The organism is Verrucomicrobiia bacterium, from assembly GCA_036405135.1.
Classification (GTDB): domain Bacteria; phylum Verrucomicrobiota; class Verrucomicrobiia; order Limisphaerales; family JAEYXS01; genus JAEYXS01.
Genome location: DASWYF010000002.1, coordinates 57,252 through 396,008, shown reverse-complemented (window position 1 = coordinate 396,008; position 338,757 = coordinate 57,252). Strand labels below are relative to the sequence as shown.

Here is a 338,757-nt window from a genome sequence, read left to right as displayed (position 1 = left end):
TTCCTGCTCGATCTCCCGTAAGGTCAAAGGCCGCTTGGGTTCTGGCTTCATCCGTGTTCCTTTGGTTCGTGGTTGCCCCTTTGCACCCAGGATCGGAACCGTTACCAACTCATTATGGGGGCAGTGTCAAGATGCGCCCCTACTGGCGAAACCCTCTCCTTAAATGTGCTTCCTGCTCACCTCAATGGTTATGAACCACCGCCAAGCATTTTCGCCATCGTGCCAAATCACTGTTCATTCAGCACCACCCGTGTTCCTGCAACTAACGCATCCACCCGCGGCCTGATCGGAAAATCTGATGGAGCTTCCAGCGTGTAGGAAAGTCGCGTCTTGTGCTGGAGCAGATAGAAAGCCTCCGGCCATTGCGGACGTGATGCAGGATCAATGCTCGGCCGTATAATACCACCTTGCGCTGGACGCCCCTCGATCTCATGCGAAAGATCAATCGGACATACTTTGCTCACCGCTTCAATCATTGGCTCCGAATACGAAGGCCGCTCGTCGGGATTGAGTTCATAGACGTAGAACCCGTGGCTCTCCCAATCCTCATGCAGACATAATGCCACATCAAACTTCGGCTGCTTCTCCAGCCACGCGATGTGCGCGATGACCTCTGCTTCTTTCGAACCGTGATACTCACGGTTCAGATCCACTTTATTGCGATTCTCGCGTGTGTTGCTCGGAAACCCCGTGGGGTTCAGACACGGCAACAGCCAAATCTCCGCATCCTCTGGCCATTCATTCTCCTCCAGCAGACGTAGCGCAGCCAATGGACCAGCTGGCTCATCCCCATGCATGCCCGTGGAGATGTAGATGCGGCGCCCTGTAGTGGGGCGGGCGCCTTCGCCCGCCGTAGTCGGACAGGCGCCCTCGCCTGTCCCCTTCCGATGAAACGCCCACAAGCAAACGTCTCCCTCACAAAGAATCTGCTCCCTCTCCCAGCCATACTTCTCCGCCGCTGCCAGACAGCAATCCAGCACCTTGACGATATCAATCGTCTCACCGAAGTAAGCGCCTTTATTCAGCAGCAACCGTTGGATGGGCGTTTCGCTCATTGCCAGCGGAATGAAGCTCATGAAGCCCCATCATGCAAGCGGAAGATTAAATTGAGTGAGCGACGAAGCCTTGCGCCCCGTGCTGCCAGCATCTTGCCGGCAGGACAAGCGGGACCGATGAAACACATTTCCCTTAAAACACTCGTGCGCTGTGTCCTGTCGGAACAAAGACTGGTGGCCGATCATTTCTAACCGGCTTTCCGCAATTCAGCGCCTTTACTGCTGGCAAGATGCCAGCAGCACGTTGCTACTTCGCGCAGGCGATCTCCGGTCCGTGCGAGTGATCATGATGTTCATGATCATCACAGCCGCCTTCTTTCGCGCCTTTGCAGCCGAGCGGATGCTTGTCGCCCTTGAACGGCGGACGCATCGAGAGGCCGAGCAATTCCAGCATTGCCTTGTCCTGATCGTAATCAGGTGAAGGCACCGCGGAGGTCAACATGCTCTTGGTTTCCGAAGAGAAGATCGAATTCGCACCCGCCATGAAGCAGAACGCCTGCTCCATCGTGGAGAGCTTCGCACGCCCCGCCGAGAGGCGCACCATGCTGCGCGGCATCAAAATGCGCGCTGTGGCAACCATACGCAGCGTTTCCGTGAACGGCACATCAGGCGCATCCGCCATCGGCGTGCCGGGGACTTTGGAAAGAATGTTCACCGGCACCGATTCCGGATGTGGCTGCATGCTCGACAGTGTGTGGAGCAGATCCACGCGATCTGTAATTGTCTCGCCCAAACCCAAGATGCCACCCGTGCAGAGCGTCACACTCGTCTTGCGCACATTCTCCAATGTGTTCAAGCGGTCCTGATACGTGCGCGTGGTGATGACGGATTTGTAATGCGAAGCCGAAGTATCGAGATTGTGATTGTAAGCGTAGAGTCCCGCTTCTTCGAGGCGCTTGGCCTGCGATTCATTCAGCATGCCCAACGTGCAGCAGACTTCCACGCCCATGTCCGTCACTTCGCGGACCATCTCCAAAACTTTATCGAACTGCTCATTCTCCTTCGCAGAACGCCAGGCAGCGCCCATGCATACACGACTGACACCGCTTTCCTTCGCACGCTTGGCGATGTCCAGCACGGCGCACTTGTCCATCAAATCCTGACGTTCAACGCCAGTCTGGTAACGGGATGATTGCGAGCAATAAGAGCAATCCTCTGGGCACGCGCCGGTCTTGATGGAGATGAGCTTGCACACCTGCACTTCGCTCGGATCCGGCTGTTCACGATGAACTGCTGCCGCGCGGAACACGAGGTCCAGCAAGGGCAAATCATGAATCGCGCGGATCTCTTCCCGCGTCCAGTCGTGGCGTAAGGCAGTCGTCATGCAATAAAACTAGCGGTCAATTGGCAGCCAAATTGGCGTCAACCAGTTTCCGGCCAGTGATTGACACAATAATCGAATGTCGCTCAGAGGCAAGCAGAACTGCCAATTTTATGCGGATCGGACCTCTACAGCCAACTTTGGCTTCTGCCACGTATGCAAGGGGTTGCGCGAATAGCCGTTACTTTCCAGCTCTCCCAACCATTCACTAATCAAATTTTGCACCACTGCCAAATTCAGATGATCATGCCGGACGGGATACTTCCTGAGATTGTTTTGTGCCAACCGAAACAAAGCGGCGGAAGGCTTCAACCGTTCCTTCTGCAGATGCACAAAAGCACCGGCAAGCTGGATTAACCCTTTATAGTAGGAGTAGTTCGGCCCCTTCCGATCAGCGAGCCACAGATCCTCCAAAACATCGTGCGCCTCGTAGTAGAGCTGCTGGTTGAAGCACTCAAAATAGCCGATGTAGTGGGCATCCAACTCCTGCCCCCGCCACTGCTCAATCATCGCCGCTATCTTCGCGCTCTTTTTGCTCACGCGGTGAACCTACGCTGATAAGTGGTGGGATTAAAGCCTGCTGTTGCTTTGGACCGCGGCTGTGTCCCGCTTGCGGGATCAGCCGCAGCGGGTCGCCGGTAAAGAAGGGTCTAAAACATCTTGAGGCATACACTGCCATTTCCTCTGCTGCGGTTGGTCTATCGACACAGCCACGCTCCAATAATCTCAATCTCTCACCGCCGCAGCCACCATCTCCAGCACCCGACGCAACCCATCATCGCCACCCATGCTGCCTTCGTGGAAAGGCGTGCGCGGAATCGGCTGCCAGTCATTGCGTGAACCATCGTAGTTGAACGGCTGCGGCAAACCAGTCAGCGCTGGATCATATTGGTTATCCTTGCCGCCCAACTTGTAGATCACGATGTCCAACGACGGCACGATGAAGATACCGAACCCGCCCGCACCGGATTTGTAGTAGGCATCCCGCGGCGCGCCTGCCACATGACCATCCGAGTTATTCTCGAACTGCAATGCAAACGGCGTATGCGGATTGTATTTCGAAGGCTTGTTGCACAAAGCGATGTATTCCGCAGGCACAAGCTGCTTTCCATTCCACTTGCCATTACGCAACAGACAATAGCCGAACCGCAGTGCATCCGTGGCATGCACCGCTGTGCTGCCCGCACCATTCGCATGCGGCATCTTGAAATCACCACGTTGCAGGCAATAACCCCAAGGCCCCCAGCCCATCGGCTTGGCGAGACGTTCATTGATATAATCCTGCAGTTCCATCCCCGTCACACGACGCAGCACCATTGAAGCAATGTGCGGCGCTGGTGAAGAATAGGAGTAACCACCACCTGCATTCGTCCACATCGGCACGCGCAAGGAGGACATATCGAGATCCTTGATGTTCTGCCCCGGCACCGGCTTCAGAGAAAACGGTTTGCCCATCACCACCGCCGAAGGTGCCCCACCCTCGCCCCAATATCCGGCGGACATGCAGAGTAATTGCCCCAACGAAATTTCCGCACGCCGCGCATCATCCAGCGGCAATGCTTCAGGCAGGTATTTCTCCGTGAACACCTTGGTATCCAGCCCCTGAGGAATCTTATCCTTGAACTCACTCAACATGATGCCGCACGCGATCGACGTGTAAGCCTTGCCCGTGGAGGCCATGTCCGGATTCGCATTGCGATGCGCGCGTCCGAAATACTTCTCGTAAACCAGATAACCACGTCGCACCACCAGCAAGCCACCGTTCTGGCTGCACCGTTGCGTGAAATCAAAAGCCTGATCGAGCTTCGGCAGATCCATCCCCGCCTTCTCACGAATCTCCTTCGCATCCTTCAGAGTGCGCCAACCACCTTCACTGTCCGGCGGCGGGAAATAATCCGCCGCGGACGCAGCATTGACCGTTAACACCACAATCAACACAGCCAGCAAAGATTTCATCGCACCAAAAGAGCCACGGGTAATCATGCGTCGATGTAAACAGGTGCATCAAAGCGGTCAAGCGACCATTGGTAGGGCTGGGTGTCCTCACCCGGCCGCCGCCGAAGCCTGCAACATTCTCAAACTAGGAGGCGTAATGACGACGAGAGCTTAAGATGTTCTTCTCTCGGCACAATCACACTATCTGACATCACCGAGTCAAAAGCTGGTGAACTCCCCCGGCTCCGTCGCGGCCCGCTGAGGATAACGGGCCCTACCACCTATGGAAACTCTAGGCACAGCCATAATTTCCCCATACCCTTGCCTCCACAGATGGCTGAGAACACTGATAATCTGACCCTAAAACCCATCGGCTACATCCGCACGGAAAAGCCGTTGAAGTTCCACGCCCGCCATCAGCCGCTCGAGGAAGTGCCAGAGCGCAATGTTTTGGAACTCGAACCAGACTGCAATTACGAGCAAGCCCTGCAAGACCTTGAAGGCTTCACCCGCATCTGGCTCATCTGGTGGTTTCATCGTAACAAGACCTGGAACACCTTAGTGCTACCGCCACGCGGCCCATCGAAGCGTCGCGGTGTCTTCGCCACGCGCTCACCGCATCGCCCAAATCCGCTAGGGATCACGCCCGTGCAACTCCTCGGAGTGGAAGGCCGCAAACTCATTCTCGGTGCGTGCGATCTCGTGGATGGCACTCCGGTCTTCGACATCAAACCTTACATTCCCGCTTACGATAATTTCCCCGAAGAAAAAGTCGGCTGGATGGATGAAGTGGACGCCCTGCAGCAAGCCCCGCCGCAATACACCGTCGTCTTTTCCCCGCTCGCACAGACTCAAGCGGAGTGGTTGCAGCAGAATTGGAACATCGATTTCCGTCCTCGCATGACGGAGCTGCTCTCCCACGATCCCACCCCGCATCGCACGCGCCGCATCAAGCGCCGCCGCACCGGCATCTTCGAGATCGGCTGTGGCGCTTGGCGTGCCGTGTTCACCATGGATGATAAAACCGTGAACATCGAAGCCTTGGACGCTGCTTACACCGAGCGTTTTCTCACTGGTTCAGAACGCCCTGATTTGCCCGATCGCGAGGCGCAACTCGCCTACATTAAAGTATGGCCACACCGTGCCGGATGGGATGAGATTTACGACCCTTCTTAAATCACACCGCAATCTTCGTCTTCACCGCCCGATTCCCCGCCGCCATGGACTTGAACAACTGCGGTAACTCAGCCAGCGCACATTCACCATCCACAAAGTCCTTCGCCGTCACCACACCACTCTCGATGAACTCCAGCGCTCGACGAATCGTGCGCGGTGTGTGATGAAAACTCGCGAGCAAGGTAAGATTCGAGTAATGGATGAGCGTGGTATCCAGCGACACACTGGTGCCGGAAGGACAACCGCCGAAGAAATTCACCATGCCGCCTTTACGCACCAGCTTCACACTCGCCTCCCACACATCCGGCTTGCCCACGGCCTCGATCACCACATCCGCTTTGCTTGAGAGTTTGGGCTCCACGACCGGCACGATGTCCCCTTCCCTCGGCACCTCGATAACCGTCTCCGCACCCAGCCGTTTCGCCAGCGCCAATCGTTGCTCACCCCTGCCCGCCACCGTGACTCGGCAACCCAGATGCTTCGCCAACGCCACGAACATCAACCCAATCGGCCCCGAACCCAGCACAAGCACATGTTGACCCGCCGCAAGCTTGGAATCCTCCACCCCTTGCACCACACACGCGAGCGGTTCAGTGAGAGCAGCGTCCGTGAATGACGTCGCAGATTTTAGGCGCAGCAGATTCTTTTGCACCAAGCGCGCCGGAACCACGATGGATTGCGCATACGCTCCATTCAGGAACATGAGGTCCTCACAAAGATTTTCCTGATTCTGCCCACAGAAGAAACACTTCCCGCAAGGCGCAGAATTGGCCACCACCACGCGTTCTCCGATCGCCCACCCATTCACCTCCACCCCAACCTCTGCAATCGTCCCCGCCAACTCATGCCCAAAGACCGCTGGCGGCACGATCATCTTCGCGTGGTAACCGCGCTTGTACACCTTCAGGTCCGTGCCACACGTCAGCGCGGCACCGATGCGGATTCGCACCTCGCCCGCCGCCAATGGCTTTTCCGCCACTGACTCGATCCGCACGTCTTCTTTCCCGTAGAGCACCGCCGCTTGCATCCCCGCACTGTGCCGCGACACCTGTTTTTCACCAACTTTTTTCTCCTTCAATGTGCTGCCGGATTCCAGCCGGCAGTAAGGGTTACCCGACTCGCCATCACCATTTGAACAACTCCTTCCATCCTCATTGTCCGCCAGGCTTGGGCCAGCACACGTTTATCTTCATCCCCCCTGCAACCCATCAACTTTTTTCTCGTCCCTACGCCTTTCAACGCCTACCGTGCGCAGCGCATGGAATTGTTGAGAAAATTTGTCGATCTCGTTTTGCATCTGGATAAGCACCTGGACGGCCTTATCCAACAATACGGGCCATGGATCTACGTCATCCTGTTCCTCATCATCTTCTGCGAGACAGGCTTGGTGGTGACCCCCATTTTGCCCGGCGATTCCCTCCTCTTTGCCGTCGGCGCCATGGCCGCGCGTCCGGATAATCTCAACATCTGGATACTCCTCGTCAGCCTCACCATCGCCGCCATCTTGGGCGATACGTTGAATTATTGGATCGGCAAATATTCCGGAGAAAAACTGACGCGAAGATTTCCCAAACTGATCAAGAAAGAGTATCTGGAAAAAACGCATTCCTTCTACGAACGCTACGGTGGTAAGACGATCATCATCGCCCGCTTCGTGCCCATCGTCCGCACCTTCGCCCCTTTTGTGGCCGGTGCCGGCAGCATGACTTACCCGAAATTCATGTCCTTCAACGTCGCCGGTGCACTGCTCTGGATGGGCACCTTGCTGCCCGCCGGTTATTTCTTCGGCAACATGCCGATCGTGAAGAACAACTTCGGCCTCGTAGTCATCGCCATCATCATCGTTTCCATTTTGCCCGCCGTAGTAGAAATCCTGCGTGAGTGGAAAAAGAAGAAAGATGCCAAGTGACAACGTAACTGTCGACGTGAGAAGGCAGAACTGACTTTCAATGTGTCAGAACTGCCCCCTCAGGTCGGCACCCACGCCCCCTCGGAAGAGTTCCGCTTTTAAGCGGCTCCCTGTTCGCGTATTTCGTGTATTTCGCGGTTTATAAATTGTTCCCTCGAAGTCGCCTTCCCATCTCGTCCGGTTGATGCTCCCTCTTCTCAATGGCATCCTGTCCTGCGGCACTCTAGCCACCAGTCCACACCCACCAGATCCGACCCTCGCCAGCCACTCCAACGCCAACAATCGTGCTCGTCCTTCGTCCTCGTCGTCCTCGAACAACGACTTTGGAGTGCTGCGGCTTGACGCAGCTTTCCGCCCGAGGCGGCTTGACGCCTCGAACCCAAAACGCCCACGACCTCCAAAGAGAAAGAGAGGTGATCAGCTTCCACGCGTCCTCGTTTTGGCCACCGGTGTAACCGGCTGAAAACTGAACACTGAAAACTTTCCAACTCCATCCCTTGGATGGCTACGGAACTATGTCAAAGAGCAATGAAACCATCTGACCCCTGCAAATGTATCTGGCCTATGGCTCCTCCTCACAGGGAGGCCAGACTCTGGCACTGTCCGTGACCCGGCTGGTTCCGCAGTGAGTAATAAGGATTCCCCGGTGGGTCATACAATCCTACGCCCACCGACGTCCCTTTCCCCCTCCAGCTTACGAGCCCCGATCCAACACCCGATACACCCACAGATCCTCTCCCAAACCCGGTAGGGCGGAGCTGCCGCTCCGCCGTAACTCTTTTCGCAACTGCACCACCAAGTTTGAAACAGCAGACTCAACGCTAAGAGAGCTTTCCCTCTTCTCATCTCGTCCTTAATGGCTCCATAAGGACTGTCACCTCCCCGCCAACGCAGGCACACAACTTCACACGCGTACACAATGCTCCATCATATGTTGATGACTCTGGGATTTTCACTGTGGCTGCCTGATGCTCCGAAAGAGCCCAACCACCGTTTTCCCGTCCTTTACCAGCAGCGAGCTGCCAGCACTAAAAGTAATCCCATAAAAACCTCAATTCCGCCATCACTTTTCGCTAAAATTTATCACCAAATCCGAACTGTTTTACCGCCAAGAACTTCCAAAAATCCCCCCTCTCGTAACTCGCATTTTCCCACCGCGAAACTCAAAACCAGAAACATCCGCCCCCCACGGAGCGCGGGGCTCCGACCCGCAGCAACTCGCCTAAGCACGATCAGTCCGCTCTCGCCCAAAAACCTCCCACCCGCAATCCCATTTCTCCTCCCCATTCGGTTGACCCCATTCGGTTGAAAACCTCCCCACCTCTCCCCCTTTTTTCTTTGCATCGCGAGTTTCGCGGGCAACCCTCTGCTCACCCGAGCCATGAACCGCCTCCACACCCTACTCATCACTTTCCTTTTCTTCAGCATCGTCACCTCACCCGCCGCCGACATCCGCTACGCCCCCGACTGGTCCAACATCGCACCCAAGCGCGTCATCCAGCACACCACCGTCGATGGCGAAGCCCTCGTCAAAGCCGTCGCCGCCTTGCAACCCGGCGACCAGCTCGTCCTCGCCGCAGGCACCTACAACGTCAATCGCCTCTGGGATATCCGCGTCAGCGGAACAGCGACAGCCCCCATCTGGATCGTCGCCGCCCCAGATGCCAAAGTGATTTTCACCCGCCCCGATGAGAAACAAAACGTCGTCAACATCGGCCAGGGCGGCCCCGTGCAATACCTTTGCCTGCGCGGCGTCGAGATCACCGGCGGCAGTCACGGCCTGCGCCTAGGCCAATGCCAGAATGTGTGGATTGATCAATGCCACATCCACCACACCGGCGGCGTCTTACTGAGCGCGAACAGTGCGAACACCCATCGCCTTTACCTCACCCGAAATCATATCCACCACGGCGGCGGTCATGGCGAAGGCATGTACCTTGGAGGGAACAACGCCCAATTCATCATGAGCGAGAGCGTCATCGCCCAGAATCACATCCACGATTGCCAAGGCTCCCAAGGCGACGGCATCGAAGTGAAGCAAGGCTCTTGGGGCAACCTCATCGCCGAGAACGATGTGCATGACACCCAATATCCCTGCATCACCGTCTATGGCACTGCGGGGAAACCCGTGAACATCATCGAGCGCAACCTCTGCCGCCGCAGTGCCGATCACACCATGCAAGTGCAAGGCGAAGCCATCGTGCGGAACAACATCCTCATCAGCGCCAAAGGCTCCGGCTTCGCCAGCACCGATCACCAGGGCAAAACGCTGAATCTGCAAGTCCTCCACAACACCATCATCAATACCGGCACCGCCTTCCACGGCAGCTCATGGAATGGCCGCGAAGGCATGATTCTCGCGAACAACATCCTCTACTCCCGCGATAAAAATGCCCTCAACTTTCCCAACGGCAGCACCGGCGTCACCATCACCGGCAACATCATCCTCGGCTCCGGCCCCAAGCAAGGCACCAACCCCGGCCGCGGCCTCGAAGACTTCATCAGCCTCACCTGGGACGGCACCAAACACGACGCCACCCCCACCGCCTCAGCCCCCTTCCACCACGCCGATCCGAAATATCTCCAAGCCACTGACTACACCAACTCCCCCCGCACCAAACCAGTCAGCGGCGCCGTGAAACGCTGAACCACAATCCCATTCGTCAGCGCCCCGTCCCTATCCCAAAGGGATTGCGTCAATTAGCCCAGCGGTTGGTCTGCGATTCTGAGAGCAGACCTACCCTGGGTAAGCGCTTCAAAATCCTCTACTCCAAAGGAGTTGCGTCACTCCTCCTCTAGCGCCTCCCCCTCGCATTAGCGAGGTAAGATCCTTAGCCACGGGTTTCATTGCCGCCGCAAAATGCCCCGCGTCGCATCGCGACGCCGGAAGCCCCTCCGCATCTGCGCCTATCTGCGGTTAAACCAGCTCCCCCATAATTGGCCCGCCGGTGCAACCGGTCACGCCGCATACCCCCCACGATACACCCGCCCCACCCGATACGTGATACTCGTCAACACCTCCCACGGGATCGTCCCCAGCCACTTCGCCATGCTGGCCACCGTCCGCCGTTGACAATCCCAACCTGCTGTAAGACCTTTTTGGTATGACGACGCTCTCAGTAAAACTGGATGACGAACTGGAATCCAAGGTCAAGGCGCGCGCACGGGCTTTGGGCGTCACGAAAAGCGAGGTCGTCCGGCAAGCCCTCTCCGCTTTGGACGATGCTGGCCCGGCCACCATCGATGAAGCTTTGGCGGAAGTCCGTGAACGGGCCGCACGCATGAAGCCGTCGGAAAAAATGAAGGAATCGCCCGTGATCGCCCTCCGCAAGAAGCGTAACCTGTATGCACGTTTACGCTGATACTTCCATCATCTTTTCCCTGTGCCATCCGGGGGACATTTTCTTTGAGCAGGTGAACCGGAAGCATAAACGCCTCCGTCCGTTGATCATTTATCCGCCTTGGCTGAGATTTGAAGCCCGACACATCTTGAATGCGAGGCGTCAGGATGAGGACGGGGAGATGGCGTGGCGGGCTTTACTGGCCGCTGAGCGATTTTTCATGGGCTCACGGGAAAACTGGTTGGCCGTAATCCAACAAGCCGGACTCCTTTCCGCCCGTCATGGCCGGGATATTGTGTGCGGCGGCATGGATGTGCTCCATGTGGCCTCCGCCGTTCACTTTGGCGCGGATGAATTCTGGACCGGGGACTCTGACCAGGCCGCGTTTGCCCGTTTGTCCGGCCTGTCTGTGGTGGATTTCTCTAAAGTGCCGTCCGCGTAACCGCAGTCCCTGCCCTTCGTTTTTTCAAGCTCTCGCTGTTCAATGTTTTCCCTATAGGCTCGCCGGTGCAACCGGTCACGACGCATACCCCCCACGATACACCCGCCCCACCCGATATGTGATACTCGTCAGCACCTCCCACGGAATCGTCCCCAACCATTCCGCCACCTGCCCTGCAGAAATCTCTTTCCCATCCTGCTTGCCGATCAACACCACCTCATCACCCGCCGCCACATTCTTCACCCGCGAGACATCCACCAGCATCTGATCCATCGTGATGCGACCCAACACCGGACAAAGCTTCCCACCGATCAGCACCTTCGCACGATCACTTCCCGAGCGCAGATAACCATCACCATAACCGGCAGAGATCGTCGCCACCTTCATCCGCTTCATCGCCGTAAACGTTCCGCCGTAACTGAGCTTTTGTCCCTTCTCCACGGACTTCACAAAACTCACCCGACATTTCCACGCCAGCGCCGGGCGAAGTTTTGAAGCGAGATCAGCAGGCATCTTCCGCTTGCCCGTGGGAATCACCCCATACACCAAAAGCCCCGGCCGAATGGTATTAGTCACCGCATCCGGTTCGAAGATCACGCCACCGCTGTTTCGCAGATGGATGAAGTCGGGCTTAAGCCCGAGTGTCCCAATTTGGTTCACGATGGACACAAAACGCTCGCGCTGTTGACACGAACTCCTCGCGTCATCCTCCGCCGAAGCGTAATGAGAAAAGATTCCGCGCAAATTTAGCTGAGGCAGTTGAGCGATCTGCTGGGCCAAAGCAACAGCTTCCTCCGGCTTGGCACCTAACCGTCCCATGCCCGTGTCCACTTTCAGATGCACCTCGACAGTGCGGCGATGCTTGGCCCCGGCTTCCGAGAAGCGTTGGGCCTCTTCCAGTGAAGAAATAGTCGGCATCACTTGGTCTTTTACCGCCGCATCCACCTCATCCGGGAGGCAGGCTCCCAGCATCAAAATCGGCCATCCTTTGCCCACACTGCGGATGGCGCGAGCTTCGCTAAGATTCGCAACACCAAAGACATCCGTGCCGCTCTGCATCAAAAGTGCGGCGATCTGTTTCAGCCCGTGACCGTAGGCATCTGCCTTCACCACCGTGATGATCCGCTGGTCCGGTCCGGCCGCATGGCGGAGCCACGCGAGGTTCTCGCGTAAGGCTGATAAATCGATTTCCGCCCAGCACCGGTGCGTTCCAGACATGGCTCTATTTGGCGTTAAAAGGCTCAACCTAAGCAAGCCTGAGCCGATTTTGTCTTGGCGGTGGACACTGGCAAGTTCTGCAAAGGCCTGTATTTAGACCGCTTACAGAACTATCATTTTTCAACAGGACACTTTCAAGGACAAGCTTGGCACGGGCTTTGCTAACTCTAGGACTTGCTATGAAAGCTAAATTAAACGAATTCAAGGCGAGTGTGGTTGAGTTGGTCTGCTTCGGGCTCTTTATCGCGCTGGAAGTCATGGTGATTTACTACACCTTCCGTTTCTTTGGAGCGGTCAAGTAAGCTAGCGTTGCTGCCGCCCTGCTCTTGGGCTCGCTCTCTCCATCCCTTCATAGCATGGAGACAAGTCAGGACGGAAACGCACGAGAGCTGAACTTCACTCCATCATCATTCAACCGCCTGCACGGTTGAATTTTCATTTAGAGATCTGTTTTCCGTCGTGAACATCAATATGGGAAAAGCGGGGAAAAACGACTGATGCTTAGCACCCTCGCCCCTCGGAGGGGAGAGGGCCGGGGTGAGGGGGGCCGGAATTTCTTCACCCGATAAACCAGTTCACGATATCCAGCATCGCTTCTGGTTTCGGTGGCGGATCTTTCGGCAGCAGGTGCATGAAGAGTTTCGCCAAACCAAGGAAGCTGAAGAAACCCATCACATCCGTCACCGTTGTCAGGATGATGGAGGAAGATTGAGCCGGATCTTGCTTGCACGCTTTCAGTATCAGCGGCACCAACGCACCGGAGATGCTGGCGATGGTCATGGACATCACCATCGCGCACGTGATGACCATTACCAGGCCGAACGATTTGCTCCACACCCACACGCCCAGACCGGTGACGATGCCCACCGCGATGCCATTGATGAAACCCGAGATGCTCTCCTTCCGCACCAGCAAGAGCCATTGGCTGATACGTATCTCTTTCAAAGTCAGCCCACGAATGGCCACCGCCAAAGCCTGCGCACCCGTGTTACCGGACTGACCGGCAACCACTGGTAACAAGACCGCCAATGCCGTCACTTGCGCAATCGTTTCCTCGAACAAACCCACCACAGCCGCTGCGAGGAACGCCGTCGCCAAGTTGATTTGCAACCAAGGCAGACGTTTCTTCACCGCGAAGAACGGTGAAGATAAAGCACGCTCATCCGGGCTCACACCCACCATGGATTGCAGGTCTTCCACCGCTTCCTCTTGCGCCGCACTCAGCAACACATCGTATCGAACCACGCCTAGCAACTTCCCTTCAAAGTCCACAATCGGCACGCTGGAGAGCTTCTTCTCCTCAAAGAGACGCACGACTTCTGCCGCAGGCTCCACAGCAGGCACGCTGCCGGGAACTTTGCGAGCGAGTTCGCCCAAAGGCGTTTTCTGATCGGCGAGCGCGATGTCTTGCAACGCCGTACACCCGTTCAAGATCCCCTGATCGTCCACGAGATAGACGTCATAAATTTTCGCCTGTCGTGAAGCACGAATCGCATCGAGCGCTTCACCTGCAAGCGTCGTTTTACGGAAGCTCATCACGCGCGGGTCCATCAGGCCACCAGCGGAATCAGCCGGATAAACCATCAATTCGCGCATCTCCTCCGTGACCATCGGCGGCAGTGATTGCAATATTTGCTGCTGCTTCTCAGCGGATAACCGCAGCATCGCCATGGCCGCGCGAACGGGGTCCATGCGCAAAACCAATTTGGTCACCGTATCCAGCGGCAAGGCATCCAGAACTCGTGAGGAAAACTCGGGCAACAAGGCATCCAGCAAACCGGCCGCGCTGGATGCTTCAAGCTGGACCACGATATCCAATGCTTCATCGACATTCAGCCGCTCCACTTCCTTCGCCGCTTCCTCTGGGAAAAGCTGCACGAACTTCTGCACCAACTCACCGCTGACCTGACGGGGAGATAATGGGTTCATGTGCCCTCCTCCGTTTTATCACCTGCGGCCGTCTTTCTTTCCGGCGGCGGCTCGATGCTGTGCAACAGGCCGAACAAACCTACGCGATAAAGTTCGCCCAAGGCAGCCCCGGCAGAACCGCCCGTTTCACGCCCCACTGCCGCTTCTTCATCTGCCAGCTCCGTCAATGTCTCTTCCGTCACTGCGCCGAGGTAGTGACCATCTTCACTCGTCACCGGCAAGGCGTTGAAACGACGCAAATCAGGATTACTAAGCACAGAGCGATAATCCGTCAGAGCCGAGAGGCGGAAATTCAGCGCACGCATCACAGCGGACAAAGGCTTGTCCAAAGGTTGCGCCAGCAGATCGCGGATGCTCACCACACCAACGAGCACCTGACCACGATTCACCACAAACACGTAAAAAGAAAAATCATCCGTCTCGCGCTGGATGCGCTTGATCGCCTCACCGATGCTCAAGTCATCCGGCAACGCCAGATAACTCGGGTTCATCAGCGAACCCACCGTACCTTCCGGATAATTCAGGATCAGTTCCAGCCCGCGACGTTTCTCCGCTGACATTTGCTGAAGCGATTTTGCGCGTTCCGCTTCTGGCAGACGACGCAGAACAGCAGCCCCGAGGTGCGGAAGAAATTCAGCCAGTATCTGCGCCCGTTTTTCGGGAGGAAGCGCTTTCAGGCTTTCACGACCGACCAGAGGCGACAACCGGCGCGCCACGCGTGCAGCGACATCCGGCGGCACATCCCCCAGCCAGCCAGCGGCACTCGCAGGCTCCATCGTTTCGAGCACACGCGCGGCATCGTGCGGATGACGCCGTGCGAACAACTGGCCGATGTCTTCAAGGCTGCTCATTTGCCGTTCGTTTTATTCACCAGCATGGAACGCTTCTCCGTGAATTCCTGCGCCGGTATCGCCACCTGCCCATCATGCGTCTCGATCACGATGAATGTCCCCGTGATCTTCACGATAGTCCCGCGCACGCCATCGATCTCGATGACATTGCCCACGCGATAAAGCTTCTGCGTATAATGGCACGCGAGGATGTTCCGCACCATCGTCTGCGCTCCCAGACCGAAGGCCAATGCACCCGCGAGCAATGGTCCCGCGAGCAACACCGCGCTGATGGTGGTAAGGAAAGAAAGATTGATGCCGAGCTGTCCCACGGCCACGACTACCGAAACGATGACCACGCTGAACTGGCAAATGCGCCCTAAGACCTCCGCATAAGGCATCTTGGCCGTAGCCGCCATCCGCGTGACCATGTCTCTCAGGAAAATGCCACACCACAAACCACCAAAGAGAATGATGACGGAAGTGAGGAACTGCGGCAGAAAACTCATCACCCGCGCCAGCCACGAACTGAAGACCGGCAGACCCAACACTTCCGTGGCCAACGCGACGAAGAAAACGATGAGGAACCAGTAAACGATCCGGGGAATGACCTTGAGCGCCGTATTCTGCAGTTTCCTGCCCCCTGAACCCTGCGTCCCAAAGCGGGAAACAATGAAATCATTCAACCCCTGCACCAATCGGCGCACGATGAAGAATGCGATGCTCGCCACTGCCCAGCCGACCAGCACCAGCAGCAATGCCGTGGCGATCAGCGAAGAATAAGAACTTCCCGCCTCCTTCCCCTGCAGTGCTATTTCCAGAAACTCTTTCATGCCCGCAAACACGGCTCTTACGGTTCACTTTGTAACGACGCGGTGAGACTAAAGCGCCTCACTCATGGTGTAAAGGCCGGTTGCATTGGGCATTCGTCATTGTTCATTCCTTTGTCATTCGAATTTCGTCATTGGTCATTCAAGGGAAACCGGGCTGAAATTTAATAGTGACGGGCTCAACCAAGCAGGCGTAAATTGACGATAGTTCCACTCAGCGAAACCCCGGAGAAGTCTATGAGCTTAAAGATTCAAAGAACTTCGGTTTGGGCCACCAGCATCGAGGATCGTCCCGCTGGCTTGGCAGAGAAATTGACCGCGCTCAACGGCAGCGGTGCTCATCTCGAATTCATCCTCGCCCGACGAGCCCCCGAGATGCCCGGACATGGCGTGGTATTCATCGCCCCGGTGAAAGGTGCCAAGCAATCCAGAGCGGCCGATAAAGCGGGCTTCGTGCCCACGGAAGCCCTTCACGCCCTCAGAGTCGAAGGCATCGACAAAGCCGGCTTGGGCCAGAAACTGACGCAGGCCCTTGCAACGACAGGCATCAATCTTCGCGGGTTCTCAGCAGCCACCATCGGACGGAAGTTTGTCGCCTATCTGGCCTTTGATGAGGAAGAGGAAAGTAAGCAGGCCATGCGTTCGTTAAAAAAGTTGAAATAGGGAAAGAGCTGAAACAGCAAAGTTCATCTGCCAGTTGCAGTCGTTTTTGGCAAATCGTATTTGAGCCGCACCACCGGTCCCGTGCGTTGGCCGTAGTAAGTCCCGAACTGTCCCCCCAGTAAAACTTTCCCATCCGGCTGGAATTGGATCTCGTAACAGACCGAATCAGACGGTTTCGAATACGAGAGCGAAGGATCCAGCTTTCCATCCGGCAGCAGGCGCACCAGATGATAATAATCACCCCCTTGCTTCACAAAACCGGCCAGCAATATCCGTCCGTCAGATTGGGCATGCACATTTGCCCAAGCTCCTTTAGCCAGAAAATCTGGTGGAGAAAAAGTCCGGTCCACTGAGCCATCCAGATTGAATCGCACCACGCCGGGATTGGGCTGGCCACCAGCGGTTTTGATATTTCCCACGGCCACCAGTTTTCCATCCGGCTGTTCTGCCAATCCGTTTATCCAGTCATCAGCGACTCGCAGATTGCGCACCTTTCCAGCGCTACCATCGGCATTCACTTCGAAGAACCCATGCTGGATGCTCTTATCTTCAAGCGCCATGGAGATGCCGCTCACGATCCGGCCGTCCTTGCGGAGCAAGGGTGGGTAAACGCCGATCCATAAATCCTTCCGGATCGAAGGAACGGCTGAGTTAAAGCTCGCATCATAGCGGCCCCGACTATCCAAACGCAGCAAGGCTGGCAGAGGATTGCCGGAAGGGCCACCAAAGCCGCCGCCCGCGATCACCGTGCGCCCGGCGGCATCGATCACCATTCCGTTGATGCCATTGTATTTGCCCAAATTGATATCGAAGGTGGTATCATGGCTCCCATCCGCCCGCAGTCGCACCAGATAATTGATGGCTTCCAACTTGGGCTGGTTCTTCTCGATGCCCAAGATGCGGTTCCCCGCGATCATGATTTTTCCATCCGGCAAAACACCGATCTGGCTCACCTGACTTTGGCCGAGATTATATTTGAAATCCGGGTCCACCGAACCATCGGGCAGCAGGCGTGCCAGTCCGTTTGCCGGTTTGCCGCCAACCTTGCCAAACAATCCGCCAATCAGAATTTTGCCATCCGGCTGCACCGCTATCTTCCGCACATGCCGATGGGGCAAGCTCTCAACCGGCTCCACTTCCGCGCATTGAAAAGTCTCATCGAGTTCCGTGGCCGCGCTGGCCTTGCCGAGGAAGGGTAAGATTGTCTGAGTCACCGGGGCATTGGTCGCTACCAAACTGGAGGTCGTTACTTTTGGCGTGTTTGTGATGGGCGGTTGCTCTGCCGTCGCCGACTTAGCAGCCACTGCCGCAGCATCTCCATCCTTATCTCGGTTCACCAACCCTACGGCCAGCAAGACAACAATAACTACGACGACAGCAACAACCCCGATCATTTTCCCGCTCTTAGTTTTCACCGGGGCAGCCGCATCGTCATTTAAGACATCATCATTCACCGAATCAGTTGGGGCAGAACCTCCCGCTATCACAAATTCTTCCGGCTGGCTTTCCAAGCCGATCCATTGCGCGACTGCCAATGCGCTGGGCGGACGTTGTGCAGGCTCTTTAGCCAGACATGCCATGACCAGAGCAGACACGTCACCGGGTATCTCGTTCGTCAGTTCCAAGTCAGCAAGCCGTTCCGCTAAAGGAACCGCTGGAACTTCCACCACCTGGCGGTAAATATCACCCGCGTAGAAAGGCGGCTTGCTCGTAAGCAACTCATAGAGCGTCGCGCCTAATGCGTAAATATCGTCAGCCACCTTGGGTGCCTGGCTCTGCATCTGCTGCGGACTCATGTAAACTGGTGTGCCGCTGCTGCCCAGATCACGGCTCAGACGAGTCATGGACTCCGCCACCGTGGCCGCCAATCCAAAATCCGCCAGCTTCAAGACGCCCTGCTCATCCACCATGAAATTGCCGGGCTTCAGATCGCGATGCACCACCTTCTGGCGATGGGCATACTCCAAGGCGTCACACAATTGCCTGACCAAAGGTTTGATCTCTCCCCAAGAAAACAGACGCTGCGGCTGTCGCGACTTCAGTTCCGCCAAGGTAATCCCTGAGATGTACTCCATGGCGATAAAAGGTGCTTCGCCCGGAGTCTCATCCAGATCATAGATGCGTATTATGTTGGGATGCGAAAGACGACGGCTCTTGAGTGTTTCCCGGCGCATATCGTCCAGCGCAGTAGAATCATGGGCGATGGCGGTCGGCAGAAACTTGAGTGCCACCTCCTCACCCAGCCGCAAATCCTTGGCGAGCCAGACAACACCCATTCCTCCGCGCCCCAGCTCGCGCACAAGCTGATAGCGTCCAGCACCCACGGTTTGTCCTGAACTCAAATTCATCCTTAGCAGGAACGGGTTGATTGCGGGAACGCGCAGATTTATAGGAGAGCCCTCTTCTTTTGGCCATCCTGATTTTGCAGTGCCACATCAGACAAATCTTTCGTGTTGAGCTTCTGACATAGAAGCCTATTGTAATGGCCCAAGGGTAGTGCCAAATTCCCCCGGCCTGCTCTTCTGATGAGTTCTCATCCATCATTGCCTGGCGGCATTTCCGCCCAGAGCAGTTCTGCCCCGAGCGACCGCGAACGGGCCGAAGCGGCATTGCGTTTCAATGAAACCATGCTGAAGGCCTCACCCGTCGGCATCGTCACCTACAAGTCCACTGGCGAAGCTGTCTCTGCAAATCGCGCCATCGCCGAGATGACGGGTGGAACCGTCGAGCAACTTTCTCACCAGAATTTCCGCCAGCTCGAATCATGGAAAAAGAACGGCATGCTGGAAGCGGCGGAAAAAGCCCTGGCCACAGGTCAGGAACAACAGATCGAAGCCTTCATCCACACTTCCTTCGGTACGGAACTCTGGCTCTCCTGCCGCTTTGTCCCATTTGATTACGAAGGTGAGCTTCATCTGCTGGGTTTGTTCTCTGACAGTTCCGAGCGCAAGCGTTCTGAACAAGCCTTGCGCGAGAGCCAGTATTTCCTTCAGAAAGCGCAAGCTGTTGGTCAGGTAGGCAGTTGGGTCTCCGATCCATCATCTGATGGCGGCCTGATCTGGTCGGATGAAGCGTGCCGCATCTTTGGTTTTAAGCCGGAAGAATTTGACGGACGCGTGCCCACTTTCTTCAAGCACGTGCACCCCGACGATCTCGATGCGGTAAATGCCGCCGCGCAAGCCTCCATGAACGATGGCCGCCCCTATGACATCATCCATCGCATCATCCGCCCAGATGGCATCGTGCGCTGGGTGCATCAGCAAGGCGACGTAGATCGCGATGAGCAAGGCCAGGCGCTGCGGATGATCGGTGTGGTGCGCGACATCACCACACAGAAGGAAGCCGAAACCTCAATCCAGAAACTGGCTGCCTTTCCCCGCTACAATCCGAATCCCGTCTTTGAATTTTCTCCTACAGGTGAACTGAGCTACTGCAATGACGCGGCCAACCAGATGGCGCAATCTCTCGGTCAGCCGCAAGCAGTGAACATCTTGCCAGTGCAAACCAAGGAGATCGTGAAGAAGTGCCTGGAGACGGGGCTTCCGCGTTGGCGACTCGAAGTGCCCTACGGCCAACGCACCATCTCGTGGTCATTCTTTCCCATCCACTCTAGTCAGGTAGTGCATTGTTACGCAGCGGACATCTCGCAGCGCATGTTGCTGGAAGCGCAATTGCGTCAGTCGCAAAAAATGGAATCCATCGGCCAGCTCGCAGGCGGCATGGCACACGATTTCAACAACCTGCTCACGGTCATCCAAGGTCACGCCTCCATGCTGTTGATCGACCGCCGATTGCCCCAGCACACGATCGATACCGCCAAAGAAATCGATCAAGCAGCCGAACGCGCCGCCAAGCTGACACGCCAGTTGCTCACCTTTAGTCGCAAGCAGGTGATGCAGTTGAAGAATTTGGACGTGAACGATGTCATCACGAATCTCACGCGCATGCTGCATCGTTTGCTGGGCGAAAACATCAAGCTGGATCTAGATCTAAAAAACCAGATGCCGTTTGTGAATGCGGACGGCGGCATGCTCGAACAGGTGTTGGTAAATCTCACGGTCAATTCGCGCGATGCCATGCCCAAAGGCGGACGACTCACCGTTCGCACAACCACAGAAGAACTGGACGAAAACTACCTTCGCACAAACCCGGATGCGAAGAAAGGGCTTCATGTCCGCATCAGCGTGACCGATACAGGATGCGGAATTCCGGTCGAGAATTTGCCTCGTGTTTTCGAACCGTTCTTCACGACGAAAGACGTGGGCACCGGCACAGGCCTCGGTTTGGCGACCGTTTATGGCATCGTGCAACAGCATCAAGGTTGGATACGCGTGAACAGCGTGGTGAATGAAGGCACCACGTTTGACATTTACCTGCCCACCAGTGTCAAACCCGCCGCAGGTAGTGACACCGATTTCCTGCAACGCACTGCAGTCGGCGGCACAGAAACCATCTTGCTAGTTGAAGATGAAAACGCCGTACGCTTCCTCGTTCGCAGCATTCTCGAGCATTACGGTTACACAGTGTTTGAAGCGGAACATGGACCAGCAGCGTTGGAAGTGTGGAAACAGCATCGCTACAAAATCAAACTGCTGCTGACGGACATGATGATGCCCGAAGGCATGACCGGCCATGACCTGGCCGAAAGACTTCTCGCTGAGGAACCCGCACTCAAGGTGATCTATACGAGCGGCTACAGTGCGAATGTGTTCAGTAAGGATGCGCCGTTGCGTCCAGATATCGCGTTCCTGCAAAAACCGTATCAGCCGCACAAACTGGCGCGCCTGGTGCGGGATACGCTGGATGGGACATTGGCGTAAGCAGTCTCAGCCTTCTATTTCTTCATTGCCTCACTGGTCGGAAACCACGCAAATTCCCTGCATGCGTGAAGCCTCATTGGAATTTCTAAAAACGTTGGTCAACACTCCCAGCCCATCCGGCCATGAAGCCCGTGGACAACGCGTCTGGCTCAATTATGTGAAAGAGTTCGCAGATGAAACCTTCTCCGACGCTTATGGCAATTGTGTGGCCGTGCTGAATCGCGGTGGCGGTCCGCGCGTCATGCTCGCCGCGCATGCAGATGAGATCGGCATGGTGGTGAACTTCATCAGCAAAGACGGTTTCATTTACGTGCGACGTATCGGCGGCGTGGACCCGGCCATCACCAAGGCACAACGCCTGACGATCCATTCCAAGAACGGCCCGGTAAAAGGCGTCGTCGGCAATGTCGCCCCACACCTCACCAAGTCGGACGGCGAACGTAAGATGCCGAAGATTGATGACCTGTTCATCGACATCGGTGTGGATAGCAAGAAGGCGGCGGAAAAGCTGGTCCAGATCGGTGATGCCATCACGTTGAACGATGAGTTCGAACTGTTGCGCAATGATCTCGCCATCGCCCGTGCGTTCGATAACCGCATCGGCACCTTTGCCGTGGCGGAAACGATGCGCATGCTTCACGGCTCACGGAACAAGTTGAAATGCGAGGTGCTCGCCGTCTCGAACATCATGGAGGAGATCGGTCTGCTAGGAGCGCGTCAGATCGCTTACACACTAAAGCCGGATGTGGCCATCGTAGTGGATGTGACACATGCGACGGATTACCCAACCGTCAGCCAGATCACCCATGGCGATATTAAACTCGGTCAAGGCCCAGCCATCACCCATGGTGGACCGAACCATCCAGAAGTAGTCGCCCACCTCGAAAAAGTCGCCGCGAAACAGAAAATCAAGCTCCAGCATGAGGCCGTTTCCGCCAGCAGCGGCACGGATACAGACGTCATTTTCTGGACTCGTGGAGGCATCCCCAGCGCCCTGATCAGCCTGCCAAACCGTTACATGCACTCCCCCGTTGAGATGGTGAACCTCAAGGACTTACAACAAATCCCAGAACTGATGACTGCGTTCTGCCTGTCACTCAAACAGGATGATGAATTCAAGGTAAAGATTTGAGCCGCTCAAAGTTCACAATAACGAAACTTGAACAAAATGCACAGTTCAGCTATCTAATAGACAAATCCATAGGGAATAAACCGTCGTCTGTAGCCTTCACACTTGCAGGCTGAAGAGCCTGCCGGAGTGCCAGATGAGTGGTGATTTCCGGAATTGCCTCCTCGCGAGGCAGACAAACAAACAAAAACCAAAAGAACCAAGCATGAAGAAGATCCTCGCCCTCGCCGCTGCCGCAGTGTTCGCCGTTAGCGCCTATGCCGGTGAATTCCAAGACATCAGCATCACAGAGCTGAAATCTAAAATCGAAGCCAAGCAAGTCACGGTCATCGACGTGAATGGTGCTGACTCCTACAAGAAGGGTCACATCCCGGGCGCGATCGACTATTCGGCCAAGAAAGGTGAACTGGCCTCTGCCCTGCCGAAGGACAAGAACGCTTTGATCGTCGCTTACTGCGGTGGCCCCAAGTGCAATGCCTACAAGGCAGCTGCCACGGAAGCTGAGAAGCTCGGCTACAAGAACGTGAAGCATCTCTCCGCCGGCATCTCCGGCTGGAACAAGGCTGGTGAAAAAACCAACGCCGCCAAGTAATCTTAATTGATTCTCAAGAACGCCCGCACTTCACGGTGCGGGCGTTTTGTTTTCACCACGAGCGGGAAAGATCGCTCACGGTCTGTTTCAATATCTGACGGATGGCCTGCTTCTCCGCATCGGGAAGGTAGGCATAATCTTTATCCCCCGCTCCTGGGCTCAATGCCTTCTCCAATCGCTGATAGATGCGCTGCTTCATCTCAGGCACCAACCCTTGGAACACCGGGCTGTAGATCATGTAGCTGCACCGGTATTTGAACAGTCGTGAATTCAGATCAAAATCCCGCAGCGAAATGCCGCCGGCTTTCCTGGCTTGATTACCGAAATCCTTTTTGAAATCAGCCTCACCAGCGATCCCCCCTGCTGGCAGTGCCGCCTCATCCGCGAAGAGCATATAGCGCACAACCTCGTTCGCCTGAGCGTCCAGCTCCTTCACGGCATCCTCGGATAACTTTCCATTCCCCAAAAAAAGGCCCGTGCGCGCGCGGTAATTCGCCTCCAGCACGCGATTCACAAAACCCGCCTGATGCTCGTGCAGCAACTGCGGCAGGATGTCGCTGCTTGCGATCAAATACTTGTCGTAGTTGAAACTCTTGCCCGGCTCGACCGGAAATGTCGCCAGACCTTGCGGCGAGAGACGTCCGGTTACATTGCCCCAATGATTCGTGAAACCATTCTGGCCCGTCACATACCAGCCACCGAAACGTTCACTGAACGGGATCTGGTGCCCGTTCTGCGCGATGCGATAAGCCGTGAGACTTCCACCGCCCGGCCCCGGCACCACTGATTTGACCACCAGCCCCGGCACCTGGCGTGTCTCCTCGTCTGCGTGGCAATTCATACACCGGGTGGCCCGCTCCACCTTGATCGGCTGTTGATCACGCGGAACGTTGAAGATGTAAAAGATGCCGCCCAGCTCGGGATCCAGTGAGATCACCTCGATCTTTCCGCCCGGGATGTAACCCAGATAGATGTCCTCGCTGAAATAGATTGCCCGCGGATTGCCCGGATTGATCAGTCCGAGCTGCAGGCTTGTCGTGGAGAAGAGCAGCATCTGGGAAGAGGCCGGCACGTGCAGCGCCTTCAACAGGCTTTGCAGAAAAGCCTTCTCACTGCTGCGGTCCAGCGGCAGACGCCCTGTTTCCAAATCCTGCTTTAACCGAGTGAACCGGTCCTTCAGCGGCTTGTTCCAGTAATCATGAGGCGGCCGGTCAAAGTCCTGATAGGTCACCGCCTCTGTCTGTCCTAAAACAGCCATTGGCAGCATCAGTAGCAACAACGACAACAAAGTCCGGCGCATCATGCTTTCCAGCAAATATGCCGGGATTCAGCTCACCGGACAAGTCCCCGCTCTACCCGAGTCAAAGAAAGCGCACACTCACCGCAAACGCCAAGTGATGCGGCCCTTGCTCAAATCATAGGGAGACATCTCCATGCGGACCCGGTCACCCACCGTAAGACGGACCCACCGCTTGCGCATCTTGCCACAAATGGTGGCCAGCACCATATGCTTGTTGTCGAGTTCCACCTTGAACATCGTTCCCGCCAAAACGTTGGTGATGCTGCCTTCTACTTCGATATGCTGCTCTTTGCTGTTCATGCTTTAGATTCACTTTCGTGTACTGAGATAGGGTCTGTGTTCGACAGCAACGCCACAGACCATGGGAAGCGCAGCCATAAAAAAGAAAAAGCGGGGTTCGGTTCAACCCGAACCCCGCCAGGGAAACTGCCGTTGCTAACGGCCAAGGATTAGTAACGGTCACGACCGCCACCGCCACGGCGCTCGCCACCACCGTAGCCACCGCCACGATTGCCGCCACCGCCACCGAAGCCACGACCGCCACCGCCGCCAGCCGGACGCTCTTCGCGCGGACGGGCCACGTTAACCGTGAGGTTACGACCGTCGAGCGGCTGACCGTTCAGGGCTTGGACGGCTTTTTCGGCTTCCTCAGGGGAACCCATGGTGACGAAACCGAAACCACGCGGACGGCCCGTCATGCGGTCCGTCATAATGGTCGCTTCGATGACCGTGCCGTGGGCCGCAAATGCGTCCTGCAGGTCGTTTTCCAAAGTGTTGAAGGAAAGATTACCGACAAACAACTTAGTGCTCATGTGATGATTATACTGTCCTAGACTAACCGTAACTTTCTGACTGTTCCCGAACCACCGGGTCTCAAAATCATCACTGAACCAAGTTCACCTGAGGATTTACCATGCCGTGAAAGGGACTAGCTGATCTATCAGACAGCCGGAACTTGGACCCTATTCCCCTTAATAGCAACAACTATCGCAACATTTCTTTTCCCGCTTCCCTGGCCATTTTTCCCGTGTCCCCGGACTTGCGGCCCTCCTCTTCAATCCACAACGGCAGGCTCACCAAAAACGTCGCCCCCTGCCCCAGCACGCTTTGGCATTCCACCCGGCCTCGCATGGCCTCTACCAACCGCTTCACGATGGACAGCCCCAATCCGTTGGAGGATTCCCCTCCCGTCGGCTTGGCAGTCAGACGTGTGAATTTCTGGAACAACTTCTTCTGATCTTCCTCGCTCAATCCCGGCCCCTCATCCTTCACGGCCACCACCGCCCGGGAGCCCATCACCTCCACCCTCACGTCTACAATGCTGTTGGGCATCGAATACTTCACCGCATTGGACACCAGATTGTCCATCACCTGAAGCATCGCCTCATCATCCGCCCTCACCCACACCTCGCCTCCTGCTCCCGTCAACTGAAGCTCGATCTCCTTTCTCGTGGCCGCAAAGGCATTGTTCACCTTCGAATTCTCCACGACTTCGCACAGATTGCAGCGTCCGATATCCAGGCGGAATTTTCCCTCCTCGATCGCATTGGCATCCAGCAAGTTCTTGATCAGTTCGTGCATCCGTGTTCCCGAGACACGGATATTATCCACCAACTGCGCCATCATACCTGGATTTCTTGCCCGTCCGATCAATTCCGCGTTTCCGATGATGATCATCAGTGGATTCTTCAAGTCATGCGCCGCGATGCCCATGAACTCGCTCTTCTCCCTGTTCAGATGCATCAGTTCCTCGTTTGATTTTTCCAACTCCTTCACCGCCTGTTGCATCTTGTCAAAGGCAGCTTCACGGCTCGTCTCAAAACTCATCCCCATCAGGAACATGAACGGGATAAGTCCAAGATAACCGAACGCCGTTATCAACCCATCCCATTCCGGCGGGTAAGTCTTCGGCAACGTGACCCCCGCCAACCCCAGTGCGATCATACCGGCGCTAGCCATGAAACTCACGATCACCCAGATGCTCGCCGCATACTTTCCCACCAAGAGCAAAGCGCACAAAGGAATGCACGCCAGCCACGCCAGCGCATGCCCGTGCATGCCGCCCTCCACACCGCACAACCCCGCAAATCCCATCACCATCACCCCGGACAAAAGATTTCCGCAGACATCCAACGCCGCCGACCGTTTCAAGACAAACGGCACAGCCGCGAAGACAAGACTGCACAGCACGATGATCGCCACCCCGAAATAATGCTCCACCAGCGTGAAGAACCCCGCATAAAGCGCCCCCGAAACCGCCCCCAAAAAAGAAAACCGGATCGTCAGCCTTGACCTCCGGAACAATTCCGCATCCGCCCGGCAGCCGATCGGGATGAATCCATCCGTGAACCGCACGATCCAATCAACCAGACGAGCAGAAACACTGGCACCATTCCGGTTTGTCACACCGGAGTTGCCGCAAGAATTCTCACCTGCCTTACACTCGCCAGATCCCATTCTCCCCAGACTATAGGCTATTTACCCCGGCAGTCCATTCCGACCATACAAAATGTCAGCCCTCCCCCATGCGATCGCCTGAAAACTGCCAACTCCCTTACCAGCTTTACCTTTTCCCCGCTTCTTGTATGCTTTCCACAGTTGACGTCATCCAACCTCAGCCGGTCATACGGATAAATCACCGAGTGAGCACCACCAGCCAAGACAATGCCACGCAGCTACTCACCGCCTGGCAACCTCCTCCTCAGCTCACCTGCGTGCTTCATGTGGATGCCACCGGTCGCATCCAGCACGCAGAGGGCCAGATCCATGAACTCTTCGGCATCGCTGACATCCGTAACGGCGATCTGGCCGCTTACCTTCGCTCCCCTGGCAAAGAACTGCGACTGGCCGCATGGCTCGCCCAAACCCAGACTGAAAAACTCGTTCTCCGTGCCCAGTTGCTTTGCGGACCGGGACAATTCACCCCCGTGGAATTGCGCGCTTCCTATCAAGGAAACGGCCTTCACCTGCTGAACATCCGCAGCATCTTCCAGGAGATTGTATACGAATTCGCCGGCCAACAAGTCACCATCTTGGAAATGCTTGCCCATGGCCGGCCCCAGAGCGAGATATTGACCCGCCTCATCATGCTGATCGAGGACGTCATGCCCGGTGCTATCGGATCCATCCTCTTGTTGAACCGGGCAACCAACTGTTTTGTTCATGGTGCTGCCCCGCATTTGCCGGAAACATACACCGCCTCCATCAACGGCCTCCCATCCGGTCCGGATGTAGGATCATGTGGAGCTGCGCTGCACAAACGCCAGAGGACGGTCGTCACCGATATCGCCACCGACCCCCTCTGGGCCGATTACCGCCACTACATCCTTCCCTTCGGTTTTCAAGCCTGCTGGTCTACACCGTTCTTCGCCGAAGACGGCACCAGTCTGGGCGCCTTTGGAATCTACTACCGCGAAAAGCGCGCCCCCTATCCGCACGAGATCGCCATCGTCGATGCCGCCTCCCACCTCGCCTCCGTCGTTGTCAGCCACACCATCAACCAGCAACGCCTGCAAAACGCCCTTACCGCGTTGCAGCAAAGCGAAGACCGTCTTCAAACCACGTTTGACTTCCTGAATGACGCCATTTTCGTACACGATCACCAGACCGGCGCCATCGTGGATGCCAACCAGCGCGCCGTGGAAATGTACGGCTGGACCAAGCAGGAATTATTACGGTTCACCATCGGCGACCTCAGCGCAGGCACTCGCCCATACAGCCAGCAGGATGCGTTGGACTGGATACGCCGGGCAGAAAATGACGGCCCTCAACTCTTCGAATGGCGGGCGCGCGATCGCAACAGCCGCCTCTTCTGGGTGGAAGTCAACCTCCGCTATGCCCGGATTGGCGCACAGCAACGCGTACTCGTCACCGTCCGTGACATCAGCGCACGCAAACTCATCGAAGAACGGCTGGAACTCGCCTTGCGTGGCACCGACTTGAGCCTCTGGGACTGGGACATCCCCAGCGGCACCGTCTCCATCGGCGAACGATGGCTTACCGCGCTCGGCTACAGCCAGGACGATCTGCCCAACACCGTAGAAACCTGGCGCAAACTCCTTCACCCGGAAGATTCCCCCGCTACCGAGAAAGCCATCGCCGAACATTTTTCCGGCCGCACCGACCGTTACGATGTGGAGTTCCGCCTTCTGCACAAAAACGGCACCTGGAAATGGGTCCACACCCGCGGTCGGGTGGTCGAATGGTCTGCTGATGGAAAACCACTCCGCATGACCGGCAGCCATCTCGACATTCATGTGCGCAAAACAGCCGAAGAGCGCATACGCGAGAACCAACGAGTCCTTGAAACACTGCTCGGAAACCTCGTCGGCATGGCTTATCGCTGCCGGATAGATGAATACTGGACAATGGAATTCGTCAGCCAGGGCTGCCTGCCTCTGACCGGCTACAAACCGGAGGACATCGTCAACAACCGCCGCATCAGCTACGAAGAACTGACCCATCCTGAGGACCGCCAGATGGTGCGTGACACCATCTATGCCGCCTTGGAACAAGGCCGCCAGTTTGAACTCGCCTATCGCATCACCAAGGCTGACAGCATGATCCGGACCGTCTGGGAACGAGGCATAGGCATCCGCTCCCCGGATGGCAAACTGGAATTTCTCGAAGGATTCATCACCGACATCACCGATATCCAGCATTCGCAGGCCATGCTCGCCGAGCAGGCGGCCCTGCTGGACCGCGCCCAAGATGCCATCATCGTACGCGACCTGCTCGGCATCATCACCTTCTGGAACCAAGGCGCCACCCGAGTCTATGGCTGGACCCGGGAGGAAGCCACCGGCAAACGCGTGCTGGACCTTTTCTACCGCGAAGAATCTCCGTACCTGGATTCCATGCAGGAACTGCTGACCAAAGGCGAGTGGGCCGGCGAACAGCAACACATCACCAATACAGGCCGCGAAATCGCCATTGAAGGCCGTTGGACACTCCTCCGAGACCAACGGGGCAACCCCAAGTCCGTTCTCTCCATCAATACGGACATCACCGAGAAAAAACGGCTCGAAGCCCAGTTCCTCCGCGCTCAACGCATGGAAAGCATCGGCACCCTCGCCGGCGGCATCGCCCATGATCTCAACAATGTTCTCGCGCCCATCATCATGTCCATCGACTTGTTAAAACTCTCCTCGCGCAGCACCGAGGAGTTGGAATTGCTCAGCCAGATGGAAACCAGCGCACACCGTGGTGCAGACCTGGTCCGACAGGTGCTTTCCTTCGCCCGTGGCGTAGGCGGTCGCCGCGTCACCACCAATCCTTCACATTTGATCCGGGACATTGTGAAGATCATGAAGGAGACCTTCCCCCGCTCCATCACCATAAAAACCCACCGTTCCGACGATCTCTGGATGGTTTCAGGCGACCCCACCCAACTGCACCAAGTACTCCTGAATCTTTGCGTTAACGCCCGGGATGCCATGGCCGAAGGAGGCACCTTGAGCATCCTGGCCGAGAATATAGATGTAAGTGATGCCATGGCCGGACAGATGGAGAACGCCCTCCCCGGCAATTATGTCCGTTTCATCGTAGAGGACACAGGTAGCGGCATCCCAACGGATATCCTCGGAAAAATATTCGAGCCCTTTTTCACCACCAAAGAGATCGGTAAGGGCACAGGCTTGGGACTCTCCACGGCCATGGCCATCGTCCGCAGCCACGGCGGCTTCATACAGGTGGAGAGCCAGCCCGACCAAGGCACCACCTTTTACGTCTACCTCCCCAGTAGCAATCTTTCCCTTGAACCAGATCTGCCCCTCCGCCCCTCCAACGTCCCCTGTGGAAACGGTGAATTCGTCCTGATCGTAGATGATGAAAGCTCCGTGCGCTCCGTACTGAAAAACATGCTTACCACCTTTGGCTATCAGGTGATCCTGGCCGAGAACGGCGCCACCGCACTGGCCTTATATGAAAAAGAGAAGCACCGCATCAGCGTCATCATCACCGACATGATGATGCCCGTGATGGACGGCGCCACCATGATCGCCGCCATACGGAAAATGGCCCCCCATCTTCCCATCATCGCCTGCAGCGGCTTGTATGAACAAACCAGCATTGGCCGCGCCACAGCCGCCGGAGTGAACCATTTCCTGGCCAAACCTTACACCGTCGAAACCATCCTCCGCACCCTCCACGAAGTCCTTATCTCAAAGCCTTCATCATGTAGCTGAAGCATCCCTTTATTCTTCGTCTCCCTTCTCTCAAAACTCCGTCTCCTCCGCTCTCTCCTTTCAAATCCCCTGCTCTCCGTACACTTCGTGTCTTCGTGGTTAAATCCATTGAACACTTGAAACTCCCCCTCCACGTCCTATCCTCCGCCCGTGTCCGCCGCTGGAATCCAGTCAAGTATTGACGCCACCACGCGCTATTGCGCCGTGTATGGGCACCCTATTGCCCATTCAGCTTCACCCGCGATGCAGAATGCTGGCATCTCTGCCTTGGGTCTGAACTGGCGCTACCTCGCTTTCGATGTCCATCCCGATTCCCTGCGCGAAGCCATCACTGGCGCCGCAGCGATGAAATACATCGGCCTGAATCTCACCGTCCCTCACAAGATTCTCGCCCTCGACATCGTGGATGAACTCGATGCCTCGGCTGCTACTTGGGGTGCTGTGAATACAGTCCGCTTTGAAACCCAAGTGAACGGCCAATGGCTTCCGCTCGCCCAAGTCTCTCCTGCCGATGTCAAAACCGTCCGCACGCGCGGCTACAACACCGACGCCGACGCCATCACCCGCTCCCTGCGCGAAGACCTCGGCATTGAACTCAAAGGCGCGAACATCCTGCTCCTCGGCGCTGGCGGTGCTGGTCGCACTGCCGCACTCAAGCTCGCCGATGAAGGAGTCGGCCAGTTACATCTCGTGAACCGCACGCAAAGCAAAGCCGAAGAAGTCGCCACCGAGATCACGCGCCGTTTTCCCGATGTCAAAGTCTCCGTCGCCTACCCGAAATCTGGCAATGTGGACCTCGTCCTCAACGCCACATCTTTGGGCCTGAAAACCGCTGATGCCCTGCCCATTGATTTGGCTCTGTTCCCCTTGAACCGGGCCCGCTATGCTTATGACATGATTTATCGACCGGCAGAGACGTCCTTTTTGCAGGCCGCCAAAGCGGCCGGATGCCGCACGGCCAATGGCGTCGGCATGCTCCTCTATCAAGGTGCAAAAGCGCTGGAGATCTGGACCGGTAAAACCGCGCCCATCGAACCCATGCGGGCAGCCTTGCTGGCCCACGTTTACGGCGCTGCCCATTGATATACGCTTTTAACTCACTGACACATGTTAGACCCTGAAGTCTGGAGCGCAGTCCCATTTCATTTCTGGTCCGTGGTGGCCTTTGTGATGGGCAGCATGATCGGCAGCTTCCTGAACGTCTGCATCTACCGCATGCCCCTCGGCATGAGCATCGTGCATCCGCGTTCCCACTGCCCGCACTGCAAACACGCCATCCCCGCGTTGCTGAACATACCGCTCGTCACCTGGCTCTACCTCGGCGGCAAATGTGCGAACTGCAAAGCTCCCATATCCAGCCGCTACTTCTTCGTGGAATTGCTCACCGGCCTCGTGTTCCTATTCACCTGGCTGCGTTTCGGCCCTGCCTCCGCAGGCGTTGCCATCGCCTATTGCTTGCTGCTCGCCGGTTTCATCGTCGCGACCTTTATTGACTTCGAGCACTTTATCATCCCGGATGAGATCACCTTCGGCGGCATGGGCGCAGGTCTGGTAGCCTCCATCCTCGTCCCCGAGATGCATCAAGCCGCCAGCCGTCCTGAATCCCTCTTCCGCAGCATGCTAGGGCTGGGTGTCGGTGCTGGGGTTGTCTTTGCCATCTTGAAATTCGGCAAACTCCTCTTCGGTCGCGAGAAACTGGCCTTCCCCGAATCTTCCAAACTTATCTTCACCGAAACGCATCTGCACCTACCCGATGAAGAACGCCCCTTCGAGGACATCTTCTACAGCGAGAGCGATACCATTGTGCTCGAAGCCAAACACGTCGAACTCATCGACCGCTGCTACAGCAACGTCACCCTGCGCCTCTCTCCCAAACTCTTGATCATCGGCAAGGAAGAGTTCGATCCCTCCCAAGTGAAGCATATGGAAGTCATCGCGGACAAAGCCGTGCTTCCGCGCGAAGCCATGGGCTTCGGCGATGTCAAATTCATGGCCGCAATAGGTGCTTTCCTCGGTTGGCAGGCGACCATCTTCTCCCTCATGGTCAGTGCCGTCATAGGCTCCTTCGTCGGTGTCAGCCTCATCCTCAGTGGACGCAAAGACTGGTCCAGCCGCCTGCCCTACGGCCCCTACATTGCCCTGGCTGCGATCATCTGGATGGTCGGCGGCAAGGACTGGTTCGACAGTCTCTTTGCCGTTCCTGGCCCTGAAGGCATGGAATTGCTGCTGCCCCCGGCACCGCCCCAATGAGCACTCCCCGCACCTTGCCCGCTGACTGGCAGATCCACATCGCCGAAGACTTCAAACCGTTCCCGGATATCCGCCATGCCGTCTTCGATTTCGATGGCACGCTATCCCTCGTCCGTGGCGGCTGGGCCGAGATCATGCTCGGCCAATTTCTGGATCATCTCCCTCAAGGTGCCAATACTACGTCCGCCCAGAAGGAAGAACTCCTTCACGACATCCTCGCACTGAACGGCAAGCCGACCATCTATCAGATGCAACTGCTGGCCGAACGCGTCACCCAGCAAGGCGGCCAGTCCGATACACCGGATAACTACAATCTCGATTTCCAACGCCGTCTCCGTTCCAAGATCACCGAACGCCTCGGACACATCAGTAATCGCTCAAAGCCGCAAGATCACTACCTCGTCCACGAAGCCCGCACCATCCTCACGCTCATTCGCGAGCGCGGCATCGTCATCCACCTCCTCAGCGGCACCGCCCATGCTGACTTGCTCATTGAATCCGATGCACTCGGTATCCGCGAATTCCTCGATGACCGCATCTACGGCCCGCAAAACCTGAAGCCCGGCTTCACCAAGCGTGCTGTGTTCGAACAAATCGTCAGCGATTACAAACTCTCCCCCGGCCAGCTCATGTGCTTCGGCGATGGGGCCGTTGAGATCATGGACACCCGCCGTCTCGGCGGCCTCGCCATCGGCCTCGCCAGTGACGAAACCGCCAACGGCAGCGGCCATCTCGATCAAAATAAGCAGCCCCATCTCCTGACAGCCGGCGCCCAAGTCATCATCCCCGACTACCGCCACGCAGCAAAACTGCTCGACCTCCTCTTCAAAGCTTAGTCATTAGGTCATTGCACATTCCTTCGATATTCGGATTTCGTCATTGGTCATTTCTTTTCAGATGATGCTGACAAATTTCAGAAAACCCTCCATCCTCTCGTCCAGATGATTCCCGTCAATGTCAGCCCGCTGGACCTCGAACGCGTCCGTGTTTTTCCGCTCGCCACCCGCAAGAGCCTCACTAGCGTCGAAGAGATTCTTCTCTCGCCCGAGAGCCAGGCCGCTCCCGCTTCCGGCTTCAATCTCGAGCTCATCAAACGCTGCGCTGCCGATATCAAACGCGCTCGAGAGAACGGCAAATCCGTCATGCTCATTTACGGCGCGCATCTGCTCCGCAATGGTGCCGCGCAAATTCTCGAAAAATTGATGGGCGCCGGCTGGCTCACCCACATCGCCACCAACGGCGCAGGCACCATTCACGATTGGGAATACTCCTGGCTGGGCCGCTCCACCGAGAGTGTCCGTGAAGGCGTTGCCGAAGGAAACTTCGGCACATGGGATGAAACCAGCCGCAACATCCATCTCGCCCTGATGAGCGGCGCCCTCGACGGCCTCGGCTACGGCAACAGCCTCGCGCGTTACATCCACGAAGATGGCACCACGCTGCCCTCGCCCGCAGAACTCGAAGCACAGATCCGTGCAATGCCCGCGCATCCGCTAACCGCCGCTCGTGCCGATCTCCTGCGGGCGATGCAGAAGTTCAACCTCACCGGCGGTCGCATCGAGATCAAACATGCATGGAAGCAAGCCTCCATCCTCGCCTCCGCCTGGAAGCATCGTGTGCCCATGACCGTTCATCCCGGCATCGGCTACGATATCATCACGAATCATCCGATCTTCAGCGGCTCCGTCGTCGGTCGTGGTGCTGAACTGGATTTCAAACTCATCTCCGGCTCCGTCGAGCAACTCGATGGTGGGGTCGTCCTCTCCGTCGGCTCTGCCATCATGGGTCCGCAAGTCTTCGAGAAGAGCATCAGTTGCGTGAACAATCTCCGCCTGCAAGATGGCCGTCCGATTGTAAAAAATCATTCCATCTACGTCGTGGATTTACAGGAAGGCGGCAGTTGGGATTGGACCAAAGGCGAACCGCCCAAATCCAATCCCGCTTACTATCTGCGATTCTGCAAGAGCTACGCACGCATGGGGGGCGCGATGCACTATCTCTGTTGCGATAACGCGGCCTTCATCCATCATCTGCACCACCATCTCAAGCCATGACCCCGAAACGCTATCAGCAGGTCAGTTCGCAGTTCCCAAAGCAGCGCATCGCCATCGTCGGCGACTTCTGCCTCGACCGCTATCTGGAGATCGATCTCAGCAACGAAGAGATTTCCATCGAGACCGGCCTGCCCGTGCACAACGTGATGAACGTGCGCTCACAACCCGGCGGCAGCGGCACCATCCTCAACAACCTCGTCGCCCTCGGCGTTGGTGAAATTGTCCCGGTCGGTTTCGCTGGTGATGACGGTGAAGGCTTCGAACTCGCCCGCGCCTTGCGCCAAACGAAAGGCGTAAACCTCGAAGCTTTTTTCCAGACCGATGACCGCCGTACTTTCACATACACCAAGCCCATCGTCGTCAAAGAAAGCAGCAAGCCACCGAAGACAAACGGCCAACCATCGAGCAATCCCCTGTCCGCGAATGAGAAAGCTTCCGTTGGTCCGCGTGAACTGAACCGATTGGATTTCAAGAACTGGACGAAAACCTCCAAAGCCACCAGCAATCGCGTCATCGAAAACCTGCAAAAGATCGCATCAGAGGTGGACGCTCTCATCCTCTTGGATCAAGTGGACATCCCCGGCACTGGCGTTCTCACGAACGAAGTGCTGAAAGCCATCGGCCAGATCGCAAAGAAGAATTCCGATCTGCTCATCTTTGCTGACAGCCGTAACGGCCTCAGCCATTTCCCTGCCGTTGATTTCAAGATGAATGGCACTGAGCTTTCCCGCGCTCTTGGCAGCAAAGGCGTTCCTGAACTTGCTGAACTGCACCAACAAGCCATCCGCCTTTCAAAACAAACGAATCATCGCGTCTTCGTCACCTTGTCCGAGTGCGGCATCGTCGGTGCCACACCCGATGGCAAAGTAGAACACGCTCCCGCTCTCCCCGTTCGTGGCGAGATCGACATCGTCGGCGCAGGCGATTCTGTGACCGCTAATCTCGTCACCTCCCTGCTCGGCGGAGCCACCCTGCGCGAATCCCTCGAGATCGCCAACGCCGCAGCCTCCATCGTCATCCATCAACTCGGCACTACCGGCACCGCCAACCGCAAACAGATCAAAGCGATGCTGGCAGAGTAACGCATACCGAACCATACTCTCGTCCTTTACTACAGAATTCCTCCATCAACCTTCACTACAGCTCCCGTCACATAACTTGCCTCCGGTGACGCCAAAAATCTTACCACTGCGGCCACTTCTTCCGGTTTCCCAAGACGTCGCATCGGAACCCGCATCGCCGCTGCTTTCTTCGCTTCGGCATCCATTGCGGAAAGCGCCTCCGTCTCGACATAGCCCGGACAAACGCTGTTCACCGTGATGCCCGCGCGCGCCACTTCTTTCGCCAGCGACTGGCTCATCGCCACCACCCCCGCCTTCGCCGCCGCATAATTCGCCTGGCCTGCTGGTGCCAATAACGCACTCAATGATGAAACATTCACGATACGTCCTCCACGTTGCCCCATCATCGTCGAGATCACCGCGCGGCAACCCAGAAATGCCGCATCCAGATTCGTCGATAAAACTTTCTGCCAAGCCTCCTCCGTCATCGTCGCGAGCAACGCATCTTCATGCACCCCTGCGTTGTTCACCAGCACGTCCAAGCGTCCGCTTTTTGTGGTGATAGCTTGTACCGCTTCCTTCCAAGCCGTCGAAGACGTCACATCCAGCGCAATGACTTCAGCACGTCCAGGGAACTCCTTCACCACTGTTTCTGCCTGTTCACGCTGGCGATTCACGCCGAGATAAACAAAGGCATTCGCGTCCTTCGACAGAAACTCCCTGGCGATGGCTCGCCCCAAGCCGCCATTCGCCCCCGTCACCAAAATGATTCGTTGATTCATGCCTTCACCCATCGTGCCCCGATCGCCTGTTGATTGCACCCCACCACGCTCACGTGTGCCGACTTCGCTGCGCCGCTCGCCACCCGTTCACACGCCAGCACACATTGCCAAGCACTCGCCGCCGCAAACGATTCGCCCAAAATCTTCTTCACCGAAGACCGCGGCATCACCGCACTGGACCACGCCTCCGTCTCTGCATGGTCTTCCCGCGCACTGCCGATACGGCTGTCACACAGCAAATCCGTACTGCCTCTTTGCGTCAACTCAGCCTGCATCTGTGCCGCTGCCAAAATCTTGCCTGCACGATCATTGAATGAAAACGCATCCGTCACCGCTTCCAGCGTCGTTCCGTTCTCCGTCTTCTTCAAATAAACCGCGCCAGCTCCTTCGCTCACCACGATGTCCGGCTCGAACAGGGCACTCGCTTCCACCGTGAGCCAATCGCTCTCTTCTGCGCTCACCACCACACACGCATCTACTAGGCCGCGCTCGATCCACTGGGCGCCTTGCGCAAGCCCCTGCAAGAACATTCCCGGATCACCCACTATGGTGTAATTGATCCCCGTCGCCCCCAGCAGTGCAGCCAAGTGACTCGATGGCGCATTGAACACCGTCTCCGGAAACACCAGCGGACTCGCCGTTGTCGGATCGCGTAACACCTCATCGTAAAACCGCCGCGAATAATTCACGCAACCCGACATCACACAATACACCACGCCCAGGCGTATCGTCCCCTGCTCCACCAAAGCGCGATCTGCGCCCAAAGCCTCCAATGACGACGATACCGCAAAAGAACTGATCGGGCTCGTCCGCCGCAGCCGCGCATGAGCGAGAAAGGCCGGACGCGTCGCTGGCTTCGGCACCTTGCGTGCGCGCAATTTTCTAGTCGTCCCTTCGCGCACAAATTCCTCCACCGGCAATGGCTCACCGCGTTGCATCGCCGCAATCAAATCTGCTGCCGTCCACCCGGCAGGAGATACCGCGCCCCATCCTGCTGCTACGATACTCATGACCACCTCCGAAAAATCAGTGTCGCATTCGCGCCGCCAAACCCGAACGAATTACTCAACGCATACTCATAACTCGCCGTTGCGGGCTCTCTCACCAGTTCAAATTTGCACGCCGGATCAGCCGTCTGCGTTCCCCTCATAGGTGGCAACCACTGTCCCTGCAACGCCTGCAAACAGATCACTGCCTCCACCGAACCCGCCGCACCTAGCAGATGTCCGATGCTCGCCTTCGTGGAACTCACCCGCATCATGCCCGCGTGCTCACCTGCCCACCGCGAGATCGCGTGCGCCTCCGCGCCATCATTCATCGGCGTGCCCGTGCCGTGCGCATTGATGTAGCCCACCTGCTCCGGCGCGATACTAGCCATCCGCGTCGCCTCTTGCATCGACTTCAATGCGGCATCCCCTTGCGGATGCGGCTGCGTGAGATGATGCGAATCCGTCGCCGCACCATAGCCCACCACCTCACCCAAAATCTTCGCCCCCCGTTTTTCCGCCGAGGCTAGCGATTCCATTGTCAACACCGCCGCGCCTTCACCCAAGGCCAACCCATCCCGCTGTGCATCGAATGGCCTGCACGAAGTTGTCGAAAGCGCCTGCAAAGAATCAAATCCTGCGAATACCAACTGGCACAAGCCATCATACCCACCCGTCAACACACGCTCCGCATCACCATAGCGGATCATCTCAAACGCCTGCCCGATCGCATTGCCGCCTGAAGCACACGCATTCGCGATCAACGTCACCGGCCCAGAAAACCCTAGTGCCTCCGCGATGTCCAACACCTGTCGCTGCGCCTGATACTGCACCACGCGAGTTGCCTGCCCGTAAGCCTTCTGCGGCGTCCCGATCGCCTGTCGATAAAACGCCTCGCCTAGATTCATCCCCCCACTGGTCGTCCCCAGAATGACTGGCAACCGCTCACCGCCATTCCATCCCGCCTGCTCCCACGCCTCTTCCGCTGCCATGAACAGCAACCGCGAAGCCCGGTCCATCCGCCGCCATTGCTTCTGTGAAACTCGCTTGCTCGGACTCTGCTCCGGAACTTCCGCCTGTGCCGCCGTCATTACGCGTTGCTTGGAGACATCAAAAAATGTGACCGGTGAGAACGCCGTCTTGCCCGCCCGAAAACCCGCCTCATTGATCGCTGCGCCAGCACCCAAACCCGTCACTATGCCTACGCCCGTCACGACGACGCGTTGCGAGACTTTAGATGGATTGGCAGAAGCGCGGAATAACATGCAAATCAATTCGTTCCCCGAAACATAGAAACCCATTCTGGCATAAGTCAACCCGGCGACATCGTCTTAATTCTCGTTTTCACGATTTCGTTGCAACCGCTAGGTTCATCCGGCCCCATGCATAAGCGACTACAAAGACCGCCACCGCCTGAGCCAGCCAATAAATCAACAGGTTCTTGAACGAGAGTAACCCAAGCAGACAAGAACCCACCGTCGTTGCCGGATTGAACAACGCCCCCGAAACCGCTCCCACCGCGAAAATCCCCACCATCACCACACCCCCAATCAATCCTCCCGTAGCCATGAGCGAGAACTTTTCGCGGTTATGAAACAAATAGAGAAACGCAAAGCATAAGAGCAGCGTGAACAGCAGTTCAGCAAAGAATGTTGGCATAAACACCGATTGCAGCGTCCCTGCTCCCTGCCCACGCTTGAGCACCTTCACCACCGCCGCTCCCGCTCCCGCACCCAGAAATTGAAACACCACATATGGCGTCAGATCCTTGACTGGTAACAGGCCTCGACGCCACATCATCACCGAGACCGCCGGGTTCAGATGCGCTCCTGAAACATTCCAGCACAGCACCGTCACAATCGCGACAACGCCGCCAATGGCTACCGCCGGAATCGTCCCAGCACCGGGCGCGATGGAGACGCAGCCCAGCGTCAACATCCAGAAAAACACGCCCGTAAATTCTGCCAAATACCTGTTCATCAATCGCGCTTGTTGTGAAAGGTGTAACCCACCCCGCTCCCCGGCTCAATGCGCAATCACCATGCATTGCGAAAACCCCGCTTTATCACTATGCTATGCCTCACGTGACCACACCCACCGAAACCCAGCGCAGCGCCATCAGTACCCGCACCATCACCAAGGTGCGTGAGGATGGCACCCATGCTACAGCGCCAGACACGCTCGCCTGCGAGGAACCGCTGGAGATCCGCATGCAAGGCCAGAGCATCGCCATCACCATGCGCACGCCGGGTCACGATACCGAACTCGCTTTGGGTTTCCTCGTCTCTGAAGGACTCATCAACTCGCGCGCACAAGTCACCCACATCGCCCATTGCCAAAGCGGTGAAGCCGCCCTCACCGGCAATGTTCTGAACGTCTTCACCGCTGCCGATGTCTCCCTTGATCTGGAAAAGCTCACCCGCCACGTCTTCGCCTCCTCCAGCTGTGGTCTATGTGGAAAAGCGTCCATCGATGAAGTTCACCAGTATTTCCCTCCCATCAGCCAACGCCCCAAGGTTCAGCGAGATATCCTGCTGCAACTCCCTCATACATTACGCAAACACCAAGCCGCCTTCGAACAAACCGGCGGATTGCACGCCGCCGCGTTGTTCGACCTGCAAGGGAGCTTGATTGTCTGCCGCGAAGATGTCGGACGTCACAACGCCGTGGATAAAGTGATCGGCCATGCTCTTGATGCCGGAATCTGGCCGTTGGAAAATCACATCCTCCAAGTCAGCGGCCGTGCCTCTTTCGAGATTCTGCAAAAGGCTCTCGCTGCAGGCATCCCAATCGTCTCAGCCGTCTCAGCCCCTTCCAGCCTCGCCGTGGATTTCGCCCGCGAGAGCGGACAAGTGCTCGTCGGCTTTCTGCGTGGCGAGACGATGAACCTCTACAGCCACCCGGAAGCCGTCATTTACTGAGATACTTCACCACCGCTTCGGTGCGCGAGCTGACGTGCAGCTTGTCATAGATATTCCGCAAATGACTGCGCACCGTGTCGAAACTGATGTTGAGAGTATCTGCGATTTCCTTGTAGCGGAAACCTTTGGAAAGCAGATCCAGAATCTCCTGTTCGCGTTTGGAGAGCGCTTGGGCATCGTTCGCCGGCTGGTTCTTCTTCTGAAAATACTGCACCACCACTCGTGCGATCTTGCCGGACATCGGCGATGCGCCGCGCTGCACTTCCTGGATGGCCTCCAGCAATTTCGCATGCGGTGTGCGCTTCAGGAGATAACCGCTCGCACCTGCTGCCAGTGAATTGAAGATTTGCTCTGGGTCCTCATACATCGTGAGCATCATGATCTGCGTCTGCGGGACTATCTCCTTGAGCTTCCGCACGCAATCGATGCCCGACATGTTCGGGAGGTTGATGTCCATCAAGACCACGTCGGGTTTCTTCTCGGGCAGATGAAGGACGGCATCCTCTGCCGTGGCGTGGGAACTGACACACTGAAAGCCATCGGCGTCATTGATCAATGCCGCCAGACTTTCCCTCACGCCTTCGTCGTCTTCCACGATTGATACTTTGATGGCCATGCGTAATTGATTTGGAATGCAGTCACTATATGCCGATTCCTTCCCGGCTCCAAGCTGCAAAACTACGTACCCAGCTTGACCTCCAGCCGGATGCTCGTTCCCTTGCCCTTCTCACTGCGCAATTCCAGCTTGCCGCCGCCTTCCTCGATACGCTTCTTCATGTTCACCAGACCGTTCCGGGTAGGATCGGCATCTGCCAGTGAGAAGCCTTTGCCATTGTCTTCTACCAATATCTCCAGCCGCGGCTGGGCATAGGTTAGCGAGATGCGCACTTCCGTTGCACCCGAGTGCTTCGCTATGTTGTTCAGCGATTCCTTCACCACGAGGAACAAGCTGTGTCGCATCTCTGCTGAAAGCGGTACAGGTGGCAGATTGGTCGGCAGGTCCAACCGACAACGGATCGGCGTGACCTCATCGAAGTAATCCTCAGCATACTGTGCGATGAATGCTGCCAGCCTATCCAGCGTGTCATTCTTGGGATTCACCGCCCAGACGATCTCATCCAGCGTATGCACCACTTCACGCGTGGCTTCTTCGATACGCGTAGACACTTTCTCCATCTCCTCATTTTGCGGAGCCTTGCGCCGGACCAGCTCCGTCAGCAGGCCGATGCGTGTGACCCTCGCACCCAGGTCATCATGCATGTCTTGTGCGATGCGCGTGCGCTCGCGATCCAAGGCGCGTTGCTGTTCCAACACTACGAGCCGTTGCCTCAGCTTGCGCACGGAAAGATAGCGGAAGAAGGCAAACCCGAAAAAGATGACCATCACCACCATTCCGAACTGAAACCACAAGGTCTCATAAAAACGCGGCATCACAAGAACGCCCACCGTCTTGCCTATCGTGTTCGGCATGCCGTCACTGTTCGAGGCGATGACCTGAAAGCTGTAATTGCCATGTGGTGGATCCTGATAAACTGCGGAACGCCGGCTTTCATTCTCGACAAATCCGGCATCCACTCCTTTGAGCTGATAGGAAAAACGGATGCGCCTGGGGGATACAAAACTCAAACCGGTATAGCGGACCTCCAATCTGCCTGTGCCCGCAGGGATGCGGTAAACCGTTTGAGATTCGAAATCCACCGTGTTGGTGATCCTTCGCGGCTCCACCTCAATCCCGTCCGCTACCACATTTTCGATCACCACCAAAGGTGGTCTGGGGTTGGGCCGGATTGTCGACGGATCGATCACGGAAACACCTTCGCTAGACGGAAACCACAATTTGCCATCATCCGCTTGATACCCCCACGGCTGGAAACCGCCATTGCATTCGCGCCCCGCCAAGCCGTCCGATCGGTCGTACAATACACTCGCATAACTCTTCACCCGACCATCGGCAAACCTTAAAAGAGCGTTGCGCGACACCCGCACCACACCACGGTTGGTACCGAGCCATAGATTGCCATTGCCGTCTTCAAAAACCTGCGAGATCACGTCGTCCGGCAAAAAATCCGCTGTGGTGAAGCGGAAAAAGCGTCCTCGTCGCAAGCAAGTCAATCCATTATTGGTGCCGATCCAAAGCACGCCCTCGCGATCCTGCATGATCGCACGGATAAAATCACTGCCCACCTCGTTGCGCCGGAAAACAACGAATTCGCTGTTCTTGAATCTGATCAGGCCGCCACCACCGGTCCCTATCCACAGTGTGCCTTCACTGTCCTCAAGCAATGCACGTACATCATCGCTGTTAAAAACAGTGGGATCGGATTTGGAATTGAACGTCTTGCTGGCTCTTCCATCCACCATGCGGGTAAGACCACCGCCGAAAGTGCCCACCCACAGGCGCCGCTTCCTGTCCTCATAAACCACACGCACATCCTGGTTGGGCAGATTTCCGGGGACATGCGCCGGTCCGCCACCGATACGGGCAAAAGTGATGCCGTTGAATTTATAAAGACCTTCGCGCGTGCCCGCCCATACGTAACTGGCGCTGTCCTCCATCACGGACCACACGGTGCGCAAACCCGCCATCCGGTAGTTTTGCACAATCCCATCCCGCAGGCGGTTCAACCCGCCACCGTCTGTGCCGATCCACACGGAACCATCACTCCCGCCACTGATTGAAAGCACGTTGTCCTGAGAAAGGCCGCGCTTGGCATCATAGACCTCAAAGCTGCTTTCCCGCAAACGGTTCAGTCCGCCGCCGTTGGTCCCTACCCATAGATTGCCATCCTTATCCTGCCCGATGGCGAGGATCGAATTTTGGGAAAGGCCGCTTTCCGTCGTAAACCGTCGAAAAGTTCCCGTGGATTCTTTGAAGTGGTAGAGGCCCATGCCGAAGGTGCCGATCCAGAGGCCGCCATCACGCTGGTCCCGAAACATAGTCGACACTGAGCTGGGGTCCAATCCTGCGGGAAGTTCCCAGACTTCCTCGGCTGGCCCATAACTTGACCACCGGCGCAGAGTCCGTTTCTCGATCAGCCAGAAACCGCTCGGAGTGGCTCCTCCGATCCGCAGCCGATCCTCACTTTCCAGACGTGGCTGGCCGAACTCGCCCTCGCGAAAACTGCCCAAGGCCGTTCCCGTACACCACCACACACTTCCACCACCGCCATCGGCCAGTGATTCGATGGTCCCCGTAACCGTGCCTGCGGTGTAAGGTGTGAACTCTCCGGAACGAAAACGATTCAACGCACCACCCACTGTAGCCACCCACACGTTTCCTTGATTGTCCGCCGTGATGGCGGAAATGGAATCTGATGCCAGACCGCTCGCGGTGGAAAAGTTTTTGAACTCTCGATCCCTGTAACTGACCACACCGCCGCCTTCCGTTCCGATCCATAATGTTTTATTCGCATCCTCGAACAGCACAGAGATGCGGCTGCTGATCAGTTCTGGTGCCGTGATCGGCACCATGCGAATGCCATCAAACCGTACCAATCCATTGGCCGTGCCCAACCATAAATAACCTTCCGAACTCTGCAGAACAGCATTCACCACACCGCTCGGCAATCCGTGCTCTGTGGTCAGGACATCAATGCGGTAACGCTTTTCCTTAAGTTGTTCCTCTATCTGGGCAAAAAGGGCGGGCAGAAAGCCGATGAGCAAAAAGACCCCCAGCAGCCAGCCTCTTGTGAAAGAGTGGACTGCCGCCCGGCTTATTGTCTCGGCTGATCGCACAGGTTATAGGCTCGGGCTCAGAGTGACACGGCCTCTCCCTGCACTCAAGTCTGCGTGTACCAATGGGTTATTTCTTCCCATGACGAACATCTACTCGTGAAACTCTTCCTTGGAGGGTATCCGCGTGAAGGCCACCTTGGTACCGGAAAATCCACGCGCGGATTTGGGCAGCATGCCCAAGGCCACAGTGTCACGACCAAACCGCTTGTTCAGCACATCGATAGCCTCCGATAACCGTTGCCGCCGCTCCACCGGAGATTCTCCCGGCTCATGGCGTTTCTCGAAAAGCTCCATCTGCTGCAATCCCTCCAGGGAAACCAGCTGCGTGACAGTCACGGAAACTTTCTTCAACGGGTGCGTCCCGGTAGTATTCCGGATGCGCGCCCACAGTATGTTCAATTGTTTCAACAACGCAGAACTGTCATTGGCTGGTGCAAAACGGATGCCCTCCGAGACCCGCGGGCCTTTCTCAATCCGCACACTTACGTCCATCTGTTGTGCTTGGTATTTCATGCGCCGCAGACGGCTGCCGACCTTCAATACCAACCGGTGCGCTACCATTTCGGCCATATGCGGAGGACGCAACTCAGGGGCCAGCACATGACTGTGCCCTACGCTACTGCGCTGCGTCGGCACATCCGGCAAATCCACCCCGCGTAATTTGTAGTATAAACGTTCTCCTTCCACCCCACCCCAGACCTGTCGCAAACGTGCGCGTGAAGACGTCAGCAACTGCTCCATCGTCAGAATGCCGCCTCCACGTAACCGGCGTTCCATGTTCTGTCCCACTCCCGGAAGATCGTTCAACTTCAATCCGAAAAGCCGGTGCGGCAAATCTTTCGCCTCAATCACGACAAGGCCGTCTGGCTTCTGCATATCACTCGCCACTTTCGCCAGATAACGGTTGGGCGCGATGCCGATGTTACAGGTGATCGCTGGGCCAATGTTCCTAGCCAGTCCCTGTTTGATGCGCTTGGCCAGCTCTACTGCTTTCACCGGATCACGCAAGCCGAGTTCTAATTTGCACGCAACTTCATCGATCGAAGCAGTGATGGTCACCTCGATATGCCGATTTATCTCCTCTACGATCTTGTGGTGGTATTCGACGTAAAGATCATGGTTCGCGAGCACACAGATCAGTTTAGGGCACATCTGTTTTGCGTCGCCGATCATCGTTCCTGTTTTGATCCCAAACGCTTTTGCCTGATAACTGGCCGCGATGGCGCAGGTAGAATCAGTAAGCACTGGAACTACCGCCAGGGGTTTGCCACGCAGGCGCGGATTCTCCTGCTGCTCCACGCTCGCGAAGTAGCTGTTCAGGTCGAGGAAAAGCCATTCCGGCACGGATGACGGTGTCAATTCCGTGATGCCCGCCTCCCTGCCCTGTGACGGCCCAGCCATGTGCGTAATCTACGCCAGCACAGGCACCTCGGCCAGCAAGAACAGGCACTTTCACCCGGATGTCTTATCCATGGTATATTATGAGGATGGCCTCAAAGCGTTCATATCCTCGTTTCAAACGAGATGAATCGACGGTGGTGGCGTTAGAACGCCTCACCGCCACGCAAGTCTTGAAGGCCGAGAGCTTGGTTAAATCGTTGGTGCCTCAAGAGCAAGTGGTCCATGGTGTTCGGTTGGCCTTTAAATTTCTGCGGGCCATGTTGCGGCTTTCACGCGAAGCTCTCGGTCCTGCGTTTGTCCGGCGGGAGAATGCACGCCTCCGCAAAGCCGCTCTCAGCCTATCTCTCTGGCGCGATGAAAAAGTGGTCAGAGACACGTTGACGGAGTTGGGTGATGAGATGTCGGAATTGTCTCATGCTGCAGTAGAAGATGCTTTGCGGCAATGGCAGCAAAAGACACGGCCCCAGCATCGTCATCACAAATCACTCCCGGTGACATTACGCGAAGCTTTGGCGGCATTGAGGACGTTTCAGAGAAACTTGGATAAAGCAGCTTGGGCAGCCCCGGGCTGGGAGGCCGTTTCCAAGGGGATGAAGAAATCGTATCGTAAAGCGCATCATTCTCTCCAACTGGCGGAAGCGGCGGGGATCGATGAGCTGTTTCATGATGCCCGTAAACGTGTCAAAGACCTTTACTACCACGTGAGCTTGGTTGAACCCGCTTTGCCCAAGGACTCAGCACGACTGGAGAAACGTTTGCTGAAATTGCAGGCCCTGCTGGGCAATGACCATGATCTCTCGGTCGCACGCGAAGTGATGTCACATGCCAACTCACCAGAAGCCGCCGCTCTTAAGGCGCTTAGGAAACGTTCCGTGCAGCTAAGAAGAAAGATCGGTCAGCGGGCGGACAAGGTGTTCTGTGCGGAAACAAAAAGTTGCCTGAACAAAACTCGCAGGCGTTTAAAAAAGTGGCCGGTCACCACGGGTTAATGCACAGCAGCTTCCCAAGTTTTCAACCGGGAAAGAATGACTTCTTTTTCTTCCACTGGGATGGATGGTGCTTCGTTGAGTTTGCGCCAGAGCCGGCCTGCTTTCATGTAGTGATCTTTGCTACGGGCAAAGGCTTCGGCCAGTTTATTCACCGCTTCCACATGCTCGGGCAGGATATCGGCGGCATCCAGCACATGGCGCAGCGCGTTGTCTGCCTGCGCAGGCTGGGCGAGATACTGCACGTGGATGCGCGCCTTGATGGCCCAGCCCGCCAGATCATCCGGCTTCTCGCCGAGCATGCCATCAATCATCCGCATGGCAGAGCCGTAATTGCCTGCTCCACATAATTCATTCACTGCCTCATGACTGGCCACCGGAGCGGGCTTGGGAACAGGCAATTCCTCCACTGGAATGGAAACTGTTTCAACCGGCGGGGTTTCCACAACGACCGGCTTAGGCGCACCGGGAGAGCGCAAGCCTTCCAGCTCCATGGCTCCGGCATGAAAAGCTTCCTGCCAGATTTTCAACCATTGTACGGCCAATGCCTGCAATGAAGGACTGATGGCCCGTGATTTTTGGATGAACTGTATCTCCCGCTCTGCGGAAGGCAGGTCGCGCATGTCTTCCACGTAAATGCTGGCGAGCAGAAAACGGCTTTCGAAATCATCCGGATTCTTATCGAGCACCTCCAGCAAATGAACTATCGCCTCTTCCGGGCGATATTTTTTCCGCAAATGGTTGACCGTTCTCCGCTCCAGCACGGGAGGTGCCGGTTCCCGTTCGCCGAACATGGCATCCGTGGCCTTGTCCGCCATGGCTTGCGCCATGATATGACTTAGCGCAGGCATGCATAGACGCATCAGGACGAAGCCCAAGATTCCCAAAGGGAGCAAAACTGTTAAGGATGTCGCCCGCGCCACCAGACATACCCAAAACTCCATCAGCAGCAGCGAAGCGATCAAACGGACACGGTAACGGCGCGTCTCTGCATGACGTGTGGCGGCGATGCTGAAGCCGACCAAAATCACGGCCAGCAGGAGCCAAAACCAGTTATGGATCAGCCACGCCACAAAATCATCCTTTACGCTTTTGTCTCAGCCAGTTCCAGCAGGCGTTTGAATTGAGCCTCGGTGAGAGGTGTCACGGAAAGCCGGGATTGCCGCACGAGTGCCATATCCTTCAACACAGCATCCGTCTTGATCTGTTCTAGGGTGACCGCTTTTTTTAGCGGCTTGTGCGGAGCCAGGTCCACCACAGACCAATCGCCTTCATCAGCGGTGGGATCGGGATAAAATTCTTTCGACACCTTGGCGATACCTACCACCTGCTTATCCGTCACGCTATGATAGAACAGCACCAGATCGCCCGCCTTCATGGTACGGAGATTGTTTCGCGCCTGAAAATTCCGCACACCCGTCCACACCGTTTTGCCATCCTTCACCAAGTCAGCCCACGAATATGCCTCGGGCTCGGACTTGGCCAGCCAGTAGTTCTTTGCCATGCAGATAGTGAAAACAGAAACCGGAAAAAAGTGAACCACGAATGGACACGAATTGACACTAATGGGGATGGGAAGCCGAGCGGACTCGCGACTTCTTTTGGGAAAATTCGCCATTCCAAACTCACGCCTATTTGATTCGTGGCAATTCGTAGTTGAAGAATCGCTTGGTGGCGCTGGCGTTTGATGCTTAATTTCTTCCATGGATTTGACCGCAAACGTTGCTGCCATTCAGCAACGCATCGCCACTGCCTGTGATCGCGCTGGCCGTGAACTTCGGACCGTGCAGTTGATGGCTGTAAGCAAGGGGCATCCGCCGGAAGCCATCCGTGCCGTCGCCGATACTGGCCTTACTCTCTTCGGGGAAAGCAAGGTGCAGGAGGCCAAGGTGAAGGTCCCTCAATGCCCCGGCAAGCTGCACTGGCAGATGATAGGTCATTTGCAGAGCAACAAGGCCAAGGATGCCGTGCAGCTTTTTGAAGTGATCCAGAGCGTGGACAGCCTTAGCCTTGCCCAAGAATTGAACAAGCGCGCGGAGCAAGCAGCCAAGACGCTGCCTATCCTGCTGGAGGTCAATGTCGCGGGTGAATCCAGCAAGTTCGGCTATGGGCCAGAAGCCGTGCTGGCCGAATTGGATCAGCTTAACGATTTGAAGCGGCTGCAACTGCATGGGCTTATGACCATCGCCCCGTATGTGCAAGAGCCGGAGCGTGTCCGCCCGTTCTTCCGCAGGCTGCGTGAGCTCAAGGAGCAGTGTGAACAGAAGCTCGAGGCTCCCCTGCCCGTCCTGAGCATGGGTATGAGCGGGGATTTCGAGATCGCCATCGAGGAAGGCTCCACACTGGTCCGGGTAGGCACAGCCATCTTCGGTGAGAGGACTTACACCCGCCCTGCGCCCTCCCAAGATTGACGGATATTCAGTTAATCCACGTTCCATCATTGAATGATGACCTGAAAAGGCGTATCAATTATCCATGGATTTGACGGTTGCGACATTTAAGCGGGAGATTGGGGAAGCGATGCGGAATTACGACAAGTATATCATCTGCATCGACAAGACGCCGGAAGATTGCGAGGCATCTTTAAGTTCCCTGATGGAAAAGGCTGTGAAAGCCTATGTGAACCGCGCGCCCGGCCTGCGCCACGGTATCGCGCTCGACAAACAGGTGACCATCATCCTCAGCCAGACGGAGGACGAGCGCCCCCTGTGCGGCATCTATTTCAACCTCTCCTCGCCCTACCACAAGAAAGTCGCGAAGGTAAGCAAGGCCTAGATCTCGTTTTTCAAAAGCAAAAACCCGCCGGAATTGATCCGGCGGGTTTTTGTTTTTTCTGAAAACAATTGTCCTGCGAAAAATTAATTTCGGGAGAACAATCCTTGAAAGTTTGGTGGAGCCGAGGAGATTCGAACTCCTGACCCCCACAATGCCATTGTGGTGCTCTACCAACTGAGCTACGACCCCAAACCAGAGGCCGAGACGCTAGAGAGCGCCCCGGCCTTTGTCAAAGTTTTTTAAAAACTTTTTCCACTATTTTTCACCGTGGGCGGACTGCCTAGTTGCCGCCCTTGCCACCACCGGTGTCGCCGACCTTGTCCATCAGCACGATGAGCGGCATGAACAACGCGATAACGATACTGCCTACGATGACGGCCAGGAACACGATCATCACCGGCTCCAGCAAGGAGGTCATCGCGGACACGGCGTTATCCACCTCTTCATCGTAGTTATCCGCGATCTTCATCAACATCTCAGGCAAGGCGCCGGTCTGCTCACCGACGTCCACCATGCTGATGACGATGGGCGGGAACACACCGCAAGCTTCAAGCGGCTGGGTGATGGTTTCACCCTCTTTGACGCTCTCATGGACGGCGTTCACCGCCTCGGCCACGATGACGTTACCGGAGGTTTCACGGACGATCGTCAACGCCTGCAAGATCGGCACGCCACTGCTTACCAGCGTGCCCAGCGTGCGGGTGAAACGGGCGATGGCGACCTTGGAGATCACCGGCCCCAAGCCAGGGATCTTCATCTGGACGCGGTCAATCGTGCGACGGCCAAACTTCGTCATCGCGAACAGTTTGAAGGCCACCACAATACAGAAGATGGCTATGACAGTGCCCAGCAGGTTGTTCTTGATGGTATTACTGATACCAAGCACCAGACGGGTGAAGCCGGGCAACGCCTCGCCTTCCAACATGTCTTTGAAAATCGCCTCGAACTTCGGCACCACGACGATCATCAGCAACGCCAGAATGCCGACGGCCACCACCATCACCGCGACCGGGTAGAACATGGCCGCGATGACTTTGCCCTTGATCTTCTGGGCCTTTTCCATGAATTCGGCCAGACGATTGAGCACGACCTCCAGTACACCACCCAACTCACCGGCCTTCACCATGTTCACGTAGAGGCGGTTGAATGTCTTGGGGTGTTGCGCCAGACTTTCCGAGAAAGTGGAACCACCTTCGATCGAGACAGCCAGTTCATTGATGATGCCCTTCAAGCGGCGGTCACGTTCCTGCTTTTCCAGCACACGCATACCGCGCAAAAGCGGCAGACCGGCATCAACCAAAGTGGCTAGCTGGCGGGTGAACGTGGTCAGAACCTTGGGTTTTACCTTGCCACCCTTGAAACCCATCTTAATGCCGCCTTTTTTCTTTCCGGCGGCGGCGGGTGCTGCGGATTTGCCTTTGGCATCCTTCTCTTTGACCTTGTCGGCTTCGACTACTTTGGTGGGGAAGTAACCCATTTCCTTGAGGCGGCCGATCGCTTCACTCTGGTTGGCCACCTCCAAGGTCCCCTTGGTCTCCTTCCCCTTTTGATCCATCGCTACATAGTTGTATTTGGGCATAGGACGGGTTTGTTAGGTGTACTTCAGCACTTCTTCAATCGTAGTTTCGCCATCAAAGATACCGCGCAGGCCGTCATCACGCAAGGTGGCCATGCCCAGTTCCACTGCCTTTTGCCGCATCACCACGGAGGGTGCGCGTTCGTTGATCAGGTTCCGGATGGGATCGGAGACGACCAAAAGTTCATAGATGCCCTTGCGCCCACGGTAGCCGGTATCATTGCAGTTAGAGCAACCGCGTCCGTAGTAGAACACCTTGTCACCGATGTCGTAAGGCGAAAGGTTCAACTGCGCGAGCTGGTTCTCGGTGGGCTCGAACGGCGCCCGGCATTTCTTGCAAATCGTGCGGACCAGACGTTGAGCGAGCACACCTTGCAGGGTGGAAGAGATCAGGAATGGTTCCACTCCCATATCCACCAGACGGGTCACGGCACCGGGTGCATCGTTCGTGTGGAGTGTGCTCAGCACCAAGTGACCGGTCAACGAGGCTTGAATGGCGATCTGCGAAGTTTCCAAGTCACGCATCTCACCCACCATGATGACATCGGGGTCTTGACGGAGGAAGGATTTAAGCGCCTTGCCGAAGGTCATGCCCAGCGCCTCGTTCACAGCCACCTGCATGATGCCCTCGATGTCATACTCCACCGGATCCTCTGCAGTAAGCAGTTTGGAGTCGATGGTGTTCACCTCCCGCAAGCAGGCGTATAACGTGGTGGTCTTGCCTGAACCCGTGGGGCCCGTCACCACAAAGATGCCGTTGGGTTGCTGGATGGCCTCCACCACGTATGTCTTCACATAATCGGGGAAACCCAAGGCGTTGATATTCAATGAGACGGAACCGCGGTCCAAGACGCGCAACACCACAGATTCACCGAACTTGGTTGGCAAACTGGAGACACGCAGGTCGATATCCTTGCCACCCAGACGCATGGAGATACGACCGTCTTGCGGCAGGCGTCGCTCGGCGATGTTCAATCCGGCTACTACCTTCAAACGGGAAATCACGGGCAAGGCCAGATACTTCGGCGGGGGAGCCATCTCATACAGCGCTCCGTCCACGCGGTAACGTATCTTGAACTCGTCCTCGAACGGCTCGAAATGGATGTCACTCGCACGGTCTTGCACCGCCTGGTAAAGCACCAGGTTAACGAAGCGGACGATGGGAGCCTCATTCGCCATGTCGGCGATGTTATTGGCCGCATCCTGTCCCGCAGCCATCTCGGCAAGTTCCTGCTCCAGATTCTTGTCCTCGCCGAATTCCTTGAGGATGTCACTGAAACTTTCGCCCTCTTCGCCGTAATACTTTTCAATGAATTTGGCGATCTGGGCCGGATCGGCTATGAGGATCTGCACTTCGCGGCGGACGACGAAACCCAGTTCGTCCACCATTTGCGGGTTCAACGCATCCGCCACGGCCACTTTGACGCCTGTGCCGTAATCTTCCACCGGCACACATTGATACATGCGGACATTTGTGGCCGGAATGGTCTTGAGCAACTCCGGGGTCGGCTCGAGATCATCCAGATTGAACACTTCCGTGCCCAAATGAAAGGCCTGCAGTTGCAACTGCTGGTCCATGGGCATGATGCCGAAATCAGCCACGATCTGGCTGATGGACTTGCCGCTCCGGGCGTGCTCGGAAATGACCTCTTCATACTGGAGGTCGTCCAGGTTTCCCTGCTCCCGGATGAGAGCGAGCAAAGGACTGTTGACGTTGGCTGCCATGATCTTGCCTTATTTGCTGCGGGCGGCCGCAGCCTCCGCCTCGGCCCGGCGCAAGTCGATCTCTTGCATCTTGGCGATGCAGGACGCCGGGTCGATGGAACGGTTGATGACTTCATCCTTCTTGATCCAGCCGCGCTCATACTTGTCGAGCAGGTTGGCGTCCAGCGTGATCATGCCGTATTTGGCACCGGTCTGCTGGTCGGAAGGGATACGGAAAGTTTTGTTGTCACGGATCAGTGCCGAGATGGACGGCGTATTGATCATGATGTCGTGGATGGCCACACGGCCAGGTTTGTCGGAGCGGGCCACGAGGATCTGCGCGATCACCGCTTGCAACACAGTGGAGAGCTGGATGCGGACGGTTTCCTGCGCGTTGATCGGGAAGGCGTTCACGATACGGTCGATCGTCTTGGCCGCCGAGTTCGTGTGCAGCGTGCCGAAGACCAAGTGACCCGTCTCGGCAGCGGTCACAGCGGCCTCGATCGTTTCCAAGTCGCGCAACTCACCGACCAGGATCACATCCGGGTCCTGACGCAATGCGCGGCGGAGAGCTTCAGCAAAGGACGGCACATCCACATGCACTTCACGCTGGGTGATGACCGCTTTCTTGTGTTTGTGATAGAATTCGATGGGGTCCTCAATGGTGATGATGTGCGCTTCGTCACGGGTTTCGTTGAGGATGTTGATCATCGAGGCCAGGGTGGTCGATTTGCCGGAACCCGTGGGGCCGGTCACCAAGATCATGCCGCGCGGCTTGTTCAACAGCGTGTTCACGAGGTCTTTGGAGAGACCGATCTGGTCGATGGTCAGCAGCTTGCTGGGAATCTGGCGCAGCACGAGTGCGAAGTTGCCGCGTTCCTTGAAGATGGAGCAACGGAAACGGGCCAGTTCACCGAAGGCGAAACCGAAGTCCGCTCCGCCCTTTTCGCGCACCTGCTGGATGGAATCATCCGAAGCGATGGCGTTCATCAACTCTTCCGTATCCTCAGGCTTCAACGGCGGACCTTCCACGCGCTCAAGCGTACCGTTCAGGCGGATGCATGGCGGAATGTTTACCCGGAGATGCAAGTCAGCCGCCCCTTCATTCACCATGAGGGTCAGCAGGTCGGACATCGCGTAAGACATAGTATATTATCGGCTAAAATCTGGCGGTCACGGGACGAGACACAACCCTTCCCGGTCAACTCATCACCTGTTCATCATCACCCACTGTCGCACGGATGACTTCCTCCGTGGTGGTCAGGCCCGCGAGCACCTTGCGGGCACCATCCTCACGCAAGGTCCGCATGCCCATCTCACGTGCACGGGCACGCAAGGCGGTGGTTGGCACACGGTCATTGATCAGCTTGCGCACCTCGTCATCCACCAAAAAGATCTCAAAGATGCCGAACCGTCCTCGGTAGCCGCCCTTGTTGCATTCGTTGCAACCCCTGCCCTTCTTGCAGTTCACCTCGCCCACCGTCCGCGGATCAATACCAAGCGTGCGGAACTCCGAGTCCGATGGCTGGTGCGGCTGGCCGCACTTCTTGCAGATTTTGCGGACCAGACGTTGCGCCATCATCGCGCGTGTGGAGGACGCCACCAAGAACGGCTTCACACCGATATCGATCAAACGCGTCACCGCGCCCGGCGCATCATTCGTGTGCAGAGTGGAGAACACCAAGTGACCCGTCAGCGATGCATTGATGGCGATGGACGCCGTTTCAATGTCACGAATTTCACCCAGCATCACCACGTTCGGCGCCTGACGCAGCATCGAGCGCAACGCCACAGCAAAGGTCAATCCCACCACGTCACTCACCTGCACCTGGTTGATACCCGCCAGCACGTATTCCACCGGGTCTTCCACCGTGATGATCTTGCGGTCAGGCCGGTTGATGTAGTTTAGACAGGAGTAAAGCGTGGTCGTTTTGCCGGAACCGGTAGGTCCAGTTACGAGCAAGATACCGTCAGGCAGACCGATCAACCGTTCGAACGTCTGCTGATCGTCCGAGAGGAAGCCCAGTTCCGCCAGCCCCAGCTTCAGACCGGTCTTGTCCAAGATACGCATGACGATGCTCTCGCCATGGTTCGTGGGCAGACACGAGACACGAAGGTCGATCGACTTGCCCACCACATTCATCTGGATACGACCGTCTTGCGGCACCCGCTTTTCGGCGATTTGCATGCCTGCCTGGATTTTCAGACGGCTGATCAAGGCCGCCTGCAAACGCTTTGGCGGGTTATTCATCTCCTGCAAGACACCGTCGATGCGGTACCGCACGCGGAACCGCTTCTCCAACGGTTCCAGATGAATATCAGAAGCACGCAGCTTGAAAGCCTCCACGATGATGGAATTCACCAGTTTGATGATCGGTGCATCGGCATCAACAGCCGTACCATCATCTTCTGACACCGCCACGTTTTGGAAATCCGTCATGTCCACCGTGCCCTCGGTGATGTCCTGGATCATCTTGTTCGCTTCACCCGTGGCACCACCGCCATAGTATTTGTTCAAAGCGGCATCCAGCGCCTCTTCCGTCGCCACACAGAACTCAACTTCTTCCTTCAAGATGTGACGGAGAGAATCCAGCGTGTCGAGATCGGACGGATCGGACACTGCCACCCGTATGGGATTCACCGACACCGGAACCACCTTGTATTTCTTGGCGATGTCACGACGCACCGCGGCGATCGCCTCATCCGGCACGCGGATATCCGCCAGATCCACCACTTCCACACCGAACTGTGCGGCCTTGGCCTGGGTCACGTTCAATGTAGACACCCAGTTCTTGGCAAGGGCCATATCAATGACGCCCTGGCCGGCCTGATCCGCCTCTTGTCGCAAGGTTTCAACCTGCTGGTTGGTCAACCAGCCCATGTCCACCAGCGTATCGACCAAATAATCGTCTCTTACTGCCACGATTTGCCTCTCGGTGCTGAATTTATCTATTGGAAATTCCCGCGGAGCCTAGCGGGCACCCGGATCAAAGTCAACGCGCATGCGAGGGTACTTCTTTGCATTTCTTGGGTTGCGTTGCAGCAACGTCGTTCGTCGCCAGAAGAATTTCAACTAGTATTTTCCCACACACTGATCTCCCCGCTTAATTCCAAGAAAGATCCTCCGGACCATCTGCCAAAAGCCGCTCCTGCCAGCCTTTCTGCCGCATGATCACCCGCCATACCTCATCCGGCAACGTCTCGAAAACAAGCTCCAGTGAAGCCGGGTGAATCAACCAGCTCTCCCGTTTCAACTCGTCCTCCAACTGGCCCGGACTCCAACCCGCATAACCGGCGAACACCCGCACCTTCTGCGTCGTCGAATAAGACTCGCCCAACTCCACCAACCCCTCCAGCGAATGCCCCAGGTTCATGTTCTGCATTACATTCGCATGCGGCACGTAAACATCCGTGTGAAGGTAAGACAGCGCATTCGCCTGCACCGGACCGCCCACATACAACGGCAGTGACTCCAGCCGCGGTGGCAACGTCGTCTCGATCACATCTTCCACCTTGTTCTTGCTCGGCCGGTTTAACACCAGACCGAACGCACCCTGCTCATCATGCTGGCAGATCAGCACCACCGTGCGATGAAAGTACGACCCCTTCAAGTTGCCCCCATCCAGAAGCAACTTACCCACCATGAATTTAGACGCCTTCGGCATAGAACCCCGACCGTGTGCCTCCAATCTGGCCCATTCCTGGACAATCTACAATCCCCTTTCAACAGGCACGTTCCGACTTCAATAAGGGTTCAAGCCTCAATCCGAAAATAATTTAGTCGCTTTGCGAATTTCCCGGCACCGTTTAGAGTAGCCCCATGTTGCGATTGTTTATTTTAGCCCTTTTGGCAGTGTCCCTGCTCGGCACGGGTTGCAAATCCAACTCCGGCAGCCGGGAATTTGTTCCGGGCCGCGGCTGGGTGCCCACCCGTTGATGCAGCTACGCTGGCCTGTAGCGGCAGCGTTTTTTAGCCTCGTTTTGAACAAACAGGCCGCTCCCAGCGTCGCGTAAGGGCACGATTTATTGTTTCATGCAGGCGATTTCAAAGAATCCCTCAGGAAACTGGATCGAACAGCATCCGTTGCTGTTCGCTCTGGTCATCTCGCTGGCTGTACACGCCGTGCTGTTCGCCTTGGGCGCGACAGTCCTTGGCGTGGCCTTGTTGCGTGATCCTGAGTTGCTCAAGCAGATCGCCCAATCCCCGGAGAGAGTCATCGAACTGACAGCCAAATCCCTCGATGTGGATCGAGCGATACTTACTCCCCCACCCCCGCCGGCCAAGGAGATGCCTATGCTCTTCATCGAAGTGGACCCAAATCAAAAACCCGTCGATGAACCCGAGAACGTCAAATTCTACGCCGCGCAAAATTCCCTGGCTGCCAATCCCGACACCAAACTCGATACGGATCAGCCCAAGATCGACGGACGACAAACCAAAATGATCCGGGCCTTTGAGGCTCCCAAGGCGCAACCCAAGCCCTTGCAACCCCAGTCCACCCCCCAGGCAAAAGTGGAAGCGGATCCATTTAAGAATAACACACCAATCGCGGACAAAACGGTGAAGAGCCAGCAAATGGCCAAGCAAGAATCCGGCGAAGGCAAACAGGAACGCGGTGATCTGGAGCAGTTGCACCCCTCTCAAAGCCAGAAAACCACCTCCCAACAAACGGCGGAAGCACCGAGCCAGCAAAGGCCCAAAACCTTGAACGAGGCCAAGCTCAAATCAAATGACTACCGTCCTCCCGGTGAAAAGATGCAGCAGGAAGGCGGCGTGAAGCGCTTCGCCGTGAATTCCAGCCTGCAAGCCAAAGCAACTCCGCTGGGCCGTTACGATGCAATCGTCATCGATGCCATCCGCAACGCTTGGTATGCGGCGATCGACAATAATCCAACCATCGCCCGCAAAGGCCACGTCGTGGTGCGCTTCCGGATGCACTCCAACGGGCGCGTAAGCAATCTGGAGATAGCAGACACAAAAGTGGACGCGATCATGACGGCCTATTGCCAGATCGCGATCGAGAAACCGTCACCGTTTCCGGCTTGGCCGGATGAAGTGAAGCGGGAACTGGCCAGCACCTATCGCGATGTCGTTTTCACTTTCAATTATCAATAAGAACGTACGGCTCCCCAGCCTCTGAAAAATATTTTAACATGGAAATAGCCATTCTAGTCCTGCTCGGCATCACTTCGATCGTCAGCCTCACGTTCATCATCGAACGCGGCCTCGCCCTGCGTGAATCCAAGATCACCCCTGCACAAGTGGAGAGCGCGGTGCAAGCCATCAAACACCCTGGCGATGTCGCCACCTTGCGCGCCTCATGCCAATACTCCCCTTCCACCTTGGGTCGCCTCGTGCTCTTCGTGCTCGAACGCAGTCAATGGTCCAAAGAAGACGTCGTGGACGCATTGCAGATCCGCGCCCGCCATGAAATCGCCCGCCTGGAACGCGGCCTCGTTTTCCTGGAGATCGCGACAGGCATCGCTCCACTGCTCGGTCTCACCGGCACCGTCTATGGAATGATCGCCCTCTTCGGTGACATCGGCAGCGCCGGTCTCGGGGATAATACTGCTTTTGCACGCGGCATCGCCATCGCCCTGAAAGCGACCTTGATGGGCTTGCTCGTAGCCATCCCTTCACTCGTCGCGTGGAGCTACTACACCAAACGTGTGGACCACTTCACCGTGGAGCTGGAGATCATCTGTGATGAACTCATCCGGAAACTCTATCCATCAGAAACCGAGCAGCTCAAAACTTCCGGCATGAACCAACCAGCCGCAAAGGTGCTCTGATGAATTTCTCACGTACACGCAAACGTCAGGCGCCAGCCGTCATCATCATCGCTCTCATCGATGTGCTGATGGTCGTGCTCATCTTTCTCGTCGTCACCACCACCTTCAAACAGCAGCTGCCCTCGGTGAAACTCGCACTACCGGAATCGCGCCAATCAAAAGGCGGCGCCACGGAAGACCCGCCCCTCGTCGTCACCATCGCGAACACCGAGCCACACCTCTTCATCGGCAACCGCGCCCTCACCACTGGCAAACTTCAGGAGGAACTAGCCGCAGCCGCCCGGGCGAACCCACAAGTCAAACTCGCCATCCGCGCTGATAGAGGCGCACCAATCGGAGTCATGGTGTCCGTGATGGATGCCGCGAAGGAAGCTGACGTGAAAAACGTGAGCCTGATGACGAAAGAAGCCGGTGCCAAATAATTGACACCGGCTGGCAGAAAAGAAAAACGCGATCTTCTTACTTCTTCCCGAACATACTGAAGAAACCTTTGTTTTCTTCGGCACGTTGCTGAACCTTCAACTGGCCCAGGATGGATTGCCAGGAGATGAAAGACTTGTGCCACTGGTTCTCGATCGCGCGCAAGGAACCTTCCGGCAGTTCGCTCATGTAACGGATGGACGGGGCTGAACCGATCAGCGAATGCACATCTTCCTTGGAAGGCGTGCCGCTTTCAATCACTGCGAGGATCATCTCCAACTCCTGCGCGATGACGCTCTTGATCTCAAGAAACTGGTTCTCATCCTCCGGCTGGAACTTCTTGCTCCGCGCCAGGGCGATGTAATTGTTGAACTGCTTCCAAACCTCAATGTAGTTCTCCAGTTGGAGAATGAGCTGGTCCAGTTTCTTGTTCGACATATGTGTGCTCGCTAGGCTGCGTTAAAATTTTACACCACTGTCACCCCATCTTCACAGGTGACAGAAAAATCATCGCCCCGCCGCGTAATTCCCGGGCAGTGATCTTGAGACCCGCATAATGAATCGAAACCTCGCGCAGAGGCAAGTTCACCGTTTGGGCTTTTTGAAACATTTCCAGCACGATGCTGCCGATCTCTTGGATCAGCTTCTCATCAAACGATCGCGGCAGGGTGGACGCAATGATGCGCCCGGTGCGGTCGATCGTGAAACTGCCCGATGGCAGCTTGCCTACGTTCGCCTCCGGCTCCGTTTTGGAGAATAAGCCTAGGAAACCCATTTCGTGCCCACTTCGCTAAGGGTTGACGCCATCTCGCCTTGCGAGAGGTTACGCCGCAACCCGACGCATAATTCCTTGTCCGGTCGTGAAAGGAAACCTAAATTTGATTGCACGCCCATTCCTTCCACCTTCAACAGATGCCCGGCCTTCACCTTTTCACCGATCACGTGCAGCTTGTGCATCATATCATGCACCCATGCCGCCATTGCCGCCGGGTTCTCGATGCCCCAAGAATCGACCTTGGCCTTGTCATTGATGTCCACCGCCACCGCAAACTCCACACCCGGAACACGGCTGATCGCCCCCAACGGCGAAGCGGTGCCCCCCTCCGCCACACTTGGCTCACCTTGGATGCTGACCTCCGTGGCTTGGGACTCGTCGATCGCCTGTGCCGTGTCCAGCAACAATCCTTGATAGGAACCGAAAATCGTGCGCGTGCGCTTGGGGTCGGCTGCAAGCATCTCGAAATTGCCCGTCTTCCAGCTCATGATGCTTTTGAACGCCGATTCACCAGTGAGATCATTCATCTGGGCATCGATCACATCACCATCCTGGATCCAGATGCGTGCCTCGACGGATTTGTTCGTGATCTTCAGCACCGAGGAACTTTGTGAAAGACATTCGAGCTGGATGAGGTCCACCAGGCTCTTGCTCTGAACCCCGCGAAATCCGCCCGCATCTTCACGCTCCAGCAGAGATTCGATGCAATCGATGAACAATTGCACATCTGTCTTCTCATTAGGCTTTTCCAGATAGAGATCTATGCCCATGGCGTAAGCACGCGCACGGATCTGCTCATCCGCCAGCGACGTCATCACCACCGTGCGCAAGGCCGGGAAACGGCGACGCACGATCGTGATCACTTGAAAACCGTCCATTCCCGGCATGTTCAAGTCCGTCAGGAGCATGGAAAACCGCTCAGCATTCAGCAAGGCCAGTGCTCGGGCGCCAGAGTTTGCAGTGAAGACTTCCGGCTGGCTGGGCAGCTTGCTCAACAGGTCGCGATACAGGTCCAAGAGATCCTGCTCATCGTCCAGTATCAAGATTTTATGCTTTTCAGCCATAACCCTTTTTCAATTCCGCTTTTGCAGTTAATTTCTTGCTATCTAAATTCTTTTGCGCCACAAAAGGCAAGCGCACTTAATTGGTATCGACTGGTTTGCAGCCGATTTCAAGGACAACTAGATCGCTCCAAACAAATGCTGGGATTTATAAAGAACCTCTTCGGGAAGGGCTCCGAAGCTAAATCAAAGACCGAGTCCCAACCATCGGCAGCTCCGGTGGCTCAATCCAAACCTGCCGCCCAAGCGGCAGCCGCTACAGCCACCCCGGCTCCAGCCGTACCCTCCGGCGAAACCATCACGGTATCTCTGAAAGGTGTGCTTGAGAACCTGCCGCTGGAACTGAAGGGATTGGTCACCGCCCAACCCTCTGGAGACGCCACCATCAAGGTTTCCCTCCAGCGCGTGCTGGAAGGTCTCCCCAAAGGCAGCGTCAAGATCACTTACTCGGAACTTAAGGCCCAAACAGGCACCGCCGGTTACGGTGGCGATGCCTCCTTGGACCAGACCTTGATCAGCCTCCCGCTAAAAGAAGTGCTCTCCAAGGTCAAACCCGGTCAATTCACCCGGCGTGCCAACCAGACCATCATTGATATCCCTGATGATATCAAACCCGTCTTCGGCGCAGATGGCGATGCTGCTGATCCTAGCAAAGCCCAGATCAAACCCGCTCCGGTGGCGCCGCCGCCAGCCCCAGCCCCAGCCCCAGCCCCAGCCCCAGCGCCTGCTCCGGCTCCCGCCCCAGCACCCGCGGCGATCAAGCCACAAACTCCTTTGCCCACGCCCACGCCCGCACCGGCTCCGAAACCCGCTGCGCCAGCCCCGGCACCCGCTCCTGCTGTCGAGCCTTCGGCGCCTATCAAGCCCTCCATGGGCTTGCCTGATCCGGCTTCGTTACGTCCCTCTGCTCCTGCGGCCAAACCAGCCGCTCCAGCCCCGGCGCCTGCCCCAGCTCCGGCAGCCATCAAGCCGCAAACTCCTTTACCCACTCCGGCACCCGCTCCCGCAGCCGCCGCTCCTGCAGCAGCACCTACAGGCGGTAACTTGTCCAGCGGCGTAGAAGCGCTTTACGGCACGTGGCCGGAAGATATCAAAGGTGAACTCGCCAAGCACAACTTGGCCGGTCTGACCATCAATGTCCCGCTGGATTTGGTGGAGCCGATGATGCGCAAGGGCAAGATTCTCTTCACTTGGAGCCAGTTGCGCGGCTGGATCACTCCGGCTCTGCCTGCTTCGGTTGGTGCCAATCGTGATGCGGAAAATCTCGAACTGCCGCTGAAGATCGTCATCCCGCTGTTCATGGCCGCCCGCAAGCCGGGTGCTGCCCAGAAGTCCATCGCAGTGGACAAGAACATCCCGGACGTTTTCTCCGGCAAAGGTCCAGCTCCGGTCCCTGCAGCTCCGGCTCCCGCAGCAGCAGCGGCTCCCGCAGCAGCAGCAGCTCCGGCACCTACCGCTGCACCAGCCTCGATCTCCAATCCGTCCGAGCTCGTCACCAAAGTTTTGGCCCTGCCAAACGTGGAAGGCGTGGTCGTAGCCTCACCTGAAGGCCTGAAAGTCGCAGCGCAGTTGCCAGCCGAGTTCAATGCGGACGCCTTCGCCGGATTCGTGGTGGCGATGTTCAGCCGCATGAACCAGTTCACGGGCGATTTGAAACTGGGCGAGCCGAAGGCCGTATCCGTGCAGACCAGCAACCGCAGTCTTGCCATCATCAAATCCGGTCGCACTTTTTTGGCCGCGATTGGCAAGGCAGATGCTTCGCTGCCTGTGGACGAGCTTAAAAAACTGGCCGCAACCCTGAGCTAAACGAGTAACCGTAAAACCCTATGGCAATCATCAACCAGGCGACCAAGGAAATCCAGGTCAAGATCGTCTACTACGGCCCGGCCCAGTGTGGCAAAACGACGAACCTTGAGAAGGTCCATTCCGATGTGAAGACGACCAACCCCGAGGACAAGGGCAAGCTCGTCTCACTGGCCACCAGTTCAGACCGCACACTCTTCTTCGACTTCCTTCCCATCGAGGCCATGTCGATCAAGGGTTTCAAGACCAAGTTCCAGCTCTATACCGTTCCCGGTCAGGTCATCTACAACACCACGCGCCAATTGGTGCTGCGCGGTGTGGACGGCATCGTCTTCGTTGCTGATTCCCAGTACGACAAGATGGAGGAGAACGTCGAGAGCTTCGCGAACCTGGAGGACAACTTGAAGACTCTCCGGTTGAATCTCGCGGACATCCCCTACGTACTCCAATACAACAAGCGCGACCTGCCGAACGTCGCCCCAGTGGAATACATGGATTTCTTGCTGAACAACCGCGATGTGCGCGTGCCTTCCTTCGAAGGTGCCGCCTTCAAGGGTGTGGGCGTGTTCGAAACTTTGAACATGATTACCCGCATGCTCCTGCACAAGTTCATCAACCAGGGTGGTCGCAAATAAGTTTCGCGCTGCACTTCCGTAACCGGTTGTTGTCATATCACAAATGACGCCATTTCCCAGTCTTACCGAAGAAGACTTCGAGCAGATCAATACTGCTTTAAAAGATCTTCTCGTGAAGAGCGAGGCCAGCACCGCGCTCTTCGTGGAAAAGGCGGGATACCTCATCGCGCAACAGGGCGATACTGAGATTTTTAATACCACGGAACTTGCCACCCTAGCTGCGAATGCTTTCGCCGCCACCCAGTTCATCGCCGACCGCCTTAACGAAACGAACTTCAGCAGCATGTTCCAGCAGGGCGAGATCGCGAACATGCTGTGGGTGAACGTGGACGTGAACAGCCTGGTGGTGGTCATTTTCAAGGCACATCTGAGCGTCGGTGCCATAAAATACTACTCGCTCAGCACCGTGCAGACGATTGCCCACCAGTTGCAAATCGCAACACTTCGCGCTCCAGATGAAGGCGTCGATCTGGCTCATTTTGACCCGGAAGATGTTTTGGATGTTTTCCAACGCAATCGGCCCGATAATGATGCCACGACGGAAGACATACCTCCGCAAACTTCTTCAGACGGATCCCAGCCCCCCCGGCTGTGATTCCATATTCGCCGCCTCAGCCACCCGTCGTCCCTCAGAGGATTATTGTCTTGGATTTTTCGCATATTGATATTGATTGATCGTCTTGGAGGTTGGTGCCAGAAACACGTTGGCCCATCCCCCGGAAGAAATCATGAAATACATCGGAACATTATTGCTGGCTCTTGCCTTGTTGGCGGGAGGTTGTGGCGGGGCTCCTAAACGGATCGATGCCACCACGGACGAGACCATGAAAAAATCCGTGGAAGAGATCCTCAAACCCATGTCTGCCGAGGAGAAGAAGAAATTCCAGGATGCAGCGATGCAGATCGGGGCCAAACACCTTCTCGGAAACATGCTGAATCCGGAAGAGGGAGAAAAAGCCATGCGCCAGGCCCTCCACGGCAAAACCGCCGCTGAAGTCATAGCCGACGCCGAAAAGATTCGCGCCGAAAGCAAAAAGTGATTTAAGCCAAGAGACCGCAGGCGGATGCTCACGCATCCGCCTGCTTGCTGTACAGCCAGTCTCCGGCTACACCATTCTCATGCCGCTTCCATACCTGGTCTTGCTAATCGTCTTGTCATTTGCAGCCAGACTGACGCATGCCGCCGAACTCCCCCCGCTCGATCTCGGCAATGTCCGTGAAGAACACTTCATGATTCCCATGCGCGACGGCGTGAAACTGTCAGCATACGTTTACTTCCCGGATAAAGTTGGTCCACATCCCGTCATCTTCGAGCAACGCTATGTCAGCATCACGAATGCAGCCACGCGCAAGGAAATGGCCAAACTCGCTGAGAATGGCTACGTCGTTGCCAAAGTGAACTTCCGCGGCTCGCATGAATCTGAAGGCGTTTGGCAGGGCTATCGCGCACTTGGCTGGGGCGAGCAACAGGATGGCTATGATCTGGTGGAGTGGTTTGCCCGGCAGGCGTGGTGCAACCGCAAGGTCGGCACGTTCGGCGGTTCCCAAGGCGGCTTCGCCCAGAACTTCCTCGCCGTCTCCGCCCCGCCCCATCTCGTCTGCCAGTACATGATGGATACCGGCTTAAGCCTCTTTCATGAAGGCTATCGCATCGGTGGCATCTACCGTCCATTACGCCATGCAGAGCTTGCCAAGGAAGCGCGCGATCCGGTGGACAACCTTCGCCTCATGGAAGAGTGGTTCCGACATCCCACCTATGATGACTATTGGAAGGCAGAAGACTGCACCCCTCATTTTGGTCGCATGAATGTCCCCTGCTTCACCATCGGCAGTTGGTATGATTTTATGTCCGTCGGTTCCATCCAGAGCTACCTCGGTCGCCAGACCAAAGGCGGAGGAAACTCCCAAAAGCGACAAAAACTGCTGCTCGGCCCGTGGCTGCATGGCGGTTATCCGAAGCCGAACAAAGTCGGCGATCTCGTTTATCCTGAGAATGCGCAGTTCGATGTCTATGCGCACATGATCAAATGGTTCGATTTTTGGCTGAAGGGCATCAACAATGGCGTGATGAATGAGCCTAATGTGCGCTACTATGTGATGGGAGCGCTGGATGAAACCGGTGCTCCCGGCAATGTCTGGCGCACCGCCAAATCGTGGCCGCCTGATTTCGTTGATACGCCATATTACCTGCACGAAGGTGGCAATCTCGCCATCCGCCTGCCCAGCACAATGCAATCCACCACCTCCTACGAAAGCGATCCGAACAATCCGATGCAGATTCCCGGGCGAAATTTCCCTGGAGCTCGAGACGCACGGAGGTTCGAAGAACAAGCAGACGTTCTGACCTTCACCACCGAGCCATTAAAAAATCCCGTTGAATGGACGGGCAAAGTGCGGGCCGATCTCTATGTGGCTTCCACGGCAAAGGACACGGATTTCATCGTCCGCATCAGCGATGTCTATCCTGATGGCCGCAGTATCCTCATCATGGACTACATCCATCGTACCCGCTTCCGCGAGGGCTGGGACAAGGAGGTGTTCATGGAGTCCGGCCAAGTCTACCGTGTGATCTTCGATGTCGGCTCGCTCAGCCAGATCTTCAATGCCGGGCATCGCATCCGTGTGACCATTGCCAGCACCGGTGCGCCGCTCTATGAGCCGAATCCGCAAACCGGCGAGCCTTTGACGATGAATTTCCCTGCCACCACGGTGAAAGCAGTGAACACCATCTATCACCAGAAACGAAATGCCTCACGTATCTTGGCTCCGGTGGTGAGGATTCCTTGAGATAGCTTGAGCGATCTGATCGCGGGTTTTACCCGGGATTTAGCCGCCTGCAGCGGTCAGGTGATCGATGTCTGCTTGGCCTTGGGCAGGTAAGGCTGCCGGAAGGTAACGTCAAAATCGTAGACGTTTTTGAAATCTTCGCGGCTGTCATTCTCCGTTTTACCGAGAAGATTTTCGCTTACCATGTTGAAGACAATCTCACCGAAATCATCCGTGCGTTTCACACCCCAGGATTCGAAGATCATCATCGTCATGGGCCCGTAACGCTGGAGCGCAAAATCACGGATGCCATTCAACAGTTGCTGGCCAGATACATGATTCCCGGCATCGCCTGACACACCCTCACGCTGACGCATTGTCTTCTCTGCGCGCCCCAATGACTTCTGTGTAAAATCCAGCGCATCCCGCAAAAATTCATAGGCTTCAGCATCGTAACGATTGTCCTTCGCCACGATTTGCTCCACGCCTTCTTCAAAGCTGCGCTGTTGCATAGTTCAACGGGCCACTTCTGTCTCACGCCCTGCTTTTTTCTCAGCCAGACGACAAGTTTTTCCGATCCACCCCAAAAGCAGAAGACCGATCGTTATGCCCACGATCCATTTCTGTTGCTTGGTCAGGAACACAAATCAGACATCGGCTAGACAGCTACAATATTCACCAGTTTTTTGGGAACGACGACTATTTTTTTGATGGCCTTGCCATCAATAAACGGCTTCACCTTATCAGAAGCCTTCGCCGCCGCCTCGATCGTCGCCGCATCCGCCGCCGTTGGCACCTTGATCACATCGCGCAACTTGCCGTTCACCTGCACCGGAATCTCGATCTCATCCTCGACCAGCAAGGCGGGATCAAATTTCGGCCACACTGCATACGTAAGTGATGGTGCCACATGCCCGAACGTCGAATGCAAACGCGCCCACAGTTCTTCCGCCAAGTGCGGCGCGAACGGTGCGAGCAATTGCAGGAACGTCTTCATCACAGAGAACGGCTTCGTCTGCCACGTGCTCGCTTCATTGCTGAACACCATCATCGCCGAGATGGCGGTGTTGAAACGCATGCCTTCGAGATCTTCCGTCACTTTCTTGATGCACGTGTGCAAGACCTTGAGCTGATCTTTCGCCGGCTCCACTTCGAGGATGCCGCCGTCGAGGATGATCAAGTCCAGCAACTCACCCCGCGTCTCCGCCGTAGCGACCGCTTCCGCTTGCTCATAAGCCGTCTCGGAACCGTCATCCACGAACATGCGCCAGACGCGACCAAGGAAACGATAGACGCCTTCGACGCCACGAGTATTCCACGGTTTGCTCTCCTGCAATGGCCCCATGAACATCTCGTAGAGACGGAACGCATCCGCGCCATACTCCACCAGCACATCATCCGGGTTCACCACGTTGCCGCGGCTCTTGGACATCTTCTGCCCATCCTCACCCATGATGAGGCCTTGATTCACCAACTTGTAGAACGGCTCTGCCGTCGTGACATAACCGAGATCAAACAACACCTTGTGCCAGAAGCGCGCATAGAGCAGATGCAATACTGCGTGCTCTGTGCCACCCACGTAAAGGTCCACACCCGGCTTCACCTCGCCTTGTAACTTAGCAGTGCCCATCCAATAGGACTCCGCATCCTTGCCCACGAATGCTTCGCCATTCAGCGCATCGGCATAGCGCAAATAGTACCAGCACGAACCTCCCCACTGCGGCATCGTGTTCGTTTCACGGATGGAACCATCCGGCAGATTCACCCAATCCGTTGCGCGCGCCAAAGGTGGCTGGCCGTCAGAGGTCGGTTTGTATTCTTCCAATTGCGGCGGACGCAACGGCAGCACGCTTTCCGGCAACGCTTCGTGATACAGATTCCCACTCGCATCCTTTTTCCAGATGATCGGGAACGGTTCACCCCAGTACCGCTGACGGCTGAACAGCCAGTCACGCAACTTGTAGTTGATGGTCTTTTTGCCAAGGCCTTTGGATTCAAGCCAAGCGGTGATTTTGCGTTTGGCTTCTTTGGTCGGAAGACCATTCAACGCGATCTCCGCATTGGTTGAATTGACCGCTGTGCCTTCATCGCAGAAGCCCTGCCAATCCGTCTTGGCATCCGGCGGTTGAACTACCTGTACGATGGGCAGTGTAAACTTCTTCGCGAATTCAAAGTCGCGCTCATCATGCGCCGGCACCGCCATGATCGCACCCGTGCCATACGTCGAGAGCACGTAATCTGCGATCCAGATCGGAATCTTCTCTCCATTCACCGGATTGATGGCGTTCGCCCCGGTCCAAACACCGGTCTTATCTTTCGCCAATTCCGTACGCTCCAGGTCACTCTTCGTCGCCGCAAACTCTTGATACTTTTTCACCGCATCCGCTTGCGCCGATGTCGTGATCTCTTTCACCAACTTATGCTCTGGAGAAAGCACCATGTAGGTGGCACCGAACAACGTATCTGGCCGCGTCGTGAACACCCGAATCTTCGCCGCATGACCATCCACCTGGAAATCCACTTCCGCACCTTCACTGCGACCGATCCAGTTCCGCTGCATCTCTTTCAGCGAATCGGTCCAGTCAATCGTATCCAAATCATTCAGCAACTTCTCGGCATACGCCGTGATGCGCAGCATCCATTGACGCATCGGCTTACGGATGACCGGGAAGCCACCGACTTCCGATTTACCATCCACCACTTCTTCATTGGCCAACACCGTGCCGAGTTCCGGGCACCAATTCACCGGTGCTTCGCTCACGTAGGCCAAACGTTTACTATCGCGATACGCGCGCTTTTGCTCTTCCGTGGTGCAGTCCGCCGGATACTTCAGCGTGCTGATGTCTTCGGCTTTGTTCGTCTCGGGATTGAACCAAGAATTGTAGAGCTTCAGGAAAATCCATTGCGTCCAGCGGAAGTAATCCGGCGCCGTCGTGTCCACCTCACGCGTCCAGTCATAGCTGAAGCCGAGTGATTTGATCTGGCGCTTGAAGTTCGCGATGTTCTCTTCCGTGGTCTTGCGCGGGTGTTGGCCGGTCTTGATGGCGTATTGCTCCGCCGGCAAACCGAACGCATCCCAGCCCATCGGGTGCAACACGTTCAAGCCTTGCGAACGACGGTAGCGCGCCAAGATATCCGTGGCGGTGTAACCTTCCGGATGTCCGACGTGCAGACCGGCGCCGGAGGGATACGGAAACATGTCGAGGATGTAGAACTTCGGCGGCAACGCTGAGCGTTCAGCTACCTTGCCCGCCAGCCCGTGACGCAGGCCAAACGGATGTGCGTTCGGCACCGTCTCACCCGGATTCCAGGCACGAAACGTCTGCTCTTTATCCCACTGCTTTTGCCACTTCGGTTCGATCAAATCGAACGGATACTGTTTGCGACCACTCGACATAAGGCCGCAGATATTGCGGAAACCCGTTTCCGGGGGCAATGGCGGAATTAGCAAAAAGAAAACGGCGCGGAATCTCTTCCGCGCCGTTCGTGAAACTGTCAGTGGACTGAATTACTTCAGGGGCACCGTGGCGATCGTCTGCAAGATACGGCTCGCGATCTGATACGGATCACCTTGCGAGTTCGGACGGCGGTCTTCCAAGTAACCCTTGTAGCCGTTGTTCACGAAGCTGTGCGGCACACGGATGGATGCACCGCGGTTGGCGACACCGTAGTTGAACTTGTCGATGGACTGCGTCTCATGCAGACCAGTCAAGCGCAGATGGTTGTCCGGGCCATACACAGCGATGTGTTCGTTCTTATACTTATCGAACGCCGCCATGAGGGCTTCGAAGTATTCCTTGCCGCCCACTTCACGCATGTGCGTGGTAGAGAAGTTGGAGTGCATGCCGGAACCGTTCCAATCCACGTCCTTGCCCAGCGGCTTGCAGTGCCAGTTCACGTCCACACCGTACTGCTCGCAGAGGCGCAGCAAGAGGTAGCGGGCGACCCAGATCTGATCAGCGGCGCTCTTGGAGCCCTTACCGAAGATCTGGAATTCCCATTGGCCCTTCGCCACTTCGGCGTTGATGCCTTCGTGGTTGATGCCAGCATCCAAGCACAGGTCGAGATGTTCCTCGACGATCTTGCGGGCGATGTCGCCCACGTTCTTGTAGCCCACGCCGGTGTAGTACTCACCCTGCGGCGGCGGGAAACCACCACCGGCCGGGAAGCCCAGCGGCACACCGTCTTGATAGAGGAAATATTCCTGCTCGAAACCGAACCAGGCACCGGGGTCATCGAGGATCGTCGCACGAGAGTTAGAAGCGTGCGGCGTCTTGCCGTCCGGTTGCATGACTTCGCACATTACGAGCACGCCATTCTTGCGTGTCGAATCAGGATAAACCGCCACGGGCTTGAGCATGCAGTCAGAGCTGCGGCCTTCAGCTTGGCGCGTAGAGCTACCATCGAAGCCCCACATCGGCAGTTCTTCGAGCTTCGGGAAGCTGCTGAACTCCTTGATTTGGGTCTTGCTACGGAGATTGGGCACGGGTTGATAACCGTCGAGCCAGATATATTCCAACTTATATTTCGCCATGTGATGGATGTATTGTGTTTAGTCCGGTTTAACTGCGCAAAATGCTACAGTGCGTCCAGTGATTGTAAGTCTGAGCAGCTAAGATGCCACTTGGCAAGCTCTCCTAATGATATACCATGCAAAATCCCTGCAACTCCTTCTTAACCAGCGGGAAACAGCATATTTTGAAAAATCTATCCACTTCATGGAATGATTGAATTCCATGAATGCATTTAATCAATGTGGCTTTTTTTATCCATCCCTTAAACTACGAGCAGTATTCATGATCAAAGAAAAATGTCCTTTGACCACAAGCACTTGGATGCGATGATTCAAACCTAAACTCCATGGGATTTGACGTATCATGTTAAAGGTAAAAGATACCCTCCGAGCTACCGTCCGGTTAACCTTTGATGGCCGGGTCATCAAAACGTTTCATGGCCCCAATGCCCAAGAACGCTTTGATAATGAGACGAAAGTTCTGCGTTACCTGGAAGAGCGCGCCTGCCCGTTCGTTCCCCGCCTGCTGGAAGCACGCCCGGAAAGCCTGACCATGGTCACCAGCAATTGTGGCATGCGCGTGGAACATCTGGACGCTAAACGCACCGCCGAACTCTTCGGCGAACTGGAAGCGTTTGGTGTACGTCACGATGATCCCGATATGCGCAATGTCACCTACCGGCAGACCGATGGTCGATTCTGTTTGATTGATTTTGAGTTCGCCACAATTCTCCCCGGCTCCGAACAACAAACGACATCTGAGCAGAAATGAATCCTGTGAGCCGCGCCGCCGCCGTCCGCACCTTCAAATGGTCCGGCCGTTCTGACGTTGGAAAAGTCCGCAAGAATAACGAGGATTCCTTTTTAGGACTTCAGTTTGATGCGCACGAGATCCATCGCCTCGGCAAATATGGCGAAACCACCAACGCCTATCACGATTTCGTTTTCGCTGTGAGCGATGGCATGGGCGGTGCCAAGTCGGGTGAATACGCCAGTCGCATCGCCGTTGAAAAGCTCACCACCCTGCTCCCCCGCTCTTTCCGCAATGCCGCGTTGGGCTTGGATGCCGGGTTTGCCGACATCCTTACCGAACTCTACACTCAGGTGCACAAGTCTCTGAAATTTTTCGGTGACAGCTACGATGAATGCCGCGGCATGGAGACCACGCTCAGCCTCTGCTGGTTCGCCCCGGGCTGGATGTATTTCGGTCACGTTGGCGACAGCCGCATCTATTATCTTCCGGCTGGCAGCGATACGATCAAGCAACTTACACACGATGACACCCACGTAGGCTGGCTCTTGCGCAACGGCAAGATCAATGAGCGCGAAGCACGCAATCATCCACGGCGCAGTGTGCTGCAAAAGGCGCTGGGTGGCGGCAATCAATTTGTGGACCCGCAAGTGGGTTCAGTCGGTTACGAACCGGGCGATGTGTTCTTGATCTGTTCTGATGGCCTCATCGATGGACTCTACGATCATCATCTGGTGGAACTGTTGCGGGCTACGGATGCCCAATCTGATGGCAAAGGTCCCGCGCAACTGTTGGTGGATGAATCTTTGAAGAATAGCGGGAAGGACAACACCACCGCTTTGGTCATCCAGATCGTCTGAAAATCCTGTCGGCAATTTTTCGCCGATATCCCATCCCGTAAAACAACAAGGGGCACTCTCGCGAGTGCCCCTTTTGATTTGGCTGCGTTGCGCACCAAGGTCGGCTCACAGGCCGCCATTATTGATGCGCACGCAAAGTATTAACCGTGGTAGCCTTCCTCGCCGTGTTCGGCCAGGTCCAGACCTTGATGTTCCACTTCCTCAGAAGGACGCAGACCCACCACAGCCTTCACGATGAAGGCGATGATCGCCGTGGCGACCACGCTCCAGACGATCGTCAGGACGACCGCTTTGACTTGCTCCATCACGAGACCTTGCTTCAGGCCAGCGACAACCGCGTTAGCCTTCTCGTCAGCGAAGATGCCCGTCAGGATCGCACCCATCGTGCCACCCACACCGTGCACACCGAACGTATCCAAGGCGTCATCGAAGCCGAGCTTCTGCTTGAGGTAAGCCACCGCGAAGAACGGTACGATACCAGCCAGCACACCCATGATGACGGAGGAGGTCGCCGTCACGAAACCAGCGGCAGGCGTGATCACCACGAGACCGGCCACGATACCGGAGCAGAAACCGAGCACGCTCGGCTTGCCCTTCAGGATCCATTCCATCACCGCCCACACGAAACCAGCCACCGCAGCGGCGAGCGTCGTCGTCATGAACGCGTTGGACGCGATGCCGTCAGCACCTAGCGCGGAACCGGCGTTGAAACCGTACCAGCCCACATAGAGCATGCCCGTGCCGACCATGCACATGACCATGGAGTGCGGCGGCATCGGCTCTTTGCCGTAGCCACGGCGCTTGCCGAGGATGATGCAGAGGACGAGCGCGGACCAACCGGAGGTCATATGCACCACGGTACCACCAGCGAAGTCGATCGCCTTGATCGCGGCATTAGGATTGAGCGGACCGCACATCAAACCGGTCGTGGACCAGACCATGTGCGCGAACGGGAAGTAAACTACGAACATCCAGATGGCCACGAAGAGCAGCACAGCGGAGAACTTCATACGCTCGGCGATGGCACCCACGATCAGAGCCGGGGTGATGATCGCGAACGTGAGCTGGAACATGGCCCACATGGCGTCGCTGATCCAGTGATAGCCAGCGCCAACCTTGTAAGGATCCACATCCTTCAACATCGCCTGATCAAGGCTGCCGAGAATGCCTTTAACCATTTCGTCGCCAGTACCGAAAGACAAGCTGTAACCGCACGCCCACCAGAGTATGGTCACGAGGCCCGCGATGCCCATGCATTGGGCGAGAACGGAGAGAACGTTCTTCTTGCGAACGAGACCACCGTAGAAGAGAGCCAGACCAGGAAGCGTCATGAAGAGCACGAGCGCTGTGGAGGTCATCTGCCAGGCGTTGTGGCCAGGGCCAGGGCCACCGATCTTGGAGGCCACATCCGGCGTGCGGGCGCCGTTGTTCACGTAGGCTTCGATGTCAGCCACGCGTTGCTCCAAGGTAGGCTCCTTGGGTGCGGCCGCCGCTTCCGCGGCTGCGGCAACTGCCGGAGCCGCGTTAGTGGCATCTTGGGCGTTTAGGGTGCCGGCCAGACAGAGCCCGGCCAAGGCGATCAAACTGAGTATGCGTTTCATTATGATAGATTCTCCTTAATTGTTGGTTATACTGCCTTGTCACCGCGCTCATCCGTGCGGATGCGGATAGCTTCCTCCACCGGCGAGACGAACACCTTGCCATCACCGATCTTGCCCGTCTTGGCGGCTTTCACGATGGCTGCCACGGCGGCCTCGACCCGTTCATCGGGCAAAACCACTTCGAGTTTGACCTTCGGGAGGAAGTCCACCGTGTACTCGCTACCACGATAGATTTCGGTGTGGCCCTTCTGGCGACCAAAGCCTTTGACTTCGGTCACTGTCATACCTTCCACACCCTGCTCACTCAGGGCGTCCTTCACTTCTTCCAACTTGAATGGTTTGATGATCGCTTCAATTTTCTTCATATTTTGTTCTCACTGCATTCGGAAAATGTTCCTTGCGTGTCTCCGCAAAATACTTATCCAAATTCAGGTTGCGTCTTCTTTAGCACCTGCGATGCCATCTCTTGATTAAAATCCTCATTGTCATAACCAACTCAAAATGAGCAACTTACAATTCAATCATCAAATCACTGCATCAGAGCACAAAAATACAAAGTGTATTTTTTTATACAAAAAGCGAATAACTACTCATGGTTTAAAGGAATCCAATGAATTTCATTCATGAAATTAAAACGAACAAAAAAGGGCAGCCATTGAAAGGCTGCCCTTTGCGTTTGAAATCTGCGTCTTGATCAACGACGACTCACGGACCGCCAATTATTGATACGAAAACGCTAAATCTATTACTTCTCAGCCGCAGACTGGAAGTCAGGATAAGCATGGGCACCATGCTCGCCCGCATCCAAACCTTCGGTTTCCTCTTCGGCGCTGACGCGCAGGCCAATCGTCATCTTGAGGGCAAAGAATACCACGAATGCGAACACAAAGGTGAACACACCCACGGCCGCCACGCCCTTCAATTGAGACATGAACTGGTCCATGCCCTTCATCGCGCCGAACATGCCGACCGCAAGCGTGCCAAAGATACCGCAGACCAAATGCACGGAGATGGCACCCACCGGATCATCGAGCTTGAACTTGTCAAACATCAGGACCGAGAAGAACACCAGCACACCGGCGATAAGACCGATGATGATGGAATCCATCGGGCTCATTTGATCCGCACCGGCAGTGATGCCGACGAGACCGGCCAGGATGCCGTTCAAGGCCATCGAGAGGTCAGGCTTCTTCAAGACAGCCCATGAGGTCAATGCCGCCGCCAGACCGCCCGCTGCAGCCGCCAGACAGGTCGTCACCAGAACGAGGGATGTCAAAGCCGGATTCGCGGAGAGCACAGAGCCACCATTGAAACCGAACCAGCCCAACCAGAGGAGGAACACACCAATCGTGGCCAGCGGCATGCTGTGACCGAGCACCGGACGCACCTTGCCATCAGCGGTGTATTTACCGATACGAGGCCCGAGGAGCATCACACCCGCCAAGGCGCCCCAACCGCCCACCGAATGCACCAGAGTGGAACCGGCGAAATCATAGAACGGAGTCGCCATCGCCTTGAGTGCGCCACCACCCCATTGCCACATGCCCGTGATCGGATAAGAGATGGAGACGAACAGCACCGAGAAAATCATGAAGCTGCTCAGCTTCACGCGTTCCGCCACAGCACCGGAAACGATGGTCGCCGCAGTGGCCGCGAACATGCCTTGGAACAGGAAGTCAGTCCAATAGGTGTAACCGGCGTTGTAAACATCCGTCAGGCCGCCCACATCATCGGCAAAGCCGATGCCAAATCCGCCGAAACCAAACCACTTCCCGGCAAAATCCGCACCCGGATACATCAAGTTGAAACCCATCAGCGCATAGGTCAGCAGACCGATGCAGGGAATCAGGGTGTTCTTGAACAGGATGTTCACGGTGTTCTTAGAGCGGGTCAGGCCCGTTTCCACTGTCGCGAAACCCAAGTGCATGATGAACACCAGCGCTGTGGCAAGCATCATCCATAGGTTGTTCGTGGTGAAGATGGTGTAACCCGATGATTCTCCAAAGGCGGCCAAATCTTTGTATTTAGGGGCATCGGCGGCCGCATCTGCGGCGGTGGCCACGGCATTCGTCACCGCTTCGGCAACTGCCGGCACGGCATTGGTGGCGTCTTGGGCATGGATCGTTCCCGCCAGACAGAGCCCGGTCAGGGCGATTAGACTGAGTATGCGTTTCATTATTATGAGTTCTCCTTTGATTGTTTTACACCGCCTTGTCACCGCGCTCATCCGTGCGGATACGGATAGCTTCCTCCACCGGCGAGACGAACACCTTGCCATCACCGATCTTGCCCGTCTTGGCGGCCTTCACGATGGCTGCCACGGCAGCTTCGACCCGTTCATCGGGCAACACCACTTCGAGTTTGACCTTCGGGAGGAAATCAACCGTGTACTCGCTACCGCGATAGATTTCGGTGTGCCCCTTCTGGCGACCAAAGCCTTTGACTTCGGTCACTGTCATACCTTCCACACCCTGCTCACTCAGGGCGTCCTTCACTTCTTCCAACTTGAATGGTTTGATGATCGCTTCAATTTTCTTCATATTTTGTTACTAGTTATCGCTCTTTAACTTATGTTGCGTGTAACGGCTACAGGCCGGACGCAGAACCAACACCACCAACTGCATAGGAAAGTCATTCTCAGCAAAACAGCTACCATCAGCCATCCCAACTGCGCATCCTCGACTAAGCACTCATGATGCCAAAGTGATCAGCTAAAAACAAAATAAGTTTTAACCACTTTATAATAAGCACATTATGAATTTTTAAAAAAACTAAACCAACCCTCACTTTGAGTACATTCAAGCATATTGGCTTTTTTTATCCACCGCCCAAATTGGAATTCATTGATGAAGCAGCAGTCTATGAATTGCGTTCATAAATCATGAGTTGCTTGCAGACACATCTTAATCTCGCCAGCATCTCACGAGGCATGCCTGACATGTCCAATCATCTGGTCTTGGTCCTGATTGCCGCCTTTGCGGTAATTGGCCTTATCTTACTGGTCACTTGCCTGCGTCTGAGTGCATTCCTGGCCCTGATTGTCGCATCGTTGTTCGTAGGTATCGCCAGCGGGATGGATTTGGCCGCAATCGGCAAAGCGATTGAAACGGGCGTAGGCGGTGTTTTGGGCTCAATCGCTTTAGTGATTGGCTTGGGAACGGTTTTAGGCCGCCTTTTGGCAGAGTCCGGCGGCGCTAAAGTGCTGGCGGACCGCATCCTGAAATCAGCCAGGGGAGACAGACTGGCGTGGGCCTTGGTGGTGCTTGCATTCCTTGTCGGTCTCCCCGTTTTCTTTGGCGTAGGTGTCATGCTCATGGTCCCGATCGTGTTCGCCCTTGCCTCTAGAAATGCTGCCTCATGGGCAGTGCTCGTATTGCCTACCATCGCAGGATTGACCGTGGCTCACGGGCTTGTTCCGCCCCACCCCGGCCCCATGGCCGCCATTGGTTTGCTCGGTGCTGATGTCGGAAAAACTATTGGGTGGTCTATTATACTCAGCATTCCGCTTCTGATTCTGGCAGGGCCACTTTTCACCTTGTTCATCCAGAAACGCGTCCCCCTCAAATCACCACCCCCCACCTCAATCACTTCCGATCCGATTTCAGTCGGACCGCAAAAACCAGCGACACTGGGCCAGACACTGGTCGTGATCTTGATGCCTGTCGGGCTGATGATGATCGGAAGTCTGGCCGTCATAATGCTTTCTGGCGATAGCCCACTGCGGAAGGGGTTCACCCTTCTCGGTCACCCTGTAGTCGCGATGCTTGCAGGGGTGATCGTCTCCATGTTCATCCTGAGCAAGCAGTGCGGTTTCACGCGCGCGCAGTTGCTCAAATTCACGGAGGATTGCCTCGGACCTATCGCGGCTATTCTGCTGGTGGTAGGTGCGGGTGGCGGGTTTAGTCGCGTGCTGGTGGAAAGCGGCGTGGGCGAAGCCATCAAAGTCATGGCCTCCGACTGGAAACTGCCACCACTCATCTTCGGTTGGCTGATCGCGGCACTGATCCGCATCGCCGTAGGTTCTGCAACGGTAGCCATCACTGCCGCCGCTGGATTGCTGGCACCGATCGTCGCCGCTGACCCTACTATCAACCGCGAGTTGCTGATCCTCTCCCTTGGCTGCGGCTCGCTGATCCTCTCACATGTGAATGATGGCGGTTTCTGGTTCGTGAAGGAATGCTTCAAGCTCAGCGTCAGTGAGACGTTGCGCACGTGGACCGTCATGGAAACCATCATCGCCATCGCGGGTCTCGGCCTCGTGCTGCTGCTTAATGCATTGATCTAACTATGTTCATTTTTGATGCCCACCTCGACCTCAGCATGAACGCGCTGGAATGGAATCGCGATTACACGCGCCCCATCTCCGAGATCCGCGAACGCGAAAAAGGTCTCACCGATAAACCCGATCGCGGCCTTGGCACCGTGTGCCTGCCGGAGTTGCGCAAGGGCAACATCGGCCTCGTCGTCGCCACGCAGATCGCGCGTTACGCGAAGCCTACGCATCCCCTCGGCGGCTGGCGTTCACCCGAGCAAGCCTGGGCGCAGACGCAAGGCCAGCTCGCGTGGTATCGCATGATGGAAGACTGCGGCGAGATGATCGCCATCACCAATCTCGATGCGATGGAAAAGCACCTCGCCCTGTGGAACGACGACACCATCGAGAACACCAAGAAGCCCATTGGCTACATCCTCTCCCTCGAAGGCGCGGACTCCATCGTGAAGCTGGATTATCTGGAGAAATCTTACGCGCAAGGCCTGCGCGCCCTCGGCCCCGCTCACTACGGTCCCGGCACCTACGCGCACGGCACCGATGACACCGGCGGCCTCGGCCAGAAAGGTCGCGACCTTCTGAAAGAGATGATGCGCCTCAAGCTCATTCTCGATGCCACGCATCTCTGTGATGACAGCTTCTGGGAAGCCATGAGTATATGGGAAGGCCCCGTCTGGGCCAGTCACCAGAACTGCCGTGCCCTCGTGAATCACAATCGCCAGTTCGCCGATGAACAGATCAAAGAGCTCATCAAACGCGGCGGCGTCCTAGGTGGCCCGCTCGATGCCTGGATGATGGTCCCCGGCTGGATCCGTCAAAAGACCACGCCGCAATCTTCTGGGGTCAGTTTGAAACACATGGTCGATCACCTTGACCACATCTGCCAGCTCGCGGGCAATGTGAATCACATCGGCATCGGCACCGACCTCGACGGCGGCTTCGGCAAGGAACAAAGCCCCGGCGATCTCGACACCATCGCCGACCTGCAAAAGGTGCCGGATTTATTCCGTGCGCGCGGTTATTCGGAAGAGGACATCGCGAAGATCATGCATGGGAATTTTCTACTCTTTTTGAAGAGAGCTTGGAAATCGTAAAACATCTGGGATATTATAAAAAAAAGCGATTAAGGATGAGCACATTTCCCTTCGAAGACGCCGGTGATGCACAAGATGCGGCTAACAACGAGGAAGTCAAAAACCTCAAATCCATACTCATCCCGCGCTGTAAAGCAGCAAATCTCGATTGTTCTGAGACACATGCGATAGGTGAATCAGAACCCGATCTCTTAATAATCAAATTCCCATGTGGAAAAGAAAAAAAACGGTTTACTTCTGGGGTCTTGAGAGTCTTAAAAAACTGGCGAAATGCGAGTTTGAAAAATACAGCTTTCTCGGTGATTACGAAGCCATATTTCGTGCTGACCAACAAATCTTGGAGGCTGGATTAGTTTATCAACCTCAAAGATCCGGAGGGAACTTTCACAAATTGCTCGACCATCAAGAAGCGTTAGACGGCACTATCACCCGAAAAATAAAACCCTTCGTAATCACCGGAAGCCATGGGAACAAGCAATATAAAGCTACAATCAATGCTGCTTCCGAGTCATTCTTGGCAATATGCGGAGCGTTTAACCGAAGAGTTACTATCACCATTGAAGGTATCCAAACACAATATCATGATGACGCTCTGTCATTTTTGGAGAAATTCACAGGCGCTTTGTTTTTTCAAATTGATGCTTTGTATGATTCCGCACTGTCACTCGTTAAAACACGAAAGCATAGAAATCGACGCAGACAGTCACCTGAAGAAGGCACAACCCTCCAGTTTCCACAACACGAATACGACACCGCCCCATTATCACTATATTTTTATGCTCGCACGGCTAACGGGTTGCCTCTGGTTCAATTTCTAGCATTTTATCAAGTATTGGAGTTTTACTTTCCCGTGTGCTATCAAGCCGAGTCTAGGAGACGAATCCGGTCGATCCTTAAAGATCCTTCATTCCGTACAGATCGCGACACCGATATAGCAAGAATATCAAACATCCTCAGCTCTGGACATACAGACGAAAGATCAATGCTTAAAGCCACGCTACTGGAATGCATTGACGCCAACGATCTGAGAGCTTTCATCGAAAGTGATGAAACCACACAGGAGTTTTTTAAGAAAAAGACAAAAGGTCTTACAGATCACAAATTGCCCATCGAAAACAAGACATTAGACATTCGCAATGACGTTGCGGAACGCATATATGACATTAGATGCCGAATAGTCCACACGAAGCATTCAGCTAAAGACGACAGCCTCGAACTGCTTTTGCCAAACTCACCAGAAGCCCAATTGCTCAGTTTTGATATCGATTTACTGAGATTTCTCGCTCAAAAGGTTTTGATCGCAAGCAGCTCTCAATTTAAGTGATTGGGTTTTGTCTCAAAATTAAGATTGTCTCCGCCGCCATTCTCGCAAATCGTCTCCGCATGACCACTTTGAAGCCCGCGAAACTGTCGTCTTTGGTTTCGGCCCTCGCCGTCGCCGTAGGTTCCCTTTTCTTTGCCCCTCACGCTCAGGCCGGACTCGATGAGATGACCGTGGCCGCTAATAACTGGCTCGCCTCCCTCACGCCCGAGCAAAAGGCCAAGGCGCAGTATGAATTGAAAAATGAGGAACGCCTCAACTGGCACTTCATCCCCAAGACGCGCAACGGGCTTCCCCTCAAGGAAATGACGCAAGCCCAGCGCCATCTCGCCATGGCCCTGTTCGCTTCCGGCATGAGCCAGCGCGGTCAAGCCCAAGCCCTCTCCATCATGAGTCTCGAACAGATCCTGCATGAGATGGAGAACAACGCCCCGCGTCGCGACCCCGAGATGTATCATTTCACCATCTTCGGCACTCCCGCTGCGGACAAGGTCTGGGGCTGGCGCGTGGAAGGCCACCATTTCTCGCAGAACTTCACTGTGGGCAAGGACGTGGAAGCCTCCGGCACACCGTCCTTCATGGGCACCAATCCGGGTGAAGTCCGCGAAGGCCAGCGCAAAGGCATCCGCGTGATGGGCATCGAGGAAGACCTCGGTCGCAAAATCGTCACCTCCCTCAACGACACCTTGCGCAAGCAGGCCATCTACACGGATGTCGCCCTGAAAGACATCGTCACCATGGCGGATAAAAAAGTGAAACCGCTGGATGCCGTGGGCGTGCGCTATGAACAACTCAGCAAAGAGCAGCAAGCCGAACTCATCAAACTGATCAAGATGTATGTGGAACGCGTCCGTCCCGAGATCTCCGCACAAGAGATGGCGCAGATCGAGAAGGCGGGCCTGAACGGCATCCTCTTCGCCTGGGCGGGCAGCGTGAAACGGAATGAAGGCCACTACTACCGCATCCAAGGCCCCACCTTCCTCATCGAATACGACAACACACAGAACAACGCCAACCACGTCCACGCCGTCTGGCGCGACTTCAACGGCGACTTCGGCGAAGACATCCTCGCCAAGCACTACGCGCAAGAGCACAAGTAACGGAGCGAAATCCGTGGGGCGCGGCTCTGTGAGCCGCAGCAGGTGGATTCCGCCAATGAAGCCATCAAATATTTAGTGGGCATGCTTTGCTTTTGGAGCCGCTGCGGGTCACAGACCCGCGCCCCAGATGCTTACGCCCCGATCCGCACGCTCATCCCCATCGCCTTGAAGATCTCGTCCCGCCGCTCGATGTAACCGTGTGAATCCAAGTCACGCGGACGCGGCAAGTCCACCTTGATCTCCGTCTGCACCGTGGCCGGACGACGGCTCATCACCACCACGCGATCCGAGAGTTGCACGGCTTCTTCGATGTCGTGCGTCACAAACAGGATCGTCTTCTTCTCCGCCTGCCAGATGCGGATGAGATCAGAACGCATCTTGAGCCGCGTGATGAAATCCAACGCCCCGAACGGTTCATCCATGTAGATGATGTCCGGATTCGCCGCGAGCGCCCGCGCGATCTCCACGCGCTGCCGCATACCACCAGAAAGCTCACGTGGATACGCTGCCTCAAACCCCGTCAGCCCCACCATATCGATGTAATGCTGCACCGTCTTCGCCCGTTCCTCCGCTGGCTTTTGCAACAGGCCGAACTCCACATTCTCCTTCACCGTGAGCCACGGAAAAACTCCGTTCTCCTGAAAGACGAAAATACGTTTAGGATTCGGCCCATTCACGGGTTGCCCCTCCACCGTCACCTCACCCGCGCTCTGTTGAAGAAAGCCGCCGATGATGTTCAGCAAGGTCGATTTACCGCAGCCAGACGGCCCCACGATGCATACAAACTCCCCTGCCCTCACCTCCAGATTCACGCGCTCCAGCACGTGAATCTTGTCCCCGTTGGATTTCCCAGGAAAAGACATCCACACATCGGTGGCCTGGATGACCACGGGTGCTTGGGCGGTGTTGCTGGTGACCGAACTCGTCGTGCTCATCGATTCGCGTAACCCCATTTCACTTCGTCAAATTTCTCCAACTGACGCACCAGCACATCGAGGATCAAACCGATGACGCCGATCATCACCATGCCAGCCACCACCAGATCATAACGCTTGCCTGCATTGCGTGCATCGATGATGAGGTAGCCCAAGCCTGAGTTCACCGCGATCATCTCCGCCGCCACCACCACCAGCCACGCCACGCCCAGCGCGATGCGTATGCCCGTGATGATCTGCGGCATCGCCGCCGGGAAGATCACACGGCTGAACAACTGCATCCGAGTCAGCCCGAAGTTCTGCGCCGCGCGCAGATAAACAGGCTGCATGTTCTGCACCGCCGCCGTGGCGGACACCGTGATCGGAAACACGCTCGCGAGAAAGATCAGGAAGATGGGCGCTGAATCTGTGACCTTGAACCACAAGATCGCCACCGGAATCCACGCGATCGGCGAGATTGGCCGGAAGATCTGGATCATGGGATTGAACGCCTTATAGGCCCAGCCGTACCAGCCCAGGAACAAACCGAACGGCACGCCCACCAGCACCGCCAGCCCAAACCCCCACGTCACGCGAAACAAGGAAGCCACAATGTATTTATGCAGCACGCCATTCTCCGCCAGTTGCCGGAATCCTTTCAGCACTTCATGCGGACGCGGAAAAATATCTGAGCCAGACATCCGCACCACTGCATCCCACATGAAAAGAAATACGCTGATGACGATGGCGGGCAGCACCCACGTCTGCCACTGCGTGCGCGAAGCTGATTTGCTCGGTTTGGGATCGCTCATTTCTTCGTCGCTTCAAATTTGTAAGGCTGCACCTGGTTGTCATCCGGCACGAATGACGGATCGGCATAGTCCTCGAAATGCGCCTTGCCCTTCAGAATGCCCGCTTCCAGTCCCAGCTTCTCGATCTCCTCGAATTCATTTCGCATCACCGCGAGATTCGTGTATTTCACCCGGTCCGGCGGTTTGCTCAGCACGAACTCCAGCAGGCGCGGGTCTTGGTTGTAATAATTCTTGGCCACGAATTGTGACGCCTGCATGCGGTGATCCATTGTCTGGTCGATCCATTTGCCGCTCTTGGCGATACCCTCCACCATCGTCTGCACCGTCTCGCGGTCGTTCTGGATAAGGTCTTCCCGCACCGCGAGCACGCACGAGATGAAGTTCGGCCACACATCCTTGGTCAGGTATAGGATGCGCCCATAACCATCCAGCTCCGTCTGCCCCATGAAGGGCTCACCCGACGTGATGGCGTCCACCGCGCCCGCATAAAGTGCTGCTGGCATATCTGGCGGCGGCAGTTCGATCAGCGTGATGTCATTGATAGTCAGCCCGCGATCTCGCAGCGCCTTGAAGAGCAGCAGGTATTGGTTCGAGAAACGGTTCGGTACCGCCACGCGTTTGCCCTTGAGATCTTCAATCTTACGGATGGTGGAGTCCTTATGCACCATCATCGCCGTGCCATCGCGATGCCCCAGATAAACGATCTTCAGCGGAATCCCCTGCTCCCGCAACGCCATGGCCAAAGGCGCGAGAATGAACGTGGTCTTGGTATCGCCCGCGAGGAACGCTTCTTTCAATTCTGGCCAGCCATTGAAGCGCGCGGGCTGGAACAACCCCTCGCCCGCCGTTTCTTTATTGATGAAATCCGTGACCGGGCACGTGAGATGACAGGTCACCGGCAGAAAGCCCACTCGGACCTTGGGTTTCTGTTGAGCTGAGTTCGAAACACTTTTCGCTTTTGCCCAAGCGGGCAGCACACGCGCATCCGGGTTGAAGTGATTGTGCAGGAAGGTGATGGCCACCAGCCAAACTCCCCCTGCGATCAACAGTGTTCCACGGAAAGACATTGCGCGGGTGAGATAGTCTAGTTTTGGCGATTTGTCACCTAAGACTTGTCGTTTTTTGCTCTGTTTCCCTCAAAAGAAACCGGCAACGAAATGGTTTCCTGCAAACGCGCCAAGTATTCTTTGCGGCTGATTTCTGAACCACCAAAGGCAGCCGTGGTCGGCGTCACCATCTGAATATCGAAAAGAATAAATCCCCTTTGTTGCAAGAATTCCACCAAATGGACCAAGGCCACCTTGGAAGCATTGCTTACCCGATAGAACATGGATTCTGCGGCGAAGGTGCCGCCGGTCGCCACACCATAGATACCGCCCACGAGCCTGCCCTCCTGCCAACATTCAACGCTATGGGCGGAACCCGCCTCATGAAGCGCCGTATAGGCTTCAACGAAATGTGGAGAAATCCAGTTCCCTTGCAATCGGGCCAAAGCACAATTCTGAACCACATCACGAAAAGCGTGATTCATCGTGATCTCAAACGGCTTTTGCTTCAGCACACGCCTTAATGTCTGGCCGACATGGAATTGGGAGAACTCGATGATTCCGCGCTGATGCGGTGACCACCAGGTGATGGGGTCCACACTCCACGGAAAGATGCCCGACCGATAGGCCAGCAGCAGACGGGCGACGGAAAGATCTCCACCTAAGGCCACCAATCCGGGAGGGCCGAGTTCACGAGCTTGATCGTCCAGTTCGGGGAACTCCAATCGTTCGGTCAGCAAAACCGGGAGAATTCCCTGTCGCTGACCGAATACACCTCTCATAAGCTGGATTCGTCCGAATCTGTCGGGCGCAAGCTATGCAGCAACAGCATCTGGAGGCGTCCGCACATATCCATCGCCACGTAGTATTCGATGTTGTCCTGCGTGAGATCCGGCATCTTGCCCTTCATTTCATCAGGACAGCCGAGTTTCATCCAGCAACCGACGCGGATATCTCCGAACACCTGCAATAGCCAGTCCACCTCACCGGGTGTCAGGTGCAGATTCCAGCCGCGGCTGACCTCATGGAAATGCTTGCCGTCATTGAGCATGGCTTGCAGCGCCTTCTTGCCTTCCACTTTCGATTCAGCGAGCGATTCTTCCAAAAGTTTTTGATCGCCCCCGATATCTTCGGCATCGGCAAAACGACTCAGGGGCGAGAAATCTGCGGGTACCATGGGATAGCGGTCCACGAGTTTGCAGAAAGCGTCATGCTCGCGTTTACCGAGGTGGAAGACGACTTCCGTTTCGCTACGGCGGAGGAGTTTCACGAGGCGGGCTCCAAGGTGGCTTGCAGGCTATACTTGTGCAACTGATGGACGTAGTGCTCAGCCTTCTCGAACGATTCCCGCACCAACACACTCTTGCCCTCTTTATGCACTTGCATCATATGGAGTTCGGCTTTCTGCCGGTCCCAGCCGAAAACGTTTTGAAAAACGTGCGTCACATAGTCCATGAGGTTCACCGGATCATCCCAGCAGATCACGAGGAAGCCTTGGTCCAACTGCTGCTTGGACTTTTCTTCCGGTGTCTTGACTACATCTGGCTGAACTGGAGCCTCAATCGCGGCCATGGAAAAGACGATAATGTGGTAAATCGTGGCTGTCGAGTCATGGAAGGCCCAAACGGACTATTGCGTTTTCCGACAAAAGGCGCAATTTATCCCTTCGTAACCCAACTCACCGCATTGCCATGAAAACTTTATTCCGCTTCCGATTTGCACTGATCGTTTGGACTGGTCTTCTGATAGCGGCACCGGCTTTCGCCCAAAACATCGGCAGCCTGCCTGGCAAAGCCAAGACGGTTGCTGCCGGCATCAATGTCACCTATGACGGAGGCAAATCGACCGTGATCTATGGTGGACAAAAGGTGTTCGAAGGCCCGACCAAAACCAAAGCAACCGCCTTGGTAAAGAATGTGAATGGGGTGCAGTATGCGGCTGCGTTCGATGGTACACGGGTCATCTGGGAAAACACCAAAGGCGCGAGTACGAAGGTAAGATAGCCGCGTCTCCCCTGCTCTTTCCAGAAAGCGCCGTCATAGCACATGGCGGCGCTTTTTCTTTTCGCACAAATCCCCTGCAAGAACGCATGTTCACAACATATTTTGGCATTCGAGCGGGAAGAGCGGTCTTTTCCTTGGTTATCCCTTGAACAAAATGAAATTTTCACAAAACTGCGGAAGGTGGCTCGAGGCAAAATTTTTTCCGGCAGATTTGAAACGATCTACAAAGTAATCGTTGCGATCTTCATTTGCTTCAATGTTCTCCCGCTCCCGGCGGCTCCGGCTCAAAGGCAGAAGGTCACATTGCAACTTAAATGGAAACATCAATTTCAATTCGCCGGATATTACGCAGCGTTGGAACAAGGCTACTATCAAGATGCCGGGCTGGATGTGGAATTGAGGGAAGCGCAACCGGGACGCGATCCTGTGGAAACGGTTTTGAATGGCGAAGCGGAGTTCGGTGTGGGCACGTCTGAGCTGATGCTTTTGCGGGCGAAAGGAAAACCGGTCGTGGTGCTGGCCGCGATATATCAACACTCACCGTTGGTGCTCGTCGCGCGACGTACCGCAGCGATCAACGACCTGCATGATCTGGTGGGCAAGCCCATCATGATCGAGCCGCAATCGGCTGAGTTGTTCGCCTATTTCAAGGCGGAAGGCGTGGACCCGCGCAATCTGAAGATCGAGCATCACACGTTTGAAGTGGAGGACATCATCAAAGGCAAAGTCGCGGCGATGTCCGCTTACAGCACGGATGAACCGTTTGTGATCGAGAAGGCGGGTATGGAGGCGATGACGTTCACACCACGCTCAGGCGGTATCGATTTTTACGGAGACAATCTTTTCACTACGGAAGCAGTGATCGCCCAATATCCGGAACGAGTGAAAGCCTTTCGCGCGGCCAGCTTGAAAGGCTGGGAGTATGCGCTGAAACATCCGCGTGAGATCGTGGAGATCATCGGCAGCAAATACGGCAATCGCAAAACGTCCGAGCACTTGCTCTACGAGGCGGAACATACCAAGCAGCTCATGCACACGGATCTCGTAGAAGTGGGCCACATGAATCCGGGACGTTGGCGGCACATCGCGGATACGTATGCGGAGTTCGGGATGATCCCGCGCGGCTTTGAATTCGAGGGTTTCATGTATGATCCCAATCCGCAGCCGAATCTGCGCTGGGTGTACTGGGTCATCGTTGGGGCCATCGCGGTCACGCTGACGGCGATTGGCTGGATGCTGCCGCTCTACCGGCTCAATCGCAGCCTAAGGCACGAGATCTCAGAGCGTTTGAAGGCAGAAGAGAACTTGCGCGCGGCCAAGGAAGCTGCCGAAGAGGCAAACGCAGCGAAAGGACACTATATGGCAGTTATGGCCCATGAAGTGCGCACACCGCTCGCGGGTATGGTGATGCTCATGCAGAATTTGGGCTTGGATAAGGTCGACCGGTCATGCCGCGATGACCTCAAACTGGTCGAGAATTCTGCCGAGAGTTTGCTCAAGCTGGTTGGCGACACATTGGAACATTCCAAGCTGGAGGCGGGACGATTGGAGCTGGAGCAGTTGCCCGTAGGACCGCGTGAATTGATGGAAGAAGTCGGTCATCTGTTCCGCCCTTCCGCACAGATGAAGGCTTTGGAACTGCGTATCGTGCTGGATGAGAAATTGCCCGGCGTGGTGCTGAGCGATCCTGGACGGCTACGACAGATCCTGAACAATCTGGTCAGCAACGCCATCAAGTTCACGCATAAGGGGCACGTTGAATTGCGGGCTGAGATGCAGAGCCTGCCTGACAGCGCACCTCAGAACGGTTTAAGAAAGCAGAAGCTGATTTTCAGGGTCACGGATACCGGCGATGGCATCGCGCCAGAGAACCAGCGAAAAATTTTCTCACCCTACGCGCAGGCTGACCCGACCATTGCCCGCAAGCACGGGGGCAGCGGGCTTGGACTCTCGATCAGCAAACAACTGGCCAAGCTGCTTGGCGGCGATATCACCTTTCAAAGCACGCCGGGCAAAGGCTCCATTTTCACCGTAGAAGTGATTGTGGAAGCTGCATGAGCATCCGCTGATTTACTTGGCGATGATGGTGAACGTCTTCGCTGTCGAAGTATCCACGCCGCCATTTGCCGTACCGCCGGTGTCTTTCGCTACGATCGTCAAGACCGCCTGACCTTTGGCACCCTTTTTGGGAGTAAAGGTCAGCGTACCGGATGACGTCATGGCTGGCTGAGCAGTGAACAGCGCGGCGTTGTTGTTAGTAATGTGGAATGTGACAGCTTGAGACGATTCATTTGCCGGACCGGCGGAGATGCTCGTGGCCAATCCGGTCAGAGTGGTCGCATTGGCGTTCTTCGGCAATGTGTAGGAGGAACTGCTCAATCCGAACGAAGGTGCGTCATTCACTGCTATCACGCTCATTCTCACTTCGGTTGAAGTGGCAGATACAAGATTTCCGTCATAGGCGCTGATGGCATATCCGGGAAGGAATCCGCCATACACGTTGGTGGCTGGCCGCCAAGTCAATGACTCCCCGGGCAGAACCAAGGTCACACCAGGCACGACAGGCAGTCCTGCTTTGGTCAGGGTGCCACCGTCAACGCGCTGGACCAGAATCGTCAGAGCATCCCCATCCACATCCGTGGCTTGCAAACCCGCAACCAACATGTCGAACGTCAACGTGTACGGATTATCTTCGAGCGGTTGACCATATATGGTTCCCGGCGGCACCACTGGTGCATCATTCACAGGGGTCACGTTGAGTTGAACAGCTGCCGGTGCTGAAGTGGCGAAGCTGTCTGTCAGCACGAAGGAAAAACTGTCGGAGCCATTGAAATTCAAGGCAGGAGAATAAACAATGTCAGCGCCGGAGAGGCTTAGGCTGCCATTGGCAGGCAGTGTACTGACAGTGGCCGAAAAAGCATCTCCTTCACGGTCATAGCCTGACAAGGAAACGAGCGCCAAGCCGTCCTCCGGCAATACTGCTGAGGTCGGAGTCGGCACGGGTGCTGTGTTGTGATAATACTTGGCCACAAATACATCGGTTTGGGGAGACGGTCCCGTATAACCAACTACGAACACTCCGCGTGAATCATCAGTCAGAATGCACATTCCTGTGTCCACGATATTTGAGCCGCCGCTGTAGGTCGCTTTCCAGAGAACTTCTCCTGTTCGGGCATATGAAATCGTCAGTGCATCATAAGGATAAGTCGTGTTAGGTCCGGAATTACCCCGACCTGTGACAAATACATTTCCCTGAGCGTCCAAAGCCATATCCCAGACTTCATCCGCGCTAGTTCCGGCTCCCTGATAAATCCGAATACCCTGGCCAAAACCGATATCAGGCCATTCTGCTGACGGATTGCCTTGAGGATCCAGTTTCCAAGTGACGAAATCGTAATTGGAAGGAAAGCGGCTGGCGGAACCACTGACATAAGTGTTCCCCTGTGCATCAATCTTCAATGAGCGAGCCGTGTCCACGCGGGCATTGGCATCATAACGTCTGACGCCTGCTCCCTGTCCGACATCAGGCCATGCGGCTGATGGACTACCATCCGGTTGCAAACGCCACAGCAAATAATCGGTGCCGACGCCATTACCCGGTGCATTGCCCAAAGCCACTATTTCACCATCGGGTGCCAAGGCGATTTTCACCGCAGTGTCATTGCCAGCAATCGGCCCGGCATAATAATTTGTCCAAACACCTACACCGTTTGGTGCAAGCTTGGTAATGGTCAATTCCTGATCCACATAGTTCATATAGTGGTTCTGCCGCCCGAGGACATAAACGCTCTGATCTGGTGCCACGACAAAAGATTGCCCCTCAAATGGTAAGCGCCGAATTCCGGTTCCATTACCTATGTTGGGCCACGCAGACGACAATGTGCCATTGGCTTCGTAAAGGTACATCGTACCCAATGATGTACCTTGACGAACCAATAAATAAATTCGCCCCGTCCCTCCTACATGCATTGCGACGCTCGAATCAAAAGATCCGGGAGTAAGACGGATCACCATCGCCAAATTGCCGTTAGGGTCATACTTCAGCACGCACGCATCATCATCGGGTGCTGTAGTTGCAATACCTGATTTACCCAATGTCCCGGCCACATAAAGATTTCCCGCCACATCAGTGGTCATGGCGGCCACGGTATCACGATCATTGCCAGTCCCGTTATAGCGTCTCACACCCACTCCATATCCGACATCTGGCCAGGTGCTGGACAAGGTGCCGTCGGGACCGTACTTCATCACAAGAATGTCGAGATTATTGGTCTCAGTGACAGCGTATCCTCCCACAAAAAAATTCCCTGCATTATCGCGGGCTACTACCGCAGGACGATCCTCCCTCGATGTTCCCCCGTCAAACACATTGGTCCACAAGGTTCCCTGTTGTGCAACTAGGTTTGAAGTCGTGCAAATCGTTCCTATCGCAACTGCGATGGCCCCGAAAAATCTCCAATAGTTCATATGGCGTTTTTTGATTTTTCCTACCTCCTGCCCAACTTAAAGCACGAACAAATCGGGAAGAACTAGGTGAGGCTACCATAAACACGCCAATGCACAATCCGGCCAAAAGGCCTTATGCGCAGGGTAAAAGACCAAGCAAATCGCGCCTACTGCCGCACTTCATCGCCTATCGCGATGGTGCCGGTGATGATGTCCGCAGCGTAGTTGGAATTACGCGGCTGGGAGGAAATCTTGATCTCGGCAACTTTATTACCGGCACGATAGACGCCAAGACGTTGTTCTGGTTGGGGCAGACGGCCAAAGCCGAAATCTACGACCACATAGCGCAAGGCATCATTCACCATCACCACTTTACCCGCGATGGCGTTTGCGGGAGCGATCTCCGGCTTGCCGTCATCTTTGTTCTTGCGAGTGCTCTTTTCTGCGGGCGGTGCTGCAGATACTGCAACATCCGAAGTCCTGTCCATAAACGGACTCTTCTCCTCTACCTGCTTCGACTTGGAGGCACAACCCGATGACAATACGACCGCCAGCAATACAACTACCCAGGTGAAACGCATGCTGGAAATAAACGATGCTGGAGCGAATGAGTCAACTGTCGGTTGCACCGGCGGGCCATCATGGGGGCGAAATCCGAGGAGATGAATCGCTGACACATAAATTGCTCGCAACTTAAGTTCCCCTCATTTCTTCAACTTGGCTTGGATCGCTTTCCATCGCTTGTCCCAGTCCAGCCAGCTCTCTTCCCATGCCTCGCCTTTGAATTGTTCGCGGGCTTTGGGCAAAATAGCTTCGTATTCCTTGGCGGCTTTTTGGAGGGTTTTCGTGTCCTTCCACTCCACGTAGGCTTCCATGAGTTCCAAATGATTGTCGGGATACTCAGGGCTGACTTCTACGCAGCGTTGGAGGTATTGGCGGGCTTTTGATTTGTTACCTATGCTGGTGGGCCAACCGGGAGCCTCGAGGTAAAGGATGCCCAGACAACGTTCAGCACCAGCGTAGTGGACCTTGTTGTCCAGATCAGCAGAGCGTTTGAAGACGTTCTCCATCTCCCGGACGATGGACAAGGCACCCAAGGTCTTGGTGCGGGCAAGCTGGCCGAGGTTCATACCCAAGTAATAGTGGGCGGCAGCGTTCTTAGGTGACCGGGCAACCAAGGCCCGGCAAAGGTCGATACCTTCCAGTGCGAGTTTTTCCCGGTCATCATCGTCCTTGGCAAACTCGGCAAGGTCGAAAATGGCTTTTCCATACCGCCACATGGCGTCGTCATTCTTGGGCGCGGCCACGTAAGCTTCCCGGCAGGTCTGATACGCTTTCTCCGCCCGTAACTGAAAGACATTGGTGGTGTTATCTGCTGTAACCCTTTGAACCGGCAGGAAACTGGTGAGCAAAATCAGCCACAAAACGGCCTTTAGACCGGCAAAACCCGCCTTAGCGAGATGAAAACACCTCACTTCAAACACCTTAGAAATAGAAGTTGCACACATGTCGATGCCATCTATACTACGCCAATGCGGAAAAAATGGAACTGCTGGCTTTGCTTGAGCCTCAGCTTCGTTGCCCTCGTGGGCAGCGGCTGTGGTGGCATCAATGCCACTAGAACCATCTCGCCCGCTACGTTCCTGTTGCCTGGTTTGTTGCACAATACGAATCCTGCTCAGGAAACGCCGTCTCTGACGGAACCTCTTCCAGCAGTGATACCTGCTCATAATAAATTCGAGCCGGTACTGCTGGCCGATGCCCAGTTTTAAACTATGCGTTTCCCATTGGCTTTGACGGTCAAGATTGCCCGTCACATCATCAAGCATAAAGTCGCACGTACCCCGAAATTTGCCATGGTACTGCAACTTGAACCGTTGCACACCTGTAATTTGACGTGCACGGGTTGCGGTCGTATTCGCGAGTACTCCACCAGCCTCAAGGACATGGTTCCGCTGGAACAATGCCTGGGTGCTGCCGCCGAGTGCGATGCCCCGATGGTATCCATCTGCGGTGGCGAACCTCTGATCTATCCGAAGATTGAGGAACTCATCCATGGTCTGCGCGAGCAAGGCCGCATCATTTACGTCTGCACAAACGGCGTGTTCATGCGCAAGAAGATGCGCGAATACATGGCCGCCCACTTCTCTCCCGAGATGGAGACGAAGCTGCAGGAATTGGTGAAGGCCGAGCTGGTTACGGAGAAAGAAGCCGAGCAGATCCGCAAGTCTGATGAGAACGCCAAGAAAAAGGTGGTCATCAAGCCTTCCAAGTGGATGTACTGGAACGTGCATGTGGACGGTCTGGAATACACGCACGATCTCATCGTGGAACGCGAAGGCGTCTTCAAGGAATGCATCGCGGCCATCAAGATGGCGAAGGTGCTCGGCTACCAAGTCGCCACGAACACGACGGTTTACAAAGAGACGAACGTCCAGGAGCTGGAAGATATGTTCAAGTATCTCTCCTACCTGAACGTGGACGGTCACACGATCTCGCCGGGTTACGATTACGATGCCGCCAAGAAGGACATGGTGGCCCGTCGTGGTTTCGATCCGAAAGAGTTCTTCCTCACCCGCGATCTCACGCGTCAGAAGTTCAAAGACATCGAGAAGTGGGGCGAGATGTTCACCATCTTCGGCACGCCGGTGTATCAGGAATTCCTCGCAGGCAAACGCGAGCTGACCTGCACCGCCTGGGCGATCCCGACTTACAACGTGAAGGGCTGGAAGGCCCCCTGCTATCTCATGACGGATGGCCACTACAAGGGCTATCAGGAGATGCTGGGCACGGTGAATTGGGAGAAGTATGGCGTGGTGAACGGTGTGGCTCGCGATCCGCGTTGCGAGAACTGCATGGTGCATTGCGGCTACGATCCGAGCGGCGCGCTCAGCAACAAGCCTCGCGATACGTGGATAAACATGAAGTACAATTTCGGCGCCAAGCCCGCTCCTTACACGGAAGGCTACAAGGTGCAAGCGTTCAACGGCGTGTCCATCGGCAAAGGTCACTTGGCCGAAGCGAAAGCCGCGGTGAACAAGGAATTCGCTGGTGCGAAGTCATCCTTTGCCCGTGGTGGTAATGACATTCCTCATACGCATGAGGAAACTACTGCAACTGCTGGTGGCGGCTGCAGCACGGGTGATACGTCCCAACGGGATGATCTCCTGAAGAAGATCGAGGCGGCGAAGAATAAGTAGTCATTTCGCTGTCACAATCGGCTCCGTTTTGTAACACGGACTCACAAGTAAACCCTTGTGGGTCCGTTTTTGCGTTTAGTATAATCGGCATTAGATTCTGCGATTGCGGATGACGGCCTTAAAACACATCACATGAGCGCACTGTTTCTATCCCCTCCTTCGTTCGATGGCTTTGATGGCGGTGCCGGTGCGCGGTATCAGGCGCGTCGCGAGGTGACCAGCTATTGGTATCCGACATGGCTGGCGCAACCCGCCGCCATGGTACCCGGCTCCAAGCTGCTGGACTGCCCGCCGCATAACATCGGTCTGGAGGAATGCCTGCGCATCGCCAAGAACTACGACCACGTCATCATCAACACTTCCACCCCTTCGTACAAGAACGACTGCAAGGTGGCGGAGGCGATCAAGAACCAGAAACCCGGCACTGTGGTCGGCTTCGTGGGCGCGCATGCGATGGTATTGCCGACGGAAACGTTGAAAGGCTCTTGGGCCATCGATTGGGTCGCGCGCAAAGAATTTGATTACACCTGCAAAGAAGTCGCGGAAGGCCGTGAGCTCTCCAGCGTGGCGGGCATCTCGTACAAAGACAAGGAAGGCAAGATAAAGCACAACCCCGAGCGCGAACTGATCCCGAATATGGATGCGCTTCCATGGGTGGCAGATGTGTATAAGCGCGACTTGCAGATCGAGAAATATTTTATCGGTTACCTGCAGCATCCTTACATCTCCATGTACACAGGCCGTGGTTGCCCGGCGCAATGCACCTTCTGCCTCTGGCCACAGACGATTGGTGGACACAAGTATCGAGTGCGCAGTGCGCAGAACGTGGCGGATGAGATGGCCTACATGAAGGATATCTTTCCCAATGTGAAAGAGTTCTTCTTCGATGACGACACATTCACCGCCAATCTGCCGCGCGCACGGGAAATCGCGAAGAAACTCGGCAAGCTCGGCGTGACTTGGTCCTGCAACAGCCGCGCCAACTTGGACTATGACACCATCCAGAGTTTCAAAGACAATGGTTTGCGCTTGTTCCTCGTGGGTTACGAATCCGGCAATGACGACATCCTGAAGACGATCAAGAAAGGTGTCACCACGGATGAGATGCGGCGTTTCACAAAAGCCTGTCACAAGGCAGGCGTGGTTATCCATGGTACGTTCATCCTTGGCTTGCCAGTGGAGACGAAACAGACAATTGAAACCACTATCAACTTCGCCAAGGAACTGGACGTGTTCAGCCTGCAAGTCTCGCTCGCCGCACCCTACCCCGGCACGGAGCTTTACGAGATGGCGAAGATGAACCAGTGGTTCGTGAAGAAGGACAAGACGGACCTCGTGGAGACAGACGGCTTCCAACAAAGCACGCTCGAATACCCCGGCTTGAGCAAGGAAGAGATATTCCTCGCTCTGGAAGACTTCTACGAGCGCTACTACTTCAATCGCTTCGGCAAAGTCCTCATCCCCCGCACGCCGTCTTGGCGCATTTTCAAGACCATGTTGGAGGACAAGGATGTCTTCAAACGCCGTATGCGTGAAGGTGCGGAGTTCTTCAAAAGCCTTGCGCAACGGCGTGAGGAGATGGCTACGGCCAAGTAGTAACTCACGAATTTCTCTCACCATGATGATTGCAAGTTGGACTTTATCGTTATAATAAACATTTTTAAGACAATCTACTGAATAGTCCGTATTTTCACCTTATTCATAAAACAAACTTAACAATAACTTGAATAAACCCCCATCTGGCCCTATACAAATGCACCTAGGCTAGATGAAGTACGTATCTTGCAAAAAAATAATGGTGAGCATCGTTTCACTGATGCTTTTGATGATCATAGGGTTCCCCACGAAATCAGACGCTATCGTGCTGGATTGGAGCAGCTATACTTCACTCACTTGGACTCAAAGTGGTTCCACTTATTCTACTTCCATTGATTTTGACCCCTCCAATGCGGGAAACGACATCACTATCTCGATTTCCGGTGATACAGGTGAATTCCTTACGGGATATCCATACTACAGTCCGGGAGTAAACTCCATTATCACGGGCGGGGAAGGCAATAATGAAGAATCGCTGCTATTGGCCTTCAATTGGAGTTCAAGGAGTGATTCTGTCACTGTGACCCTGAATTTTCATTATGCAGACGGTATTGAAAACTTGGAATTTTCCCTGTTCGACATCGATCGTCTGGATGAAGGGAACAATTCTGGCTTTCGTGACTATATCTCAAATATCCAAGCCTCCAATGATGGCGGTGCCAATGTGATCCCCACCCTCACCCAGGAAGATGACGACTATGTGACCATCGCCAATAAAGGAAAATCCTCCCAAACGGCTCGCGGGGATGAAGGCTCCGCAGACAATTCAGACAATGCCAATGTGGATTTTGATTTCGGAACAAACGTGGTGGACCAGGTCAGTTTCCAGTACGGAAATCACTCCTCGGCTCCGAGCAACCCAGGCCAGCAAGGTATAGGTCTTTACGACATCAGCTTTAACAAGGCGAAACCCAAAGTGCCGGAGGTTGGGACAAACCTGGCAGCATTCTGCCTATGCGCCTGCGTGGTTCTGGGCAGATATATCCGCCGGTATCGGACGGCTGGTTGAGGACAACAACCGGGCAGCAAACACCATTGGCGACGGCAGGATTTCCGACTAGAGTGGTTTTGTCGCATGCCGAACGAGCACGATCCAAAACCGACTCTGTGGAACATCGCGGGCATCCGTCCGCTTTGGCTGGGTATTTTTCTTATCGTGGCGGCAGTGACAGCCGTGGGCGTTTACCTCGGGAAAGCAAAGTATCAACAGAAACAACTATCCAGCCTGCTGGCCCAGGCTAAAGCTGCAGAAGCTAAAGGAGACCACCGCAGCGCTCTGGTGAGTCTCAGGCGGGCATTGCAACTGGCACCGGACCATATCGAGGCGACTCGCATGATGGCCCTCCAGGCAGACCGGCATAACTCCCCCGTAACGCCGGTTTGGATGCAAAAGCTGGTGGAACTGGAACCGGCCAACCCGACCAATCTGGTGATGTGGGCACGATCGGCGATGCGCCAGGGAGACATGCTGACCGCAGACCAGGTGTTGCGGAGATTTCCTAAAGAGCATAAGGAAACCTTGTCTTATCACCGCCTTGCTGGAGCCTTCGCGGTTCAAGCGCGGCAGTATCAGGCGGCGGAATACCATTTCGCCAAGGCAGCCAAGATGAATCCCGAGGACCCGCGGGAACAGTTGAACTTGTCCACCATCCGTCTGTTGTCTTCCAGGCCGGAGATCGTCCGCGAATCGCTGGCTACGCTGGAAAAGCTGACATCCCATCCTGAACTGGGCAAAGAAGCCGCCCAAGCATTGCTGGCTGATGAATTGCGCCACAAGAACGCCCCCAAGCAACTGGAACTGGCACGAAAGATCATCAGCATGCCCGATGCCCGCTTCGCTGACCGGTTGATGTATCTGGAACTGCTCCTCCGCAACAAAGATCCGCAGTTTTCCGCAGAACTGGCTGCCGCAAAAAAGAAAGCCCTGGAAAACTCCACGTCAAAGCCTGAACTCATCGCCTGGTTGAATGCGCGTGACATGGCCCAGGAGGCTTATGAATGGACCAAAACACTGCCGGCCAAAGATCTGGAGATGCCAGCACTGGCCATGACAGCAGCCGAGACCCTCGTGAAACTGAAGAGCTGGGACGAATTGCTGACGCAGACGCGCAAAGGCAGCTGGGAAGAACTTGAGTTCATGCGGTTTGCATTTCTCGCGCGGGCTCAAAGGGAGCTGAACCTGTGGGGGACTTCGCGCAGCAGCTGGCGGCAGGCCACTTCCTCTTTGGGCCTTGATACGCAAAGCCGCACTTTGCTCGCAAAAATGGCCCAGGGATGGGGCTGGTATTCTGAAGCTGAAGAGATCTGGCTGGCCTTGTCGCGTTACGACACGACACGTATTCCAGCCCTGAAATCATTGCATAAAATCTACCTCGCCACGGGCAACACACGCAGTCTTTTGAAGATCACGGAGACCATCGCTCAACTCGTCCCCGACGATCCGGTGATCAAGAACAATTACGCCATGCTGAGCCTGCTGCTCGGGCAAAACATCCCTAAAGCAAAGGAACTGGCGCGGTTGAACCACGAAAAATTCCCAAAAGATGCGGCGGCCACTTCGACCTATGCCATGGCCTTGCGTGAAGACGGCAAATTAAAGGAAGCGGTCGCTTTGATGGAAACATTGCCGACCGAGACCAGAAAGATGCCCGCCATCGCCGGTTATTGGGGTGTCTTACTGGTGGAGGCAGGACGTGGAAAGGAAGCCTTGCCTTATCTGGAAGCAGGAATACAGGAAGAGAACTTGGTACCCGAGGAACGGGAATTGATGAAGTCCGCGCTGGCCAAGATCAAATGAGTGCCACTATATCACGGCAAACGTGGACGGGATTGGCAGCTGTGGCTGCGGCTTGGCTCTGGACATGGTCACACCTGGCTGCGGAATGGAGGTTGAATCCCCAATATGAATACGGTTTCGCCGTTCCATTACTGGCTGGATTGCTGCTGTGGGCGCGCCTCCCCCGCGACGGTGAAACCCCAGCAGCTTCCTGCAATGATCAGCGGGTTGGGCGGATGCTCTGCGGGGTCTCCCTCTTATTGTTGCTCGGCGGGGAAAGCATCCGCCAGGCCGATCCGTTCTGGCGTTTTAGCGGCTGGCTTTTGCATGGAGGATCGACTCTTGTGACATTCGGTTTTCTGTTCATGTGGGGCGGGCATAAATGGGCCCGCACGCTGATGGGACCGGTTTTATTTCTCACACTGGCTGTCCCTTGGCCTTCACTGATCGAAAACAAATTGACGAACAGCCTGCTGGCTGTGGCGACACGCATCGCAGTGGATGCCCTTAACTGGTCCGGCCTCCCCGCCCTGCAACGCGGAAATGTCATCGAACTGACGAACGGAATCGTAGGCATCGACGAGGCTTGCAGCGGCATCCAGTCCTTGCTGTCCAGCCTGATGGCTTCGATTTTTTTAGGCATGTATCTGCGGCTGACTCCTGTTCGCCGGGTTGTGTTGCTAATCGCCGGCGTGGCCATGGCGGTGATAGGCAATGTGATACGCGTCATCCTGCTGACGAAGGCGGTGCATCAACTCGGACAGGAAGGGTTTCAGGAAGCGCATGATTCGGTGGGCATGTGGGCGAGTGCCGGTATTTTTTTGACCTTGGGATTGCTGGCATGGCTGCTGAGACCGCGCACACAACCAAAGGAAGCGGATGGCCCGGTTCTCTGGCCACACGGTCCATCAAGGCATGCCACGCCACTGCTGATCGCTGTAGTTGCTATTCCCCTGCTGACCTCCCTGGGGTGGAGGGCGGTGGCTGGCACACAACTGGAAGTCCTGAATACTCCACATTGGAAGGTGCGGAGCAACCCCGCACCGGAGGGCTGGATTGTGCGGTCTGATACGTTTTCCGAGGAGGAACTGCGGTTGTTGCAATTCAGTGAAGGCGGCGCATGGCATTTCAGGGGCGCGAACGTTGGTGGCTATATCGTTCACATGTTCTGGTCGGCGGAGAGAACCATTCCCAGCCAGGCTTTCGGCCACAGCGCGCAGGTATGCCTGCCCAGCGCAGGATGGAAACCCATGGGAGATTCCAAACCAATCCAAGTGATGGTCGGCACCAACCAGATAAATGGAACGCTGGGGTTCTTCGAGATGGATGCAGACCGGCAGGCGGTTTTTCAGGCGACGTGGCGCGGCACCTCGCTAAAACCGGCGGCCACGCAATTGAGCACATCACGGTGGGCGCGTTTGCAGCATCTGAAGGATGCGTATCGCCAGCGCGGGCATGAGATGCTCACAGTGTATCTGCCGGCACCAGTGGCGGCACAAAATCCGGAGACAGTGTTTTCAGAATTTCTCAATCTGGTGCTGGCCGTGAATACAAACAATCCCCAGGACTCAGCACGTTAGCGCAAAAGGCTCAAGCCCGAATTTGTCCCTGGACCGGGTAAGCCGCCATGTTTGCGAGTTGCAGTTTGGGGCGGTGTCCGTTACTAACAGCCCATGCGATTTATCGGGAGTGTCATCGAAAAGCTCCAGCGTCATCCCAAACGGGTGGTGTTTCCGGAAGGTACCGAGCCGCGCATCTTGCAAGCGGCCCGGCAGTTTTATTCTTTGCGTCTGGGTGTTCCCATCCTATTGGGTGATCGTACCAAGGTGAAGGAGGCAGCAGCGCGCCTGAATGTTTCCCTTGAAGGCGTCCGCGTCATCAACCCCGTTGAAAGCGAAGATCTCGAAAGCTTTGCCAAGCGCTATGCCGCCCTCCGCCGCTCCAAAGGCGTGGGCGAAGAGGAAGCGCGCGAGGCCATGATGAAGCCGAATTATTACGGCGCCATGATGGTCGCGATGCATCAGGCGGATGGGCTCATCTCCGGTACGAATGAGATCTCCGGCAGTGTGCTGCGTCCCCTTTTCCAAGTGATCAAAGTCGCACCGCAAGCTACCACCGCTTCAAGCTGCATGGTGATGGAAGTGGAAGACACGCGTTTTGGTGAGAATGGTGTGCTGTTCATGGGGGATTGCGGTGTGATCCCTGAACCTACGGTGGAACAGCTTGCGGACATCGCTGTTTCAACAGCGCGACTGGCGCGGCAGATCATCGGCGTTAAACCCCGCGTCGCCCTGCTCTCTTACTCGACCAAAGGCAGCGCCACGCATAACAGCATCGGTCGCGTACAAGCAGCGACCGCCTTGGCCAGACAGAAGGCGCATCAGCAAAATCTCGAAGCGGATTTCGACGGTGAACTGCAAGTGGATGCCGCGCTCATCCCGGACATCGCCTCGCGCAAGCTGCCGGACAGCCAGGTGGCTGGTCGCGCGAATGTGCTCATTTTCCCCGACCTGAACTCAGGAAATATCGCAAGCAAGCTCGTGCAGCATGTGGCTCGCGCGAATGCTTACGGCCAGATTCTCCTCGGCCTTGATCGTCCAGCCGCTGATCTTTCCCGCGGTTGCAATGCCCATGACATCCTGGGCGTCGCCGCCATCGTCGGCCTTCAATCCATCGAATACGAAACCTTGTATCCCGGTGCTGGCTCTCGCTTGCCTGGCGAATAGTTGTCAAACAAATGAATCAGACCACTCCCCGCGTGTTCATCGCCGCAACGCGGCAGAACGACGGCAAGACCACGACTTCTCTTGGCCTCATGGCGGCCTTGCAGCAGCAGCACCCGCGCATCGGCTACATCAAGCCAGTGGGCCAGCGCTTCGTAGAGATCGAAGAGCAGAAGATCGATGAAGACACGGTGCTGATGGACAAGGTGTATCAGCTCGATTGCCCGCTGGTGGACATGAGCCCGATCGCCATCGAACCAGACTTCACCCGCAAGTATCTCGAATCGGCTAACTACGATGTGCTGGTGAAACGCATCCAGAAGGCGTTCGATCGCGTGGCGTGGGAAAAGAATTTCGTTCTGTGCGAAGGTTCTGGCCATGCGGGTGTAGGTTCTGTGTTCGACCTTTCGAATGCGCGTGTGGCGAAAGTCCTCGGAGCGAAGGCGATTATCGTTTCTCAAGGCGGCATCGGGAAACCGATCGATGAAGTGGCTATCAACCAAGCGCTTTTTGAAAAAGAAGGCGTCGAGGTCATCGGCGTGATTCTGAACAAGGTGCTGCCGAACAAGGTGGATTTCATCAAGGACTTCGCGAGTCGTGGTCTCAAGCGCAAAGGGCTAGAACTGCTTGGCGTGGTGCCGCATCAACCGATTCTCTCGCGTCCGACACTGGAACTGATCCACGAGGAGTTGCAGTCCGAGGCGTTGAATAAATCCAAGCAGTTCAACAATCTAGTCGACACCGTGGTCGTCGGTGCCATGGGCGTGCAGAACGCGGTGAAGCATTTCAAATGCGGTGCGTTGCTCATCGTGCCGGGTGACCGCGAAGATATCTTGCTCGCCGCAGCAACAGCACTCACGGATGAGAAAACGGGTGTGCCTTGCCTCGCTGGCATCGTGCTGACGGATGATATTCGTCCGAGTGGTGCGGTGGAAAAGATTCTTAAGGCCGCCCCCTTCCCTGTGCTGCTCGCCAAGAAGGACAGCTACACAGTGGCGTCCACAGTGCATGATCTCACGGTGAAGACACGCGCGACGGATACTGCGAAGATCAATGTCATCCGTGACATGATCGCCAAACATGTGGATGTGAAACGCATCCTTTCCCGCCTCTAATATTTTTATGGCCCTGCCCTTTGAACTGAACCCGGTCTTGAAAGATCTGCCCGTTTATGTGCCGGGCCGTCCGATCGAAGAAGTCGCGCGTGAAGTGGGTTTGCCCGCGGATGAGATCATCAAGATCGCCTCGAATGAGAATCCGTTGGGGCCATCTCCGAAAGCGATTGCCGCGTTGCAAGAGTTGTTGCCGAAGCTGCATCTGTATCCTGATGGCAATGCGTTCTATCTGCGGAACAAGCTGGCGGGCATTCATGGAATGACGCCGGGTAACATCATCTTCGGCAATGGGTCGAACGAAATCATCGAGTTCGTCGGCCATGCGTTCATGCGGCCGGGCGTGGATGTGATTGTGTCGCAGTATTCCTTCGCTATCTATCCGATCATGGCGAAGCTCTTCGGCGCGAATGTCATCACCGTTCCCGCGAAAGATTTCGGTCACGATCTGAAGGCGATGGTGAAAGCCATCACGCCGAACACGCGTGTGATGTTCGTGGCTACGCCGAATAATCCGACGGGCACGCTCTCCTCCAAGGGCGATCTCGCGGAGTTGGTAAACCAAGTGCCACCCCATGTGATGCTGGTGATCGATGAGGCGTATATCGAATTCCTCAAAGATCCGGTGGATTTCCTGCCGCTCATCCGTCGCGGTGATTTCCCGAACATCATCCTGATGCGCACGTTCTCAAAGATTTTTGGGCTGGCCGGTTTGCGTGTGGGCTATGGCATCGGACATCCGGAAGTGATCGCAGCGCTGGAGAAGATCCGGCAGCCATTCAACCTGAATCTTCCGGCGCAAGTCGGTGCCATGGCGGCGTTGGATGACATCGATCACGTCATGAAGACGCGGGCGGTGAATCAGGCGGGGTTGGAATTTTACGAACTGGCGTTCCGCAAGCTGAGCCTCGATTACATCCCGAGCGCGGCGAACTTCATTCTCGTGAAGGTGGGCGATGGGCAGAAGGTTTTCCTCGGCTTGCAGAAGCTCGGCGTCATCACGCGTCCGATGGGCGGGTATGGTTTGCCGGAGTGGTTGCGCATCTCCGTGGGCACGGGCGAGGAGAATCAGCGGTGCTTGGAGGGGTTGAAGAAGGTGTTGGCGAAATGATGCGTCAATCGTGGACGCATCCCAGCAAGACCTTCAACACCTGAGCCGGATCGCAACCGTAAAGACCGGAAGCCCACGCGGCGTTCGCTTCGACGACTGCCCAGCCCTGATCAGCTATGTAACCGACATCGATGACGATGGCGTAGGGAATCTCCACGGTGGAATCTCGCAGAACAGATTCACAGAACTGAACTGCAGCGGCGTGTTCCTCCGCGGGTGAGTCCCAATAGCCTTCGGCATCTTTCGCAAGGGCATCGTGACGCCAGTAAGCTGAGGCGGTTAAAATCCGACGGTTGAGGACGAAGCAACGATATTCAACTGTCCATTGCACAACTCCCTGTACGAGCACCGGCAATTCTTCCGGCAATAATCCCTCAGCAGGCAATTGACCACCGTGTTCATAGACACGAGGGCTGAAACATTTTTCATCAGCGGGCTTAAAGAAATTTCGCTCTCTGACCGAGCGAGCTTCGGCCAAGGTCATCAAGCGCACGTCACGGCCACGATACTGTGCAGGAAGCTTGGGCAGCCAATCGATGGACGGCTCCAGCAAGGTGAACCCAAGGGTTTTCGCCACATGTTTACCAAAGAGGGATTCGCCATAGACGGCAACATGCTTATTGGAAATCTCCGGCACCTTCCAGCCGTGAACACGCTCGATTTTCCATTCCTCAGAGATACAGGCACGCCAGAGCTTCTGTGTATCATCAGTCTGGCGGGAAGATAACAGCAATGTCGGCACAGGAGGACGATGCAAAGAAATTAAAACGGTTTCAATGTCTGAGCATTAAATATTTGCATATTAACTTTGTTTGCGCGTCAGGGGCGGATGGTGGATGGTAAATGGGTAATGAGCCAGCAAGGCGCTGGCGGGAAAGAGAGCATTGTCATGCCGAGCTTTGATTTATCAGCAGAAGAAGCCAAGTATCGCAAGGATCTCGGGGCGTTGCGGCTGGGCCTCATGGCGCTGCACAAAACATTGATCGATTCCGAGAAAGCGGCTTACGAAGAGACTTTCGGCGAGGTGACATCGCCCAATCAATTTCTGCAATTACTGATCGCCGACCCGTGGTTTGCGTGGCTGCATCCGATCTCGGAGCTGGTAGTGGCGATCGATGAATTGCTGGAAGGCAAGGAACGCATCACGGGTATCAATTCGGGTATCATCGTAAAGCAGACGAAGGGGCTGCTGGTGGCGTCTGAGGAAGGGCAAGGGTTTGCGCGGAGTTACTACGAGGCGCTACAGAGAGAACCGGATGTGGTGATGGCGCATGCGGAAGTGGGGAAAGTGTTGAAGGAATTCAGGGCGTAATTTCCCGGAAACATCGAACATCCAACACTGAACTCTGAACATCGAAAGGTAAGTTAGCGCGGACTAATGTCCGCGGCTACGGGATGAGAGGTTGCAGTTTGGGTGGTTTGGCGGATATTGAGTCTTTATGCGGTGGAAGCGTTTGACGGGGCCTTTTTCTTCACGGAATTACCGCCTTTATTTTGCCGGACAGATCGTGTCGCTGATGGGCACGTGGATGAGCCAGACGGCGTCCATGTGGCTGGTGTATCACATCAGCGCGTCCCCTTTCCTCTTGGGTGTCGTGGGCTTTGCGAGTCTCGCGCCGACATTCTTCCTCGGGCCGTTAGCGGGTGTTTGGGTGGATCGGGTGAACCGACATAAGCTGCTAGTGGCGACACAAGTGGGATCGATGATCCAATCGTTCTTGCTCGCGGGATTTACCCTGGCGGATGCGATTGATGTGTCACACATCATCGCGCTGAGTTTGTTGCAAGGGGTGATCAATGCCATCGACATGCCAGTGCGACAGGCGATGGTGGTGGAGTTTGTAGAGAATCGTGAGCAGCTCGGGAATGCCATCGCGCTCAATTCATCTCTGTTCAATCTGGCGCGGTTGGTGGGACCGGCGATCGGTGGATTTATCATCGCGGCATTTGGCGCGGGCATTTGCTTCCTCATCGATGGGTTTAGTTATCTGGCGGTGATATTTGCGCTATTGGCGATGCAGTTGAAGCCGCAGAAGCCGAAGGAGGTGAAGAAACATCCGTGGGTGGAATTGCGTGAAGGGTTTCGCTATGCGTTTGGGTTTCCGCCGATCAAAGCGCTCATCCTGTTAGTGGCAGCTTTCAGTGCCACGGGGTTCTCTTACTCGGTGTTGATGCCGGTGTTTGCGAAAGAAGTGTTCCATGGGGATGCGAAGATTCTGGGATTGCTGATGTCGTCATCGGGTATCGGGGCTTTGGCGGGAGCGCTTTATCTGGGAACGAGGAGCACGGTGCGAGGGTTGGGAAATGTAATCACATTTGGCGGCGTACTGATGGCGCTGGGGGTGAGCGGGTTTGCGATGTCACATTGGCTGGCGCTTTCGATGGTGTTTCTGGCGTGTGCGGGCACAGGTGGTGTGCTGCTGATGGCGTCGAGTAATACGCTGGTGCAGACGTTTGTGGACGATGACAAGCGCGGGCGTGTGATGAGCTTGTTCACGATGGCGTTCACAGGCACGGTGCCGGTGGGGAATCTGATCGCGGGTTCGGTGGCGAATACATTGGGATCGGCGACGACGTTGTTGATCAGCGGGACGATCTGCCTGATCGTGGTGATGGTGTTTTATCGGAAGTTGCCACGATTGAGAGAGGCGGCAGCGCCGATCTTGGCAAGGCTGGATGTGTCGGAGGTTTCGCCGCCGGCGAAATAGAAGAGTTACAAGTTTTCAGTGTTCAGTTTTCAGTTGGGACAAAGGAAAACCACGGAGCCATGGAGGGCATGAATTGATAGGAGTTTTCCTACTACCAAAGTTCAGGAGCGGGGTTAGGCTGATGAGATAATTTCAACCGAAACAACTTACGACTATGAATAAGAATACACTTTGCCTGTGGTATGACCGTGATGCGGAGGAGGCGGCTAATTTTTATGCGCGGACTTTTCCGGATAGCAAGGTCGGTGCGGTGCATAAGGCACCGGCGGATTTTCCGGGCGGTAAGAAGGGGCAAGTGCTGACGGTAGAGTTCACGGTTTGCGGTATACCGTGCATCGGGCTCAACGGCGGAGATATTTTCAAGCATAGTGAGGCGTTCTCGTTTCAGATCGCCACGGAGGATCAGGCGGAAACGGATCGTCTTTGGAATGCGATCGTGGGGAATGGCGGTCAAGAGAGTGCGTGCGGGTGGTGCAAGGATAAGTGGGGTTTGTCCTGGCAGATCACGCCGCGGGTGCTGACGGAGGCGATGGCCAAGGGTGGTGACGTGGCGCAGCGGGCGTTTGTGGCGATGATGGAGATGGGGAAGATCGATGTGGCGAAGATTGAGGCGGCGGTGAGAGGGAAGCAGATGTCTGAGTAGTTGGGTTACCTCATTGTAAATGGCACTTCAGACAAATCCCGGCACCCCTCACCCCGGCCCTCTCCCCTCCGAGGGGCGAGGGTGTTGTAGCATTACTTTGCTTTCGTAAGTCTTTTGTAACGGTGATGGCTCTCTCCGCCTTGCGGTTAGCGGCTGTCGTAGGGATATTTTACGTCAGCGTAACTTCGTACGTTGCTGCGGGTCGAAGACCCGCGCTCCTAGCTCCAACGGCAACACCTTGACTTCTCGGCGGCATTTTCAAACACTGGCCGTTCCTATGGCAGAGCCAAAAGAGAATGTTTTCATGGAAAAGATCGTGTCGCTGTGCAAGCGGCGCGGGTTTGTATTTCAATCGTCGGAGATCTACGGAGGTATCCAGGGCTTTTGGGATTACGGTCCGCTGGGCGCGGAGCTGAAGCGCAACGTGAAAGACCTGTGGTGGCGCAGCATGGTGCACCAGCGCGATGACGTCGCGGGTCTGGAAGCGACCATCATCATGGCCCCGCAGATCTGGCGCGCGTCCGGTCATGTGGACACGTTCAGCGATCCGATGTGCGATTGCTTGCTCACCAAGAAGCGTTTCCGCGCGGATCAAGTGGATGAGCTGAGCGGCACCGCCTATCATTACACGGGCGCGAAGGACACGGTTTCCGGCAAGGAAAGCAACGAGCCATACTCCGTTCTGCTCGCTCCCGGCAAGCCGCCGGAAAGTGCGCGCAAGACAGCCACTCTATTTTATCAGCAACGCGGTCTGCAAAACATCGAACTGCTCGGTGAGAACACCGAGAAGGTCGAGAAGACGACGCGTTACAATCCCGAGAACGGCGGTCTGCTCACTCCCCCAGTGCCGTTCAACTTGATGTTCAAGACGTACGTCGGTCCGACGGCGACGGAGGCGGACGTGGCTTATCTGCGGCCGGAGACGGCGCAGGCGATCTTTGCGCAGTTCAAGAACGTACTGGAAACATCGCGTCAGCAGGTCCCGTTCGGTATCGCGCAGGTCGGCAAGGCGTTCCGTAATGAGGTGACGCCGCGTAACTTCACCTTCCGCTCACGTGAGTTCGAGCAGATGGAGTTGGAATTTTTCATCAAACCTGATGAGGCCATCGAAGCTATTCACGGCAGTGTCGCCACGCCGACGGGTCCGGGGCATCCGGGTGAGCCGCAGCCGAATTGGGGCTGGCAGATCTGGCATCAGTATTGGGTGGAGGAACGCGTGCGCTTTTACGAGGGCATCGGCATCTCGCGCGATACGCTGGGCTTCCATATCCAGACGCCAGAAGAACTGGCGCATTATGCGCGGGCGACGACGGACATCCTGTTCAAGTTCCCCTTCAGCAAGGTGGATGAAAAGGGTGAGATGAAGGGTGAAGAACTCGAAGGTATTGCTGCTCGTAGCGACTTCGATCTCTCGCAGCATCAACGTTTCTCCGGCAAGAGCATGGGCGTGTTCGACGAAGAGTTGCGCACGGCCTGGGGCAAGCTGGATGACGCGAAGAAAGCGGACATCTCCAAACGTTATTACGAAGCGCGCCTGAAATACATGGTGAAGACGGGTGTGCCGCAGGAGAAGGCGGAGAAGGAAGCGAAGGAAAACGCCGAAGGCCTGGCCAAGGGCCAATACATCCCGCACGTCATCGAGCCGTCTGCCGGTGTGGACCGCCTTATCCTCGGTCTCATCACGAACGCTTACAGCGAAGTGACCTCGACCGACGACAAGGGCAAGAGCGAGACGCGCGTGATCATGAAGTTCCATCCGCGCGTGGCGCCTTACAAGGTGGGCGTGTTCCCGTTGCTGAAGAACAAGCCGGAACTCGTCGCCAAGGCGAAAGAAGTGTTCAACCTGCTGCGCCCGCATGCACTGGCCTTCTACGACGAAGCGGGTGCCATCGGACGCCGTTATGCACGTCAGGACGAGGCGGGTACGCCCTTCTGCGTGACGATCGACTTCGATACACTCGGCGAGAAGCCGGAGCTGCTGAACACGGTCACGGTGCGTCATCGCGATGACGGTAAGCAGGAGCGCATGCCGATCAGTGAGTTGCTCGGGTGGTTGTTGCCGAAGGTAAGGTAAGCGTTTGAATAGTTTTTCAAGCCGGTGGTCGCGTGCGCGATCACCGGTTTTTTGTTTTCAAGCGAATGGGAATTGGAGAAATCGAGGACGAGAACGCCGACGAGGACGATTACGAGTTTTAGGCCTCCTCTCCCCCCCTGCCCACGCCGGAGGAGAGGGAGAGGGGGGGGCGTTGGGCGTTATTAGGCACTGTTAAAATTTGGATGGGTACCGGCTTTGGCGACGGCCCGCTGCTCCGACCTATCAGCATGGGGTCCAGGAGCCCGACACGGAATCGGGGCAAGACGATGGGCTCCACCACGTCATATCGATTTTGATGTGCTGTTTCTTGTAACCTCTTTGCTACGGCGAATTGTCGGGATGTCTCCCCTCTCCTCAAGTCTGGCGGCCTTTCAGGCCGCATTGATACTCGTTCGTTAACCCAAGGCAGCAGAGCTGCCTTGGGCTAGAATCTATTGGCCCTTTGGGCCAATGAGGGGTTTGGAAATTGTGAAATCATACTAAGCTATTTGATGCATTTCAGGGTTCTGCCGACTGCCAGTCGGCGACATCACCGCAGTCGCGGGACAGGCAGCATGCTGTCAACCTGTGGAACGAAGAGGGAGCAGCCGGGACGGACTGCTTGGACGGCAAGCGGGACGCTTGCGCTACAAGGGAACTGTGCGCGCGACAAAGCATCTGATTACGGTTGTGCTATTGAATATTGCTGCGAGTTGGAACAACCCGCGCTCCTCCGAAAGACAGTGTATTGAATTGGAGCAAAGAGGTTTTAGATTTGATTTAGCAGGGGTAAGAATAGTTCTCAGGTTTGTAGAAAAGGAGTGGTTCATCACGAGGCGTTAGGGCCGAGAGGGCTTAGGGGCTCGGGCCATTGTGGAGGGCGTTTGGTACAAAAAGCGGTTGCTGCAGTGTCTACTCTAATGGCTGGCAAGGGGCGTGCTAAGGGTGTCTGTGTATGAGGATTTCACTGCGTCGCAATCATGGTTCCGTCTTGGTGGGCGTGTTGTTGTTGTGTTTCACGCTCGGGTTCGTGCTGGCTGCGTATCTCAGCATGATCAGCGCACAGCATCAGTCGGTGATGCGGTCGCGCGTGTGGAACAGTTGCATCCCCGCGATGGAAGGCGGCGTGGAGGAAGCGTTGGCACATCTCTATCAGACCAAGGGCACCAACCTCGTTTCCAACGGCTGGACGGCGACGAACATCGGTTGCTTCAAGGTGCGCACGGTGGATGATGGTTCGACGCTGATCGTAATCTCGAACGGCACCTATCCAGTGATCTTTGCGACAGCGAATCTGCGAGCTCCTTTAAAAGATGAGGCGACCATCAAGCGCACATTAATAGTGGAGACGCGGAAAGACGGGCTTTTCACGAAAGGTATGGTGGCGAAAGGTCAGATAACGCTGAATGGAAACAACATCTTGGTGGATAGCTTTGATTCGGCGGATCCGAGCTACAGTTCCAACGGTGTGTATGTGGTGAGCAAGCGGAAGGATAACGGTGATGTAGCGACGAACTCGGGGCTGGTGAACTCGCTCGCATCGGGCAATGCGGATATCTTCGGGCATGTCTCTACCGGTCCGGGCGGCACAGTGGGTATCGGTAACAATGGTGCGATCGGTGATCTGGCGTGGCACAGCGGTGGTAATAACGGCATCAAGCCGGGGTATTTCACGGATGATATGAATGTTTCCTTTCCGGAAGTCACCCTGCCCTTCAATGGCGGGTTCACGCCGGGCAGTGCGACGGGGTATCAATATGTCATCGACTTCAGTGGAGATTTTCGTGTGCCGAATCTTTCTGGCAGCCTCCTGATCAAGAGCAATGTGCAGGCGCGGTTGATCGTAGATTCCGATATCAACCTCACCGGACAGGACAAGATCATCATCCAAAAAGGTGCGTCGCTGAATTTGTATATGGCGGGTGCAGTCGCAAAGATCGGCGGGAATGGCGTGATCAATCAGGCGGGCAATGCGACAAACTTCTTTTATTGGGGCACGACGGCGAACACGAGTCTGGCAGTGAATGGCAATGGTGCATTCACGGGTGTGATCTATGCGCCGAATGCGTCATTCACGATGAATGGCGGCGGCAGCAGCATCGAGGATGTGACGGGATCAAGCGTGTCCAAGACGGTGCAGATGAACGGTAGCTTCAATTTTCATTACGATGAGAACTTGGGACGGCTGGATCTGAATCGGGGCTTTGTGGTGACGTCGTGGAAAGAATTATAAGTTTCAAGTTTTCAGAGGGAATTTAGTTTACCATGGAGAAAGCGGAGATGTTTAGCCACAGATTGAACACAGATCACACGGATTGCGGGAGCGGCGAAAGGGCATAGCCAATAGTTGATTGCCGATAGCTGAGGATTTCAAATTCAAAGGAGGAAAACCCGCTAGGTCCAAAGATGTTCAGAAGAATGTTTACTTGATCCTACGTGTCAGCAATAAACCGATAAAATGGTGCATCAAAATGTGACTTACACATTTTGGCTGCTTTGTAATTTGGTTCATTGCAAGGGGTTGAAGGAAATCGTTCTTGCGGAGAGAAAATTCTTTGACGGATTGCATCTGAAGGAGGATTCTATTTACGTCTGGTCAAGGAGCAGATGGAGCGAGTGTCGGTGACGCGAGCGATGAATCCCCTGCCCCTCAGATGAATAGAAATGCTTTTTGCAGAGGAGGAGTTATGGGAAATGGAGTAGTGACGGTTGGGGAAGTGAGGAAGCAGCATGTTTCGTCGGACGCGTCTGAACTGCCAGCTGGAATCCGGCAGCACGGGGTATTGGCTTCGTCGGGAACTTTTACATTCAGCAAGGGACGGAGTGGAACTCCGACAGGCGTCGCGAGTGCAGGCGAGGGAGAGGGAGCGTTGGATTGTTTTTCGAGTCCCCGGCTTTTAGTAAGTTCGGTGGTGAAGGCCCTAGTTTGGGCAAAGCCGCAGCTTTGCCCCACCATGGGAGGGAGAAGAACTTTGTGCATCCCTTTAAAAACTCTTTTCCACAGCGCAGTTTAGGTCAATATTCTGGGCATAGTTTCCGTCTAAATGATTTGTATGTGGCGTAAGAGCAGCATTCTGGGATTTTTGAAGCGTGGCGCGGCCTTGTCTGGGGCTGTGCTGGTGGGCGTTTCGTCGATGCAGGCGGCGGATGATGCCAAGGGGATCGAGTTTTTCGAGAACAAGGTGCGGCCTTTGCTGGTGGACCGCTGTTTTGAGTGCCATTCGGCGACGAAGAAGATCAAGGGCGGGCTTTCATTGGATTCCAAGGAAGCGATCCTTAAGGGTGGCGATACCGGGGCGAGCATTGTGCCGGGCAATCCCGATAAGAGTCTGCTGATCAAGGCGGTGCGGTATCACGATGAGAACATGCAAATGCCGCCGAAGAAGAAGCTGGAGGATCAGCAGATCAAGGACCTCGAAGCGTGGGTGAAGATGGGCGCGCCGGATCCTCGTACGGCTTCCGCAGGACCGTTGAATCCTTTCGATAGCATCATGGCGGAGGGACGGAAGCATTGGGCCTTTCAGCCGGTGATGAAACCGGCGCAGCCAGCGGTGAAGAATGAGAAGTGGGTGAAATCGCCGATCGATGCCTTCGTGCTGGCGAAGCTGGAGTCCAAGAACATGCAACCCTCCGGCCCGGCGGATAAGCGTACGCTCATCCGTCGCGCCTACTTTGATCTGACGGGTTTGCCGCCGACGCCGGAGGAAGTTTCAGCATTTCTCGCGGACCGTTCACCGGATGCGTATGAGAAGGTGATCGATAAGTTGCTGGCCTCGCCGCGTTACGGTGAGCGTTGGGGCCGTCATTGGCTGGATGTGGCGCGCTATGCAGATACGAAGGGTTATCTCGCGGGCGGTGTGGAGCGGCGTTTTGGTTATTCCTACACGTATCGGGATTATGTGGTGCAGGCGTTCAATGAGGATCTGCCTTATGACCAGTTCGTGAAGCAACAGATTGCGGCGGACATGATGCCGCTGGGCGAGGATAAGCGTCCGCTGGCCGCACTTGGGTTCATCACTCTTGGTCGTCAGTTTTTGGGCAATCAGAATGACATCATCGATGACCGCATCGATGTGGTGACGCGCGGGCTCATGGGAGTGACGGTGGCGTGTGCGCGTTGCCATGATCATAAGTATGACCCGATCCCGACGAAGGATTATTACTCGCTCTACGGCGTTTTCGGCAGCAGCACGGAGCCGGCCGAAAAGCCCCTGCTCGGAACCAAGCCTGATCCGAAAGAAAACGAACTCTATCTGGTCGAGCATAAGAAGCTGGAGCAGAAGCTGGAAGATTTCCGTGCCGAAGAAGTGCGCAAGCAGATGGCGGATATCCGCAAACGCACTGGCGATTATCTAAAAACGGCGATTGATACGAAGTCGATGGCGGATCGTGGCGCAGCGAACAAGCTGATCCAAGAACGCAAGCTGGAGCGGGATGTGGTGGAAGCGTGGGTGAAGCAGCTCGATGCGATCAAGACCAAGCATGACGAGGTATTCACGCCATTCGTCCAATTAGCCGCCCTGCCCGCTGATGGTTTCGCGGACAAGGCGAAGGCGATCACGGAAGCGCTAGGCAATGATGCAGCGAAGCCGATCCATCCGCTGATCCGCAATGCGTTCAAGGGACGTAGTGTGGGTTCGCTCAAGGATGCGGCGGATCGTTACAATGAAGTGTTCGCAGGTATCGAGAACAAGTTCCAAGAGGCTTACGCGGCGGCGAAGAAAAAGAATGAGACGTTGCCGACGGGAGTGCGTGATTCGCAGGAGAACACGTTGCGCCTCGTGTTGTTGGATGAGAAATCGCCATCGTTTGTCGCTGAGGCAAAGCATGACATCCTGCTGGATGGTGCGCGGCCGAAGCTGCGCGAGCTAAAGGCGGATATTGATCGTCTCGATGCGGTGCATCCGGGTGCCCCTGCCCGTGCGATGTCACTCGTGGACAAAGATAAACCGATGAACCCGGTGGTGTTCATCCGTGGCAGCCCAGGTAATCGAGGCGCGCAGGTGCCGCGCCAGTTCCTCGAAGTGCTTTCGAAGCCGGATCGCAAGCCATTCCAAAAAGGCAGCGGGCGTCTCGAACTCGCGGAAGCCATCGCGAGCAAGGACAACCCGCTCACGGCGCGTGTGCTGGCGAATCGTTTCTGGATGCTGCACTTCGGGAATCCCTTGGTGCGCACGACAGCGGACTTCGGTGTGCGTTCCGAACCGCCGACGCATCCGGAACTGCTCGACTTCCTCGCCTCCTATTTCATGGAGAACGGATGGTCGATGAAGAAGCTTCACAAGGTGATGATGCTGTCCTCGACTTATATGCAGAGCGCCGATGCCGATCCGGCACTCGCCACGAAGTATGCGCAGGTGGATGCAACGAATCTTCTGCTGTGGAAGATGAACCGGCAGCGGTTGGATTTCGAATCGATGCGCGACACGATCCTCTCCATCAGCGGCAAGCTGGACTTGAAACAAGGTGGATTGCCGGTGGAGCTCACGAGCGCGCCCTTCACAGGACGCCGCACGGTGTATGGGTTCATCGATCGCCAGAACTTGCCGGGCATGTTCCGCGCGTTCGATTTCGCAAATCCGGATGTGTCCACGCCGCAGCGTTTTACCACAACGGTGCCGCAGCAGGCGTTGTTCTTCCTGAACAGCCCGTTCATCGCGGAACAGGCGAAAAGCTTGATGGATCGCAAGGAAATGACGGCAGCGAAAACGGATGACGAGAAGGTGAAGGCGTTGTATGCGCTCGCCTTCCAACGCTTGCCGAGCCGTGAAGAAGCGGACATGGCTAAGCGCTATGTGGCGGAACAGGCTTCGCCGAAGGATGTCTCGAACGAGCCGGTGTGGCAGTATGGTTATGGCGAGATCGATGAGGCAGCGAAGAAGGTGAAGACCTTCAACAAGATGCCGCACTTCAGCGGTGATTCCTGGCAAGGGAGCACGAAGTTCCCGGACGACAAATTCGCGTATCTACGACTGACGGCGGATGGCGGTCATGCGGGTAACGCGCCGTTGCACACGGCGATCCGGCGGTGGGTCGCGCCGCAGTCAGGCACGATCGAAATCCAAGGCGCGCTGGAGCATAAGAACAAGCAAGGTAATGGACTCCAAGGCTGGATCATCTCAAGCAGCAAAGGCCTCCTCAAAGAAGGCGTGGCGCAGAATGCGAAGGCGGACATGCGCGTAGCGAAGGTTGAGGTGAAGGCGGGTGAGATCATCGATTTCATCGCGGACAGCCGCAAGGATACGAACTCGGATTCGTTCAACTGGACGCCGAAGGTGATTTACACAGCAGGCGTGGATGGCATGCCGGTTTACGGCAAGAAGGAATGGAGCGCGAAAGCGGATTTCGGCAAGGAAGTGGAACCGCAACGGCTGGATGCGTGGGAGAAATACGCGCAGATCGTGCTGCTCTCGAACGAAGTGGTGTTCGTGGATTGAGGAATATGCTGCGCTTGTATTGGGCGGGCGAACGAGTAGCTTGAGGCAGCATTGAAAAAGAACGGTCGCACAGAGATCCCTCGCAAGGCGGTTTACCGCCTGTCGCTCTACATGCGTTGCTTGCAACGGCTTAAGAGTAATGGCATCCACACGGTATCGAGTGAGGCGCTGGCTTCCGCGGCGGGCGTGAAGTCCACCCAGCTTCGCAAGGATCTCACCTACTTCGGTCAATTCGGCACGCGTGGGTTGGGATATGATGTAGAGCAGTTGGGGAAGATGATCTCGGATTTGCTAGGCACAAACAGCCTGCAACCGGTGGTTCTCGTAGGCGTGGGAAACCTCGGTCTCGCCCTGCTCTCTTATCGTGGGTTCGAGCAGGAAGGCTTTGAGATTGTGGCGGCATTCGATGTGGATGCAGACCGCAAACGGAACAAGAAGATCGAGCAGCCGATATTGCCGATGGATAAGCTGGCGGAATTTGTAGCCGGTAACGCAGTGAAGATGGCCATTCTCACAGTACCTACGATTGTCGCCCAGGAAGTCACCAACGAACTCGTCCGCACGGGCATCACGGGTATCTTGAATTTCGCGCCCATCGTCCTGCAAGTGCCTGAGGATGTGATGGTGAACAATGTGAATCTGGCGATCGAATTGGAGAACCTCAGTTACTTCATCCAGAACTGACGAAGCGTCTCCCTGCTCTGCTCACAACGTCCGTGTCAGCGCTACGATATACCGCTGGAACCGCGCACTATCCTCAGGCTTCTCCAAGTTCACATAGATCTGATGCAAGTTCGAGCAGATGCGAATGAGTATCCGCCGTGCGCTCACTGGGTCTAGCAACCGTTCCTGATAGCTGTGCCCGCTCATCACCAGATGCTTCACACACTCGGCCTTCGTCCAAAAGCGACCGCCGTTAAAGGCATCGATGAATATCTCCTCGGTCGATGATTGGAACCGGCACACGAAATGCCCCGGCATCCCGATACCCGCCACTGGCAGCCTTAGCCGCCGCGCAATGAACAGGTAGATCAGGCAGAGGCTGATAGGATTGCCCAGCTTCCGGTCCACCACTTGGTTCAAGTAACTGTTCTTGGCGTCGTAATAGTCCTTATCGTTCCCCTTGAACCCCATGTCCTTGAAGAGGAATTTGTTGATCTCGCCCAAGATGGCTGACGGTTCCGCTCCGAAATCGATCCGCAACATCAGTTCCCCTGCAAAATCATCTAAGACCGCCTGATAACCTGTGACATTGATATCCGGATACTCGGTCTGTGCCAGTAACCAGCACGCCTGCTCCACGCTGAAATGCTCCCCGTGACTCAGGCAGAACGCCAAAAAGCGGTTATCTGCCGCCTGTTTGTCGAAATGTTGGATGATTTCCTTGGTCCGACGCCGTATCACCGGGTCGTTATGCAGCGAATACCCCTTCAGCCATTCCTTGCTTTGGACTCCTTCCGCCATGATTTTCTGGCGAATGGTGTGGTAAACACTGGCATCATCGTCCGCCAATAGCGTCACTAAGGCCTCACGCTGGCTGGCTGTCAGCGGCTGGGAGCTTTGGCTTGGCAACGGAAAACTCATTGCTGCTACCTTTGACGTCCTAATGATTCCACCTATTCAACTGCCGTTCAACGCCCTAAAATGGCGGGTTTGCCCGGCCCGGCTTATGCTTACATCCCCTCCGGGACTGCTGTCTGAGGAGACGCACCGGCCCGGCATTAGGTTTCGACCTTTTGCCTGTCGGAATTCGGCCAGCGTGCCCATACGAAAACACTAACACCGCCAGGCAGGAACAGTTACGCTCAGAAAGTGGTGCCGGGACGTAAAAATCTTTTGCACAGAAAAACGGTTTTGCTACGTTCCCTGCGCTTGGCGACAAGCTGATACCGAAAGAAATGTATCCGAATATACCGAACTCACTGTACGACGCGAAGAACGAGCACGATGCCTGCGGCGTTGGTTTCATCGCTAACATCAATGGCAAGCAGGAACATCGCATCCTCGAATACGCCATTCAGGCACTCTGCAACCTGGCCCATCGTGGTGCCTTGGATGCCGATGCCAAAACCGGCGACGGCGCTGGCGTATTGACCCAACTTCCTCGCGCGCTCTTCCGCCGTGAAGTCGAGAAGCTCGGCGGCAAGTTGATGAACGACAGCGACTTGGCCGTCGGCTTCATCTTCCTGCCCCGCGGTAATAAATACCAGATCAGCAACTGCCACCGCATCGTCGAAGAGGCTTGCGCCCAGTTCGGCATCCATATCTTCGGCTGGCGCTCCGTGCCTACGAACACCCGCAGCTTGGGCGACAAGGCCCGCGAGACCTTGCCCGAGATGCAACAGATTCTCCTCGGCCGCACCGGCGGCTGGAGCGATGACGAATTCGAACGCCGCCTCTACTTGGCCCGTAAGGTCGCCGAGCGCCGCGCTCTCGAAGAGAAGATCGACAGCTTCTACATCCCGTCCTTCTCCTCACGCACCATCGTTTACAAGGGCTTGTTCAACGCCCCGCAGTTGCCGAAGTTCTTCACCGACCTGAAGGACCCGCTGTACGTGACCTCGCTGGCGATCTATCACCAGCGCTATTCCACGAACACGTTCCCGAACTGGCAGCTTGCGCATCCGTTCCGCACCTTGGCGCACAACGGCGAGATCAACACGCTCTTGGGCAACAAGAACTGGACCCGTGCCCGCGAACGCGAACTCATCTCCGAAGTCTGGGGTGAAAACACCGAACATTTGAAGCCGATCATCCAGCCCGGCGGTTCAGACTCCGCCGCTTTGGATAACGCTCTCGAATTGCTTGAGCTGAGCGGTCGCAGCATCCTCCACTCTGTGATGATGCTCGCTCCGGAAGCTTGGGAGAAGTCGAAGGACGTCGCCTGCAACGTGAAGGGTTTCTACCGCTATCACGCCAGCTTGAACGAACCTTGGGACGGTCCTGCTGCCGTGGTGTTCAGCGATGGCAAAGTCATTGGTGCCACGCTTGACCGTAACGGTCTGCGTCCGGCCCGCTACAAGATTTACGATGACGGCTTGATCGTCATGGGCTCGGAAGCGGGCGTCGTGGTGTTAGATGAGAAGAAGGTCGTGCGCAAGGGCCGCCTCGGACCAGGCCGCATCATCGCCATCGATCTCGAAGCCGGCAAGTTCATGGAGAACGATGAGGTGAAGAACCACGTCGCCGGCAAGCAGCCGTACGGCGAATGGTGCGATCAGCAGTTGTTCTCGCTGGCCAAACACGCCAAGCCGTTCAGCGAAAATCATAATCCGGTCAACTTGCTTGACCTGACCCTGCAGGAGATCACCTTCGGCTGGGACAGCGAAGAATTGCAGACGATCATGAAGCCCATGGCCATGGAAGGCCAGGAGGCGATCGGCTCCATGGGTGATGACACCCCGTTGGCCGTGCTCTCACGCAAACCCAAGCTCCTTTACTCTTACTTCCGCCAGTTGTTCGCGCAGGTCACGAACCCTCCGATCGATTCCATTCGCGAGAAGATCGTGATGTCGCTCTCGACCACCATCGGTCAGAAGCGTTCTTGGTTGCAGGAAACCCCTGAACACGCGAAGCAAATCGAACTTGATAGCCCTTTCCTGCTCGAATACGAGTTGGAAGCGCTCAAGAACATCGCCGATCCCGCTTTCAACTGCGAGACGCTCTACTGCCATTTTAGCGCGCAAAAAGGTGCGGCAGATCTGGACTCCGCATTGAACGCCATCTGTGCCCGCGCTTCGCAAGCCGTGGATGAAGGCAAGTGCGTCCTCATCCTGAGCGACCGAGGCACGAACGCCGAGCGCGTTCCAGTTCCGATGCTCCTCGCCGTCGGTGCCGTGCATCACCACCTCATCCGCGAAGGCAAACGCATGCGCGTTTCCATCGTTTGCGAAACGGGTGAAGCACGTGATGTGCATCACTTCGCCACACTCATCGGTTACGGCGCTTCCGCCATCAATCCGTATGTGGCCATCGACATCATCCGACAGTTCATCCAGAGCGGTGAATGGGCTGGCATTACGGTTGAGAAAGCCGTGGCAAACTACCGCAAATCCATTGAGAGCGGCATCCTCAAAATCATGTCCAAGATGGGCATCTCGACCATCGCGAGCTATCGCGGCGGCCAGATCTTCGAGGCCATCGGCGTGTCGGAAGAAGTCATCGATCGTTGCTTCTTCGGTACCACCTCGCTCATCAGCGGCATCTCGCTGAAGCAGATCGCGGAAGATTCCCTGCGCCGCCACCAGAGCGCGTATGCGAATCCCGAGACGGCTGTGCTCGACGAGGGCGGCAATTACAAGGTGCTCAGTGGTGGCCGTGGCGAATACCACGCCTACAACAAGCAAGTTGTCCAGACGCTGCACCGCTTCCTCAAGGAAGGCAAACGCGAGGAATACCTCAAGTTCGTGGATACCGTCCAGGGCCGCGATCCGATTTCTCCCCGTGACTTGTTGAAGTTCAAGCCCGGCACCCCTATCTCCATCGAGGAAGTCGAACCGATCGAGAACATCCGCGTGCGGTTCACCACCGCCGGCATGAGCTTGGGCGCTCTCTCCACGGAAGCGCACGAGTGCTTGGCTATCGCGATGAACAGCATCGGCGGCAAATCGAACTCCGGCGAAGGTGGCGAGGACAGCGCCCGCTACACCGTCCGTGAGAACGGCGACAACGCGAACTCCGCGATCAAGCAGGTGGCCTCCGGCCGCTTCGGTGTGACGCCGGAATATCTGGCGAGCGCACAAGAGATCGAGATCAAGATGGCGCAGGGCGCGAAGCCCGGCGAAGGCGGCCAATTGCCCGGACACAAAGTGTCCCCGCTCATTGCTAAGCTGCGTCACAGCACGCCCGGCGTGCCGCTCATCTCGCCGCCGCCGCACCATGACATTTACTCCATCGAAGACCTGTCGCAGCTGATCTACGACCTCAAGCAGGTCAATCCGCGCGCGAAGGTCTGCGTGAAGCTGGTGGCTGAAGCCGGTGTCGGCACTGTCGCCGCCGGTGTGGCCAAGGCCTATGCGGACGTCGTCCTCATCAGCGGTCACGACGGCGGCACGGGCGCCTCCCCGCTCAGCTCCATCAAGTACGCTGGCAGCCCGTTCGAGCTCGGTCTGGCAGAAGCGCATCAGACGCTCATGCTGAATGACCTGCGCTCCCGCGTGGTTCTGCGCACGGACGGCGGTCTGAAGACCGGTCATGACATCGTCATGGCGGCCATCCTCGGTGGTGAAGAGTATAACTTCGGCACCGGCGCCCTCGTGGCGGCTGGTTGCGCGATGTTCCGCGTCTGCCATCTGAACACCTGCCCTGTCGGTGTCGCCACGCAGGAAGACAAGTTGCGCCTCAAGTTCCGCGGCAAGCCCGAGAACGTGGTGGCTTACTTCAACGGTGTGGCCCAGGAAGTTCGCGAAATCCTCGCGCAACTCGGCTTCAAGACATTGAACGACATCATCGGCCGCACGGACCTCATCGAGCGCAAGCCCGTGGAGAGCTTCCCGGCGGAAGTGCAAGGCAAGGTCGCGAGCCTGAACCTCGACCGCTTGCTCTATCAAGTGGACCCGACTGGTTCCGCCACGCGCATCCACACCCGCGAGCGCAACGAACGCTTCGGTGACAGCCCGCTCGACGCCAAGATCATGCACGACGCCAAGCGCGCGCTGAACGGCAAGGGCGCGGTGAAGCTCAATTACAAGATCAACAACGTCTATCGTAACGTCGGCACGATGGTGTCCGGTGAGATCGGTTATACGTATGGCGACAAGGGACTGCCTCCGGCTTCCATCGACATCACGTTGACCGGCAGCGCGGGCCAGAGCTTCGGCACATTCCTCGCGAACGGCATCAAGATGAAGCTCATCGGCGAAGCGAACGACTACGTCGGCAAGGGCATGAACGGTGGCGAGATCATCATCCGCCCGCCGGATGGTTGCCAGTTCACCTGGGCGGACAACCAGATCATCGGTAACACGGTGATGTATGGTTCCACGGGTGGTATCCTCTTCGCCGCGGGTCGCGCTGGTGAACGCTTCTGCGTCCGTAACTCCGGCGGCACCGCCGTAGTGGAAGGCGTGGGCGATCACGGTTGCGAATACATGACGGGCGGCACGGTGGTCATCCTCGGTCGCACGGGCCGTAACTTCGGCGCGGGCATGAGCGGTGGTATCGCTTACGTTTACGACGTCGATGGCCGGTTCGCTGACCAATACAACGACCAGATGGTGGGCATCGAACGCCTCGACAACGAGGAAGAGATCAAGGCCCTGCAAGCCCTCATCTACCAGCACCTTGAGAAGACCGAATCGCCGCGTGCGAACGAGATCTTGAAGAACTGGAAGGACGCTCTCAGCAAGATGTGGCGCATCGTCCCACATCCGGCCAAGGCCCCTCCGGGCGCTGCTCCGGTCCACGAACCGGAGACCAAACCCGCTGCGGCCACCGCAACGGTGCCACCTAAGGGCGGCTACTAATTCAACAACCGGCAGAGGAAACTCTGCCGGTTTTTTAATGCCCGTGCTGCCGGATTCCAGCCGGCAGTAAGCTGCCTCACAAAGCCAGCCGGTGATAATTGATGAAACGGAAAAATCGCATATTGCGAATTCACATTGATGTCACCCTTGAAACAAGCGGCGTGAAATGTTCTCCCTCTCCTCTCAATGAGGCTGAGCATTACCCACAAGTCTATAAAGTGTGAATGAACAAGACTGAGGACAGGGAGAGCTGCGTTTTTCGGGGGCCGGTTTCATTTGAGAGGCGGCGGTGAAGGCCAAAGTCAGGGCAAAGCGGCAGCTTTGCCCCACCTTGATAAGGGGCTTCAGGCTGTTTTGGATGCTGTCTTCCTTGTATAACCACTTGTGGGTAATGCTCAGCTCAATGAGGAGAGGGCCGGGGTGAGGAGTGAGCGAGCCAATCAACTCTCGTTTTTTACGACACAAAAGCGGCATCCATTTTACATCCTCGACTAACCTCCGATTCAGTGCTAAGTATAACCAACCTCAGGTGATTCAGATTTTATGGAAATCACACGACAACTCGCCCTCTTCCTCGACAACCGACCGGGCATGCTTGCCAAAGTTTGCGACGTTCTGGCCGCCGAGAAGATCAACATCTACGCCATCAGCACCAGCGATACCGTGGATCACTCGGTCATCCGCATGGTCGTGAGCAATCCCGACCGCGCCCTGCGCGTGTTCGAAGAGCACGGCACCTTGGTGGTGGATAATGAAGTCCTGATGATCGAAGGCGGCAACAAACCTGGCTCCTTGGCCGACATCTCGCGCAAGCTGGCCGCAGCCAAGATCAACATCGAATACTGCTACTGCGCCACCAGCCCGGCAGCGAAGAGCGGCCTGCTCATCGCCCGCGTCTCAAACGCGAAGAAGGCCCTAAAAATCCTGAATAGCTAAGATTGTCCCGGATCTTGTTAAGCGAACGGACCGCGCAATGTTTTTGGACCGCGGCTGTGTTCCGCTTCGCGGAATCAGCCGCAGCGTGTGAAACTATCATCAACGGCTACAAACCATTTCAAAACCGTTTTTAGCCAAAGTTCCCACTGCGACTGGTGCTTTAGGCACACAGTCGCGGTCCCAAAAAGTGACCGCACCCAATCCCTTGCTCTACGAGATCAACACGCGTTGCCTGCTCACCGGCTTATCGCGCCAACTTGGCCGCTCTGCCACATTGCGTGACATTCCAGACGCCGAGCTGAAACGCTGGCAATCGCTCGGCTTCACGCACATCTGGCTCATGGGCGTCTGGCCGAATGGCCCGCTCGTCCGCCAGCACGGTTTGCAGCAGCCCTCGTTGCTCAAGCGCTATCGCGAGCTGTTACCCGATTGGCAGGAATCTGATGTGGGCGGCTCTCCCTACGGCATCAGCGCCTACACACCTGACCCGCTGATCGGTGGAACAGCAGCACTCACAGAATTCCGCACACGATTACACACCCACGGCCTCCGCCTCATCCTCGATTTCATTCCGAATCACATCGGCCTGGATCACCCGTGGATTCAGCAACGCCCTGACTTGCTCATTCACAGTCCCAAAAAGCAAAACGGCTTTTTCCCCATCACACACAACGGCAAGAAACACTGGATCGCCCACGGCAAAGACCCCTACTTCGATCCATGGACGGACACCGCGCAACTGAACCATAGCAACCCCACCACGCGTCATGAAATGATTAAAAAACTGTTCCGCGTCGCCCAGCTATGCGACGGCGTACGTTGTGACATGGCCATGCTCGTGCTCAACGATATTTTCGCAGACACATGGAAGCATTTCTCCAACGGCCAGCTAACTTTGCCGATCGAATTCTGGACTGATGCCATCACGCAAGTTCGCCAGCAGCATCCCGATTTCCTCTTCCTAGCCGAAGCCTATTGGGGCCGTGAAACCCAACTGCAACAGCTCGGTTTCAATTTCACTTACGACAAGAATTTTCTCGATCACGTAGCTCATCGTGAGACGAACAAGCTACAAGCGCATCTCCATCGCGAAAATGCTGTTCAAACCCGCAGCACACACTTTCTGGAAAACCACGACGAACCGCGCATCGCCGCTCAACTTGAAGAACCCGCCCAAAAAGCCGCCGCCCTGCTCTGGCTCGCTTTGCCGGGTATGAAACTCCTCTACGAAGGCCAGATGGAAGGCCAACGCGCCCACCTGCCCGTCCAACTCTGGCGACGCCCCGAAGAACCAACGAACACCTCACTGCGCGCATTCTACGAAAAACTTTTCTCCCTACGCCAAACCACCGCCCTAAAAGATGGCACCCATCGCATCCCCGAATCTTTACCTGCATGGGAAGGCAATCCCTCACACCAAAACCTCTTCGTGATCATCTGGCAGAAAAATGCCGATGAATTCGAACTCATCGCAGTAAACTACGCCGCCCACCGCAGCCAATGCCGCGTACGCCTAGAAATCTCCACCGCAGCTCAGTGGACGCTCCAAGACCGCCTAGGAACCGAACTCCACCACCGCACCCGCGAAGAAATCCAAAAAGAAGGCCTCTATCTTGACCTAGACGCCTGGAACACCCAATGGTTCGAAGTCCGCAAGAGGTAGGGGCCGCGCCGAAGCATCTGCTCATACAATTTCACAACAGCCCACAGTAACGACCAGCGCTTTCGTTCCTCCTTCTCCCCTCGGAGGGGAGAAGGATTGAGGATGAGGGGTGCCCCTACTTATTCGTTCTGTCTGAAAACCTAAACTTCTGTGCAGAATTCGGAAGCCGAGATGGATGTCTAGGCTGTCCATTCATGGTTATTCCCAGACACATCATTTGTGGAATAGTCACAGCAACCATCGGCCCTCTATTCTTGAGAATGCCGTGTTCTCCCCAAGCTCCAACTACCAATGCGGATTCTTTCAGCGCTTTTTTGAAATAATAATCGTTCTCAGGACCGAAAGGATCGGATTGCGCTTTCATGACTTTTGGACTCGTTGCCCGATAAGCAAACAAGTTGATCATGATCATCCCATCAAAGCTCCAGCTCTTGGCAAAATTTCGGCATCGCCGAATTGTTTGATCATCCTGAAATGCATCTGCCGTAGAAGGATTCAACCCAATAAAGACTACCAACTTGGTATTGGCTTCATTTGTAGCCCACACACGACGCAGTTCGTAACGATACAGCTTACAAACACTCAAAACGGCCGACCTCTTTTCTCCTTCTATGAGTTGAAATTGGGAGGCCACAGTTCTTGTCAGAAAATTCTAACTCACCCCTTATTAAACACCCTATGCAGCACGCGGCTGTGCTTCTCTCGCGTCTTCCAGCCCTTCTGCCGTTTCACTTCTTTGAGGAATTTCTGCTCCTTGCTCAGCTTCACGTAATTTTGATACCGATCCTCATCGATCTTCCCCTCAGCCCGCGCATCCAGCACCGCGCACTTCTTCTCCTGCGTGTGCGTGCAATCACGGAAATGACAATTCACCGCCACCTCATCGATATCTGCGAACGCGCGATTCAACCCCTCATCCGCCAGCCACACGTAAAACTCCCTCATACCCGGCGTATCGATCACGATGCCCCCTTGCGGCAGCGGGATCAGTTCACGCCAAGTCGTCGTATGCCGTCCCTTGGAATCCTCATCCCGCACATCACCCACCGGTAACACATCCTCCCCGTAAATATCATTGATCAAGGTGGACTTCCCCACACCGGACGTGCCGAAGAACACCACCGTGTCCTGCTTGCTGATCAATTTTTTGATCGCTTTGATGCCCTTGCAAGTGATGGCACACGTCGTCAGCACCGGCGCATCGCCCGCCGCTTTCTCAGCTTCCGCCACACGCGCCTTCACGTCATCGCACAGGTCCAGCTTGTTCAGGACAATCACCGGTTGCGCCCCACCTTCCCGCACCATGACCAGCATACGTTCCAACCGGGGAATATTGAACGTCTGATCCAGCGCCTGCACGACGAACGCCCGATCAATGTTCGTCACCAAAATCTGCTCCTGCACATCGCGCCCTGTCAGCTTGCGCGAGAGCGAGGACTTGCGCGGCATCACCTCATGGATGGTCGCCTTCCCCTCCGTTTCCAACGGCGTGACCACCACCCAATCACCCACCTTCGGCAAATCCGATGGGCTTTTGGACTCATGCAAAATCTTTCCCGAACACTGCCCTGTTAGCCGACCGCCATCCGTATACAGACGAAAATAATGCTTATCCTCAATCGCCACGCGCGCCGGAATCAGCCCTTGGGCGCGATGCGGCGCGAACTGTTTTTCCAGCTCTTCCGTCCAACCTAATTGTTCCAAACTCAACGTCATTCAGCGCCACTAAAGGCAATAATCCCATCACTATACCCAAATCCCACTACAAAACGCAAACCCTGTGCTGCCGGATTCCAGCCGGCAGTTCAAACGCTCCCGCCGAAGCATTTAACCCCGCAAATATAGACTCACCCTATCCTGTCGGAATACGCCCGCTACCTTTTACTTCGGCCCCTTATTCCACCACGCTAGCCCCCTTACTGCCGGCAAGATGCCAGCAGCACATTGCTTTCTTTCTTCACCCATTCGTCACGAATCAAGAGTTGCGCTATCTTCCGCCAGCCGGAAACATAAGCCGTTGTCCATGAGCGATCAGCCCATCACAGCTACGACCCCTTTGCCACCCGTGGTAAAACCGCGCAAGAGCCCCTTCAAGCTCCTCGGCGAGGTGCTGGACCATGGCGGCCCCGGTTACCTGCAATTTGCCATCACGAACATCTGCAATGCCGATTGCGGCTTCTGCGGCTTCGCCCGTTCCAAGTTCGATCCCAAAGCCCGCCGTAGCGTCACACTGAAGGAAGCTACCGACGTCATCGACATCGCGCTGAAAAATCACATCGGCTACCTGCTCTTCGTCGGTGGTGAGCCCATGGTCCATCGCGATCTCCGCGCCATGATCCGTTATGCTGCCGAGCGCGGCATCCACCCGATGATCTGCACGAACGGCGGCCTGTGGAACGAGGACAACATGAAGGCGCTGGCCAGCGACGGCCTCAGCAGCGTCATCATGTCCATCGATGCGCACGATGTACAGAAGCACGAGAAGAATCGCGGTCTGCCCGATGTCTGCCGCAAGATCAAACGCGCGAACGAATATTTCCAAAGCGTCGGCATCCAGACCACCGCGAGCATCACCGCGAGCCGCCTGATCGAAGATTACGAGAAGCTCCCCGCTTTCCTCGAATCCGTCGGCTTCAAGAGCTGCACGTTCAGCTATCCCCTCACCAGCCTGCAATCCAGCTACCTCAGCTTCAGCGATGGCGGCCTGGTGAACTTCAACAACAACGAACTGCTCGAAGTCTTCGAGCAAATCAAGCGGATGAAGCACAACAGCGGTTACCCCGTGGTGAACCCCACGGAATCACTGACCGAGATGCAGCGTCATCTGCGCGGGGAAAAAGAAAAGTTCGGCTGCCTCGGCGGTCACAAATATTTCTATCTCGATTGGCACCTGAACCTTTATCGCTGCCACTTCTGGGAAACCCCAATGTGCAACGTGTATGACTGGGATGACTCCAAGCTCATCCGTGATGGCTGCACCCGCTGCATGATCGATTGCTACCGCGATCCCAGCATCCTCCAATTCGTCGCCATCAGCGCCAGTGATGCCTGGCAGAGCCTAAAAAAAGGCAACGTGGTAAAGGCCGCGAAACACGTCTTCGACTCGCGCAACGTGACCTCCATCAAAGCCGTCTGGGAAGACCGGCAATGGATCGGAAAGGTGTAGCCCGACGAAGCACGCAGCCCCGTGCTGCTGGCATCTTGCCAGCAGGATTGAGGCACCCGACGAAGCACATTCTTCCGAACATCCGAACGCCTAAACCTGTCGGCTAACAGCTAAGCTGCTGAATCTTCGCAATCTTACTTTAGCTGCGTCAGCCCCTTTACTGCCGGCAAGATGCCGGCAGCACATTACTTCCCCAACCGCTGCAGCAGCTTGTCATGTATCCCACCAAACCCGCCGTTGCTGAACACGCACACCACATCCCCACGTTTCGCCTGCTGCCCCACATGTTCCACGATGGCTTCCACCGTGGGTAGATAAGCCGCCGGACGCCCCGCCGTCTGTAAGTCCGCCATCAGCTTTGCCGGGTCCATGCGTTCATTCACCGCGAGCAATTCCAGGCGCGCCACCTCAGACACCACTACGGCATCCGCTAGTGCCAAAGCCTCAGCCATCTCCTGCTGAAACACATTTCGCCGTGTGGTATTGGAACGTGGCTCAAAGATCGCCCAGAGCGGACGATCCGGATATTTCACGCGCAACGCACGCACCGTTTCCTTGATCGCTGTGGGATGATGCCCGAAATCATCGATCACCGTCACGCCACCCGCATCGCCCTTCACCTCCATGCGGCGCTTGATGCCTTTGAACGTGCTGAAACCGCCCTGAATCTGTTCATTCGTCAGGCCGCAATGCTTCGCCGCCGTCGCGACTGCCAGAGCATTGCGCACGTTCAATTCACCCACCAACGGAATCTCGAATGTGAAACCATCCAGCGCAAAACGTGAACTGCTATCGCGCAAATCCAAAGACTCAGCGCGCACGTCATTGCCCGCACTCAGGCCAAAACGTTTCACTGGTGCGAACTTCACGTTGAGCAACGGCTGCAGATTCGCCTCATCGCCATTCGCCACGATCAAGCCATTGCGCGGCACCAAGCGCAGCAGATGCGTGAATGACTTTTGCACCGCCGCGAGGTCTGCGAAGATGTCCGCGTGATCGAACTCCAGGTTGTTCACGATCGCCACTTCCGGCAGGTAATGGATGAACTTGCTGCGCTTGTCGAAGAACGCGGTGTCATACTCATCACCTTCGATGATGAACCATTCGCTGTTCGTGAATCGCGCGCCCTGCCCCAGATTCGTCGGGATACCACCGATCAGGTAACTGGGATTTTTCCACGCATGTTCAAACACCCATGTGAGCAAGGACGTCGTAGTCGTTTTCCCATGCGTGCCGCTAACCACCAACGAGCGTTTGCCGCGGATGAAAAATTCTTTCAACAATTCCGGCAACGAACAGTAACGCAGTTTCTTATCGAGCGTCAGTTCTGCTTCAGGATTGCCGCGCGAGATGGCATTGCCGATCACCACCAGATCAGGATTATGTGCCAGATTCGCTTCGCTGTAGCCGGAGAACACCTCGATCTTTTTCTCCGCGAGGAAGGTGGACATGGGCGGATACACGCCTTGATCCGAACCGGTCACTTTGAAGCCGCGCTCTTGCATGGCAGCAGCCGCAGAGGCCATGGCTGTGCCGCAAATTCCGATGAAGTGAACTGTCTTGATGTCCGCAGACGAAAGCATGGGCGGATGATGAACGATGGCCGAAAGCTGGGAAGCAATAAATCGCATCAGAGCAATTTTGCTTGTCACTTGCTGGAAAAAGACTGGCGGAGAAAACAAACCTGAACTTTATTAGAAGCATGACCCGTTTTTGCACCCTCATCGCCTTATGCCTGCTCACCGCTTGCGCCACTGGCAGCGCGAGCAAAGGTCCGCAGACTCTTTTCAACGGTAAGAATTTCGATAGCTGGGTAAAGCTACATGGCGGTGAATGGACGGTGGAAAATGGCGAGATCGTCGGACGCAAAGGCGTCGAATGGACGACCAATCCGGAGAAAAGCGGCTCCTGGCTGCGCACGGAAAAAGAATACACCGACTTCATCTGGGAGCTGGAATACTCAGTGAATGAGAAAGGCAATAGCGGCGTCTTCATCCGCTCCGCCATTGAGAAAAACCCGGCCTTCACCGGTCACGAAATCCAAATCTTAGATGACCATGGACGTGAACCAAAGAAGTTCACCACCGGCTCACTCTACGATGTGGTCGCCCCTACGAAGAACATGTCCAAACCGGCGAATGAATGGAACACGCTGAAGATCGAAGCTCGCGGCCCGCGCGTGCAGGTGTGGCACAATGGTGAGCAGATCGTGGATCACACCCCAGCCCGTTCCTTGAAAGGTTATCTCGGTCTACAGAATCACGATGACAAGGCTGTGATCCGCTTCCGCAATATCCGCGTCACCGATCTTAGCCAGTAATCGCTCAACCTCCGATGCAGCTCATCGAGCGTTCGGGTTGCTGGAACTCCGGTTCGCCGATGTGATGGCGATCTTCTTTTTGCCACACAATAGCACGCAGGCGTTTCTGGATTTCCTCATCACTCGCACCACCGCGCAGGAGCGGCTTCAAATCGTGCTCACCTAGACTGAACAAGCAGGTGCGTATCTGGCCATCCGCCGTGAGCCGGATGCGATTGCAATGGCCACAGAACGGCTCGCTCACAGGTGCGATGATGCCGATCTCACCTCGCCCATCCGGGAACGCCCAGCGTTTGGCTGTCTCTGAAAGGTTCACTGACTTCACCGGTCGCAGATCGAACTTCGCCTGCAAACGCGCTAAAATCTCTTTCGCGCTGATGACCAAATCTTTCTGCCAAGCGTGCTTGGAATCCAAGGGCATGAATTCGATGAATCGAAAGGAAATATCTTCTGCGCGCGCGAATTCAGCGAGTGCTTCTAACTCATGATCATTCACACCCCGGATGAGCACGGCATTCACCTTGACGGGTGTGAAGCCGAGTCGCCGCGCGAGCTGGATGCCATCCAGTACTTCCTGAAGACCATCGCGGCCAGTGATCTTTTTGAAATTAGCGTGATCTAACGAATCGAGACTGAAGCTCACGCGCTTCAGTCCAGCAGCCTTGAGGGCCTGTGCCTTCTCCTGAAAATGAAAACCGTTCGTGGTGATGGCAATGTCTTCGATACCCGGAATCTTCGCCACGCCCGCCACCAGATTCTCCACGCCCTTACGCAAGAGCGGTTCGCCCCCCGTGATGCGGATCTTATCGACACCGAAGCCAGCGAAGATACGCACCACGCGCTCAATCTCCTCCAAGGTAAGAATCTGCGCCTTGGGTTTCCAATTCAGGGCGATGGGTTTCGCGGGATTGGGATTGCGCAGGATGTCGAACTTGGAGCGGTAAAAGTTCGCTGCCTCTTCCGTCTCAGGGAGACAGTAGAGGCAGCGAAAGTTGCATCGGTCGGTAATGCTGACGCGCAAATCACGCATCACCCGACCGTGAGAATCTATGAGCGGCGCGCGGAGGCTCATTTCGGCGCCGGAGGCGCAGCCGGGGCGTTGGTGGGTGAATTGATCTTCACGCCGCCATCCCGACGGATCTCGACATCAAGCGTCGGAGCCGCATTCGTGCCCTTATCCTTGCCAGACGGAGGCTTCACGAAGCCGTCCTGCATCAATTGACCACCCTTGCGGATGTCACCTGCACCGTAGATACCACGGCGAATCCATTCCAGACGCTTCTGGATGTTCAACTCTTCTTTCAATTGAGAAATCTGGGCGCGGAGGAATTCGAGATCGGCCATCTGGCGTTCCAGTTCTGCCTTTTCGGATTGCAAGCGTTTCAACTCCTTGAGGAGAAAATCTTTATCGCCTTGGGCGGCTGTCAGTTTCTGCTGAGTCTCGGCGATGTTCTTTTCCAAGCCTTGGATAGAGGTGCTGAGTTGCCCCATCTTCTGGGTCAATTGGTCGCGATTCGTTTCCAGTTCCGCGATTTGAGCATCACGCTTGGCGATCTCCTGACGAGCAGTTTCCGCAGCCAGCTCGGCGCGCTTCTTCGTATCAGCAGCCTCTTGCGAAACTTGCTTCAATTGGGCTGCCGTTTTGGAGAGATCGTTGCTCGTATTGGCCAGATCTGTTGATGTGCGAGTCAGATTATTGGACAAAGTGACCGTCTCCTGGGTCAGGCTCTGCACCGTGGAGTCCAGTTTCTCATTCACCTTCTTCTGATTTTCCAGGTCGCCACGAATCTTCACAATCTCGCTGGATTTCGTCTCGATGACTTGATCCTTCTCCACTTTCATCTTGGTGGCGAGGCTCTTGTCTCGACGCCATGAAAGAGCCAGCAATCCGCAGGCAACCACCAAAATAATTATTACTACTTTCGACTTCATAGACCTAGTTTGCTTTCGGTTATCTGTTTTGTAAAGGCGTCCGTGCAACTTGCTCGTTACCCGCCATTGTTTTCAGCACGCCCTATGCCGCTTGCATCCTTACCAGTCAGACTTAGATTATTCACATGGATTTGCCGTCAGAGATAGGCGTCATGGTATTGCCGAATGCCACACTATTCCCGCATACCATTCTACCGCTCTACATTTTCGAACCGCGTTACCGGACCATGCTGGCCGATGCGCTTTCTTCGCACCGATTGTTTTCAGTAGCCCTGCAACGTCCGGACAGGGTCCGCGAGACCCCATCCGAGGTGGCCGGCGTCGGCATCATCCGCGCATCCGTCCAGAATAAAGACGGCACGTCGCAGATGATTGTTCAAGGAATGAAGCGAATTCAGTTGGGCAAGATGATCCAGTCCAAGCCCTACCGCGTCCACGAAATCGCGGTTTTCCAGCCAAACTTGCTGAATCCGGGCATCGCCGAAGCCCTCATGGTGAAGGCCCGGGAACTGATAAAAATTATTTTTGATGAGGGTTTTTATCCCGGAGCCGAGCTACTCAAGAAACTTCCGGCGAATGAAAATGATGCCACCATGACGGCTCAGGCTACGGATTCTTACCAACACTTCCTGCGACAGATCGAGCAGTTACAAGACCCGGAGATCTTCGTGGATGCCGTGGGCGGCACCTTGCTCACCAGTGCGGCCGAACGGCAGGTCCTTTTGGAGACCCCAGAGATCGATGAACGCCTGAAACACCTCGTGCATTTCCTGCTCGCGCTGATTGAACGTGCCCGCAACACTGGTGCGAAATGAAATTTTCGTTCCCGTCAGATGAATCTCTGGACCAGGCCTCGCGCGATGAGATCATGTCCCACCTGTTCACCGGCCTCGTCCTGCAGCATTCGCAGCTCGCCATGATGATGCTGGGGCGTGTGGCTGATCCTGATACGGGCGCGACGGCTCCGAAGGACTTGGAATCCGCCAAGATGTTCATCGACCTGCTGGAGATGCTGGAATTCAAGACCCGTGGAAATCTCACCCCTGCCGATGCGGCCCTGCTGAAAGAGCACATCGAACTGACACGTGATGCGTTTGCGAAAGAGCTGGATGAGCATGTGGAGCAGACGGGCGGGCAAGACTGAGAATTTCAGCCATGACCAATAACTTGAAGACGCTGGTTTTGGCACTGGGTCTTTGTGGTCTTGTCATGTTCGTTTCCTGCACAACGGAAACTCAACCCGATACAACTCCACCTGCGACAAAGGATATCGAAGTCGTTACCTATCATGATCGGAACGGAGATGGAAAAGCGGATTTGGAAAAACATAGCTTTCCCGGCTGGGCAGATCGCGATTGGGTGCTCCGTGATGATGATTTCGACGGACGATTTGAGAAGAAAATCGTCTTTGGGGTTGCCGTTTGGGAACACGTTGTAGATTTCCCTGTGCCAACCTCGATCCAGCTCGAAAAAGGCACGCCTGCAATTTTTTGACACCAAACTGCCCCTTGCACAAGCAGCCCTGACCTGCTTCATTATCCATCCGGCTGTCGCGGAAAACCAGCCGGAGACGTTACCCAACGTCCCAATTAAAACCGCACATGACAGAACAGCGTCCATTTCATGCATTCGCTCGTCGCCTAGGCGACGCGATTTCCCGTGCCTCACAGCAGCCTGAATCCTTGGGCGAGGCTGAATTTCAAGCCCTAGCACTCCAACTGTTCCAGCTCCAATACGATAGCATCGTCCCCTATCGGAATCTTTGTAACCGCCGCCGTAAGACACCGCAAACGGTAACGGCTTGGCGCGACATCCCAGCTTTACCCACGACGGCATTCAAAGATTTGGAACTGACTTCGTTACCGCCGGAAGAGCGCACAAACGTCTTCCATTCCAGCGGCACCACGGAGCAACGCCCCAGCCGCCATTTTCATAGTGCGGATTCATTGGCGGTTTATGAGACCTCATTGCTGCCCTGGTTTGCGAAGCATGTGCTGCAAAGTGCTGCCGGATTCCAGCCGGCAGTAAGAGCGGCCACGCACTTCAACGACACATCCAAAGCCGAAACGCAGCCCCCATCACCCTCGCCCCTCGGAGGGGAGAGGGCCGGGGTGAGGGGTGCCCCTTCCCTGCAATACCTCGCCCTCACTCCCCCGCCCTCATCCTGCCCTCACTCCTCGCTCATCCACATGTTTGAGTCCGTGCAAAAGAGCTTCGGAATGGGCACGCCTAAATTTTATGGTGAATTAGGCACGAACAAAGCATGGGAAATCCGTTTCCCGGAAGTGTTCACGACCTTGGAAAATGCGATCGCCACGGGACAACCCGTCCTGCTCCTCGGCACCGCATTTCTTTTTGTTCATCTCCTCGATGAACTCGAAACACGTAGCCTGCATTTCCAATTACCCACTGGTTCGCGCCTGATGGAAACGGGCGGCTACAAGGGGCGTTCACGCGAACTGCCGAAAGCGGAATTGCATCGACTGCTCGCTCAGCGTCTTGGCCTGCCTGACACCGCCATCCTCTGCGAATACGGCATGAGCGAACTAAGCTCGCAGGCTTACGATCGCGTTTGCGATTCCCCTGCTCCACGGCGTTTTCAATTTCCACCATGGGCACGCGTCGTCGTCGTTTCACCGGAAACGGGGTTGGAGGCGGCGATCGGCGAAACCGGTCTGGTACGGATTCACGATCTCGCGAACGTGTGGTCTATTGCGGCGGTCCAGACGGAAGACCTCGCCATCCGCCATGCCGATGGCTTTGAGTTGCTGGGCCGCGCTGTTCAAGCCGAGCCGCGCGGCTGCTCGCTGATGGCCCGGTGATGTGATATAAATAAAACTTCTGAAATGACCGCCACGAACGACCATCGTCCAAGAACACTCTTCCTGAGTGCCGCGCTGCATGCCTTCACGCATGTCTATCAAGTCGCGCTGATCCCGCTCTATTTGCTCATCCGGGATGACTTGGAACTCGATGGCGTGGGCAAAGCCACGTCGCTGGTCACCGTGATGATGATCTCCTATTTCCTGCCCAGCTATCTGGCCGGCGTTTTGGCGGATAAATTCAGCAAAAAGAATCTCCTAAGCATCGGCTTGGCGGTCAATGGTCTGGGTTTTATCGGTCTGGCGCATGCGGGTGATTATCCTGCTGCTTTGGGCTTCGTGGTTCTCGCTGGCCTTGGTGGCAGCCTCTTTCATCCCGCAGCGACCTCACTTATCGCCCGCCTCTATCCCGAAAGCACCGGCCGCGCCATCGGTCTGCTGGGGATTGGTGCCGGCATTGGATTTCTCATCGGCCCTATCTATTCCGGTTGGCGTGCAGAGATGCTGGAGCCGATGATCGGCCCATCTGCTTGGCGTAAACCGGTTTTTGAACTCGGTCTGGCTGGCCTCATCATGGCCGTCATTTTTAACAGGTTTGCCTCGGACAGTAAATCGGCGGAGCATGCTCAAAGCAGCCCAGAAGTGAAAACTCCTCTCTTTCCCACAACTGCGCTGTGGGTCTTGTTTATTGGAGCGTCATTCTTTTTCGGCCTGCGTGATTTCACGGGCTTCGGCATGGGTAGTCTTACCTCGCTCTTTCTACAAAAGGCACATCATTTTGACACCAAGCTGACAGGCTCCACGCTGAGCATCATCTTCCTCGCGGCCAGCTTGAGCAATCTCGTGTTCGGTCGCGTGACCGATCGTTTCAAATGGACTGCCATCGTGCTCGTGATTGCGGGTGTATTGGTCTCCATCACACCGCTCTTCCCCTCTGAATGGATCTTCGCGCCGTTGTTCGTTTACGGCTTCTTCTTCATGGGCACGTATCCGATGATCGAAGCCGTGCTGATGGAATCGGTGCCGGATTCAGTGCGTGGACGTATCTTCGGCGTGTTCATCACCATCGGCGGTGGTATCGGCAGTCTCGCCCCGTGGATCCTCGGTGAATGGGTCAGAAGAGTGGATGAGACCGGTGCGGGTAATCCCACCGTATATCTTCCGCTGTTTGGCTTGCTGACCGCAACAGTGCTGATCTCCCTGTTCGGCCTGCCTTGCCTAAAAGCCATCCAGAAGCGCGAAAAAGAAGAAGCGTTGCATCCCGCGGCTAAAACTAACTGAGAACGCGCATGAATCTGCCCAACTACTTCCTCGCTGACCTACCGCCCGAAGCCACCCTCACCGGGCCGCTCATCGCGGAGGCGTGCCAGACGTTGAAGCGGAACCGGGTGCAGTTCCTCGCGCAGCGTTCCACCACGGCGATCATCCGCGTGCTTTGCGAAGTGGCGGAGAACTGGCAGAAGAAAACTTATCCTTTCCGCCAGATGGCTTTGGAAAACGGCCCGCAACAGACGGGCTTTTCCCGCCACACATTGGAGCGCGGCCTTGATGATTTCTTCAGCCAGATCACGGAAGAAAACCTCGAAACACTACTATCGCAGGAACTCGGCCATACGAAGCGCCTAGATACGTTTTCAGCGAGCAAGGAAGAGCGAATCGGAGATCGCACCTCCATGGTCACCGGACCGGATATGCTGGTGCATATCGCGGCGGGTAATCTGCCGAATCCTACGTGGATGAGCATGATCCTCGGACTGCTCACGCGTTCCGCCCAGTTCGTGAAATGTGCGCGTGGTGCCTCGTATCTGCCACGCCTCTTCGCGCACTCGCTCTATGAAGCGGATGCGAAACTCGGCGCGTGCCTGGAACTCGCTGAGTGGCCCGGTGGAGAGCGGGAACTGGAAAGCGCGCTCTTCGCCGAAGCCGATTGCGTGACCGCCACCGGCTCAGATGAAGCACTGGCGGATATTCGTTCACGCGTGCCTCTTCGTGTGCGTTTCCTCGGCTACGGTCACCGCGTGAGCTTCGGTTACATCGCGCGCGAGATGATGAGCGATTGGACTCTGGCCCAAGTAGTGAAGCAGGCGGCGGATGATGTGGTGGCGTGGAATCAGCTCGGTTGCCTCAGCCCGCATGTCATCTATGTGGAGCGGAATGGCGCATTGGAACCGGCCCTGTTCGCGGCCAAGCTCGCGGATGAATTGGCCGCCCGTGAATCTGCCGAGCCGCGTGGACCATTGGATACGTTTAGTGCCGCAGCAATCCAGACGCGCCGTGCTTTCTACGAAGTCCGCGCGGCGCATCTGCCTGACACGCAACTCTGGTGCAGCGAGAATTCTACTGCTTGGACGGTCGTCTTCGAGAATGACACCAACTTCCAGCTTTCGTGCCTGAACCGCTTTATCTACGTGAAGCAACTGACGGATCAGGAAGAGTTGCTCCGCACGCTGGAGCCGCTACGCCAGCAAATTTCCACGGTCGGCCTCGCGGCGACGGATGTCACCGCGCAGAAACTGGCCCTGCGTTTCGCCCAATGGGGCGTGACGCGCATCTGCCCGCTGGGACGGATGCAAAAACCGCCCCTCACATGGCGTCATGACGGCCGCCCGCCGCTCAGCGACCTCGTGACATGGACTGATTGGGAGAAAGATTCCGCATGAAAATGGACTTACGCCGCACGTTTCAATTCGAAGCCGCCCACCTGCTGCCGCACCTGCCGGAGACGCACAAATGCCGTCGCCTGCATGGCCACAGCTTTCAGGTGGAGATCGTCGTCACCGGCGAAGTCGATCCGAGCTTCGGCTGGGTGATGGATTACGCCGATGTGAAGGCCGCCTTCAAACCGCTGTGGGATCGCCTCGATCACTATTACCTGAACGAAGTGAAAGGTCTGGAGAACCCGACGAGCGAGAATCTCGCCATCTGGATCTGGCAGGAACTGAAGCCGCGTCTGCCGTTGCTCAGTGAAGTGGTGGTGGCGGAGACGTGCACGGCGAAGTGTGTTTATAGAGGACCGCAGGCGTAGTGGACCTTGTCTCAATCGATAAACACTTCGACCGGTAAGCCGAACCGTTCCGCGAGTTTCTTGATATGAGGAATGGTCAATTGCCGCTCCCCGTTCATAATACGCACGCCCAAACTCCGGTCACAGCCGAGTAGTCTAGCCAGATCAGCCGCTGACATATCATTTGCTTCCAGCAGGTGACGGAGCAATTCGATACCTTTCACCTCGGAAGGTGGAACGTGCTCGCGTTCATAGGCTTCTACCAGCGTGGAGAGAGCATCAAAATAATCCTCCTGCTCCCGATTCAACTTGTGTCCAGCCATGGGCTCCAGCATCTCCAGCGCATTCTCGAACTCCACCTTATCACGGACCGGACGCAGCATGTGCATTTCCACTAGTCCTTGATAGGTCTTGGGGAGAGAGCGAAAAGCCAGTTGAGTCTTCATAATTCGTCCTTCCATTGATCTTTGCTATATTCGGCGTGAGTCAAAAAGCGCAACACAAACACAATCTGACGGTTGTAATGCACTGCGGCTATGAGACGGTAATTATTACCAGCCGCATTGAACACCACTATCACCCGCCCGCTGGCCACTTTCACACCATCAGCACTGGCATACATCTGCCGCACATCCACCAGATTATGCCATCGGGCACCACGAACCGCCTTCCGCCACCCCTCCAGATACGGCGCAGCATTGGGATGCTTGCGCGCCATCGCCAGCAGGAATGACTCCTTGATGATCCGCACGATGACAATTTGTCACCACAACTAGAGACTGTCAACCCTCCTGTGATGGACCAGTTCAAACTCCCGGCTTTCCCATTCTCCAATCTATGTTTATCTGTGTCCATCTGTGGTTAAACACGAGTAAATGAAAATCGCGCGGCTCAATGGTAAGGGTGAGATCTTTCACAGCCTGCAAGGCGAAGGTCGCAGCCTCGGTGTGCCCAGCGTTTTCATCCGCGCCTCGCTCTGCAATCTCCACTGCATCTGGTGCGATACGGATTACACCTGGAACTGGACAGGCACGCCTTTCAAACATTTGCGCGATGCTAATCCGGGCTATCAGAAGTTTCGCAAAGAAGAGCAAATCATCGAGCTGACCACGGAGGAGATCGTGGCGGAGGTTCATCAATATACGAGCCGCAATATCGTGCTGACGGGTGGCGAGCCGATGCTGCATCAGCCGGATTGGATCGCGGTCATCAAAGGTCTGCGAGCTCTTGATCCGAGCTATACGGTGGAGATCGAGACGAATGGCACCATTCTGCCGACGCCTGAATTAGACACCCTACTCACGCACTATAATGTCTCGGCCAAGCTGGCAAACTCAGCGAATGCAGAACATCTGCGGGAACGACCTGAGGTGTTGAAGTTTTACGCGAGCAGTCCCAAAGCGTATTTCAAATTCGTCATCAGCCAAGAGGTGGATCTGCAAGAGGTGCTGACGTTGCAGAGCAAGTATGGCATCCCCAACCGACGAATTTATCTCATGCCACAAGGGACGAGTGTGGCGGATCTGGATGCGCGGCAGGCTTGGTTGGTGGAGACTTGCTTAAAGCATGGGTTTAATTTTACGGATCGATTGCATATCAGGTTGTTTGGGGAAAAACGCGGAGTTTAAGCCTTCGTCATTCGGATTTGGGCATTGGTCATTTCAAAATCCATCCTCGACACCCCCGCCCCGTCCCCTTAAAACGCCCGCCGTCCCTGATGTATTTTTTGCCACCAGTATATTTGAATTTTGAACCGTCGTTGCCCGACGGAAAGGAGTCCTTTTGAAAATCACCAAGGTTGATTCGTTCCTGTTGTCCTACGCGTTTCCTGAGCCCATCAAACTGCCTTTCTTCGGCGGTGAACGCACCATCCTCAAGCGCGACGCGATGTATATCCGCGTCACGACGGATACGGGTTTGAAAGGTTTCGCTCCGGGCCCAGCGCATGAACGCGCGGTGCATGAGATCAAGGACATCATCGCGCCATTCCTTATCGGCAAAGATCCGCGGCAATGGGCGAGCTTCAATTTTCAAGCGGACCTCGAGGTGAAGAAGACTTACTACGCCGTGGAGATCGCGGTGCTGGATGTCGTCGCACGTTTCGAAGGCTGCCCGCTCTCCGAGATCATCGGCGGGCGCAAGCGCGATACCATCAAGCTCTACGGCAGTGCGGGCATGTATATGCCACCGGATAAGTTCGCGGAAGAAGCCGCCGCGGTGAAGGCGATGGGTTTCCCTGCTTACAAGATGCGTCCCGCGCTCGGACCAGATAAGGACATTGAGACCGTTCAGAAAATGCGTGCGGCGACAGGACCTGATTTCGGCCTGATGATCGATGCCCACTCTTGGTGGCGCATGGGTAGCAACAGCTACAACTACGACACAGTCGTAGAAGTCTCCAAGGCCATCAATGAGTTCAAGCCCGTGTGGCTCGAGGAACCCATCCCGCCCGACGACCATGCGGCATATCGCAAGTTGATGGCCGCGAAAGTTATCCCTGTCGCCACGGGTGAGCATGAGCAAACGGAAGCGGATTTCCTTGATCTCATCGATACGAAGGCAGCGAATTACATTCAGGCAGACGTGTGCTGCCAGGGCGGTGTGGCGATGGGTAAGCGCCTCTTTGATGCCGTGGGCAAAGCTAACTTGAAGTTCGCTTTCCATAGCTGGGGCACCACGCTGGAAGTCCTCGCGGCGGCGCATCTCGGCATCTGCTGGGGTGAGAACGTCGTGGAATGGCTCGAATATCCCTGCTACTCGAATAGCGGTCGCAAAGGCATGTATGCCTTCCCTGCGGCCGATGAGATTCTCGCGGAACCGATGGAGATCAAGAACGGTTACCTCACGGTGCCGAAAGGTCCGGGCCTCGGTATCGAGGTGGATGAAAGTATCGTGGAGAAGTATCCGTTCATCCCCGGTCCGTGGTCTTACTTCCGTATCGATAATCCGCCGGAGACCATTGCCGTCACGGGTGATCACAGCGTGAAGTGGGTGGAGGAAGAGAAGAAATAATCACGCTGATGGACCCGCTGCTCATACTTCTTATCGGCATCATCGTCGTGGTCGGCGGGATTCTCGCCTTGCGATTGAACGCGTTTCTGGCGCTCATCCTCGCGGCCTTGGTCGTAGGGTCGCTGACTTCTACTACGGCTTTGCAGGAGTTCGGCAAGAACCGGAAGCTGTCCGAGAATGACACCAAGAAGCTCGTCAACCAATCCGTGGGCGAACGCGTGGCGGTTGAGTTCGGCAAGACCTGCGGCAGCATCGGCATCTTGGTGGCGATGGCGGCAATCATCGGCAAATGCCTGCTGGAAAGTGGCGCGGCAGAGAAGATCGTCCGCACTTCACTGAAGCTACTGGGTGAGAAAAATGCGCCGGTGGCATTTGCCGGAACGGGCTTCACGCTCGGTATTCCCGTATTCTTTGATACGGTCTTTTATTTGCTGATTCCATTGGGCAAAGCCCTCGCCAGTCGTACGGGGCGGAATTACGCGCTCTATGTGATGACCATCACCTGCGGCACGACCATGGCGCACTCACTCGTGCCGCCCACACCCGGCCCGCTCTTCGTGGCGAATGCCCTGAACATCCAGATGGGCACAATGATGGTCTGCGGCATCATCCTCGGTTTGTTCACTGTCGTCACCGGACTCATCTACGCATACTGGGCCAATCGCAAATGGCCCATGCCCGTCCGCGAGACCAGCGGAGAATCGCTGAAGGAAATGGAGAAGATGACGCAGCGCCCGGAAAGCGAACTGCCGGGTTTCTGGCTCGCGCTCATGCCCATCTTACTACCCGTGGTGCTGATCGGTGGTGAAGGTTTTATCACGGATGCGTGGGGTAAAGCGGCGGCTGGAACACTCGCTGCTTGGCAAAGCGGCTTGCTCTGGTTCTTTCAGAAATTCGGCGACAAGAACATCGCCATCGCTATCGCAGCAGGCATCGCCTTGCTCACCGTGGTGAGCCAGAAACGGAAAACTAAGAAAGAGATTTCTGCTGGTGTTCAAAGCGCCTTGGAGAGCGGCGGTCTGATCATCCTCATCACGGCAGCCGGTGGTGCTTTCGGCGGTGTTCTCCAGCACACGGGTGTGGGTGAACGCATCCGCGATCTGGCGGCGGCTTACCAGATTGGCATTTTGCCCCTCGCCTTTTTCGTCACCGCACTCATCCGTACGGCACAAGGTTCCGCGACTGTGGCCATGATCACCACCATCGGCATGTTGCAGAGCATGGCCGCGCCGGAGACGCTTGGGTTCCATCCAGTTTATCTCGCGCTTGCCATCGGGTGCGGTTCCAAGCCGTTCGCGTGGATGAATGACAGCGGCTTCTGGGTCGTGTGTAAGATGAGCGGCATGACGGAAGGCGAAACTCTGCGCAACTTCTCCGTGCTGCTGACCATCATGGCGATCGTCGGTCTGGTGCTGGTGATGATCGCGGCGAAGATGTTTCCGATGGTTTGACCCGCTTTTTCTGCTCGACGCCTCCGGCCTGCATAGGAATATCACGGTGTTCCCAGAACTCGTGATATACTCCAGCCATGCAGACCGTCACTTTGACATCTGACCAGATTATCCGAGCGGATAGACGTTCGCTCGGAAGCGCTTTCTTCGCAGCCATCGCTATATTCACTGCGACTGTCTTGCACGCGCAAACCGCGCAATTTCCACAAGCAGACATTCGTTTTCTTCAGGAGGGTGTGAGCGTCATCGAGTCCAGCGGATTGCCGGGACCGGTGGCGGCGTTTGGGCCACAGGCGTTCCCAGTAGTGCTGGGTTCGGTGAACAAGACTGTCTCTGCGCCTGTCGTGGTGGCGAGCCGTCTGGGAAGCGGGCGCATTGTGGCGTTCGGACATGGTGGTTTTCTCAGCACTACGGATAAGGCGGATTCGGGGAAGTTCCTGCAGAACAGTGTGCGCTGGGCGTCCAGTCGCACGACGGCCAAGCCTGCTGAAATCAAGGTGGGCGTGTTGAAGAATGATGGGTTGCAGAAGTATCTGAAGGCGCAGGGCTTTGATGTCACGGTCCTGGATCCGAAGGATTGGCACAACAAGCTGACCGGGCTGCATGTGGTGTGTGCGGATGTGGGTGATTGGAAACCGGATGCGAGCCGTCCGGCACTGGATAAATACCTTCGTGCAGGTGGTGGCTTGCTGACGGCGAGCCTGGGCTGGGGTTGGTTGCAATTGAACCCGGACAAGACATTGAGGGATCATCATTTGGGCAATCAATTGCTCACGCATGCAGGTATTGTTTATATGGATGGGACGTTAGAGCGCACGGCGAAGAATGGTTTCGCGGTCACGAACAGTTTGCCGGTGGTGGTGAACACATCGCATGCATTGAACACTCTGCTCGCGGTCACAAACGCCTCCACGCCCATCATGCAGCAACTGGTTGGGCAGGCTTCATGGATTCTGACACAGACGGCGCAGGCGTTACCGAAGAGCGACAAGCTCTTGCAACCGCAGATGGTGGCACTTAAACAGCGTAGCAAAGGCAAGATCCCCAGTGAGAAATCGCCGCTGAAGACGGAGGACAGCATCGAGCGGCTCACGATGACGCTGGATCTGCAGAACCTGAAGAATGCCCCGGCGGAACAGGTCAAGGGGCATCCGGCGGCGGTTGAATTTCCTGGCAGTGTCCCCTCCTCTGCTGAGCGCGTCACGAAGAGCATCCCTATCAGCACCAAGCAAACGGGCTGGCATTCCACGGGGCTTTACGCTGCGCCGGGTGAGGTCATTCGCATCGGATTGCCGGGTGAGGTGACGAAGGACAAGCTCACGGCACGTATCGGCTGCCACACAGATCGTCTCTGGGACAAGACCACGTGGTCGCGGGCGCCGGAGATCACTACGACGGAGCCGTTATCCAAGACGAACAACACCATCGCCAGTGCGTTTGGTGGGTTGATCTACATCGAGGTGCCGGGGAATGCGGCGGCGAAGGAATTTACTGTCACGATCGCCAATGCGGTGAATGCGCCGCGTTTTGTACTCGGCAAGACTACGCTGGAGGATTGGAAGCAGACGATCCGCAATCATCCGGCGCCTTGGGCGGAACTGGAGACGGCGAAGCTCATCCTCAGCGTACCAAGCAAGGCGATACGGTCACTCGATGATCCTGAGGCGTTGATGAAGCATTGGAATCAGGTGATGGATGGTGTCTCCGATCTCGCGACTATTCCGCGTGATCGCAAGCGTCCCGAGCGTTTCGTTCCCGATGTGCAGATCTCCGCGGGTTATATGCATTCAGGTTATCCCATCATGACACACCTCGATGTGGTGAATGAAACATTAGATCTCAAGCATCTGACCACGAAAGGCAGTTGGGGGCATTATCATGAACTGGGCCACAATCATCAGGCGCCGGAGTGGACGATCGATGGCACCACGGAAGTCACTTGCAATCTTTTCTCGCTCTACACATACGACAAAATTTTGGGCATGGGTCTTACTGGCCATAATGGCATCAGCGCGGATTCACGTCAGAAGCATTTGAAGAAATACTTCGGCACGAATGCAAAGTTCGATGATTGGAAGCGTGATCCGTTCCTGGCGCTCACGATGTATTATCAGCTGATCGAAGGGTTCGGCTGGGATGCGTTTAAGAAGACGTTCACGGAGTATCGCAATTTGCCGAAGGAAGAGAAACCGAAGAACGATGATCAGGAACGTGATCAGTGGATGGTGCGTTTCTCGAAGACGACGGGCAAGAATCTCGGGCCTTTCTTCGAAGCGTGGAAGGTTCCGACATCTCAAGCGGCACGGGATAGCATCAAGGATCTGCCGGTGTGGATGCCGGAGGCGGATTTTCCGGCGAAGTATAAGAATTAACCACGGAGGCACGGAGAAAGCGTAAGAGAGGAATCAAAATAAGACGGGCACCCCTCTCCCCTCCGAGGGGCGAGGGAGATGAGGCGTTATCTTGCTTTCCTCATCCACTGGTATTCGGAGTGCAATGTCAGCACCCGAACATAGAGGCATGGACTATCCTTTTCTTGTCTGATGGTTTATTTTGCGAAGTATGAAAACGGAGAAGGAGAAGATGCTCGCAGGGGAGCTTTATGATGCGCTGGACGCGCAGCTTTCGCAGGAGCGGCAGCGATGTCGCGATCTGTTCAAGGCGTTGAATGATTCGCGGGAAGATCAAGTGGTGGAGCGAAAGAAGATTTTGGAGGAGCTGTTCGGTTATCCGAATGATGCTTGGATACAGCCGCCGTTCTTCTGTGATTACGGCTACAACATCAGGCTGGGGAGCAAGGTGTTTTTCAATTTCAACTGCGTGGTGCTGGATGTGATGCCGGTGACGATTGGCAGCAATGTGCTGTTCGGTCCCTCGGTGCAAATCTATACGGCGATGCATCCGCTGAGCGCGATGGAGCGGCGCACGTGGCTGGAGTATGCGAAGCCGGTGACGATCGGTTCCGATGTGTGGGTGGGCGGCGGGGCGATCATCTGTCCGGGTGTGACGATCGGAGATCGCTCGGTAATCGGCGCAGGCAGTGTGGTGACGAAGTATGTGCCGAGCGATGTGTTTGCAGCGGGGAATCCGTGCAAGGTGATACGGCAGTTGAAGGGGTGAACAGTTTGTCGGTTGGCTGTTAACCAACTTCCGCTTAATAATTGAACATCAATGGATTGGTCCCTATTTCCACTCTTATTACTTTTCGGGGCACCCGCATGGGCATTCCTGATGATCTATCTGGCATTTCGGCTCCCGACCAAACAGAAGAGCGCCCAAAAATCTAGCCCCATAAAAGTGTTAACTACGGTATTTCTGATCATAGCCCTCATTGGTTTAGGTTTGTTTGCTTATACCATCCTTACTTTTGATCCCCGTTGAAGTGGAATTTGGCATTGGCAGCACTGATCAGTCCGGCATCATGGTGGTGGGAAATCACATGGCCAAGGACCAGCGAACAGTTTTTCTGCCAGTGCTGGAACGCGAACTGCGGGTGCAGGCGCGTAAGAAGATCACTTATCGTCTGCGCTGGATCACAGCCTTGGTGGCTTTGCTGATAGGCGGGTCCCTCTTGTGGGCATTCAGCTCGACTCCATTGTCAGCCAATTCCAGCAGCCAGGTGTTTTACCTCCTCGCGGGCCTAGGCATCCTGTTCAGTCTGATAGAAGGTGTGCGGCTGGCTTGCGATTCCATCAGCAGAGAGACGCGTGAAGGCACGTTGGGGCTGCTCTTCCTGACGGACCTGAAAGAGTATGAGATCATTCTGGGCAAGGTGGGAGCCTGCTCGCTTTCCGCCTTCTACGCCATGCTGGCATCGTTTCCCATCTTGGGCATATCACTGCTACTGGGTGGTCTGATGTTTGGAGAACTGTTCCGCGTGGGCATTGTCCTGGTCGTTTCGCTTTTTTACTCCATCAGCCTGAGCCTGTTAGTTTCTTCGCGCTGCAAGGAAGAAAGCCGCAGCATGGTCGGGGCTGTGTCCCTCGTCTGTCTGATGGTTTTCCTGCTGCCGGTGTTGCTCGACGTGTTCCTGCCGTCACCGTTTGGGGAGTGGGGTGCATGGACCAGTCCGTTCGCGGCATTTGGGAATTCATCCGATATCGCCTATCAGGTGAATCCTCTCGGCTTCTGGTCAAGGATCGCGGTTTTGCTGGTCCTTTCCGTTGGCTGTCTTGCATTGGCAGCCAGAAGGCTGCGGACCACGTGGATGACGGAGAAGTCCACCACGGCAGACCATCGGCGACCTCATCCATTCTGGCTGCGGGCCAGATTGAGCATGAATGGATCGGACAATCCCATCTTCAATCTGGCCGCTCACCGTCACGTCCGCAGTTTGTGGCTGGTCTTTGGTTTTTTCTTTTACCTGTATGTGGTTTCCATCCTAGAAGACCGTCACTGCTCTTTTCTGCTGCCGATGATCTTCTTCGTGATCAAAGTGGTCATCGGCTGGAAAGCCTGCGTTGATTTTCAGAAAGCCAAACAATGCGGTGCTTTAGAACTTTGGCTTACCTCTTCCCTTACAGTGCGAGAAATCATCTCCGGCAAACGGCAGGCGATGAACCGCTGGTTTCTAGCTGGGCTGGTGCTGGTCACAAGCGCGCTGCTGCTCTATTGGTTCCAGTCGATGCTCATCAATACGAACAACGACATCCTCTTTGCTGGTATCATGGGCACCTTTGTGGATTTCGGACATGGTCCCATGCCTTTTGATACAAACATGCATAACCTCATAGTGCTGGCCATGCTGGGGGTGGTCTTCTTCTTTGATACTTGGGCGATGATCTGGATGGGCATGTGGCATGGGCTGGCGGGCAGAAGCATCGTGGAAGCGGAGACCAAAGCGTTTTACTGGGTTCTGCTGCTACCATGGCTGGTGATGTTCATTTCACAGGTCTTTTTCATGTTCGGCGGCGGATTTGATCCGGAAGAACTGACGATGCAGACAGCTGTCACCGTTCTCACTGTGTTCGCGGATATCTGGTTTGTGATCTATGCGAAACGGAAGTTAAACAGACGTTTCCGGGATGTAGCGGCGGAGGCATTCATGCACAAACCGGCGTGGTGGGAACGGGTGTTCAACCGGATATTCAGGAGGGCGGCAGGAGCACGAGTGACAGCATGAGCAGGTTGAAAATGCAGGCCAACCATCAGGAGGGACTGCACGGATAGGCATTAATAACTCCCCTTCTGGCACTCCTTCAGAGTGCATTTTATTTACCGATTTGACCGGTGGTATCGCTCGTTCCTCGCTCAACCAACCGGCTACTTTCTTTTATCCCGGCGGGATAACACCGATCAATATCGCAAGCGATTTGTGTTCTAGGTGAACTCTTTTTAAGAATTTTTCCGCCTTCAATAAGAAAACAACGCAACACACTCACAACCAAACAGTTACGACTCAAAAATAATTTTGATTAAAAGTTCACATGGACAGCCAATGTCCTACCCCCCTCGCTAAAGTGTGCGGCATGAAGGTCGAGGGAGGAGAAAAAACGGGGCCGGAAGAAGCGAAGGCCAAGGAGGCCGGAAGGGGGACTTCCGGGCGGGTGACGGAGAACGTCATCGCGCCCGGAAGACTTTTACCCTTCAAAAGTTTTCATGCTTTTAGGGCAAACCCGGCACCCCTCACCCCGGCCCTCTCCCCTCCGAGGGTAGAGGGTTCTCACTTCGGCCCTGTTTCATATAATTTTCCGTTATCAAATTTCGGAGCAGCATCTAGGGCGAAAACGCGAAGGGCGATTCTTTCGAACCGCCCGTGCTTGAATCAATCTGTGCTACAGGTGAAGAGCAATAGCTCCTCTGCCCTAACTTTACCAGCTGCGGCCGGGAGGCAGGCTCTTGCTACCACCGTAGCCGCCACCACCGCCGAAGCGGCGATTACCTCCACCGCCACCAGAACGATGCTTGCCACGACGGCCCTTGGACTGGCTGGGCAAGGGTCCACCGTAAATCTTGCTCACGCTGGTGTCGGGACGGTTCGCCAGCCATTTGTGGATGGGCGGACGTTCGTTGGCGCCTTCGCGGTTGCCATCCACTTCACGCGGCTCACGCGGTTCTTGCGGGCGTGGTCCACGGTTTGGCTGGTTGTGCCGAGGTTGCTGGTGTTGCGGTCTGGGCGGACGCGGGCCTTGGCCATGCTGTTGCGGTTGCGCCGGGCGCGGATGCTGAGGACGCTGTTGGGGCGGTCTCTGCGGCTGATGTTGCTGATGCTGTTGCGGTGGCCGCTGAGGTTGACCTTGTTGAGATTGGGGTTGGCCTTGAGGCGGGCGTTGCTGCGGTGGCCGGTTTTGCGGATGCGGCTGGTGTTGAGGCCGTTGCTGCTGGCGCTGTTGCTGTTGACGGGGCTTCGGCTTGATGGTTTCGCCGGGACGCAGTTCATCAAAGGCCGGGCTGGCGTTGTACGGGAAGTTTTCCAGCCGTTCGCGCACAATCTTTTGGCCGATGAATTTCTCGATGTCACGGACCTGGCCGCGTTCCTCGGCGATCATGATGGTGAAGGCGTCGCCAGTGGCTTGCGCACGACCGGTACGACCGATGCGGTGCACGTAGTCCTCCGCGTGGAGCGGGACGTCGAAATTAATGACGTGGCTGACCTCAGGCACATCGATGCCGCGGGCGGCGATGTCCGTAGCGACGAGCACATCGTAGCGCTTATCGCGGAAGCCTTTGAGCGCGTCTTCACGTTGGCGTTGCGAACGGTCCGAGTGGAGCGTGGCAACGGCATGGCGATTCTTGCTGAGGAATTTCGCGATGCGATCGGCGCGATGGCGTGTGCGGCAGAAGATGATGACGGAATCGTAATTAATCTGATCGAGCAAGGCCTGGAGCAGATCGGTCTTTTGACCATCGGCCACAGGGAAGATGGCGTGCTTAACCGTAGTGGCCGGGGAACGGCGCGCGCCGATCTCGATGATCTCGGGTTTGTTCATGGACCATTTGATGAGGGCATCAATGTCCGGCGGAACAGTGGCGGAGAACAGACAGGTCTGGCGCTGCTTCGGGCAACGCTCGATGATGCGGCGGACGTCAGGGAGGAAGCCCATGTCCAGCATGCGATCGGCTTCATCGAGGACGAGATGCTGCACTTGATCCAAGCGAACGGTGCCGCGCTGGAGGTAATCGATCAGGCGTCCGGGTGTGGCAATGAGGATATCGACGCCACTGCGGAGCATGTCCGTCTGCTTCCCATAGCCGACACCGCCGAATACGACGACGGAGCGCAATTGGGTGAAGCGGGAGAAATCGCGGAAGGAGGTCTCGACTTGGGCAGCCAATTCACGCGTGGGCTCAAGCACGAGGACGCGTGGACCGGGAGCGGGCTTCTCCAGTTTAGACAATATGGGCAGCGCAAAAGCGGCCGTCTTGCCAGTGCCAGTCTGGGCACTGCCAATGACGTCCTTACCTGCCAAAATCTTGGGGATGGCACACAACTGAATGGGCGTTGGCTCCACATACCCCATGGCCTTCACGCCTTCCATCACTGCGCTGGACAAACCCAGCTCTGCAAAACTCATACGGTAAATTGGCCGAAACAAAGGGGGAATGAAAGAGGATTCCGTAAGGGGAACTATCGGAAACATCGAACATCCAACGCCCAACGTCGAACACCGAGAGAGGGAAACCCTATAAAATGGAGGTCTTTGTGTCATGTCTCACCCCTCACCCCGGCCCTCTCCCCGTTAAGGGGAGAGGGAGAACATTTTGCACGATTGTTAGCAATCAAACTCGCCAAGTTTTCGGGAAGTTTTTCTACGCGAAACCCTTCGCTTGCGTTCGGTTGGTTCGCTCCTACACTCCCGCGCGCGATGTTCGATATTGGTTCACTCAACCCGCAGCAACGGGAAGCGGTCCGCACGATTCAGGGACCGGTCTTGATCCTTGCCGGCGCGGGCACGGGGAAGACGCGTGTGATCACGGTGCGTATCGCGCACATGATCGATCGCGGGGTGAATCCGGGAAATATCCTGGCGGTGACCTTCACGAACAAGGCGGCGAAGGAGATGCAGGAGCGTATCAGCAAGCTCGTGCCGACGCAGCGCGCCAAGAAGGGTGAAGAGAAGCCGCCTCGCCCTACTATCTGCACGTTCCATTCTCTATGCGTGCGCATCTTGCGCCAGCACATCGAGAAGCTCGGCTACAAAAAGAATTTCGTCATTTACAGTGAGAGCGAACAGCTCGGGGCGATCAAGAAGATCATGAGCCGCCTTTCCTCGAAGGGCGAGAAGTCCGATCCGGGCGCGATTCTCTCGATGCTCAGCCGCTTCAAGAATGGAGGCGTGGATTCCACCTTGTTCGCGGATGAGAGCGTGCGTGCTCTGGCATTGCACGTGCGTCGTCAATACGACACGGCGTTGAAGGCGTGTAATGCGGTGGACTTCGATGATCTGATTTTGCTCACGCTGAGGCTTTTTGAGGAGCATCCGGAGGCGCTGGAATCGTGCCGTGCGAAGTATCAATACGTGATGGTGGACGAGTATCAGGACACGAATGCAGCGCAATTCCAGCTCGTGCATTTCCTGACGAAGGTGCATCGGAACTTCTGTGTGGTGGGTGATGATGATCAGAGCATCTACGGCTGGCGCGGCGCGGAAGTCGCGAACCTGCTGAATCTCGAACAGCATTTCCCTGAAGTGAAGGTCGTGAAGCTGGAGCAGAATTATCGCTCTACAAACACGATCCTCGAAGCAGCGAACGCAGTCATCAAGAACAACACGCAACGGCGCGGCAAACAGCTCTGGTCCACCAAAGGCCAAGGTGAGAAAATCACGATCGCGAAGTACCCGAAGGACGAAGACGAGGCGCGGGAGATCGTGCAGCAGATCGAGTTCAACCGCATGACACGGCAGATTCCCTGGGTGCATCATGCGATTTTGTTCCGCACGAATCTGCAGGCGCGACCGATTGAAACGGCATTACGCAAGGCCGGCGTGCGTTATCACTTGATCGGCGGGCAGAGTTTCTTCGACCGTCGTGAGATCAAAGATTTCATGGCGTATATCCGCACGTTCATCAATCCGCACGATGACATCAGCCTCTTGCGCATCGCGAACACGCCAGCGCGTGGATTGAGCGATACGACGATGCAGCGATTGCTGGAGACAAGTCATGAGCGCGGATGCTCGGTGTATGCGGCGATGCGGCATACGGATGTGCAGGACTCGTTTCTCACGCGCATCAAGGAAAGCATCCAGGCATTTCTCCTGTTCATCGAAAAGATGCGCGAGCCGTTGCAATCGGAGGACACGCTTTCACTGAGCAATTGGGCGAATAACTTCCTGACGGAGACGGGTTATCTAGATGATTTGCGCAAGTCGGAGAAAGATCCGGAGACTGCCGAGAATCGCGTGAAGAACATCAGCGAACTCGTCGCCACACTGGACACGACTCCGGGCGGCACACCGAAGCCGCAGGATCGCCTGGTGGAGTTTATGGAAGAGATGACGCTGGATACCGAGCGCGCTGAGGACAAGGAAGTGAAAGGCGATGCGGTTACGCTCATCACGATGCATAGCTGCAAGGGCTTGGAGTATCCGCATGTGTTCATCGTGGGCATGGAGGAAGGACTCTTACCACACGCACGGAGCAAAGTGGAAGGCACGCTCGATGAAGAGCGGCGACTTTTCTACGTGGCGATCACGCGCGCGCAAGAAAGCCTGATGGTCAGCCATTGCGATGCGCGGATGCGTTACGGCCAGCCGATGCCGTGCCACCCGTCGTCGTTCTTGAAGGAGATGCCGGAAAACTTGGTGGAACACATGAGCGAGAAGTCGAAGAAGCCGGTGACGGTGGAGACAGGGAAGTCGATTTTTGCGGGGATACGGGCGAGTTTGGGGTAAGATTATTTACCGCGAAATACGCTAAATACGCGAACGATCGCACCCTTTTCTCTTTTCGTGTATTTAGCGGTTAATTTCTTCTCTCATCGCCGCTTTCAAAATTCTGCTCAAATCACCTGCAGCAAGCTCCACCGGGTTCGCCTTCATACTGCTCGCTTTCGCCGCTTTCTCCACGACGGATTCCACGTCTTTCTCCAAACAGCCATATTGAGAAAGCTTGGGCACTCGTAAATCGTTCACAAGTTTTTCCACCCACTCCACGCCATCTTCCGCGCTCGCTTGCAGCCTTCCTGTCAGCAATCTCCCGATCTCCTCATAGCGCGCCAAGGCTATACTGCCCGGTGCACTCTCCCGCAATTCCTTGATATTCGCCGCCATCACATGCGGCAGCAGCGCGGCACACACCGCTCCATGCGGTGCGGGAAACATCCCACCGAACGGCGCAGCAAATCCATGCACCGCACCAAGACCCGCATTCGCCAACGCCAGCCCACCGAAGAGACTCGTCACCGCCATATCTTCACGCGCCACCTTGTCATTCCCCTGCTCCACCGCTTTACGCAGCGACTTGGCAGCACGGCGAATCCCCTCCACACACCAGCCATCCGTCATCGGATTCGCCTTGGCGCAGACGTAAGGCTCGATCACCTGTGTCAACGCATCCAAGCCAGTGTAAGCCGTCACATCCTCTGGCAAATCATACGTCAACTCCGGATCCACAATAGCCAATCGCGGCAACATTAGCGGACTGCGCAGGCTCACTTTCACCCGATGCTCTTTGGAGCCGAGCACCGCATTCCGCGTGACTTCCGCACCAGTTCCCGCGGTAGTGGGTATCGCGATGTAAGGAGCTGCCGGATTTTTCAGCGGCAATGCCTTGCCGATCACTTCCAAGTAATCGAACAAATCTCCGTCATTCGTCAGCAAGCCACTCACGGCCTTGGCGGCATCGATCACACTGCCGCCGCCGAAGCCGATCACCACATCACACCGTTCAGCCTTAGCTTGAGTCGTTAAAGCCTGCACAGAGTCTGTCGTCGGCTCACCGCTCACTGAAGCCATCACGACCTCCAATCCCGCTCGCTGCAACTGACTCAGCAAACCTTGCGCGCGGTCCGCCCGGCTGCCTGTCACCAGAAACACCCGCCGACCAAATCCCTGCGCTGCCTTCGCCGCTTCTGGTAAAGTTCCAGAGCCAAAAATAATCCGCGTTGCCGTAGCAAATTCAAAGCGCGTCATAATGCGTAGTCAAACCCTACCACTTCGCATCTTCTGGGAATATATTGCTGTATTTCACACTCGCGCGTGGCTCAGCCATCATGTCCGCCACAGTGTCGCGCCATTTGGCGTAGTGCTTGGTCTCCTTGTGCTTCGCCGGGGCTTCCGGATTCCGATAGACCTCTACTAGCACGAACTTGGACGGGTTATCCTGTTGTTGAACGATGTCAAAACGGGCAATACCCGGTTCCTGCACGCTAAGCTGGGCGTTCTCAATGGTGGCAAGTTTGAACGCTTCCACCGATTCTGGTTTCACATGCACATGGACATGAACGATTAGCATATAGAAAAGGTTCCTTTTCCCCAGCAAACGCCAGCCGGTGCCAGTGGGTCAATCCGTTTCCAAAGAACGGTGCGAATTGCTGCTTTACAAGATTGTGCTAGGTTGAATAAGTTCAACCAGTAATCACGCTGACTAACCTATGCGCAAACCATTGGCCCTGTTGTTTTCGGCGGCTGTCGCGGTCACTTTGACCACCGGCTGTGCTGGCCCTTCCCACAAGCTCGGTCGCGGCATCAATAACGCCACAGAATTCGCCCGTCTCGGTGACCTTCGTCGCTCCATGGAGCAAACCGCCATGTGGTATGGCCCCGATCAGGCTTACACCTCCGGTTTTATCAAGGGTATCAACCGTAGCGTGACCCGCACCGCCTTGGGTGTTGTTGAAATCGTCACCTTCCCCTTCCCGTCTTACGATCCTTTCTACATGAAGCATAGCAAAGGTAACGAGGACATCTACATCGGAGGTCCTTACCAGCCGAAGCAAGTCTGGTCCATCAACTTCATGACGGAAGACCCGGCCTACCCCACGAATTTCAAGCCGGGGCTGATTTCCGACAGCATTTTCGCGACGGATACGCAGATTGGTTTCAGCGCGGGTGATGCCTTCCCGATGGTTCCGGGCAGCCGTTTCCACATCTTTGATTACTAAAAAAGCTTTTCAAACAGCCGGCGCCAACATTTGCTTGTTGGCGCCGTTTTTATTTTAAATACGCGAGATGCCACTGACATATCAATCGCACTGCAAGGTCAACCTGATCCTGAACATCTTGGGCAAGCGCCAGGATGGCTTCCATGAACTGGAGACCGTGATGCTCCCCATACCGCTCCATGACACGCTCACCTTTGAGCGCGCCGGGCGCGGTGTCACCCTCACCTGCAGTGAACCCAGCCTACCCGTGGATGCCAGCAATCTCGTTCATCGGGCCGCCTCGGGCTTTTTGACGAATGCAAAGATGTTCGATGGAGTGAAAATCCATTTAGAGAAACGTATCCCCATGGCCGCTGGCTTGGGCGGTGGCAGTGGTAATGCCGCGATCACGCTGCTGGGCATGAACGAACTTTTCGGTCAACGTCTTCCCGAGAACCGTCTCTACGATCTCGCCGCTGCCCTCGGTTCCGATGTTCCATTCTTTTTGCAGAAAGGTCCGGCATTGGCTATCGGTCGTGGTGAGAAGGTCCAGACGCTGCCTCCTTTCAAAGCGCTGCAAGGTTGCGCCATGCTGCTCATCCATCCTGGCTTCGGGGTTTCCACCGCATGGGCATATCAGAATCTCGCCCGTTTCCCGGAGGACTTGAATGGGCGCGCCGGTCGCTCTCAGGAACTGGTCAATGCCCTGAACACTGCGGATACTGAAGCCGCCGTGAAGCTCTTTTACAACTCCCTCGAAGCACCCGTGCTGGAGAAGCATCCCATCTTAAAGATGTATCAGGATTTTCTCGAAGCCCGTGGCGCATTCCGCGCGATGATGTCCGGCAGCGGCTCCACCACCTTCGCCGTATTCCCAAGCAAAGCGGCTGCGGATGCCGTGATCGAGGAGTTCAAAGGCAAGTTCGGCGAGACCGCGTGGATCGCTTCTGTGGAGCTTTAACTCAAACTTTCTCCTTCTCGCGTTAGCGAGAAAAGATTCATAGCCACGGGTTTCCAACCCGTGGTTGGCATTTCCAGATTACAGCGTCGCATCGCGACGCAAGATACTTCGCCATTATCCTTAGATCTACCGTCACTACGTGACGGAACTTGCTCTCCATTCACACAGCGGCTTAAAAGCCGCTGCTACGAATCTTTCGCACCTAATGGCGCGATCCTCATACAAATTTCTCCAACTTGGTGTCTATCCTATGAAAACCAACCAGATTCATGGGGAGAAAACACCATTGGTTGTCATTGCTGTTGCTGACTGCCGGGCTTGTGGGCGGTTTGTTTCTATCGGGTTGCGCAAAAGAACCATCCCTTTTGCAGCGGCCTGAAAACGAACCGCAGATAAAGGCTTTCTTCAACGCCAAGGAGGCGCAAGCCCGGCAGCTGGTCAGCATGGAAAAGAAAGAGTTGCCACCAGAGATATGGCCTTACTTTGAGGCGGGCAAGAAAGGAGACTGGGCCACCGTCACGAATCTCTACGGAAAAATGGCGAGCCGGAGTCATCAGTTCGATGGCAACAAAAGCTACGATGAACGGATGCTGACAATGGCGTGGAATCCCATCAATGAAACAGACCGCTTCTACCTGCAATGCACTCAGCCAGATTCCAATCTCGTCCTGAAGTTTGGCGAGGAAGTCATGCGTCTTATCCCACCTGGCAGCATCTACTTTGGAGATACGGATACGGGGCGATTCGTGCCCACGGCACTCTGCCGGGACCATGCCAAGGGTGATCCATTCTTCGTGATCACGCAGCATGCTATGGCAGATGGGCTTTATCTCGCCTATCTCCGCACCATGTTTGAGCCAAGAATCTACATCCCTACATTGCGTGACTCCCAGCAGGCATTCGATGAATACATCCAGGATGCAGTCAAACGCATGCAACAAGGGAAACTGCAACCTGGTGAAGATTTGAAAAAGGAGGGAAACCGGGTGGCCGTTTCCGGAATGACAGCGATCATGGCCATCAACAGTCTCATCTCCAAAGTGATGTTCGAGCGAAACCCAAACCATCAGTTCTATGTGTGTGAAGGTTTTCCCAACGCATGGATCTATCCGTATGCGGAACCGCATGGACTCATCATTAAAATCAACCGGCAGAAGCTCGACGAACTGAATTCGGAAATGATCCAAAAAGACCGGGATTATTGGCATAAGCAAATCACGCCACTCATCGGTGACTGGATAAAAGAGGAAACTACCATGACCGAAATCTGCGATTTCGTGGAAAAAGTTTACGTGCGGGAAGATTTCACGGGCTTCAAAGGCGAGACTAATTTCACGCGCATGGCCACCTTTTGGAGAAAAGTTCCCGCTTACAATTCCGCCTCGGCCAACTGGTCCAAATGCCGCTCTGCCATCGCGGGCATCTACGTCTGGCGCATCAATGATTGTGCCGAGCAGATAAGGGCGATCTATCGACTATCAGCAGAAGAGATGAATAAGAAACAAGCCGACATCCATCGGCTTACCGCTGAGCAACAGCGCTACATCAAAGAAGCGGATTTCGCTTATCGACAGGCCTTCGCACTGAATCCCTCTTCACCGGAAGCCGTTTATCGTTACGCCTCGCTGCTCACTTCAATGGGTCGACAGGAAGAAGCTTTACAAATGGCACGAGTGGCAAAAAAACTCAATCCGGCATTGATCACATTGGAGGCAGACTTAATTAAAGCCAAACTGCAAACCAATCCTGTGATAACGGTGACGCCCTAACTACCCCTTCATCGCCGCCTGATACACCGCCACATACTCCTCTGCCGTACGATCCCAAGAGAAATTCGCATTCATGCCGTTCTGGCGGAAATGCGTGAGCACTTCGGGATCTTTATAAAGGATCAGCGCTTTGCGGATGGCCTTGGCGAGTGCACGCACTGAGTATTCGTGCAGCTTGATGCCATTTGCTTCATCGCCTGATTCTGTGGCATCTATCACCGAGTCGTCCAAACCACCCACGGCACGCACAACGGGAATGGTGCCGTAGCGCAGGCTGTACATCTGGTTCAAGCCGCAAGGCTCGAACTTCGAGGGCATCAGGAAGAAATCACACGCAGCCTCAATGCGATGCGCCAGCACATGATCATAACCGATCTTGATGCCGACCTTGCCCGCATGGCGCTTGGCGAGATCGCGGAAGGCATTCTCCATCTGAGCACTGCCGCTGCCGAGGAGGACGAATTGCATGTCCGCCGCGAGCATCTCTTCCAGCGCACCAAGCTGGATATCCATGCCCTTCTGATCTGCGAGGCGTGACACCGTGCCGAACATCGGGACATCTGCACGCACCGGCAATCCAAGCTGCTCTTGCAAGGCCAGCTTGTTCGCGGTTTTCGCGGCCAGATCTTCGGCGGAGAATTGCGATACCAAGCACGGATTATTCGTCGTGTTCCACTCGTCGTAATCCACACCATTCAGAATACCCACTAAACGATCCTGTCGCGAACGGAGCAACCCATCCAATCCGCAACCGAACTCTTCCGTGGTGATTTCACGCGCATAACGCGGACTCACGGTGGTGATGTAATCGGAAAACGCGATGGCCGCTTTCAGGCAGTTCAGCGAGCCCCAGAACTCGGCCCCATCCGCATTGAAATAGGCGAAAGGCGCGTTCGTAAGCCAGAAGGAGGAAGCGCCAAAGACACCTTGATACGCAAGGTTATGAATGGTGAGGCAAGAAGCAGGCGGTTTGCCTTTGCCCGCTTTCGCCGCTTCCGTTTGCAGAAGCAGCGGCACCAGCCCTACCTGCCAATCGTGGATGTGAACGATCTCCGGTTGCCACGGAAGATAGAGCGCCAAATTAACGACCGCTTTACTGAAGAAGATGAAGCGCTGGTCGTTATCCGCGTAGTCGTGGCCGCCCTCGAGATACAGTCCGGAACGTTGATAGAACTCAGGCTGGTCGATGAAATAGATCGTGAGATTTGGCTCGGGCTGTAACACCTGCACACCACCGGAAACGACGTGGTCGCCCAATGGGATCTCCAGCTTCCAATCGAAGGGTTGCAGACCTTTGTGCTTCTCCGCGATGCCGCGATAGAGAGGTGTCACGAGACCGACCTGATGGCCGAGGCGCGCCAGCGTTTTTGCCAAAGCGCCGACCATGTCAGCCAGCCCGCCCGTCTTGGAGAACGGATGGACCTCACTGCTCGCGAGCAGAATTTTCATGCAGGGATCTTGTCAGCTTTGAGATACGGCTGCAGCGGTGCTGGGATACGAATGGAACCATCGGCCTGCTGGTGTGTCTCCACCAAGGCAACGAACAGACGGGCCAAGGCGGTCCCGCTGCCGTTCAGGATGTGAGGGAAGCGATTCTCGCCTTTCTCATCCTTGTAACGCATGCCCATACGACGTGACTGAAAATCTTCACAGTTCGAGCAGCTCGATACTTCGAGATACTGCCCCTGTCCCGGTGCCCAGACCTCGATGTCATACGTCTTGGCACTGGCGAAACCCATGTCACCCGTGCAGAGCATGATGGTGTGGTAATGCAGCTCGAGGAGTTGCAGAACTTTTTCGGCATTCGCCACCATCTTCTCGTGTTCGGCGTAACCATCTTCCGGGCGGACGATCTTGATGAGCTCTACCTTATCGAACTGATGCACACGGATCATGCCGCGTGTACCAACACCGGCTGCACCAGCTTCCGCGCGGAAGCAAGGGCTGTAAGCGCAGTAGAAAATCGGGAGCTGTTCGCCTTTCAGCAATTCCTCGCGATGGATATTCGCCACCGGAGCTTCAGCCGTGGGCAGAAGATATTGCGCGGGCGATTCGGTGTCCGTGCCCTTCATGACGGCATACGCCTGATCCATGAACTTCGGAAACTGCCCCACGCCCACCATGCACTCTTTGTTGATGATGTAAGGCGGTGCCACTTCCGTGTAACCGTGTTCGGTCGTGTGCAGGTCGAGCAGGAAATTCACGAGCGCACGTTCCAAGCGAGCGCCCCAGTTCGTGTAGAGCAGGAAGCCGCTGCCGGAGAGCTTCGCACCGCGATTGAAATCGATGAGCTTGCTGGCCTCGGCGAGTTCGATGTGCGTCTTGGGCTTGAAGGCGAACTGCGGCTGGGTGCCATACTCGCGCACAATCGGATTATCCGCCGCAGTTTTGCCGACGACGACAGACTCATGCGGCACGTTGGGAATGGTGAGCTGAAGCTGATCACGCTTGGCTTCCACTTCAGCCACCTGACGATCGATATCTGCGATACGATCCCCCAGTGTGCGTGTCTCGGCTTTTTTGGCCTCGGCTTCTTCGAGCTTCTTCTGGCCCATGAGCGCACCGATCTCTTTGGAGACACGATTGCGCAGAGACTTGAGCGTCTCTGTTTCCGCCACCAGCTTGCGCCGCTGCTCATCAAGCTGCAGCAGTTCCGAAATCTTGTTTTCGTCCCCCGCTCCTCGGGTGGACAGCCGTTCGCGGACATAATCCGTCTTCTCGCGAACCAGTTTGATATCCAGCATGGGGCGGATTATAGGAATGCGACCCTTTAGGGCAAGCATCGAACAGAATTCGACCGGTAGCGGTCTGAACTAAAGCAGCAGCAAAAAATGCAAAGCGGGACAACATCATGCGATCAACAAACGCTAGGGCAAGTAGCTTCCCTTCACTTGCACAGCACTCTTCCTTGGGAACCGATGCAAGACGTGTTCACAATGGAAGTGATTGCAGGCAAAGGCATCTTCGGCAATAAACGCTACTTCAACCGTCCTACACGTCGTCAAGTGACCTTGATCGAACGTGAACAGATTGAGGAACACGCTGCCATACTGGACCTTGATGAAATCGCTCCCGGTCGCGTGCGCTCGAACATCGAAACCTCCGGCATCTGGTTCCGTGATCTGATAGGTAAACGCATCCAGATCGGCAGTACGGCAGTGTTGTTTCTCTACGAAGCCCGCATCCCCTGTCATAAAATGGATGCAATCGCCAAAGGGCTGCGTCAGCTTATGGAAAACGGGAAACAAGGCGTGCTAGCCCAAGTCATCGTCTCTGGTGTCATTCAGACGGGGGATACAATCACTCTCGCCAACCCCAAGGCGGTCCAGTAGTCTGCGTCTTCAAGAGCTGTGAAGATACTTATCCTGGTCAACATCTATCCGCCGCATCATGCGGGGACCTATGATTTTCGGTGCGAACAGGTGGCATCCGAGCTGCGCAAACGCGGTCATGGGGTGCTGGTGTTGACCTCCAATCACGGCCTGAAGACGGAACAGCGGGACAAGGAAACCATCCGTCGCTTGCACTTGAACGGTATTTATGGCCATCCCAAGCTGGACCAGTTCAAGGAGATGAAAGACCTCGAGACGCACAATCATGAAGTGCTTCGCGAGACCTTGAACGAATACAAACCTGATTTGGTATATGTCTGGAGTTTGCATGGGCTTTCCAAGTCACTGATCTTCACTCTGCATCAAAGTGGCCGCCCGCTCGCTTATGATGTATCGGATTACTGGATCACCAATGAACTGAACACCGATCCTTGGCTGGATTGGTGGAATCGTCCGAAGCTCTCCATGGCGCAATCTGCCATGCGCTCGGCATTGGAGATGAGCAAACAGCGGGACAAGATGGATGAAGTGACGCCTACGCGCGACAACATCGCCACCAAGCGCCTCTCGCACATCTACGATACCGAAGGTGACCGGACCGCGTCGCAGCCTGGCAGCATCCAGACGTTCCGTTTCGAGCATATTTCTTTTGTCAGCCAGTTGTTGTGCGATTCCGCCATCCAGACCGGTTATCACATCGGCACGCCGACCATCATGCGTCCGGGCATCAACGTGGAAAAGTTTTTGGGTGATGTCCGTCCTCCAGAAATACCCGCCACGCGTCTCATGGTGGCCAGCAAGCTGCACAAAGAAAGTGGCGTGCGCACCGTGGTAGAAGCTTTCAAAGAATTACACGACGCCAATCCCGCAGTGACATTGACTGTGTGTGGCAGCGGCGAGTCTGAATACGTTGCGAGTCTTAAATCCTTTGCAACCCGGAATAAACTGCCGATCACATTCGACGCATCTATCGATCAGGCCAACGAATTGCCGCGTTTTTACCGCCAGCATGATTTCTTCATCCACTGCGCGGAGTGGGCGGAGCCTTATACCACAACTCCGCTGGAAGCGATGGCTGCGGGGATGATGGTACTCTCCACCGGTTACGGTGGTGTGGGTGAAGTGCTGCAACACGGTGTGAACTCCCTGCTCTACTCGGCAGGCAATGTCTTGGACCTCGCTCAACGCATCCAGTACCTCCAAAACGAGCCGGCCATGCGCTTGCAAATGGCTGTCACCGGCCAGCAGGAAGTGAAGGATACCTACACTACCGAAGCGATGGTAAATCGCGTGGAGGCGTTTCTGCTGAAAGCAGCGAAGGGTTGAGGACTATTCCAGCCAAACCATTGTTCCCACCCATAGTTCCGTCAGTCCCTCCAGGCTCCAAACCTCCCTCCCCACCGAAGGATCACCGATGATCGGGTGACCGGCCTCATTAAAGCCAAGCAGGACCACCGCATGACTCTGCCCGATAACCCAGCCCCACTGGTTCTCGTAGCGAGGCTCCTTCGCCGCGACTTCCGGCCGCAAATTCACCAGCAGGATGGCCGGTTGCCGTTCCTTGCTCCTCAGATCATCCAACGTAGCTGTCGCCACCCTCGCGCGATACCCCTGTGGGCGGGCCATCAACTCAACTCCGCGCAGCAGGCCGCCAAGCGATGTCCCATCCTTCCGTGTAAAACAGGCCATGATCAACTCACCCTCCACTGCCGCGATACCATGATATTGCAATAAGGTGGCCGCTGCCGCTGCACAGCAAGTGGACGGATGCGTCTGGCGACAGACCATGCCGTCCCAAAAATCAACACTACGCGGCACCTCCCCAAAGACCACCTTTCCCACCGGCAGAGAAGCCCCAACTACCAGCAAAGCACCCAGGACGATTCTTCGCCACCAAGGCAAATTCGTCTCACGCATGAAAATCCCTGCTCCCAAAGCCACCAAAGGCACCTGCCATTCCGCCGCGAACGGCAACCATGACGGTGGCACCAGCAACACCACGGCAGCCGTATCATACGCCCATCGGAAAAACGCCAGCGCCGTCAGCAGACTGACCAACACTCCCACCATGCGCGCACTGCGCGACCAGCCAGATGCCAGCCTGCGACCGGCAAGGAATGCCAGCGCCGACACCAGCATCAACAGCATCAACCCAAACATAAAACCTCCGCAAAAAAGCTCACCGATCCGTTTCTACTACGGCCAGAAGCACATCATTGGTCGTCGCTGGATTGGTCTCATGGAAATGGACCTTTCCGCCAGTCAGCAAATAATGTCCAGGCAGATACTGTGATCTATCCACCGCAACCGACCACTGATTAGCGCCCGCAGAATAATTTACGATATAGTAGTTCGTCTTGAACCAGCTCCCAAGATACGGAACCAGCTCCGCTTCATTGGCTGCGTATCTGCCAGTATCGTCCAGATGCATCTTCTGCGCCAATTGCAGCATCTTAAGGTCGGCAATCAACTTTCCTCCTTTGCAATGATGCCTGACTCCCTGAACCCAATCGAGAAATCCATCCACACTTTTGAATCGCTCATCCGGATGACCGCAAAATCTCCGAGAGCCCGGAACCGGATACGCACTGGCAACCACCACAACCACCCCGGCAAGCAGAACTAGCGCCAAAATCACTCCGATCTCTTTTGTTCCGGTTTGCATAAACCGCTTCTCTTAAGATAGCACCTCATTGTGATGCCAGGTCATTGCTCATTCCTTCCCACTCTCGATGTTGGAAGTTGGGAGTTCGATGTTCGATGTTTTCTTCAAATCACTCCTTCTCCTTCTTCGCTTCTTTCGCCTCCATCTTCTCCTTGTGCTCGATGAGTGCTTCAAGCTTCGCCACGTCACCAAAAAGCATCAGATAGCCGCAGCGCTCGCACATGCGCGCCCGCGTCTCCACGTTGCTGTCCTTCAGCGTCCAGAACTTCGTCTTCTTCGGCACGAAATAGCTGCGGCCCGTGCTCTCCAGCCGACCTTCCACCATCGCATCATGATGACACGCCGGGCAGGTCAGTTCCACCTTCACCAGTTCCTTCGCGCTCGGATGCACCTCCACCACGGCATCGAGGTCCTCCTTTAGAAAACGGGTGGAATCCCCCACCTTGCGAAACGTGATCTTCCCGTCCTGCATCCACCGGTAAAGGGTCGGCTCGCTGATGGAGAGGTATTCGGCGGCTTCCTTGATGGAAAACCATTGCGGGCTGGCAGAGGAAACATCATTGGTCGCGCTCATTGATACTCATTAACTATCAAGAAATGATTAAAATCAACATTTTTGATAGAAAAGCATTTACAATGATAGTTTATGATAGTAATTGATAACTAAACAACCAACCAAGGAGCACCCTATGAACGCTGAAAACTCCCCTTCAGATGGTTCGCAGAAAGGCCCGGAACCTGTCTCACCGCCACCGCTGCGCGTCAGTCCACCCTTTCCGGCTGAAGAAGAACCGAGCATGTGGACACGCCATCACAACGTGCTCGACCTCTTCACCGGCATCCCCTGGAAGAAACTCCTAAGCTTAGTGATCGCCAGCAACCCCTTCTTCCTCCTGAGCGCCCTGTTCATGCTCCAAGGTATCTACCTCGTTTCCGTGGACCCGCAGATGCTCGGTCAGGAACAATCCCAGCTCGCCTTCAATTTCAGCTCGCTTCAGGTCTACGAGCTCCTGTTGGTGCTGACCGCCCTGTTCCTCGCCCGTCGCCAGTTGTGGCACGATACCGCCCTGCTCTTCTGGCTGGAGAACCTGTTCGTCTTCGTCCCCTTCATCCTCATCAGCCAGGCCTCCATGATGGAAAATCGCGCGGTGTGGACCACCTCGCTCTGTCTGGCCGCCACGCTCTTCACCATCCTGCGTTTCACCAGTTGGAAGCTGTATCTGCGTCCGCTGAACCTGCCCGTCGCCGGACTGGCGCTGGGGGCCGTGCTGCTCGTCACAAACCTCGCCTTCCCGCTCCACTTCCGCGCCGTCATCGGCGAGGACAGCCAGTCGTGGACACAACTGAGCCCGCAACTCTGGCGCTGGTTCATGCCCGTGCTGTTCCTGACGTTGCTGGCCTTTCCCCGCAGCCAAGACCTCACGGAACGCTCCCTCACCCGCCGCTGGACACCGCTCGCTGCCGCCATCATCTGGATCATCGCCACGGCGGTGCATCTGCGCTCCATGGACTACCTGGACGGCATCCGCTTCCGGCTCTGGACGGTCGCTCCGATGCTCTGGGCTTTGGCTTGGGTGATCAATCTGCGCCTGTCCGATTTCGTCATGCGCGCTGAGATCTACCGCTCGCGTATGCTCGTGCTGCCGATACTTGCCACGGTCTTCGCTATGCAGGCGGACACGCGGCTATTCCTCGGACTGACCGCTTTGAATTGCGCCCTGCTCGGCTGGCAAACTTTGGTGCAGCGCAATGAAACGGCGAAAGAATTCCTCTTCGCTTCCCTCATGGCCTTGCTCGCGGCCATCCCGCACCATCTGGGCCACCGTTACATCCCGGATTTCAGCCGCGAGAAGGTCATTTTGCTCGCGATCGGCGCTTACGTGTTCCTGCAAACCTGCCGCTCCCGGAATCCGCGTGGTGCCATAGCTGGCGCAGTCATCGTCGGTTTTGGTTCGCAATATCTCTTCGCGCACTTTGATTACGTCGAGCAACTCGCGTTCCAGAATGCCCTGCTTTTCGGTCTGGCCCACAGCCTTTTCTGGACCGGTGAACGCACCACCTTTGCTCGCGCCGTCTGGAAAGCCTTCGCCATCGCCCTGCCCCTGCACTCGTTCCGTTGGGGCTCCATCGCCGGTCTGGATGCCGCGCTGCTGATCTCGCTCGCCAGCCTGTTCATCGCCGGCGTCTATGTGCTGGCCCGTTTGTTCCAAGGTCACTGGGCCTCCAAAGCCTTGCCCGCTGCGGCTGCCTGCAATATCGCCACCGTGGCGCTGAACCACACACTGGAAGTTCTGCGCATCACGCCCACCGGTTATCTAGTGGTATTGGCTGCCTTTGCATTCTTCGCCGGCGGCATCGCCTATGCGCTTACACGTGACCGTTGGCATAAGTCTGGGAACAAAGATCACGGTTCAACCGCTTTGCCGGTCGTTCCACAAGCTCATTGAACTTTCGCACCAAATTTTTATGAACATCTTCCTGCAGGGGAACGCGACTGAAGCCGGCATCTGCAAGCACCGTCTGGGTGGACGTGACAGCTTGGGGATGCCGACTTACTTCCAACTGACCTCGGGGCCTTACAAAGGGACATGTGACTACCGCCATCAGCCGGTCTCCTGCAGAATTTCTTTTGGGTGGGGAGCCCACATGCCCGTCGGAAACACTTCATCGCTGGGGCGAACGCTGTCGGAACAGCTTCGCCCTGTTTTCCGGCGGGCATAGTTTTTCTTGCGAATACGGTATTCTTTCGAGACCGTCTTTAATCCTTATTTGACTCCTACTTTCTGCGTCTTCATCCATTCCGCCACCCCTTCCCTCAACACCTTGCGTTCCTCTGCTGACAAACCCGCTGGGTCAAAACGATACCGGTAATGCAACTTCACCAGCGACGGGAGTTCCACTACGGCATCCGGCATCAGTTCACGTACCCTCGCCAACCAATCATTGATGCTTTCGCTTTCCAAACGATCCAGCCCCATGGCCGCGAGCTTCTGCTCAACAGCATAAAACTCCGAATCACGCCCCGGCCAATCAATCGGCTTGGAAGTCCCCGCAGGTCCTCCATCCGTTTTTTTCATCCGGCTGCGCCGCACCAGGCGCCACGCCAGCACGGCGATCAGCACCACCATCAGCCAGATCATGTTCTGCCGAAACTTCTCGCGATCCGTCAGCCAGCGCCACTCGGATATCTGAAATCGCATCTTGGACCATAGATCCTTCAGCGGCTCGAACATCGACGAATTCTTTGCCTCTTCCACTGCGAACCAGTCCGGCGGCGTCGTATCAAAGTCTTTCCACACCCCTTCCGCGCGGTCGTAATAAAGCACCCATGCATGACCATGCCGTTCACGCACCACGAAGCGGTTGGGCCCGCCTTCCGTCTCCTGCACGGCGTAACCCACGGAATAGCGCGCCTCGACTCCAAGCGCCCGCAACATCAGCACCGTGGCCGTGGCGAAGTACTCGCAGTGCCCGGCGCGGCTGCGCAGCAGGAAGTATCCCAGCATCGTTTCCTTGGGACGCAGTTCTTTCCTCCCTTGCCAGGTGTCGTAACGGTACTTCTCAGTGAAGAACTGCTGCAAAACTATCAATTTTTTCTCCAAAGTATCCTCTGGTTTCAATCCTGTCTCGGCGACCGCCCGTTTGACGCTTTCGCTCTCGCTGTCCGTCACAATTCGGTCTGCTTCGATCGGATCTGAGTCGATCGTCTTCCCCGGTGAATGCTTCGCTTCATACCGGGCGAAAGCCGTCGCATTCGACACCCGGATGCCACCGTAAAAGTTTGTCTCCATCTGCGCCGCCAGCAGCTTGTCAATCGCCGCCACGCCGTTCGGCGCGCACAACATGCCTCGACCGCGAGGGAAATATGTGGAGATGATCGCCGTGCCTTTAGTCTCCTTCTCGGGAATCAACGGCCACGTCGTCGCATCATTCTCGGAAACGGCATCCTCGAATTTGCTGCGCGTCACGATCCAGGATGGGCTCACAAACGTGTCATAACTGGCTTCCCGTAAAAGCTCCACAGGTGCCCCTTGCACCTCCACCCGCATCACCACCTCGCCAGAAAGTTTCAGCCTGCCCAATCGCCCGATAGCCGTCCGGCTTTCATACGGATTCGAATTGCGGTTGATGATCTTGGAGAGCCATTGTGAGAAGCTCGTCTCCACCGCCCCTTGGGCCTGTTGCAGGCCGATGTGGCCAAAATGTCCCAACACCACCACGGCCAGGGCGAGCGGGGCCCAGATGAGCGGGGAAAATCTCCGTGAACGTATCGCCGCCAGAGCATACAGCACCAGAATGCTCAACCCGATATAAAAGACAGGATCACGCTCATTCACGAGCGAGGTCGAGAACAGCACGATCGCGAAATACGGATAGGAGACATTCATCGCACCTCGTTCCGCCACCAGCCCCTGTCTTAACTGCCTGCGCCAGATCCACGAGAACGTGCTGTAAGGAATCGACGGGTTCGCTGCATATGCCTGAGTCATCGCGATGGGAAAGAACACGATGGGCATCCATTGAAAGAAGATAAACGCCGTGGCAAACGCATTGTTCAAGACCTGATTGCGCTTGCTGTAGTTCGTCGCCTGGAAAAATTCCATCACGTCATTTGTGGTATCCCTCGACACGAAACAATAGATCGCCGAGGCGGCAAACAGGATCGCGCAAAAATCCCACACGCGATAATAATCCCCGCGATCCACATCCCAACGCTGCCTGACGATCAGCGAAAGCTCCATCAACACCGCCAAAGCACCCCCCACCCACAGCATTCCAGACTGGTATCCCCAGAACACCAGCGACAGTCCCAATAAAAACGGAGGTGTCTTCATAATGCCCTCAAGGCCTCCTCCACCTTGCCCACCTCAAGCTGGTGGAACTGTGCCGGGATATCCGCCATCGGCCCCAGATCCATTATCTTTGCAGCGTTTTTCTCGGTCACGATGAATACTACCACAGGCACATTCAATCCGCGCAACATTTGGATGAACTCCTTGCGCGGCTCATCCCATTTCAACAATACGCAGATGCATCCGCTCACCACCGGGATATGCTCGACGACCACATTCGCCAGCGACTTGAAACCCTTCGTCTGACAAAGATTTACCGACGCTAATATCTCCAGCATTTGCTCCGTATGCGCCAAACCGCGACCCGCCGTGAAGCAATACGCCTGGGCTCCTACGAACATCAGGTCCAGCAGCGAATCCTGTGTCTGGATCGTGCAGGCGAATGAAGCCGCCACCGAAACCGCTTCTTCAAATTGCTCACTATAAGCCACCGTATCGAATGTATCCAAGATCAGTGCGTGCCGCACAAAGAACTCATCCTGAAATTCCTTCACGATCGGCTTGCCCGAGCGTGCCCAACTTTTCCAATGGATATGCCGCATCGGATCACCCGGGCGATAATCACGAAGGGAAACGAACTCCTCCGATTCACCCACCGAAGCCGCGAGCGCCACACCGCCTTGCTGATATCGCATCGTTCCCGGCAGTGCAAAGTGCGGTATCGCATACCGTTTCGGCAAGATCAGCAGCTTGTCCGGCAATGTCACCGGTGAGAGCTGACGGAATATTCCTAAGGGATCCATGCTGGTCGCGATCATCTTTTCAAAATGCAGCACCCCACGCCGTCTCGGTAGCAGCTCCATCTCGACCTCCACCGCCGCCTTGGGAAGGCAACGATCCACCTTGCCTTCCGTGACGATCGCCCGCTGATTGATATCCACCAACCACTGCCAGCGGTAGAAACCATAGGTGCGATCAAACCAGTTGCGCTTTTCCTCTCCTGGCTCAGGCGTAGCCAGAAACTCATCCAACGTCGGACGCGGATCGGAAAGTTCCTCCAACAATCCCACATCCCGCACCGTGAAACGCCCCAGATTCTTGAAGCGGACACGATATTTCACCGGCGAACCCGCTGAAGCAAAGCGCGGCAAAATCCGGTGCGCGCTGAATTTCGTCTTCGCCAGCCGCCTTGTGAGCAAAGCCACAAGTATTAGCACCAACATCAGCGAGAGCGCCTGATACGCCACCGTCAGATTCGTATCCAGGCCGAACATCGCGAGGACTATGGTGCATCCGAGGATCAGCACCCCCACACGCCCCACACGCCGCACAATCCACCGGCGCATCACGTAGTAGCCGCGATACTGTCGGTATGACCTCCGGCGAAAGTTGTCTAAGCCCCATTTCACACTTCTATATCACTTCATTTCCCCGACACATCTGCACCCCCTAGTAAGACTGGCACTCTCGCCTGCCTTACCCTCCGTAGTGGGACAGGCGCCACCGCCTGTCCAGTCTCCCATTTTCCACACTCTCCATAGTGGACCAGACGCCCTCGTCTGCTTCAGTCGTGCAGGTGCCCTCACCTGCTCGCTTTTCCTAAGCCGGCACCTTCACCGTCTTCAAAATATCCTGCACCACACCCTTCGCTGAAAGCCCGCTGAACTTCGCCTGCGGCTCCATCACCATACGATGCGCGATGACCTCTACCGCCAGCTCCTGGATATTCTCCGGCGTCACAAACTTCTGCCCATCGAACATCGCCAATGCCTGCGCCGCTTTCATCAATGACAACGATGCACGCGGGCTTGCGCCCAATTGCACTCCCTGCGCCTTACGCGTCGCCGAAACCAAGTCCACGATATAACGCTTCAATTCTTCGCTGATGCTGATCGCCTGCACTGCCTGCCGCGTCATCATCACATCCGCCATCGTCACGCACGGTTTTAAACTTTCGATCGGATGCTTCCGCTCCTGCGCCGAAAGGATGGAAACTTCCTCCTCCGTGCTCACGTAACCCAGCGTGAATTGCAGCGCGAACCGGTCCATCTGCGCCTCCGGCAGTGGATACGTTCCGCGAAACTCCACCGGATTCTGCGTCGCGATCACGAAGAACAGCTCGGATAATTTGCGCTGAACACCCTCAACGCTCACCTGCCCTTCACCCATTGCCTCGAGCAAGGCCGATTGCGTGCGTGGTGAGGCGCGGTTGATCTCATCCGCCAACAAAATGTTCGCGAATACCGGTCCCTCATGAAAATGAAAGAGCTGATCGCGTTGGTTGAAGATGGAGACACCGAGAATGTCGGATGGCAGCAAATCCGGCGTGAACTGGATGCGCTTGAATTCCGCTTGCACAGAGAGTGCCAGCGCCTTCGCCAACGTCGTCTTACCTGTGCCTGGATAATCCTCCAGCAGCACATGCCCGCCGCTGATGAGTGCCGCGAGCAGCTTACGAATGGCCTCGCTCTGGCCCTTCATGACCTGCTCGACGTTTGCTTGAATGGCTTGAATCACCTCCCGCGGTGATAGCTTTTGTGTTTCGCTCATGTGATAAGTCTCCCAGAAGTATACCCTGTTTGTGGACCACAGCCAATTCGGACCGCGACCAAATGGCTTATTTACTTCGACAACCCTTTCTCCTCACCGTTCAAAATCACCCGGATGCGTTTCGGCCTACCCGTTGTTTCCGTCTCAATCAGGCAGAAACTCGCCGCCTTACCCGGTTCCAATGCCACGTCCAATCCCATCATCCGCGCTGGCACCGTCGAGAAGCACGGCCAAACCGTCTGCCACACCTCACCCAGCATCTCCGCTGTGCGCTGCACCCCTTCCAATGGACTCAGCGCAGATCCCGCAAAGTTCGGCTGCCCCGGCAACCGCACCACCTGATCAGCACCCACTTCTACTTCGACAGCGCCGATGCGATATCGTCCCGGAGGCGCTCCCGCCGCCGCCATCGCATCCGTGGTGTAGTAAATCTGCTCCATGCCCAGCGTTTTGTAAAATAACCGGAACGGCTCCGGCGATACATGGATGCGATCCGGGATGATGCCCACCGTCAATGCAGACTGATCCAGCACCCGCCACACAATGTTATCGTGCCGATCCAACGTGCGCGGACACCCATTTCCCAAATGCGTGAATCCTACCGCCCCTGCCTTGGTCGCCTCCGCGATCGATTCTGCCGAAGCATTCGTATGCCCCAAGCTGATCTTGATCCCTTTGCTTGCCGCATAACGGATTGCCTCTGCTGAACCCGCCCTTTCCGAAGCCACCGTGAGCAACACCGGATCCCCCTCCGTCACCGCCAGCAATTCATCGATGTGCCTCACCGTCGCATCACACATCACCGCTGCATTGTGCGCTCCTTTAAAACCCGGCTCTGGCGAAAGAAACGGCCCCTCGATATGCCACCCCGCGATGCCCGCCTTCAGCTCCGCATTCGCATCCCGCAACGCCCGGATATATTTCAACCGCGCCAGCAACCGCGACCACTCATCCGTGATCAACGTCAACAAAACCAGTCCGCAACCATCCCGCTGCACCCCCCGCACCGCCTTCAGCAAATCCGCCTCCGTCAGATCATCCTGCTGAAAATCGATGCCCGCATACCCATTCACCTGCACATCGATCAACACCGGCGCAAGCCACACCTCCGCGCGCGTCCCCTCGGCCAAAGGCGAAATGCCCGTGATCTTCCCAGCCTCCCAGGAAATCTCCACCGCCTTCCCCGTCCGATAATCCTTCGCAATCACTTTCATACTTAAATTAATCGTCGCTTTTCTTGGACCGCGGCTGTGTTCCCTCCGAGGGAACCAGCCGCAGCAGCCGCAAAAATTTTATGCCTAACACTCATGAGAAGGCCTGCGGCATCTCATTCTGGTAAGGACGGGCCTGCTCGCGACCCTTGTCGGAGTTCCACCCCGCCCCTAACCCTTTCCGCAACCGGTCTCCCATCCAACTACCGGCTCTCAACACCCGCATCATCTCTCTTTCCCGTCCCGCTGCATCCCTTGCGTTCCAATGCGTTCACAAAAATTCACTCATCCTCACGCCGCACCAAAGTCACAACGCGCTCCCATCCCCCTCTCCTCCGCCGACGGAGGAGAGGGCCGGGGAGAGGAGGCACTTACCCACCTCAGCCCTTCACCCTCACCCTGCCATCTCATCGCCATATCCGTTATCCTTAGCCTCGCTATTCTCGGACTAAATTTTCATGTCCCCATCCTGCCACTCTTTCCGTCCCACCGTTAGCCTTCCATCCGCTATATCGGCTACATCGGCACAAAATATTCTCTCTCACACCTTCAGCCTGTCATCATTTTCATCTCATCGTGAGGCCTATATGCACTATATGCGCTACATGGAGACAAAATCTCAAAAACCAGTCCCATTTGCGTTTCCCTAATCCGTGCGTTTCTGTGTTTAATCTGTGGCTTAAAACTTCCCACTAAAAACTTGGGACTGGCGTTCATTCCACCCAAAAAACTCAAAATTTAAAACTCAGAACTTAAAATTTCCTTCCCATTTGTCCACTTGCGCCCCCTACCGTCCTCCCCTAGTCTGCCCCTTCATTTCAGGCGGAATGAATGCCAGATTGATTCCTGCGTCTATTACCCGTCTTGAATGAAACCTTGAACCCGAAGAAAAAGTAAAGTTCATGCCACAGCCGATCAAAACGTACACCGTCGATTCCCTCCCCGTTCGTGTCTACGCCAACCAGCCTGACATGGCCGCCGATGCCGCCCTCACCGTTCGCGATTATTTAGTTTCTGTCATCGCTAAGAAGGGCTCCGCCGCCGCCATCTTGGCCACCGGCAATTCCCAGATCAAATTTCTCGAGGAAATCATCCGCCTCGGCGGTGTGGATTGGTCCAAGGTCACTTTGTTCCACATGGATGAATACCTCGGCATCCATCCCGCGCACAAAGCCAGCTTCCGCTGCTACATGCGTGAACGTGTAGAGTCGAAGCTCAAACCCAAGGCGTTCCATTACTTGGAAGGTGACGCTCTCGAACCCATCGTGGAATGCGAGCGTTACACCGCCCTCTTGAACGCGCAGGAGATCGACCTCTGCTGCCTCGGCATCGGTGAGAATGGACACATCGCTTTCAATGATCCCCCGGTCGCCAATTTCAACGACACCCGCCTCGTGAAGATCGTCCAGCTCGATCTCGCCTGCCGTTTGCAGCAAGTGAACGAAGGCCATTTCCCAAGCGTAGACCAGATGCCGCACTACGCGCTGACCCTGACCATCCCCGCACTCTGCCGCGCCAAGAAGATGGTCTGCCTCTGCCCGGAAACGCGCAAAGCCAAGGCCGCCCAAGCCGCCCTGAAAGGCCCCATCGCCACCGCTTGCCCGGCCTCCTACCTGCGCACGCAGGCCCAATGCACACTGTATCTCGATACCGACTCCTCCAGTCTGCTGTAGCAAAGTGCTGCCGGATTGCAGCCGGCAGTCCAAGCGCGCTCATCACGTATCGGCGCCTAAAAACTTCAAAGCCGCCTCAACCCGAGGCGGCTTTTTTATTTCAGCGCAACCAAATCGCACCGACCTGAAACTTTAGACCTGAAACATGAGACTCTTCGCTCACGACCACCGGTGCTGGCTGAAAACTGAACACTGAAAACTTGAAACTTTTTAGTCCTTCCTCACCGTCACTTCCCCCTCATACTTCCCCAACACCTTGATCATCACGTGCGCATTATCACTGCCCGGCGTCACTGAAAGTTCGATCGGATACTCCTGCTTGCCACTCTTGGAAGCCTTCAAAGCCACCACTTGGATCGGCTCCTTGCCATTGCCATAAATGACCAGTTCCATACCGTTCTTCTCCGTTTTCTTCACTCCCAATGTGCACAGCACCACATCTCCCGTTTGATCCTTTACCGTGATCTCCACCAGCTTCAGCTTGCTATCTGGCACCACCTTGCCATCCACCTCCGGTACCAGCCCTTTCATCCATAATTGTCCTAGCGGCAACTCCGTCTCGCCCGCCTTCGCCAGCACATCAGCCAGTTTCGTCTCCGGGATCACGACCATCCCAATATCTCCTTTGGTCAATCCATAGGGATTCTTTATATCCACATCCACCTTCAGCGCCAGATCCTCCAATTTTCCCGCCGCATTCCACAATGCGAACGACGCCTTCAACGCCTCATCTCTCGGCACCACCTCCTGCGCCTGCGCACCGAAATTCGCGAAACTCAAAGCACCAGCCGCCAACACCACCAAACAAAATGATCTCTTCATGATAATTGGAAATGATTGATAAACGGACATTACCCCATCCATGACGCTCCACCAACCCTTCGGTTACGCACAAAATCGTAATCGTCCTCGGACTCGTCGTCGCCCTCGATTCCTCTCCTCCGCCCCCTTAGCGCCCTTCTGTTAAAACTCCGTTCCCTCCGTCCCCCTCCTGTTCAAATCCCCGACTTGTTCCGTCTTCATTTGCCCACCAATGCAACCGGCATCCGATATTTCATTGATCAATTTTGCATTGCTCATTCCTTCGTCATTCGTGCTTGGGCATTGGTTATTTATTCCCCCATCCGTGTAAATCTTTGTTCCATCCGTGGCTAAGACCTTGTTTATCCCATTCCATTGCGCTTAATTTAACCTATCGCCATGCGAAATGTCGCACTCATCGCCATCGCCCTGATCGCTGTCTCCCTTGCCATCGGCTATCAGTTCGGCCAGCGCAAGTCCCCCATTCCTCCTCCCGTCGCAACCAACGCTCCCTCCAAATCCGTCGTCAAGATCACCAAGTCCGTCACGCCCCCGACACCACCACGCCCCGCTCCCGCGAACTCCACAATTTCTTTGTCTGAAGCCGAGCGCCAGCTCCGTGAACTCCTAGTGCGCTCCAATCCCCGCGCCGATCGCGTCTACACCATCACCTCCGGCCTCACCGCGAGCGATCTCGGCATTCTGATCCGTCGCCTCATCGAAGCCCCACGCGGCGTCAACGGCTATGCCGTGAACACATACCTCATGCCCCGCTGGGCTGAGCTTGCCCCTGCCGATGCCCTCGCCTTCGCCGAAAATATCCGTGATCGCAGCCAGCGCGATTACGCCATCTCCGTCGTCATCGCCGCCATGAGCCGCGTCGATCTCCCCGGCGCTCTGGCATATGCCAGCAAACTCACCGGCACCATCCGCCAGTCCGTTTGGAGCAACCTCCTCCGCACCGTCGCCGAGAGCGATCCCGCCCACGCCTTGCAACTCAGCGCCGAAAATCTTTCCCCGCTCGAAGCCTCAAATCTGAATCAACAGATCATCAACGCTTGGGCCGCCAAAGACCCCAAAGCCGCCTTAGACGCCCTCTTCTCCCTGCCCAAGAACCGCCGTGAAGAATATACGATCGGCAATATCTTCGCCCGTTGGGCCGAGATCGATCCCGATGCCGCCTTAAGCCGCGCGATGCAATTGGACGATCTCTCCTCTCGCAAATCCGCCATCCGCCGTGTCCTCGGCCAGATCGCCACCCAAGATGCGCCCAAAGCTCTCGCCACCGCCAACCAGCTGCCCAGCCAGTTACGCGAGCAAGCCCTCGGCGACATCATGCGCGCTTGGGCCGGGCAAGACATTCAAGCCGCCTTGCAATGGGCCAAGAACGCTACCAGTGAAACCGACCGCCGCACCGCCTTGCGCTACCTTCTCCCCGAATGGACCCGCAACAATCCCAAAGACGCCATCACCTACGTCCAAAATCTTTCCCCCGGCAGTATCCGCACCGAACTCCTGAACTCCGCCTTGACCACCTGGAGCCAGTCCGATCCCAAAGCCGCCGTCGAATGGATCCAAGCCCAACCTCCCGGCACCATCAAACGCCAATCCCTCTCCCAAGTTCTCAACTACCTTGCTAATCAAGACCCGGTAGCCGCCTCGCAATTGATGACCACACTGCCCGCCGGCTCTATGGATAGCTATCAATACAGCAACATCGCCGGACAACTCGCCGATGTGGATCCCGAAAAAGCCATGGCCTGGGTTCGCAATCTCCCGCCCGGCAATATCCAGAACGAAGCCCTGCGCGGCACCCTTCAAGCCATCGCCCAAAATGATCCGCGCTACGCCATGAACGTCGCGCAACAACTTCCCTCCGGCCAGAACCGAGAGAACACCATCAACGCCATCATCGCCACTTGGGGAAATCAAGATGTGGATGACGCAGTGAAATGGCTCAAGACCATCAAGGACGAAACCCTCCTCCTCAGCGCTAGCCAGGCACTGGCCCGTCAATGGGGACGGCAATCCCCCTCGGACGCCGTCGCCTTCGGCATGTCCTTGCCCGAAGGCAGCAAGCGGGATAACTACCTCTCCAGCGTCGCCCAGCAATGGAGCCAGACCGATCCCGCTGCCGCCCTTAATTGGATCAATTCCTCCAATGATCCCAAACTCCGCGAGCGCGTTCTCCCCAACATCATGAGTTCCCTCGCCAGCAGTTCTCCCGTGGAAGCCGCTAATCTCGTCTCCACTTTCCCTGCCGGACCGGAACAAGACGCCGCCGCCAAGCAAGTCGTCTCTACATGGAGTCGCGAAGATCCCGCCGGTGCCGCCAAATGGGTCAGCGCCTTTCCTGAAGGCCAGTTGCGCGAAAACGCCCTGCGCCAGATCGCCTCCTCATGGGTCTCCCAAGATCCCAATGGCGCATTGCTGTGGTTGAACACCCAACCAGCAGGCAAATCCCGCGATGGCGCCTATGGTGCCATGGTGGATAATCTGAACAACGAGCCCACCATCGCCGCCATCGCCGTAAACAACATCAGCGACCAGACAACGCGCCATCGCTACATGGAGAACATCGCGCGCAACTGGCTGCACATCGATGAAAAAGCCGCCCTCGACTGGCTTGCCCAAAGCCAGCTCCCTCAGGATAAGAAAGAAAAGATACTGAAGAACCATCACTCTGAACGCTGATCATGTCCTACCCGTTTCGTTCATTTGCTGCGCTTGTTCTCCTTCTGATTTCAACCGCCACGCTAAAAGCTGCCGAGCTGAAACTTCAAAAGATCTCCGGCACCAAACCGCGCAACATCATCTTCGTCCTCGCCGATGACCATCGCTATGACGCGATGGGATTCCTCGGTCACCCATGGCTGGAGACGCCGAACATGGATCGCCTCGCGAAGAACGGCGTCCATTTTCCGAAAGCGATGGTCACCACTTCGCTTTGCTCTCCCAGCCGCGCCTCCATCCTCACCGGTCTTTACGCCCACAACCATCGCGTGGTGGACAACTACAATCCCGTTTCACCAGAGCTGATTTTCTTCCCTCAGTATTTACAGAAGGCCGGTTACGATACCGCTTTCTTTGGCAAATGGCACATGGGCGAGACCGATGAACCCCAGCGCGGTTTCAATCACTGGGTCGTCTTCAAAGGCCAGGGCAGCTACTGGCCCGATGGTCGCGGCACCTCCCGCGTCGTTCCGCAAACCGCCTACGACGGCTTCAACATCAACGGCAAACAACGCGTCCCGCAAAAAGGCTACATCACCGATGAACTCACGGACTATGCCCTCGATTGGTTGAACTCGCGTAAATCAAACAAACCCTTCTTCGCCTATATCTCCCACAAGGCCGTCCACTCCGATTTCGTTCCGCATGACCGTCATAAAGATCGCTACAAAGACAAACCGTTCCGCCCACCGCTCACTCTCGCCAACACACCTGAGAACTACGCTGACAAACCCATGTGGCTGCAGAACCAGCGCAACAGCCGCCACGGCGCAGACTTCGGCTACAACCTCCCCGACTTCGATCTCGCCGCCTATTATCGCCGCTATTGCGAAGCCTTGCTCGCGGTAGATGAAAATCTCGGTCGTGTTTTCAAGTGGCTGGAAGATCACCACCAACTTGAGAACACACTCTTCGTTTACATGGGCGATAACGGATTCCAGTTCGGCGAACACGGCCTCATCGATAAACGCACCGCCTACGAAGCCTCCCTCCGCGTGCCTTTGCTCATGCACTGCCCCGCCGTGCTGAAACCCGGCACCACCATTCCGCAGACCGTCGCCAATATCGACATCGCCCCCACACTCTTGGAATTCGTTGGCTTGCGACCGCCTTCACACATGGATGGCCGCAGCTTCCTGCCCCTCTTGCAAAACCGACCGACCCAGTGGCGCGAAAACGTCCTCTATGAATATTATTGGGAACAAAACTATCCCCAGACACCCACCATGCACGCCGTCATTGGTGAGCGTTACAAATACATCCGCTACCACGGCCTCTGGGACATCAACGAACTCTACGATCTCCAAGCCGATCCGCTCGAACGCAAAAACCTCATCACCGCTCCCGACCAGCAAGCGCGCGTGAAACAGATGAACGAACAACTCTTCGATCTCCTCGCTCAAACCCGCGGCGAAAACCTCCCTCTCCTCCGCGACCGCGGCACCATCTACCCTTGGCGCCATCCCGACAAAAGCCCGCAAGCCCCCTTCCCCAAAGACTTCTTCCGTCGCACAGAAGATGGGAAATAAAACGTTTGGTCATTTGTCATTGCTCATTCCTTCGTCATTCGGATTTAGTCATTCGTCATTCATTTCAACCTCTTGGAATTCTCTCTTCCATCCAGTATCTTATTTCCATGATTCTTAAGGTCACCTTGGCCGATTGCTCCTTTAAGATCGAGGACTGCATGGAAGGCCGCATCACTCACGAAGAACTTCGCGAGTGGTCCCGTGACGCCATGATGGCCATGGATATCCCGCCCAACGAATACGAAGAGATCATGGCCCTGTTGCAAGACATCAACACGAGCACCAAAGAAAACCTGCGCGTCGCCTTCAAACACTACAAGGCGTTCAATTCTCCCCTCGCTAAAGGCGTACCCCGCTACGGACGTTTCCCCCGCTAAATCATCACATCCTCGGGCGAAAGCACCCCATTCTGGATCAGCCGGATCACCAGCAGGATCAATCCCCCCATCAAGATCAGGTTTAAAAATACCCCTATCAGCGAGAGAACAAACCCTGTACGCAGATAATTGTAAGCCGCGTTCCACTGCTGCCGGCTCATCGCCTTAAGTTCTTTGTACTCCATCAGCACCAGAAACGCCGGCAGGAAACCCAGCAAAGGAATCAACGACAACCATCCCCTGGCATAGCATGCCAGGGAACCCTCGATCAGATGGATCTTGTCACTGGCCGGATTACCTGGCATCGGATTTGGCTTGAGCCTGTTGCTGGGATTGCAGGCGGTTCAATTGTTGTTTCTCCAGCAGATCGATCTCTTTCCGGAACATGACCGAACGGTGTCCGATGGACAGCATCACTGCAGCCAGCAGGGCCGACATCACGAGCACCACCACGATAGCCACCGCGCGGTCTCCTTTTTTGGCCTGGATCGGAAATATCGTCATTTGGCACCTCCCGAAGGAACGGCCAGGAAAGTGAACTTCTGGCCTCCGATGATCTCCACATCCCACTGCCAATAGACAACGCCAGTACGCTCCATTTTTTGCATCTGTGATGATGTGACGTTTTTCAAAAGTTCCTCTGTGAATGTCTTCTGCTCCCTTGCGAGCTGCCCGGAAGAAAATCGGTAAATTTTCTCCCCCGCTGGTGTGACAATCTTGAGATGTGCCCCGTTCTCACCCATCTCCATCTGGCTGACGGCAGAAGCAGCCCGCACATCAGCCCGCCACGTTTCACCCACTCTCAACAGCCGAGACATCGCATCAGTACGCCGTCCCAAACCTTCATAGGCTTTCAGCACCTTCCATATCCCAACAGTCAAAAACGAAAGGATGATCGTCACGCAAGCGATATAGATCAGCATTTCCATCAGAGAAATGCCTGCTCTGTCTTGTCTGTGATTTCTTAGTTTCATTCGTTACCGTTTGAACTCCCGTCTCACGCGCACATTTTCACCCCCATCGCGCTGCGCCATGCGCCATTCCAAAGCCACTCCCTTGTCTTCCACCAGAAGCACAAACCGTCCCTTAGGCAAAGCCTCTGCCGCCTTATACGGCATCGGATATTCGTGCGCGCCTGTCCCATAGGACTTCCACGCACCCGCCATCAATATCTCCGCCTCGCCATCCACGATCTCCATCGCCACCGCGCGATGGCTAGTACTGCGGATGACTGCGCGATCCCATGCGATCGGCACCGCCAGGGAAAAGATCAACAACATCATGATACCCAAGGCGGCGTTCAGTTCCACCATCAGCATACCCTTTTCAGAGATACGTTGCGCGCCGGGCTTCTGACTGTGTGACATCATGTTCATAACATGGATTCAGTCAGCAACACCAACGAATGAAACACATCAAAGGCTATCATGAAGACAAAGGTCGCATTCACCATCAGCATCGCCACCGTGGTCAGATGCGTCACCGTCAACTGCATCTGGCTGGCCCGGATCTCCAAAGCATCACACCACCCCTTCAAGGCTGTCTCGAACTTCGCCCCTCCCCCAGTCGCCTGTTGGAAACGCCACCTGAACTCACCACGGCCGTCCATCTTGGCCACAGCCTCAGCCAGTGGCATACCTTTGGCCAAAGCCGCAACAACGCCTTCCGCCGCGAGCTTGATGTGGAAATTCGCCGTTCCCTTCGCCGCCAAACGCACCGCTTCCGGCTCCGCAACTCCGGCATCCAGCAACAGGCTGAACAGGCTGGTGAAATCGCGCTGCAACCGCCAGCGGCTCCACGGAAGCAACCACGCCAACCAGTCCCCGACGGGCAGATGGATCCTCGCCAGCAGCGACGAGAGTCTTGGTCCCGCCGCATGCACAAACAATATCAGTAACGGCAGCAATCCGATCAAAAGCAGCCAGCCGCTGTAAGAGGATACATGAAACGAAAACCACTCGAACGTGATGGTCCCTTCCGACATGTCTTCAAAGATCATGCGGAACTTCGGCATGATTATTTTTATCAACAGGAACGATATCCAGACGGTCGGCAGCGCCAGCAGCATCAGCGACGGCGTCAACCAGCTTTGCCTCGCCTGTTGCGTACTCCGCACATCATTCAGCATACGCTGGCATACCGGCAAAACACGCGACCATCCGCCGATCCGGTCTGTCAAAAAAATCATTTCCACAATGGCCGGTGGCAGCAGACGCGGCACCTTGGCGATCGCCTCCTGCCATGTGCAACCTTGCTCCACCCACGCTGCTGCCAGATGAAAACGCATGCTTACCGAACGGTCGTGGCATGCAGCTACGGATTTCAAAGTGTCTTCCGGGGTGATGCCTCGTCGTATCCCGGAGTCGATCAGATTCAGGAAGATCATCGCCCGCTCCAACCGTCGGCGCGGCAGGGTAAAAAGAAAATAGATCGCATACCCGCCACCGAATGTGATGAACAACATCACAGCCATGTAGAGCAGCATCCCCAGAAAACCCATGATTGTTACCTCACCGGTCATAATGAATCGTCAGAAGCCATCCCCTAGCATTCCCAACGCATGCGTCACATAAGTGAGCACGGGTAACATCTGCCCGGCGATGACCGTGCCCAAGATCAGTACCGATACGGGCAAAGCCGCAAACAGCAGCATCTCCCGTTGGGTGGCGCTTCGTTCCGCATAAAACTTCGCCGCCTGCTCAAAACCCTCCGCCGCATCTTCACCACATTGTCTCACCATCCAGCGGAATAATGGCGGGATGGATTTGTTCTTCAAAGATTCTTCCGGAATGGTCCCACCCCCGGTGGAAAGATGCTCCCGCCATGCCGCCAGTTCCGCCGCCACAGGAGAACCGTCCTCCAGTGCCTCGACTGTCTGCAATGCCGCAGGCAGCGTCATGCCGCTACGCAACTGTATCTGCACCATGCTCGCGATCTGCGCCAGACACGTCTCTCGCATGCCCGGAATGCTCCATTGCCACTTCCTGCGGACCATGGGAACGAAAGTCAATAATGCCAGTCCCAGCCAGACCAGCGCGATGATGAACGGCGTGAACCACAACAACAATCCCATCACGCCAGCCAGGCTTGATGGACGGATGTAATAAAACTCCCCAAAAATCGACTGGCTCCCGCTGCCGATCATATGGCCGATGACGGTCATCACGATGGAAACCGCCAGGGAAACCGTCAGCACGATGAGCGGATACACCATGATCCCCCGCAACTGCCTGCTCAGCGAATGTCTTTGCCCGCAAAAATCCGCGAAAAGAATCAGTATCTTGGGCAGATCACCGCTCGCCGCACCTGCCGTCAGGATGCGCCCATACAACTCCGGCAGCTTCTGCTTTTTCACCGCTTCGGCCAGAGGTGTTCCAGAAGCAAGATCTCGCTCCAACGCCAGCAGGCTTTCGCGCGTAGACGATGCCGGCATCGTCTCGCACAATTTGCGCAAGCTCCCCTCCAAAGGGATGCCCGCCTTCAACATCCCCGCCAATTGCCGGTTAAAAAATCCCAGTTCCTCAACATTCATAACCCGATGACACGTTCGGCTTCAGTCTGGTTAGACAACCCTGCCTCCAAAACCTCACGAACGGCCATCGACAGCGTGCCACCCGGCTTCAGATTGGATAGATTGCCCGAACGTAACGACTCGCGTGAAACGCTTTCCAAGGTCATCCACTCTGCGACGGGCACGCGACCGCGATAGCCTGTGCGGGAACACCCGCCACATCCATTGCCTTGGCATTCCTGGCACAATCGGCGCAATAGTCGCTGGTTCAGCACCAGGCTCAGCCCACTGGTCAGAGCATAGGGGTCTTCACTCATCTCCAGCATCCGGTCAATGACCCCCACACACGAACCGGCATGCAATGTCGAGATGACCAGATGCCCGGTAAGTGACGCGCGTGCTGCCAGATTCGCTGTCTCCGGATCACGTATCTCGCCGATCACCAGCACCTGCGGATCTTGCCGCAACAGCCGTTTGCCCGCTTCAGCGAAGGTCAGTCCGCGCGCTTCATTGGTCTCCGTTTGCGTTATGCCAGGGATGATCTGCTCCACGGGATCCTCCACCGTGATAACGTGTCGACCGCCAAGTGTCGCGACATATTGCAGGCACGCATAGATTGTCGTCGTCTTGCCGCTACCCGCTGGTCCCGTCAACAACAGCATGCCAGAGGGTTGCTTGAGAAAACGCTCCAGCTTGGCGCGCAATTCAGCTGCGTAGCCCAAATCTTCCAGCTTCAACACTTCAGGCGCGAACAGCCGCAACACGATTTTCTCGCCAGTCACCGTCGGATAACAGGAAACCCGGATATCTGTCTTCGTTCCGCAAGCTTCCTTGGGAATACGTCCATCCTGCGGCATCGCTTCCTGATAAGTCTTCAGCTTGGCGAGATACTTGAGCCGTCCGAACCAGCGTTTCGCATCTTCCACCGGCAACGTGCGCACACGCTTCAAGACACCATCCAACCGGAAATCGATCGCCGCTTCCTCCGCCAGCACGTGCAGATGCACATCACTCGCTCCGGCCATTTCCGCTTCATGCAACAATGCATCTACTCGCTGGATGATCTCGTTCTCGGCTTGGATTTGCTCCGGCACAATCACGTTCTCCTTGAATGGGTGTTTCCGGTATGCTGCCTCACTGCTCAAATTCTGGAAACAAAAAAGGCGGACCAATAATGGTCCGCCTTTTCGAATTTATTTAAGCTGCAGCTTACGCCTTCGCGTCAGCCGGCTTCTCGCCCTTCGCGGCCATCTCTTTGTCGCGCTCTTCCATCGCGGCGCGGCGGGACAGCTTCACGCGGCCCTTCTCGTCGATGCCTAGGCATTTGACCCAGATCTCGTCGCCCACCTTCACGATGTCTTCCGTCTGCTTCACGCGGAAGTTCGCCAGCTCGCTGATGTGCACCAAACCGTCCTTGCCCGGGAGCACTTCTACGAAGCAGCCGAATTCCTTCAGCGTGACGACTTTGCCACGGTAGGTCTTGCCCACTTCGATCTCGGCCGTCATGCCTGTGATCGCGTCCTTGGCGATCTGCATGCCGTCCTCGGACACGGAGTAAACGTGCACCGTGCCGTCGTCGTCGATGTTGATCTCGCAACCCGACTCTTCGACGATGCGCTTGATGTTCTTGCCACCAGGCCCGATGAGCAGACCGATCTTGTCCGGGTCGATCTTCAGCGTCGTGATGCGCGGGGCATACTTGCTGAGGTTCTTGCGCGGCTCGGCCAGCGTCAGCTTCATGCTGTCGATGATCTTCAGACGGGCGACGCGCGCCTGTTCCACAGCTTCCGTCATGATGGAGAACGGCAGGCCCTTCAGCTTCAAGTCGAGCTGGAAGCCTGTGATGCCCTTCTCGGTACCGGCGATCTTGCAATCCATGTCGCAGAAAGCGTCTTCCCAGCCGATGATGTCCGTCAACAGCTTGTAGCGGGAGATTTCCTTCTTGTCGTTGTATTCCGTGCAGATACCCACGCTGATACCGGCGACGATGCGCTTCAACGGCACACCGGCGTCCATGAGCGCGAGGCTCGCGGCGCAAACGGAGGCCATCGAGGTGGAACCGTTGGATTCCATGATCTCGCTGGTGATACGGATGGCGTACGGGAATTCCTTCAAGTCCACGAGCGGAGCGACGGAGCGCTCAGCCAAGGCACCGTGACCGATCTCACGACGGCCCGGACCGGAGATACGGCCCGTCTCACCTACCGAGAAGTTCGGGAAGTTGTAGTGCAGGATGAATTTCTTTTCCGTCTGGCCGCCCGTGTAGGAATCATATTCCTGGGCGTCTTCCGTGGTGCCGAGCGTCGCGAGAGCGAGCGCCTGCGTTTCGCCACGGGAGAAGATCGCGGAACCATGCACACGGGGCAACAGGCCCACTTCACCGGAGATGGCACGGATGCCATCCGCTGTGCGACCGTCGAGGCGCTTGCCGTGATCGAGGATCAGGCCGCGGACCGCTTCCTTCTGGATGTAATATTGCGCGTCTTTCAGCACGAACTCGGTCACCTTCTCGGCACCGAATTTTTCCACGAGCTGTTTACCCACATCAGCGAACACCGCTTTCACAGCGGCTTCACGGGCGAGCTTCGCGGTCGTGAGGAGAGCCGGAACGATGCGGTCACCGGCGAGCTTCTTGGCTTCTTCCAAGATCTCGTCAGGCACGATGTTCACCGTGATCTGGCGCTTCGGCTTGCCGGCTTTCGCGGCGAGCTGCTTCTGCGCCTCGATGATCGGCTGGCAGGCTTCATGAGCAAACTTCAAGGAGGCGTTGAAGTCAGCGTCGGAGATCTCATCCGCGCCACCTTCGAACATCACCACTTCCTTCTCGTTACCCACGTAAACGAGATCCATATCGCTTTGGGACTGCTCTTCGTGCGTCGGGTTCGCGATGAACTTGCCGTCCACGCGCGCCACACGCACAGCACCCAGCGGACCAGCCCAAGGGATGTCGCTGACCATCAACGAAGCCGAGGCACCGATGATGCTGAGGATGTCCGGATCATTCACGCCATCCGCGCTCAGCAGCACGGTCTGGACTTGCACTTCGTTGTACCAGCCCTTCGGGAAGAGCGGGCGGATCGGGCGGTCGGTCAAACGGCAGGTCAGGATTTCCTTCTCCGTCGGACGGCCTTCACGCTTGAAATAACCACCGGGAAATTTACCAGCGGCAGCGGCCTTCTCGCGGTAGTCCACCGTGAGGGGGAAGAAGTCCTGGCCGGGCTTCGCGTTCGGGGCGGCCACAGCGGCCACGATGATCATGGTCTCGCCGAGCTGCACGGTGACGGCACCATCAGCCTGCTTGGCCAACTTGCCGGTTTCGATATGAATTTCTTGGGAGCCGACTACGGCTATTACTTTTTCGGGCATAATATACCTATGCTTTCTTACATTGTGCCCGCCAGCCCAGAGGAACTTCAGTGAACACCTGAACCTTCAGGTGCTGAATGAAATTTCCCCGGCCAACGGACGTTTCTTCGCGATAACAAACAAAAAACGGCCAGACTAGATCGCGTTCACTAGTCTGACCGTGCAAACCTTTGACGAAATTATCACCGGGTCTTCAACGAATTGAAGAGTGTCCCTATGCTTACTTGCGGAGGTTGAGCTTCTTCGTCACCGCCTTATAGCGCGGAGCGTCCGTGGTGTGGAGATAATCCAACAGGCGACGGCGCGTGCTGACGAGCTTCAAAAGACCACGGCGTGAGCTGTTGTCTTTCACGTTCTTCTGCAGATGCTCCGTGAGTTGGTTGATCCGTTGCGTCAACAGCGCTACCTGAACATCGGCGGAACCGGTGTCTTTGTCGTGCAGACGAAAATCTTGAACAATCTGACCTTTCAACTTTGCTTCCATACTTATCTGTTAAATAATGAAGGCGGGACACTAAGTGCTTCATACTGCGGTGTAAAGACAAATTGCAGGCTCTTTTTGCCACGCCCACAGCCCGGAACCCTTTGACGAAGGCATTATACAGGCGTAAACTCCCTTCCCTCAAATACTTTGAGCGAATTCCCAGCTCTGCTGTCTCTTTTTCAGCAAGCTTACCATGGCAGGGTTTAAGCTGAATAAAGCTTGTCCGGCCGTCTGACAGACCTTAACTCGACGCCCTTAAATTTTATGGCTGCTTTGAAAATGAAAGGCTCCTCAGCAGGAGCATCCTCCTCTGTCCCGAACCGTCCGAAGAAATGGGTCGTGGTCACCGCGGTGATCATCGCCCTGCTGCTCTTCCTCTATTTCTTCCTGACCAGCGGCTTTTTCATCAAATCCTTCGTCCTGCCCAAGGCCAGCAAGACCTTGAATGCCCAGATCACCGTGGAGGACATCTCCGTGAGCCCCTTCTCTTCTGCTTCCTTGAAGGGATTGAAGATTACCACCACCGGTGAGTCCTTGATCTCTGCCGATGCCGCCCAAGTCCGTTACAATCTACTGGATATCATGCGCGGCACCATGAACATCTCCGAACTCAAGGTGCAATCTCCCAAGGTCGTCTTCGTGCAAAATATCGATGGCACAACCAGCACATCCAATTTTGATCCGATCCTGAATGCGCTCGCCCCAGCCGATGCCAAAGAGCCCGAACCCGGCAAGGAAGGTTCGTCGGCAAAACTGAATCTAAAAAACATCTCCCTCGAGAACGCTCACATCTCCGTCAAGTTGGTGATTAATGGCGATCAACAATCGATAGAGTTGAGTAACATGAACCTGACGCTGGATCAGGTCGTGGTCGGCACCCCCGGCAAGCTGCACCTGGATACCGACCTCATCCTCGACCAACAATCGCAAGGTCAGCCGCAGAAAAACCATCTCGCGGCGAAAGCGACGGCCGATTTTGAATTCATGCTCACCCCGGAACAGACTCCCAAATCCATCAAAGGCAAGGGCGAACTGAAAGTCGGCCAGACATCCGGCAGCTTCACCGATCTCACTGGCTTCGTCGCCCTGCTCAATGCGGAAGTAACACCCACCGAGCTGAAAAGCGTGCGTGTAGATTTCAGCCAGAATTCCGAAGCACTTGGTGCTATCAATGTCAGCGGCCCCTTGGACACCACCAAAGGCGAAGCCAAGCTCAACATCAAAATCGATCCGCTCGGCAAACGCGTCCTAAATCTCGCCGGTGCCGCCATGGGCTATGACTTCGGCAGCACTCAGATATCCGGCGACACCGTTGTAGAGATCACCAAGCAATTCACCTTCGTGAAGGTTAACGGCCAGATCACCGGCCAGCAATTCACCCTCATCAAGGATAATACCCACGTTGCCCCCATGGATCTCACTGCGCAGTATTCATTGCAGTATGACTTGGCGACGGCGGATGCGCAGATTGATAAACTCAGCGTCACCGCGCAGCAAAAAGCCAAGCCGCTGCTGAACCTGAATATCACGCAGCCCATCAAGATTTCTCCTGAAGGCGCTGTCGCTGGTAACTCTTCCCTCACACTTAAACTTACTCAGCTCGACCTCGCGGATTGGAAGCCGATTGCGGGTACAGCCGTTAGCGGCGGCATTGTAGATGCCAATATCGATGTCTCTTTCGCCAATGGCGGCAAGGAAGTGGAAGCCACCTTCCAGACCTCCGCGAAGAACGTCGCCATGGTCGCCACCTCAAATGCCCCTGCTCCGTTCAACGCTTCCCTGCGTGGCAAATTCACGGCGCAGAATTCGAAATCGTATAAGGGCAATGTCGTCGCCAACGCCACCGGAAAGTTCGCCGACATCAATCTTCAGGATTTGCAGATGGCGGGCGATCTTACCGTCAATATCTCCACGCAAGGCGTCGTCTCGCCTACGCTCGCTATTTCTCTGCAACACGCAGGCAAGCCCGCTGGCAGTTTCGATTTCTCCGGCACCTATCAGCCCACGAATTCCACGAACAACAGCAAGTTCGAATACACTCTAGGCAACCTGAACGAGAACCTGCTCACCGCCGTCCTCGCTCCCTCCCTAAAGGACGCCACACTCACATCGCTCACCATCAATTCCCGGGGCAGCCTCACGCTGAGTCCCCAAGGCGATTCCTCTGTGAAAGCTGATCTGCAAGTGACACGCCTGCTCGTGACGGATAAGGCGGGCAAGCTGCCGAAAGAGCCGCTGAGCGCTGTAGCCGTCCTGGATGGTGGCTTGAGCAAACAGGTGCTCACCCTTCGCAACGCACAGCTGAACCTCACGCCCACTGACCGCGCCAAGAACGCTCTGGTCATCACGGGCAAGATTGATTCGACCATCACCAATGCCATCACCGGCAATCTCAAGATCGCTTCTGATGGCCTCGATGTGACGCGCTATTACGACATCTTCACCGGCACGACCAGCCCTGATGACACGAAGACGCAGACACCTCCACCCGAGACAAAAGATCCGAACAAAGAACCAGACGCTGTCGTGATGCCGCTCAAGAACTTCACCGTGGAACTGGATGTGAAGAAGCTCTACCTGCGCGAAGTCGCCGCTGAGAATGCCAAAGCCACCATGCTGCTCGATGGCAGCAATTTCAAACTCGATCCCGCGCAACTCACCCTCAACGGCGCTCCACTCTCCGCGAAGATCGTCGCCGACATGAGCGTGCCCGGCTTCAAGTATGATCTCATGGCCAAGGCGGATAAACTGCCCATCGCTCCTTTGGCCAACAGCTTCCAGCCAGATTACAAAGACCGTGCCGCAGGTGATGTCTTCGCCGATATCAACGTGAAAGGCGCAGGCACTACCGATAAGAGCCTGCAAAAGAATCTCGCTGCGAACATTTCGCTGAACTTCACCAACGCGAACATCCAGATCGTGGAACAAAGCCGCCTCCGCCCCATCTTGTCCGCTGTGGCAACAGCCCTGCAAATGCCTGAAGTGTTGAACTCCCCGCTCAACGCCGCCGGCTATGAGATGAAGATCGCCAACGGCCAGATCGATATCGCTCAGACCAGCATCCTAAGCCCGGCTTTGTATGCCAATGTCAGCGGCAAGATTCCGATGAATGAAGTGCTGACGAATTCGCCGCTCAATCTGCCGGTGAATTTCCAGATAGCTAACAGTCTGGCCCGCCGCATCCGCATGGCTGATCAAAGCAACACCAACGCCTACGTGCCCATCCCCGATTTCCTCGTGGCCAAAGGCACCATCGGTTCACCGAAAGCCGACATCAAAGTCTCTGCTACCAGCTTGTTGAAGGCCGCTGGTAACATCAATCTCGGCGACAAGGGAAACAATATCCTCCAAGGCGTGAACAGCATCATCGGCGGCAAGAACCAAACGATGACCAACGCCCCCGGCACAACCAATAGCACCACCTCTACGAACTCGACCACAACAACCAACAAACCCGGCGTGCTGGACGTGATCGACCTCTTCAAAAAGAAGAAGCAGTAAAACATTCTCCAATCAAACAGAGCCGGAGCTTGTTACTGCTCCGGCTTTTGTTTTTAATCCGTTCCACTAAACGGCTGCCTCCTCAGCCAAACCGTTAAAATATTTTAACGGCTCTGCCGTAGCTCTCCCTTTATGGGAGGCCGAACTTCGGCCCGGGGTGAGGGGTGAGCCAGCCAAGCGCTTTAGAAATCATATGCAACCCGTTCTGCGTTACTTGGAAGAGCACCGGCAGGAGTTCATCGACCGCCTGTGCCATTATGTCCGCTTCCCCAGCGTCTCCGCGCAACCGCATCACAAGCCGGACATCGAGCGTTGCGCCCAATGGCTCGCGGATCATTGCCGCAGCATCGGCCTGAGCACCGAGCTGTGCAAAACTCCGGGCAACCCCATCGTGCTCGCCAAGACTCCGCGTAAACCCGGCTCCAAGAAACCGCATTACCTCATCTACGGCCACTACGACGTCCAACCCGCTGAGCCGTTTGAGCTGTGGACCACGCCCGCTTTCGAGCCGCGCATTGTTGGTGACTCTCTCTTCTCCCGCGGTGCCAGCGATAATAAAGGCCAGCACCTCGCGCACTTGAACGCAGTAGAAGCCTATCTGAAGACCGGCACCGAGCTGCCATGCGATCTCACCTTTCTCATCGAAGGTGAAGAAGAAGTCGGCTGCACGAGCCTGAAAGGTTTTCTCGAAGAACGCGCCAAGGAATTGCGCTGCGATACCATCGTGATCTCCGACACCGGCATGCCCGATCTCAAGCACCCTGCCCTCACCTATGCCCTGCGCGGCATCGTGGCGGCGGAAGTGACCTTGCACGGACCAAGCCGCGATCTGCACTCTGGCATCTACGGCGGCTCGGTGGAAAATCCGGCGATGGCTCTGTGCCAGTTGCTCGCCCAGCTTCGCGATAAAAAAGGCCGCATCACCGTCCCCGGCTTCTACGATGACGTGGTGAATCTCAGTGCCTACGAGCGCAAGCAACTCGCCCGCCTGCCTCACAACGAGAACGCCTACAAGAAATTCCTCGGCGTGAAAGAACTCATGGGCGAGAACGGCTTCACCGCCATCGAGCGCCGCAGTGCGCGTCCCACGTGCGAGATCAACGGCCTCACCAGTGGTTATCAAGGTGAAGGCAGCAAGACCATCGTGCCCTCCTGGGCGAAGGCCAAGCTCACCTTCCGCCTCGTGCCGAGCCAGAAGCCGCAGAAGGTCATCAAGCAGGTGGAAAAATATTTGAAGAGCATCTGCCCGCCCACTGTGCGCATGGAATTCGAACCCGGCCACGGCGGCGAAGCGTATCTCGTCTCCCCCACCAGCGCCCCCGCTCAAGCCGCATTGCGCGCCTTGAAGAACGCCTTCAATTGCGAACCCGTCCTGCTGCGTGAAGGCGGCTCCATCCCCATCGTGAATCAGTTCCGCAAGACGCTCGGAGCCGATTCACTACTGCTCGGCCTCGGCCTGCCGGATGACAATCCGCATTCACCCAATGAGAAGTTCAGCCTCACCGCCTACACCAAAGGCATGAAGATGAGCGCCCTGTTGTGGCCCGAACTCGCCGCCAGCGCCTAGCGCATGGAGCGCGGGTCTCCGACCCGCAGCAACGCGAAAAGCGGATGGCGCTCGAAAATATTTTATCGTCCAAGTCGTGACACAACGCTCACCAATGGAAACAGCGAAGGTGTCCAAATTAAAAGTGGCAACCAAAGCACCAAGCGCGGTAAATGTTCATCCCCTCTCCCCAAGGGAGAGGACCAGGTTGAGGGGAAAGGAAACTCCCCTAAGCAAATGCAGAGTTATTTTCGCCTATGGCAGCCCCCTTCCCCCTCATCCCTACCTTCTCCCCAAGGAGAAGGAGTTAACATTTCCCGCATCAGGCTTTTTTTTATGCTATCGGTTCGCGTTAGCAGCCTTGCTGTTCCTCAGTCTCTGCCTCACCCACCACCTCTCCGCCCATCAACCCGGCCTTAGCTACATCAACCTCACCGTTGAGAGCAATCGCCTCTCCGGCCGCGTGGACATGTCGCTGCGCGATCTCGACCTCGTCGTGAATCTCGATGCCGATGGCAACGGCGCTGTGACATTTGCTGAGCTACAAACGAAACAGCCCGCCATCGGCGGCTATCTCCTGAAGCACCTCACCTTCTCTGCCGATGGCAATCCGGGCCTCGTCCATGTGCGCGAACACCTCGTCGCCACGGACAATGACGGGGCCTTCGCGGTCGCCGAGATCGATGTCGATTTCCCCAGCACGCCCGCTGTCGTCACCGTGCGCAACAATCTCTTCACGGATGTAGATGCCGGTCATCGCTCCATGATGCAAATCAGTTTGGAAACAAATGTCACGCCCGCCATCTTCTTAAAAGATCAGTCGGAGCAGACCTTCAAGCTCAGTGAACCACGTGTACAAGCTTCCTTTGCCACGTTCTTCAAGGAAGGCGTCTGGCACATCTGGATCGGCTACGACCACATCCTCTTCCTGCTCGCCCTGCTGCTCCCCTCCGTACTCGTGCGCAAAGACAACGGCTGGCAACCCGTGCCGGAGTTGAAGCCCGCGTTCATCAACATTTTCAAAATCGTCACTGCGTTCACCATCGCCCATTCCATCACCTTGGGTTTGGCCGCGTCAGAACTCATCCAATTGCCCTCACGCTTTGTGGAATCTGCCATCGCTTTCTCGGTGATCCTCGCCGCGCTGAATAACATCAAGCCCTTCTTCCACGGCAAGGGCTGGCTCGTCGCCTTCTGCTTCGGCATACTGCACGGATTTGGTTTTGCCTCAGTGCTGGGTGAACTGGATCTGCAAACGACTTCACTGCTCACCACCTTGGTGGGTTTCAATCTGGGAGTGGAAGCAGGTCAATTGACTATCGTCGCCATCTTCCTGCCCTTGGCCTTTTCCTTGCGTCAAACCAAGGCCTATCGACAAGGTACCTTGGTCGCCGGTTCCACCATCATTGCCTTGCTCGCCCTCATCTGGTTTATCGAACGCGCCTTCGATGTGACTATCATTAGCTAAAGAAAACGACGATGAGCTTTCGTCCTTCTCCCCTCGGTGGGGAGAAGGATTGAGGATGTGGGGTGCCCCCTTCCCTCAACGGCAAGATATTCATCTCATCTTATCCTCCGCAGTTTTGGCATTGTTCCCCCTGCCCTTGCCCGCTAGAACTTCCGCGCACCGATGCGTTTCCTGATGCTCAACTGGCGCGACCCGGAGAACCCCCTCACTGGCGGGGCCGAGCGCGTGACCATGGCCTATCTCAAGGCCTTGGTGGATCGCGGGCATGAGGCGTGGTGGTTCAGCTTCGATTTTCCCGGCGCCAAAGCGGAAACGGTCATTGATGGCGTGCACATCGTGCGCGGTGGCGATAAGGGCTCGGCCATCTTTAAGGCCAAGGCATGGTATCAAAAACAACCGCGCTTCGATCTTGTCATCGACCAGCATCACGGCATCCCGTGGTTCGCTCCTTGGTGGTGCGGCACGAATAACATCGCTTACATCCACGAGGTCCTCGGCCCGATCTGGGATGCCTTTTACGGCTGGCCCATCAGTGCCATCGGCCGCACGCAGGAACGCTGGACGCATTACGCATATCAGGATGTCCCTTTCTTCACGGCTTCAGCAGACACCAAGCGCCAGTTACACGAGCACGGCGTGAAGGACGTGACCATCATCCCCTACGGCGTGCATACGCGTGCCTTGCCGGAGTTGGAACAGAAGAAGCTTGCGGCACCTTACAAGCTCATCGTCGTCTCCCGCCTCGCCCCGAACAAACGCATCGATCACGCCGTGCTGACGCACAAGATCTTGCGTGCCCGCGGCGTGAACACGCACCTCACCATCGTGGGTGGCGGGGAAACGGAAGGTCTGCTCAAGAGCATTGTCGCGGAGAATAATCTGCAAAGCTCCGTGCGCTTCACCGGTCCGATCTCCGAAGCGGAGAAAGACGCGCTCCTGCGCGAAAGCCATTTCCTCCTGCACACCTCGCAACGCGAAGGCTGGGGCCTGAACGTCATCGAAGCGAATGCCATGGGCACGCCCGGCGCTGTCTATGCCGTGCCGGGCCTCGTCGAATCAACCTTGGATAATGAAACTGGCGTGCTCGCTAAAGCCGAGACGCCTGAATCCCTCGCCGATCGTTTGACGGAAGCATTCCAAAGCGACGCCCAATACCAGCAATGGCGCGTGAACGGCTGGAATCGCGCGAAGACGTTTCATTGGGATAGTGTGCTACCCCGCGCGTGCGATTGGCTGGAACAGATGGCGCAAGGGAAAGGCAATCGTCCATGAGCAACTTTAGACTCTTATCACCCTCTCCCCTCGGAGGGGAGAGGGCCGGGGTGAGGGGTGCCGGTCATTTTCCGGAACTCGAACGCCATTCCAACCGGGCACCCCTCATCCTCAATCCTTCTCCCCTCCGAGAGGAGAAGGTGGGTAGTCTTTCGCCGTCTTCCATAGCTTCACAATTTCCGCAGGAGATCAGTGCATGCTAAATTTCAGCACTCCTCCCCGCGTCACGATCATCGTGCTGAATTACAACGGCAAGCAATGGCTGCAACGCTGTGTCGACTCGCTGAAATCACAGACTATTTTCAACGACATCGAAGTCATCATGGCGGATAACACGTCCACCGATGGCTCCGACAAGCAGGCCGAGGAGTTGATGAAGGGCTGGACGACCGGCTACTTCCTGCAGAACGGCGCGAACCTTGGTTTCGCCGAAGGTAACAATCGCCCCGCCAAACGTGCTCTGGGAAAATTTCTCTTCTTCTTGAACAACGATGCGTGGCTGGAACCGGATTGTATGGAGAAGCTGCTGGATTGCGTGGAGCGCGAGCAAGCCGCTGCTGCCACCCCTCTCGTGTTGAACTACGATGACAACACGTTCCAGTCTGCAGGCGCGTTAGGCTTCGACATCTTCGGCCTCGCCACGGATCGCAAGCAAGTGGATCGCGTGAGCGAAATACTCATGCCGGAAGGCTGCTCCTATCTCATCCGGAAAGACGTGTTCGAGCAGGTGGGCGGCTTCGATAAAGAGTTTTTCATGTATGCGGAGGAACTGGATCTTTCTTGGCGCACGTGGATCGCCGGGCATCGCGTCATCACCGTGCCGCAAGCCATCGTGCATCATCGCGGCGCAGCGAATGTGAATCCCGCTGGCGGCGGCAATGTGGTGGAGTTCCGCACCAGCGATTCCAAACGCTATTACGCCAACCGAAACGCGTTCCTGACGATCTGGAAGAATGCTAAAGGCGTGCTATTCCTCGCTCTCTTGCTACAATTTGGCCTGCTCTTCCTGGAAGCCTTTGCCGCCTTAGTCATCGTGAAACGCTGGTCGTTCGTAAAACGTTCCTATTGGGAGGCTATCCGCGATGCGTGGCGGATGCGTGGTCATGTGCGACAGGCGCGTGATCAGATCAAAGGCTTTCGCCGTCGTAGTGATTTCGAGATGCTCAGCCTTTTCCGCCTACGCCTGAATCGCTGGGATGAATTCACCCGGATGCTCCAATATGGCGCGCCGAAGGTCACCGCGCGTTAGTTTTGCTATTGCCCCCGGCGTGAAATCCCCTGAATCTACCGCGCAAACATATTTTTGAACGACAACAGCTAGATCGCATACGTTATGTTCCGCAAAATTCTCATCTACGGTTTCTACGCGATCTATTTCCCTCTCTCTTTCATCTGGCGGTGGTTTGACAAAATGGCCTCCTGGCGCGAGACGCGTTTCTGGATCGACCACATCCCGAATGCGAGCTTTACCCCAGCCACGTACTCCAGCTATGCAGGCTGGATCGTGAACCAAGGTTTCTTCTGCGCGCTCTACAGCCTCTACCTGAAGAAACCGAATCCGAAGATTTTCGACTTCGGCTGCGGCATGGGCAATCAGGCCCCCATCTGCCACCACTTCATCAAGAACGGCGGCAGCTTCCTCGGCGTGGATACGGACAAGACTTCCATCGAAGCCGCCAAAGCGACTCATGGTGATCTGCCAAATTGCAGCTTCTATCTGACGAAAGATCAGAATCCTTATTACCCGCAAGGCGACACGACGCAGAAGATGAATGACGGCATCGACTGGCCGATCGCTCCGAAATCACAGGACATGTTGATCTCTGTCTCCGTGTTCACGCATCTGCAACAGAAGGATGCCGAGCGCTACATGGATAAGGTGTATGAAGTGCTGGCGGATGATGGCCACGCGATCATCACGTTCCACATCGTTCGCGATTACGTGAATGAGAACGAAACGTATAACTTCACGCACGCCCTTACCCCGGGATGGTTCACAAGCAATCCTTCATGCCCTGAAAAGGCCATCGGCGTGACCACAGAGGCACACCGCAATCTGCTGGCGGGGCGCTTTGAAATCCTCGCTCACATCGAAGGTTCCGTGACGGGTGGCAAGCATCCTTATCTGCAAGATCTCTTCGTGCTGAAGAAGGTTCCGGGTAAATAGGCCCGATCACAGCCCCAGCTTCACCATCAGGTCGTTGTAATTGCAACGAACCTTGTGCTTGAGCTTCACGAAGAACGAATCGCTGTGCGGTATGTTCACGCTATCCACCGTGCGGCGGTTCATGCTGATGATCACATCGATGTTGTGCACCTTCGTGAGTTTGCCCAACTTTTCCATGAACACACCGTCCGCGTGATGTCCCAGCCGCTTGTCTTCCGGGTGATAGAGCGTGTTCCCCTGCGCTTCCGCGACCTTCTTAAGTAAGGCCATCGTGTGATAGAACTGCAGGTAATCCACCTGTCCATCCAGCTTGCGCCCCTTGCAAAACTTGCCCGCTGGTTTATCTGCCCGACGTTGGCCCACGATTTTCGTAACGCCCTGCGCATCGGTCACACCGATGTCTTGTGACGCATACATCGCCTGCGGTTCGCGATTGTTCTGGATGTAATAATTCCAAACCACCTCGAAGGCGTTCGGATACAGCACATCATCATCGCAAAGATAGAAGAGCAGCTCTCCCGAGCAACGTCCTGCATTGATGACCTGATTGAAGCACCACGACGCCATGTTGTGCGTCTTCACCATCTCCTTCGTTTCACCGGACGGAATGATGGTGATACGGGGATCATTCAACCCCTTGAAAAAACCTTGATTCAAGAGCACACCGCTATCCACCAAAATCATCTCCCAATCCTGAAACGTCTGTTTCAGCACGCCATCAATCGCCTCGCGCACATACTTCGGCTTGTTGTGCGAGACGAGGATGAGACTGATCTTGGCCATACCAGCTTGCTTACTTCTTCACCGGAGCAGGATCGCCGAGCAGCTTGCGACGCAGCTTGATGCTGGCCATGGCTTCCACGTTCTTGCGCTGCTGCTCGCCGAATTTCCGCTGCACCAGGTCGAGGAAAGGTTGGTGTGCGAAATACTTGTGCCACGCTTCGTCGCGGAATTTCAGCACCTCCGCCGCCGTGCAATGCTTCGTGGGCAACGGCTGGCTGTCATACGAGAGGAACGCGTAGCCCGAATACGAGTCTGGCAACGGCCACTTGTTCGCCTTGGCCGTGTAATACAACGGACTGCCCGGCAACGCCTGGCACGGATACATGTTCACCATCTCCGTGTTCAATTCGAGCGCGAGATCAAGCGTCTGCTGCATCGTCGCGATCGTGTCATCTGGGAAACCGTAGATGTAATTCGAGATGATGTTGATGCCTGAGCCACGGATGGTCTTGCACACCTCACGGATATTCACTTCCTGGAAGGAACCCTTCGAGACTTCACTACGGATCACCTGGCTCGCCGCTTCCACACCGAGCGCCAGCCAGCCGATACCTGCCTTCTGGAACAGGTCAAGATACTGCTGACGCACCGTATCGATGCGCGAGTAAGACCACATGCGAAACTTGTGCCCGCGATCCAAAATCCCCTTCAACAACGGCTCGTAGTAATTCTTGTTCAGGAAAAACATCTCGTCCGAAAGGCGGATCGTCTCCACGCCGTAACCCGCGAGCTTGTCGAATTCCTTCAGAATGAAATCGGGCGACCAGAAGCGCATGTTCGGCGAGTTTGCCGAGGCCACACCGTCCGCGTTATCCACGCGGTTCACGATGTTGATCATGCAGAAGTCGCACTTGAACTTGCAGCCCAGCGACGTGTACATCGCCGCGAACGGCGTGCGCAGATTGTGATTGAACTCCGCGTGCCAGAAGTGCGCGCGATACAGGTCCAGCGGGCTGCTCTTATACGGCAGCAGATCCCACGCGTAACCCGGCAGGTCGATATCCATCCGGTCATGCGGCACCACAATCTCCGGCGGATTCAACTGCGGGATGCCACCCGTCTTATGGCCGATGCCTTTCACCTTGTCCAAGCCGGTCTTCAGGTCCGTCTTCAACAAATTGTGCAAGGCATACACACCTTCATTCAACAAGATGAGATCGATGCAATCGAAGCTCAACACCTCCATCGGCAACGCACTGGTATGCGACCCCACGAAGCAGGTGATCGCCTCCGGGTTCAACTGCTTCACCTTGCGGGCGAGCGCCGTGGCACCGATCATGTTCGTCGTGCCCGAGTTCGGGTTCTGCCCGTAAACCACGAAACACACCAAACGCGCCTTCGCTTCATCAATGCGCTTGGCCGACGCTTCTTCGCTCAGGCGCTCCGCGCCGCAATCGAGGATGGCTACGCCGTAGCCCTTTGCCCGGCAGCTCTGCGCGAGTAACAGCGCCCAGGTCGGCGGTTCGATGGCCGAGAAGTCCTTGCTCAACTCCTGATAGGCTGTAGCCGCGGAGTCGGCATTGACGAACAGTGCATCTAGCGGGCGATTCATACTTACTTCAAATTGTTCAGTAGCTCGCACAATTGCGCGATCTTGCTGCGGTCAAGGTCCGGATAATTGCCGATGTAATAACCGTAGAAGTGAACGTGGTTCACGTTCGGATACTTCTCAAATTCATCACCGAAGATGCGGCGCAAATACGGCTGGCGCAATTGATTGCCACCACCCGAAGTGCCTCGACGGAACTCCACACCGGCGGCACGCAGAGCCTTCTCCAAGCGATCACGGAATTCCGGATCCGCCTTGCGGATGACCAGTGTGAACGCGTAGTTGCTGCTGCCTTCGCAATCGAACTCCGTCCAATACTTCGTGGAGTCCAAACCTTTCAGGAACAGTTGCAGGTTTTCGCTGCGGATGACGTTGTTCGCATCCAAGCGCTTGAGCTGCTCGCGGCCCAGCACCGCGTTCAGCTCCGTGCTGCGCATGTTGTAGGCGGGATAGGCGAAGATGAAGTCCGGGTTCAGGTCCGGGAACTTCGCCTTATATTCTTCCTTCACCGCGTCCGAAGGCACCTCGCGCACCATGCCGTGGGAACGGAACATGCGAACTGCCTCATAGAACTTCGCATCGTCCATGCAGATCATGCCACCTTCAATGGTGCTCATGTGATGCGCGTAGTAGAACGAGAAGTTGGACGCGAAGCCGTAGCTGCCCAGCTTCTTGCCCTTGAACGTCGCACCGTGAGATTCACAGACGTCTTCGATGAGTGGGATGTTCCGCTTCTGCAACTCATCGAGCAGGCGTTGATTCAGCGCGTTGTAACCGAGCACATACGTCAAGAACACCGCACGCGTGTTCGGCGTGATCTTGCGCAAGATCTCTTCCGTGGCCATGCCCAAGTGGCTGTTATCGATGTCCACGAATACCGGCGTCAGACCCGCTTGCAATACAGACGCGATGTCCGAAACCCACGTGAGCGTCGGCACGATGACCTCGCCCGGACCATAGAGTTCGCGCAAGGCCGCCATCGTGATGCCGTTCGCCGAGGCGCCGGAATTCACGAACACGCTGTACTTACAGCCGAGCCACTCGGACCATTCTTTCTCGAAGGCGCGGACGTTCGTGGATTGCGTCAGGATCGGATCATCCTGTTGCAGGAACTTGATCAGCGTGTCGAGGTCGCTGCGGGGAATGTTATTGGCCATCAACGGCCATTTGAGATTCGGCACAGTCACAGTGGATAACCCTTATTTCTCGTTGTAGTAATCGCCGTATTCCACGATCAACGTGCTGCGGCCGTCCGTACGGTTCAGCGCCTTCTCGTAAGCGGGATAAATATCCTGCGGCTCATCCAGACGGATGACCTCAATCGTCGTGCACATCAGCTTGAACGCTTCCGTGAAATCACCGACGTGCTGGAACTGTGGATGCAGCGGACGCTCCGAGCCAATTCCGGTGCGGATGATAACCTTCGGCTTATATCCGCCGTCAGACATTGCGGACATCTTATCGAGGTGACCCACGATCTGGTTCACCGCCAGCAACAGGAAGTTCCAGCGCGGATAGATGCTCACTGGCACGAGGCCCGAGAGTGCCATGCCCGTGGACATGCCCATCTGCATCTCTTCGGCGACAGGCAATTCCAGCAACTTTTCACGCGGCACGTTCTTCAGCGTGTTCGTCATGCCCGTTCCGGGGCAAGCCACCGCCTGGCCCATGAAAATCGTGCGGGGATCGCGTCCCAGCATTTCCATCGAGCGGCTCAATTCGTCAAAATATTTCATACTTGGCTCGCTTAGAATTGCACGCGGACACCTGCACCGGCATGCGGATACTTCGTTTGATATTTGTAAGAGATGATGGAGGGATGCGTCGGCGTCTCGTAGCTCAGCACCTTCTGGTTCCACGCCTCGCGCGTGTCCGTGCAGACGGACTTGCCATTGTCTTCCACGATGAACCGGATGGGCAATTCGTGGTTGATCGCATACTTCACCGATTCATGCGCGATACCCGTCTCCGCCGTCATCTCGCCCATGAAGCAGTGGACCATGTTCGTGCCGCCCTGCCGTTTGATGCCCATGGCGATACCCACCGCGATTGGCACAATGCCACCCACGATGGCTGAGGACACGATACGCTGCTCCGGGAAGCACAAGGTGATGGAGTGACCGGCGAGAATCTCCGCCCGCACTTTCTCTGGCGGCACGCCTTTGAGAAGACATTGGTAATGACTGCGCCAAGAGCACATGACCCAATCGTCCGCTTTCACATCGCGGAAAATCTCGATCATTTTCTCCTCGTTACCCGAGTATAAGTGGATGGGAGCGCGTATCTTACCTTGATTGAAGGTATTCGCGATCTCAGTCTCAAACTGGACCAATTCTTCAGCCGTCAGCTTCGTAATCATCAACAACCTGTCTCTGTCGCACCGTAAAAGAGTGCAATTTGCCTGCCAATCTCACGATTGGCCGCTTAAAAACGGTCCGGTGAACGTAACTGTCCCCCTCCCTTAGGTCAATTCCTCGAACGCATCAATCTGCTGGCTCGAGCGATGCTTCTCCTGCTCTGAGAAATCTTCCTGCGGATCGAAGAAAATGATCTGGCTGCCCGAGAACTCGAACTCGAACGGCACATGGATGAGCCGGCACAGCTTCTCCCGGATCTTCGCATGCGTCTCCGGCGGCGCGAAGAGCAGCAGGAAACCACCCCCGCCTGCGCCCAAAAGCTTGCCGCCCAAAGCCCCCGCTTCCCGCGCTTCCACATAAAGCTGGTCCACGCGGTCATTGGATATCTTATCGCCCAAGCTCCGTTTCGCCTGCCACGCTTCATGAAGCAGATGGCCGAACGGGTCCAAGTCCCCTTTCCCGCTTAAGATCCCCGCGCTCTCATCCACCATCTCACGCATGCGATGCAGCACCGCCGTTTTCTTCCCCATGTCCGTCACATAGGACGACGCCACGCTCGAGGCCGTGCGTTTGATACCCGTGTAGAAGAGCAGCAGATGCTTGTTCAACTCCACCAACCGCTCCGTCGCCAAGGTCACCGGCTTCACCGAGAACTCGTCATTGCGATTGAATGTGATCTGATTGAACCCACCGTAAGCCGCCGCCACTTGGTCTTGCGAACCCACCGTCTCCTTCAAGATCTCTTGCTCGATTCTAATGCTCTCTTCGGCGAGTTGTTTCTTGCCGACCATTCTACCCTTCAAAGCATACAACGCGTGCAACAATCCCACCGTGAACGCCGAACTGGAGCCCATACCGCTGCGCCCCGGCAAATCACCATCATGGTGGATTTCCACTCCGCGATGCAGTTCCAGAAAACGTAACGTCTCACGCGCCGAAGGATGCACGATCTCATCAATCGTCTTGCAGTCTTCAATCTTCGAATACACCACGCGGATGCGGTGCTCGAAGAACGGCGGCAGATAGCGCACCGTCAGGTAGCAATACTTGTTGATCGTAGCGCCCAAAACCGCGCCGCCATGCTCGCGATACCACAGCGGATAATCCGTGCCCCCGCCGAAGAACGAGATACGAAATGGTGTGCGGCTGATGATCATATACTAGGCAATCACTCCAGTTTTGTTCGCGAGATAATCTTTCAACGGCTCCCAGACAGGCGGCACCATTTGTTCCCAAGCTGGCAAAGTCTCGCGCGTATAAAATTCAAGCGTCTCGCTCTCATGGCTTTTCACCAAGCTACCACCCTTGATGCGCGCGATCAAAACCACATCCAGCTTCTGCGTCACATCGCCATTATCCGCGAAATACACGATGCGATATTGCGGCCCGGAATAGACGCCTTGCAAGCGGATGACTTCGACATCCAAGCCCGTCTCTTCCTTCACCTCACGCACAGCCGCCGCTTCAAAAGATTCGCCCAAATCCAACGCCCCACCGCACAAACCCCACAGCCCGCAATCACGCCGTTGCTCCAGTAGAATACGACCTTGCATATCTTCGACAATCACACCCACACCAAACCGCTGCCGCGTGATGGCGCTCAGCGGACGCGGCGCGAACATGCCATCGGCCAAGGTGATCATGGCCCCAGAGTGCGCGGATAACGACCATGGTGGCAAGCTCGGGGTGCTCATGCGAACCACCTCTCATTCGCGCGCACAAACTCCGTCGCCTGCGGCAATGTCTCGGGAGTGCCAATATCCAAGAACTCACACTCCGCCTCCACCACCCGCAAGCTCTTGCTCTCTTTCAACAAGCCCCCAAACACATCGCGCTCGAAGCTCAACGGCCGTTGCGCCGGAAAACCCGCCAGCACTTCATGCCGCAGGAGATACACACCCGCATTGATCAAGCCCGCGCCCGGTCGCTTCTCTTCAAAGCTCACGAGTTGTTTGGCCTCGTTCACCTTGAGCGTGCCATAACGCGCCGCATCGTCCATTTGTAGGCCGAGCAAACCTCCCGCATCGCCTTCACCCACCGCACTCCACAGTGGAGCCAACTCCGCCAGCGCGAGCGAATCTCCATTCAGCACCAGCCACGCTTTGGGCGTCCAACCGGTTCCTTGCGCCGTTTGCCAGAAACCGCCCGCGGTTCCCAGCGGATCGGTTTCCCGCACGCATTTCGTTTCCACACCGCTCACCGGCTGCGTCGCGAAATGCGCTTCGATCGTATCACCCAGATAGCCCGTCGAGAGGCCGATGCGCGTGATGCCTTGCCGTTTCAAGTAGCGGACCACCCATTCCACGAAGGGCTTGTCCGCCACCGGCGCCATCGGCTTCGGCAGGTCCGCCAGCAAATGCCGGATGCGCGTGCCAAATCCCCCCGCCAGAACCACCGCCGCGATCTCTGATGCTTGCAACCCCACACGCTTCCTTCTCCGTTACACGTTCGAGTAGATCGTGTTCCGGATGATGGTGTAAGTCTTCATCAATTCCACGATGCCGCGATCCAAGTCCCAGTCCGGCTTGTAACCCGTCGCCGCGATGCGTGCGTTCGACACGATGTAATCGCGCTTGTCCGGGTCCTCACCGATCGGTGCTTCGATATACACGAACTTCGGCAAATGCTTCTGGATCACCGCGCACAGCTCCAGCTTGGAAAGATTCGCATCATCCAGACCGACGTTGTAAGCCTTGCCCTTCATCGATTCAAAATTCGCCAGACCATGCGTGAACGCTTTCGCCACGTCGCGGATGTGGATGTAGTTACGCTTGAAGTGACCCTCGAAGATCACCACCGCGCGATCATGCACTGCGCGATACACGAAATCATTCACCAGCAGATCGAGACGCATACGCGGCGCGGCACCGAACACCGTCGCCAGACGGAAGCTGATGCTGTTCTCGCGGCTGAGGACGGCTTCTTCCGCCTTCACCTTCGTCACGCCATACGTGGAGAGCGGGCGCAGCGGAGAATCTTCCGTGCAATGCTTGCCCTTCTCGCCGATGCCGTAACCGCTGTTCGTCACCGGCATGATCACCCATTGCTCCTTGCTCGCCAGCTTGCAGATCATCTCCACCGCGGTCTGGTTCGTTGACATCGTCGCGATCTGGTCCGTATTGCACAGCGGCACACCCACGAGTGCGGCCAACGGAATGATCACATCGGCCTTCGCCACCAGCGGCTTGATTACCGATTCCTCGCGCGCATCACCGCGCACCACCTTGAACGTATCGTAGTGGCAGCAATCCAAGAGACTGTTCTGCCCGAAGTAAAAATTATCCACCACCGTCACCTCATGCCCCTGCGCCAAAAGTGTCGGCACAATGATCGAACCGAGATAACCGGCACCGCCCGTGATAAGAATCTTCATAAGTGTTGTTCGTTAAGTAACTAGCGCGGGTAGCCATTGGCAACCAGATTTGCAATCTCCCCGCCGATTGCCAGAGACGCCGTCGCCCCCGGACTCGGCGCATTCAGCACGTGAACTGCCTGATTTTTACACACCAGCGAGAAATCTTGGACGAGCGTGCCATCATCCGCCATCGCCTGCGCTCGCACCCCGGCTCCGCCCGGCTCCAAGTCATCCACTTGCACCGCAGGCACCAATCGCTGCAACGATTCGCAGAACAATTGCTTGCTGAAAGAGCGCTGTATCTCATCCCAACACATGCTCGGATACTGCGCCATGAACTTCCACAAACCGCCAAATGTCAGCGCATCCGCCAAGTCTTCCACATTGATATCTTGTTTCCGATACCCCTCGCGGGAGAAGGCCAGCACCGCATTCGGCCCCGCTTCCACGCCACCATGGATCATCCGCGTGAAATGCACCCCGAGGAAGGGAAACTTCGGGTCCGGCACCGGATAGATCAAATGCTTCACCAGATGCTCCCGGTCCTTCCGCAGTTGAAAATACTCCCCGCGGAACGGCACGATCCGCACCTCCCGCTCCGCGCCCGCCAGCTCGCATACGCGATCTGAATGCAGCCCCGCGCAATTCACCAGGAACTTGCTCCGGAACGTCCCCGCTGCCGTCAACGCCACCCACTCACCGTGATGAAACTGCAACGCCTCCACCTTCGCCCCCGTCACCACTTGCCCACCGTGACGTGAAATCTCTTTCACCATCGCCGCGCACACACCGGCGTAATCCACGATACCTTCTTGCGGCACGCGCAAGGCCGCGAGACCCGCCACGTTCGGCTCGATCTCCCGCATCTCCTCCGCGCTCAACCAGCGCAACCCTTCGAGTCCGTTCTTCGTGCCGCGACTCTCCAATTCCTTCAACCGCTCCACCTCCGCCGCATCCGTCGCCACCACCAACTTCCCGCAGATCTCATGCTTGATACCGTGCTGCTGGCAGAACGCCGTCATCTCGCGGATGCCATTCACCGCCATGCGCGCCTTGATCGAGCCCGGCTTGTAATACAGCCCGCAATGCAACACCCCGCTATTATGCGTGCTCTGATGCCGCCCCACGCCCGCCTCCTTCTCCAAGACACGCACGCGCTTCCCCGGATTCGCCTCGCACAACCGCAAAGCAGTGCCCAGGCCCACCAAGCCGCCACCCACCACAATGATGTCCGCTAATTCACTCATGTCATCTCTCAAAAACCCGCGCAGCATCTACTGAACACCCCATCCCTACAATATCGTAATCGCCCTTCGTCCTGAACCCCGTGCCGTCAGGTCGGGGCGCTCCCTTACCGTAGCCGCCAAGGTAACAAGGCGGACCCCCACTCAGCCGACGTGAGTCGGCTCTAGCTCCCAACTCTCGATGTTCGATGTTGGGCGTTCGATGTTCGATGTTTCCCATAAATCTTTCCACGCCTCCACCTTCCCAGAAAACCTCTCTGCCCGTTAGCACTACCTGCACTATATGAGCTATATGGAGACAAAATGCATCTTGCTGTCCCATTTCTTCCTTCTCCATTCCCAATTCTTCATCCCCTTTTTCACGCCCTCATCCTGCCATCTTCCCTGAATTCCTCCTAACCATGCGTTCCATTACGTTCCAATACGTTCACACAAAATGAACTGTTTCCGGCTCTCATCCTGCCCTCTGGTCCCTCGGTTGGACCGAACTATGGCTCTGGACTTACTCTGATCAAACAAAACGCGCCTACACTTTTTACAAAAATCACGGCTGGACCATTTCCGAACTCAAAGGCGACACCCTGACCATGAAGAAAATTCGGGCAACCGAACAAAGGCAACCACCTCGAAGTAATTTCTCTCCGCGCCCTCATTGACTCCGTGGTCATTGATCCGTGTTCCTTCCGTGTTTGATCAGTGGCTAAAACCCCTACCCATTTTGCCTACCGCTAAAACCTCAAAAGGGCTTGATTTTCAACCGTTTTCCCTTCCAATTATCGACCAGTTGATCGCTTTTACTGAGCTTTTGCATGCCAAAAGAAGAGCCCATTGAAATCGAAGGCACGGTCACCCAGGTGTTACCGGGAACCATGTTTCGCGTCGCACTCCAGACTGGCCACGAGGTCCTCGCCCACATCTCCGGCAAGATGCGCAAGAACTTCATCCGCATCAGCGTCGGCGATAAAGTGAACGTCGAGATGTCCCCCTACGACCTCAGCAAAGCCCGCATCACCTTCCGCCACCGTTAAGTTCGAAGCCGCCGAGATGAGTAGGTGGAAATAAACCTTTCGTAATCGTCCTCGTTCTCGTCGTCGTCCTCGATTTAGATTTCCTTTTCCCTCAAGCCCACATCTTCCCCTCGTCCCCACCCTTGATCTTCGGCACCTGCATCTCAAACTTCGGTATCTTCACCACCACTGCATTCCCCTCTTCATCCTGCCCCAGATACGCCCCCTCGGCCACGGCATGTCGCCCCGCCATCAGGTGAAAACTGTTATAAGAAAATTCATCCCCTGGAATGATCGTCGGCGTCTGCCCCACCACGCCATCTCCTTCCACGATCACCATATCGTTCGTGTCATCCTTGATCACCCACTTGCGACGCTGGATCGTCACCACGCGCTCGCTGTCATTATGGATGGTGACGAAATAGACAAAACAATGTGGCCTATCCGGCGGCGCTGATGGATGCTGCGTATAAACCACCTTGTCCACAGTGACCCTCAATCCCGGCAATTCTTTAGGCGTAGCCATGTTCGTTGTGCTGCCCACACTCTGCCGAAACTAAGCGCAGAGAACAACCCCTATGCTTCCTTGGCACCCAAGTCGTAATCGTCCTCGTTCTCGTCGTCGTCCTCGACTTCCCATTCGCTTATCTATCACCACAGCTACCAAGGTGCACCGACGTGAAACTTTAGACCTGAAACATGAGACTTCCTTTCTTGCTGAAAACTGAACACTGAAAACTTGAAACTCCCTCTCCATCTTTTCATCCTCTCCCCATGCAAATCCAGTTCCTCGGGGCCACCCGTACCACCACCGGCTCTCAGTTCCTTTTGGAGGTGAACGGACAACGCATCCTCCTCGAATGCGGCCTTTTCCAAGGCCATCGCGAAGAAACGACCTCCCGGAACTGCTGCTTCAAGTTTGATCCCACAAAAATTGACTGCGCCATCCTCAGTCACGCCCACATCGATCACTGCGGCAATTTCCCGAACCTTTGCCGCCAAGGTTTTCGCGGGAATATCTATTGCACCTACGCCACACGCGATCTCGCGAGCATCATGCTCGCCGATTCTGCCAAGATCCAACAAGCGGACGCTCAATTCGTCTCCAAGCAACGCGCCAAGAAAGGTCTGCCTGCCGTAGAACCACTCTACTCGATCGAAGATGCCGAGATGGCCACGCGCCAGTTCGTCTCGTTCAACTATGACCGTCCCATGCCCATCGGAGACGGCGTGACCCTCACCTTCAAAGACGCCGGCCACATCCTCGGCTCCGCGCAAGTCGTATTGGACATCCGCGAGAACGGCCGCAAATTCCGCTACCTCTTCTCCGGGGACGTCGGCCGCGGCGGCGACGACATTCTTCGCGATCCTGAGCCCGTGGAGAATGTGGACTTTCTGCAGATCGAAAGCACTTATGGAAACCGCGACCACGTCGCCAAATCAGGCAGCTACGAGAAGGTCTTGACGCTCGTAAAAGAAACTGTCGAAAAACGTGGCAAAATCATTATTCCCGCCTTCTCAGTGGGCCGCACTCAAGACATCGTTTACGCACTGAACCAACTTCATGAAGCAGGCCAGCTGCCGAGCATCCCCATCTTCGTAGACAGCCCCCTGAGCGTAAATGCCACCGAGATTTACCGCCTCCATCCTGAGTGCTTCAATCAAAAGACTTATGAATTCCTACGCACAAAGGCGAATCCCTTCGGCATGGAAAACCTCACCTACCTGCGTGAGGTCGCTCAATCGATGAAACTGAACGAGCTCAAGGAACCCGCCATCATCATCAGCGCTTCCGGCATGTGCGAAGCGGGTCGCGTGCGGCATCATCTGAAGAATCACATCGGCGATCCTTCCACGTTGGTACTATTCATCGGCTATTGTGCTGAACATACCTTGGGCGCTCAGATTCGCTCCGGTAAAACCCCGGTCAATATCTTCGGTGAACCGCATCAGGTTCGTGCCCGTATTGAGGCGGTTGATTCCTTCTCCGGTCACGCCGATCGTAATGAATTGAAGAGTTACGTCCAAAAGGTCACTGGAAATATCAAAAAGATCTTCGTCGTCCACGGTGAGGAAGAGCAAGCCATGCCTTTCCGTGAAACATTGAAGAAATTGAAGCCAGGTGCGGAGGTGATCGTGCCGGAATATGGGCAGAAAGAGACGGTCTAAATTTTCCTCAACGAAAAACAAAACCCCGCGTTCGTGATGAACGCGGGGTTTCTCGTTTAATTATTTTGCGCCAGCTTACTTCATCAGCGCTTCCGCCGCTTCCACCATCTTGTCCGCGGTCAGGCCGTGCTTCACGTAGAGCTCTTCCGCGAGGTAGGCGGATTGACCGAACTCACCGTGGATGCCCAGCGTCTTCACGCGATGCGCGATGCCCGCGTTCGAGAGTGCGTGCGAGACTTGCGCGCCCATGCCGCCGACGATCTGATGATCTTCAATGGTGACCAAACGGCCATTTGCGGCCTTCACGGCGGCACCGATGGTTTCGAGATCCACGAGGTTCACGAACGGGTTATTGATGACCGTGGCGTTGATGCCCTTGGCCTTCAATTTCTTCGCCGCTTCGATCGCCTTGTTCAGGAGCGGACCGCAGCCGATGAGCACCACGTCCGAGCCTTGGGAGATGACTTGCGCCTTGCCCCATTGATACTTCGAGCCTTCCACCCAGTAGAGCGGATAGTTCTCACGACCCACGAAGAAGATGGCGGATTCGCCGTCTTTACCAGCCGCGCGATCGTCAGCGATATTCTTGATCGCCGCATACATGAGCGCTTCCGCTTCGTCCGAGCAGGACGGCGCGATCACGACCGTGTGCGGGATGGCGGAGACCGCCGCGAAATACGTCGTGGCCTGGTGCGAAGCACCGTCCGCGGCGTCTTGGAAACCGACGTGCGAGAACATCGCGATGACCGGCGATTGCGAAAGCGCCGCCATGGTCAAAGGCAGGTTGCCCTTCGTCACACCGAACTGGCCGAACGTATCCACGATGGGGATGAAGCCCATCTTGGAGAAGCCCGCGCCCACGCTCACCATGTTCGCCTCGGCGATACCCACTTCCACGAAACGTTCTGGGAACGTCTTCTGGAACGGCGCGATGCCGGTGGAACCTTGCACGTCGCAGGAAACAGAATAAACCGGGTAACCATCCACCGCAGCCTTGATGGCAGCCTTGGCCAGACCCGCTTGGATCTTGTCCTTCTTCACGGCCGGAGCGACCGGAGCCGCAGGCGGATTCGCCGCTGCTGCTTCAGCCTTCGCCTTCTTGGCGGCTTCAGCCTTTTCCCAATCCGCACGGAGCGTCTTGCCCCAGCTCGTCAGATCTTCCGGAGCCAGCGCACCGGTGTAGAGCTCCGTCAACCAGTCACCGATCTTCTCGCCATTCGCGAGCGGGAAGCCATGACCACCGGCGGAGTTTTCCACCGTGGCCTTGATGCCGTAGCCCTTCACCGTCTTGAGCCACAAGCACACCGGCTGCTTCGGATTCGCCGTCGCTTCAGCGACAGCCTTTTCCAAGGCGTTGAACACCACTTGCAGATCATTGCCCTGCTCGATCTTGATGACTTTCCAGCCGAGATCATCCATCGCCTCAAAGGTCGGCTGCATGGAGAAGGAATCCTTCGAGATACGGCCCGAGAGCTTCGTGTCGTTATCGGAAATGATCATCACAAACGGATTCACCTTACCCTTGGCAGCGAGACCCGGGATCGCGGCGAACGCTTCCTTCGCTTCACCTTCCATCGAGGCACCGTCAGACACCGTGATGATCGTGATGCGGTCGTTGCCGATCACCTTGTCAGCCAGCGCGAGACCTTGCGCCTGCGGCAAAGCGGAGCTGAGCGGACCATTGCTCATCAGCACGCCTTCCGGATTGATATGGGATTCACCGTGACCCGTGAGCTTGCTGTGGATGCCACGGAAACCCTTCAAGCTGTCCAGCGTCATGCCATCGAAACCGTAGTTCGCGCGGAGAGCATACAGACCGTTTTCCGCGTGACCGGCATCGTTTACGAAATTGTAGGCTTCATGCCACTGACGACCCTTCACCGAGAACATGAGGGCGTGGATGGCGGAATTGATCTCCGCGAAAGCAGCGGGACCGCCCCAATGGCAGGCCGCACCACCGACCACGGCGTGCACATCCATCAGCGCGACCAAAGCGCGCGTGGCACGGGGGTCACCCGCGATAACGTCCTGTCCCGTAACGCTTTTCAGCGTCACGAAATACTTCGGCGCCTGCGCGGGCGTGGGAGCCAGCTTGGACTTGATGGTCTGCGGTTTCAGTGGCGGGGCCACTACGGCTTGTGCTACAGAGGTATCTGCACCCATATTCTATTTCTTCAGTTTATCTAAAAATTAAGCGCACGACTTTAGGAGCCGCACGCCAAAATGGAAGCCTGAAAATGAGTTCAATTTGGCGGCTAACCTCACCCTCCCCTCAAGCGCAACCCTCCAAAACCCCAGCAAACCCTCCACTATGAACAAGATACGTCATTTCCCGCCAAAAACCGCATGCGAGCGGAATTACAAATGACGAAGGATTGAGCAATGACAAATTTTCGATGAGTGCGGTTTTGACTAGTCATTGGACATTGGTCATTCCTTCGTCATTGGAGCTTGGTCATTCGTCATTCCCAGGCTGCCAAGCGGAATTATCCAACAACTCGATTCCCGGATGCTTGAACCGTATCCGCCGATGCTTATACAGCGTGCCCAGCGCCTGCTTGAACGCCTTCTTGCTCACCCCGAACATCTGCCTGATGGATTCCGGCGAACTATCATCATCAAACGCCAGATGCCCATTATGCCGCTGCAATGCCTCAATGATTTTCCCAGTCACTGATACCACGCGTTGATACCCCGATTGATCCAAGCTCAGATCAATCTTCCCACCATCTCTGATCGTGCGGATGAATCCATTGATGCGCTGCCCGATCTCCAACGGGTTCGTCAGGTTATCTTTGTAGAGCAGCCCGCGATGCGAATTCTCCACGATCGCATTATACCCCAGCTCTGTCTCACTCGTGATGAGCATTTCCACCGGCTGCCCATCGCGATACCCCGGCGCTTCCTTGCTCAAATGCCGCCCCAATCGCGCACTCGCCACGATGCGATCCGTCTTCGAATCCAGCACCACGCACACCACCACCCATTGCCCGATGCGTAGCGGCTTCTCTTGCTCACGAAACGGCAGCAACAAATCCTTCGGCAAACCCCAATCCAAAAACGCGCCTACATTGCGATTGATGCTCACCACCTGCATCGCCGCGAACTGTCCCACCTCTGCGTGCGGCACCTCCGTCGTCGCGACCAGTCGGTCCTCTGAATCGCGATAAATGAAAACGCTCAGCTTGTCCTTCGGTGCGATGTCACGCGGGATGTAACGGCGTGGCAAAAGTATCTCCCCATGTTCACCGCCATCGAGATAAAGCCCCGGCGCCGATTCCCGAACGATGGAGACCAGATTACGTTTGCCGATTTCAGCCATGCAGGGTGACGTTAATCCTTACTGGCAGACGCAGGGAGGAAAATCTGCTACTGTTCCCTCATGACCGCTCCAGTCATCCACCCCGGTGTCCGCATCGGCCACGTGCATTTGAAAGTCGCCGACCTCGATCGTGCCCTGAATTTCTACTGCGGCGTGCTCGGCTTCCAACTCACCCAACGCTATGGCCGCCAAGCTGCCTTCATCTCCGCCGGCGGTTATCATCACCACATCGGCCTGAACACTTGGGAAAGCCTCGGTGGCAAGCCACCCGCTCAAGGCACCACCGGCCTCTATCATCTGGCCATCCTCTATCCCACTCGCGCCACGCTCGCCGATGCCCTTCGCCGTGTGTTCAATGCCGGCATCGAACTTGATGGCGCCTCCGATCACGGCGTCAGCGAAGCCCTCTACCTCCGCGACCCCGATCAAAACGGCGTGGAACTCTACTGGGACCGCCCCGAACCCGAATGGCCCCGCACAACCAATGGCGAACTCGCCATGATCACCGCCCCGTTAGATTTAGATGACTTACTGAATGCTTAGTCCTTGGACCGCGGCTGTGTTCCCTCTGAGGGAACCAGCCGCAGCGGGCACAACGGCAAAGAAAACCGCTCAAAAAGTTCACTGCTCACGCTTCCAATTCCTCTATTCATTAAAAAACGGCCGGGATTTTCATCCCGGCCGTTCTCTGTTTTCAAACTCTGCTTACTGGCAAGATTCGCACGTCCCGCCATTCCGCATCGCCTCGATCGAGCACGCCAGCTTCTCCGATTCCGTCGCTTCCTTGCGCGCCTTCACCGGCTCTTCCGCTGCCGCCGGTTTGCGATCACGGTTCGCGCTGTCGATCGCGCTTTTATTCAGCGTGCGGAGATAATACGTCGTCTTCAAACCACGTTCCCACGCTTCGCGATACATGAAGCTCGCGGCACGCGCATCCGGCTCGGCGAGCCAGAGGTTCGTGCTCTGCGCCTGGTCGATCCACTTCTGGCGCACCGCGGCGCATTGCAGAATCCACGTCGGAGCGATCTCGAACGCCGTCTTGTGCAGGCGACGCAAGTCCGCCGGGATACGCTCGATGCCTTGCACGCTGCCATCGAAGTATTTCAAGTCCGCCAGCATTTGCTCATCCCACAGGCCGAGCTTCTGCAGATCGCGGATGAGATAATCATTCGTGCGGATGAATTCACCGCTCAGGTTCGACTTCGTATGGATGTGCTTGTACGTCGGCTCGATGCACGGCGTGCAGCCCATGATGTTGGAGATCGTCGCCGTCGGCGCGATGGCCAGACAGTTCGAGTTCCGCATACCATGCTTCTTGATCTGCTCGCGCAGCTTGTCCCACGGCAGACGGGACGTGCGATCCGTCGGAATCGGCACACCACGTTCCTTCTCCAGCAGATTCAACGTATCGAGCGGCAACAGACCACGATCCCACTTGGATCCTTTATATGTGCTGTAAACGCCCTTCTCCGCTGCCAACTCCGTCGAGGCCGTGTAAGCGTAGTAAGCGATCGCTTCCATCGCCTCGTCGTTGAACGCCACGGCTTCCGGCGTATCGAACGGGACATGCTTGTCATAGAGCGCATCCTGCATGCCCATCACGCCCAAGCCCACCGGACGATGGCGCAAGTTCGAGTTCGCCGCCGCTTCCACGGGGTAGAAGTTGATGTCGATGACGTTATCCAACATCCGCATCACCACGCGGATCGTCTCCTGCAGCTTCTTATGATCCAGCTTGCCATCCGGCAACAAATGCGACGCCAGATTCACGCTCGCGAGATTGCACACCGCCACTTCGTCCTTGCTCGTGTTCAACTCGATCTCTGTGCACAGGTTCGAGTTATGGATCACGCCGCAATGATCTTGCGGGTTACGCACGTTCGCCGGGTCTTTCCACGTGAGCCACGGATGACCGGTCTCGAAGAGCATTTCCAACATGCGTTTCCAGAGCTGCAAGATACGGACCTTGCGGCCCCAGATGATGCCCTCATCCACCATGCGCTCATACTGTTCGTAACGCTGCTCGAACGCCTGGCCGAACAGCTCCGGCAAATCGCGCACTTCGTTCGTGCGGAAGAGCGTCCACGTCGCATCCTTCGGCAATTTGCCGTCAGAAATCATCTTGAGACGTTTCATGAACACATCGGGAATCCAATGCGCCGTGTTCATGTTATGCGTGCGGCGACGGTCATCACCTGTCTCCTTGCGCAGGTCGAGGAAGTCCTCGATATCAGCGTGCCACAATTCCAAATAAGAGCACAACGCACCCGGACGCTTGCCACCTTGGTTCACCGCGATGGCGATATCATTCGACACCTTCAAGAACGGGATTACACCCGAGCTTTCGCCGTTCGTGCCATGGATGTGTGCGCCCGCACCGCGGATCGCCGTCCAGGAGCAACCGAGGCCACCCGCCCACTTGGACAAGTGCGAGAACCGGCGCCACGTCTCCGTGATCTCTTCAATGCTGTCACCGCAATACAACAGGTAGCAGCTCGAGAGCTGCGGCCGTTGCGTGCCCGCATTGAACAAAGTCGGCGTAGAACTGCACGCGCGACGCGTCTTGTAGATGCTGTAGAATTCCACCGCGCGCGTTTCGCGTTCCTTCTCGCCGAGCGCGAGGCCCATCGCCACGCGCAGCCAGAAGATCTGCGGCGCTTCCAGGCGGCGCTTGCGATTCGTCACCGGGTCCGAGGTGTGGATCAGGTAACGATCATAGAGCGTCTGGATGCCGATGTAATCGAACTGCAAGTCCGCGAACGGATCCAGCGCATCCGCCAACTGCTTGAGATTGAACTCCGCCAGCTTCGGATCGAGACGACCGAGCTTGATACCGTGCGGGATGTAATCCAGGAACGCCTTCTTGTGCGCTTCCTTCAACGCCGCCGGACCATCCGCCATCTTCCACGGCAACGTCTCTTCGTAGATGTAGCTCAGCAACACGCGCGCAGCGTAGAAGCGTGCATCGGAATCCGCATCCAGCAACGACTTCGCATTCAGGATGATCGTATCACGACGCTCTTCCGGGCTGAGATTCAACGACACACTGCGCAGCAAGCGCGCAATCAATTCCTCTTCCGGCAACTGCGGCTTCAGACCGATGCGGGCGAAAGACAGACGCGCCTTCAGATCAACCAATTGATCCGGCGTGGCGAGTTCCAACTGGGAACCATCATCCACCGGACGGCCCACCTTGTTCTCTTCCAGCTCACGCAGCACCGCGCGCTTCGCGCGATACTTCGCATAGGCCAAGGCCACCCTGCCTTGGTTCAGTTCCATGAGCGTGTCTTCCACCATGTCCTGCAACTGCTCGATGTGCAGGAACAGCGGGCGGTCACGCTTCAGGCGGAACTCGATCTCTGCCTGCACATGCGCGCCGAGCGATTCATCCACGCCGCAAGCCACGGCGGCGGCCCGCACGGCTTGCCCGATCTTATGCCCCATCCAGCCCACCACACGGGGCTTGCCGGAGGCGTCCGAGGCCAGGTCACGGCGGATGACTTGCGGCATCCCCGTCGTCTCACCGGTCGTGCTGAGATTCAGCGTCGGTGCTTCAAGTGTTTCGTTGCTCATGGCTGCTGGTTCGGTTCTGTCGTTAACGTCGTTTCACGGAAGCAATTCCCAGTCCGCTCTCAGGGCTGAAACGGCTTTCGTATTTTAAAATCTAAAATCTTTTTAAGCGCGCGGACCTACGATGCCTCGCTGCGCCTGATACTTGCCTTTGCGATCTTTGTAACTCGTCTCGCAAATCTCCTCACCCGCAAGGAACAGCACTTGCGCCAGGCCCTCATTCGCATAGATGCGCGCCGGCAAGGGCGTCGTGTTCGAGATTTCCAAGGTCACATGCCCTTCCCACTCCGGCTCGAACGGCGTCACATTCACGATGATACCGCACCGCGCATACGTGCTCTTGCCCACGCACAGCGTGATGACATTTCGCGGGATGCGGAAATACTCCACGCTCCGCGCCAATGCGAACGAGTTCGGCGGCACCAGGCAGGAATCACCCGAGATGTCCACGAACGAACGCTCATCGAAATGCTTCGGGTCCACGATCGCGTTATACACGTTCGTGAACACCTTGAATTCATTCGCCACGCGCAAATCGTAACCGTAGCTGGACAGGCCGTAACTGATGATCGGCCCCGCATCGCTCTTCCGCACCAAGCCGTCCTCAAACGGCTCGATCATCCCGTGTTCCCGGGCCATCTTGCGGATCCAATGATCTGGTTGAACTCCCATAGCTTTCCTTAAACCAGATCGTCTTCCGTCGAGTTCTTCACGCTGCCGCTCGTCTGATACTCCGTCACGCGCGTCTCGAAGAAGTTCTTTTCCTTGCGCAGGAAGATCACCTCATCCAGCCAGCCGAACGGATTCGTCTTCACGTTGGACAACGTCGGCAAGCCCAAGGAAGCCAGACGGCGGTCCGCGTTGTAATCCACGTAATTGATGAAGTCAGATTGCTTCAAGCCCACTTGGTCTTCCGGCAGGCAATCACGCACGAATTCCTTTTCCAACTCCACGCCTTCGCGCATGAACTCGACGAGTTCAGCACGGAATTCAGGAGTCCAGATGTCCTGATTCTCTTCGATCAGTTCTGTCAAAATGTAGCGGCCCAAGGCGATGTGGTTCGACTCATCGCGCAAGGTGTATTGGAACATCTGGCCGATGCCCGTCATCTTGTTCTGACGATGCAGGGACAGGATCATCGCGAAGAGCGCGTAGAACTGCGTCCCTTCCATCACTTGCGAGATGCCGAAGATGGCTTTCGCGAACTTCTGCTTGTTCGCCGTCACGGTCAGGTCGATGCCCATCTTCAATTCCGGCATCTGCCGCGTGATGTAGGCATTCTTTCGCTGGATGCTCGGGATGTCGTTGAACTTCGCCGTCACTTCATCCAGGTCCACGTTCAAGCTGCCGATGATGTGCAGGAGTGAATCCATGTGGATGCTCTCTTCGGCGATCTGACGCAGGGAAGCATGCTTCAACTCCGCCGCCGTCAGGTTGTCCTCGATGACGTGCAGCACAGAATCACCCACGATGCCTTCTGCCGCTGAGAAATAGCCCACGCCCATCTCGATGATCCAGCGTTCCTTGGGAGTAAGCGCGCCCGTGTTCCACTGATGAGCGTCCTTGGACATGTCGATCACGTCCGGCTCCCAGTGATTGGCCTTCATCTGCTTATAGATGCGGTAGGCCTCGGGATACTTGAGCGGCAGGACGTTCAGTTCGGCCGTCTTCAGGCCGTTGATAACCTTCTTACCGTTCAGACGCTCACGCGCCTTCGTCTTGTTCAGGCGGAAGGTCTTGTTGCGGAACTGATAGACGACGTGGGCGTCCTGCTCAGAAGCCGAAATGTCATCGGTCTCAAACGAAAGGTCTTTGATCATGGGACTGGCTCGTGAACCTCTCGGCTCACCGGTAAATCTCAGCACACCACCCGCCAAGGCAGCCTGCATTTATCTCTTATCTACCGGAGGACGACAGGTGCCCGCATCACGCCCCGCGCGATGGCTTACGGCCAGCCCGATTCCCCCATCCAGTCGTTGGCGCGACTGTCGCCTGCCCGTAGGCTGGCCCGATGAGTGTCGGCAAGCAGGTCTTCTGGCTCCGAGGTCGTCCTTCCATCCCACCTTAAAAGCCTCAAAAAAGACCTTTTGGCTGCCATTTCTGGCGGGGACAGTCGTCACTCGATACAGCGGCGCCACCACCCGGGATTTTCACCCGGTTCCCTATCATCTTCCAGCCCAAGCTGTAAGCACTTGCCGACAATGGACACACTACTAATTGTGTGTCGCGTAAAAATTACATACTACGAATAGTATCCTTTTCCACCCCCTCGCAATCCTTTTTTCAGGATTGTCATGAAATTTTTTCACAAATTTTACTTCCAAAAAGCAAAGCAGAATGCGTGTCCCGAAAACTTCTCAAAAGTACCGTCGGCACTGCCCGATCTGGGTGGCTTGGATATTGGCCGATGAGCGAATTAGCGCTCCCGCTCGAGATGTGAACCCCTAAAAGACAAACACCCATACTATCTACCTTCAAGCGTGTCTCTGGCACTAAATCAGGTTTTCTTTGTGTAACGCATTCCACACCGTCTCCAGTGGCAACGCCTCCAAATTCGCACCTGCCGAAATGACTTTTGTCCTGTCATTTCGTGGCCCCCAAATCTTTTGATTCGATGGTCCCCACAACAATACGCTGGGTAATCCCACCGCACCCGCTAGATGGCTGATGCCTGAATCGTGCCCCAGATACCGATCGCACTGCCGCAACGCTTGAGCCACAGAAGCCAAGGGCACACCACGCATTATCATCCCCCGCTCTATCGGCAGAAGTTTCTGGATGGCGTCCAGCTTCACTCCATCTGCTTCACCGCCGATCACCAGAATTTTCCACGAACTTTCTGCCAACAGTTTTTGCACAAGCTCCACCCACGATGCCAACGGCCAGTTCTTTCGCTCACTACCGCTACCGGGATGAATAGCCAACCACTTTTCCCCACAGGCTTTTGGAATCACTTCGCCAGATTTGATCTCCAACTTCGGCACCGCATCTGCACCAAAAATCGCAAGACGTTCCAACGGCTTCAGCAAAGCATCCGTTGCGTGGATAGCTTGCGCTTCATCCGGTCGATGCGGCCCTTGGATGAACTGCGCCTCGCTCACCCGCTTGATATTGGTCTGCAGATTTTCGTCCGGATCGTAGAGATAGCTGATGATGATACCGAACTGGTTGAAGTAGGTGGACCAATCCCGATCTAAATCCCCTTTCCCGGCGAAGAACCCCGCGAACTGGCGACTCTCAATCAAACGAAAACCATCGATCAATCCCGCTTCCAAAGCCAATTGCGCCACGCCTGAATAAGCCACCGTTTCAATCCGCGTTCCAGGAAACATCTCCCTCAACGCCGCAAACACCGGAAGCGTCACGATGAAATCACCAATCGCCCCACCGCGTATGACTAGGATTTGATTGCGCGGCATACTTGGAACGCCGGTCTCCGACCCGGCTCGATAACATTCATACCTCTCGCCGATTCGGAGATCGGCGCTCCAATTATTTGAACACCACCAAACCCAACACCACTAATAAACCCCCGAACGCCAGTCGGACTCCGCTCAAAATCTTCAATCGCTTCTGATCAGCCGTCCCCCACTCGATGAAATCCCGCGCGCGCCACGGCGAGATCGTCAGCCATATGCCGCCCACCACCATCGCGTAAGCCCATGTGATCAGCACCAAGCGCCAGTCCGATTCATGCCAGCGCGCCGTATCCACGATCGTCTTCGCCAGCAGCATCATGAGCAACGCCATGCCGCGAATCGCGAGAAAATCCGTGACGTAAAGGCAAGTGCCAATACCGATCGCACCGAACGCAAACATCAACCCGCGCTTGATATTCGCGAAGTCCGCGATCTCCTCCGCATTCACATTGTAGAGAAACCATCCCGTCGCCAAAGCCATCAGCAGATATCCCCACATGATGGACCGCGGAAACGCTCGCATCTGCGTGGTGAAACCTTTGGGATTCGAGAGCGCATACACTTGCGGCAACGCCATCCCAAGACCCAGCAGAATTGAAAGTGTGGAAAGTTTCATCCCTTATCTATTCGTCCAGATTGATGATGGCCGGATTCCCGTAGAGCGTGAAGAGACCGCTCCGTTCCACCCTCACATCCATGAGCTGACCGATGTGGCGCTGATCGCCTTCAAAGATCACGATGCGATTATTCCGCGTGCGCCCTTCCAGCGTCGCGGCATTGCGACGGCTCGGTCCCAGCACAAGAATCTGCTCCGTGCGCCCGACATACTCCGCATAACGCGCCGCACCGATCTCATTCACCAAGCTCAACAACCGCGCATGACGATCCTCAATGACCTCTTCGGACAACTGCTCCGGCATCGCCGCTGCTGGCGTGTCCTTGCGCTGCGAATACTTGAAGCAATAAGCGTTATCGAACTGCGCTTCACGCACCGCCGACATCGTCTCCTGAAAATCCTCCTCCGTCTCACCCGGAAAACCCACGATGATATCCGTCGTGATGCCCATCTCCGGCTTCACCTCACGCAGCTTCTTCAAAATCGTGAGAAAACGTTCACGCGTATAACCGCGATGCATGAGCTTCAGTACGCGATCACTGCCGCTCTGCAACGGAATGTGCGCGCTCTCCACCAACTTCGGCAGTCGTCCATAAGCCTCCACCAAGTCATCGCCATAACCCTTCGGATGCGGTGACGTGAAGCGGATGCGCTCTAGCCCTTCGATCTCATGCACTGCCTCGATGAGTTGCACGAACGCGCTCTTGCCATCCTTCACCGGATAATCGCGCTTGCCGTAGCTCGTCACGATCTGCCCGAGCAATGTGATTTCCTTCGCCCCTCGTGCCACGAGTTCACGGCACTCAGCGACGATATCCGGAATCGTGCGGCTGCGTTCTATGCCGCGGGTGTAAGGCACGATGCAGAAGGTGCAATACTGATTGCAGCCCTGCATGATGCTCACGAAAGACATCACCTGCTTTTCATCCGTGTTTCCCGCCAGGATATGCTCACGGATGGTCGCCTCACTGCCCTTCTCCGCTTCCGTATCCACGACCTTCTCGCGGCGACCCGCAATCAGATCATCAATGTATTCTGCCGCCCGATGAAACTTCTGCGTGCCCAGCACCAAATCCACATCCGGCAGGCGATCGATCAATTCCTTGCCACGACTCTGCGCCATGCAGCCCATGAAGCCCAGCACCACATTCGCATTACGGCGGCGCGTCTCGGCCACCACGTTATACATCTTGCCGATGGCCTTTTGCTCGGCCTGATCGCGCACGCTGCACGTATTCAGCAGGATGACATCCGCCACCGATTCACTCGGCGCGAGAGTATAGCCCTTCGCCACGAGCTGGGCCGCGACCGCTTCGCTATCCCGCTCGTTCATCTGGCAACCGTAAGTCTTGATGTAAACACTCGGCATAAGCCGTAAAACTAGAGCGCGGTAAGCTACGCGAGGAGCGGACGCCTGAAAAGGGGTTATTTCAGGTCACTTGCAGACCGGAAATTCACTCTTCACCAGGCTATCCCGATTCAGTCGAAACCCTCCCTCTTAGCGTCCTTCGCTCCCTTCTGCAAAACTCCTCCTCAGTGCCTTCCGTAAATCCGTGATCTGCACCTCAATTCGTGCCAATCCGTGCAATTCGTGTCTTCTTTCCCCCTCTGTGTATTCCGCGTATTCTGTGGTTTATCACTTCCCCTCAATCCCCTTCAGGTAAGCAAAGATCAGATTCGGCAAATCCCGGCTATAACCTCCCTCCAACACACTGAACGTCGGAATGCCCAGCTTGCGGATGCTCTCGCCCATCCAATAAAAATCATCCACCTCCAAAGTGCCTTGGGCTAAAGGATCATGCACATAAGCATCAAATCCGGCAGACACACAGACCAAGTCCGGCTTGAACTTGCCCATGTCTTCGAGCGCTTTGCTCAGCACTTTCTTCCACTGCTCACGCGGAGTATCTGGAGCTACGGGATAGTTGAAGCAATTGTCTCCCACATTCTTCGTGCCCGTTCCCGGATAGCACGGATGCTGATGGATGGAGTAGAAGGCCGTGTTCGGTTTCCCCAGCAAGATCGCTTCCGTGCCATTGCCGTGATGCACATCGAAATCATACACCGCCACCTTCTTCACCCCTTGCTTCTGCGCCTGCAACGCCGCGATGGCGATCTGGTTGAAGTAACAAAATCCCATCGCCTTGTCCTGCGTGGCGTGATGTCCCGGCGGACGCAACAGGCTGAAAGATTTCTCACCCTTCTGCGCCAGTTCCAATCCCCGCAAAGCCCCACCCACCGATCGCCGCGCATGTTGCTCAATGCCCTTATGCGCCAGCGTATCCCCATCGAAATCATAGAGCGCTTCTGTGATGCGTTTCAGATGCGCCTCCGTGTGCGCCAGCGTGATGACCTTATCCTCGACCGTTACCGGCTTATCCCACGTGAGCTTCAGTTCCTCCTGCCCGCGCAACTTGGTCAAAGTATCCGTGATCCGTGCCGGACGTTCCGGATGCCCATAGGATTCGTAGCCTGTGCAACGCTCGTCAGTGATCAAGTGCATGAAGACATCATGCCTCGTTTCGCAAAAAAACACAAAAGCGGATTTCTTAAACTCATCGAATCACAGCACCGAAATATCATTGGATGAGGAAAGCAAGATAACACTGAATCACCTTCGCCTGAACTCGCGACTCTGTCGGAGCTCGGAGGGGGAGAGGGGTACCGGATTCCCTCGTTTCCCCACCCTCTTTGGACAGTGCCGTTAAAACAGATACACAGCGGCTTGCCTCTCCCCGCCTCTTGTCCCCATCATGACGCCCAGATGAATTACGCCGCCACGTTCCGCCTTTGCCTACTGGCACTCGTGCTCCCACTTTTCCTTTCCGGCTGCGCTCTGCCCAAACGTTCCGGCACCCCGCTCAAACGCACTGGCGATGAGATCATAGTAGCCGGCCAGCTCTTCCACACCGGCACGAAGGTGGTTACCTGGATGGACCCGAACGGTTACGACGCCTACCGCGTGGAACGCCGCTTCGCCCCCTTCGATCAATCCTCCTGGGAAACCTCCAAGGTCGCCGTCGCCGCCCTCACTTCCCCGAACCGCTACGGTCTCCGCAAAGCCGGTCTGACCGATGCCGAGATCGAACGCGTCCGTGGCGGTGGTTGGGATTTGAAACTCTTGCAAGATAAGGTGGACCAGTTCGTCTATCACTACGATGTCGCTGGCACCTGCCGTCAATGCTTCCGCGTGATGCACGATAACCGCTGCTTGAGCGTGCATTTCATGCTGGACATCGATGGCACCATCTACCAGACGCTCGACCTCAAGGAACGCGCCTGGCACGCCACCACTTCGAACACCCGCAGCATCGGCATCGAGATCGCGAACATGGGCGCCTACACCTCCCCAACGAACAGCGCCCTCCTCTCGTGGTATAAGCAAGATGCCGAAGGCAAAACCTACATCAGCATTCCCGAACGCTTGGGCGATGGCGGCGTGCTCACGAAAAACTTCATCGGCCGCCCAGCCCGCAACGAACCCGTCTTCGGCATCGTCCAAGGCACCAAGCTCTATCAATACGATCTGACAAATGAACAATACGACGCCCTCATCCGCCTCACCGCCACCCTCTGCAAAATCTTCCCAAAGATGAAATGCGATTACCCGCGTGACGAAAAAGGCCAGCTCATCCCCGGCGTCTTATCCGAAGAAAAACTCGAAGCCTACCAAGGCCTCATCGGCCACTACCACATCCAGAAGAACAAGACCGACCCCGGCCCAGCCTTCGACTGGAGCCGCATCGTGGAAGGCGCCCGCGCTAAGATGAAACCGTGATCAGCCACTCATCACTTCCTCAGGACGCCTCCTGACACTGCCTTCATCGACGACCACGTCAGGAGGCGCCCCGGTTAACCGGTATCATCCCGGACCAAGCAACGTCCGAAAAGATACCGGCCTACCAACGGGCTTACCTTCTCATACCTCATACTTCATAATTCATACGTTCCCCTGAGTAGCCTTCCCATCTCGTCCGTTCAATGTGACACTCCGCGATAGCATCCTGTTCTGCGGCACTCTAGCCACCAGTCCACACCTCCCGGATCCGACCCTCGCCAGCCACTCCACAAAGAAACGCAGTTAGCCTGGTAGGGCGGTGGTGCTCCGCCGCCCTAACTCTTTTCGTCAAGGCACTCGCGAAAACACCACCCACCTTCCGCCGAAGCACGACGCTTCTTCTCCCTCTCCTCTTAATGAGGAGAGGGCCGGGGTGAGGAGTGAGCGCGCCCAGCGATATAAAATCACCCAGCGTTCACCTCCCACCCGGAAGCCGAACTTCGGCCCTGCATTTCCTTAAAAGGAAATTATGTCAAAGAGCAATGAAACCACCCGACCCCTGTGGCTGTATCTGGCCTACGGCTCCTCCTCATAGGGAGGCCAGACTCTGGCGCTGTCCTGAACCCGGCTGGTTCCGCAGTGAGTACTAGAGATTCCCCCGTGGGTCATAAAATCCTACGCCCACCGACGTCCCGTTCCCCCTCCAGCTTACGAGCCCCGATCCAACACCCGATACACCCACATATCCTACCAGAGATTGGTAGGGCGAGGCTCCCGACGAGCCCTGACCTTTTTCGTCAAGGCTCACCCGAAGGTTCTCACTCACACCCATCATCTGATGATGGCTCCATAAGGATTGCCAAAACGATTCCAACGAACCAATGGCGTGAGGATTATCTGGGTTTTCCCGTCTCTGACCTGAAACATTAGACCAGAAACCTGAGACTCCCTTTCAGCCTCTCCTTTACCAGCAGCGAGCTGCCAGCATCTACATTTATCTCACAAATCTCTCAAGAAAACCACCACTTTTCGCTAAAATTTACATCAAAAACCCAACCTTTTCCCACGCAAGAACATCCAGAAAACCCAATCGATGTAACTCGCGTTTCCCCTCTCCACTTTTCCCCTCCATTCGCCTGCTCCCATTCGGTTGAAAAACCTTTTCCATTTCCTTCCCAGTTTCGCTTTTTAGAGCGTTTCAAAAAAAATGTGACGGATAGGGGGCGCGGATTTTTGAGTTCTGGCGAGGCTTTCGCGAAGGAGCAGCTTCCCAAGACCCTCTGCCAGAGCCGAAAAGACGCCAGCCCCCAAAAAGACTGCCCGCTTCGCTCCCCAGACAATCGGCTACAGTAATTTTTGAACCGCTCTCAAGCGGGCCAATTCCACCCACCACCGTTGTGGATCACAACCCTTTGTTATCCACGTTCTTGATATTACGATCCACCGCTTCACCCCTGCCCTCCTTGGCCAGCGCGCCATCCTTATACCTCAGCTCCAGTTGATAGCCCGCCCCAGATAGCTGGCGTGAAGTTTTTACCGTCACCGTCTTGTCTCCCTGTATCATCATGCGCGCGAACTCCGAATCGAACAGGTTCTTCTTCGTCTGGTATTTCGCCTCGATCGCTTTCACCAGCGAATCCCGCCGGATCTTGCCTTCCGATTCACTGGGCACCGGACCCATCGCCCAGATCTCAAATATCCTCTTCGTATCGGGCGTGATCATGATCAGATAAGTGTCGAAGTAAGCATTCGGTGTCGGCGGCTTCACCTTATACATTACTTCTCCCGAGGTCGTTTTCGCGGTCGCAAGCGCTTTGGTGGGATTAAAGACCTCACCAAACTTAAGCCCAAATGCCCCTTCGATCTCCCCGGTCGCAGCCACTGCGGGAGCAGGTGTGGCCACCGGTGCAGGCGTTGGTGCCGGCGCCTCCTTCTCGGCCAACGGCGTTAAACTATCATCCTTGCAAGTCAGCACCAGAAAGGCCACCGCCGCCCGTGTCTCATTGACCAGGAGCGAGACCGTCTTCTGTTCCGATGCAAAGAACGCCGCCCCCTCCCGCCGGTTCGTCTTGGCCGGACCATACATTTTCTCAAGCTCCGCCTTCACTGTGTTAAAGACCCCCATCGCGGCGTCCTTGCCCGGATATCTTCCCGTGGCCGTGATCGTATGGATTTTCTTTGTGCCCGCCGTGACCTCCACCTCATAAGTCTGGAAAGATTTATGCGGTGAAACTGCTTTGACCTCATACTTCACCGCTCCACCGGTCGCGACAGTTTTATTCACCACCCCAGAAGTGTCCAAAACATCGCCCAATTTGATACCGAAAGCCCCGTTGATAGGCTCAGCGGCCAAACTTAAACCTGCCCCCACAATCAGGGCCAACAATACAGTGATCTTAGCGATATTTTTCATTTTCTCTCCTTAAAATTAGTGCGCCTCGGCTATGAAGGTCAGCCAGACGATGGCAAAACTATAGGAGCGTCATGACCAGACTGCAAGCTCCACCTGCCCAGAGCAACTAGTTGGGGCGCATCGGGGGATACGCCCCATAATTGGTGGCTTTGATTAAAAACTGGTGCGTCAAGTGCGGCCGCCCCGGTGCGTGCCATTTCAGCCCGGAGGGCGGAAGAAAATAGCCCACCATTGTTATGAGAGAAGAGAGGAGCAAGTCCCGGAGGGACGAAAGAATGGGCGCGATGATTTCAGCGGCCATTACCTTCTTTGTGTCCTTCGTGTCTCCGTGGCGATTTTCCCTGTTCGCGTTTTTCGCTTACTCCGCCAGCCACCTCGTCCATCTGGTCGTTTTGTACTCAGAGTAAAAAAAAGGCCGCGCTCATAAGCGCGGCCTTTTGCATTTGTTAAACTCAAACTACTTCGACTCCGCCAGCTCCAGCGTCTCCTCCCGCTTATGCAACGCATCCTCCTGCGCATTCACGGTTCCTCCGACTGGCGGCGGCACCAGCGGCTTGCCCTGCTCCGGCGCCGCAGCACCATTCGCATTCGCGGCTTCATCCGCCTTGTGGAACTTCACGCTCACGATGCGGCTCACGCCCTGCTCTTGCATCGTCACACCGTAGAGCACATCCGCGATACCGATCGTGCGCTTGTTATGCGTGATGATCACGAACTGGGATTGATCCAGGAACCGCTTCAGCACACGCAGGAAGCGGTTGATGTTGGATTCGTCCAGCGGCGCGTCCAACTCGTCCAGCACGCAGAACGGACTCGGCTTCACCTGGTAGATGGAGAAGAGCAAAGAAACCGCCGTCATCGTCTGCTCACCACCGGACAGCAGCGTGATGCTCTGGAGCTGCTTGCCCGGAGGACGCGCCACGATGTCGATACCGCTCTCCAGCACATTCGCCTCATCCGCCAGCACCAGGTCCGCCTTACCACCGCCGAAGATCTCCGTGAACATCACGCGGAAGTTATCGCGGATCTGGTTGAACGTGGTGATGAACATCTCGCGCGTCTGCGTGTTGATGCGATTGATCACATCCATCAACTCCGTCTTCGCATTCACGAGATCGTCGTGCTGCGTGGTGAGGAATTGATAACGCTGCTCCGTCTCCTCGTATTCCTCGATGGCCACCAAGTTCACCGGCCCCATCTCATCCACCCGCTTCTGCAGCATCGAAACCTGCTCGGATACTTGGTTCCAATCCGTCGCCATGCCGCGTGAAGCCATCTCTTCCGGTGTGAGCGTCTCGATCTTCGGCGTGCCTTCGCTCGCGTCCGTGATTGTGATGCATTCGCTGCGGATATCGTCCAGATTCAACTGATACTTCTGCTGCACGCGCTCACGCAGGTTCTGCACCGCCATGCCTTTTTGCGCGAGCTCGACTTCGATAGTGCCCTTCTGTGATTGCAACACACCCACGCGCTGACGCTGATCCCGCAACGTGCCTTCGCGGTCATCGATATCCACGTTCAGCTTGTCGCGATCGCCCACCAGTTCCGTGGTCTGATCGTTCACCTGCGCGCGCTCATGCTGCAACGCTTCGATACGCTGACGCGACTCGGCGATCTCCACCTCAGCCTGCTCCTTGCGTTGCAGGAAGGAACCCATCTCATTCCGGCGCGTGTCCGCCAGATGCTGCATCTCCGAGATGCGCTGCTGCAAAGGCCGCACTTGATTGCGGAAGGAAGCGAGCATCTGTTCATCCGTCGCCATCGCGACCTTCGCCTCGGTCAATGCGGCATTCGCCACATCACGCTGCTGACGCAGACCCTCGAGGCCATAATTCATATCCGCGAGCTGCGCCTGCAAGGACGCCTCGCGATGTTCCAATTCCCCGATCCGCGCCGCCATCGCCTCACGCTTCTCCGCTCCTTCGCGATCTGAATTGGAAAGATTATCAATCTCGTACCCCACCGTGTCCGTCTTTTGCAGCAAGACGCGCATGGAATTCTGCAACGCACGGAACTCACCCTCACGGCTCGCGATGGCAACTTCCTGCGTGCGCAACTGCGTCTGCGCTTCCTGCAAGCTCGCCTGCAAAGTCGTCTGCTCGCTCTGCAACGCACCGCGTTGACGGCTGAACTCGTTCACCTGCTCCTGCAACTGCGCGAGCTGCCCCTTCAATTCCGCGATCTGGTTCTTACGACCGAGGATAGATGACGGCGCCTTGCCGTTATTGTTGCCGTTCGTCTGGCCGCCGTTATAAACGCCATACGCATTCAGCAACTCACCCGTCATCGTCACAAAATCATGACGCCCGTTGCACTCACGATAAGCCGTCGTCGCCAGATTCAGGTCATCGACGATCAACGTACGACCTACGAGACATTCGAGCAACGGCTTAAACGCTTCCTCCACCTCCATGATGGACAGCACCGAGGTCGTGCCCACCGTGAAAGTCGTCGGTTCAACTACCGCCGAAGCCCGTCCTTGCAACAAGCTCACCGCCGCGATGCTCGCCTTGCCCTTCTTATTATTGCTCAGGTCCGCGAGGATCTGTACTGCCGCTTCCGGCTGCTCCGTCAAAACCAGTTGCAGGTTTTGGCCGAGAACCGTTTCCACCGCCTTGATGTATTGGTCCGGCACCCGGATCTTGTCCGCCAAGGAACCCAGTACCGCTTGCGATTGCTTCAAGGCCGCCTGCGCACCGCCGCTGAAACCTTCGTGCGATTCCTCAAGCTGCTCCAGCACGTTCAAACGTGAACGCTTCTCCGCCTGCTGCCGCACCAAACCATCAAGCTGCTGCGAAGTCTGCGACAGCTCCTGCTGGATTTCCTTCAAGCGCGCCTGCCGCTCTTCCACCGTACCGCGCTGCACTTGGATGTTCAGCTTGTCCGCTTCCGCATTCGCTGAGAACTCCGCCAAACGCGCTTCCAGACGCGTGCGCTCTTCTTCCAATTGCACCTTCTCCGAGTGCAATTTCTCCAGGCGCACGATGTTGCCCTGCTTCTGCAGATCGAGCTGGTTGATCTGGTTGCGCACACGGCTGAGCTCCTGCGCCGCCGAGAACAATTCCGACTGATTACGGCGGATATCCTCCTGCTTGCCCATCAACTCCTGCTCCACGCCATGCAACGATTCGCGGCGCGATTCCAGCGTCTGCTTGTGCTCCGCCAGCTTCACTTCCGTCTCCGCGAGACGTTGCGTAACGCTGTTCAATTCCTGCTCGGAGATCAATCGACGCTCTTCCGCTTGCGCGATATCACCCAACGCTTTCGCATTCTGGTTCTCCAATTCACGCAACCGCTCTTCATTGAAATGGATGCGGCTCTCGTGACGATCAATCTGGCCTTTGAGTTCCAAACCGCGTTGTTGTGAAAGGCTGATCTCTTGCTCCAGTTCCGCGAGACGCGCACGCAACTGCGTCAATTCATCTTCCGCACGATTCACACCGGAGCTGGAGGATTCGATTTCCACCGTGATCAGGCGCAACCGTTCATCGCGTTCCGTGATCTCGTTTTGCAGGACGTCGAAATTATGCCGCGCGAGCTGCGTATCCAGATGTTGCAGCTCCACCATGATCTGCTTGTAGCGACGCGCCTTGCCCGCCTGCCGTTGCAGCGAGCCGATCTGGCGCTTCACCTCTTTGATGAGGTCTTCCACGCGCAGGAGGTTTTGGTCCGTATGCTCCAGCTTGCGCAGCGCTTCCTTCTTCTGCGTCTTGAATTTCGTGATGCCCGCAGCTTCCTCGAAGACCATGCGACGATCTTCCGGCTTGCTGGACAAGATCTGGGTGATGTTGCCCTGCGCCATGATCGAGTAGCTCGTGCGCCCGACACCCGTGCCCATGAAAAGCTGCTGGATGTCTTTGAGACGGCAACTCGTCTTGTTGATGAAATACTCGCTGCCACCATCGCGGAACACCCGACGGGTCACCGTCACCTCGTTGTAATCCATCTCCACCCCGGCCGCCCGGAGCTGGTCCTTATCCACGTCACCGATGGTCAGGGACACCTCCGCCATACCGAGCGGCTTCCGGCTGTCCGTGCCGTTGAAAATGACGTCCGCCATCTCACCACCGCGCAGCGCCTTGGCGGATTGCTCGCCCAGCACCCAGCGGATGGCATCGGCCACATTGGACTTGCCGCAGCCGTTAGGCCCCACGATGGCCGTGATGCCCGGCAGAAAGTTCAGCGACGTCTTGTCGGCGAACGACTTGAACCCGAGGACCGTTAGATTCTTGAGGTACATGGCACTTGCTATGAAACGCCATTCCCGGATTCCCGCAAGGGAAAAACCACCATGGATAGCGGGAAGTTATTCACAATTACACAACCTATTGTGGTGCCCCGTTCATAGTGAAAATCAGAAAAAGCTCGTTTTTATCTCCTTTTAGCGATAACGTGCCTCCTGAAACATGATTGTAGCCCAAGGATTGGCCAAGACGTTCAAGGACCCCAAGCGCGGAACCTTCCGGGCGGTGGATGGTGTTAGCTTCCGGTGTGAGCCGGGGCAAATCTATGGTTTGCTCGGGGCCAATGGCGCTGGCAAGACCACAACCCTCCGCACCCTCGCCACTCTGCTCAAGCCCACCGAAGGCACTGCCCAAGTCGCCGGTTTCGACATCGCAAAGGACCCGGAGAAGGTCCGGGCGAACATCGGTTTCCTCTCCACGGCCACGGCGCTCTATGCCCGGCTCTCGGCGAAAGAGACGATCGAATACTTCGGCAAGCTCAACGGCCTTAGCTCGAACGTGCTCAAGAATCGCGTGGCTGAACTCGTGAAGCTCCTGGAGATTGAAGAATTCGCCGATCGCCGCTGCGATAAACTCTCCACCGGCCAGAAGCAACGCGTGTCCATCGCCCGCACCTTGGTCCATGACCCGCAAGTGATGATCTTCGATGAACCCACGCACGGCCTCGACCTCATGACCGCGCGCACCATCGTGGGCTTCATCAAGCAATGCCGTGAGCGCGGCAAGACCGTCATCTTCTCCAGCCACATCATGAGCGAGGTGGAGCGCTTGTGCGACCACATCGGCATCATCCATCACGGGAAGCTGCTGGTGGAAGGCACCATCACGGAATTGAAGACACGCACGGGGCTGACGGACCTCGAAGAGATTTTCGTCCAATGTGTGGAGGGCAAGGTATGAACTGGCACAACATCCGCACCGTTTATTTCAAGGAGCTGCTCGATACCCTGCGCGACAAGCGCACGCTGATCTCCTCCGTCATCGTGCCGCTGCTGCTCTTCCCGCTCATGACCATCGGCTTCGGCACCGTGGCCGCAAAAGCCATGAAGAGCCTGAACAAAGAAACCGTCAGCATCATGGTCTTCGGCCAGGAACACGCGCCCACGCTCGCGAAGAATCTGGAGCGCGCCCCCGGCATCAAGATCGAGAAATCCACGGAAGACTATCGCCAACGCATCGGCGATAAACGGCTCCGCGCCGCCATCGAGTTCCCTCCGGGCTTTGAAGAAGCCCTGAAGCAAGGCGGCACAAACGCCCCGCACGTGAAGATCTACAGCTACGAAGGCGAAGTGCGGTCCCAAGTGGCCGTGAGACAATTGCAAGCCATGCTGCGCGATTACTCCGATAAAGTCGTCGGCACCCGCCTCGCCGAAAAAGGCCTCTCCCACGAAACCTTGAAACCCTTCAAGACCGATGTGGAAAACGTCGCACCACCTGAGAAAGTCACCGGCTCCATCCTCGGCGGCTTGATCCCTTACATGATCATCTTCCTCTGCTTCGTCGGCGCCGTGACCCCCGCGATCGATGTCACTGCCGGTGAAAAAGAACGCGGCACCATGGAGACGATTCTCGTCACGCCCATCAGCCGCCATGATCTGGTGGCCGGCAAGTTCCTCCTCGTCGTCACCGTGTCCCTCATCACCACGCTGCTCTCGGTGACCTCGTTCGCCATCACCTTCTCGCTACCCATGAATGCCTTGAAAGGCTTGGGACCACAGGCCTCACCGCTCATGGCGTTTCAGGTCAGCCCGCTGAGTGTCGTGTGGGTGCTCATCATGCTGCTGCCGCTGGCGGTGTTCTTCTCCGCGCTGCTCATCGCCGTCGGCACCTTCGCCCGCACGTTCAAGGAAGCGCAGACCTACATCTCCCCCATGATGGTCCTTGTGATCATCCCGGCGGTGGCGGCCACGTTGCCGGGCTTCGACCTCAGCACAAAACTCGCACTCGTCCCCATCCTGAACGTGAGCCTGGTCTGCAAAGACGTCCTCACCGCGAACTTCAACTGGGGCCTCATCGCCCTCACCTTCCTCTCCAGCTGCGCGTATGCGTGCGTAGCGCTCTACGGCGCAGTGCAGGCGTTCAAACGGGAATCGGTGTTGTTTAGGACGTAGTAAATCGTCCTCGTACTCGTCGTCGTCCTTCGTCCTCGGTGTTAATGACGAATGACCAAATCCGAATGACGAAGGAATGAGCAATGCCCAATGATTTAAGATTAAACAACGCAACGAAAAGCCCTTTTCCCAAAGCCGGAGGCTTTACAGCATGTAGCCGGTGGTTTCGCGAGGCACGAGCGACACCACCGGTAACCAATCAAAAAAGAAATGCACCCCGGAGGGGTGCCAGCAAAAGAACAGATATGCCATCCACCCACACCAGCTTTCATTACCACCTCATCTTCGCCACCAAAAACCGCGAACCTTTCATCACCAAAGAATGGCGCGACAAACTCCATGAATACCTCGGCGGTACTGTTCGTGGCTTGGGTGGAACACCTCAAGGTGTCGGCGGCGTGTCCGATCACGTTCATCTCCTCGTTGCACTCAAACCAACGCATTGTCTCTCCGACTTCATGCGTGACTTGAAGAAATCTTCATCCCTTTGGGTAACTGATAGAAGCCTTGAACGGCAATTCCAATGGCAAGAAGGTTATGCTGCGTTCACTGTGAGTCCTACAGCCCGAGAATCAGTGCAGTCGTATATCGCGAACCAAGAGAAGCATCATCAGACCAAATCGTTTCGAGAAGAATTGGTTGAAGTTTTGAAACAGGCTGGAGTGGAATTCGACGAGCAGTATTTAGATTGAGGGTTTATGTAGCGTCTTTTTGCTAGCACCCCTCCGGGGTGCAGCTCTTTTCGAAACTTTGTCCGGTGGTGTCGCTCGGCCCTCGCGAAACCACCGGCTACAAGCTTTTATCCCTCCGGGATAAAATCAGACTAACCCATCAAAGCAAAATCAGACGCCCCTCAGGATAACACCCTTTCCATCCGCAGGGCCAAAAACCCTTTTCAAACCAAGGTAGCTGATCGCGAAAGAATGTTATGCGAGGAAATATGTCATCTACCAGCAATTCAAAATATGCATACCGGACAAATCGTTCAGGAAATTCAATCCGTTCATACGCATAGCTGAACGTATCCTTGTAATACTCTGGATACCTTTCCAATAAAACATCCATAACCTTACTTACTTGAGCAGAACTCCAAGGCGTAACAAACCAATTCTGCAATCGATGCTGCTGCACCAATCTGCCAGAATCCATGATGCGCCGCTCAATTTTGGTTTCCGCATCAATCATGACATCTCCCCAAGGAGCAACAGGACGATCCAGTAAAAACTCCAGTTTAACGCGTTCGACCTTCTCTTCATCTGTGCATGAAGTTTCAATCCGTGAAAACCAAGGTAACGACCCCAAGTGTTCCTTAAATTTCAGTATCGCTGCTGTATTTTGGCCAAAATCCTCGGCTTTCATGATATTCAACGGTGATAAAATATATAGCTGAAGGCAATAGCCATCATTTAACCTCAGTTATTTTCCCTATTCTCCTCCACCTCTGAATCGTCTATGTTGTCTGTCCTGTCATGACCGACATTGTCCTGACCACGCTTAATGCGAAGTACATTCATGCTGCCTTTGGCCTGCGCTATCTGCTGGCCAATATGGGTGAGCTGCAAGCGCGTACGTGTCTGGTGGAGTTCGATATCAACCAGCGCGCCTTGGACATCGCGGAGGTCTTGCTGGCGCGGAATCTGCAGATCATCGGCTTCGGCGTGTATATCTGGAACACCGTGCAGACGCGCGAGGTCATCTCCACGCTGAAACGCATCCGCCCAGACCTCATCATCGTGCTGGGCGGACCCGAGGTGAGCTACGAGACGGAAGGCCAGGAGATCGTCGCGCTGGCGGATTATGTCATCACCGGCGAGGCTGATCTGGAATTCGCCAAGCTCTGCCGCAAGCTCGTGAACGGCGAACGCCCCGCGTCAAAGATCATCGCCGCTCCCCTGCCCGATTTCAGCCAGATCAAGCTGCCCTATGAGCTCTACAACAAAGATGACGTCGCCCATCGCATCGTTTACATAGAGGCTTCACGCGGATGCCCCTTCACCTGTGAATTCTGCCTGTCCTCACTCGATATCCCCGTGCGACAAGTGCCGTTGGAAGCCATTCTCGCCGAGTGCCAGAAGCTGCTAGATCGCGGGCTGAAGCAGTTCAAGTTCGTGGACCGCACGTTCAACCTGAACCTGAACATCAGCAAGGCAATCCTCCAATTCTTCCTCGATCGCTGGCAGCCGGACCTCTTCGTCCATTTCGAGATGGTGCCGGATCGCCTGCCCGAAGCCTTGCGCGAACTCATCGCGAAGTTCCCGCCCGGTGGCGTGCAACTCGAAGTCGGCATCCAGACCTTCAATCCCGAAGTCGGCAAGAACATCAGCCGCCGTCAGGACTTCAACAAGATGGCGGATAACTTCCGCTATCTGCGCGAGCATACCGGCGTGCATATTCACGCGGATCTCATCGTGGGTCTGCCCGGTGAAACGCTCGCGAGCTTCGCCGCAGGCTTCGATCGCCTCATCGCGTTGAAGCCGCAAGAAATCCAAGTGGGCATCCTGAAACGTCTACGCGGCACACCCATCGTACGACACGATAAAGAGTTCACGATGCTCTACAGCGCGCAGACGCCGTATGAGATCTTGCAGAATCGCGACCTCGATTTCGCCACGATGCAGAAGATGCGCCGCTTCGCCCGCTTCTGGGATCTCGTGGGCAACAGTGGTAACTTCGTCGAAACCACCCCGCTCATCTGGCACGAGCAACCCTCCGCCTTCCACGCATTCCTCGAATGGACCGAGTGGCTGTATCAACGCGTCGGCCGCACGAACCAGATCGCCCTGCCCCGTTTGATGGAGTTCCTCTTCGAGTTCCTCACCACCGTGCGAGCCATGCCGATTGAAGCCGTGGCCCTCTCGCTCTGGCATGACTTCCAACGCGCCGGTCGCAAAGATAAACCAGAATTCCTGCGCCCCTATCTCTCCGAAGAAAAGCATCCCACGCCATCGCGTGAAAAGCTCACCGGCCCGAAGCGTCAGGCACGACACGTAGCAGCGTAAGACGAACGGCCACCCCCTCTAAGGCCACATGGCGGCCATCGAGAGCAAGAAAAGTTTAATCTCTCGAAAATCTCATCAAAACCGCAGTAAAAACCACTGAAACGTTGACCCGCTGTAGAGAGACGGTTACTTAAGTTGCTGCCAGCCAATCCGCCAAAAACACACCAAGCTGGAGACACCATGACGATCATCGAGAACGAGTTAGAGGACGTGATCACGCCCACCGGGCCGATGCGCACCTACATCTTCCGCCCGGCTGCACCAGGCCGTTACCCGGGCATTTTGCTCTACTCAGAAATCTTTCAAGTAACGGGGCCGATCCGTCGCACCGCAGCCATTCTCGCGGGACACGGCTTCGTCGTGGCCGTGCCGGAGATCTATCATGAGTTCGAGCCTGCTGGAACAGTTCTGCCTTACGACCAAGCAGGCGCGAATCGCGGCAATGAATTGAAGATCACCAAGCCGTTGTCAGGCTACGATGCTGATGCACGCTGCGCCTTGGATGCGTTGCTCGCGAATCCGCATTGCACCGGCAATCTCGGCGTGATGGGCATCTGCATCGGCGGTCACCTCGCCTTTCGCGCGGCGTTGAATCCCGATGTGCAAGCGACGGTCTGCTTCTACGCTACGGACATCCATAAACGCAGCCTCGGTCAAGGCATGAAGGACGACACCATCGACCGCATGAAGGAAGTGCGCGGCGAGATGATGATGATCTGGGGCCGCCAAGACCCGCATGTGCCGGATGAGGGCCGGGCGCTCATCTATCAATCCATGTTGAAGGCGGGCATCCATTTCACCTGGCACGAATTCAACGGCCAGCACGCCTTCCTGCGCGATGAAGGTCACCGCTACGATCCCGCGCTCGCTCTCCAATGCTATCAGATGGTCACCGGCCTCTTTAAGCGCAAGCTCGGCGAAGGCGATCAGCGCGTGCACATCGAAAGCGGTCCGGCGGAATCAAAGCACTGATTTCGTTAAGCAGAACGTGCTAAATGAATCGGAGCGCCTCGGCCAAACCCGGTCGTTTGCCTTCCACGATCTCTTTGACCAAGCACGCCAGCGGCACCTCCACTTTTGCTTCATTCGCCCATAGGCAAACGGAGTGAACTGCCCAAGCACCTTCCGGCAAAAGCTTGGTTTCAGACAAACCTGAATTCGATCCCAGCTTCCAGCCATAGCCGCGATTGTGGCTGTCTTTTGAGAAACCAGTAGCGACCAAATCGCCCAATCCAGCCAGCCCGTAAATAGTTTCGCGCTGCGCACTCTTAGCGATCGCCAGCATCGCCATTTCACGCAGCGCCGCATTCAACACTGCCGCTTCCAGATTCTTCCCGCCGCCCAACGCATCCAGATATCCCAAGAGGATGGCATAGACGTTTTTCAAGATGCCGCCCAGATACACCCCTGTCACATCTTGCGTCGGCAAAGTGCGGAAGAAATCATTCTGCAACGCACCCTGCCATAGCGCACACTGTTCTGATGATACCGAGGCCAGCATCACCGCCGTCGCCATACCTCGAGAAAATTCATTGGCAATCGCGGGTCCGCCAAGAATGGTCAGTTGATCTGAAGCCACCACCTCAGCAATTTTCTCCGAGATAGGTTCATGCGTATCACGCAACACCCCTTTGGCGGCACTGATCACGGGTATTTTCGAAGAGAGAACCGGTTTCACCTCCAGCAATGCATCCACAATAAAAGCCGAAGGCATGGCGAGGACCAACATCGCCGCATCTTGGACACACTCAATCCGCGAAGAAGTCGCACGAATCCTTTTACTGAGTTCCACACCATCCAGATAACGGCTGTTGCGATGGCGTAAATTGATTTCCTCCACCACTTCCGTAAAAAAATCCCACAGCACGACTTCATGGCCATTGCTCGCCAGCAGATGGCCCAAGGCAGTTCCCATATTGCCCGCGCCGAGAATAGCGATATGTCCGCTGTGTTTCATTTCCGCCCATGATAGGCGGGGATTTTTCCAAACTCCAAAAATAAAAAAGGCCCGGACATCAGTCCGGGCCTTTGTGCATTCACTTAACCAAACTTAAACAGCCTGCTCACCCTTCTCATCCGTGCGGATGCGCACGATATCGTCGATGGGCATCACGAACACCTTGCCATCACCAATCTTCCCGGTCTTGGCGGCTTTCACGATCGCTTCTACAGCGGCGGCGATCATGCTGTCAGCCAGCACGACTTCGAGTTTGATCTTGGGCAGAAACTCCACGGTGTATTCAGACCCGCGGTAGATCTCTGTGTGCCCCTTCTGGCGGCCGAAGCCTTTGACTTCGGTGACCGTCATGCCCTGCACGCCGATGGTGGAGAGAGCTTCCTTCACTTCGTCCAGTTTGAAGGGTTTGATGATTGCTTCGATCTTTTTCATGATCCAGTCCCTTTCGGATTACTTCGGGTTGTTCATCACGAAGTTCGGATAGGCCTCGTTGCCATGTTCGCCGATATCCAGACCTTCCTGTTCCTCCTCAGGTGACACACGGACGCCCATGACCGCCTTGATGAGGTACCAGACAATGAAGGATACGATGAAGGTGAAGGCGCCGACGGCGACCACACCCTTGAGCTGCACGCCCAACTGCGTCATACCGCCCGTGACATCGAAGGCAGCAACAGCCTTGGAGGTGGCATTGTCTGCCAGCAGACCAAGCGCCAACGTGCCCCAGATGCCGTTCACCAAGTGAACGGAGAGAGCACCCACCGGATCATCAATCTTGATCTTGTCGAAGAACAGCACCGAAACCACCACCAGCACACCGGCGACCGCGCCGATCAGGATGGCCGCAGGCACGGTGACGAATGCACACGGAGCCGTGATGGCCACCAAGCCGGCCAGACAGCCGTTCAGCACCATCGTCAGGTCAGGTTTGCCGAGGAGTATCCACGCTGTGAGCATGGATGTGATGATGCCGGCAACTGCCGCGGAATTGGTCGTCACAAACACGTGAGCCACCGCTGAACCGTCGCCCATGCCCATCACGGAACCGGGGTTGAAGCCGAACCAGCCCAGCCAGAGGATGAACACACCCAACGTGGAGAGCGCCAGACTGTGCCCCGGGAAAGGATGCACCTTGCCATCTTCCGTGAACTTGCCGCGTCGCGGTCCGAGGACAATGGCACCGGCAAGTGCCGCCCAGCCACCGACTGAGTGAACCACCGTGGAACCGGCGAAATCATAGAAACCAGTCTTGCCTTCTCCCGGAGCACCGAGGAAACCGCCACCCCAGATCCAGTGACCGGTGATGGGATACATGAATGCCACAAGGACGAAGCTGAACACCACGAACGAGTTGAACTTGATACGCTCGGCCACCACACCGGAAACGATCGTGGCCGCCGTGCCGGCGAACACAAGCTGGAAGAAGAACTTCGCCAGCAAAGGCACACCCGACCAGCCAATCGAAGAGTAGTCGCCCTTGTAATCCGTCAAGGTCGCCGGACTGTTGTCCGCACCACTCAGGAAGAAAAGCCCTTTCGTTCCCATGAACGGATTGCCATCACCGAACATCAATCCCCACCCGATGGCGTAGAAGGACAACGAGGCGCAGGCGAAGACAACGAAGTTCTTGGCCAGGATGTTCACCGTGTTCTTCTGCTGGCACATGCCTGACTCTACGCATGCAAAGCCGGTGTTCATGAAGAAAACCAAGGCACCGGCCAGCAACACCCAAAGGGTATCGATGGCGACGCGCAACGCACCGCTCGCTGTCTTGAGTTCGGCGATGGGATCAGCAGGAGCTTCAGGAGTGGCCGCAGCCACAGCATTTGTCACCGCCGCCGCAGTCTCAGCAGCCGGAGGTGCATCTGCCGCCATTCCGAGCCAGGGAATCATCCCTAGTGCCATTGTACATAAGAGCAGTTTGAGTATTTTCATAGTTTGGTTTCGATGTGTCTCTAGGGTCCGGCATGACTGGAAGCACTCGCTACCAGTCAAATTTTCTGCGGGCACACCGCCTGCGTGCCCATTTTCTCAAGGGTTATCAACAACCTCAAAGACCGAGGATACTGATGATCAGTCCACCGGCTGGCCGCGGAAGAAACGCCGGTGAATGCTCGTTACCGGCTTGGGCGCCTCAATCTTGATGGGCGCAGGCGCAGGTGCTGCAACCGGAGCCGGTGATGGCGCGGCCACAGGCATGGGAGCCGGAGCAACTGGCGTCATCGGCAGCGGCTTGGCCGTCGTGATCTGCGTCGCAAGCTGGGAAAGGGCCAGATTGCTGGCCATTTTCAACGCCGGATAGTTCACCGTCTCCGACGTCAGGATACTGAGAAAACCATGGGCGGCGCGCCGGATATACAGCCAGTAACCATCGAACTTCAGCAGCAAATCATCAAACTGGCTCACCTGCAGATCGAATGTGCTGTAAATACTGAGCAAACGGCGCCCGAGTTCAGGGAAAATTTCGTCAGCGAAGATGGCGGGCATCTGGCGGCAGACCAGTTCTCCGCCCGTGTTCAGCACAAAGCTGCCCTCCACACCGTGAATATCCTTTAAAGCGTTTAGAATCTTTTCCATGGCGATCTAAAGTTATACGAGTTTCTTGGTGATCTGGGTGAAATTGGCTTTCGGAGTTGTGACAAAGCACGCGACCGATTTTTCATTGATCACACAGATGCCCTTGTTCTGCCTGCCATGCAGGTCCACCTCTTTCAGGTTTTCCGCCCCCAAGCTCTGGCCGATGAGGCGCAGCAGCTCGATGTTGAACGCGAACGCGGCTTGCAGGTTTTCCGCGTCGTCCGACTTGGCCTCCAGAAGGCTGCCATCTTCGCTGAACTGGATACCAGCAACCACCTCCGGATCCGCCAGCACTTCAAGTACGGGATCTCTTTGCATAAATTGAGCCTTGTTAAGTTGAATCACTTCCCCACCCACTTGCAGATCAGGGGCAGTCGTTTCGTCATTACGGGAGGCAGATTCCAAAAGCAGCCCCTGCCAATGCCGCGTTATGGTTTCATCTGTAGGACGGACCCCGTCTTGAATAGTGAAATTACCATTTCTCCACCGCAGCATCTCGTAAAAAGCCTCTTCACCAACCATGCTACCCACCTGGGCATGCACCACTTGACCGCCAGCGAAGTAAATGACCCCCACTTTATCCTGCGTTTCCACCTTCACCGAACGTGTGGCCAAGGTCAGACATTCCATCTGGATGAGGTCCTGCAATGTTGCCCCCAACATCACACCCTCAAACCCCCGTGGCGCGGTCATAGCGTTACTAATCATATTTCACCTTTTTTACATCCGTGATCGGCCCACTCACTGAAACCTTCACCGATACTCTGAGTGGCATTACAAACTATCTTCGCGTTTCTAAGCACTGCCCGTGCCAGCCTTCTTGCTTTTGCGAAACTAGTCATATCGGTTAGTAAAGTGGGCACTTTACCTGAAACAAATCGGAGCCATTTGTCTTTTTTTATCCATCGTGAGTGCTTTGGAAGTGACCAGCCTCAAAATCCGTTGTGGACAAAAGAATCCACTTACAGACATTAACTGCCTCGACAATGTTTTTCTCCCTCATTGAAACCCTCTTCACACCTGCCTTGCATTTGCCGATCTAAAAACAGGCTGATGGATACAGCATCACGGGTAGCATAAAACCCTCTTGCAACTAAGTCTCAATTACGGAAATAATCCCCTTGCTGTGAGCAATACGTCTCCCCTGACCGTATCGGTCAATGGCCAGTGCGCCGCGCCAAAACTTTGTCCGCTGAACAAAGTGAAGGCGGGCACCTGCGTGCGCATCAAGCAATTGACCGCCTCACCCGACGTTATGAACCGCCTGCGTGAGATGGGCTTTTGTGAAGAACAAAAGGTGACCTTGCTCAGCGCCCAGTCGAATCTTATCTGTCTGGTCTGCAATGCCCGCTTGGGCATCAGCACTCAACTGGCCGAGGGCATCCTCGTGGAGCCCCTCACTTCCCGCGCCGCCTGACATGCCTGCTGAAACCCAGCCGCTCTCGTCCCTTACCGTTGGGGCCAAAGGCACCATCGCCACCATCCAAGTCCCGCCGGAAAGCCGCGGCCGTCTCATGGAGATGGGCCTGTTGACCGGCACTCCCGTGGAGATCGTCCGTTACGCTCCCCTCGGTGATCCTATCGAGATCAAGGTGCGCGGATATCATCTCACTTTAAGGAAACACGAAGCCGAACAGATTCTGGTCCGTCTTGCCTGACGTCCGGAGGTAACAGATCGCCATGTCAGCCACTCCGTCACCAGACAGCAAGCGAACCGGTGCGCCAACCTACTTGGCGCTCACGGGCAATCCGAATTGCGGCAAGACCACCCTCTTCAACGCGCTCACCGGTCTGCGCGCCAAAGTCGGCAACTACGCCGGTGTCACCGTCGAACGCAAGGAAGGCAAGCTGCGCCACACGCCTGCGGATATCGATGTGACCGTGCTTGATCTGCCCGGCACCTACAGTCTCAGTCCGAAATCGCTCGATGAAGAAGTTTCCCGCGATGTCCTTTTCCATCGCCTGCCCGATGTCCCCGCCCCTTCCCTGGTAGTCGTTGTTGTCGATGCTTCGAATCTCGAGCGCAACCTTTACTACGCCACGCAAGTCATCGAGCTGGGTTATCCCACCATCGTAGCCCTGAACATGGTGGATGTGGCCAAAGAAAACGGCCACGAAGTCGATGCCGGGAAACTGGCCAAGCGCCTAGGAGTCCCCGTGGTCCCGATGGTCGCCAGCAAGAACGAAGGTTTGGATGCATTGCGCGAAGCGATCGTAAAAGTCGTCCGGGAAGGTTGCGTGCGCCCTCGTCCGGTCCGCTTCAGCGTGCTGCCTCAGCCGCTGGAACGTGAACTGGCGGAACTCGCTGCCGAGATCGAAGACCGCATCAAGAACCGCTTCACTGCTGCAACTGCAGAAGCTCTGTTGTTACTGACGGACGAAAAGGTTTCCACGGAAGCGCTGCATCTTCCTCCAGAGATCACGGAACGCATCAAAGCAGCGCGCAAACGTCTGGATGATTTGCAAGTGGACTGGCGAGGCGGCCCGATTGAAGCCCGTTATGCCACCGTGGCAGATATCCATACGGATACGACCACGGAAACGATGCTCTACAAGGAAACGTTCAGTGACAAAGCTGACCGCATCCTTACCCACAAGGTCTGGGGCCTCCTGATCTTCATCGGCATCATGGGGCTTATATTCCAGAGCATCTTCACCTTTGCCAGCATCCCGATGGATCTTTTGGATGGCGGCGTTGCCTGGGTGAGTGACTGGGTGAAGGGCCGGATGGCTCCCGGAGATCTGCAGAGCCTGATCTGTGATGGCGTCATCGCCGGTGTCGGTGCCGTCGTCATCTTCCTGCCACAGATCTGCATGCTGTTCCTTTTCATCGGTCTGCTGGAAGACAGCGGCTACATGTCCCGTGCTGCCTTCTTGATGGACCGGCTGATGAGCAAAGTGGGCCTGCACGGCAAGAGCTTCATCCCCATGCTCAGCTCCTATGCGTGCGCGATCCCCGGCATCATGGCCACCCGCACGATTGAAAACCCCAAGGACCGACTCGCCACTATTCTCGTGGCCCCGTTGATGAGTTGCTCTGCGCGTCTGCCAGTTTACACACTGCTCATCGCTGCGTGCATACCGGACCTCAAAGTTCTTGGCTTCTTTAATCTCCGCGGCCTGACCATGTTGAGCATGTATCTGCTCGGCACCATCACCGCTTTCATCATGGCCTGGCTGCTCAAGAAGACCTTGCTCAAAGGTGAACCGCCGCTGCTCATCATGGAATTGCCGCCTTACAAGCGGCCCGTTTTCAGCGTCACCATGCGCCATCTGTGGGACCGCTCGAAACTGTTCCTCACGCGCGCAGGCACTGTCATTCTTGGCATCTCCATTCTGCTGTGGTTCCTCTCCTCCTATCCGCGCAGCGCCGAAAAAGCCGCCGAGTTCGAGGCCCAACGTGCGGCTGTTCCCACCATGACCTTCGCCCATGCACAAACGGAGGAAACCATCGCTGAAGCACGTGAAGCCAAACTCAAGGAGATCGACGAAACGGAGAAAGGCGAGATGCTGCGTTACAGCTATGCTGGCCGTTTGGGCCATGCCATTGAACCAGCCATCGAACCCTTGGGCATGGACTGGAAGATTGGCATCGGTCTTGTGGCTTCCTTTGCCGCCCGTGAAGTGTTCGTCAGCACCATGTCCACCGTTTACAACGTGGAGTCAGATGATTCGGAAGAAGGCACCCAAAAGCTCGCCGAGATCCTGCAAGACCAAAAACGCGAAGATGGCACCACGCTCTACACGACCTTGCTTGGCCTTACACTCATGGTCTTTTACGTTTACGCCCTGCAATGCGTAAGCACAGTCGCCGTAGTTTATCGTGAGACGGGCGGCTGGAAATGGGCGGTGTTCCAACTGGCATATATGGGAGCACTTGCTTGGAGTGCGGCATTCCTCGTATATCAGGGCGGAAGGATGCTCGGCTACCAATAAGCGGCAAACCACCATGGACACTGCCTGTCTCTTCCCGCTAAAGTAAATCGCATGGCGTCAAAGAGCGATCCAGATACCCCCGACAGACAGAAAGAGATCAAACCCGGCCTGTATCAATGGATCGTCTTGGGGCTGGTGCTGCTGTCTTTTCTGGTCAGAGTCATCATTTCTGTCCGCGACAGTCTTTGCCTGGATGAAATCTGGTCGCTAAATTTTGCCTTGGCGGTGGACCACTGGTGGGAGGCTTTCACCAAGATTCGCAGTGTCAACAGTCATGCCGCCAATACGGCGTGGATGCATTTGGTCGGGCTTCAGGAATATTGGGGCTGGTATCGCCTGCCCGCAGTTCTATGCGGAACTGCTGCCGTCGCATTGGTGGCATGTCATCGCATCTTCGGTTCTCAACGGCAGCGTTTGCTGGGAGCTTTCCTGATGGCAGCTTCCTACCCTTTCGTCCATTACTCAGCGGAGGCACGCGGTTACACGCCGGCCGCCCTTTGCGCATTACTGGCCTACCTTTGCCTGAAACTATACTGGGAGAAGAAATCATTAGTCCGTCTGGCCGGCTTTCATCTCTCGATCATCATCGGTCTGACCTGGCATTTGAGTTTCATTTTTATCATTGCTGCCTTCGGCTTCTGGATAGTCTGGCGTAATTTCAATAGCATCAAAGGAACCGGCCCAAGATTGCGGGAATCCGCCGCTCTCCTGTTACCTTTCGGGATGTTCACTGCGGTATTTTATCTCATATTTATCCGCCACCTGACCAATGAAGGTGGCAAGACCACGATCGTATGGGATGGTATCTGCAATGTTTTCGGCAATGCCTTGGGCGGGCCTGATCACGGCCCCTTGGCGCTGTTTAGTGTCCTCATCGTATTGAGTCTGATCTTCTGCAACGGCTACAAACTCTGGCGCCAGCGTTCTCCTGAATGGGTGTTTCGGACCTGCGCCCTTCTCTTGATGCCTGCCATCATCGTCGCCAGCCAGAACACGGATTACATCTACTACCGCTATTTTCTGGTATGCTTCCCTTTTCTCTACCTGCTCATCGCCGAAGAAATCATGGCTGCCTGGCACCGCACTTCGTGGCAACGGATCACCGCCACGGTTTTTCTGATCCTTATCACAACTTTCCATGTGGGCAGAACCGCCAATCTGATGCGTTACGGACGAGGCGACGGCGTGGGCGCTGTCCTATCCATGGCGAGCCAGACAAAAAGAACGCAACTGGATATCGGCAGCGACCACGATTTCCGCATCAAGATGATGCTTTTTTATTACGGATACTTTGTGCCCAAAGAACTGCCGGTGGTCTACCATGATTGGAATCATTGGCCCAAAGACGGAGTGGAATGGGTCATCGCCCACCATAGCGAAACACGCTCTCATTTCACCCGTAATGGCATCGTGTACCGCCTGGATGCCACCTATCCTTTTTTCGGCGGAGACGCAGGCATGAAATGGGATGTCTACAGGAATATCGGCCCGGCTTCCAGCACGGCAAACCAGCCCGCTGCAAACCGCCCGGCGCAGGAACAAAGCCGCTAAACCAGGCAAAAACCCGGTATTAAATGGGCATCTACGATCCGAGACAGATGGACACAGCAACTGCTTTCCCCTAACGTTTCCCATCGAAATGCAGGTCGAACCGCCAGTCGAGTCACCCTCCGCCGACGATCTTTCGCGATCCCAGAAGAAGTTCCTGCTGCTGCTGGTGCTCGCAGCATTCGCAGTAAGGGCCATCGCCTCCATTCGCGATGGATTTTGGCAGGACGAGATATGGTCGCTCGGTCTGGCCTTGGGAGTACAAAACTGGTGGGAGATATTCACCAGAGTCACCAGTACCAACAGTCACCTCGCCAATACCCTCTGGCTTCACCTTCTGGGGTTTCAAGAAAACTGGGGTTGGTACCGGTTGCCTGCTGTGTTGAGCGGTTCAGCGGCTGTCGCCCTCGTCGCAGGACATCCGGTTTTTGGAGCGCCCCGGCCACGATTGCTGGCCGCATTTCTGATCGCCACCTCATTTCCTTTAATCCATTTCTCCAGTGAAGCCCGAGGGTATGCACCGGCCATATTCTGCGCCTTGCTGGCCTACTTCTCTTTGCAGCAATATTGGAAAAAAAAATCTGCCCCTTATCTCCTCCTTCTCCATCTGTCCATCATCATGGGCCTCCTGTGGCACCTGACTTTTGTCTTCATCCAAGGCGCTCTTACCGTGTGGATACTATGGCGGACAGCTCGCGAACCCGGAACACATCAGCAGCGCCTCCAAAAATTGCCCAAATTTCTGCTGCCTCATTTAGTATTCGCTGCGGCTCTTTACTTGGGTTACATCCGCCACACTGTCAATGAAGGCGGTAGCACCGTGACCGTTCTGGGTGTGTTTCTCGAAGTGTTCGGCATGGTTTTAGGCGGTCCTTATATCGGATGGCCGGCACTGTTCAGCGTCCTCGTTGTCTTGGGCGTCATTTTTTGGAATATCACGCGCCACTACCGGCAAGGCTCGGATGAATGGCTGTTCCGACTGATGGTTTTGCTGGTCATTCCGAGTCTGTTATCCGTCATTCAAAATAATGGCACCATCTACTACCGCTTCTTCGTCATCTGCTTTCCTTTTTTCTACATCGTATTGGCAGAACAGATCGACTTGGCCTGGCGCAGCTCATCGGCTAAAAGAATCATCGCCACAGTCGCACTGATCGCCATCACCTGTGTCCAGACCGCGCGCACAGAGCACTTTTTGAAATACGGGCGTGGAAATTATCTAGATGCAGTTTTTTACATGGCCACAACTTCGTCCAAGGCCGAACTTCATGTTGGCAGCGATCATGATTTCAGGAACAACATGATCCTTTCCTACTACCGCTATTTTTTACCCAAGGAGATCACACTCGTATATCACGAGTGGAAAAACTGGCCTCCAGGCGGAGTGGATTGGGTCATCGGCCACGTGCAGGAAGCCAAACCCCACTTCATCAGGGACGGCATCCTTTATCGATGGGACAAATCGTACGAAACCTTTGGCGGTGACGCTGGGGCGACCTGGCATCTCTATCGGAAAATCGGCCCCGCAAACACCGCTGCAAAAACATCGGATGCTCCCTCTTCTAACTAGTATGTTTTCCAGGACATGCTAATCCATGCCATGGCTTGAGATTCAAAAATTTTCAATCCCTTGAAACTCCTCCAACACGAGATGGCCTGCCCGACGAAATATTTTCCGCAGGCGGCTTGACCCTTGCCGACTTGCCCCCTATAAATCCCACTCCGGTCGCGATTCGAAAAGAAACTTGGCTGGAATGCTTTCGCGGAGAGATGGCTGAGTGGTCGAAAGCGGCGGTTTGCTAAACCGTTGTAGCGTTGTAAAGCGCTACCGGGGGTTCGAATCCCCCTCTCTCCGCCATTGTTTGGCCCCATCCTGAATAACAGGATGGGGCTTTCAATTTCAATAAACCCAACCTATTGGCGAGGAGCGGCAGGTACACCTGGAGCAGATGGAGCCGGAGTACTGGGCACGGCGGGTGCATTCGGATTGCCCGGAGCCGCTGGCGGCGGTTGGACCGGCTTGGGTGCGCCCGGAGTTGCCGGTCCTGGAGGAATCGTTTGCGGAGGTGGATTGGTCCTGCCGGGGACGGCATTCGTAAAACCGGGCACACGGTTCGTCAAACCAGGAACTTGATTCGTCAAGCCCGGGATCTGATTCGTCAAGCCCGGCACCCGATTCGTCAACCCCGGGATCTGGTTCGTAAAGCCCGGAGGCCGGTTGGTGAAACCTGGCACTTGATTGGTGATCACGGGTGTATTGTTCGTGATGACCGGTTGGCCCGGTCGCACTTGTGCCTGCAGGCCAGCTAAAGCCGCCGCTGACACCACCCCAGTCACCCATATCGATAAAGTCGCTTTGTTCATACTTATACTTTTAGCAGGCGAAATGCCGGTTATCTGGGGACAATCCTTCAATGACCCGCCAAAGCACTCTTACCCAGCTGATTGCCAAGGGATTATGCAAAAACCCGTTTCTCGGTGTGAAGCTCCCCCACGAAAACACCCCTTATCCTTGTCACTGCAAAGGGCACGAAGGAATCCCAACAACCTCCAAAAGGCTGTGCAATCCGCCCGCTTTTGTTTGACCTGTCGAGCGTTTAGGATTCACTTTTAAGCATGCGTATTCCCGGCGGAAATGAAGAACCAGCACAAGAGACGCCTGTAACCGGCGTCCCCGAAGGCAAACCCGTGGGGCCCATGCTTATGGGCATTGTCGGTGCCCTGCTCGTCATCTACCTGTTGGTATTTCGCCAGCCACCCCAATCCTCTCCTGAACAGCTTCCTGAAAACCTTGTCACCCCCACTCAGACAGCCAATCCCGGAGCCTCCCCCTTTGAAAAAGCAGGTGATTTACAGCACGGTCGGCAGCTCGCCATGCAAGTCTGTGGCTCCTGTCACCTCTTTCCTGAACCAGACGTGGCGGATCGCTTTACATGGGCAAACGAAATCCTGCCCCGTATGAACGACTGGCTCGGTTACGGCAATGTGGTCTGGACCAATGAGCCGGGCGGAGACCAAGTGATCGCCTCCGGCAAGGTTCCCAAGGAACCGATCATCGATTTTGCAGATTACAAAGCCATACATAACTATTACTTGGGGTCGGCTCCGCTCGTTCCTCTGCCCCAGCCGGAAAAACCTCAGATCTCGCTCAAGTTGAAGCATTTTCGCATACGGGACACGACCTATCGCAACGGTCGTCCGGTAACTACTTTGGTAAAGATTGACGAACGGTCGCAGTTGCTGTTCGTCGGCGATAACGACACCAAGGCCCTGGCCGTTCTGCGCCCCAATGGCAGCTTGGCCGCCTCCTTGGAGATGCCCAACCCCATCGTTCACCTGCTGCAACGGCCCGACGGTTACTATGCCAGCATGATTGGAAGCGTCTTCCCCTCAGACAAAGCGGAAGGCCAGGTTGCCCGTTTAAAAGGCCCGAACAGCGGCGCTAAAACCAGTGCTGACGTCACCCAGGTCCTTTTGTCCAAACTGCGTCGTCCAGTGGAAACCGCCGTCGCAGACTTGAACCAGGATGGACGTGAAGACCTCGTGGTCGCCACTTATGGGAACATCTTGGGCAGTTTCGCCTGGTATGAACTAAAGGCTGACGGCACCTATGAAGAGCACATTCTGGTGGACCGGCCGGGAGCAGTCGGGTTGGCGATCCACGATTTCGATGACGATGGCAAGCCCGACATCGTTGTACTGATGGCCCAGTCACACGAAAGCATCCTGTTGCTTCTGAACAAAGGCCAAGGCCGTTTTGAAGAAAAAGCGATAACACAAAAGCACCCCGCTTGGGGCATGTCACACCTGGAAATGGTGGATTTCAACAAAGACGGCAAACCCGACCTCTTGGTGACAAACGGGGATAACGGAGACACCGCCATGTTCAGCAACTGTATCAAACCTTACCACGGCATCCGGCTGTATCTGAACGAGGGGGGTGGAAAATTCCAGGAAGCGTGGTTCTATCCTCTCTACGGCGCTTACCGCGCCATCGCCAAGGATTTCGATCTCGATGGGGATATGGACATTGCCGCCATTGCCTTCTTTCCCAATTACTTGGGAGGGTTCAAAGAATCCTTCACCTACTTGGAAAATCGGGGCGGTATGAAGTTTACACCTTACACCTTTCCCGAAAGCATCTCTGGTCGATGGATCACCATGGATGCTGGCGACTTGGATGGAGACGGGGATGCCGACATCGTATTGGGTGCCTTCAATCGTTCCTTTGGAGATATCCCACAGCTCTTGGGCGATACTTGGGAAGAACGGGGGCCATCCATCATGGTGCTGGAGAATACCACCAAATAAAACACGAACCATATCATGAAAAAAACAGGGCAAAGCCTGACACTAGTTCTGCTTCTCTTGTCATTGACCGGGTGTGCCAGCTTCGAAAGAGACTGGCGCCATGCCTTGGTTCAGCCTCCCGCCCGGACAGCCACTCCAGCAGGCCCATGGAAAGGAACATGGCTGAGCCATCCCAGCGGTCACACCGGCGAATTGCGCTGCTTGGTGACGGAAAAGGCGACAGGCCGCTATGAATTCCGCTTTAAAGCCACTTATTGGAAGGTTTTCCGCTACAGTTATTCCGTAGAGATGCCCGTGCAATGCGACCATGCCGAAAGTTGTAATTTTAAGGGATCTGAACACCTAGGACTTTTGGCGGGGGGAACTTATCATTATGAAGGCAGCATTGCCGGAACCAATCTGACCGCCACTTACCGCTGCAAAATCGATCACGGAATATTCCAGATGAGCCGCCCTTGATCGGCATGCTTTTAACTTTTCCATCACCTCACCTACGTAGAATTGATTAGATAAAATTACTTTATTTAATTTAAAAATCAGCGAAACTTTTTCTCCGGGCGAATGTCTAATTACTTGTAGATGTTTGTCCAAGCCAAGTCGTATCTCTTATTGCTGATAGCGGCGTTCTGCTGTTTGTCTTGTGGCATTCCGAATGTGGAGATGGAGGATGACGAGGATGTCCCATCCGCCCAGTTGCGACAAATGATCGATACCAACTGGATTTCGGCTGAAACCGGTCCGTGGGGCACATTGGAATATCGCCGTTTTTTCCTGCCATTGCCTAAGCCATGGTGCGAAGCACCAGCTCGCCATGAGCAGATGGCATGGCATCTCACCAACATAGCCCCAGCCAAGATAAACGACCTCATTTCTTCGGGTCCTTTGACAGCTGTGGAAAAAAAGCTATGGCGCGATACGTGCCAGATCGAAGCCGCAGGAGACGGTGTGATCATCCATCCCTCCAAGGAATTCCGCTGGGTGCTCCGACCGGAGAGCCGTGCCTTACTTTATACATGGTTATCCAGACACCTGGAAAACGAGGCGCAAGTGTTCCCTTTTTCCTACCCGGCCAGCTCCCGGAAAAACTGGTTTCAAAGCTGCAACCTGAGACCGGAACTTACGGAAGCCATAGAGCACTTCCTGTATCCGGCAGGTGATGCCGTCTGTTTCGCCGACCTTGATTTGCTTGAAGAATACATTGCCGCCCCGGAGGAACGCGCAGAACTGCTCGCTGTCTTGCACCGGCAGCCCTGCTGCGAACTGCGCATACGGTTTGACCGGCAAGCTGATTTGGGACGTTTGGCCGTGTACTGGGGAGAATGGCACCGCACGGCCAAAGTCCATCTCAAACTCAAGAATGCCCTGGAAGCCAGTCCGGCTCCAGAAATCGCTGTCTCCAAACTTCTTCCCCAGCTTCCCAGAAATCTTTTGGACACGTTCCCTCCGCTACCGCGAGATCCAAGCGGCCCGCAAGCCGATTGCTACTGGACGGCTTTCAATTTTTTTAACCGCACTCCAGACCCACGTTTCAGCGAAGCCGCCTACATCAGAGAGACATTGAACAGGTACCATGACCGCGTCGAAGGCAAACCCGCATATGGTGACATCTTGCTGCTCGTAAACACCAGCGGCCAACCTGTGCATGCCGCAGTTTATCTGGCGGGTGATTTCGTCTATACTAAGAACGGCGGCCACCCCACCAAACCTTGGATCATCATGAAGATCGCAGACATGAAAGCCGCCTATTCCCTCACTGGCCCCAAACGCGAAGTTTACTACCGGTGGAATCCAAACAAAACCCTCTCCAGGGAGGATTACTTTACACTCGCAAGACAACCCAGAAACGATAAGTAAAACTGATTTTTAATGCTCGTATTTTCTTGCGTAACTTTTAGTCCGCGTCATCGTCCAAGGTAGTAGATGCGTCCTCAGGCCATATATGCTCTGCTATGTTTGGTGGCTTTATGTTGCCAGGCATGCCGTGCCCCCGAATCCGAAGATGACGGTCCGGATGCCTCCGAGGCATTTGAGCGAAAAGTCCTCCAGGAAGATTGGCAGACGGCAGATACCGGTCCGTGGGGAACCCTGCTTTACCGCCGTTTTTTTCTTCCCTTGCCCGAACAATGGCGAAACGTGGCACCCAACTCACAGACTCCCTCATGGCACGTTCCCAAAATAACCCCAGAAAAGGTTAACGACCTGATAGCCACCGGTCCTCTGACTCCGGAAGAAAAGAAACTGTGGCTGGGCACTTGCAAGATGGAGATGGAGTCTGACGGCGTGATCATTCATCCGTCACAGGAATTTCGCTGGGCTTTAAAGCCGGAGAGCCGGGCGCTTTTTTATGGATGGCTTTCAAGGTTCCCACAAAATGAGTCCCTTGCCTATCCTTTGTGCTATCCGGCATCCGCTCAAGAGGAATGGTTCGCGCACTGTGATCTTCGCCCGGAACTTATCGGTGCCATAAAGCACCTGACTTATCCACGGGGTACCTCCATCTGTTTCTCAGATTACGATCTTTTGGATGAGTTTCTCAATTCTCCCGAGGAACGGGCGGAGTTGGTCACCGTGCTTTCTCGTCTTCCTTATTGTGAGGTCAGGATCAAGTTGAACAAAAAAACCGACATCTCGGCCTTGGCCGCCTATTGGGGGGAATGGCATCGCTCGGAAAGGGTCAAAAGCAAACTCAAATCGAGCTTGGCTGACAAACAGGAGGCCTACATGCCCATCGCCAGCATACTGCCCCCGTTGCCCCGCAGCTTGTTGAACACTTATCCGGCGATGCGAGTGGACTCAGCCACCCCCCCGTCCAATTGCACCTGGACGTCATTAAACTTTTTCAACCGTACCTCAGATGACCGCTTTGTTCATCCTGCTGAATTTGAAAAGGCAATCACCCAGTATCATGATGTCGTGCAAGGAACTCCAAGATACGGAGACATACTGGTTTTGAAGAACGAAAACGGCCGGACTGTCCATGTCGCAGTCTATCTGGCGGCTGATTTTGTATACACGAAGAATGGAGGACACGAGACCAAGCCTTGGGTCATAATGAAGTTATCCGAATTAAAAGCGGCCTATCCCTCCCTTTCGCCGTTGAAAGAATCCTACCATCGCTGGACCCCGCAAAAGAGCAAATCGTCGTAAACACCGTTTTACGAATTTACTCAGTCTGGTAATGTTTTGGGAATAAAGCCCCTGCCCACCGCTCCCAACCACATGGAAAACGCGGAATTTGAGCAACTCGTAAATTTGCATTACGAAGCGCTCTACCGCTTTGCCCTGAGTCTGACGCGCAGTGAGGCGGCCTCCTGCGATCTGACCCAGCAGACATTTTATCTTTGGGCCACCAAAGGTCACCAACTCCGCGATCGCACTAAAGCCAAGTCCTGGCTCTTCACCACCCTGCACCGGGAATTTCTAGGCAGCCGGCGGCGTGAAACGCGTTTTCCCCATCACGAGATGGCAGAAGTGGATCATGAACTCCCATCCATTTCACCCACCGTCATCAACGATCTCGATGGCAACACTGTGATAGATTCGCTCCTGCAGGTGGATGAAGTGTATCGCGCGCCACTCATGCTCTTTTACCTCGAAGACTTTTCGTATCAGGAAATCGCCGAACAGTTGGACATCCCCATCGGCACCGTCATGTCCCGTTTGAGTCGTGGTAAGACGCAGCTACGTCAATCCCTCTGCGAAGGCAATCAACGCCAATCACATAAAATCATTCCCCTGAGCGAAGCCCGAAAGGAGGCGAAATCACGTGGATAAGAACGAAGCCAAACTCATCCTCCAAGCATACCGGCCCAGTGGCGCCGACGCCTCCGATCCATACTTCGCCGAGGCACTGAAGCTCGTGGAGCAAGATGCAGAACTCAAGGCGTGGTTTGAGGAACAGCAAGCAATCGATCATGCTGTGAGTGCGAAACTACGCTCCAATCTCGTGCCAGCAGACCTCCGTGCCAGCATTCTCGCCGGGCAGAAAGTTATTCAGGCTCCCATTTGGTGGCGGCGACCCGCAACGCTCATAGCGTCTGTAGCAGCCATGCTCATGCTCCTTGCAGTCCCCTTCCTGCTCCAGCATCGCAGTTCCCCCTCATTTGCTGATTTCAAGCAGGACGGCATGGTGTTCCTCGATTCCTTGAACAAGCTTGATATGAGCAGCAAGGATCACGAAGCCGTTCGCGAGTGGCTCGCCGTGCATGGTGGTCACCGCCAGTTCTCGTTGCCTGCAAAACTAGGCGGCAAGCCCAGCTTGGGTTGTCGGGTCTTCGATTGGAAAGGCAACAAGGTCACCTTGATCTGCTTCAACACGACCGTCGGCAACAAGTTCGAAGAAGTTCATCTGCTAGTTTTAGATGAAAAAGCGGTGCGGAATCGTCCGGCAGAAGACAAGCCGGAGTTCGAGCACAGTGGCGAATGGGATATGGCGAGCTGGCGCGATAACGGCCTGACTTATGTGCTATTCGGCCACACGAAGAATCAGTTGAAGCTAAGCGAGATGTTTTAGCTATCACTGCCGCTCATACTCACCCTTGCTCGTCTTCTTGAGCACGGTGAAACCCGCCTTCTTTGCATCCGTGATGGAGAGCGGTGCCGTAATGCGCGGGATGCTGACTTGAGAGATCAGCTTTCGCACCGGCTTCTTGCAAGCGGGGCACTTTGTCAGCTCAGCCGCAGACATCGGACGGTTCAGCGTGAACTTACCGCCGCACACCTTGCAGTCGCCATCGCACAACTCGTATTCGTAGATCGGCATAAACGTTCCTCAATCCGGATTCAATATACTACACTGCCACGCACGCCTCAATATCCCGACGTATCTTCGCTTCATCCAAGTTTTTGCCGATGAAGACCAGTTGCGTTTCCTTGACCTCATTCGGCTCCCAGAAACGGTCCGGCTTGGCCTCATACATCATCTGCACACTGTGGTAGAGCACGCGCTTGGCCTGCCCTTTCAGATACATGAAGCCCTTGCTACGATACAAATTCTCCGCTTCCGGCCCGCTCAACATCTCGCTCAACCACTTCTCCGTTTTCACCTGATCCAAAGCCCGCTTCTCCTTCACGAAGAAGGAACGGACATCATTGTCATGATGTGCATGTCCGTTACCATGATCATGGTCGTGATCGTGTCCATGCCCGTGGTCATGGTCATGATCGCAATGGTCGCAATCATCATGATGCTCGTGTTCTTCGAAATGCACATCCTTGGCACTGCTCAGGTCACGCGCCTTGAGATCGAGTATCTTCTTCAGATCAATCTGTGAACGTTCGGTGCGATAGATTTTCGCCAGGTGATTCATATGATGCAGCGTGTGCGCCACATGGTTCGCATCCTCTGCGCTCACCAGATCCGTCTTGTTCAGGAGAATGACATCCGCAAAGGCGATCTGCTGACGCGTCTCCGGAGCCTGTTTCAATTCTTTCTCAAAGTGCCGTGCATCCACCACCGTCACGATGCCATCCAATCGCACCTTGTCCGCTAGTTCGGGCACAAAGAAGGTATGCGCCACCGGGCTCGGATCAGCCAAGCCCGTCGTCTCAACAAGAACATAGTCGAACTTCTTGTTGTGGTTCACCAGCATGGCCATGCTCTTCACGAGATCACCACGCACTCGGCAGCACAGGCAGCCGTTGTTCAGATCCACCACCTCTTCATCCGCATTCACCAGCAGGCGGCTGTCCACATTCACCTCGCTAAACTCGTTCACGATCACCGCCACCTTGTAACCATGCGGCTGGGTCAGGATGTAATTCAGCAACGTGGTCTTCCCCGCTCCGAGGAAGCCCGTCAAAATCGTCACCGGCACCGGTGCTTTCGTTTTCATGCGACGGATAGTCATTGCGCGTAACCCAGATTATTCAAGCCCGGATTTGGAGCTTTTTCATCCCCTCCCCTTGCTGTTAACGTGCCGCCAATGGCTTTGGTTCGCATACTCGTAGATGGCTACAGCCTGTTGCATAACTGGCCGGAGCTTGCTCCCGGCAAGGCCCGCCATTCAGCGGCCGCACGGGATGAACTTATCCACGTGCTCACGCGCTATCGCGATGCCATCGGCACCCCCATCACCGTCATCTTTGACGGTTCCGGTGCTCCTTCCGGCACGCCCAAGGCCCAATCCACGCCGGAGATGGAAGTCCTCTATTCCGGTCCGGGCAATACTGCGGATGACCTGATCGAACGCGCTGCCTATCGCATGAAACCGTATGGTGAAGCGATGGTGGTGACAGATGACTACGCGGAACGGGATACCGTGCTGAATTGCGGAGCCACTCCGGCGAGTTGCGCCAACTTCATCAACATGATTCACTCAGCGCTGAACGATCTGGAAGCGGATGTGGAAAGCTACAACCGCCGGGAATTGAACCGTTATAAAAACTCTGGCCGATGAAACATTTTCGCACAGCCTTGTTTGCTTTGCTGTTCTGCCTTTCCCTCGCAGTGCAGGGTCAAAGCAAGCCGCCTGCCTATCAGTTCCTTATCTTGATCGATTCTTCCAGCAACATGCGACGTTTGGATGAAATCACACCCACCATTGTCCATGATCTCGTGAAAGACGGCATCTATGGCCGTATGCGCGATGGCGATCTCTATGGAGTGTGGACCTTCAGTGATAACGTGGATGTTAATTTCATTGAACCAACCACCTGGCAGAAAGACAAAGCTGGCAGCCAAGCACAGTCAATTGATGGTCAATTGCGACGGGTCAAATACCAAAGCAAAGCCAAGTTGGAGGAGGCCATCAAACGCATCAAGCAAGTCGCATTGCAATCGGATGAACTCACCGTGCTCATCATCCATGATGGCAGCGGCGTCATGTTCGGCACACCATACGATCTCCAGATCACAGCGCTCTATCGTCAGTTCTATAAAGACATGAGCAAAAACGAGCGGCCATTTATCACCTCGTTCATCGTGCAAGACCGGAAGATGACCGCCTGGGCAGTAGATGCAGCCGGCAGCACGTTGAGCATTCCCCTCTTTACCCGCAAGTCTGACAAGAAAGAGACGCCTGCCACCAATATCGCGGCCAAAGCCACCAAGCCTGTGGAACTGGAGACCAAGCCAGAACCACCACCTGCCCCTGCGCCGAAGAAACCAGCTCCAGCACCCATCATCGTGAAAGGTCCGCTCAAGCCAGCCAGCACGAATGCACCTGTCACACCCAAGCCCGCAGTCACTCCCGCACCACCTTTGGAGGTTAAGCCGCAGACTGCCCCCATCGCTCCGCCTTCTCCAAAAGCTGAGATTACCTCCGAAACCAGGATGACTCTGGCCTCATCAGAAAGCGCTGCCAAACCCTTCGTACCCGTAGGTTTACCTGTTCCAAGTACGGATTCCAAACCAGCCACCATCCAGTCCTCTGCCCCAAAAGCAACAATCGCAGAGCCTGTTGTTACGATCACTCCTTCCGCTTCGACCGAAGCAGTGAAGCCATCGGACATCGTTCCGATTAAAGTGGAACTGGCGAAGCCTGAAACAAAACCTGCCGCCGAAGTGAAAGAGCCTGTAACGAGCAAATCGGCCCCTGCCACTGTGCCGGTCACTGCTCCGCCACCTGAACCAGCAAACAAAACTCCAGCTACTACGGCCGCCTCCAAGACAGTCGATACCGCAACTCAATTCGCACAAACTGCGGTGGTCGTGCCACCTGAGCGTGACTGGGTAAAAATCGGCTTAGGGTTGCTTTGCCTCGCAGCAGCCATCATAGCCGTTTTCTTCCTTACGAAACGCAATCAACCTGCGCATGGGAGTGTGATTTCCCGCTCGATGAATCGCGATCGCTGAGCAACCCACTCTGGCGGATTTCACTTCGAAGAGGCAGCCCCCTTCAAAAAAAGGTCCACGATACGTTCTGCCGTAGGCCGACATAAACGGCACTCTGGATACAGCAGGTCGTTCATGATGTAGATATTCATCTGGCCATGGACGGCAAAAGCCAGTTCATGACTGTCGTAGTTTTTAGCCAACTCTCCCCGTTTCTGCGCCTCGACAATGAGCCCATGGATGAACTCAAAGTTTCGCCCCGACTTCTCCATACGCCGCGTGTCCTTGGGCAGTTCTTCTTCCGCAGCAAATGCCGTAGCATAAGCAACTCGCATCAGGTCGCGATTTTTCTGAAGATACTCGAATCTTCCTCCCACAATTTCGATAAGCTGGCTGCGAATATCTCCCGTTTTGGCCACCGCATCTTGCATCAATTGAAAGCGCTCTTCATAAGCACGATCCACGATGGCTTGGAATAACGCAGCCTTGCTCTCGAAGTAATAGTAGAGTGCCGGCTTGGTGACATCGGCCGCTGAGACGATGTCTTGAATCGATGTGGCCGCATAGCCTCGTCGCGCAAAGAGCGACAAAGCCGAAGCAACGATCCGGTCACGTGTTTCCAAATCCGAATGTTCCATGGGAAATCTTACCGCACGGTAAGTCAGACTTCCCGCCGGGTCAAATCTCCGTCTGCCCCTCTCGATGAATATCCTTCATTCAGGAAATTCACGAAACGGCGGCAACCCGTCATTCTATGAATCTTCCGTTTTGAAGGGTTGAAAGCGGAAAGGCATTTCCCTACTTTCGGAAGGATTGGACACTTTCAACCGAGAATCGCAAATGCCTGAAACTAAAACCGCTATGAAACTGGCACGTCTGATTTACGCGAACAGTCTCTTCTGTCTCCTGGCCGCACTCCTCGTCGGCTGCGGTCAAGGAACCGGAGGAGGTAGTGGCGCGGGCGGAGGTACAGGCTCTTCCTCCAGCGGAAGCAACAGCGGCGGGGAGATCAAAGTAGGCGAATTCGCCTCACTCACCGGCAAGGAAGCGACCTTTGGCATCTCTTCTCATGAAGGCACCTTGCTCGCCGTGGAAGAGATCAATGCCGCCGGTGGCATCTTGGGCAAACAGGTGAAACTCATCACGGAAGACACCCAATCCAAACCAGGCGAATCCGCCACGGTGGTGAACAAGCTGATCGCCCGTGATAGCGTCATCGCAGTCCTCGGTGAGGTCGCCTCCAGCCGCTCCATGGAAGCTGCGCCGATCTGCCAGAAGAACAAAATCCCCATGATCTCCCCCTCCTCCACCAATCCGAAGGTGACGGAGAGCGGTGATTATGTCTTCCGTGTCTGCTTCATCGACCCCTTCCAAGGCACCGTCATGGCGAACTTCGCCACCTCCACACTGAAGGCCAAGAAGGTCGCCATCTTCACGGATGCCAAGAGCGATTACAGCAAAGGCCTCGCGAAGTTCTTCAAGGAAAAGTATCTCGCCAATGGCGGCACCATCTCCTCGGAACTGGACTACAACGGTGGCGACAAAGATTTCAAAGCCCAGCTCACCACTATTCGCGGCGGCTCACCGGATGCCGTGTTCGTCCCCGGTTACTACACGGATGTCGCCCTCATCTGCATCCAAGCCAAGCAACTCGGCCTCAATGTTCCCCTCCTCGGCGGCGACGGCTGGGAATCAGAGAAACTCACTGAGATTGGCAAGGACTCCGTGGAAGGCCATTACTTCTCCACGCATTATCACCCAGAAGTCGGCACCGAGATCAGCAAGAAATTCCTCGAGAACTACAAGAAACGTTTCAATGGCAAAATCCCGGATGCCCTCGCCGCGAACGGTTACGATTCCATGCTGATGCTGGCTGATGGCATCAAGCGCGCTGGCGGCACCGATAGCGCCAAACTGCGCGATGCGCTCGCCGCCACGAAAGACCTTACCCTGGTCACCGGCGTCATCACTATCAACCAGCAGCGTGATGCCGATAAATCCGCCGTCATCCTCCAGATCAAGAACGGCGGCTACAAGTTCCTCGAATCCATCAAGCCGTAAACCCGCCGTAACTGTGGCCTTTACCGCTGCGCATTGGATGGACTTCCTGCAAAGAACGCCGAAAATTTCATCACCCTCTCCCCTCGGAGGGGAGAGGGTCGGGGTGAGGGGTGCCCGTCTTTGCTGGTTTGCTCCCCAACAAGTTCAAGACAGGCACTAACGGATGACCGACCAACTCCAACAACTGATCAATGGCTTGGCTTTGGGCAGCATCTATGCCCTTATCGCGCTCGGCTACACGATGGTCTATGGGGTGCTGCGTTTCATCAACTTCGCCCATGGTGATGTCTTCATGCTCGGCGCTTTCGCGGGATATTTCCTGGCGGAACCCGTAGCCAAAGTCATCCCGCCCCAAAGCTATCTGGGCGGCATCGTCGTTTTGATGCTGGCCATGCTCATCTGCGCGTTGCTCGGCGTGGTGATCGAGTTTCTGGCTTACCGTCCACTTCGCAAACGTCCCAAGCTGACTGTGCTGATCACCGCCATCGGTGTCTCCCTCTTCATCGAGTACACCTGTCAGCACAAAAAAGTCTTCGGTGCCTCTCCCCGCGTATTTCCCGAACTCATCCCCAACACCACTTGGGAGCTTGGCGGATTGGTGATCGGCAGTGCCCAAGTCATCGTATTGGTGACGACCATCCTGCTGATGATCGCCCTCACCTTCATCGTGCAACGCACCAAGATCGGCACCGCCATGCGCGCTGTGGCCTTCAATCCGCAAGCCGCCGCGCTCATGGGCGTGAATGTGAACCATGTCATCTCGTTCACCTTCGGCCTGGGTTCCGCCTTGGCCGCAGCCGCCGGCATTTTGTTCGCCATGAATTACGCCAGCATCGATCCCCTGATGGGCGTGCAGACCGGACTTAAGGCATTCGTCGCTGCTGTGCTGGGCGGCATCGGTAATCTCCCTGGCGCGGCCTTGGGCGGCCTATTGCTTGGCGTGGTAGAAACTTTCGCGGGCGGCATGAAGGGCATCTCAAACTATCGTGATGCCATCGCCTTCGGCATCTTGATTTTGATTCTCATGTTCCGTCCGTCAGGATTGCTCGGCAAACAGCAAACGGAAAAAGTCTGATGATACCCGGTGCTAAAAGATGGTTGGTGATCGCGGTCATCCTGATCGCGATTATCTCCGCCTTTTCCAAACAGTTTAACAGCTATTACCTGAGCATCGCCATCGATGTCGGCATCAACATCATCCTTGCCGTCAGCCTGAACCTCATCATGGGCCACACCGGCCAATTCAGCTTGGGCCATGCCGGTTTCATGGCCGTGGGCAGTTACACGGCAGCATCGTTCACTATCGCTTGCACCAAGCACGTGCCTGAATCCGCCGCCCCTTTCCTGCTCTTGGGCGGATTGATTTTGGGTGGTTTGCTTGCTGCACTCTGCGGTCTGGCAGTCGGTGTGCCCACCTTGCGACTGCGCGGTGATTACCTTGCCATCGTGACCTTGGGCTTCGGCGAGATCATCCGCGTCGTCTTTCAAAACATGGAGGCCGTGGGTGCCGCCAGCGGTTTGAGCGGCATCCCCAATCACACCAATTTCTTTTGGGCGTGGTCCACTGCCGCCATCGCCGCTTACGCCATCGCCGCCTTGGTCAATTCCACCTATGGCCGTGGCTTCATCGCCGTGCATGATGACGAGATCGCCGCCAGTGCCATGGGCATCAACCCCACGCGTTACAAGGTAACCGCCTTTGTCGTTGGTGCGTTCTTCGCCGGTGTGGCCGGAGCCCTCTACGCTCATCACAAGCAGACCATCAATCCCACTGGCTTCGATTTCATGAAGTCCTTCGAGATTGTCGTGATGGTCATCCTCGGTGGCATGGGCCGCACTGTGGGTGTCATCATCGCCGCCATCCTCCTCACCATTTTGCCGGAGATGCTTCGCGCGGTGGCTGACTACCGCATGATCATCTACTCGCTGCTCATCATCATCATCATGATGGCGCGACCACAGGGCCTTTTCACCCTGCGCTCCAACAAGGGGGCGAACACATGAGCGAGCCCTTGCTGAAACTGGAAAAAGTGACCATCCGTTTTGGCGGTCTCACTGCCGTGTCCGGTTTAGATTTTCAGGTGAACGAGCATGACCTCGTCGGCTTGATCGGCCCCAATGGTGCAGGCAAAACCACCGCGTTCAATCTCATCACCGGCGTCTATCAACCCACGGAAGGCGCCATCACCTTCAATGGTCAGCCCACTGCCAAGCGCAAGCCGCATCAACTGACCAAAGTCGGCATCGCTCGCACGTTCCAGAACATCCGTCTGTTCCAAAGCTTGAGCGTTTTCGACAATGTGCGTACGGCCATGCAGGTGCATCGCACGCACGGCGTCCGTCAGGCGCTCTGGCGCGGCAAAGCCTATCGCGCGGCAGAAAAGGAAGTGGAAGACCGCGTGATGGACTTGCTTGAAATCTTCAAGCTAGGCCGCCTGCGCCATGAGGATGCCAAGAATCTTCCCTATGGCGATCAACGACGACTGGAGATCGTCCGCGCGCTCGCTACGAAGCCGAAGCTCCTTTTGCTGGATGAACCCGCCGCAGGCATGAATCCCACCGAGAAAGCGGAACTCGCCGGACTCATCCGCTCCATCAAAGACCGTTTCCAAATCGCCGTCCTGCTGGTCGAGCATGACATGCAGCTGGTGATGAATCTCTGCGAGCGCATCACGGTGCTGGACTACGGCGTGAAGATCGCCGAGGGCACGCCTGCCGAGATCAAACGTCACCCGAAAGTCATCGAGGCTTATCTCGGTGAGGAACACGCCGCCTGACCGCCATGCTGGAGATCAAAGATCTGAAAGTCAGCTACGGGGCCATCAACGCCCTGCGCGGCATCTCTTTGACGGTGAACCAAGGCGAGATCGTCACACTCATCGGCGCGAATGGCGCGGGCAAGAGCACGACGTTGCGTGCCATCTCCGGACTCATCAAAGCCCAGAGCGGTTTCATCACTTACGAAGGCAAATCCATCTTCAACCAGCCAGCGCACAAGATCGTCGGCCAGGGCCTTTCGCAAGTCCCCGAAGGGCGCATGGTGTTCGCGAATCTCACAGTGTTGGAAAACCTGAAGATGGGTGCGTATCTGCGGAACGACAAAGCAGCGATCGCGCAGGAGATGGATTACGTGTTCAACATCTTCCCGCGTTTGAAAGAACGGGTGAAGCAGCTCGCAGGCACGCTTAGTGGCGGTGAACAGCAGATGCTCGCGATCGGTCGTGCACTGATGAGCAAGCCCAAATTCCTCATGCTGGACGAGCCCTCACTCGGCATCGCTCCCCTGCTCGTCAAAACGATCTTCGAAAAGATTGTGGAGATCAATCACCAGCAAGGCATCACGATTCTCTTGGTGGAACAGAATGCGAACCGGGCCTTGGAAATCTCCCAGCGCGGTTACGTGCTGGAGAGCGGAGCGATCATCTTGCAGGACGATTCAGCCAAACTGCGTGCGAATGATCAGGTGCGGAAAGCGTATCTGGGCGGATAACACAAAGCATCCGCATCACAACACGTCTGCCTTGCCATTTACACGCGGATCACCGGCCCCTTGGAATTGCCCATCTGATGTACGCGCAATCGCCTGGCAGGCTCCAAACGAACTCATCTGTTTCAGCGTGTGTCCCCGGGCTTTCAAGGCATCCATGATATAAGGGCCCGCCTTTGCCTCGATCTTCACCTCGTCCGGGTTCCATTGATGATGCAGATTGGGTTGCTCCAACAAACGCGACGGCGGAAAACCGAAATCGATATAACGCACAAGTGCCAACAACACTTGGCTGATGATCGTAGGCCCCCCAGCAGCTCCCACGGAAAAGACCGGCTGGCCATTTTTCAAGACGATCGTTGGGCTCATGCTGGACAGAGGACGTTTACCCGGCGCCACAGCATTGGCTTCATTCCCCAGAAGGCCGAAGGAATTGGGCACACCCGGCTGGATGGAAAAGTCATCCATCTCATTGTTCAATACCACTCCAGTCCCCGGCACCACCACCTTAGAACCAAACGTCGTATTGATCGTGGCGGTGCAAGCCACCCAGTTGCCTTCTCCATCAGCCACGGTGAAGTGAGTCGTGTGTTTGCGGAAGATGTCCGTCGTCGCGTTTGGAGGAACGCTGTGTTTCTCAACTTTACCAGCCTGCCTTTGATTCACGCGCAAAGCCAGTTCTTGAGCGTAAGCCTTGCTAACCAGTCCACGAGGAACGGATACGAAATCTGGATCGCCCAACCACCACGCACGATCCGCGAATGCCAGCTTCATCGATTCGATGATGAGATGATACATCTCCAGCGATTCAGGCCCGTATTGCACGAGATTGAAGTGTTCGAGAATGTTCAATATTTGCGCCACATGAACACCCCCGGAACTCGGTGGCGGCATCCCTACGATCTCATAATCACGGTATTTAGTCCGTAAAGGATCACGAAGCTTAGGTTGATAATCAGCGAAGTCTTCAGCCGTGATGATGCCTCCATTGGCTTTCATCCACTCCGCCGCTCGTTTTGCAAATTCACCTTTATAAAACCACTCCACCCCTTGTTCACCGATCGTGCGATAGGTTTTGGCCAGATCAGCCTGCTTCAACAGTTCAGTGAACTTGTACCCGGACCCGTTTGCCTTAAGAAAAATCTCTTTGCTCGCTGGAAACAGGGCCAAGTCCTTCACCACCCGATTCAAACGGTCGGCATATTCCTGAGAGATCCGGAATCCTTTTTCAGCGATCTCCGCAGCAGGCAGGATCACATCCGCCAGCTTGAGTTTGCCATAATTTTTCTGTGCATAATCAAAAGCGGCCAACTCGCCCGGAACACCGGAGGCCAAGGGGCCCGTGAGGCTCAACTCAGGCATCGCCTTGCCGTTCTTCACATACATATCGCGAGTGGCACCTGAGGGAGCCATTTCGCGTCCATCAATCACTGCGACTTCACCATTGGCCCGACGGATGACCAAGAAGCAGCCGCCACCAATGCCGGAATTAAAACCATCCACCACCCCCAGCATGAGACCGGCTGCGATGGCGGCATCAACAGCATTACCACCTTTCTTTAATGTATCGAGTGCCACTTTCGTAGCCAAAGGATGGACAGTGGCCGCCACACCATGCGGACTGGCTGCACGGGCCGTGACCGGTCGCAACATCCCGGCCATGGTGACGCCGCCCACCACCACCGGAAGTGTCTTTAAAAATTCACGCCGCTGCATAATTAGGAATTGATGCCTTTGCTAAAACGATATGGAATCTTATCCGTATCCCACGGCAACCGCCAATGGTCCGGGTCTTCGTACTGATATGCCTTATCCACTAGATTCAAGACTTGGCCCATATCTGAACCGAGGTTTTGCACACCATGCCACACCCCCGGTGGAATCACAACCAAGCCCGGCCGCGTCGTGCCCAGACGGAAGACATTCACCAATCCGAAAGTAGATGAACCTTGGCGCGCATCATAAAGGACGATCTTCACCAATCCACCGGTGATGAACAACCGGTCAGTCGTGACACGATGCGTATGCCATGCAGACAACCCACCCGGCAACAGGCTCACCTGGAAAACCTGATCGATCTCGCCTGTATCAAGTGCCCAGTCTTTGCGAAAAATCTCCGTAAGATGCCCATTTTCTTTTGGCACATGCTTCACTTCACGCAACTTCACACCTTCGATAAGGCTCTGCAACGGAGTCCAATCAGCGGTGATGCTTTGAACATCTTTGCGACATCCGGCAAGCAGTCCTTCCTCAGCTTTGTTTGTTTTCTGTGATTTGGCAGCCATAGTGAAACAGCGTTCAGCGCGGCGCCATTTTAGAGATGGTTTCAAAAGTAGGCAAGGGTCGCACCTGCTTATGAAACCACCTCCAGCCTCATCGCTCCTTGGGTGGCAAGCCGCGCCGTTTGCGTGCCCGGTCTATCGCCGAGCCTTTACGCCGGTCTGTCAGCCAGTAATGTATCGTGGCCGGATGCCAACCCAGCTTCACAGTCATCTTGCGTATCCAGTTCTTGAATGCACTTTTCAACAAAGTACTTGCCGGATACCACTTCAAAGCCTCGGTCCGGAAACTAAGTGCATGGTTGATCAGTTCCTGCTCCCGAAAAGCGGGCTCATCCCGGATGCGTTTCCAGCATTCTTCTTGCGGTTTGGCCAGCCGTTTGGAGTATGCATCCGGCTGTGCGACTGATGGCACGATCATCGCAGTCAAATGGGGAAACAGGCGGAGTTTCTTTCCACTTTGCCACGCGCGAAAGAGCCAGTCTTGCGAAGGAAAATTGTGTATCTCCCGGTAAAACTTCCATGGCCCAACACTCTCGAAAAGTTCACGCCGGAACACCCACGCCGTGGCTGGCACGAACATTCCGGGATCATAGCAGCCATCAGGATTGGCACCGTAAAGAAAGTGGCGGCCAGCAGTTTCAGCCACTCCGGTCAGACCGTAAACCAGATCCGCATCTGACTTCTCCAAGATAGCCACGGCTTGCTCCAAATGCTCTGGCAACCACAAGTCATCGTGGTTCAAAAAGGCGAAATATTTCCCCTTCGCCCGACGCATCCCCTCGTTGTTCGGCCCGGACTGTTCGCCAACGTTCTGGCCAAGATTATGAAAACGGATGCGAGGGTCGGCAAACCGGGTGACTACCTCTGCCGTGTCATCCGTGCATGCATCTCCGATCACCAGCAGCTCCCAGTTTTGATACGTCTGCGCCATCACCGACTCAATCGCGATGGCCAGCACATTGCTGCGATTATATGTCGCGATGATGATAGAAACCAGTGGTGCCGTATTAACCATAGTGATGCGTTGCTCCTCCGATCATCTTGCAATCAATCCCGCCGGAAAAGCTCAATCACAAGCGGGCGACACCGAAAAAGATTGATGTTTGCCCGCTGGCTGCTATTCGCTTGGAAACCTTGGAGCGAAACATGGTTTCCAGCTCACAATCACCAGCCGTCAGCGCGCAGAAAAGAAACCCGTTCAACAAGCGGCTCTTGACCGACGCCGCCGTGGCGATAGCACTGGCCGTGCTGGTTTCACTTGTCTGGATCACCAATTCAGATCTGTGGACGAAGACGAACTGGGATGTGCCCGCCTCCTATGCCGGTGACAGCATGCAGATCCTTGGTTGGATCAAAGCAGCATCAGAAGGAGACTATCATCTGCTCGAACCCATCTCGGTCTCCCGGCTGGGTGCGCCTATGGGGGCGAACTGGAACGACTACCCCATGTATGAAAAAGCGTTCACCATCCTGTTGGGCTGGATCGCGAGAAGCATCGGGCTGATGGCGGCCTCCAATGTGGGCATGATGCTGACTCATGCCACGGCGGCAGCCTCCTTCTATCTGGCCTGCCGCTGGTTCCGCTGGAACCGTTTGTGGAGTGCCACGGGTGCCGTGCTCTTCGGATTTCTTTATTACAATACGATGCGCGGATTGGGGCACCTCCTCTTGGGGCTTACCTACACGATACCATGGGCAATGCTGGTCACATGGCTGGTAGCCACCCGTCATCGGTTGCCACGATTCTCGCGTGGCTGGAAATTTTGCGTGGGCGTCTCCTTTCTGATGGGCGTGAGCAATCCATATTATCTGAACATGTATGTCCAGCTTCTGCTGATCTCACTGGTCATCGTCTGGTTTGCTGACCGGCGAAAGGATAATCTGGAGACCGGTCTGATCTGTCTGGCCACTGCGGCCGCAGGGTTCGTTGTGGCTCACACTGGCTCTCTGCTGTTCCGTCTGTTCGCAGGGGGCAATCCCTATGCGATTGCCCGCCATTATCGGGAATCCGAATTATACGCCTTAAGACCTATTGAACTCTTCATACCGCCCAAGGGGCATCGTTTTCCGTGGATGTCAGATATAGGCATCAAATACACGAATGCGACCGCCAGCATCGGTGAATTGTTCGGGCCCTACTTGGGAATGATCTGCGGTTTGACGCTCATCGTGCTGTTAGCTCTTGGTATCAGATGGCTGTTGCGCCACGAATCACGTCGTGTGCCCCTGCCCTTTTGGCAGATCTGTTGGGTGCTGGCTTATTCGGTCATCGGCGGAGTGAACGGATGGTTGTCCTTTGGCGGTATCGGCGTCTTCCGTGCGAGCAACCGGAACAGCATGTTCATCGCTGCCGCCCTGTTGCTTTGGCTGGTGCCAAAGTTAAGCGCTTGGGCAAAGAAGTCAGGCTGGCCGGCATTTCGCATCCGTCTGCTGGCGGGCGCACTCGTCTTGTTCGGGATCACAGATCAATTACCCGATGCAAACCGAGCTGCGGCCCTGCCCAAAGTTCAGGCCATCGTTGGTGATGACCGGGCATTCAGTGAGAAACTTGAATCCAAGCTGGCTGAGGGTGCCATGGTTTTTCAGCTCCCGCTGGCAGATTTCCCGGAAGGCAATCCAGTGATGGACATGGGCGCTTACGAGCACCTAAGACCCTACTTCTTCACGAAATCACTCCGCTTCACTTACGGGTCAAACAAAGGCCGCAGTGATAACTCATGGCAGGCAGAGATCGAGCGCCTTCCGGCACGCGCCATGGCAGAGAGACTCGAATCCATGGGTGCGGGTGCCCTCATGATCAACCGGATGGGATTTGCCGATGACGCCGTAGGTTTGATCGCGATGTTAAACAGCTTGGGCTACACCAATAGGATTGAAAACGGAGCCAAAAATCTCGTTGCCATCCTGTTGAATCCCTCACCCACTCCGGAAACCCCGGCGACAGATCTCCATAGTGTGAACAGCTATGGTCATTTCTGGCGGCGGTTTGACCTGGGCCCGGACGAGACTCTTTGGGTCTCACAGGTGTATTGCGAGATCCAAGTCAACCGGGACGCGATCAAGACTAAACGCATGAAGGTCCGTGCCCAGTTCAGTGTCCCCTCCGATCGCTCAGTCATCTTCTCAATCGGACATGAAATCCTCTCCAAGAAAACGGTAGCCAAAGACATCGTCCATCAGGTCGAGTTTGAAATGGATGCCCTGCCCCGGGGAAAAACCCTGAGGATCGACACCAACCGTGCACCGGCAGGATTTCAGAATTCCGCAGTTTCCGGTGCATTTGCACTGTTCAACATCGAGTTCATCCCCATACCGGATGCCCCTTGAAAAACAAAAAAGCCGGAGCAATTTCTTGCTCCGGCCTTTCGCATAAAACTATCGCTTAGCGCTGCACGCGGGCACCGCCGCCCTTCATGAGCTTCTCGACTTCGCCCTTGTCGGCCATCGAGGTATCGCCCGGGGTCGTCATGGCCAAGGCACCGTGCGCGGCACCGTACTCCACGGCCTTCTGTGCGTCACCCGTGGTCATCAGACCATAGATGAAACCGGAGGCGAAGCTGTCGCCACCGCCCACGCGGTCGAGAATCTCGAGATCAGGATACTGACGGCTCTGGAAGAAGTTGCCGTTGTACCAGGCGATCGCATTCCAGTCATTGATCGTCGCCGTCTTCGCCGCGCGCAACGTCGTGGCCGTGGCCTTGAAGTTCGGGAATTCCTTGATGGCCGCTTCAATCATGCGCTTGAACGCCGTCACGTCGATGTGCAGGAGGTTTTCATCCGCACCTTCCACGTGGAAACCGAGGCTCGCGGTGAAGTCTTCTTCGTTGCCGATCATCACATCGACATACTTCGCGATCTCTCGGTTCACTTCCTGCGCGCGCTTCTGACCACCGATGCTCTTCCAGAGGGAAGGACGGTAGTTCAAATCATAGGAAACGATGGTGCCGTATTGCTTGGCCTTCTTCACGCAATCGATCACGAGCTGAGGTGTCGTGTCCGAGAGAGCGGCGAAGATGCCGCCGGTGTGCAACCAACGCACGCCGTCTTTGCCGAAGATCTGGTCCCAATCGAAATCACCGGGCTTGAGATGGCTCGCCGCCGTGTTGCCACGATCCGGGATGCCCACTGCACCACGCATACCGTAACCGCGCTCGGTGAAGTTCAAACCATTGCGGGTGTCGCGGCCGATGCCGTCGAACTTCTCCCACTTGATGTAATCCGTGGCCACGCCGCCTTGGAGGATGAAGTCTTCGAGGAGACGACCCACATCGTTATCGGCGAAGGCAGTGGCCACAGCCGTCTTCATGCCGAAGCAACGGCGGAGACCGCGCGCCACGTTATATTCGCCGCCGCCTTCCCAGACCTTGAATTCACGGGTGGTGCGGACACGGCCTTCACCGGGGTCCAGACGCAGCATGATTTCACCGAGGGCCAGCATGTCCCAGCGGCAGGAACCGGCGGGTTTAACGTTCAAAGTAGACATGGATCAATCGTATTCAGTACGGGGTTAATGTTCCGAGGTTGTTGGCTCGAAACGTTGGGACTTTGGGGAAAAAGGCCAATTCCCTCAACTGTTTTTTGAGGGCTCATCCGGGCCTAGTCCTATGCCTATTTTCAGAATCCGGCTTGCCAAATCGGCATTTCGACAGCAAATAAGGGTTATCCTCATGATGAGCCGCTTGGCCATATGCCGTACCTTTGCGATGGCTTGTGTCGTGCTATTGGCATTCTGCCATCTTTCCCCTGCTCTTTTTGCCGATAACAAGCTGCCCCTGCTCACTCAGGCACAGCAGATCCGCCAGCTCACACCTGAGGAAGCCGCCAAGAATTACCCAGTGAAGGTGCAGGCAGTCGTGACGTTTTATCGACAGGATATTTGCCGTGAATTGACGATCCAAGATGGCACAGGCGGCATCTATGTGACGAATACCTCGCCGAAGGGTTATCGGCTCAAGGCCGGCGACCTCGTGGAACTCACCGGCATCAGCGGGCCGGGAAGTTATGCGCCGGTCATCATCCTCTCCAATCTCACGGTGCTGGGCCATGAAGGTCTGCCTCCTGCACGCGAGATGCCAATCGAACGGCTCTTCACTGGCGCGGAAGATTGTCAGTGGCTGCAAGTGCGCGGAACTGTCCGCTCCACTACGAAGCTGCGGACGGATGGTGCGTTCATGTTGCAGTTTGATCTGGCGACAAGCGGTGGGGTGATCTCTGTTCGCGTGCCCAACTATGACGCCACGTTTGCCGAACGGTTGGTGGATTCTGAGATCATGGTCAAAGGCGCGTGCATGACCTTCTTCAACAACCGCAGGCAGATGACCGGTATCCGTCTTGCTGTTCCGGACTTCGACCAAATCACCATTCTCAAACCTGCGCCAGCGGATGCTTTTGCGGTCTCTGCTCGAACAATCAACAGCCTGCACCAGTTCGCGCCAGAAGCCGCTTTCGGGCATCGCGTGAAAGTGCATGGAACGGTATTACATCAGGAATCCGGGCAGTCGCTTTTCATTCGTGACGAGACACAAGGCTTGTGGGTTAAAACCAAGCAGGCAATGCCGCTCAATATCGGCGATCAAGTGGAGGTATTAGGCTTTCCGGCCACTGGCGGATATTCACCAACACTCGAAGATGCCATCTATAAGAAGACATCGAGTGGTGTGGCACCAGCACCGATTCCCTTGACTCCAGACATCGCACGTAACGGGGCGCATGACGCAGATCTCGTGCAATTAGAGGGGCAATTGCTGGAATGGATCCAAACGCCGACGGAACATGTGCTCATTGTGCAGAACCAGGATTGGACCTATCGCGCACATCTGGCGAAAACGAACAATGCGACCTTCACACCACCACCGCAGTTCAGCCAAATACAACTTACCGGCATCTGTCAGATACAAGTAGGCGGACAACGTTGGCCCCAGGCTTTTCATCTGCTGCTGCGCAATCCGGCGGATGTGCTGCTGTTACGCTCTGCGCCTTGGTGGAATCGCACGCGTGTCATGGTGGCTCTAGGAACTACGAGCGTGCTGTGCTTCGCCGGACTCATCTGGATCATCACGCTCAAGCGGCAGGTGCGCCTACAGACCGCCGTCATCCAGCAAAAGGTGGAGCGCGAGGCGGTCTTGGAAGAGCGCACACGCATCGCCAGAGAGTTTCACGACACCATTGAACAACAGCTCGGCGCCATTCTCCTGCAACTTCAAGCAGCGCGATCACGGCTGGAGACTTCACCAGAATTTTCGAAGCGCGCGCTCAATTTGATCGAGTCCATGTTGCGGCATACGCAATCGGAGACGCGTCATTCGGTATGGGATTTGCGGGCACGTGCCTTGGAGGATGGACATCTCGGCACCGCGCTCTCAGCCACGGCCAGCTATGTGCGCAATGGTTCCTCGGTGAATGTGGATGTCTCCGTGACGGGTGAGCCACGTCCCCTGCCCGGCTTGGTGGAGAGCCATTTGCTGCGTATCAGCCAGGAGGCGACGGCGAACGCCGTTAAACATGCGCGCGCTCATAGCATCAAGATCGAGCTCGCTTATCGGAATGATGATGTGCGGCTGATCGTGGCAGATGATGGGCAAGGTTTTCAGCCGGAGTCCGCACCTTCTGGCCAGTCAGGACATTTCGGCCTGCTCGGCATGCGTGAACGCGCTGAAAAAATCGGCGGGCAGCTCCACATCTCCAGCGCACCGGGACGAGGTGCCAGAATTGAAATCACTGTGACCGCATGAATACAAAACTTCCATCTACTCCGTGTTCCACGATGAAGAAGAAAATTCGCATCCTCATCGTCGATGATCATTCACTCATGCGCATCGGACTCGTGACATCCATCAACGTGGAGACAGACATGGTGGTGGTGGCGGAGGCCAGCACGGGTGCGCAGGCATTGGAGCAATATGCCAAGCATCTGCCGGACATCGTGCTGATGGATGTGCGCTTGCCGGGATTTACTGGAGACAAAGTGACCACACAACTCTGTGTGCAACATCCGGATGCCAAGGTCATCATGCTCTCCACCTACGATGGTCATGAAGACATTTTCCGCTGCATCCAGGCAGGGGCGCGCTCGTATCTTTCCAAGGATATTCCGCTGGATGAATTACTGCTCGCTATCCGTAGCGTGCATATGGGACAGAACTATTTGCCGCCTGCTATCGCTGCACGACTGGTGGATCGGATGCATGGGCCGGAATTGAGCAATCGCGAGCTGGATGTATTGCAGCAGATCGTGAAAGGACGCTCGAACAAGGAAGTAGCAAGTGTGCTGTCTATCGCGGAGACGACGGTAAAAGATCACGTCAGCAACATCCTCATCAAGCTCAAGGCGAGTGACCGTACGCAGGCGAGCACAATTGCGATACAGCGGGGTATCGTACACTTGGAATGACCACCCCCTCCAAAAGTAGGGGTTGAGAATCCGGCTTATGCTCCCGTGACAAAAAAGGGTTTGGGTTTACCTTCCACATCGAACCCTTGTTAGCACTCTGGTATGAAGACGACCAACTCCTCTGCCGTACCCCTATTGTCACGTTTCACCCCCTGGCTTCAGCTCAGACCACGACTGCTGTGTTGTCTTTGCCTGCTCCTTGGCATAGCCAGCCAGACACAAGGCGCGCTGACGCCAGCAGATATTCCCGGACCCGATGGCATCGTCTATCCGGACTTTCGACAGGCGGGTATTCCGGGCGGCATCCCCACTGGGCTCATCATCCGTACGTCGATCACGAATCACAGTGGGTTTCCGAATGATAATCTGGATGATGCGGGTGCGCTTGAAGCCGCGGCGGCAGCAGCAGCGGCAGCTGGCGGCGGTGTGGTGACGATCCCGGCTGGTAACTTCTACCTCGACCGCCCTGCCATCATCACGAATGACAACGTGGTCTTGCGTGGCGCGGGCAGCGGCTCGACCAAGTTCTTCTTCCGTTACTCGGCGCCAACGAATGCGGTGAAGTTCTACAAGCCTGCAACGAATGCGGTCGTACGCGCCAACACATGGATCGAGATTCACGCAGACCCCACAAACTTGGTGATCTTGCGCATAAAGTATAACAACACCACGCTCAGCGCGGTGACAAATGCGCCGGGCAGTTGGGGTGCGCGTTTCTTCCTAACGATGAGCGGTGGCACAGCGATCAATGCCGCAGGTGCGGGCACAAGAACGCTTACGGCGATCGCGGAATACACGGGTGGCATCGTACGCTCGAATAACATCACGGTGAATCTGGTGAGCGGGACGGATCCGAATCCGAACCGCACACCAAGCATGCTGGGAGCGATCACTTTTGCTGGTGCGGGCAATATCGGGAACAAGTTTCTGCTGACGGCCAATGGCACGCGCGGGGCCACCACGCTTACGGTGACCAATACGCATAACATCGTAACAGGTGATGCGATCGAACTGGTAGCCCCAGCCACTGACCGATGGGATGATGAAGTGGACAATCTCTGTACGGGCGACCTGTTCCGACATTATCTCTACAAGGTCACCAGTGTGAGCGGCAATGTGCTCACGCTAAACCAGCCTTTGCGCATCGATTATCCGACGATCGATGGTTCCTACGTACAGAAATTCGTTCCGCTCCGTAATTGCGGTGTGGAGAACTTTTCTTTGGAACAGACTAAGAATCTTTGGACGAGCGGGGTGATGTTCTCAAAGGTTTGGGAATGCTGGGCCACCGGAATGAATGTCAAGAAAGCGGGGCGTTTCCCGATCTATACCTTAACGGCGAAGTGGTGCGAGATTCGCAACTGCACCTTTGATGATGCGTGGTGGAAGGGTGACGGCGGCACGGCCTATGTGGGCTGGGAGAAGTCCTACGATTGCCTCATGGAGAATGTGACCACCTATAAGATGCGTCATGCACCGCTGGTGCAATGGTCTGCAGCGGGCAATGTCATCCGCAACAGCTTCTTCTACGACAGCGATGCGCAGTGGCACTCCGGCTGGACCCACGAAAACCTGTTCGAGAACAACATCATCGAATGCAACATCGGCAATGGCAGCTATGGCTACGGCATGTGGGCCTCGCCACCAGAAGATGTGCAGCATGGCCCGAATGGTCCGCGCAATGTGATCTACAACAACGATGTGACCTCGCCGAAGACGGGTGTTTGGCTGGGTGGTCAGAACCGTGAATGGCTCATCCTGCACAACCGCTTTGCCACGGACTCCGGCCAGGGCGTTTATGCGAAGGACAGCAGCAGTGATCATATCATCGAAGGCAATGTCTTCTCCATGAAGAACGGCATCAATGGCATCTGGCTGAACACGGCCAACTGCACAGGCGTGGAAGTGGTGAACAATAAATTCTACGGCGTGGCGAACAGTTCGGAGATCGTGGGCGGTGCTATCGGTGCGGCTGTTTCCACCGGTAATACGACGGCAGACTACATCACACCGGTGACATGGGTGAATAACGGCTTCGAAAACAACCTCGCGAATTGGAATAATTCCGGTGACGGTGGCATGAGCGCGGTGAACGCCTCAGCCAAGCGCACGGGTGGATATGGGTTGCGAGTGACTGACACGAATCCCTCAGCAGGTTCTTCTTTATATTCGCAGGCATTCACCGTTCAACCGGGCAAAGGCTATCTCTGCCGCTTCTGGGCAAAGTCGGTCACCGGTTCCGGGCTGGGTGTCTATCTAAAATTCTACAACTCTGGCGGCACGGAAATCCTAAGCGTCAGTACAGGAGTTCCTAGCAACGGCATTTGGGCAAAGTATTACGTGGAGGAAGTCTCCCCACCTGGTGCAGCCACAGCAAAGATCTGGATCCGTGCTTATCATGCGGACACCGTCACCATGGATTTGGATGATTTCGAATTCGGCGAATTGCCATTCGAGATCGCCAATCCAAGCTTCGAGAACGGCACAAACTTCTGGAACTTCTCGGCGGATAACAGCATGAGCACGATCACCTCGGGGGCGGCTAAAACGGGTACGTATGGTCTGCACATCGTGGATAACAGTGCCACGTTGGGCTCATCGGCTGAGAGCGTGAGCTTTGCGGTCACTCCGGGTAAAACGTATCAGTGCCGGTTCTGGGGGCGGATCACTTCGGGCAGCGGATTGGCAGTCTATCTGGATTACGAAACCTCTGGTGGCAGCCCCATCTCGCCGCCGACGTATGAGGAGATTCCGACGAATACCACGGAGTGGCGTCAATACATTGTGCGCGGGGTGGCCCCGACGAATGCAGCGACGGTGAAGGTGTGGGTGCATTCTTACTCAGGGGCGATTGTCACAGGTGATGTGGATGACTTGGTGCTCTCGGAAGTGGAGCCACGACCCGTCCCTGCTCTCGCCTCCATCTATGCATGGCAAAAGAATCCTTGGATACCGTTCGCGCTGACGAATCCGGGCTTTGAGAGTAACTTCACGGGCTGGGATACCACAGCGGATGGCGGCATGAGTTCTGCAGTGGCTGCAGCTGCTTATGCGGGCACAAAAGGTCTACGTGTGATCGATGGTGTGACAAATGCTGGTTCCTCCGTCGCTTCCGTCAACTTCCCGGCGGAAGCGGGCAAGAACTATCAAGTGCGTTATCGCGCGAAGAATGTTTCAGGCAGTGGCATTGGAATGTATATCCAGTTCTTCAATTCCGGTGGAACGAACATCGGCCAGCAGGTGCAAGGCTTGGGAACGTCCACATCTTGGGCAGCCTATACCTTAAACGCGGTCGCTCCGGCCAATACGGTAAGCGTTCGTGTCTGGATACATTCCTACAACGCCAACATCGTCACGGCCGACTTTGATGAGATCGAATTCGGCGAGTATGGGATTCTGCCTTGAGCAGAATGCTTGATCCAGGGCGCGGCGGCATGAATACATGTCACCGCGCCTTCCTTTTTTTTGACAGCGCAGAAAAGAAGAATTGCTGCTTTTCTTGCTGACATTTGCCAGGAAGCTGGCTAACGGTTTCTAAGTTCAATCGCTAACAAGGACATATTTGTGAGTCACACGGCCAATTACCTGCACTCAGAGACTCAAGGGCAGCAGATCGAGATCGCGACCCTGGTGAATTACATAGTCATGGACGCGCTGGAAGCCAAGACCAGTGACATCCATATCGAACCGTGGGAAAGCACGCTGGTGGTACGGGTACGTGTGAACGGCCAGCTCGCCGTCATGGAGCATCTGCCACTCGATCTGGCGGACAAGGTCATCGCCCGCTTCAAGATCATGGCAGACCTGAAATCTTTCGAGAAAGGAATGCCGCAGGATGGTCGTGCCAGCATGCCTCCTGAATTTGGCGGGGTAACACTACGTGTCTCCATCTTCCCGCTCATCAATGGTGAAAAAGCGGTGATCCGTATCTTTGATCCACGCAACCGGAAGTTCGATCTTAAACTTTTGGGTTTTGAAGACGATATCTTGGAAAACTTCCTCAATTTGCTGGAGAAACCGAGCGGGCTGATCTTGTTGAACGGTCCCACCGGTTCCGGCAAAACCACGGCTATCTATGCTTCCATCTATCATCTGATCCAGAAACATGGATCAGCCATCAGCATCAGCACGGTGGAAGATCCTGTGGAAGCGCCACTGGCCATGGTCAGCCAGTCGCAATTGAATCCTCCGACCGGATTCACATATCCCATCGCGTTGCGTTCCCTGCTGCGTCAAGACCCGGAAGTGATCATGATCGGTGAGATCCGAGATGCGGATACTGCATCCATCGCCGTTCAAGCCGGTCTGACGGGCCATTTGGTCATCAGCACCATTCACTCAGGAACGACTGCGGGTGTGTATGCTCGTATGGTGAATATGGACATCGAGCCCTTCCTTCTCTGCTCCAGCATCATCGGCGTATTAGGCGTGCGTCTGGTCCGCAAGAACTGCCCGTATTGCCTGGTGCCTTATGAGCCCGCACAGGCATTACTGGAAAAACTTCCACCCCAAGTGATCGATGAAGCCCAGTTCCGCATGGGCAGCGGTTGCCAGCACTGTAACAATGTCGGTTTCCTGGGCCGTACAGTCATCACGGAATTGCTGATCCCAAATGAGAAGTTCCGGGCGGCAGCGATGAACAAGCAGCCGAACCGCGTGCTGCAGGACATCGCGATCGAAGCCGGAATGCTCACCCTTTACGATACTGGTCTGCGTCGCGTGCTGCGCGGCGAAACGACCTTTGAAGAGTTGCTGGCCGTGACTACATCGGACGCGATGTAACAAGCTGGCGGGAAGTTGTAACGCAACCGCTGCTTTGCAATCAGCTATTCTGGCATTACTCTATTCCCGGCATGGCTTGGAAGCTGGTCTTAGCAGTTCTGGCAACCCTCAGTTGCGGGCTCACTGTGTGGCAACACATCGTAGCACGTCGCTTTGCCCTGCACCGGAAGAACTCCCCTGCCCCTCATACTCCGGCCGTCACATTGCTAAAACCCCTCAAGGGCACTGAGCCTGGTTCAGAAGATTGCTTGCGGAGCTGGTTCAGTCAAAACTATCGCGGACCGGTCCAGATACTTTTCGGCGTGGCGGATATCAACGATCCGGTTTGCGCCATCGTTGAGAAATTGCGCAAGGAGTTTCCCTCAGTGGATGCGCAGTTGATTCATTGCCATCGCAAGCTCGGCACGAATGCGAAGGTTTCTTCACTCATCCAATTACGCCGGGAAGCGAAGCATGAGATCGTGGTGATCAGTGATGCGGATGTATTCGTGACATCTGATTTCCTGGAACAGAACATCCCACTGCTGGCGGATGAAAAAGTCGGGTTGGTAAATTTCTTCTACCAGCTAGGCGAACCTTTGACACCGGCGATGCGCTGGGAAGCGGTAGCGATCAACGGCGATTTCTGGAGCCAGGTGCTGCAATCCCGTTCACTCAGGCCGATCGATTTCGCTCTCGGTGCAGTGATGATCACGCGGGAAAAGCAGTTACAGGAGATCGGTGGGTTTGAAGAACTGGCGGAGTATCTGGCGGATGATTATCGGCTGGGGAATCTTATCGCGAGGCGCGGATATCGCATCGAACTGTCCGGACAAGTGGTAGAATGCCGTTCGCAACCGATGACGTGGAGCGAGGTGTGGCGGCATCAATTCCGCTGGGCACGGACCATCCGTATATGCCAGCCAGCGCCCTATTTCATGAGCATTTTGAGCAATGCGACGCTGTGGCCGCTGCTATGGTTATTGGCGAGCCCGACGGCGGCGGTCGCTTTGGCTGTAGCCGCGTTTCTGCTTATCCGGATTTATACGGCGAGTGCGAACCAGCGGATGCTGACGAGTGATAACTCGCATGTGCCGTGGCTATGGTTGGTGCCGGTGAAGGATCTTTGCCAGGTGGGCATGTGGGCATTGTCATTTCTGACGACGAAGATCGTTTGGCGCGGGACGTACTATCATGTGGCACCGGGTGGGAAGTTGGTGGAAGTGGCTTAGAGAATGACGAATGACCAATTCCGAATGACGAAGGAATGAGCAATGTCCAACGAGGGTGCCAAGACCTTGGCATCAAACAGACACATCCACTTCACGGTTTTCACACCTGCTATTCATTGGGCATTGCTGCGGGTTGAGACAACCCGCGCTCCTATAGCTGTTTGCCTTGCCCGCTTCTGTTGCAATCTCTAGCCTTCACCCGTACCGCCTATGCTGACTGAAGGCATTTTGAATCCGCAATTGCGCTCATTGATCGCCCGCGTGCGCCATACGAACACGCTGGTCATCGCGGATTACGCGTTCCCTTATTGGCCTCAGATTGAGACGATAGATCTCTCGCTGGTGCAAGGTGTACCGACGGTCATCCAGTTGCTCGATGCCATTTTGCCCGCATGGAAGTGCGGTGAAATCTTCATGGCGGAAGAGTTCAACTCACATAACCCGAAGAAGGTTCGCGATACTTTCGAGAAGGCGCGGCGAGGAGTGAAGACGACCTTCGAGCCGCATCTGGCTTTGAAGCAACGGGTGCCCGGGGCCATCGGTCTCATCCGCACGGGTGATAACACGATTTACAGCAACATGGTCCTCGTCTCCTCCTGATCTGATTTAATTATTCATGAAGTCTGCGATCACTATTTCTCTCTGCCCAGAAGCCAAAGGTGGCCCGTTCGTTTATTGGGATGATCTCGATGCCAGCATGACCAAGGCGGCGGCACTGGGTTTCGATGCTGTAGAAATATTCCCCCGATCGGTGGAAGATTTGAACGCGAAGGAAATCCGCTCCTTGCTCACCAAGCACAATCTCAAGCTCGCCGCGATGGGCACGGGCGCAGGCTGGGTGGCGCATAAGCTGCGTCTCACCGATCCGGATGCAACGGTGCGGCGTCGCGCGCAACAGTTCGTCGGTAGCGTGATCGATTTTGCTGGGGCTTTTGGAGCGCCCGCCATTCTCGGCTCCATGCAAGGGCGTCATGGTGATGGCGTGACGCGTGAGCAAGCATTTGGGTGGCTGGCCGAGGCGCTGGAACAGCTTGGACCACGGGCCCATGCGCAAGGTGTGCCGTTCCTTTACGAATTCCTGAATCGTTACGAAACGAATCTCTTCAACAACGTTTATGACGCTTTGGAATTCCTGAAGCCGCTGCGCACACAGAACGTCAAACTGCTCTGCGATCTCTTCCATATGAATATTGAAGAGGCTAACATCCCTGCGGCACTGCGACTGGCGGGTGACAAAGTTGGCCACGTACATTTCGCGGACAGCAATCGGCGGGCGATCGGCTTGGGGCACACAGACATTTTACCGATCATCCAAGCGTTGAAGGATATCCGTTATGAAGGTTATCTCTCGGCTGAAATATTACCGCTGCCAGATGAAGCGACGGCGGGCAAGCGGACCATCGAGAGTTTCAAGCGGTTGACCTCCTAAACTATTTTCCATGCTGAAGCATCAACTCATCCATCCGAAGATCAATGAAGTGCTGGCTCGTGCGGGGCATCACTCGAGCATCTTGATCGCTGACGGCAATTATCCAGCCTCGACCAAGAAAGGGCCGAATGCCGAAGTGGTGTGTATGAATCTTTCGCCGGGCGTCATCACGGTTTCGCAAGCGTTGCGGGCTCTTCTAAGCGCCGTGCCGGTGGATTTTGTGAATACGATGGGTATTCCGCCGGATGATGCTTACGCGCAGAAAGGCGAGCCGCCAATCTGGGCGGAATATCGTCAGATCATCAAGGAATCGAAGCTCAAGCTGAAGCTGGAGCCGATTTCGAAATGGGATTTCTATAAAGTGGTGGAATCGCCCGATCATGTGCTGACGATCCAGACGGGTGATCAGGCGCTGTGGGGGAATGTGCTGTTGACGATGGGTTGCCGAACCTAGCCAACGTGCTGCTGGCATCTTGCCAGCAGTCCGAGCGCTCACGCACTCAAACGGGTGCACAAAAAATAAGCCGACTAACCAGCACGAAACATGAACCCCACACCCCAGACCTCGCCCACGGAACGGCTGGCTTCTGTGGATGCGTATCGCGGGCTGGTGATGTTTCTGATGATGGCGGAGGTGTTGAACTTCCGCTCGGTATCGCGAGCGCTACCAGACAGTGAGGTGTGGGGCTTTCTGGCGTATCTGCAGTATCACGTGGATTGGGTCGGATGCACGCTGCATGACCTGATACAACCGTCCTTCTCGTTCCTCGTGGGTGTCGCCCTGCCCTTCTCGCTGGCGAGTCGCACGGCGAAGGGGCAATCCGCCACGCAACTCACGCTGCATGCGTTTTGGCGGGCGTTTGTGCTCATCATGCTCGGGGTGTTGCTACGTTCAGTAGGAAGGCCGATGTTGAACTGGACGTTTGAGGATACGCTTTCGCAGATCGGTTTGGGTTATGGGTTTCTGTTTATCCTTGGGCAACGGTCGGTAAAAATTCAGTGGGCGGCTTTGGCAATTATACTGGTTGGGTATTGGGCGGCGTTTGTGTGGTATCCGTTGCCACCGGCGGATTTCGCTTATGGCACGGTGAATGTGTCGAGGGAGTGGATGAACACGTACGGGCTCGATGGTTTTGCGGCGCATTGGCAGAAGAACAGCAATCTGGCGTGGGCATTCGATACATGGTGGATGAATCTTTTTCCGCGCGAGAAAGCGTTTGAGTTCAATGGCGGTGGTTACGCGACGCTGAGTTTCATTCCGACATTGGGCACGATGATTCTTGGACTGATCGCTGGTGGTGTCTTGCGAAGTGAGCACACGGCTTGGGACAAGGTGAAGTGGTTTGCAATGGCGGGTGTCATCGGGTTGGCGAGCGGGTGGTTGCTCGGGGTGATGGGGATTTGTCCAGTGGTGAAGCGCATCTGGACGCCGAGCTGGGTGCTGTTTAGTGGCGGGTGGTGTTTTCTTTTCCTCGCGGGATTTTATGCGCTGGTGGATATACGGCAACGGCGCGGCTGGGCGTATCCGCTGCTTGTCATCGGTGCGAATTCCATCGCGGCGTATGTGATGGCGCATCTGTTCGAGGGCTTCATCATGAAGATGTTGAAAACGGTCTTTGGACAGGAGGCGTTCAAGGTGTTTGGGGCGCCGTATGAGCCGATGTTTCTGGGAGCGGTGACGTTGCTGGTGCTTTGGTTGATGTTGTGGTGGATGTATCGGCGGAAGTTATTTTTGAAGATATAAATGAGTGACATCAGAAGCGGTAGTCTGACGGAAAAGTGGAAGAAAAGTTCATCAACTATGAAAGCCAAACTCCCCTACTTAGTGCTCTTGCTGGCTTTTATCACAAGCAGTTGCGCCTCGCACAATCCGCCAGTTGAACAGGATACTTCTGAGTTACACTTGACCGAATTGACGAGCAAAAGAAGCACTCGTTTGAGCAAACTCAACAAACAACCAATACAGATGCTGGCCGCAATCACAGCCACCGACTTGTGCACCCTACCGGAGCAGATATACAACCATATGCCGTTTTATAGGAAGGAGACACTTGATTCAAAGCTGCGAGCATTGAGTGATCCGCAAACGTATTTACAGCCGAAAACATATATCGGAGATTCCGGGCACCTTCTCGCAAGCAGGATTCGCTATGCACAGGTATATATCTCCCAAGATGCGGCAGATCTGGCTCAATCTAAGGAAAAAAAATCGGGTGTACCCGGTGGGAACGCTGGTGATTAAAGAAAAAACCACGCATGCGGATGGCACAGGCACAGTGCTTTTCACGGGCATGCTGAAACGCGGCACTGGTTACAATCCAGAAGGTGGTGATTGGGAATTTCTCGTCCTCAGTGGGGATGCGACAACCATTACTGCCCGTGGCAAGATCGCGTCCTGCCTGGACTGCCATTCACGGCATCAGAAAACAGATTACCTGACGGAAAGCTGGAAGACGGCTCAATAAAAGGAACTGAGGCAGCGCCCGCTTTAGACCTCGCAGATGCAACCAAGCAAGCTCGCTTCTTTTGCGCCGGTGGTGCTGGGGAGATTTCCGGGGAGGCCGTGGAGGCGTTGCCAGGCGAGTAACGCGAAGGCGGCGGCTTCGATGCTTTGGGTGGGCCAGCCGAGGGAATCGGTGGTGCTGACTTCGGCTTTTACATTGGCGGCGATGCGTTCGCGCAGAAAGCCGTTCATCGCGCCACCGCCGCAGAGGATGATCTTATCGATGGGTTGCGGGAGATGCTGGGTGTAGTTCAACGCGAGAGAAGAGGCGGTGAATTCGGTGAGAGTGGCGAGGCGATCTTCGAGAATAAGCGCGTGGAGAGCTTTGGAATGCTTGTGCCAGAAGGGCTCGCCGAAGAGTTCGCGTCCAGTGCTTTTAGGCGGAGCCTTGCGGAAGTAAGGGTTTTTTAGCCAGTCGGTCAGGAGCTTGGCGTTCACTACTCCTTTGCGGGCGAGTTGGCCGTTTTTGTCGAAGGTCTTTTTGCCGCCGGTGTGTTCGCGTAGGGCGAGATCGAGGAGGACGTTGGCCGGGCCGGTGTCGAAGGCTTGGAGTTTGGGGGATTTCGCTTTCGCGGTGCGCCAGTCGATGGAGGTGACGTTGCTGATGCCGCCGAGATTATTCACGCAGATATGCTTCCCCTGCTCCGCGAAGGCGCGGACGTGGAACATGGTGGCAAGGGGTGCGCCCTGTCCACCGGCAGCGAGGTCATTCGCGCGGAAGTTGTAGACGATAGGCACGCGGAGGGCGCGGGCGAGATAGGCGGGTTCGCCGATCTGCCAGGTGGCGGGGGCGTTGGCATCGGCGTTGTGGAAAATGGTTTGACCGTGGAGACCGATGGCTTTGGCGCGCTTCACTGCAGGATGGCTAGTGGCAGCTTTGGCGTAGAAGCGGCCGAGGTCGTGATGGAGCTGGCCGAGTTCGTAGGTGGTCGCTTGATTCGAGGCGGCGGTGTGGAGGCGTTTTTGCAGGACCTTTGGAAATGGGACGGACCAGAGTTCCTCTAGCTTCATGGTGGACCATGTGATGGTGCAGAGCGCGCAGTCCGCCGCGTCTATGCTGGTGCCGGACATGAGGCCGAGGATGTGCATGGCTTGGTTTTACAGGCCCCAAATGAAACTCGCCAGAAACAATGCCGCGATGGCGTAAAGCCAGAGCGAGACTTCACGGCCTTTTCCTCGCAACACGCGTACGATCACATAGCTGATGATGCCCATGCCGATGCCGAACGAGATGCTCTGACCCAACGGGATCAAAAGCATGGTGAAGAAGGCGGGCAAGCCTTCCTCGGGATTCGCAAAGTCCATTTCTTTCAAAGCGGAGGCCATGAGGAAGCCGACGATCAGCAGAGCCGGAGCCGTCGCCACGGCGGGAACCATACCGATGATGGGTGAGAAAAATAGCGCGAGGGAAAATAAGGCGGCGACCACCACAGAAACGAGGCCGGTGCGTCCGCCCTGGCTCACACCGGCGGCGCTTTCGATATAGGTCGTGGCGGAACTGGCCCCACACAAGCCGCCCCAGATGGCGGCGAAGGAATCGACAGCGAGGACGCGATTCAAGCGTGGCAGATGACCGTTCTTATCGAGGAAGCCGCCCTGCCCGCCGATGCCGATGACGGTGCCCATAGTGTCGAAGAAATCGGTGATGAGAAAGGCGAACACCACAGCAAGCAAGCTGGGCTTAAGAGCGGCCATGAAGTCGGCTTGGGCGAACGTGGAGAAATCCGGCATGGCGACGAGCTTATCCGGCATGCGCACCAAGGGTTGTGCAGTGCCGGAAATGGAATCGACAGCAACGCTCAGGATAACGGTGCCGAGGATGCCAAAGAGGATCGCGCCACGGACACGCCACGCAAGCATCATGGCCATGAGGGCGACACCAGCGGTGGCGAGCAATGTGGTCTTTATGGCGAAGGAACCGTGCTTGAGAAAAACGGGGCCATCGCCTTTCGCCACCCAGCCCATCTGTTGCAGACCGAGGAAGGCGATGAAGAGGCCGATGCCCACGCCGATGGAGCGTTTCAGGTTGATGGGGATGGAGTTCATCACTTGCTCGCGCACTTTGGTGAGGACGAGGAGCAGGATGATGATGCCCTCCAAGATCACCACGCCCATCATGGTCTGCCAGTTCATGCCGGGCTGGTTCGCATAGGCCACGAGCGCGGCGTTCAGGCCCATGCCGCTGGCGAGGGCGAGCGGGTAATTCGCCCACAATCCCATCAGTAGCGATGGCACAGCCGCGCCGAGGCAAGTGGCGGCGATGACAGCGGCCATGGGCATGCCCGCGTTCGAGAGGATGAGCGGGTTCACGAAAATGATGTAGGCCATGGTCATGAACGTGGCCAGACCGCTCAAGACTTCCTGCCGCACGGTGCTGCCGCGCTCAGTGATACCAAACCACCGGTCCAAAACACCTGACGGGCGATTGTTCGCACTATCCATAAGGGGCTTTACATAAACGGACTACGCAGATGTTAGCAATGAGAATGGGTCATTGCTTCCCTGCCTGAAAATACAAGACGGTTACTTCCGAAGTGAGGCTGGAGCGGCTTGAAAATGCAGCAACAGGATGACTTAGTGCCCACGCTTTCAGGGGACAGAAAGACGGCGGTTCAGGACATGGCAACACCCGATGAAGACACCCCTATCCAAGTGTCCATCCCGGTCATTTCAAAATTAATTTCTGGCGGGCTTCGGCATCGAAAGCGTAGTAGTCGCAGGTCAGTTCTTCGCCTAGGACGATGTCACGAAGGGCGATGGTCGTCACGGGAAGCTGTCCGCTTGAAGGAGCGCCGGTGTTCGGGTTCACGGAATGATTCATGAAGCAGCAGAAATCACCACTGAGGATGTAGTGAGCATCCGTCTGGCTCACGTAAGCGAACCAGCGGATGTGTTGCTGGGCCAAGAGCGGGAGTTTGAGCAGACGTTCCGGTGAGATGATCTGGTCAAAGCCAGGCTCAAAGCGCCAAAAGGGTGTGCCGCGTGGTATAGGTTCCGAGGCGAAGAGGCCCATGCCGTGGATGGAACTGGTGGCGATGCGGGTTTTGACGAGGAGCATGATTATTGAGCGTCTGAATAGGTTTGAGGTCGTTGAAGAAGAGTTTCAAGTTTTCTGTATTCAGCCGGTTGCACCGGAGGGCGCAGTCAGGACATAGGTAACGCAAGTGGTTCAAGAAAGAGACGATGATAATTCTTGACCATCAGGTGGTTGAATGCAACGGGCCTAGAATTAGTTAGGACGTGATTTTGGGGTTTTCTAGTTCATATGGGGAGTGGCGCAGCTTTGATATAATAGGGATGGGTGTTTAAGCAAAGGTATGAAATTTCTGCGGCATTATCAGAAATAGTGTCCAAAAATGAAATCGTTAAGACTATATGTGTGACCTTGCGTCCCTTAAAAACCCGCTTCCACCCCCTCAACCCCCACCTGCAACACATTGAAAATCAAGTAGTTGCAAAACCACCCAAAATGCGTACCGAAGGTCACTTGAATGTGCCGCATCTTTAGCAGATTTATAGTGTTAACACATTCACATGAAGCGAATCTTATTAATAGGAGCGTTGACGGCAGTCATAGCAGCGGGTTGCGGGAAAGAGGATGAGGAATTACCCGGCCCAAGTCCTGCGGCATCCACATCTGTTGCAACTGGTGTAGATATGATGGCGCCCCCTCCGCCTGGAGGCACCAGTGCCAGCAGCGGAACAGAAGCCGCACCTCCGCCGGTGGATACAAGTGCTCCGATGTTTCCAGCAGCCCCCGAATTCTCAGATGCCAATCGTCCTAAAGGAGATGATGGCCAAACGATGAATGACATCCAATATTTGAACGAACTGCTTGCCCAGTTCAACATGCGACGCAGCAACTTTTCTCCGGAGCCCTACCCCCAATTTAAAACGCCCGATGAGCAAAAGGCTTATGATCAATGGCTGATTAAATTCCGTGACCCTGTGACCGACCTGAACGAACTGGTAAGGTATAAAGTGGTCAAAGCTCTTCCGGCTCCACCTGCTGGCAAAAAGTATGTGGTCAACGCCCAAACCTTGAAAGTGGAACTGGCCGATGCCACGGCAACTCCTTGAATTTCGCGAAACTAATGTCCAACCGCCCAAACCATGAAAACAACCCATCAGCATCAGGGAACCAGACACCCGGAAAGTTTGGCCTTCACGCTCATTGAACTGCTGGTCGTGATCGCGATCATCGCAATCCTCGCCGGTATGTTATTGCCAGCACTGGCAAACGCCAAAGCCAAGGCGCAATCCACCAAATGCCTATCCAGCCTGAAACAGATCGGTCTGGCGGGGGGCATGTACACCGCCGACAACTCCGAAAAAGTGGAGTATGCCTCGATGGCATTGGAAGGCGACTCGCCTTACAACTCGTGGGATAAACTGCTGTTCAAATACCTCGGTGGCGATCTCTCATCCGCTTCGGCCACGATCATTGGCGGAAAGCCGACCACAATCATGACGCCACGAGGGGTTTTCACCTGTCCCTCGGATCGTTACTATCCGGCCCCGGCCAATAGTGAAGTGCGGCGCAGCTACGCGATGCCGCGCTATCGTTTGGATGCCTCTACCTCAGCCATCAACGGCGGCTCCCCCATCAACACAACGGTTTCTTCAAGCGTTCAAACCGGCATGGGGATCGTGTATTCCTTCTCTTCGAGCCGCTCGATGCCTTGGGGCAAACACGGCGGCAAAGATCCCAATGGTATTGATATCGTCGCGAATGTGACCTTGCCCAACTTCAAATACAGCCGTTTACCCGCAGTGCGCACCGGTTTGTTGCAAGCTCCCGCAGAAACCATCCGGACGACAGAAAGAACCCATCTCACCGAACAGCTGGTGGGCAACTGGATCGCCTGGATCGATGTGCCATTCGTGGGCAGCGGCATGCGCTCGCACATCGGTTATCGGCCTGATGGTGTGACCGCCATCACCGGCATCACCGACTATAATCAGACGTTGGCAGTTCATCACAGCGATGGTTTCAACTACGCGTTTGCGGACGGGCATGCGGAGTTTTTGCTGCCGCAAAAAACAACGACGAACGCGATGAACGCCACTGTGCAGCGCGGCATGTGGTCAATCCTGGCCAAGGATTAAAAATAGTTAAAATCTTCAAAGCCCGGAGAGGACAACTCTCCGGGCTTTTTTGTTTTAGAGCGGTTCAAGAAATACTGTGGCGAATCGCTTTTAATGAAATGGCGAAAGAATTTGCGCATGGATTTACCGAGATAGCCGAAGGTAAGGCTGCCGACAAGGTGCCCCAGAATACAGACGCAACAGAGGCATCAACAGAATTGAGGAAAAGGTGGAAAATATTTTTAGGAAATTTTCAAATCAACCCAAGCAGGAAGCGCAACGTTTTGATAGCAAGCAGGTTGCGTATTTTTTAAAAAACAGGCATTAAAATCCACATGGACAGCCAATGTCCTACCCCCCTTTTTAGAGTGAAGCCATGATGAAGTCACATCAGGGCCAAGGAGCCACAGATTTACGGAACGCAGCACTGATCCCACGATCAGTAAGCGGTGGAGAAGTCTGTAGCAAGGCCCTGTATGATGGCTACGCTGGCAGAGGTGCCGAGGCGGCTGGCGCCGGCCCCGATCATGGCCATGGCGGTTTTGGCATCCCGGATGCCACCCGAGGCTTTCACGCCGCAGTTGCGCCCTACGGTTTCGCGCATGAGTTTCACGTGCTCAAGCGTGGCTCCGCCCTTTCCGAAGCCGGTGGAGGTTTTGACGAAGTGGACTTCAGCTTCGAGCGCGAGTTTGCAGGCTTGCACGATCTCTTCATCACTGAGGAGGCTCGTTTCAAGAATGACTTTTACCTGGCGGTCATCGGCAGCTTCCACGATGTCGCGGAGTTCGCGGACGATGTAGCCGTGAAACCCGTCTTTGAAGCGGCCAATGTTCATGACGACATCGATCTCCTGGGCGCCCATATCAACGGCAACCTCGGTCTCGTAGCGTTTCACATCGGCATCGGCTGCACCAAGGGGAAAACCGACGACAGCGGCGACGAGCACGCCGGAGTCCTCCAGCAGGGAGGCGGCCAGCTCCACGCGGGAGCCGTTCACGCAGACGGAACGGAATTTGTGTTCCCGTGCTTCGGCGCAGAGTTTCTCAATCTCTTTCGAGGTGGCCTCGGGTTTGAGCAAGGTGTGGTCGATGTATTTGGCGATTTCGAGCGGGGTCAAAGTAAGGCTCATAGGAAAACTTTATGGGATGCGTGCGGATCAATTGACACTGGCGGGAGCAAGTGCGGGTGGGGCGATCTCGGGTTGGGCAACGTGGGCAGCAGCCACAGCTTCCGCACCAGCACGGGTGCGTTCACGGGCGGCGTCGTATATGGCGACGTTCGCGATGATGAGGAGCATGATCTCAAAGCTGGGATAGGCACCAAAGGTCCAGCCAAAGACGAGCCACATGGTGGTGAAATAAACGCTGATGAAGCAGATGCCGCCGGTGACGTCCTTGACACCATCACGATAAAGATGGGCAATGGGACGGCCGATGAATTGCATGAAGAGGGCCATGTAACAGGCGAAGCCGAACATGCCGGAATTGGCGAGCACGGAGAACCAGCCGGTCTCATAGGCGCCGACATCCGAGGCTTGATCGATGGCGTGTTCAAAGGACCATTCCTGCTGGCTGTGGACGAAGAGCAGTTCGGCATCGAATTTTTTGACGCGGTTGCCAAAGAAGAAGCTGCCGGCATCGGCCAGCCAGCGATCGATGGCGATGTCCCGAAGGCGTTCGTGCCAGTAGTTGCTGGAGGCGGTGTCTGCGTGAGCCTGCACGGCGCCTTTTTCCAAAACCAAAATGCTCAGGGTGCGCTGGATGCGGGAATCCGCCCGATCCAAAAGGCCGGGATAGAGATTAAGGGAGGCGACGAAGAGAAGACCGGCGGCTCCGGCGGAGATGACCCAGGCAAAGCGCTTGGCGGCGACGGCCGCAGCGACGGGTATGAGCAACCCCATGGCGATGGCTACGCGACCGCCACCCAGCAGCAATCCTACGAAGCCCAATGCCACGATAAGGACGGCGATAGTACGGGTCTGCCAGGTGCGGGCTATGCAGACAAAGATAGTGGCGAAGGCCACCAAACCCAGGCCGCTGGTACGGAGATCATCCGTCTCACCGGGAGTGGAGCCGGGAAGAACGTAATTGATATAGGGAATGTAAAAGAAGCCGCCGATGTAGTCCGACAGAATGGTGACGACCACGCGCAGGAGATAGGCACCGACGAGAAGGTAGAGGGCGGCTTTCAAATACTTGATGGAGCCGAACCAGACGAAGAGCATGCCGAAGATCATGGGCCACAAAGCCCACGAGTAATGGCGCACGATGTTACCAGTGCCGCCCTCACCCAAGATACGGGCAGCACCGACGCTCCAGACCATGTGCGCGCAGAGGTATGCGCCCAAGAGGTAATAGGTCCAAGGCAGAATCTTGCGGTATTGATAGAAAGACCTGAACCGGAGCGCGACGGCAAAGAAAAGAGGAAGGGAGCAAAGCAAGAGAGTGAGTTCGTGGGCGTAGAGTTTAAAACCGAAATAGAGCACGCCGCCGGCAGCAAAGGAGGCTGGAACGGGAATCCACCACCACTTGGGACTGAGAAAGAAAAAGAGGGTCCCCAAAAAGAGGACGGCCAGAAAAATCGCCCCAAAGGAACTCCAGTAGGCCAAGAAGTAGCCCAAGAAAAGGCTGCCACCCAGCACGGCAAAAAGCCCGAGCCAGAAACGCGGATTACTGTGCCAATTGGACTGCATCACGATTTGCCGGTTAAATTGTCAGCAACCGGTCTGGCGACTGAACTGGACTGGACGGTTCTTTTCAAGAATGATTTCCAAAGCATCGACGGGGACACTTTAACATGTGATGCCCGTGCAAGCCAAGAAACAGAAATGAAACGTCCGCTCGTCGGCATCGATCTCGCGCCCGCCAGCCTCATCGGGCAGGCGCCCGGCACTGCCCGGCATGTGACGGAGACGGCACGGGCGCTGGCCAGCATGGATGTGGCTTGGGACTGGCTGCCCACGGTGGAGGGGCAGGAAAACCCGCTCAAAGAGTGCTTCGGCAAACCGGCCATGGTGGTGGCAGGCGGCAGCTTCGCACTTCGCGCCTGGTGGTCACTGGGCCGGACTTGGGCGCAGAGCCAGTGTGATCTGGGGTTTGCGACGACTTGCTTTGTGCCGATGTCTGGAGCGCCGTGCATCGCCAATCTGTTCGATTCCAATATCTACGAACACGGAGACACGTGGATCCAGAGCGGACGTAGAAAGGAGTATTGGATCAACCGGTTTGCATCGGATCACGCCGTTCGCCGGGCAAGGAAACTTTTGGTGCTCTCGGATTATTGCCGCAATTACCTTGAACGTCGTTTTCCGCAGTCGAAGGAAAAGTTTGTCACGGCACCTTGTGGACTGACTCCCCTGCCCCCGGCCAGTGCAGTGACGCCGTCATGGGCAAAAGGGTTGATGAAGCCATTCTTCATTTACGTAGGAACTTTTTCGGAGAACAAGAATCAACGGCGGTTGTTGGAAGCGTGGGCGGCGTTGCAAAGCAGGCACCCGGATTTTCCGGCATTGGTGCTGGCAGGACCGTGTCCCGAGAGCTATCGACACGAAGTGATCGAACCGGCATTGAAACGTTTGCCCAGAGCGTCCGAGGTTTTGCTGCCCGGACGCATCAGCAATGAGGATCTGGCATGGGGATATTCCACAGCGATCGGAGTGTTGCAGCCATCGATCGCGGAGGGGTTCGGATTGCCGGTGATCGAGGCTATGAGCCTCGGTGCCCCAGTGGCTTGCTCAAACACAACAAGCTTGCCGGAAACAGCCGGAGGTGCGGCAAGGCTGTTCGATCCATTTGATTTGACATCAATCGGTGAAGCGGCGACGGAACTTTGGCAGAACGGGGCGTTGCGCGAAAAGCTGGCAGCAGAGGGACGGAAAAGGAGCGAGGTATTCACATGGCGGAAGACCGCAGAGAAGATCGCGAGGGAGATCGATCAGCAGCTCGGAAAACTTTAAGGCAGGCAGCCGAGGACTTTTTCAACGATGTTGGCGGCAGGGATTTTCCCGCAGAAATCACAGTGCACGGCAGAAAACTTTCGTTGTTCACGACAGAATCCGATGCCAGGTGTGAGAGTGGTGGCGTTGGGACGTTGATTGCCCCAGACTTTCGGCGACAAGTTATCGATCGAACAAAAAGGCGAAACGGTGGGTATGTCCAACGCACTGGCGATATGCAATGGCCCGGTGCTGGGACACACATAGGCTGTCATGTGTCGGATGGTGACAGCCAACTGGCGAAGCGAGATTTCGCCCATGCTGTTCCACACGTGCGAAGAGGAGAGAATTTCTTGTGGCCAAGTTTTCAGCAGTTCGCGCTCCTTGGCACCGCCGGTGATGATCAAGGCGCAGTCCCCCTGCTCCAACAAAGATTGGGCGACCTGCGCGTAAACTTGCGATGGGAGATTGCACGCATTCCCCGCACAGCCGGGATGAATGCCGACCAATGCGCGAGTGCCAAAACGCTGACGCAAACTTTTCCCCGCAGTGGCGATCTCATCGTCGCTCAAGAAAAGTTCCGGCTGAGCGCCTTGCGGCGGAATGCCCAAGGCACGGGCGCAATCCAGAACGACATCACCAAAATATCGAGGCTCATCGAGCAGGCGGGAACTCAGGCACTGATGCAACGTCAGACGCCCCCAAACGCCCGCCCACATGGCAACGCGTGTACGTGTGCCGGAAAAAAACGAGGCCCACAGCAATTCACGCTGGCGGGCATAAGGAAGCAGGATGACATCGAACTTCTGCGCGCGAATCCAATCCGACAAAGCTCGCCAGCCATTTGGAAACTGCGGACAGATATCTTCCATGGCGTGAGCCGCCTTCACCCGCGGGCTGTGAGTGAATACCGGTGCGAATGCTTTCGGAACGATCACTTCCACTGTGTTTCCCGCCATGGCAAGCGCGCGGATCAACGGCGTCGTCACGATGACGTCCCCGAGATGATCCATACGTATGACAAGAATTTTTCGCCCCATAATCTCAGCGATTCATTCCTCGATCCGCACGATGTCACGGAGGTTTCGCTTGCGCAACGCCACATAACGACGTCGCGACCGCATCACTACAGGCAGCTTCAACAACGCCAGCATCAGTCCGCCCAGCAAACCGAACTTTCCTTGCAACGTTTCCCGCAACATGCGACGGCCCATCTTGCTGCGGTAATCGCGCCAAAATGCAGAGTCATCGAGGAGCAACCAGTGTATCAGGTGGAGGTTGCGGACCGGGATGATGCGCAACAGCAGAGGTTTCTTGCGAGTCGTCGTGCTGTGGCAATGATCCACCTGGCTGGCCGGGCAAAAACATATCTGCCAACCGGCCAGCCGCGCGCGAATGCAGAGCTCGGCGTCCTCCCAATAAAAAGGAGTGAATATCTCGTTCATGCCTTGCAACGCGACGAGTTTCTCGCGGTCCAACAACGCACATGCCAGACCAAGATAACCGGGATTCGGCGTGCGTCCGGCAAGCACTTGATCTGTCTCATCCTTCAGGAAGAAAACACCGTTGCGCCAGACCAGTTCGGCGTAGCCTTCCGAGATAGGCTCACCCTTGGGATTACGACCGCGTTGCAGCGAGCCGGCTCCGAAGAGATCTGGAATCGTCCGGAACGCTTCGAGCAACGGCTCCAGAAAACCTGGCTTCACTCTCACATCGTTGTTCAGAGAAAGCACCAGCGGATATTTTGTCTCGCGCAACCCGGCATTGAACGCCGGGCTTACCCCGCCATTTTTCGGCAAAGGGACAACGCGCGCCCAGGAAAAATCGGCGGCCAGCATGGATAACGTTTCATCCGTGCTGCCGTCATCCACGATCACGCATTCCCAAGGGCCCGCATATTGTGACATCACGGCGTGCAACGGCGGCAGATACTGGCGCAACAGTGCCTCGCCATTCCAAGTCGGAATGAGGATGGAGATGCCCGGCTTTATATCTGCGGACAGCATGTGTTCGTCACCTGGTTTGCCAAAAAAATGCTTTGATAAATTCTTTGAGATTCAAAGATTGCCCCTGAAAACCGCGCCAGATCACATACCACCAGATGCAGGTGGTCTCGACGATCAGCGGCACCCAGAGCAGGCCGTAGATGCCATATACCGGCGTGAGCAACAAGGCCAGAGACACGCAAAGGACTCCGGTGAAAACACTCAATCGATAAAAAGGCACTACGTTTTCAGTGTAAGTCAGGTGGCTGAAATGGACCGGGAATATCTGGATGCCCGCCCAAACAAGATAGATCATTAACTGTTCCTGCGGCAGCAGAGTGGATTTCGCCGCCATCATTTTCAGCAACGGCTGACCCAAAAGCAAAAGCGCAACTGCTCCCGCAAAAAACGTCAGCACTACCAAAGCCAGTCTTCGCGCAAAGAGCTGGCTCATGGCATCGAGAGCACCTTGTGTCCTCAAGATGATGATCTGCGGCCACTTCACGGATATCCACAGGCAGGAAAAATTCGCCATGAATGTGACCACTTGAACACTCAAGCCATACGAAGCGACCGTCTCCACCGGCAGATAATGGCTTGCGACCATCATGTTCGCCTGGCTGACCAGATAACTGGCGAGCGACATGAGGCCGAATTTTTTCGCGTTCGGCCACAAACGCTTCAGCAAGACCACGTCCATCTTTTCAGGTGTTTGTGGATCAGGCGGCACAGCCTCGTAATAACTTCGTTTGGTGATCCAGCGAGACACGACCCCGCGCATAAATGTCGCCGCGATCAATGCGTGAAGGCCGTAGCCCGCTTGCAAAAACGTGGCCGCCACGAGCAGATAAATCACTCCTCCGGCTGTGTAGGAAAAGTGCAGATCCCGCACTCTATTCACTCCCATGCAAGCCAGATTCCAGTGCCCGGTGAAAATATTGAAAGCGACCGCCGCAAGATACCCGCCCCACGCCAGCCAGCCTTGCATCGGATCCGCCAATGCACTGATCGGCTTGCTCAAAACCAGCGTGCCGCCGAGCGCGAGCAAAACCGTGGCGGTGAAAGACACCCAAAAATAAAGGTGACGCACCGTGCAATTCAGCACACGCAATCGTGGCAAGTTAGGCTCTTTGGATTCCGTGGGCGCCAACAAACCTTCCTCCTTGATGTCCTCCGCACCAGCCCAGAGAAAACCGTAAACGCGGCTGATCACCTGGCCGAAACCGAAATCAGCCAGCGAGGCCAATGCTCCCAGCGAAAGGAAAACCCACCACAACGCCTGCAATTCCGGCACCAGCGTGCGCAGCATCAGCGGCAGCAAAATGATATTCGCACCGACACGAATCACCGTCCCCACCGATGCGATCGCATAAGCCGAACCCCACAGCCGCTGCATCACGCCAAAAATGCCAGTTTTATTTTCCATTCAAACTGGTCAGTTTCGTCCGAGACCTTCTGCAGAGTTCCCCGTCACTTTCTGGATAAGTTCCCGTTGACACAATTGTGCATCGGTGAGCGCGCAAGATTTCCCGACATATGCCCTGCCCTGTTTGCCCATCACAGATCTCATCTGCTCATCTTGCAGCAATGTCAGTATCCCTTTTGCCAGCGCTTCGGGATCGGCCAACGGCACCAATACCCCACCACCGTTTGAAGCCTGTACAGATTCCGCCACGCCATCCGCAGCCGTGACTACCACAGGACACGCAGCCGCCATCGCCTCCAGCACCGTAAGGCCCGGGATCTCATATAAAGTCGTGACAACTGCCAGATCAGCCGCCGAGAAAAATGCAGAACCATTCGGTTGCACACCAAGAAAACGGCAGCGCTTCAATTTCAGCTCGGCAGCCAATTTTTCCAAAGCCGCACGTTCAGCTCCATCACCCACGATCACCAGCACAGCTTTCTCATCACGCGCTTCCACCAGCGCCCAGGCACGCACCAGCCAGTCCACCCGCTTCTGATCCACCAAGCGTCCCACGTTGACCACCAATGGCACGCCTTCAGGCAGTCCCAGCTCACGACGTATCGCCGCTTTATCTGCCGTGGGATTGATATGCTTAACATCCACTCCCAGCGGAAAATAGACCGCGCGTTCGCTCGGGACCAGTTGACGCAAAAGATACTGGTAACGCGCCGCTTCACTCGGGCAACCCACCATCGTCGCCCAGCGACAACTGATTCGTTCCACTATATGATTGCGTATGACACGGAAGAGATCCCAGTCCGTGTAAAAACTTGGGAAACATGTCACGTAGAGCACGTTCTTGATACCCGCAAGGCGACATGCCAAAGCACCGACCATACCGCCCGGTTGACCGTAATTCACCACTACATCCGGTTTGATCCGCCGCAAAATGCTGACTAAGGAAGGAAGCGAAAACAGGCTGCGCATCGCATGATCGAGCCCCGTCGTGAATACCTGCACTCCCCGTTGTCTGAGCAATTCGGGCAAGTCACCTTTCCGCCCCAGTATCGCATACGTCTCAAAATGCTCGGCACACGGAGCGATGGCGTTGAGGCCGACGGTTCTTCCCCCGCCGCCATCCGCCATACCGATTATGTGAGCCACCCGCAGACGCATTTCCCCCATTCAGACCAATCCCCCTCCGCTAAACAAGCCGCAATTGGCTCCACGCACGCGCTCGGCCTTGGATTGATTTTTCGCCCAACCCTCCTACTATCCCGCCCATGCCATCTTTTGACATCGTCTCGGAAGTGAATCCGATGGAATTGCAGAACGCCATCAACCAGGCCCAAAAGGAACTCGCCAACCGCTTTGATTTCAAAGGCAGCAAGGCCGAGATCATCCTGGAAAAGAACGAGATCAAGCTCAGTGCCGCCGACCAGTTCAAGATGAAGGCACTGGTGGAAATCGTCATCGGCAAGATCGCCAAGCGCAACATCAGCCTCAAGAGCGTGGATCAGGGCGAGCCCGACCTGTCACCCCTCGGCCACGCCCGGCAGAGCATCAAGATCAAGCAAGGCATCGAGACACCGATTGCCAAAGAGATCATCCAGTTCATCAAGGGCAAGGGGTTCAAAGTCACCACGCAGATCCAGGAGCAGCAGGTCCGCGTCACCGGCAAAAGCCGGGATGAGCTGCAAGAAGTCATCGGAGCTGTGCGCACTCATGATTTTCCAGTGGCGGTGAATTTCCAAAATTTCCGGGATTAGGCTTTATGCCCACTAACGATGCCTCGCCGATAATTCTTATCCACGGCATCGCCCGCTTTGACTGGCTGCACGAAGGTTATCGCAAACTGTTCCCGCAGACGGATGGCCACCCGAAAGATCGCAGCCATTATTTCCGCAACGTCGGCACCCACCTGAAACACCACGGCTACGAGACGTTTCATGCCTCGCTCAGCTATGCGAAAAGCAGTGAACAGCGCGCCCGGGAACTCGGTGAACAGATCGCCCAGATCCGCCAGCAGACCGGCGCGCGCCAAGTCCATTTGATCGCTCACAGCATGGGCGGCATCGATGCCCGTCGCCTCATCATCACGCGCCCGAACCTCGCCTCCAGCATCGCCAGCCTCACCACCATTGGCACACCGCATCTCGGCACCAGCCTGGCCGATTGGGGTCTTGAACGTGGTGGGAATCACGTCATCACCGCCGCCAGCCCCATCCTCGACCTTTCCGGCTTCAAAGATCTCACCCGTGCCGCTTGTAAAGAATTCAATCGTGCTGCTGAAATCGTTGAAGCCAGCAACAGCGTCCGCTACCGCGTCTGCGCCAGTCACGCCACCCGCAAAGACACCTTGCTGCCGCTTCGTCATGCTTGGGACATCATCTTTGAAAACGAAGGTGATAACGACGGCCTCGTCTCTGTGACATCACAACTCTGGACCAAGGAATTGTGCGGACAAGATGGCCTCGTGAAACGCGTTGAGCAGATCCCCTTCCCTTTCGCCGCCGATCACTTCAACCAGACCGGTTGGTGGGATCCCAGCAAACGCAACCGGCAAAAAAGCGTGCTGGAGATCAAAGAATCCATAAACCGTTTCGAAGAACAGATTCGCCAGATGTATCTGGACCTTGCCCGTGGTGTAGTTAACACTGCTACCACTCCATGAGCCAAGACCAAGGAACACGCCCTGCCCGTTACGCCTACGGCGTGTGGTTCATACTGGCCTTGACCGGAGCTTGGGCATATCACGCGCTGACACCATTCATCCTGCGTGCAGCTCTGGGATTGATGGGAGATATCGAGATCTTACCCAATATTTTCCGGCATTACCTTCGCCTTCAGCCTTGGCTATGGAGCATACCCCTTCTTTTTTTGATTTTCGGACTGCTCTGCAAGCACATCACCTTCCTACGGCATCCGGTAAGCATATCCGTCTCCGGTGGCCTGCTCTGCGCACTGTACCTCTTCATTGGTATCTGCCTCGCCTCGCCCTATTTCATCCACGCATATTCGCCACCTTTCCCGGGAACATTAAAAAAGCAGCTTCGGGAGGCGGATGAACTTACCCTCTACGCCCTCTGGACGACGAACGCCCAGACCGCATTGCAGGAAAAATTTCACGACTATCCCATCACTGGAAAAGTTGAGCTGAAAAATCATCCTCGCCGTCAAACCACCATCGAAGGTCTGATTCAAGGGAGTGAAACCAATTCAACGGAAATGGTATGCTTTTATCCACACCACGGATTGCGTGCAGTGCATCAAGGCAAGACCATCGACCTGCTGATCTGTTTTGGCTGCGGCAAAGTGGAGCATCATCCCAGTGGTAAATTTTATCACATGCACAAGTCCACCCAGCCCGTACTCGATTCCATCTTTGTCGATGCCGGAGTCCCTCTTCCTCCCGAAAAGAAAACAAAGCCCGAAGCTGAAAAGACAGAGTGAACCCAGCCCGTTGAAAGAATGATTGTCAGGCCAGATTCTAACAACACGGTAGAACCATAGAAGAAGTGGAATGGTGGAGCCGAGGAGGCTTGAACTCCTGACCTTCTCATTGCGAACGAGACGCTCTACCAACTGAGCTACGACCCCATCCACCAGAGTGATGCGAACCGCTTTTTCCGCCCCGCATCAAGTGCGTGGTAATATGGAGAAAACCAGTGCCGTGGCAAGCGGAAATCCACGTTGTTTTCACATCGGCTGGCTTTGTGCAATGCCGACCGGAAAACGCATTGTCGAGCCAGAAACCGGGGACTTAGAACTCAGTCCAGGAAGCGATTTTCCATTGAGTCATACCACCGTTGTCGCCCAGCTTCTCATCGTAATGGAAGTTGAAGTGGCCGTTGTAGGTGACGGAGCCGACGATGGCTGCTCCCTGGAAATCATCCGTATCACTGCCGCCACCTTTGCCCTGCAGGTTGGCATTGGGTGCATATACGGTGCCTACATAGGCACCGTTACCTGCGAGTTTCACGACAGTGCAATCATCCAGACCGAAGATGGTCATCTTCTCCGTGTCGCCAGATTGATTGAATACGCCATTGCCAGCAATCTTGGCTTCCGCACCCGAACCGGAGCCATCGCCGATGTAGAGCTTGAGGCTGGCACCCGGCAGAATGGTGATGCGGGCATTACCTTGAAGGCTGATGCCTTCTGTACACCAGAGCACGGCATTGCCCCGGACCAGTATTTCCTTGCTGCCGCTCATGCTGATGGAGGTCGTCTTGTAGTTCTCACTGTCGAGCACATACTCGTAAGTGGCTGTGCTGGTGCTGACGGCATTGGTGGAGGATGTCGAGTAGGTGTAAGTGGTCGTGCTGTACACGTAACGGGTGATATTGTAGGTGTAGCTGTCGATGCGGTTGTAGTGGTAGCGGGTGGGTGATGTGGTGGTCGTCACCGAACCAAGGAAAGTGCCTGCTGCCGGATAGGTTTTTGCGCCGGTGACTGCAGTCGTGTTCGTCGTGATGGTTCCAGCACCAGCACCGGGCCAGCTCGTTGTGTTAGTGCTTGCGGTTTGCGTGGTATAGGAGCCCGATGCCGGCGGTACTGTGTTCGTAAAGTTGCCGGTGTTGGTGATCACGCCGCTGGCTGGAAAGGTGGCCGGCAGAACGTTGGTGGTGATGGTGAGACTGGAGACGGAAAAATTGGTAACGGTCACCGAGCCGCCGCCCGGGCTGAACCCGCCGCTGAATGGAGGAGCCACGGGGGGGAAGGACATGCTGAGGTCATTGGCCGAACTGCCGGTGTGCGGGGAAGAAATCGTGTAACCGGGACCTGTGGCGACGTCACCCTTGATGATGCTGCCGCCCGAGATGTTGCCACCTACGGCCCCAACAAACGCGTTCGCATTCGCTGTGGCCGCATTGTAGGTGAACGTGATGCGGGAGTCGTAACTGTCCACGACGCTGCCCGGCCCCAATGTGATCGAGCCTTTCGCCACCAAGCCTTTCATGCCGGTGGTCTCACGTGTGGTGGTCACACGGACGGCCCGGGTAACTTCGCCCTTGCCCAGAGGCGCCGGAATGTAACCGTAGGATGTCACCACGGGCGGATTGGCACCGCTGATGTTGACCTCATATCGCATGTCCCCGACGATGTTGGTCAGGTTGTAGGTGCCGCTGTTCAGCACCCATCCGTTGGCCGCGCGATCTCCGTCACCGATGCTGTTCAGATGCGCAAGCGCTTCTTCTATACCGGATTCGCAGGCAGGAATCGCTGCATTCCATGTCTGGGAACGCATCACGTTGAGGTGCTGGGACTGCACCATCGTGAGATAGGAAGCCAACGTGAGGCCGATGATGCCCGAGATCACTACTGTGATGATAAGCATGCTGCCTCGCTCGCGGGATGAATGCCTGATAATCATAACGACTTAGGGGTTGTTCCGGATGACGATGCGCGCTGACTGCACGCTCTCCGAGTTGATCAAATTGCCCAGCAAAGAACGCGCGCACGTCCACGTCACGATGATGGACTTTGCCTCGGTGATGCTGGTGGTCGTGTACTGGTTGAACGTTCCGTTCATCACGTTCCGTTGAAACATGCTGAACTGAAGAGAATTGCAGTCTTCCAGGAGGACACTAGACGAACTGCCCAATGTTTCAGTAAGTCGTTTGGTGCTCGCGGAATAGCTGTACGTGAGCGTCTGGCCATTGTAGAGAAAGCTGACGCTGGTGGCCGAGAAGGAAGTAAGCCGGGAGGCGGAACGTATTTTCAGCGTCATCTGATCCAAAGCATTGCGGCTTTGACGGTCAAGATCCGCGTAGTTGGACATGGCCGCCATGCTGCGCGCGGTGTAAAAGGAGAGTGACGCCACCGCGGCCAGAACGACGCTGCCAACACCTACGGCAACCATCATCTCCATCAGCGTCACACCGAGCTGGCGACGGCGTTTTTTGAAATCAATAAACATAGTCGTGGATGCCGCGTTCGGCGACGAGGGTTTGCATGCTGCGGGTGCGCAGGATGTTCGCGTTGGTCCACGTGACCGTGAGCGTGGCCAGCCGCATATTGGCGGAATAAGCCGAATTCACGGGAGCATCCGCGAACACGATCGAACCGACGAAAACCGTTCCAGCCCCTGCAGGTATGGTGAGTGTGGCCTCATTGGTTGAGCTGCTTGCAGCATTGGTGGAGTTGGCTGGCATAAGGCGCTCGGCAAAGTATTTGGGAACGTAGCTGGTGTCCGTGATCTGATCCCATGAATAGAGCCGGAGCAGCTCGATCTTCTCGATCATGATTTGCGTCGCCCGCATGTTCTCACGAGCGCTGGAGATCACAGCCAGGCCTTGAGAGATGCCCGCATAGAGGGAGACGAACATCAAGGCCACCACGGCCATCGAGATCAGCACCTCGACGATGGTAAATGCCCCGGTTCTCAGGCGCAGCCTGTTTCTGGTCCTAGGAAATCTCATGGTTGCGAATGGTAGAGATGAAAACCTGCATCCATTCACGCAAATTTGCGCAATGGTTATAATAGCAGTGGCAATGCCACTCTATAACCTTGAGATTACCGGAAACGGCACGGGTTAAAATAGTGCCGAAAGGATAATTATTAGGCCCTAATTATATAGGGCCTTATATCCCTATTTAATAGAATGCTGAACGTAGAATGCCGCCGCTTGGGAGCGGCGGGAGAGGTTCAGCTTGTCGAGGAGGTTGCTGAGGTAGTTCTTCACCGTCTTGTCACTCAGGCCCATGACCTGGGCGATTTCCTTGTTGGTCTTGCCTTCCGCTACAAGTGCAAGGACGCGGCGCTCTTGAGCCGAGAGGATGTCCAAGCCGCCCTGCCCCTGGCTTTCGGCTCCGGCTTTGACGCGGCCCAAGACGCGACGGGTGACGGAAGGATCGAGAATGGAGTGTCCCCCGGCCACCTGGGTGATGGCCCGGACGAGTTCTTCCTCTGCCACGTCTTTCAGCAAATAACCGTCCGCACCTGCGGAAATAGCGTCGAAAACGGTATTGTCGTCTGCGAAGGAGGTGAGGAAAATCACATGCGTCGCCTCGGTGTTGGCGAGGATTTTGCGGCAGGCATCGAAGGAGTTGCCATCTGTCATCCGCACGTCAAGCAGCACGACGTCCGGGCGGAGGCGTTGGGCTTCCAGCACTGCCTGGTTGCCATTTTCAGCCACACCCACGACCTCAATCTCGGGGAATCGCGCGAACATTGCCCGCAGGCCCACTCTCACCACTTGATGGTCGTCAGCGATCAAAACTCGCACTGTAGATTTGCCGGTTTGCATGGTCATGTTTAAGGATTGATGGCGGGAGAAAATAACATCCGGCAATAAAATGCAACTGCCTTCCGCTAAGGATGACAATATTTTCGTGGAATTACGAATATAATTCCACCTGATAATACAGAGGCCGGACATCAGGGAGCCATGCGGGCACGGTAGAATTCACGAGGGACCGTATTGGTGTCGATAGACTGTTTTATGAGCAAGGTGCCGGAGCGGTCCACGATTTCAAACGTCACGCCTTCGACCCAATCCACCAGGTTGGTGCTGGTCTCGAGCGCGAATTTTTGATCGGTGCCTCCAGAGATGAGGACGAGGCTCTGGTTTAAAACCTTGCCATAATCAACGAACGAGACCGGCGTGGTATCAGGCGTAAGTTGCAGACGGAGCAATGCCCCCTCGACTCCTCCGGCAATGAGTTGACCGGCCGCCGATGCGAGGGTGAAGAGAGATTTTTTGGTGGGTGTGCTCATGGGTGTCCAAGTGGTGAGGTTCGAGCTGCGCAGAACGGTTCCCTGGTTGCCGGCCACGAAATATTCTCCGTTCACCTTTTCCACATCATTCAACCAGTTGGTGACACCACTGGTGCGAGGAGTCCAGTTCGTGCCGTCAGGACTGGTGAGTATCGTACCGTTTTCACCCACGACCACAAATGTGCCGTCAAACTGTTTCACGCGAAAGAGCCACTTGGCGGTGGAAGAGTTGCGCAGCGTCCAGCTGATGCCGTCGGGGCTGGTGAGAATGGTGCCAAGATTTCCGGCGGCGACGAAGAGCGAGGAATTCGTGGCGATGCTGGAGAGAAAAGCACTTGTTGGTGTCGTTCGTGAAGTCCAATTGGTGCCGTCATTGCTGGTGAGGACCGTACCGTTGCCACCGGACACGACGTAGAGACCGTTCTTGCAGGCGACACCTTGCAGATCGACGCTGACGGGTGCAGGTGTCACTGCATGCCATAAGGTGCCGATGGTGGAGAGGTAGTTGCTCGTGATGCTGTTGTCCTTGTTCGTATAGAGCACAGAGACATAGTTGGTGGGGCTGAAGAGAATGGTGCCTTTGTTACCGACGATCACGGCGCCATTCGTCGTTCCGCCGACTCCGAGCAGGATGGAGTTTGTCGCGGCATCCGGGGTGAGTTCGAGATCCCAGTTCACTCCGCGACTGCTGGTGAGGATCGTGGCGTGATCACCAACGGCGAGATAGAAATCAGCGAGACGGTGTGCGGACCATAACCATTGGCGTTGAGAATCGTTGCGTTCCACCCAGATCTGATCAGTCGCGTTGGTTTTGAACCCCTCCACGGTCATACCGCTCCGCCCGCCGAGGAGGAAGATGCCGTCCGTGTAGAGCGCGGAATAGTATGTCCACTTGGGCGCGGGCTGGACGGCATCCGGTACGGTCGTCTGAGTTTTCCAAGTGGTGCCACCGTCTTCACTGAGCAGGGCGATCTGGTCGCCGGCGACGAGGATGGTGGAATTGGTGCCGGCGATGGCGAAGAGGTTGTTCGTGACGGTGACGCTAGCCTTGTTCCATGAGGAACCATCAGTGCTGGAAAGAATGTGGCCACTGTTGCCAACCACCCAGTATTTGCTGTTGATGTAAGCAACGCGGTTCAGATGCACCGTGTATGCGGTGGTGACTCTGGTCCAAGTATTTGCGGCATTGTTCCCAGTCGCGATGTAGCCATTTTCACCCACAGTCACAAAGCCGCTACCGCTGCTTGCCACGCCCCGCAGCCAGGTGGTGCTGCCTGCGCCTCTCAGGCTTTCACGTGCCCACGAAGCGCCGTCGATGCTGACGTATATCGCGCCATTGTCTCCCACGGCCACAGCGCGTTGATTGGAGACGGTGATCGCTTCGAGCCAATCTGATGTCCCCAAATTCACTTGGGTGAATTCTTCCAAAGAATCTGCGTAAAGAATGAGCCCCTTCTCTGCAGTGACAAGCAGCCGTTCGCCGAAGAAAGTGGCACTACGCAAAGAATTGGTGACACCCGTGGACTTGGCTTGCCAGAGTGTCAGGTCATCTGAGGCGAAGAGCTGGCCGGATTCACCGACTTGGATTTTTACGCCGAGCTTCTCGGTCATGTCCACGACGTTGGCACCATGAGGCTGGGGATTGCTCCAGCGCCAGGAGGTCTGGGCGGCGGTATTGGAAAGGCCAGTCAGCCAGAGGCATATGGCCAGCAAAAAGGGCAGCCAACCGGCTCTTGAATCTGGAAGCCGGGGGCTTATTCCATCGCGCTTTGTATCTGCTGCCACGTCTACAACTGGTAAATCTACTATGTTTCGCCGGTGCTTGCAGCGGATAATTCGGGGGGCAGGACCAAGCCGAAAACACAGCCTTTCGAGGTGTTCTGCCGGAGGTTCAGATCGGCACCGAGGTGACGGGCCAATTGTTTGCAGATGGCGAGCCCCAAACCGCTGCCACCTTCTTTTGACGATTCACAGGGCTGGAAGAGCTGGCGCTCCAATTCCGGACGGAGTCCGCCGCCTTCATCAGCCACTTCAAACTCGATCTCTTGGGCGGACTGCCGCACGGAGAGCCGCACCTGCTTGCCGGAAGGTGTGGCCTCGATCGCGTTTTGGATCAGGTTGATCAGGATCATGGTCAGCAGATTACTGACTCGCGCGGCGAGCACGGTGTTCACTTCTCCTTGATAATCGAACCGCACGTCGTTCTGCGCGGCAAGTGGTGTGACTTTGTCACCAATGGCCTGAAGCATCTCCTTCATCGTGACTTCGTGATTGCTCAGGCCTTCCTGATCGCGCACGAAATCCATCACCCCGTTGACCATGGCTTGCATGCGCCGGGCGGTGTCCACCGCAGTATGCCATTCCACTTTTTCGCCGGTCGTATCGGCCGCACGCCATGCGGCGAAGAGATTGATGAGTCCGAAGAGAGGGCTTTTGAGGCCGTGCATGAGATTGGCGGCGACGGCACCGACGGCGGAGGTACGCGCCATCATGGCGAGTTCCTGATTCGCTTTGAGCAGGCTCTCCGAACGGGCGGCCAGTTCGGCATTGGCACGGGCGAGTCGGGCGAAGGCCCACCACAGCGTCGCCGTCATGAGGGCGCCGCAGATCAAGAAAAGCGAAGCCGCACGGGCGGCAAGGCTGCGGTCGATCTCGGCAAATTCCAAGGCCTTGGGCGTGCCATCAATGATCATCTGGGCCACGCCAAATAATTGCAGCTCCCCTTTTTTGTGAAGCGGAACGGTCACGATGAGCACCGGAGCGGCCTTGCCCGCTTCGCGCGGGTCGATCAGGAAATCGTCAGCGAGTTTGCGGTCGGGATGGAAGGCGGAGACGGACTGGAGTTCGCCGGAAACGATGCTGCCGCTGCGCAGTTGGGCGACTTCGTCCTTGTCGATGCGGAGCTCCTTCACATTTTGGGGAAAAGAGGTGACGAAGTTTCCTTTGGCATCGAAGAGGCGTGCGCCCATGACGCCTTGGAGAAAGGAGGCTTTGAGCAGCACGGTGAACTGCGTTTCCGTCTTGTCCAGCGTGGCCTCGGGATCATTGTATTGTTCGGCCAGATATTGCATCATCGTGACCGCACCGATCACTTCACCGTCCCGGTTGACGGACTCTTCCCGAAGTTTGGCACGGAGTCCGAATGCACCCGCTGCAATGGCACCGGCGAGCAATGTCAAAGCGAGCAATACGGAAGCGAAGGGCAACCAGTTGGTTGACCCAAGCCCCGTTAAATTTTTTCCGCTTTTATTTGGCGACACAGAAGGCATGCCGTGCCGATTTCTTTTAAATGTTCAAACCGCAGTTCAGTTTTCCCAGCCAATACCGATGCTGGCCGTATTGGCCACGTAGCGATCGGTTGTCAGATTGGAGAGTGATTGCTCATGCTCTCCCCGCAAAATCAGATAACAGCCATTGTTAAAATTCCGCTTCGCTTGCAGTCCGGTGAGCAGCAATAACTTTTCGCGCTCATTACTGCCTGCTCCAGCGATTTTCTGGATGTCATAATCATAATAAGAAGCACGGCTAGAAAGCTTTATTTCCCAATGTTTTCGCCGAAACCGCAACTCTAGAGCCATTCGGCCCCGGTCATGGTCAAAGTAATCTTGGCCGTTGTCCGTGATACGCCGCCAACCCGCACGCGCCGTCAACCGCCAGACTTTCGCTTCATCCAATTCCCAGCGTGCGGAGGCCTCTACATGGTGCTGGCGAAAGCGTAATTCATCCCCAAGGACAGCGATGCCAAATTCATCTGTGGGTGTCATGCGGTCGAACACCCGTTCCTGATAATCGTAGGTGAGCGAATAGGAAGTGCGCTTGCTGGCATCCTGCCCCAAAGAAAATGAGATGCCCGGTTCATAAGAATCGTCCAACGGTTGCTCGACAGTCTGCCACTCAAGCATGGGCTTGAGTGCGATCCACCAGCCAGTGACCCATTGCTGTTTCCAGCGGCCATAGCCTTGCAGCGTATGGCCATGGATATTGACCGAGCCTTGGTTCAGGATCGTTGTCGAAGCATCTATCGTCTGATCTTGGTAGATGTGTTGCAGTCCCGCCTCCCAAGAGCGGCCGGGCGCAGATTCTTTTTGCAGTTGGAACAGGCCAAAGGTGAAGAGTTCGTGCTTGGCCAGGTCGCTGTCAAAAAGTCGGGTCGCATCAACAGTAGTGAGAACGGTGACTTGCCAGGCATCGACCGGCAGACGGATCAGGGTATGATCCAGCTTGATGGTGCCAAAGGTTGTGCCCGATGGATTGGAAGATGTGTATGTCGGGTTGTCCCGATAGCCGGACTCCAGTCGCACATCGATGAAATGGCTCCAATTGGAGGGTTCTTTCATTTCTAGATCGTCCTGCGCCAGAGATTCGGTTGCCGGGGTAAAAAGCATGATCGCCAACAGGACAGGGAAGGACGAACATCCGAAATCCTGAAGCACACGGCATGGTGCATCTACCTTCATTGCTTCAGTGGACGGTCAGCGGTCCCGCCCATTGCCTCCATCTCCGCCGGCACCGTCCACAATCTTACCCAAATCAGGGTGCAGTTCCTGTTTGATGTCTTTGGCCCGTTCCTTCGCCTCTTCAGCAAACTGCTTGCGCTCTTCCTTCCATTTTTCCAGAGCTTCGCGCGACTTCTCACGGATCATCGCTCGCTGTGCTTCTGTGGCTTCACTTTTCTTAAGATTCAGTTCTTTTTGGGCAGCCAGGAATTCCTCGCGTGCGGTCTGAAATTTGTTCACCAGCGTGGTCACTTCCGCAGGCTCAGCATTGCCAGGATTGCCGGGGCGTTCTGGCTTGCCTTTGCTGCTGGACGAGGAGCTGCTTTTGGCACCGATCACTTGAGGCCGCTCGGCGACGGTAGGTTTGCTCTTACCTTTGGCCTTACCGTTGTTACCGTTGTCGTTCCCGTTGCCATTTCCATTGCTTTGAAGCTGAACGGACTTGAGGGAAGGTGCGTTGGTGGAAGCCTCCTGAGCTTCCGCCGTGTGGATGAACGGGCACAGCACAAACAAGGTGAAAGCACAGACGCCAGCCCCACCAGGGAGTTGCGATATTATGCTTCTAATGGCTCGTTTGCAGTTGGACAACATACTGGTCAGTTGCCTGATATTCAGCAGATTGCAGACCATTTGTAAACCTGGCAATCAGATAAAGAATAATACCAGACCGACAGTATAATCGGCCATTTGTTGTCGGCCGCAAATGCGTTAAACACCTTTTGTTAAGGTTGAACAGGAAGTGGCTGCCGGATACGAAAAGTACGGTAACCGTTTTTCTCATTGCCGATCCAGACATCACTCACAGTCATCCGCCACGGCTCAAATGGAGCGCCGCCTGAATCATTGAACTCCAGCAGGATCAAGTCCTTTTGCTGGCCAGGCTTAAGATTGCCCAGCAGCCGTTTAAATCCCGACGGAGGGGTGCCATTCAGATATACAAACATCTGATTCCACTCGAAATCACTCTCATTGATGATACGGATGTCCGCCGGTTTCACTTCGATGATCGCACGCATGACTTGGGTCTGTTCTTCGCCACGGTAGCGCCAAGGGCCAATTACCCAGATGAATACACACATGATAGCGACCGTGATTCCCCAACGGAAAACACCTTTTAGCGGAGCAAGAGCGCTCTCCTCTTCAATGGCAATCTCCGTCGGCGCAGGCTTGGCCGTAGCCGTCTGGTAATTGATCACCATGCCCAAGATAAGATTGATCGGCTGGCATTTCTTCATCCCCGGCCTCACAAACAGCGTATCGAGCGTGATCTTGTCCGACATCCACATTTCATGCAGCTCAGCCAAAGTATAAGGCCCGGCGGTCTCGCCGTTAACCAGTAGAAAATACTCTTCACGCTGCGGTTCCATCTGGACCAAACAAATGTAGGAAGAGATGCCCGTCTGAAAAGAGGAAACCAAATAAAAAAGTGAGTGCTCAGAAACAAGACACACACCAAGAGCAATGGACAGGACAGCAAGCAAAAATTGCCCTTACAATGCGGTGTCTTTCGACCATGTTACAAGCAACTATAGCCGCATGGGCACACAGATAAGTTCTTATATATCATCAACTATAGACCCATACAGACCTATCAATGGCGGAATAGCTCACAATTGGAGATTTGCAGTGGCAGAATGCATCCTTGGCAGGCCCTTTGCTTAACATGTGGGCACAGGTGCTCAGAGCTCCTGATTGCCTATGAAACTGACACTGAAATCATTCGCTCCCCGACAGGCGGCGATGACATTGATTGAAACCCTCATCGGGATGGCTGTCTTCGGCATCCTGTTCGTCTCGCTTTATGCAGGCATCAGTTCCGGCATGGCCATCATCCGTTCAGCGCGCGAAAACTTGCGTGCCACACAAGTGATGCTGGAGAAGATGGAAACGATCCGGCTTTATAGCTGGGACCAGATCACGCAAACCGGCTTCGTGCCCGCGACTTTCACCGCGCCATTCTGGCCTGCAGATGGCAATCAAGGATTGCAATACAATGGCACACTCACCATTACAAATGTTACTTTCAATGAAAGTTACAGCGCTGACATGCGCCAGGTGACAGTCAACCTGAGTTGGAACTCCGGCAACATCACTCACAAACGGGAGATGAAAACCATGATCTCCCGCCATGGACTACAAAACTACATCTACTGACCCCAGCATCGCCAAAGGAAAGAGACACGCATGATCATCCGCCTACATAACCGCCGCCCGGGCTTCGTGGTCATCGGCGTGCTCATGGTGAGCCTCGTGATCGGCTTCATGCTGGCCGCATATCTTGATCTCGTCAGCGCGCAGCACCAGTCCATCGCGCGTTCACAGACATGGAACACCTGCATCCCTGTGGTGGAAGCGGGCGTGGAAGAGGCGCTGGCACACCTGCACCAGACCAAGGGCACCAACCTCACCTCCAACAGCTGGTATCCGTCCCAAAACGGCTGCCTCAAATGGCGCACGGTCGGCAGCGGCTCCGCACTCGTCGTGATCTCCAACGGCCTCACACCCGTCATCTACTCCACCGCTTATATGAAAGCGCCTCTGAACGGTGATTACATCCGGCGCACAATAAAAGTGGAAACACGCCGTGACGGCATATTCTCCAAAGGCATGGTCGCCAAAGGACAAATCACTCTCAACGGCAACCAGATCAACGTGGATAGCTTCGACTCCCAAGACCCCAACTACAGCACCAACGGCCTCTACACCCCCAGCAAACGCAAAGCCAACGGAGATGTCGCTACCAACTCCGGCCTCGTCAATGCCCTCGCTGCCGGAAACGCCAACATATACGGACACGTCTCCACTGGTCCCGGCGGCTCGGTCGGCATTGGCAACAACGGCGCCGTGGGAGACCTCGCCTGGCAGGCCTCCGGTTCCAGCGGCATCCAGCCCGGTTACTTCTCCGACGACATGAACGTGGCCTTTCCCGATGTCTCCCCCCCCTTCAGCGGCGGCTTCACCCCTGGCAATGCCACCGGCTACCAATACGTCATCAGCTCCAGCGGTGACTACCGCATCCCCAGCCTCACCGGCAACCTCCTCGTCAAAAGCAACGTGCAAGCCCGCCTCATCATTGACACCGAAATCAACATGACGGGCCAGGACACCATCACCATCCAAAAAGGCGCCTCACTCAACCTCTACATGGCCGGCCCCAGCGCAAAAATCACCGGCAACGGCGTCGTCAACCACTCCGGCAATGCCACCAATTTCTTCTACTGGGGTACACCCGCCAACACCACCCTCACCATCAATGGCAACGGCGCCTTCACCGGCGTCATCTACGCCCCCCACGCCAGCTATACTATGAACGGCGGCGGCAACAGCACCCTCGAAAACATGACCGGAGCCAGCGTCACCAAGACCGTCCAGATGAACGGTAACGTCAACTTCCACTACGATGAAAACCTCGGACGCATCAACCTCCACCGCGGCTTCATCGTCACCTCCTGGAAAGAAATCTGAAACCATCCGGCCCTTCGCCAACCTGAACACCCCCCAATCCTTAACGGACCTTTTTCAACCCACGGGCGTCACGCAAGTGACGCCCGTTTTGCTTTCCCTCGCAGCTGTCCCGCCCGCGGGATAATGAGGCAGAACTAACCTCTTCCCTTTGCGCCTTTTGCGCTTTTTTTGGCTATCGTAGCAGACGAGGTGACGAGGCTCTAACTTCCCGCCCTACCCCGTATCCCAAAAAGGAATCCATCCATCAGCCCAGAGTTGTCATGCGCTGATCCAAAACGAAGCCCGAATCCAAAAAGACCGCTCCCTCTTTTCTTCGCCACACCGCTACATAATGATACTGGCCGGGATGCATCACTTCTCCAGCATGCGCTTTTGCTTGCGCGACATGGGGGCGGGCGCGGCCGGATATTTCGTACCGAACTCGCCGAAGGGCTGTTCGAGCGGGATGAGCGCTTGCTTGAGCTTTGCTTTCATGTCCGCGAGCACCTCGGCATTTGCGGGGATGTTGGCGAGGTTCTTCGTGTCCTGCGGGGCCAGACCGCTGCCCATCGCGAACAATTGATCCGCGTCGAACTGGAAGGGGAAATCATCGATGGACTTCATGTAATTGTTTCCCTGCGTGTGCCAGCGCCATGAGTTACGCGCGAAGTTCCATTGCTCGGGCGTGAGGGTCTTTTTGAACTTGTCGAAAAACAACTCCGCTTTCGCTGTCAGGGGCGGAAATTTTCCGGTGCGATCCACTTCCGCGATCTTTTCCTGCACCTCCGGCGGATAGCGTAGCGCCACGTATTTCCACTGGTCGGTGACGATCGCACGCGTGTGCCCGTTTTCGAGGAGCAGCCCATCGCGCCACGGCGCCTTGGCGTTGGCGAGCACCGGCAGGAAGTTGCGGCCATCGAGTATCATGCCGGTGGGCGGCGTGATTCCACAGGCGGCAAAAATAGTGGGCGCAAAATCCGTGTTGGCGACGATGCGGTCGCATTCCGTGCCGGCTTTCAATCGCTTCGGCCACATCACCAGCAGCGGGACGCGCGCCCCGCCTTCATAGAGCGTCTCCTTGCCGCGCTGGTTGTTGTCTGAAAAGACGACGAGCAGCGTGTTGTCGAGCAGTTTGAGTTCCTCAAGACGCTGCACCACCGCGCCGATGCCGCAGTCCAGCCAGTGCATGCCGAATTGCTGCGCGGTCTTTGCGCCCGCCGCTTTGGCGGTGTCGTAGATTTCCTTGCGCGAGGGCATGGGCACTTTGGGCGCCTCGGGCAGCAAACCGCCCTCGGTCACGCGGCCATACTTTGCGTAATCATCGAGCAGCAGCTTTGCATCGATCGGCAGGTGCAGGAGATGTGTTGCCAGGTAGAGGAAGAACGGCTGCTCCTTGCTTTGTTCGATGAAATTCAGTGCGCCAAGCACCTCGACTTCGAGGTTGTGGCTGTAGCGTTCGCCGTAGAGGTCGATGCCCTTGAACTGCGACACGCGGAAGTCGATCGGCGCGGCGACGAAATCAAACCCGCGCTCCTTGATGCGTCCGGTCAGCCACGCGCTGCGCTGCTTCAACCACGCATCCGCCTCGGTGCCGAAGACGTCGCCATTTTTGCCACGGAAGCGGTCATACTTCTCCGACTCGAGGTGATACTTGCCGACGAAGCCCGTTCGGTAACCGGCCTGATGCATCACCTTGGGCAGGTTTGGCCGGTCTGCTTCCAGCGCCACGTGGCTGCCGCCTTCCCCGTCGTCATCATCATTTGCTGTGGCATGTCCGCGCGAGGCGTAGCGCCCGCTCAGGCAGGTGTATCGGCTCGGCACGCACAACGGCGTGACCGCATAGGCGCGTGTGAATTTCACCCCGCGCTCCGCGATGCGATCAAGATGAGGCGTCAGGCTGGTGCCGCCGTAGCATTTGCCCAAGTAGCCGAAATCCACATTATCAATGACGATAAAAACGACATTGGGACGGGATTCCGCCGCGCCCAGTGAGAGACCCGTGAGCCATGCCAAAATGCAGGCGATGGCGAGCAGAGAGCGCATGGATTGAACAGGCGACGACTTCATGGGCTGAACCATTGCGGGGTAGCTTCGCTTACCAAACTTTCATTTCGCTTTTCGATTCCGATTGGGCGTGAATCGAAAGCCGTTGTCAAGTTTGGCTAAGGCGCCACTCGATCTCAACGGATATAATCAGGGCCAAAGGCCCGCTTCATTCCAGATGGAGCAACGCCCCATGTATGGCGCGGTGTCTGCCCAAGCGCTGAAAGCGCGCTTCATGCACGTTAAAGATGAAATGGAAACTGCCCTTTACACTTGGCGGCACATCCCGGCCCGCTGGGAACCAAAAAGAAATGGAAGGCAGTAGTCGTTGGCTGGTTTACAAACGGGGCTGATTTTTTGTAAGTGCGGGATTTCTTGGTTTCGGGATGAATAGGAGGCGATGACTAGACTTGCGAGAGTAAGCACGGGTAACAATGAGGAGATGGGTATGAAAAGTTTTATTTGGATGAAGTTAGGGCTGGTACTTTTGGTATTGGGATTGGCGGTCTGGGCGGCGTGGTATTTCCGCGGAGGATCGGTGAAGGTCGAGCCGGAGGTTTATATTTCGCTGGCGGAATTACCGGGAGTGAGCGCGGATGCACTGGCGGCGCAAGGAAAGCTTTTCCGGGTGGCGGAGCCGTTTCTCTACAATCGGGAGACAGGGATGGCGGTGTTCGTGGTAGAGATCCTTTCGACGAAGAATTTCGGTGATGAAGGGAACGGGGAACGGTTCCTGCGATTCGGCGGGGACGCGGAGTCGCTCCAGGGTTTCGCGAACGAAGTGCGGATGGTGAATGCCGGTCCGGCCCGGTTGAAGGCGGCCGCGCAGGGGGTGAGCGAAGGAGCGGAGTCGCTGGTGGGAGGGCTGTGGCAGGTGTTACGGCATCCGATCGACACGGCGACGAAGCTGGGAGACGCGGCAGTGGACCTTGCGATCTATGTGAAGGACACGCCCCTGGTAGAGATGGAGCAGGATGTGGCGGATTTGGCCGGGGCGTATTATGACGATAAGGCGCGGCAGGTGGGGGAATCGCACGGGGTGAATTATTTCGAGCTGAAGACGGCGCGGGGGCGGGCGGTGGTGGAGAGCGAGGCTAATCATCGGCTGGGCGGCGAGGCCGCGCTGGAGATGGCCACGTTGCTGGTGCCGTTCTCGAAATTGAAGCACGCGGGGAAGGCTGCGGATCTGGGCGAGGTGGCGAAAAGAGCATCCGGGGGCCGGCTCAGCCACGCGCAGGGGCTCTTCCCGCAGGTGGCGGCGCGGGTGACGGTGGCGGCGAACCGGGCGCGGGTGGCGATGAGGCCGCAGGGTTTCAAGCCGCCCCGGGCGACGCTTGGGCAATCAACGACGACGGATTATAAGAAGACATTTTTCGCAGCGCATCCAGAACTGGCGAAGAGGGTGGAGGTGCATCACGCAGTACCGCGCGAGGCATGGGAGGATTATCCGAATCTAATTTCGAAGGCGGAGCTTCACTCGCTGGAGAATTTGCGGGGGATTCCGGCGCACATCAGTCCGAAACTTCACCAGAGTCAGATTCACAGTGAGTGGAACGCCTTCATGAAGGTAAATCCCCCCGGTGTGATGACACGGAAGATGCTGCTGGATAAGGCGTCAGAAATCGATTTCAAATACGGCTACCAATTTTTCCCGGCGATGCTTTAAGCCTATAGAGGTCCCACACATGGTTATTTTCCCTCTTCATTTCCGGCCCAGCAAATCGCTAACCGCCCCCATCGCCTCCGCCACCAGTCCAGCAAGCCACATCCCACCTCCCCCACTCGATGTTCGATGTTTTCCTCAATTGGCCCGCCGGTGCAACCGGCTTCGCCCTTCTCACCTCGCCCCTGCCAATATCCCCTTCACCGCCTTGAGAAGCACCTCCGCCTCCCCCTCCGACCCGATTGTGATCCGCAGATAATCCCGCACCTCTGGATACTTGAACCACCGCACCAACACCTTCCGGTCACGCAACTTGCCCAACCACTGCTCCGCCGGAAATGCTGGTGGTTTGGTGAGGATGAAATTCGTCTGGCTCGGCAGCACCGTGAAGCCCAACCCGGTCAACTCCTCCGTCAACCGGCTCCGTGTGGCGATGATCTTCTTAAAGCCCGCCCGGTAATACGGCAGGTCGCTGAGAGTCGCCAAGGCGGCCACCTGCCCAAGCCCATTCACATTGTAGCTGTCCCGGATCTTATCCAGCGCCGCCACCACCTCCGCATGCGCCACAAAATAACCCACCCGCTGGAAGCAGAGCGAATACGCCTTCGAGAACGTCCGCGAGACGATCACATGCGGATACTTCAACGCAAGGTCCAAGGCATTCTCCTTGGCGAAGTCCACATACGCCTCATCCAAGACGATGATCCCCTTCTGCGCCTGGCAGAGTGCTTCCAACTCCGCCACCGAATAACCGCGACCACTCGGCGCATTCGGTGTCGTGACGAAAGTCAGCGCCGCATTGAACTGCCACTGCTTCCCCTGCTTCAACTCCGCCACCGTCGGAATCCCGAAGTCCGCCTTCAACGGCACACCGTTCGTCCGCGAACCATGAATGTCGGACAACACCGGGTAGAGCGAATAACTCGGCGTGAAATACTGCACCGTCGTCTTGTCCACGGGCGCGCCCGTCGCCACCGGTTCCGTGAAGGCCCGCACCGCCATGATCAGCAGTTCATCCGAGCCGTTGCCGATGATGATATTTTCCGGCGCGCACTTGTGCAGCTTCGCCAGCTTTTCGCGGAGCGCTTGCGCCGTGGGATTCGGATACAGCCGCAGCCGCCCATCCACCGCCGCCTTCGTCGCCTCGATCACTTTCGGTGAGGGCGGATACGGATTCTCGTTCGTGTTCAGCTTCACGAGCCCGCGGATGCGCGGCTGCTCACCCGGCACATACGGATGCAAGGCATGCACCATGGGCCGAATTAATTTAGCGGGAGATTTTCCGCCTTTGGAAATTTTGCCCGCGCTCACTTATTGCCCTCCAAGCGAATGGTCGCGGAGCGGCCATGCGCGTCCAAGCCTTCCATCTCGGCGAACTTCTGGATGGTGGACACCGATTTCTGCAAAGCCGTCCGGTTATACTGCACCAGGCTCGTACGACGCTGAAATTGGTCCACCGTCAAGCCGGCGAAGGATAATCCGCCCCCGCCCGTGGGCAAGGTGTGGCTCGGTCCCGCCATGTAATCGCCCATGACCGTCGGCGAATAACCACCGAGGAAAATCGCGCCAGCGGTGGTGATCTTCTCGCTCAGCTTCTCGGCGTCCTTCGTCATGATCTCGCAATGCTCCGGTGCCAGCGCATTCGCCACGTCTGCCGCCACGTCCATGGATTTCACCAAGATCAGGTGACCATGGTTGTGCAATGCCTTGCCGATGAATTCGTGACGTGAAAGTTTGGGCAACTGGTTGTTGATCTCCCGCTCCACGGCGTGCAGCAGCTTGATGGAGGTCGTGACCATCCAGACTCGCTCATGGCCGGAACCATGCTCCGCCTGGGCCAGCAGATCGGCGGCGATGAACTTGGGATTCGCCGAATCATCCGCGATCACCATCACCTCGCTCGGCCCCGGCAAGAGGTCGACCGCCACGTGACCGAACAAGAGGCGCTTCGCCGTCACCACATACGCGTTGCCCGGTCCGAAAACTTTTTGCACATGCTTGATCGTCGGTGTGCCATACGCCATCGCCGCGATCGCCTGCGCCCCACCCACCCGATAAATCTCCGTCGCCCCCGCCTGCCGCGCCGCGAAGAGCAGCGCCGGATTGATCTTCCCCTGATTATCACAAGGCGTGCAGACCACGATCTCCTGACAACCCGCCACGCGCGCCAACGTCACCGTCATCAAAGCCGTGGAAACCAGCGGAGCCGTGCCGCCCGGGATGTAGATGCCCACGCGCTGAAACGGATCGAACTTCTCCCCCACCGTCGCCCCCTGGCGATTCTTCCCCGTCCAGTTCTTCCGCAGCGCCTTGCGCGCGAACAGCTCGATGTTGCTGCTGGCGATATCCACCGCCCGGCGCAAATGCTCATCCGCCTGCAAAGACGCATTGAAACTCTCCGCCTGACTCACCGCCAGATCCTCCGGCGCCAGATGCACGCCATTGAACTTCTCCGTATATTCGAGCACCGCGGCATCCCCGCGCAGATACACTCCCTCCACGATCTCCCGCGTACGCGCCTCGATCGTCTGGTCAAACAGGCTGGAATGACCGGTCAACTGCCGCATCTCGTCGGCGAAATTCGTCGCTGTCAGGCGAATCACATTCATGCGCCGGGGACACTAGGGGAAGCGGAAGAGGATGTCAAAAACGCTGAACAAGCCTCCCTTCATGCTCGTCCTCGAACTGTAGCCGCCGAGGTTAGGAGGCGGATCCCCATCCGGTAGCAGGCGACGTGAGAAAGCTCTGCCTTTTCCTTAACTCCAGTTACGGTTTATCACCCGCTCCCGGCAGTTTCTTGATCACCCTGTCAAAATCCGATTCGAACAACCGGTCTTGCACAATCCTGTATTTCTCAAACTCACTTTCCGCATGAGCCTGGGCAATTTCGGCCGTCACCTTGCCCGCATCCTGCAATATCTCACGGTCCGTCGCGGCAATGAAGCGGTTAAGCCGGGTCTCCCAATCCTGCATCGTCATCGGGATCTGCCGTAGCGCCATATCCTCAGCCACATCCAGATAGGCGGAAACCAACCGTTGCAATTGCGCCATTTCGTCGGCCGTAAGATAATTTTTCGCCACACTTACATCGAACTTCTGGATCTTACCCTTGGGCGCGTCCTTCCAGGTAGTCAGCCCCATGTGTGTTTTGGCCGCATCAGCGCGGGAGAGGATCACCTCTGCCGCCGTCTGCCCGTGGATAGCCCAATGCAGCTTGTTCTGCACCGTGGCGAAAAAGCGCTGAGTAGCGGCGGCAGTGACATCGTAATCGATGGAAGTGGCGTAGATGTCCGTGATCTTCTGATAAAACTTGCGCTCGCTCAGGCGGATTTCCCGGATGCGCTGAAGCTGCTCCTCGAAATACTTTTTCCCAAGGATGGAGCCATCGTTCTTCAGCCGCTCGTCATCCATCGCAAAACCCTTGATGGTGAACGACTCGATGATCGTGGTGGCCCACTTGCGGAACTGCACGGCGCGTCCCGAATTCACCTTGTAGCCCACGGCGATGATCGCGGCCAAATTGTAGTGCTGCGTGTCGTAGGCTTTGCCGTCAGCGGCAGTTATTCGAAAATTTCGAATAACTGACTCCTCCTGCAACTCGTGATCAGCAAAAACTTGTTTGAGATGGTAATTGATGGTGTGCGTCTCCACATCATACAGCAACCCCATCATCTTCTGGCTGAGCCACACATTCTCACCAGCATAAACCGCCTCCACTCCGCCCTTGCCACTGGCCGCCACAAAAGTCAGATACTCCGCCGCCGAAGAACGGACCAGCGAGACTGTGTCCTTCTTTTTACCCCCACCACGAGTAGGCTTATCTTTGCTCATCGTATAGCTTCTTCGGCTTGAACAGACACACACTCATTACCTGTTGCCGCCGGAGCATGCAATGAGGCAATCCTGAAGCGGCATTACGCGTAACACGCCACGATCCCACGCATGCACGTCTCCTCGATTCGTCGGGTCAACAATCTGAAGTGCCCGGTCAATTACCACAACTCACGGGCAAATTGCCCGCTGTCAGGCGAATCACATTCATGCGCCGGGGACACTAGGGGAAGCGGCAGAAGATGTCAAAAACGCTGAACAAGTAAACGGAGCGCGACTCTCCGAGTCGCAGCAATTCACCTGAGCAAATGCAGCATTCAGAATGGCTGAAGTCTAAAAATGACCTTTATTTGAAAGCCTCAAGCTTCTTCAATCCAGTTTCCCATTCGAGATTGCTGCGACTCGGAGAGTCGCGCTCCAACCTTTTTGCGCCTTCTGCGCCTCTTTGCAGCCAATCCATTCCCTCCATTTGCGCGTGACGCTCCCCTGCGCTACTTGTTACCGTCATGCCCATGCGCAATCCGATCATTGTTGCCCTCGACGTTCCCACCGCTGAACAGGCCATCCAACTGGCCAATGCCCTGCGTGGCTCCGTGGGCGCGCTCAAGATCGGCAGTGAACTCTTCACCGCCGCCGGCCCATCCATCGTCAAAGAGATCAAGGCCACCGGTGCCGGTGTGTTCCTGGACCTGAAATTTCACGACATCCCGAACACCGTCGCGAAGGCCGTCGCCTCCGCCACGCGCATGGGCGTGGACATGCTCACCATCCACACCTGCGGCGGCAGCGCGATGATGAAGGCCGCCGAGGAATCCGCCCAAAAGACTGCGCTGCAAGCCGGTATCCCCGCCCCGCTCGTCCTCGGCGTGACCGTCCTCACCAGCATGGATCAACAGTCTCTTTCGGAAACCGGCGTGGGTGATGACATCGGCAAACAAGTGGAACGCCTCGCGACCCTCGCCAGCCAAAGCGGCCTGCGCGGCCTCGTCTGCTCCCCTTTGGAGATCGCTCTCCTGCGCCAAGTCCTCCCCCACGAAGTCCAGCTCGTCACCCCCGGCGTGCGCGGTGCTGGCCAAGACCTAGGCGATCAAAAACGCGTCCTCAGCCCGAAAGAAGCGATGGCTGCCGGAGCCAACTGGCTCGTCATCGGCCGCCCCATCTACCAAGCCGCCAACCCCCGCCAGGCCGCCGAAGAGATTCTGCAAAGCATCAACGGCTAAAGAATGTTTATTATTCCGTGCCGTCAGGCACGAAAGATTCATAGCGGCGGCTTTTAAGCCGCCGTTACTTTTTTGAGGATGAGCGTCGCGTTAGCGACGCAAGATAAACTTCTTCGGTCACTACGTGACCGTATCCGTTTCCCATCCAACAGCGGCTTTCAAGCCGCTGCTATGAATCTTCTGGCCCCATGGGCCAAGAAAGATGCCCTCTACCTCTTCAACCCCTCCACATGCTTCTCCAGCGCCGTCTTCGCCAGAGACATCTGCCGCCGCAATTCCTCCATCAACGGCATTAACGCCTCCACCGCTCCAGTCTCCGATTTCATCTCGATCTTTTCCAGCACCTTGGCCACACGGTCCAAACCCATGGTGGCACTGGAACCACGCAACCGGTGTGACAGCTTATTCACCTCCGGCAGCTTTCGCGATTTACACGCCGCTTCCAGCAACGGCAGCGTCTTTTCCACATCATCGAAATAAACCGCCACCAGATCGCTCGTCAGGTCCAGATCGTCTGAGGTAGCCGTCCGCAATATCTCCAGGTTGAACACGGCCGTGGTCGTCGGTGATGTCTCCGTGTCTCCCGTCACCTTGCGCGGCCGCAGATCAGCCCAGCGGTCGATCGCCGCCTTGAGATCCTCCAGCTTCATCGGTTTGGTGATGTAATCGCTCATCCCCGCCGCCAGGCAACGCTCACGATCGCCCTGCATCGCATTCGCCGTCAACGCGATGATATGCACATTCAATCCCCGATGCCGGATCTCGCGCGATGCTGCAAAGCCGTCCATCTCCGGCATCTGGCAGTCCATCAGCACGATCTCATACGGCACCACTTCCAACGCCTGCAGCACTTCCAGACCATTACCCACACAATCCGCCTGGCATCCCAGCTTGCGCAGTTGTCCCAGCGTCACTTTCTGGTTCACCGCATTGTCCTCTGCCAGCAGTATCTTGATCTTTCTCTTCGGCTGGTTGCTCACAGTCTCTACCGCCTCCACCGGCACCATCGCGAGCGAACGCGGGTTCATCGCCTGCGCACTCACAGTCATAAAACAATCCAGCATACGTGACTGCGTCAGCGGTTTCTGTAAAGCGCCGTCGATCCCGGCTTCCACGATCTCCTGCGGCCTGACGGCTTCCGTTCCAGATTCCAGCAAAACCAGTTTGAGCCCGTCACGACCGATCTCCTGTCGGATGATCCTGGCCAGTGCCACCCCGTCAATGCCCGGCAGCTTTTGATCCAGCACCGCCAGTTTGAACCGGCCTTCTTTCCGCAAGCTCTCACGTATCGCCTTCAGCGCCTCTTCTCCCGTACCCACTGCCACGGAATTCATCTTCCACGCCAGCAGTTGATTGTGCAGAAACTCGCGGTTCGCCGGGTTGGTCACCGCAATAAGCACGCGGTCACCCGCTTGAATAAGAGATGTCACTGGCACGAGTTTTATCGCGGTCTGCTGCTGCTTTTCCAACCGTGCAGTGAACCAGAACGTGGAACCTTTCCCCGGCTCGCTCGTTACGCCGATCTCGCCATTCATCAATTCAACCAATTGCCGGCTGATCGCCAGCCCCAAGCCGGTGCCACCGTATTTGCGCGTTGTCGAACCGTCCGCTTGCGAGAACGCCTGGAACAAACGCCTCTGCGCTTCCTCTGAGATGCCGATGCCGCTGTCCTTCACCTCGAAGCGCAGAACCGCGTGATCCTGCGTCTCACTCGTGAGCCGCACATTCATCACCACTTCACCCCGCTCAGTGAACTTCACCGCATTACTCAAGAGATTGTTCAGCACCTGCCGTATGCGCCCCGGATCACCGCGCAAATTCACCGGCACTTCCGGTGCCAGCCAGCCGACCAGTTCGATGCCTTTGGATTGCGCCCGTTGCGCCAGAATCTCCAGCGATTCCTCCACCGTCTCCTGCAGATTGAAATCGAGCGTCTCGAACACCAGCTTGCCCGCCTCGATCTTCGAGAAATCCAGGATGTCATTGATCACCGTCAGCAATGACTCCGCACTGAACTGGATCGTCTCCGCATAATTCCGCTGCTCCAGCGTTAGCGGTGTATCCAGCAGAAGTCCGGTCATACCGATGACACCGTTCATCGGGGTGCGCACTTCATGGCTCATATTCGCGAGGAACTCGCTCTTCGCCTGGTTCGCCGCATCCGCCGCATCCCGCATCCGCCCCAGCTCCTGCTCGCGCATGCGATCCGCTGTGATGTCTTGCGTGAACATCATGACCCCGCCGATTTTACCAGCGCCATCAAACCACGGACGCACCTCCCAGCGCAGGTGCTGGTCATGGTCCCAACCCGGTGGCCGCCAAACGTCATCATCCTTCCGCTCGATCGCCCCCGCCAAACAATGACGGTGGATATCTTTCCAGTTCTCTCCGACATTGGGGAACACCTCGTAGTGACTGCGGCCGAGGATGGACTGGCCGCTCAGCCCGTAATCCACGAACCAGCGGCGGCTCGCGGCGATGTATCTCATCTCACGGTCAAACATCGCCACCGCCGCCGGTGCATGCTCGATGAAAGCGAAAAGGCGCGCCTTTTCATCTGCCAGCTTCTCCTCCGACTCCTTGCGCTCGGTGATGTCGCTGGCGATGCCCAGAAAACCGACGGTGCCGTGCCGTTCATCCCGGATGGCGGTAACGGAAAGCAGCACGGGAAACCGGCTTCCGTCCTTGCGCACATACGTCCACTCCCTCTCTTCAGTTTGCCCCATGCGCGCCTTGGCCACGAAGACATCAAATCCCGGCTCGATTTTCCGGCCCAGTTCCTTCTCCAGTTCCCCCGCCCGCGCCACCACTTCCTCTTCCAGATGAATGATGGCCGGACTCACCTTTCCGACCACTTCCTCGGCCGCATATCCGAGCATCCTCTCGGCGGCGGCATTGAAGGAGGTGATGGTCCCGTCCATGGTGGTGGAGATGACCGAATAATTGGCACTGCCCAGGACTGCCCTTTGCGAGATGCCCAACCGGCGCAATTCTTCCTCCACCCGGCGTCGTTCCAGCACTTCGGCAGAAAGCTGCTCATTACCCTTTTGCAGCTCGCCTGTGCGCCGGTAAGCAGTCTGCGCCAGCCAGGTCATGCCGGAAAGCAGCAAGGCGATCCCCGCACCAATCCACTGCACCAATTCGGACATCTTGGATTCTGTGTCCACCCGGAGCGGTTCCAGCACCATGTCCCATTCCGACCCCGGCAGTTTCAGTTTCGCCTGCTTGGCCAGTGAACGTCCGGGGCCAAAATTCTCCTTTTGTGAACGATACAGCTCCTTGTCCCCATCATAGACAAACAAAGAATGATCCCGCACCAGTTCCGGCCGGATCACGCTGGACAAAAAATCTTGGGAACGAAACACCCCCACGATGAAGCCATCCGGTTGGCCATTCACCATCAAAGGGACATGGACAAGAAAGCCCCTTCCGCCCTGGATCAGGTTGATCGCCGGGGTGAACGTAAGCCGGCCCTGCTGCCGCGAACGTTCGTAAATTGCCAGACGTGCCGGATTTTCGCCCAGATTCAATCCGATAACCGATTCATTTCCCTTCACCGGCACACACCGCCGCACCACCATACTTGCATCAATCCATTGCACCGCCTGAAATCCGGGCAGATCACCTACATAATTGGCTGCATCCTTCTCCCACTCAGCCTCGGCGATCCCTCCGGCCGCCTCCCAGCGCCTGGCCATCCGGTTCAGCGCCCCCATGCGCTCATCGATGGAATGATGGAGCAGCACGCGGAGGTTCTCCAGTTGCAGCGCCGTGCTCCGCTCCGTCTGCATCTGTTGGGAGGACAACACCATCAGATAGACATACAGCGTGGCGGCGAGCGCACCGATGCCAACGGGAAATGGCAGCCAGCTCGGCAAGCCCGTCTGCTCCTGCTTGGTGCGATGCCAGGCCAAAGAAAAAATTCCCGTGCTCAGAAGCAGGAAACCGATCGATGTGTGCAAAGCCATCTGCCCGATCTGCCGTCGCCAGCCCTGCAACCCCTCCACATCAAGCTGATAAGAAAAAAAGGCGGTCGATGCGATCCCAAGCACACAACTGTTGCAGATCGCCAGCATTATTCTCAGCCGGGGATTTTGCTGGCTGCTGGCTTTTATGACCAGGGAGAGCCCAGCGAGAAAAAAACAGATGGAGGTGAGCATCGACATCCGTCCGGGAAACGCACTCCTCTCCACATAGAACGGTTTGATCAGGAACTGATCGATGCCGAAATTTCCTCCATACGTATATTGAAGCAAGGTGGCCAGCCCCACCATTGCGATAGCTGCCCCCAGCCACAATGTCCACCGCATCCTCTCCTTGCCTGCCGCCAGAATCGCCGCTCCGGCCACGACGAAACAAACCGCTGTGTTCGGCTGCATCGGAGTGAACCCCGCCACCACTGCCACCATGGTTATGCTCTGGAGCAGCCACCCAAAAAACACCCCGCCACCAAGTATGATCACCAGCAAAGCACTGATCCGGGTGTAAGACAGGCTCAGACTGGATTGATTTCCCGGCTTTGTCATTCAAGTCTAAAGGATTACCAAACCGGTCTTTTATCAACCCCAAAACAAATTCTTTCCGCCACCCCTCTGTGGCGCACTCATATCACTACCAGCTCTGCACTGAATCCGCCTCAAACACCGCCTCCAGAAGCTCCTCATAATCAGTCCTGCCCGGCGAAAGTCGCACCACCCGGACGCGATCGTCCGCAGCAAGATTTGCATCCGCTACGTCATCAGCCAGCATATCGTCTTCCCGCGTGATGACTTGAAGGATTTTTTTCATTTAGAACCTCATGACATTATCCATGCCGCGCCCCAGCTCGGCCAATTGTGGCAGCGTGATGGCAGCAATACCGCAGTCGTGCATCCCATTTTCTACCAGCACTCGCACCGCTTCAGGATTTTCCTGCAACAGTGGCAGATAAGAACTGATCACTTCGCCGTTGATCAGATCGTCCGGCTCATCCGCTATCACCCGCCGTGCTTCGCCACAAAAACAAACTATCACCGCCACCTTTTCCCAGCTACCCACCCCTGCCGCAATGCGCACCGCCTCCGCAGCTTTCCCATTCGCCCTCGGATCTGAGGTGACAACGATCAAAACTTTTTTTGCGGCTTCGCTCATACTCAGTTGAAACTTATGAAGCGATCCGTGTCCGCCATCAGATCGGCCACCACGGTCAGGCCTGCAAAATACACGCAATCATCTGCCTCCAAATTCCGCATTTGTGCTCCATACGCGCACGCGAACAAACGCACCCCGAGTTGTTTCAGATGAGTGATGCGGGGATCTCTGATTCCAGAAACGGCGTCATCAATACAGTAGAGATACACTTCCACGCCACGGGCCACCCCCGCTGCAGCAAGGCAGACTCCATGTTGAAAATTTGGCTCTTCCGGTTTTGTGGAAAGAAGAATGCCCAGTTTTTTTCCGCGTAAGATCATCACCAGCAAACAGCCGTCACGGTTGTGCTCTTCCAGCCCCCCCGTCTTTTAGGACTTTACGGACTGTATCCAACAGGAGATTGGGATAAAACGGTTTACGGATGAACGCATCCGCGTGAAGTGGATATTCGCTCTGGATGCTCTCATCCACATTACCGCTGAACAACACCGTCTTGAGCTCGGGAAACCGCGTCTTGGCACCTTGGATGAGTTCCATTCCATTCATGCCGGGCATCCTGAAATCCGTCAGCAACAACGCCGGTGGCCCCGCCCACCCCTTCAACTCCTGCAACGCTGCAATAGGATCCTGGTAAACCTTGGAATCCAGTCCCTCCAATGCAAATATGGTCTGAACCAGTTCACCGACCATCGGCTCGTCATCAACAACGACGATCAGTGTCGACTGGCTGCTTGCTCCATTGGTTCTTTGATTCAGTTCAGGATTCATTCAGTTTCCCGCCCCGCACTCGGAATTAAAACACCTAAGTGCTTGGTAAGCAAGTGGCCTTCTATTAAATCGCGCAAAAGCACCACTAATACAAGTCACATTTGATTGACAATTCTTGGCCTCAGTCCCACCTTCTTCCCAGATTGAGTTTGTATGAAAACCACCGCCTTTCGCACTCATCTTAGGACCTTGCTGGCACTGGGCACCTTGGGATATTTGGCCGGCGTAGCCGGTCAGGCCCACGCTATTTCCAGCACCTACTCCTTCGGTTCCGTGACGTTCGATCAGGCACTGACACCCGATCGCGCCAAACTCCTCGGCAATGGCGAGACGTTAGGCGGCGTCAGCTTCAGCCCCTTGCTGCCGAACGGCACCACCTCAGCCATCCCCAATTTCCCTGCCAGCAGCTCAGGTTTTAACACAGCCTTGAGCCTCGGTGACCTCACAGACTTGAACACCGGCTTGCGCGGCGTCAACCTGCCGCGCGGTGATAACGGCTCCACCACCCGCCACGGCATTGAAGTCTCATGGGCCAGCGGCTTGGGGATTTTTAATGGTTCGGGTGATGATTTTGTCATCTTTGAATCCGCCTCCACGCAAGCTGGCGTTGAAGGCATGATGGTCCGTGTCCATATCGGCGGCACGGAAAACTGGTCGGATTGGCACTACTTCGCCACGTCGGAATTCGGCGGCACGACCGGCAACGAGGGTCTCCACATCTACAAATACGACCTCTCAAATTTCGGCCTCACTGAAAGCCAGGGTGTCGATTACATCCAGTTCGCCAACCTGATGCCGAACGACAAAGCAGTCGATAGCTCCGGCCAAGGCAGACTGGCTTTCGATGGTTCCGGCTTCGCCCTCAACGCGGGCGTGTTGGATGGCGATGGCGTTTATACAGGCACCACTGTCTACGATCCCGATCCTGTCTACGTCGCTTCCCTTCAAAACTTGGCCGTAGTTCCGGAACCCACCTCCATTGCTCTGCTGATTGGCGGCTTAGGATTGTTCGGCTGCGCCCGGCGCAAGCGCGAATGATCTGGCTTCGTTCCATCTGGCGAGCAGTGACAGCCTGCCAGTGATACAGGATCTCTCACCTCTGTTCGTCATCAACACCACTGGACTTCTCTTCAAAGAAGTTCACCACTTTATGCAGCATCCACCCCAAGGTGGTAAGAAAGATCACGGCTGCCGTGAAGCCAAAGAAGTAATCATACTGCTTCTTGCTGGAAGCATCACCGATCAAGAACACCATACCCATCAAAATTGCGCCACACGGCAATAGCCCGAAGAAGCCCAGCTTGCTCAGCCGCGCCCGTCTCCTCTTCTCATCTTCTTCACTCAATCTTTCTGCATCCACTGGCAGGAATGTCTTCACAAACCACGAACCGAAAAACCAGCCCGCAACCAACGCGAGTATGACGATCCAATCAAAAGCAAACCGCGCATGAGGATTGATCTGACGGATGGAAGCCACAAAACCAGAAAGTCCTCCGAAACTTAAGGCGATGGAAAACCGCACGACTTTCATCAAGTCCGGCGTCGAATTTTCATTCATGATTCTTAAGCCTATCTTATTGTCAGGTCTCGCGCAATGCCTCTGCAGCACATTACATCTGCGCTAACCACCTTATCAGCCACGCGAATCTTTACTTCGTCCGTCTACTTTCATGACACCACGCCACCGGCCCTTTCATCTCCCGTTTCTCAAACCATTCCACATTCGCCTTCACCACTTGGTCACCTAACGTCACCCACCAAATACCCTCTCCTTTCAACCTTTCCAAAACCAGATGCGTGAACACGCCCTGCTCCAACGACTTCGCCTGCCAGCTCCTCTGCCCCGCTGAACACGAGGCCAAAATCGTAAGACCTTCAATCCCCTGTACTCGTTCGCGGATCCCCTTATCCGCTGCCTCTCGTTCCAGTGACGCCATATCAGGCACCTGCCGACACGCATCCAGCAGTAAAACTTTCGTGCGCGCCTTGCTCGCCCGCATCGCATCCCAAACTGATTCACAACTCACACCAGTGGTCCGCACCAGTTGCCAGTTCCCATCACTCGGCATCAGATACACATCCTTCTGCGTCTCATACCCATGCCCGGAAAAAGACATCAACGCCAAGCCACCCGCCTCTGCCTGATTGGAAAACTTCCGCAACGCCTTCTGTAACCCATTCCGAGTCCCCTCCACCACCTCCAGCTTCGTCGCTTTCAATTCCGCCAACTGCTTCCGTCCTCGCACTGACTTCGGCTCTCCTGCCAAAACCACCTGCGCCTTCGCCGGGGGCACCATCTTCAACTCCACCACCAACCGATACGCCAAAGCCACTGCATCATCCGGTGCATACTCCAAATTCTCCAACCCCGCCTGAAAACCAAACTTGCCGACACCAACAAACAGCCCCGCTGATTGTTCACTCTTTGTTGAAACCATCTCCGCCCCCTGCATCAAACCATTGAAGAACAAAAAACAAAGCACCAGCCAAAGCCAGTGCCTGCTCTTAGAACTATAGAAGAGAACCTTCACTCAAGCCCCAAATCCGTGTGATTCAGTGTTTCATCCGTGGTTAAAAAACTCTCTTAGACTTTCTTCGTCATTTCCACCCCCAGCTTCAACAGCTTCTGCGCATCCGCATCCGATTTCGCCTCCGCATAGATCCGCAAGATCGGTTCCGTGCCGGACCCACGCAGCATCAACCACGCACCATCCTCCGCGATGAACTTCACCCCATCGAACGCCTTCACATCTTTGAGCTTCGAGCTGAGCAACTTCGCCGGTGGATTCTTCGCGCAGAACTCCATGAGTGCCGCCCGCTTCTCCAACGGGAAATGTGTGTCGATACGCGCATAGCGATGCGGCCCGTATTCCTTCTCCAACGTCGCCAGCAACGCACCCACAGACTTCTTCTCCGTCGCCAGCATCTCCAAAAGCATCAAGCCCGCAAGAATGCCATCGCGCTCTGGTATGTGTCCGGGAAAGCCGATGCCACCGCTCTCTTCAAAGCCCAGCAACACATCACCCTTGATGATCTCCGACGCGATGTATTTGAAGCCCACGCCCGTCTCGATCAACTCCAGCCCATACTTCGCGCACATCTTGTCCACCATGGACGTCGTCGTGAGCGCCTTCACCACCTTGCCTGTCGCCTTGCGGTTCACGACATAATGGCGCAGCAAAAGGCAGATGAGATTGTGTGTAGAAAGATAATTTCCCTTCCCATCCATGCCACCCACACGATCCGCATCCCCATCCGTCACCAGACAAATATCATGCGGATGCTTCTTCAGATACGCCTGGCTGAACGTGTAATTCTTCTCCACCGGCTCTGGATTGATGCCACCGAAAAACGGATCATGCTTCGCATTGATCGTCGTCACCTTACACGTCGTCCCTGCGAGCAATTCATCGAAGCAACCCGCCCCCACCCCGAACAACGCTTCATGCGCGAACTTCAGTTTCGACTTCGCCACCAAGTCAAAGTTCACCAGCTTCTTCACCGCCTGATAATGCGGCTGCCGCATGTTCACCTTGCGGATCTTCTTTGCTTTCACCGCTTCCGCCAGCGTGATTGATTGCACCGGTGATTTATCTAGCAAGCCCTCGATCGCTTTGCACATGGCCGGTTCTGCTGAACCGCCGAAATGCCCCTTGAGTTTGAACCCGTTAAATATCGCCGGATTATGGCTCGCCGTGAGCATGATACCCCCGATGCACTTCCCCTGCTTCACCGCGTATGACACCGCCGGCGTCGGCACCGGGCTGTCGCTCAGCACCACGTCGAAGCCATTCGCCACCAGAATCTCCGCCGCGCGCTCCGCGAATTGATCGGATAGAAAACGCCGGTCATATCCGATGGCCACCGTGTTCTTCGTGCCCTCGATGGGATTCGCCTTCCAGTAATCCGCCGTGGCCTGCGCCACACGACTCAGGTTTTCAAAAGTGAAATCCTCGGCGATGACTGCGCGCCACCCATCCGTCCCAAACTTGATAGCTGCCATAATTGAAATTCAAATACCCACCGGAGCGCGACTCTCCGAGTCGCAGCCATGTCCAAATCCAAGAGACGCTCTGCATTCGAAATCGGTTTCGAACTATGCTCACGCCTCTTACCGAGCCCCAATATACTCCGCTTACACCAAATTCAACTGGATGCCCTCCGCCGGACCGTCCCCGCCCGCCTTCTCCGCCAGCGTGCGCATCTTCTTGATCGCCTTGGACAAGCTCGGCTGGCCGTATAGCCCCGTGCCACTCACAAACGTATCCGCTCCCGCCTTCGCACATTCTACGACTGTCTGATAAGTGATGCCGCCATCCACCTCGATGCGATACCGCAAACCCCGATCACGCCGCCAGCTATTCGCCTGCTGGATCTTCGGCACGCATTCATGAATGAATGATTGTCCACCAAAGCCAGGATTCACCGTCATCACCAGCAACAGGTCGATATGCTTCAGATATGGTTCAGCCAAAGCAATGTTCGTCGGCGGATTCACTGCCAGACCGACTTTCTTCCCCATCGACTTGATCTTCCAGATCAACGATTCCACCCTGTCCCCTAGCTCTACGTGGATGGTGATCAGATCCGCCCCGCCCTTCACAAACGCATCAAAAAGGATCTCCGGCTTCTGGCACATCAGGTGAACATCCAGAAACGTCTCACTGGCTTCATTGATACGGCGCACCACTTCAGGACCAAAGGAGATGTTCGGCACAAAATTCCCATCCATCACATCCAGATGCAGCCAGTCCGCCCCGGCCTTTCCGGTGCGGGCTGCCTCGGGGGCAAACTTGCCAAAATTCGCTGCCAACAGCGAAGGAGCGATAATCATGCGCCGAAACCTAAAGGAACCAGTGCCGGAGTCAATTCGTCGCATGCCTAAATGACGAAAAGCTATTTGCCTGAGATCGTATCCATCTCTAAATTTGCCTCATGATCTCACCAAGGAAAGCATACACGCTGGGAGTGATCGCACTCATTGCCACCTTTCTTTCCAACATTTTCGCCGCCACACCCGATGCCAGCGATGACCGCTACATCCCATTGGCTCAAGGCGCGGAATGGACGATGAATCTCCGCATCACCACCCCCGATGGAAATGAACTCAAAGGCACCGCCCACCGCATCGTGAAAGACGCGGTTGAACGCGATGGTAAGATTTACTTCCGCATGATCACCACCCTGCGTCCCGATGGCATGCCCTCGCAAAGCCAGGAAAAACTCGTCCGCCGGGACACGAAAGGTTTTCACTCGTTCAATATAGGAGTTCCCGGAGCCAAAGAAGAAGTGGAGGTACCGTTGCCATTGAAAGTGGGTATGACTTGGGAAACGCAATTTCCAGTTCTTGCTAAGCATACGGTACTCGCCAAGGAAACCGTGACCGTGGGCGGGAAGGAATATGCCGACTGTTTTAAGGTCCAAACCCAGTCTAAAGACGGTCAGTTTTCAGAAGTATTCTGGGAAGCCCCGAATGTGGGGTCGATTAAGTCTGAGTTCAGCCAAGGTCCTCTCAAGTTCAAATTAACTCTCCGCGACTGGAAACACGGAAAAGCCACAGAAAAGAAGTAAGATCCTTATTTAGAACAAGTTACGAAATAGAAAACACTCCATTGCCGCCTGTTTTGAGCTTTTACAGGTTGACCCTCCGCAACCCCCTCCGTAAGCTCTCTATCACCGGGTAACAACGGGTTTTTCGAAACCCCAACGCTAAGAGACTTATGGCTGAGGGCTACTGCGTCAAATGCAAGGCGAAGAAAGAGATCGCCAATGCTGTGGAAGAAGTCATGAAGAATGGTCGCAAGGCCATCAAGGGCAAATGCCCTGACTGCGGCGTGGTCATGTTCAAGATTCTCGGTGGCAAGAAAACTACCCCGGCTGCGCCCCCTGCCCCCGCTTCATCTACTCCTCCCGCCGGAAGTTAGAGGATAGGAATCTTTCCCATCACTCCCGGAACCAGACAAACACCGGCGATTCGTTGATGGTAATCTTTCCATCTTTTGCCATGACCGACTCAGCGGATGACTCCGATAATGGCATCCTTTCGCATTTCTCAGGAGTCACCTTCAGCTTGTAGGTCGCTGCCTCCCCCGTCGGCTTCCACACGGCTAGCACTTTGCGCTTCGCATCCGTCTCATGCACAAACTCCATGGCCCACGCATCCGCATTCTGCTGCTGCGTCTTCACATAACGATAATCTCCCAGCGATTTCATCAACCAGGCCACCGCATGAAATGACGGTTTCGGTTGGTAATTCCGTGTTAGTCCCGCAGAGGCGTGGACGGATGGTTTATCCGCGTCATTGAACCAATACAGATACGCGCGATCGATATCCATTGAAGCGAAGATCAAAAACGAACGCACAATCCATTGAGCCTGCTGTGTATCCGTCACGCCCATCCACTTAGCGAAGTCCCCGGTCGGCTCCGGCTTCTTAGTCGAGGAATCGTAACCAAACTCAGTCAGCCAGATTTCCTTCCCCGGCGCATTCTTGTTTCGCCAGTCGATGACTTCCTGAATGGTTTTCAGATACTTCAACCGCTCATCCTCGGGATAACTACGCTCCCAAGTCGGCCATGGTTTCAGTTCTGCATAGGAATGCACATTGATGATGTCATAGAGCGATTCCAATCCCTTCACGCACTCGATGCTTTTGTGATAACGCCCGCTCTTTCCCTCCTCCACATTGCACGTCGCGATACGCAGCTTGGGATCACCCTCGCGCAAACCCTTCGCCATCGCCTGAAACAGTTTGCGATACGCGGCATCATCATACAGCCCCGGTTCATTGCCCACTTCAGCGGCTTCAATCAGCTTGGTGGAAGAAGGCCCGAGTGCCTTGGCCAGTTCACGACCATACACCTCCGCATCGCGCTCCATATCCTTCCAATCATTCGTCTTGAGATTATCGAACATCAGCGAGGCGTGCGCGTGATAACCCGCCTTGCGCCATGGCCCATACACCTGCGTATCCCAATTTACCTTGTTCGCCGCCGAAGGAAACGTCTGCGGACGGCTCGTATCCTTGCCGAAATCCCACTCGATCGGATGATAATTCCGCAGATACTTCGTGACCGGCTGATACAAGTTCGTCTTGAACTGGATGGTATGCGTGTTCAGGCCGATGAGGTCGCGCATCAAAGGCTCGCCAGCGAATGAAGAGGCAACCGAGGCCAGCAAACAAGCGAGCGCGAGAGAAACAAACTTGGGCATGAGCAATGGATAGCATCACATCCACGCACAAGAAAACAAAAAGGCGCGGAGTTCATCCGCGCCTTTCTGATGAAATGTTTGGCTTAGCTTACACCTTCAGCTTCGTCCACTTGGCATTGCCCTTCGAGGACTTCACCACGGCCTCGATGAACGCCATGCCGCGGATACCATCGCTGATTTTCGGGTAATCCAAAGCCACCGCGTCCTTCGCCAGCTTCGTGCCGGATTGCACCGCGCGGATGTGATTCGCGAAGTTCTTGTAAATGTTCGCGAAGGCTTCCAGATAACCTTCCGGATGCGCCGGAGGCGTGCGACCAGCCGCTTTCGCGGAATCACTCAGGTAACCCATGCTGGCGCGATACACCTGCATCGGGTCGTTCAGCCACTTCACGAGCAACGTGTTCGGTTCCTTCTGGTGCCATTCGATGCCACCGAGTTCACCATACACGCGGATGTTCAGATTGTTCTCTTCACCCACCGAGATTTGGGAGCTGTGCAGCACACCCTTCGCGCCGCCTTTGAAACGCAGCAATACGTTGCCGTCATCATCCAATGCACGACCTTTCACGAAAGCCGTGATGTCGGCAGCAAGTTCTTCGATCTCCAAACCCGTGATGTATTCCGCCAAGTTCTCCGCATGCGTGCCGATGTCGCCGATGCAACCTGCCGCGCCCGAGCGCTTCGGGTCCGTGCGCCAGGCCGCTTGCTTCTGGCCGCTCGCCTCGATGCGCGTGGCCAACCAGCCTTGCGGATACTCCACCACCACCTTGCGAATCTTGCCGAGCTTGCCCGCAGCGATCATCGCCTTGGCTTCCTTCACCATCGGATAGCCCGTGTAGTTATGCGTCAGGCCGTAGAGCTGACCGGACCTCTTCACGATCTCACCCAGCTTCTTCGCTTCAGCGAGGTTCAGCGTAGCCGGTTTATCGCTCAATACATGGAAGCCATTCTCCAGCGCCATCTTCGCCGGAGGGAAATGCATATGGTTCGGCGTGACGATGGAAACGAAGTCCATCCGCTCGCCTTCCGGCAGCTTGGCCTCAGCCTTGATCATCTCTTCAAACGTGCCGTAGCAGCGGTTCGCCGGGAGGAAAAGATCCGCTCCGCTCGCCTTGGAACGCTCTGGGTCAGAGGAGAATGCGCCGCAAACCAGCTCGATCTGCCCATCGATATTCGCCGCGATGCGATGCACCGCGCCGATGAAGGCTCCCCGCCCGCCGCCCACCATACCGTATCGAATTTTTCTGCTCATGGTGTAAAGTGATGATATAAAATGGTTTCAGTCCGTTGTTGAATACGAGATGGCGGCCTTTATAGTGACGCGCGTTTTTCAAGTCAACGGACGACTTGAGAGTTGTATGCAGATTCACCTGCTAAAATCGAAGATACACCGGGCGGAAGTCACGGGTGCCAACGTCAATTACGAGGGCAGCCTGACGATTGCTGAGGACCTGATGGAGAAATCAGGCATCCTTCCCTATGAACGCATCCTGTGCGGCAACATGGCGAATGGCAACCGATTCGAGACCTACGCCATCCCTGGCCAGCGCGGCTCTGCGGCCATCATCTTGAATGGTGGCGTAGCGCACTTGGGCAAAGTCGGCGACCGCCTCACCATCATGAGCTATGCCGTGGTGGATGCCAGCGAAGCCAAGGGCTGGACGCCAAAGATCATCGTGCTGGGTGAAGCCAACAAGATCCTGAGTGAGCGCGGTATTTAACCGCCCAACTCTCCCTATGCCATTTACCGCCGCTGAACTCGCTGAAAAACTACAAGGACTGGTCATCGGCGACAGCTCCATGCCCCTCTCCGGCTTCGCTCCTGCGAACTCCGCGAAAGCAGGTGATCTTACCTTTGCCGAAACCCAAGAGTACTTCACCGCTGCGGAACAAAGCGCAGCCTCTGCGATCTTGGTTTCCGGCGATGATTTCAAATCAGATAAGAAAACGCTGATTAAAGTCGCGAATGCTCGCGTGGCCTTCGCCCGCGTCCTCCCGCTCTTTTTCCCAGAACCGAGTTTCGCTCCAGGCATTCACCCTACTGCTGTCGTAGATTCTACAGCTTCAGTTGATCCCAGCGCTTTCGTCGGCCCCAATTCTTTCGTCGGCGCTGGTGCGAAAATCGGCGCTGGTTGCGTCTTGGAACGCCTCGTGTCCATCGGTGAAAACGTCACGCTGGGTGCCGATGTCCGCATCTTCCCGAACGTCACCGTTTACCAAGGTTGCCAAATCGGTGCCCGCGTTCGTATCCACGCTGGCACCGTAGTTGGCTCGGATGGTTTCGGTTACGTCTTCGATCAAGGCCAGCATCGCAAGGTGCCGCAAGTCGGCATCGTCATCCTCGGTGATGATGTGGAGCTCGGCGCGAATGTGACCATTGATCGCGGCGCGCTTGCGCCCACGGTCATCGGTAAAGGCACGAAGATCGATAACCTCGTGCAGATCGGCCACAACGTCGTCATCGGCGAGCACTGCATCATCATCTCGCAGACGGGTATCGCCGGTAGCAACAAGCTCGGCAACTACGTGACCGTCGCAGGTCAAGTCGGCCTCGCTGGCCATTTGAAGATCGGCGACCGCGTCACCATCGTGGCGCAATCCGGCGTGATGCATGACATCCCCGCCGGTGAAAAATGGATGGGCAGCCCTGCTCAACCAGACAAGCAGGCCAAGCGCCAGATGCTCGCCTTACAGCAATTGCCTGAACTGATCCGCCGCGTGAAGGAGCTAGAAAAACAGCTCGGCGCGAAGGAATAGCGATTTTCTTTCGTTCGCTTCGGCTGGCAGTGCCATTTCCGGATTTGCCGTAGGTCTTTCATTCCGCTAAACATCCTCTATCGGATGAGACAATTTGACTATCTGGTGCTCGGCAGCGGCATTGCGGGACTCACCTTTGCGCTCAACGTCGCTCCGCACGGGCGCGTGGCCATCATCACGAAGAAGAACCGCGCGGACTCCAATACCAACTGGGCCCAAGGCGGCATCGCTGCCGTCACCTCCAAGGAAGATTCCGTGGAGATGCACGTAGCAGACACACTCGATGCCGGTGCGGGTCTGTGCAAAGAAGCCGCCGTTCGCACCATCGTGGAAGAAGGCCCCGCTCGCATCCATGAACTCATCGCCCTCGGCACCAAATTTTCTGAACGCGAAATCCCCTTCAGCCGTGGTGAACGTGAACTGGACCTGACCAAGGAAGGCGGCCACTCCAAGCGCCGAGTCCTGCACGCAAAAGACGCCACGGGTCGCGAGATCGAACGTGCCCTGCTTGCTGCCGTCGCCGCGCAACCGAACATCACAGTTCTCGAAAACCATTTCGCCATCGATCTCATCACCACGAACAAGTTGGGTTATGAAGGCCAGAACCGTTGCGTCGGTGTTTATGTCCTTACTCCAGAGGGTGCAGTAGAAACCTTCATCGCACCTGTCGTTCTCCTCGCTACGGGCGGTTGCGGCAAAGTCTATCTCTACACGACCAATCCCGACATCGCGACTGGTGATGGTGTCGCCATGGCTTATCGCGCTGGTGCCAGCGTGGCGAACATGGAGTTCGTCCAGTTTCACCCCACCTGCCTGTATCATCCGAAAGCGAAATCCTTCCTCATCACAGAAGCTGTGCGTGGTGAAGGCGGTGTGCTGCGTCGCATGGATGGCGAGGAGTTCATGCACAAGTATGATCCGCGCAAATCGCTCGCTCCTCGCGACATCGTCGCGCGCGCCATCGACAACGAGATGAAGCGCACCGGTTCGGACTACGTGCTGCTCGACATCACACACAAGCCCGCCCGCTTCATCATCGATCACTTTCCGACCATCTACGAAAATTGCCTGCGCTACGGCATCGACATCACGAAAGAGCCGATTCCCGTTGTCCCCGCTGCTCATTATCAATGTGGCGGCGTGATGACTGATCTCGATGGCCACACCGACATCGCGGGGCTCTATGCCGTAGGTGAAGTCGCCTGCACCGGCCTGCACGGCGCGAATCGTCTCGCGAGCAATTCACTGCTCGAAGGCCTCGTCTGCGCTCATCGTGCTGCGGAACATCTGCTGAAGCATCCCGAACCTACGATCAATCTGAACATTCCCGAATGGCGCCGTGGTAACGCGCAAGATCCGGATGAACTCGTCGTGGTCAGTCACAACTGGGAAGAGATCCGCCGACTGATGTGGGACTACGTCGGCATCGTCCGCACAACCAAGCGTCTCGAACGCGCCCAGAAACGCATCACGAACATCCTCGAAGAAATCCGTGAGTATTATTGGGACTATGTGGTGACGAGCGATTTGCTTGAGCTACGCAACATCGCCACCGTGGCCGATCTCATCGTGCGCTGTGCCTTGCAACGCCCTGAAAGCCGTGGCCTGCATTATACGCTGGACTATCCGAACGCTGATCCTGCTTGGGCGCAGAAGGACACAGTCGTCCGCCGTGAGTCGTAGTATGTTACTCACCTACCTTCGCCAACTGAATACCGGACGGCTCATCCTCTGGTGCTATTTCATTTGGTATCTGATGGTGCTCATCCGCTATTTCGATGGCCGCCCCAGCATCTGGCTTACGTCACTTGGCCTGAGCGGAATCATCGGAGCCGCGCTCTACATCAGCACCACCGCTTCAGGAAAACAGAAAGTGGAATTGGATCGTTGGCAAGTTTTCCGGTTGTTCCTCATGCCCTTTTGCGTCTCCAGCTTCGCCGCTTTGGTGAAGAATCAAGGTTTCATCCTCATCTTCTCTCCCAAGGCCGGTGAAAACATGGCTGCGATAGTTCTCATCGCTCTGCTCGTTGGCACGGTGAAACTGCTGCAGTTGAAGAAGTAAATCTTTAAGGCGTCGCCGGCACCAGTGCCGGATTGCTTTGCCGATATTTCGAATCCATCCAGATCTGATAGATCACTGCCACACCTCCGCGCAGTAACACCGGCAGCACCTTATTCTGAAAATCTTCCTGCGTGCGGACATCCTTGATCACTACATCTTTCACACCCAAATCAGTATCCACCGGTTTATCCGGATAGTTCAGGCTGATTTTCTTCACCTTGCCCAAAGTCAGATGCAATGTGTCGATTCCTCCAAATTCCATTGCCGAAACATCGTCGTCGCCATCATCACCTGGCTTGCCCGGCTTCTTGGACTCTTTCTTTTTCTTGTCCAACTGCTCCTTGATCGCCTGCAAATTCAGCTTCCCCTGTTTGTCTTCCACAATGGTCAGTTCCGACATGTTGATATGCAGTAAACGGAAATGCAGTTTCCGTTGCTTCAACTCCACCCGGTCCGCTTCCACTCGCAAGTCATCAAAATGGATGAAAGAAGAATCTCCATACTCAGTGGGATTGAAAATCTTCAATCCTTCAAACCGCATCATCCCTGTTCGCAGATTGAATTCCGCGCTCTTCAATTCCACTTTCAAACCCGTCTGTTTCTCCAACCGGCTTTGGACCACCGCTTGAAAAATCCGGTCCTTTAACAGAATCAGCGCGATCACGAGAATCACCAGCACGATGAACGCACGCAGCGCCCATTTGCCGATGAATTTCAGGATACGCGTCATTGCTTTCTCACTTCACAACCGGATGTCGTCCGGTCTTACCTCCAGGCACTCATCCTGATCTTCCCACACTACCGCCGGATAGTGATCCAGAAACGGTGGCAGCAGATTCTTCGCAGCGATGACCATCAATTTCTCCACATCCTTCGCTGACGATTCAAACGTTTGATCGTAGTTCGGCACCGCCTTGCGCTGGCGATCATCCCAATGCGCCACGGCGTGTATCGGGCCATATTTGTCTGCCCATTCTTTCACCGTCTTCTGCAACTCCGCAGGAATATCTTCGAACGGCACCGAAGGCTCACCGCACGAGTGACAGATCAAACCCGTCTCCAGCACATCACGTGTGAGCATCGGCAGAAACGGTGCACCGCAGCAGGATGCTGTGGTCCACGCACGAGGAATTGTCACCAGCCGTTTGTGCCAGATGGAACGGTCCTGCCCTGCCTGACACGCCAGTCGCAGTGAACCCACCAGTGGATGCGACATGCGCCACACGCGCCCTTCCAACTGCCCAAACGTCTGCGCCAGCCAGCGGCCAAGCGTTAGGTCATCCAGATTCAAAAAATATCCCTCGTATTCGCGCCAGAGACGGTCCATCGGGGATTCGTTGATTTCAGCCATTGTTGCTTCAACTTGTGGAACCTCAGCCCACGGCGCAAGCGGCAATCACCAAAAAAAACTCGGATTTTGCCAACCAAAGACACTCACCAAGACACAATCTACAGTGAAATGTCGCTCCCAGATAAGCCTCTAGCACCCCGGGTACCATTGTTTTAAAAGCTATCCCCAATCACTTATCCACAGCCGTGAATAACCCTCGAAAAGCCACCTGTTTTCAACCACTTACAAAGAGTAAACGAAGCTAATAACTAATTTAGCAAATTTTGTGAAAATTCTCTTTACCATACTACAGGTTGTGTTAGGTTGCTTTTTGTTCCCCTACTAAAAGGGGTTACCCAATCGGATCAACCGGTTAGGCAGCCCTGAAAAGTAGTGAATTTGTTGCTTTTTAAGCGCCCTAATCAGCATTAACAAATTTAGCCCTGAAAGGTTTACCCATGATAGACGCCCGTGAAGGAGTTGTGTCGTCGTCTCCGGCCAAAAGCCGGCAGCGTAACCCCCGTGTGACCGCCTCTCGCTCGGCCAAGCCATCCCCTAAGAAACCGGCTAAGAAAAACCGGACTTTGGCGGTGGACCGCGTCTTCAGTGCCCCGGGTGTGCATCCTTTCGACCAGATCGAATGGGACAAGCGCACGGCTGAGATCACGGACGATAGCGGCAAGGTGATCTTCAAGCAGGAGAACG

Annotated in this window: 294 protein-coding genes, 3 tRNA genes, 1 pseudogene and 1 riboswitch (1 of these 299 cut by a window edge); of the genes and pseudogenes, 147 read left to right on the top strand and 151 right to left on the bottom strand. The window is 55.8% G+C overall.

All coding sequences use genetic code 11. From position 1 onward, the window contains the following. Nucleotides 1-227 precede the first annotated feature (227 nt). From VGH19_01785 to VGH19_01770, 4 genes and pseudogenes are all read right to left on the bottom strand, one after another. Nucleotides 228-1,055 carry a succinylglutamate desuccinylase/aspartoacylase family protein gene (locus VGH19_01785; GenBank protein ID HEY1170074.1) on the bottom strand — a complete coding sequence of 276 codons (828 nt, stop codon included), beginning with the start codon at nucleotides 1,053-1,055 and terminating at the stop codon, nucleotides 228-230. A gap of 358 nt (nucleotides 1,056-1,413) precedes the next feature. Then, nucleotides 1,414-2,379 (bottom strand): annotated as a pseudogene (gene bioB, locus VGH19_01780) (biotin synthase BioB). Nucleotides 2,380-2,487: 108 nt separating this feature from the next. Next, nucleotides 2,488-2,916 (bottom strand): DUF309 domain-containing protein, encoded by a 429-nt coding sequence (locus VGH19_01775; protein HEY1170073.1) that lies wholly within the window; start codon nucleotides 2,914-2,916, stop codon nucleotides 2,488-2,490. Between the two features lie 186 nt (nucleotides 2,917-3,102). Then, nucleotides 3,103-4,359: a serine hydrolase gene (locus VGH19_01770; GenBank protein ID HEY1170072.1), complete on the bottom strand. Its 1,257-nt coding sequence runs from the start codon at nucleotides 4,357-4,359 to the stop codon at nucleotides 3,103-3,105. 285 nt (nucleotides 4,360-4,644) lie between these two features. Between VGH19_01770 and tsaA the strand changes: the two genes are divergently transcribed. Then, nucleotides 4,645-5,487, top strand: a complete 843-nt coding sequence (gene tsaA / locus VGH19_01765; protein HEY1170071.1) for a tRNA (N6-threonylcarbamoyladenosine(37)-N6)-methyltransferase TrmO — start codon at nucleotides 4,645-4,647, stop codon at nucleotides 5,485-5,487. 1 nt (nucleotide 5,488) lies between these two features. On the opposite strand, the gene VGH19_01760 is transcribed toward tsaA, so the two are convergent. Beyond that, nucleotides 5,489-6,535, bottom strand: coding sequence for a zinc-binding dehydrogenase (locus VGH19_01760; GenBank protein ID HEY1170070.1), 1,047 nt, complete (start codon nucleotides 6,533-6,535; stop codon nucleotides 5,489-5,491). A gap of 210 nt (nucleotides 6,536-6,745) precedes the next feature. On the opposite strand from VGH19_01760, the gene VGH19_01755 reads away from it, so the two are divergent. The 4 genes from VGH19_01755 to VGH19_01740 all read left to right on the top strand — a co-directional run bounded on the left by VGH19_01755 (nucleotide 6,746) and on the right by VGH19_01740 (nucleotide 11,179). After that, nucleotides 6,746-7,396 carry a DedA family protein gene (locus VGH19_01755; GenBank protein ID HEY1170069.1) on the top strand — a complete coding sequence of 217 codons (651 nt, stop codon included), beginning with the start codon at nucleotides 6,746-6,748 and terminating at the stop codon, nucleotides 7,394-7,396. Nucleotides 7,397-8,777: 1,381 nt separating this feature from the next. Further along, nucleotides 8,778-10,043: a right-handed parallel beta-helix repeat-containing protein gene (locus VGH19_01750; GenBank protein HEY1170068.1), complete on the top strand. Its 1,266-nt coding sequence runs from the start codon at nucleotides 8,778-8,780 to the stop codon at nucleotides 10,041-10,043. A gap of 457 nt (nucleotides 10,044-10,500) precedes the next feature. Continuing rightward, the gene (locus VGH19_01745; protein HEY1170067.1) at nucleotides 10,501-10,758 is read left to right on the top strand and encodes a ribbon-helix-helix protein, CopG family; all 258 of its coding nucleotides are present in this window, start codon (nucleotides 10,501-10,503) and stop codon (nucleotides 10,756-10,758) included. Continuing rightward, nucleotides 10,742-11,179: a hypothetical protein gene (locus VGH19_01740; protein ID HEY1170066.1), complete on the top strand. Its 438-nt coding sequence runs from the start codon at nucleotides 10,742-10,744 to the stop codon at nucleotides 11,177-11,179. The genes VGH19_01745 and VGH19_01740 overlap by 17 nt, the downstream gene beginning before the upstream one ends. A 75-nt stretch (nucleotides 11,180-11,254) precedes the next feature. On the opposite strand, the gene alr is transcribed toward VGH19_01740, so the two are convergent. Further along, entirely contained in the window at nucleotides 11,255-12,397 is a 1,143-nt protein-coding gene (gene alr / locus VGH19_01735) for an alanine racemase (GenBank protein ID HEY1170065.1), read from the bottom strand. A 179-nt stretch (nucleotides 12,398-12,576) separates the two neighbouring features. Between alr and VGH19_01730 the strand changes: the two genes are divergently transcribed. After that, nucleotides 12,577-12,699 (top strand): hypothetical protein, encoded by a 123-nt coding sequence (locus tag VGH19_01730; protein ID HEY1170064.1) that lies wholly within the window; start codon nucleotides 12,577-12,579, stop codon nucleotides 12,697-12,699. A gap of 256 nt (nucleotides 12,700-12,955) precedes the next feature. Here VGH19_01730 and mgtE read toward each other — a convergent pair whose 3' ends face one another. The 3 genes from mgtE to VGH19_01715 are packed head-to-tail and all read right to left on the bottom strand — an operon-like array spanning nucleotide 12,956 to nucleotide 15,989. Beyond that, a complete protein-coding gene (mgtE, locus tag VGH19_01725; protein HEY1170063.1) occupies nucleotides 12,956-14,326 on the bottom strand; it encodes a magnesium transporter in 1,371 nt (456 codons plus the stop codon). Next, entirely contained in the window at nucleotides 14,323-15,177 is an 855-nt protein-coding gene (locus VGH19_01720; GenBank protein ID HEY1170062.1) for a CBS domain-containing protein, read from the bottom strand. The genes mgtE and VGH19_01720 overlap by 4 nt, the downstream gene beginning before the upstream one ends. After that, on the bottom strand, nucleotides 15,174-15,989 hold the full coding sequence (locus tag VGH19_01715; protein HEY1170061.1) for a mechanosensitive ion channel domain-containing protein: 816 nt from the start codon (nucleotides 15,987-15,989) through the stop codon (nucleotides 15,174-15,176). Before VGH19_01715 ends, VGH19_01720 begins: the two co-directional genes overlap by 4 nt. 234 nt (nucleotides 15,990-16,223) lie before the next feature. Here VGH19_01715 and VGH19_01710 point away from each other — a divergent pair, with 234 nt between their 5' ends. Beyond that, nucleotides 16,224-16,649, top strand: coding sequence for an amino acid-binding protein (locus tag VGH19_01710; GenBank protein HEY1170060.1), 426 nt, complete (start codon nucleotides 16,224-16,226; stop codon nucleotides 16,647-16,649). Nucleotides 16,650-16,672: 23 nt separating this feature from the next. On the opposite strand, the gene VGH19_01705 is transcribed toward VGH19_01710, so the two are convergent. Further along, entirely contained in the window at nucleotides 16,673-18,997 is a 2,325-nt protein-coding gene (locus tag VGH19_01705) for a protein kinase (GenBank protein HEY1170059.1), read from the bottom strand. Between the two features lie 177 nt (nucleotides 18,998-19,174). Between VGH19_01705 and VGH19_01700 the strand changes: the two genes are divergently transcribed. The 3 genes from VGH19_01700 (at nucleotide 19,175) to VGH19_01690 (ending at nucleotide 23,190) form a co-directional block, all read left to right on the top strand. Next, complete coding sequence (locus tag VGH19_01700) at nucleotides 19,175-21,469, top strand: PAS domain-containing protein (protein HEY1170058.1); 2,295 nt, start codon at nucleotides 19,175-19,177, stop codon at nucleotides 21,467-21,469. 61 nt (nucleotides 21,470-21,530) lie between these two features. Then, on the top strand, nucleotides 21,531-22,601 hold the full coding sequence (locus tag VGH19_01695; protein HEY1170057.1) for a M42 family metallopeptidase: 1,071 nt from the start codon (nucleotides 21,531-21,533) through the stop codon (nucleotides 22,599-22,601). 202 nt (nucleotides 22,602-22,803) lie between these two features. Then, complete coding sequence (locus VGH19_01690; GenBank protein HEY1170056.1) at nucleotides 22,804-23,190, top strand: rhodanese-like domain-containing protein; 387 nt, start codon at nucleotides 22,804-22,806, stop codon at nucleotides 23,188-23,190. 52 nt (nucleotides 23,191-23,242) lie between these two features. Here VGH19_01690 and VGH19_01685 read toward each other — a convergent pair whose 3' ends face one another. The 4 genes from VGH19_01685 to VGH19_01670 all read right to left on the bottom strand — a co-directional run bounded on the left by VGH19_01685 (nucleotide 23,243) and on the right by VGH19_01670 (nucleotide 26,896). Further along, nucleotides 23,243-24,493 (bottom strand): hypothetical protein, encoded by a 1,251-nt coding sequence (locus tag VGH19_01685; protein HEY1170055.1) that lies wholly within the window; start codon nucleotides 24,491-24,493, stop codon nucleotides 23,243-23,245. Between the two features lie 75 nt (nucleotides 24,494-24,568). Next, nucleotides 24,569-24,790 carry a translation initiation factor IF-1 gene (gene infA, locus VGH19_01680; protein HEY1170054.1) on the bottom strand — a complete coding sequence of 74 codons (222 nt, stop codon included), beginning with the start codon at nucleotides 24,788-24,790 and terminating at the stop codon, nucleotides 24,569-24,571. 149 nt (nucleotides 24,791-24,939) lie between these two features. After that, a complete protein-coding gene (locus VGH19_01675) occupies nucleotides 24,940-25,302 on the bottom strand; it encodes an RNA-binding protein (protein HEY1170053.1) in 363 nt (120 codons plus the stop codon). A gap of 172 nt (nucleotides 25,303-25,474) precedes the next feature. Continuing rightward, a complete protein-coding gene (locus VGH19_01670; protein HEY1170052.1) occupies nucleotides 25,475-26,896 on the bottom strand; it encodes an MFS domain-containing histidine kinase in 1,422 nt (473 codons plus the stop codon). 236 nt (nucleotides 26,897-27,132) lie between these two features. Here VGH19_01670 and VGH19_01665 point away from each other — a divergent pair, with 236 nt between their 5' ends. The 6 genes from VGH19_01665 (at nucleotide 27,133) to VGH19_01640 (ending at nucleotide 36,061) form a co-directional block, all read left to right on the top strand. Beyond that, nucleotides 27,133-30,675, top strand: a complete 3,543-nt coding sequence (locus tag VGH19_01665) for a PAS domain-containing protein (protein HEY1170051.1) — start codon at nucleotides 27,133-27,135, stop codon at nucleotides 30,673-30,675. A 150-nt stretch (nucleotides 30,676-30,825) separates the two neighbouring features. Further along, on the top strand, nucleotides 30,826-31,758 hold the full coding sequence (locus VGH19_01660; protein ID HEY1170050.1) for a shikimate dehydrogenase: 933 nt from the start codon (nucleotides 30,826-30,828) through the stop codon (nucleotides 31,756-31,758). A gap of 24 nt (nucleotides 31,759-31,782) precedes the next feature. Continuing rightward, entirely contained in the window at nucleotides 31,783-32,925 is a 1,143-nt protein-coding gene (locus VGH19_01655; protein HEY1170049.1) for a prepilin peptidase, read from the top strand. Beyond that, nucleotides 32,922-33,761: an HAD family hydrolase gene (locus VGH19_01650; protein ID HEY1170048.1), complete on the top strand. Its 840-nt coding sequence runs from the start codon at nucleotides 32,922-32,924 to the stop codon at nucleotides 33,759-33,761. The genes VGH19_01655 and VGH19_01650 overlap by 4 nt, the downstream gene beginning before the upstream one ends. Before the next feature lie 105 nt (nucleotides 33,762-33,866). Further along, complete coding sequence (locus tag VGH19_01645; protein HEY1170047.1) at nucleotides 33,867-34,979, top strand: hypothetical protein; 1,113 nt, start codon at nucleotides 33,867-33,869, stop codon at nucleotides 34,977-34,979. Then, the gene (locus VGH19_01640; GenBank protein ID HEY1170046.1) at nucleotides 34,976-36,061 is read left to right on the top strand and encodes a PfkB family carbohydrate kinase; all 1,086 of its coding nucleotides are present in this window, start codon (nucleotides 34,976-34,978) and stop codon (nucleotides 36,059-36,061) included. The genes VGH19_01645 and VGH19_01640 overlap by 4 nt, the downstream gene beginning before the upstream one ends. 29 nt (nucleotides 36,062-36,090) lie before the next feature. Here the strand turns inward: VGH19_01640 and VGH19_01635 are convergent, their stop codons facing one another. From VGH19_01635 to VGH19_01620, 4 genes are all read right to left on the bottom strand, one after another. Further along, nucleotides 36,091-36,822: an SDR family NAD(P)-dependent oxidoreductase gene (locus VGH19_01635; protein HEY1170045.1), complete on the bottom strand. Its 732-nt coding sequence runs from the start codon at nucleotides 36,820-36,822 to the stop codon at nucleotides 36,091-36,093. Beyond that, entirely contained in the window at nucleotides 36,819-37,832 is a 1,014-nt protein-coding gene (locus VGH19_01630; GenBank protein HEY1170044.1) for a hypothetical protein, read from the bottom strand. The genes VGH19_01635 and VGH19_01630 overlap by 4 nt, the downstream gene beginning before the upstream one ends. Continuing rightward, entirely contained in the window at nucleotides 37,829-39,073 is a 1,245-nt protein-coding gene (locus VGH19_01625; GenBank protein HEY1170043.1) for a beta-ketoacyl-[acyl-carrier-protein] synthase family protein, read from the bottom strand. Before VGH19_01625 ends, VGH19_01630 begins: the two co-directional genes overlap by 4 nt. 79 nt (nucleotides 39,074-39,152) lie before the next feature. Next, on the bottom strand, nucleotides 39,153-39,788 hold the full coding sequence (locus tag VGH19_01620) for an aquaporin (protein ID HEY1170042.1): 636 nt from the start codon (nucleotides 39,786-39,788) through the stop codon (nucleotides 39,153-39,155). A 95-nt stretch (nucleotides 39,789-39,883) separates the two neighbouring features. Between VGH19_01620 and fdhD the strand changes: the two genes are divergently transcribed. Beyond that, entirely contained in the window at nucleotides 39,884-40,729 is an 846-nt protein-coding gene (gene fdhD, locus VGH19_01615; protein HEY1170041.1) for a formate dehydrogenase accessory sulfurtransferase FdhD, read from the top strand. Here the strand turns inward: fdhD and VGH19_01610 are convergent. From VGH19_01610 to VGH19_01600, 3 genes are all read right to left on the bottom strand, one after another. Beyond that, nucleotides 40,719-41,345 (bottom strand): response regulator transcription factor, encoded by a 627-nt coding sequence (locus VGH19_01610; protein HEY1170040.1) that lies wholly within the window; start codon nucleotides 41,343-41,345, stop codon nucleotides 40,719-40,721. The two genes, fdhD and VGH19_01610, sit on opposite strands and share 11 nt — an antisense overlap. Before the next feature lie 62 nt (nucleotides 41,346-41,407). Then, entirely contained in the window at nucleotides 41,408-44,464 is a 3,057-nt protein-coding gene (locus tag VGH19_01605) for a two-component regulator propeller domain-containing protein (protein ID HEY1170039.1), read from the bottom strand. Between the two features lie 90 nt (nucleotides 44,465-44,554). Further along, nucleotides 44,555-45,865 (bottom strand): impB/mucB/samB family protein, encoded by a 1,311-nt coding sequence (locus VGH19_01600; GenBank protein ID HEY1170038.1) that lies wholly within the window; start codon nucleotides 45,863-45,865, stop codon nucleotides 44,555-44,557. A gap of 80 nt (nucleotides 45,866-45,945) precedes the next feature. Between VGH19_01600 and VGH19_01595 the strand changes: the two genes are divergently transcribed. Continuing rightward, nucleotides 45,946-46,854, top strand: coding sequence for a CHAD domain-containing protein (locus VGH19_01595; GenBank protein ID HEY1170037.1), 909 nt, complete (start codon nucleotides 45,946-45,948; stop codon nucleotides 46,852-46,854). On the opposite strand, the gene VGH19_01590 is transcribed toward VGH19_01595, so the two are convergent. Beyond that, nucleotides 46,851-47,924, bottom strand: coding sequence for a hypothetical protein (locus VGH19_01590; GenBank protein ID HEY1170036.1), 1,074 nt, complete (start codon nucleotides 47,922-47,924; stop codon nucleotides 46,851-46,853). The genes VGH19_01595 and VGH19_01590 overlap by 4 nt on opposite strands. A gap of 11 nt (nucleotides 47,925-47,935) precedes the next feature. Further along, nucleotides 47,936-48,355 (bottom strand): EVE domain-containing protein, encoded by a 420-nt coding sequence (locus tag VGH19_01585; GenBank protein HEY1170035.1) that lies wholly within the window; start codon nucleotides 48,353-48,355, stop codon nucleotides 47,936-47,938. A 199-nt stretch (nucleotides 48,356-48,554) separates the two neighbouring features. On the opposite strand from VGH19_01585, the gene VGH19_01580 reads away from it, so the two are divergent. Next, the gene (locus VGH19_01580; GenBank protein HEY1170034.1) at nucleotides 48,555-49,262 is read left to right on the top strand and encodes a YggS family pyridoxal phosphate-dependent enzyme; all 708 of its coding nucleotides are present in this window, start codon (nucleotides 48,555-48,557) and stop codon (nucleotides 49,260-49,262) included. Nucleotides 49,263-49,326: 64 nt separating this feature from the next. Then, on the top strand, nucleotides 49,327-49,626 hold the full coding sequence (locus VGH19_01575; protein ID HEY1170033.1) for a hypothetical protein: 300 nt from the start codon (nucleotides 49,327-49,329) through the stop codon (nucleotides 49,624-49,626). Between the two features lie 113 nt (nucleotides 49,627-49,739). On the opposite strand, the gene VGH19_01570 is transcribed toward VGH19_01575, so the two are convergent. The 6 genes from VGH19_01570 to VGH19_01545 all read right to left on the bottom strand — a co-directional run bounded on the left by VGH19_01570 (nucleotide 49,740) and on the right by VGH19_01545 (nucleotide 56,571). Beyond that, nucleotides 49,740-49,815 (bottom strand) — tRNA-Ala (locus VGH19_01570). Between the two features lie 91 nt (nucleotides 49,816-49,906). After that, the gene (locus VGH19_01565) at nucleotides 49,907-51,205 is read right to left on the bottom strand and encodes a type II secretion system F family protein (protein ID HEY1170032.1); all 1,299 of its coding nucleotides are present in this window, start codon (nucleotides 51,203-51,205) and stop codon (nucleotides 49,907-49,909) included. A gap of 12 nt (nucleotides 51,206-51,217) precedes the next feature. After that, nucleotides 51,218-52,927, bottom strand: a complete 1,710-nt coding sequence (locus VGH19_01560) for a GspE/PulE family protein (GenBank protein ID HEY1170031.1) — start codon at nucleotides 52,925-52,927, stop codon at nucleotides 51,218-51,220. Between the two features lie 9 nt (nucleotides 52,928-52,936). Next, nucleotides 52,937-54,052, bottom strand: coding sequence for a type IV pilus twitching motility protein PilT (locus tag VGH19_01555; protein ID HEY1170030.1), 1,116 nt, complete (start codon nucleotides 54,050-54,052; stop codon nucleotides 52,937-52,939). Nucleotides 54,053-54,107: 55 nt separating this feature from the next. After that, nucleotides 54,108-55,829 carry an ATPase, T2SS/T4P/T4SS family gene (locus tag VGH19_01550; protein ID HEY1170029.1) on the bottom strand — a complete coding sequence of 574 codons (1,722 nt, stop codon included), beginning with the start codon at nucleotides 55,827-55,829 and terminating at the stop codon, nucleotides 54,108-54,110. A gap of 181 nt (nucleotides 55,830-56,010) precedes the next feature. Then, nucleotides 56,011-56,571, bottom strand: coding sequence for a YqgE/AlgH family protein (locus VGH19_01545; GenBank protein HEY1170028.1), 561 nt, complete (start codon nucleotides 56,569-56,571; stop codon nucleotides 56,011-56,013). Nucleotides 56,572-56,939: 368 nt separating this feature from the next. On the opposite strand from VGH19_01545, the gene VGH19_01540 reads away from it, so the two are divergent. Genes VGH19_01540 through VGH19_01530 form a run of 3 tightly spaced genes read left to right on the top strand, consistent with a single transcriptional unit; the run spans nucleotide 56,940 to nucleotide 59,121 of the window. Then, a complete protein-coding gene (locus VGH19_01540; GenBank protein HEY1170027.1) occupies nucleotides 56,940-58,022 on the top strand; it encodes a hypothetical protein in 1,083 nt (360 codons plus the stop codon). Between the two features lie 38 nt (nucleotides 58,023-58,060). Continuing rightward, nucleotides 58,061-58,699: a MotA/TolQ/ExbB proton channel family protein gene (locus VGH19_01535; protein ID HEY1170026.1), complete on the top strand. Its 639-nt coding sequence runs from the start codon at nucleotides 58,061-58,063 to the stop codon at nucleotides 58,697-58,699. Continuing rightward, on the top strand, nucleotides 58,699-59,121 hold the full coding sequence (locus VGH19_01530; protein ID HEY1170025.1) for a biopolymer transporter ExbD: 423 nt from the start codon (nucleotides 58,699-58,701) through the stop codon (nucleotides 59,119-59,121). The genes VGH19_01535 and VGH19_01530 overlap by 1 nt, the downstream gene beginning before the upstream one ends. A gap of 37 nt (nucleotides 59,122-59,158) precedes the next feature. On the opposite strand, the gene VGH19_01525 is transcribed toward VGH19_01530, so the two are convergent. The 3 genes from VGH19_01525 to VGH19_01515 are packed head-to-tail and all read right to left on the bottom strand — an operon-like array spanning nucleotide 59,159 to nucleotide 60,958. After that, nucleotides 59,159-59,557, bottom strand: coding sequence for a hypothetical protein (locus VGH19_01525; protein HEY1170024.1), 399 nt, complete (start codon nucleotides 59,555-59,557; stop codon nucleotides 59,159-59,161). A 40-nt stretch (nucleotides 59,558-59,597) separates the two neighbouring features. Then, nucleotides 59,598-59,894: a hypothetical protein gene (locus tag VGH19_01520; protein HEY1170023.1), complete on the bottom strand. Its 297-nt coding sequence runs from the start codon at nucleotides 59,892-59,894 to the stop codon at nucleotides 59,598-59,600. Then, entirely contained in the window at nucleotides 59,882-60,958 is a 1,077-nt protein-coding gene (locus VGH19_01515) for a response regulator (GenBank protein ID HEY1170022.1), read from the bottom strand. Before VGH19_01515 ends, VGH19_01520 begins: the two co-directional genes overlap by 13 nt. 135 nt (nucleotides 60,959-61,093) lie before the next feature. Here VGH19_01515 and VGH19_01510 point away from each other — a divergent pair, with 135 nt between their 5' ends. From VGH19_01510 to VGH19_01490, 5 genes are all read left to right on the top strand, one after another. After that, entirely contained in the window at nucleotides 61,094-62,761 is a 1,668-nt protein-coding gene (locus VGH19_01510) for a roadblock/LC7 domain-containing protein (GenBank protein HEY1170021.1), read from the top strand. 20 nt (nucleotides 62,762-62,781) lie between these two features. Next, nucleotides 62,782-63,393, top strand: a complete 612-nt coding sequence (locus VGH19_01505; protein HEY1170020.1) for an ADP-ribosylation factor-like protein — start codon at nucleotides 62,782-62,784, stop codon at nucleotides 63,391-63,393. Between the two features lie 43 nt (nucleotides 63,394-63,436). Further along, entirely contained in the window at nucleotides 63,437-63,988 is a 552-nt protein-coding gene (locus VGH19_01500; protein HEY1170019.1) for a hypothetical protein, read from the top strand. Between the two features lie 133 nt (nucleotides 63,989-64,121). Next, a complete protein-coding gene (locus VGH19_01495; protein HEY1170018.1) occupies nucleotides 64,122-64,433 on the top strand; it encodes a DUF6694 family lipoprotein in 312 nt (103 codons plus the stop codon). Nucleotides 64,434-64,512: 79 nt separating this feature from the next. Next, a complete protein-coding gene (locus VGH19_01490) occupies nucleotides 64,513-66,180 on the top strand; it encodes a CocE/NonD family hydrolase (protein HEY1170017.1) in 1,668 nt (555 codons plus the stop codon). A 56-nt stretch (nucleotides 66,181-66,236) separates the two neighbouring features. On the opposite strand, the gene VGH19_01485 is transcribed toward VGH19_01490, so the two are convergent. The 3 genes from VGH19_01485 to VGH19_01475 form a co-directional block, all read right to left on the bottom strand. After that, nucleotides 66,237-66,671 (bottom strand): Minf_1886 family protein, encoded by a 435-nt coding sequence (locus tag VGH19_01485; GenBank protein HEY1170016.1) that lies wholly within the window; start codon nucleotides 66,669-66,671, stop codon nucleotides 66,237-66,239. Between the two features lie 146 nt (nucleotides 66,672-66,817). Further along, on the bottom strand, nucleotides 66,818-69,556 hold the full coding sequence (gene leuS, locus VGH19_01480; protein HEY1170015.1) for a leucine--tRNA ligase: 2,739 nt from the start codon (nucleotides 69,554-69,556) through the stop codon (nucleotides 66,818-66,820). A gap of 111 nt (nucleotides 69,557-69,667) precedes the next feature. After that, the gene (locus VGH19_01475; GenBank protein HEY1170014.1) at nucleotides 69,668-70,693 is read right to left on the bottom strand and encodes a glutamine synthetase beta-grasp domain-containing protein; all 1,026 of its coding nucleotides are present in this window, start codon (nucleotides 70,691-70,693) and stop codon (nucleotides 69,668-69,670) included. Nucleotides 70,694-71,036: 343 nt separating this feature from the next. Between VGH19_01475 and VGH19_01470 the strand changes: the two genes are divergently transcribed. Then, nucleotides 71,037-71,444 (top strand): serine/threonine protein phosphatase, encoded by a 408-nt coding sequence (locus tag VGH19_01470; protein ID HEY1170013.1) that lies wholly within the window; start codon nucleotides 71,037-71,039, stop codon nucleotides 71,442-71,444. Then, nucleotides 71,441-72,283, top strand: coding sequence for a protein phosphatase 2C domain-containing protein (locus tag VGH19_01465; GenBank protein HEY1170012.1), 843 nt, complete (start codon nucleotides 71,441-71,443; stop codon nucleotides 72,281-72,283). The genes VGH19_01470 and VGH19_01465 overlap by 4 nt, the downstream gene beginning before the upstream one ends. A 140-nt stretch (nucleotides 72,284-72,423) precedes the next feature. On the opposite strand, the gene VGH19_01460 is transcribed toward VGH19_01465, so the two are convergent. The 4 genes from VGH19_01460 to VGH19_01445 form a co-directional block, all read right to left on the bottom strand. Next, the gene (locus VGH19_01460) at nucleotides 72,424-73,884 is read right to left on the bottom strand and encodes an ammonium transporter (GenBank protein ID HEY1170011.1); all 1,461 of its coding nucleotides are present in this window, start codon (nucleotides 73,882-73,884) and stop codon (nucleotides 72,424-72,426) included. A gap of 26 nt (nucleotides 73,885-73,910) precedes the next feature. Further along, nucleotides 73,911-74,249 carry a P-II family nitrogen regulator gene (locus VGH19_01455; protein ID HEY1170010.1) on the bottom strand — a complete coding sequence of 113 codons (339 nt, stop codon included), beginning with the start codon at nucleotides 74,247-74,249 and terminating at the stop codon, nucleotides 73,911-73,913. 380 nt (nucleotides 74,250-74,629) lie between these two features. Continuing rightward, entirely contained in the window at nucleotides 74,630-75,841 is a 1,212-nt protein-coding gene (locus VGH19_01450) for an ammonium transporter (GenBank protein HEY1170009.1), read from the bottom strand. Between the two features lie 244 nt (nucleotides 75,842-76,085). Next, a complete protein-coding gene (locus tag VGH19_01445; protein HEY1170008.1) occupies nucleotides 76,086-76,424 on the bottom strand; it encodes a P-II family nitrogen regulator in 339 nt (112 codons plus the stop codon). A 341-nt stretch (nucleotides 76,425-76,765) separates the two neighbouring features. On the opposite strand from VGH19_01445, the gene VGH19_01440 reads away from it, so the two are divergent. From VGH19_01440 to VGH19_01425, 4 genes are all read left to right on the top strand, one after another. Next, nucleotides 76,766-78,169: a gluconate:H+ symporter gene (locus VGH19_01440; GenBank protein HEY1170007.1), complete on the top strand. Its 1,404-nt coding sequence runs from the start codon at nucleotides 76,766-76,768 to the stop codon at nucleotides 78,167-78,169. A gap of 2 nt (nucleotides 78,170-78,171) precedes the next feature. After that, a complete protein-coding gene (locus VGH19_01435; protein ID HEY1170006.1) occupies nucleotides 78,172-79,248 on the top strand; it encodes a membrane dipeptidase in 1,077 nt (358 codons plus the stop codon). A gap of 208 nt (nucleotides 79,249-79,456) precedes the next feature. Continuing rightward, on the top strand, nucleotides 79,457-80,572 hold the full coding sequence (locus VGH19_01430; GenBank protein ID HEY1170005.1) for a hypothetical protein: 1,116 nt from the start codon (nucleotides 79,457-79,459) through the stop codon (nucleotides 80,570-80,572). A gap of 59 nt (nucleotides 80,573-80,631) precedes the next feature. Continuing rightward, nucleotides 80,632-81,669 carry a DUF3500 domain-containing protein gene (locus tag VGH19_01425; GenBank protein ID HEY1170004.1) on the top strand — a complete coding sequence of 346 codons (1,038 nt, stop codon included), beginning with the start codon at nucleotides 80,632-80,634 and terminating at the stop codon, nucleotides 81,667-81,669. A gap of 131 nt (nucleotides 81,670-81,800) precedes the next feature. Here the strand turns inward: VGH19_01425 and VGH19_01420 are convergent, their stop codons facing one another. From VGH19_01420 to clpS, 6 genes are read right to left on the bottom strand one after another with little or no spacing between them, the layout of a single operon-like run. Next, the gene (locus tag VGH19_01420) at nucleotides 81,801-82,604 is read right to left on the bottom strand and encodes an ABC transporter ATP-binding protein (GenBank protein ID HEY1170003.1); all 804 of its coding nucleotides are present in this window, start codon (nucleotides 82,602-82,604) and stop codon (nucleotides 81,801-81,803) included. After that, nucleotides 82,601-83,395 carry an ABC transporter permease gene (locus tag VGH19_01415; GenBank protein HEY1170002.1) on the bottom strand — a complete coding sequence of 265 codons (795 nt, stop codon included), beginning with the start codon at nucleotides 83,393-83,395 and terminating at the stop codon, nucleotides 82,601-82,603. The genes VGH19_01420 and VGH19_01415 overlap by 4 nt, the downstream gene beginning before the upstream one ends. Continuing rightward, the gene (locus VGH19_01410; protein ID HEY1170001.1) at nucleotides 83,392-84,462 is read right to left on the bottom strand and encodes an ABC transporter substrate-binding protein; all 1,071 of its coding nucleotides are present in this window, start codon (nucleotides 84,460-84,462) and stop codon (nucleotides 83,392-83,394) included. Before VGH19_01410 ends, VGH19_01415 begins: the two co-directional genes overlap by 4 nt. Nucleotides 84,463-84,500: 38 nt before the next feature. Further along, a complete protein-coding gene (gene aat, locus VGH19_01405) occupies nucleotides 84,501-85,223 on the bottom strand; it encodes a leucyl/phenylalanyl-tRNA--protein transferase (GenBank protein ID HEY1170000.1) in 723 nt (240 codons plus the stop codon). Next, a complete protein-coding gene (locus tag VGH19_01400; GenBank protein HEY1169999.1) occupies nucleotides 85,220-85,711 on the bottom strand; it encodes a hypothetical protein in 492 nt (163 codons plus the stop codon). The genes aat and VGH19_01400 overlap by 4 nt, the downstream gene beginning before the upstream one ends. Further along, nucleotides 85,708-86,013, bottom strand: a complete 306-nt coding sequence (clpS, locus tag VGH19_01395) for an ATP-dependent Clp protease adapter ClpS (protein HEY1169998.1) — start codon at nucleotides 86,011-86,013, stop codon at nucleotides 85,708-85,710. Before clpS ends, VGH19_01400 begins: the two co-directional genes overlap by 4 nt. A gap of 119 nt (nucleotides 86,014-86,132) precedes the next feature. Here clpS and VGH19_01390 point away from each other — a divergent pair, with 119 nt between their 5' ends. Then, nucleotides 86,133-86,444, top strand: coding sequence for a hypothetical protein (locus VGH19_01390; GenBank protein HEY1169997.1), 312 nt, complete (start codon nucleotides 86,133-86,135; stop codon nucleotides 86,442-86,444). Between the two features lie 303 nt (nucleotides 86,445-86,747). After that, a complete protein-coding gene (locus tag VGH19_01385) occupies nucleotides 86,748-88,502 on the top strand; it encodes an ABC transporter substrate-binding protein (protein ID HEY1169996.1) in 1,755 nt (584 codons plus the stop codon). 12 nt (nucleotides 88,503-88,514) lie between these two features. Here VGH19_01385 and VGH19_01380 read toward each other — a convergent pair whose 3' ends face one another. The 3 genes from VGH19_01380 to VGH19_01370 form a co-directional block, all read right to left on the bottom strand. Then, on the bottom strand, nucleotides 88,515-90,911 hold the full coding sequence (locus VGH19_01380; protein HEY1169995.1) for an Ig-like domain-containing protein: 2,397 nt from the start codon (nucleotides 90,909-90,911) through the stop codon (nucleotides 88,515-88,517). A 146-nt stretch (nucleotides 90,912-91,057) separates the two neighbouring features. Then, complete coding sequence (locus VGH19_01375) at nucleotides 91,058-91,471, bottom strand: hypothetical protein (protein ID HEY1169994.1); 414 nt, start codon at nucleotides 91,469-91,471, stop codon at nucleotides 91,058-91,060. Between the two features lie 123 nt (nucleotides 91,472-91,594). Further along, the gene (locus VGH19_01370; protein ID HEY1169993.1) at nucleotides 91,595-92,398 is read right to left on the bottom strand and encodes a hypothetical protein; all 804 of its coding nucleotides are present in this window, start codon (nucleotides 92,396-92,398) and stop codon (nucleotides 91,595-91,597) included. A gap of 24 nt (nucleotides 92,399-92,422) precedes the next feature. On the opposite strand from VGH19_01370, the gene VGH19_01365 reads away from it, so the two are divergent. The 9 genes from VGH19_01365 (at nucleotide 92,423) to hisC (VGH19_01325) (ending at nucleotide 103,408) form a co-directional block, all read left to right on the top strand. After that, nucleotides 92,423-92,662 (top strand): hypothetical protein, encoded by a 240-nt coding sequence (locus VGH19_01365; GenBank protein ID HEY1169992.1) that lies wholly within the window; start codon nucleotides 92,423-92,425, stop codon nucleotides 92,660-92,662. A gap of 3 nt (nucleotides 92,663-92,665) precedes the next feature. Then, nucleotides 92,666-94,090 (top strand): DUF3463 domain-containing protein, encoded by a 1,425-nt coding sequence (locus tag VGH19_01360; protein HEY1169991.1) that lies wholly within the window; start codon nucleotides 92,666-92,668, stop codon nucleotides 94,088-94,090. A gap of 132 nt (nucleotides 94,091-94,222) precedes the next feature. After that, nucleotides 94,223-95,686: a hopanoid biosynthesis associated radical SAM protein HpnJ gene (gene hpnJ, locus VGH19_01355; GenBank protein HEY1169990.1), complete on the top strand. Its 1,464-nt coding sequence runs from the start codon at nucleotides 94,223-94,225 to the stop codon at nucleotides 95,684-95,686. Nucleotides 95,687-95,858: 172 nt separating this feature from the next. Next, nucleotides 95,859-96,695 carry a hypothetical protein gene (locus VGH19_01350; GenBank protein HEY1169989.1) on the top strand — a complete coding sequence of 279 codons (837 nt, stop codon included), beginning with the start codon at nucleotides 95,859-95,861 and terminating at the stop codon, nucleotides 96,693-96,695. A gap of 66 nt (nucleotides 96,696-96,761) precedes the next feature. After that, nucleotides 96,762-98,483, top strand: coding sequence for a hypothetical protein (locus tag VGH19_01345; protein ID HEY1169988.1), 1,722 nt, complete (start codon nucleotides 96,762-96,764; stop codon nucleotides 98,481-98,483). Further along, nucleotides 98,480-100,042 carry an exosortase/archaeosortase family protein gene (locus tag VGH19_01340; GenBank protein HEY1169987.1) on the top strand — a complete coding sequence of 521 codons (1,563 nt, stop codon included), beginning with the start codon at nucleotides 98,480-98,482 and terminating at the stop codon, nucleotides 100,040-100,042. Before VGH19_01345 ends, VGH19_01340 begins: the two co-directional genes overlap by 4 nt. Nucleotides 100,043-100,135: 93 nt before the next feature. Beyond that, complete coding sequence (gene pta, locus VGH19_01335) at nucleotides 100,136-101,188, top strand: phosphate acetyltransferase (GenBank protein ID HEY1169986.1); 1,053 nt, start codon at nucleotides 100,136-100,138, stop codon at nucleotides 101,186-101,188. An 11-nt stretch (nucleotides 101,189-101,199) separates the two neighbouring features. Then, nucleotides 101,200-102,300 carry an AAA family ATPase gene (locus VGH19_01330; protein ID HEY1169985.1) on the top strand — a complete coding sequence of 367 codons (1,101 nt, stop codon included), beginning with the start codon at nucleotides 101,200-101,202 and terminating at the stop codon, nucleotides 102,298-102,300. A gap of 7 nt (nucleotides 102,301-102,307) precedes the next feature. Next, a complete protein-coding gene (hisC, locus tag VGH19_01325) occupies nucleotides 102,308-103,408 on the top strand; it encodes a histidinol-phosphate transaminase (protein ID HEY1169984.1) in 1,101 nt (366 codons plus the stop codon). Between the two features lie 4 nt (nucleotides 103,409-103,412). Here the strand turns inward: hisC (VGH19_01325) and VGH19_01320 are convergent, their stop codons facing one another. Further along, nucleotides 103,413-104,150 carry an ATP-grasp domain-containing protein gene (locus tag VGH19_01320; protein ID HEY1169983.1) on the bottom strand — a complete coding sequence of 246 codons (738 nt, stop codon included), beginning with the start codon at nucleotides 104,148-104,150 and terminating at the stop codon, nucleotides 103,413-103,415. A gap of 66 nt (nucleotides 104,151-104,216) precedes the next feature. On the opposite strand from VGH19_01320, the gene VGH19_01315 reads away from it, so the two are divergent. The 7 genes from VGH19_01315 to VGH19_01285 all read left to right on the top strand — a co-directional run bounded on the left by VGH19_01315 (nucleotide 104,217) and on the right by VGH19_01285 (nucleotide 115,954). Further along, nucleotides 104,217-104,720 (top strand): hypothetical protein, encoded by a 504-nt coding sequence (locus tag VGH19_01315; GenBank protein ID HEY1169982.1) that lies wholly within the window; start codon nucleotides 104,217-104,219, stop codon nucleotides 104,718-104,720. Between the two features lie 127 nt (nucleotides 104,721-104,847). Next, nucleotides 104,848-106,116 (top strand): MFS transporter, encoded by a 1,269-nt coding sequence (locus tag VGH19_01310; GenBank protein HEY1169981.1) that lies wholly within the window; start codon nucleotides 104,848-104,850, stop codon nucleotides 106,114-106,116. A 154-nt stretch (nucleotides 106,117-106,270) separates the two neighbouring features. Then, on the top strand, nucleotides 106,271-106,759 hold the full coding sequence (locus tag VGH19_01305) for a VOC family protein (protein HEY1169980.1): 489 nt from the start codon (nucleotides 106,271-106,273) through the stop codon (nucleotides 106,757-106,759). 277 nt (nucleotides 106,760-107,036) lie between these two features. Further along, nucleotides 107,037-108,833 carry a glycine--tRNA ligase gene (locus tag VGH19_01300; GenBank protein ID HEY1169979.1) on the top strand — a complete coding sequence of 599 codons (1,797 nt, stop codon included), beginning with the start codon at nucleotides 107,037-107,039 and terminating at the stop codon, nucleotides 108,831-108,833. 955 nt (nucleotides 108,834-109,788) lie between these two features. Further along, complete coding sequence (locus tag VGH19_01295) at nucleotides 109,789-111,066, top strand: hypothetical protein (protein HEY1169978.1); 1,278 nt, start codon at nucleotides 109,789-109,791, stop codon at nucleotides 111,064-111,066. An 820-nt stretch (nucleotides 111,067-111,886) separates the two neighbouring features. Continuing rightward, nucleotides 111,887-115,270, top strand: coding sequence for a PSD1 and planctomycete cytochrome C domain-containing protein (locus VGH19_01290; GenBank protein HEY1169977.1), 3,384 nt, complete (start codon nucleotides 111,887-111,889; stop codon nucleotides 115,268-115,270). A 51-nt stretch (nucleotides 115,271-115,321) separates the two neighbouring features. Beyond that, nucleotides 115,322-115,954 carry a redox-sensing transcriptional repressor Rex gene (locus VGH19_01285; GenBank protein ID HEY1169976.1) on the top strand — a complete coding sequence of 211 codons (633 nt, stop codon included), beginning with the start codon at nucleotides 115,322-115,324 and terminating at the stop codon, nucleotides 115,952-115,954. 21 nt (nucleotides 115,955-115,975) lie between these two features. On the opposite strand, the gene VGH19_01280 is transcribed toward VGH19_01285, so the two are convergent. After that, the gene (locus VGH19_01280) at nucleotides 115,976-116,854 is read right to left on the bottom strand and encodes a transglutaminase-like domain-containing protein (GenBank protein HEY1169975.1); all 879 of its coding nucleotides are present in this window, start codon (nucleotides 116,852-116,854) and stop codon (nucleotides 115,976-115,978) included. A gap of 314 nt (nucleotides 116,855-117,168) precedes the next feature. On the opposite strand from VGH19_01280, the gene gltB reads away from it, so the two are divergent. The 3 genes from gltB to VGH19_01265 all read left to right on the top strand — a co-directional run bounded on the left by gltB (nucleotide 117,169) and on the right by VGH19_01265 (nucleotide 124,333). Then, on the top strand, nucleotides 117,169-121,734 hold the full coding sequence (gltB, locus tag VGH19_01275) for a glutamate synthase large subunit (GenBank protein ID HEY1169974.1): 4,566 nt from the start codon (nucleotides 117,169-117,171) through the stop codon (nucleotides 121,732-121,734). 543 nt (nucleotides 121,735-122,277) lie between these two features. Beyond that, complete coding sequence (locus VGH19_01270; protein ID HEY1169973.1) at nucleotides 122,278-122,670, top strand: ACT domain-containing protein; 393 nt, start codon at nucleotides 122,278-122,280, stop codon at nucleotides 122,668-122,670. Between the two features lie 187 nt (nucleotides 122,671-122,857). Beyond that, nucleotides 122,858-124,333: an alpha-amylase family glycosyl hydrolase gene (locus VGH19_01265; protein HEY1169972.1), complete on the top strand. Its 1,476-nt coding sequence runs from the start codon at nucleotides 122,858-122,860 to the stop codon at nucleotides 124,331-124,333. Between the two features lie 115 nt (nucleotides 124,334-124,448). Here VGH19_01265 and VGH19_01260 read toward each other — a convergent pair whose 3' ends face one another. Next, nucleotides 124,449-124,967, bottom strand: coding sequence for a DUF1643 domain-containing protein (locus VGH19_01260; protein ID HEY1169971.1), 519 nt, complete (start codon nucleotides 124,965-124,967; stop codon nucleotides 124,449-124,451). A 23-nt stretch (nucleotides 124,968-124,990) separates the two neighbouring features. After that, nucleotides 124,991-126,049, bottom strand: a complete 1,059-nt coding sequence (gene rsgA, locus VGH19_01255; GenBank protein ID HEY1169970.1) for a ribosome small subunit-dependent GTPase A — start codon at nucleotides 126,047-126,049, stop codon at nucleotides 124,991-124,993. Between the two features lie 307 nt (nucleotides 126,050-126,356). On the opposite strand from rsgA, the gene VGH19_01250 reads away from it, so the two are divergent. Then, nucleotides 126,357-127,499: a radical SAM protein gene (locus tag VGH19_01250; GenBank protein ID HEY1169969.1), complete on the top strand. Its 1,143-nt coding sequence runs from the start codon at nucleotides 126,357-126,359 to the stop codon at nucleotides 127,497-127,499. A gap of 185 nt (nucleotides 127,500-127,684) precedes the next feature. Here VGH19_01250 and mpl read toward each other — a convergent pair whose 3' ends face one another. Further along, on the bottom strand, nucleotides 127,685-129,130 hold the full coding sequence (gene mpl, locus VGH19_01245) for a UDP-N-acetylmuramate:L-alanyl-gamma-D-glutamyl-meso-diaminopimelate ligase (protein HEY1169968.1): 1,446 nt from the start codon (nucleotides 129,128-129,130) through the stop codon (nucleotides 127,685-127,687). Nucleotides 129,131-129,201: 71 nt separating this feature from the next. Between mpl and VGH19_01240 the strand changes: the two genes are divergently transcribed. Next, on the top strand, nucleotides 129,202-129,819 hold the full coding sequence (locus VGH19_01240; GenBank protein HEY1169967.1) for a DUF1080 domain-containing protein: 618 nt from the start codon (nucleotides 129,202-129,204) through the stop codon (nucleotides 129,817-129,819). Nucleotides 129,820-129,823: 4 nt separating this feature from the next. On the opposite strand, the gene moaA is transcribed toward VGH19_01240, so the two are convergent. Continuing rightward, complete coding sequence (gene moaA, locus VGH19_01235; protein HEY1169966.1) at nucleotides 129,824-130,891, bottom strand: GTP 3',8-cyclase MoaA; 1,068 nt, start codon at nucleotides 130,889-130,891, stop codon at nucleotides 129,824-129,826. Then, nucleotides 130,888-131,751 (bottom strand): hypothetical protein, encoded by an 864-nt coding sequence (locus tag VGH19_01230; GenBank protein HEY1169965.1) that lies wholly within the window; start codon nucleotides 131,749-131,751, stop codon nucleotides 130,888-130,890. The genes moaA and VGH19_01230 overlap by 4 nt, the downstream gene beginning before the upstream one ends. A gap of 152 nt (nucleotides 131,752-131,903) precedes the next feature. On the opposite strand from VGH19_01230, the gene VGH19_01225 reads away from it, so the two are divergent. From VGH19_01225 to queD, 7 genes are all read left to right on the top strand, one after another. Next, entirely contained in the window at nucleotides 131,904-132,566 is a 663-nt protein-coding gene (locus VGH19_01225) for an LON peptidase substrate-binding domain-containing protein (protein ID HEY1169964.1), read from the top strand. Next, on the top strand, nucleotides 132,563-132,895 hold the full coding sequence (locus VGH19_01220) for a DUF1844 domain-containing protein (GenBank protein ID HEY1169963.1): 333 nt from the start codon (nucleotides 132,563-132,565) through the stop codon (nucleotides 132,893-132,895). The genes VGH19_01225 and VGH19_01220 overlap by 4 nt, the downstream gene beginning before the upstream one ends. A gap of 11 nt (nucleotides 132,896-132,906) precedes the next feature. Beyond that, nucleotides 132,907-133,245 carry a hypothetical protein gene (locus tag VGH19_01215; protein HEY1169962.1) on the top strand — a complete coding sequence of 113 codons (339 nt, stop codon included), beginning with the start codon at nucleotides 132,907-132,909 and terminating at the stop codon, nucleotides 133,243-133,245. 107 nt (nucleotides 133,246-133,352) lie between these two features. Further along, nucleotides 133,353-134,573: a hypothetical protein gene (locus VGH19_01210; GenBank protein ID HEY1169961.1), complete on the top strand. Its 1,221-nt coding sequence runs from the start codon at nucleotides 133,353-133,355 to the stop codon at nucleotides 134,571-134,573. Nucleotides 134,574-134,597: 24 nt separating this feature from the next. Further along, nucleotides 134,598-135,854, top strand: coding sequence for an MFS transporter (locus VGH19_01205; protein HEY1169960.1), 1,257 nt, complete (start codon nucleotides 134,598-134,600; stop codon nucleotides 135,852-135,854). An 8-nt stretch (nucleotides 135,855-135,862) separates the two neighbouring features. Continuing rightward, the gene (locus VGH19_01200; protein HEY1169959.1) at nucleotides 135,863-137,233 is read left to right on the top strand and encodes an acyl-CoA reductase; all 1,371 of its coding nucleotides are present in this window, start codon (nucleotides 135,863-135,865) and stop codon (nucleotides 137,231-137,233) included. Further along, nucleotides 137,230-137,598 (top strand): 6-carboxytetrahydropterin synthase QueD, encoded by a 369-nt coding sequence (gene queD / locus VGH19_01195; protein ID HEY1169958.1) that lies wholly within the window; start codon nucleotides 137,230-137,232, stop codon nucleotides 137,596-137,598. Before VGH19_01200 ends, queD begins: the two co-directional genes overlap by 4 nt. Before the next feature lie 11 nt (nucleotides 137,599-137,609). Here the strand turns inward: queD and VGH19_01190 are convergent, their stop codons facing one another. Together VGH19_01190 and VGH19_01185 are read right to left on the bottom strand one after the other, a co-directional pair. Next, complete coding sequence (locus VGH19_01190; protein ID HEY1169957.1) at nucleotides 137,610-138,023, bottom strand: helix-turn-helix domain-containing protein; 414 nt, start codon at nucleotides 138,021-138,023, stop codon at nucleotides 137,610-137,612. Further along, nucleotides 138,020-138,328, bottom strand: coding sequence for a type II toxin-antitoxin system HigB family toxin (locus VGH19_01185; GenBank protein ID HEY1169956.1), 309 nt, complete (start codon nucleotides 138,326-138,328; stop codon nucleotides 138,020-138,022). Before VGH19_01185 ends, VGH19_01190 begins: the two co-directional genes overlap by 4 nt. A 124-nt stretch (nucleotides 138,329-138,452) precedes the next feature. On the opposite strand from VGH19_01185, the gene VGH19_01180 reads away from it, so the two are divergent. The 6 genes from VGH19_01180 to VGH19_01155 all read left to right on the top strand — a co-directional run bounded on the left by VGH19_01180 (nucleotide 138,453) and on the right by VGH19_01155 (nucleotide 147,162). Further along, complete coding sequence (locus VGH19_01180) at nucleotides 138,453-139,205, top strand: 7-carboxy-7-deazaguanine synthase QueE (protein HEY1169955.1); 753 nt, start codon at nucleotides 138,453-138,455, stop codon at nucleotides 139,203-139,205. A 154-nt stretch (nucleotides 139,206-139,359) separates the two neighbouring features. Further along, nucleotides 139,360-140,589: a mandelate racemase/muconate lactonizing enzyme family protein gene (locus VGH19_01175; GenBank protein ID HEY1169954.1), complete on the top strand. Its 1,230-nt coding sequence runs from the start codon at nucleotides 139,360-139,362 to the stop codon at nucleotides 140,587-140,589. A gap of 8 nt (nucleotides 140,590-140,597) precedes the next feature. Next, the gene (locus VGH19_01170; GenBank protein ID HEY1169953.1) at nucleotides 140,598-142,040 is read left to right on the top strand and encodes an SLC13 family permease; all 1,443 of its coding nucleotides are present in this window, start codon (nucleotides 140,598-140,600) and stop codon (nucleotides 142,038-142,040) included. Between the two features lie 179 nt (nucleotides 142,041-142,219). Further along, nucleotides 142,220-144,412, top strand: a complete 2,193-nt coding sequence (locus VGH19_01165; GenBank protein HEY1169952.1) for a M60 family metallopeptidase — start codon at nucleotides 142,220-142,222, stop codon at nucleotides 144,410-144,412. Between the two features lie 190 nt (nucleotides 144,413-144,602). Then, nucleotides 144,603-145,160 carry a sugar O-acetyltransferase gene (locus VGH19_01160; GenBank protein ID HEY1169951.1) on the top strand — a complete coding sequence of 186 codons (558 nt, stop codon included), beginning with the start codon at nucleotides 144,603-144,605 and terminating at the stop codon, nucleotides 145,158-145,160. Between the two features lie 262 nt (nucleotides 145,161-145,422). Further along, complete coding sequence (locus VGH19_01155) at nucleotides 145,423-147,162, top strand: ABC transporter permease subunit (protein ID HEY1169950.1); 1,740 nt, start codon at nucleotides 145,423-145,425, stop codon at nucleotides 147,160-147,162. Between the two features lie 688 nt (nucleotides 147,163-147,850). Here the strand turns inward: VGH19_01155 and VGH19_01150 are convergent. Continuing rightward, nucleotides 147,851-149,554, bottom strand: coding sequence for a DEAD/DEAH box helicase (locus VGH19_01150; GenBank protein ID HEY1169949.1), 1,704 nt, complete (start codon nucleotides 149,552-149,554; stop codon nucleotides 147,851-147,853). Nucleotides 149,555-149,845: 291 nt separating this feature from the next. Here VGH19_01150 and VGH19_01145 point away from each other — a divergent pair, with 291 nt between their 5' ends. Next, nucleotides 149,846-151,876, top strand: a complete 2,031-nt coding sequence (locus tag VGH19_01145) for a UvrD-helicase domain-containing protein (protein ID HEY1169948.1) — start codon at nucleotides 149,846-149,848, stop codon at nucleotides 151,874-151,876. 63 nt (nucleotides 151,877-151,939) lie between these two features. On the opposite strand, the gene VGH19_01140 is transcribed toward VGH19_01145, so the two are convergent. Together VGH19_01140 and VGH19_01135 are read right to left on the bottom strand one after the other, a co-directional pair. After that, nucleotides 151,940-153,115 carry an iron-containing alcohol dehydrogenase gene (locus VGH19_01140; GenBank protein ID HEY1169947.1) on the bottom strand — a complete coding sequence of 392 codons (1,176 nt, stop codon included), beginning with the start codon at nucleotides 153,113-153,115 and terminating at the stop codon, nucleotides 151,940-151,942. A 16-nt stretch (nucleotides 153,116-153,131) separates the two neighbouring features. Continuing rightward, nucleotides 153,132-153,437: a putative quinol monooxygenase gene (locus VGH19_01135; GenBank protein HEY1169946.1), complete on the bottom strand. Its 306-nt coding sequence runs from the start codon at nucleotides 153,435-153,437 to the stop codon at nucleotides 153,132-153,134. Nucleotides 153,438-153,576: 139 nt separating this feature from the next. Between VGH19_01135 and VGH19_01130 the strand changes: the two genes are divergently transcribed. The 4 genes from VGH19_01130 to VGH19_01115 all read left to right on the top strand — a co-directional run bounded on the left by VGH19_01130 (nucleotide 153,577) and on the right by VGH19_01115 (nucleotide 156,795). Further along, nucleotides 153,577-154,086 carry an exosortase system-associated protein, TIGR04073 family gene (locus VGH19_01130; GenBank protein ID HEY1169945.1) on the top strand — a complete coding sequence of 170 codons (510 nt, stop codon included), beginning with the start codon at nucleotides 153,577-153,579 and terminating at the stop codon, nucleotides 154,084-154,086. 67 nt (nucleotides 154,087-154,153) lie between these two features. Continuing rightward, entirely contained in the window at nucleotides 154,154-155,026 is an 873-nt protein-coding gene (ispE, locus tag VGH19_01125; protein HEY1169944.1) for a 4-(cytidine 5'-diphospho)-2-C-methyl-D-erythritol kinase, read from the top strand. Nucleotides 155,027-155,276: 250 nt separating this feature from the next. Continuing rightward, nucleotides 155,277-155,405 carry a hypothetical protein gene (locus VGH19_01120; GenBank protein ID HEY1169943.1) on the top strand — a complete coding sequence of 43 codons (129 nt, stop codon included), beginning with the start codon at nucleotides 155,277-155,279 and terminating at the stop codon, nucleotides 155,403-155,405. Continuing rightward, nucleotides 155,392-156,795 (top strand): hypothetical protein, encoded by a 1,404-nt coding sequence (locus tag VGH19_01115; GenBank protein HEY1169942.1) that lies wholly within the window; start codon nucleotides 155,392-155,394, stop codon nucleotides 156,793-156,795. The genes VGH19_01120 and VGH19_01115 overlap by 14 nt, the downstream gene beginning before the upstream one ends. Here VGH19_01115 and glgA read toward each other — a convergent pair whose 3' ends face one another. Beyond that, nucleotides 156,796-158,244, bottom strand: coding sequence for a glycogen synthase GlgA (gene glgA, locus VGH19_01110; protein ID HEY1169941.1), 1,449 nt, complete (start codon nucleotides 158,242-158,244; stop codon nucleotides 156,796-156,798). It lies immediately after the preceding gene. Then, nucleotides 158,241-159,539, bottom strand: coding sequence for a serine--tRNA ligase (gene serS / locus VGH19_01105; GenBank protein ID HEY1169940.1), 1,299 nt, complete (start codon nucleotides 159,537-159,539; stop codon nucleotides 158,241-158,243). The genes glgA and serS overlap by 4 nt, the downstream gene beginning before the upstream one ends. Nucleotides 159,540-159,731: 192 nt before the next feature. On the opposite strand from serS, the gene VGH19_01100 reads away from it, so the two are divergent. After that, a complete protein-coding gene (locus VGH19_01100; GenBank protein ID HEY1169939.1) occupies nucleotides 159,732-160,127 on the top strand; it encodes an MOSC domain-containing protein in 396 nt (131 codons plus the stop codon). 18 nt (nucleotides 160,128-160,145) lie between these two features. After that, entirely contained in the window at nucleotides 160,146-161,453 is a 1,308-nt protein-coding gene (locus VGH19_01095; protein ID HEY1169938.1) for a glycosyltransferase family 4 protein, read from the top strand. Between the two features lie 3 nt (nucleotides 161,454-161,456). On the opposite strand, the gene VGH19_01090 is transcribed toward VGH19_01095, so the two are convergent. From VGH19_01090 to VGH19_01080, 3 genes are all read right to left on the bottom strand, one after another. Further along, complete coding sequence (locus VGH19_01090; protein ID HEY1169937.1) at nucleotides 161,457-162,287, bottom strand: cysteine peptidase family C39 domain-containing protein; 831 nt, start codon at nucleotides 162,285-162,287, stop codon at nucleotides 161,457-161,459. Between the two features lie 19 nt (nucleotides 162,288-162,306). Beyond that, a complete protein-coding gene (locus VGH19_01085; protein ID HEY1169936.1) occupies nucleotides 162,307-162,792 on the bottom strand; it encodes a hypothetical protein in 486 nt (161 codons plus the stop codon). Nucleotides 162,793-162,901: 109 nt separating this feature from the next. After that, nucleotides 162,902-163,366: a helix-turn-helix domain-containing protein gene (locus VGH19_01080; protein HEY1169935.1), complete on the bottom strand. Its 465-nt coding sequence runs from the start codon at nucleotides 163,364-163,366 to the stop codon at nucleotides 162,902-162,904. Nucleotides 163,367-163,481: 115 nt separating this feature from the next. On the opposite strand from VGH19_01080, the gene VGH19_01075 reads away from it, so the two are divergent. Continuing rightward, complete coding sequence (locus tag VGH19_01075; GenBank protein HEY1169934.1) at nucleotides 163,482-165,239, top strand: hypothetical protein; 1,758 nt, start codon at nucleotides 163,482-163,484, stop codon at nucleotides 165,237-165,239. A gap of 318 nt (nucleotides 165,240-165,557) precedes the next feature. Here the strand turns inward: VGH19_01075 and VGH19_01070 are convergent, their stop codons facing one another. The 4 genes from VGH19_01070 to VGH19_01055 all read right to left on the bottom strand — a co-directional run bounded on the left by VGH19_01070 (nucleotide 165,558) and on the right by VGH19_01055 (nucleotide 171,349). Continuing rightward, nucleotides 165,558-167,627, bottom strand: coding sequence for a transglutaminase domain-containing protein (locus tag VGH19_01070; protein ID HEY1169933.1), 2,070 nt, complete (start codon nucleotides 167,625-167,627; stop codon nucleotides 165,558-165,560). Beyond that, on the bottom strand, nucleotides 167,624-168,994 hold the full coding sequence (locus VGH19_01065) for a DUF58 domain-containing protein (GenBank protein ID HEY1169932.1): 1,371 nt from the start codon (nucleotides 168,992-168,994) through the stop codon (nucleotides 167,624-167,626). Before VGH19_01065 ends, VGH19_01070 begins: the two co-directional genes overlap by 4 nt. Before the next feature lie 190 nt (nucleotides 168,995-169,184). Beyond that, the gene (locus VGH19_01060) at nucleotides 169,185-170,135 is read right to left on the bottom strand and encodes a MoxR family ATPase (GenBank protein HEY1169931.1); all 951 of its coding nucleotides are present in this window, start codon (nucleotides 170,133-170,135) and stop codon (nucleotides 169,185-169,187) included. Between the two features lie 71 nt (nucleotides 170,136-170,206). After that, nucleotides 170,207-171,349, bottom strand: coding sequence for an N-acetylglucosamine-6-phosphate deacetylase (locus tag VGH19_01055; protein HEY1169930.1), 1,143 nt, complete (start codon nucleotides 171,347-171,349; stop codon nucleotides 170,207-170,209). Between the two features lie 899 nt (nucleotides 171,350-172,248). On the opposite strand from VGH19_01055, the gene VGH19_01050 reads away from it, so the two are divergent. Then, complete coding sequence (locus VGH19_01050; GenBank protein HEY1169929.1) at nucleotides 172,249-173,019, top strand: glucosamine-6-phosphate deaminase; 771 nt, start codon at nucleotides 172,249-172,251, stop codon at nucleotides 173,017-173,019. A 210-nt stretch (nucleotides 173,020-173,229) separates the two neighbouring features. Here the strand turns inward: VGH19_01050 and VGH19_01045 are convergent, their stop codons facing one another. Next, nucleotides 173,230-173,841 (bottom strand): hypothetical protein, encoded by a 612-nt coding sequence (locus VGH19_01045; GenBank protein ID HEY1169928.1) that lies wholly within the window; start codon nucleotides 173,839-173,841, stop codon nucleotides 173,230-173,232. A 378-nt stretch (nucleotides 173,842-174,219) separates the two neighbouring features. Between VGH19_01045 and VGH19_01040 the strand changes: the two genes are divergently transcribed. The 3 genes from VGH19_01040 (at nucleotide 174,220) to VGH19_01030 (ending at nucleotide 178,459) form a co-directional block, all read left to right on the top strand. After that, nucleotides 174,220-176,514, top strand: coding sequence for a hypothetical protein (locus tag VGH19_01040; GenBank protein HEY1169927.1), 2,295 nt, complete (start codon nucleotides 174,220-174,222; stop codon nucleotides 176,512-176,514). 2 nt (nucleotides 176,515-176,516) lie between these two features. Then, on the top strand, nucleotides 176,517-178,082 hold the full coding sequence (locus VGH19_01035; GenBank protein HEY1169926.1) for a sulfatase: 1,566 nt from the start codon (nucleotides 176,517-176,519) through the stop codon (nucleotides 178,080-178,082). Nucleotides 178,083-178,189: 107 nt separating this feature from the next. Further along, on the top strand, nucleotides 178,190-178,459 hold the full coding sequence (locus tag VGH19_01030; GenBank protein ID HEY1169925.1) for a hypothetical protein: 270 nt from the start codon (nucleotides 178,190-178,192) through the stop codon (nucleotides 178,457-178,459). Here the strand turns inward: VGH19_01030 and VGH19_01025 are convergent. The 9 genes from VGH19_01025 to rpsO form a co-directional block, all read right to left on the bottom strand. Continuing rightward, entirely contained in the window at nucleotides 178,456-178,764 is a 309-nt protein-coding gene (locus tag VGH19_01025) for a hypothetical protein (protein HEY1169924.1), read from the bottom strand. The genes VGH19_01030 and VGH19_01025 overlap by 4 nt on opposite strands. Continuing rightward, a complete protein-coding gene (locus VGH19_01020) occupies nucleotides 178,754-178,963 on the bottom strand; it encodes a hypothetical protein (GenBank protein HEY1169923.1) in 210 nt (69 codons plus the stop codon). Before VGH19_01020 ends, VGH19_01025 begins: the two co-directional genes overlap by 11 nt. Then, nucleotides 178,960-179,388, bottom strand: a complete 429-nt coding sequence (locus tag VGH19_01015) for a hypothetical protein (protein ID HEY1169922.1) — start codon at nucleotides 179,386-179,388, stop codon at nucleotides 178,960-178,962. Before VGH19_01015 ends, VGH19_01020 begins: the two co-directional genes overlap by 4 nt. A gap of 48 nt (nucleotides 179,389-179,436) precedes the next feature. Then, entirely contained in the window at nucleotides 179,437-179,835 is a 399-nt protein-coding gene (locus VGH19_01010) for a hypothetical protein (protein ID HEY1169921.1), read from the bottom strand. Continuing rightward, nucleotides 179,832-180,980: a type II secretion system F family protein gene (locus tag VGH19_01005; protein ID HEY1169920.1), complete on the bottom strand. Its 1,149-nt coding sequence runs from the start codon at nucleotides 180,978-180,980 to the stop codon at nucleotides 179,832-179,834. The genes VGH19_01010 and VGH19_01005 overlap by 4 nt, the downstream gene beginning before the upstream one ends. Nucleotides 180,981-180,989: 9 nt before the next feature. Then, nucleotides 180,990-181,991, bottom strand: coding sequence for a type II secretion system F family protein (locus tag VGH19_01000; protein ID HEY1169919.1), 1,002 nt, complete (start codon nucleotides 181,989-181,991; stop codon nucleotides 180,990-180,992). Beyond that, nucleotides 181,988-183,064 carry an ATPase, T2SS/T4P/T4SS family gene (locus tag VGH19_00995; GenBank protein ID HEY1169918.1) on the bottom strand — a complete coding sequence of 359 codons (1,077 nt, stop codon included), beginning with the start codon at nucleotides 183,062-183,064 and terminating at the stop codon, nucleotides 181,988-181,990. The genes VGH19_01000 and VGH19_00995 overlap by 4 nt, the downstream gene beginning before the upstream one ends. A gap of 115 nt (nucleotides 183,065-183,179) precedes the next feature. Continuing rightward, nucleotides 183,180-185,336 (bottom strand): polyribonucleotide nucleotidyltransferase, encoded by a 2,157-nt coding sequence (gene pnp / locus VGH19_00990; protein HEY1169917.1) that lies wholly within the window; start codon nucleotides 185,334-185,336, stop codon nucleotides 183,180-183,182. A 220-nt stretch (nucleotides 185,337-185,556) separates the two neighbouring features. Beyond that, the gene (rpsO, locus tag VGH19_00985; protein ID HEY1169916.1) at nucleotides 185,557-185,820 is read right to left on the bottom strand and encodes a 30S ribosomal protein S15; all 264 of its coding nucleotides are present in this window, start codon (nucleotides 185,818-185,820) and stop codon (nucleotides 185,557-185,559) included. Between the two features lie 264 nt (nucleotides 185,821-186,084). Here rpsO and VGH19_00980 point away from each other — a divergent pair, with 264 nt between their 5' ends. The 6 genes from VGH19_00980 (at nucleotide 186,085) to VGH19_00955 (ending at nucleotide 195,774) form a co-directional block, all read left to right on the top strand. Next, nucleotides 186,085-189,321: a hypothetical protein gene (locus tag VGH19_00980; protein HEY1169915.1), complete on the top strand. Its 3,237-nt coding sequence runs from the start codon at nucleotides 186,085-186,087 to the stop codon at nucleotides 189,319-189,321. A gap of 193 nt (nucleotides 189,322-189,514) precedes the next feature. Then, complete coding sequence (locus VGH19_00975) at nucleotides 189,515-190,888, top strand: dipeptidase (protein HEY1169914.1); 1,374 nt, start codon at nucleotides 189,515-189,517, stop codon at nucleotides 190,886-190,888. Nucleotides 190,889-191,228: 340 nt separating this feature from the next. After that, nucleotides 191,229-192,335, top strand: coding sequence for a HupE/UreJ family protein (locus VGH19_00970; protein HEY1169913.1), 1,107 nt, complete (start codon nucleotides 191,229-191,231; stop codon nucleotides 192,333-192,335). Between the two features lie 162 nt (nucleotides 192,336-192,497). Then, nucleotides 192,498-193,607: a glycosyltransferase family 4 protein gene (locus tag VGH19_00965; protein ID HEY1169912.1), complete on the top strand. Its 1,110-nt coding sequence runs from the start codon at nucleotides 192,498-192,500 to the stop codon at nucleotides 193,605-193,607. Nucleotides 193,608-193,803: 196 nt separating this feature from the next. Then, nucleotides 193,804-194,856 carry a glycosyltransferase family 2 protein gene (locus tag VGH19_00960; GenBank protein ID HEY1169911.1) on the top strand — a complete coding sequence of 351 codons (1,053 nt, stop codon included), beginning with the start codon at nucleotides 193,804-193,806 and terminating at the stop codon, nucleotides 194,854-194,856. Between the two features lie 84 nt (nucleotides 194,857-194,940). Next, nucleotides 194,941-195,774, top strand: a complete 834-nt coding sequence (locus VGH19_00955) for a class I SAM-dependent methyltransferase (protein ID HEY1169910.1) — start codon at nucleotides 194,941-194,943, stop codon at nucleotides 195,772-195,774. A 6-nt stretch (nucleotides 195,775-195,780) separates the two neighbouring features. Here VGH19_00955 and VGH19_00950 read toward each other — a convergent pair whose 3' ends face one another. The 10 genes from VGH19_00950 to lhgO form a co-directional block, all read right to left on the bottom strand. Further along, nucleotides 195,781-196,557, bottom strand: coding sequence for a glycosyltransferase (locus tag VGH19_00950; protein HEY1169909.1), 777 nt, complete (start codon nucleotides 196,555-196,557; stop codon nucleotides 195,781-195,783). Nucleotides 196,558-196,567: 10 nt separating this feature from the next. Continuing rightward, nucleotides 196,568-198,109 (bottom strand): radical SAM protein, encoded by a 1,542-nt coding sequence (locus tag VGH19_00945; GenBank protein ID HEY1169908.1) that lies wholly within the window; start codon nucleotides 198,107-198,109, stop codon nucleotides 196,568-196,570. Nucleotides 198,110-198,111: 2 nt separating this feature from the next. Beyond that, nucleotides 198,112-199,263 (bottom strand): DegT/DnrJ/EryC1/StrS family aminotransferase, encoded by a 1,152-nt coding sequence (locus VGH19_00940; protein HEY1169907.1) that lies wholly within the window; start codon nucleotides 199,261-199,263, stop codon nucleotides 198,112-198,114. 42 nt (nucleotides 199,264-199,305) lie between these two features. Beyond that, nucleotides 199,306-199,842, bottom strand: coding sequence for a hypothetical protein (locus tag VGH19_00935; GenBank protein HEY1169906.1), 537 nt, complete (start codon nucleotides 199,840-199,842; stop codon nucleotides 199,306-199,308). Nucleotides 199,843-199,853: 11 nt separating this feature from the next. Then, on the bottom strand, nucleotides 199,854-200,465 hold the full coding sequence (locus VGH19_00930) for a thiamine pyrophosphate-dependent enzyme (GenBank protein HEY1169905.1): 612 nt from the start codon (nucleotides 200,463-200,465) through the stop codon (nucleotides 199,854-199,856). 102 nt (nucleotides 200,466-200,567) lie between these two features. Beyond that, nucleotides 200,568-201,620 (bottom strand): kinase, encoded by a 1,053-nt coding sequence (locus VGH19_00925; protein ID HEY1169904.1) that lies wholly within the window; start codon nucleotides 201,618-201,620, stop codon nucleotides 200,568-200,570. Between the two features lie 3 nt (nucleotides 201,621-201,623). Continuing rightward, a complete protein-coding gene (locus tag VGH19_00920; protein HEY1169903.1) occupies nucleotides 201,624-202,157 on the bottom strand; it encodes an NUDIX domain-containing protein in 534 nt (177 codons plus the stop codon). Continuing rightward, a complete protein-coding gene (locus VGH19_00915) occupies nucleotides 202,154-202,888 on the bottom strand; it encodes a sugar phosphate nucleotidyltransferase (protein ID HEY1169902.1) in 735 nt (244 codons plus the stop codon). Before VGH19_00915 ends, VGH19_00920 begins: the two co-directional genes overlap by 4 nt. Before the next feature lie 15 nt (nucleotides 202,889-202,903). Continuing rightward, entirely contained in the window at nucleotides 202,904-203,836 is a 933-nt protein-coding gene (locus tag VGH19_00910) for an NAD(P)-dependent oxidoreductase (GenBank protein ID HEY1169901.1), read from the bottom strand. A 20-nt stretch (nucleotides 203,837-203,856) separates the two neighbouring features. Next, the gene (gene lhgO / locus VGH19_00905) at nucleotides 203,857-205,065 is read right to left on the bottom strand and encodes an L-2-hydroxyglutarate oxidase (GenBank protein ID HEY1169900.1); all 1,209 of its coding nucleotides are present in this window, start codon (nucleotides 205,063-205,065) and stop codon (nucleotides 203,857-203,859) included. Nucleotides 205,066-205,871: 806 nt separating this feature from the next. Between lhgO and infA (VGH19_00900) the strand changes: the two genes are divergently transcribed. Beyond that, nucleotides 205,872-206,090 carry a translation initiation factor IF-1 gene (infA, locus tag VGH19_00900; GenBank protein HEY1169899.1) on the top strand — a complete coding sequence of 73 codons (219 nt, stop codon included), beginning with the start codon at nucleotides 205,872-205,874 and terminating at the stop codon, nucleotides 206,088-206,090. A gap of 91 nt (nucleotides 206,091-206,181) precedes the next feature. Here the strand turns inward: infA (VGH19_00900) and VGH19_00895 are convergent, their stop codons facing one another. Next, a complete protein-coding gene (locus VGH19_00895) occupies nucleotides 206,182-206,595 on the bottom strand; it encodes an ApaG domain (GenBank protein ID HEY1169898.1) in 414 nt (137 codons plus the stop codon). 248 nt (nucleotides 206,596-206,843) lie between these two features. On the opposite strand from VGH19_00895, the gene VGH19_00890 reads away from it, so the two are divergent. Beyond that, on the top strand, nucleotides 206,844-208,238 hold the full coding sequence (locus VGH19_00890; GenBank protein HEY1169897.1) for an MBL fold metallo-hydrolase: 1,395 nt from the start codon (nucleotides 206,844-206,846) through the stop codon (nucleotides 208,236-208,238). A 75-nt stretch (nucleotides 208,239-208,313) separates the two neighbouring features. On the opposite strand, the gene VGH19_00885 is transcribed toward VGH19_00890, so the two are convergent. Together VGH19_00885 and VGH19_00880 are read right to left on the bottom strand one after the other, a co-directional pair. Beyond that, the gene (locus VGH19_00885) at nucleotides 208,314-210,401 is read right to left on the bottom strand and encodes a transketolase C-terminal domain-containing protein (protein ID HEY1169896.1); all 2,088 of its coding nucleotides are present in this window, start codon (nucleotides 210,399-210,401) and stop codon (nucleotides 208,314-208,316) included. A gap of 292 nt (nucleotides 210,402-210,693) precedes the next feature. Beyond that, complete coding sequence (locus VGH19_00880) at nucleotides 210,694-211,560, bottom strand: S1-like domain-containing RNA-binding protein (protein ID HEY1169895.1); 867 nt, start codon at nucleotides 211,558-211,560, stop codon at nucleotides 210,694-210,696. 60 nt (nucleotides 211,561-211,620) lie between these two features. Between VGH19_00880 and VGH19_00875 the strand changes: the two genes are divergently transcribed. Further along, entirely contained in the window at nucleotides 211,621-212,103 is a 483-nt protein-coding gene (locus tag VGH19_00875; GenBank protein HEY1169894.1) for a VOC family protein, read from the top strand. Nucleotides 212,104-212,265: 162 nt separating this feature from the next. On the opposite strand, the gene VGH19_00870 is transcribed toward VGH19_00875, so the two are convergent. The 7 genes from VGH19_00870 to VGH19_00840 form a co-directional block, all read right to left on the bottom strand. Next, the gene (locus tag VGH19_00870; GenBank protein HEY1169893.1) at nucleotides 212,266-215,133 is read right to left on the bottom strand and encodes a ribonucleoside-diphosphate reductase subunit alpha; all 2,868 of its coding nucleotides are present in this window, start codon (nucleotides 215,131-215,133) and stop codon (nucleotides 212,266-212,268) included. A gap of 102 nt (nucleotides 215,134-215,235) precedes the next feature. Beyond that, nucleotides 215,236-215,802, bottom strand: coding sequence for a dCTP deaminase (dcd, locus tag VGH19_00865; protein ID HEY1169892.1), 567 nt, complete (start codon nucleotides 215,800-215,802; stop codon nucleotides 215,236-215,238). A gap of 8 nt (nucleotides 215,803-215,810) precedes the next feature. Then, on the bottom strand, nucleotides 215,811-216,950 hold the full coding sequence (locus tag VGH19_00860) for a ribonucleotide-diphosphate reductase subunit beta (GenBank protein ID HEY1169891.1): 1,140 nt from the start codon (nucleotides 216,948-216,950) through the stop codon (nucleotides 215,811-215,813). A gap of 186 nt (nucleotides 216,951-217,136) precedes the next feature. Then, a riboswitch (cobalamin riboswitch) is annotated at nucleotides 217,137-217,341 on the bottom strand. A 281-nt stretch (nucleotides 217,342-217,622) separates the two neighbouring features. Next, nucleotides 217,623-218,549 (bottom strand): glycosyltransferase family 9 protein, encoded by a 927-nt coding sequence (locus tag VGH19_00855; protein ID HEY1169890.1) that lies wholly within the window; start codon nucleotides 218,547-218,549, stop codon nucleotides 217,623-217,625. A gap of 73 nt (nucleotides 218,550-218,622) precedes the next feature. After that, nucleotides 218,623-219,165, bottom strand: coding sequence for a hypothetical protein (locus tag VGH19_00850; protein ID HEY1169889.1), 543 nt, complete (start codon nucleotides 219,163-219,165; stop codon nucleotides 218,623-218,625). A 7-nt stretch (nucleotides 219,166-219,172) separates the two neighbouring features. Beyond that, nucleotides 219,173-220,534 carry a tRNA (N6-isopentenyl adenosine(37)-C2)-methylthiotransferase MiaB gene (gene miaB / locus VGH19_00845; protein ID HEY1169888.1) on the bottom strand — a complete coding sequence of 454 codons (1,362 nt, stop codon included), beginning with the start codon at nucleotides 220,532-220,534 and terminating at the stop codon, nucleotides 219,173-219,175. Between the two features lie 267 nt (nucleotides 220,535-220,801). Further along, on the bottom strand, nucleotides 220,802-221,668 hold the full coding sequence (locus tag VGH19_00840; GenBank protein ID HEY1169887.1) for a histone deacetylase: 867 nt from the start codon (nucleotides 221,666-221,668) through the stop codon (nucleotides 220,802-220,804). 261 nt (nucleotides 221,669-221,929) lie between these two features. Between VGH19_00840 and VGH19_00835 the strand changes: the two genes are divergently transcribed. Continuing rightward, nucleotides 221,930-222,943: a peptidoglycan recognition family protein gene (locus tag VGH19_00835; protein HEY1169886.1), complete on the top strand. Its 1,014-nt coding sequence runs from the start codon at nucleotides 221,930-221,932 to the stop codon at nucleotides 222,941-222,943. Nucleotides 222,944-224,345: 1,402 nt separating this feature from the next. Here VGH19_00835 and VGH19_00830 read toward each other — a convergent pair. Then, a complete protein-coding gene (locus tag VGH19_00830; protein ID HEY1169885.1) occupies nucleotides 224,346-225,356 on the bottom strand; it encodes a hypothetical protein in 1,011 nt (336 codons plus the stop codon). 457 nt (nucleotides 225,357-225,813) lie between these two features. Further along, nucleotides 225,814-229,596: a chromosome segregation protein SMC gene (gene smc / locus VGH19_00825; GenBank protein ID HEY1169884.1), complete on the bottom strand. Its 3,783-nt coding sequence runs from the start codon at nucleotides 229,594-229,596 to the stop codon at nucleotides 225,814-225,816. A 166-nt stretch (nucleotides 229,597-229,762) separates the two neighbouring features. Here smc and VGH19_00820 point away from each other — a divergent pair, with 166 nt between their 5' ends. The 3 genes from VGH19_00820 to tnpA all read left to right on the top strand — a co-directional run bounded on the left by VGH19_00820 (nucleotide 229,763) and on the right by tnpA (nucleotide 232,403). Continuing rightward, the gene (locus VGH19_00820) at nucleotides 229,763-230,500 is read left to right on the top strand and encodes an ATP-binding cassette domain-containing protein (GenBank protein HEY1169883.1); all 738 of its coding nucleotides are present in this window, start codon (nucleotides 229,763-229,765) and stop codon (nucleotides 230,498-230,500) included. Beyond that, nucleotides 230,497-231,711: an ABC transporter permease gene (locus VGH19_00815; GenBank protein HEY1169882.1), complete on the top strand. Its 1,215-nt coding sequence runs from the start codon at nucleotides 230,497-230,499 to the stop codon at nucleotides 231,709-231,711. Before VGH19_00820 ends, VGH19_00815 begins: the two co-directional genes overlap by 4 nt. Before the next feature lie 245 nt (nucleotides 231,712-231,956). Continuing rightward, nucleotides 231,957-232,403 carry an IS200/IS605 family transposase gene (gene tnpA / locus VGH19_00810; GenBank protein HEY1169881.1) on the top strand — a complete coding sequence of 149 codons (447 nt, stop codon included), beginning with the start codon at nucleotides 231,957-231,959 and terminating at the stop codon, nucleotides 232,401-232,403. Between the two features lie 139 nt (nucleotides 232,404-232,542). Here the strand turns inward: tnpA and VGH19_00805 are convergent, their stop codons facing one another. Further along, nucleotides 232,543-233,070, bottom strand: a complete 528-nt coding sequence (locus VGH19_00805; GenBank protein ID HEY1169880.1) for a hypothetical protein — start codon at nucleotides 233,068-233,070, stop codon at nucleotides 232,543-232,545. A gap of 110 nt (nucleotides 233,071-233,180) precedes the next feature. Between VGH19_00805 and VGH19_00800 the strand changes: the two genes are divergently transcribed. Together VGH19_00800 and VGH19_00795 are read left to right on the top strand one after the other, a co-directional pair. Further along, the gene (locus tag VGH19_00800) at nucleotides 233,181-234,710 is read left to right on the top strand and encodes a DUF4080 domain-containing protein (GenBank protein ID HEY1169879.1); all 1,530 of its coding nucleotides are present in this window, start codon (nucleotides 233,181-233,183) and stop codon (nucleotides 234,708-234,710) included. A 180-nt stretch (nucleotides 234,711-234,890) separates the two neighbouring features. Further along, nucleotides 234,891-235,682, top strand: a complete 792-nt coding sequence (locus VGH19_00795; protein HEY1169878.1) for a dienelactone hydrolase family protein — start codon at nucleotides 234,891-234,893, stop codon at nucleotides 235,680-235,682. 19 nt (nucleotides 235,683-235,701) lie between these two features. On the opposite strand, the gene VGH19_00790 is transcribed toward VGH19_00795, so the two are convergent. From VGH19_00790 to VGH19_00770, 5 genes are all read right to left on the bottom strand, one after another. Continuing rightward, a complete protein-coding gene (locus tag VGH19_00790; GenBank protein HEY1169877.1) occupies nucleotides 235,702-236,667 on the bottom strand; it encodes an NAD(P)H-dependent glycerol-3-phosphate dehydrogenase in 966 nt (321 codons plus the stop codon). A gap of 93 nt (nucleotides 236,668-236,760) precedes the next feature. Continuing rightward, nucleotides 236,761-237,099 carry a P-II family nitrogen regulator gene (locus VGH19_00785; protein HEY1169876.1) on the bottom strand — a complete coding sequence of 113 codons (339 nt, stop codon included), beginning with the start codon at nucleotides 237,097-237,099 and terminating at the stop codon, nucleotides 236,761-236,763. Between the two features lie 18 nt (nucleotides 237,100-237,117). Then, nucleotides 237,118-238,560, bottom strand: coding sequence for an ammonium transporter (gene amt / locus VGH19_00780; GenBank protein HEY1169875.1), 1,443 nt, complete (start codon nucleotides 238,558-238,560; stop codon nucleotides 237,118-237,120). A 180-nt stretch (nucleotides 238,561-238,740) separates the two neighbouring features. After that, nucleotides 238,741-239,244, bottom strand: a complete 504-nt coding sequence (locus VGH19_00775; protein ID HEY1169874.1) for a hypothetical protein — start codon at nucleotides 239,242-239,244, stop codon at nucleotides 238,741-238,743. A gap of 12 nt (nucleotides 239,245-239,256) precedes the next feature. Then, entirely contained in the window at nucleotides 239,257-239,937 is a 681-nt protein-coding gene (locus VGH19_00770; GenBank protein ID HEY1169873.1) for a DUF4388 domain-containing protein, read from the bottom strand. A 433-nt stretch (nucleotides 239,938-240,370) separates the two neighbouring features. On the opposite strand from VGH19_00770, the gene VGH19_00765 reads away from it, so the two are divergent. From VGH19_00765 to VGH19_00740, 6 genes are all read left to right on the top strand, one after another. Next, the gene (locus VGH19_00765) at nucleotides 240,371-240,661 is read left to right on the top strand and encodes a ferrous iron transport protein A (protein ID HEY1169872.1); all 291 of its coding nucleotides are present in this window, start codon (nucleotides 240,371-240,373) and stop codon (nucleotides 240,659-240,661) included. Between the two features lies 1 nt (nucleotide 240,662). Further along, the gene (locus VGH19_00760; GenBank protein ID HEY1169871.1) at nucleotides 240,663-240,902 is read left to right on the top strand and encodes a FeoA family protein; all 240 of its coding nucleotides are present in this window, start codon (nucleotides 240,663-240,665) and stop codon (nucleotides 240,900-240,902) included. Between the two features lie 22 nt (nucleotides 240,903-240,924). Then, the gene (feoB, locus tag VGH19_00755) at nucleotides 240,925-243,180 is read left to right on the top strand and encodes a ferrous iron transport protein B (protein HEY1169870.1); all 2,256 of its coding nucleotides are present in this window, start codon (nucleotides 240,925-240,927) and stop codon (nucleotides 243,178-243,180) included. A gap of 126 nt (nucleotides 243,181-243,306) precedes the next feature. Continuing rightward, nucleotides 243,307-244,731 carry a glycosyltransferase family 39 protein gene (locus VGH19_00750; GenBank protein HEY1169869.1) on the top strand — a complete coding sequence of 475 codons (1,425 nt, stop codon included), beginning with the start codon at nucleotides 243,307-243,309 and terminating at the stop codon, nucleotides 244,729-244,731. 88 nt (nucleotides 244,732-244,819) lie between these two features. Continuing rightward, nucleotides 244,820-246,298 carry a hypothetical protein gene (locus tag VGH19_00745; protein ID HEY1169868.1) on the top strand — a complete coding sequence of 493 codons (1,479 nt, stop codon included), beginning with the start codon at nucleotides 244,820-244,822 and terminating at the stop codon, nucleotides 246,296-246,298. A 194-nt stretch (nucleotides 246,299-246,492) separates the two neighbouring features. Beyond that, nucleotides 246,493-246,586 (top strand) — tRNA-Ser (locus VGH19_00740). A 56-nt stretch (nucleotides 246,587-246,642) separates the two neighbouring features. Here the strand turns inward: VGH19_00740 and VGH19_00735 are convergent. Then, entirely contained in the window at nucleotides 246,643-247,092 is a 450-nt protein-coding gene (locus tag VGH19_00735) for a hypothetical protein (protein ID HEY1169867.1), read from the bottom strand. Nucleotides 247,093-247,344: 252 nt separating this feature from the next. On the opposite strand from VGH19_00735, the gene VGH19_00730 reads away from it, so the two are divergent. The 6 genes from VGH19_00730 to VGH19_00705 all read left to right on the top strand — a co-directional run bounded on the left by VGH19_00730 (nucleotide 247,345) and on the right by VGH19_00705 (nucleotide 253,552). Further along, complete coding sequence (locus VGH19_00730) at nucleotides 247,345-249,039, top strand: VCBS repeat-containing protein (protein ID HEY1169866.1); 1,695 nt, start codon at nucleotides 247,345-247,347, stop codon at nucleotides 249,037-249,039. Nucleotides 249,040-249,054: 15 nt separating this feature from the next. Beyond that, entirely contained in the window at nucleotides 249,055-249,498 is a 444-nt protein-coding gene (locus VGH19_00725; GenBank protein ID HEY1169865.1) for a hypothetical protein, read from the top strand. A gap of 120 nt (nucleotides 249,499-249,618) precedes the next feature. Beyond that, entirely contained in the window at nucleotides 249,619-250,893 is a 1,275-nt protein-coding gene (locus VGH19_00720) for a hypothetical protein (GenBank protein HEY1169864.1), read from the top strand. Nucleotides 250,894-250,959: 66 nt separating this feature from the next. After that, the gene (locus VGH19_00715; GenBank protein HEY1169863.1) at nucleotides 250,960-252,186 is read left to right on the top strand and encodes a hypothetical protein; all 1,227 of its coding nucleotides are present in this window, start codon (nucleotides 250,960-250,962) and stop codon (nucleotides 252,184-252,186) included. A gap of 72 nt (nucleotides 252,187-252,258) precedes the next feature. Further along, nucleotides 252,259-252,813, top strand: coding sequence for an RNA polymerase sigma factor (locus VGH19_00710; GenBank protein ID HEY1169862.1), 555 nt, complete (start codon nucleotides 252,259-252,261; stop codon nucleotides 252,811-252,813). After that, a complete protein-coding gene (locus tag VGH19_00705; protein HEY1169861.1) occupies nucleotides 252,806-253,552 on the top strand; it encodes a hypothetical protein in 747 nt (248 codons plus the stop codon). The genes VGH19_00710 and VGH19_00705 overlap by 8 nt, the downstream gene beginning before the upstream one ends. Before the next feature lie 3 nt (nucleotides 253,553-253,555). On the opposite strand, the gene VGH19_00700 is transcribed toward VGH19_00705, so the two are convergent. Further along, nucleotides 253,556-253,801 (bottom strand): zinc ribbon domain-containing protein, encoded by a 246-nt coding sequence (locus VGH19_00700; GenBank protein HEY1169860.1) that lies wholly within the window; start codon nucleotides 253,799-253,801, stop codon nucleotides 253,556-253,558. Nucleotides 253,802-253,829: 28 nt separating this feature from the next. After that, nucleotides 253,830-254,873: a GTP-binding protein gene (locus VGH19_00695; protein ID HEY1169859.1), complete on the bottom strand. Its 1,044-nt coding sequence runs from the start codon at nucleotides 254,871-254,873 to the stop codon at nucleotides 253,830-253,832. 90 nt (nucleotides 254,874-254,963) lie between these two features. On the opposite strand from VGH19_00695, the gene VGH19_00690 reads away from it, so the two are divergent. Then, nucleotides 254,964-255,437 (top strand): NYN domain-containing protein, encoded by a 474-nt coding sequence (locus tag VGH19_00690; GenBank protein HEY1169858.1) that lies wholly within the window; start codon nucleotides 254,964-254,966, stop codon nucleotides 255,435-255,437. Then, entirely contained in the window at nucleotides 255,434-256,834 is a 1,401-nt protein-coding gene (locus VGH19_00685) for a hypothetical protein (GenBank protein ID HEY1169857.1), read from the top strand. The genes VGH19_00690 and VGH19_00685 overlap by 4 nt, the downstream gene beginning before the upstream one ends. A 20-nt stretch (nucleotides 256,835-256,854) precedes the next feature. Here the strand turns inward: VGH19_00685 and VGH19_00680 are convergent, their stop codons facing one another. After that, nucleotides 256,855-257,451 (bottom strand): TetR family transcriptional regulator, encoded by a 597-nt coding sequence (locus VGH19_00680; GenBank protein HEY1169856.1) that lies wholly within the window; start codon nucleotides 257,449-257,451, stop codon nucleotides 256,855-256,857. Between the two features lie 223 nt (nucleotides 257,452-257,674). On the opposite strand from VGH19_00680, the gene VGH19_00675 reads away from it, so the two are divergent. The 5 genes from VGH19_00675 (at nucleotide 257,675) to VGH19_00655 (ending at nucleotide 262,364) form a co-directional block, all read left to right on the top strand. Beyond that, on the top strand, nucleotides 257,675-258,874 hold the full coding sequence (locus VGH19_00675; protein ID HEY1169855.1) for an ABC transporter substrate-binding protein: 1,200 nt from the start codon (nucleotides 257,675-257,677) through the stop codon (nucleotides 258,872-258,874). 163 nt (nucleotides 258,875-259,037) lie between these two features. Beyond that, a complete protein-coding gene (locus VGH19_00670; protein HEY1169854.1) occupies nucleotides 259,038-259,949 on the top strand; it encodes a branched-chain amino acid ABC transporter permease in 912 nt (303 codons plus the stop codon). Then, nucleotides 259,949-260,878, top strand: a complete 930-nt coding sequence (locus VGH19_00665; GenBank protein ID HEY1169853.1) for a branched-chain amino acid ABC transporter permease — start codon at nucleotides 259,949-259,951, stop codon at nucleotides 260,876-260,878. Before VGH19_00670 ends, VGH19_00665 begins: the two co-directional genes overlap by 1 nt. Beyond that, nucleotides 260,875-261,651 carry an ABC transporter ATP-binding protein gene (locus VGH19_00660; GenBank protein ID HEY1169852.1) on the top strand — a complete coding sequence of 259 codons (777 nt, stop codon included), beginning with the start codon at nucleotides 260,875-260,877 and terminating at the stop codon, nucleotides 261,649-261,651. Before VGH19_00665 ends, VGH19_00660 begins: the two co-directional genes overlap by 4 nt. 5 nt (nucleotides 261,652-261,656) lie before the next feature. Then, the gene (locus tag VGH19_00655; protein HEY1169851.1) at nucleotides 261,657-262,364 is read left to right on the top strand and encodes an ABC transporter ATP-binding protein; all 708 of its coding nucleotides are present in this window, start codon (nucleotides 261,657-261,659) and stop codon (nucleotides 262,362-262,364) included. 15 nt (nucleotides 262,365-262,379) lie between these two features. Here VGH19_00655 and ggt read toward each other — a convergent pair whose 3' ends face one another. The 3 genes from ggt to VGH19_00640 all read right to left on the bottom strand — a co-directional run bounded on the left by ggt (nucleotide 262,380) and on the right by VGH19_00640 (nucleotide 265,658). Beyond that, entirely contained in the window at nucleotides 262,380-264,077 is a 1,698-nt protein-coding gene (ggt, locus tag VGH19_00650; GenBank protein HEY1169850.1) for a gamma-glutamyltransferase, read from the bottom strand. Nucleotides 264,078-264,079: 2 nt separating this feature from the next. Then, nucleotides 264,080-264,646, bottom strand: a complete 567-nt coding sequence (locus VGH19_00645) for a dTDP-4-dehydrorhamnose 3,5-epimerase family protein (protein ID HEY1169849.1) — start codon at nucleotides 264,644-264,646, stop codon at nucleotides 264,080-264,082. 88 nt (nucleotides 264,647-264,734) lie between these two features. After that, nucleotides 264,735-265,658: a glycosyltransferase family A protein gene (locus VGH19_00640; GenBank protein ID HEY1169848.1), complete on the bottom strand. Its 924-nt coding sequence runs from the start codon at nucleotides 265,656-265,658 to the stop codon at nucleotides 264,735-264,737. Between the two features lie 26 nt (nucleotides 265,659-265,684). Between VGH19_00640 and VGH19_00635 the strand changes: the two genes are divergently transcribed. Then, nucleotides 265,685-267,970 (top strand): hypothetical protein, encoded by a 2,286-nt coding sequence (locus tag VGH19_00635; protein ID HEY1169847.1) that lies wholly within the window; start codon nucleotides 265,685-265,687, stop codon nucleotides 267,968-267,970. A 55-nt stretch (nucleotides 267,971-268,025) separates the two neighbouring features. On the opposite strand, the gene VGH19_00630 is transcribed toward VGH19_00635, so the two are convergent. After that, on the bottom strand, nucleotides 268,026-269,126 hold the full coding sequence (locus VGH19_00630) for a sugar kinase (GenBank protein ID HEY1169846.1): 1,101 nt from the start codon (nucleotides 269,124-269,126) through the stop codon (nucleotides 268,026-268,028). A gap of 184 nt (nucleotides 269,127-269,310) precedes the next feature. Here VGH19_00630 and VGH19_00625 point away from each other — a divergent pair, with 184 nt between their 5' ends. The 11 genes from VGH19_00625 to VGH19_00575 all read left to right on the top strand — a co-directional run bounded on the left by VGH19_00625 (nucleotide 269,311) and on the right by VGH19_00575 (nucleotide 281,920). Beyond that, nucleotides 269,311-271,374 carry a sensor histidine kinase gene (locus VGH19_00625; GenBank protein ID HEY1169845.1) on the top strand — a complete coding sequence of 688 codons (2,064 nt, stop codon included), beginning with the start codon at nucleotides 269,311-269,313 and terminating at the stop codon, nucleotides 271,372-271,374. A 32-nt stretch (nucleotides 271,375-271,406) separates the two neighbouring features. Then, complete coding sequence (locus tag VGH19_00620; protein HEY1169844.1) at nucleotides 271,407-272,033, top strand: response regulator transcription factor; 627 nt, start codon at nucleotides 271,407-271,409, stop codon at nucleotides 272,031-272,033. Between the two features lie 102 nt (nucleotides 272,034-272,135). Continuing rightward, nucleotides 272,136-275,438 (top strand): carbohydrate binding domain-containing protein, encoded by a 3,303-nt coding sequence (locus tag VGH19_00615; protein ID HEY1169843.1) that lies wholly within the window; start codon nucleotides 272,136-272,138, stop codon nucleotides 275,436-275,438. A gap of 159 nt (nucleotides 275,439-275,597) precedes the next feature. Then, entirely contained in the window at nucleotides 275,598-276,815 is a 1,218-nt protein-coding gene (locus tag VGH19_00610; GenBank protein HEY1169842.1) for a GspE/PulE family protein, read from the top strand. A gap of 71 nt (nucleotides 276,816-276,886) precedes the next feature. After that, nucleotides 276,887-278,026: a glycosyltransferase gene (locus VGH19_00605; protein ID HEY1169841.1), complete on the top strand. Its 1,140-nt coding sequence runs from the start codon at nucleotides 276,887-276,889 to the stop codon at nucleotides 278,024-278,026. Between the two features lie 210 nt (nucleotides 278,027-278,236). Further along, nucleotides 278,237-278,626 carry an RbsD/FucU domain-containing protein gene (locus tag VGH19_00600; protein HEY1169840.1) on the top strand — a complete coding sequence of 130 codons (390 nt, stop codon included), beginning with the start codon at nucleotides 278,237-278,239 and terminating at the stop codon, nucleotides 278,624-278,626. A gap of 16 nt (nucleotides 278,627-278,642) precedes the next feature. Beyond that, complete coding sequence (locus VGH19_00595) at nucleotides 278,643-279,455, top strand: sugar phosphate isomerase/epimerase family protein (protein ID HEY1169839.1); 813 nt, start codon at nucleotides 278,643-278,645, stop codon at nucleotides 279,453-279,455. A 10-nt stretch (nucleotides 279,456-279,465) separates the two neighbouring features. Next, the gene (locus tag VGH19_00590) at nucleotides 279,466-279,909 is read left to right on the top strand and encodes an RbsD/FucU family protein (GenBank protein HEY1169838.1); all 444 of its coding nucleotides are present in this window, start codon (nucleotides 279,466-279,468) and stop codon (nucleotides 279,907-279,909) included. A 90-nt stretch (nucleotides 279,910-279,999) separates the two neighbouring features. Continuing rightward, nucleotides 280,000-281,199, top strand: a complete 1,200-nt coding sequence (locus VGH19_00585; GenBank protein ID HEY1169837.1) for a DUF5009 domain-containing protein — start codon at nucleotides 280,000-280,002, stop codon at nucleotides 281,197-281,199. Nucleotides 281,200-281,256: 57 nt separating this feature from the next. Then, complete coding sequence (locus tag VGH19_00580) at nucleotides 281,257-281,697, top strand: hypothetical protein (protein ID HEY1169836.1); 441 nt, start codon at nucleotides 281,257-281,259, stop codon at nucleotides 281,695-281,697. Further along, the gene (locus VGH19_00575) at nucleotides 281,690-281,920 is read left to right on the top strand and encodes a hypothetical protein (protein HEY1169835.1); all 231 of its coding nucleotides are present in this window, start codon (nucleotides 281,690-281,692) and stop codon (nucleotides 281,918-281,920) included. Before VGH19_00580 ends, VGH19_00575 begins: the two co-directional genes overlap by 8 nt. Before the next feature lie 23 nt (nucleotides 281,921-281,943). Here VGH19_00575 and VGH19_00570 read toward each other — a convergent pair whose 3' ends face one another. From VGH19_00570 to VGH19_00560, 3 genes are all read right to left on the bottom strand, one after another. Beyond that, on the bottom strand, nucleotides 281,944-283,047 hold the full coding sequence (locus tag VGH19_00570) for an anhydro-N-acetylmuramic acid kinase (GenBank protein HEY1169834.1): 1,104 nt from the start codon (nucleotides 283,045-283,047) through the stop codon (nucleotides 281,944-281,946). Nucleotides 283,048-283,056: 9 nt separating this feature from the next. Then, complete coding sequence (locus tag VGH19_00565; protein ID HEY1169833.1) at nucleotides 283,057-284,400, bottom strand: NCS2 family permease; 1,344 nt, start codon at nucleotides 284,398-284,400, stop codon at nucleotides 283,057-283,059. 223 nt (nucleotides 284,401-284,623) lie between these two features. Continuing rightward, nucleotides 284,624-285,016, bottom strand: a complete 393-nt coding sequence (locus tag VGH19_00560; protein ID HEY1169832.1) for an SET domain-containing protein — start codon at nucleotides 285,014-285,016, stop codon at nucleotides 284,624-284,626. A 476-nt stretch (nucleotides 285,017-285,492) separates the two neighbouring features. On the opposite strand from VGH19_00560, the gene VGH19_00555 reads away from it, so the two are divergent. From VGH19_00555 to VGH19_00545, 3 genes are read left to right on the top strand one after another with little or no spacing between them, the layout of a single operon-like run. Continuing rightward, nucleotides 285,493-286,038 (top strand): hypothetical protein, encoded by a 546-nt coding sequence (locus VGH19_00555; protein ID HEY1169831.1) that lies wholly within the window; start codon nucleotides 285,493-285,495, stop codon nucleotides 286,036-286,038. A gap of 33 nt (nucleotides 286,039-286,071) precedes the next feature. After that, nucleotides 286,072-287,067: an H-X9-DG-CTERM domain-containing protein gene (locus VGH19_00550; GenBank protein HEY1169830.1), complete on the top strand. Its 996-nt coding sequence runs from the start codon at nucleotides 286,072-286,074 to the stop codon at nucleotides 287,065-287,067. Continuing rightward, on the top strand, nucleotides 287,043-287,360 hold the full coding sequence (locus VGH19_00545) for a hypothetical protein (GenBank protein ID HEY1169829.1): 318 nt from the start codon (nucleotides 287,043-287,045) through the stop codon (nucleotides 287,358-287,360). The genes VGH19_00550 and VGH19_00545 overlap by 25 nt, the downstream gene beginning before the upstream one ends. A gap of 125 nt (nucleotides 287,361-287,485) precedes the next feature. Here VGH19_00545 and deoC read toward each other — a convergent pair whose 3' ends face one another. Together deoC and VGH19_00535 are read right to left on the bottom strand one after the other, a co-directional pair. Further along, the gene (gene deoC / locus VGH19_00540; GenBank protein ID HEY1169828.1) at nucleotides 287,486-288,175 is read right to left on the bottom strand and encodes a deoxyribose-phosphate aldolase; all 690 of its coding nucleotides are present in this window, start codon (nucleotides 288,173-288,175) and stop codon (nucleotides 287,486-287,488) included. Nucleotides 288,176-288,202: 27 nt separating this feature from the next. Continuing rightward, entirely contained in the window at nucleotides 288,203-289,738 is a 1,536-nt protein-coding gene (locus VGH19_00535; protein ID HEY1169827.1) for a hypothetical protein, read from the bottom strand. 135 nt (nucleotides 289,739-289,873) lie between these two features. On the opposite strand from VGH19_00535, the gene VGH19_00530 reads away from it, so the two are divergent. Beyond that, nucleotides 289,874-291,001, top strand: a complete 1,128-nt coding sequence (locus tag VGH19_00530) for a glycosyltransferase (protein ID HEY1169826.1) — start codon at nucleotides 289,874-289,876, stop codon at nucleotides 290,999-291,001. Here VGH19_00530 and VGH19_00525 read toward each other — a convergent pair. From VGH19_00525 to VGH19_00510, 4 genes are read right to left on the bottom strand one after another with little or no spacing between them, the layout of a single operon-like run. Further along, nucleotides 290,998-291,993, bottom strand: a complete 996-nt coding sequence (locus tag VGH19_00525; protein HEY1169825.1) for a glycosyltransferase family 9 protein — start codon at nucleotides 291,991-291,993, stop codon at nucleotides 290,998-291,000. The two genes, VGH19_00530 and VGH19_00525, sit on opposite strands and share 4 nt — an antisense overlap. Before the next feature lie 39 nt (nucleotides 291,994-292,032). Beyond that, nucleotides 292,033-292,986 (bottom strand): glycosyltransferase family 2 protein, encoded by a 954-nt coding sequence (locus VGH19_00520; GenBank protein ID HEY1169824.1) that lies wholly within the window; start codon nucleotides 292,984-292,986, stop codon nucleotides 292,033-292,035. Nucleotides 292,987-292,993: 7 nt separating this feature from the next. Continuing rightward, nucleotides 292,994-294,391 carry a hypothetical protein gene (locus VGH19_00515; protein HEY1169823.1) on the bottom strand — a complete coding sequence of 466 codons (1,398 nt, stop codon included), beginning with the start codon at nucleotides 294,389-294,391 and terminating at the stop codon, nucleotides 292,994-292,996. 9 nt (nucleotides 294,392-294,400) lie between these two features. Further along, nucleotides 294,401-295,537: a glycosyltransferase family 4 protein gene (locus tag VGH19_00510; protein ID HEY1169822.1), complete on the bottom strand. Its 1,137-nt coding sequence runs from the start codon at nucleotides 295,535-295,537 to the stop codon at nucleotides 294,401-294,403. Nucleotides 295,538-295,656: 119 nt separating this feature from the next. On the opposite strand from VGH19_00510, the gene VGH19_00505 reads away from it, so the two are divergent. From VGH19_00505 to VGH19_00495, 3 genes are read left to right on the top strand one after another with little or no spacing between them, the layout of a single operon-like run. Then, on the top strand, nucleotides 295,657-296,142 hold the full coding sequence (locus VGH19_00505; protein ID HEY1169821.1) for a YajQ family cyclic di-GMP-binding protein: 486 nt from the start codon (nucleotides 295,657-295,659) through the stop codon (nucleotides 296,140-296,142). Between the two features lie 5 nt (nucleotides 296,143-296,147). Further along, nucleotides 296,148-297,047 carry an alpha/beta fold hydrolase gene (locus tag VGH19_00500; protein ID HEY1169820.1) on the top strand — a complete coding sequence of 300 codons (900 nt, stop codon included), beginning with the start codon at nucleotides 296,148-296,150 and terminating at the stop codon, nucleotides 297,045-297,047. Then, nucleotides 297,044-297,826, top strand: a complete 783-nt coding sequence (locus VGH19_00495) for a hypothetical protein (GenBank protein HEY1169819.1) — start codon at nucleotides 297,044-297,046, stop codon at nucleotides 297,824-297,826. The genes VGH19_00500 and VGH19_00495 overlap by 4 nt, the downstream gene beginning before the upstream one ends. Before the next feature lie 71 nt (nucleotides 297,827-297,897). Here the strand turns inward: VGH19_00495 and VGH19_00490 are convergent. From VGH19_00490 to VGH19_00445, 10 genes are all read right to left on the bottom strand, one after another. Further along, a tRNA-Ala gene (locus tag VGH19_00490) sits at nucleotides 297,898-297,973 on the bottom strand. A gap of 163 nt (nucleotides 297,974-298,136) precedes the next feature. Next, complete coding sequence (locus tag VGH19_00485) at nucleotides 298,137-299,714, bottom strand: hypothetical protein (protein ID HEY1169818.1); 1,578 nt, start codon at nucleotides 299,712-299,714, stop codon at nucleotides 298,137-298,139. Nucleotides 299,715-299,756: 42 nt separating this feature from the next. Then, on the bottom strand, nucleotides 299,757-300,296 hold the full coding sequence (locus VGH19_00480) for a prepilin-type N-terminal cleavage/methylation domain-containing protein (GenBank protein ID HEY1169817.1): 540 nt from the start codon (nucleotides 300,294-300,296) through the stop codon (nucleotides 299,757-299,759). Next, on the bottom strand, nucleotides 300,286-300,798 hold the full coding sequence (locus VGH19_00475; protein HEY1169816.1) for a hypothetical protein: 513 nt from the start codon (nucleotides 300,796-300,798) through the stop codon (nucleotides 300,286-300,288). The genes VGH19_00480 and VGH19_00475 overlap by 11 nt, the downstream gene beginning before the upstream one ends. A gap of 171 nt (nucleotides 300,799-300,969) precedes the next feature. After that, nucleotides 300,970-301,626, bottom strand: a complete 657-nt coding sequence (locus VGH19_00470) for a response regulator transcription factor (protein ID HEY1169815.1) — start codon at nucleotides 301,624-301,626, stop codon at nucleotides 300,970-300,972. Between the two features lie 131 nt (nucleotides 301,627-301,757). Beyond that, entirely contained in the window at nucleotides 301,758-303,809 is a 2,052-nt protein-coding gene (locus VGH19_00465; GenBank protein ID HEY1169814.1) for a hypothetical protein, read from the bottom strand. 92 nt (nucleotides 303,810-303,901) lie between these two features. After that, entirely contained in the window at nucleotides 303,902-305,302 is a 1,401-nt protein-coding gene (locus VGH19_00460; protein ID HEY1169813.1) for a HAMP domain-containing sensor histidine kinase, read from the bottom strand. 99 nt (nucleotides 305,303-305,401) lie between these two features. Further along, the gene (locus VGH19_00455; protein HEY1169812.1) at nucleotides 305,402-306,553 is read right to left on the bottom strand and encodes a hypothetical protein; all 1,152 of its coding nucleotides are present in this window, start codon (nucleotides 306,551-306,553) and stop codon (nucleotides 305,402-305,404) included. A 15-nt stretch (nucleotides 306,554-306,568) separates the two neighbouring features. Further along, complete coding sequence (locus VGH19_00450) at nucleotides 306,569-307,105, bottom strand: hypothetical protein (GenBank protein ID HEY1169811.1); 537 nt, start codon at nucleotides 307,103-307,105, stop codon at nucleotides 306,569-306,571. A gap of 209 nt (nucleotides 307,106-307,314) precedes the next feature. Further along, nucleotides 307,315-307,959: a DUF4339 domain-containing protein gene (locus VGH19_00445; protein ID HEY1169810.1), complete on the bottom strand. Its 645-nt coding sequence runs from the start codon at nucleotides 307,957-307,959 to the stop codon at nucleotides 307,315-307,317. 331 nt (nucleotides 307,960-308,290) lie between these two features. Between VGH19_00445 and VGH19_00440 the strand changes: the two genes are divergently transcribed. Then, on the top strand, nucleotides 308,291-308,746 hold the full coding sequence (locus VGH19_00440) for a type II secretion system protein (protein HEY1169809.1): 456 nt from the start codon (nucleotides 308,291-308,293) through the stop codon (nucleotides 308,744-308,746). A 30-nt stretch (nucleotides 308,747-308,776) separates the two neighbouring features. Further along, the gene (locus tag VGH19_00435; protein ID HEY1169808.1) at nucleotides 308,777-310,057 is read left to right on the top strand and encodes a hypothetical protein; all 1,281 of its coding nucleotides are present in this window, start codon (nucleotides 308,777-308,779) and stop codon (nucleotides 310,055-310,057) included. Between the two features lie 351 nt (nucleotides 310,058-310,408). Here the strand turns inward: VGH19_00435 and VGH19_00430 are convergent, their stop codons facing one another. Further along, a complete protein-coding gene (locus VGH19_00430; GenBank protein HEY1169807.1) occupies nucleotides 310,409-312,103 on the bottom strand; it encodes a sulfatase-like hydrolase/transferase in 1,695 nt (564 codons plus the stop codon). A 424-nt stretch (nucleotides 312,104-312,527) separates the two neighbouring features. Between VGH19_00430 and VGH19_00425 the strand changes: the two genes are divergently transcribed. Further along, nucleotides 312,528-313,745 (top strand): hypothetical protein, encoded by a 1,218-nt coding sequence (locus VGH19_00425; protein HEY1169806.1) that lies wholly within the window; start codon nucleotides 312,528-312,530, stop codon nucleotides 313,743-313,745. A gap of 171 nt (nucleotides 313,746-313,916) precedes the next feature. On the opposite strand, the gene hisC (VGH19_00420) is transcribed toward VGH19_00425, so the two are convergent. The 3 genes from hisC (VGH19_00420) to VGH19_00410 form a co-directional block, all read right to left on the bottom strand. Next, nucleotides 313,917-314,996: a histidinol-phosphate transaminase gene (hisC, locus tag VGH19_00420; GenBank protein HEY1169805.1), complete on the bottom strand. Its 1,080-nt coding sequence runs from the start codon at nucleotides 314,994-314,996 to the stop codon at nucleotides 313,917-313,919. A gap of 53 nt (nucleotides 314,997-315,049) precedes the next feature. Continuing rightward, entirely contained in the window at nucleotides 315,050-316,351 is a 1,302-nt protein-coding gene (hisD, locus tag VGH19_00415) for a histidinol dehydrogenase (protein HEY1169804.1), read from the bottom strand. A gap of 157 nt (nucleotides 316,352-316,508) precedes the next feature. Further along, on the bottom strand, nucleotides 316,509-317,573 hold the full coding sequence (locus VGH19_00410; protein ID HEY1169803.1) for a virulence RhuM family protein: 1,065 nt from the start codon (nucleotides 317,571-317,573) through the stop codon (nucleotides 316,509-316,511). Nucleotides 317,574-318,085: 512 nt separating this feature from the next. Between VGH19_00410 and pyrF the strand changes: the two genes are divergently transcribed. Continuing rightward, entirely contained in the window at nucleotides 318,086-318,793 is a 708-nt protein-coding gene (pyrF, locus tag VGH19_00405; GenBank protein HEY1169802.1) for an orotidine-5'-phosphate decarboxylase, read from the top strand. Nucleotides 318,794-319,002: 209 nt separating this feature from the next. Here pyrF and VGH19_00400 read toward each other — a convergent pair whose 3' ends face one another. The 5 genes from VGH19_00400 to VGH19_00380 form a co-directional block, all read right to left on the bottom strand. After that, nucleotides 319,003-323,319, bottom strand: a complete 4,317-nt coding sequence (locus tag VGH19_00400) for a response regulator (GenBank protein HEY1169801.1) — start codon at nucleotides 323,317-323,319, stop codon at nucleotides 319,003-319,005. A gap of 85 nt (nucleotides 323,320-323,404) precedes the next feature. Beyond that, nucleotides 323,405-323,581, bottom strand: a complete 177-nt coding sequence (locus VGH19_00395; GenBank protein ID HEY1169800.1) for a hypothetical protein — start codon at nucleotides 323,579-323,581, stop codon at nucleotides 323,405-323,407. Beyond that, entirely contained in the window at nucleotides 323,582-323,923 is a 342-nt protein-coding gene (locus tag VGH19_00390) for a hypothetical protein (protein ID HEY1169799.1), read from the bottom strand. It lies immediately after the preceding gene. 2 nt (nucleotides 323,924-323,925) lie between these two features. Continuing rightward, nucleotides 323,926-324,243, bottom strand: coding sequence for a DsrE family protein (locus tag VGH19_00385; protein ID HEY1169798.1), 318 nt, complete (start codon nucleotides 324,241-324,243; stop codon nucleotides 323,926-323,928). A gap of 16 nt (nucleotides 324,244-324,259) precedes the next feature. Then, nucleotides 324,260-324,691, bottom strand: coding sequence for a response regulator (locus tag VGH19_00380; protein ID HEY1169797.1), 432 nt, complete (start codon nucleotides 324,689-324,691; stop codon nucleotides 324,260-324,262). Nucleotides 324,692-324,844: 153 nt separating this feature from the next. On the opposite strand from VGH19_00380, the gene VGH19_00375 reads away from it, so the two are divergent. Next, complete coding sequence (locus VGH19_00375) at nucleotides 324,845-325,729, top strand: PEP-CTERM sorting domain-containing protein (protein ID HEY1169796.1); 885 nt, start codon at nucleotides 324,845-324,847, stop codon at nucleotides 325,727-325,729. A gap of 55 nt (nucleotides 325,730-325,784) precedes the next feature. Here VGH19_00375 and VGH19_00370 read toward each other — a convergent pair whose 3' ends face one another. The 4 genes from VGH19_00370 to rpe all read right to left on the bottom strand — a co-directional run bounded on the left by VGH19_00370 (nucleotide 325,785) and on the right by rpe (nucleotide 329,525). Continuing rightward, nucleotides 325,785-326,249, bottom strand: a complete 465-nt coding sequence (locus VGH19_00370) for a hypothetical protein (protein ID HEY1169795.1) — start codon at nucleotides 326,247-326,249, stop codon at nucleotides 325,785-325,787. Nucleotides 326,250-326,340: 91 nt separating this feature from the next. After that, nucleotides 326,341-327,174: a caspase family protein gene (locus VGH19_00365; GenBank protein HEY1169794.1), complete on the bottom strand. Its 834-nt coding sequence runs from the start codon at nucleotides 327,172-327,174 to the stop codon at nucleotides 326,341-326,343. A gap of 101 nt (nucleotides 327,175-327,275) precedes the next feature. Further along, entirely contained in the window at nucleotides 327,276-328,694 is a 1,419-nt protein-coding gene (locus VGH19_00360; protein HEY1169793.1) for a phosphoglucomutase/phosphomannomutase family protein, read from the bottom strand. A 132-nt stretch (nucleotides 328,695-328,826) separates the two neighbouring features. After that, nucleotides 328,827-329,525: a ribulose-phosphate 3-epimerase gene (gene rpe / locus VGH19_00355; protein ID HEY1169792.1), complete on the bottom strand. Its 699-nt coding sequence runs from the start codon at nucleotides 329,523-329,525 to the stop codon at nucleotides 328,827-328,829. A gap of 236 nt (nucleotides 329,526-329,761) precedes the next feature. Here rpe and VGH19_00350 point away from each other — a divergent pair, with 236 nt between their 5' ends. After that, nucleotides 329,762-330,262, top strand: a complete 501-nt coding sequence (locus VGH19_00350) for a hypothetical protein (GenBank protein ID HEY1169791.1) — start codon at nucleotides 329,762-329,764, stop codon at nucleotides 330,260-330,262. Nucleotides 330,263-330,411: 149 nt separating this feature from the next. Continuing rightward, nucleotides 330,412-330,615 carry a DUF5679 domain-containing protein gene (locus VGH19_00345; GenBank protein ID HEY1169790.1) on the top strand — a complete coding sequence of 68 codons (204 nt, stop codon included), beginning with the start codon at nucleotides 330,412-330,414 and terminating at the stop codon, nucleotides 330,613-330,615. A gap of 19 nt (nucleotides 330,616-330,634) precedes the next feature. Here the strand turns inward: VGH19_00345 and VGH19_00340 are convergent, their stop codons facing one another. Further along, nucleotides 330,635-331,903, bottom strand: a complete 1,269-nt coding sequence (locus VGH19_00340) for a hypothetical protein (protein ID HEY1169789.1) — start codon at nucleotides 331,901-331,903, stop codon at nucleotides 330,635-330,637. 88 nt (nucleotides 331,904-331,991) lie between these two features. Then, nucleotides 331,992-333,155 (bottom strand): Gfo/Idh/MocA family oxidoreductase, encoded by a 1,164-nt coding sequence (locus VGH19_00335; protein ID HEY1169788.1) that lies wholly within the window; start codon nucleotides 333,153-333,155, stop codon nucleotides 331,992-331,994. 106 nt (nucleotides 333,156-333,261) lie between these two features. Between VGH19_00335 and panD the strand changes: the two genes are divergently transcribed. The 4 genes from panD to VGH19_00315 all read left to right on the top strand — a co-directional run bounded on the left by panD (nucleotide 333,262) and on the right by VGH19_00315 (nucleotide 336,722). Continuing rightward, the gene (gene panD / locus VGH19_00330) at nucleotides 333,262-333,624 is read left to right on the top strand and encodes an aspartate 1-decarboxylase (protein HEY1169787.1); all 363 of its coding nucleotides are present in this window, start codon (nucleotides 333,262-333,264) and stop codon (nucleotides 333,622-333,624) included. A gap of 16 nt (nucleotides 333,625-333,640) precedes the next feature. Beyond that, a complete protein-coding gene (gene lpxD / locus VGH19_00325) occupies nucleotides 333,641-334,660 on the top strand; it encodes a UDP-3-O-(3-hydroxymyristoyl)glucosamine N-acyltransferase (protein HEY1169786.1) in 1,020 nt (339 codons plus the stop codon). Between the two features lie 84 nt (nucleotides 334,661-334,744). Continuing rightward, on the top strand, nucleotides 334,745-336,343 hold the full coding sequence (gene nadB / locus VGH19_00320) for an L-aspartate oxidase (protein ID HEY1169785.1): 1,599 nt from the start codon (nucleotides 334,745-334,747) through the stop codon (nucleotides 336,341-336,343). Nucleotide 336,344: 1 nt separating this feature from the next. Further along, a complete protein-coding gene (locus VGH19_00315; protein ID HEY1169784.1) occupies nucleotides 336,345-336,722 on the top strand; it encodes a hypothetical protein in 378 nt (125 codons plus the stop codon). 4 nt (nucleotides 336,723-336,726) lie between these two features. Here VGH19_00315 and VGH19_00310 read toward each other — a convergent pair whose 3' ends face one another. Further along, nucleotides 336,727-337,452, bottom strand: a complete 726-nt coding sequence (locus VGH19_00310) for a hypothetical protein (protein HEY1169783.1) — start codon at nucleotides 337,450-337,452, stop codon at nucleotides 336,727-336,729. A gap of 12 nt (nucleotides 337,453-337,464) precedes the next feature. After that, nucleotides 337,465-338,073, bottom strand: coding sequence for a hypothetical protein (locus VGH19_00305; protein ID HEY1169782.1), 609 nt, complete (start codon nucleotides 338,071-338,073; stop codon nucleotides 337,465-337,467). A 437-nt stretch (nucleotides 338,074-338,510) separates the two neighbouring features. On the opposite strand from VGH19_00305, the gene VGH19_00300 reads away from it, so the two are divergent. Next, nucleotides 338,511-338,757, top strand: partial view of a vitamin B12-dependent ribonucleotide reductase gene (locus VGH19_00300; protein HEY1169781.1) — the 5' end (the start) only. The gene runs 2,852 nt beyond the window's last position; only the first 247 of its 3,099 coding nucleotides appear in the window; the start codon lies at nucleotides 338,511-338,513; its stop codon lies off the right edge, out of view.

Excerpts from the sequence above, each read along its gene's own strand:
- VGH19_01785 (HEY1170074.1), bottom strand. The coding sequence starts at position 1,055 with ATGAGCGAAACGCCCATCCAACGGTTGCTGCTGAATAAAGGCGCTTAC.
- VGH19_01770 (HEY1170072.1), bottom strand. The coding sequence starts at position 4,359 with ATGATTACCCGTGGCTCTTTTGGTGCGATGAAATCTTTGCTGGCTGTG.
- tsaA (HEY1170071.1), top strand. The coding sequence starts at position 4,645 with ATGGCTGAGAACACTGATAATCTGACCCTAAAACCCATCGGCTACATC.
- VGH19_01755 (HEY1170069.1), top strand. The coding sequence starts at position 6,746 with ATGGAATTGTTGAGAAAATTTGTCGATCTCGTTTTGCATCTGGATAAG.
- VGH19_01750 (HEY1170068.1), top strand. The coding sequence starts at position 8,778 with ATGAACCGCCTCCACACCCTACTCATCACTTTCCTTTTCTTCAGCATC.
- VGH19_01745 (HEY1170067.1), top strand. The coding sequence starts at position 10,501 with ATGACGACGCTCTCAGTAAAACTGGATGACGAACTGGAATCCAAGGTC.
- VGH19_01740 (HEY1170066.1), top strand. The coding sequence starts at position 10,742 with ATGCACGTTTACGCTGATACTTCCATCATCTTTTCCCTGTGCCATCCG.
- alr (HEY1170065.1), bottom strand. The coding sequence starts at position 12,397 with ATGTCTGGAACGCACCGGTGCTGGGCGGAAATCGATTTATCAGCCTTA.
- VGH19_01730 (HEY1170064.1), top strand. The coding sequence starts at position 12,577 with ATGAAAGCTAAATTAAACGAATTCAAGGCGAGTGTGGTTGAGTTGGTC.
- mgtE (HEY1170063.1), bottom strand. The coding sequence starts at position 14,326 with ATGAACCCATTATCTCCCCGTCAGGTCAGCGGTGAGTTGGTGCAGAAG.
- VGH19_01720 (HEY1170062.1), bottom strand. The coding sequence starts at position 15,177 with ATGAGCAGCCTTGAAGACATCGGCCAGTTGTTCGCACGGCGTCATCCG.
- VGH19_01715 (HEY1170061.1), bottom strand. The coding sequence starts at position 15,989 with ATGAAAGAGTTTCTGGAAATAGCACTGCAGGGGAAGGAGGCGGGAAGT.
- VGH19_01710 (HEY1170060.1), top strand. The coding sequence starts at position 16,224 with ATGAGCTTAAAGATTCAAAGAACTTCGGTTTGGGCCACCAGCATCGAG.
- VGH19_01705 (HEY1170059.1), bottom strand. The coding sequence starts at position 18,997 with ATGAATTTGAGTTCAGGACAAACCGTGGGTGCTGGACGCTATCAGCTT.
- VGH19_01700 (HEY1170058.1), top strand. The coding sequence starts at position 19,175 with ATGAGTTCTCATCCATCATTGCCTGGCGGCATTTCCGCCCAGAGCAGT.
- VGH19_01695 (HEY1170057.1), top strand. The coding sequence starts at position 21,531 with ATGCGTGAAGCCTCATTGGAATTTCTAAAAACGTTGGTCAACACTCCC.
- VGH19_01690 (HEY1170056.1), top strand. The coding sequence starts at position 22,804 with ATGAAGAAGATCCTCGCCCTCGCCGCTGCCGCAGTGTTCGCCGTTAGC.
- VGH19_01685 (HEY1170055.1), bottom strand. The coding sequence starts at position 24,493 with ATGATGCGCCGGACTTTGTTGTCGTTGTTGCTACTGATGCTGCCAATG.
- infA (HEY1170054.1), bottom strand. The coding sequence starts at position 24,790 with ATGAACAGCAAAGAGCAGCATATCGAAGTAGAAGGCAGCATCACCAAC.
- VGH19_01675 (HEY1170053.1), bottom strand. The coding sequence starts at position 25,302 with ATGAGCACTAAGTTGTTTGTCGGTAATCTTTCCTTCAACACTTTGGAA.
- VGH19_01655 (HEY1170049.1), top strand. The coding sequence starts at position 31,783 with ATGTTAGACCCTGAAGTCTGGAGCGCAGTCCCATTTCATTTCTGGTCC.
- VGH19_01650 (HEY1170048.1), top strand. The coding sequence starts at position 32,922 with ATGAGCACTCCCCGCACCTTGCCCGCTGACTGGCAGATCCACATCGCC.
- VGH19_01645 (HEY1170047.1), top strand. The coding sequence starts at position 33,867 with ATGATTCCCGTCAATGTCAGCCCGCTGGACCTCGAACGCGTCCGTGTT.
- VGH19_01640 (HEY1170046.1), top strand. The coding sequence starts at position 34,976 with ATGACCCCGAAACGCTATCAGCAGGTCAGTTCGCAGTTCCCAAAGCAG.
- VGH19_01635 (HEY1170045.1), bottom strand. The coding sequence starts at position 36,822 with ATGAATCAACGAATCATTTTGGTGACGGGGGCGAATGGCGGCTTGGGG.
- VGH19_01630 (HEY1170044.1), bottom strand. The coding sequence starts at position 37,832 with ATGAGTATCGTAGCAGCAGGATGGGGCGCGGTATCTCCTGCCGGGTGG.
- VGH19_01625 (HEY1170043.1), bottom strand. The coding sequence starts at position 39,073 with ATGTTATTCCGCGCTTCTGCCAATCCATCTAAAGTCTCGCAACGCGTC.
- VGH19_01620 (HEY1170042.1), bottom strand. The coding sequence starts at position 39,788 with ATGAACAGGTATTTGGCAGAATTTACGGGCGTGTTTTTCTGGATGTTG.
- fdhD (HEY1170041.1), top strand. The coding sequence starts at position 39,884 with ATGCCTCACGTGACCACACCCACCGAAACCCAGCGCAGCGCCATCAGT.
- VGH19_01610 (HEY1170040.1), bottom strand. The coding sequence starts at position 41,345 with ATGGCCATCAAAGTATCAATCGTGGAAGACGACGAAGGCGTGAGGGAA.
- VGH19_01600 (HEY1170038.1), bottom strand. The coding sequence starts at position 45,865 with ATGGCTGGGCCGTCACAGGGCAGGGAGGCGGGCATCACGGAATTGACA.
- VGH19_01595 (HEY1170037.1), top strand. The coding sequence starts at position 45,946 with ATGAGGATGGCCTCAAAGCGTTCATATCCTCGTTTCAAACGAGATGAA.
- VGH19_01585 (HEY1170035.1), bottom strand. The coding sequence starts at position 48,355 with ATGGCAAAGAACTACTGGCTGGCCAAGTCCGAGCCCGAGGCATATTCG.
- VGH19_01580 (HEY1170034.1), top strand. The coding sequence starts at position 48,555 with ATGGATTTGACCGCAAACGTTGCTGCCATTCAGCAACGCATCGCCACT.
- VGH19_01575 (HEY1170033.1), top strand. The coding sequence starts at position 49,327 with ATGGATTTGACGGTTGCGACATTTAAGCGGGAGATTGGGGAAGCGATG.
- VGH19_01565 (HEY1170032.1), bottom strand. The coding sequence starts at position 51,205 with ATGCCCAAATACAACTATGTAGCGATGGATCAAAAGGGGAAGGAGACC.
- VGH19_01560 (HEY1170031.1), bottom strand. The coding sequence starts at position 52,927 with ATGGCAGCCAACGTCAACAGTCCTTTGCTCGCTCTCATCCGGGAGCAG.
- VGH19_01555 (HEY1170030.1), bottom strand. The coding sequence starts at position 54,052 with ATGTCTTACGCGATGTCCGACCTGCTGACCCTCATGGTGAATGAAGGG.
- VGH19_01545 (HEY1170028.1), bottom strand. The coding sequence starts at position 56,571 with ATGCCGAAGGCGTCTAAATTCATGGTGGGTAAGTTGCTTCTGGATGGG.
- VGH19_01540 (HEY1170027.1), top strand. The coding sequence starts at position 56,940 with ATGCAGGCGATTTCAAAGAATCCCTCAGGAAACTGGATCGAACAGCAT.
- VGH19_01535 (HEY1170026.1), top strand. The coding sequence starts at position 58,061 with ATGGAAATAGCCATTCTAGTCCTGCTCGGCATCACTTCGATCGTCAGC.
- VGH19_01530 (HEY1170025.1), top strand. The coding sequence starts at position 58,699 with ATGAATTTCTCACGTACACGCAAACGTCAGGCGCCAGCCGTCATCATC.
- VGH19_01525 (HEY1170024.1), bottom strand. The coding sequence starts at position 59,557 with ATGTCGAACAAGAAACTGGACCAGCTCATTCTCCAACTGGAGAACTAC.
- VGH19_01520 (HEY1170023.1), bottom strand. The coding sequence starts at position 59,894 with ATGGGTTTCCTAGGCTTATTCTCCAAAACGGAGCCGGAGGCGAACGTA.
- VGH19_01515 (HEY1170022.1), bottom strand. The coding sequence starts at position 60,958 with ATGGCTGAAAAGCATAAAATCTTGATACTGGACGATGAGCAGGATCTC.
- VGH19_01510 (HEY1170021.1), top strand. The coding sequence starts at position 61,094 with ATGCTGGGATTTATAAAGAACCTCTTCGGGAAGGGCTCCGAAGCTAAA.
- VGH19_01505 (HEY1170020.1), top strand. The coding sequence starts at position 62,782 with ATGGCAATCATCAACCAGGCGACCAAGGAAATCCAGGTCAAGATCGTC.
- VGH19_01500 (HEY1170019.1), top strand. The coding sequence starts at position 63,437 with ATGACGCCATTTCCCAGTCTTACCGAAGAAGACTTCGAGCAGATCAAT.
- VGH19_01495 (HEY1170018.1), top strand. The coding sequence starts at position 64,122 with ATGAAATACATCGGAACATTATTGCTGGCTCTTGCCTTGTTGGCGGGA.
- VGH19_01490 (HEY1170017.1), top strand. The coding sequence starts at position 64,513 with ATGCCGCTTCCATACCTGGTCTTGCTAATCGTCTTGTCATTTGCAGCC.
- VGH19_01485 (HEY1170016.1), bottom strand. The coding sequence starts at position 66,671 with ATGCAACAGCGCAGCTTTGAAGAAGGCGTGGAGCAAATCGTGGCGAAG.
- leuS (HEY1170015.1), bottom strand. The coding sequence starts at position 69,556 with ATGTCGAGTGGTCGCAAACAGTATCCGTTCGATTTGATCGAACCGAAG.
- VGH19_01475 (HEY1170014.1), bottom strand. The coding sequence starts at position 70,693 with ATGGCGAAATATAAGTTGGAATATATCTGGCTCGACGGTTATCAACCC.
- VGH19_01470 (HEY1170013.1), top strand. The coding sequence starts at position 71,037 with ATGTTAAAGGTAAAAGATACCCTCCGAGCTACCGTCCGGTTAACCTTT.
- VGH19_01465 (HEY1170012.1), top strand. The coding sequence starts at position 71,441 with ATGAATCCTGTGAGCCGCGCCGCCGCCGTCCGCACCTTCAAATGGTCC.
- VGH19_01460 (HEY1170011.1), bottom strand. The coding sequence starts at position 73,884 with ATGAAACGCATACTCAGTTTGATCGCCTTGGCCGGGCTCTGTCTGGCC.
- VGH19_01455 (HEY1170010.1), bottom strand. The coding sequence starts at position 74,249 with ATGAAGAAAATTGAAGCGATCATCAAACCATTCAAGTTGGAAGAAGTG.
- VGH19_01450 (HEY1170009.1), bottom strand. The coding sequence starts at position 75,841 with ATGATGCTTGCCACAGCGCTGGTGTTCATCATGCACTTGGGTTTCGCG.
- VGH19_01445 (HEY1170008.1), bottom strand. The coding sequence starts at position 76,424 with ATGAAGAAAATTGAAGCGATCATCAAACCATTCAAGTTGGAAGAAGTG.
- VGH19_01440 (HEY1170007.1), top strand. The coding sequence starts at position 76,766 with ATGAGTTGCTTGCAGACACATCTTAATCTCGCCAGCATCTCACGAGGC.
- VGH19_01435 (HEY1170006.1), top strand. The coding sequence starts at position 78,172 with ATGTTCATTTTTGATGCCCACCTCGACCTCAGCATGAACGCGCTGGAA.
- VGH19_01430 (HEY1170005.1), top strand. The coding sequence starts at position 79,457 with ATGTGGAAAAGAAAAAAAACGGTTTACTTCTGGGGTCTTGAGAGTCTT.
- VGH19_01425 (HEY1170004.1), top strand. The coding sequence starts at position 80,632 with ATGACCACTTTGAAGCCCGCGAAACTGTCGTCTTTGGTTTCGGCCCTC.
- VGH19_01420 (HEY1170003.1), bottom strand. The coding sequence starts at position 82,604 with ATGAGCACGACGAGTTCGGTCACCAGCAACACCGCCCAAGCACCCGTG.
- VGH19_01415 (HEY1170002.1), bottom strand. The coding sequence starts at position 83,395 with ATGAGCGATCCCAAACCGAGCAAATCAGCTTCGCGCACGCAGTGGCAG.
- VGH19_01410 (HEY1170001.1), bottom strand. The coding sequence starts at position 84,462 with ATGTCTTTCCGTGGAACACTGTTGATCGCAGGGGGAGTTTGGCTGGTG.
- aat (HEY1170000.1), bottom strand. The coding sequence starts at position 85,223 with ATGAGAGGTGTATTCGGTCAGCGACAGGGAATTCTCCCGGTTTTGCTG.
- clpS (HEY1169998.1), bottom strand. The coding sequence starts at position 86,013 with ATGGCCGCGATTGAGGCTCCAGTTCAGCCAGATGTAGTCAAGACACCG.
- VGH19_01390 (HEY1169997.1), top strand. The coding sequence starts at position 86,133 with ATGAAAACTTTATTCCGCTTCCGATTTGCACTGATCGTTTGGACTGGT.
- VGH19_01380 (HEY1169995.1), bottom strand. The coding sequence starts at position 90,911 with ATGAACTATTGGAGATTTTTCGGGGCCATCGCAGTTGCGATAGGAACG.
- VGH19_01375 (HEY1169994.1), bottom strand. The coding sequence starts at position 91,471 with ATGCGTTTCACCTGGGTAGTTGTATTGCTGGCGGTCGTATTGTCATCG.
- VGH19_01370 (HEY1169993.1), bottom strand. The coding sequence starts at position 92,398 with ATGTGTGCAACTTCTATTTCTAAGGTGTTTGAAGTGAGGTGTTTTCAT.
- VGH19_01365 (HEY1169992.1), top strand. The coding sequence starts at position 92,423 with ATGCGGAAAAAATGGAACTGCTGGCTTTGCTTGAGCCTCAGCTTCGTT.
- VGH19_01360 (HEY1169991.1), top strand. The coding sequence starts at position 92,666 with ATGCGTTTCCCATTGGCTTTGACGGTCAAGATTGCCCGTCACATCATC.
- hpnJ (HEY1169990.1), top strand. The coding sequence starts at position 94,223 with ATGAGCGCACTGTTTCTATCCCCTCCTTCGTTCGATGGCTTTGATGGC.
- VGH19_01350 (HEY1169989.1), top strand. The coding sequence starts at position 95,859 with ATGAAGTACGTATCTTGCAAAAAAATAATGGTGAGCATCGTTTCACTG.
- VGH19_01345 (HEY1169988.1), top strand. The coding sequence starts at position 96,762 with ATGCCGAACGAGCACGATCCAAAACCGACTCTGTGGAACATCGCGGGC.
- VGH19_01340 (HEY1169987.1), top strand. The coding sequence starts at position 98,480 with ATGAGTGCCACTATATCACGGCAAACGTGGACGGGATTGGCAGCTGTG.
- pta (HEY1169986.1), top strand. The coding sequence starts at position 100,136 with ATGCGATTTATCGGGAGTGTCATCGAAAAGCTCCAGCGTCATCCCAAA.
- VGH19_01330 (HEY1169985.1), top strand. The coding sequence starts at position 101,200 with ATGAATCAGACCACTCCCCGCGTGTTCATCGCCGCAACGCGGCAGAAC.
- hisC (HEY1169984.1), top strand. The coding sequence starts at position 102,308 with ATGGCCCTGCCCTTTGAACTGAACCCGGTCTTGAAAGATCTGCCCGTT.
- VGH19_01310 (HEY1169981.1), top strand. The coding sequence starts at position 104,848 with ATGCGGTGGAAGCGTTTGACGGGGCCTTTTTCTTCACGGAATTACCGC.
- VGH19_01305 (HEY1169980.1), top strand. The coding sequence starts at position 106,271 with ATGAATAAGAATACACTTTGCCTGTGGTATGACCGTGATGCGGAGGAG.
- VGH19_01300 (HEY1169979.1), top strand. The coding sequence starts at position 107,037 with ATGGCAGAGCCAAAAGAGAATGTTTTCATGGAAAAGATCGTGTCGCTG.
- VGH19_01295 (HEY1169978.1), top strand. The coding sequence starts at position 109,789 with ATGAGGATTTCACTGCGTCGCAATCATGGTTCCGTCTTGGTGGGCGTG.
- VGH19_01290 (HEY1169977.1), top strand. The coding sequence starts at position 111,887 with ATGTGGCGTAAGAGCAGCATTCTGGGATTTTTGAAGCGTGGCGCGGCC.
- VGH19_01280 (HEY1169975.1), bottom strand. The coding sequence starts at position 116,854 with ATGAGTTTTCCGTTGCCAAGCCAAAGCTCCCAGCCGCTGACAGCCAGC.
- gltB (HEY1169974.1), top strand. The coding sequence starts at position 117,169 with ATGTATCCGAATATACCGAACTCACTGTACGACGCGAAGAACGAGCAC.
- VGH19_01270 (HEY1169973.1), top strand. The coding sequence starts at position 122,278 with ATGGAAATCACACGACAACTCGCCCTCTTCCTCGACAACCGACCGGGC.
- rsgA (HEY1169970.1), bottom strand. The coding sequence starts at position 126,049 with ATGACGTTGAGTTTGGAACAATTAGGTTGGACGGAAGAGCTGGAAAAA.
- VGH19_01250 (HEY1169969.1), top strand. The coding sequence starts at position 126,357 with ATGAGCGATCAGCCCATCACAGCTACGACCCCTTTGCCACCCGTGGTA.
- mpl (HEY1169968.1), bottom strand. The coding sequence starts at position 129,130 with ATGCGATTTATTGCTTCCCAGCTTTCGGCCATCGTTCATCATCCGCCC.
- VGH19_01240 (HEY1169967.1), top strand. The coding sequence starts at position 129,202 with ATGACCCGTTTTTGCACCCTCATCGCCTTATGCCTGCTCACCGCTTGC.
- moaA (HEY1169966.1), bottom strand. The coding sequence starts at position 130,891 with ATGAGCCTCCGCGCGCCGCTCATAGATTCTCACGGTCGGGTGATGCGT.
- VGH19_01230 (HEY1169965.1), bottom strand. The coding sequence starts at position 131,751 with ATGAAGTCGAAAGTAGTAATAATTATTTTGGTGGTTGCCTGCGGATTG.
- VGH19_01225 (HEY1169964.1), top strand. The coding sequence starts at position 131,904 with ATGGTATTGCCGAATGCCACACTATTCCCGCATACCATTCTACCGCTC.
- VGH19_01220 (HEY1169963.1), top strand. The coding sequence starts at position 132,563 with ATGAAATTTTCGTTCCCGTCAGATGAATCTCTGGACCAGGCCTCGCGC.
- VGH19_01215 (HEY1169962.1), top strand. The coding sequence starts at position 132,907 with ATGACCAATAACTTGAAGACGCTGGTTTTGGCACTGGGTCTTTGTGGT.
- VGH19_01210 (HEY1169961.1), top strand. The coding sequence starts at position 133,353 with ATGACAGAACAGCGTCCATTTCATGCATTCGCTCGTCGCCTAGGCGAC.
- VGH19_01205 (HEY1169960.1), top strand. The coding sequence starts at position 134,598 with ATGACCGCCACGAACGACCATCGTCCAAGAACACTCTTCCTGAGTGCC.
- VGH19_01200 (HEY1169959.1), top strand. The coding sequence starts at position 135,863 with ATGAATCTGCCCAACTACTTCCTCGCTGACCTACCGCCCGAAGCCACC.
- queD (HEY1169958.1), top strand. The coding sequence starts at position 137,230 with ATGAAAATGGACTTACGCCGCACGTTTCAATTCGAAGCCGCCCACCTG.
- VGH19_01190 (HEY1169957.1), bottom strand. The coding sequence starts at position 138,023 with ATGAAGACTCAACTGGCTTTTCGCTCTCTCCCCAAGACCTATCAAGGA.
- VGH19_01180 (HEY1169955.1), top strand. The coding sequence starts at position 138,453 with ATGAAAATCGCGCGGCTCAATGGTAAGGGTGAGATCTTTCACAGCCTG.
- VGH19_01170 (HEY1169953.1), top strand. The coding sequence starts at position 140,598 with ATGGACCCGCTGCTCATACTTCTTATCGGCATCATCGTCGTGGTCGGC.
- VGH19_01160 (HEY1169951.1), top strand. The coding sequence starts at position 144,603 with ATGAAAACGGAGAAGGAGAAGATGCTCGCAGGGGAGCTTTATGATGCG.
- VGH19_01150 (HEY1169949.1), bottom strand. The coding sequence starts at position 149,554 with ATGAGTTTTGCAGAGCTGGGTTTGTCCAGCGCAGTGATGGAAGGCGTG.
- VGH19_01145 (HEY1169948.1), top strand. The coding sequence starts at position 149,846 with ATGTTCGATATTGGTTCACTCAACCCGCAGCAACGGGAAGCGGTCCGC.
- VGH19_01140 (HEY1169947.1), bottom strand. The coding sequence starts at position 153,115 with ATGACGCGCTTTGAATTTGCTACGGCAACGCGGATTATTTTTGGCTCT.
- VGH19_01135 (HEY1169946.1), bottom strand. The coding sequence starts at position 153,437 with ATGCTAATCGTTCATGTCCATGTGCATGTGAAACCAGAATCGGTGGAA.
- VGH19_01130 (HEY1169945.1), top strand. The coding sequence starts at position 153,577 with ATGCGCAAACCATTGGCCCTGTTGTTTTCGGCGGCTGTCGCGGTCACT.
- ispE (HEY1169944.1), top strand. The coding sequence starts at position 154,154 with ATGCCACTGACATATCAATCGCACTGCAAGGTCAACCTGATCCTGAAC.
- VGH19_01120 (HEY1169943.1), top strand. The coding sequence starts at position 155,277 with ATGAAAACCAACCAGATTCATGGGGAGAAAACACCATTGGTTGTCATT.
- glgA (HEY1169941.1), bottom strand. The coding sequence starts at position 158,244 with ATGAAAATTCTGCTCGCGAGCAGTGAGGTCCATCCGTTCTCCAAGACG.
- serS (HEY1169940.1), bottom strand. The coding sequence starts at position 159,539 with ATGCTGGATATCAAACTGGTTCGCGAGAAGACGGATTATGTCCGCGAA.
- VGH19_01100 (HEY1169939.1), top strand. The coding sequence starts at position 159,732 with ATGGAAGTGATTGCAGGCAAAGGCATCTTCGGCAATAAACGCTACTTC.
- VGH19_01090 (HEY1169937.1), bottom strand. The coding sequence starts at position 162,287 with ATGTTTGGGTTGATGCTGTTGATGCTGGTGTCGGCGCTGGCATTCCTT.
- VGH19_01085 (HEY1169936.1), bottom strand. The coding sequence starts at position 162,792 with ATGCAAACCGGAACAAAAGAGATCGGAGTGATTTTGGCGCTAGTTCTG.
- VGH19_01080 (HEY1169935.1), bottom strand. The coding sequence starts at position 163,366 with ATGAGCGCGACCAATGATGTTTCCTCTGCCAGCCCGCAATGGTTTTCC.
- VGH19_01075 (HEY1169934.1), top strand. The coding sequence starts at position 163,482 with ATGAACGCTGAAAACTCCCCTTCAGATGGTTCGCAGAAAGGCCCGGAA.
- VGH19_01070 (HEY1169933.1), bottom strand. The coding sequence starts at position 167,627 with ATGAAGACACCTCCGTTTTTATTGGGACTGTCGCTGGTGTTCTGGGGA.
- VGH19_01060 (HEY1169931.1), bottom strand. The coding sequence starts at position 170,135 with ATGAGCGAAACACAAAAGCTATCACCGCGGGAGGTGATTCAAGCCATT.
- VGH19_01055 (HEY1169930.1), bottom strand. The coding sequence starts at position 171,349 with ATGAAAGTGATTGCGAAGGATTATCGGACGGGGAAGGCGGTGGAGATT.
- VGH19_01050 (HEY1169929.1), top strand. The coding sequence starts at position 172,249 with ATGCCACAGCCGATCAAAACGTACACCGTCGATTCCCTCCCCGTTCGT.
- VGH19_01045 (HEY1169928.1), bottom strand. The coding sequence starts at position 173,841 with ATGAAGAGATCATTTTGTTTGGTGGTGTTGGCGGCTGGTGCTTTGAGT.
- VGH19_01040 (HEY1169927.1), top strand. The coding sequence starts at position 174,220 with ATGCGAAATGTCGCACTCATCGCCATCGCCCTGATCGCTGTCTCCCTT.
- VGH19_01035 (HEY1169926.1), top strand. The coding sequence starts at position 176,517 with ATGTCCTACCCGTTTCGTTCATTTGCTGCGCTTGTTCTCCTTCTGATT.
- VGH19_01030 (HEY1169925.1), top strand. The coding sequence starts at position 178,190 with ATGATTCTTAAGGTCACCTTGGCCGATTGCTCCTTTAAGATCGAGGAC.
- VGH19_01025 (HEY1169924.1), bottom strand. The coding sequence starts at position 178,764 with ATGCCAGGTAATCCGGCCAGTGACAAGATCCATCTGATCGAGGGTTCC.
- VGH19_01020 (HEY1169923.1), bottom strand. The coding sequence starts at position 178,963 with ATGACGATATTTCCGATCCAGGCCAAAAAAGGAGACCGCGCGGTGGCT.
- VGH19_01015 (HEY1169922.1), bottom strand. The coding sequence starts at position 179,388 with ATGGAAATGCTGATCTATATCGCTTGCGTGACGATCATCCTTTCGTTT.
- VGH19_01010 (HEY1169921.1), bottom strand. The coding sequence starts at position 179,835 with ATGAACATGATGTCACACAGTCAGAAGCCCGGCGCGCAACGTATCTCT.
- VGH19_01005 (HEY1169920.1), bottom strand. The coding sequence starts at position 180,980 with ATGACCGGTGAGGTAACAATCATGGGTTTTCTGGGGATGCTGCTCTAC.
- VGH19_01000 (HEY1169919.1), bottom strand. The coding sequence starts at position 181,991 with ATGAATGTTGAGGAACTGGGATTTTTTAACCGGCAATTGGCGGGGATG.
- pnp (HEY1169917.1), bottom strand. The coding sequence starts at position 185,336 with ATGCCCGAAAAAGTAATAGCCGTAGTCGGCTCCCAAGAAATTCATATC.
- rpsO (HEY1169916.1), bottom strand. The coding sequence starts at position 185,820 with ATGGAAGCAAAGTTGAAAGGTCAGATTGTTCAAGATTTTCGTCTGCAC.
- VGH19_00980 (HEY1169915.1), top strand. The coding sequence starts at position 186,085 with ATGGCTGCTTTGAAAATGAAAGGCTCCTCAGCAGGAGCATCCTCCTCT.
- VGH19_00975 (HEY1169914.1), top strand. The coding sequence starts at position 189,515 with ATGCAACCCGTTCTGCGTTACTTGGAAGAGCACCGGCAGGAGTTCATC.
- VGH19_00965 (HEY1169912.1), top strand. The coding sequence starts at position 192,498 with ATGCGTTTCCTGATGCTCAACTGGCGCGACCCGGAGAACCCCCTCACT.
- VGH19_00960 (HEY1169911.1), top strand. The coding sequence starts at position 193,804 with ATGCTAAATTTCAGCACTCCTCCCCGCGTCACGATCATCGTGCTGAAT.
- VGH19_00955 (HEY1169910.1), top strand. The coding sequence starts at position 194,941 with ATGTTCCGCAAAATTCTCATCTACGGTTTCTACGCGATCTATTTCCCT.
- VGH19_00950 (HEY1169909.1), bottom strand. The coding sequence starts at position 196,557 with ATGGCCAAGATCAGTCTCATCCTCGTCTCGCACAACAAGCCGAAGTAT.
- VGH19_00945 (HEY1169908.1), bottom strand. The coding sequence starts at position 198,109 with ATGAATCGCCCGCTAGATGCACTGTTCGTCAATGCCGACTCCGCGGCT.
- VGH19_00940 (HEY1169907.1), bottom strand. The coding sequence starts at position 199,263 with ATGGCCAATAACATTCCCCGCAGCGACCTCGACACGCTGATCAAGTTC.
- VGH19_00935 (HEY1169906.1), bottom strand. The coding sequence starts at position 199,842 with ATGAAATATTTTGACGAATTGAGCCGCTCGATGGAAATGCTGGGACGC.
- VGH19_00930 (HEY1169905.1), bottom strand. The coding sequence starts at position 200,465 with ATGATTACGAAGCTGACGGCTGAAGAATTGGTCCAGTTTGAGACTGAG.
- VGH19_00925 (HEY1169904.1), bottom strand. The coding sequence starts at position 201,620 with ATGATCATCAGCCGCACACCATTTCGTATCTCGTTCTTCGGCGGGGGC.
- VGH19_00920 (HEY1169903.1), bottom strand. The coding sequence starts at position 202,157 with ATGAGCACCCCGAGCTTGCCACCATGGTCGTTATCCGCGCACTCTGGG.
- VGH19_00910 (HEY1169901.1), bottom strand. The coding sequence starts at position 203,836 with ATGAAGATTCTTATCACGGGCGGTGCCGGTTATCTCGGTTCGATCATT.
- lhgO (HEY1169900.1), bottom strand. The coding sequence starts at position 205,065 with ATGAGTGAATTAGCGGACATCATTGTGGTGGGTGGCGGCTTGGTGGGC.
- infA (HEY1169899.1), top strand. The coding sequence starts at position 205,872 with ATGCCAAAAGAAGAGCCCATTGAAATCGAAGGCACGGTCACCCAGGTG.
- VGH19_00895 (HEY1169898.1), bottom strand. The coding sequence starts at position 206,595 with ATGGCTACGCCTAAAGAATTGCCGGGATTGAGGGTCACTGTGGACAAG.
- VGH19_00890 (HEY1169897.1), top strand. The coding sequence starts at position 206,844 with ATGCAAATCCAGTTCCTCGGGGCCACCCGTACCACCACCGGCTCTCAG.
- VGH19_00885 (HEY1169896.1), bottom strand. The coding sequence starts at position 210,401 with ATGGGTGCAGATACCTCTGTAGCACAAGCCGTAGTGGCCCCGCCACTG.
- VGH19_00880 (HEY1169895.1), bottom strand. The coding sequence starts at position 211,560 with ATGGCTGAAATCGGCAAACGTAATCTGGTCTCCATCGTTCGGGAATCG.
- VGH19_00875 (HEY1169894.1), top strand. The coding sequence starts at position 211,621 with ATGACCGCTCCAGTCATCCACCCCGGTGTCCGCATCGGCCACGTGCAT.
- VGH19_00870 (HEY1169893.1), bottom strand. The coding sequence starts at position 215,133 with ATGAGCAACGAAACACTTGAAGCACCGACGCTGAATCTCAGCACGACC.
- dcd (HEY1169892.1), bottom strand. The coding sequence starts at position 215,802 with ATGGGAGTTCAACCAGATCATTGGATCCGCAAGATGGCCCGGGAACAC.
- VGH19_00860 (HEY1169891.1), bottom strand. The coding sequence starts at position 216,950 with ATGATCAAAGACCTTTCGTTTGAGACCGATGACATTTCGGCTTCTGAG.
- VGH19_00855 (HEY1169890.1), bottom strand. The coding sequence starts at position 218,549 with ATGCCGCGCAATCAAATCCTAGTCATACGCGGTGGGGCGATTGGTGAT.
- VGH19_00850 (HEY1169889.1), bottom strand. The coding sequence starts at position 219,165 with ATGAAACTTTCCACACTTTCAATTCTGCTGGGTCTTGGGATGGCGTTG.
- miaB (HEY1169888.1), bottom strand. The coding sequence starts at position 220,534 with ATGCCGAGTGTTTACATCAAGACTTACGGTTGCCAGATGAACGAGCGG.
- VGH19_00840 (HEY1169887.1), bottom strand. The coding sequence starts at position 221,668 with ATGCACTTGATCACTGACGAGCGTTGCACAGGCTACGAATCCTATGGG.
- VGH19_00835 (HEY1169886.1), top strand. The coding sequence starts at position 221,930 with ATGAATTACGCCGCCACGTTCCGCCTTTGCCTACTGGCACTCGTGCTC.
- VGH19_00830 (HEY1169885.1), bottom strand. The coding sequence starts at position 225,356 with ATGAAAAATATCGCTAAGATCACTGTATTGTTGGCCCTGATTGTGGGG.
- smc (HEY1169884.1), bottom strand. The coding sequence starts at position 229,596 with ATGTACCTCAAGAATCTAACGGTCCTCGGGTTCAAGTCGTTCGCCGAC.
- VGH19_00820 (HEY1169883.1), top strand. The coding sequence starts at position 229,763 with ATGATTGTAGCCCAAGGATTGGCCAAGACGTTCAAGGACCCCAAGCGC.
- VGH19_00815 (HEY1169882.1), top strand. The coding sequence starts at position 230,497 with ATGAACTGGCACAACATCCGCACCGTTTATTTCAAGGAGCTGCTCGAT.
- tnpA (HEY1169881.1), top strand. The coding sequence starts at position 231,957 with ATGCCATCCACCCACACCAGCTTTCATTACCACCTCATCTTCGCCACC.
- VGH19_00805 (HEY1169880.1), bottom strand. The coding sequence starts at position 233,070 with ATGAAAGCCGAGGATTTTGGCCAAAATACAGCAGCGATACTGAAATTT.
- VGH19_00800 (HEY1169879.1), top strand. The coding sequence starts at position 233,181 with ATGACCGACATTGTCCTGACCACGCTTAATGCGAAGTACATTCATGCT.
- VGH19_00795 (HEY1169878.1), top strand. The coding sequence starts at position 234,891 with ATGACGATCATCGAGAACGAGTTAGAGGACGTGATCACGCCCACCGGG.
- VGH19_00790 (HEY1169877.1), bottom strand. The coding sequence starts at position 236,667 with ATGAAACACAGCGGACATATCGCTATTCTCGGCGCGGGCAATATGGGA.
- VGH19_00785 (HEY1169876.1), bottom strand. The coding sequence starts at position 237,099 with ATGAAAAAGATCGAAGCAATCATCAAACCCTTCAAACTGGACGAAGTG.
- amt (HEY1169875.1), bottom strand. The coding sequence starts at position 238,560 with ATGATTCCCTGGCTCGGAATGGCGGCAGATGCACCTCCGGCTGCTGAG.
- VGH19_00775 (HEY1169874.1), bottom strand. The coding sequence starts at position 239,244 with ATGGAAAAGATTCTAAACGCTTTAAAGGATATTCACGGTGTGGAGGGC.
- VGH19_00770 (HEY1169873.1), bottom strand. The coding sequence starts at position 239,937 with ATGACCGCGCCACGGGGGTTTGAGGGTGTGATGTTGGGGGCAACATTG.
- VGH19_00760 (HEY1169871.1), top strand. The coding sequence starts at position 240,663 with ATGCCTGCTGAAACCCAGCCGCTCTCGTCCCTTACCGTTGGGGCCAAA.
- feoB (HEY1169870.1), top strand. The coding sequence starts at position 240,925 with ATGTCAGCCACTCCGTCACCAGACAGCAAGCGAACCGGTGCGCCAACC.
- VGH19_00745 (HEY1169868.1), top strand. The coding sequence starts at position 244,820 with ATGCAGGTCGAACCGCCAGTCGAGTCACCCTCCGCCGACGATCTTTCG.
- VGH19_00735 (HEY1169867.1), bottom strand. The coding sequence starts at position 247,092 with ATGAACAAAGCGACTTTATCGATATGGGTGACTGGGGTGGTGTCAGCG.
- VGH19_00730 (HEY1169866.1), top strand. The coding sequence starts at position 247,345 with ATGCGTATTCCCGGCGGAAATGAAGAACCAGCACAAGAGACGCCTGTA.
- VGH19_00725 (HEY1169865.1), top strand. The coding sequence starts at position 249,055 with ATGAAAAAAACAGGGCAAAGCCTGACACTAGTTCTGCTTCTCTTGTCA.
- VGH19_00720 (HEY1169864.1), top strand. The coding sequence starts at position 249,619 with ATGTTTGTCCAAGCCAAGTCGTATCTCTTATTGCTGATAGCGGCGTTC.
- VGH19_00715 (HEY1169863.1), top strand. The coding sequence starts at position 250,960 with ATGCGTCCTCAGGCCATATATGCTCTGCTATGTTTGGTGGCTTTATGT.
- VGH19_00710 (HEY1169862.1), top strand. The coding sequence starts at position 252,259 with ATGGAAAACGCGGAATTTGAGCAACTCGTAAATTTGCATTACGAAGCG.
- VGH19_00700 (HEY1169860.1), bottom strand. The coding sequence starts at position 253,801 with ATGCCGATCTACGAATACGAGTTGTGCGATGGCGACTGCAAGGTGTGC.
- VGH19_00695 (HEY1169859.1), bottom strand. The coding sequence starts at position 254,873 with ATGAAAACGAAAGCACCGGTGCCGGTGACGATTTTGACGGGCTTCCTC.
- VGH19_00690 (HEY1169858.1), top strand. The coding sequence starts at position 254,964 with ATGGCTTTGGTTCGCATACTCGTAGATGGCTACAGCCTGTTGCATAAC.
- VGH19_00685 (HEY1169857.1), top strand. The coding sequence starts at position 255,434 with ATGAAACATTTTCGCACAGCCTTGTTTGCTTTGCTGTTCTGCCTTTCC.
- VGH19_00680 (HEY1169856.1), bottom strand. The coding sequence starts at position 257,451 with ATGGAACATTCGGATTTGGAAACACGTGACCGGATCGTTGCTTCGGCT.
- VGH19_00675 (HEY1169855.1), top strand. The coding sequence starts at position 257,675 with ATGAAACTGGCACGTCTGATTTACGCGAACAGTCTCTTCTGTCTCCTG.
- VGH19_00670 (HEY1169854.1), top strand. The coding sequence starts at position 259,038 with ATGACCGACCAACTCCAACAACTGATCAATGGCTTGGCTTTGGGCAGC.
- VGH19_00665 (HEY1169853.1), top strand. The coding sequence starts at position 259,949 with ATGATACCCGGTGCTAAAAGATGGTTGGTGATCGCGGTCATCCTGATC.
- VGH19_00660 (HEY1169852.1), top strand. The coding sequence starts at position 260,875 with ATGAGCGAGCCCTTGCTGAAACTGGAAAAAGTGACCATCCGTTTTGGC.
- VGH19_00655 (HEY1169851.1), top strand. The coding sequence starts at position 261,657 with ATGCTGGAGATCAAAGATCTGAAAGTCAGCTACGGGGCCATCAACGCC.
- ggt (HEY1169850.1), bottom strand. The coding sequence starts at position 264,077 with ATGCAGCGGCGTGAATTTTTAAAGACACTTCCGGTGGTGGTGGGCGGC.
- VGH19_00645 (HEY1169849.1), bottom strand. The coding sequence starts at position 264,646 with ATGGCTGCCAAATCACAGAAAACAAACAAAGCTGAGGAAGGACTGCTT.
- VGH19_00640 (HEY1169848.1), bottom strand. The coding sequence starts at position 265,658 with ATGGTTAATACGGCACCACTGGTTTCTATCATCATCGCGACATATAAT.
- VGH19_00630 (HEY1169846.1), bottom strand. The coding sequence starts at position 269,126 with ATGTCTACTTTGAACGTTAAACCCGCCGGTTCCTGCCGCTGGGACATG.
- VGH19_00625 (HEY1169845.1), top strand. The coding sequence starts at position 269,311 with ATGATGAGCCGCTTGGCCATATGCCGTACCTTTGCGATGGCTTGTGTC.
- VGH19_00620 (HEY1169844.1), top strand. The coding sequence starts at position 271,407 with ATGAAGAAGAAAATTCGCATCCTCATCGTCGATGATCATTCACTCATG.
- VGH19_00615 (HEY1169843.1), top strand. The coding sequence starts at position 272,136 with ATGAAGACGACCAACTCCTCTGCCGTACCCCTATTGTCACGTTTCACC.
- VGH19_00605 (HEY1169841.1), top strand. The coding sequence starts at position 276,887 with ATGGCTTGGAAGCTGGTCTTAGCAGTTCTGGCAACCCTCAGTTGCGGG.
- VGH19_00600 (HEY1169840.1), top strand. The coding sequence starts at position 278,237 with ATGCTGACTGAAGGCATTTTGAATCCGCAATTGCGCTCATTGATCGCC.
- VGH19_00595 (HEY1169839.1), top strand. The coding sequence starts at position 278,643 with ATGAAGTCTGCGATCACTATTTCTCTCTGCCCAGAAGCCAAAGGTGGC.
- VGH19_00590 (HEY1169838.1), top strand. The coding sequence starts at position 279,466 with ATGCTGAAGCATCAACTCATCCATCCGAAGATCAATGAAGTGCTGGCT.
- VGH19_00585 (HEY1169837.1), top strand. The coding sequence starts at position 280,000 with ATGAACCCCACACCCCAGACCTCGCCCACGGAACGGCTGGCTTCTGTG.
- VGH19_00580 (HEY1169836.1), top strand. The coding sequence starts at position 281,257 with ATGAAAGCCAAACTCCCCTACTTAGTGCTCTTGCTGGCTTTTATCACA.
- VGH19_00570 (HEY1169834.1), bottom strand. The coding sequence starts at position 283,047 with ATGCACATCCTCGGCCTCATGTCCGGCACCAGCATAGACGCGGCGGAC.
- VGH19_00565 (HEY1169833.1), bottom strand. The coding sequence starts at position 284,400 with ATGGATAGTGCGAACAATCGCCCGTCAGGTGTTTTGGACCGGTGGTTT.
- VGH19_00560 (HEY1169832.1), bottom strand. The coding sequence starts at position 285,016 with ATGCTCCTCGTCAAAACCCGCATCGCCACCAGTTCCATCCACGGCATG.
- VGH19_00555 (HEY1169831.1), top strand. The coding sequence starts at position 285,493 with ATGAAGCGAATCTTATTAATAGGAGCGTTGACGGCAGTCATAGCAGCG.
- VGH19_00550 (HEY1169830.1), top strand. The coding sequence starts at position 286,072 with ATGAAAACAACCCATCAGCATCAGGGAACCAGACACCCGGAAAGTTTG.
- deoC (HEY1169828.1), bottom strand. The coding sequence starts at position 288,175 with ATGAGCCTTACTTTGACCCCGCTCGAAATCGCCAAATACATCGACCAC.
- VGH19_00535 (HEY1169827.1), bottom strand. The coding sequence starts at position 289,738 with ATGCAGTCCAATTGGCACAGTAATCCGCGTTTCTGGCTCGGGCTTTTT.
- VGH19_00530 (HEY1169826.1), top strand. The coding sequence starts at position 289,874 with ATGAAACGTCCGCTCGTCGGCATCGATCTCGCGCCCGCCAGCCTCATC.
- VGH19_00525 (HEY1169825.1), bottom strand. The coding sequence starts at position 291,993 with ATGGATCATCTCGGGGACGTCATCGTGACGACGCCGTTGATCCGCGCG.
- VGH19_00520 (HEY1169824.1), bottom strand. The coding sequence starts at position 292,986 with ATGCTGTCCGCAGATATAAAGCCGGGCATCTCCATCCTCATTCCGACT.
- VGH19_00515 (HEY1169823.1), bottom strand. The coding sequence starts at position 294,391 with ATGGAAAATAAAACTGGCATTTTTGGCGTGATGCAGCGGCTGTGGGGT.
- VGH19_00505 (HEY1169821.1), top strand. The coding sequence starts at position 295,657 with ATGCCATCTTTTGACATCGTCTCGGAAGTGAATCCGATGGAATTGCAG.
- VGH19_00500 (HEY1169820.1), top strand. The coding sequence starts at position 296,148 with ATGCCCACTAACGATGCCTCGCCGATAATTCTTATCCACGGCATCGCC.
- VGH19_00495 (HEY1169819.1), top strand. The coding sequence starts at position 297,044 with ATGAGCCAAGACCAAGGAACACGCCCTGCCCGTTACGCCTACGGCGTG.
- VGH19_00485 (HEY1169818.1), bottom strand. The coding sequence starts at position 299,714 with ATGCTTATCATCACAGTAGTGATCTCGGGCATCATCGGCCTCACGTTG.
- VGH19_00480 (HEY1169817.1), bottom strand. The coding sequence starts at position 300,296 with ATGTTTATTGATTTCAAAAAACGCCGTCGCCAGCTCGGTGTGACGCTG.
- VGH19_00475 (HEY1169816.1), bottom strand. The coding sequence starts at position 300,798 with ATGAGATTTCCTAGGACCAGAAACAGGCTGCGCCTGAGAACCGGGGCA.
- VGH19_00470 (HEY1169815.1), bottom strand. The coding sequence starts at position 301,626 with ATGCAAACCGGCAAATCTACAGTGCGAGTTTTGATCGCTGACGACCAT.
- VGH19_00455 (HEY1169812.1), bottom strand. The coding sequence starts at position 306,553 with ATGAAGGTAGATGCACCATGCCGTGTGCTTCAGGATTTCGGATGTTCG.
- VGH19_00445 (HEY1169810.1), bottom strand. The coding sequence starts at position 307,959 with ATGGAACCGCAGCGTGAAGAGTATTTTCTACTGGTTAACGGCGAGACC.
- VGH19_00440 (HEY1169809.1), top strand. The coding sequence starts at position 308,291 with ATGAAACTGACACTGAAATCATTCGCTCCCCGACAGGCGGCGATGACA.
- VGH19_00435 (HEY1169808.1), top strand. The coding sequence starts at position 308,777 with ATGATCATCCGCCTACATAACCGCCGCCCGGGCTTCGTGGTCATCGGC.
- VGH19_00430 (HEY1169807.1), bottom strand. The coding sequence starts at position 312,103 with ATGAAGTCGTCGCCTGTTCAATCCATGCGCTCTCTGCTCGCCATCGCC.
- VGH19_00425 (HEY1169806.1), top strand. The coding sequence starts at position 312,528 with ATGAAAAGTTTTATTTGGATGAAGTTAGGGCTGGTACTTTTGGTATTG.
- hisC (HEY1169805.1), bottom strand. The coding sequence starts at position 314,996 with ATGGTGCATGCCTTGCATCCGTATGTGCCGGGTGAGCAGCCGCGCATC.
- hisD (HEY1169804.1), bottom strand. The coding sequence starts at position 316,351 with ATGAATGTGATTCGCCTGACAGCGACGAATTTCGCCGACGAGATGCGG.
- VGH19_00410 (HEY1169803.1), bottom strand. The coding sequence starts at position 317,573 with ATGAGCAAAGATAAGCCTACTCGTGGTGGGGGTAAAAAGAAGGACACA.
- pyrF (HEY1169802.1), top strand. The coding sequence starts at position 318,086 with ATGCGCAATCCGATCATTGTTGCCCTCGACGTTCCCACCGCTGAACAG.
- VGH19_00400 (HEY1169801.1), bottom strand. The coding sequence starts at position 323,319 with ATGACAAAGCCGGGAAATCAATCCAGTCTGAGCCTGTCTTACACCCGG.
- VGH19_00395 (HEY1169800.1), bottom strand. The coding sequence starts at position 323,581 with ATGAAAAAAATCCTTCAAGTCATCACGCGGGAAGACGATATGCTGGCT.
- VGH19_00390 (HEY1169799.1), bottom strand. The coding sequence starts at position 323,923 with ATGAGCGAAGCCGCAAAAAAAGTTTTGATCGTTGTCACCTCAGATCCG.
- VGH19_00385 (HEY1169798.1), bottom strand. The coding sequence starts at position 324,243 with ATGATCTTACGCGGAAAAAAACTGGGCATTCTTCTTTCCACAAAACCG.
- VGH19_00380 (HEY1169797.1), bottom strand. The coding sequence starts at position 324,691 with ATGAATCCTGAACTGAATCAAAGAACCAATGGAGCAAGCAGCCAGTCG.
- VGH19_00375 (HEY1169796.1), top strand. The coding sequence starts at position 324,845 with ATGAAAACCACCGCCTTTCGCACTCATCTTAGGACCTTGCTGGCACTG.
- VGH19_00370 (HEY1169795.1), bottom strand. The coding sequence starts at position 326,249 with ATGAATGAAAATTCGACGCCGGACTTGATGAAAGTCGTGCGGTTTTCC.
- VGH19_00360 (HEY1169793.1), bottom strand. The coding sequence starts at position 328,694 with ATGGCAGCTATCAAGTTTGGGACGGATGGGTGGCGCGCAGTCATCGCC.
- rpe (HEY1169792.1), bottom strand. The coding sequence starts at position 329,525 with ATGATTATCGCTCCTTCGCTGTTGGCAGCGAATTTTGGCAAGTTTGCC.
- VGH19_00350 (HEY1169791.1), top strand. The coding sequence starts at position 329,762 with ATGAATCTCCGCATCACCACCCCCGATGGAAATGAACTCAAAGGCACC.
- VGH19_00345 (HEY1169790.1), top strand. The coding sequence starts at position 330,412 with ATGGCTGAGGGCTACTGCGTCAAATGCAAGGCGAAGAAAGAGATCGCC.
- VGH19_00340 (HEY1169789.1), bottom strand. The coding sequence starts at position 331,903 with ATGCCCAAGTTTGTTTCTCTCGCGCTCGCTTGTTTGCTGGCCTCGGTT.
- VGH19_00335 (HEY1169788.1), bottom strand. The coding sequence starts at position 333,155 with ATGAGCAGAAAAATTCGATACGGTATGGTGGGCGGCGGGCGGGGAGCC.
- panD (HEY1169787.1), top strand. The coding sequence starts at position 333,262 with ATGCAGATTCACCTGCTAAAATCGAAGATACACCGGGCGGAAGTCACG.
- lpxD (HEY1169786.1), top strand. The coding sequence starts at position 333,641 with ATGCCATTTACCGCCGCTGAACTCGCTGAAAAACTACAAGGACTGGTC.
- nadB (HEY1169785.1), top strand. The coding sequence starts at position 334,745 with ATGAGACAATTTGACTATCTGGTGCTCGGCAGCGGCATTGCGGGACTC.
- VGH19_00315 (HEY1169784.1), top strand. The coding sequence starts at position 336,345 with ATGTTACTCACCTACCTTCGCCAACTGAATACCGGACGGCTCATCCTC.
- VGH19_00310 (HEY1169783.1), bottom strand. The coding sequence starts at position 337,452 with ATGACGCGTATCCTGAAATTCATCGGCAAATGGGCGCTGCGTGCGTTC.
- VGH19_00305 (HEY1169782.1), bottom strand. The coding sequence starts at position 338,073 with ATGGCTGAAATCAACGAATCCCCGATGGACCGTCTCTGGCGCGAATAC.